At 69.5% G+C, this 449,756-nt stretch carries 447 protein-coding genes, 2 pseudogenes and 2 riboswitches (2 of these 451 cut by a window edge); of the genes and pseudogenes, 191 read left to right on the top strand and 258 right to left on the bottom strand.

Going from position 1 to position 449,756, the window contains the following annotated elements; all coding sequences use genetic code 11:
* Nucleotides 1-36, top strand: partial view of a TetR/AcrR family transcriptional regulator gene (locus NDR87_RS03570; protein WP_251908788.1) — the end only. 630 nt of this gene lie to the left of the window's left edge; 36 of the gene's 666 nt are visible here — the last part of the coding sequence; the start codon falls outside the window, past its left edge; its stop codon occupies nt 34-36.
* Between the two features lie 107 nt (nt 37-143).
* Entirely contained in the window at nt 144-1,115 is a 972-nt protein-coding gene (locus tag NDR87_RS03565; protein ID WP_251908789.1) for an enoyl-CoA hydratase/isomerase family protein, read from the top strand.
* Between the two features lie 219 nt (nt 1,116-1,334).
* On the opposite strand, the gene NDR87_RS03560 is transcribed toward NDR87_RS03565, so the two are convergent.
* Nucleotides 1,335-1,808, bottom strand: a complete 474-nt coding sequence (locus tag NDR87_RS03560) for an ester cyclase (protein WP_251908790.1) — start codon at nt 1,806-1,808, stop codon at nt 1,335-1,337.
* 89 nt (nt 1,809-1,897) lie between these two features.
* On the opposite strand from NDR87_RS03560, the gene NDR87_RS03555 reads away from it, so the two are divergent.
* From NDR87_RS03555 to NDR87_RS03525, 7 genes are all read left to right on the top strand, one after another.
* Nucleotides 1,898-2,254, top strand: a complete 357-nt coding sequence (locus NDR87_RS03555; RefSeq protein WP_251908791.1) for a helix-turn-helix domain-containing protein — start codon at nt 1,898-1,900, stop codon at nt 2,252-2,254.
* A gap of 17 nt (nt 2,255-2,271) precedes the next feature.
* Nucleotides 2,272-2,436: a hypothetical protein gene (locus NDR87_RS03550; RefSeq protein ID WP_251908792.1), complete on the top strand. Its 165-nt coding sequence runs from the start codon at nt 2,272-2,274 to the stop codon at nt 2,434-2,436.
* A 96-nt stretch (nt 2,437-2,532) separates the two neighbouring features.
* Entirely contained in the window at nt 2,533-3,693 is a 1,161-nt protein-coding gene (locus NDR87_RS03545; RefSeq protein WP_251908793.1) for an alpha-hydroxy-acid oxidizing protein, read from the top strand.
* Nucleotides 3,694-4,038: 345 nt separating this feature from the next.
* A complete protein-coding gene (locus NDR87_RS03540; RefSeq protein ID WP_251908794.1) occupies nt 4,039-4,824 on the top strand; it encodes a hypothetical protein in 786 nt (261 codons plus the stop codon).
* A 37-nt stretch (nt 4,825-4,861) separates the two neighbouring features.
* Complete coding sequence (locus NDR87_RS03535) at nt 4,862-5,620, top strand: lytic transglycosylase domain-containing protein (protein ID WP_251908795.1); 759 nt, start codon at nt 4,862-4,864, stop codon at nt 5,618-5,620.
* Between the two features lie 100 nt (nt 5,621-5,720).
* Nucleotides 5,721-6,113: a hypothetical protein gene (locus tag NDR87_RS03530; protein ID WP_251908796.1), complete on the top strand. Its 393-nt coding sequence runs from the start codon at nt 5,721-5,723 to the stop codon at nt 6,111-6,113.
* Nucleotides 6,110-6,535: a MerR family transcriptional regulator gene (locus NDR87_RS03525; RefSeq protein ID WP_251908797.1), complete on the top strand. Its 426-nt coding sequence runs from the start codon at nt 6,110-6,112 to the stop codon at nt 6,533-6,535. Before NDR87_RS03530 ends, NDR87_RS03525 begins: the two co-directional genes overlap by 4 nt.
* Before the next feature lie 132 nt (nt 6,536-6,667).
* On the opposite strand, the gene NDR87_RS03520 is transcribed toward NDR87_RS03525, so the two are convergent.
* Nucleotides 6,668-7,648 (bottom strand): alpha/beta hydrolase, encoded by a 981-nt coding sequence (locus NDR87_RS03520; RefSeq protein ID WP_251908798.1) that lies wholly within the window; start codon nt 7,646-7,648, stop codon nt 6,668-6,670.
* 153 nt (nt 7,649-7,801) lie between these two features.
* Complete coding sequence (locus NDR87_RS03515) at nt 7,802-8,746, bottom strand: alpha/beta hydrolase (RefSeq protein ID WP_251908799.1); 945 nt, start codon at nt 8,744-8,746, stop codon at nt 7,802-7,804.
* A 189-nt stretch (nt 8,747-8,935) separates the two neighbouring features.
* Between NDR87_RS03515 and NDR87_RS03510 the strand changes: the two genes are divergently transcribed.
* A complete protein-coding gene (locus NDR87_RS03510) occupies nt 8,936-9,751 on the top strand; it encodes a CoA ester lyase (protein ID WP_251908800.1) in 816 nt (271 codons plus the stop codon).
* A gap of 3 nt (nt 9,752-9,754) precedes the next feature.
* Here NDR87_RS03510 and NDR87_RS03505 read toward each other — a convergent pair whose 3' ends face one another.
* Genes NDR87_RS03505 through NDR87_RS03470 form a run of 8 tightly spaced genes read right to left on the bottom strand, consistent with a single transcriptional unit; the run spans nt 9,755 to nt 17,366 of the window.
* Nucleotides 9,755-10,498, bottom strand: a complete 744-nt coding sequence (locus tag NDR87_RS03505) for an arylmalonate decarboxylase (protein WP_251908801.1) — start codon at nt 10,496-10,498, stop codon at nt 9,755-9,757.
* Entirely contained in the window at nt 10,491-11,276 is a 786-nt protein-coding gene (locus tag NDR87_RS03500) for an SDR family oxidoreductase (RefSeq protein ID WP_251908802.1), read from the bottom strand. The genes NDR87_RS03505 and NDR87_RS03500 overlap by 8 nt, the downstream gene beginning before the upstream one ends.
* Nucleotides 11,273-12,190, bottom strand: coding sequence for a hypothetical protein (locus NDR87_RS03495; protein WP_251908803.1), 918 nt, complete (start codon nt 12,188-12,190; stop codon nt 11,273-11,275). The genes NDR87_RS03500 and NDR87_RS03495 overlap by 4 nt, the downstream gene beginning before the upstream one ends.
* Entirely contained in the window at nt 12,187-12,876 is a 690-nt protein-coding gene (locus NDR87_RS03490; protein WP_251908804.1) for a hypothetical protein, read from the bottom strand. The genes NDR87_RS03495 and NDR87_RS03490 overlap by 4 nt, the downstream gene beginning before the upstream one ends.
* Complete coding sequence (locus NDR87_RS03485) at nt 12,873-13,994, bottom strand: aromatic ring-hydroxylating dioxygenase subunit alpha (RefSeq protein ID WP_251908805.1); 1,122 nt, start codon at nt 13,992-13,994, stop codon at nt 12,873-12,875. Before NDR87_RS03485 ends, NDR87_RS03490 begins: the two co-directional genes overlap by 4 nt.
* 8 nt (nt 13,995-14,002) lie before the next feature.
* The gene (locus NDR87_RS03480) at nt 14,003-14,947 is read right to left on the bottom strand and encodes an alpha/beta hydrolase (protein WP_251908806.1); all 945 of its coding nucleotides are present in this window, start codon (nt 14,945-14,947) and stop codon (nt 14,003-14,005) included.
* The gene (locus NDR87_RS03475; protein ID WP_251908807.1) at nt 14,944-15,753 is read right to left on the bottom strand and encodes an oxidoreductase; all 810 of its coding nucleotides are present in this window, start codon (nt 15,751-15,753) and stop codon (nt 14,944-14,946) included. Before NDR87_RS03475 ends, NDR87_RS03480 begins: the two co-directional genes overlap by 4 nt.
* Nucleotides 15,750-17,366 carry a nitrilase-related carbon-nitrogen hydrolase gene (locus NDR87_RS03470; RefSeq protein ID WP_251908808.1) on the bottom strand — a complete coding sequence of 539 codons (1,617 nt, stop codon included), beginning with the start codon at nt 17,364-17,366 and terminating at the stop codon, nt 15,750-15,752. The genes NDR87_RS03475 and NDR87_RS03470 overlap by 4 nt, the downstream gene beginning before the upstream one ends.
* A 242-nt stretch (nt 17,367-17,608) precedes the next feature.
* Between NDR87_RS03470 and NDR87_RS03465 the strand changes: the two genes are divergently transcribed.
* The 5 genes from NDR87_RS03465 (at nt 17,609) to NDR87_RS03445 (ending at nt 20,915) form a co-directional block, all read left to right on the top strand.
* Nucleotides 17,609-18,730, top strand: a complete 1,122-nt coding sequence (locus NDR87_RS03465) for a hypothetical protein (protein ID WP_251908809.1) — start codon at nt 17,609-17,611, stop codon at nt 18,728-18,730.
* Between the two features lie 164 nt (nt 18,731-18,894).
* The gene (locus NDR87_RS03460; RefSeq protein WP_251908810.1) at nt 18,895-19,431 is read left to right on the top strand and encodes a neocarzinostatin apoprotein domain-containing protein; all 537 of its coding nucleotides are present in this window, start codon (nt 18,895-18,897) and stop codon (nt 19,429-19,431) included.
* A gap of 145 nt (nt 19,432-19,576) precedes the next feature.
* Nucleotides 19,577-20,161 (top strand): neocarzinostatin apoprotein domain-containing protein, encoded by a 585-nt coding sequence (locus tag NDR87_RS03455; protein WP_251908811.1) that lies wholly within the window; start codon nt 19,577-19,579, stop codon nt 20,159-20,161.
* A complete protein-coding gene (locus NDR87_RS03450) occupies nt 20,158-20,442 on the top strand; it encodes a Dabb family protein (RefSeq protein ID WP_251908812.1) in 285 nt (94 codons plus the stop codon). Before NDR87_RS03455 ends, NDR87_RS03450 begins: the two co-directional genes overlap by 4 nt.
* A 17-nt stretch (nt 20,443-20,459) precedes the next feature.
* On the top strand, nt 20,460-20,915 hold the full coding sequence (locus NDR87_RS03445; RefSeq protein WP_251908813.1) for a hypothetical protein: 456 nt from the start codon (nt 20,460-20,462) through the stop codon (nt 20,913-20,915).
* 8 nt (nt 20,916-20,923) lie between these two features.
* Here the strand turns inward: NDR87_RS03445 and NDR87_RS03440 are convergent, their stop codons facing one another.
* From NDR87_RS03440 to NDR87_RS03420, 5 genes are read right to left on the bottom strand one after another with little or no spacing between them, the layout of a single operon-like run.
* The gene (locus NDR87_RS03440; RefSeq protein WP_251908814.1) at nt 20,924-22,363 is read right to left on the bottom strand and encodes an aldehyde dehydrogenase family protein; all 1,440 of its coding nucleotides are present in this window, start codon (nt 22,361-22,363) and stop codon (nt 20,924-20,926) included.
* Nucleotides 22,360-23,502 carry an NAD(P)/FAD-dependent oxidoreductase gene (locus NDR87_RS03435; protein WP_251908815.1) on the bottom strand — a complete coding sequence of 381 codons (1,143 nt, stop codon included), beginning with the start codon at nt 23,500-23,502 and terminating at the stop codon, nt 22,360-22,362. Before NDR87_RS03435 ends, NDR87_RS03440 begins: the two co-directional genes overlap by 4 nt.
* Nucleotides 23,499-24,884, bottom strand: coding sequence for an aldehyde dehydrogenase (locus NDR87_RS03430; protein ID WP_251908816.1), 1,386 nt, complete (start codon nt 24,882-24,884; stop codon nt 23,499-23,501). The genes NDR87_RS03435 and NDR87_RS03430 overlap by 4 nt, the downstream gene beginning before the upstream one ends.
* Nucleotides 24,881-26,152, bottom strand: a complete 1,272-nt coding sequence (locus NDR87_RS03425) for an acyl-CoA dehydrogenase family protein (protein WP_251908817.1) — start codon at nt 26,150-26,152, stop codon at nt 24,881-24,883. Before NDR87_RS03425 ends, NDR87_RS03430 begins: the two co-directional genes overlap by 4 nt.
* Nucleotides 26,149-26,631 carry a flavin reductase family protein gene (locus NDR87_RS03420; protein ID WP_251908818.1) on the bottom strand — a complete coding sequence of 161 codons (483 nt, stop codon included), beginning with the start codon at nt 26,629-26,631 and terminating at the stop codon, nt 26,149-26,151. Before NDR87_RS03420 ends, NDR87_RS03425 begins: the two co-directional genes overlap by 4 nt.
* Nucleotides 26,632-26,746: 115 nt before the next feature.
* Between NDR87_RS03420 and NDR87_RS03415 the strand changes: the two genes are divergently transcribed.
* A complete protein-coding gene (locus tag NDR87_RS03415; protein WP_251908819.1) occupies nt 26,747-27,532 on the top strand; it encodes an IclR family transcriptional regulator in 786 nt (261 codons plus the stop codon).
* Nucleotides 27,533-27,536: 4 nt separating this feature from the next.
* Here NDR87_RS03415 and NDR87_RS03410 read toward each other — a convergent pair whose 3' ends face one another.
* From NDR87_RS03410 to NDR87_RS03400, 3 genes are read right to left on the bottom strand one after another with little or no spacing between them, the layout of a single operon-like run.
* Nucleotides 27,537-28,244, bottom strand: coding sequence for a hypothetical protein (locus tag NDR87_RS03410; RefSeq protein WP_251908820.1), 708 nt, complete (start codon nt 28,242-28,244; stop codon nt 27,537-27,539).
* 17 nt (nt 28,245-28,261) lie between these two features.
* Nucleotides 28,262-28,888, bottom strand: a complete 627-nt coding sequence (locus NDR87_RS03405; protein ID WP_251908821.1) for an isochorismatase family protein — start codon at nt 28,886-28,888, stop codon at nt 28,262-28,264.
* A gap of 11 nt (nt 28,889-28,899) precedes the next feature.
* Entirely contained in the window at nt 28,900-30,111 is a 1,212-nt protein-coding gene (locus NDR87_RS03400; RefSeq protein WP_251908822.1) for a CaiB/BaiF CoA-transferase family protein, read from the bottom strand.
* 83 nt (nt 30,112-30,194) lie between these two features.
* Here NDR87_RS03400 and NDR87_RS03395 point away from each other — a divergent pair, with 83 nt between their 5' ends.
* Entirely contained in the window at nt 30,195-31,097 is a 903-nt protein-coding gene (locus tag NDR87_RS03395; RefSeq protein ID WP_251908823.1) for a hydroxymethylglutaryl-CoA lyase, read from the top strand.
* Nucleotides 31,098-31,099: 2 nt separating this feature from the next.
* On the opposite strand, the gene NDR87_RS03390 is transcribed toward NDR87_RS03395, so the two are convergent.
* From NDR87_RS03390 to NDR87_RS03380, 3 genes are read right to left on the bottom strand one after another with little or no spacing between them, the layout of a single operon-like run.
* Nucleotides 31,100-32,515, bottom strand: a complete 1,416-nt coding sequence (locus tag NDR87_RS03390; protein WP_251908824.1) for an MmgE/PrpD family protein — start codon at nt 32,513-32,515, stop codon at nt 31,100-31,102.
* Nucleotides 32,512-33,324, bottom strand: a complete 813-nt coding sequence (locus tag NDR87_RS03385; protein ID WP_251908825.1) for a cyclase family protein — start codon at nt 33,322-33,324, stop codon at nt 32,512-32,514. Before NDR87_RS03385 ends, NDR87_RS03390 begins: the two co-directional genes overlap by 4 nt.
* Nucleotides 33,321-34,508: a CoA transferase gene (locus tag NDR87_RS03380; protein WP_251908826.1), complete on the bottom strand. Its 1,188-nt coding sequence runs from the start codon at nt 34,506-34,508 to the stop codon at nt 33,321-33,323. Before NDR87_RS03380 ends, NDR87_RS03385 begins: the two co-directional genes overlap by 4 nt.
* A 74-nt stretch (nt 34,509-34,582) precedes the next feature.
* Here NDR87_RS03380 and NDR87_RS03375 point away from each other — a divergent pair, with 74 nt between their 5' ends.
* On the top strand, nt 34,583-36,094 hold the full coding sequence (locus tag NDR87_RS03375; protein ID WP_251908827.1) for a dihydroorotase family protein: 1,512 nt from the start codon (nt 34,583-34,585) through the stop codon (nt 36,092-36,094).
* A gap of 2 nt (nt 36,095-36,096) precedes the next feature.
* Here NDR87_RS03375 and NDR87_RS03370 read toward each other — a convergent pair whose 3' ends face one another.
* Entirely contained in the window at nt 36,097-36,924 is an 828-nt protein-coding gene (locus NDR87_RS03370) for a DUF1206 domain-containing protein (RefSeq protein WP_251908828.1), read from the bottom strand.
* Between the two features lie 132 nt (nt 36,925-37,056).
* On the opposite strand from NDR87_RS03370, the gene NDR87_RS03365 reads away from it, so the two are divergent.
* Complete coding sequence (locus NDR87_RS03365; RefSeq protein ID WP_308212037.1) at nt 37,057-37,626, top strand: hemerythrin domain-containing protein; 570 nt, start codon at nt 37,057-37,059, stop codon at nt 37,624-37,626.
* Between the two features lie 40 nt (nt 37,627-37,666).
* On the opposite strand, the gene NDR87_RS03360 is transcribed toward NDR87_RS03365, so the two are convergent.
* The 12 genes from NDR87_RS03360 to NDR87_RS03305 all read right to left on the bottom strand — a co-directional run bounded on the left by NDR87_RS03360 (nt 37,667) and on the right by NDR87_RS03305 (nt 61,928).
* Nucleotides 37,667-38,326 carry an MspA family porin gene (locus NDR87_RS03360; RefSeq protein WP_251908829.1) on the bottom strand — a complete coding sequence of 220 codons (660 nt, stop codon included), beginning with the start codon at nt 38,324-38,326 and terminating at the stop codon, nt 37,667-37,669.
* Nucleotides 38,327-38,456: 130 nt separating this feature from the next.
* Nucleotides 38,457-39,599, bottom strand: coding sequence for an alpha/beta hydrolase-fold protein (locus NDR87_RS03355; protein WP_251909456.1), 1,143 nt, complete (start codon nt 39,597-39,599; stop codon nt 38,457-38,459).
* A gap of 5 nt (nt 39,600-39,604) precedes the next feature.
* Entirely contained in the window at nt 39,605-41,251 is a 1,647-nt protein-coding gene (locus NDR87_RS03350; protein ID WP_251908830.1) for an ABC transporter ATP-binding protein, read from the bottom strand.
* Nucleotides 41,238-51,785, bottom strand: coding sequence for a non-ribosomal peptide synthetase (locus NDR87_RS03345; RefSeq protein WP_251908831.1), 10,548 nt, complete (start codon nt 51,783-51,785; stop codon nt 41,238-41,240). Before NDR87_RS03345 ends, NDR87_RS03350 begins: the two co-directional genes overlap by 14 nt.
* A gap of 50 nt (nt 51,786-51,835) precedes the next feature.
* The gene (locus NDR87_RS03340) at nt 51,836-53,644 is read right to left on the bottom strand and encodes an ABC transporter ATP-binding protein (RefSeq protein ID WP_251908832.1); all 1,809 of its coding nucleotides are present in this window, start codon (nt 53,642-53,644) and stop codon (nt 51,836-51,838) included.
* A complete protein-coding gene (locus tag NDR87_RS03335) occupies nt 53,641-54,897 on the bottom strand; it encodes a lysine N(6)-hydroxylase/L-ornithine N(5)-oxygenase family protein (RefSeq protein ID WP_251908833.1) in 1,257 nt (418 codons plus the stop codon). Before NDR87_RS03335 ends, NDR87_RS03340 begins: the two co-directional genes overlap by 4 nt.
* 123 nt (nt 54,898-55,020) lie before the next feature.
* The gene (locus tag NDR87_RS03330) at nt 55,021-56,067 is read right to left on the bottom strand and encodes an iron chelate uptake ABC transporter family permease subunit (RefSeq protein WP_251908834.1); all 1,047 of its coding nucleotides are present in this window, start codon (nt 56,065-56,067) and stop codon (nt 55,021-55,023) included.
* Nucleotides 56,064-57,158 (bottom strand): iron ABC transporter permease, encoded by a 1,095-nt coding sequence (locus NDR87_RS03325; RefSeq protein ID WP_251908835.1) that lies wholly within the window; start codon nt 57,156-57,158, stop codon nt 56,064-56,066. Before NDR87_RS03325 ends, NDR87_RS03330 begins: the two co-directional genes overlap by 4 nt.
* Before the next feature lie 6 nt (nt 57,159-57,164).
* On the bottom strand, nt 57,165-58,139 hold the full coding sequence (locus tag NDR87_RS03320; RefSeq protein WP_251908836.1) for an ABC transporter substrate-binding protein: 975 nt from the start codon (nt 58,137-58,139) through the stop codon (nt 57,165-57,167).
* Nucleotides 58,140-58,332: 193 nt separating this feature from the next.
* Nucleotides 58,333-58,779 carry a protealysin inhibitor emfourin gene (locus NDR87_RS03315; RefSeq protein WP_251908837.1) on the bottom strand — a complete coding sequence of 149 codons (447 nt, stop codon included), beginning with the start codon at nt 58,777-58,779 and terminating at the stop codon, nt 58,333-58,335.
* A 154-nt stretch (nt 58,780-58,933) separates the two neighbouring features.
* A complete protein-coding gene (locus NDR87_RS03310) occupies nt 58,934-60,541 on the bottom strand; it encodes a M4 family metallopeptidase (protein ID WP_251908838.1) in 1,608 nt (535 codons plus the stop codon).
* A gap of 376 nt (nt 60,542-60,917) precedes the next feature.
* A complete protein-coding gene (locus NDR87_RS03305) occupies nt 60,918-61,928 on the bottom strand; it encodes an alpha/beta fold hydrolase (protein WP_251908839.1) in 1,011 nt (336 codons plus the stop codon).
* A gap of 130 nt (nt 61,929-62,058) precedes the next feature.
* Here NDR87_RS03305 and NDR87_RS03300 point away from each other — a divergent pair, with 130 nt between their 5' ends.
* The 3 genes from NDR87_RS03300 (at nt 62,059) to NDR87_RS03290 (ending at nt 63,870) form a co-directional block, all read left to right on the top strand.
* Nucleotides 62,059-62,649: a TetR/AcrR family transcriptional regulator gene (locus NDR87_RS03300; protein WP_251908840.1), complete on the top strand. Its 591-nt coding sequence runs from the start codon at nt 62,059-62,061 to the stop codon at nt 62,647-62,649.
* A gap of 29 nt (nt 62,650-62,678) precedes the next feature.
* Nucleotides 62,679-63,143, top strand: coding sequence for a potassium channel family protein (locus NDR87_RS03295; RefSeq protein WP_251908841.1), 465 nt, complete (start codon nt 62,679-62,681; stop codon nt 63,141-63,143).
* Nucleotides 63,144-63,204: 61 nt separating this feature from the next.
* Complete coding sequence (locus tag NDR87_RS03290; protein ID WP_251908842.1) at nt 63,205-63,870, top strand: alpha/beta hydrolase; 666 nt, start codon at nt 63,205-63,207, stop codon at nt 63,868-63,870.
* A 54-nt stretch (nt 63,871-63,924) separates the two neighbouring features.
* Here NDR87_RS03290 and NDR87_RS03285 read toward each other — a convergent pair whose 3' ends face one another.
* The 19 genes from NDR87_RS03285 to NDR87_RS03195 all read right to left on the bottom strand — a co-directional run bounded on the left by NDR87_RS03285 (nt 63,925) and on the right by NDR87_RS03195 (nt 84,468).
* A complete protein-coding gene (locus NDR87_RS03285) occupies nt 63,925-64,686 on the bottom strand; it encodes an LGFP repeat-containing protein (RefSeq protein ID WP_251908843.1) in 762 nt (253 codons plus the stop codon).
* 117 nt (nt 64,687-64,803) lie between these two features.
* Nucleotides 64,804-65,892, bottom strand: a complete 1,089-nt coding sequence (locus NDR87_RS03280; RefSeq protein ID WP_251908844.1) for a hypothetical protein — start codon at nt 65,890-65,892, stop codon at nt 64,804-64,806.
* Nucleotides 65,893-65,928: 36 nt separating this feature from the next.
* Complete coding sequence (locus NDR87_RS03275; protein ID WP_251908845.1) at nt 65,929-66,516, bottom strand: hypothetical protein; 588 nt, start codon at nt 66,514-66,516, stop codon at nt 65,929-65,931.
* Nucleotides 66,517-66,519: 3 nt separating this feature from the next.
* Entirely contained in the window at nt 66,520-70,527 is a 4,008-nt protein-coding gene (locus tag NDR87_RS03270; RefSeq protein WP_251908846.1) for a LamG-like jellyroll fold domain-containing protein, read from the bottom strand.
* Nucleotides 70,524-71,834: a baseplate J/gp47 family protein gene (locus tag NDR87_RS03265; protein WP_251908847.1), complete on the bottom strand. Its 1,311-nt coding sequence runs from the start codon at nt 71,832-71,834 to the stop codon at nt 70,524-70,526. Before NDR87_RS03265 ends, NDR87_RS03270 begins: the two co-directional genes overlap by 4 nt.
* Nucleotides 71,831-72,229 carry a hypothetical protein gene (locus tag NDR87_RS03260; protein ID WP_251908848.1) on the bottom strand — a complete coding sequence of 133 codons (399 nt, stop codon included), beginning with the start codon at nt 72,227-72,229 and terminating at the stop codon, nt 71,831-71,833. Before NDR87_RS03260 ends, NDR87_RS03265 begins: the two co-directional genes overlap by 4 nt.
* A gap of 6 nt (nt 72,230-72,235) precedes the next feature.
* The gene (locus tag NDR87_RS03255) at nt 72,236-72,553 is read right to left on the bottom strand and encodes a DUF4280 domain-containing protein (protein WP_251908849.1); all 318 of its coding nucleotides are present in this window, start codon (nt 72,551-72,553) and stop codon (nt 72,236-72,238) included.
* On the bottom strand, nt 72,553-74,214 hold the full coding sequence (locus NDR87_RS03250; RefSeq protein ID WP_251908850.1) for a hypothetical protein: 1,662 nt from the start codon (nt 74,212-74,214) through the stop codon (nt 72,553-72,555). The genes NDR87_RS03255 and NDR87_RS03250 overlap by 1 nt, the downstream gene beginning before the upstream one ends.
* Nucleotides 74,202-74,585, bottom strand: a complete 384-nt coding sequence (locus tag NDR87_RS03245; RefSeq protein ID WP_251908851.1) for a hypothetical protein — start codon at nt 74,583-74,585, stop codon at nt 74,202-74,204. The genes NDR87_RS03250 and NDR87_RS03245 overlap by 13 nt, the downstream gene beginning before the upstream one ends.
* Nucleotides 74,586-74,601: 16 nt before the next feature.
* Nucleotides 74,602-75,102 carry a hypothetical protein gene (locus tag NDR87_RS03240; protein WP_251908852.1) on the bottom strand — a complete coding sequence of 167 codons (501 nt, stop codon included), beginning with the start codon at nt 75,100-75,102 and terminating at the stop codon, nt 74,602-74,604.
* Nucleotides 75,099-77,933: a polymorphic toxin type 5 domain-containing protein gene (locus NDR87_RS37650; protein ID WP_251908853.1), complete on the bottom strand. Its 2,835-nt coding sequence runs from the start codon at nt 77,931-77,933 to the stop codon at nt 75,099-75,101. Before NDR87_RS37650 ends, NDR87_RS03240 begins: the two co-directional genes overlap by 4 nt.
* A gap of 5 nt (nt 77,934-77,938) precedes the next feature.
* Nucleotides 77,939-79,471 carry a hypothetical protein gene (locus tag NDR87_RS03230; RefSeq protein WP_251908854.1) on the bottom strand — a complete coding sequence of 511 codons (1,533 nt, stop codon included), beginning with the start codon at nt 79,469-79,471 and terminating at the stop codon, nt 77,939-77,941.
* Nucleotides 79,472-79,517: 46 nt separating this feature from the next.
* Nucleotides 79,518-79,688 (bottom strand): hypothetical protein, encoded by a 171-nt coding sequence (locus NDR87_RS03225; protein ID WP_251908855.1) that lies wholly within the window; start codon nt 79,686-79,688, stop codon nt 79,518-79,520.
* A gap of 3 nt (nt 79,689-79,691) precedes the next feature.
* Nucleotides 79,692-80,081 carry a hypothetical protein gene (locus tag NDR87_RS03220; protein ID WP_251908856.1) on the bottom strand — a complete coding sequence of 130 codons (390 nt, stop codon included), beginning with the start codon at nt 80,079-80,081 and terminating at the stop codon, nt 79,692-79,694.
* A gap of 30 nt (nt 80,082-80,111) precedes the next feature.
* Nucleotides 80,112-81,230 (bottom strand): hypothetical protein, encoded by a 1,119-nt coding sequence (locus tag NDR87_RS03215; RefSeq protein ID WP_251908857.1) that lies wholly within the window; start codon nt 81,228-81,230, stop codon nt 80,112-80,114.
* 46 nt (nt 81,231-81,276) lie between these two features.
* Entirely contained in the window at nt 81,277-81,423 is a 147-nt protein-coding gene (locus NDR87_RS03210) for a hypothetical protein (protein ID WP_251908858.1), read from the bottom strand.
* Nucleotides 81,424-81,455: 32 nt separating this feature from the next.
* Entirely contained in the window at nt 81,456-82,274 is an 819-nt protein-coding gene (locus NDR87_RS03205; RefSeq protein ID WP_251908859.1) for a hypothetical protein, read from the bottom strand.
* 147 nt (nt 82,275-82,421) lie between these two features.
* Nucleotides 82,422-83,765 carry a M14 family zinc carboxypeptidase gene (locus NDR87_RS03200; RefSeq protein WP_251908860.1) on the bottom strand — a complete coding sequence of 448 codons (1,344 nt, stop codon included), beginning with the start codon at nt 83,763-83,765 and terminating at the stop codon, nt 82,422-82,424.
* A gap of 202 nt (nt 83,766-83,967) precedes the next feature.
* Nucleotides 83,968-84,468, bottom strand: coding sequence for a CinA family protein (locus NDR87_RS03195; protein WP_308212036.1), 501 nt, complete (start codon nt 84,466-84,468; stop codon nt 83,968-83,970).
* 178 nt (nt 84,469-84,646) lie between these two features.
* Here NDR87_RS03195 and NDR87_RS03190 point away from each other — a divergent pair, with 178 nt between their 5' ends.
* Nucleotides 84,647-85,231 (top strand): TIGR03667 family PPOX class F420-dependent oxidoreductase, encoded by a 585-nt coding sequence (locus NDR87_RS03190; RefSeq protein ID WP_308212035.1) that lies wholly within the window; start codon nt 84,647-84,649, stop codon nt 85,229-85,231.
* Nucleotides 85,232-85,243: 12 nt separating this feature from the next.
* On the opposite strand, the gene NDR87_RS03185 is transcribed toward NDR87_RS03190, so the two are convergent.
* On the bottom strand, nt 85,244-86,104 hold the full coding sequence (locus tag NDR87_RS03185) for a helix-turn-helix domain-containing protein (protein WP_251908861.1): 861 nt from the start codon (nt 86,102-86,104) through the stop codon (nt 85,244-85,246).
* A 547-nt stretch (nt 86,105-86,651) separates the two neighbouring features.
* On the opposite strand from NDR87_RS03185, the gene NDR87_RS03180 reads away from it, so the two are divergent.
* The 4 genes from NDR87_RS03180 to NDR87_RS37835 all read left to right on the top strand — a co-directional run bounded on the left by NDR87_RS03180 (nt 86,652) and on the right by NDR87_RS37835 (nt 91,574).
* Entirely contained in the window at nt 86,652-87,302 is a 651-nt protein-coding gene (locus NDR87_RS03180) for a hypothetical protein (RefSeq protein ID WP_251908862.1), read from the top strand.
* 103 nt (nt 87,303-87,405) lie between these two features.
* Complete coding sequence (locus NDR87_RS03175) at nt 87,406-88,350, top strand: sporulation protein (protein WP_251908863.1); 945 nt, start codon at nt 87,406-87,408, stop codon at nt 88,348-88,350.
* A gap of 95 nt (nt 88,351-88,445) precedes the next feature.
* Nucleotides 88,446-89,795 (top strand): guanine deaminase, encoded by a 1,350-nt coding sequence (gene guaD / locus NDR87_RS03170; RefSeq protein WP_251908864.1) that lies wholly within the window; start codon nt 88,446-88,448, stop codon nt 89,793-89,795.
* Nucleotides 89,796-89,900: 105 nt separating this feature from the next.
* The gene (locus NDR87_RS37835) at nt 89,901-91,574 is read left to right on the top strand and encodes a M4 family metallopeptidase (protein WP_251908865.1); all 1,674 of its coding nucleotides are present in this window, start codon (nt 89,901-89,903) and stop codon (nt 91,572-91,574) included.
* Between the two features lie 61 nt (nt 91,575-91,635).
* Here the strand turns inward: NDR87_RS37835 and NDR87_RS03160 are convergent, their stop codons facing one another.
* Nucleotides 91,636-92,601: a helix-turn-helix domain-containing protein gene (locus NDR87_RS03160; protein WP_251908866.1), complete on the bottom strand. Its 966-nt coding sequence runs from the start codon at nt 92,599-92,601 to the stop codon at nt 91,636-91,638.
* A gap of 235 nt (nt 92,602-92,836) precedes the next feature.
* Here NDR87_RS03160 and NDR87_RS03155 point away from each other — a divergent pair, with 235 nt between their 5' ends.
* Nucleotides 92,837-93,748, top strand: a complete 912-nt coding sequence (locus NDR87_RS03155; protein WP_251908867.1) for a manganese catalase family protein — start codon at nt 92,837-92,839, stop codon at nt 93,746-93,748.
* A gap of 17 nt (nt 93,749-93,765) precedes the next feature.
* Nucleotides 93,766-94,473, top strand: coding sequence for a hemerythrin domain-containing protein (locus NDR87_RS03150; protein WP_251908868.1), 708 nt, complete (start codon nt 93,766-93,768; stop codon nt 94,471-94,473).
* 105 nt (nt 94,474-94,578) lie between these two features.
* Here NDR87_RS03150 and NDR87_RS03145 read toward each other — a convergent pair whose 3' ends face one another.
* The gene (locus NDR87_RS03145; RefSeq protein ID WP_251908869.1) at nt 94,579-95,370 is read right to left on the bottom strand and encodes an SDR family oxidoreductase; all 792 of its coding nucleotides are present in this window, start codon (nt 95,368-95,370) and stop codon (nt 94,579-94,581) included.
* A 56-nt stretch (nt 95,371-95,426) separates the two neighbouring features.
* The gene (locus NDR87_RS03140; RefSeq protein ID WP_251908870.1) at nt 95,427-96,254 is read right to left on the bottom strand and encodes an SDR family oxidoreductase; all 828 of its coding nucleotides are present in this window, start codon (nt 96,252-96,254) and stop codon (nt 95,427-95,429) included.
* Between the two features lie 347 nt (nt 96,255-96,601).
* Here NDR87_RS03140 and NDR87_RS03135 point away from each other — a divergent pair, with 347 nt between their 5' ends.
* On the top strand, nt 96,602-96,844 hold the full coding sequence (locus NDR87_RS03135) for a hypothetical protein (protein ID WP_251908871.1): 243 nt from the start codon (nt 96,602-96,604) through the stop codon (nt 96,842-96,844).
* Between the two features lie 54 nt (nt 96,845-96,898).
* On the opposite strand, the gene NDR87_RS03130 is transcribed toward NDR87_RS03135, so the two are convergent.
* Entirely contained in the window at nt 96,899-97,069 is a 171-nt protein-coding gene (locus NDR87_RS03130) for a hypothetical protein (protein ID WP_251908872.1), read from the bottom strand.
* Nucleotides 97,070-97,364: 295 nt separating this feature from the next.
* Here NDR87_RS03130 and NDR87_RS03125 point away from each other — a divergent pair, with 295 nt between their 5' ends.
* Together NDR87_RS03125 and NDR87_RS03120 are read left to right on the top strand one after the other, a co-directional pair.
* A complete protein-coding gene (locus tag NDR87_RS03125) occupies nt 97,365-98,024 on the top strand; it encodes a DUF4360 domain-containing protein (RefSeq protein ID WP_251908873.1) in 660 nt (219 codons plus the stop codon).
* Nucleotides 98,025-98,212: 188 nt separating this feature from the next.
* Nucleotides 98,213-98,872 (top strand): DUF4360 domain-containing protein, encoded by a 660-nt coding sequence (locus NDR87_RS03120; RefSeq protein WP_251908874.1) that lies wholly within the window; start codon nt 98,213-98,215, stop codon nt 98,870-98,872.
* On the opposite strand, the gene NDR87_RS03115 is transcribed toward NDR87_RS03120, so the two are convergent.
* The 3 genes from NDR87_RS03115 to NDR87_RS03105 are packed head-to-tail and all read right to left on the bottom strand — an operon-like array spanning nt 98,841 to nt 103,469.
* Nucleotides 98,841-100,514, bottom strand: a complete 1,674-nt coding sequence (locus tag NDR87_RS03115) for an NAD(P)/FAD-dependent oxidoreductase (protein WP_251908875.1) — start codon at nt 100,512-100,514, stop codon at nt 98,841-98,843. The genes NDR87_RS03120 and NDR87_RS03115 overlap by 32 nt on opposite strands.
* An 8-nt stretch (nt 100,515-100,522) precedes the next feature.
* Nucleotides 100,523-102,031: an APC family permease gene (locus tag NDR87_RS03110; RefSeq protein ID WP_251908876.1), complete on the bottom strand. Its 1,509-nt coding sequence runs from the start codon at nt 102,029-102,031 to the stop codon at nt 100,523-100,525.
* Nucleotides 102,032-102,038: 7 nt separating this feature from the next.
* Nucleotides 102,039-103,469, bottom strand: a complete 1,431-nt coding sequence (locus tag NDR87_RS03105; protein ID WP_251908877.1) for a gamma-aminobutyraldehyde dehydrogenase — start codon at nt 103,467-103,469, stop codon at nt 102,039-102,041.
* Nucleotides 103,470-103,698: 229 nt separating this feature from the next.
* Here NDR87_RS03105 and NDR87_RS03100 point away from each other — a divergent pair, with 229 nt between their 5' ends.
* The 3 genes from NDR87_RS03100 to NDR87_RS03090 all read left to right on the top strand — a co-directional run bounded on the left by NDR87_RS03100 (nt 103,699) and on the right by NDR87_RS03090 (nt 106,278).
* Nucleotides 103,699-104,175: an Lrp/AsnC family transcriptional regulator gene (locus tag NDR87_RS03100; protein WP_251908878.1), complete on the top strand. Its 477-nt coding sequence runs from the start codon at nt 103,699-103,701 to the stop codon at nt 104,173-104,175.
* A 176-nt stretch (nt 104,176-104,351) separates the two neighbouring features.
* Complete coding sequence (locus tag NDR87_RS03095) at nt 104,352-105,740, top strand: aspartate aminotransferase family protein (protein WP_251908879.1); 1,389 nt, start codon at nt 104,352-104,354, stop codon at nt 105,738-105,740.
* A gap of 94 nt (nt 105,741-105,834) precedes the next feature.
* Nucleotides 105,835-106,278 (top strand): GtrA family protein, encoded by a 444-nt coding sequence (locus NDR87_RS03090; RefSeq protein WP_251908880.1) that lies wholly within the window; start codon nt 105,835-105,837, stop codon nt 106,276-106,278.
* A gap of 85 nt (nt 106,279-106,363) precedes the next feature.
* Here the strand turns inward: NDR87_RS03090 and NDR87_RS03085 are convergent, their stop codons facing one another.
* From NDR87_RS03085 to NDR87_RS03065, 5 genes are all read right to left on the bottom strand, one after another.
* The gene (locus NDR87_RS03085; protein ID WP_251908881.1) at nt 106,364-106,558 is read right to left on the bottom strand and encodes a hypothetical protein; all 195 of its coding nucleotides are present in this window, start codon (nt 106,556-106,558) and stop codon (nt 106,364-106,366) included.
* Between the two features lie 21 nt (nt 106,559-106,579).
* Nucleotides 106,580-107,401 (bottom strand): hypothetical protein, encoded by an 822-nt coding sequence (locus NDR87_RS03080; RefSeq protein WP_251908882.1) that lies wholly within the window; start codon nt 107,399-107,401, stop codon nt 106,580-106,582.
* Nucleotides 107,402-107,571: 170 nt separating this feature from the next.
* On the bottom strand, nt 107,572-108,297 hold the full coding sequence (locus tag NDR87_RS03075; protein WP_251908883.1) for a haloacid dehalogenase type II: 726 nt from the start codon (nt 108,295-108,297) through the stop codon (nt 107,572-107,574).
* Between the two features lie 69 nt (nt 108,298-108,366).
* Nucleotides 108,367-108,867, bottom strand: a complete 501-nt coding sequence (locus tag NDR87_RS03070) for a GNAT family N-acetyltransferase (RefSeq protein ID WP_251908884.1) — start codon at nt 108,865-108,867, stop codon at nt 108,367-108,369.
* 8 nt (nt 108,868-108,875) lie between these two features.
* Nucleotides 108,876-109,472 carry a TetR/AcrR family transcriptional regulator gene (locus NDR87_RS03065; RefSeq protein ID WP_251908885.1) on the bottom strand — a complete coding sequence of 199 codons (597 nt, stop codon included), beginning with the start codon at nt 109,470-109,472 and terminating at the stop codon, nt 108,876-108,878.
* Between the two features lie 117 nt (nt 109,473-109,589).
* Here NDR87_RS03065 and NDR87_RS03060 point away from each other — a divergent pair, with 117 nt between their 5' ends.
* Both NDR87_RS03060 and NDR87_RS03055 read left to right on the top strand, forming a co-directional pair.
* Nucleotides 109,590-110,435: a CoA transferase gene (locus tag NDR87_RS03060; RefSeq protein ID WP_251908886.1), complete on the top strand. Its 846-nt coding sequence runs from the start codon at nt 109,590-109,592 to the stop codon at nt 110,433-110,435.
* Between the two features lie 6 nt (nt 110,436-110,441).
* Nucleotides 110,442-111,602 (top strand): acyl-CoA dehydrogenase family protein, encoded by a 1,161-nt coding sequence (locus NDR87_RS03055; protein ID WP_251908887.1) that lies wholly within the window; start codon nt 110,442-110,444, stop codon nt 111,600-111,602.
* Between the two features lie 54 nt (nt 111,603-111,656).
* On the opposite strand, the gene NDR87_RS03050 is transcribed toward NDR87_RS03055, so the two are convergent.
* The 4 genes from NDR87_RS03050 to NDR87_RS37635 all read right to left on the bottom strand — a co-directional run bounded on the left by NDR87_RS03050 (nt 111,657) and on the right by NDR87_RS37635 (nt 114,781).
* Complete coding sequence (locus NDR87_RS03050) at nt 111,657-112,361, bottom strand: hypothetical protein (protein WP_251908888.1); 705 nt, start codon at nt 112,359-112,361, stop codon at nt 111,657-111,659.
* A gap of 3 nt (nt 112,362-112,364) precedes the next feature.
* A complete protein-coding gene (locus NDR87_RS03045) occupies nt 112,365-112,766 on the bottom strand; it encodes a M57 family metalloprotease (RefSeq protein ID WP_251908889.1) in 402 nt (133 codons plus the stop codon).
* Nucleotides 112,767-113,533: 767 nt separating this feature from the next.
* The gene (locus NDR87_RS03040; protein WP_251908890.1) at nt 113,534-113,827 is read right to left on the bottom strand and encodes a PepSY domain-containing protein; all 294 of its coding nucleotides are present in this window, start codon (nt 113,825-113,827) and stop codon (nt 113,534-113,536) included.
* A gap of 93 nt (nt 113,828-113,920) precedes the next feature.
* Nucleotides 113,921-114,781 (bottom strand): C1 family peptidase, encoded by an 861-nt coding sequence (locus NDR87_RS37635; protein WP_251908891.1) that lies wholly within the window; start codon nt 114,779-114,781, stop codon nt 113,921-113,923.
* Nucleotides 114,782-115,002: 221 nt separating this feature from the next.
* Between NDR87_RS37635 and NDR87_RS03030 the strand changes: the two genes are divergently transcribed.
* Nucleotides 115,003-115,677, top strand: coding sequence for a papain-like cysteine protease family protein (locus NDR87_RS03030; RefSeq protein ID WP_251908892.1), 675 nt, complete (start codon nt 115,003-115,005; stop codon nt 115,675-115,677).
* On the opposite strand, the gene NDR87_RS03025 is transcribed toward NDR87_RS03030, so the two are convergent.
* The 3 genes from NDR87_RS03025 to NDR87_RS37130 are packed head-to-tail and all read right to left on the bottom strand — an operon-like array spanning nt 115,645 to nt 117,555.
* Nucleotides 115,645-116,136, bottom strand: coding sequence for a hypothetical protein (locus NDR87_RS03025; protein WP_251908893.1), 492 nt, complete (start codon nt 116,134-116,136; stop codon nt 115,645-115,647). The genes NDR87_RS03030 and NDR87_RS03025 overlap by 33 nt on opposite strands.
* Nucleotides 116,137-116,148: 12 nt before the next feature.
* A complete protein-coding gene (locus tag NDR87_RS03020; protein ID WP_251908894.1) occupies nt 116,149-117,366 on the bottom strand; it encodes a hypothetical protein in 1,218 nt (405 codons plus the stop codon).
* A gap of 54 nt (nt 117,367-117,420) precedes the next feature.
* Complete coding sequence (locus tag NDR87_RS37130; protein ID WP_286012945.1) at nt 117,421-117,555, bottom strand: hypothetical protein; 135 nt, start codon at nt 117,553-117,555, stop codon at nt 117,421-117,423.
* 222 nt (nt 117,556-117,777) lie between these two features.
* Here NDR87_RS37130 and NDR87_RS03015 point away from each other — a divergent pair, with 222 nt between their 5' ends.
* Nucleotides 117,778-118,746: a hypothetical protein gene (locus NDR87_RS03015; protein ID WP_251908895.1), complete on the top strand. Its 969-nt coding sequence runs from the start codon at nt 117,778-117,780 to the stop codon at nt 118,744-118,746.
* A gap of 41 nt (nt 118,747-118,787) precedes the next feature.
* Nucleotides 118,788-119,183 carry a hypothetical protein gene (locus NDR87_RS03010; protein WP_251908896.1) on the top strand — a complete coding sequence of 132 codons (396 nt, stop codon included), beginning with the start codon at nt 118,788-118,790 and terminating at the stop codon, nt 119,181-119,183.
* Between the two features lie 13 nt (nt 119,184-119,196).
* On the opposite strand, the gene NDR87_RS03005 is transcribed toward NDR87_RS03010, so the two are convergent.
* Both NDR87_RS03005 and NDR87_RS03000 read right to left on the bottom strand, forming a co-directional pair.
* Nucleotides 119,197-120,822 carry a threonine/serine exporter ThrE family protein gene (locus tag NDR87_RS03005; RefSeq protein ID WP_251908897.1) on the bottom strand — a complete coding sequence of 542 codons (1,626 nt, stop codon included), beginning with the start codon at nt 120,820-120,822 and terminating at the stop codon, nt 119,197-119,199.
* Nucleotides 120,823-120,853: 31 nt separating this feature from the next.
* Nucleotides 120,854-122,017, bottom strand: coding sequence for an epoxide hydrolase family protein (locus tag NDR87_RS03000; protein WP_251908898.1), 1,164 nt, complete (start codon nt 122,015-122,017; stop codon nt 120,854-120,856).
* Nucleotides 122,018-122,080: 63 nt separating this feature from the next.
* On the opposite strand from NDR87_RS03000, the gene NDR87_RS02995 reads away from it, so the two are divergent.
* From NDR87_RS02995 to NDR87_RS02985, 3 genes are all read left to right on the top strand, one after another.
* Nucleotides 122,081-123,034, top strand: coding sequence for a transcriptional regulator (locus tag NDR87_RS02995; protein WP_251908899.1), 954 nt, complete (start codon nt 122,081-122,083; stop codon nt 123,032-123,034).
* A 367-nt stretch (nt 123,035-123,401) separates the two neighbouring features.
* Entirely contained in the window at nt 123,402-123,734 is a 333-nt protein-coding gene (locus NDR87_RS02990; RefSeq protein WP_251908900.1) for an Lsr2 family protein, read from the top strand.
* A gap of 161 nt (nt 123,735-123,895) precedes the next feature.
* Nucleotides 123,896-125,287, top strand: a complete 1,392-nt coding sequence (locus NDR87_RS02985; protein ID WP_251908901.1) for a transketolase C-terminal domain-containing protein — start codon at nt 123,896-123,898, stop codon at nt 125,285-125,287.
* Nucleotides 125,288-125,530: 243 nt separating this feature from the next.
* Here the strand turns inward: NDR87_RS02985 and NDR87_RS02980 are convergent, their stop codons facing one another.
* Complete coding sequence (locus tag NDR87_RS02980) at nt 125,531-126,061, bottom strand: hemerythrin domain-containing protein (protein ID WP_251908902.1); 531 nt, start codon at nt 126,059-126,061, stop codon at nt 125,531-125,533.
* A gap of 132 nt (nt 126,062-126,193) precedes the next feature.
* Between NDR87_RS02980 and NDR87_RS02975 the strand changes: the two genes are divergently transcribed.
* A complete protein-coding gene (locus NDR87_RS02975; protein ID WP_251908903.1) occupies nt 126,194-126,622 on the top strand; it encodes a cupin in 429 nt (142 codons plus the stop codon).
* On the opposite strand, the gene NDR87_RS02970 is transcribed toward NDR87_RS02975, so the two are convergent.
* Nucleotides 126,615-127,418 carry a MerR family transcriptional regulator gene (locus tag NDR87_RS02970; protein WP_251908904.1) on the bottom strand — a complete coding sequence of 268 codons (804 nt, stop codon included), beginning with the start codon at nt 127,416-127,418 and terminating at the stop codon, nt 126,615-126,617. The two genes, NDR87_RS02975 and NDR87_RS02970, sit on opposite strands and share 8 nt — an antisense overlap.
* 152 nt (nt 127,419-127,570) lie before the next feature.
* On the opposite strand from NDR87_RS02970, the gene NDR87_RS02965 reads away from it, so the two are divergent.
* Complete coding sequence (locus tag NDR87_RS02965; RefSeq protein WP_251908905.1) at nt 127,571-128,221, top strand: hypothetical protein; 651 nt, start codon at nt 127,571-127,573, stop codon at nt 128,219-128,221.
* Here NDR87_RS02965 and NDR87_RS02960 read toward each other — a convergent pair.
* A complete protein-coding gene (locus tag NDR87_RS02960) occupies nt 128,187-128,810 on the bottom strand; it encodes a flavodoxin family protein (RefSeq protein WP_251908906.1) in 624 nt (207 codons plus the stop codon). The genes NDR87_RS02965 and NDR87_RS02960 overlap by 35 nt on opposite strands.
* A gap of 61 nt (nt 128,811-128,871) precedes the next feature.
* Between NDR87_RS02960 and NDR87_RS02955 the strand changes: the two genes are divergently transcribed.
* The 3 genes from NDR87_RS02955 (at nt 128,872) to NDR87_RS02945 (ending at nt 131,070) form a co-directional block, all read left to right on the top strand.
* Nucleotides 128,872-129,777, top strand: a complete 906-nt coding sequence (locus tag NDR87_RS02955) for a LysR family transcriptional regulator (RefSeq protein ID WP_251908907.1) — start codon at nt 128,872-128,874, stop codon at nt 129,775-129,777.
* A 26-nt stretch (nt 129,778-129,803) separates the two neighbouring features.
* Nucleotides 129,804-130,256, top strand: a complete 453-nt coding sequence (locus tag NDR87_RS02950) for a MarR family winged helix-turn-helix transcriptional regulator (protein ID WP_251908908.1) — start codon at nt 129,804-129,806, stop codon at nt 130,254-130,256.
* Nucleotides 130,257-130,335: 79 nt separating this feature from the next.
* Nucleotides 130,336-131,070, top strand: a complete 735-nt coding sequence (locus NDR87_RS02945) for an HD domain-containing protein (protein ID WP_251908909.1) — start codon at nt 130,336-130,338, stop codon at nt 131,068-131,070.
* On the opposite strand, the gene NDR87_RS02940 is transcribed toward NDR87_RS02945, so the two are convergent.
* The gene (locus NDR87_RS02940; RefSeq protein WP_251908910.1) at nt 131,041-131,892 is read right to left on the bottom strand and encodes a class I SAM-dependent methyltransferase; all 852 of its coding nucleotides are present in this window, start codon (nt 131,890-131,892) and stop codon (nt 131,041-131,043) included. The genes NDR87_RS02945 and NDR87_RS02940 overlap by 30 nt on opposite strands.
* Here NDR87_RS02940 and NDR87_RS02935 point away from each other — a divergent pair.
* The 4 genes from NDR87_RS02935 (at nt 131,891) to NDR87_RS02920 (ending at nt 135,138) form a co-directional block, all read left to right on the top strand.
* Nucleotides 131,891-133,024, top strand: a complete 1,134-nt coding sequence (locus NDR87_RS02935) for a S9 family peptidase (protein ID WP_251908911.1) — start codon at nt 131,891-131,893, stop codon at nt 133,022-133,024. The two genes, NDR87_RS02940 and NDR87_RS02935, sit on opposite strands and share 2 nt — an antisense overlap.
* Nucleotides 133,025-133,365: 341 nt before the next feature.
* Nucleotides 133,366-134,241: a 1-acyl-sn-glycerol-3-phosphate acyltransferase gene (locus NDR87_RS02930; RefSeq protein WP_251909460.1), complete on the top strand. Its 876-nt coding sequence runs from the start codon at nt 133,366-133,368 to the stop codon at nt 134,239-134,241.
* Nucleotides 134,242-134,305: 64 nt separating this feature from the next.
* Nucleotides 134,306-134,761 (top strand): MarR family transcriptional regulator, encoded by a 456-nt coding sequence (locus NDR87_RS02925; RefSeq protein WP_251908912.1) that lies wholly within the window; start codon nt 134,306-134,308, stop codon nt 134,759-134,761.
* On the top strand, nt 134,761-135,138 hold the full coding sequence (locus NDR87_RS02920; RefSeq protein ID WP_251908913.1) for a DUF5313 family protein: 378 nt from the start codon (nt 134,761-134,763) through the stop codon (nt 135,136-135,138). Before NDR87_RS02925 ends, NDR87_RS02920 begins: the two co-directional genes overlap by 1 nt.
* A gap of 105 nt (nt 135,139-135,243) precedes the next feature.
* On the opposite strand, the gene NDR87_RS02915 is transcribed toward NDR87_RS02920, so the two are convergent.
* The gene (locus NDR87_RS02915; RefSeq protein WP_251908914.1) at nt 135,244-136,866 is read right to left on the bottom strand and encodes an ATP-dependent DNA helicase RecQ; all 1,623 of its coding nucleotides are present in this window, start codon (nt 136,864-136,866) and stop codon (nt 135,244-135,246) included.
* 201 nt (nt 136,867-137,067) lie between these two features.
* Here NDR87_RS02915 and NDR87_RS02910 point away from each other — a divergent pair, with 201 nt between their 5' ends.
* Both NDR87_RS02910 and NDR87_RS37630 read left to right on the top strand, forming a co-directional pair.
* Nucleotides 137,068-137,910: a hypothetical protein gene (locus NDR87_RS02910; protein ID WP_251908915.1), complete on the top strand. Its 843-nt coding sequence runs from the start codon at nt 137,068-137,070 to the stop codon at nt 137,908-137,910.
* A 255-nt stretch (nt 137,911-138,165) separates the two neighbouring features.
* A complete protein-coding gene (locus tag NDR87_RS37630; protein ID WP_251908916.1) occupies nt 138,166-138,813 on the top strand; it encodes a PAS and ANTAR domain-containing protein in 648 nt (215 codons plus the stop codon).
* A gap of 16 nt (nt 138,814-138,829) precedes the next feature.
* Here NDR87_RS37630 and NDR87_RS02900 read toward each other — a convergent pair whose 3' ends face one another.
* The 4 genes from NDR87_RS02900 to NDR87_RS02885 all read right to left on the bottom strand — a co-directional run bounded on the left by NDR87_RS02900 (nt 138,830) and on the right by NDR87_RS02885 (nt 141,405).
* Nucleotides 138,830-139,636 carry a hypothetical protein gene (locus tag NDR87_RS02900; RefSeq protein ID WP_251908917.1) on the bottom strand — a complete coding sequence of 269 codons (807 nt, stop codon included), beginning with the start codon at nt 139,634-139,636 and terminating at the stop codon, nt 138,830-138,832.
* Between the two features lie 19 nt (nt 139,637-139,655).
* Nucleotides 139,656-139,937, bottom strand: coding sequence for a hypothetical protein (locus NDR87_RS02895; protein ID WP_251908918.1), 282 nt, complete (start codon nt 139,935-139,937; stop codon nt 139,656-139,658).
* Nucleotides 139,938-140,066: 129 nt separating this feature from the next.
* On the bottom strand, nt 140,067-140,780 hold the full coding sequence (locus NDR87_RS02890) for a hypothetical protein (RefSeq protein ID WP_251908919.1): 714 nt from the start codon (nt 140,778-140,780) through the stop codon (nt 140,067-140,069).
* Nucleotides 140,781-140,892: 112 nt separating this feature from the next.
* Nucleotides 140,893-141,405 carry a nuclear transport factor 2 family protein gene (locus NDR87_RS02885; RefSeq protein WP_251908920.1) on the bottom strand — a complete coding sequence of 171 codons (513 nt, stop codon included), beginning with the start codon at nt 141,403-141,405 and terminating at the stop codon, nt 140,893-140,895.
* A 110-nt stretch (nt 141,406-141,515) separates the two neighbouring features.
* Between NDR87_RS02885 and NDR87_RS02880 the strand changes: the two genes are divergently transcribed.
* Nucleotides 141,516-142,244: a 2-phosphosulfolactate phosphatase gene (locus tag NDR87_RS02880; protein ID WP_251908921.1), complete on the top strand. Its 729-nt coding sequence runs from the start codon at nt 141,516-141,518 to the stop codon at nt 142,242-142,244.
* On the opposite strand, the gene NDR87_RS02875 is transcribed toward NDR87_RS02880, so the two are convergent.
* Nucleotides 142,232-143,380 carry an NAD(P)/FAD-dependent oxidoreductase gene (locus NDR87_RS02875; protein ID WP_251908922.1) on the bottom strand — a complete coding sequence of 383 codons (1,149 nt, stop codon included), beginning with the start codon at nt 143,378-143,380 and terminating at the stop codon, nt 142,232-142,234. The two genes, NDR87_RS02880 and NDR87_RS02875, sit on opposite strands and share 13 nt — an antisense overlap.
* 140 nt (nt 143,381-143,520) lie before the next feature.
* Between NDR87_RS02875 and NDR87_RS02870 the strand changes: the two genes are divergently transcribed.
* On the top strand, nt 143,521-144,147 hold the full coding sequence (locus NDR87_RS02870) for a TetR family transcriptional regulator (protein ID WP_251908923.1): 627 nt from the start codon (nt 143,521-143,523) through the stop codon (nt 144,145-144,147).
* Nucleotides 144,148-144,335: 188 nt separating this feature from the next.
* On the opposite strand, the gene NDR87_RS02865 is transcribed toward NDR87_RS02870, so the two are convergent.
* Complete coding sequence (locus NDR87_RS02865) at nt 144,336-144,893, bottom strand: hemerythrin domain-containing protein (protein ID WP_251909462.1); 558 nt, start codon at nt 144,891-144,893, stop codon at nt 144,336-144,338.
* A gap of 367 nt (nt 144,894-145,260) precedes the next feature.
* Between NDR87_RS02865 and NDR87_RS02855 the strand changes: the two genes are divergently transcribed.
* The gene (locus tag NDR87_RS02855; protein WP_251908924.1) at nt 145,261-145,578 is read left to right on the top strand and encodes a hypothetical protein; all 318 of its coding nucleotides are present in this window, start codon (nt 145,261-145,263) and stop codon (nt 145,576-145,578) included.
* Between the two features lie 381 nt (nt 145,579-145,959).
* Here the strand turns inward: NDR87_RS02855 and NDR87_RS02850 are convergent, their stop codons facing one another.
* The 4 genes from NDR87_RS02850 to NDR87_RS02835 all read right to left on the bottom strand — a co-directional run bounded on the left by NDR87_RS02850 (nt 145,960) and on the right by NDR87_RS02835 (nt 149,620).
* Nucleotides 145,960-146,421 carry an SRPBCC family protein gene (locus NDR87_RS02850; RefSeq protein WP_251908925.1) on the bottom strand — a complete coding sequence of 154 codons (462 nt, stop codon included), beginning with the start codon at nt 146,419-146,421 and terminating at the stop codon, nt 145,960-145,962.
* 71 nt (nt 146,422-146,492) lie between these two features.
* Nucleotides 146,493-147,518 carry a sensor histidine kinase KdpD gene (locus NDR87_RS02845; RefSeq protein ID WP_251908926.1) on the bottom strand — a complete coding sequence of 342 codons (1,026 nt, stop codon included), beginning with the start codon at nt 147,516-147,518 and terminating at the stop codon, nt 146,493-146,495.
* Nucleotides 147,508-148,197, bottom strand: coding sequence for a response regulator transcription factor (locus NDR87_RS02840; RefSeq protein WP_251908927.1), 690 nt, complete (start codon nt 148,195-148,197; stop codon nt 147,508-147,510). The genes NDR87_RS02845 and NDR87_RS02840 overlap by 11 nt, the downstream gene beginning before the upstream one ends.
* Nucleotide 148,198: 1 nt before the next feature.
* On the bottom strand, nt 148,199-149,620 hold the full coding sequence (locus NDR87_RS02835) for a hypothetical protein (protein ID WP_251908928.1): 1,422 nt from the start codon (nt 149,618-149,620) through the stop codon (nt 148,199-148,201).
* Between the two features lie 213 nt (nt 149,621-149,833).
* Between NDR87_RS02835 and NDR87_RS02830 the strand changes: the two genes are divergently transcribed.
* From NDR87_RS02830 to NDR87_RS02800, 7 genes are all read left to right on the top strand, one after another.
* A complete protein-coding gene (locus NDR87_RS02830; protein ID WP_251908929.1) occupies nt 149,834-150,976 on the top strand; it encodes a GGDEF domain-containing protein in 1,143 nt (380 codons plus the stop codon).
* A gap of 9 nt (nt 150,977-150,985) precedes the next feature.
* Complete coding sequence (locus NDR87_RS02825) at nt 150,986-151,258, top strand: GlsB/YeaQ/YmgE family stress response membrane protein (protein WP_251908930.1); 273 nt, start codon at nt 150,986-150,988, stop codon at nt 151,256-151,258.
* Between the two features lie 93 nt (nt 151,259-151,351).
* A complete protein-coding gene (locus tag NDR87_RS02820; RefSeq protein ID WP_251908931.1) occupies nt 151,352-152,353 on the top strand; it encodes an alpha/beta hydrolase in 1,002 nt (333 codons plus the stop codon).
* 1 nt (nt 152,354) lies between these two features.
* Entirely contained in the window at nt 152,355-153,236 is an 882-nt protein-coding gene (locus NDR87_RS02815; protein WP_251908932.1) for an SDR family NAD(P)-dependent oxidoreductase, read from the top strand.
* Between the two features lies 1 nt (nt 153,237).
* Nucleotides 153,238-154,158: a ferritin-like domain-containing protein gene (locus NDR87_RS02810; protein ID WP_251908933.1), complete on the top strand. Its 921-nt coding sequence runs from the start codon at nt 153,238-153,240 to the stop codon at nt 154,156-154,158.
* On the top strand, nt 154,155-155,657 hold the full coding sequence (locus tag NDR87_RS02805; RefSeq protein WP_251908934.1) for an NAD(P)/FAD-dependent oxidoreductase: 1,503 nt from the start codon (nt 154,155-154,157) through the stop codon (nt 155,655-155,657). Before NDR87_RS02810 ends, NDR87_RS02805 begins: the two co-directional genes overlap by 4 nt.
* Before the next feature lie 49 nt (nt 155,658-155,706).
* Nucleotides 155,707-156,504: a MerR family transcriptional regulator gene (locus tag NDR87_RS02800; RefSeq protein ID WP_251908935.1), complete on the top strand. Its 798-nt coding sequence runs from the start codon at nt 155,707-155,709 to the stop codon at nt 156,502-156,504.
* Between the two features lie 34 nt (nt 156,505-156,538).
* Here NDR87_RS02800 and NDR87_RS02795 read toward each other — a convergent pair whose 3' ends face one another.
* The 5 genes from NDR87_RS02795 to NDR87_RS02775 form a co-directional block, all read right to left on the bottom strand.
* Nucleotides 156,539-156,712 carry a CsbD family protein gene (locus NDR87_RS02795; RefSeq protein ID WP_251908936.1) on the bottom strand — a complete coding sequence of 58 codons (174 nt, stop codon included), beginning with the start codon at nt 156,710-156,712 and terminating at the stop codon, nt 156,539-156,541.
* Between the two features lie 101 nt (nt 156,713-156,813).
* The gene (locus NDR87_RS02790) at nt 156,814-158,523 is read right to left on the bottom strand and encodes a hypothetical protein (protein WP_251908937.1); all 1,710 of its coding nucleotides are present in this window, start codon (nt 158,521-158,523) and stop codon (nt 156,814-156,816) included.
* Between the two features lie 12 nt (nt 158,524-158,535).
* Complete coding sequence (locus NDR87_RS02785; protein WP_251908938.1) at nt 158,536-160,293, bottom strand: hypothetical protein; 1,758 nt, start codon at nt 160,291-160,293, stop codon at nt 158,536-158,538.
* 88 nt (nt 160,294-160,381) lie between these two features.
* The gene (locus NDR87_RS02780; protein WP_251908939.1) at nt 160,382-160,987 is read right to left on the bottom strand and encodes a flavodoxin family protein; all 606 of its coding nucleotides are present in this window, start codon (nt 160,985-160,987) and stop codon (nt 160,382-160,384) included.
* A 10-nt stretch (nt 160,988-160,997) separates the two neighbouring features.
* Nucleotides 160,998-161,297 carry a hypothetical protein gene (locus NDR87_RS02775; RefSeq protein ID WP_251908940.1) on the bottom strand — a complete coding sequence of 100 codons (300 nt, stop codon included), beginning with the start codon at nt 161,295-161,297 and terminating at the stop codon, nt 160,998-161,000.
* A gap of 190 nt (nt 161,298-161,487) precedes the next feature.
* Between NDR87_RS02775 and NDR87_RS02770 the strand changes: the two genes are divergently transcribed.
* The 3 genes from NDR87_RS02770 (at nt 161,488) to NDR87_RS02760 (ending at nt 163,907) form a co-directional block, all read left to right on the top strand.
* Nucleotides 161,488-162,069, top strand: a complete 582-nt coding sequence (locus NDR87_RS02770; protein ID WP_251908941.1) for a hypothetical protein — start codon at nt 161,488-161,490, stop codon at nt 162,067-162,069.
* 96 nt (nt 162,070-162,165) lie between these two features.
* Nucleotides 162,166-162,831, top strand: a complete 666-nt coding sequence (locus NDR87_RS02765) for a response regulator transcription factor (protein WP_251908942.1) — start codon at nt 162,166-162,168, stop codon at nt 162,829-162,831.
* A 110-nt stretch (nt 162,832-162,941) separates the two neighbouring features.
* The gene (locus NDR87_RS02760) at nt 162,942-163,907 is read left to right on the top strand and encodes a nitroreductase family protein (protein ID WP_251908943.1); all 966 of its coding nucleotides are present in this window, start codon (nt 162,942-162,944) and stop codon (nt 163,905-163,907) included.
* 406 nt (nt 163,908-164,313) lie between these two features.
* Here NDR87_RS02760 and NDR87_RS02755 read toward each other — a convergent pair whose 3' ends face one another.
* A complete protein-coding gene (locus tag NDR87_RS02755) occupies nt 164,314-164,769 on the bottom strand; it encodes a hypothetical protein (protein ID WP_251908944.1) in 456 nt (151 codons plus the stop codon).
* Nucleotides 164,770-164,891: 122 nt separating this feature from the next.
* Between NDR87_RS02755 and NDR87_RS37830 the strand changes: the two are divergent.
* Together NDR87_RS37830 and NDR87_RS02750 are read left to right on the top strand one after the other, a co-directional pair.
* Nucleotides 164,892-165,095: pseudogene (locus NDR87_RS37830) on the top strand (carotenoid oxygenase family protein); the annotation flags it as partial.
* On the top strand, nt 165,037-165,375 hold the full coding sequence (locus tag NDR87_RS02750) for a carotenoid oxygenase family protein (protein ID WP_374211124.1): 339 nt from the start codon (nt 165,037-165,039) through the stop codon (nt 165,373-165,375). The pseudogene NDR87_RS37830 and the gene NDR87_RS02750, both read left to right, overlap by 59 nt.
* 278 nt (nt 165,376-165,653) lie before the next feature.
* Here the strand turns inward: NDR87_RS02750 and NDR87_RS02745 are convergent, their stop codons facing one another.
* From NDR87_RS02745 to NDR87_RS02690, 12 genes are all read right to left on the bottom strand, one after another.
* A complete protein-coding gene (locus NDR87_RS02745; RefSeq protein ID WP_251908946.1) occupies nt 165,654-166,541 on the bottom strand; it encodes a hypothetical protein in 888 nt (295 codons plus the stop codon).
* A 404-nt stretch (nt 166,542-166,945) separates the two neighbouring features.
* The gene (locus NDR87_RS02740) at nt 166,946-167,731 is read right to left on the bottom strand and encodes a DUF4239 domain-containing protein (RefSeq protein WP_251908947.1); all 786 of its coding nucleotides are present in this window, start codon (nt 167,729-167,731) and stop codon (nt 166,946-166,948) included.
* A 358-nt stretch (nt 167,732-168,089) separates the two neighbouring features.
* Nucleotides 168,090-168,461, bottom strand: coding sequence for a hypothetical protein (locus tag NDR87_RS02735; protein ID WP_251908948.1), 372 nt, complete (start codon nt 168,459-168,461; stop codon nt 168,090-168,092).
* Nucleotides 168,462-168,471: 10 nt separating this feature from the next.
* A complete protein-coding gene (locus NDR87_RS02730) occupies nt 168,472-168,930 on the bottom strand; it encodes a roadblock/LC7 domain-containing protein (RefSeq protein WP_251908949.1) in 459 nt (152 codons plus the stop codon).
* The gene (locus NDR87_RS02725; RefSeq protein WP_251908950.1) at nt 168,927-169,880 is read right to left on the bottom strand and encodes a hypothetical protein; all 954 of its coding nucleotides are present in this window, start codon (nt 169,878-169,880) and stop codon (nt 168,927-168,929) included. Before NDR87_RS02725 ends, NDR87_RS02730 begins: the two co-directional genes overlap by 4 nt.
* Nucleotides 169,870-170,241, bottom strand: coding sequence for a hypothetical protein (locus tag NDR87_RS02720; RefSeq protein WP_251908951.1), 372 nt, complete (start codon nt 170,239-170,241; stop codon nt 169,870-169,872). Before NDR87_RS02720 ends, NDR87_RS02725 begins: the two co-directional genes overlap by 11 nt.
* Nucleotides 170,242-170,439: 198 nt before the next feature.
* Entirely contained in the window at nt 170,440-171,678 is a 1,239-nt protein-coding gene (locus NDR87_RS02715) for a cytochrome P450 (protein WP_251908952.1), read from the bottom strand.
* Entirely contained in the window at nt 171,675-172,940 is a 1,266-nt protein-coding gene (locus NDR87_RS02710; protein ID WP_251908953.1) for a cytochrome P450, read from the bottom strand. The genes NDR87_RS02715 and NDR87_RS02710 overlap by 4 nt, the downstream gene beginning before the upstream one ends.
* Nucleotides 172,937-173,509 (bottom strand): ATP/GTP-binding protein, encoded by a 573-nt coding sequence (locus NDR87_RS02705; RefSeq protein ID WP_286013057.1) that lies wholly within the window; start codon nt 173,507-173,509, stop codon nt 172,937-172,939. The genes NDR87_RS02710 and NDR87_RS02705 overlap by 4 nt, the downstream gene beginning before the upstream one ends.
* Nucleotides 173,510-173,537: 28 nt before the next feature.
* A complete protein-coding gene (locus NDR87_RS02700; RefSeq protein WP_251908955.1) occupies nt 173,538-173,909 on the bottom strand; it encodes a DUF742 domain-containing protein in 372 nt (123 codons plus the stop codon).
* Nucleotides 173,906-174,316 carry a roadblock/LC7 domain-containing protein gene (locus NDR87_RS02695; protein WP_251908956.1) on the bottom strand — a complete coding sequence of 137 codons (411 nt, stop codon included), beginning with the start codon at nt 174,314-174,316 and terminating at the stop codon, nt 173,906-173,908. Before NDR87_RS02695 ends, NDR87_RS02700 begins: the two co-directional genes overlap by 4 nt.
* Nucleotides 174,313-175,545 (bottom strand): ATP-binding protein, encoded by a 1,233-nt coding sequence (locus NDR87_RS02690; protein WP_251908957.1) that lies wholly within the window; start codon nt 175,543-175,545, stop codon nt 174,313-174,315. The genes NDR87_RS02695 and NDR87_RS02690 overlap by 4 nt, the downstream gene beginning before the upstream one ends.
* A gap of 409 nt (nt 175,546-175,954) precedes the next feature.
* Here NDR87_RS02690 and NDR87_RS02685 point away from each other — a divergent pair, with 409 nt between their 5' ends.
* From NDR87_RS02685 to NDR87_RS02670, 4 genes are all read left to right on the top strand, one after another.
* Entirely contained in the window at nt 175,955-176,323 is a 369-nt protein-coding gene (locus NDR87_RS02685; protein WP_251908958.1) for a hypothetical protein, read from the top strand.
* A gap of 257 nt (nt 176,324-176,580) precedes the next feature.
* Nucleotides 176,581-177,243 (top strand): hypothetical protein, encoded by a 663-nt coding sequence (locus tag NDR87_RS02680; protein ID WP_251908959.1) that lies wholly within the window; start codon nt 176,581-176,583, stop codon nt 177,241-177,243.
* 194 nt (nt 177,244-177,437) lie between these two features.
* Nucleotides 177,438-179,828 (top strand): glycoside hydrolase family 3 C-terminal domain-containing protein, encoded by a 2,391-nt coding sequence (locus tag NDR87_RS02675; RefSeq protein ID WP_251908960.1) that lies wholly within the window; start codon nt 177,438-177,440, stop codon nt 179,826-179,828.
* Nucleotides 179,829-180,235: 407 nt separating this feature from the next.
* Nucleotides 180,236-182,311, top strand: a complete 2,076-nt coding sequence (locus NDR87_RS02670) for a neutral/alkaline ceramidase (protein ID WP_251908961.1) — start codon at nt 180,236-180,238, stop codon at nt 182,309-182,311.
* A 2-nt stretch (nt 182,312-182,313) separates the two neighbouring features.
* Here NDR87_RS02670 and NDR87_RS02665 read toward each other — a convergent pair whose 3' ends face one another.
* Together NDR87_RS02665 and NDR87_RS02660 are read right to left on the bottom strand one after the other, a co-directional pair.
* Nucleotides 182,314-183,090: an alpha/beta fold hydrolase gene (locus tag NDR87_RS02665; protein ID WP_251908962.1), complete on the bottom strand. Its 777-nt coding sequence runs from the start codon at nt 183,088-183,090 to the stop codon at nt 182,314-182,316.
* A gap of 101 nt (nt 183,091-183,191) precedes the next feature.
* A complete protein-coding gene (locus NDR87_RS02660) occupies nt 183,192-183,626 on the bottom strand; it encodes a serine hydrolase (RefSeq protein WP_251908963.1) in 435 nt (144 codons plus the stop codon).
* 184 nt (nt 183,627-183,810) lie between these two features.
* Here NDR87_RS02660 and NDR87_RS02655 point away from each other — a divergent pair, with 184 nt between their 5' ends.
* A complete protein-coding gene (locus tag NDR87_RS02655) occupies nt 183,811-184,020 on the top strand; it encodes a hypothetical protein (RefSeq protein WP_251908964.1) in 210 nt (69 codons plus the stop codon).
* 245 nt (nt 184,021-184,265) lie between these two features.
* On the opposite strand, the gene NDR87_RS02650 is transcribed toward NDR87_RS02655, so the two are convergent.
* Complete coding sequence (locus NDR87_RS02650; protein ID WP_251908965.1) at nt 184,266-184,421, bottom strand: DUF6131 family protein; 156 nt, start codon at nt 184,419-184,421, stop codon at nt 184,266-184,268.
* Between the two features lie 18 nt (nt 184,422-184,439).
* Complete coding sequence (locus tag NDR87_RS02645; RefSeq protein WP_251908966.1) at nt 184,440-184,850, bottom strand: hypothetical protein; 411 nt, start codon at nt 184,848-184,850, stop codon at nt 184,440-184,442.
* Nucleotides 184,851-184,984: 134 nt separating this feature from the next.
* Here NDR87_RS02645 and NDR87_RS02640 point away from each other — a divergent pair, with 134 nt between their 5' ends.
* Together NDR87_RS02640 and NDR87_RS02635 are read left to right on the top strand one after the other, a co-directional pair.
* Nucleotides 184,985-185,176 (top strand): heavy metal-associated domain-containing protein, encoded by a 192-nt coding sequence (locus tag NDR87_RS02640; RefSeq protein ID WP_251908967.1) that lies wholly within the window; start codon nt 184,985-184,987, stop codon nt 185,174-185,176.
* Nucleotides 185,177-185,221: 45 nt separating this feature from the next.
* Nucleotides 185,222-185,701 (top strand): nitroreductase family deazaflavin-dependent oxidoreductase, encoded by a 480-nt coding sequence (locus NDR87_RS02635; RefSeq protein ID WP_251908968.1) that lies wholly within the window; start codon nt 185,222-185,224, stop codon nt 185,699-185,701.
* A gap of 161 nt (nt 185,702-185,862) precedes the next feature.
* On the opposite strand, the gene NDR87_RS02630 is transcribed toward NDR87_RS02635, so the two are convergent.
* Complete coding sequence (locus NDR87_RS02630; protein WP_251908969.1) at nt 185,863-187,002, bottom strand: DoxX family protein; 1,140 nt, start codon at nt 187,000-187,002, stop codon at nt 185,863-185,865.
* Nucleotides 187,003-187,082: 80 nt separating this feature from the next.
* Nucleotides 187,083-187,565, bottom strand: a complete 483-nt coding sequence (locus NDR87_RS02625) for a universal stress protein (protein ID WP_251908970.1) — start codon at nt 187,563-187,565, stop codon at nt 187,083-187,085.
* A gap of 38 nt (nt 187,566-187,603) precedes the next feature.
* Here NDR87_RS02625 and NDR87_RS02620 point away from each other — a divergent pair, with 38 nt between their 5' ends.
* Entirely contained in the window at nt 187,604-188,116 is a 513-nt protein-coding gene (locus NDR87_RS02620; RefSeq protein ID WP_251908971.1) for a gluconokinase, read from the top strand.
* Between the two features lie 19 nt (nt 188,117-188,135).
* Here the strand turns inward: NDR87_RS02620 and NDR87_RS02615 are convergent, their stop codons facing one another.
* Genes NDR87_RS02615 through NDR87_RS02605 form a run of 3 tightly spaced genes read right to left on the bottom strand, consistent with a single transcriptional unit; the run spans nt 188,136 to nt 190,155 of the window.
* On the bottom strand, nt 188,136-188,555 hold the full coding sequence (locus NDR87_RS02615) for a MarR family winged helix-turn-helix transcriptional regulator (protein WP_251908972.1): 420 nt from the start codon (nt 188,553-188,555) through the stop codon (nt 188,136-188,138).
* Complete coding sequence (locus NDR87_RS02610) at nt 188,545-189,921, bottom strand: MFS transporter (RefSeq protein WP_251908973.1); 1,377 nt, start codon at nt 189,919-189,921, stop codon at nt 188,545-188,547. Before NDR87_RS02610 ends, NDR87_RS02615 begins: the two co-directional genes overlap by 11 nt.
* A gap of 51 nt (nt 189,922-189,972) precedes the next feature.
* Nucleotides 189,973-190,155 carry a DUF2795 domain-containing protein gene (locus NDR87_RS02605; protein WP_251908974.1) on the bottom strand — a complete coding sequence of 61 codons (183 nt, stop codon included), beginning with the start codon at nt 190,153-190,155 and terminating at the stop codon, nt 189,973-189,975.
* 133 nt (nt 190,156-190,288) lie between these two features.
* Here NDR87_RS02605 and NDR87_RS02600 point away from each other — a divergent pair, with 133 nt between their 5' ends.
* Entirely contained in the window at nt 190,289-190,762 is a 474-nt protein-coding gene (locus NDR87_RS02600) for a DNA starvation/stationary phase protection protein (protein WP_251908975.1), read from the top strand.
* A 66-nt stretch (nt 190,763-190,828) separates the two neighbouring features.
* On the top strand, nt 190,829-192,247 hold the full coding sequence (locus tag NDR87_RS02595) for an amino acid permease (protein WP_251908976.1): 1,419 nt from the start codon (nt 190,829-190,831) through the stop codon (nt 192,245-192,247).
* Here NDR87_RS02595 and NDR87_RS02590 read toward each other — a convergent pair.
* From NDR87_RS02590 to NDR87_RS02580, 3 genes are read right to left on the bottom strand one after another with little or no spacing between them, the layout of a single operon-like run.
* Nucleotides 192,240-193,232 (bottom strand): LLM class flavin-dependent oxidoreductase, encoded by a 993-nt coding sequence (locus NDR87_RS02590; protein ID WP_251908977.1) that lies wholly within the window; start codon nt 193,230-193,232, stop codon nt 192,240-192,242. The genes NDR87_RS02595 and NDR87_RS02590 overlap by 8 nt on opposite strands.
* 51 nt (nt 193,233-193,283) lie before the next feature.
* Complete coding sequence (locus tag NDR87_RS02585; RefSeq protein ID WP_251908978.1) at nt 193,284-193,640, bottom strand: hypothetical protein; 357 nt, start codon at nt 193,638-193,640, stop codon at nt 193,284-193,286.
* A gap of 5 nt (nt 193,641-193,645) precedes the next feature.
* The gene (locus NDR87_RS02580) at nt 193,646-195,628 is read right to left on the bottom strand and encodes an APC family permease (protein WP_251908979.1); all 1,983 of its coding nucleotides are present in this window, start codon (nt 195,626-195,628) and stop codon (nt 193,646-193,648) included.
* Between the two features lie 295 nt (nt 195,629-195,923).
* Here NDR87_RS02580 and NDR87_RS02575 point away from each other — a divergent pair, with 295 nt between their 5' ends.
* The gene (locus NDR87_RS02575) at nt 195,924-196,826 is read left to right on the top strand and encodes an SAM-dependent methyltransferase (protein WP_251908980.1); all 903 of its coding nucleotides are present in this window, start codon (nt 195,924-195,926) and stop codon (nt 196,824-196,826) included.
* Nucleotides 196,827-196,999: 173 nt separating this feature from the next.
* Nucleotides 197,000-197,878, top strand: a complete 879-nt coding sequence (locus NDR87_RS02570) for an SAM-dependent methyltransferase (protein WP_251908981.1) — start codon at nt 197,000-197,002, stop codon at nt 197,876-197,878.
* Here NDR87_RS02570 and NDR87_RS02565 read toward each other — a convergent pair.
* From NDR87_RS02565 to NDR87_RS02555, 3 genes are all read right to left on the bottom strand, one after another.
* A complete protein-coding gene (locus NDR87_RS02565) occupies nt 197,865-198,146 on the bottom strand; it encodes a hypothetical protein (RefSeq protein ID WP_251909464.1) in 282 nt (93 codons plus the stop codon). The two genes, NDR87_RS02570 and NDR87_RS02565, sit on opposite strands and share 14 nt — an antisense overlap.
* 111 nt (nt 198,147-198,257) lie before the next feature.
* Entirely contained in the window at nt 198,258-198,455 is a 198-nt protein-coding gene (locus NDR87_RS02560; protein WP_251908982.1) for a hypothetical protein, read from the bottom strand.
* A 177-nt stretch (nt 198,456-198,632) separates the two neighbouring features.
* Complete coding sequence (locus tag NDR87_RS02555; RefSeq protein WP_251908983.1) at nt 198,633-199,430, bottom strand: SAM-dependent methyltransferase; 798 nt, start codon at nt 199,428-199,430, stop codon at nt 198,633-198,635.
* Between the two features lie 386 nt (nt 199,431-199,816).
* On the opposite strand from NDR87_RS02555, the gene NDR87_RS02550 reads away from it, so the two are divergent.
* Both NDR87_RS02550 and NDR87_RS02545 read left to right on the top strand, forming a co-directional pair.
* Nucleotides 199,817-200,050, top strand: a complete 234-nt coding sequence (locus NDR87_RS02550) for a DUF397 domain-containing protein (RefSeq protein ID WP_251908984.1) — start codon at nt 199,817-199,819, stop codon at nt 200,048-200,050.
* Nucleotides 200,051-200,141: 91 nt separating this feature from the next.
* The gene (locus NDR87_RS02545; protein ID WP_251908985.1) at nt 200,142-201,029 is read left to right on the top strand and encodes a helix-turn-helix transcriptional regulator; all 888 of its coding nucleotides are present in this window, start codon (nt 200,142-200,144) and stop codon (nt 201,027-201,029) included.
* 112 nt (nt 201,030-201,141) lie between these two features.
* Here the strand turns inward: NDR87_RS02545 and NDR87_RS02540 are convergent, their stop codons facing one another.
* From NDR87_RS02540 to NDR87_RS02510, 7 genes and pseudogenes are all read right to left on the bottom strand, one after another.
* Complete coding sequence (locus NDR87_RS02540) at nt 201,142-201,393, bottom strand: hypothetical protein (protein WP_251908986.1); 252 nt, start codon at nt 201,391-201,393, stop codon at nt 201,142-201,144.
* Between the two features lie 809 nt (nt 201,394-202,202).
* The gene (locus tag NDR87_RS02535) at nt 202,203-202,622 is read right to left on the bottom strand and encodes a hypothetical protein (protein WP_308212033.1); all 420 of its coding nucleotides are present in this window, start codon (nt 202,620-202,622) and stop codon (nt 202,203-202,205) included.
* Entirely contained in the window at nt 202,622-203,707 is a 1,086-nt protein-coding gene (locus tag NDR87_RS02530) for a glycosyltransferase family 9 protein (RefSeq protein ID WP_251908987.1), read from the bottom strand. Before NDR87_RS02530 ends, NDR87_RS02535 begins: the two co-directional genes overlap by 1 nt.
* The gene (locus NDR87_RS02525; protein WP_251908988.1) at nt 203,704-204,723 is read right to left on the bottom strand and encodes a glycosyltransferase; all 1,020 of its coding nucleotides are present in this window, start codon (nt 204,721-204,723) and stop codon (nt 203,704-203,706) included. The genes NDR87_RS02530 and NDR87_RS02525 overlap by 4 nt, the downstream gene beginning before the upstream one ends.
* A gap of 190 nt (nt 204,724-204,913) precedes the next feature.
* A pseudogene (locus NDR87_RS02520) lies at nt 204,914-205,660 on the bottom strand (metallophosphoesterase); the annotation flags it as partial.
* Nucleotides 205,644-206,471 (bottom strand): BON domain-containing protein, encoded by an 828-nt coding sequence (locus tag NDR87_RS02515; RefSeq protein WP_251908989.1) that lies wholly within the window; start codon nt 206,469-206,471, stop codon nt 205,644-205,646. The pseudogene NDR87_RS02520 and the gene NDR87_RS02515, both read right to left, overlap by 17 nt.
* Before the next feature lie 28 nt (nt 206,472-206,499).
* Nucleotides 206,500-208,017 (bottom strand): FAD-dependent oxidoreductase, encoded by a 1,518-nt coding sequence (locus tag NDR87_RS02510; protein ID WP_251908990.1) that lies wholly within the window; start codon nt 208,015-208,017, stop codon nt 206,500-206,502.
* 107 nt (nt 208,018-208,124) lie between these two features.
* Here NDR87_RS02510 and NDR87_RS02505 point away from each other — a divergent pair, with 107 nt between their 5' ends.
* The 3 genes from NDR87_RS02505 (at nt 208,125) to NDR87_RS02495 (ending at nt 209,438) form a co-directional block, all read left to right on the top strand.
* Entirely contained in the window at nt 208,125-208,565 is a 441-nt protein-coding gene (locus NDR87_RS02505; protein WP_251908991.1) for a ChaB family protein, read from the top strand.
* On the top strand, nt 208,562-209,083 hold the full coding sequence (locus tag NDR87_RS02500; RefSeq protein WP_251908992.1) for a DUF6328 family protein: 522 nt from the start codon (nt 208,562-208,564) through the stop codon (nt 209,081-209,083). Before NDR87_RS02505 ends, NDR87_RS02500 begins: the two co-directional genes overlap by 4 nt.
* A gap of 103 nt (nt 209,084-209,186) precedes the next feature.
* Entirely contained in the window at nt 209,187-209,438 is a 252-nt protein-coding gene (locus NDR87_RS02495; RefSeq protein WP_251909466.1) for a CsbD family protein, read from the top strand.
* Between the two features lie 35 nt (nt 209,439-209,473).
* On the opposite strand, the gene NDR87_RS02490 is transcribed toward NDR87_RS02495, so the two are convergent.
* The 10 genes from NDR87_RS02490 to NDR87_RS37115 form a co-directional block, all read right to left on the bottom strand.
* Nucleotides 209,474-210,442, bottom strand: a complete 969-nt coding sequence (locus tag NDR87_RS02490) for a glycosyltransferase family 9 protein (RefSeq protein ID WP_251941061.1) — start codon at nt 210,440-210,442, stop codon at nt 209,474-209,476.
* Nucleotides 210,412-211,107, bottom strand: coding sequence for an SDR family oxidoreductase (locus NDR87_RS02485; RefSeq protein WP_251908994.1), 696 nt, complete (start codon nt 211,105-211,107; stop codon nt 210,412-210,414). The genes NDR87_RS02490 and NDR87_RS02485 overlap by 31 nt, the downstream gene beginning before the upstream one ends.
* Complete coding sequence (locus NDR87_RS02480) at nt 211,104-212,072, bottom strand: PfkB family carbohydrate kinase (protein ID WP_251908995.1); 969 nt, start codon at nt 212,070-212,072, stop codon at nt 211,104-211,106. Before NDR87_RS02480 ends, NDR87_RS02485 begins: the two co-directional genes overlap by 4 nt.
* Nucleotides 212,069-212,650, bottom strand: a complete 582-nt coding sequence (locus tag NDR87_RS02475; protein WP_372494064.1) for an SIS domain-containing protein — start codon at nt 212,648-212,650, stop codon at nt 212,069-212,071. The genes NDR87_RS02480 and NDR87_RS02475 overlap by 4 nt, the downstream gene beginning before the upstream one ends.
* Entirely contained in the window at nt 212,647-213,207 is a 561-nt protein-coding gene (locus NDR87_RS02470) for an HAD-IIIA family hydrolase (protein WP_251908996.1), read from the bottom strand. The genes NDR87_RS02475 and NDR87_RS02470 overlap by 4 nt, the downstream gene beginning before the upstream one ends.
* Before the next feature lie 10 nt (nt 213,208-213,217).
* Nucleotides 213,218-214,420 (bottom strand): glycosyltransferase, encoded by a 1,203-nt coding sequence (locus NDR87_RS02465; protein ID WP_251909468.1) that lies wholly within the window; start codon nt 214,418-214,420, stop codon nt 213,218-213,220.
* 126 nt (nt 214,421-214,546) lie between these two features.
* Nucleotides 214,547-215,386 carry a hypothetical protein gene (locus NDR87_RS02460; protein WP_251908997.1) on the bottom strand — a complete coding sequence of 280 codons (840 nt, stop codon included), beginning with the start codon at nt 215,384-215,386 and terminating at the stop codon, nt 214,547-214,549.
* A 31-nt stretch (nt 215,387-215,417) separates the two neighbouring features.
* Entirely contained in the window at nt 215,418-217,433 is a 2,016-nt protein-coding gene (locus NDR87_RS02455) for an erythromycin esterase family protein (protein WP_251908998.1), read from the bottom strand.
* Between the two features lie 6 nt (nt 217,434-217,439).
* Complete coding sequence (locus tag NDR87_RS02450; protein WP_251909470.1) at nt 217,440-217,661, bottom strand: DUF6480 family protein; 222 nt, start codon at nt 217,659-217,661, stop codon at nt 217,440-217,442.
* A gap of 10 nt (nt 217,662-217,671) precedes the next feature.
* Nucleotides 217,672-217,794 (bottom strand): hypothetical protein, encoded by a 123-nt coding sequence (locus NDR87_RS37115; RefSeq protein ID WP_286012942.1) that lies wholly within the window; start codon nt 217,792-217,794, stop codon nt 217,672-217,674.
* Nucleotides 217,795-218,168: 374 nt separating this feature from the next.
* Between NDR87_RS37115 and NDR87_RS02445 the strand changes: the two genes are divergently transcribed.
* The 4 genes from NDR87_RS02445 (at nt 218,169) to NDR87_RS02430 (ending at nt 220,831) form a co-directional block, all read left to right on the top strand.
* Complete coding sequence (locus NDR87_RS02445) at nt 218,169-218,561, top strand: STAS domain-containing protein (protein ID WP_251908999.1); 393 nt, start codon at nt 218,169-218,171, stop codon at nt 218,559-218,561.
* An 87-nt stretch (nt 218,562-218,648) separates the two neighbouring features.
* Nucleotides 218,649-219,332 (top strand): PAS and ANTAR domain-containing protein, encoded by a 684-nt coding sequence (locus NDR87_RS02440; protein WP_251909000.1) that lies wholly within the window; start codon nt 218,649-218,651, stop codon nt 219,330-219,332.
* A gap of 283 nt (nt 219,333-219,615) precedes the next feature.
* A complete protein-coding gene (locus NDR87_RS02435) occupies nt 219,616-220,047 on the top strand; it encodes an ATP-binding protein (RefSeq protein WP_251909001.1) in 432 nt (143 codons plus the stop codon).
* Nucleotides 220,037-220,831 (top strand): RNA polymerase sigma factor SigF, encoded by a 795-nt coding sequence (locus NDR87_RS02430; RefSeq protein ID WP_251909002.1) that lies wholly within the window; start codon nt 220,037-220,039, stop codon nt 220,829-220,831. Before NDR87_RS02435 ends, NDR87_RS02430 begins: the two co-directional genes overlap by 11 nt.
* 12 nt (nt 220,832-220,843) lie before the next feature.
* Here the strand turns inward: NDR87_RS02430 and NDR87_RS02425 are convergent, their stop codons facing one another.
* Together NDR87_RS02425 and NDR87_RS02420 are read right to left on the bottom strand one after the other, a co-directional pair.
* On the bottom strand, nt 220,844-221,236 hold the full coding sequence (locus NDR87_RS02425; protein ID WP_251909003.1) for a hypothetical protein: 393 nt from the start codon (nt 221,234-221,236) through the stop codon (nt 220,844-220,846).
* 11 nt (nt 221,237-221,247) lie between these two features.
* Entirely contained in the window at nt 221,248-222,315 is a 1,068-nt protein-coding gene (locus tag NDR87_RS02420; protein WP_251909004.1) for a Vms1/Ankzf1 family peptidyl-tRNA hydrolase, read from the bottom strand.
* Between the two features lie 107 nt (nt 222,316-222,422).
* On the opposite strand from NDR87_RS02420, the gene NDR87_RS02415 reads away from it, so the two are divergent.
* The gene (locus NDR87_RS02415; RefSeq protein WP_251909005.1) at nt 222,423-222,758 is read left to right on the top strand and encodes a DUF3140 domain-containing protein; all 336 of its coding nucleotides are present in this window, start codon (nt 222,423-222,425) and stop codon (nt 222,756-222,758) included.
* A 66-nt stretch (nt 222,759-222,824) separates the two neighbouring features.
* Nucleotides 222,825-223,937 carry a glycosyltransferase family 9 protein gene (locus NDR87_RS02410; protein ID WP_251909006.1) on the top strand — a complete coding sequence of 371 codons (1,113 nt, stop codon included), beginning with the start codon at nt 222,825-222,827 and terminating at the stop codon, nt 223,935-223,937.
* Nucleotides 223,938-223,940: 3 nt separating this feature from the next.
* Here the strand turns inward: NDR87_RS02410 and NDR87_RS02405 are convergent, their stop codons facing one another.
* The 3 genes from NDR87_RS02405 to NDR87_RS02395 form a co-directional block, all read right to left on the bottom strand.
* Nucleotides 223,941-224,765 carry a glycosyltransferase family 2 protein gene (locus NDR87_RS02405; RefSeq protein ID WP_251909007.1) on the bottom strand — a complete coding sequence of 275 codons (825 nt, stop codon included), beginning with the start codon at nt 224,763-224,765 and terminating at the stop codon, nt 223,941-223,943.
* Nucleotides 224,762-226,273: a D-glycero-beta-D-manno-heptose 1-phosphate adenylyltransferase gene (gene rfaE2, locus NDR87_RS02400; protein ID WP_251909008.1), complete on the bottom strand. Its 1,512-nt coding sequence runs from the start codon at nt 226,271-226,273 to the stop codon at nt 224,762-224,764. The genes NDR87_RS02405 and rfaE2 overlap by 4 nt, the downstream gene beginning before the upstream one ends.
* Before the next feature lie 346 nt (nt 226,274-226,619).
* Nucleotides 226,620-226,841 carry a hypothetical protein gene (locus tag NDR87_RS02395; RefSeq protein WP_251909009.1) on the bottom strand — a complete coding sequence of 74 codons (222 nt, stop codon included), beginning with the start codon at nt 226,839-226,841 and terminating at the stop codon, nt 226,620-226,622.
* Nucleotides 226,842-227,044: 203 nt separating this feature from the next.
* On the opposite strand from NDR87_RS02395, the gene NDR87_RS02390 reads away from it, so the two are divergent.
* A complete protein-coding gene (locus NDR87_RS02390; RefSeq protein ID WP_251909010.1) occupies nt 227,045-228,256 on the top strand; it encodes a lipase family protein in 1,212 nt (403 codons plus the stop codon).
* Nucleotides 228,257-228,387: 131 nt separating this feature from the next.
* On the opposite strand, the gene NDR87_RS02385 is transcribed toward NDR87_RS02390, so the two are convergent.
* Entirely contained in the window at nt 228,388-229,047 is a 660-nt protein-coding gene (locus tag NDR87_RS02385) for an NAD(P)H-binding protein (RefSeq protein ID WP_251909011.1), read from the bottom strand.
* Nucleotides 229,048-229,208: 161 nt separating this feature from the next.
* Here NDR87_RS02385 and NDR87_RS02380 point away from each other — a divergent pair, with 161 nt between their 5' ends.
* Nucleotides 229,209-230,594 carry a lipase family protein gene (locus NDR87_RS02380; RefSeq protein ID WP_251909012.1) on the top strand — a complete coding sequence of 462 codons (1,386 nt, stop codon included), beginning with the start codon at nt 229,209-229,211 and terminating at the stop codon, nt 230,592-230,594.
* A 1-nt stretch (nt 230,595) separates the two neighbouring features.
* Here the strand turns inward: NDR87_RS02380 and NDR87_RS02375 are convergent, their stop codons facing one another.
* Nucleotides 230,596-232,143, bottom strand: coding sequence for an acyl-CoA carboxylase subunit beta (locus NDR87_RS02375; protein WP_251909013.1), 1,548 nt, complete (start codon nt 232,141-232,143; stop codon nt 230,596-230,598).
* 366 nt (nt 232,144-232,509) lie between these two features.
* Here NDR87_RS02375 and NDR87_RS02370 point away from each other — a divergent pair, with 366 nt between their 5' ends.
* The 7 genes from NDR87_RS02370 to NDR87_RS02340 all read left to right on the top strand — a co-directional run bounded on the left by NDR87_RS02370 (nt 232,510) and on the right by NDR87_RS02340 (nt 239,311).
* Entirely contained in the window at nt 232,510-233,157 is a 648-nt protein-coding gene (locus NDR87_RS02370) for an acyl-ACP desaturase (protein ID WP_251909014.1), read from the top strand.
* Entirely contained in the window at nt 233,154-234,182 is a 1,029-nt protein-coding gene (locus tag NDR87_RS02365) for an alpha/beta hydrolase family protein (protein WP_251909015.1), read from the top strand. Before NDR87_RS02370 ends, NDR87_RS02365 begins: the two co-directional genes overlap by 4 nt.
* Nucleotides 234,183-234,387: 205 nt before the next feature.
* The gene (locus tag NDR87_RS02360; protein WP_251909016.1) at nt 234,388-235,509 is read left to right on the top strand and encodes a triacylglycerol lipase; all 1,122 of its coding nucleotides are present in this window, start codon (nt 234,388-234,390) and stop codon (nt 235,507-235,509) included.
* Nucleotides 235,510-235,706: 197 nt separating this feature from the next.
* On the top strand, nt 235,707-237,092 hold the full coding sequence (locus NDR87_RS02355) for an AarF/ABC1/UbiB kinase family protein (protein WP_251909017.1): 1,386 nt from the start codon (nt 235,707-235,709) through the stop codon (nt 237,090-237,092).
* 121 nt (nt 237,093-237,213) lie between these two features.
* Nucleotides 237,214-237,540 carry a helix-turn-helix domain-containing protein gene (locus NDR87_RS02350; RefSeq protein ID WP_251909018.1) on the top strand — a complete coding sequence of 109 codons (327 nt, stop codon included), beginning with the start codon at nt 237,214-237,216 and terminating at the stop codon, nt 237,538-237,540.
* A gap of 14 nt (nt 237,541-237,554) precedes the next feature.
* Nucleotides 237,555-238,895, top strand: coding sequence for an MFS transporter (locus NDR87_RS02345; RefSeq protein ID WP_251909019.1), 1,341 nt, complete (start codon nt 237,555-237,557; stop codon nt 238,893-238,895).
* A 14-nt stretch (nt 238,896-238,909) separates the two neighbouring features.
* A complete protein-coding gene (locus tag NDR87_RS02340) occupies nt 238,910-239,311 on the top strand; it encodes a DUF4440 domain-containing protein (RefSeq protein ID WP_251909020.1) in 402 nt (133 codons plus the stop codon).
* Nucleotides 239,312-239,335: 24 nt separating this feature from the next.
* On the opposite strand, the gene NDR87_RS02335 is transcribed toward NDR87_RS02340, so the two are convergent.
* The 6 genes from NDR87_RS02335 to NDR87_RS02310 form a co-directional block, all read right to left on the bottom strand.
* Nucleotides 239,336-240,283: a hypothetical protein gene (locus tag NDR87_RS02335; RefSeq protein ID WP_251909021.1), complete on the bottom strand. Its 948-nt coding sequence runs from the start codon at nt 240,281-240,283 to the stop codon at nt 239,336-239,338.
* Between the two features lie 44 nt (nt 240,284-240,327).
* Entirely contained in the window at nt 240,328-240,717 is a 390-nt protein-coding gene (locus NDR87_RS02330; protein WP_251909022.1) for an acyl-CoA dehydrogenase family protein, read from the bottom strand.
* A gap of 39 nt (nt 240,718-240,756) precedes the next feature.
* Complete coding sequence (locus tag NDR87_RS02325; protein WP_251909023.1) at nt 240,757-241,101, bottom strand: hypothetical protein; 345 nt, start codon at nt 241,099-241,101, stop codon at nt 240,757-240,759.
* A 153-nt stretch (nt 241,102-241,254) separates the two neighbouring features.
* Nucleotides 241,255-242,313, bottom strand: coding sequence for a chitinase (locus tag NDR87_RS02320; RefSeq protein ID WP_251909024.1), 1,059 nt, complete (start codon nt 242,311-242,313; stop codon nt 241,255-241,257).
* A 149-nt stretch (nt 242,314-242,462) separates the two neighbouring features.
* The gene (locus NDR87_RS02315) at nt 242,463-243,284 is read right to left on the bottom strand and encodes a TIGR03619 family F420-dependent LLM class oxidoreductase (RefSeq protein ID WP_251909025.1); all 822 of its coding nucleotides are present in this window, start codon (nt 243,282-243,284) and stop codon (nt 242,463-242,465) included.
* A gap of 45 nt (nt 243,285-243,329) precedes the next feature.
* The gene (locus NDR87_RS02310) at nt 243,330-244,148 is read right to left on the bottom strand and encodes a S1/P1 nuclease (RefSeq protein WP_251909026.1); all 819 of its coding nucleotides are present in this window, start codon (nt 244,146-244,148) and stop codon (nt 243,330-243,332) included.
* A 166-nt stretch (nt 244,149-244,314) separates the two neighbouring features.
* Here NDR87_RS02310 and NDR87_RS02305 point away from each other — a divergent pair, with 166 nt between their 5' ends.
* From NDR87_RS02305 to NDR87_RS02295, 3 genes are all read left to right on the top strand, one after another.
* Entirely contained in the window at nt 244,315-245,349 is a 1,035-nt protein-coding gene (locus NDR87_RS02305) for a zinc-binding alcohol dehydrogenase family protein (protein WP_251909472.1), read from the top strand.
* Between the two features lie 81 nt (nt 245,350-245,430).
* On the top strand, nt 245,431-246,357 hold the full coding sequence (locus tag NDR87_RS02300) for an expansin EXLX1 family cellulose-binding protein (protein WP_251909027.1): 927 nt from the start codon (nt 245,431-245,433) through the stop codon (nt 246,355-246,357).
* A 179-nt stretch (nt 246,358-246,536) separates the two neighbouring features.
* The gene (locus tag NDR87_RS02295) at nt 246,537-247,436 is read left to right on the top strand and encodes an alpha/beta fold hydrolase (protein ID WP_251909028.1); all 900 of its coding nucleotides are present in this window, start codon (nt 246,537-246,539) and stop codon (nt 247,434-247,436) included.
* A gap of 3 nt (nt 247,437-247,439) precedes the next feature.
* Here the strand turns inward: NDR87_RS02295 and NDR87_RS02290 are convergent, their stop codons facing one another.
* A complete protein-coding gene (locus NDR87_RS02290) occupies nt 247,440-248,840 on the bottom strand; it encodes a wax ester/triacylglycerol synthase family O-acyltransferase (RefSeq protein WP_251909029.1) in 1,401 nt (466 codons plus the stop codon).
* A gap of 267 nt (nt 248,841-249,107) precedes the next feature.
* Here NDR87_RS02290 and NDR87_RS02285 point away from each other — a divergent pair, with 267 nt between their 5' ends.
* Nucleotides 249,108-249,761 carry a cutinase family protein gene (locus NDR87_RS02285; RefSeq protein ID WP_251909030.1) on the top strand — a complete coding sequence of 218 codons (654 nt, stop codon included), beginning with the start codon at nt 249,108-249,110 and terminating at the stop codon, nt 249,759-249,761.
* Here NDR87_RS02285 and NDR87_RS02280 read toward each other — a convergent pair whose 3' ends face one another.
* The 4 genes from NDR87_RS02280 to NDR87_RS02265 form a co-directional block, all read right to left on the bottom strand.
* Entirely contained in the window at nt 249,762-251,444 is a 1,683-nt protein-coding gene (locus NDR87_RS02280) for a bifunctional UDP-sugar hydrolase/5'-nucleotidase (RefSeq protein WP_251909031.1), read from the bottom strand.
* 57 nt (nt 251,445-251,501) lie between these two features.
* Nucleotides 251,502-252,200, bottom strand: coding sequence for a polysaccharide deacetylase family protein (locus NDR87_RS02275; protein WP_251909032.1), 699 nt, complete (start codon nt 252,198-252,200; stop codon nt 251,502-251,504).
* 136 nt (nt 252,201-252,336) lie between these two features.
* A complete protein-coding gene (locus NDR87_RS02270) occupies nt 252,337-254,364 on the bottom strand; it encodes an SDR family oxidoreductase (RefSeq protein ID WP_251909033.1) in 2,028 nt (675 codons plus the stop codon).
* A 338-nt stretch (nt 254,365-254,702) separates the two neighbouring features.
* Nucleotides 254,703-255,413: a heme oxygenase (biliverdin-producing) gene (locus tag NDR87_RS02265; RefSeq protein ID WP_251909034.1), complete on the bottom strand. Its 711-nt coding sequence runs from the start codon at nt 255,411-255,413 to the stop codon at nt 254,703-254,705.
* 510 nt (nt 255,414-255,923) lie between these two features.
* On the opposite strand from NDR87_RS02265, the gene NDR87_RS02260 reads away from it, so the two are divergent.
* Nucleotides 255,924-256,811, top strand: coding sequence for a helix-turn-helix transcriptional regulator (locus tag NDR87_RS02260; protein ID WP_251909035.1), 888 nt, complete (start codon nt 255,924-255,926; stop codon nt 256,809-256,811).
* Nucleotides 256,812-256,985: 174 nt separating this feature from the next.
* Here NDR87_RS02260 and NDR87_RS02255 read toward each other — a convergent pair whose 3' ends face one another.
* The 10 genes from NDR87_RS02255 to NDR87_RS02210 are packed head-to-tail and all read right to left on the bottom strand — an operon-like array spanning nt 256,986 to nt 269,228.
* Nucleotides 256,986-258,131, bottom strand: a complete 1,146-nt coding sequence (locus tag NDR87_RS02255) for a glycosyltransferase (protein ID WP_251909474.1) — start codon at nt 258,129-258,131, stop codon at nt 256,986-256,988.
* Complete coding sequence (locus NDR87_RS02250; protein WP_251909475.1) at nt 258,131-259,459, bottom strand: glutamate-1-semialdehyde 2,1-aminomutase; 1,329 nt, start codon at nt 259,457-259,459, stop codon at nt 258,131-258,133. The genes NDR87_RS02255 and NDR87_RS02250 overlap by 1 nt, the downstream gene beginning before the upstream one ends.
* The gene (locus tag NDR87_RS02245) at nt 259,459-260,727 is read right to left on the bottom strand and encodes a GNAT family N-acetyltransferase (protein ID WP_251909036.1); all 1,269 of its coding nucleotides are present in this window, start codon (nt 260,725-260,727) and stop codon (nt 259,459-259,461) included. The genes NDR87_RS02250 and NDR87_RS02245 overlap by 1 nt, the downstream gene beginning before the upstream one ends.
* On the bottom strand, nt 260,724-262,082 hold the full coding sequence (locus NDR87_RS02240; protein ID WP_251909037.1) for a glycoside hydrolase family 55 protein: 1,359 nt from the start codon (nt 262,080-262,082) through the stop codon (nt 260,724-260,726). Before NDR87_RS02240 ends, NDR87_RS02245 begins: the two co-directional genes overlap by 4 nt.
* Nucleotides 262,079-263,359 (bottom strand): GNVR domain-containing protein, encoded by a 1,281-nt coding sequence (locus tag NDR87_RS02235; protein WP_251909038.1) that lies wholly within the window; start codon nt 263,357-263,359, stop codon nt 262,079-262,081. The genes NDR87_RS02240 and NDR87_RS02235 overlap by 4 nt, the downstream gene beginning before the upstream one ends.
* Complete coding sequence (locus NDR87_RS02230) at nt 263,350-264,708, bottom strand: hypothetical protein (RefSeq protein WP_251909039.1); 1,359 nt, start codon at nt 264,706-264,708, stop codon at nt 263,350-263,352. The genes NDR87_RS02235 and NDR87_RS02230 overlap by 10 nt, the downstream gene beginning before the upstream one ends.
* A 45-nt stretch (nt 264,709-264,753) precedes the next feature.
* Nucleotides 264,754-265,758 carry a glycosyltransferase gene (locus NDR87_RS02225; protein WP_251909040.1) on the bottom strand — a complete coding sequence of 335 codons (1,005 nt, stop codon included), beginning with the start codon at nt 265,756-265,758 and terminating at the stop codon, nt 264,754-264,756.
* A complete protein-coding gene (locus NDR87_RS02220; protein WP_251909041.1) occupies nt 265,755-267,044 on the bottom strand; it encodes a lipopolysaccharide biosynthesis protein in 1,290 nt (429 codons plus the stop codon). The genes NDR87_RS02225 and NDR87_RS02220 overlap by 4 nt, the downstream gene beginning before the upstream one ends.
* Nucleotides 267,037-268,188, bottom strand: coding sequence for a glycosyltransferase (locus NDR87_RS02215; protein WP_251909042.1), 1,152 nt, complete (start codon nt 268,186-268,188; stop codon nt 267,037-267,039). The genes NDR87_RS02220 and NDR87_RS02215 overlap by 8 nt, the downstream gene beginning before the upstream one ends.
* On the bottom strand, nt 268,185-269,228 hold the full coding sequence (locus NDR87_RS02210) for a glycosyltransferase family 4 protein (RefSeq protein ID WP_251909477.1): 1,044 nt from the start codon (nt 269,226-269,228) through the stop codon (nt 268,185-268,187). Before NDR87_RS02210 ends, NDR87_RS02215 begins: the two co-directional genes overlap by 4 nt.
* A gap of 174 nt (nt 269,229-269,402) precedes the next feature.
* Between NDR87_RS02210 and NDR87_RS02205 the strand changes: the two genes are divergently transcribed.
* The 5 genes from NDR87_RS02205 to NDR87_RS02185 all read left to right on the top strand — a co-directional run bounded on the left by NDR87_RS02205 (nt 269,403) and on the right by NDR87_RS02185 (nt 273,325).
* Nucleotides 269,403-269,549 (top strand): hypothetical protein, encoded by a 147-nt coding sequence (locus tag NDR87_RS02205; protein ID WP_251909043.1) that lies wholly within the window; start codon nt 269,403-269,405, stop codon nt 269,547-269,549.
* Nucleotides 269,546-269,908 (top strand): hypothetical protein, encoded by a 363-nt coding sequence (locus NDR87_RS02200; RefSeq protein ID WP_251909044.1) that lies wholly within the window; start codon nt 269,546-269,548, stop codon nt 269,906-269,908. The genes NDR87_RS02205 and NDR87_RS02200 overlap by 4 nt, the downstream gene beginning before the upstream one ends.
* Nucleotides 269,905-271,020 (top strand): DNA polymerase III subunit beta, encoded by a 1,116-nt coding sequence (gene dnaN, locus NDR87_RS02195; protein WP_251909045.1) that lies wholly within the window; start codon nt 269,905-269,907, stop codon nt 271,018-271,020. Before NDR87_RS02200 ends, dnaN begins: the two co-directional genes overlap by 4 nt.
* Before the next feature lie 131 nt (nt 271,021-271,151).
* Nucleotides 271,152-272,492, top strand: coding sequence for a polysaccharide pyruvyl transferase family protein (locus tag NDR87_RS02190; protein ID WP_372494070.1), 1,341 nt, complete (start codon nt 271,152-271,154; stop codon nt 272,490-272,492).
* Nucleotides 272,489-273,325 (top strand): glycosyltransferase, encoded by an 837-nt coding sequence (locus tag NDR87_RS02185; RefSeq protein ID WP_251909047.1) that lies wholly within the window; start codon nt 272,489-272,491, stop codon nt 273,323-273,325. Before NDR87_RS02190 ends, NDR87_RS02185 begins: the two co-directional genes overlap by 4 nt.
* Here the strand turns inward: NDR87_RS02185 and NDR87_RS02180 are convergent.
* Nucleotides 273,297-273,911 (bottom strand): MspA family porin, encoded by a 615-nt coding sequence (locus NDR87_RS02180; protein ID WP_251909048.1) that lies wholly within the window; start codon nt 273,909-273,911, stop codon nt 273,297-273,299. The two genes, NDR87_RS02185 and NDR87_RS02180, sit on opposite strands and share 29 nt — an antisense overlap.
* A gap of 97 nt (nt 273,912-274,008) precedes the next feature.
* The gene (locus NDR87_RS02175; RefSeq protein WP_251909049.1) at nt 274,009-275,118 is read right to left on the bottom strand and encodes a class I SAM-dependent methyltransferase; all 1,110 of its coding nucleotides are present in this window, start codon (nt 275,116-275,118) and stop codon (nt 274,009-274,011) included.
* Between the two features lie 95 nt (nt 275,119-275,213).
* Between NDR87_RS02175 and rfbC the strand changes: the two genes are divergently transcribed.
* Entirely contained in the window at nt 275,214-275,783 is a 570-nt protein-coding gene (gene rfbC, locus NDR87_RS02170) for a dTDP-4-dehydrorhamnose 3,5-epimerase (RefSeq protein ID WP_251909050.1), read from the top strand.
* Here rfbC and NDR87_RS02165 read toward each other — a convergent pair.
* Genes NDR87_RS02165 through NDR87_RS02150 form a run of 4 tightly spaced genes read right to left on the bottom strand, consistent with a single transcriptional unit; the run spans nt 275,767 to nt 279,462 of the window.
* Nucleotides 275,767-276,795, bottom strand: a complete 1,029-nt coding sequence (locus tag NDR87_RS02165; protein ID WP_251909479.1) for an SDR family oxidoreductase — start codon at nt 276,793-276,795, stop codon at nt 275,767-275,769. The two genes, rfbC and NDR87_RS02165, sit on opposite strands and share 17 nt — an antisense overlap.
* Nucleotides 276,796-276,797: 2 nt before the next feature.
* Nucleotides 276,798-277,445 carry a PIG-L deacetylase family protein gene (locus tag NDR87_RS02160; protein WP_251909051.1) on the bottom strand — a complete coding sequence of 216 codons (648 nt, stop codon included), beginning with the start codon at nt 277,443-277,445 and terminating at the stop codon, nt 276,798-276,800.
* Nucleotides 277,439-278,227 (bottom strand): glucose-1-phosphate cytidylyltransferase, encoded by a 789-nt coding sequence (locus tag NDR87_RS02155; RefSeq protein WP_251909052.1) that lies wholly within the window; start codon nt 278,225-278,227, stop codon nt 277,439-277,441. Before NDR87_RS02155 ends, NDR87_RS02160 begins: the two co-directional genes overlap by 7 nt.
* Complete coding sequence (locus NDR87_RS02150) at nt 278,224-279,462, bottom strand: class I SAM-dependent methyltransferase (RefSeq protein WP_251909053.1); 1,239 nt, start codon at nt 279,460-279,462, stop codon at nt 278,224-278,226. Before NDR87_RS02150 ends, NDR87_RS02155 begins: the two co-directional genes overlap by 4 nt.
* A 502-nt stretch (nt 279,463-279,964) precedes the next feature.
* Here NDR87_RS02150 and NDR87_RS02145 point away from each other — a divergent pair.
* From NDR87_RS02145 to NDR87_RS02135, 3 genes are all read left to right on the top strand, one after another.
* Nucleotides 279,965-281,452, top strand: a complete 1,488-nt coding sequence (locus NDR87_RS02145; protein WP_251909055.1) for a sugar transferase — start codon at nt 279,965-279,967, stop codon at nt 281,450-281,452.
* A gap of 111 nt (nt 281,453-281,563) precedes the next feature.
* Entirely contained in the window at nt 281,564-282,799 is a 1,236-nt protein-coding gene (locus tag NDR87_RS02140; protein WP_251909057.1) for a cytochrome P450, read from the top strand.
* Complete coding sequence (locus tag NDR87_RS02135; protein ID WP_251909058.1) at nt 282,796-283,533, top strand: TetR/AcrR family transcriptional regulator; 738 nt, start codon at nt 282,796-282,798, stop codon at nt 283,531-283,533. Before NDR87_RS02140 ends, NDR87_RS02135 begins: the two co-directional genes overlap by 4 nt.
* Here the strand turns inward: NDR87_RS02135 and NDR87_RS02130 are convergent.
* Nucleotides 283,525-286,590 carry an NACHT domain-containing NTPase gene (locus tag NDR87_RS02130; protein WP_251909059.1) on the bottom strand — a complete coding sequence of 1,022 codons (3,066 nt, stop codon included), beginning with the start codon at nt 286,588-286,590 and terminating at the stop codon, nt 283,525-283,527. The genes NDR87_RS02135 and NDR87_RS02130 overlap by 9 nt on opposite strands.
* A gap of 66 nt (nt 286,591-286,656) precedes the next feature.
* Between NDR87_RS02130 and NDR87_RS02125 the strand changes: the two genes are divergently transcribed.
* Nucleotides 286,657-287,373 (top strand): TetR/AcrR family transcriptional regulator, encoded by a 717-nt coding sequence (locus NDR87_RS02125; protein WP_251909061.1) that lies wholly within the window; start codon nt 286,657-286,659, stop codon nt 287,371-287,373.
* Between the two features lie 2 nt (nt 287,374-287,375).
* Here NDR87_RS02125 and NDR87_RS02120 read toward each other — a convergent pair whose 3' ends face one another.
* Nucleotides 287,376-288,842: a threonine/serine exporter ThrE family protein gene (locus NDR87_RS02120; protein ID WP_251909062.1), complete on the bottom strand. Its 1,467-nt coding sequence runs from the start codon at nt 288,840-288,842 to the stop codon at nt 287,376-287,378.
* 104 nt (nt 288,843-288,946) lie between these two features.
* On the opposite strand from NDR87_RS02120, the gene NDR87_RS02115 reads away from it, so the two are divergent.
* Nucleotides 288,947-290,878 carry an acyl-CoA dehydrogenase gene (locus NDR87_RS02115; RefSeq protein ID WP_251909063.1) on the top strand — a complete coding sequence of 644 codons (1,932 nt, stop codon included), beginning with the start codon at nt 288,947-288,949 and terminating at the stop codon, nt 290,876-290,878.
* The gene (locus NDR87_RS02110) at nt 290,879-291,502 is read left to right on the top strand and encodes a phosphatase PAP2 family protein (RefSeq protein ID WP_251909064.1); all 624 of its coding nucleotides are present in this window, start codon (nt 290,879-290,881) and stop codon (nt 291,500-291,502) included. It begins immediately after the preceding gene.
* Here the strand turns inward: NDR87_RS02110 and NDR87_RS02105 are convergent.
* Together NDR87_RS02105 and NDR87_RS02100 are read right to left on the bottom strand one after the other, a co-directional pair.
* Nucleotides 291,441-292,331: a nuclease-related domain-containing protein gene (locus NDR87_RS02105; protein WP_251941060.1), complete on the bottom strand. Its 891-nt coding sequence runs from the start codon at nt 292,329-292,331 to the stop codon at nt 291,441-291,443. The genes NDR87_RS02110 and NDR87_RS02105 overlap by 62 nt on opposite strands.
* A 121-nt stretch (nt 292,332-292,452) precedes the next feature.
* Nucleotides 292,453-294,171 carry a GMC oxidoreductase gene (locus NDR87_RS02100; RefSeq protein WP_251909480.1) on the bottom strand — a complete coding sequence of 573 codons (1,719 nt, stop codon included), beginning with the start codon at nt 294,169-294,171 and terminating at the stop codon, nt 292,453-292,455.
* Between the two features lie 156 nt (nt 294,172-294,327).
* Between NDR87_RS02100 and NDR87_RS02095 the strand changes: the two genes are divergently transcribed.
* The 7 genes from NDR87_RS02095 to gcvP all read left to right on the top strand — a co-directional run bounded on the left by NDR87_RS02095 (nt 294,328) and on the right by gcvP (nt 301,448).
* Nucleotides 294,328-294,969, top strand: coding sequence for a CDP-alcohol phosphatidyltransferase family protein (locus NDR87_RS02095; RefSeq protein ID WP_251909067.1), 642 nt, complete (start codon nt 294,328-294,330; stop codon nt 294,967-294,969).
* 43 nt (nt 294,970-295,012) lie between these two features.
* Nucleotides 295,013-295,411, top strand: coding sequence for a glycine cleavage system protein GcvH (gcvH, locus tag NDR87_RS02090; protein WP_251909069.1), 399 nt, complete (start codon nt 295,013-295,015; stop codon nt 295,409-295,411).
* Nucleotides 295,412-295,581: 170 nt separating this feature from the next.
* The gene (gene garA / locus NDR87_RS02085; RefSeq protein ID WP_251909070.1) at nt 295,582-296,055 is read left to right on the top strand and encodes a glycogen accumulation regulator GarA; all 474 of its coding nucleotides are present in this window, start codon (nt 295,582-295,584) and stop codon (nt 296,053-296,055) included.
* 13 nt (nt 296,056-296,068) lie between these two features.
* Nucleotides 296,069-296,872, top strand: coding sequence for a MerR family transcriptional regulator (locus NDR87_RS02080; RefSeq protein ID WP_372494065.1), 804 nt, complete (start codon nt 296,069-296,071; stop codon nt 296,870-296,872).
* Nucleotides 296,873-296,939: 67 nt separating this feature from the next.
* Nucleotides 296,940-297,413, top strand: a complete 474-nt coding sequence (locus NDR87_RS02075) for a bifunctional nuclease family protein (protein WP_251909073.1) — start codon at nt 296,940-296,942, stop codon at nt 297,411-297,413.
* Between the two features lie 198 nt (nt 297,414-297,611).
* Nucleotides 297,612-298,175, top strand: coding sequence for a MerR family transcriptional regulator (locus tag NDR87_RS02070; RefSeq protein WP_308212032.1), 564 nt, complete (start codon nt 297,612-297,614; stop codon nt 298,173-298,175).
* Between the two features lie 193 nt (nt 298,176-298,368).
* Nucleotides 298,369-298,463: riboswitch (glycine riboswitch) on the top strand.
* A 171-nt stretch (nt 298,464-298,634) separates the two neighbouring features.
* Nucleotides 298,635-301,448, top strand: a complete 2,814-nt coding sequence (gene gcvP, locus NDR87_RS02065) for an aminomethyl-transferring glycine dehydrogenase (protein WP_372494066.1) — start codon at nt 298,635-298,637, stop codon at nt 301,446-301,448.
* A gap of 59 nt (nt 301,449-301,507) precedes the next feature.
* On the opposite strand, the gene NDR87_RS02060 is transcribed toward gcvP, so the two are convergent.
* Nucleotides 301,508-303,127 carry an ABC transporter substrate-binding protein gene (locus tag NDR87_RS02060; protein ID WP_251941059.1) on the bottom strand — a complete coding sequence of 540 codons (1,620 nt, stop codon included), beginning with the start codon at nt 303,125-303,127 and terminating at the stop codon, nt 301,508-301,510.
* Nucleotides 303,128-303,237: 110 nt separating this feature from the next.
* Here NDR87_RS02060 and NDR87_RS02055 point away from each other — a divergent pair, with 110 nt between their 5' ends.
* A complete protein-coding gene (locus NDR87_RS02055; protein ID WP_251909486.1) occupies nt 303,238-303,720 on the top strand; it encodes a TrkA C-terminal domain-containing protein in 483 nt (160 codons plus the stop codon).
* 5 nt (nt 303,721-303,725) lie between these two features.
* Nucleotides 303,726-304,928 carry a cation:proton antiporter gene (locus tag NDR87_RS02050; protein ID WP_251909076.1) on the top strand — a complete coding sequence of 401 codons (1,203 nt, stop codon included), beginning with the start codon at nt 303,726-303,728 and terminating at the stop codon, nt 304,926-304,928.
* On the opposite strand, the gene NDR87_RS02045 is transcribed toward NDR87_RS02050, so the two are convergent.
* Genes NDR87_RS02045 through NDR87_RS02030 form a run of 4 tightly spaced genes read right to left on the bottom strand, consistent with a single transcriptional unit; the run spans nt 304,917 to nt 307,799 of the window.
* Nucleotides 304,917-305,219, bottom strand: coding sequence for a GIY-YIG nuclease family protein (locus tag NDR87_RS02045; protein ID WP_251909077.1), 303 nt, complete (start codon nt 305,217-305,219; stop codon nt 304,917-304,919). The genes NDR87_RS02050 and NDR87_RS02045 overlap by 12 nt on opposite strands.
* Before the next feature lie 30 nt (nt 305,220-305,249).
* A complete protein-coding gene (locus NDR87_RS02040) occupies nt 305,250-306,947 on the bottom strand; it encodes a substrate-binding domain-containing protein (protein WP_251909078.1) in 1,698 nt (565 codons plus the stop codon).
* Between the two features lie 19 nt (nt 306,948-306,966).
* Nucleotides 306,967-307,227: a WhiB family transcriptional regulator gene (locus tag NDR87_RS02035; protein ID WP_251909079.1), complete on the bottom strand. Its 261-nt coding sequence runs from the start codon at nt 307,225-307,227 to the stop codon at nt 306,967-306,969.
* Between the two features lie 26 nt (nt 307,228-307,253).
* On the bottom strand, nt 307,254-307,799 hold the full coding sequence (locus NDR87_RS02030; RefSeq protein ID WP_251909080.1) for an HNH endonuclease: 546 nt from the start codon (nt 307,797-307,799) through the stop codon (nt 307,254-307,256).
* A gap of 617 nt (nt 307,800-308,416) precedes the next feature.
* Here NDR87_RS02030 and NDR87_RS02025 point away from each other — a divergent pair.
* On the top strand, nt 308,417-308,728 hold the full coding sequence (locus tag NDR87_RS02025; RefSeq protein ID WP_251909081.1) for a DUF3349 domain-containing protein: 312 nt from the start codon (nt 308,417-308,419) through the stop codon (nt 308,726-308,728).
* Between the two features lie 13 nt (nt 308,729-308,741).
* Here NDR87_RS02025 and NDR87_RS02020 read toward each other — a convergent pair whose 3' ends face one another.
* Both NDR87_RS02020 and NDR87_RS02015 read right to left on the bottom strand, forming a co-directional pair.
* Nucleotides 308,742-309,692: a hypothetical protein gene (locus NDR87_RS02020; RefSeq protein WP_251909082.1), complete on the bottom strand. Its 951-nt coding sequence runs from the start codon at nt 309,690-309,692 to the stop codon at nt 308,742-308,744.
* A 163-nt stretch (nt 309,693-309,855) separates the two neighbouring features.
* On the bottom strand, nt 309,856-310,719 hold the full coding sequence (locus NDR87_RS02015; protein WP_251909083.1) for a PHB depolymerase family esterase: 864 nt from the start codon (nt 310,717-310,719) through the stop codon (nt 309,856-309,858).
* A 344-nt stretch (nt 310,720-311,063) separates the two neighbouring features.
* Between NDR87_RS02015 and NDR87_RS02010 the strand changes: the two genes are divergently transcribed.
* Complete coding sequence (locus NDR87_RS02010) at nt 311,064-311,600, top strand: hypothetical protein (RefSeq protein ID WP_251909084.1); 537 nt, start codon at nt 311,064-311,066, stop codon at nt 311,598-311,600.
* Between the two features lie 6 nt (nt 311,601-311,606).
* Here the strand turns inward: NDR87_RS02010 and NDR87_RS02005 are convergent, their stop codons facing one another.
* Nucleotides 311,607-313,790, bottom strand: a complete 2,184-nt coding sequence (locus NDR87_RS02005; RefSeq protein WP_251909085.1) for a malate synthase G — start codon at nt 313,788-313,790, stop codon at nt 311,607-311,609.
* 152 nt (nt 313,791-313,942) lie between these two features.
* On the opposite strand from NDR87_RS02005, the gene NDR87_RS02000 reads away from it, so the two are divergent.
* Genes NDR87_RS02000 through NDR87_RS01990 form a run of 3 tightly spaced genes read left to right on the top strand, consistent with a single transcriptional unit; the run spans nt 313,943 to nt 316,604 of the window.
* Nucleotides 313,943-314,686 (top strand): SDR family NAD(P)-dependent oxidoreductase, encoded by a 744-nt coding sequence (locus NDR87_RS02000; protein WP_251909086.1) that lies wholly within the window; start codon nt 313,943-313,945, stop codon nt 314,684-314,686.
* Entirely contained in the window at nt 314,683-315,312 is a 630-nt protein-coding gene (locus NDR87_RS01995; protein WP_251909087.1) for a TetR/AcrR family transcriptional regulator, read from the top strand. The genes NDR87_RS02000 and NDR87_RS01995 overlap by 4 nt, the downstream gene beginning before the upstream one ends.
* 2 nt (nt 315,313-315,314) lie before the next feature.
* Nucleotides 315,315-316,604 (top strand): acyl-CoA dehydrogenase family protein, encoded by a 1,290-nt coding sequence (locus tag NDR87_RS01990; protein ID WP_251909088.1) that lies wholly within the window; start codon nt 315,315-315,317, stop codon nt 316,602-316,604.
* 262 nt (nt 316,605-316,866) lie between these two features.
* Here the strand turns inward: NDR87_RS01990 and NDR87_RS01985 are convergent, their stop codons facing one another.
* The 3 genes from NDR87_RS01985 to NDR87_RS01975 form a co-directional block, all read right to left on the bottom strand.
* Entirely contained in the window at nt 316,867-318,147 is a 1,281-nt protein-coding gene (locus tag NDR87_RS01985) for a PaaI family thioesterase (RefSeq protein ID WP_251909089.1), read from the bottom strand.
* Entirely contained in the window at nt 318,144-318,911 is a 768-nt protein-coding gene (locus NDR87_RS01980; RefSeq protein ID WP_251909090.1) for an SDR family NAD(P)-dependent oxidoreductase, read from the bottom strand. The genes NDR87_RS01985 and NDR87_RS01980 overlap by 4 nt, the downstream gene beginning before the upstream one ends.
* A gap of 228 nt (nt 318,912-319,139) precedes the next feature.
* Complete coding sequence (locus NDR87_RS01975) at nt 319,140-319,931, bottom strand: helix-turn-helix domain-containing protein (RefSeq protein ID WP_251909091.1); 792 nt, start codon at nt 319,929-319,931, stop codon at nt 319,140-319,142.
* Nucleotides 319,932-320,131: 200 nt separating this feature from the next.
* Between NDR87_RS01975 and NDR87_RS01970 the strand changes: the two genes are divergently transcribed.
* Nucleotides 320,132-321,319 (top strand): cytochrome P450, encoded by a 1,188-nt coding sequence (locus tag NDR87_RS01970; protein ID WP_251909092.1) that lies wholly within the window; start codon nt 320,132-320,134, stop codon nt 321,317-321,319.
* An 18-nt stretch (nt 321,320-321,337) separates the two neighbouring features.
* Here the strand turns inward: NDR87_RS01970 and NDR87_RS01965 are convergent, their stop codons facing one another.
* The 13 genes from NDR87_RS01965 to NDR87_RS01905 form a co-directional block, all read right to left on the bottom strand.
* Nucleotides 321,338-321,967, bottom strand: coding sequence for a DUF305 domain-containing protein (locus NDR87_RS01965; RefSeq protein ID WP_251909488.1), 630 nt, complete (start codon nt 321,965-321,967; stop codon nt 321,338-321,340).
* On the bottom strand, nt 321,967-323,544 hold the full coding sequence (locus NDR87_RS01960; RefSeq protein ID WP_251909093.1) for an LVIVD repeat-containing protein: 1,578 nt from the start codon (nt 323,542-323,544) through the stop codon (nt 321,967-321,969). The genes NDR87_RS01965 and NDR87_RS01960 overlap by 1 nt, the downstream gene beginning before the upstream one ends.
* 146 nt (nt 323,545-323,690) lie before the next feature.
* Nucleotides 323,691-324,605 carry a 3-methyladenine DNA glycosylase gene (locus NDR87_RS01955; protein WP_251909094.1) on the bottom strand — a complete coding sequence of 305 codons (915 nt, stop codon included), beginning with the start codon at nt 324,603-324,605 and terminating at the stop codon, nt 323,691-323,693.
* Nucleotides 324,602-325,666, bottom strand: a complete 1,065-nt coding sequence (locus NDR87_RS01950) for a hemolysin family protein (RefSeq protein WP_251909095.1) — start codon at nt 325,664-325,666, stop codon at nt 324,602-324,604. The genes NDR87_RS01955 and NDR87_RS01950 overlap by 4 nt, the downstream gene beginning before the upstream one ends.
* On the bottom strand, nt 325,659-327,023 hold the full coding sequence (locus tag NDR87_RS01945; protein WP_251909096.1) for a hemolysin family protein: 1,365 nt from the start codon (nt 327,021-327,023) through the stop codon (nt 325,659-325,661). Before NDR87_RS01945 ends, NDR87_RS01950 begins: the two co-directional genes overlap by 8 nt.
* A 367-nt stretch (nt 327,024-327,390) precedes the next feature.
* Nucleotides 327,391-328,827, bottom strand: a complete 1,437-nt coding sequence (locus NDR87_RS01940; RefSeq protein ID WP_251909097.1) for a GuaB1 family IMP dehydrogenase-related protein — start codon at nt 328,825-328,827, stop codon at nt 327,391-327,393.
* Nucleotides 328,828-328,923: 96 nt separating this feature from the next.
* Nucleotides 328,924-329,409: a DUF1992 domain-containing protein gene (locus tag NDR87_RS01935; RefSeq protein WP_251909098.1), complete on the bottom strand. Its 486-nt coding sequence runs from the start codon at nt 329,407-329,409 to the stop codon at nt 328,924-328,926.
* Nucleotides 329,410-329,445: 36 nt separating this feature from the next.
* Nucleotides 329,446-330,756 (bottom strand): DEAD/DEAH box helicase, encoded by a 1,311-nt coding sequence (locus tag NDR87_RS01930; protein ID WP_251909099.1) that lies wholly within the window; start codon nt 330,754-330,756, stop codon nt 329,446-329,448.
* Nucleotides 330,749-331,699, bottom strand: a complete 951-nt coding sequence (locus tag NDR87_RS01925; RefSeq protein ID WP_251909100.1) for a M56 family metallopeptidase — start codon at nt 331,697-331,699, stop codon at nt 330,749-330,751. The genes NDR87_RS01930 and NDR87_RS01925 overlap by 8 nt, the downstream gene beginning before the upstream one ends.
* A gap of 81 nt (nt 331,700-331,780) precedes the next feature.
* Nucleotides 331,781-332,200: a BlaI/MecI/CopY family transcriptional regulator gene (locus NDR87_RS01920; RefSeq protein ID WP_251909101.1), complete on the bottom strand. Its 420-nt coding sequence runs from the start codon at nt 332,198-332,200 to the stop codon at nt 331,781-331,783.
* A 77-nt stretch (nt 332,201-332,277) separates the two neighbouring features.
* Nucleotides 332,278-333,111, bottom strand: a complete 834-nt coding sequence (locus tag NDR87_RS01915) for an ABC transporter ATP-binding protein (RefSeq protein ID WP_251909102.1) — start codon at nt 333,109-333,111, stop codon at nt 332,278-332,280.
* Nucleotides 333,108-334,208 carry a FecCD family ABC transporter permease gene (locus NDR87_RS01910; RefSeq protein WP_372494067.1) on the bottom strand — a complete coding sequence of 367 codons (1,101 nt, stop codon included), beginning with the start codon at nt 334,206-334,208 and terminating at the stop codon, nt 333,108-333,110. Before NDR87_RS01910 ends, NDR87_RS01915 begins: the two co-directional genes overlap by 4 nt.
* Nucleotides 334,205-335,242, bottom strand: a complete 1,038-nt coding sequence (locus NDR87_RS01905) for an iron ABC transporter permease (protein WP_251909103.1) — start codon at nt 335,240-335,242, stop codon at nt 334,205-334,207. The genes NDR87_RS01910 and NDR87_RS01905 overlap by 4 nt, the downstream gene beginning before the upstream one ends.
* Nucleotides 335,243-335,347: 105 nt before the next feature.
* On the opposite strand from NDR87_RS01905, the gene NDR87_RS01900 reads away from it, so the two are divergent.
* The 7 genes from NDR87_RS01900 to NDR87_RS01870 all read left to right on the top strand — a co-directional run bounded on the left by NDR87_RS01900 (nt 335,348) and on the right by NDR87_RS01870 (nt 340,493).
* A complete protein-coding gene (locus NDR87_RS01900) occupies nt 335,348-336,055 on the top strand; it encodes a hypothetical protein (RefSeq protein WP_251909104.1) in 708 nt (235 codons plus the stop codon).
* Nucleotides 336,056-336,281: 226 nt separating this feature from the next.
* Complete coding sequence (locus NDR87_RS01895) at nt 336,282-336,668, top strand: PaaI family thioesterase (protein ID WP_372494071.1); 387 nt, start codon at nt 336,282-336,284, stop codon at nt 336,666-336,668.
* A gap of 76 nt (nt 336,669-336,744) precedes the next feature.
* Nucleotides 336,745-337,047 (top strand): urease subunit gamma, encoded by a 303-nt coding sequence (locus NDR87_RS01890; RefSeq protein WP_251909105.1) that lies wholly within the window; start codon nt 336,745-336,747, stop codon nt 337,045-337,047.
* A gap of 9 nt (nt 337,048-337,056) precedes the next feature.
* Nucleotides 337,057-337,368 (top strand): urease subunit beta, encoded by a 312-nt coding sequence (locus tag NDR87_RS01885; protein WP_251909106.1) that lies wholly within the window; start codon nt 337,057-337,059, stop codon nt 337,366-337,368.
* Nucleotides 337,368-339,089: an urease subunit alpha gene (locus NDR87_RS01880; RefSeq protein ID WP_251909107.1), complete on the top strand. Its 1,722-nt coding sequence runs from the start codon at nt 337,368-337,370 to the stop codon at nt 339,087-339,089. The genes NDR87_RS01885 and NDR87_RS01880 overlap by 1 nt, the downstream gene beginning before the upstream one ends.
* 134 nt (nt 339,090-339,223) lie before the next feature.
* Complete coding sequence (locus NDR87_RS01875; RefSeq protein WP_251909108.1) at nt 339,224-339,754, top strand: hypothetical protein; 531 nt, start codon at nt 339,224-339,226, stop codon at nt 339,752-339,754.
* 76 nt (nt 339,755-339,830) lie between these two features.
* Nucleotides 339,831-340,493 carry an O-methyltransferase gene (locus tag NDR87_RS01870; protein ID WP_251909109.1) on the top strand — a complete coding sequence of 221 codons (663 nt, stop codon included), beginning with the start codon at nt 339,831-339,833 and terminating at the stop codon, nt 340,491-340,493.
* A 15-nt stretch (nt 340,494-340,508) separates the two neighbouring features.
* On the opposite strand, the gene NDR87_RS01865 is transcribed toward NDR87_RS01870, so the two are convergent.
* A complete protein-coding gene (locus NDR87_RS01865) occupies nt 340,509-341,288 on the bottom strand; it encodes a VOC family protein (protein ID WP_251909110.1) in 780 nt (259 codons plus the stop codon).
* Nucleotides 341,289-341,385: 97 nt separating this feature from the next.
* Nucleotides 341,386-342,042: a TetR/AcrR family transcriptional regulator gene (locus NDR87_RS01860; protein WP_251909111.1), complete on the bottom strand. Its 657-nt coding sequence runs from the start codon at nt 342,040-342,042 to the stop codon at nt 341,386-341,388.
* Between the two features lie 93 nt (nt 342,043-342,135).
* Between NDR87_RS01860 and NDR87_RS01855 the strand changes: the two genes are divergently transcribed.
* From NDR87_RS01855 to NDR87_RS01835, 5 genes are all read left to right on the top strand, one after another.
* Nucleotides 342,136-343,650, top strand: a complete 1,515-nt coding sequence (locus tag NDR87_RS01855; RefSeq protein ID WP_251909112.1) for an MFS transporter — start codon at nt 342,136-342,138, stop codon at nt 343,648-343,650.
* A gap of 239 nt (nt 343,651-343,889) precedes the next feature.
* Nucleotides 343,890-344,753 (top strand): SDR family NAD(P)-dependent oxidoreductase, encoded by an 864-nt coding sequence (locus NDR87_RS01850; protein ID WP_251909113.1) that lies wholly within the window; start codon nt 343,890-343,892, stop codon nt 344,751-344,753.
* A gap of 73 nt (nt 344,754-344,826) precedes the next feature.
* Nucleotides 344,827-345,459, top strand: coding sequence for an urease accessory protein UreF (locus NDR87_RS01845; RefSeq protein WP_251909114.1), 633 nt, complete (start codon nt 344,827-344,829; stop codon nt 345,457-345,459).
* Between the two features lie 11 nt (nt 345,460-345,470).
* Entirely contained in the window at nt 345,471-346,172 is a 702-nt protein-coding gene (gene ureG, locus NDR87_RS01840; RefSeq protein ID WP_251909115.1) for an urease accessory protein UreG, read from the top strand.
* The gene (locus NDR87_RS01835; protein WP_251909116.1) at nt 346,162-346,806 is read left to right on the top strand and encodes an urease accessory protein UreD; all 645 of its coding nucleotides are present in this window, start codon (nt 346,162-346,164) and stop codon (nt 346,804-346,806) included. Before ureG ends, NDR87_RS01835 begins: the two co-directional genes overlap by 11 nt.
* Nucleotides 346,807-347,023: 217 nt before the next feature.
* Here the strand turns inward: NDR87_RS01835 and NDR87_RS01830 are convergent, their stop codons facing one another.
* The 4 genes from NDR87_RS01830 to NDR87_RS01815 all read right to left on the bottom strand — a co-directional run bounded on the left by NDR87_RS01830 (nt 347,024) and on the right by NDR87_RS01815 (nt 351,204).
* A complete protein-coding gene (locus NDR87_RS01830) occupies nt 347,024-347,752 on the bottom strand; it encodes a hypothetical protein (protein WP_251909117.1) in 729 nt (242 codons plus the stop codon).
* Nucleotides 347,753-347,989: 237 nt separating this feature from the next.
* Nucleotides 347,990-348,775 carry a hypothetical protein gene (locus tag NDR87_RS01825; RefSeq protein WP_251909118.1) on the bottom strand — a complete coding sequence of 262 codons (786 nt, stop codon included), beginning with the start codon at nt 348,773-348,775 and terminating at the stop codon, nt 347,990-347,992.
* 152 nt (nt 348,776-348,927) lie between these two features.
* The gene (locus NDR87_RS01820) at nt 348,928-350,376 is read right to left on the bottom strand and encodes an NAD(P)/FAD-dependent oxidoreductase (RefSeq protein ID WP_251909119.1); all 1,449 of its coding nucleotides are present in this window, start codon (nt 350,374-350,376) and stop codon (nt 348,928-348,930) included.
* Nucleotides 350,377-350,472: 96 nt separating this feature from the next.
* Nucleotides 350,473-351,204: a TetR/AcrR family transcriptional regulator gene (locus tag NDR87_RS01815; RefSeq protein WP_251909120.1), complete on the bottom strand. Its 732-nt coding sequence runs from the start codon at nt 351,202-351,204 to the stop codon at nt 350,473-350,475.
* A 54-nt stretch (nt 351,205-351,258) separates the two neighbouring features.
* On the opposite strand from NDR87_RS01815, the gene NDR87_RS01810 reads away from it, so the two are divergent.
* Nucleotides 351,259-352,701: a cytochrome P450 gene (locus tag NDR87_RS01810; protein ID WP_251909121.1), complete on the top strand. Its 1,443-nt coding sequence runs from the start codon at nt 351,259-351,261 to the stop codon at nt 352,699-352,701.
* Between the two features lies 1 nt (nt 352,702).
* Here NDR87_RS01810 and NDR87_RS01805 read toward each other — a convergent pair whose 3' ends face one another.
* Entirely contained in the window at nt 352,703-353,584 is an 882-nt protein-coding gene (locus NDR87_RS01805; protein WP_251909122.1) for a class A beta-lactamase-related serine hydrolase, read from the bottom strand.
* Between the two features lie 111 nt (nt 353,585-353,695).
* Nucleotides 353,696-353,848 carry a hypothetical protein gene (locus NDR87_RS01800; protein WP_251909123.1) on the bottom strand — a complete coding sequence of 51 codons (153 nt, stop codon included), beginning with the start codon at nt 353,846-353,848 and terminating at the stop codon, nt 353,696-353,698.
* Nucleotides 353,849-354,270: 422 nt separating this feature from the next.
* On the opposite strand from NDR87_RS01800, the gene recC reads away from it, so the two are divergent.
* From recC to NDR87_RS01780, 4 genes are all read left to right on the top strand, one after another.
* Entirely contained in the window at nt 354,271-357,708 is a 3,438-nt protein-coding gene (recC, locus tag NDR87_RS01795) for an exodeoxyribonuclease V subunit gamma (RefSeq protein ID WP_251909124.1), read from the top strand.
* A complete protein-coding gene (locus NDR87_RS01790; protein WP_251909125.1) occupies nt 357,705-361,343 on the top strand; it encodes a UvrD-helicase domain-containing protein in 3,639 nt (1,212 codons plus the stop codon). The genes recC and NDR87_RS01790 overlap by 4 nt, the downstream gene beginning before the upstream one ends.
* Nucleotides 361,340-363,223, top strand: a complete 1,884-nt coding sequence (recD, locus tag NDR87_RS01785; RefSeq protein ID WP_251909126.1) for an exodeoxyribonuclease V subunit alpha — start codon at nt 361,340-361,342, stop codon at nt 363,221-363,223. Before NDR87_RS01790 ends, recD begins: the two co-directional genes overlap by 4 nt.
* A gap of 89 nt (nt 363,224-363,312) precedes the next feature.
* Nucleotides 363,313-364,806, top strand: coding sequence for an NAD(P)/FAD-dependent oxidoreductase (locus NDR87_RS01780; protein WP_251909127.1), 1,494 nt, complete (start codon nt 363,313-363,315; stop codon nt 364,804-364,806).
* Here NDR87_RS01780 and NDR87_RS01775 read toward each other — a convergent pair.
* Nucleotides 364,803-365,483 carry a TetR/AcrR family transcriptional regulator gene (locus NDR87_RS01775; RefSeq protein WP_251909128.1) on the bottom strand — a complete coding sequence of 227 codons (681 nt, stop codon included), beginning with the start codon at nt 365,481-365,483 and terminating at the stop codon, nt 364,803-364,805. The two genes, NDR87_RS01780 and NDR87_RS01775, sit on opposite strands and share 4 nt — an antisense overlap.
* A 116-nt stretch (nt 365,484-365,599) precedes the next feature.
* Between NDR87_RS01775 and NDR87_RS01770 the strand changes: the two genes are divergently transcribed.
* Complete coding sequence (locus tag NDR87_RS01770) at nt 365,600-367,171, top strand: succinic semialdehyde dehydrogenase (RefSeq protein WP_251909129.1); 1,572 nt, start codon at nt 365,600-365,602, stop codon at nt 367,169-367,171.
* A 25-nt stretch (nt 367,172-367,196) separates the two neighbouring features.
* The gene (locus tag NDR87_RS01765) at nt 367,197-368,024 is read left to right on the top strand and encodes an SDR family NAD(P)-dependent oxidoreductase (protein ID WP_251909130.1); all 828 of its coding nucleotides are present in this window, start codon (nt 367,197-367,199) and stop codon (nt 368,022-368,024) included.
* Here the strand turns inward: NDR87_RS01765 and NDR87_RS01760 are convergent.
* Together NDR87_RS01760 and NDR87_RS01755 are read right to left on the bottom strand one after the other, a co-directional pair.
* Nucleotides 368,005-368,808 carry a putative protein N(5)-glutamine methyltransferase gene (locus NDR87_RS01760; protein WP_251909131.1) on the bottom strand — a complete coding sequence of 268 codons (804 nt, stop codon included), beginning with the start codon at nt 368,806-368,808 and terminating at the stop codon, nt 368,005-368,007. The two genes, NDR87_RS01765 and NDR87_RS01760, sit on opposite strands and share 20 nt — an antisense overlap.
* Before the next feature lie 40 nt (nt 368,809-368,848).
* Nucleotides 368,849-369,718, bottom strand: a complete 870-nt coding sequence (locus NDR87_RS01755; protein WP_251909132.1) for a YdcF family protein — start codon at nt 369,716-369,718, stop codon at nt 368,849-368,851.
* 208 nt (nt 369,719-369,926) lie between these two features.
* Between NDR87_RS01755 and NDR87_RS01750 the strand changes: the two genes are divergently transcribed.
* Nucleotides 369,927-370,778 carry a bifunctional 5,10-methylenetetrahydrofolate dehydrogenase/5,10-methenyltetrahydrofolate cyclohydrolase gene (locus tag NDR87_RS01750; RefSeq protein ID WP_251909133.1) on the top strand — a complete coding sequence of 284 codons (852 nt, stop codon included), beginning with the start codon at nt 369,927-369,929 and terminating at the stop codon, nt 370,776-370,778.
* 1 nt (nt 370,779) lies between these two features.
* Here the strand turns inward: NDR87_RS01750 and NDR87_RS01745 are convergent, their stop codons facing one another.
* Nucleotides 370,780-371,295 (bottom strand): L,D-transpeptidase, encoded by a 516-nt coding sequence (locus NDR87_RS01745; RefSeq protein ID WP_308212030.1) that lies wholly within the window; start codon nt 371,293-371,295, stop codon nt 370,780-370,782.
* A 269-nt stretch (nt 371,296-371,564) separates the two neighbouring features.
* On the opposite strand from NDR87_RS01745, the gene NDR87_RS37625 reads away from it, so the two are divergent.
* On the top strand, nt 371,565-372,791 hold the full coding sequence (locus NDR87_RS37625) for an alpha/beta hydrolase (protein WP_251909134.1): 1,227 nt from the start codon (nt 371,565-371,567) through the stop codon (nt 372,789-372,791).
* 1 nt (nt 372,792) lies between these two features.
* Here the strand turns inward: NDR87_RS37625 and NDR87_RS01735 are convergent, their stop codons facing one another.
* Complete coding sequence (locus NDR87_RS01735) at nt 372,793-373,449, bottom strand: cyclodeaminase/cyclohydrolase family protein (protein ID WP_251909135.1); 657 nt, start codon at nt 373,447-373,449, stop codon at nt 372,793-372,795.
* A gap of 209 nt (nt 373,450-373,658) precedes the next feature.
* Between NDR87_RS01735 and NDR87_RS01730 the strand changes: the two genes are divergently transcribed.
* A complete protein-coding gene (locus tag NDR87_RS01730) occupies nt 373,659-374,696 on the top strand; it encodes an LLM class F420-dependent oxidoreductase (RefSeq protein ID WP_251909136.1) in 1,038 nt (345 codons plus the stop codon).
* Here NDR87_RS01730 and NDR87_RS01725 read toward each other — a convergent pair.
* From NDR87_RS01725 to NDR87_RS01695, 7 genes are all read right to left on the bottom strand, one after another.
* Nucleotides 374,693-375,025, bottom strand: coding sequence for an STAS domain-containing protein (locus NDR87_RS01725; RefSeq protein WP_251909493.1), 333 nt, complete (start codon nt 375,023-375,025; stop codon nt 374,693-374,695). The two genes, NDR87_RS01730 and NDR87_RS01725, sit on opposite strands and share 4 nt — an antisense overlap.
* Nucleotides 375,026-375,158: 133 nt before the next feature.
* Nucleotides 375,159-377,402 carry a SpoIIE family protein phosphatase gene (locus NDR87_RS01720; RefSeq protein WP_251909137.1) on the bottom strand — a complete coding sequence of 748 codons (2,244 nt, stop codon included), beginning with the start codon at nt 377,400-377,402 and terminating at the stop codon, nt 375,159-375,161.
* Nucleotides 377,399-378,037, bottom strand: a complete 639-nt coding sequence (locus tag NDR87_RS01715) for a SpoIIE family protein phosphatase (RefSeq protein ID WP_251909138.1) — start codon at nt 378,035-378,037, stop codon at nt 377,399-377,401. The genes NDR87_RS01720 and NDR87_RS01715 overlap by 4 nt, the downstream gene beginning before the upstream one ends.
* Nucleotides 378,030-378,428 (bottom strand): anti-sigma regulatory factor, encoded by a 399-nt coding sequence (locus NDR87_RS01710; protein ID WP_251909494.1) that lies wholly within the window; start codon nt 378,426-378,428, stop codon nt 378,030-378,032. The genes NDR87_RS01715 and NDR87_RS01710 overlap by 8 nt, the downstream gene beginning before the upstream one ends.
* Before the next feature lie 4 nt (nt 378,429-378,432).
* On the bottom strand, nt 378,433-378,822 hold the full coding sequence (locus NDR87_RS01705) for an STAS domain-containing protein (protein WP_251909139.1): 390 nt from the start codon (nt 378,820-378,822) through the stop codon (nt 378,433-378,435).
* 14 nt (nt 378,823-378,836) lie between these two features.
* Nucleotides 378,837-379,730 (bottom strand): STAS domain-containing protein, encoded by an 894-nt coding sequence (locus tag NDR87_RS01700; RefSeq protein WP_251909140.1) that lies wholly within the window; start codon nt 379,728-379,730, stop codon nt 378,837-378,839.
* Nucleotides 379,731-379,865: 135 nt separating this feature from the next.
* Nucleotides 379,866-380,351, bottom strand: a complete 486-nt coding sequence (locus NDR87_RS01695) for a MarR family winged helix-turn-helix transcriptional regulator (protein WP_251909141.1) — start codon at nt 380,349-380,351, stop codon at nt 379,866-379,868.
* 208 nt (nt 380,352-380,559) lie between these two features.
* On the opposite strand from NDR87_RS01695, the gene NDR87_RS01690 reads away from it, so the two are divergent.
* Nucleotides 380,560-382,236, top strand: a complete 1,677-nt coding sequence (locus NDR87_RS01690; protein WP_251909142.1) for a fumarate hydratase — start codon at nt 380,560-380,562, stop codon at nt 382,234-382,236.
* Here NDR87_RS01690 and NDR87_RS01685 read toward each other — a convergent pair.
* The 3 genes from NDR87_RS01685 to NDR87_RS01675 all read right to left on the bottom strand — a co-directional run bounded on the left by NDR87_RS01685 (nt 382,233) and on the right by NDR87_RS01675 (nt 385,083).
* Entirely contained in the window at nt 382,233-383,684 is a 1,452-nt protein-coding gene (locus tag NDR87_RS01685; RefSeq protein WP_251909143.1) for an FAD-binding oxidoreductase, read from the bottom strand. The two genes, NDR87_RS01690 and NDR87_RS01685, sit on opposite strands and share 4 nt — an antisense overlap.
* Nucleotides 383,685-383,770: 86 nt before the next feature.
* Nucleotides 383,771-384,118, bottom strand: a complete 348-nt coding sequence (locus NDR87_RS01680; RefSeq protein ID WP_251909144.1) for a hypothetical protein — start codon at nt 384,116-384,118, stop codon at nt 383,771-383,773.
* A gap of 95 nt (nt 384,119-384,213) precedes the next feature.
* Entirely contained in the window at nt 384,214-385,083 is an 870-nt protein-coding gene (locus NDR87_RS01675) for a helix-turn-helix transcriptional regulator (protein WP_251909145.1), read from the bottom strand.
* A gap of 135 nt (nt 385,084-385,218) precedes the next feature.
* On the opposite strand from NDR87_RS01675, the gene NDR87_RS01670 reads away from it, so the two are divergent.
* The 6 genes from NDR87_RS01670 (at nt 385,219) to NDR87_RS01645 (ending at nt 389,657) form a co-directional block, all read left to right on the top strand.
* Nucleotides 385,219-385,650 carry a M15 family metallopeptidase gene (locus tag NDR87_RS01670; protein ID WP_251909495.1) on the top strand — a complete coding sequence of 144 codons (432 nt, stop codon included), beginning with the start codon at nt 385,219-385,221 and terminating at the stop codon, nt 385,648-385,650.
* A 163-nt stretch (nt 385,651-385,813) separates the two neighbouring features.
* Nucleotides 385,814-386,095 (top strand): hypothetical protein, encoded by a 282-nt coding sequence (locus NDR87_RS01665; protein WP_251909146.1) that lies wholly within the window; start codon nt 385,814-385,816, stop codon nt 386,093-386,095.
* Between the two features lie 67 nt (nt 386,096-386,162).
* Complete coding sequence (locus NDR87_RS01660) at nt 386,163-386,693, top strand: DUF2165 domain-containing protein (protein WP_251909147.1); 531 nt, start codon at nt 386,163-386,165, stop codon at nt 386,691-386,693.
* 42 nt (nt 386,694-386,735) lie between these two features.
* Nucleotides 386,736-387,698, top strand: a complete 963-nt coding sequence (locus tag NDR87_RS01655) for a YafY family protein (RefSeq protein ID WP_251909148.1) — start codon at nt 386,736-386,738, stop codon at nt 387,696-387,698.
* A gap of 90 nt (nt 387,699-387,788) precedes the next feature.
* Nucleotides 387,789-388,784, top strand: coding sequence for a phosphotransferase family protein (locus NDR87_RS01650; protein WP_251909149.1), 996 nt, complete (start codon nt 387,789-387,791; stop codon nt 388,782-388,784).
* Between the two features lie 135 nt (nt 388,785-388,919).
* A complete protein-coding gene (locus NDR87_RS01645) occupies nt 388,920-389,657 on the top strand; it encodes an MspA family porin (RefSeq protein ID WP_251909150.1) in 738 nt (245 codons plus the stop codon).
* 7 nt (nt 389,658-389,664) lie between these two features.
* Here NDR87_RS01645 and NDR87_RS01640 read toward each other — a convergent pair whose 3' ends face one another.
* Entirely contained in the window at nt 389,665-390,171 is a 507-nt protein-coding gene (locus NDR87_RS01640) for a flavin reductase family protein (protein WP_251909151.1), read from the bottom strand.
* 151 nt (nt 390,172-390,322) lie between these two features.
* On the opposite strand from NDR87_RS01640, the gene NDR87_RS01635 reads away from it, so the two are divergent.
* Both NDR87_RS01635 and NDR87_RS01630 read left to right on the top strand, forming a co-directional pair.
* Nucleotides 390,323-391,342, top strand: a complete 1,020-nt coding sequence (locus tag NDR87_RS01635) for a DNA topoisomerase IB (RefSeq protein WP_251909152.1) — start codon at nt 390,323-390,325, stop codon at nt 391,340-391,342.
* Between the two features lie 43 nt (nt 391,343-391,385).
* Nucleotides 391,386-392,723 (top strand): aldehyde dehydrogenase, encoded by a 1,338-nt coding sequence (locus NDR87_RS01630; protein ID WP_251909153.1) that lies wholly within the window; start codon nt 391,386-391,388, stop codon nt 392,721-392,723.
* Here the strand turns inward: NDR87_RS01630 and NDR87_RS01625 are convergent, their stop codons facing one another.
* Together NDR87_RS01625 and NDR87_RS01620 are read right to left on the bottom strand one after the other, a co-directional pair.
* Nucleotides 392,724-393,470 (bottom strand): serine protease, encoded by a 747-nt coding sequence (locus tag NDR87_RS01625; RefSeq protein ID WP_251909154.1) that lies wholly within the window; start codon nt 393,468-393,470, stop codon nt 392,724-392,726.
* Nucleotides 393,471-393,631: 161 nt separating this feature from the next.
* Nucleotides 393,632-394,786 (bottom strand): TDT family transporter, encoded by a 1,155-nt coding sequence (locus NDR87_RS01620; RefSeq protein WP_251909155.1) that lies wholly within the window; start codon nt 394,784-394,786, stop codon nt 393,632-393,634.
* A 70-nt stretch (nt 394,787-394,856) separates the two neighbouring features.
* Between NDR87_RS01620 and NDR87_RS01615 the strand changes: the two genes are divergently transcribed.
* On the top strand, nt 394,857-395,774 hold the full coding sequence (locus NDR87_RS01615; RefSeq protein ID WP_251909156.1) for a LysR family transcriptional regulator: 918 nt from the start codon (nt 394,857-394,859) through the stop codon (nt 395,772-395,774).
* A 7-nt stretch (nt 395,775-395,781) separates the two neighbouring features.
* Here the strand turns inward: NDR87_RS01615 and NDR87_RS01610 are convergent, their stop codons facing one another.
* The 4 genes from NDR87_RS01610 to NDR87_RS01595 form a co-directional block, all read right to left on the bottom strand.
* Nucleotides 395,782-395,925, bottom strand: a complete 144-nt coding sequence (locus NDR87_RS01610; protein ID WP_251909157.1) for a hypothetical protein — start codon at nt 395,923-395,925, stop codon at nt 395,782-395,784.
* Between the two features lie 76 nt (nt 395,926-396,001).
* The gene (locus NDR87_RS01605) at nt 396,002-397,030 is read right to left on the bottom strand and encodes a glycoside hydrolase family 3 N-terminal domain-containing protein (RefSeq protein ID WP_251909158.1); all 1,029 of its coding nucleotides are present in this window, start codon (nt 397,028-397,030) and stop codon (nt 396,002-396,004) included.
* Between the two features lie 98 nt (nt 397,031-397,128).
* Nucleotides 397,129-397,941: a hypothetical protein gene (locus NDR87_RS01600; protein ID WP_251909159.1), complete on the bottom strand. Its 813-nt coding sequence runs from the start codon at nt 397,939-397,941 to the stop codon at nt 397,129-397,131.
* A 54-nt stretch (nt 397,942-397,995) separates the two neighbouring features.
* A complete protein-coding gene (locus NDR87_RS01595; RefSeq protein ID WP_251909160.1) occupies nt 397,996-398,817 on the bottom strand; it encodes a DUF3097 domain-containing protein in 822 nt (273 codons plus the stop codon).
* Between the two features lie 116 nt (nt 398,818-398,933).
* On the opposite strand from NDR87_RS01595, the gene NDR87_RS01590 reads away from it, so the two are divergent.
* The 6 genes from NDR87_RS01590 to NDR87_RS01565 all read left to right on the top strand — a co-directional run bounded on the left by NDR87_RS01590 (nt 398,934) and on the right by NDR87_RS01565 (nt 407,243).
* Nucleotides 398,934-399,368, top strand: coding sequence for an NfeD family protein (locus NDR87_RS01590; RefSeq protein WP_251909161.1), 435 nt, complete (start codon nt 398,934-398,936; stop codon nt 399,366-399,368).
* A complete protein-coding gene (locus NDR87_RS01585) occupies nt 399,368-400,654 on the top strand; it encodes an SPFH domain-containing protein (RefSeq protein WP_251909162.1) in 1,287 nt (428 codons plus the stop codon). Before NDR87_RS01590 ends, NDR87_RS01585 begins: the two co-directional genes overlap by 1 nt.
* Nucleotides 400,655-400,711: 57 nt before the next feature.
* Nucleotides 400,712-401,227 carry a GNAT family N-acetyltransferase gene (locus NDR87_RS01580; RefSeq protein WP_251909163.1) on the top strand — a complete coding sequence of 172 codons (516 nt, stop codon included), beginning with the start codon at nt 400,712-400,714 and terminating at the stop codon, nt 401,225-401,227.
* Nucleotides 401,228-401,500: 273 nt separating this feature from the next.
* Nucleotides 401,501-402,880, top strand: a complete 1,380-nt coding sequence (locus NDR87_RS37105) for an ABC transporter substrate-binding protein (protein WP_286012937.1) — start codon at nt 401,501-401,503, stop codon at nt 402,878-402,880.
* On the top strand, nt 402,877-405,522 hold the full coding sequence (locus NDR87_RS01570; RefSeq protein ID WP_251909164.1) for a hypothetical protein: 2,646 nt from the start codon (nt 402,877-402,879) through the stop codon (nt 405,520-405,522). Before NDR87_RS37105 ends, NDR87_RS01570 begins: the two co-directional genes overlap by 4 nt.
* Nucleotides 405,519-407,243, top strand: coding sequence for a hypothetical protein (locus NDR87_RS01565; RefSeq protein ID WP_251909165.1), 1,725 nt, complete (start codon nt 405,519-405,521; stop codon nt 407,241-407,243). Before NDR87_RS01570 ends, NDR87_RS01565 begins: the two co-directional genes overlap by 4 nt.
* Nucleotides 407,244-407,521: 278 nt before the next feature.
* On the opposite strand, the gene NDR87_RS01560 is transcribed toward NDR87_RS01565, so the two are convergent.
* The 3 genes from NDR87_RS01560 to NDR87_RS01550 are packed head-to-tail and all read right to left on the bottom strand — an operon-like array spanning nt 407,522 to nt 410,228.
* Nucleotides 407,522-408,313, bottom strand: coding sequence for an ABC transporter ATP-binding protein (locus NDR87_RS01560; protein WP_251909166.1), 792 nt, complete (start codon nt 408,311-408,313; stop codon nt 407,522-407,524).
* Nucleotides 408,310-409,365, bottom strand: coding sequence for an ABC transporter substrate-binding protein (locus NDR87_RS01555; protein WP_251909167.1), 1,056 nt, complete (start codon nt 409,363-409,365; stop codon nt 408,310-408,312). Before NDR87_RS01555 ends, NDR87_RS01560 begins: the two co-directional genes overlap by 4 nt.
* The gene (locus tag NDR87_RS01550) at nt 409,362-410,228 is read right to left on the bottom strand and encodes an ABC transporter permease (RefSeq protein ID WP_372494068.1); all 867 of its coding nucleotides are present in this window, start codon (nt 410,226-410,228) and stop codon (nt 409,362-409,364) included. Before NDR87_RS01550 ends, NDR87_RS01555 begins: the two co-directional genes overlap by 4 nt.
* A gap of 502 nt (nt 410,229-410,730) precedes the next feature.
* Here NDR87_RS01550 and NDR87_RS01545 point away from each other — a divergent pair.
* The 6 genes from NDR87_RS01545 to NDR87_RS01520 all read left to right on the top strand — a co-directional run bounded on the left by NDR87_RS01545 (nt 410,731) and on the right by NDR87_RS01520 (nt 414,661).
* The gene (locus NDR87_RS01545; RefSeq protein ID WP_286012936.1) at nt 410,731-411,063 is read left to right on the top strand and encodes a transglycosylase family protein; all 333 of its coding nucleotides are present in this window, start codon (nt 410,731-410,733) and stop codon (nt 411,061-411,063) included.
* Nucleotides 411,064-411,242: 179 nt separating this feature from the next.
* Nucleotides 411,243-411,380: riboswitch (cobalamin riboswitch) on the top strand.
* 38 nt (nt 411,381-411,418) lie between these two features.
* A complete protein-coding gene (locus NDR87_RS01540) occupies nt 411,419-411,634 on the top strand; it encodes a CbtB domain-containing protein (RefSeq protein ID WP_251909168.1) in 216 nt (71 codons plus the stop codon).
* A 21-nt stretch (nt 411,635-411,655) separates the two neighbouring features.
* A complete protein-coding gene (locus NDR87_RS01535) occupies nt 411,656-412,510 on the top strand; it encodes a CbtA family protein (protein ID WP_251909169.1) in 855 nt (284 codons plus the stop codon).
* Nucleotides 412,507-413,082: a histidine phosphatase family protein gene (locus NDR87_RS01530; RefSeq protein WP_251909170.1), complete on the top strand. Its 576-nt coding sequence runs from the start codon at nt 412,507-412,509 to the stop codon at nt 413,080-413,082. Before NDR87_RS01535 ends, NDR87_RS01530 begins: the two co-directional genes overlap by 4 nt.
* A 131-nt stretch (nt 413,083-413,213) precedes the next feature.
* The gene (locus NDR87_RS01525; protein ID WP_251909498.1) at nt 413,214-414,209 is read left to right on the top strand and encodes a serine hydrolase; all 996 of its coding nucleotides are present in this window, start codon (nt 413,214-413,216) and stop codon (nt 414,207-414,209) included.
* Entirely contained in the window at nt 414,206-414,661 is a 456-nt protein-coding gene (locus NDR87_RS01520; RefSeq protein WP_251909171.1) for a helix-turn-helix transcriptional regulator, read from the top strand. Before NDR87_RS01525 ends, NDR87_RS01520 begins: the two co-directional genes overlap by 4 nt.
* Before the next feature lie 13 nt (nt 414,662-414,674).
* Here the strand turns inward: NDR87_RS01520 and NDR87_RS01515 are convergent, their stop codons facing one another.
* On the bottom strand, nt 414,675-415,352 hold the full coding sequence (locus NDR87_RS01515; protein WP_251909172.1) for a TVP38/TMEM64 family protein: 678 nt from the start codon (nt 415,350-415,352) through the stop codon (nt 414,675-414,677).
* 266 nt (nt 415,353-415,618) lie between these two features.
* On the opposite strand from NDR87_RS01515, the gene NDR87_RS01510 reads away from it, so the two are divergent.
* The 6 genes from NDR87_RS01510 (at nt 415,619) to NDR87_RS01485 (ending at nt 423,997) form a co-directional block, all read left to right on the top strand.
* Nucleotides 415,619-417,484, top strand: coding sequence for a methylmalonyl-CoA mutase family protein (locus NDR87_RS01510; protein WP_251909173.1), 1,866 nt, complete (start codon nt 415,619-415,621; stop codon nt 417,482-417,484).
* Nucleotides 417,485-419,758 carry a methylmalonyl-CoA mutase gene (gene scpA, locus NDR87_RS01505; protein WP_251909174.1) on the top strand — a complete coding sequence of 758 codons (2,274 nt, stop codon included), beginning with the start codon at nt 417,485-417,487 and terminating at the stop codon, nt 419,756-419,758.
* Between the two features lie 55 nt (nt 419,759-419,813).
* On the top strand, nt 419,814-420,863 hold the full coding sequence (meaB, locus tag NDR87_RS01500; RefSeq protein ID WP_251909175.1) for a methylmalonyl Co-A mutase-associated GTPase MeaB: 1,050 nt from the start codon (nt 419,814-419,816) through the stop codon (nt 420,861-420,863).
* Between the two features lie 107 nt (nt 420,864-420,970).
* Entirely contained in the window at nt 420,971-421,393 is a 423-nt protein-coding gene (locus tag NDR87_RS01495) for a hypothetical protein (RefSeq protein WP_251909176.1), read from the top strand.
* A gap of 21 nt (nt 421,394-421,414) precedes the next feature.
* Entirely contained in the window at nt 421,415-422,989 is a 1,575-nt protein-coding gene (locus tag NDR87_RS01490; RefSeq protein ID WP_251909177.1) for an adenylate/guanylate cyclase domain-containing protein, read from the top strand.
* 222 nt (nt 422,990-423,211) lie between these two features.
* Complete coding sequence (locus NDR87_RS01485) at nt 423,212-423,997, top strand: SDR family oxidoreductase (RefSeq protein WP_251909178.1); 786 nt, start codon at nt 423,212-423,214, stop codon at nt 423,995-423,997.
* Between the two features lies 1 nt (nt 423,998).
* Here NDR87_RS01485 and NDR87_RS01480 read toward each other — a convergent pair whose 3' ends face one another.
* From NDR87_RS01480 to NDR87_RS01470, 3 genes are all read right to left on the bottom strand, one after another.
* Nucleotides 423,999-424,886 (bottom strand): amidohydrolase family protein, encoded by an 888-nt coding sequence (locus NDR87_RS01480; protein ID WP_251909179.1) that lies wholly within the window; start codon nt 424,884-424,886, stop codon nt 423,999-424,001.
* Nucleotides 424,887-424,902: 16 nt separating this feature from the next.
* On the bottom strand, nt 424,903-425,940 hold the full coding sequence (locus tag NDR87_RS01475; RefSeq protein ID WP_251909180.1) for a nucleoside hydrolase: 1,038 nt from the start codon (nt 425,938-425,940) through the stop codon (nt 424,903-424,905).
* A gap of 63 nt (nt 425,941-426,003) precedes the next feature.
* Nucleotides 426,004-427,233 carry an FAD-dependent monooxygenase gene (locus NDR87_RS01470; protein ID WP_251909181.1) on the bottom strand — a complete coding sequence of 410 codons (1,230 nt, stop codon included), beginning with the start codon at nt 427,231-427,233 and terminating at the stop codon, nt 426,004-426,006.
* Nucleotides 427,234-427,334: 101 nt separating this feature from the next.
* Here NDR87_RS01470 and NDR87_RS01465 point away from each other — a divergent pair, with 101 nt between their 5' ends.
* Together NDR87_RS01465 and NDR87_RS01460 are read left to right on the top strand one after the other, a co-directional pair.
* Nucleotides 427,335-427,910: a TetR/AcrR family transcriptional regulator gene (locus NDR87_RS01465; RefSeq protein ID WP_251909182.1), complete on the top strand. Its 576-nt coding sequence runs from the start codon at nt 427,335-427,337 to the stop codon at nt 427,908-427,910.
* A gap of 35 nt (nt 427,911-427,945) precedes the next feature.
* Nucleotides 427,946-428,695, top strand: coding sequence for an alpha/beta fold hydrolase (locus tag NDR87_RS01460; RefSeq protein WP_251909183.1), 750 nt, complete (start codon nt 427,946-427,948; stop codon nt 428,693-428,695).
* Nucleotides 428,696-428,751: 56 nt separating this feature from the next.
* Here the strand turns inward: NDR87_RS01460 and NDR87_RS01455 are convergent, their stop codons facing one another.
* From NDR87_RS01455 to NDR87_RS01445, 3 genes are all read right to left on the bottom strand, one after another.
* Nucleotides 428,752-429,855: a glutamate--cysteine ligase gene (locus NDR87_RS01455; RefSeq protein ID WP_251909184.1), complete on the bottom strand. Its 1,104-nt coding sequence runs from the start codon at nt 429,853-429,855 to the stop codon at nt 428,752-428,754.
* Between the two features lie 386 nt (nt 429,856-430,241).
* Entirely contained in the window at nt 430,242-431,018 is a 777-nt protein-coding gene (locus NDR87_RS01450) for an O-methyltransferase (protein ID WP_251909185.1), read from the bottom strand.
* Nucleotides 431,019-431,288: 270 nt separating this feature from the next.
* On the bottom strand, nt 431,289-431,681 hold the full coding sequence (locus tag NDR87_RS01445; RefSeq protein ID WP_251909186.1) for a hypothetical protein: 393 nt from the start codon (nt 431,679-431,681) through the stop codon (nt 431,289-431,291).
* Between the two features lie 398 nt (nt 431,682-432,079).
* Between NDR87_RS01445 and NDR87_RS01440 the strand changes: the two genes are divergently transcribed.
* Nucleotides 432,080-432,379: a hypothetical protein gene (locus NDR87_RS01440; RefSeq protein ID WP_251909187.1), complete on the top strand. Its 300-nt coding sequence runs from the start codon at nt 432,080-432,082 to the stop codon at nt 432,377-432,379.
* Between the two features lie 72 nt (nt 432,380-432,451).
* Nucleotides 432,452-433,036, top strand: a complete 585-nt coding sequence (locus NDR87_RS01435) for a nitroreductase family deazaflavin-dependent oxidoreductase (protein WP_251909188.1) — start codon at nt 432,452-432,454, stop codon at nt 433,034-433,036.
* Here NDR87_RS01435 and NDR87_RS01430 read toward each other — a convergent pair.
* The 5 genes from NDR87_RS01430 to NDR87_RS01410 form a co-directional block, all read right to left on the bottom strand.
* Nucleotides 433,008-433,718 (bottom strand): class I SAM-dependent methyltransferase, encoded by a 711-nt coding sequence (locus NDR87_RS01430; RefSeq protein ID WP_251909189.1) that lies wholly within the window; start codon nt 433,716-433,718, stop codon nt 433,008-433,010. The genes NDR87_RS01435 and NDR87_RS01430 overlap by 29 nt on opposite strands.
* Before the next feature lie 69 nt (nt 433,719-433,787).
* Nucleotides 433,788-433,988 carry a DUF6186 family protein gene (locus NDR87_RS01425; protein WP_251909190.1) on the bottom strand — a complete coding sequence of 67 codons (201 nt, stop codon included), beginning with the start codon at nt 433,986-433,988 and terminating at the stop codon, nt 433,788-433,790.
* Nucleotides 433,985-434,401, bottom strand: coding sequence for a hypothetical protein (locus NDR87_RS01420; RefSeq protein ID WP_251909191.1), 417 nt, complete (start codon nt 434,399-434,401; stop codon nt 433,985-433,987). The genes NDR87_RS01425 and NDR87_RS01420 overlap by 4 nt, the downstream gene beginning before the upstream one ends.
* A gap of 87 nt (nt 434,402-434,488) precedes the next feature.
* Complete coding sequence (locus NDR87_RS01415) at nt 434,489-435,004, bottom strand: hypothetical protein (RefSeq protein WP_251909192.1); 516 nt, start codon at nt 435,002-435,004, stop codon at nt 434,489-434,491.
* 75 nt (nt 435,005-435,079) lie between these two features.
* Complete coding sequence (locus NDR87_RS01410) at nt 435,080-436,546, bottom strand: SDR family NAD(P)-dependent oxidoreductase (protein ID WP_251909193.1); 1,467 nt, start codon at nt 436,544-436,546, stop codon at nt 435,080-435,082.
* Nucleotides 436,547-436,758: 212 nt separating this feature from the next.
* Between NDR87_RS01410 and NDR87_RS01405 the strand changes: the two genes are divergently transcribed.
* Nucleotides 436,759-436,995, top strand: coding sequence for a hypothetical protein (locus NDR87_RS01405; RefSeq protein WP_251909194.1), 237 nt, complete (start codon nt 436,759-436,761; stop codon nt 436,993-436,995).
* 2 nt (nt 436,996-436,997) lie between these two features.
* Here the strand turns inward: NDR87_RS01405 and NDR87_RS01400 are convergent, their stop codons facing one another.
* From NDR87_RS01400 to NDR87_RS01385, 4 genes are all read right to left on the bottom strand, one after another.
* The gene (locus NDR87_RS01400; protein ID WP_251909195.1) at nt 436,998-437,447 is read right to left on the bottom strand and encodes a hypothetical protein; all 450 of its coding nucleotides are present in this window, start codon (nt 437,445-437,447) and stop codon (nt 436,998-437,000) included.
* Between the two features lie 71 nt (nt 437,448-437,518).
* A complete protein-coding gene (locus tag NDR87_RS01395) occupies nt 437,519-439,462 on the bottom strand; it encodes a hypothetical protein (protein WP_251909196.1) in 1,944 nt (647 codons plus the stop codon).
* A complete protein-coding gene (locus NDR87_RS01390) occupies nt 439,459-439,668 on the bottom strand; it encodes a hypothetical protein (protein ID WP_251909197.1) in 210 nt (69 codons plus the stop codon). The genes NDR87_RS01395 and NDR87_RS01390 overlap by 4 nt, the downstream gene beginning before the upstream one ends.
* A gap of 34 nt (nt 439,669-439,702) precedes the next feature.
* A complete protein-coding gene (locus NDR87_RS01385) occupies nt 439,703-440,563 on the bottom strand; it encodes an alpha/beta fold hydrolase (protein WP_251909198.1) in 861 nt (286 codons plus the stop codon).
* A gap of 215 nt (nt 440,564-440,778) precedes the next feature.
* On the opposite strand from NDR87_RS01385, the gene NDR87_RS01380 reads away from it, so the two are divergent.
* The 3 genes from NDR87_RS01380 to NDR87_RS01370 all read left to right on the top strand — a co-directional run bounded on the left by NDR87_RS01380 (nt 440,779) and on the right by NDR87_RS01370 (nt 443,320).
* The gene (locus NDR87_RS01380) at nt 440,779-441,462 is read left to right on the top strand and encodes a TetR/AcrR family transcriptional regulator (protein ID WP_251909199.1); all 684 of its coding nucleotides are present in this window, start codon (nt 440,779-440,781) and stop codon (nt 441,460-441,462) included.
* A gap of 78 nt (nt 441,463-441,540) precedes the next feature.
* Nucleotides 441,541-442,686 (top strand): acyl-CoA dehydrogenase family protein, encoded by a 1,146-nt coding sequence (locus tag NDR87_RS01375; RefSeq protein WP_251909200.1) that lies wholly within the window; start codon nt 441,541-441,543, stop codon nt 442,684-442,686.
* On the top strand, nt 442,670-443,320 hold the full coding sequence (locus NDR87_RS01370; protein ID WP_251909201.1) for a TetR/AcrR family transcriptional regulator: 651 nt from the start codon (nt 442,670-442,672) through the stop codon (nt 443,318-443,320). Before NDR87_RS01375 ends, NDR87_RS01370 begins: the two co-directional genes overlap by 17 nt.
* Here NDR87_RS01370 and NDR87_RS01365 read toward each other — a convergent pair.
* From NDR87_RS01365 to NDR87_RS01340, 6 genes are all read right to left on the bottom strand, one after another.
* Nucleotides 443,283-444,707 carry a cytosine permease gene (locus tag NDR87_RS01365; RefSeq protein WP_251909202.1) on the bottom strand — a complete coding sequence of 475 codons (1,425 nt, stop codon included), beginning with the start codon at nt 444,705-444,707 and terminating at the stop codon, nt 443,283-443,285. The two genes, NDR87_RS01370 and NDR87_RS01365, sit on opposite strands and share 38 nt — an antisense overlap.
* Before the next feature lie 54 nt (nt 444,708-444,761).
* Nucleotides 444,762-445,817: a DNA primase small subunit domain-containing protein gene (locus tag NDR87_RS01360; protein ID WP_251909203.1), complete on the bottom strand. Its 1,056-nt coding sequence runs from the start codon at nt 445,815-445,817 to the stop codon at nt 444,762-444,764.
* Nucleotides 445,814-446,905 (bottom strand): ATP-dependent DNA ligase, encoded by a 1,092-nt coding sequence (locus NDR87_RS01355; RefSeq protein WP_251909204.1) that lies wholly within the window; start codon nt 446,903-446,905, stop codon nt 445,814-445,816. Before NDR87_RS01355 ends, NDR87_RS01360 begins: the two co-directional genes overlap by 4 nt.
* Nucleotides 446,906-446,992: 87 nt before the next feature.
* Nucleotides 446,993-447,358 carry a cold shock domain-containing protein gene (locus NDR87_RS01350; RefSeq protein WP_251909205.1) on the bottom strand — a complete coding sequence of 122 codons (366 nt, stop codon included), beginning with the start codon at nt 447,356-447,358 and terminating at the stop codon, nt 446,993-446,995.
* Between the two features lie 421 nt (nt 447,359-447,779).
* The gene (locus NDR87_RS01345; RefSeq protein WP_251909206.1) at nt 447,780-448,784 is read right to left on the bottom strand and encodes a hypothetical protein; all 1,005 of its coding nucleotides are present in this window, start codon (nt 448,782-448,784) and stop codon (nt 447,780-447,782) included.
* A gap of 68 nt (nt 448,785-448,852) precedes the next feature.
* Nucleotides 448,853-449,756, bottom strand: partial view of an MFS transporter gene (locus NDR87_RS01340; RefSeq protein WP_251909207.1) — the 3' portion only. It continues 572 nt past the right edge of the window; the window shows 904 of its 1,476 coding nt (coding positions 573-1,476); its start codon lies off the right edge, out of view; it ends in the stop codon at nt 448,853-448,855.

Raw genomic sequence — 449,756 nt, 5'->3', positions numbered from 1 at the left:
TATCTGGCCCCGATGCTTCTCGACGGCCGCTGGTGAGCTACCCATAACCGTGACGCTTGTTCACCTGCATTACCGGATGCTACCTTCATCTCGAGACACGGATACGAAATCTGTCTCACCTGTCCTGAACGGGAGGTCAGCCGATGGCACTGCTCGACATCCACCGTGACGGCGCGGTCGTCACCGCCGCGATGAACAATCCGCCCTTCAACTTCCTCACCAGCGCACTCGTCGACGAACTCGACGCTTTGCTCGATGAGGCCGAGGCCGATCCGGCGATTCGCGCCGTCGTGCTGACCAGCGCGGTGCCCGGGGCATTCGTCAGTCACTACGACGTCGCGGAAATCCTCGAGGGCGCGCGGCGCGTCGGCGTCACCGTCGGCCCGATGCTCACCCGCTGGGGGGCGAGCCTGGTTCGTGCGGTGAACCGGGGCCGGGCGATGCGGCGGTTGCTCGAGCGGACCCCGGCCGCCGGCATCGTCACCCTGCTGCGTTTCCACAGATTGACCGAGCGGATGCGAGATTCCGACCTGGTATGTGTGGCCGCGATCGGCGGCATGGCCCTCGGCGGCGGCTGTGAACTCGCGCTGGCCTGCGATATCCGCCTGATGGCCGAGGGGCCGCACGGGATCGGTCAGCCCGAAGTGCTGCTCGGACTCGTACCCGGCGGGGGCGGCACGCAGCTGCTCACGCGCGCGATCGGCGCCGGGCGCACGGTCGAACTCGCCTTGGAGGGACGTCCGCTGACCCCGGCACAGGCCGCGGCCTGCGGCCTGGTCCACCGGGTCGTGGCCCCCGAGGCGCTGCTCGAAGAGGCGCAGGGGATCGCCGCCCGCCTGGCGACCCGCTCACCGGCCGCCGTCAAGGCCATCAAACACGCGGTATACCGATACGGCAGCCAGTCGATCGGTCGAGGCCTGGAATACGAACGCGCACAACTACTTTCCCTCGCCAGCCGCACCGACACCCAGCACGCGATCACCGCCTACCTCGCCCTGGTCCGCCAACACCTCGAGCAGGGCGGCGGCGTCGAGGACTTCGCCGACAAATACCTGGCCGCCCTCATCGCGGGGACGCCGGTGACCGAATCACTGCGGTCATCGCGAGTGTCGTAGCGAGGTGGAGGTCGAGCTGGGCTCCCATGGTGTGCAGATGTGGTCTTTCGGCCACGGCGCGACGCGGCCGCGGGGTGAATCCATAGCACCAGCCGCAGTAGGCATCGAAGACGTGGATCAGTTGGGCGGTACGGGTTTTCCTGACAGCTCCTGAGATCGTCGGGGGACAGGGCCGGGGGCGGTCGCGCGAGGGACCGCACCCGGCCGGTCGAGTTCGGGTCAGGCGGTGGTGAGCTGCCGGGTCATCTGGAGAAGCTCCTCGACGTGGTAGATCTCGGTGATCCTGCCGCCGACGACGCGGACGATGTCGGTTCCGTTGAACGCCACGGGCTTTCCGGTGGCGCTCACTCCGAATGCGTCGCCGGTGTGGCGGGCGGTCATCTGCCAGTGGTTGATCACCCAGCCGTCGGGCAGCTCGGCCTGGAACAGGATCCGGTGCTCGGTATCGGTGAATCCGTCGCGGACCTCCGCGATGAGATACCGCATGCCCTCGATCGCGCTGGCCGCCCCGGGCACGGGGTTGTGATCGACGAGGTCGACGGCGAAGACCTCGTCGACGCCCGCGACATCGCCGGTGTCGTAGAGCTCGTAGTTGCGGTTGGCGACCCGCAGCGCGGCGGTCGCGGCCGTGCGGGCCATCTCGCGCGAGGTATTGGCCCGCGGGTCGATGTCGACGGTCACGGTATCGGTCATGATCTTCTCCTTCGGATTTGCCGGTAGGGGCGTGACCGCTATAGTTCCCTTTGGGAATCAGTTACTTCAAATGAACTATTGGAGCCGCGGTGAGTGACGTCGACCACGAATTACCGGAGTGCCCGATCGCGCGGTTCCTGACCGTGCTCGATGGCCCGTGGGCCACCCTGATCGTGCGCGAACTGCTGACCGGCCCCAAACGGTTCACCCAGCTGCGCGCCGCGCTGCCGGGCATCAGCCCGAAGACCCTGTCCTCGCGCCTGCAGCGCTTCCAGGAGACCGGCCTGGTGATCCGCACCGCCTACGCGGAGATCCCACCGCGGGTGGAATACGAACTCACTCCCGCCGGTCGTCGCCTGGACGTGGTGCTGGCCACGATGGCCGAATGGGCCGAACGAGACCTGCCCCGCGCCACCGTCGGCACGGCCGCTGGCCCCCTCGGCTGATATCGACTGAGAGTCGCTTGCGCCGCCAAGATCACGGCGGCTTCACGATTCGCGCACACCGGTACGTCGCCCTGTATTCGATGATCCTGCTGGTTTCGCGCTACGCCACCTTCCTCGCCCCCGGCGCCTACAGCGGAGTGGTGAACTGGCGGGATATTCTGTTGCCCAGACTTCTGTTCTAGCCGGTGTTCACCCGGGTTGTGTTCGGCGCTACTTTCGGCTGTTTCGGACTGTGAGGGATCCGCAGCGTTCTCGCGTCATCGATGATGGGAGGGTCCGTGCCTTTCGCCGACTATCAGAATGGGATCTACCTGCAGGCGCTCAGCGGTAATCCGCCCGAGTTTCCGATGGCCTACGCGGAGCTGGAGGCCAAGGCCGTGGCCGCGCTGCCCGCCTCGTTGCAGTCGTTCATCGGTGGCGGTGCGGGTGATGAGTTCACCCAGCGGCGCAATGTCGAGGCATTCGCCGAGTGGGGGCTGGTACCGCGCATGCTGGCGGGGGCGACCCAGCGCGATCTGACGGTGGAGCTGTTCGGGCACACCTACGCAAGCCCGCTGTTCATGGCGCCGGTCGGGGTCATCGGACTGGTGCCCGAGGACCACCACGGGGATATCGCCGTCGCGCGGGCGGCCGCGAAAACCGGTGTGCCAGCGATGTTCTCCACCCTGATGGAGGATCCGCTCGAAGAGGTGATCGCCCACACCGGCGACACCCCTGCCTTCTTCCAGCTCTACACCCCCAAGAATCGGGACGTCGCGGCGAGCCTGGTCGGCCGCGCCGAGCGGGCGGGATATCGGGCCATCGCGGTCACGCTGGACGCCTGGATCACCGGCTGGCGTCCCCGCGATCTGGCCACCGGCAACTTCCCGCAACTGCGCGGGCACGTGCTGAGGAACTACACCAGCGACCCGGTGTTCCGGACCCTGGTCGACTCCGACGACCCGCGCGATGTCGTGCCGGTCTGGGCTCCGATGTTCGGCAATTCCCTGTCCTGGTCCGATCTGGAATGGCTGCGCGCGCTGACCGATCTGCCGCTCGTGCTCAAGGGCATCTGTCATCCCGACGACGCCCGCCGTGCGATCGATCACGGTGTCGACGGCATCTACTGCTCCAATCACGGTGGGCGCCAAGCCAATGGCGGGCTCAGCACCCTCGAATGCCTGCCCGGCATCGTCGAGGCGTGCGACGGCCGGGTACCGGTGCTGTTCGACTCCGGTGTGCGGTCGGGCACCGACCTGATCAAGGCGCTCGGACTCGGCGCGACCATGGTCGGCGTCGGCAGGCCGTATGTGTACGGACTGGCACTGGGCGGCGCATCGGGAGTCGAGCACGTGTTGCGCATGATGCTGGCCGAGGCCGACCTGCTGATGGCCGTCAACGGGTATCCGGATATCGCGTCGGTTCGTGCCAACATGCGGCGGGTGACCGCAGTCTCGTAGCGGGGACCGGCACAAATTGTGTCACCCCCGGTCCGGTCGAGTGGTCGAGCGCTGGCGTCGGTCGGTCGAAAAAGGTTGTCGGGAAAAGGGTTTCGAACTCGTGGGTGGGTGGGAACGGTCCCGCCCCCCGGGTGATGCGGCCGAGGTCGCTGGATGCTTGCTGTTTGGGTGATCGAAGAGTTCACGCCGGCATCGTGGCCGTAGCGCTTGGTTCGCTGTCTGGTCGCTCGGTCTGTTCGGGCCGTGCTGCGGCCCGGTGCGGGGATTTGCGGGCTGGTCGTCCGTCCTGCACAGTCCCCCTCCGGTATCCGCAACGGCTCGATACGGAGAAGAAAGCAACTGCTGGTGGAATCGCTCGACAACACATCCGGCCGCGATCTGCGGCGACACCTTCCCCATGCGGCGGGTACCGCGGTGGTGATCGGTCTTGTCGTGGCCGTCGTGATCGGCGCGGGGGCTACGCGCAGTGATCGGCAGGGTGCGGTCATGGCCACGTCGGGGGAGTACGAATCACCGAGTGCGGCAGGGATATCCACCGATATTCGGGCCGGCGACATCGCCGCGGACCCGGAGATGCCGAGGGACGTGCCGGTGCCTGAGGATGGGATGCCGAGCGGTGGTGGCATCGGCGAACCGATCGCGGCGGTCGAAGATGCGGGGCAGCCGATCGAGGCCGGGGAACCGACCGTCGCGGCCGAGCCCACCGGCGTACCGAACGTTTCCCCGGACGTCCTCGCCGCGCCGGGCGGTCCCAGTTTCTCGTTCAGTATGAGTGCCAGCGCCAGCGCGAGTTTCTCGGTGCAGGCGACCGCTCGACCTGCCGGGGATCCCGTGACCACCACGGTGACGGTGGTTGCCCCGCCGACCGAGACGGTGACCACCACTCGCTCGACGGCCCCGTCTGCCACGAGGACGACGTCGGCACCCGCCTCGACGGCCCCGTCGACCACGAGGACGACGCCGACCACCACATCGATGACGAGCACCTGCGCCGCCCCGACCGGAGCCGCGAAGAAGTCGGTGACGCCGTCGGCGCAGCCGTCGATCGCGCACCCACCGACCGGCACTTCGCGGCAGTCGCCCACCACGACGACCAAGCCGCCCGCGCCGACCACTCGCGCGTGCGCTTGATCGAAGGCTGAAGCTCGCTGCGACAGCGGGATTCGAGATGGCGAGACATGTGTATCACACCGGCGGCTTGGTGCTGCTGGTGCTGATGGCAACCGCGGCATGCGGCGGGGAGACCCCGCGGACCCCCGCGTCCGCCCCACCCGGCGCCGATGGTCCGGTGCCGGTGATCCGGCTGGACAGAGTCGACCACAAGGCCGATCCGCTGGATGAGTGGGCGCGGATCCGGGCGCGCCAGCACGGTATTCCAGCGCGGGCGCTGCGGGCATACGGCTATGCGACGGTGCTGCTGGCGCAGGCGCGACCATCGTGCCATCTGGGCTGGACCACCCTGGCCGGGATCGCGCGAGTGGAAAGCGATCACGGCCGACACGGGGGAGCGACCGTGGCGGCAGACGGTGTGGTGCGGCCATCGATCCGCGGTGTCGCGCTCGACGGCACCGGCGGTAATGCGCTGATCGTCGATGCGAGCGGTCCGGCGGGGCGCACCGGATACGCGCGAGCGATGGGCCCGTTCCAGTTCATCCCGGACACCTGGACACGCTGGGGTGTGCGGGCCGATACGGACGCTCGTACCCTGATCGACCGACTCGCGAGTAGCAATCCCCTTGCCACCAGCGATCTTCCGGGCAGCCCGGACGATATCGACGATGCCGCGTTGAGCGCGGGCCGCTACCTGTGCGCCGCCGGCGGCGACCTGGCCACGGCCCAGGGGTGGCGTCGCGCGGTGCTGGCATACAACCACTCCGACGCCTATGTCGACCGGGTGCGCGCCGCCGCGGTCGGCTACGAGAAATGACGGTGGCGGATTCGGGGTTGCATCCGGTACCCGGGTACAGGCTTAGCCTCGGGTGAGAGCGGCCGTTGCGAGGGCCCTCATGAATAAGGAGGTGCAGGTCATGGCCGAGTCGACCGGTGCGCGGGTCGCCGGGGTCGGTGGCGATCGAGGTGACGAGAATGCGGTGGGGCAGGCGTGGGTGTCGGTGGAGGCGTGCACCCTGCCCACCGAGCAGCAGCCGGTGCGGGTGGCGGAGTTCGACGCGCTGTTCCGCGCGGCGGTGCGGGGGGTGGATCGGGTGTCGGCGACGCGGCTGCGCCTGGATCTGGTTGCCGGGGCCGAGGCGTGGGCGCGGGAGCTGGCGGCGCGGGAGTCGAGCTGCTGCTCGTTCTTCACCTTCGGATTCACCGCTGCGGGAACGGATCTGGTGCACATGGACATCGACGTGCCGCCCGCCCGGACCGAGGTGCTCGACGGGCTGGCCGCCCGTGCGATCGCGGGCGGGCCCGCATGAGCGGGCTGCGGACCGGACAGCTGGCCGCGGCCGCCGGGGTGAACATCCAGACGTTGCGGTACTACGAGCGGCGGGGTCTGCTGGCCGAGCCGGACCGCTCCCTGGGCGGGCATCGCGTCTATCCGGAACGGGCGGTCACCGTGCTGCGACTGATCAAGGCGGCCCAGCGGCTGGGTTTCACCCTCGACGAAATCGCCGACCTGCTCGAGGCCGCCCGGCTCGGCCCCGCACGCCGCCCCCGCGCGGGGTTGCGGGCGCAGGTCCGGGTGAAGCTGGCCGAGATCGACTCCGAACTCACCGCACTCACCGCCAGGCGTGACACGCTGGCCGCGGCCCTGGCGGCGGGCTGTGACGACCTGCTCGCGTGCAGCCGAACGCCTTCCTGCCCGGTGCCTTTCACCACCGATACGACCGGTCGCTAGGGGCGATTCCGGTTCGCGTGCCGCCGTTGCCGTCGCGCCGCCAGATGCTCGCCGACAGCAGGGTGGCGAAGGCGCACCAGGCCCGGGTGCGCGGCGGCCACCGCATGCGGTGGCCGCCGTGATATCGGTCGCCTACGTGCCCGAGGCGAGTGTCTGGATGGTTCCGGCCGTGCGCTGGCTCTCGTAGTAGCCGCCGCCGGGGTAGTAGTCGGCGGTGCGGGTGCCGGTGACGAAGTCCGCGGCCCAGGCGGCGGTCAACCGCTGCAGTGCTGCCACGTTCTTGTCCTGCGGGGTGCCGCAGAGCCGCTTGTCCGGTCCCGTCGCGCTGGATCCCTCGACGTCGACGTGCGAGCCGGTGGTGAGTCGGACACCGAGGAACGGACGTGGTAGTTGCTCGATGACCTCGTTGGTGCCGGAGCCGCTGCGGTTGCAGCTGTAGGGCGGTGCGGAGATCGCGAACACCGGCAGTGTGCTGTTGCTCAGATGGTTCAGCGAGCTGCTGAGGTTGTTACCGACGAAGCTCTTGACCGGGTCGAACAGGATCGCGCCGCGGACCTTCGCGAAGGCGGCGGCGTAGTCGGCGCGCAACACCTGGGTCACGTAGGCAACCGCTTCCCCGCCGGCGGAGTGTCCGGCGAAGACGAAGGCGTTCGGCAGGGCGAGTTCGGGACGCCCCGCCTTGGCCTTGGCGTCGGCGAAGCTGCGACCCAATTTGTCCTTGGGGTCGGCGGCCTTGCCGAACAGATCGGCCACATTGTGCAGGAAGTTGGTGTTGTTGCCGAGGTTCTCCACCGTGCAGCCGAAGGTGTTGGCGGTCGGGAGGGTGGGCGCGAAGACCAGGAAGCCCTGCGCGGCAAGCTTGTTCGCGGTGTCGGTGAGCGCGTCGTTGGCGCTGGCGAAGCCGTGCTGCAGCCAGAACAGGGCCTTGGGCGTGCCGGTGGGGAAGTACCAGTCACTGCTCTGGCGCAGGATGGTGAACGCGCAGCGGATCTCCACCGTGTTCTCCACCTTGGTGACCGCCGAGTCGGCGCTCGCGGGGGAGCCGGTGAACAAAGTGAATGCGGTGATGGCGGCGGCGATGGAACTCGCGGCGGCCAGACGTCGGGTACCCAACGTGACTCCTAGTTTCTCTGTGAGAAACAGTGTTTCATTTCTCACAAACTTCATTAGGAGTCGGAAACGCGTATGAGTCAATACCGGGGCCCAAAGACGGTTGTCGCAGGCTCGTGTCTCGGCACCCGGGCGTGGCGATCTCGCGCGAAATGCTCAGGCGCCGTGCAGAATCTGGACCTCCGGGGCGGCGGGTATCGTGCCCGCGGTGGTCGGATAGTAGTCCGGGGTGGTCGTTCCGGCGAAGAAGTCGCCGATCCAGCCCAGCACCAGCCTGTGCAGGGTGGCTACGTTCGCCGGTCGCGGTGTGCCGCAGAGCGATTCGCCGACCGGATCGGAGCTGTTGCCCTCGGCGTCGGTGTGCGCCCCGTCGGCCAGCCGGACGCCGACGAAGGGCCGGTGCAGATGGCGTTGCAGCGCGTCGGTGCCGGTGCCGAAGGTGTTGCACCACGACGGCGGGCTCGACACCGCCAGGATCGGCAGGCCGGTCGGGTCGAGTGCGGCCAGGGCGCGATCGGTGTTGTCGCCCAGGAACGATCGCACCGGATCGAGCAGCACCAGCCCGCGCAGCCCCGCCCACACCCGTGGTGCGCTGGCCTGCATGCGGTAGGCGACGTATTCCACCGCCTCCGCGCCCGCGGAGTGCCCGACGAACACAAACTGCTCTGGGATCGCGGGGATTTCGCGGTCCGGCCCGAGAGCCGCGGCGAGGCTGGCCCGCAGCGCACCGGCTCGATCGCCGGACAGCAGGGCGGCGACATTGTTCAGGAAGGCGGTGTTGTCGCCCAGGCTCTGCAGCGTGCAGCCGGACAGATTCATGAACGGCAGGCTCGGCACGAACACCAGATGGCCCGCATCCGCGAACGTTTGTGCCAGCTCGGCGACATTGGCGTGGGTGCGAGCGAATCCGTGCTGCAGCCAGATCAGGCCGCGCGCCGGTCCGTCCGGGACGAACCAGTCGACGCTCTGCTGGAGAACGTCGGCGGCGCAGGGTATCTCGATGGCACCCGGCAGGCCGTCGGCGGCGGCCGGGATGGTGGCGGAAAGGGTGAGCGCGGCAGCGGCGGCCAGGGCGGCCAGAACCGAATCCTTCGTGCCCATGGCGACTCCAAGGGGCGGTGCCGTTTCCATGGATGGAATGGCGTTTCTCAACTGATGGGTCTCATTAGTGGGTAAGCCTGCCCGGCTGTCAACCTCGAGATTTGCAGCGGAAATTCGTTCGTGCTGGACAGCAGGGTTGATAGGTCGATAAGTTTCCTTCTGAGAAACAATGTTTCGAGGAGGTGGCTGGTGCGATCGGCGCTGTATGTTCCCGGCAATCGACCCGAGCTGTTCGACAAGGCGCTGGCCGGTCCGGCCGATGTGATCCTGCTCGACCTCGAGGATGCCGTCCCGATGCGGGACAAATCGGCGGCCCGCTCCGAGGTGGCCGCCCGGCTGCGCACCGGCGCCCAGCCGCAACGGATCTGGGTGCGGATCAACTCCGGCGAGCTCGGGCAGGAAGACCTGCGCGCTGTTCTCGCCGCCGGTGCGGCGACGATCTGCCTGGCCAAAACCGAATCCGCGCAACAGGTTCGCGCCGTGGACGCGCTCGTGCACGCGCACGCTCCCCGGCCCGGCGTCGTGCGGGTCTGTCCGCTGCTGGAAAGCGCGGCGGCCGTACTCGCGGCCGGTGAGATCGCGCACGCGCCACGGGTGCGGCGGCTGCAGCTCGGTGAGGCGGATCTGCGCGCCGACACCGGTATCGAGCCCGGACCCGGGGAACCGGAAATGCTCGCCATCCGGACCCACATCGTTTTGGTCAGCGCCGCGGCCGGAATCGAGCCGCCGCTGGCCCCGGTGCGCACCGACTTCGTCGATCTCGAGGCCCTGCGCGCGTCGACTCTCGCCATGGCCCGCTTGGGTTTTCGCGGCCGCGCCTGTATTCACCCCACCCAGGTGCCGATCGTCAACGAGGTGTTCACGCCGACACCCGATCGGCTCGCGGCCGCCCGCGCCCTGGTCGACCGCTTCGAGCGCGCCGACGGCGGCGTCGTGCTCGACGAGCGCGGCCGCATGGTCGACCTCGCCGTCATCCGCGCCGCCCGTCGCCTGCTCGACGGCTGAGCTTCAATGCTCGCGCAGCAGCGCGCCCGCGCCCTCGACCCGGTCGCTGATGCCGTTGTCGCGCAGCGCCATCCACCAGGTGGCGGCGTTGATGGCGAGCACCGGCTTGGCCAGCCAGCGCTCCGCCTCGTCGGCGAGCCGGACCATCGACAGGTTGGTGCCGCACTGCACCAGCGCGTCCACCTGTTCGCCGTCCACCGCGCGCAGGGCCTGGCGCAGTTCGTCTTCGGTGACATGGGCGATGGAAACCGCGGTGGGGCACCGCAATCCCTTGATCGCGGCCACCTCGAAGCCGAGTTCGCCGAAGAACCGCACCACGTTCTCGTCGCCGACCGGTTGATACGGCGTGACCACGCCGATGCGCTTGGCGCCGTACAGCTCCAGCGCGCGGCGGCACGCCTCGGCCCCGGTGGCCACCCGCAACCCGGTCAGGTCCTGGATCTGCCGGACGAATCGCTGATTGCCTTCCACACCACCCCAGAAGGTCTCCGCCGACATGCCCATGACCATGTAATCCGGTTCGCAGGTCATGACCCGCTCGCAGGCGGCGGCGATCTCGGCGCGAATCTGTTCGAGCAGTCGGCCCATGCCCGCGTCGTCGCCCATGTTCTGGTCGCGGATGTGGATGCGACCGAAATGTGCGGTGACCCCCGGCACGCCCATGCGCGCGAAGTCCGGTTCCACCACGGTATTGGTCGAGGGCGCGAGCACCCCGAATTTCGCTCGCCAGCCCAGCACGTCAGGCACCGGGTAACTCCTTGTCGTCGAAGATATGACGCTGACGGAAGGGAGCCAGCGCGAATCGGCTCATGATCTTGGGGCCGGTCAGCCAGCGCACCTGCGCCCCGTTGCGGGTGCGGGCGACCGCGCGCTCGGCGAGCCAGGGCGCGACCGTCTCCACCCGGTCGGCCAGAATGTCGAATATCCTGCGCGCCCTGGCCCATTCGTCGTCGGCGTAGCCGTGAGTGAGCAGATCGGTGGCGACCATGCCGGGGCTGAGCAGTCCGACCGACACCCCGGCGGGTACCTCCTTCGCCAGGGCTCGGGTGAGGTAGGTGACGGCCCGTTTGCTCGCCCCGTACACCGACAGGCCCGCGACGGTGCGCCCGTCGCTGCCCAGACCCTCCATATTCCACACATGTCCGCCGCCGTTCGCGGCCATTCCGGCGATGGCCACCGCGCAGCCGTTGAGCACGCCGACCAAATTGGTGTCGAGCACCGCGCGCGCGTCGCGGTCGGGCAACTGCCACAGCGGCTTCCGGTCATGGCTGATACCGGCGTTGTTGATCCAGATGTCGACCGCCCCGAATCGCTCGACCGCCGCGTTCCAGAACTTCTGCACCTGTTGGCGATCGGTCACGTCGGCCGCCACCACCAGCGCCGTGTCGGGCAGTTCCAGGCGCAGCCGCTCGACGCGCTCGAAGCCGCTGCCGCACAGCGCGACCCGGTGCCCGCGCTCGAGCAGGGCGCGGGCCATGCCCAGTCCGATACCGCGGGTACCGCCGGTGATCGCGACCGTGCTCACGACCGCTCCAGCACGCCGTGCAGCACCGTCGCCAGGCGGTTGTGCTCGAACAGCTGATAGACCACCGCGAGTGTCGAGCCCGCCCCCATACCGGGTTCGGCGTCGATCATGAACTCCCGGCCCAGGATTCGCCGCCCGTCGGTCAGGTGCAGGGTGGGATAGTTGGCCCGGCCGTAGGCGGTGGCGTTGCCCCAGAGTCCGGGACCCTCGTGGAAGCCGCGCGTCCCGTCGCGCCGGACGGTGGCGCGGGTGTCCAGCTCCAGCGCACCGGACAGCCGCACGTGGTGCTCGGCGCTGAGCAGGCTCAGCGGATCGACCGTCAGCGTCATCCGTGCGCTGCCCACGCGACGCTGCGCCGCTTCCCATACCTCCAACTCGCCCGCGTATCGGCTCTCGTCCTTGGTCGGCAGCACGAAGCATGCGGTACCGCACCGGGTTTCGGTGGCGACGCGGTCGTCGACGAGGTTGGGATCACGGGTGTAGACGCCGTTGAACACCCCGATCACGGCCGGTCCCTGGGACAGCACCGAGGAGTACACCTGGGTGTCGTCGATGGTCTGGTTCCAGGTGTTGAGCGAAACCTGCCAGCCGGGGCCGTAATAGTGCGCGTCGACGAATCCGCCGTAGGGCTGACCGGACCCGTAGAAGTCCGGTCCGGTGTAGATCCGATCCGCGTCGGAGTCGGTGACGCCGAAGGCGAACGGCGCGCCGAGGGCGAACCGCCCGGCCAGCGGGCCGCCGCCGGTCAGCCCGCCGTTCATGTAATAGGTGGTGACGCCGTCGGCGAACACCGAGGAGCGGCGGATGTCCTCGAAGCCCAGCCAGGTGCCCTGGGCGTCGAACAGCGACGGGCGACCCACCCATTCCCCGGCGATGCGTTGCTGCCAGGCGCTGGGCGCGGGGGAGGTGGTCATGCCAGCAGCTCCCCTCGCACCCGCTCGGACTGCTCCTGGCCGAGCAGCCGGGTGACCTGCGCCCAGACCGGATCCACCTGGGGACTGAACAGATTCGCCCGATTGACCCGATCGCGGGCGGCCACGTCGACGTCGACCGCGGGAACTCCCTTGTCGACCAGAGTGAGCCAGTGCCGCAGATAGGCGTCGACGGTGCCGCCGAGCTCGCCGAACGCCGCCTCGCTGGCGCGGCAGACGACCATCCACGGCGACATCATGGCGCGCTGCCGGGGCCCGACGGCGGCGGGGGACACGCCCGCGATCTGCCAGGCCGCCTCCAGCAGCGGTGTCAGCGGCAGGAAGGCCGCGTCGAGGTAGTCCAGGTGCACCGCCAGATCCACCCGCGGTATCAGATCCAGATGCATCGCGAAATGCTCGCTCGCATGCACCGAATCGAGGGTGAAATGCGGAATCGCGCTGCCGGAGGGCAGGAATGCGAAGATCATGTGGCTGTCCAGCCCGATCGGCGGCACCACCAGGTCGACGGTCACCACCTTGTCGATCGGCCCGCCGCGCAGCACGCGCAGCCTGCCGACCGGAACCGGTGACATCTGCGACACCAGGGGGATATCGGTGGCGACGTTCAGATTCAATTTGTCGCGCAACGTGTTCAGGGTGCGCTCACACAGCGTGGCGGGCAGGCTCATCGCGGCTCTCCTCCGGTGCGGGCCTTGTGCACCCACGCGCTGGCCAGTTCGGGATTGTCGCGGCGCGCGGGTGAGGCGATGACGGTGGCGGTGCGCCGGGGCACATCGCCGGTGATGATGTCGTCGCCGTCGACCCACCAGCCGTCCTTGATCAGCTGAGCGCGGCGACGGCGATAGGCGACCTGCAGGGCGTCGCTGCGCACGTGCAGTTCGTCGGACAGGTCGAAGGGCAGCAGTTCGGGGCGTTGGGATTCGACCACGGGGCGGTCCTCGAGCAGGATCTTCTCGATCCGTTTGCGGGCGTTGGCATCGGCCCACGCGCCGGTGAAGAAGTTGCGGTAGCCGAGGATCTTGACCAGGGTGCGGTCCTGGGAGAGCGGGATATTGAAGTCGTAGAGGATCATGTCGCCGATCGGCAGCCGTACATGCAATTTGACGATGTTGGGCAGATACCAGCCGTTGGTGACGGTGACGTAGTCCGGGCGGGGCCGCCGCCGGGCCAGCAGACCCCACAGTCCCTTCGGCGGTGGCGGGCTGAGCCGGATATCGGCCTCGGCCGACCAATCCGTCTGCTGGACGCGGAAATCGGGGATCTCCGGCTTGACCGGATTGCCGAAGGAGGTGCCGTGCACGAACGGCGTGTGCGCCGCGTCGACGACATTCTCGAAGGTCCGCTCGTAGTTCGCGTCGATGACCATTTCGTATTGCACGGCCCGGAAACTCGGATCGTCGTGCTGCGGGATCTGTGGAACGGGCGGGCGCTGCTCCTCCGGTAGATCGCCGAGAAAGGCCCACACCATGCCGTAGCGCTCCAGCGTCGGATAGGAGTCGACCCGCGCCTTGCGCGGAATATTGCGTTCGGCCGAATTGGCCGGTATGCGAACGCATTTGCCTTCCGCGTCGTACTGCCAGCCGTGGTACGGGCAGGTGATGCAGTCGCCGGAGAGCCTGCCCATCGACAGCGCGCCACCGCGGTGCACACACAGATCCGACAGGCACACCGGCGCACCCGCCTCGGTGCGGTACAGCACGAAATCCTGGCCCAGGCAGGTGACCTTGCGCGGATCGCGGCCCACTCGGTCGGCGAATTCCAGTGCGTACCAGAAGTTCTTGAGCATCGGATCTCCTATCGCCGCTGCAGCAGCAGGCCGTCGTCGAAGGCGCTCAGTTCGGCGCGAGCCGGTGACGAGCCGAGCAGGTGGGTGCGCAGGAATGCCGCGGTCAGTCGGGCGAACGGCTCCAGCGCCGAGATGTGGCCCGGGCCGTCGAGAAACGCGCGCGCCGCGGTCGGGTCGGCGTCGGCGATGCCGAAATGATTGGCGCCGAGCACGACCGCGAGCAGATGATCACCGTCGGGTAGCGCCTCGTCGAAGGTGCGCCGCACCGGATCCGGGCGGTCGGCGCCGTCCTCGCCGTAGCGGTCGGCACTGCCCTGGATCACGCCGTCGTTGGTGCCGACGCCCAGCAGCACCGGGCAGTTCACCTGTGCGGGCACCACCGTGCCCGGCTCCCAGCCGAGCATCGTCGCCACCATGGTGTGCGCGCCCCACGCGAAAACCGCGGCGACCGACGGGAAGAACCGCGCCGACTGCAGGACGACGGTGCCCCCGGCCGAATGCCCGCCGAGGGCGACTCGGGTGAGGTCGAGCGCGCCCCGCAGGGGGCCGCTGGCGTTCAGCTCGGCCAGGGCCTCGAGGATCGCGCCGATGGTGGGACAGGTGGGCCGGGTGCCGTAGGTGGCGGGCTTGGCCGCCTCCAGATCCACCCCCGGCGTGAGACCGACCTGCCCGCCGAACAATTCGGCGACCCGATCGAAGGTGACGACGGCGAAACCGGCCGCGGCGACCGCGGTGGCGAAGCGGCGGTAGCTGTCCTGTGCGACATTGACACCGGACAGGAACAGCGCCACCGGGTACGGCGCACCGGCCGGGTCCGGGGCGAACACCCCGGTGAGCCGTTCGGTGTCGTCGCCGGACACCGTCGCCGGGTAGTAGATCTTCAGGTGCGCGGTGTCGAACGGCGCGTCACCGTCGGTGCGCACCGACCACCACAGGGAGCGAACAATGCTCATGACGCGGGCCTTTCCAGGACGCGATCCCCGCCCCAGAGCCCGCGCACGAGGCGGTCGGTGAGCTCGTCGCCGAACATGCGCCGCCCCATCACATTCGCGGGATCGCGTTCGGCGATATTGCGGCGGATGGCCAGATCGCGCGCGGCCAGGGCCGGGCGTTCGGCGGCGGGCACGGGTTCGGCGGCGTCGACCCAGCCCAGCCACTGATCGACCCGGGCGGTGAGGATTTCGGCGACGGTGTCGAGGTTCGGGCGCGTGGGCGGGAAGGAATAGCAGTAGGCGGTGGGCGAGAGGCTGGCACGGATGAAACCGGTCCGGCTGGTGAACCAGGTGAAGTCGGGATGATCGGCCTTGAACGACAGCCACGGCTCGTCGGCGTCGAGGTAGTAGCGGTCGTAGTAGTCGGCCTCGCCGATCAGATCCGCGCGCGCGATGGCGTCGACGTAGAACCAGCCCTGCGGCCACAGCAGCAGCGCGCAGCCCAGATGCGGGACGCGGATGTGCGGGCCCAGCCACGCGGTCAGGTGCATATTGACGAAACCGGTTCGGGGATCGCCGATCCAGGAGTGCACCAGCCAGTCGATCTCCGGGCCGGAATAGGCGGCCAGCCGCCCCGACGCACCCTGCTCCGGGTCGCCGTAGGACTCCAGATCCGCGGTGGAGGGGTCGCGGTGCAGTTCGAAACGCTCGTCGATGCGTGTTTTGAGGGCGGCCAGCAGCCGCTGCCACTCCTCGAAGGTCTCGGTGACGTCGGTGCGTGCGGTCGCGTCGACCATCTGCTCGACGTGTTGCACGGTTTCGCTCATCGAAGCTCCAGTTCTCTGATCAGATTCGCCAGCGCGGCGGGTGGCCGGTCGGCGAGGAGGTCGGTGCCCCTGGATACGGCGCGGTTGACGGCCTCGGCGGGGCGGATATCGGCCTGCACACAGGTCGTGCCGGGTGGGACGACGGTGGTGACGGGGTGGCTGATCACCCCGGTGAACGGGCCCCGCCATTGCGTCCACAGCGTGAAATCGGGGCTCAATGCGTGGATGGCTCCGGTCGATTCGCCGGTGGGACCGAGTCCGGCGGCGACCACGTTGAGGCGGTTCTCCGCCGAGCGCTCGGGCAGGCCGAGGGCCTGCTCCCACGGCTCGGCGGGGGTGTGGCATACGACCGCCACATCGGCGTCGGCGATGGCGGCCAGGCGGAAGGTCTCCGGAAACAGGGCGTCGTCGCCCACCACGATGGCCAGCCGACCCCAGGGAAGGGTGAAAACCGCCAGTTCGCTACCGACTTCGTGCAGCCAGGGGTGGCGTTCGGTGCGGTGCAGTTGATCCTGGCGTCCCACGATGCCGTCGGCGGCCAGCAGCAGTCCGGTGTGCCGGTCGCGGTCGCGCACGGTCAGGACCGCGTGGGCGTCGGAATCGCGCAGGGCCGCCACGACATCCGGAACCGGTACGGCCGCGAGTTCGGGTAGCGCGATCAATCGGGCTCCGGCGGCGACCGCGGTCCGCACCGCCTCCGCATCGGGAGCGACCACCGCCGCGGACACCGATTCGGCACCGGCCGGTGCGCGGCGGCGCGCGGGATGGGCCAGCGGCCGGTACAGCTCCGGGCGTCGGGCCCGAAACAGATCCGTGCCGTCGGGGCGGTGTTTGTCGTCGGCGAGGGTGAGGTCGACATCGGTGACCACGATGGCCTCGCCGGTAGCGGGCGCCTTGGCGAGCACCGTGCCGTCGGGGGCCACGATCTGACTCTCACCCGCCCCGTACAGCCGGTCCGCCGGAACTCCGAGGCGTTCGGCGACGGTGGGCAGCAGGTCCTCCGGCAGCAGCGGGCCCACCTTGTTGGCGGCCACCACCCACACCTTGTTCTCCGCCGCCCGCACCGGAATGTGCAGGCTCGCCTCATCGATGGCGAAGGAGTTGAGGCTGTTGAGCAGCAGCTGTGCGCCGCGCGCCGCCAGCGAGCGGGCGACCTCCGGGATCACCCCCTCCATACAGGCGTACATGCCGATGCGGCCCAACCGCGTCGTGACCACCGGGGAGTCGGCCGAGCCGGGGTCGAGATGGTCGTTCTCGGCCCCCATCAGGATCTGCTTGTCGGACTCGCCGAGCAGCGCACCGCCGGGGCCGAACAGCAGTCCGGTGCCGGTGGTGCGGCCGTCGGGGCGGGCCATGGTCACGCCGATCTTCACGAGCATGGCGTGCCGCGCGGCGCGCTCGGCGATGGCGGTCAGGAAGAAATCCCCGGCCGTGCAGGCCATTCGGTGCGCATGGGCGCGATCGGCGTACCACGATAGGTGATTACAGAACTCCGGCAGGACCACCAGTTCGGCGCCGACCGAGGCGGCGGCGTCGATCATCCGGAGGCACGCGGCGAGATTGTCCGCGACATCGGTACCGGCGGCGAGTTGTGCGGCCGCGACCCGGGTCATCGGCATCGCCTCCTCCCATCGACATCGTTTCGTACATCGAAACGATGTTTCCAATAACGGAGATTCTGTACCCGGGGGGGCGATATGTCCAGGGTTCGCCCGATATTGCGGGCCGGATGAATCCCGGTCGTTTCCAGGCGGTTACGGCCAGTGATCACCCTTGACGCTGGTGGTTGCTCCGGGTTCAATAAGGCAACTGCGAAACCGCGTTTCCTATAGGGAAACGCCTTGGAGGTAGGCCCGTGCGGAAATCATCGACATCGGTCGGGTGGGCGGTGGTCCTCGCGGGTGTGGTGGTCGGACCTGTCGCGGGTGCGGTGCTGGTGCTGCTGGCGAAACCGCTGGCGGGGGTGGCCGGGATTCCGGGTGCGGTGAGCTGGTACGTGAGCCTGTCGGCCTTCGTGCTCGGCTGTCTCGCCGCGGCCGGATGTCTGCGGATTCGGGGCGGGGTGTCGTCCGCCTTCGCCGGGGCATGCGCACTCGTCGCGGGCGGCGCGCTGATCCTCGCCGCGGCCGTGCCCGGGGTGGCCGCCTTCTCCCCGGGGATACTGATCGCCGGAATCGCGGCGGGGCCGCTGCTGGTGGTGGGCCGGGCGATGCCGCTCGGCCGCGATCGCGCGGCCGGGATCTGGTACGCGCTCATGGCCGCCGGGCTGGCGATCGGGTCGGCGCTGGCCGGTGCGTGCGCGCGGCGTCCGGGCCTGGCCCTGCTCGTCGTCGGCGGCACCGCGGCCGTCTTCGGAATCCTCCTGCTGTTCGGGCGTTTTCGTTCGGTGATACACACCGATCCACCGATGGCAGCGCTGTGGCCCGTGGTCCCCGGATATTTCGCCGCCGGACTCGCCGCCGGTCACGTCGTCCTTCCGGCACTGCATCTGCTGCTGTTCCGCTGGAATGTGCTCGACGCCGAGCAGTGGCCCTGGCTGGCCTCGGCGTGCGTGCCCGCGGGGGTGCTGGTGCTGGTGCGGCGCGACCCCGCCGCGGTGGCGCCGCTGCTGATCCTGGCGGCGGGGGGCGGAATCCTGGTGGCGACCGCGCCGGGTCCGGTGGCCCTGGCCATCGGTCTGGCGGTGACGGTGGCCGCGACGGCCCGCGCACTGGCGACCCTGGACGACGCCGTCGCGGTCGCCGCCGCAGCGCCGAGTGTGCGGCTCTCGGCCGCCGGTGCCTTGATCACCGCCTGCGGCGGCCTGGCCGGTCTCGGCTCGGTCGCCGGGGTCGGCCGGGTCTGGGGAACCGGCTCAGCCCTAACACTTTTCGCCGTCACCGTGGGCGGCCTCGCCGTGCTGACGGGCCGACGAATGGCGATGCCCGCGCCCGACGCGACCACCGGCCGGTTGGCGATCACCGAGAGGACACGATGAATTCCGTATCCGACCCCCACCGCGATTATTGCCAGCGGGCCACCGTGACCGATCAACCGCATCCAAGGCTTCCGTCACCGATGCAGGAGACCGGGGGGCGATCCGCCGTGCGCCTCTCGCGGTGTCAACTGTCCGCTCTCGCGATATCGGTCGTGGCGTGGGTCATGCTCGCACCCGCGGCTGCTGGTGGCGCTCCCGAGAATGCGGCCGCACTGCGGGTCAGTGCGAGCACCGGACTCACCGAGGGGCAGCGGATCACGGTAGACGGCAGCGGGTTCCGGCCCGGCCTGGCGGCGGTGGCCGTGGGACTGTGCCGCGAGGGCTTCACCAGCGGGCTGCGCGACTGCGATCTGGACGGCGGGGCGACCTTCGTCAATATCGGCGGCGACGGCACGTTCCCGACCGTCACGCTCACCGCACGCCCGCGCTTCAACGATATCGACTGCCTGCGGCAGCGCTGCGTCATCGCCGCCGCGCCGCTGCCCGGCACCGAGCCCGCGGCCGTGATCGCCGCCAATTCCGCGGCGGTGCCGGTAGATTTCGCCGGATCCACGCTGCCCGCGCCCACTGCCGCGCCCACCGTCACCGCGACCGCTCCGGCCACCGAGACCGGCGGGCCGTCGATCGTGCTGTGGTCGGTGACCGCTGCCCTGCTGACCGTCTTCGCCGGTGTGGCCCTTGTCGACCGGCGGCGTCTGTAGCCCCCGCGAACCGCCCAGGAGGAAACCATGATTCGAGCCACGGCCGGAGCCGACCACTCGGGGCCGTGATCGCGGCAGGTCGCTCGCATCGCTGCACACACTTCCCGGCACCGATCCCCGGCTGCCATCGACCTTCGGATGAACTATGAAAACCCTCGCTGTATCAACAGGACTCGTCTGCGCGACCGCGACCGCCCTCGTGGCGCTCGCCCCCTCGGCCGCGGCCGCACCCGAGTTGCGACCCAGCCAGACCGACAAGGTGACCGTCGGACAGGCGATCTCGATCAGTCTCGACGGCCTGCCGCCCAATATGCCGCAGGTGGCGGTCGGGCAGTGCAAACCACAGATCACGACCCCGGGCGACTGCAACCTCACCGGATCGCTACTCGGCAACGCCGACGCGCAGGGCGCGTGGCGCTCGTTGAACGGCGCCACCAGCGTGACGCTGACCGCCACGGTCGGCGGCGTCGACTGCACCGCGGCCCCCGGCGCCTGCACGCTCGCGGTGACCAGCCTGATGAACCCGGCCCAGATCCTGACCTCGGTGCCGCTGAACTTCACATCCGCCGCCGCCACGACAACCCCTGCCCCGGTGCAGGATTCGACCGCCGCCGCCGAGGACTCCGACTCCGGTAACACCGCGCTCGTCATCGGTATCGCGGCCGCGGCGGTGGTCGTGCTCGGCGCGATCGCGGGGCTGATCCTGGCGCGGCGCAGGCGCACTCGATGAGCCTGACCCACGTCGTGCTCATGAAATTCCGCGACCGCACGGACGCGAAGCAGGCCGCCGAACTCCTCGGCGGCCTGCCCGACCGCATCCCGGACATCCGCACCCTGCACGTGGCGCTGGACGAACTCGGCACCGAGGTCTCCTACGACCTGTGCCTGACCACCACCCACGACTCGCAGGCCGAACTCACCGGCTACCAACACCATCCGGCGCACCGGGAGCTCGCGGCGTGGCTGGTGCCCCGGCTGGCCGCCCGCGCGGTGGTGGACTACCACACCTGAGGCGCACAATCGTTGCGGTGGTGGCATGGGAGCGCATTCGGGGGCCGCGGTACTACCGGCCCGAGCAGGCAGCGGCGGCCGAGCGAGCGCTGGCCGCGGCGACAACGGAACTCCGGGCCGGTCGGGCGGTGGCGGAGCTACGGTACGCGGTGAGCAACGACCATGCGGGAACGCTGTATCCGGCCGCGGTCCCGGCCGTGGACATATTGCTGCGGGTGATCCTGCGGCGGACCGGCGAGCCGCGCGCGCTTGCGCTCGACGCGCTACTGGACTGGTGGGGCAGTTTCCGGCCCGAACCCGAATTCGACAGCCACGACGACCCTTCCGCCGGGTCGGTGGAGGTCACCGCGGCGATCATGGATCGGGTGCGTGCCGCCGCCCCCGAGTTGCGAAATGTCGCCACGGGTGACCACCGTCGGCCTGTCGGCCAGTTGCTGAGCCGACTGGCACAGGGGTGGACCGTCGAGCCGTGACGCGGCGGTCACTGCCCGGGGTAGGCCCGGACGGGCATGCCCGAACCGCCGGGGCGGAAGGCCGCGGGGGCGTGCACGACGGTGGTCTGAAGGTATTCGCGCAGGCCCTCCTCGGCATACTCGCGCCCGAAGCCGCTGCGCTTGATGCCGCCGAAGGGGGCGCGCAGCGACATTCCGGTGCGGTTGTGGGTATTGACGAAGGTGAAGCCCGCTTCCAGCCGTGCGGCGAAGGCGACGGCGCGATCCTCGTCCGCGGACCAGACCGAGGCGCCCAGACCCAGTTCGCTCGCATTGGCGCGGGCGAGGACCTCGGCCTCGTCGCGGTAGGTCAGCAGCGGCACGACCGGTCCGAATTGCTCGCGACACACCAGCTCCGCGTCGTCGGGCAGATGCGTCGCGAGCACCGGATCGACGAAATAGCCCTCCCCGCCGGGGCTGTTCGCCAATTCGACGATGCGACCGCCGCGGCGGCGGGCGTCGTCGACGAGTGCGGTCATGCGTTCGGCGGCGGCGCGGGTCACCACCGGGCCCATCGTGACCGCCTCGTCGGACGGATCGCCGACAAGCAGGACCCGCCGTGCCGCGGCGAGATACGCCTCGGTGAATTCCGCGGCCCGCCCCTGGGGCACGTACAGGCGTTTGGCCGCCATGCAGACCTGGCCGGCGGTGGCGAAGGAGGCGAGCACCAGCCGCTCGTAATCGGCGGGCGCGAGCGCGAAGTCGTCGAGGAATACGGCGGGATCGTTGCCGCCGAGTTCGAGCGTCACCGGCTTGATCGCCCGTCCGGCCGTTGCCGCGATACTGCCACCCGCCTGCTCGCCGCCGGTGAAGGCGACCTTGCGCACCAGCGGGTGTGCCACCAGCGCGCGGACCAGGTCGGGTCCGCCGTGCACGACCGCGACCCCGGGCAGCGACTGCGCCGCCCGCGTGACCGCGAGCGGGGCGAGCGGAGAAGGCTTGAGCACCACCGTATTTCCGGCCGCCAGGGCGGGACCGAGCTTGATCATCGACAGGATGATCGGGGCGTTCCACGGGGTGACGGCCGCGACCACCCCGTACGGCTTCGGCGCCAGCACCAGCCGCCCCTGCTCGTCGGCGAGCTCGCGCGCCGCGCACACGGCGGGCGCGTGCTCGCAGACCCAACGCAGATATGTCGCGGCGAAGGCTATTTCACCGCGGCAGTCGGCGATCGGCTTGCCCGACTCCCGGGCCAGCAGCGCGGCCAGCTCCGCCCGTCCGGCGTCCAGCCTCACCGCCGCCTCCGACAGCCGCCGCAACCGCAGCGCCAGCGGCACCTCCGACCAGTCCCGAAACCAGCGATGCGCCGCGTGCACCACGTCGTCGATCCGCTCCGGCGCGGTCACCGGGACCCGCCCCACGATCTCCCGGGGACGCGCCGGATTCTCCCGCTCGATCCAGTCGTGCTCGCCCGCGGCGGTTTCGGTCACCGCGCACTCCCCAGGGAATCGATCAGGCACGCCCGTCGCAGGTAGGCCCGCGCCGACGCCGGATCGGCGGCCAGTGCGCGGACCTGGCGGCGGAACTCATCGGCGTCGCCGCGCAGGCGGTGGTAGTTGGCGTGGCTGGTGGCCTGGACATGCTCCACCGCGACCCGGCGGCGGTGCGCCGCGGCGGCATCCAGCATGGCTTCCGGTCCGCCCTCGAGGACCGCGGCCAGCGCCTGGGCCAGGGCCACCGCGTCGTGAATGCCGCTGTTCATGCCCAGTCCGCCGAGCGGATTGTTGACATGCGCCGCATCGCCCATCAGCACCACCCGCCCGGCCCGGAACCGTTCGGTGACGCGCTGGTGCACCCGATACAGCGAGGCGTGCAGCAACCGCCAGGGCCGCCCCAGCTCGGCGACGCCGGCCAAACGCCGTGGCAGACGGCGCAATTCGTGCTCGTCGGGGGTGCCGTCCGGGGTGGGCAGCAGCACCCGCCAGTGTTCGGGCGTGCGCAGCAGCACCAGCCATTCGATCGGATCGAAGACATAGTTGATCGGCGCGATATCGGGCAGGGCCGCGGCGAGGTCCTCCGCCACCGAGGCCACCAGAAATCGTTCCGGATAGGTGCTGCCGTCGAATCCGGCTCCGATGCTCGCGCGGACGGCCGAATGCGCACCGTCCGCGCCGATCAACCAGTCCCCGCGCACCGTGCCGCGCGCGGTCGACACGGTCACGCCGGAATCGTCGGCGCGTACGCCCTCGACCCGATGCCCGAAACGCACCTCGGCGTGCGCAGGCAGGGCGTCCACCAGGATCGGGGTGAGCTTGCTCTGCTCGCACTGCACACGGAACGGAAAGCGCGTGTCCTCGGCGAGCACGCCGAGATCCAGCGTCGCGATCGGCCCGCCGCCCCGCTCCCGGTACTGGAAGGTCGACGCGACAATTCCCCTGTCCAGCAAGGCATTCAGCACCCCGAGCCGCGCCAGCATCTCGAGCGTCGGCGGATGGAACGTCGAGGCGCGCGATTCGCCGGCCAGCGCATCGCCCTGCTCCAGCACCGTCACCGCCACCCCGCGCCGGGCCAGCACGAGCGCGGCGGTCAGCCCGACCGGCCCCGCGCCCGCCACCACCACGCGCGTCATGACGTGTGCAGGGCGAAGCGCCCCTCCACGCCGACAACCCGTGCGCCGGTGAAGAATCGCAGCGTTTCCGCCGTTCCCTCCTCGCCCAGTCCGGACAGCCCCCACGCCGGGCGCGGCGTCATCAGGTGCAGGCTCATGATCGAGGACCCGTTCACCTTCACCTCGCCCGCCCGAATCCCCCGGGCCACGGTCAGGGCGAATTCCTCGTCGGCGCCGCACACATAGCCCTCCAGTCCGTAGGGCACCGCATTGGCCAGCGCCACGGCCTGCTCCACCGTCTCGTAGGCGACCACCCCGGCCACCGGGCCGAACACCTCGTCGGCGAGATCCGATCCGAGCAGGGTCGGCGGGAAGTAGTTACCGGAATCCCTTGGAATGCCGAAGCTTCGGTGCCCCGGATCGAGCGCGGCCCGTACCGTTCGCACCTGCCGGGAGTGGATCAGCGGCCCGAATTCGGTCTCCGGGTCCAGTGGCGGACCCACCCGCAGGGTCTCGAGCCGCTTGCCGATGGCCTCCAGCAGTTCGGCGCGCCGATCGGCGGGCACGATCAAACGCCCCAGCGCCCGGCACCATTGGCCGTTGAGGGTGGTGAGCAGTTCCGCGGCCATGCGGGCGGCGGTGTCGAGATCGGCGTCGGGCAGTACGACCAGCGGGTTGTTGCCGCCCAATTCGAGCTGGCACGGCCGGAACAGCGGCGCGGAGGCGGCGGCCACCGAGCGTCCGCCGCCGAGGCCGCCGGTGAACGAGACCGCCTTGATCCGCGGATCCGACACCAGCTGGGCGCCGGTTGCCGCGCCGCCCTGCACCAACTGGAACATGCCCGCGGGCACCTGGTCGGCGATCGCCTCGGCCAGTACGCCCGCGCTGTAGGGCGCGAGTTCGCTCACTTTGAGGATGACCGGACAGTTCGCGGCCAGTGCGTTGGCGACCTTGTGCGCCGCCATCGGGGCGGGGGCGTTCCACGGCACCAGGCACAGCGCCGGACCCAGCGGCAGCCGATGCACCTGCACGCCGTCGCGATCCGCGCGGCGCGCGCCGGTGCGAATCTGCCCGGCCGCCAAGCGGAACGAGCCGGTGACGATGGCCGTCAGCGGCCGGGTCTGGGTGATCGGCACGCCCGTGGCGGCGGCGTCCAGTTCGGCGATCCGCTCCAGCCGGGGCTCGAGGGCGTCGGCGATGGCGTCGAGCATCTCGGGGGTGATCTCACCGCTCGCGCGTTCGGCCGTCGACAGGGCCCGCTCGATCCGGTCCGGCGTCGTGGCCACGGCCGGGCGCAGCGCGGCGCCGGTGGCGGGATCCTCCAGGGAGACGGCGAGATGCGCCGACGGGGTGCCCCAGGCGCCGTCGATCAGGTCGGCGATCGGTGGAAATTCGACGCTCATCGGGCGGCCTCCGGCGCGGTGGTGAACAATTCGTTGGCCTTGGCGTCGGTGACGATGCGGGCCACCTCGAGCATGCCGCGTTCGGCGGGGAACGTCATGACCAATCCCATTGCCAGATCGCGCAGGGCTCGTCCGGCGATGCCGTGCATGGCCGCGGCGGAGGTGCCGCCCGCCTTGAACGCGCCGAGCGCGACCTGGAAGCAGGCCTCGGTGACCGCGCCCTTGCCGAGCCGCCACTGCGCGAACACCTCCTGTTTGGATTTGATCGGCGGCTCGCAGGTCTCGATCGCCAGCTGATAGCGCAGCCACAGGTAGGCGGTGTGCAGGTGGCGGGTCATCTCACCGATGAGCAGCTGGTGCACGGGTGCCGACGCGATCGGCTTTCCGGTGTCGGCGAACGTCTTCGCGGTCGTGGCGGCCAGCGTCTCGTCGTAGACGCGCTGGGCGCAGCCGGTGTAGACGGCGGCGATGGCCAGTTGATTGCCGACGAACGATCCCCGGCTCATGCGCAGCATTTTGGTGAACGCGCCCGGGACGGTTAGTGCCTCGTCGTCGGGGATGAACACCTCCTCCAGCCGGATGCCGTTGTTGGCGGTGGCGCGCATGCCCAGCCCGTCCCAGGGCGCGCGCACGCTCACGCCCGCGGCGTCGCGGGGGACGAAGAAGGTCGCCAAACCCTCGGCGGTGTCGTAGTTTTCGAGCTTCGCGGAGGTGAGGTAGTAGTCGGCGACGCCGGTGGCGCAGCCGAAGGACTTCTCGCCGTGCAGAATCCAGCCGCCGTCCACCTTGCGGGCGGTGGTGGCGATGGTGATGTTGGCCTGTTCGGTCTTCACCGATTCGGAGGCGAAATTGGCCAGCCAGGTTCCGCTCGCCATGCGGGTGAGCACCTTCTCGGCGAAGGCGCGCACGATCGGAATCTCCTCCTCGGCGAACAGCCCGGCATCGATGGCCTCCAGCGGCAGCAGTCCGCGTGAGGCGCTGGTGTTGTGGAAGAAGTACGCCAAAGCCGTTGACGGGCAGGCGGTTCCCATGGCGTAGGTGGCGGCGGCGAGATCGCGCAGCGTGCCGCCGAGTCCGCCGAACTTCTCCGGCACCACCAGACCCAGCAGTCCGGCCGCGCGCAGCAGTGCCACATGGGAGGCGGGGAAGGTGGCGGTGCGGTCGGCCTCCTCGGCGGCCGCGCGCAGGGCGGGCAGCACCGACTCCACCCGTCGCGCCCGCTCGCGTTCGGCGTCGGTCATGTCCTCGACGAGCTGTTCACCGATCATCGGGCTATCCCCTCGTAGAAAGTGCGGTCGTGATAGATGAGCGGAGCGGCCGGACGCGGCGTGGCGGCGTCGCGCACCAGACCCAGCACGATGGTGTGGTCACCGGCCGGATGACAGGCCGCGACCACGCAGTCCAGCCAGGCCACCGCATCGGTCAGCACCGGGCAGCCGGTAGCCGCCGTATCCCACCGGCCGAGTGCGAAACGATCGGTCTCGCCCGGACTTCCGGCGAAGCGGCGGCCCAGTTCCTCGTGATCGTGGCCGAGCACGTTGACCGCGAACACCCCGCTGCGCCGGACGGTCCGGCAGGTCGTTCCCGCGGAGGCCAGGCAGACCGAGACGAGCGGTGGGTCCAGCGCCACACTGGTGAAGGAGCTCGCCGTCATCCCGTGGCGGCCGCCGTCCGGGCGCACGGTGGTCACCACGACGACACCGGTCGCCCACTGGGCCAGCACCGTGCGGAGTTGGTGGGAATCCACAGCGCCCTCCGTTTCGTTAGTGGAAACGCTGTTACGCACACGGTAACGGGCCGGCTTCGGGTCGCGCAAGCGGATGGTGTTTCCCATGGGGAAATCCGCCGCCTACACTTGCCGCGTGCCCGAAACCGATTCCGACAACCAGAGCCGGTCGATCGCCGCGGTCGAGCGCGCGATGGACGTGTTGCTGCTGTTCGGCCGCAGCGGCCGCCCCGACCTCGGCGTGACCGAGATCGCCACCGAACTCGGCATCACCAAGGCGGCCGTGCACCGTATCCTGACCGCGCTGCGCAGCCGAGATCTCATCGTGCTCGAGCCGACCACCCGTCGCTACGCGCTGGGGCACGCCGCCATCGCGCTGGGCCGGGCGTATCTGGCGCGCACGGATCTGCGGGTGATGGCCGCCCCGGAGCTGCGCCGGTTGTCGGCGGTGACCGGTGAGACCGCGACGCTGTCGATCCGCCGCGGCGACACCCGGATGTACGCCGATCAGGTTGTGCCGGACCAGGAATTGCGCATGGAGGTGGCGCTCGGTCAGCCGTATCCGCTGTACGCGGGCAGTTCGTCGAAGGCGATCCTGGCGTTCCTGCGCAAGGAGGAGATCGACGAATATCTGGCGCGCCACGAGCTGACTCCGCTCACCGATGCCACCATCACCAAGGTCCGCAGGCTGCGCGCGGATCTCAAGGAGGTCAAGGAGCGCGGCTACGCGATCTCGCTGGGGGAGCGCCAGATCGGGGCCGCGTCCATTGCCGCGCCGGTCTTCGATCACGACGGCGGCGTGATGGCCTCGATCAGCGTGTGCGGTCCGCTGTCGCGCTTCGAGCCGCGCATGATGGACTGTGTTCCCATGCTGCTCAAGGCCTCCGGCGCCCTGTCGGCCCAATTGGGTTACAGCGGCTGACGACTCACAGCAGCGCTCCGGGTTTGAACACTCCCAGCGCCGCCGCGCCGAGCACGCTGCCCCAGATCACCCAGACATACGGCAGGCAGCCGTTCACGCTGCGGCGCAGGACGGTCTCGATCCGCTCGTCGGATCCGGTGGTCAGCAGCGCTGCCAACGCGGATCCGAAGGGGCGCAGGGTCATTCGGATGCCGAGTCCGGCGGCGATCGCGGCGGTATAGAGCAGGATCTTGGCGCCGAGCCAGCGCGGGTTGGTCGTCACGCCGAACGGCTCGGTGGCGATCAGGGCGTACAGACCCGCACCGCCCATGCCGAGGATCACCGCGAAGCGGATGGCGAGATCGGCGCGCACCACGATCGGGAAGCGCCCGTGGGTGCGATGGGCGGCGACGGTCAGCGCCAGCCATACCGCCGCGAACAGCCACACCAAAACGACCGACCACCAAGGGAACAGGGCGATTCCGAACAGGCTCGCCCCGTGCGGTTCGAGGGCCATCAGCGTGAGGCCGCTGGGCAGGAACAGCACCAGACAGATCTTCGGGCCGAGGTCCAATCCGCTCATGACGGCCAGCGCGGTGGAGCGGGCCGCGGGGGTCAGGGCCGGGTCGATGACGAAGCGACTGGAGTAGAACACGCCCAGATCACCGCCCAGCCAGAACACGAACAGCACCAGATGCAGCAGAATCCACCACCCGTGCGGATGCGGGCCCATACGAAATTCCTTGTCTGTCAGCCGGGTCGGCGCAGCACGGCCAGCGCCGCTCGCAGGTCGAGTACGTCGGCGTATTTCGCGCCTAGATCGAGCAGATTGGCCTCGTGCAGCCGCGGGTCGCGATCACCGCAGGCATCGGCCACCACCAGCGGCCGGAAGCCGTGCTGCAGCGCGTCGGTGGCGGTGGCCCGGACGCAGCCGCTGGTGGTGAGGCCGACGATGCAGACGGTGTCGATGCGCGCGGCGGTGAGCGTGGCCGCGAGCGAGGTGCCGTGGAAGGCGCTGGCGTACTGCTTGGTGATCACCACCTCCGCCGGACGCGGCGCGGGATCGTCGAGGAAGGCCCCCAGCGGATTGCCCTCCTCGAATACCGCGAGGGCCGGGACCTTGCGGCGAAACAGGCCGCCGTCGGCGGTGCCGGGCCGGTAGGCCACGCGGGTGAACAGCACCGGGCGGCCGTGGTCGCGGGCATGGGCCACCAGGGTGGCGGCGGCGCGCACGGCGTCCTCGACCGGGGCGCGCAACGGCGAGCCGTCGGTGAGATAGGCGGCGCAGATGTCGACCACCAGCACCGCGGGCGAGTCGCCGGGGCCGAGGGTGGCGGCGAAGCCGTGGCGGCGATAGTCGTCGGCCAGGTCCGTCATGCGAAACCCCCTCAGATGACGCCCTTTTCGGCGAGTTCGGCCAGCCGCGCGGTGTCCAGGCCGAGCAGCTCCCGCAACACCTGGTCGGTGTGCTCGCCCAGTTCGGGGCCGATATGCCGCACCGCGCCGGGGGTTTCGCTCAGTTTGGGGAAGACGTTCTGCATGGGGATCTCGCCGAATTCCGGATGGGCCAGCCGCACGATGGCGTCGCGGGCGGCGAAATGCGGATCGGCGAACATGTCGCGGGCGGTGTAGATCCGGCCCGCGGGCACCCCGGCGCCGTGCAGCAGTCGCAGCAGTGGTTCGGCGGCGAGGGTGCGCGTCCAGGCGGCGATGAGGTCGTCCAGCTCGGCCATGTTCTCGCCGCGGGCGGCGTGGGTGGCGAAGCGCTCGGTCGTGGCCAGTTCGGGTCGTCCCATGACGGTGGCGAGCCGGCCGAAGACGCTGTCCTGATTGGCGGCGATGAGGATCATCTCCTCGTCGGCGGTCGGATAGACATTGCTGGGGGAGACGTTGGGCAGCACCGCGCCCGTGCGCTCGCGCTGATAGCCCGCCACGGCCCACTCCGGCAGCAGCGATTCCATCATCGCCAGCACCGCCTCGTAGATGGCCGAATCCACGATCTGCCCGCGGCCGGTGCCGCGGCGGTGATGGACCGCGGCCAGGGCGCCGATGGTGGCGAAGACTGCCGCCAGCGAATCGCCCAGGGAGATACCGGTTCTCGCGGGCGGGTGGTCGGGATCGCCGGTGATGTAGCGGATTCCGCCCATGGCCTCGCCGATCGAGCCGTATCCGGCGCGCGGGGCATAGGGGCCGTGCTGGCCGTATCCGGTGACGCGCACCAGGATCAGGCCCGGATTGTCCGCGCGCAGGGTGTCGAAGTCCAGGCCCCAGCGTTCCAGCGTGCCGGGCCGGAAGTTCTCCACCACGATATCGGACTGGGCGATGAGCTCGCGGGCCAGCTGCTGACCGCGCTCGGTGCGCAGATTGCAGGTCACCGATTTCTTGTTGCGCGCCACCACCGGCCACCACAGCGACCGCCCGTACGGCTTCTCCCGGCCCCACTCCCGCATCGGATCGCCCTGACCCGGCGATTCCAATTTGATGACCTCCGCGCCGAGGTCGCCCAGCAGCTGCCCGCAGAACGGACCGGCCAGCAGCTGTCCCATTTCGATCACGCGCAGATCGGCCAGCGGCCCGGGCGGTGTGCTCTGCTCTGCCATGCGGTTACTCCCTGTCCCGGCGTTGAATGGATACAATGTATCCCACAGCGAAACGCTAAACAAGATCGCGCCGAGGAGGATTCGTGCATCTGGTCGAGGTCGCCCCACGGGACGGATTGCAGAACGAGCCGGAGCTCGTGTCCACCGATACGAAGATCGAGCTGATCCGCCGCAGTGTGGCGGCGGGGTCGCGGCGGATCGAGGCGGTGAGCTTCGTCAGTCCGAAGGCGGTGCCGCAGCTGGCCGATGCCGAGGCGGTAATGGCGGGTGTGCCGCGCGCGGCGGAGATCTCCTACGCCGGGCTGGTTTTCAACGAGCGCGGACTGGACCGGGCGCTGGCGGCCGGGGTGGACGAGATCAATGTCGTGGTGGTGGCGACCGATACGTTCAGTCGCCGCAATCAGGGCTGTACGACCGAGGTGGGCATCGAGCGGTGGGAACGGCTGGCCGAGCGGGCCCGGACGGCGGGGCTGTGGCGCACGGTCACCATCGCCGCGGCCTTCGGCTGCCCGTTCGAGGGGGAGGTCTCGCAGCGGTGGGTGGCCGAGCTCGTCCGGCGGGTGGCGGCGGCCGAACCGGAGGAGATCGCCCTGGCCGACACCATCGGGGTGGGTACGCCGGATCGGGTGCGGCGGCTGGTCACGGCCATTGCCGTGATCGCACCGAACGTATTGGTGCGCTGCCACTTCCACAACACCCGCAATACCGGTTACGCCAATGCGTGGGCCGCGCTGGACGCCGGTGCGCACGTCCTGGACGCCAGTACGGGCGGCATCGGGGGCTGCCCGTTCGCTCCGGCCGCCACCGGCAATATCGCCACCGAGGATCTGCTGTACGCGCTGGATCGGATGGGCGTGGGCACGGGGGTGGACCTCGAACAGGTCATGGCGACCGGGCGCTGGCTGGGGGAGGTCCTCGGCAATCCGGTCCCGGCCCTGCTGGGGCGCGCGGGCGCCTTCCCGTCCTCCGGCGCGGCCCCGGCCTGATCTCAGGTGGCGGCCGCGCGCAGCGGTTCGAGCAGGGTGGTGAGATCGTCGACGCGCTCGAGGCCGTAGACGATCTCGCTGAGCCGTGCCGCCCGGGATTCGGGCAGGCGGGCGGCGGTGTTGAGGTGGAATTTCCGCGCGAGTTCGCCGGGGGAGAGGGGATTGTCGGGGCCGCCGCGGTTGACGTCGACGCGTTCGGTCAGGATCTCGCCGCCGCGCAGGCGGACGGTGAGCACGGCGGGGAACTGGTGCGGGAAGATCGCGTCGCAGGCCGGATCGGGGATGCAGCGCACCCGCGCCGCCAGTGCGAGGCGGTGTGGATCGCGGGCGGCCGCGTCGGTGAAGTCCTCGTGGAACACACCGAGTCCGCCGCCGCCCAACAGGGCCGCGGCGACGGTGTAGGGACCGGAAAAGGCGGCGTGATAGCCGGATTCGGGTTCGGCCTTGGCGGCCGCGGGTTCGCCGATCGTGCGCAGGACGGCGGTGGGTGCGCCCAGTTCCAGCTCGACGATGTCGGCGGGGTCGATACCGCGCTCGCGCAGGCGCAGGGCCGCATCGATGCCCGCGTGGGTGAAGTGGTTGCAGGGGTAGGGCTTGAAGAACACCTGCGGCAGTTCCCAGTCCGAGCCCAGGCCGGAGGTGATCGCGGTGAGATCGTAGCGATCGTCGCAGAAGGCCTGCAGCAGGCCGAATCTGCCCTCGATCACCGTCGGCGGCCCGGTCAGCCCGGCCCGGGCCAGCTCGGCGGCGGTGACCGCGGCGTGCGCGGCCCAGCCACAGTGGATCCGTTTGACCGTGCCACCGGTGCGGTTGGCCTCCAGCAGCCCCGAACCCATGCTGGCGGCGATACCGATGGCGTGGGCGATTCCGGCGGCATCCAGATCCATCAGCATCGCGGCGGCCGCGGCGCCGCCCAGGGCGCCGCAGATCGCGGTGGCGTGCAGGCCGCGCTCGAAAAAGACCGAGTTGCCGAGGGATTCGTCGTATCCGGCCAGGCCCAGCCGCACGGTGATCTCGATACCGACCCCGATCGCGTCCAACAGCGCCGCCCCGCTCGCGCCGCGCGCCTCCGCGACGGCCAGGGCCGTGGGCACCACCGAGGCCGACGGGTGCAGCACCGACGGCAGATGGGTGTCGTCGAAATCCAGTGCGTGGGCGAGCGTTCCGCCGAGCAGCGCGGCATCGGCGGCGGGTACGCGACGGGGCAGTCCCAGCGCCGTCGACTGTTCGGCGCCGCCGCGGTCGGCCAGCAGGGTGCGCACGGCCGCGGCGGGGGCCAGATCGACCGCGGCCATACTGTTTCCGAGCACGTCGAGCACTCGCCGCGCCGCATCGGACCGCAGTTCGGTGCCGATGCCGCGGTCGCGGGACCGTTCGGCGAAGGCCGCCAGCCGCGCGACGATCGTGGGCGCGCTCATCGGCGCACCGCCGCGAGCGGCCGTACCGGCGAGCCCGTGCCGCCCACGATGCGCAGCGGTGCGAGCAGGAAGACGAATTCGGTTGTCCCGCTGCGGGAAAGCTCCTCCAGGGCCAGGTGTTCGAGGATGTACACGCCCGCCTCGACCAGCAACACCCGGTGCACGGGTAGTACGCGATGCCCGGCCCCGGGCGCGATGCGTTCGTAGGCGGTGGTATCCGCGCCCGTGGCGATGACGCCCTGGGCGACGAGCCATCTCGCCGCGTCGACGCCGACGCCGGGTACCCCGCAACCATTGCCGAGATAGGCCTCGGCATCGTCGAACCGCCGTGCCCAGCCGGTGCGGATCAACGCCACATCGCCCGGCTCCGGCGTGACCCCGGCCAGTTCGGCCGCGAGCCGTAGATCCTCGACGGTGATCTCGTACCCGCCCGGCAGCACCTCGGTGTCGTGCACGCGCGCCACATCCAGCAGCACACCCCGGCACAGCATTCCGGGCAGGTGTTCGGCTCCGTGCGCGGAGAAGGACCCGCCCGCCTGCGCCCGGTGGGCGTCCACCCCGCCGTGCAGGCGGCCGTCGTGGCTGACATGGCTCAGGGCATCGATGTGGGTGCCGACATGTCCGCCGGTCACGATGATCTCGTTGGCCGCCGACCCGCCGTCGGGTCGGATCGTGTCGCCGTGCCTGCGCGCCAACGTCATCCGGAAGCCCGGATGGTTGGGTGAGCAGGGCATGCCCGTGAAGAACGGCTGCCCCAGCTCGATCAGCCGCACGCCGGCCCGCACGGCCGTCACCAGAGGATCGCTCACCGCACCACTCCCGCCGCCCGCAGCCGATTCAGCTCGGCCGCACCGACTCCATACTGCCCCAACACCTCCGCGGTGTGGGCGCCGAGCGCGGGACCGGTCCAGCGGATGCCGCCCGGGGTGCCCGACATTCGAAACAGCACGTTCTGCATGCGCACCTGTCCCAGTTCGTCGTCGGGCAGGGCCGTGATGGTGCCCAGCGCCCGGTATTGCGGATCGTCGAAGATGTCGGCGGCGGTGTAGATCGGCGCGACCGCGGCCTCGGCCTTGTCGAATTCGCGCACCACCTCGTCGGTGGTGCGCGCGGCGATCCACCGGCTCACCGCCGCGTCGAGCTCGTCGGCGTGCGCGGCCCGCCCGGTGCCGGTCGCGAACCACGGCTCGTCGACCAGTTCGGGTCGACCGACCAGCCGCAGGACGCGCGCGGCGATCGATTCGGTGCTGGTCGATACCGCCACCCAGCCCCCGTCGCCGGTGCGATACACATTGCGCGGGGCGTTGTTCGAGGAGCGATTGCCGAGTCGCTGTGGCAGTTCACCGAGTTGGTCGTAGGCGATGAGCTGCGGTCCGAGCAGGGCCAGAATCGGCTCGATGATCGCCAGATCCACCTGCTGGCCCACCCCATCGCGCTCGCGCGCCCGCAGGGCGGTCAGCACGGCGAACGCGGTGGTCAGCGCCGCGATGCCGTCGGCGAGGCCGAATGGCGGCAGGGTCGGCGGTCCGTCCGGTTCGCCGGTCATGGCCGCGAATCCGCTCATCGCCTCGGCCAGCGTGCCGAAACCCGGGCGGTGCGCGTGCGGGCCGATCTGGCCGAAGCCGGTCACCCGGGCCAGCACCAGGCGCGGATTGATCTCCCGCAGCGCCGGATAACCCAGACCCCAGCGCTCCAGGGTGCCGGGGCGGAAGTTCTCGATCACCACGTCGGCATCGGCGACCAGACGGCGGAAGATGCGCTGACCGTCGGCCGAACCGAGATACAGCGTCACCGATTTCTTGTTGCGCCCCAGCATCTTCCACCACAGGCCGGCGCCCTCTCGCTGCGGCCCGTGCCCGCGAGCGGGATCGCCGCGCGGGTGCTCGATCTTGATCACCTCGGCGCCGAAATCGCCGAGCAGGGTGGCCGCCAGCGGTCCGGCGAACAGGGTGGCGACGTCCAGGACCCGGATCCCGGCCAGAGCAGCGGTCACGATATGACTCCCCTCCGCCGAATGTTTCCTATGGAGAAACATTGCGGCGTTGACTACCAGCGCATCGTACTGCGATGATCGCAGAAATCGTAATTCCGTTTCGCAGAGAGAAACTGGAGCACGCCGTGGCGGCCACCGACCTGCTGATCAGAAACGCCCGGGTGGTCCGCCCGGGTGGCGCCAGTGACAGTCCCGATGTGACCGATATCGCCGTCGCCGACGGGGTGGTGACCGAGGTGGGGCGCGGGTTGGCGCACGCCCCGGGGGCCCGCGTCGTGGAAGCCGATGGGCTGCTGGCGTTTCCGGGGGTGGTGGACGCGCATCAGCACTGGGGGATCTATCGGGAGCTGGGCGAGGACGCCGAATCCGAGAGCCGCGCCTGTGCCCAGGGCGGGGTCACCACCGCGCTGAGTTATCTGCGCACCGGGCGTTACTATCTCGACCGTGGCGGCTCCTACCGGGACTTCCTGCCCGAGGTGTTCGAGCGGATGCGCGGGCGCGCGCATGTCGATCACGGCCTGCATCTGGCGCCGATGACCGCCGAGCACATCGACGAGATTCCCCGTCTGGTCGAGGAATTCGGCATCACCTCGTTCAAGATCTTCATGTTCTACGGCGGGCACGGGCTGCACGGGCGCTCGGCCGATCAGTCCGAGTTCCTGATGATCCCGCCCGGGGAACGCTATGACCTGGCCCATTTCGAGTTCGTCATGCGTGGCGTGCAGCGGGCGCGCGAGCGCTTCGGGCCGGGAATCTCGCTGTCGCTGCACTGTGAGACCGCCGAGATCATGGCGGCCTATACGGCACTGGTGGAGCGAGATCCGGAGCTGACCGGCCTGCGAGCCTACAGCGCCTCGCGCCCACCGCATTCGGAGGGCCTGGCCATCACCATCGCGTCCTATCTGGCCCACGAGACCGGCCTGCCCGCGATCAACCTGCTGCACCTGTCCTCGGCCAAGGCCGTCGCCGCCGCGTTGACCATGGCGAAGGCGTTCGGCCACATCGACTTTCGCCGCGAGGTCACCATCGGTCACCTGCTCGCCGACGTCGACACCGCGCACGGCCTGGGCGGCAAGGTGAATCCACCGCTGCGCGAGCGCGCGGATGTGGAGGCGTTGTGGCGGCACCTGCTGGCGGGCGAGATCGACTGGGTGGTCAGCGATCACGCCTGCTGTCGCGACGAGCAGAAGTTCGGCCCGGACCGCGCCGATATCTTCGCCGCCAAATCCGGATTCGGCGGTGCGGAATATCTGCTGCCCGGCCTCGTCGGCGAGGGCCGCCGCCGCGGTCTGCCGCTGCCGCGCATCGCGGAACTCACCTCCGCCAACCCCGCCCGCCGCTACGGCCTGGCCACCAAGGGTGATATCGCCCCCGGCTACGACGCCGACATCGCCCTGATCGATCCCGACGCCCGCTGGACCGTGCACGCCGCCGACTCCGAATCGGCCCAGGAGTACACCCCTTTCGAGGGTTTCGAGATGTCCGCCCGCGTCACCGACGTCTTCCTGCGCGGCCACCACATCCTGCGCGGGGGCAAGATCGACGACGCCCCGCACGGTCGCTATCTGCGCCGTCGGGCGGGGTAGGTCTACATCTTGGCGAAGCGGGCCATGACGAAGCAGTGGATGCCGTAGACGATGATGCCCAGCCCGGCCACGATCAGCAGTACGACGCCATACGGCTGTGCGCCAAGGGTTTTGAGCGCGGCGTCCAGGCCGCCGGCCTTGTCCGGCTCGGAGCGGGTGACCGCGAGTATCACCAGGATGCCGACCGCGCCGACGGCCAGCCCCTTGGCCAGGTAGCCACCGACCCCGATGCGGCGCACCCAGGTGCCGGTCGGCCCGCGCAGATCGTCGAGGAACTTACCGGTGGCGCCCTTGTAGACGTGGTAACCGCCGACCGCGACGATGACCAGCCCGGCGACGACCAGGGCGATCGTCCCGGCCGTGTGCTGCATCAGCCGCGCGGTGAGTCCCGCGCTCTCACCACCGCTGGATCTGCCGCTGCCACGGGCGAATCCGAACGCCGACAGCGCGAACGCCGCGTAGATCGCCGCCAGCGCGAGTGCCTTGACGCGCCGGAACGCCTCGCGCTTCGGATCATCCCTGTCGGGTTTGGAGGCGCTGCCGAACACGGCCTCCGCAAGCCGCCACAACGCCATCGCCACGAACGCGACCACCCCGGCCCACAGCGCGATCCGCCCGCCGGGCCGGGCCGCCAGCTCCGCCATGGCCCCCGCCTGGTCGGCCGTCCCACCCGCGCCCCCGAGCGCGATCCGGATCGCGATGTACCCGATGATCAAATGCACGATTCCGGTCATCACGAAACCGGCCCGGGCAAACCGCTCGAGCACGCTGTTCTGCGCCACCCGGCTCGCGGCCCCGGACGTCGATCCCCCACCCGACAACACACTCATTCGAACCCCGTTCTCGCTCACATCGAACACGCGGCGAATACCCCGTTGCCGCAGCCGCAATCGCGAGCGCCTTACCCTTGGTGTGCGGAAGCGGGTCCCGTGCCGACCGGAAATGCGCGTCAGGGAGGAATTGTGGACATCACCGAGCTGATCCTCGACGACCATCGTGAGCAGCGGCGGCTGTTCGCGATGCTGGAGCAGATCGATCGGGGGGAGGTCGAGGTGCTGTCGGCGATTTGGGAGCGGCTGGCGGCCTTTCTCGAGTTGCACGCGCAGGCGGAGGAGGAGCTTTTCTATCCGGCGCTGTTGGAGGTGGGGATCGCGGCGCGGCGTACCGCGGGGGTGGAGGACGAGACGCTCGATGCCATTCACGATCACAACGAGATCAGGGATGCGGTGGCCGAGGTGGCGAGGCACCGGGTCGGCAGCGATGAGTGGTATGCCGCCGTCGCGGCGGCGAATCTGGCCAACAGCGATCATATGGCCGAGGAGGAGCGGGAGGGGCTCACCGACTTTCGGCGGCTGGCGGGGCTGGCACGGCGACATCAGCTGGCCGTGGCCTTCGCCGCCTATGAGGCGCGAAACTACGCCGGCGTCCGGGCGGTCGACAAGGATCCCGAGGGATATGTCCGCGCGGTGGAGGAGAAGTTGCAGGGCGATCCGAGTGGGTCGCTGAGCGTGGGGAGTCTGAAGCGGAATTGAGGCGGGTGGGGTGCGGGCGGCCGCACCCCACCCGGGCGGTTCACAGCGGGATCGGGTCGCCGTACACCGTGGTCGAGTGGTCCTCGCTCGGGGTGGAGAGGGAGGCGGTGGCGAAGGAGCGCAGGGTGACCGGGCCGGCGCAGGCGTCGACCTTGATCTCGACCTGGTCGGCGGTGATCGAGGCGCGGGGGCCGGTGAAGGACTTCTTGCCGAATTCGACGATCTTGATCGAGCCGGGCTTCACGTCGACCGAGACGGACGGGGACACCGAGGCGTTGAGGCCGAGGTTGACGCTCGGCTCCGGGAAGACGTCGACCGAGACGGACGGGCCCGCGGAGACGCCGACGCCCACCGTCATACCGTCGGCGAGGTCGACCTGGCAGCCGACGTAGTAGCCGAAGGTGACCGAGGCCGAATCGACGGGTTCCTCGCTCTCCCCGCCGATTTCGGCGATCGCCCGCAGCGACACGAAGCCCTCGCGGGTGAACGGCGTCGCGGCCAGATTGGGGTGCCGGTCGAGGGTCTCGGCGGCCTTGGTGACCGTCAGCGTCTTGCCGCCCTCGGTCTGCACCGAGCGCGTCTTATCGGCCACCACGTCGGCGGCCGCACCCCCCGCACCGTGTATCAGCAGTCCGAGAGTCGCCGTCGCGGCGATTCCGGTCGTGGTGATTCGCCGTCCGTACGGCATGGGAGATGGCATCGAGTGGATCCTCTTCTGTCGAGCGGTGAAACGTATTGGTTAGGTAAACCTTCCCTAACCCGCGAGTAATGTAGCAGGAGATTCGGTCGAATGGGGAATTACGATCCGGACGCTCGGCAATCGCGAATGGTCAGGCTGAAACCTCTGCTGCCCAAGGGTATTCGCGCGTCGGATCGGCCGCGGCCGCGGGTGTCAGCAACCAGCCGATATCGCGGAGCAGGGCGTGGCGCCAGCCGATCCGGTCGTGTCCGGCGGGCGACCGGTCGCAGCGGACGCGCGCGCCCGCCGCGGCTGCGCGCCGGGCGATTTCATCGCAGTGCCGGTGCATGGTCGGCGATTCGTGCCGCCCCACGTCGAAGGCCGCGGTCAATCCGCTCAGATCGGCCCGGGACACCCGCGCGGCGATCCGCCCGCCGGACGGGCCGTCGAATTCGGGCCACCAGAACGAACCGGACTGGCAGGCGATGCGCCGGACGACATCCGGATATCGCAGCGCGGCGTCGAGGGCGCACAGGCCGCCGAGGCTCTGTCCGGCCACCACGAGCCGGTCCCAATCGACCGCGCCACCGTCGTTTTCGATCGATCGGGTCAGCTCCGGGACGAGTTCGTCGACGATCGCCTCCCACAGGCGCGGATTCTCGGCGAGATCGACCTCGCGCACCCCGTGCACCGGAAGGAAGACGAGGGTGACCGCGGGCAACCGGCCCGCCGCGACCGCGGCGTCCACCGCGGCGGCGGCCGGATGCAGAAACAGCCAGTCGTCACCGTCGAGCAGCAGGACGACCGGTTGTGGTTGTCCCGCGGCCGATTCCGGTGCGGCGCCGCGATGGATCCGGATCGTGCGCCTGCCGCCCAGTATCCGGCTGCGCCACACCATTCGCTGCCGTGGCAGCGGCGCGACCTCGTCCGGGCCGAGCACCGGCCAGAAGGGTTGCGGCCCCAGATCGGGTGTGGCGGTGAGCGAGCGGTGCGGTCCGGCCGCGCTCGGATTGAGCGGATCGGCGTACTCGTGCCCCTCGGCCTCGAAATGGTAGGTCACCCGCATCCGCTCGGGCAGCTCCACAACGGTGAACCAGCAACCGGTGGCCTCGTGTTCGGTCAATCGAACCGGATCGGCGCGGCCCTCGAGCCGCAGCAGCGCGGGACCCTCGCCCCGCACGAACAGCATCCGCCACCCACCGGGCGAGCGCACCGCCCGGGGCCCGCCGGACAGCTCCGTCCAGAACGCGTCGGTCCCCGGCCGCGCGCCGATCCCGAACTCCTCGAAAACCATGGTCGTCACCGCAGCACCGCCGCCCGGTAGGCGGGATCCTCGGCCACCAGCGCCCGGTGGGTGCCCTCGGCGACCACGCGGGGGCCGTCGAGTACCAGCACCCGATCGGCGACATCGAGCAGGGCCGGGCTGCTGGTGAATACGAGCGTGGTCCGGGAACGGCGATGATCGGCGAGAGTGCGGGCGATCCGCTCCTCGGTCACCGCGTCCACCGCGGTGGTGGGATCGTGCAGCACCAGGACCTCCGGATCGGCGGCCAGCGCCCGAGCCAGCAACAGCCGTTGTCGTTGTCCGCCGGACAGATTCGCCCCGCGATCACCGACGGGATGATCCAGGCCCGCCTCGTGCATCCGCACCAGATCCGACAGCGCCGCGGCGTCCGCGGCGCGCTCGACATCGGCCCCCGTATCCGCCGGGTCGATATTCGATCGCAGTGTGCCCGCGAAGATCTCGCCGTGGTGCGGGCTGACCAGCACGTGCCGACGCAGCCGGGCCGGATCGAATTCGGCGAAGGGGCGTCCGGTGAGCCGCAGCGTATCGTCCGGGGTGGTGGTGACCGCCAGCGCCCGGGTCAGATCGGCGGCGATCCGCGGCGCGGCGACCACCGCCACGAACTCACCGGGCGGCACGCGGAACGACGGCTCGCCGACGACCTCGAGATCGCCTGGGCGCGGGTCCTTCTCGCCGGGTTCGAACGCCGGGCGCGCCGCGAGTACCAGGGCCACCCGCTCGGCGCTGGCGCGGGCCTGCATCACGTATTTCGGCATCTCCGAGAACAGGCGCAGCGGTTCGGCGACGAACTGGGCCAGCCCGACGGCGATGACGAACTGGCCCAGCGACAGCGTGCCCGCGAAGGCCAGCCACGCGGCGGTGACGGTCACCGCGGCGGTCAGGACGGCGTTGAGCGCCAGGCCGATTCCGGTGTACAGCGCGCTGGTGTTCGCGACGGTGATCGCCTGGTGGGTGGCCGCGGCGCTGCGGCGACGGTAACTCGCGTACGCGGCCGCGTTGCCGCCGAAGCCGTGCAGCGGACGCAGACCCGCCACCAGATCCGATACCGCCGCCCCCGCCCGCGCGATCCGGGCCTGCTGCTCCTCGGTGGCGGCGCCGATCCGCCGCGAGATCAGACCCAGGATCGTCAGGATGGCCGCGGTACCGCCGACCACCAGCAGCCCGAGCGGCGGGCTCAGCACCGTCAGCACCCCGGCGATGACGGCGACCGCGAGCAGTGAGCTCACCAGCTGCGGAACTACTTCGACGATATCGGCGGTCTGATCGGCATCGTCGGTGGCGATGATCAGCGTCTCACCCGACTGCAGGTCCAGCTCGGGCGGGACCGGCCGCAGTACCCGGTCGGCGACCGCGACCCGCCACCGATGCGCCTCGGTCGTATTGGCCCGCTGCAGAATTCGCATGCCGAAGCGCCACGAGTAGGACACCGTGCCGATCACCGCGGCCAGTGCGAGCAGGCCCAGGATCAGTCCGGTGAGCGACCCGGGAACGATCGCGCGATCGACGACGAGGCCGAGCACCACCGGTACCGCGGTCTCGGCGGCCTGGTACAGCGTCAGCAGCGCACCGCCCGCGGCCATCGCACCGGCATTGCGCGACACCGCGATTCGCAGCACCGCCCGTCCGCTATCCGGCGACACGGCGCACCATCGCTTCCGGGGTCCGCGCGGTGAACAGGTCGCGGATCGTGACGGCGGCCCCGAATTCGGCGCGCACCAACCCGATCAGGCGCACGGCGGGCAGCGAGTGGCCGCCGAGGGCGAACCAGTCGCTGGCCACCCCTACCTGTTCGGGATCGAGATCCAGTGCCTCGGCGAACAATTCGCACATGATGGCCTCCTCCGGGGTGGGTTCGCGGTCGGTGACCGCGCGCAGCGGCCCGCTCGGCGGCAGCGCGGCGAGGTCGATCTTCCCGTTGACCGTCAGCGGGAGCTCGTCGACCAGGGCGTACTCGCTGGGCACCAGGTGTTCGGGCAGATCGGCGGCGACCGCGGCGACGACCTCGGTGAGCTCGGCGCCGTCGAGGCCGAGATAGGCCACCAGGCGGAGGTTTCCGCCGTCGCCGGGCCGGGCGAGCACCGTCGCGATCCGGACCGCGGGATGGGCCGCGAACGCGGCCTCGATCTCGCCCGGTTCGACCCGGTGGCCGCGAATCTTGACCTGGGCGTCGGTGCGTCCGAGATATTCCAGGTGACCGTCGGGCCGCCGCCGCATCAGGTCGCCGGTGCGGTACATCAGCCGTCCCGGCCCCTCGAACGGGCAGGCCACGAACCGTTCCGCGGTCAGGTCCGGTCGCCCGAGGTAGCCGCGGGCCAGGCCCGCGCCGGTGACGTAGAGCTCACCGGCCATGCCGTCGGGCACCGGTCGCAGCCAGGTGTCGAGCAGGAATCCGGTGGTGTTGTCGATGGGCAGCCCGACCACCGGGTCCGGGCATTCGTCGGTGCCCGCGCCGAGGGTGTTGATCGTGTATTCGGTCGGTCCGTAGAGGTTGTAGCCGGTCGTCCCGGGCGTCTCGGCCAGCCGGGTCCACAGCGCGCGTGAGACCGCCTCACCGCCGAGCAGCACCAGCGGGGGCCGCGCGGCGGGGTCGTCGAGCAGCCCGTCGTCGAGCAGCTGGCGGGCGTAGCTCGGGGTCACATTGACGACATCGATGGACTCGTCGCGGCAGTAGGCGGCCAGGCGCGCGGAGTCCCGGCGCAGATCCTCGTCGCAGATGTGCACCTCGTGTCCGTCGGCGAGCCACAGCAGCTCCTCCCAGGACATGTCGAAGGCGAAGGACACGGTGTGCGCCACCCGGAACACCCGGCCCGCCGCGATCGGCGCGAAGATCTTGCGGCGATGGTTGGCGAGCATATTGGTGAGTCCGACGTGCTCGGTGAGCACGCCCTTGGGCGCGCCGGTCGAGCCGGAGGTGTAGATGACATAGGCGAGCTGACGCAACCGATCCGGATCGTCCGGTGCGAAGGTGGTGACCGGTGCGACGTCGGTGTGCGGCCGGTCCACCTCGAGCACCTCGACGCCGAATCCGGCCAGCCGGGCCGAGACCGCGCCGACGCCGAGCATCAGCGCGGGCCGGGCATCGGCGAGGATCGCCGCCAGCCGGGCATCGGGGTGATCGAGTTCCAGCGGCAGATAGGCCGCGCCGCAGCGCAATACGGCGAACAGCGCGGCGACGGTGTCGATCGAGCGCGGGATCGCCAGGGCGACAAGGTCGCCCGTGCCGATACCCGCGGCCGCCAACGCGCCCGCGATTCGCCTACTGCGCTCGCGCAGTTCGGCGAAGCTGAGCCGGTCCGAGCCGCAGACCAGCGCGGTCCGATCCGGGTAGGCCAGCGCCGCCCGATCGAATTCGTCCACGACCGTGTCCGTGCCGATCGGCCGCACCTCCGCGCGGGACGGGGCGGGTCCGCGCCGGGGCAGTGCGCCCAGCGCGGTGTCGGCCTCGGCCAGGGCGAGTACGAGCCGGATGTAGTCGTCGAGAAGCTCGTCCGGCGCGTGTGATTCGACGCGGCATTCGAGTTTGACCGTGATCCGCTCGCCCGGGGTGACCACCCAGGTGTAGGGGTAGTGCGTCGAATCGTCGAACCGCGCGGCGACGATGCCGTGCCGGTCGTACAACTCGGCGTAGGACCGCTCGTCGAGGAAGTTCTGCAGGACGAACAGGTTGTCGAACAGCGCGGGATGGCCGGTGCCGCGCTGGATCTCGCCGAGACCCAGATGTTCGTGCGGCATGGCCGCGGTCCGCTCCGCCTGCACGGTGGACAGGAAATCCGAGACACCGAGCGTCGGTCGCGCCCGGACCCGCATCGGCACCGAATTGAGCAGCGCGCCAACGACTCCGGACAGATCACCGAGTCCCAGGGCGGAACCGTCGCGACCGGAGACCGTAATGCCGAAGACCACGTCGTCCTGACCGGTCCGCGCGCCCAGCAGCAGCCCCAGCGCCGCGGTGAACACGGTGTTGAGAGTGACACCGTGCCGTCGTGTCGCCCCCCGCAGGCGCTGGGCGTCCGCCGCCGACAGGGTGCGCCGCACCTGCCGGGGCGCCAGCTGCGGCGTGGCCGGATCGGCCAGCAGCGTGGGAGCCGTGAGAACGGCCAGATGATCCGACCAGAACCGCTGTGCCGCGGTCGTATCCAGCTTCGCGGCGGCCTGGATCACGGGGCCGATGGCCGGTTCGGCGGGCAACCGCGACGGTGGATTGCCATCCCGATGTCCGGCATAGGCGGCCAGGATTTCGCGCAGCACCGTCTCCTGCGACCACCCGTCCCACAGCAATTGGTGGTTGCTCAGCAGCAGTGCGTCGTGGCCCCCGGGCAGGCGCAGCACGGTGAGCCGGATCAGCGGCGGCTCGTTCAGGGCGAACGGCCGGGCGCGATCGGCGCGGCAGATCGCCTCGATCTCGGATGCCGGATCGGCGGCGTGGGTGAGGTCGACCACCGCCACCGTTGGTCGGGCGGCGCGGCCGAAGACTTGTCGGGGTGTGTCGTCGGGGTCGACGACGAATCCCGCGCCGACCGCGGGATGGCGGGCGATGACCGTCTCCAGGGCGTCCGCCAGCGTCTCCGGCGATAGCGGCCGATCGAACTCCAAGTAGTTCTGCGCGATGTAATGCTCCGCGGCCCCGGTGGATTCGGCGGCGGCCGCCAGTTCCGACTGGATGTAGAGGCCGCGTTGCAGCGCCAACAGCGGCAGCGTCCATCCGTCGCTCGAATCACGCCGTGCGGCAATGCGTTCCAGGGCGGCTTGCCAGCCGGAGACGACGGTCTCGGGAACCGCGTCGGCCAGGGCGAATTCACCGCGCAGCCGACCAGCGGCGTCGATCCAGGCATTGAGTTCGATCGCGTACGGCGGCGGCAGCGGATCGTCGAGGGCGATCGCGGCGTCCTCGGTGGCGCGGCCGAGGTAGTTCACCAGGATCTGCGGCGCGGGCAGCTCCCGCAGCAGCGGCGCGGCCTGCGGGTCGAGGTAGCGCAGGGTGCCGTAGTCGACGTGGTGCGCCTCGCTCGGTAGGTTCGCCGACACCTGTGCGGCGGCGGCCACCGGATCGGTGGCGGGCGGCAGGCGCAGCGGGGCGATCGCGGTGAACCAGCCGACGGTGCGGGCGTAGTCGTGCCCGGGGGCCTGCGGCACCCGGCCGTGCCGCTCGAGTTCCACCACCAGATCCGACGGCCGCGGCTGCGTGGCGGTCAGCGCGACCCGCAGCGCGCCCACGACCATCGAGGTGGCGTCCAGGTCGTCGCCGACCTGGCGGACGAGCCGGGCCGTCGCCTCCGGTTCCAGGACGGCGATACGGATGCGGCGACCGGTGAGGTCGGCGACCAGCGGGGGAGCGGTGAGTACGTCGAGGTAGCGCCGCAGCGAACCGGTCGCGGAGCCGTCGTGCGCGCGCCGGACCAGGGCCGCGGCGAATTCGCGGTACGCGGTGGTGGCGGGCGGGAGGTTGCCACCGGACAGCGCGGTGTCCAGATCGTGCAGCAGGATCACCCACGAGATCGCGTCCACTACCAGGTGGTGCGCCACCACGACCAGGGCGTCGCGGTCGGGGAGCCAGGTGAACACGATGAGCTCGCCGGTCGCCGGATCGAGTCGCCGGGCGGCCTCGCGCGCCGCGGCGGCGGTGTCGTGCCCCACGACCGGTGTCACGGTGATCCCGTGTGGCGGGAGGGTTTCCAGCCGCCAGATGCGCTCGTCGGCCACGAGCCGGGCGCGCAGCATGGGGTGCGCCGCGACGATCTCGGTCACCGCGCGGTCCAGTCTCGCCCGGGTGGTGCCGGGCGGCACCGGCACGACCCGCGCCTGGGCGAATCCGGCGGGGAGGTCGCCGATATCGCGCTGGCGCAGGATGATCGGCGTGAGCGCGACCGGCCCGTCGGAGGGCTCGGTGGCGGGCGCGGTCGGTGCCGCATCGGAAACCGCCAGTGCCGCCAACGCTCTCGGGGTGCGGGCGTGGAACACATCGCGCGGCAGGAAGGTCAGCCCGCGGGCCCGCGCGCGATTCACCAGGGCGATGGCGATGATGCTGTCGCCGCCCGCCCGGAAGAAGTCGGTGTCGGCGTCGACCTGCGCGCCGTTCAGCACGGCGGCGAATTCCGCGGTCAGCACCGCCACGGTCGCAGGGGCGTCGGGTGTGGGACGACCCTGCTGCGGCGGAACCGTCTGGGGCACAGCGTGCTCCAACGCTCGCCGATCGAGCTTGCCATTGACGGTGAGGGGCAGTGCCCCGTGTGAGACCACGCGCTGGGGAATCAGATGTGCGGGCAGCTGTGCGGCGAGCAGTTCGGTGAGATCGGCGGGTGCGTCGCCGACGATATGTGCCACCAGACAGTCGGATTCGTGGTCCGCGGTGACCGCGACATCGCGCACCCCCGCCAGCTCGCGCAGCACCAACTCGATCTCGCCCGGTTCGATCCGGAAACCACGCACCTTCATCTGATCGTCGACCCGCCCGGCGTAGGCCAGCCCGCCGCCGGGCAGCAGCCGCGCGGCATCGCCGGTGCAGTACATCCGAGAACCGCCGGGGCCGAACGGATTCGCCACGAAGCGCCCCGCGGTCAGCCCGGGCCGCCGGTGATAGCCGCGCGCCAGCTGGTCTCCGGCGAGGTAGATCGTGCCCACCTGGCCGACCGCGACGGGCCGCAGCCCATCGTCGAGCAGGTGCACGCGAACTCCGGGCAGCGCGCGTCCGATCGGGCTGGTGCGGTCGTCGGCGAGGTCGTCCGCGGCCAGCGGGCGGTAGGTGACATGTTCGGTGGTCTCGGTCGGCCCGTAGACGTTGATCAGTTCCGGTGCGCCCGATTCACTCGCCCAGTCCCGCAGCCGGGCGGGCATGAGCGCCTCACCGCCGAGCACCACGCGGCGCAGCGCGGTCGGGCGCACGCCCCGCTCGCGCTCCGCGTCGAGGAATTGATGGAACGCGGACGGCGTCTGGGTGAGCACCGTGACACCGGTGTCGCAGACGAGGCGATGGAAGTCGATCGGCGACCGCGACAGCGCGTAGTCCGGAATCACCAGCGCGCCACCCGAGGTCAGCGCTCCCCAGATCTCCCAGACCGCGGCGTCGAAGGCAAAGGAGTGGAACTGCATCCACACGTCGTCCGGGCCGTAGGGGGCCGTGCGACGATCGGCGGCGAGCATGGACACCACCGCGCGATGGGTGACGACCACACCCTTGGGCCGACCCGTCGAACCCGAGGTGTACATGAGATATGCCGGTGCGTCCCAGGTGATCTCGGCCGGTGCCGCGGTGGGCGCCGGTTCGCCGGGGACGACGATGCGGGTAGCGATGCCCGCCCGGTCGATCAGGCCCGCCACCCGCTCGCGCAGCTCCGCGGTCACGAGCACCGCGGCCGGTTCGGAGTCGGCGAGCAGATATTCCAGTCGCGCGTCCGGATATGCCACATCGAGCGGGACATACGCCCCACCCGCCGCGACCACCGCCGTCAGGGCGACGATCTGTTCGACCGACCGCGGGATCGCCACGGCGACACGGGATTCCGGCCCGACCCCGGCCGCGGCGAGCACGCCGGTCAATTCACGTTGGGCGGCGGCGAGTTCGGCATAGGTCACGGTGTCGCCGGTGCCGTCCAGGCAATGCAGCGTCACCGCGGTGCGGGTGCCGTGGCGGGCGGCGGCGGTCTCGAACAGCGCGCCCAAAGTGGCCGGGGCGACCGCGATGTCGACCAGCGGCGGCCGGGCGGGGCCGGTGAGCAGGCGACCCAGCGCGGCGGTGAACTCCGCCACGACCGCGGCCGCCTCCACCTCGCGCAGCAGTCCGGTGTCGTAGATCGCGAGGAATCCGATCCGCCCGTCGGCGCGACGCAGGACCACGAGGGTCAGCGGGAACTCCGCGGCCCCCTCGGCGGTGAAGGCGGTGACTCGGAAGTCGGCATCCGGATGGGCGAAGGCGCCGATATCGGGATCGATGTCGAAGACCACCAGCGTGTCGAACAGCGGCCCGGCGCCCACCAGCCGCGACAACCGCGACAGCGACATGTGCTGATACGCACGCACCGCCTCCTGCTGCCCGGCGACCTGCGCGAGTACTTCCGCGCCGGTGTTTGTTTCGTCCCACCGCACCCGCACCGGAATCGTATTGATGAACATGCCGACCATGTCCTCGATACCGGGCACCTCGGCATCGCGGCCCGAGACGGTCGAGCCGAACAGCACATCACGCCGATCCACTACGCGCCCGAGCGCCATGGCCCAGGCGGCGTGCACCGCGGTACTCAGCGTGACGCCCGCCTCGCGCAGCGCGCTGTCGATATCGGGATCGGCCTCCACCAGATGTTCGGCGAAGCGGCGGGCCGGTTCCATCCCGCCCGCCAGCAGTGTCGGCCTGGCGTCGGCCAGCACCTCACGCCACACCTTCTCGGCCGCGGCGTCGTCGCGTTCGGTGAGCCAGCGGACGTAGTCGGCGAAGTCGCCGCGTGTGCGCGCGGCCCCCGGCTGCCGGTATTCGGTCAGCAGATCCGTCAGCAGCGGCTGCGCCGACCAGCCGTCGGCGACGAGGTGGTGAATGGTCAGCACCAGCCGCTGGCGTCCGGCTCCGCGATCGATCAGCAGATACCGCAGCAGCGGACCGATCGCGGGATCGAATCCGCGGGTCCGATCGGCCTCGATCAACGCCCGCACGGCCTCGTCGTCGAGCGCGGTGGCGTCGATCGATTCGACCGCGGGCGCGGCGCTCTCGGGAATCACCGACACGACCAGACCGTCGGACACCGCGATGAAGCGGGCCGCCAGATGCGGATGCAGCGAGCACAGCCGGGCCGCGGCCGCGCGCAGCCGGGCCGGATCGAGTGCGCCCTCGATTTCGAGGATCGATTGCTCGACATAGCTGTCCGCGGATTCGTCGCTGTATACGGCGTGGAAGTACAGGCCCTGCTGCAGCGGGGTGAGCGGCAGGATCTCGCGCAGTCCGGGCTGCTCGAGCCGGTCGATCTGTTCCTGGTTCAACGCGACCAACGGGAAATCGCTGGGGGTGTGGCCGCCGCCCTCGACTCGCGCGAGTTCGCCGAGCACTTCGAGATAGAGCCTGCCGAGTTCGTTCACCTGCTCGGTGCTGAGCAGATCCGCGGGCCAGGAGATGGTGGTGGCGAGTTCGATGGCACCGGAGTCGCCCGGTTCGGCGATCGAATTGAATTCCAGCGCGTGCGGCAAACGCATGGCGGGATCGCGGCGCTCCCCGAGCTGTCCGCTGGAACCGACGAGCCGCCAGGCCAGGCCGGTATCGGCGGAACTGCCGTAGCGGCCCAGATAGTTGAACAGCACCTGCGGGATCGCGTCGTCGCGGACCGGCTCGTCGGCGTAATAGCGCAACGCACCGTGGGACAGGCCGTTGCGGGGCACCGCGGCCAGCTGTTCCTTCACGGCCATCAGGGCGGTGGCCAGATCGGCCGTCGCCTGGGTGCCGGGGTCGACGAGCACCGGACACAGCGTGGTGAACCAGCCCACCGTGCGCGACAGATCCGGTTCCGGGCGATCGGGCCCGGCGACGAAGCGGCTCTCCCGGCCGTGCCCCTCCAGATGCAGCCGCAGGCGGGTCCGCGCCGGCTCATCGTGCCAGCGGGCCAGCGCCACCGCGAGCGCGGTGACGAGTACGGGCGTGGGCGTGGTGTGGAAGGCCGCGGGCAGGTGGATGAGCACGCGCGCGGTCGCGTCCGGGTCGAGCGTGACGACCAGGCTGCGCTCGGCGGCGACGGTATCCTCCGGGCCGAGTGGGCGGCCGCCGATCCATGCCTCCGCCTCGGGTGCGGCGCTAGTGGAATCGGTGGCGGCCCAGTCGTCTTCGCGGGTGGCGCGTTCGAGGAGCTCGGTCCACCGGCGCAGCGAGGTGCCCTCGGCGGGCAGGCGCACCGCTTCCCCGCGGCGCAGCTGGTCGGCGCCGAGCGCCAGATCGTCCAGGATGATCTGCCAGGACACGCCGTCCACCGCGATGTGGTGGGCGACCAGCACGAGTTGCCGGTCGGCGCGCCGCCACACCGCGCGGAACATGATGCCGCTGTCCGGGTCCAGTTCGGCGGTCGCGGCGGCGACGCAGTCGGCCACGGGGGCGTCGCTGATCGTCCACGCGCGGCGCGTCGAGACCTCTTCGGGGATATCGAAACTCCACGACCGCCCGCGAACAAGCCTGGCGCGCAAGGCCGGATGGGTCCCGAGCAGCGCGGTGGTGAGCGTATCGAGTGCTTCCGGCGTGAGATCGTCGGGCGTGCCGACGACGACGGATTGGATGAATCCGTCGATGGCATCGGTGATTTCGCCGAACCAGCGCAGGATCGGCAGGCCGCCGATCGGCCCCACGGGGATATCCGCGGTATCGATCGCCCGCCGAGTGGAGGTCGCGACGGCCGCGAGGCGGCGCGGGGTGCGGTGGGCGAAGACATCGGTCGAGGTCACCGCCAGACCCGCGCGGCGCAGCTGGGCGATCAGCGCGATGGCGATGATGCTGTCGCCGCCGAGTTCGAAGAAGTCCTGGTCGATTCCGGCGGCGGGAAGTCCGAGCACCCGGGCGACGGCATCGGCGATCGCGCGCTCGGTCGCCGTACCGGACACATCCACCGGTGCGGCGGGCTCGATCTCCGGTTCGGGCAGGGCCTTCCGGTCGACCTTGCCGTTGGCCGCGAGCGGGAACGAGTCCAGCACCACGACCTGCGCGGGCACCATATGGTCGGGCAGATTGCCGGTGGCCCAGTCGCGCACCTGCTTGGGTCGCAGTTCGGTATGCCCGGGTGCGGGAATGACATAGGCCACCAACTGGATTCCGCCGTGTGCGTTGCGCCGGTCGATCACACAGCTGTGCCGCACCGCCGGATGGGCGGTCAATGCGGTGGCGACCTCCTCGAGCTCCAGCCGGATGCCGCGGATCTTCACCTGGAAATCGACCCGGCCGAGGAAGTCCAGCGAACCGTCCGGGCGGTGCCGGACCAGATCCCCGGTGCGATAGAGCCGGGATCCGCTGTCGTCGAACGGATTCGCCACGAAACGCTGCGCGGTGATACCCGGTGCGGCGACATAGCCGCGGGCCAGCGGCAGGCCGCCGATGTAGAGCTCTCCGGCCGCCCCGACCGGAACCGGGCGCAGCGCCTCGTCGAGCACGTGGAAGCGGGTGTTCGGATTCGGGAATCCGATCGAGGTCGAGGTGCGCTTGTCGTCGCCGCGATACACGATGTGCGACACCGCGATCGTGGCCTCGGTCGGCCCGTAGCCGTGGTACATCGGCGCGTCGAGCTGTTTGCGGAAGCGCAGATACAGCTCGGGCGTCAGCGCCTCACCGCCGCACCACACATGCCGCAGGCTCTCGAGCCGGTCGGTGCCCTCGGCGATCTCGAGTAGGACATCCAGCATCGACGGGACGAAGTCGACGAAGGTGACCCGGTGCGTGGCGATGGTGTCGAGCAGATAGTCGGGATCGCGCTCACCGCCGGGCCGGGCCACCACCACCCGCCCGCCCGCGATCAGCGGCAGCAGCACCTCGTTGACCGACATGTCGAACGTCAACGGCGCCTTGAACAATGCCGCGTCGTCGGCCCCGAACGGCATGATCCCACCGGCCTGCCACAGCAGGCGGTCGGCCAGCGGCTCGTGCCGGATCATGGCGCCCTTCGGGCGGCCCGTGGTGCCGGAGGTGAACAGGATGTAGGCGATCTCGTCGCCGTGCGGATCGCATTCCACGGGGGCGCAGGGGTATTCGTCATAGCCCCAGTTGTCGAGATCGATGGTGAGGACCTCGGGTTCGTGCTCCGCCGGATCGACCGCGGCCGAGCCGGGCGCGGCGAACTGGACCGCGACGGCGGCATCGGCGATCACCGCGGCGCGGCGCTGGGCGGGCCATTTCGGATCCAGCGGCACGAAGGCGCAACCGGCCTGCAGCGTGGCCAGCATGGCCAGGACGGCACCGGCCGAGCGCTCCATCGAGATGCCGACGACCCCGCCGCGGCCCAGCCCCCGCGCGCGCAGCGCATGCGCCAACTGGTTGGACAGGTCGAGCGCGGTGCGGTAATCGATCGTGCGCGGCCCGTCGACGACGGCTGGTGCGGCGGGATCGCGCCGAGCCTGATCCCGGAAGCGCACAATGACATTCGGCCGCGGGCCGGAGGTATCGGTGTCGTTCCACGCGCTGGGCGGGTAGTCGCCGACGGGGGTGATGGGTCGGGTGGGCGCTGCTGCCACGGGAAGTACTCCTGAAATCTGTGAATGCCGGGAAGATCGGGTGGCGGCCGTCAGTGCACGCGGTGGGCCGCCGCGGCGCTGTGGTCCTGGCTCCAGGCCGCCCAGAGCCGTGCGTAATGTCCACCGGCGCGGCGCAATTCGTCGTGCGTGCCGATTTCGACGATCTGCCCCGCGTCCATGACCGCGACCAGATCGGCGGTCACCGCCTGGGTCAGCCGATGCGCGACCAGCAGGGCCGTGCGCCCGGCGCAGGCCGTGCGTGCCGCCTGCTCCAGCGCCGCCGCGCCGTGGCTGCCCGCCTCCGCGGTCGATTCGTCGAGCACGACCACCGGTGCGCGGCCGAGAATGATTCGGGCCAGTGCCAATTGGGCCGCCCGGGTGGGATCGAGGTAGAGCCCGCCCGCGCCGATCCGGGTGTCGAGTCCGTCGGGGAGGTCGGCCACCCAGTCCGCGGCCCCGGCCGCCGCCAGCGCGGCGCGCAGTTCGTCGTCCTCGGCGTCGGGCGCCGCCAGCCGCAGATCCGCCGCCAGGGTCCCGGCGAAGACGTGGGTCTGTTGCGTCGACAGGGCGACACGCTCGCGGACACCGGCCTCGTCGAGTTCGCCGATATCGGTGTCGCCCAGGCTGATTCGGCCCTGATTCGGGGCGAGCACGCCGGCGACCAGCGCCGCCAGCGTCGACTTGCCCGCGCCGCTTGCCCCGACCAGTGCCACGGTGGCACCGGCCGCAATATCGAGATCGATGCCGCGCACGGCGTCGGTGTCGCTGCCGGCATAGCGGTAGCGCACCCCGCGCAGCGCCACCCGCAGCGCGGTGGCGGGCGCGGACGCGGCCGCGGTGCTGCGCACCAGCCGCCGGTCACTCGGTTCGGCGAGCACACCGACCAGCCGGGTCAGGCTGGCGCCGGACTTTTGCGCCTCGTCGAAGCAGTACATGATCATGCCCAGCGGATTGAACAGCCGATGGAACAGCAGCGGGGCGGCCGCGGCCGCGCCGAGGGTGACCATGCCCGCCTTGGTGAGCGCGAATCCGGTCGTCAAAACGGCCGCCAGCCCGATGAGCTCGGCGCGGTTCTCCCGCCCGACGAATCGGCCGAACAGGTGGAAGCTGCGGATGCCCAGATCGCGCACCCGCAGCGACTGTTCGGTCACCCGGCCGCGGTACTGCCGCTCCAAACCGTAGGCGCGGATGGTGTCGATGCCGTCCAGCCCGCCGATGAGCACATCGGCCCGATCGCCCTGGGCCTCGCGCTGCGCGCGATACAGCGGCGCGGACCGCGGCAGATACCAGCGCAGCGCCAGCGCGTACGCGGGCAGCGCCACCGCACCGGCCAGGCCGAGCCGCCAGTCCAGCCCGAACATGCTCGCGACGGCGACGCCCACGAGCACGGCGGCCGAGAGTAATTCGGGTACCGCGGTGCGCAGCCCGCGCGAGACGACCGCGACATCGTCGCCGACCCGCGACAGCACATCGCCGCGCCCGGCGGTCTCGACGCGGGCGATGGGCAGGGCGAGCACGGTGCGCATCGCGCCCTCGCGCAGCGCGGACACCAGGAGTGCGCCGAGCCTGCCCAGGCAGGCGACCGAAATCGCGGTCACCACCGCCCCCGACAGGCCCGCGGCCACCATGAGTGCGCCCAGCCGGATCGCCGACGCCCGGTCCCCGCCACCGGTGACCGTATCGATGATCCGGCTCAGCAGCAGGAACGGAATGATCTGCAGGGCCGCGCCGCCGATCGAGGTAGCGATGGTGGTCACCGTGAGCAGCGGTGTGCGGCGGCAGAATTCGGCCACCCACCGGGCGGACGCGCGGGCCGAGGCGGTGCGCAGCCGCGGTGTGGTCGGTTCGGGCGCGCTCACCGGCCGACCGCCACCGACCGGCGGGCCAGCACGGAATCGAGGATCTCGCCCGCGCGCACCGCCACATTCGACAGCAGCGACGAGCTCAGCCCGTGGGTGTGTTCGCAGCCGCCCTGCACGTAGATCCCGGCGGTGACGGCAGCGGTGGTGCGGACCCGGTAGTCGCGGGCGATGGTCGCGGCCTGCCCGTCCGGGGTGTACTCCGCGATCAGGTCGCCGAACAGCGGGCGCAGATCGGCGGGCCGGAAGCCGGTCGCGTAGATCACCGCGTCGCAGTCCAGCGCGTCGACCGCGCCGGTGAGCCGATCGGCGAGGATGGCCCGCACCCCGTCCGCGGTCTCGACCGCCGATTCCAGCGCCGAGGCCCGGCGCACGAACAGCCGCCTGCGCCCGGAGACCCGCTCCTCGTACTCGATGTCGTAGAGCTCGCGCAGCAGATCCGGATCCACGCAGGAGTAGTTGGTGCTGCGGTGTGCCGCAAGCAATCTCCGGCGTTCGGATTCGGGGGCGGCGTGGAATTCGTCGACCGCGAGTGGGTCGAAGACCCGGTTGGCGAAGGGGCTGTCGTCGGCGGGCAGATAACCGTATCGGGAGATGACGCTGTGCACCTCGGCATCGGGATGGATGCGGTGCAGGTGGCGGACGCACTCGGCCGCGCTCTGGCCCGCGCCGAGCACGACGAAGCGCCGATGGCGCGGTCGCGGCAGCTCGGCGAGCCGTGGTAGCAGCGCGTTGTTGTGGAACCGGCGCGAGGTCTCCACGACCCCCTCGGGCAGCGCGGGCCGCAATCCGGCGCTGACGACGACATTGCGGGCGACCAGTCGTTCCCCGGTGCTCAATTCGACCTCGAGTTCCGCCCCACCCGCCGTGGCGCGCACGGCCACCGCGCGCGTGCCGTAGTGCACCGGGGTGTCGACGCGCGCGGCGGCCCAGGCCAGGTAATCGGCGAATTCCCTTCTGCTGCAGAAGAAGGTCTGCCGGTTGACGAAGTCGACCAGTCTGCCGTGCTCGTGCAGATAGCTGAAGAACGAGTACGGACTTGACGGATTGCGCAGGGTGACAAGGTCTTTCGGGAAAGGCACCTGCATCGTCGCGCCCTCGACCATCATGCCCGGATGCCAGGCGAACCGCTTGCGGGCCTCGACGAAGACCGCGCTCGCCGCCGCGTGGCCGTACTCCTCCCGTGCGATGGCCAGGGCCAATCCCGAAGGCCCGAAACCGATTCCGACGATGTCGTACGTTCGGCCGCTCACCGCGCGCTCTTCTCCTTCTGTCGAGAACTGCGGCCCGGAGCTATCGCGGATGCCGCATAAGTTAGGTAAAGCAAACCTAAATAAATTTCCAGGGGAAAGCATGCGGACCGTCTGTGGCCTTGGTCACATCTCGGTCCGCATATTGCGCCGGACCATGACGTACACCAGGAACGGACCGCCCACGAGGGCCGTCGCGAGCCCCACCGGCATCTCCCCGGCCCAGACGGTGCGCAGCAGCCAATCCGATCCGGTCAGCAGCACCGAGCCCACGAGCGCCGAGGTCACCAGCGGGGGAGTGGCCGATGCGGTGAACCGCAGCGCGAGTTGCGGAGCGACGAAGGCGACGAACGGAATCGGTCCGGCGGCCGCCACCGCCACTCCCACCAACAGGACGGCGATGATCAGCAGGATCGCCCGCACCCGTACCAACGACACCCCTAATCCGACGGCGACGTCGTCCCCGAGATGCATGGGACCCACCGCCCGGGCCACCGCGAGCGTCGCGAGCACGGCGATCACCAAACCCACTGCCGCCGTGCGGACATCGGCCCAGTCGCGGCCGTTGAGCGAACCGCTCAGCCAGCCCTGTGCGGCGACCGCGCCGTGCATATCGGCCTTGGCGATGAACCATTCGGTGAGCGCCTGCATGAGCGCCGTGATCGACACCCCCACGAGGACGAGGCGATAACCGTCCATGCCGCGGCGCCAGGCCAGCAGGTAGACCACCAGCCCGGTGAGCAGCCCGCCCGCCATCGCGGCGCCCGTCGTACCGAGAAGCGCTGTGACCGCGCCGATTCCGGTCACCCCGGTGGCCGCGGCCACGGCGACGGCGCCCGCGCCCGCGGTGATGCCGAGGACATCCGGCGACGCGAGCGGATTGCGGGCCACCGATTGCACGATCGCGCCCGAGAAGCCCAGCGCCGCACCGACGGTGATCGCCACCAGCGCGCGGGGCAGCCGGAACTCGGTCACCACCACGTGGGTTCCCGGATCGTCGGACCAGCCGGTGAGCGCCGCGATCACCGCGAGCGGCGAGAGCGGATAGTCGCCGCTGGACACCTCCAGGCAGCCGAACACCGCGACCAGCGCGGCCAGGACGACGACCACCGCGACCACCCGGGGTCGCAGCGTCAGCGACAGCGGTCCGGCCCGCAGCACCGAGCGCCTCATATCCGCACCATGCGCCGGGCCAGCGCGAGCGCGACGAAGCACGGCGCGCCGATGAGCGAGAGCATGATTCCGACCGGTATCTCCCCGGGGCGGGCCACGATTCGGCCCGCGGTGTCGGCGTAGACGGTCAGCACCGCCCCGACCAGCGCCGCGCACGGCACCAGCCAGCGGTAGTCCGGACCGGTCACCCGGCGCGCGATGTGCGGGGCGATCAGACCGAGGAACGCGATGGCCCCGCAGGCCGCGGTGGCGCCACCGGCGAGCGCGGTCAGGGTCAGCACACCGACCAGGCGCGCCCGAATCACATTGGTGCCCAGGGCGCGCGCGATATCGTCGCCCAGGTTGAGCACATTGATGCGCCGGGCATGCGCGAAGGCCACGGCCATACCGCCGATCATCAGCGGTGCGGTGGTCCAGAGGCCACTGTAGCCGCGGCCCGCGATGGAACCGGTGTTCCAGTAGCGGTTGACATTGAGCGCCGCGCTGTCGGACAGGATGGTCACCGAGGTGAGCGCCCCGAGAAAGACCGAGATCCCGGAGCCGACCAGGATGAGGGTCAGCGGGCTCATCGCGCCGGTGCCGATGCCGGACAATCCGAAGACGATTACGGCCGCGATCGCGGCCCCGGCCAGGGCGAACCACACGTATTGGATCGGGGCGCCCAGACCGAGCACGCTGATGGCCGTCACCATCGCGAAGGCCGCGCCCGCGTTCACGCCGAGCAGGCCCGGGTCGGCGATCGGATTACGGGTGTGCCCCTGGATCAGTGCCCCGGCGGTGCCCAGCGCCGCGCCCGCGACGATCGCGATGAGCGTGCGCGGCAGGCGCAGCGACTGCACCGTGAGCGCGGCATCGTTGCGGGCGGCCCGGTCGGGACTCATCGCGGCGATCGTCGCCGGATCGGTCACGAAGCGTTCGGACAGCGCCGCGGCGAGCTGGCCGGGGGGCAGCCAGTGCGCGCCGATCGCCAGCGAGGCGACGACGCCGCCGGCGAGCAGGGCCAGCAGGACGAGCACGCCGCCGACGCGTCGCCGACGGGTGCCGCGGGTCGCGGAGAGCTGTTGGGCGGCAAGGATTGTCGGTGCCGTCATGGCGGGTCAGCGTTTCGGCAGGGCGTGCTCCGCCTGGGACACGATGGCGTCGATCGCGATCGGCAGCGACAGCACGGTCTGCCAGGCGAAGGCCTTCTCGGCCTCGCCCTCGAGGTAGATCGCGCGATTGTCGCGCATGGCGGCCAGCACCGCGAAGGCCGGATTGGCGGTGATGGTGGCGCGGCCGCCGGGGGTGTAGGACATCTGGTCCCAGACCAGCAGATCCTGGTCGAGAATCCGCGCATTCTCCAAAGAGAGATTGGCGAAGAACTTCTCACCGGTGAACCGGTCGTACTCGGCGGGCGTGGTGAAGCCGAGGGCGTGGAAGAAGCGCGACCGGGAATCCTGGCGGCCGAACACGCTGAGCTCGTTGCCGCTGAAGGTCGCGACCGACACCGTGCGATTCGCCCACTGCGGATTGGCCGCCCGGGCGGCGGCGAAGCGCGCGTCGACATCCCGCACCAGCTGATCGGCCTTGGTCGGTTGGCCGAGCGCCGCCCCGATCTGCTTGGTCACCTCCTGCCACGGCTGGCCGTAGTCGATGTACTCGCCCTTCTGCGCGATCACCGGCGCGATCTTGGACAGCGCGTCGTAATCGCGTTGGGTCATACCGGAATACACGCCGATGATGAGATCGGGCTTGACCGCCGCGACCTTCTCCGGGGAAATGGAGTCGCTACCCAGATCGACCAGATTCAGGCTGGCGCCGCGCAGCTGCGGCTGCTCCCAGGACTGCACGTCGTAGTCGGCCCACTTGCGCGCCAGCACCGGCACCGCGCCGAACGCCAGGACGAAGTCCTGATCGCTGTAGCCGACGACCGCGATGCGCTGCGCCGCCTTGGTCACCGTGGTCGAGCCGAATCGGTGCTGGATGGTCACCGGCAGCGCACCCGGTTCCGCGACCGTGCCGACCCCGGAATCGGCGCTCTGCCCCGACGATCCGCAGCCGACCAGCGTTCCGGCCAGCAGCAGAATTCCCATCAGAACAGATCGTGCCGATCGACGCGCGCCCACCGAGGCTCCCAACTTTGCGTAGGCTTACCTAAATCGCGTCGACCTTTTCAGGTGGTACGGTCCCTGTCAAGTCGCCTGCGGATTCGCCCAGGCCCGATGGGGGTGAAACACGTTGCCGCCGATTCGATTCCGGGTCGGCGGTCGTATCACTCTAGCGCGCTCATTTGCCGCTGCGGTGCGAGCCGATCTCCTTGGTGAGGGTGATGACCTCGGTCAGCAGCTCGGGGGATTGGCTGCACTCGTCGGTGGCGATGTGCTTGGTGTTGCCGTCGCTGTAGGTCACGGTCACCTCGTAGGTGAACGCGTCGCGGCAGCCCGTCGGTTCGATGTAGCTGTCGGCCAGCCCCCGGAACTGCTCGCCGCCGACCTTCTCCAACAGCGTGCCGCGGCGCTGGTCCTGGACGCTGGCGTCGACGGTGTAGAGCTCGTCGACCCCGGCGAAGCCGCCGGTCTGATTGACCTCGACGCGAGTGGCCGTCGGAACGGCCGCGCCGGAACGGGATTCGCCGCTGCCACCGCAGGCCGCCGCGGCGAGGATCAGCGCGACGAGCGCGGCGGCAGGAACCAGCAGTCGCACGATACGGCGGCGGGACCGGAATTCGCCCATGGCCGAACGATATCGCGCGCAGCCGGCCGGGCACCGTCACTTCGGCCGGTGGCGGCCGCCGATAGGGGTTCGAGGTCGCGAAAAGAACGCCGCACCGGTCGAACGACCGGTGCGGCGCCAGGGCCATTTCATTCAGTTGTTCGCCGATGGATTGTCAGGACGCGCTGGCCGGGACCGGCATCTTGACCGCCCGCACGGCATTGCGCACCTGGTCGCAGTCGGCGGCGGTGAGGCCACCCACCCGGTTCTGTACATTCGCGTTGCACGCCGCCGACAGGGCGCTGCCCAGGCGGGCGTAGCCGGAGTTGGACGTCAGCATCGTCTGCGTGGTCCAGTACACCGCGGCGGTCTTGTCGATGCCGATACCGGTGACGGTCACGCCGTTGTGGGTGCCGCCGTCCACCATCAGCGAGGCGGCCTTGTTGTTCACGCCGCTGTTGATGTGCACGCCGCCGTTGTCGCCGCTACCGGTGTACCAGTACCGTCCCCGATAGGTGTCGGGGTCGCTGTGGGCGTTCGGGTTCTGCATATTGCGGATCACGCCCAGGGAGCTGCAGGCGCCGAGCTTCCACCGGTTGGCCGCGGTGTTGCACGGGTTGGCGGTGTCCTTCAGGAAGGTGAACTCGCCGAACACATCCGACATGGACTCGTTGATCGCACCGGGCTCGTTGCGGTAGACCAGCCCGCTGGTGTGCTGGGTCACGCCGTGGGTGAACTCGTGGCCGACGATGTCCTCGGTGGCCGCACCGGTGCCGAAGGCCGCGTAGCTACCGGTCCAGAAGGCGTTGCGGTACGGGCACTGGCCGGGGGCGCACAGGCGGACGGTGGCGCGCAACGCCTTTCCGTGACCGTCGCTGGAGCTGGTGCCGATCAGCGCGGTCATATCCTTCAGCCCGGTGTAGGTGGCGTAGAACCGGTCGGTGTTGCCGATGTAGTCGTAGGCGTTGTCGACCTCCTGGATGCCGACGGGCGGGCGGCCCTCCCACCGGGTGGGTCGGACGCTGCTACCGCAGGCGGCCTGGTTGGGGTTGATCTGCCGGTTGGCGTTGTCGCAGACGACGCGGTTGAGATGCTTGACCTCACTCCAGCTGTCGAGCACCTTGCCGGTGTTGTTGGCGTCGACGAAGACGGTCCAGTGGCCGGGATCGCCATCCTTGCCGTCGCCCTTGACCTCGACCTTGAATGCCGGGACCGCGACGCTCTTCGCGGTCTCCTTGCCCGCCAGTTTCGCGTCGTACCAGTAGGCCTTGGTCTCGGTGGCGCTGAGCTGATCGGCCGGGACCTTGGCCTGCTGGGCGATCGTCTTGACGGCGGTGGCCGACACCTGGCCCGACGGTGTCTTCGTCCGGAACTTGCCCTCCGCCTTGCGGGTCAGCGAACCGGTGGCCGCCAGCAGCGAGCCGTCGGTACCCAGCGACTGCGACACCGATGCCCCGAAGACCGGGACCGAGTCGATCTCCTGGCGCAGCCGCGCCGTGGCTCCCTCACCGATCGGGAAGGTGGAGTCCACGACGAGGGTGCCGACCGAATCGCCCGGGGTGAAGACCTTCTTGACGCCCTCGGCGTGCACCTGTGCGGCGGCCTCGGGCAGAGCGGTCTTTCCGGACGGGGTCGGAAGTGGTTGTTTGGGCACGGCCTGCATGACCTCGCCCTCGGCATCCTTCAGCACGTCCTTCGGCGCCGCGGACAGATCCGAGCTGCCCGGCGTCGGAGGCGGAGCCTGTGGATTACCGTTGGCCGCGGTGCTGGTCGCGAAAACCATTGATACAAAAGCGATTACCGTCAGGGCGGAGCGAGCCGTCCGTCTGTGTGTGGCGTTCATGCTTTTCAATATGAGCGTGGCCGGGTTCGGGCGGGGCCGAGTTGTCCGTGGAAAACCGCGGGCTACCGCGTCGGTCGCCGCAGCTGTTCTGCCGCAACGCCTTTCGAGAGGGCATGGATGCTGATGCGTCGCCGCGCGCATTGAATCGGGATGTCTCGTGAAATGTGCTGCCTGATAAGGAAAATGGTTGACAGGCAGCGAAAAGTATACAGAGCAAATAGATTCGGACAAACCCGTCGCTCTGTAACTTTCACTGTATCGGGCAGCGCCGGAAAGATCGAATCGGCGAGCAAAGTGGCGTGAAAACCCCTATGCCTCAACCGCTGCCGGACAGGAACGCGGCGATGTCGGCGGCGATTCGGTCGGGATATTCGCCATTGAGGGCGTGGGAGGCGTCCTCGTAGACAGCTACGGTGCCGCGCGGCAGTACGCGGCGAGCATGGGTGGCCGCCGCCGCGCTGTCGTGCATGACCGACCTCCCGGCGATGATCGCGAGATAGGGCATTGCCAAACCGCGCAGTTGGGCGTCGTCGAACGTGGTCGGTGCGGGCAGCGCGATGCGGTAGTGCCGCATCCCGGCCTCGATCATATCGGCGACCGGTACTCGTTCCACCGGGGCGCCGCCCGCGGTCCAGCTGTTGAAGTCGTCGCGCCAGCGCTTGGGAAACCAGCGCACCGAGGCGGGGATCGAACGCAGTACCGCCCGCCACGACATCGGGGCGAAGGTCATGACCGGGTCCAGGACGACGACGCCGCCGATCCGATCCGGTTGCCGGATGGCGAGATTGGTTGCCGTCCAGCCGCCGATGGACACCCCGACGAGCACGATCTCGCGCACCGGAAGCTGTGCGATGGCCTGATGCAGCCAGGCGGCCTGCTCGGCATCGTCGACAATCGGCCTGCTCTGCACGCTCGCGCCCGGCTCGCCGAGCAAATCCACCAAATACACCGTGCGCAGCCGCCGCAGCGATGCCAGATTGTCGGCCCACATCGGCGCGGCCGCCGCGCGACCGGGAAGCAGCAGCAGCGGCGGCGACTGCGGATCGGCGCCGTCGAAGCGGTACATGCGCACCACGCCGTAGTCGGTGCGCAGGTCCAGCGATGCGCTCGGCGGGGGCAGTTCGGCCATGGCCCGGCGGTACGTCCGGAGATATTCGTCGTATCCCGCGGCTGAGGTGAAGTGGCCGACCGGAGCGGTGTCGCGCACGGCCAGCCAGCCGATCAGCGCCGCGACGAGTGTCCCCGCCACGGCGGCGAGCGCGATGCGGCGACGCCGATGCGGCCGCCGGGGGCGGGCCTCGGTCGTATCGGTGACGTCATCGATCATCGGACATCCTTCGCGCACTTGCCGATTCGTGATCGCTACGGCCGGGACCACGCTGGTCCAAAATAACACATCTATGTCTCATTAAGAGAGCCCGATGTCGCAATGTCACCGGGAATGCTACGTTCGCCGCATGGTGAGGAAGGGCCGCGGTACCGCGGATCGACCGGTTGCGAGCGGTGTCCGATCGAGGACGCGGGCCGCGATCGTCGAGGCGGCCCTGGCGGTTTGGGCACGCGAGATCGCCGCCCCGCTGACCGATATCGCCGAGCGCGCGGGCGTCAGCCGCAGCACACTGCACCGGTATTTTCCGGAACGGCAGAATCTGCTCGACGCGGTGCTGATGGAGTCGCTGCGCGTCCTGGACGCCGTCGTGGCCCGGGCCGCCGACGCCGCGACGCCGCTCGATCGCCTGACCACGCTGCTGCGCTCGTTCGTGGAGGTGGGCGACCGTGTCGTGTTCCTCTACGCCGATCCCGACCGCTTCACCGGCAATCCGCACTGGCGCCCGGTCGGCAACCGGTCGCTGCGCACCCTGATCGAGGCGGCCCAATCCGACGGCGTCCTCGACGCCGCCCTGCCCGCGTCCTGGATCGAAGCCGTGTTCAACGCCCATATCTATGTGGCCGCCGAGGCAGCGCAGGCGGGCGCGGAGCCTGCTCATGTCATCGCCGATCGCGCGGTGCGCACCCTGCTGGGCGGTGTGGCGACGTCGGGGCGCTAGCGGCTCAGCGGCTGCGCGCGGCACTGCTGGTGCTCGACACGCTCGATCGCAGCCCGCTGACCCGGGCGCGGACGTCGGTATACGTCGGGGTGAGTTCGCTGCTGATCCTGTTCCTGTGCGGCCTGGCGATGTTCGACGCCGAATACGGTGCCGAGGGCGCCAATGTGCGGGACCACGGCGACGCCCTGCGGTGGACGGCGGTTTCGGTGACCACCGTCGGATACGGCGACTGCTATCCGGTCACCACCGAGGGCCGCCTGGTGGCGCTGGTGCCGATGACCTTCGGCATCGGTCTGATCAGCTTCGCCATCGGTACCACCACCAGCTGGGTCATCGACCAGCTGAAGGCCGTCGAAAAGTCCACCGAGCGAACCGATCTCGAGGTGGGGCGACTGCTGGAGGAGATTCGCGCGCTGCGTGCGGAGGTCGCGGCGCTGAACGGTACGACGTCGGCGGTATCCGAATCGAGCGGGGACGAACGAAAGTTCACATAGCGTGCGAGCAGAACCGTATCTCGCGGTAGTCTGCGGTGACGGGCATGGCGGGAGGCAACCGATGAGCACATTCGTTCTGGTGCACGGTGCCGGGGACAGCGGTTGGTACTGGCATCTGGTGGCGACCGAATTACGAAGTCGCGGCCACGATGTCGTCGCGCCCGACCTTCCGGCCGGTGACGACTCGCTCGAACTGGCCGATTACGTCGATGCCGTCGTCGCCGCCGTTGGTGACCGGTCCGGATTGGTGGTCGTCGGCCAATCCTTCGGGGCGTTCACCGCCACCCTCGTGGCCGAGCGGCTGCGAGCGGAGCTGCTGATCCTGATCGCGGGCATGGTTCCCGCGCCGGGGGAGCGCCCCGACGACTGGTGGTCGGCCACCGGCTACCGCCAGAGTGCGATGGACGTCGGCGACACCTACGAGCTCTACTACCACGACGTACCCCGCGACCTGGCCGACGAGGCCCTGCGCCGCGAACGCGACCACCCCTCGGCCGCCTCCGGCGCCGCCCCCTGGCCGTTGCCGCACTGGCCCGACGTGCGCACGAAATTCGTGCTGTGCACCGAAGATCGGCTGTTCCCACCCGATTTCCTGCGCCGCGTGGTCGACGAGCGGCTGGGCATCACGCCCGACGAAATCGCCGCCGGTCACTGCGTAGCGCTGTCCCGCCCCGCCGAACTCGCCGACCTCTTCGACCGATACGTCACCGACCGCGCTGACAATTGATCGCATCCGTCTGCCACACTCGACTTCTCCATGACGGTGTAGCGACGGATCGGGTCAGCGGGGTGGGTACCACTCGATGCGGCCGCCCTGGAAGTCCTGGGCTCGGCCGTTGTTGTAGTCGTACTCGTCGCTGATCGGGTAGCCGTAGCGGCCGTTCTCCCAGTTGTTGTTCGCCCAGATGTCTCGGATCGCGCCGACGACGACGCGGGCCCCGGTGGTCGAGGACCAATAGATCGAGCCGCCCTCGAAGTGCTGGCCCGCGCCGTTGTTGCGGGCCTGGAACTCGTCGGTGACGGGGAAGCCGAGGCGGCCGTCCTCCCAGGAGAGGGTCGCCCATTTGTCGCGGATCGCACCCCAGGTGTTGTGCGCCCCGGTGTTGTGGGACCAGTGGATCGTGCCGCCCTCGAAGTGGTTGAAACGGCCGGGTTTACGGGTCGGCAATTCGCGGGTGGTGGGGTAGCGCAGGGCGCCGTTCTCCCAACCGAGGTCGCCCCATTTGGCGCGGATCGCGCCGCCGATCTGATTGGCGTGCCCGCCGGAGACGAGGGGGTGCCAATAGATGGAACTGTTGCGTTCGAAGGCCTGCCAGCGCCCGCCACGCGCCGCATCCGATTCCGGGTTGATGGCATTGCCGAAGAACGGATAACCGCCGACCTCGTCGTATTCGACGCGGATGGCTCCGTAGATCGGGTAGGGCTGCGCCGCGGCTTCGACGGGAGGCAGCGCCAGCGTGGTGACCGCGGCGAGGAGTGCGGCGGTGCGGAGAGCGCGAGCGGGCCGACGACGGTGCGACGGAAGTTTTCGAACAGATGGCATGACCCCTCCTGATGTCCCCGAACCCAATGAAATTTTACCACCGAACGGTTGAAATCCCGAGGCGCGCAGGCGAAACCACTCCCGCGCAAGTGGTTTCGCCGTCTCGGCGGACGCGGATCAGCTGCCGTCGGCCGTCACCGCCACATACATGCGCGCCGCGCCGTAGAGCTTGTCGTTCGACTCCTCGGTCGTGATGATGTCGAAAGCGTAGATATCGCCGGGCTTTTCGCGTTCGCCTGGCTCGACGGTGATGGTGAGCCACCGCTTCTCGCCCGGCTGCAGATAGACGCCCACCTCGTGGCTGGGCTCGCCGCAGTCATCGATGCTGACGTTCTCCAGCGGATCGGGCGGGCACTCATGATCGTTCAGGCCCAGGGCCGTCGCGATGCCCGCCGCCTCCGCTGAACCGGTTCGCAGCGCGACCGGTCGCAGCGCGACCTCCGCCTCGAGCGGGCAGCGGTCGGTGGCCGGAACCTCGACCAGCACCTTGCGAACCAGCCGCTGCCCCAGCGGCTTGGAATCGATCGAGATGTTGCGCTGCCCGTGATGGGTGTCGGACAGCAGGTCCAGCTTGTTGGTGACCGGCCGGGCCAGCAGCGCCTTGCCGTCGGCCGGATAGGTCTCGGCCGCGTCGAGTAGATGAACCTCGCCGGAGCCGCCGCCGATCGGATCACCGCCCCGGGAATAGACATTGACTCCGACGCAGACGTGACCGTCGTTGTACTTCTCGACATCGCCGGTCTGCGGCACCCAGAAACCGTCGCTGGCCACCACGACCTCGCTACCCGGTTCGAGTACACCGGCGAACGAACCGCTGAACGCGGTATCCCCGTGCTCCGGATCCGGCGGTGGGTCGATCTGGCTCACCGGCCCGATGGGACCCGCCGCGAAATTGGAGACCCACCCCTCCATGCTGATGCCCTTCAGCGCCGTGCGCTCTCCCCGGGGCTCGGTGGCGAAATCGCCGCGGTTGAACACCCGGACCAGCAGAAAGTAGGCGGTCCCGACGTGGACGACGCCGTCCCATTTGTTCTCGTCCCTGTCCCATTCCGCGACGTTCATGTACTTCGGCTTGTCGGTGCGGGTGACGAGCCGGATATTGGGACTGGCCCAGACGGCGGTGTTCTGCGGCAGGGGTCTGCCGCTTCCCTGATCGCCCGCGACATGGGGCACGACCAATCGTCCGTTCGGATTGAGTTCGGGCATTGTGTTTCCTTCTCTCTCAGTGGTTTTCGTGGATGTTCAGCTGGTGAGGCAGATCAACTGGAAGCCGTACAGGGCGACCACATCGGCCGGGTCCGCGCCGCTGAGGGTCGCCGAGACGAAGTACGAGTACTTCTGGTCGAGGCCCTCGGTCCCCGCGACGGGGGCCCGGGGCAGATCGAAGACCTGACTGGAGGTGGTCTTCGGCGCGGTGATCGTGACCACCGAGACCTGGGACGAGGTCGTGAACTCCTGCCGGATCAGCTCGATCTTCAGCGTGCCGTTGCCGGTGTTCTGGCCGAGCACGCGAAACGTTTTGATCGTTCCTCGCGCGGGCAGCGCCACCGGCTGCAGCCCGGCCGCGTCACCCTTGCTGGGCGCCTTGCTGGCGGTGCCGAGACCATGGACCCAGCCGTTGGTGCCGGACTGGGTCAGACCCGGTACCAGATTGATCGTCGCCTGCCGCTCCAGACCCGAGGCGACGGTGTCGAACGCCGCGGCGATATTGTCGAGATCGACCTCCAGCGCCTGGAATCGGACGTTGAATCCGTTGTCACCGCCCGCGGTGACGCGGTCGACGGCGTCGACCCATTTCTTGTGGCTGAAGGTGCGGGTGAACAGGCCCATGGGTCAGTCCTTTCGAATGCGACGCGCAAGCTGCTGCCCGCGCAGTCGGTAGGTGGGATAGGTGTAGGCCGGAAACGGCTTCAGATCGCCGGTCTGCAGTTCCGGGACGCGCGCGCGAATCTCGCGGGTGTCGAATTCCACCCCGATCGGATGTAATTCGTTGAGCACGTTCATGATTCGCTCGTACTGATCGCGGCGGATCAGGATCTTCACACCCGTGCGCTCCAGGTCCAGCAGCGGCTGGATCAGGCCGATCCGGACGGTGTACGGTGCGCGGGCCACCGGTGCGCGCACCCGAACCTGCACGGCGCCCGCGCGTTCGGCGGTGAGCGCGAGGACCTCGCCGGTGGATCCGTCGAGCCGGGCCGCCGCCTCGCCGGCCGTGCGCAGCGACCACTCCAGCCGCTTGCCGCCGGGCCGCGTCAGCGGCCACAGTGCGGCGACCCGCGGTGCCGACCCGCCGGTGACGGTGGCGACGGCATCGCCGCGGGCCGAACGCAGATCCCCGCTCAGCACGGTCAACACCGATCCGCCGAACGGCAGGATCGCCACCGGCGTTCCGGGCAACGCCGTCGAGACGGAGGTGAGGCTGCCGCCCTGCGGCCGCACGCGACTGATCCGGTTGCCGTCCCATTCGCCGATCTGCAGCACGCCCGTGGCCTCGTCCACGCGCATACGCATCGGATACCGGTCGAACAGGGGATAGGTGCCGGTCAGCGTGCGGGAGGCGGTGTCGACGGCCCACAGCGCCCGGCTGCCGGAGACGTAGACGGTCGTGCTGCTCGCCGCCACGGCCAGCGGGACATCCGGCAGATTTGGCGCGGAAACCCAGGCGCCCGTATCGATATTCACCGCCCGCAGTGTCTTGTCGTCGCAGGCGATCCATGCGGTGGCGCCGGAGGGATCGAGCGCCAGAGCCCGTCCCGGACTGGATGCCGGGATCGCCCACTGCTTGGTGACCGCGAGGCTGGCGATGTCGACGACGAACACCTGGGTCTGCGCCAGCACGACGAGCAGCGGCCGGGTCGGGTGGCCGACGATCCGCAGCGGCGTCGCGGGCAGGGCGGGTCCGACGGCGGCGACCGTGCGTCCGGGCACCGTGATCGCGGTGATCGTCCGGTCCGCGGCGCTGGCGGTGAAGACGAGTTTGCCGTCCGCGCTCGCGGCGATCCCGACCGGCGCGGCGCCCACGGGGATCGCGTCGCGTATCTCCCCGCTCACCGGATGCGGGTAGGTCAGCAGCGCACCGGTCGTCGAATCCAGCAGCGACACTGTCGAATTGCCCTGGTTCACGACGCAGACCAGAGCGCCCGCGAGCACGGCGTCCACCGGATTGTCGTGGCGCGCCGTGGCGATCGAGGCGACCTGGCCCTCCTCGACCTCGGCCGGACCGGTGAGCGCGATATGTCGATCACCACGGTGGGCGATCCGCACCGCGGTGCCGGTGTTGCGCACATAGTCGAAGCCGACGCTCTGGGCCAGTGCCGCCAGGCTCGCCGGGGCCAGCCCCGAGGGGCCGCCGTCGAGGACGAACGCCCGCCCCACACCGTCGAGTCCGGTGCCGTTCGGTGTCCAGCCCGAGACCAGCCGAATCTGGTTGGGGGAATGGGGCTGCACCCGTGCGCTCGCCGCGATGATGGCGAGCAGGCGCTGCAGCCGCGCGGCGATCGACGCCTGCATCCGGTTCGCGCCCGGCACGGCGACCACCAGCGCCGGATCCGACACGGTGAGCAGATGATCCGGCGAGTACGCACCGTCGTCCGGCGCGCCGGCCACCGATTCGTCCACGCCGATCCGGCCGTCCGCGCCGATCGATGTGCCCGCCCCGACATCGGCCGTGCCGATGGTGATTCGGCGCGTCGCGCTGTAGACCGTCCCGCCCAGCCGCGCCTCGATCTTCACGGTGACCTCGCCGGGCCGCAGGGCGCGCAGCGTGATCGTCGTGGCGGCCGGATCGCCGACGAGTTCCGCCCGGCCCGGCCCGGCCTGCAGCACCGACCAGCGCAGCTCGCAGTCCCTGGGCGGTTCGGGGAGCAGCGACAGTGGATATTCCCGTTGTGCGGCAGTGTCCTTGCCGTACCACTCGCCGATCGGGCCGACGATCTCGAGCGATGTGGTGTCCGCGACCGAGGCGTAGATGTCGTTGCTGCCCGCACGATGACGAACCCAGGAGAACCCGGCGCGGTGTGCCAGCGCGGCCACCCGAGCCCGGCGCGTTTTCGGATACGACAGCACGACCGCGCGGCCCACCGCACGCAGATCGGTCGCGGCCGGATCGTAGGCGCTGATCCGCAGATCCGGGAAATGGATGTCGCCCTCGTCGAGCAGCAGCCTGATCAAGGCGTCGAGCGCGCGGCGCACCGATTGCCGCATCCGCCGGTCCCCGGCGAACGTCACCGGCTGCGGCGAGCCGTAGGCGATCAGCCACCGCGGATCGAACCGGTCGTCGGCCACGGTGCCGCAGACCTCGGCCTCGGGCCGGCCCCGGCGGCCGCGGGCGTCGACGGATTCCCCAGGACCGAGGATGACCGGACGAATCGTCAACGCGTGCAGGCCGATCGGCGCCCGGTCGAAGGCATCGGAGACGGTGAGCGGGTCGCCGTAGTCGTTGATCGAGCCCACGACCTCGTTCAGCGTGGCGGTGATATGTGCCGGTGTCGGCAGATTCCAGCGCCGGAACACACGCAGCCGCTGCCGATAGCTCTCGTCGTCCTCACCCAGTACCGGTGCGAAGGTGCTCAACGCACGGCGGGAGATCCGCACCTCGTCGACCGTGCCGAGATACGCCCCGCTGAATCCGGGGGCGCCCTGGTAGCCGATCCGCAGCGGCGAGATGTTGGTGAGCGCCCCGAGTTCGGCCGGCGCCGAGGCGCGCAGCGCCCCGTTCACGTACAGCGCGACCGTCTTCCGTCTGCGGTCGAGGACGGCCGCGAGATGATGGAACCGGTCGACCTGGAGGGAGAGGTCGGCGTAGAGCCGGATCGGGCTCGCGGCCGATCCATCCGAAATCCGCAGCAGCACATTGCGATCGATGCCGCGGAAGGTCCCGATGTGCAGACCCCAGCCCGGCTTGTTCTCATCGGTCATATCGGTGTGCTTGGACAGCACCGCACCGGTCCATGCACCGGGCGCGGGCCGGGCGAAGCATTCGGCGGTGAGGCTCGCCCCCGCGGGCAGCTCGAAGTCGGGATGATCGGGCACGGTGATCTCGGCGGCGCCGTCGAAGCGCATACCGGAGCCGAATCTGCCGTCGACACCGCTCACCACGCCCGGACCGCGGGTGCCGGGATGACCCACGCCGGTATACGGCCGCGTCGCGTCGGCGACCGCCGAATCGGTGCCGCCGTCGTCGAGGTGGTAGAGCGCGATCGTGTCGCTGGTGAATCCGTAGGGCAGCGGGGGGAATCGCGGGATGCTCAGGTCGGAGCCGATCAGATCCAGTGACAGCCCGCCGGCGCGTGCGACGGTGCTGTGCTGGCGGATCCGGCGAAAATGGGCCGCCAGCACGTCACGATCGCCGCCGAGTACCCACAGCAGCGCGGCGAGATCGCCGAGCAGTGCGGTGAAGGTGAACGCGCTCTGTGCCGGGGGCGTGACCTCGCGCGTCGGCCCCTGCACCGCCACCGAGGTCAGTACCGCCGCGGCGGCATCGGGACCGAGGGGGAACAGCAGCGACGCGCCCGCCGGGGTTCCGGCCGCGATGGCGAGCGGGCCAGCGGTTTTCGAGGTGCCGCTCACCGAGTAGGTCACCGTCAGCGTCAGGTCCTCGACGATGTCCTCGGTGATCCGGACGAGGTAGCGGACGCGGGGGGCCGTGCCGTATCGGGCGCGGTGTTCGGAGAAGTCGTACGGTTCGAAGGCGGCCGTCCGGGTGGGCTCTCCGCCCGCGTACCGCAGTTCGAGGCGGTCGGCGCCCGCGGCGAACGGCGTGGTGAGCGTGCCCGCCATCCGGTCCACCGCGGCCGGATACAGCGGTGCGAGCAGGTCCGGTTCGAATCCAGCCGCGGTCATCGCCCAACCACCTGCATATCGATCAGGCCGCTGTCCTGACGGAACAGCGCGATCTCGGTCGGTCCCAGTGCGAGGTTCTCGCCCACCCCGGCCTCGATCGGCTCGGAGCCGAAAAGTTCCGTTCCGAAGGTGATCCGACCCAGTACCGGCGGGAATCGGCGCAGCCGTAGATCTCTCACGTCGACCACGCCCGGCTGCTCGGCGAGCACGCACATCACCTGCGAATACAGCACGTCGCCGCCGAGGCGCAGCAGTCCGATGCTGCGCGAGAGCCGATCCAGCAGCGCGGCCCGCAGTGAGTTGGCATCCTGGCCGCGCTCGATCACGACCGTGGCGCGCAGCCCGATCTCGATATGGTTGGCCTCGATGATGTTGGGATGGATACCGACCGGGCGCACCCGATCCACCTCGGCCCGCACGCGCTCGTAGATGCCCACGACCGAACCCGTTGTCCGCCAGGGTCGGGCGAATTCGTGCGCCACGACCACGTCGAAGAAATACGGTTCGCCGAATCTGCGCTCGCCGCTGAAGGCGCGCTCGCTGAAGAAGAACTGCCCGAAGAAGCTTTGCGTGACGTCGACGCCGCCGAGCGAATCCGACAGCAGCACGTCCACCACCCCGCGCACCCCGAGCGCGGCCGCCCGGACGCTCTGCAGCGTCCACATGTCGCGCGGAAATCCGAGCTGCCGATTGCGGAAGGAGGTGTCGTCCTCCAACTCCGAACCGCCGGTGAAGGCCGCCGGATTGACGGCCGCCACGGTCACGTTGTCCGGGAAATTCAGTTGTGCCCGAAGATAATCGGGGTCGATCCGGGTCAGGGCGCCGGGTTCGATATCGGCCTGCCACCCCGGTTCGAAGGCCCGCACGAGCACGGTGGCCTTGGGGGACTGGCTGGTGAGCGTCACCGGTGCGGTCGTGTAGTACGCGTTCACCGGCGTGGATCCGTCCAGCACCACGGTGCCCGCGGGCAGGGCGTAGACCTGCCCGGCCACGGCATTGGCTATCGTCAGCTCGGCGAGTCCCTGGGAGAACAGGTAATTGCGTCGCAGGCCGATGTCCTGGCCGAGCAGGTCCAGGTCGGCGCCGGAGGCGGTGGAGGCGAACTGGCTGTAGTACACGTCCTCGAGCCGCTGCCACAGCATGGCGTCCTCGTCGGCGGTGGCCTGCAGCAGTTTGGTCAGCACGCTGGTGCTGCCGAGGTCGACCTCGGGACCGAAGGCGTCGACCGCCCGCTGCTGCGCGGATTTCAGGATCTCGGCCAGACCCTTGAGGACGAAACCGTCCTTCGTCACGCCGTATTGCGTCATGCCGGTGCTCCTACGGTGGTGGTCAGCACGGCCGGGGCGCCGTCACTGGTGATGATCGACACCACGACTCCGAACACCCGGTGGTGGGCGTCGGCCTGCGGGTCGGTGATCTGGATATCGCGGATCTCCCGCACCCGGGGATCACCGCTGAGCGTGCGGACGACGTTGAGCCGCAGCAGATCCCGCATCTCGACCGCGCTCACCGGGGCGGTGAACACGGAGCGGTAATCGAGTCCGTAGCGGGTGTCGTAGCGGTCGTCGCCGAGTGGGGTCAGCAGCCGCAGTCCGAGCGCCTGAGCCAGGTTGGGTCGATCGGCGACGGTGGCGATCCGGCCGTTCTCGATGACGAGATCGCCGCTGTCCAAACGGATTCCGATGTTTCCGGCGGTTGTCATGCTCTCCTACCTCGCCTCGAGGATGGTCTGGCCCGGGTCCGGCACACCCAATTTCCCGCCGGGGGCGATGACCGCCGCGGCGGTCTGCAGCACCACGGGCTGCCCGCCGACCTTCAGCACCGTCGAGACGCCCGCGGTGAGCGGGCCGAGGGTCGTGCATTTGCCGGGCGGTGTCGCCGCCGTGCAGGCTTTGAAGTCCGCCTTCGGAAGATCGGTCCGCACCAGGACGGGATGGCCACCGACGGTCAGGATCGAGTTCGACGACACCGCGATCGGCCCATGGCCGCAGACCAATTGCGCGCCGACGACGACTACCTTCGCCATCAGCCCACCTCCACCGACGAGGCCGCGAGTTTGATGGTGTCGGCGGTCATGGTGATCTCGCCGCCGCTCAGGGTGATCGATGCCCGGCCGTTGCCGAGCGTCACGTCCTGGCCGTCGGTGACGACGGCCACCGAACCGTCCGCGGCGATGCTGACCGTCGTGCCCGCGGCGTGCTGGATGATCAGCGTCTCGCCGGTCGGGGGCCGCGGCCGCGCCCCGACCTCGGGCAGGATCGCCGCGCCGACCTCGAGGCTCAGCCCCACGGCCTGCACGATTCGGTGGCCGCTCGCATCGGTCAGATCGTTGACGCCCTTGCCCGCGGGCCTGCCCTCGGACACCTCCGTCGGTAGGCAGAGCCAGAAGTCGCCGGGCTCGTTGGCGGGCGGGCGGTGCTCGGCGCGGCGCGACCACAGGAATCCACCGGTGATCGCGTCGTCGACCGCGCCGTCGTTGTGCAGCAGCAGCGCCCGCATGCCCGGATATACCGGAACCATCAATCCCGTACGGTCCCAGGCGAATACCGACGCGATGGGCTTGTCGTGCAGGACCAGCCGATCGTCCACCGCATCGTCGACGCTCGAGCCCGAGCGCCGCCTGCCGTAGTCGAGCGTGGCCCGATGCCCGCCGTTGTCGCCCGACCCGGTCGCGTTGTAGGCGGCGACCTCCCCGATGTCGATGGCGGGGTGGTCGGCGAACAGCGACCGGGTCAGCGACTGGAAGTCGTCGGCCACCGCATGCGCACCGTCGACCGCGTGCGGCCGATGCGCGGCGTCGGCGTCGAGGAGGGTGAGCTCGCACCGATATCCGCCGCGCAGGCTGAACAGGTGCCGCACGGATTCGATGCGCAGCTCGGCGGAATCGCTGCCCTCCAGGTCGGCCCGGCCGCCGATCTGCAGGGTGGGATCGCCGAGCACGGTCAGTTCGTATCGGGTCGTGGTGCCAGCCGGTGCCTGCAGATCGGGAGAACCGCTGTCCCAGCGGCGTTTGGCGACGATATTCTCCTCGGCGCGGAATCGGGCCGGGGGCGCGGGATCGCGGCCGGCGCCCAGCACGGCCTGTCCGGCGCGCACGGCCAGCGGCACACCGGCTCCGGCCGCGAGCGTGCCGAGCGCGCTGAGCGCCGTGCCCGCGGCGATGGTGAGGTCGCGGGCGGTTCCGTCGACACCCTCGTGGGCGATGCCGACCTTGGTCTTGCGGGCCAGGTCGGCCAGGATCTCGTCGATGCTCGACGCACCCGGCTTGTGATACGGGTAGTCCTGTCTGCGCAGCAGATATCCGGCCAGTTCGAGGCCCTTGATCCGGGTGAGCAGGCTGCCGTCGGCCGCGACCTCGTTGCGGGTCTCGGTGATCGCCCCGACCAGCACGGTGGCTCGGCGGGTCGCGGGCTGGTCGAAGTAGCCGAGCTGGATCTGGACGAGAATCGGCCGGTCGGAACCGGATCGGGTGCGGGCCCGTTCGGCGAGATCCTTGGCATTGTCCAGCGGCAGGTCCCACAGGGTGATCTCGAAGGTCGAGGGATGCGGTCCCAGGGTGGCGTTGGTATCGATCGCGGCGTCGATCAGCAGATCGCCGGACAGCGCGTCGTTGGACACCCGCAGGAACGGCGTCGCGTCGGCGGGGTCGGTGCGGAATTGGAGCCGGTACCAGATCACGAAGCCCATCGCAGCGCGACACCTCCCACCACGGACGAGCCGTGCGCGCCGGAGCCGTTGATATTGAGCGGGTGCACGGCGAGTTCGGTGAACACCAGGGCCAGTTCCCGCGCCTGGTACTCCAAATCGGGAACGAGCTTGCGGCGGAACAGGACTCGGGTTCGCCCTGCCTCCTCGGTGGTCACCGCGAGGGCCAGGAACGCGCCTGGGCTGGGGAGCGCCAGCGGTTTCGGTTGGGCCAGCAGTGTCTCGTCGGTGACGTTCACATGAGCCGATAGCAGGTAGATGCGCCCGCCGAGGGAGATTCGCACGGCCTGCGGGAAGCCCTGATCCGCGTCCAGCGGCAGCCGCAGATACCGGTGATGCAGCGTAGTCGTCATGGGTCTTGCCTTTCGTTCACAGCGGTACCGCGGGCACCGCGGGCACCGCGGCCGGTGCGGCGGGACCGCCGAAGATCGCACTGCCCGCGGCGAGCGCCAGATCGGCGATCTCACCCGCGATCGCCGTGGCCCGGCCGCGCGGGACGTGCTCGAGGCCGAGGGATACGTCGATGGCGTCGCGCTTGTGCACGCTCTGGGTGAAGCGCAGATCGGTGATCTGCATGTCCAGGCTGATGGTCAGTCCGCACACCACCGGAATCCCGGTCGCGGCGAGGGTGGTCGCGGTCGCGGCGACCAGCAGCCGGGAGTTCAGCGCCAGCACCTCGAGTGCCTTTTTGGTCACCAGTCGCTCGGGACCCAGCAGCATGGCCTCGATCGCGATGGCCTTGCGGGTGGGTGCGACCGCCTGGGAGAACTTGCTGTCGCCGATCCGCTGAATCTGATACCCCTCGGTCATCGAGATGCTCTGCACATACAGCAGTGGGACCGGGCCGATCAGTACCGGTTGTGCCGTCATTGCTCCGGTTCCTTCCGTCGTCGTCGCACGGGTTCGGCCGCCTCCGTTGGTGTCGGGTCGATTTCGATGCGTGGGCCCGGCTCTCCGATTCGCACTCGGGTCGGTTCGGCCGCGTCGGAGGCGATCCGATACCGCACCCGCCGGGCACGATCGAATTCGGCGGGATCGAGCAGGCCCTTGGACACCCAATCCACCGCGGTCTCCGGATCCACCGGGATGCCCCGGATGTCCAGGGCCGTGTCGATGCTCATGAATCCGCCCCTGGCCGGATGTTCGATGGTGCTGGCGGCCAGCCGATTTCGGTAGGCGGACATGACCACCAGCCGGTCGCTGCCCGCCGTCGACAGCGATTTGGCGCTGGCGAGGTGGCCCGCCTCGACGATCTCGGGATGCTCCAGCCAGTGCGCGAAATCGCCGGTCGTCGAGCGCAGCGATCCGGTCTCGTCCAGCAGGAAGCTCAGGGGGTGGCCGGGATCGGCGCGCAGGGCCGCGGCCACCTCGCGTCGGAACGCGTCCTTGCTCGCGATGGCGCCGATCCGGCCGAGCGCCGCGGCGGGGACCGTCGGCCGCGTGCCGGGCCGCAGCGTGCCCTGCACCGACTCGGCGACCTCGGACAACCAGTCGGCATCGTCGAATCCCGCCGGATCGCCCGCCGCCAGCCGCTCGAGCAGTTCGTGATAGCGCTGCGAGCCGAGCCGCCGCTTCGCGGCCGCCACCCGCGCCAGAAAGTGTTCGTAGCGCGAGGTATTCGAGCCGAACCTCCGCGCGGTGGGCGCGAGGGCGTGCCCGCCCGCGTCGATCACGAAGCGCAGGGCGCCGCTGGCCCGGGCCACCCGTGCGAACTCGGCGGGCGGCAGCTCGCGCAACTGCTCGGCGGTGAGCCGCCCGGCGACCCGCAGCAGATCCGACAGCTCGGGAGCGGGGATGTGGCGCAGCACACCCGCGACGACGGGGCCGGACCACCGCGGCGCGGTGGTGGTCAATTCGAGGACGCGGTGCGCACCGGCGAGCACGTCCTCGGCCAATGCGATCGCCGGGCCGAGGGATTTCTCCATCGTCCGGGCGATGCGCAGGGCGCTCAGCAGTCGCTCCCCCGACGCCCGCGTCTCGGCGTTCACGGTCACGAACCGTGGCAGTGCCCTGGCCCCCCTCGGCGCGTGCCGCACCAGCCGCAGCACATCATCGGCATAGGGCTTGGGCAGCAACCACATCAGCCTGCCGACCTCGCCCGCGTCCTTCAGCCGCATCGACGCCGCGAGCGCCTCGAACAGCCTGGCCTGGGCGGCGACCCGCTGCGCGATCTCGGCCGCGCGCAGCTCCGGTGCGGCGGTCACGAAGGCGGCCAGGATCTCGAGCAGCAGCACCCGCGCGACCCGCCGCAGCAGCGCCGCGCCGATCGCACCCGGCTCCCCGGCCAGTTCCTCGATGTGCTTCAGCCCGAGCAACGCCCTGCGCCCTGTCGTGCCCGCGCTGGCCAGCAGCGCGCGGACCCGCGCCAGCGCCTCCGGATCCGGCGGGCCGACGACCGCGGGCAGGCCCGGCACCGGGACCGGCACGATGCCCAAGGCGCGGCACAGCAGGAGATAGAGCTCGTAGAGCTTGGGCAGGCTCCCGCCCAGTTCGATCGGCAGCAGCGGCAGATCGGCCAGCCCGGCGACCGTGCCGCGCAGCCAGTCGTAGGTGATGCCGACGAGCTCGACCACGTCGACGGCCGAGAGCGGATGTTTCAGCTGATAGGCGACGATGTCGAGCAGATCGGCCGGTTCCAGCGGGGTCAGCGGCACCTGGTCGCCGACCGCGAGCAGCAGGCGGAAGGTCGGCTTGTCGAACTGGCCGAACAATTTTCGCAGCGTGCCGTCGGCGGCCAGCGGCGCGAGCAGGGCATCCAGTTCGCCCGCCGAACCGCAGGAGGCGATCAGCTCGACCATGGCCGCGTCGAGCTGATCGGAGTCCACCCCGCGCACCGCCCGCTCGGCCAGGCGCGTGAGCGCGAGCAGATATCGCCTGCGATCGCCGAGGCTCATGGCGGCGAACAGCGAACGATCCAGTGCGGCCAGCAACTGCGCGACGCTCGCATCGTCGGAATGCTCACGCCCGATGAGCGACACCACATCTCGCACATCGGCCGCCGACAGCGCGGCCGGATCGGTGCGGTCGGCCAGCCTGCGCTCGATGTTCTGTCCGGCCCATTCGGTGGGGGTCTGCGCGGCGTAGCGGCGGTGGAGCCGAATGCCCTCGGCCGTGGTGACGAGCAGCGGTTGCAGGCTGGCGTCGCTGACCAGGGTCGCGCCGGTGGCCGGGGCCGTGGTGGCCGTGCCCTCCCAGCCGGGCTCCCGGCTGATCGCGGGGGCGAACGCTCCGAAGTCGGTGGCATGCAGCGGGGTCAGCAGCGGCCGCACCAGCAGGCGGCCGGGCGACGCCGTGGTGAGAACGGCAAAACCGCGCTCCCCGAACAGATATCGACCCCAGTGCACCGCGCGCACCGGATCGCCGGTCTCGACCTCGAGCTGCCCGCCCGCCTTCACCCACTGCGGCACATCCCGGCCCAGGGCGAGCACCGGGCTGGTCCCGGTCGGCCCGATCCGCAGGGTGTCGCCGAGGACGTGCAACACCCGCTCGCGGGGCAGTGCACGCTCGGCGGCCGATTCGTCGAGATCGGCCGGATGTCGCGGCGACCACGAACGGTCCTCGGCGCGGCTTTCCAGAATCGCCTGGTCGATGCCGCGGCGGATCGCGATCTCCACGCCGCGGGGGTTCTCGAGCCGCGCGGCCTCGGAGAATTCGATGGAAATCGACGGCGCGGGAACGGTTGCCGGATCTCTGGTGTCCACGACCGCTACGCCCCTTCGCTGGACAACATCGCCGCGACGGTGCCGTCACCGACCGCGGGGTCGACGATGGCGTTCAGATCGGGCGGGGTGAATCCGGCCGGTGCGTCGTCGATGGTCTCGACCCGCCACCGGCCCTCCGGGGTCTTGCGGTAGGTGACCTCGATATCGCGGGTGCTGGGAATCGGCCGCGACCGATCCGGGGTCTGCCACAGGAATCGCAGGGTGTCGCCGGGCTTCTTGGCGTCGGCCGTCCGGCGGACGTGCTGGCGCCACACCGGGATGTCCACCGGGCCGGGCGCGCGCACACTCGACTCGAACCAGTCGAGGCGGAACAGGCTGCCCAGCTGGACATACCAGGGCTCCTCGGCGAAGGCGGCCGCGCCGACCGGCGCATAGCCCCGGCGCTCCAGCTGCTCCTCGCGCCGCAGTTCCCGTCCGATGGTTCCGGCCACGCCGAGGGCGACGCCGGTCGTGCCGGGCACGGCGAGCGAGGGAGCCTTCGGCCAGCGGTACACGACCTCGATGCCCTTGGCGCTGCCGTACTCCCGGACCGCCTCCAGTTCGGCGAGGTGATCGGCGGTGGGCTCGGACCGCAATTCGATGTGCAGGATCCTGCGCTCGGCCGGGCCGGTGTGCTCCACGCGAAAGGCGCTCCCGCCCACGTCCTGGCTGCGGCCGGTGCCCGACTCGGTCGCGGCGAGAAGGTCGATCCCCTTCTGAATCAGCTGATTTCGGAGCGCGCCGGGTCTGGCATAGGCGCCGGGGTGGTTGTCCACGGTCTTGACCTGAACGAGCGTGCCGCCCTCGATCCGGACGCTGTCGGGGGTCAGTGGCAACTGTTTGCTGCCCACCCGGATGATTCCGGTCAACGGTGTCCGCGTGCCGCCCTCGATGAGATCGATGCCCGGATAGGCGCGCGGCAGCGGCGTCGCGCCGGGGTAGTACCGCTGACCGACCGGCCCCTCGGCGCTCAGCCCGCGGCCCTGATGTCCTTCGAACCAGTCGATCGCGAGGGTTTCGGGCGGGGGCCGCAGCCCGGCCGCCTGCTGGGCGAGCAACCGGGCCGCGGCCAGCTCGCCGGAGGCGCGGCGCTCATCGGCCTCCAGTTGGGTCAGCGCCTCGGGTGACCGCACGCCGATTCCCGTTTTCCGTTGTGCCCGAACGTCTTCCAGGCGGCCGGCGAGCACCGTGGTCAGCTCGGTGAGCAGCCGGACGCGCTCGGCCTCGAGTTCGGCGATCGCGGCGGGCGATCGGACCCCGATGCCGGTGGACAGATCGTGCTCGACCGCGCGCAGCCGAATGCGAATCCGGTCCTCGGGCGGGACATCCCGGGTCTCGCCCAGCGACGTCCGCTCGACCGCCGCCGCACCCGCCGCGCGCAGTTGCCTGCCCACCGCCCGCGCCACCGAGCCGGTCAGCTTGTCCAGATCCGCGCCGGAAGGAGTGCCGACAACCCGGACGCGCACGGGTACCGCGGTGCGGCCCGCTCGCCCGGCACGCGTCGGCAGACGGTGTGCGGGACGTATCTCCGGTGCCATGTGGTGTCCTCCCTGTCGAGGTGAATCGGGACGAGCCGAACCGTGTTCAGCCGCGGCTGCGTAGCGTGGTGTGCAATTGGTCGAAGACGTATTTCGCGACCTGGCGCAGGTGGTCCTCGCCCAGTTCGCCGACGACCTCGACCTCCACCGGGAAGTGGTAGACGGGGTCGTCCGCCCGTTCCGGTTCGGTTGCCGGCCAATCGGATTCGGCGGTCATCGGTTACTCGATCCCGGGCTGCAGGCACATGCAGGTGAAGGTGGCCTGCGGGACGCCGTCGACGACGACATTGCTGGGGTTGGCGGAGGTGATGACGCAGCGGCTGAATTTCAGCGCCTTGAACGACCAGTCGGTGCCGGTCTTCTCCGCCACGGCGATCTCGAATTCCTTACCGGTCACGGCGAGTTGGGTGAGATCGGCGACGACCGAGGCGAACGCCTGCACGGTCATGGTGAAGGTGAACGTCTGCGGCTGGCGGACATAGCCGAGGTTGTCGGCTTCGACGCTGTGCACGACCGTGTGCGGCACGTTGAAGGTGGGGGTGAATTGCGAGATCGGGCTGACCACCGTGCTGCCGAGCCGCACTTCCAGGCGGGTGTTCCAATTGGGCATTGTTCTGTCCTCGGATTCGCGGTCCGGCCGCTAGTTGAATTTCAGGTTGATGTTGATGCGGTGCATCGCACCCGCGTATTCGACGCTCACCAGGACCTGCGCGATCCGGCCGTTGTGCGCGTCCTTGATCGCCTGGATCTGGGCGGGGGTGAGGGTGTCGGGATCGGCGTCGAGCAGGTTGAGCACCGGGATGGTGATCTCGAAGCGCTCCAGGACGCCGCCCGCGAGCAGCGGATTGAGAACGGCCTCCATCTGAACGATCAACGCGCGCAACCCGGATCGGCTGATCCGCAGATTGCCGATGGCGCCGATCATCCGGGCCTTGAGCCGGAAACTGATGTCGTCGATCGTGCGCTGCACATCGATGAACTTCAGCCCGTTCGGCTTCCCGGTGTAGCCCTCGCCGAGGTAGACCCCGCCCCCGGGAATGAGCGTCGGCGAGGTCAGCCACACCACGCCCTTGCCCGCGATGCCCGGCGGCACCGGATTCTTCTCGTCCTCACTGCCGTTGAGCGCGTCGATCTGGGCGGCGGTGAACGGCGGGCTGGTGATCGCCACCTGCTTGAGCACCATCGAGGTGTAGGGCGGATGGCCCGCGATGGTGCCCGCCACCGCCGCCGCGGCGTCCTCCTCGCTCTGGTGCGCGACGTAGACCATCCGGTCGTCGACCAGGGGCCCGGCCACCAGGGCGGTCTCGGCGATGCCCTTGGTCAGCATGGCCACGCCCATGCGCTCCTTGCCGTCGACCCGGTCGGAGACGTTGACGACGTGGTCGCGCAGCGCCGTGATGGCGCCGCCGGGTTTGGCGGTCTCGGCGGTGAGCGCGGTATTGGCCACGACCACGAACTGCACGTTCAGCGCCTCGGCGGCCTCCAGCGATTTGGCGATGTTGGTGTCCTGCCGGATGCCCCAGAACTGGGTCGGGCTCGGATTCTGCCGCATCGCCACCGCCAGTGAGGCGCTCAGCGGCGAGGGGGCGGAACCGGCCGCGGTGAACGCCCGCAACGCCTCGTCGGGGGTGGACACCTGGACCGGGGCATTGACCGCACCGGCCGATCCGGCGCCGACCACGACGAGATTGCCGGTCGGCCGGACCGCGGGTGCGACGTAGTCGTACGAGGGAAACACACGCACGTAGCGGAGTGTCATGAGTTGTTCTCCTAGCTGGCGGAAAGGGATGTCGAGAGCCGAACCGTCACGGCTCGTGGTACTGGGCGCGCAGTTTCGCGCGGTATTCCTCGATTTCCTCGCGCGACATGGTGATCGACGGTTCCCATGCGGTCTGCTGCTCCTCGGCGGGCTCGTCGCCGGATTCCTCGGCGGCCGGTCGCGATCTCGGCATTGGTTCTCCTTCAAGGGGTTTCGATCGCCGGTTCAGACGAAGACGGCGAGAATCTGCTGTGCGGCGAAGAATGCGATGACCTGTTGCTGAGTGGGCCCGCCGCCGCTCACGGCCGCGGTCGGGAACACCACCAGAGGCGCTATGGGCGAGGTGATTTCGGCGAAGTCGCCGTCGCGGATCTCGTTGACGACCGGCTCCTGCGCGGCGAGCAGGCGCCGCACGTCGCGCAGTGTCGCGGTCAGGTCGACGGTCTCGCGGATGAGGATTCCGGTCCGCAGTTTCAGCCGCCTGCTCGCGGCGGGATCGGTGGGATCGAACGCCGCGGGCGGGGCGATCCGCACCTCGGCGAGCAGATACCGGAACGCCCGTCGCAGGTCGTCCACGGTGCTCAGCTGGTGCTCGCGCATGAAGGCATCGAGGTCGATATAGCGGAACTTCGCCCGGAATTCGTCGAGGGTGGCGAACTCGCCGAGCGGAGCGATGCCGAACGAATCCAGTTCTCCCGCATCGATTTCGAGGACCACCGTGGCCGACAGATCCGCCACGACATCGATCCACGTCGGCTCCGTGCCGTCGTGGCCGACGATGTCGACATCGGTGCGGATATGCGTCGGCATCGTCTGAGTCCAGTTACCGGTCCGGCGGATCACCGGATACAGCGGCTCCGCGCACGCGGGGGTGAGTACATCGACCGCCGTGACATCGTGAATGACGGCGTAGGGCAGCTGGTAGACCGCCGAAATGAGCGTGCGCATCCGGGTGCGACCGGTATCGGCGGCGGGAAACACCAGCTCCCGGACCCCGGCCGCGGAGGCGAGGCGAAGCAGAATGGCGTCCACGGCCTGGCTCATGACGTGCTCCTCCCGGTCGATGCCCGAGTCGGCATCTGGGAGACAGTCTTGGAGCCAGGGGTTTCACCGGCGTCTCATGCGCATTTCACGAGAACGGGCACCGGCCCGGTCGCAATGGGCCGGGCCGGTGTCATCGGGTTGGGGTGATCAGGAAACGGGTTGGGGTTGGGTCTGGGTCTGCTTGTAGGGTGCGCCCGCGAGTTGGGCGGCGGTGACGAAGGACTTCTTCAGCTGGGGCCAGAAGGTGCTGTCGACGCAGCTGTAGCGGGGCATGAAGCCGCCGCAGGACGAGGAGTTGTTCGGTCCGATCTCGATGGTGATGGCGGCCAGGCCCAGGGCGCCGTGTGCCTGGTCGATGGTGGTTCCGGTGGTCGAGTATCCGACGGTCTCCCGATCGGTGCCCACGACGAATCCGCTGGGCACGATCTTTCTGGTCAATGCCTTCAATTGGGTCAGGTTCTTCGGGGTGGCCCCGGTCGGGACGATGCCGTAATTGCCGTAGGAGTGCAGATCGATGACGATTCCGGTCGCGGTGTCGGGGACGTCACCGCCACCGGCGGGACGCTGATTGGTGAACAGCTTCTCGTAGAGCTGCTTGACCGCCTGGGTTTCCGGTTCCGAACCGGCCCGCGGACCCTGGAAGGTCTGCGCACAGGGGTTGCGCGAGTCGCCGCCCCAGCGGGCCGGGAAGTTGCGGTTCAGATCCACACCGGGACCGTTGCCGGAGCTGTCGACGACCGAGCAGGACGCCGGGGTCTGGCTGTTGTTCAGGTTCTTGCGCTGCATCTTGGGCCGGTTGCCGCCGCTGGCCACCACGTCGACGCCGTCCGGATTGGTCACCGGGACGATCCAGACCTCGGTGGTGTCCAGCACCGAGGTCACCGTGCGGTCGGTGCCGTAACCCGCGGCCAGATAATCCATCCAGCGCCACGCCAGCTCGCCGGTGGCCAGCTCGCGGGCGTGGATCTGCGCGGTGAGCAGAAAGCGCGGCTTGCGCTTGGTGGGGGCCAGGTCGCAGCCAGCCGGCTTGACCGTCCTCTTCGCCGCGGCCTTCTCCCGGTCGGTCCGATGTTGCGCCGGATCGACTCCGGTGAGGCACAGCACGCTCATGGTGTAGCCGCCGCGGCCGTTTTCGGCCAGCCAGGTTTTGCCGATATCGTGCAGCCGGGCGATGCCGGGATACTTGGTGGCGACATCACGGGCGTGGCCGAGCAATTCGGGCGAGGTGTGATAACCACCGTAGTAGGTTTTTCCCGCTTCGGGGGCGCGCAGTTCGTGGGGGGCGGACTTGTATACCGGCGCCTTCTTCGTCGGCGCGAGCCCCTGTTCCTGCAGCGCCCGGGCGGTCGCCTCATCGGCCGCGATCGTCACCTTGCCCGGGCCCGCGGGAACCATTTCGATTCCCGCCCGGGCGATGATGTCCACCTGAGCCTGCGACGGCACCGGGACGTCCCAGTAATAGGGGCTGTCATCGGCAGCGTGCGCGACCATGGGATTGAATGCAATAGTCGAAAATCCGCCGACAACCACCGCGGAAATGGATGCGAGAATACTGCGGAAACTACTCATGGACTTCCCTTGTCTCTCAGCCACTTTCAGATGTAGTGGCCCATTTATCGTACGAGCAGGGAAATATGATCAAATTTTTCGTACATCAACTGTTGGTGCTGCGTTCACCTGCAGTTTACCTGATTTAGGGGTGAGTGCGGCCGGTCGTACGCGACGGGGCGGGCACCGCCGCGCGCAGCAGCTCCAGGGCGTGCTCGACCGTCTGCCGCAGCACCTGCTCCGGATCACCGGAGAAGGAGTAGTGATGGGTGTCGACGCCATCCGGGGTGGACACCGCGAGCCATACCGATCCGACGGGCTCGCCGTCCTGTGGTTCGGGGCCGCCGACGCCGGTGGTCGCCACCGCGAGATCGGCCCGCATGAGTTCGCGCACGCCCTCGGCCATGGCCGCGGCGGTCTCGGCGCTCACCGGCGGACTGTCGGGCACGCCCAGGACGCCGCGCTTCACCTCGGTCGCATAGGCCACGACACCGCCGCGGAACCAGGTGCCGGAATTCGGCGCGGCGCCCAGTGCGGCGCACAGCTGACCGGCGGTCAGTGATTCGGAGACGGCGACACAGAGCCTGGCCGCCTCCAGTAGCTCGGCCAACCGGGCCGCGTTGCGTTCCACCTCGTCGCTGATCACCAATGCCGCTCCTCCGATCCGATCACCTCGTGTGATTCTCGGCCATGGTGCGGCATCGTGGTCCAACGGTCGTCCCGGCGAGTCGGGTTACGGCTGGCCGGGGCGGCCGCGGGCGTGGTCGATCCGCCGCAGGACCGCGACTGCCACGGTCACCGGCATTGTCCGCACGAGTATCCCCGTGGCGTGTGATTCGAAATTCAAGCTACTCACCGGTTTTCCGTTGCCGCACGGGTTCGTTACCGTCCGGTATGCCCCAGAAAACTTGGTCGGCGGAATTGTTCCGCCGGGCCGGGTGTTAATGGATCAGTCCGTTCGGAGCGAGGAGACGATCATGACCCAGACGCAGGTAGTGGATACCGGGACCGAGTTCGGGGCGCACGTCGCCGACCGGCTGACCGGCGAGGCGGTGGTGTGGCTGACGACCGTCGGACGCAGTGGTACACCACAGCCGAATCCGGTGTGGTTCCTCTGGCACGAGGGGGAGTTCCTCGTCTTCAGCCTGCCCGATCAGGCCAAGCTGCGGAATATCGCGGGCAATCCCCGGGTGTCGCTCAATCTCAACAGCACCGCCGAGGGCGGCGAGGTCGCGGTGCTGACCGGTACGGCGCGCCTCGACGACACCGGGGCCGACGCGACCGAAATCGACCTGTACACAAAGAAATACCGTGAAGCGATGACCCACATCAACTACACGCCCGAAAAGTTCTTCGCCGAATACAATGCTCTGATCCGCATCACCCCGGACCGGCTGCGCGGCTTCTGAGCGCGCGTTCCGCTACGGCCTGCTGCGCCTGGCCAATTGGAATTGTTCGTAGGGCCGCATCGGCTGCACCGGCCGCAGGAAGCGGTAGGTGCACTGCACGGTGTCGCCGGTGATCGGATGGCGCAGCAGGACCACATCGTCGTTGGTCTCGGCCTTGGTGAGCTCGGTGGCGAAGAATCGGGTGAACTCCCGAGGCGACTGGGTGTGGCAGAAGGTGAAGATCTCGTCGAGCCGCTGCTGGGAAACCAGGCCCGGCCCCATGACCCGCAGCAGGAAGATCAGGCGGATGGCGACGGTCTCCCAGTTGACCAGGAGTTCGCGCGCCGGCTCGGTCATCACCCATTCGACCAGGTTGCGCGGCCGCGGCGAGCGGTGATCGGCCGGGGCGAGGCTGGGGACCATTCGCCGCGCGAGGGCGTTGGCGGCCAGCACGTCCAGGTGGGGATAGCTGAAGTAGTAGGCGGGGTTGGCAATCGTCTCGAGGTGGTCCAGGTCGTCGGTGCTGATGGTCGGCGGCCAGGTGCCGACCTGCAGGGTGTCGATGCCGTTGAGCACCAGCGAGGTCACCTTGCGCAGCATCCAGTCCGGCAGGTCCAGGGCGCGACACCAGGCGACGAGGCTGTCCGCGCCCGGATTTCGCTGGCCCGCCTCCCATTTGCGCAGCGACGACAGCGTGGTCGAGGCCGCCAGGGCGACCTCCTCCTGGGTCAGGCCCAGCGCCTCGCGCCGCCGCCGCAGATATACGCCGACCTCCGGACGCTGAGACGCCCACGAAAACCGTTCGCCCCGACGACGTTCCGAGGCGGGTGCGATCGGGCGGCGGGACACGGCCCGGTGGCCCGTCCCGGGTACTGAGGGTGCGCCGATCTGCACAGCCGTCCTCTCTCCTCGCTCGCATTCGTGGCATCGCCGATTCGACTTCGCGGGCAACATATATCGGAAGCGTCGGCGAAAGTTACTGTTAGGACTGTCACTCGACCGGGCGGCGCGCATGACCGGCCGCGATCGTGCCCAACGCGCCCACGAAGCTCGTGCACAGTGCACAGTCTCAGGTGTTCCTGGTGCGGCCATCTGTGCAGGTGTGGGCGGTACGGGCGGGCGGACCGGGACAATTTGTGTCACTTCGTGTTCGAGATTTGCAAGCTGGACATTTGTCCTGCATAGTCTTGCTCGCCTCGGCAATCGGATGTGTTTTCGGAGCGTGTGCTCATCGCTGTCGGCTACGCAAAAGGCTTCTGCCGCCACCGGTATCGGCTGGAGATCGATCGCTCGGTGGCGGCAGAATGGCACGGGAATCCACCGCAGACGGTTCCCGCGCCCCAACCGGGCCCGCCCTTCCTGGCAACCGAAACGAGGGCGGGCCCGGGTTTGGAATTTTGCCGTTGAAATTCGATCTCGATCAATGCGAATGGTGACCACTATGACTACCAGGGGGTATGCGATCACTCGGCACTCGGCGCGAAATCGGCCGCTACTGGACGATTTGGAATTCTCGGCCGAAGTCGAGGCGCTGACCCTGGAAACCGAACGGCAAACCGTGCGGGACACCGATCGGCTGCTGATGGAAGCGATCGGCGCGGTGGTCGACGGCGGCGCACTGTGGCTGACGGCGCTGGGCAACCCGGTGCCGCGGGCGAGCAGGCTCGCGGTCCATCTCGCTCGGCGCGATCGCCTCTGGGCGGATCTCGAGCGCTTCGGTCACGTGCTGCCGCGGGGTGAGCGCCACGAGGGTGAGATCGCCGGACCCGAGCACGAGCTTCGATATGGCGGATGCATCGAATTGGCCACCGCCGGAGAGCTTCCGCTCGCCCTCGAGCTCACCCGCTGCACCAGCGCCGTGATCTTCGGCCGCCTGCGACGATGCGAGGAACGCGCCTGGGAGTACTTCCTGACCAGGCAGGTACCCGAACCCAAGGAATCCCGGGACCTGCTGCGCGCCGCCGCCGCACGGGTGGCCGAAGACCTGTTCGTCGTGCGGTCCTGGTTCGACGACGCCGCGATCGGTGCGGAGATCCTCGCCGAGGGCCGGATCCTCGACCGCGTCGAAGCGGCGCTGGCGGCGTCGGGGTAGCCGGGTTCGCCGTTCGCGCAGCCGAACTCGCGGGCGCTCGGCGGGCCGTCGGGCTAGGGTGGTGGCGTACCGGCGCCCACCTACCTCGAAGAGGAAATGCCTGATGTTCAAACGGATTCTGAGCGCCTTCGGCGTCGGCGGCCCGTCGGTCGACACCGTGCTCGACGCCCCGCACACCGAGCCGGGCCGCATGATCACCGGGCAGGTGCGCATTCAGGGCGGCAGCGCCGATGCCACCCTCGACCGGATCGTGCTGTCGCTGGTGACCCGGGTCGAGGTCGAGCGGGGTGATCACGAATACGGCGGGACCGCAGAGTTTTTCCGGTTGCCCGTCGCCCAGGGAGTCCAGGTGGCGGCCGGGCAGCCGGTATCGGTGCCGTTCCAGCTGCCGATCCCGTGGGAGACGCCGATCACCGTCGTCGGCGGGCACCCCCTGCCCGGTATGACCGTCGGTGTGCGCACCGAACTGGTCATCGCCGGTGCGCCCGACAAGGGCGACCTCGATCCGATTCACGTCTCTCCCACCGCCTCTCAGGACCGGGTGCTCGACGCCTTCGGGCGGCTCGGCTTCGGCTTCCGGGGCGCGGATGTGGAGGCCGGTCGCATTCACGGCGTCCACCAGGAGCTCGGGTTCTACCAGGAGATCGAGTTCTATCCGCCGCAGCGCTACGCCGGGCGCGTCAACGAGGTCGAACTGACCTTCGTCACCAGCCCGCACGAACTGGTCGTCGTGCTCGAGGCCGACAAGCGCGGTGGCTTCTTCAGCGCGGGCGGCGACGCCTTCGGTCGCTTTCACACCTCCCACGCCGACGCCCTCACCACCGACTGGGACGCCACGATCGAGGAATGGCTCGGCCACGTCGCCCAGCGCGGCCCCGCCTCGCACGGCCACCCCGGTTTCGGTCACCCGGGCCACCACGGCCACCACGGCCGCGGCCCCGGCATGGGCGGCATGGTCGCGGGCGCGGCGGCGGGCATGGTCGGCGGCATGTTCCTGGGCGAGGCGGTCGAGGAGATGTTCGACGGCGACTCGTTCTTCGAGGAGTGACCGGGCGCGCTTCCCGCACCTGACGCCCCCGCGTTTCCGGTGCCCCCGCGCGGGTATGCCGCCCGAGGTTGGCCGGAAAGTGACGGGAGGCGTGTGTGCGGCCTGCGGTGTATCGCGGCACGGTGCTGCATTTCCTGAGCGATCCCGGGGTCGAGGGGGAGCCGGGGAGCTGGGAGGTGTTCGAGGACGGGGCGCTCGCGGTGGGTGGCGACGGGCTGGTGCGGTGGGCGGGGGAATGGTCGCGGCTGCCCGACGCGCTGCGCGGGGAGGTGATCGATCACCGGGGCCGGTTGATCGTGCCCGGATTCGTGGACGCCCACGTGCACTACAGCCAGTACGACGCGATCGCGGGCTTCGGCGCGGAACTGCCGGAGTGGATGCGGCGGTACGTCTTTCCGGCGGAGCGGCGATTCGAACGGCGGGCGCATGCGGACCTGATCGCCGAGCTGTTCCTGGACACCCTGCTGGCCAACGGGACCACCACCGCGGCCGTACATCCGACCGTCCACCCGGCTTCGGTGGACGCCTTCGGCGCGGCGGCGGTGCGGCGCGGTATGCGCATGGTGTGCGGCAAGGTGCTGATGGACAAGCGGCCCGAGGCGCCGGAATTCCTGTGCGACAGCAGCGTCGCCGAGGCCGAACGGCAGACCCGCGAGCTGATCGACCGGTGGCACCACACCGGTCGGCTCGGCTACGCCATCACCCCCCGCTTCGTGCCGTCGAGCACCGATGCGCAACTGGCCATGGCGGCCGAGCTCGTCGGCGAATATCCGGATCTGCTGTTGCAGACCCACGCGGCGGAGAACATCCCCGAGACCGAGAGTGTGCTGGCCCGCTTTCCCACGGCCCGCTCCTATGTCGACGTCTACGACCGGCTGGGCATGCTGGGGCCCGGCACGCTACTGGCCCACTGCGTGCACATCGACGACCGGGATCGGGCCCGGCTCGCCGCCACCGGTACCGCGATCGCCTTCTGTCCGACCTCCAACCTGTTCCTCGGCAGCGGCCTGTTCGACCTGGCCGCGGCCCGGCGGGCGGGCGTGCGGGTCGGTCTCGGCACGGATTGCGGTGCGGGAACGAGTTATTCGCTGCTGCGCACGCTCAACGAGGCCTACAAGGTGGTGATGTCGACCGAGTCCGGTCGGTCGGAGCAGCTGCGGTTGTCGGCGCTGCTGGGGTTCTATCTGGCCACCCTCGGCGGTGCCGAGGCGCTCTCGCTGTCCGATCGGATCGGTAGTTTCCGGCCGGGTATGGAGGCGGATTTCGTCGTCCTGGACTGGGCGGCGACACCGGTGCTGCGACGGCGGGTCGAGGTGGCTCGGGACTTCGAGGAACGGCTGTTCGCCCTGATGATCCTCGGCGACGACCGCGCCGTCAAAGCGACCTATGTGCTGGGCCGTCGGGCCTACCGCCGAGGGGCGGTGCCAGCAGGCGCGGATCGCTGAATCATGTTCCGGTAAAAGGGGTTTTCAAGTTTTCGACTTGAGTGACTCTGTCGCGCAACCGGTTTCGTGAACAGAGCCCTTGACGGCGTGCTTCCATCTGAAGGCATGAACTCCAGAACCCGGGCGTCCCGCTACGCCGCCTTGTCTGTAATCGTCGCGACCACAACGGTTTTCGCCTCCACCGCCGCCTACGGTGAGCCACCGGCCCCGCCGGGCAGCTCGGATCTCGGCGCCGTCCCGAAGGAGGTGCTGAAGGATCCGGAGGGCACGATCCGCCAGGTGGTGCCGCAGCAGCCGGTTCCGGTGCCGTCCGGCACCCCGCAGGAAGCGCCCGCGGCCGCGCAGGCGCACGCCCGGGGCGTGGAGAAGTTGTTCACCGGCGAGCGGGTCGGCACGCTGGTGGTCGACCGGGTGCTGCCGGTGGGCGAGGGCTCGACGGTGCGGTTGCGTCAGGAGATCGACAAGGTGCCGGTCTTCGGAGCCTCGGTGGCGCAGAGCCTGGCCAAGGACGGGTCACTGGTGTCGGTCACCGGATCGCTGACCCAGAAGTCGCAGGGCAAGTTCACCGATACCAAACCGTCGCAGGCCGTGGCGGCCACGGCGGTGAAGGCCGTCGCGGAGCAGACCAAGTCCCCGGCCGACAAGCTGGCGGCGGGCGAGGTCAAGGCCTACTGGTACGACGCCAAGCTGGCCTCGGCGCGCGATGGCAAGAGTGTCGCGGTGCCCGCGTTCAAGGTCGAGGTCACCGGTGACGGCAACAACGAAAAGCCCGGGCAGTTCGTGGTTTTCGTCGACGCGAACGACAATGCCAAGGTGCTCGACAGCTGGGATGCCAGCCAGCATCTGAACCGGGTGGTGTGCGATGCGCGCAATCAGCGGCTGGATCTGAACAATCCGAAGGATCCGACCGTCTGCGGCGGACCCGACGGCATGAAGCCGGTCCGGGTCGAGGGACAGCCGCCGACCGGCATCGAGGATGTCGACCGGGTCTACGACTATATGGGCAATACCGAGGGCTTCTACAAGACCTACACCCAGCTGCCCGGGAATCTGACCGAGTTCATCGGATCCAATCCGGGCGATCAGCACGGTAAGGCCCTGCGCGCCACGGTGCGAATCTGTTCGCTGCAGGCCTGCCCGTACGCCAACGCCTTCTGGAACGAGGACCACATGGCCTACGGCGCCGGGGTGACCACCGAGGACATCACCGGCCACGAGCTCACCCACGGCGTGACCCAGCATGTCAACGGGCTGGTGTACCGCAACGAATCGGGCGCGATCAACGAATCCATGTCCGATATCTTCGGCGAGCTCACCTTCCTCACCGATATCGCGAACATGTGCAACACCCCGCAGAACCGGTGGAAGCTCGGCGCGTGCAGCTCGCTCGGCGTCATACGCGATATGCGCGATCCCAAGGCGCACCGTCAGCCCGACACCTACCGCGGGGAGTTCTGGTACACCGGCACCGGCGACAACGGCGGCGTCCACATCAACAGCGGTGTCGGCAACAAGGCCGCGCAGCTCATGGTCGACGGCGGCCTGCTGAACGGCCAGAGCGTCATCGCGATCGGCCTGCCCAAGACCGCGGCCCTGTACTGGACCACGCAGACCATGCTGACGCCCAACTCCACCTACCGCACCCTGGGCAGCGCGCTGACCGCGGCGTGTAATGCCAACGTGCGCAACAATGTCGCGCACACGACCATCTTCGACTGCACCCAGGTGGCCAATGCGGTGAAGGCGGTCAAGATGCCCACGTTGAACTCCGCCGCCTAGTTCCCGCCGATCATGAACCGGACGCCTCGCGGTCCTGGCCGGGGCGTCCGGTTCCCGCGGCTCACTCCGCGCGCTGTCGAGTGTGCCGCCAGTCCCTGGGCGTCATGCCGTAGGCGGTGCGGAAGCGTCGGGTGAAGTGGGAGGGGTCGCGGAAGCCGCTGCCGAGGGCGATCGCGGCGATGGATCGGTGGCGCAGGCCGGGATCGGTGAGCTGATTGCGGGCGAATTCCAGGCGCTGGTCGATGATCCACTGCTCGAAGCCCGATCCGGTGGGCTCCCAGAGTTTGTACAGATAGCGCACCGAGATGTGGTGCGCGCGGGCGACGGTGGCTGGACCGAGGTCCGCGTCGGTGAGGTGGTCGCGGATGTAGTCGCGAATCCGTTCCCGCAGCAGTTCGCCCGGCACCGCGGTGCCGTCCGCGGGGGCGTCGTCGGCCAGCGAGGTGAACAGGGCCCGGATCAGATCCACGCAGGCATTGCCCAGATCGGTCGCGCCGTGATCGTCGCTCAGGGAGTCGGCGATGCTGGACATCGAACGAATGTGGTTGGCCACCAAAGAATGGAGGGGGCTCTGCCGCGCTTGTCGCGCGAGCGCCTTCTCGACCGTGGGAGGCGGTAATTCCAGTCGCTCCACCGGCACGTACAACGCCGCCGCCGACCCGCCGCCGGTCCAGTCGAGGTCGAAGGGGGCGTCGAGGTCGACTGGGTAGAGCTCACCCGGTCGAATCGTCCACTGCGTCGCCCGACGCGCCACTCGAATCGGCGCGGCCAGTTGCAGATTGACCGCCACGGTGGCGCACGGCGAGCGCCGGACCTGTCCGGCGGTGCGGACGAGCCGCCAGCCCGACATCTGCCCGCGCACGAGGCTGACCGATCCGAACTCGGCGGCGTCGACCCGAGCGTAGATCCCGCCGTCGGCGGGTCCGAGCTCGAAGTGGGCGGGCGCGGTGGTGCTCAGCACCGCCTCCGCCACGGCCGCCGCGCGATCGTTCGGATCGACGAGATCGGTGTCCACGACCACAACCATGATGTCCTCCCATTCCTGGCAGCCGAATATTCGGTCGAGAACGGTGCATGCAGAGCCATTCTCGTGGTGCGGGCGCGGCCGAGTGGCGAAATCGCGCACCGAGCCCGGGCGCCCCGGCGCGCCCGGTCACCGGTACGGCGGCGAAAAGTATTGGGAAGAAAGCGTTTCCGGTGCACGTTCGGAGGTAGTCGGGCGGCGAGGGGGATCGAACGTTGCTCACAGCCTGGAGGCCGACGTGTTCCGTCATACCGACCACCTACAGTTCGACGTCAAGCCCGAGAAGCCGGATCCGGTATACGCGCGCAAGCTCCAGGAGCTGATCGGCGGGGCCTACGGCGAGATGACCGTGACCATGCAGTACCTGTTCCAGGGCTGGAATTGTCGGATGCCCGGCAAGTACAAGGACCTGATCATGGATGTGGCGACCGAGGAGATCGGTCACGTGGAGATGATCGCCACGATGGTGGCGCGGTTGCTGGAGGGTGCGCCCGCCACGCACGCCACCCAGGACGCCATGGGTGATCCCGTCGTCGCCGCCGTACTGGGCGGCATGGATCCGCAGCAGGCCATCGTGGCCGGTGGCGGTCCGGTGCTGGCCGACTCCAACGGGGTCCCGTGGAACGGCCGCTACATCGTGGCCAGCGGTAACCTGCTCGCCGATTTCCGTGCCAACGTTTCTGCAGAGGCACACGGCCGGGTGCAGACCGCGCGGCTGTATCACATGACCGACGACCCCGGGGTCAAGGACATGCTGAAGTTCAATCTCGCGCGCGACACCTATCACCAGAACATGTGGCTCTCGGCGATCGCGCAGCTGAAGGCCGACGGCGTGGAGGACACCGTCACCCCGAACGCACTGTTCGACGAGGAGCACGCCGAGCACGCCACGAGCCTGTGGCATCTGTCCGACGGCACGGCATCCGATCAGGGCATGTGGGCGCACGGGATGGCCCCGGACGGGGTGCACAAGAACGGTTTCCTCGCCGATCCGATGCCGCTGGGCGACAAGGCGAGCGCCCCGCCGCCGGATCCGAAGCTGTACGACACCTACGACGGCTCGATGGGTGAACCCCGTTCGACCGCACTGGGCACGCAGGCGGGCCTGCTGGGCAAGATCAAGGACACCCTGGACCCCGAAAAGCCTTGACCAGCGAGGAGTTGACGATGGCACGCTCACTGGCCGAGCAGACCGAGGCCGAACTCGGTGGCGCGCACAGCGTGCTCGCCCTGCAGAAGCGCGACCACCAGGTGATGGAGGGGCTGCTCGAGCGCATCGAACGAGGCAGCGGCGTGGCCCGCGAAAAGGCGCTGACCGCGCTGTGCCGGTTGGTATTTCCGCATGCCTTCGCGGAGGAGGCGGTCCTGTGGCCGGTGCTGCGGCGGGCACTGCCCGACGGCGAGGCCCTGACGTTGCACGTCGAGCAGGAGCATCAGCAGATCAACGAGCTGTTCACCGCGCTGGAGACGCTGCCGCCAGACAGCACCGAACACCGCACCCGGTTCGGTCGGATCGCCGAACTGCTCCGCCGGGACGCCCGGGACGAGGAGGATGTGCTGTTGCCGAAATTGCAAGCGGCGCTCAGCGTTTCGGAACTTCGGCGGGTCGGGCGGGTGTGGTGGGTGGTCCGGCACACCGCTCCGACCCGGCCGCATCCCACCGTGGCTCGTCGGCCACCGGGCAATGTGCTGGCGGCGCTGCCGCTGACCGGGCTGGATCGTGCCCGTGACCGCCTCGACCAGGCGGCCCGCCGGGTTCCGCCGCGGTTGGCGGTCGCGTACAGCCGCACCAGCCATGCTTTGGCGGGGGTGGCGGGCGCGGTGGAACATCTGCCACCGCTGCGTCGCGGGGAGGATCCCACCACTCGCACCTGATCGGCTGGTCGGCCGCGGCGTTGCGGATGGCCGCCGTGACGATGGCCGCGAGCGGGGATGCCTGCTGTCCTGCAACGGTATTGGCGAATCGCGGCTAGGGGTGGATCAGCCCGCCCGGTTCGTCGGCATGGACATGATCCGGTTCATCCTGGCCTTGATCGGTTCCGGTAGTAGGTGATTGAGCAGTCCGGCGGCCTTCACCGCGAGGGAGGCTGCCACGACCCGGCGCTCACCGTCGAACAGGGCTGCTACGCCCTGGCGGGCGACGTCGGCGGGATCGTCCTTGGGGCCCTGACCGATTCGAGTGCCCAGCATTTTGGCGCGGCGGAAGAAGTCGGTGTCGGTGGGGCCGGGCAGCAGGGCGGTCACGGTGATCCCGTTGCCGCGCAACTCGTCTCGCAGCGCCTCGGCGAACGACAGCACGAACGACTTGGAGGCGTTGTACACCGCCTGGCGCGGCCCGGGCATGGTGGCGGCGATCGACGAGGTGAACAGCAGTTTGCCCGTGCCGCGCGCGGCCATATCGCGGACCACGAGCTTGGCCAGCTGCACGGTGGAACGCACATTGAGGTCGATGATGTCGAACTCGTCGGAGAGATCGGTCTCCAGGAACGTTCCGCCGCGCCCGACACCCGCGTTCAGCGCCGCCGCGTCGAGCTGCCGCCCGCCCTCGGTCGCGGTGGCGTAGAGCCGCTCGACCCCCGCCGCGGTGCGCAGATCCGCCTGCACCGCACGGACTTCGGTGCCGTCGTTCAGGGATTCGGCGGCGGCCCTTATCCCGGCGTCCTCGGCGGCGATCACCAGATCGAAGCCGCGGGATTGGAATTGCCGGGCGATTTCCAGGCCGATGCCACTGGATGCGCCGGTCACCAGGGCGAGTTGGCGTGATTCGGTCATGGTTCCGGCTACCCGGGTGTGGTCGGTTCATGCGGGGCGGATCCGGATCGCCTCCGTCACGGCTGCCGCCATTTGTCGTCACCCAGCATCCCCGAGGCCTGCGGTCCCATCAGCAGCATGCCGCCGTCGACCACATAGGACGCGCCGGTCACATAGCCGGCGGCCGGGGTGGCGAGAAAGGCCACGACGGCGGCGACCTCCCGGGCGTGGCCGGGGCGGCCCAGCGGAATGCCCGGGCGGGGCTGCTCGCGTGGGTCGGCGTCCTCCTGGCCGGTCATGGGTGTCGAGATTTCCCCGGGGGCAACGGAATTGACGGTGATGTCGTATTCGGCCAGTTCCATCGCCAGCACCTTGGTGAGCGCGCCCAGCCCGGCCTTGGCGGCGCAGTACGGGGCGGCGCCCACGCGCGGCGCATGCTCGTGCACGCTGGTGATGTTGATGATTCGCCCGCCGCGCCCGGCCTCGATCATGCGCGCGGCCGCCCGCTGCGAGCACAGGAACGCGCCGTCCAGATCCACCGACAGCACGCCGCGCCAGGTCTCGAAATCCATATCCATGACCTTCTGCGCCGATCCGGTGCCCGCGCAGTTGACCAGGACGTCGATGCCGCCGAGTTCCTCGGCCAATTCGTCGACAACGGCCGCGGCGGTGGGCAGATCGGTGAGGTCCAGCCGCCGCACCGCGGCGCGGGCACCCTGCGCGCGCACCTCCTCGGCGGTGCGCCGGGCGCCCTGCTCGTCGCGGTGATAGGTGATTCCCACATCGACACCGCCGCCCGCCAGGGCCACGGCGATCGCGGCGCCGATGCCGGAGTCGGACCCCGTCACCACCGCCCGCAGCGGTGCGCCGGTTCGTTCGTGCGGTAAACGTGCCGAGGTAGTCATGTCCGAGGGCTACCCGGCCAGCACCGGTGCACACATCGCGACATCGGCGGTGTGCGTGATCGAGTAGGTCGAAAAGGTCTGTCGGGCAGGCGCTTCCATACCAAAGGCCGGTGTGATGCACATCTCACGGTAGCTTCGTGATTGCTCTTCGGAAATCGGAGGAGATCGGTGGGCGAACGCCGGATGACGAGGCGGCGACGGGGACGCCATCCGAACATTGATCGGACTTTCCGGACGAAAACGACATTCAGTTCTCGCTATTCCTTGGTTACCGACCTACTGGTCGATTGCTCGAGATCAATATTCGGGTGCGGGTCGGCCCGTGGAATGAGAAGGGGAATCACCTGATGAACAAGATCCGCACCCTCGGCCTGGGCTGTGTGGCCGCGGCCGCGATTGTGCTGGGCGGCACCGGATTCGCCGGTGCGACCGTGGTGCTCGAGCCGGAGGCGCCCGCCGCCGCCGAGATCGCCACCACCGATGCGCCGACGGGGTCGGCGTATCTGGTGACCGGCTCGGCGGAACTGCTGAAGACCGGTTTCGGCAGTGCGAACGGGCCGATGTGCCCGGGCGGCAAGTGCCCGAAGTGAGGGTAGGGACCTGATCGTGGTGCCCGGGCTCCACAGCCGGGCACCACTTTTCGGTCAGCGCAGTAGGCCCAGCGGCACGACCAGGGCCGCGCTGAGGCCCAGTCCGGTGATGGCCGCATATCCGGCGGCGTGGACGAGGGCGGCGACGACCAGGGCGATCCCGGAACGGGTCCGCGCGGTGTCGCAGGTCGTATCCCGGAGGTGACGCGGCGTCATCGCAGTCATGCCGACGGCCTACCCGGTCGATTCGCGATCACACTTGTCGAATCGAAATTGCTTCCGATGCGTGAGAATTCTACGGGGCGTTTGTGTCATATCGCCAGGAACGGGCGAAACCCGCCAAAGCTGACATGAAAAGCCGCGCCCGCGGCGGTGTTCCACGCATATCTCCAATCGGTGCGCGACACATACGATCACCGGATCATAGGCGTGAAAAGTCAACGGCGAGTAGGGGTTCGGCGCGACACGGTGGACTGCATACAGTTGGACGTGTCTGCGGCTGGAACACCGTGAGGTAATCATGTACAAGAAGTTGGCCGCCTTCGGCGCCGCCCTGTTCGCCTTCGCTCTCCCGCTGTCCGCTTCCCCGGCGACCGGTGTCCCCGCGGTCGACCGGACCGATTCCCCACCACCCGGCAAGATCACCATCGACGTCGTGACCGTCAACGGCTCCGGATGTCCGCAGGGCACGGCCCGGGTGTGGGTTTCCGAGGACAACACCTCCTTCCGCGTGGCCTACGACCGGTTCACCGCGCGGGCCGGTGGTGACGCGGCGCCCACCGATTTCCGCAAGTTCTGCCAGATCGTGCTGCAGGTCCACGTCCCGCAGGGCTTCACCTACGGCATCGCCTCGGCGACCTACCGCGGTTTCGCGCACCTCGAGCCCGGGGCGAGTGCGCTGGAATTGGCCAGGTACTACTTCCAGGGCGATTCGGCCACCGAATTCGTCGACCATGGCTTCAACGGTCCCATGCACGACGACTGGCAGGTCACCGATACCACCGATATCGCGGAGATCGTGTATCAGCCCTGCGGGCGGACCCGCGATTTCAATATCAACACCCAGTTGCGGGTGAAGACCGGCGGCTCGAACGCGGAGGCGGGTACGAGCTACATCACCATGGATTCCACGAACGGCAGTGTCAACACGACCTATCGCTTCGCGTGGAAGCGGTGCTGAACACCCCGAAACCAGACCGTGCGGCGGGCCGTCGGAGCGTATTTTCGGCGGCCGCCCACCGATGCCGTGCTTATCGGTGGAAACGTGAAATGGGCTGTGTCAGTAGGGGTTTCGGTGCCATGACGCCGTGCTTACAGTGAATGTGTCTGAAGTGCGGTAGGTCTGCTACCGGAGTATCGGAGGAAATCATGGACAAGAAGTTCGCCGCCATCGGCGCTGCGCTTTTCGCGTTCGCCGTTCCGATGGCGTGCGCACCGGCTTCCGGTGCGCCGACCCCCTCCTGGGGCACGCCCCCGCCGCCGGACCGGATCGTCATCGATGTCGTCACCGTCAATGGGACCGGCTGCCCGCAGGGCACCGCGGCCGTGGCGGTATCGCCGGACAACGAGGCGTTCACGGTGACCTACAGCGCGTACACGGCCCAGGTGGGAGTGGGGGCCGGTCCGACCGATTTCCGCAAGAACTGCCAGATCGGGCTGAGAGTGCATGTGCCCCAGGGCTTCACCTACGGCATAGCGTCGGCGGACTACCGCGGCTTCGCACATCTGGAACGCGGGGCGACCGCCCTGGAACGGGCGCGCTATTACTTCCAGGGCAATTCGCCCACCCAGTTCGTCGACCACGCGTTCCAAGGCCCCATGGACGACGACTGGCAGCAGACCGACACCACCGAGGTCGATGCGATTGTCTACGAACCGTGTGGGCAGATGCGCGACTTCAATATCAATACCGAGTTGCGCGTGAGCGCCGGGACGTCGGATCCGAAGAAGACCACCAGCTTCATCACCATGGATTCCACGGACGGAAATATCAAGACTACCTACCATTTCGCGTGGAAGAAGTGCTGAGGCCGAGGTCGGCGAGGATTTCGCGCGCCGCGCGAATGCCCGTTTCCGCGCCGCCGTTCATATATCCCTGCGATTCGACGGAGGTGTGTTCGCCCGCCAGGTGAATATTGCCCTGGCGCATGCCCTCGTATCCGGCGAAGCGGTGACAGTAGCCGGGTGGATAGCAGCTGTAGGCCCCGAGGGAATTCGGATCCAGATGCCAGGCGGACAGGGTGGCCTTGCCGTTCCACAGCGACGTGATGCCGGGGACCACCCGCTCGAATTGCGGTAGGACGATGTCGACCGCGAGCCGCACGGCGGGGTCGGGGGCGGTGACGAACGGCGTGGCGGTGAGGTATTTGAGGGTGTCCAGTCCCCCGCCGTACTGGATCGCGATGCCGTGCGCACCGGGCTGTCCGGCGGTGGCGTCCCAGATCTGCTGGTAGCCCACGTCGGTGAAGCTCATACCGTTCGACACCCCCGGCCAGGGGCCGCGTCCGACCCAGGCGCGGCTGGTGAACTGCATGTTCAGCTTGGTGCAGCTGCCCATAGCCAGCGCCGAAATCGACTGTGTCAGTAGCGGATCGAATCCGGCGCCGCGGTAGTCGATGCGCTTCAGTATCGAGATCGGCAGCGTCAGGATGGTGTGATCGGCGACGACGGTGCGGCGGGTGCCGCGGTCGTCGAAGGTCAGGGTCTGGGTGCCCGCACCGTCGCGGGTGATGGCCTCGAGCCGCCAGCCGTGCCGGATCGTCTCGCCGGGCAGAGCGGCGGCGATCGCCTCGGGCAGGCGCTGATTGCCGCCGGTGATCTCATAGCGCTCGTCGGAGGCGCTCCACACCTGCGGATCGTCCGGGTCGGCGTCGGGGCCCATCAGATAGACCAGATTCAACGCGGTCTGCGCGGCGGTGGGCAGGCCGTACTCGACGACGTAGGCGTCGTCGAGATACCGCGCGATCCAGGAGGCGTAGCCGCCCGGCACCCGGGTCGAAAGCCATTCGGCCAGACTCATATTGCTCAGCGCGATCGCCGCGGGTGTGGCGCGGTCCCAGGTGGGGGAGTCGGGTCCGGCCGCGGCCAGATCCGCGCGCAGCGCGTGATACACCGGCTGGAAGTCGGCGACGAAGGCGTCGCGGGACTGGTAGCGGCCCTCGAAGAACAGCACATCGTCGCTGTCCGGCGGCGCGGCCGCGCGCGTGTCGGTCAGCGGCAGCCCGAAGCGGGCACACAGCTCGCGGATGGTGGTGTGTCCGGAATCTATTGCCTCCCCGCCGTATTCGCTGACCTGGCCGCCGTCCCAGTAGTTCGGCTCGGAGCGCATCCGCCCGCCCACCCGGTCGCTCGCCTCGTAGACGGTGGCGGCGAGCCCGGCGTCGGCCAGGGTCAATGCCGCTGTGAGACCGGCGATTCCGCCGCCCACGACGGCGATACGCGGTTGCTCGGCGGCCCGTGCGAGGGCCGGGCGGCGCCCCGCGGCGGCGTTCAGCGCGGCCGCCCCGCCCAGGGCCGCGCCGAGCCGGAACAGCCCGCGCCGACTCAGGGTGGGCAGCGCCTCGGCCGCGCGGGCCTGCCGGAATTCCGGCACCGGCATGCCGAGTCGTCCGGCTCCGGCGTGCTCGGCGACCGTCCGGCGGATCAGCCGGAACATGGGAGTGCGTGGCATATGTTCGCTCAATCCTGCTCGGCCGGAATCGGCAACTCGTCGCGGAAGAATGCGGGATGTGCCCGGCGCATCACCAGCATCAGCACCGCGCCCAGCAGCAACATCCCGAAGCCCATGAAGAACACCAGCCCGACGCCGCCGATCGCCGCGCCCGAACCATTGGCGGGATCCATGCTCTCGCGCACCGACACCACGAACACCACCAGCAGCATCGCCCCGCCCAGCAGCGGAAAGATCCGGGTGAGCACCGCCTCGCGCGGCCCGGCCGGGCGCCGCCCGCGCAGCAGCCAAACGCAGGCGAAGGCGGTGATGCCGTAGTACCAGCAGATCATGATCCCCAGTGCCGCAACGGTATCCATGAGCGCGTGCTCCGACAGCAGCGTCACGGTCGTGTAGAACGCGCCGGTGACCACCCCGGCGATCACGGTGCCGTAGGAGGGCACCCGGAAGCGCGGATGCACCGCGGCGAAGCGCTTCGGGAACGCCCCGTACACGCCCATCGCGAGCATGGTCCGCGCGGCGGGCAGGAAGGTGGTCTGCAGGCTGGCCACCGAGGAGGCCAGGATCGCCAGCAGCAACAGCGGTCCGCCCCACCGGCCGAGCACCGGCTCGGCGAGTGCGCCGAAGACATTGTCGGCGTTGGCCGGGTTGCCCAAACCCACCCCGCTGTCGCCGATTCCGGCGTACGCCAGCACCGCCACCGACAGCAGTACATAGGTGCACAGGATCGACAGCACGCACAGCAGTCCGGCCCGGCCGGGCACCCGGCGCGGATCCTTGGACTCCTCGCCGAGCGTCAGGCAGGTGTCCCAGCCCCAGAAGGCGAAGATCGAGCCGGTGACCCCGACGGTGAACGCGCCCAGGGTGAGCCCGGTGAAGGGATTGAACCAGTCCGGCTCGATCCGTGCTCCGGCGGGCGCGTCCGCGGCGCCGACGTGCGCCAGCGCGGTGACGGCGAAGACCACCAGCACGACCATCTGGAATCCGACCAGCGCGTACTGCACGCGCCGACTGGTGGTGATCCCGCGCCCGGCGACGGCCATGCTCACCGCCAGGAAGGTCAGCGTCGACACGATGTCGACGACCTTGTTGTGCCCCAGTTCGGCGAGCTCGGGCCGGTCGAACAGCCGCGCCAGGAACAGGTAGAAGAAGCCGACCGCGATCGAGGCGATATTCGACAGCACGAGGATGCTGGCCATCACCATGCCCCACCCGCACATCCATCCGGCATAGGGCCCGAACGCCCTGGTGGACCACGTGAACGAGGCCCCGCAGTCGGGCATGCGGGAGTTGAGTTCGCGATAGGCGTAGGCGGTGAGGAACATCGGCACGAAACCGGCCAGGAAGATGGCGGGCATCTTCAGCCCGACCGCGGCCACGATCAGGCCGATGCTGGTGGTGAGCGTGTAACCCGGTGCGACGCAGGAGATTCCGAGCACCGCTCCGGCGAGCGTGCCGATCTTGCCCGTCGCCAGACCCTTGTCGAGAAAGTCGGGCGCGGTGGTGGTCTTGCTCATGTTCGCCTCAGTCGTGACAGCTCATCACGTGCTTGACGCGCGTGTACTCCTCGACGCTGTAGGCCGACAGGTCCTTGCCGTATCCGGAGTACTTGAACCCGCCGTGCGGCATCTCGGCCACGAACGGGATGTGGCAGTTGATCCAGACGGCACCGAAATCCAGTGCGCGAGTGAACCGTTCGGCGCGGACGTGGTCGCGGGTCCAGACACTGGCGGCCAGGCCGTAGCGCACGCCGTTGGCCAGGGCGATCGCCTCGTCCTCGGTGCGAAACGGCTGCACGGTCAGCACCGGGCCGAAGGTCTCCTCCTGCACGATCGAATCGTCCTGGCGCACATCGGTGACGACGGTCGGCGCGAGGAAGAAGCCGCGGTCGCCGAGGCGCCCGCCGCCCGTGCGGACCTTGGCGTGCGGCGGCAGCGCGGCCAGTTTGCCCAGCACCGCCTCGAAGTGGTTGCGGTTGTTGAGCGGACCGTAGCCGGTGTCCGGATCGTCCGGCGGGCCGGGGCGCACGGTCTCGGACTTGCGCACCAGGGCGTCCACCAGCTCATCGTGGATCGACTCGTGCACCAGCACCCGGGTCGCGGCGGTGCAGTCCTGACCGGCGTTGAAGTAGGCCGCCTCCGCGATCCGGTCGGCGGCGGTGGGGATGTCGACATCGGGGAAGACCACTGCCGGGGCCTTGCCGCCGAGCTCGAGGTGGGTGCGCTTGAGCTGGCGTGCGGCGGCGCCGGCCACCGCGATTCCGGCGCGCACCGAGCCGGTCACCGAGACCAGCCCTGGAGTGGGATGGCTCACGACGGCCGCGCCCGTGCTCGCATCGCCGAGCACGACATTGAAAACCCCGTCCGGCAGAATGCCTTTCGACAACCGGGCCAGCACCAGGGTGCTTTCGGGGGTGGTGTCGCTGGGCTTGAGCACGACGGTGTTGCCGGCCGCGAGCGCGGGCCCGATCTTCCAGATCGCCATCATGAACGGGTAGTTCCAGGGGGTCACCTGGCCCACGACGCCGATCGGCTCACGCCGCACATAGGAGGTGTAACCGGACATGTACTCACCGGCCGGGCGGCCCTCGAGCATGCGCGCGGCCCCGGCGAAGAACCGTACCTCGTCGGCGCTGACCGCGATCTCCTCGGTGGCGATGATCGCCCGGGGCTGGCCGGTGTTGCGGCACTGGGCCGCCACCAGTTCGTCGGTGTGCGCCTCGATGGCATCGGCCAGCTTCAGCAGCGCGTGCTGGCGCGCACCCGGCGTGGTGCGGCCCCAGGACTCGAAGGCCCGCGCGGCCGCGGCCATGGCGGCGTCGACATCGGCGGGCGTGCCGATCGGCGCCCGTCCGACCACGGTCTCGTCCACGGGGTTCACCAGGTCGATCGTCGCGGTGGCCGAGGACGGCACGAATTCACCGTCGATGTAGTTCTGCAGCGTGGGATCCGGCACGGACTTCACCATCCATCTGTCGAAACGTGATGCGGCTGTTGGTGTTTTGTCAGTCTCGACGACCCGTGCGGCGGTGTCGGTTGCCGAAGTGTATGGTAGCGAGCCGATTTGCAGACACTCTGTAACTCTTGCGAAATCCGCATCGAAAACGATGAAGATAAACGGATTTCGTTGCCGCGACCGCGGGCAAGCGTTGTCTCCGGCCCTCGGGGGCGGCAGGATGGCACGCATGAGTGAGCCCGCATCGGCACGGTCCGCACCCGTGCTCGACGATATCGCCAAGCAGATCATCGCCCAGTTGCAGGAGGACGGGCGGCGGCCGTACGCGGCCATCGGCAAGGCCGTGGGGCTGTCGGAGGCCGCGGTCCGTCAGCGCGTGCAGCGGCTGTCGGATGCGGGGGTGATCCAGATCGTCGCGGTCTCGGATCCCCTGCAGGTGGGGCTGTTTCGGCAGGCCATGATCGCCATCACGGTGGACGGGCCGCTGCGGCCGGTGTCGGACGCGCTGGCGGCGATGGACGAGATCACCTACGTGGTGGAGTGCGCCGGGCGCTACGACGTGCTGTGCGAGGCGGTGTGCGGTGACGACAAGGAGTTGCTGGATCTTGTCTCCAACCGGTTGCGCACGCTGCCCGGGGTGGCGCGCGCCGAGATCATGATGTACCTCGAGTTGCGCAAGCAGACCTATCAGTGGGGTGCTCGGTAGCCGACTGCGGAATCCGTAGGCAGATGCGCCAAAGGCATCATTTTTCGCGGCGAAGCCACAGATTGGGCAACGGATTCGGTTGCGATATCGGGATGCGGTGTGGCATAACCGAGGCGTCGGCGTCCCCGCCGGACAGTGCGCCGGGGCGTCGGCGTCGTCTCGTCCCGAGGAGCCGCATGACCGAGATCATCGAACTACGCCCCAGCAAGGCCCAGCGCGACGCGCGCGTCGTGCGCGACAATCTGTTCCTGCACTTCACCTCGCACACCGGGATGACCGGCGACGACGTCCCGGTGATCGTGCGTGGCGAGGGCGCCTACGTCTGGGACTCGCACGGCAGGCGCTATTTGGACGGTCTGGCAGGGCTTTTCGCTGTGCAGGTCGGTCACGGCCGCACCGAACTGGCCACCGCCGCGGCCCGTCAGATGCAGGAGCTGGCCTACTTTCCGCTGTGGGGCTACGCGCATCCGACCGCGATCGAACTGGCCGAGCGGCTGGCCGCGGCCGCGCCGGGGGATCTCAATCGGGTGTTTTTCACCGTCAGCGGTGGCGAATCCGTCGAGACCGCATGGAAACTCATTCGCCAGTACTTCAAGGCGACCGGAAAACCCACCAAGCACAAGGTGATCAGCCGTTCGATGGCCTATCACGGCACCTCCATGGGCGCACTCTCCATTACCGGAATCCCCGGTGCCAAGGCCGATTTCGAGCCGCTGGTGCCCAGCACCCAGCGCGTGCCGCACACCAACTTCTACCGCGCCACCGAGCACGCCGAGGACTACGAGGCCTATGGCCGCTGGGCCGCGGACCGGATCGAGGAGGCGATCGTGTTCGAGGGCGCGGACACGGTGGCCGCGGTGTTCCTCGAGCCGGTGCAGAACACCGGCGGATGTTTCGTGCCGCCGCCCGGCTATTTCCAGCGGGTGCGCGAGATCTGCGATCGCCACGACGTGCTACTCGTCTCCGACGAGGTGATCTGCGCCTTCGGGCGACTGGGCTATGAGTTCGGCGCCGACCGATTCGGCTACCGGCCCGACATCATCACCACCGCCAAGGGGTTGACCTCCGGCTACGCGCCGCTGGGCGCGGTGCTGATCAGCGACCGGATCATGGAGCCGTTCCGCAACGGTCAGACCTTCCTGCACGGCTCGACCTACGGCGGGCATCCGGTGTCGTGCGCGGTGGCGTTGGCCAATCTGGACATCGTCGAGCAGGAGGGGCTCTACGAGCACGTGCGCGCCAACGAGCACGCCTTCCGTACCACCCTGGAGAAGCTGCACGATCTGCCGATCGTGGGCGATGTGCGCGGCACCGGATTCTTCTACGCGGTCGAGTTGGTCAAGGACAAGGCGACCAAGGAGCGGTTCACCGACGCCGACGCCACTCGCATCCTGAAAGGCCACGTCTCCCATGCCCTGTTCGAGGCCGGACTGCACTGCCGCGCCGACGACCGCGCCGAGCCGGTCATCCAGCTGGCCCCGCCGCTGATCTGCGAGCAGACCCAGTTCGATGAGATGGAACAGGCGCTGCGGCACGCCCTCACCAGTGCGTGGGCGCTGATCTGACCCCGGGCGTTCGCCCGCCGATCACCGTGCCGACACCCGCCGCTGGCAGGTTGGCCGGGTGCGGGCCGAAGCGAGGGCCGGTCGGGTGCGGCCGGTGGAACAGTTCCATCGCTGGTGCGAATGGGTGGTCTCCCGGCTGCCGTTCGGACTGGCGAAGATCGTCGCGCCGACCTTCCTCGGCTTCGTCCTGATCAACAGCGCCACCTTCGGGTTCGATCTGCTGCTGCTCACGCTGCTGCGCACCGGCCTGGGCGTGCCGCTGCCGATCGCCGTGACGGTGGCCTACGCGTGCGCGTTCGCGCTGAGCTATGCGGCCAACCGCACGCTGAACTTTCGCTCGCACGCCCCGGTGGGCCCGCAGTTCGCGGTGTATGTCGTGGTGGTCGTGATCAACTACCTGGCGTTCATCCTCGGCGTCTCCACCGCCCTGTCGGCCCTCGGGGTGGACTATCGCCTCGCCCGCTTCCTCGCCGGGGGCTGTGAGGCGGTGTACATGTACTGCGCGATGCGCTGGGTGGTGTTCCGGAACGCGCGCTGAGCCGGGCCGGTCGGCAGCGGTCCGCGAAGACGGCGGCTTGCACGCGGCCGCAGGCGCAGCGCGCGCTCGACGCGACCGGCGGGGCCTAGGGGCGGTCGGGATGCACCGGCGGCAGTCCGAAGCGGGAAAAGACGTGTTCGGGCGGGAAATGGGCGAGCTCGTGAATGCGGTTGCCGGACAAGGTGAGCGCGAGCAGGCGGGTGGCGCGGAAGGCCGTCTCGCCCGCGTGCCGGGCATAGCAGGCGAGGCCGGGTTGAGCGTTGGCGCGAGTCGGAATCATTCACCATCGTCGACGGGCGGATCACCGCGAGCCGGTTCCTGTTCGACCGGTTGCCGTTCCAGGCGAGCTGATGCCGAACATGTAGATCGCGCGTTCGGTGAATCCGTCCGCGCCCAGCCGGGATGCGAGCAATTCGTCGTGGAAGGCCGCGGACTGCCATGCGGCCAAGCCCAGGGCCGTGGCGGTCACGGCGAAGGTATGGGCGCGGTGGACGGCCTCCGAGACCGCGATGCGGTGGGGGCGGTGGTATCTCGTGGGCGGGACGGCCGCGGTCACGAAGCATGCGAACGCAGTGGCGGACCGTTCCCCCGCGCCCAGCGACACCTCGTGCAGGGCGGTGCGGTCGAAGGGGCGGGGGAGGGGTTGGAGTACCTGTGCTTCGGGGCGGTAGCGGTAGAGGCCCGGATGCGCGCCGGGTACGTCGAAAACGGCTACGTAGGAACGCAATTGGTAAGAGGTGCCGCTCGGCGCGGGCGCGAAGGTCCAGTGCAGCAGTGCGGCGAGGGTGTGGGCGTCGCATCCGGGTCGGTCGTGCTGGGTCGAGCATCGGGCAGTCTCGTCGTAGCGTCCCCACGCCCGGCGGAACAGCTGTTCGCCGTCGTCGTCCTCGCCGTGCAGCAGGCCGGCCTCGACCAGGGCCTCGATGACGGCGAGGACGTGACCGGGGGAGTGGTCGGGGATGCTGCGCACGACCCGCTCGGCCTCGCGCCAGTCGCCGAATCCGCCCAGCACCCGGGCCGCGAGGGGTTCGAGCGCCACGAAATTCCGTCGTCGGTAATTCGCGGCGGTCAATTCGTTGCCGTGCCAATGGAATACCACGTCGTGGGAGCGCCGGTAACGCATGGGTCGCATCCTTTCCTCCACCACCGAATTCTGGACACCGACCGGTCACCGTGGCCATCTTTTTGGCGTACGCCGAAACGTTGCGGTACCAATTTCGTAAAGTGAAGGGGGGCAATGTGATTCGACGTGGAAGAGTCGCGCCGACTCGCACTCCCGTCCCCGGCGGCGAATCAGCAGCCGAGCAGATCCGCCAGGGCGTTGAAATCGCCCGCGGCCAGATCGCTTTCGGTATCCGCGGCGCGATCGGCCGCGCGCCGCGGACCCTTCTCGCGCGGGCGTTCGACGAATGCGGTGCGCAGGCCCGCGGCCCGAGCGCCGTCGATGTCCCAGCCGTGGCAGGCGACCATGAGCACCTCGGCGGGTTCGACGTCGAGCAGTCGCGCGGCCGTGCGGTACACCTCCGGGCCGGGCTTGTAGGAGCGGGCCAGCTCGGCCGATACGATGCAGTCGAATGGCAGTTCGGCGGCCTTGACCAGCCGGGTCAGCAGCGCGAAGCCGCCGTTGGACAGGGCGGCCAGCGTATAACGCCGCCGCAGCCGGGCCAGCCCCGCGGCGGCCTCGGGCCAGGCGGGCAGCAGATGCCAGGCGCGAACCAGCCGCGCCCGCGCCGCGTCGTCGAACTTCCCGGCGACTCCGTGCGATTCGAGCAGCGCGTCCAGCGATTCCCGGTGCAGGGTGTCCAGATACGCCCACTCCCGCTCGCCCTCGCGAACCCGCCGCATCGCGGGCAGATACATGTCCCGCCACTCATTGGTGAACATCCCGGCGTCCAGCTCGACCTCGACGCCCGCGAACACCCCCGCCGCCTGCGCGGCGACCCCGCCGTACCAGTCCACCGTGGTGCCGAAAATGTCACAGGCGATCACCCGCACACCCTCGGGATCGAATCCGGCCACCTCGTTCTCCCATCACCGCCGAGCCCGCCCCAATCACCGTACCGGCGGGGTGGGCGAGCCCGTACCCCGCTACCACCCCTCATTTCCCGGGGCGCGGCCGTCCAGGACGAGCAGGACGTATTCGTCGTCGCCGACCCATTCCGAGCCGGTCCGGCGAAAGCCGTTCTTCTCCAGCACCTTCACCGAGCCGGTATTGCCCGCGAACGGATCGGCCCACAGCGGCCGGGTGGTCTCGATCCGCAAAAACAATGCGAGCATGGCGCTTCCGACGCCGCGGCCCCAGTATCGTCGCCCCAACCAGTAGCCGAGGTAGCGTCGATCGCCCTTCCACCAGGCCGCGACATTGCCCGCGATCTCGTCGCCGACGGTGACGGTTCGTGTCAACACGGTCGGGTCGGCGAGTACCCGATCGGTCCAATGACTCAGGAACGCCGCACGATCGCGCGGGGTGAACCGGGACCGGCGCGCGGCCTCCGGGTCCTGCTCGTAGTCGAAGAACGTCGGCAGATCGGTCGGTTCGACCGCGCGCAGCCGGACCGGTGCCGATCCGCCGCCGTCGATGAAACTCATTGAGTCAGTTAATCATTGATCTCTTGTACGGTGATCGATAATCGGGGCTTGTGCGGATCGGTGGGCCCGGCGACGCGGTGCCAGACCGCATCGATCATCGGGGCGAGAAGTAGTTCGCCGAACTGGCGGACCAGGACCTCCACGATCTGCGTGGATTCGCGGCGGGTGGTGGAGGCCAAGCCGGTTTCGCGCAGGGTGGCGACCTCGCGACGGGTCAGTTCCACCAGGGCCTCGAGCAGGCGCATTCGGGTTTCGGCGGGTTCGAGGACGCTGCGGCGGACGTAGTTCACGACGGCCGGATTGTCGGCGAGCATGCGGCGGACGGCCTCGTCGCGGGCGGCGGCGACCTCGGCGGGGGTGCCGGTGGGCGGGATCGAGGCGACCGCGGCGGCGAAATAGTCGACCACCAGTTGGTCGACGGCCTCGATCAGCCCGGCCTTGGTCTTGAAGTGATGCTGGACCAGCCCGAGCGTGACGCCCGCCTCGGCGGCGACCGCGCGCAGCGAGACCCGGGACTCGCCGTACTGGGCGAACAGGTCCATCGCGGCGTTGCGAATGCGCGCCCGCGCGGTCAGATCGTCGTTGGTCGCTCGTGGATTCAGCATCGCCCCTCGGCTCGTCATGGGATTCCGAGTGATTCTACGTGCCGTAGTAGTACCTGGTCGGACGCCCGGCCGACGCTACGGTTGACCTAATGACTATACAACCGTATCGTTCGCTGCATGGAGGTACCAACGACGCGACCCCTGACGGGTATCGAGGTCGTCTCGCTGGCGGTGAATCTGCCCGGCCCGCTGGCCGCCGCGCGACTGGCCGAACTGGGCGCGACCGTCACCAAGGTGGAACCGCCCGCCGGTGATCCGCTCGCCGCCGCCGCCCCCGATTGGTACGCCGAACTGGTGGCCAGCCAGCGAGTGGTCACGCTGAATGTGAAGGGGGAGGGTGACCGGGCCGAACTCGATCGGCTGCTGGCGACCGCGAATCTGCTGCTCACCTCGATGCGCCCGACCGCGCTGGCCCGGCTGGGATTGGCGCGGCCGCAGGAACGTTTCCCCCGGCTGTCGCTGATCGAGATCGTCGGACACGAGGACGATCCGGAAATCCCGGGCCACGATCTGAACTATCAGGCGGTGCACGGCACACTGACCCCGCCGCAGCTGCCGACCGTGCCGATCGCCGACGTCCTCGGCGCCGAGCGGGCGGTCGCCACCGCCCTGGCCGCACTCGTCGCACGGTCGAAAACCGGTGCGGGACAGTCGTATCGGGTGGCGCTGGAACGGGCCGCCGCCTGGGCGGGCCAGGCCGTGCGGCACCGGCTGACCGGTGTCGGAGCCGTGCTCGGCGGCGCCTTCCCCGGCTATGGCATCTACGAATGCGCCGACGGTTTCGTGGCCCTGGGCGCGATCGAACCGCATTTCTTCACCGGCGCCCTGGCGGTCTTCGGCGTCGACGGCAGCCACGAGGGCTTCGCGAAGGCGTTCGCCGATCGGACCATTGCCGAACTCGAGGCGATCGCCGCCCGAGAAGACCTGCCGCTCAACGGCATTCGAACCGACTCCGGAAGGTAGCCACCGATGTCCGCACTGTTCCCCGACTACCGCCCGACCTGGGAGACCGATCAGCACCGCGAGCTGCGCAAGCATGCCGCCGAATTCTTCCGCAAGGAGATCGCGCCGAATCGGGAACGCTGGTCGGCCCAGCACATGGTCGATCGCGAATTCTGGAACAAGGCCGGTGACGCCGGTCTGCTCGGCCTGGATCTGCCGGAGGAATTCGGCGGCGCGGGCGGGGATTTCGGGCTGCAGGCGGTGGTGCAGGAGGAGCTGGTCTACGCCCACGACAACGGCTTCGGCTTCTCGGTGCACTCGCCGATCGTGTCGCACTACATCTGGAAGTACGGCAACGACGAGCAGCGCGCCAAGTGGCTGCCGGGCATCATCAGCGGTGAGCTGGTCCTGGCCATCGCCATGACCGAGCCGGGCACCGGATCGGATCTGCAATCGGTGCGCACCACCGCGATCCGCGAGGGTGATCACTACGTCATCAACGGCTCGAAGACGTTCATCTCCAACGGAACCCACTGCGATCTGCTGGTGATCGTCGCCAAGACCGACCCGTCCCAGGGCGCGGCGGGGGTCTCGCTGATCGTGGCCGAGACGAAGGATCTGCCCGGCTTCGAGCGCGGGCGGGTGCTGGCGAAGATGGGCCAGCACGCGCAGGACACCCGCGAGCTGTTCTTCTCCGATATGCGCGTGCCGGTGGCGAATCTGCTCGGCGCGCAGGAGGGTCTGGGCTTCTACCAGCTCATGGAGCAGTTGGCCCGGGAGCGGCTGATCATCGCCAGCCTGTGCTCGGCGCTGGCCGAGGCGGCGGTGCTGGAGGCGCTGCGGTATTCCCGCGAGCGGGAGGCGTTCGGGCGCCCGATCGGCAAGTTCCAGCACAACGCCTTCACCCTCGCCGAGGTGAAGACCGAGGCGCTGGCCATCAAAACCTTGGTCGACTACGCGATCGCGCAGTACATCGACGGCAAGAACGACCCGGCCACCGCCTCGATGGCCAAACTGTTCGCCGCCGAAACCGCAGACAAGGTCGTGGACCGCTGCCTGCAACTATTCGGCGGCTACGGCTACATGATGGAGTACCCGATCGCCCACATGTACACCGGCTCCCGCGTGAACCGCATCTACGGCGGCACCAGCGAGATCATGAAGGAGATCATCTCGCGTAGCTTGTAACTCGCCTGATAGGAAACGGCTTCGCCGCGCCGAAACACTTCGCGCCCAGTGGCTTCAGCGCCCAGCCGTCGTCGACGGTGACATGGAGGGAGTGCGTGGCGCGGTGTCCGGTGATGGTGGGGTAATGGGTGCGGATGGGGGTGGTGTCGAGGGAGTCACTGGCGTCTCAGGCTCGCGTTTGTCTCCGAGCGGTACCTGGTTGGTGATGGAGTCCCGCATTCTCCGAACGATTTCCGGTTCGGAACTACGGGTGCGCAATGACGACTCCACTGCCTGGAGCTCCGCTGGGGTCAATTCGACGTCCCCGATGCGGGGGGCCACGGTGTACCAGTTCTTCTCGGCTAGATATCTGGTTGCGAAAAGATAGCTCTTACCGACAGAGATCATTTGATCGTTGTAGACGAGCACGAGTTCGCCCTTGCCCGCGACATATCCACCTTGCTGGTTGACCGTGACGGACTCGGTTGGATTCCCCTTCAATGTCTCGACGACCTTGACTCGGAACTGTGTTTCGGGCAGTGCGGGCATACGGGAATCCGTGCCGGATTTCTCCATGACGGTCCCGACGAAGACCGCATCCGCCCAGCCTGCGAGCTGGCGCTGGTCACCAGGGTCGAATGCCCAGGAAGGCTCGACCACCCTGGTTTGCACTCCCGGGTCGAAGGTGTTCGGGGTCGGCCCGCACGCCGTGAGTACTGTGCATGCCGCCGCTGACATGAGGACAGCTGCGGCCGCCTTCCAGATCGGTTGTGTGTTCATTGGCTATCCCCACAGTTGGCGGTACGAGTCGATGTCGATCGGGCCGAGCTTGGTGTTGTCGTCGGTATAGGCGGTCATCATCTGGTACTGGCAGCTGTGGTTGAGTCCCAGCGCGTGTCCGAACTCGTGGGTCGCGACGTGCTGGTTCTCTGCCGCACTGTTCTTGTCCATGAAGTGCGTGTTGAACCACACCCCGTCGTGGGTGCCCCCTATGGTGTACAGCCCTTCCCAGGAAACATCCGATTTGGAAATGTCGGTGACTTCGAGATCTTCTTCGGTGCCAGCGGGGATATCGTTGGTGAGTTTGATGCGTCCCAAGCCGTTCCAGGTGCCGATGGCGGTATCCACGGCCGAGGTGTATTTGGATTTCGATTTTATTGTCATCCGCCGGTAGGCGGCGTCCACCGAGTTGTTCTTATCGGTCAAGGAGCCGGTATTCCACGTGATCCAACCCTTTTCGAAATACTGGCAACGGCCGACGTAGCCGCCCCGGTTTCCGATGCACCCGCGGGATCGACAGCGAGCACGGTGATTGTCGCGAGGACGGCGACGGTCCGGACGATGCCGGTCCATCGCCGTCGAGTGCGTCCCTGCTGCTGTTGGCTGGATCTCATGATGCCCTCCTCATCGCCCCTCTTCGACAGAGGTCCCTCTCCATGGCGCTGAATCCCTACTGCCGCAGGAGAATTGACTATCGGACCATGCTAAGGCGCGCCCTTTCGGGCGGTGGTCGAATCCGCCCAACAAAAAGAGTGTGTCAGATGAACTGTGGGGCAACAGAATTGGGCAAAGTCGCCCATGTGGGCGTTTCATTCGGTGGGTACAGCCGGCCAAGGCGACGCGAAACTCGCGACTGAGGGGTTCGAGGTGATGCGGATGCGTGCCTGATACCGGCGTGGGAGAAGTATCCGGGACAGTGATGGCTCGAAGTCGGTTGCGGCCGTGGTCGGGGAGCCGCCCGGACATGAGCGCGAATGATCACGGAGGCATCGATTTCGAGGCCATCCGGACGCCTCGGTTCAGGGCCGGAGCATCGGCGCATACGGGGTCGAGCCGGTCCCCGATCGGCCCCGCCCACCTACGGCGCGACCGGTGCGATCCTGGTCGGCACGGTGCTCGACGGACGGGAACGCACCGGTGGCCGCGATCATCGAGTGGATCTGGTCGAGTGATCAGTCGCTGTCGCGGTCGATCGACAGCACCGTGCCGGTGCGGGCGTCGACCTGGGCCTCGTAGGCGCCGCCGTCGCGGGTCCTGATGTCGACCTCCCACTTGGGTGTGCCGTCGGAGGTGTCGATCTCCACCGATTCCACCGTCGCACCCATCAGGGTCTGGCGAGCGAGGTCGAGGGCCTCCTGATCGGTGACCGGTTCGGCGCTGGCCAGCGCGCCGCCGCTCGCGATCAGGCCCGCCGCCAGCGCGCCGCCGACGGCCAGTCGGGCGGTGGATCGATTGGTGAACGCCATGATTGAACCTCCTCGTGTCGGTACTGCTCGGAACCTCACTTGCCAGGGGACTACCACCTGATCTGTGAGGTATGCGAGCCTTATCGCCATCGATCAGGCCGGAATCAGGCGGCCCATCGAATGGATTTCGTTGACGTCGCCGCCGATGATGAACGACCAGGGGGCGGTGAAGAAGCCGTTCTTGCCCCAGCCGCTTCCCCAGGAGTTCTCCAGGGTCACGCCCTTGGCGTCGTAGGCGATGATGGTGACCTCGTGGCCGCCCAGGATTCGCTCGCCGGGGGAGGGGTCGTAGTTGGAATTGTTCGCGTCCAGGTCCTGGAAGCTTTCCCGGACATCGAATCCGATCGGGACGGGCAGGCCCGCGGCAATGGCCTTCTTGATGTTGGTGACGATATCGCCCTTGGTGAGATCCTTGGCGCCGGAGAGCTTGAAGTGCGCGGCGTTGGCGCGTTCGGCGGCGTCGGGCTGGGTGGTGTAGTCGAAATCGCCCTGCCAGTAATCGGATTTGGTGTCGATGCCCTGCTGCTGTTCCAGCGGCAGCGCCACCCCGGCGTAGGTGCCGGTGTCGTTGCCCTGGGCGATCTGGGAGTAGATGAACATGGGCGCCTGCGGCCCGCCGCCGATCTGCTGCTCGTTCATCAGCACGCCGTAGCCGGTATAACCGGTCGCCCAGGTGACGCACGAGCCGACCGGGCCCTGATCGCCCGCGGGCAGGGCGTATTGCTGTAGCGAGTACGACGCCGGAGGTGCGCCGACCGCGCCGACCTGCACCGGCAGCGTGGTCCCCACGCTGGTGTCCCGGTCCAGGCTCGCGCGGGCGGCCCCGCGATCGAGCCCGAACGCGTGGTGCTTGGTCTCGGGGGCGGGGGCGGGGGCGGCGTGCGCGGTGGCGGCCGAGACCAGACCGAGTCCCATCGCGAATGCCAGTGCGGCGGACAAGCGTTGATACTGCACGGTTCCTCCTGCGCGGAACAGGTCCGAAAAGCGGCCCGTAGAAAGCGAACAAGTGCTTCCGAATGGAATGACTCGAAAGTGTGACACACGCCGGATGTCCGGTCAATGAAAAAGTCCCGCCGAATCTTTGGGTCGAGGGTCGCTGTGACTTTTCCCGTTCGAGTTGCGGCCGTATCGAATCCGGGTATAACGTCCGAAAGAATTCGCGGGAAGGACGAGGCGTGGGGTTGAAGCGGAAACTCGTATGCTGCCTCGCGGCGGTAATGCTGGCCCCCGCGGTCAACGGCGTCGCGGCCGCCGATCCCGCCCCGCCCGCGCCCGGCCGATCGAACGGTCTGGTTGTCACACCGGAACTTCCGCGGGTTCCCGAGCCCCGCTCGGGCGTCTTCGGCGCGCGGACCCTGCCATATCTGCAGCAGATACAGCGCGCCGACCAATGGTGCTGGGCGGCCGACGGATCATCGATCGCCACCTATCTGCACCGCCCGATCACCCAGACCGACTACTGCAAGCTGGTGCACGGCAGCGACGCCGGGGGCGGTTGTCCCGATCGCTCCGCCTCGCTGGAACAGATCGCGTCGGCCTTCCGCGCCATCGGCTTCGACGCCGCCGTGGGCGCACCCCTGTCGATGGCCAAGGTCGTCGACGAGATCGCGGCGAACCGCCCGATCCTCACCGGCATCGCCTGGACCGCCGGTGGCGGGCATGCGCAGGTGATCTACGGTTACGACGTGGACGCGAACACCGTCACCTACGGCGACCCCTGGCCCACGTCACGGCGCAGCGTCACCCAGCGGATCGACTCCTACACCCAGAACCCCGACTGGATCTGGTTCGGCGAGGATTATGGCATCGCGCCGCGCTCAGCGGCCGTCGCTGGCGTGGGCGGGCTGTAACGCCGAGATTTGGCTCAGCGAGTAGCCCATCTCCTCGTGCAGGAATCGGACCATCGTCCACCATCGCGCGCCCTCGGCATCGAAGTCGCCGAATCGGCCGCAGTACAGCGGAATCCAGCGCAGCGACTGCTCGAGCATCGCCTCGCGGGACTGCCGCTGACCGTAGTCGCCGTAGGAGATCGAGCGATGGTGGATGAAATGCCCTCCGGGAAGCCGGTTTTCGCACAGGTCGAGGTATTCGCGGGTCTGCAGGATCAGATAGTGCCAGACCTCGTCGATCTGCTGTTCGACCGGCAGGAACAGCCCGCCCAGCTCGCCGGGGTGGGCCGAGACCAGCGTGAGGTAGCGGACGGCCTCGCGGACCTGCACGCGGGCGGTGTCCTCGTCGGTCTCGTTGTGGTGCTGGGTGTATCGGACCGTTTCCTCATAGAGGTCGCCGAGTACGTCACGTTCGGTCATCTGCATGCTCCTTCAGCGCACCAGCCAGGCATATTTTCCGGAGGGCCCGATCGGGATGTGCTCCCGGTGGGCGGCGGTCACGACCAGTCGCGTGCGATCCGACGCGGCGGTGCCGAGCGCCTTGGCCGCGGCGCGATCCAGCGGTGAGCCGTCGAAGGTGGTGTAGGCCAGCACGGCCTCGGAACCCTGCACGCGCAGCTGGTAGACGAAGATGCGCGGATCGGTCTCGGCTACCACATCGTCGAGTTCGGCCTGTGAGGTGATCGCGCCGTCGGTGACGAGCAGTTCCTTCTCGCGGCCGCAGAAGCGCGCGATCTGGTCCGGATCGCCCGAGCCGTCGTGGGTGTGCACGCAGTCGCCGGTGTTGTAGCGCAGCAGCGGCATGTAAGGATTGCGGATACTCGACACCACCAGGCTGTGGATGCCGCGGCTGCCGGGAATCGGCTGCAACTCCACCTCCATGCCGTCCAGGTGGGGACGGTAGCGCCCGGCGGTGTCGCCGTAGTAGAGGTAGCCCAGTTCGGTGCTGCCGAACAGCTCGACGACCGGGCAGTTCAGCCGGTCGAGCAGATAGCGCCGGACGTTGCGCGGGGTGAACTCGTAGCCATGGATCGCGCTGACCGGATGGGACAGCCGCTCGCCCGCTGCGCGCAGCAGGTACACCGCGTGGTACGACGAGCAGTCCAGATGGTAACGGCCGCCGCCCTTTTCGTGGCGGACCAGATCGATCTCGGCGAGCATCCGGTCGACGGCGGCGGCCGACCAGAGCGCGGGGTCGAGCTCCTGATTGACGTAACAGGTGCGCTCGTCGAGCCAGCGCCGCGCGATGTCGGTGGGGTCGCCGCCGCGGGACTCGTTGACCCGGGCCACATGATCGGTGGCCAGGCGGGTTGTCACCGACACCCGGGGGACCCCGGCGGCGAAGGTGTGGCCGATCTCGGGATGGTCGCGCCAGACCGCGTAGTAGGTCTTCAGCAGGAACAGCGGCGGCCGGATCAGCTGCATCCGGGCGTGATTGGTGCCGGTGGACCAGACGTACTGTGCCGCACCGGAATCCAATGCGGAGCGGACGCGGGGGGTCAGGAACGACTCCGGAAACGACTGCGCCAGATCGGCCTTGGTGATGATCGGGTACGAGTTGAGCGCGGCCTGATCGCGGTAGAAGGGGATGTCGCGGGTCGCCTCGACGAAGGCGGCCGGGAGCGGGCGGGCGGCGGGAAGTGTCTGCATGATGAGATCGCGAGCGAGGCCGGACCGCCGCGACGGCCCGGCCCGCGGGTCGCGCTAGGAGATGCAGCCGGCCTTGGAGATGCAACCCGACTTGGAGATGCAGCCGTCCTTGGCGGACGCCGACGAATTCGCCGCCACCCACTTCTCCCAGTTCGAGTCCTGAGCCAAGACCTTGATCACGTCGTTCATGAAGCATCCTCTGATCGAAGCGGACTTACGGGTTCGAGGGTAAAGGATAAGTAAAGCTGCGCCAAGGGGTTGCGCGATTTCTTTCAATCCATAAGGGGTGCAATCGATTCGAGCGCGTCAGCCGCCGCCGTACCGGGCGCGACCACAGGACGATACCCGGCCCGGGTGACCCGCTGGTGAACATAGGACCGATCGCGCCGCGGTTGCTCCTACACTGAGCCGGTGGCACAGCGATGGTGGCGCGATCTGCCTCCGGCGGCCGGATGGTTCGTCATGGCCACCGCGACGCTCTCGATCGGACTGCGTCCGATCGGGCTCGAGCCGCTGTCGGCGATCGGGCTGGTGCTCGCGGGTGGGGCCTGGCTGCTGCTGGCCGCCGACTTCGCCCTGCGACTGCTGAGTGATCGGCAACGCTGGCGCGGCGCGGCCGACAGCCCACCCGCCCTCACCGCCGTGGCCGCCACCACGGTCCTGGGCGCCGGCCTGGCGCTGGCGGGCTGGCCGGTCGCGGCCGGGGCGGCGCTGCTGCTCGCGATCGCGGTCTGGCCGCTGCTGCTCACCTTCGTGATCCGGCACGGCGGGGCGCGCATCCCGGGAGCGGCCTTTCTGGTGTGCGTCTGCACCCAGGGCATCGCGGTGCTGGCGCTCACGCTGGCGAGCGCCGAGCGGGCGCGCTGGCTGGACTGGGTGGGCCTGGTCTTCTGGTGCGGCGGGGTCGGGCTCGCCGCCGCGGCGTTCGCCCGCTTCGATCTGCGCCAGGTGTGGACCGGCCGGGGCGATCAGTGGGTGGCCGCCGGTGCCCTGGCGATCTCGGCCCTGGCCGCCGCCGAACTGCTCGGTGCGGACCACTGGACCGGCGGCGCGCAGCAGGCGCTGCGCGTGTTCACCCTGGCCCTGGTGGCGCTCGATCTGATCGGCTATGTGCTCCTGCTGCTCGCCGAGATCGTCCGCCCCCGCCCCGACCACGACATCCGGCGGTGGGCGACGGTCTTCCCGCTGGGTATGACCGCGGTGGCGGTACGCGCCGCCGCGGTCGCCACCGGCGTGCCCGGCCTGTCGGCGCTCGGCACAATCCTGCTGCTGATCGCCGGGGCCGCCTGGCTGTATACCTGCGGCGCGCTGCCGGGCGAGCGGATCCGGCCGAACCGGCCGAGCTCGCTGCCATCGGGGCCGCGACGGCGTAACCTATAACCCCCGGGACCAAACCTGTAGTGGCACAAGGGGGTTCGATCATGGTCCGGTTCGCCTCGCCCGTAGTTCTCGCCGCTTCCGCGGGGCTGATGATCGCCGTCGCGCCCGGTGCGGCGGCCGATGTGACGAATCTGAGCATCGATCCGGGGGCCAGCTGGGGGCCGTCGTCGCGGTACGGGACGACGTGTTCCTACACCCTGACCGCGCGGACGAATACGGCGGGGAAGGTGTCGTTCTACGACTTCACCCAGGCCGCCACCTTCTCGCCGGGGCACTATGTCGATACGGTCGACGGAGTGGCCACCGTCCGGTGGACCCCGACGCAGCCGGGGACGCACGCGATCATGGCCTACCAAACCTCCGCGGGTGGTCCGGTGCTGACGGTGCAGGTCGGCAACGGAATCAATACGGGCTCGGCCTGTCTCGTCCTGCCCTGATCGCCGGGCAGCGTCACGAATCCGATTGCGCGTCGGCCTCCGGGGCGGTCGGTCGCGGCTCGGTGTCCAGGCTCGCCGAGCGGATCCGGGTTCGCCCGACCATGCGACGCGCCCCGCCGGTAGCCACGAAACTGCCCAGGACCAGTCCCGCGCCGATCGCCAGCGTCGTGAGCACCGCGAACGCGAACGACACCCCCGATCCCGGCGCATGTCCGATGAACCTCAACAGGGAATGCGCGACGGCCAGCGAGGGCAGCAGGGCGCCGCAGAATGCCGGAACGATGATCGATGCCGAGGAGATTCGTAGTCGGGCGGCCGTCCAGGTGCTGATGGCGCCGAGGATGGCCGCGCCGAGCATCAACGACAACTGCAGACCGAGATGCGCCCGCGCGCACAGCTGCACGATGATCTGGGTGAACACCGCCGCGGCCATGGAGATCGGCACCACCCGCGCGGTGGCGCCCTGCGCGAAGGCATTCGCCGCGGCGGCGACCGCCGAGGCGAGCAGCGCCCACCACGGCGTCAGGCCGGTCAACTGGATCGAGGACGGATCGACCTCGAGATTCACCCAGCGGGTCACCGCCAAGCCGGTCTGGATGCCGGTGACCATGCCGAGCACCACCAGGCCGATGCCCAGGCCACGGACCAGGGCCAGGCTCCGAAATCCGGATATCGCGTCCTGCGCCGCCGCGACGATCGCCGGGTGGGGCAGCAGCAGCACCACACATGCGGCGACCATACTGGCCGCCTCGCCCGGGTCGATCGGACTGTAGGTGATCGCCACGCTGCCGACCGTCGTCGCTACCGCCATTTGCGCGACGGCGACGAAAAATGTTGGCAGATAACGTCTCCCGAGCACCTTCCCGAGGTACATCAGCACGAACATCAGAGCGAAGGTGCCCACGGCCGACCAGTAGGTCCCGCCCGCCTGCAGTGCGACGACGACGCCGAGAACGCCCATGGCGCCCGCGACGACGCGATAGGGCCACCGTGGGCCCGATCGCATCTCCTCGACGAGTCGCCGACTGGCCTGGGTCATATCGGTCCGGTGCCCGACGATGTCGTCGACGACGCCGTACACGTTGTTGAGCCGGTGCAGATCGGCGCCCGTATCGCGCACGGCCCGCAATCCGGCGACGGTCGGCTCGTCGGGGACGGAGTACACCATGTGGATCGACGATCCGGGAAAGTCGAGTTCGACGGCCGCCAGATTCCAGGTCGCCGACACCGCGACGATCGCCACTTCCACACTGCGCGCGTCGGCGCCCGAGGACAGCATCACCTCGCCCAGGTCCAGGCAGAAGTCGATGACCTGGCGGGGCGAATATTCCTCCCCGGTCGCGGTCGGTGACGGCGACACGTCCGAGTAGATGCTCCCGCGCAGCAGCAGCGCGATATCGCGCCGCTGCTCGGCCGTCGCCACCCGCGGGCGACGCTGCCGCCCGGCCTGCCGGGCGCCGGTCACCGACATGCGCGGCCGACGCTTCGGCGCGCTCGCGCCCCACCGTCCACGCTCGCCGGGCTCGGCCGCACCGGGCTCGGCCCGGTCGGTCGGTGCGGGAGTACGTCCGATACGGAAACGCATGATCTCCAATCCGGTGTTGAACGGGACGGTGAAGCCAGCGGCGACACCCAGCATTGCTGTCAGGTTGCTCGTCTGCAACCAGGCCCTAGCCGCGCAGCGCGTCGAAGAAGGTGCGAATATCGTCGACGAGCAGGGTGGGCTGTTCGAGCGCGGCGAAGTGGCCACCGCGGTCGAACTCGCTCCAGTGCACGATGTTGGCGCCGCGTTCGGCGAGCGCGCGAATCGGCAGCACGATGTCCTTCGGGAACACCGCCACACCCATCGGCACCTCCACCCGCGACGGGTAGTCCCCCCGGGCCATGTTCTGAGCGAACTCGTAATAGAACCGGGCCGCGGACGCCGCGGTGTTGGTCAACCAGTACAGCATCACATTGGTGAGCATCCGATCGCGGTCGACCGCGTCCTCCGGCCGCTCCACGCTGTCGGTCCACTCCTTGAATTTCTCCACGATCCAAGCCAATTGACCCACGGGCGAATCGGCGAGACCGTAAGCCAGCGTCTGCGGCCGGGTCGACTGGATCGCCATGTATCCGCCGAAATCCCCCTGGAACCTTTCGAGCAATCCCAGTCGCCGATGATCCTCGGGGCCGAGATCGTCGAGCTCGCCCGGCATGCCCGACGGGAAGGTCGTCAGGTAGTTCACGTGTACGCCGATCACCTGCTCGGGCGCGATCCGGGCCAGCTCCTGGGAAATCCCCGATCCCCAGTCACCACCCTGCGCGCCGTAGCGCTCGTAGCCCAGCCGCGCCATCAGCTCCGCCCACGCCCGCGCCACCCGATTGATATTCCAGCCCGGCTCGGTGGTCGGACCGGAGAACCCGAAACCCGGAATGGACGGCAGCACAAGGTGAAACGCGTGCGCCGGATCGCCGTCGTGTGCCCGCGGATCGGTCAGCGGGCCGATCAGATCCAGGAACTCCACGAACGACCCGGGCCAGCCGTGGGTCATGATCAGCGGTGTCGCCGTCGGCTCCGGCGAACGCACATGGACGAAATGCACACGCTGCCCATCGATCTCGGTGACGAACTGGGGCAGTTCGTTCAGCGTCTTCTCCTGCGCGTTCCAGTCGTAATCGCTGCGCCAGTAGGCGATCAGTTCGCTCAGGTACTCCGTCGGCACACCCAGCTGCCAGCCCAGCCCGGGCAGCTGGTCGGGGCATCGGAACCGCGTCAGCCGCTCGTTCAGATAGTCCAGGTCGGCCTGCGGAACCTCGATACGGAAGGGTTGGATGCCGGTGTTGTTGCTCATGCCCCAGAGTGAAACTCCCATTGCGGCAAACTAGTTGCCGCAATGGGCAGTAGGCTCGAATCTGTGATCAAGACCTCGGCGCGCCTGCTGCATTTGCTGACGCTGCTGCAGACCCGAGCGGTCTGGACCGGTCCGGAACTGGTCGACGAGCTCGCCGTGAGCCCACGCACCGTGCGGGGAGATATCGAGAAGCTGCGTGAACTGGGTTATCCGGTGTATTCGACGCCCGGTGCGGCCGGAGGTTATCGGCTCGGTCCCGGCGCGAAGCTGCCGCCGTTGCTGCTGGACGAGGACGAGGCGGCCGCCGTGGCGCTCGGGCTCGGCGGCGCGGCGCCCGGCTCGGTGGCCGGATTCGAGGCGGCGTCGGCGCGCGCGCTGACCAAGCTCGATCAGGTCCTGCCGTCGCGAGTGCGGCACCGTGTCGAGTCGCTGCAGGCATCCACCGTGATCCCCGGTCACTCCGGGGCCGAGGCCGATCCCGTCGTCCTGACCGAGATCGCCGCGGCGGTGCGCGATCACCATCGACTGCGCTTCGACTACCGCACCCACGACGGCACCGCCCAGCGCCGCAGCGCCGAGCCGCATCGACTGGTCTACCTCGGTCGCAGGTGGTATCTCGTCGCCTGGGACCTGGACCGGTCCGACTGGCGCACCTTTCGCGTCGACCGGATCCGGCCCCGAACCCCGACCGGCCCACGATTCCCGCCCCGCGAACCGCCGACCGACGACCTCGTTGCCTTCGTCAGCGCGGGTCGGCGCATCGCGCGGCTGCGCTACCGGGCGAAGGTGACGGTCCATCGGCCCGCCGCGGACCTCGTCGGCTGGATGCCGGATGGCATCGCGGTCGAACCCGTCGACGATCACCGCTGCATCGTCCATGCCGGCGGCGACACCCCGCACGTCTTGGCCGCACACATCACCTTCATCGATGCCGACTACGAGGTCGACGGATCACCCGAAGTGCTTGCCGCGCTGCGGACGATCGGACAACGCTGCGCTGCCGCGATACCGGAATGAGAAAAGCCTTCGCCGCCGGATATCCGGCGGGGAAGGCCCAGATGCGTTGCGAAACAGCGGCGTCGGCGGTCGTGGTGGACTTGGGACGGGCGCGCCCAGGCGAGGAACTCGGCGGTGAAGGCCGGGCCGCAGGCGTGGGCCGGCAGCGGGAAACCGTGCCACCTCGCGGGCGCCCCTGTGCACTCGGAATAGCCGCATTACGAACGGGATCAGTATCGACGCTACGACGGCGCACGCGCCAGCGCAGGCCGCCGCCGACGGGAGATATTCACCACGAAGTAATTGGACGCGGGGCGGGTGGGTGAGCGCGGGATGCTACGGTTCAGGCCGGAAATATAGGACGATAGGCCCCCCGAAGGGAATCCTTATGGCGCGCAAGGTCGTTGTGGAACTCGTCGACGATTTCGACGGCAAATCTCCGGCCGAGGAGACGGTGTCCTTCGCGCTCGACGGCGTCGAGTACGAAATCGACCTGTCGCTGCTCAACGCGGGGCGGCTGCGCGCGGTGTTCGAACCGTATACCGAGCACGGCCGCAAGCTGGGCCGCGGCCCGCGCCCGGCGGCCCCGGCTCGCCCGATCGCCGCCCGGGAGCAGACCGCCGCCATTCGCGCCTGGGCGCGCAAGAACGGCTACGACGTCTCCGATCGGGGCCGAATCCAGGCCGACGTCATGGCCGCCTACGCCAAGGCCGCCGTCTAGCCGGACATTCACTCCACCGCTCCTTCGGGGCGTGCGCGGTCGTTGTGCCGGATTGTGCTGTCCGGAAAACGATTTGGAATCTCGTCGGGCGTGTACATTGTGTGGGTCGTTCGGTCGGGGAGTCCGGCGGCATCCGGGGCTGCCTATATGGGGGTGTGGTGGTGGACACGAATCCGGGCACTCCGATCCCTCGGAGCGAGATCGACGCGGCAGGCCTGCGCAGCATGGCCCACGCCGCCCTGCATCGGGTCTTCGATGCGCGGCGCGATCCGATCATCGTCGATACCCGCGGCGGCGCGGCGTCGGTGCTGTCCTCGGCCGACGGGCTGGCGAAGGCGTTCGAGCTGACCGGACAGGACGATCGGCACGTGGCGGTGGTCGTGGAGAGCGAGTCGCTGGACGTCGGTCTGTGCTGGGAGGCATGGAACAACCTGGTCCTGGGCCGCCAGCGTTCGGTCGTGATGGTGGTGATCGGCGAATTCCGACACCGGCCGTTCGCGGATCTGCGGATCACCTACTTCGGCCCGGTCGACGATCCGGCCGTGCTGGAAAGTGCGCTGCGGCATGCGAAATCGCACGGCGGTCCGGTGGTCGTGCACCTGGTCGGGGGATCCCCGGCCGCGCCGCGGCCGCTCACCGGACGCGATGCGGTGGCCTCGGAATGGGCGGACGTGCTGGGCGGTGAACTCGTCGCACATGCCGAGCGGCGCATCGATATCGTCGCGGTCACCGCGGCGACGGCCGGGCCGACCGGGCTGGGCCCGTTCGCCGAGCGATTCCCGGAGCGGATGTTCGATGTCGGCGCGGGTGAGCAGCACGCCGTCACCTCGGCGGCCGGTTTGGCGCTGGGCGGAACGCATCCGGTGGTGGGGCTCGGTTCGACCGGCCTGAGCCGCGCGCTCGATCAGATTCTGATGGATGTCGCGCTGCTGGCGCTGCCGGTCACCTTCGTGCTGGCCCGTTCCGAGGCCGCGCCGCCGCAACGAGCGAACCATCACGGCAGCCGGGAACTGGCGCTGCTGGGCATGGTGCCCGGGCTACGGGTCGGCGCACCGCGCGACGGCGCGTCGCTGCGCCGGTTGGTCGCCCAGGCGCTGACCCACGACGTGGGGCCGACCGCGCTGCGCTTACCGGAAGGCGCTGTGCCGGAGGAGATCCCGGTGATCGAGCGGATCGATGGGGTCGATGTGGTGCATCAACCCCCGGGGGAGTGCGCGGCGCTGCTGGTGGCGGTGGGGCCGTGCGTGGCCGCGGCCGTGGCGGCCGCGCGGTTGTTGGCGGCGCGGGGCGTGGTCGCCCGCGTGGTCGATCCGCGCTGGGTGCTGCCGGTGCCCGAGGCGCTGCTGAAACTGGCCGACGGGCATCGGCTCGTCGTCACGATCGAGGACGGGCTCGCGCACGCGGGGTTCGGCGCGGCGCTGTCGGCGGCCTTGCGCGCCAGCGGGATCGATGTGCCCGTGCGCGGGCTCGGGGTGCCGCACCGGCTCGTCACGGATTCGGCCATCGCCCGCAGCGTGCTGCGGCACCTCGAGGCGGGACGGTCAGCCGGGTAGTACTCGGGAGGTGAACAGCATGCCGACCGCCAGCAGCGCGGTGCAGCCGCCTGCGGTGGTCGCGGATCGGGTCAGGGCGAACAAGCCGAGACCGAAGATTGCGCACATTGCGGCGGCGAGCAGTACGGTGCCGCGGTTTGCCGTCCTCGGTCTCGCTGTGATGCGGAGGGCCAGCATTGCCATATCGATCGACTACCCGTCCGCGCCTTTATCAAACCGTTACCGGTTTGCCCGGAATATCCCTCAGGCTCGGCCCAATCCGGCGTCGACCGCGTCGCACAGCCGCGTGAACAGCGGCAACGGCGGAGCCACCGCGGGCCGCTCGCCGTCGGCGGTGCCGCGCGAGGGTATGAAGGTCTCCACCATTTCGATCGCCGCCGCGATCCGCCGGGCATCGGCGGTGGAGGCGGATTCGCGCAGGATCGGCAATTCTTGCACCTCTTCCGAGGCCAGATGCATCGACACCATATCCGCGAATCGGTCGAATTTGCGCCCGAATTCGGGATGGTCGACCCCGAGTTCGTAGAGCTCGGCCAGGACGCCGAGCAACTGCCGTTCCTCGTGCAACCGCGCGTCCACATTCTCCGCGCCGGATCGGCCCACGGCCGAATGCACCAGCGATTCCTCGACGCTCTCGTGCGCGGCCATCAGCCGGACCAATTCGGCGAACGACTCCCCACGCTCGCCACCGACTCTCACCTCGCCGAGCAGTCCCGCAATGCGCCGGTGTTGTCGAACGAGCAATTCCGCGGCATCCGCTGCGGTCTGGGTCATGACAACCACCCCTTTCCGCCGGTTCGACCCATTGCGTGGAGTACCCGGGTGGCCCTCCCGCAATCATTCCGCTCGGATCGGCCTGGGACGCAACGGGTGGCGGGGGAGGCGAATCGCATTACGCTGTCTGCCATGGGGTGGCGGCCGGGAGCGACCTGCGTGCTGGCGGCGGGCCTGGTGGCCGCGACGGCGGTGGCCGCGTCCGCGACGCCGTCCACCGGGGTCAGCGGTGTCGTCGTGGCGCGGTACACCATCGGCGGGACCGACTACATCCTGCGGGAGATCACCATCGCGCCGGGCGGTTCGACGGGCTGGCATTTTCATGACGGCCCCCTTTACGCCGTGGTGCGCAATGGCTGGCTGGCACATTACGATTCGGCCTGCGTGCCCGATGGCGAGCACCCCACCGGGAACGCCTTCATCGAAGCGCCCGGGCGCGATCATGTTCACATCGGCCGCAACGAGGGCGTCGAGCCGCTGGTGCTCGACGTGCTCTATGTGTTGCCCGCCGGGAGCCCGCTGGCGCGCGACGCTGCCGATCCGGGCTGTCGACTCAGGTGAGCGGCGTCATGAAGGTCCACAGGCGCTGTTCGGGGTCGCGGGCGCTGTAGTCGCGGTAGCCGTAGGACTGGTCGGTGGGCGGGTAGAGAATTTCGGCGCCCGCGTCCGCGGCGTGGCGGTGGTGGGCGTCGACGTCGTCGACGACGATCGACATGCCCTCGGTGCAGACGCCGACGCTGGCCGGGGAGGCCAGGGCGAAGCGTTCGGAGACCTGGTGCAGCCAGATGACGCCGTCACCGGCGGTCAGCTCGCCGTGAACGACCGTGCCGTCCTCGGCGCGGGCCAGTCGGCCGGGTTCGAAACCGAAGGCGCGGCAGAGGAATTCGTGGGCGGCGGCGATATCGCGGTAGACCAGGGTGGGGATCCGGCGGCGAATCGTGGTGTCGAGCATGGCCATGTCCTCCAGGGTGTCGAGTAGTTCGCGGACGTCCGGTCCGCCCGGTCCGCTCAGCGTCTCGGCCATCGCGGCCAGCCGGTTGCGCAGCCGATGTTCGATGCCGAGGCGGTGGTCGAGCCGATCGATGTGGCGGCTCATCGTGGCCCGCAGATCCCAGCGCGGATCGTCCAGGGCCGCGGCCACCTCGTCCAGTCGCAGGCCCAGCTGGCGCAGCAGCCCGATGCGGTAGAGCCGTTCCACATCGGCCGTCGAATACAGCCGATGTCCGGTGCTGGTGCGCCCGGCGGGTGAGAGCAGGCCGATCTCGTCGTAGTGGTGCAGTGTGCGCACGGTGAGTCCGGTCGCGGCGGCCAGTTCGCCCACCTTGAGGGCCCGTTCGGGGTGGCTGGGCGTGGTCACATTCGTGACAGTAGGACCTCACGCCGCGTGAGGTGCAAGACTCGCACCGAATTGGGTTATCGTCGGCGTTGCGCCAGCGAACGGGCCGGGCGGTTTCCCGGCGCCGCGGCGTGGTAGTCGCTCAGCAGTGTGTCAACGGGAGGAGAGGTGCCATGCAGAAATGGGGTGTACGCACCGCCCGCGCCGCCGCGGGCGTGCTGACCGTCGCGGCGCTGACCGTGGGCGGTGCGGGCCAGGCGAGCGCCGACGCGCCGCCATCGGGCGCGGTACAGATCGACTGGCAGCAGGCCGCGCAGCGACTGCGCGCCGCGGTCGCCGGTGACGCCGCGGCACAGCAGGCGATCGACCACTTGCTCGCGTCGGGTCGCCTCGAGACGGCCGATCCGATCGCCCTGCCCGCCCAGCCCTTCCAGATTCCGGCGCAGTCCGATATCGGCCGCGGCGACGGTCCCGGCGTCTACGGCTCCGGAATCGCGTTGGGACTGGACGGATTCCGGTTCGGCTTCTTCGGCGGCCCAGGCACCATCGCGCCGAACCAGACCGGCGCCCGGTTGCAGGTGTCGTGGATCAACCTGTCCAACGGTCGCAGCGGCACCGAGGACCTGTTCGAGCACAACGACGTGCCCATCGACACCACCATTCGCACCCGCGTGCTCGATCCCGGCCCCGGCCCGATCGTGGCCGCGGTCTACGGCACGCTGTGGCACCGCTGGCCGGTCCCGGTGAGCGACGCCAATCCCGACGGCTACCAGTACCAGCGCGGCACGATCAGCGTTCCGTCGTTCGGAGCGGTCTACAACTGAGCCGACCGGCGGCCAGTTGCGCGGTGACCTCGGCGACCCGCCCGCCCAGGTGGCGGCAGGTCGCCAGGTCCGAGCCGAGCACGCCCTCGGGGGGTAGATCGGTGTCGGTCTGCGCGCCCGCGCCGAGAAAGAACCCGAGCCGATTCAGGTCGTCGCGGCTCGCGGTGGTGCTGTTCCAGCCCGCCACCAGGCCCAGGTTCACCCAGTGCATGTGATGCTGGGCGGCCAGCACGGCCAGCGAGATCAGCGCGTGCAGCTTGTCGCCGCTCATACCCCCGGAATTGGTGAACCCGGCCGCCACCTTGTCCTGCCAGGCGCCGCGCACGCAGCGCGATGAGGTCGCCTCGGCGAAGGCCTTGAACGCGGCCGAGACGTCGCCCATATAGGTCGGGCTGCCGAAGACGATCGCGTCGGCGGCGTCCAGGGCGGCCCAGTCGGTCTCGGTGATTCGGTCCACCGCGAGCAGTTCGGCCGCGGCGCCGCCGTCGCGCGCGCCCTGCGCGACGGCCGCGGCGAGGACGGCGGTGTGGCCCCAACCGGAGTGATAGGCGATGACGATGCGTGGGGGAGCGAGGTTTTCGTCGGTCACACCTCGAGCCTCGTCGCGGGGCCGCGGCCGCGTCCAATATCGGCATTCATAACCTGATGGAATGGATATCGACACCCGGCTGCTGCGTTCGTTCGTCGCGGTGGCCGAGGAGGGGCATCTGACCCGCGCGGCGCGGCGGCTCTATCTCTCGCAGCCCGCGCTGACCAAGCAGATCCGGCAGTTGGAGCGGTTGCTCGAGGTGGAGCTGTTCGTGAGATCACGAGCGGGTATGACCCTGACCGAGCCCGGGTCGGTGCTGGCCGAGCAGGCGCCCGCACTACTCGCCGGGTGGGACCGCATGTTGCGCGCCACCAAGGGCAGCGCCGCCCGGGCCGCGCGGGTGTTGCGGGTCGGCTTCGTGGCCAGTGCCGCCAACGAATTCACCCCCGCGATCGTCGCCGCGTTTCGGGAGCGGGAGCCGCGGTGGCGAGTCGATATGCGGCAGTTCGGCTGGACCGACCCGAGCGCGGGACTCGATGCCGGTGAGGTCGATGTGGCGCTGGTGCGGTTGCCGTTCCCCGGCCAGGACGACTACCGGATCAGCGAGCTGTTCGCCGAACCGCGGTGGATCGCCCTGCCCGCCGCGCACCGGCTGGCCGACTGTGCGCGAATCGAATTCGCGCAACTGTGGGACGAACCGTTCGTGGCGGCCCCGCCCGACAACGGCCGCTGGCGCGATTTCTGGATCGGCGCCGACGAACGCCCACCCGAGACGGCCGTCATCGGGGCGATCGCGCACAACACCGACGAATGGCTCACCGCCATCGCCAACGGCTTCGGCATCAGTTTCACTCCCGCGTCCTCGTCGCGCTACTACCCCCGTCCCGGAATCGTGTACCGCCCCGTCGACGGCATCGGACCGAGCCGGGTCGCGGTGGCCTGGCCGAGTTCGTCCGAGCCGAACGCCGTTGTGCGGGAATACATTCGGTGTTGCCGGGAGATCTGCGTGGGGCGCGGGGAGGGCTGAGTTCCGCGGTAGGGGAGACTGGGGCGGTGACGACCGAGAACGCCCGCCCTGCTCCGCCGGTGACCACGGCTACCATCATCATTCTGGCGACGGCGCGGCGTGTGGAGAACGAGCTCGGGGAGGCGCTGGCGCCGCTGGATCTCACCGTCGCGCGGCTCGGGCTGCTCGGGCATATCTCGGGGGTGCCGGGGGTGTCGTTCAGCGATCTCGCGCGGATGTCGGGCACCACCGTGCAGAGTGCGCATACCGCGGTGAAGGCGCTGGTGCGGGCGGGGCTGGTGCACGATCGGACGGCGCGGGCGGGGGCGGCCTCGGCGATCGAGCTGACGCCCAAGGGGCATCGGCTGCTGCGTGCCGCGCGGGAGGTGGTCGCCGAGGTCGATCGGCGGCTGTTCGGGCCGGAGGCCGATCCGGTGCAGCGCAAGCTCGGGGCCGCCATTCTGGCCGCTTTCGCCGAGGGACCCGACGCCTCGGTGTGATGCCGCCCACAACCTTCGATGAGGTCGTTCGGCGGCGCTATGCTTCAGCAAGGCTGAAGGTTATGGAAAGGTGAAGGCCATGAACGCATCTCGACGCACGGTACTCGGAGCGGGGCTCGCCGCAACGGCTTCCGTGCTTGCCACGGGCCCGGCGCAGGCCGGGAATCCCGCCCTGGCGCTCCCGCCGACCCCGCTGGCCGAGCGGGCCCGCCGCCTCGCCGACGACACCCTCGAACCGCATCTGCGCAATCACAGCGTGCGCGGCTTTCTGTTCGGTCGCGCGGCCGCGGCCGCGCAGGGCGCGCTGCCGGGGCGGGACTACGACGAGGAGTTGATGTTCCTCATCTCGATACTGCACGACATCGGTCTGTCCGAACCGGCCAACGGCGATCAGCGCTTCGAAATCGACGGCGCGGACTTCGCGGCGCGGTTCCTCGAGGACAACGGCGTCACCGACGCGCGCGTGGACATCGTGTGGGACGCCATCGCGGCGCACACGATGGGCTTCATCGACTCTCCGGTCTATCGTCGCCGCCGCGCCCCGGAGATCTGGATCTCGGTGGCGGGCATCGGAATCGACATCTTCGGCGGCCCCGCGGATCTGCCGCCCGGCGTCGCCGACCTGGTGCACGCGGCCTATCCGCGATTGGGCGGCACGCGCGCCCTGACCGATTCGGTCGAGCGGCAGGCGCTCGCCAAACCGCAGAAGGCGACCCCGGCGACGCTGGCGGGGGAGATCCTGCGCGAGCGCCATCCCGATCTGGACCGGGGCTCGTGGGGTGCGCTACTGGAGACCAACGGCTGGCGGGACTGACGCGCCCGCGGGCGCTCGGCGGGGATCCGGGATCGCTCGGATGGCCAGGAACCCGGTCGGCTCGCGGTGCAGCCGGTCGTAGCGCTCGGCATCGATGGCGGCGGCCGGGCCGGTGGGGCGGGGTTCGATCAGGCGCTCGATGAGAAAGCCCGCCTCGTGCAGTTCCGCGCAGGTGCGCTCGAGCGGGGCCAGCCAGTAGCGCATGGTCCAACCCGAGCTCCAGGTCTCCTCGATCACGCGCACGTCGAAATAGTTGCCGCCGTGACGGATCCAGTCGCCGGTCGGGTGCGGGCGGGACAGCACCAGCGCGCCGTCGGGTCGCAACACGCGGCGGAACTCGCGCAGCATCGCCACCCGGTCATCGATGTATTCCAGGGCGAGGGCGAACAGGATCAGTTCGACCGAGGCGTCGGGCAGCCAGTCGAGCGGCCGGGCGAGGTCGTGAATCCGGAATTCCCCGTGCGGAACTCGCTGCCGGGCCAGCTCGATCATGCGTGGGCTGTGATCGAGGCCGACGATCTCGGCGCCGCGGGCGCAGAGCTCCTCGGCGTAGAGTCCGGGGCCGCAGGCGGCGTCGAGGATTCGGCGTCCCGCCACCTCGCCGAGCAGCCCCAGGCAGGCGGGGCGGTCGTAGTGCGCGTTGTAGAAGCCCTCGCGCGCCCGCTCCAGAAACTCCTCGGCGTGGCTGTCGTACTGTGGTCGCGATCCCACCGCGTCGGTCACCGCGTCAGTCTGCCCCGCGGCGCGACCTGGCGCATCGGAATATTTCGCCGGGGCCGCCTCCGCGCGGAACCGGCCGCGGGCCGGTACCTTGTGCGACATGCTCGCACTGTCCCGTCGTCGTGTAGCGGCCGTGCTGGTCGCGGTCGGTCTGGGTATTTGTGCCGCGATGCCCTCGGCGGCGGCACAGGGTTCGGCGATAGGACAGCTGAACGCGATCGAGCTGATCGATCCGGAGCGCTCGTTCGCCGCGGCGGGCGGGGCGGTCCAAATCACCTATGCCACAGTCGATCAGCACGGTGCGCCCGCCCAGGGCTCCGGTGCGCTGTATCTGCCGCGCGGGCTGCCGCCCGCCGGTGGCTGGCCGCTGGTCGTGTGGGCGCATGGAACCGTGGGGATCGCCGACGCCTGCGCGCCCTCGCGCCGCCCGCAGTCCGAGCGCAACGCCACCTATTTCAACCGCGTCCTCGACAGCGGCTATGCCGTGCTGGCCCCGGACTATCAGGGGCTGGGCACCGGCGGGCAGTTCAGTTACTACAACACCGTAGTCGAGGGCGCCTCGATTCTGGACGCGGTCGCGGCGGTCCGCTCGGTGCCCGCCCCGCTGGCGGACCGCTGGGTGGTGATCGGTCAGTCCGAGGGCGCGCACGCGGCGATGAGCGCGGCGAGCCTGTACCCCGGCCACGGTGGGGCGGCCGGGCTGCGCGGCGTGATCGCCACCGGTCTGCGCACCGATCCGCCGCGCAGCCTGCGCGCGATGTTCCGCCGGGACTCGACCGGATCGCACAACCAGGTCGGCTACGCCGCCTACTTCCTGGCCGCGCTGCAGGAACTGCATCCCGACCGGGTGACGCCCTACCTGTCGGACTTCGGTCGCGACTACGTGGAAAGCGCCGCGAGCCAATGCCTTTCGGATCTGGTGGCGCGCGCCGACGGCCGCCGCCCGGCGGCGCTGGTCGCCGATCCGGACAATCCCACGCCCACCTTCGAGGCCGATATCGCGGCCCTGACCGGCTACCGCGACGACAACCTCACCGCCGATGTGCTGCTGGGTTACGGTACCGCCGATATCGATGTCCCGCCGGACCATACCGAGGAGTACGCCAACGCGCTGCGGGAACGCAATCCCGGCATTCGGGTGACCGTCGAGAGCTATCCGGGCAAAGACCACAGCGGAGCGTTCCTGGCCTCACTGCCCAGCGCCCTGGCATTCCTGCAAGCCCATCTGCGCTAGCCGGATCGGCCCGGCCCTCTGCTCGTGGGTCGGCACAACGCTGCTTTCGCGAATGGTGTAACGGGGCGGTCGCCGGAATACGACGTGATCGGTATAGGTATTGCTTCGCACCAGGTGATAGCGGTGAAGAACGTTTTCGTCCGCCTGTTCCGGCGAGGTCGCCGGTTCTCCGCCTCGTTTCCGGCGGGACTGCGGGCCGTTGATCAGTTGCGCCACAACGGGATATCCGTGCGGACGTGCCGCGTGCGGACGTGCGCACGGGGTGGTGGCAGCGCCGAGGTGTAGCCCCGGGCGTGTCGGGTATCACGCCCGCAGAGTTCACCGACACCGAGGGCCGTCCGATGAAACTGCTTTCCCTTCCCGCCGTACCGGTCGAGGCGGTCACCGAGTGGGTCGGCAGGCAGGTGAAGCAGCGCGTGCCCGAGGCCGATATGAACGAGCGCGATCCGGAGTTCATCGCCCGAATGCTCGGTCCCACTTGGGAACTGGTGCGGCTGTACTTCCGCCCGGACGTGCGGGGGCTGGAGCGCATTCCGGAGCGCGGCCCGGTGCTGGTGGTGGGCAACCATTCCGGCGGCAACACCTCCCCGGAGGTGATCGTGACCGCGCTGGCGTTCAATCGGCACTTCGGGCCGCGGCGGCCCTTCTATCAGCTGGCGCACAATCTGGTGATGCTCGTGCCGATCCTCGGACCGGTGCTGGGCAAGTGGGGCACGATCGCCGCGAATCCGGAATCCGCCCGGTCGGCGCTGCGCAGCGGCGCGACCGTGCTGGTGTATCCCGGCGGCGACTGGGAGGTGCATCGGCCCGCGTGGGAGGGCGATCGGATCGACTTCGCGGGGCGGACCGGTTTCCTGCGGTTGGCGTGGCAGGAGAATGTGCCGATCGTGCCGATGGTCAATTACGGTGCGCACCAGAATCATCTGATCCTCACCCGCGGCGATCGGCTGGCCCGGCTGCTGCGGTTGGACCGCATGCTGCGGCTGAAGGTGTTCCCGATCTCGCTGGCCGTGCCCTGGGGGCTGAACATCAGCGATCTCGCGGGGCATCTGCCGCTGCCGGTCAAGGTGACGATCGAATTCCTCGAACCCGTCGATCTGCGCGCCGAATTGGGGCCCGAACCGGACTGGGAGCGGGCCTACGACCACATCACCGGCATCATGCAGCGCGCGCTGTCGCGGCTGGCCGACGAGGCCGATCTGCCGATCATCGGCTGAGCCGAGCATCACATCGTGCACGAATACTTTGTGCGTTAACTGTTGGCGCACTAAGCTTCAGGGCGTGGAGATCGACGATCCGTTGCGACTGGACCGGCAGGTGTGTTTCGCGCTCGCGGTCGCCAATCGGTCGGTGCTGGCGGTGTATCGGCCGCTGCTGGAACCGCTCGGGCTCACCCATCCGCAGTACCTGGTGATGCTCGCGCTGTGGGGCGAGGCGCCGATGTCGGTGAAGGCCATCGCCGAGGCGATTCAGCTGGATTCGCCGACGCTGTCGCCGCTGCTGAAGCGGCTCGAGGCCGCGGGGCTGATCACGCGCCGCCGCCACGAACACGACGAGCGCACACTGCTGATCGATCTCACCGAGGCCGGGTGGGCGCTGCGCCGCGATGCCGAGCGGATTCCCCCCGCGGTCGTGCGGCGGCTGGGCGTGACCCTGGCCGATCTGGAGGAGTTGCGCGCGGTGTTGACCCGCGTCAACGAGGCGGCCCGACGGGCGTCGGCAGACAGGGAGAACTGATGGAACGCCAGACCCCCAATCCCGTTCAGCGCCTGCGCTACATCTTCGGCGCGACGCTGCCGCCCTCGATGCGCGAATGGGTCCTCGAGGATCTGACCGGCCCGGGCGCGGCCCGCCGCTACCTGCTGCGCTTCCTGGTGCCGATGATTCCGGTGCTGGCGCTGTTCCTGCTGGTCCCGGGCCCGCTGTGGATGGGCCTGTCGATGATGGCGCTGCTGTACATTCCGCTGATCTATTTCACGATCGCGCTCATGTACGTCTATCGCCGCCACCGCCTGATCAAGCATGATCTCGATCCGGCCCTGGCCGATATCGGCGAGCGGCAGCGCGCCGCGGCGGAGCGGGCGGCCTACGAGTTGCGGCACGGGCGGGGGTGAGGCCCTGTCTGCGGCGCTGGGCGCGCCGGAGGATTCGGCCGCGACGGCGACCGACGTGCTCGCGGCGCTGCTCGGCCGGAACCCGGATCGGGGGCGAGCGGATGCTCAGCCCTCGGGTGTCAGCAGGCCGGATTCGCGGGCCAGCGGGAGGGCGAGGGTGCGATAGCCCGCGCTCTCGAACAGGACGGTGACACGGTCGTTGCCGAGCCGGACCACCTCGCCCGCGCCCCATTGTTCGTGGTGTACGGCGGTTCCGGGAGTGAAGGTGGTGTCGGTGGGCGCGTGGTCGGCGGCGGTTCCGGCGGCGCAGGTGTCGCAGTGGCCACATGGTTCGGGCAGGGCCTCGCCGAAGTAGCCGAGCAGGAATTGCCTTCGGCACGAGGTGGTTTCGGCGTACTCGCGCAGCACCTGGACGCGGGTGCGGTCGAGCTGTCCGTGGCGTTCGGCCAGCGCGGCGACGCGCTCGGCCGCCGCAGCGGGATCGTCGCCGAGGTAATGGCAGGTCCGGTGCTGATCGATGCGCACCACACCACCCTGTTCGAGCAGGTTGAGGTCCCTGGTGATCCGTCGATGCGGTTGTCCCAGCGCGGATTCCAGTTCCTCGGCCGTCATCGCGCCGCGGGCGTGCAGGAGCTCGGCGATCCGGACCGGGCCCTCGGTGTCGAGCCGGTGCGCGGTGAGGAAATTCTGCACGCCGAGATCCTCGGGGCGATAGCACAGCAGTGCGTCGGCGGGCTCGCCGTCGCGTCCGGCGCGGCCGATCTGCTGATGGTAGGAGTCCAGCGAATCGGGTACCGACGCGTGGATGACGAAGCGCACGTTGGGTTTATCGATGCCCATGCCGAACGCACTCGTCGCGACCACGATCGTGACGCGATCGCGATGGAACTCGTCGTGGACCCGGTCGCGCTCGGCCGAGCGCATGCCCGCGTGATACGCCGCCGCCCTGACCCCGCGCCGATTCAATTCGGCCGCAAGCATTTCGGTGTCGCCGCGGGTGGCACAGTAGATCAGCCCAGGCCCACCGCCCGCGGCAACGGCCTCGAAGATCCGGGCGTACTTGTCCCGCTCCTCGATCGCGCGGTGCACGGCCAGATACAGATTGGGCCGATCGAATCCGGAGATCACCCGCAGCGGGTCGCGCAGCCGCAGCCGCTCGACGATGTCGTCGCGGACCGGGCCGCCCGCGCTCGCGGTGAGCGCCAGCACCGGCGGGCGGCCCAGCCGGTCGGCGACCTCGCCCAGGCGCAGATAGTCCGGGCGGAAATCGTGCCCCCACGCCGAGACGCAGTGCGCCTCGTCGACCACGAACAGCCCGGGGCGAATTCGCGCGAGCTCGGCCACGACCTCGGGCCGGGCCAGCTGTTCGGGTGCGAGGAACAGATATTCGGCCGCGCCCTCGCGCACCGAGCGCCACGCCCGTCGATCGGCGGCTTGCGACTGCGCCGAATTCACCGCGACCGCATCCGGTGCGGCGCTGTCCGCGAGCTGGGCGATCTGGTCGCGCTGCAACGCCACCAACGGCGACACGATCAGCGCCGGGCCGTCCAGCAGCAGCGTGGCCACCTGGTACACCGCCGATTTGCCCGCCCCCGTCGGCATCACCACCAGCGCGTCACGGCGCTGGACTACCGCGACCATGGCGGTGAGCTGATCGTCGCGGAGTTCGTCCCAGCCGAACGTCTCCCGCGCTGTGCGCCGCAACTCGGCGCGAACGTCTCGCTGCACGCGCTGGGCGTGCCCGCTGAACAGCAATCGAAACTACGGCAAACCTGGGCGCATGTCCAAAACTGTTAGCGCATGCTTCATTTTCGTTAAGTCGTTGGGGTGCAGCGCATCACAGCTGTTAACGGCTGCCCAGTTTGTCTGATTACTCCAGGCAGACGCATACGGCGGCCAACGGGGACCGCCGTCGACCCAGGAAGTGCCATGAACACAGGACATTGTTGTTCCTCCGGCGTGGACTACGCCTCGATGCCCGGCTGTCCCGCGTGCGACTGGACGGGTGAATCGCTGGATTTACCCGCGCTCGCACGGCATTTCGAGAACGGCGTGCACTCGGCCCTCGTCACCGACACCGCACCGGCGGCGTGGCTGTCCGACGCGCTGGGCTTCGGCGGCCGGGTGGCCACCAACTTCCCGGCCAGCGCGCGAATCCTGCACCCCGCCACCGACGTCACCACCGGCGAGGCGGTCTCCTGGGCATCGGCCGCGCGGGCGTTCGACCGGATCTGCCCCGACCGGCTGGACTGGATCCTCGAACTCGCCGACTCCGACGACTGGAGCGCGCCCGCGCAGGGCAGCCTCGACCGACCGCAACTCGATGTCGTCATCGACATTCTCGCCCGCCACACCGGCACCCCCGGGCTGTGCTATTTCGGGGTGTGGGAGGGCTGGCAGTGGTTCGACACCGTCGGCCGGTCGGCCGGACGCGACGGCGCGATCGGCCTGATGCAGGTCCTCAATCCCGAGGACGTGCTGCGCGAGACCCGGCGGCAGGCCTGCTTCGAACTGTTCGATCTGCGCTATCTGCTGCTGCGCGGCCCGATCGGCGACGCGGGTCGCATCGGCGGCCAGATCACCCCGCGCACGCTGGTCATGCAATCGCCCAATCTGCTCTGGCCCGCCGACCGGTCCTGGCTCCTGTGCACCGGTATCGACGACTACGAGACCTATGTGAGCGGATCGGCCGAACTGGTCGCCGAACTCGCCGCGAGCTCGCTGCTCGAGGTGGAGCGGGTCAGCGCCGACCGGATCGAGATCGGCGCCTAGGCAGCGGCACGGTCCACCGCGCCCGGACACCCCTATTACACCGGAACCCTGGTGATCACGGCGGTGCCGGGCGCATGGTCGAGAGGTACGGCCGGTGCGATCCGAGGGAGATGGTGTGCGATGTCGACCGAGCTGATGCGAATGCTGCACATGATGGTCGTGGCGCTGCAGGGCTGCGGAATCCTCGGCCCGAACCTCACCAGCCGGACGTGACCCCGACCTGCCCGGAACCCCGGTTTACGCGATACTGAGGCGGTGTCGGATCCCGTTGCGGCCGGTCCGGGCATCGCCCCGGTGGTCGGTAGTTTCCGGTTCGCCTTCGCCACCGGTCGGTGGGAGTGGTCGGCGGAGGTCTACCGCATGCACGGCTATCGGCCCGGGGAGGTGGCCCCCACCACCGAACTGCTGCTGGCGCACAAACATCCGGACGACCGCGACCAGGTGGCCGAGGTGATCGCCCGCTGCGTCGAGCGCGGCGAGCCGTTCTCGAGTCGGCACCGGTTCCTCGATACCGCCGGTGGCGAGCACACCGTGATGGTGGTCGCCGATCGGATCCTCGACGAAAACGGCGTCGCGGTGGGCACTTCCGGCTTCTACATCGAGATCGGCGGTCCGCTCGCCGAGGCGGAGCGAGCCGCGCTCGATGCCGCGCTGCCGGATCCGGTGGAGGCGCGCGCGGTGTTCGAACAGGCCAAGGGCGTGCTCATGCGGATGTACGGCATCAGCGCCGAGCAGGCGTGCAAGGTGTTGCTGTGGCGTGCGCGCACGACCGGGCTCCCGCCGCGAGAGCTGGCCGAGCAGCTGCTCGCCGAGCTGCCGCTGGTGCCGCCGCCCCCGCCGGAGACCGTCGCCGCCTTCGACCACATTCTGCTGACCCTGCACGAACGAACCGGGGGTCGCTGAATCGCGCGTCGGCGCTTCAGCGCTCCGGCTCCGCGCGGCGCAGGCGGGCGGCCTCGGCATCGAGGGCGGCGGCGCGCAGGAAGGTTTCGGTGGCCTCGGTCGCGCGGGTGTGCCAGAACGTCACGCGCTCGGCGCAGTGGGCGATATGGGCCGCGGCGTCCTCGCGGGCCCCGTCGTCGGCGTCGGCAGCGAGGTGCCGGTGCTCCTGTTCGGCCTCGGTGAGGCGCAGTTCGGCCTCGAAGAGCCTGCGGCGGCAGTGATCCGGATCGACCACGCTCTCGCGCAGGTCGTCGGCCCGGCGTTCGAGGTCGTCGATGCGCTGGCGGTGCGGATCGGGCGGCTCGGCCGGTTCGGGTTGCGGAAGCGGCTGCGGGGCAAGGAAGTCGGCGAGCAGCGGATACGGGTCGGGCTCCTCGGCGCGCTGGCGGCGGGCGAGGGCCAGGCGGCGGTCCTCCTCCTCGCTCGCGCGCAGCAGCGCGATCTGCTCCTGTACATACTCCTCGGTGATCGGCAGGTGGATCAGCCGGGCGGTCATGGACACCAGCTCGCGGCCGTCCGGCTCGCGCAGGATGAGGGTCAGCACATCGATCGGGGTCGGTTCGGGGCGGCCCTCCATGCGGGCGTCGACCACGGCGTCGCGCGATTCCTCGAGCACCAGTGAGCAGGCCAGATCGAACAGCTCGCTGCCCATCTCGTACGGGTCGGTCGCGGCCTTACCGGTCCAGGGATGCTGATCGCTCCAGGCCAGTGTGCCGTATTCCACGATCCGGTTGTCGTGGCGCAGTTCCCAGGAGTAGCCGGCGTCGAAACCTTCTACGGGCACACGATGATTGTGGCATCGATCATGAGCCGATGACCGCGTTCATGATGGTGCCCGCACTCGTCGCCACGATCCCGCCGATCATGGCCCCGGCCACCATCCGCGGCGCCTGCGAACCGCCGCCGGTCCACTTGTCCCACGCGAATCGCCCGCCCGCGTAGGTGATGCCGAGAATGCCGGACAGCAGCACGAACCAGGTGAAGTAGCGCACGAGTCTCATCAACTTGTCCGCGGCGGGCGGGGTCTCGGGGGTCGGGTTGCCGATCTGAGCGAGGAGGGTGTCGTGCACGGCCGCGAGAAACATGATGAGGCTCTTTCGATGTCGTGTACAGCTCGATGGATCGGACATGAAAATGCTAGAGCCGGAGCATGTTTGGCCGCCAATTGTTCGTAATACCCGCTGCTGGGGCGGGGTTGGCGAGCTGTCGGCGGATCAGAGGATGACCTGGGTGGTCTCCAGGAAGGCGGTCTGGTTGATGGTGTCGGGGGAGGAGGTGTCCGCGGCCGGAATCGGCGGGGCCGGGTCGGGTGGATCGGGGGTGAGGACGTCGGCGGGCGCGGGGGCGGCAGCGTCGGTGGGGAAGGTCACCGGATCCTCGCTCGGCGCCGGGGCGGCCGGGAGGGACTCGAGTTCGGCGCGCAGCTCGGCGACCTCGGCGGCCAGGGTGGTGCGTAGCTGTTCGCGTTCGAGCAGGCTCGCGCGTAGGTTCTCGATGGTTTCGTCCATGGCGGCCAGGCGGCGGTCGGCGCCCGCGAGCCGCCAGGCCAGCACCGCGCGGCGATCGACATGGGTGCTGGCGTTCTCGACCCAGCTGACGACGTATTCGATCCAGTCCGGCTGTTTGGGCATCCGGTCGGTATCGGTCCAGCCCTGGCGCAGGCTGGGTTTGGCCGAGAGCACTCGCTCGGTGTCCGGATCGGTGAGCTGGACCAGGCTCAGCTTGCCCGCACTGGTCACCACCGCCGTGATTCGGTACTGCCCGGCCAGGTGCATGCGCAATTCGGCCGTGCCGCGGCCGTCGGCGTCCATCACGCCCAGCCACGGCCCGTAGGCGGCGTCGATGATCGCCTCGAGCACCCCGAGCTGCCCGACCCCGCGCCGCAGCCGGGTGGCACGCTTGCGCAGGTCATCGGGCGTGGCGGTCATCTGGTCCCAGTGCATCGCACCCGCTTTCTCCGCAATATGGACATAACGATCGCTACGAATCTATCGGCACGATCGCGTCGGTCGTGGTAGAGGCGGCGGCGCGGCGCCGGGCTCAGCGCAGGCGATCGGTGGGCGCCTGGCCGCGCCTGCGGCGGCGCAGGCCGAAGCCCAGCGGCGACAGCAGCCCGCGCCGGGTCGGCTCGGTGGCGGGGACCGCGAGCGGGTCGCGGTAGCAGGCGCAGTGGGCGATCCGACCGGCGCGCAGGCGCAGCGCGAAAACATAGCCCTCGTCGCGAATCGCGCCCGTGGAGCGCACGATGAACTCGCCGCGGGCGAAGACCAGCCAGGTGTCCGGATCCAGCAGCGGCTCGGCCGCGGCCAGCCCGGTGACGCGCAGGTCGTAGTCCGACAATCGCGCCACCGCGGCGCGTAGCTCGTCGTGACCCACCAGCCGGGTGGGCAGTTCGGGCGGCATGGCGTGCAGTTCGACCACGGCGTCCTCGGTGAGCAGCGGCAGGTACTTCTCCAGTACCTCCGAGGCCGGTTCGGTGCCGGTCGGGTCGGCGACGGGGAGGACCGGTCCGCCACGGGTGCCGCGCTCGTCCACAGACCTCGGTGTATTCATGATCGCTCCTCCGCTGCCGCCGATACCGCCCTGACCACCTCGTTACCCGTGCTTTACGTCCACAGTAGATCGATTGACCCGCGGGCCGCCCGTGTGATCTTCTGCAATCCATGGGGAGGTTCCGAATTCGTCTCGAATGGGGTCGGGAGGGCCTGGAGGCGCTCGCGCCGTACTGCGGGGCGGTGATCATCGTCGACGTTTTGTCGTTCTCGACCTCGGTGGATATCGCGGTCGGGCGCGGCGGTCGGGTGCTGCCGCTGCCGCTGCGCCGGACCGATCCGGAGGCCGCGCGCGCCGCCGCGCGGTCGGGGGCGGTGCTCGCGGCGGCCAAGGGCGAGGGCGGATGGTCGCTGAGTCCGTCCTCGCTGCGCGATCTGCCCGCGGGGACACTGCTGGCGCTGCCCTCGCCCAACGGTGCGACGCTGTCGGCGCGGGCGGCCGACCTCGGGGCGGCGGTTCTCGCCGGATCGCTGCGCAATGCGACGGCGGTGGCGAAGGCCGCGGCCGAGGCGGCGGGGGAGCGCCCGATCGGGGTGATCCCCGCGGGCGAGCGGTGGGGGATCACCGAGGGGCCGATGCGGCCGGGTATCGAGGACTACCTGGGCGCCGGGGCGATCGCGGCGGCGCTGTCGGATCGATACGACGACGTCTCGCCCGAAACCCGGCTGGCCGCCTTGGCATTTCGGGCCGCTCGCGCGCAGGTGCCCGCCCTGCTCGAGCAGGCGGTGTCGGGGCGGGAGCTGATCGATAGCGGTCTGGGCGCCGATGTCGCGCTGGCCGCGCAGGTGGACGTCAGCGCGGCGGCGCCGCGCCTGGCCGACGGAATCTACGCGGCGTAACCGCCGAACAGCTGCCGCGCGAATCGCAGTGATTGCTCGACGGTGGCCAATCCCCTGGGCAGCATGACGGCCTCGTAGGCGGCGACCGCGTCCACCAGGGATTCGTGGTCGCCGCAGAGCAACTGCTCGGCCAGGGTTGCCGCATCGCGCAGGGCGGTGTTCGCCCCGACACCGCCGGTCGGCGGCATGGTGTGGATGGCGTCGCCGAGCAGGGTGACCGGGCCGGTGCGCCACGGGTCGACGCGCTCGGCGTAGCGAAGGGTGATCGGGAAGAACGATTCGGCGTCGGCGCGGGCGAACAGTTCGCGCAGCGCCGGATGCCAGTCCGCGGTGGCAGCGACGGTCAACCGCCACAGGTGATCCGGCGACATCGCGAACAACCGCTCATCGGGCACACCCAGTCGTTCGGCGGGTGCGGCCAGGGTGGTCATCAGATAGTCCGACGCGCCCTCGGTGTGACGGCGGAAACGCACGGGAGCGAAGCCCGCGCCCAGGCCGGATTCGTCCGCGGCCCAGCAGAAGCCGCGATGGAAATCCTCGGGCAGCAGTGCGGCGGTGGCCTCGGTGAGCGTCATCCGGCCGTAGACGCATCGGATGCCGAGGTCGCGCACCTGCGCGTGCGGCAGCAGTCGGCGGCGCACCGCCGAGCCGACGCCGTCCGCGCCGATCAGCAGATCGCCCTCGTCGGCGCCGCCCTCGGCGAATTCCACGCGCACCCGGCCGGATTCGGTGATCCGGTGGTCGGCCACCGTCCGGCCGAAGCGCACCACCTCGTCGAGACCGGTGAGCAGACCCTGGCGGAAGGCGTTGCGGTCCACATGGGTGATCTCGCTCGCCGGGATGTCCGGGAAGGTCTGCACCATGACCCGCTCCAGGCGATGGGTGTAGCTGGCCACCAGATCCCCACCCGCCCCGCCGGTTTCGCGGACCCGGTCGAGGACCGCCGGTGGCAGGCAGGCCCGTAGCGCGGCATTGCCGTCGGCGTCGATGTGAATGCGGTAGCCCTGGTTGCGGATTCGCGGATCGGGATCCCGCTCGTAGACGGCGACGTCGAGACCGCCGTGGTGCAGGGCCTGGGCGAGCGCGAGCCCGCCGACCCCGCCACCCGCGATGAGGATTCTGGGTTGGGTCGACATGTGCGTGTCCTTCTCGGGGGGTACGAGCGCTGCTCGTACAGCGCCCACCCATCGTCAATCGCGCAGAGGAATTTGTCAAACAAACGTTTGATTAACTCACTCGAACGGTTGTAACTGCTGGGTGAGGTTATGATCACGCTGTGCCGACGTCGAAACCCCGCAGGTCACCCAAGCCGCAGGAGCGCCAGCGCGATCCCGAGCGCACCCGTCGCCTGATCCTCGAGGCGGCGGCTGCCGAATTCGGCGCGCACGGCTACGCGGGTGCTCGGATCAGCGCGATCGCCGCCCGCGCGGGTGTCAATCAGCAGCTGATCTCGTACTACTTCGACGGCAAAGAGGGCCTGTACCAAGCGATGTCGGGCCTGTGGCAGGAGCGCCAGCGCGAGCTGGTCCCGCCCGGGACGCCGCTGCCCGAACAGCTGCGCCGCTATGCGCTGGAGGGCCTGCACAACCCGGCGGGTGCGCGACTGCTGGCCTGGGCGGGGCTGCAATACACCGGCCCGCGCGGCGCTCCGGACGCGGCCACGCACAACGAGGGCATCGCCGCGGGTGTGCAGCGGTTGCGGGAGCTGCAGGCCGAGGGGCGACTGCCCGCGGCGGTGGATCCGGCGTGCCTATTGATCATGCTGATGGCCGCGGCCATGGCGCCCACCACCCTGCCGCATGTCATCGAGGGCGTCTGCGGTGTGGATCCGACGTCCCCCGAATTCGTGGAGCATTTCGCCGATCAGGTCGCGTTGATCGGGGAGATGCTCGGTTTGGGGTGATCGGCTCGGCGGATGTGCCGCACGACAGGTGCCGAGGTCACCGGCCCTGCGTGGCCCCCAGCCGCGGAGCTGTTCGCGGTCACCTTCCCCTGCGCCGCACGGGCCGCTGGATCGACTGCGCCGCGGTGCCTTTCGCAGGCGCTGGCGCGGGGTGCGAGGTGCTGGACGACGTGCCGATCCGAGGCGGGTCAGCCGCGCCGGGCGATGAGGTCGCGCGCGCGGTCCACCATGGTGGCGAACGGGCCGGTCAGCAGGTTGGCGGTGGCGGATTCGACGCCCGGGTGCGGGCGCGTCGGGGCCACCGACTCGGCCAGTTCCACCAGGCGGCGCATGCGGCGCAGCTCCTCGGGAGCCAATCCGTCGCGCAGGGCCGCGAACTCCTCGCGCTCCTCGCGGTCGGCGTGGGCGAGGACGTCGCGCTCGAGCTGGGCGAGTTTGGCCTCGAATTCGGCCGATCCCACGTCGAGTGATTCCAGTTCCGCCAGTTGATGTTTCGCCTTGTTCTCCTCCGCCAGGCGGGCGCGGACCACCGTATCGCCCGCGTCGAGCGTGCGGCGGGCGCGCGGGTGCACGATCTCCTCCTCGGCCGTCTCGTGCACGGCGAGCAGGCGGCGCAGTTCGAAGAATTTGCGCTCGCGCTCGCCGGTGTCGGCGGCCTGGGCGGTCTCGGTGAACAGGGTGCGGAGCCGACGGTGCTGTCGGCACAGTAGTTCGACCGCATCCGCCTCCTCGGTGGAGTCGCTCAGCGCGCTCGGGGTGCTGCGCTCCGCCGAGCCGCCGCTGGGACGGCTCGCACGGTGACTGTGCCTGCCGCCCTTGGCCTTCGCCTCGATCGGTTGCGCCTTCGCACCTTTGCGGCCCGCTGCCCGCGGATCGGCGGAATTGGCGCCGCCGAAGCTGCCACTGCTGGCCAAACCGCCCTTGCGGGCCTGCTCCACGGTGTCCGCACGGTTGCCGAACTGCCCAGGATTCTTCCGATCAGCCATCTGGGGCCTCTCTCCTTCGTCGATGGTCGACAACTCGGCAGTAAATCGCCGGTACCCCGGCTCTACCCGCAGGCAGACGCGCTAATCGTGGACGGTTGTTCCGGCGCGAGACGGGTATGCCAGCGACATGATCACTCGACGACACCTGCGGCACTGCGCGGCCGCTGCGGTTCTGGTCTCCCTGTTCGCGACCGGCTGCGAACAGGCCAAGGAGGCGGTCAACAAGGGCGGCGACACGCCGTGCAGCGAATTCGTCAAACAGGACAACGACAAGCAGCACGTGACGGTCCGCAAATATCTGGAGCAGGACAACAAGAGCAATGCCCCGGACGATCAAACCGTCAGCCGCTCGGTCACGGCGATCCAGCTCATGTGCAAGGCCCAGGCCAATCCGGAGACGCCGATTCGGAACGCGGATTTGACGGGGATTCTGGTTCCCAAGTGACGGGGTCCCGGTGTCGGGCGCTGGGCGCCCGACACCGGGAAATCGAGGGGCTTGGGCGCATGGGGGAAAGAAGATGCCGATGCCGGTGGAGGGGAGCCGCGGGGGCCCGGGGAGAGGGCGCGAGGGGCGGGGGAGACGGGTCGTGGAGGGAGAGGGATGCGGACACCAGGGGAGGGAAGCCGTGAGCGCGTGGAGGGTGGTCGTGAGCGCCCGGGAGGGAAGCCACCAGCGCGCGGAAACAAAGCCGCGACGCCTGGGAAGTAGGCCGCGACGCCTGGGGAAGAAGGCGAATGGCCCCAAGGCCGGGGAGGGGAGAGCGCGGTGCTGGCGCCGAAGAGGGTGCCCGGGCCGCGCGGGTGGCGGCCCGGGCGGAGGGTGGTGCTAGACGCCCGGGCGCGGGACGTCGCCGCGCCAGCCGCCGGTTTCGTGGCCCTTGGACTCGATGAAGTCCTTGAAGCGGTTCAGGTCGCCCTTCACTCGGCGGTCGAGCACGCCCAGTTTGTCGGCGACGTTTTCGATGAAACCCTCGGGGTCCACGTCCATCTGGGTGATGACGCGGGTGGTGTTGTCGTCGATGCGGTGGAAGGTGACGACGCCCGCGTGTTCGGGGCCGCGGTCGGAGCGCCAGGCGACGCGTTCGTCGGGGTGCTGTTCGGTGATGGTGGCATCGAATTCGCGTTCCACCGGGCCGATCTTGACCTTCCAATGGGTGTGGGTGTCGTCGAGCTGGTCGACGCGCTCCACGCCCTCCATGAATTCCGGGAACGATTCGAATTGCGTCCACTGGTTGTATGCGGTGCGAATGGGGACATTCACCTCGGTCGATGCGGTCACGGTGCTCATCGACAGACCTCGCTTTCTCCGGCGTCGGCCGGATGTCGTCGTGATTCCGGCACAGTCAGCGGCTACCCGGGTCACTGCGGAACAAACAGCGGCAGCCGCACCTCGAAACGCGCCCCCCGTCCATGATTCCCGGCCCGGATCGCGCCGCCGTGTGCCTGCGCCAGACCGGCCGCGATCGCCAGGCCCATCCCGCTGCCGCTGCCCAGCTCGGCGGCGGTCGGGGTGCGAGCGCTGCTGCCGCGATAGCCCGCCTCGAAGATCCGCGGCAGATCCGCCGCCGCGATGCCGGGACCGGTGTCGTCGACCCGCACCCACGCCTCGCGCCCCTCGATCCCGACGCCGAGATCGATGCGGCCGCCGGACGGGGTATGGGCCAGGGCATTGGCGATCAGATTGGTCAGCACCCGGCTCAACGCCCGGTCGCTGCCCGCCACCGGTACACGGTGCTCGGGTTGGGTTGCGGCGAGGGCGATCTCGGCGCGGGCGGCCGTCGGGGCGTTGGTGGCGATCGCCTCGTCGACGACCTCGCGCAGATCCAGCGGTTCCAGCGCCAGCCGCAGCGCCCCGGCGTTGATCTTCGACATCTCGAACAGATCCTCGACCATCGCCGCCAGCCGGTGAGTATCGCGTACGATCTGATTCCCGTAGCGCTCGACGTCGCCGGGCTGATCGACGACCCCGTCGGCGAGCGCCTCGCCCATGGCGCGGATGCCCGCCAACGGGGTGCGCAGATCGTGGCTGACCCAGGCGATCAGCTCGCGGCGGGAGCGTTCGGCCGCGCGCTCCTGCTCGAGCATCTCCTTCTCCCACACCATGGTTCGGGCCTGGGCGCGGCCGAGCAGCACGGCCGCGGGGACGGTCACCGCGGTCACCACACCGAGTACGATCGCGGTGCGTTCGAGCTCGTCGGTGAACATCAGCCCGCTGACCCCGATCACGCCGGTGAGGGTGGCCAAGGTCGGGATCAACACCAGCACGGCCGTACTCGTGGTGAGCGAGCGGTTGCGGGTCCAGCGCAGCAGCAGCGCGCCAACCACGACGACCGGCAGCGACCCGGCCAGGGCGTAGGCGATCAGGCCGAGCGTCTCAGCGGGCATCGCCGGAATCGCCTCTGCCCCAGGCATATCCGCGCCCCCAGGCGGTGTCGATGCGGTGCGCGTCGCCGAGTTTGGCGCGCAGGCGCTTGATGTGGACGGTGACGGTGGACAGGTCCCCGAAGCTCCATCCCCACACCTGGGCCAGCAGCTCCTCGCGGCTGAACACCCGATGCGGATGCGCCAGCAGGAAGGCCAGCAGGTCGAATTCGCGGGCGGTGAGATCCACCGGCCGACCGGCGACGCGGACGGTGCGCGCGGCGCGGCGCAGTTCGACATCGCCCCCGCGCAGCACCTCATCCGCGGCGGGCGCGGGATTGGCGCGGCGCAGCACCGAGGCCACCCGCAGCGCGAGCTCGCGCGGGCTGAACGGCTTGGTGACGTAGTCGTCGGCGCCAGCCCGCAGGCCGACGATGCGATCGTCCTCCTCGCCGAGCGCGGTGAGCAGGATGATCGGGGTCTCCGGGCGCGGGCCCGAGCGGACGGCTCGGCACAGCTCGATACCGTCCGGCGGCGGCATCATCACATCGAGGATCGCCAGATCGATGTCGTTGTGCGCCAACACCTCCGCCGTCGTCGGACCGTCGGCGGTCTCCACGACGGTCAGCCCGTCGCGCTCGAGATAGCGCCGCACCACCTCCCGGACCACCGGATCGTCGTCGGCCACCAGAATGCGCATCATGTCACCAGTTCGTCAGGACCAGATGGTTCACCAGCAGTGCGGTGGCGGCCTGCGCCGCCAACCACAGCCGGGTGCCGCGGGCGGGCAGCAGCGCGGCGGCCGCGAGCACCCACATATCGAACGGTAGCCAAATCCGTTCGGTCTCGGCCTTGCTCAGCCCGCTGAGGTCGGCCATCAGGATCGCCGCGAGCCCGGCCGCGGCGAGCAGCGCGACCGGCTCCGCGCTGGCCAGATGCGGACGCCAAAGGCTCTGCGGGGTGGCGAGTTTCACCGAGAAGGTCCGGGTCAGTTCGGGCCTGACCCGGTGCAGCGCGGCCGCGGTCGCGGGGCCCAGCGCGCAGGCGGTCGCGGCGAGATTGGCCCACACCCAGTACGAGTTGGGGCGCTCGGCGGCCGTGGCCTGGTAGTAGCGCTGCACCGCCAGGGGATGGCCGGTGTACCACCAGAAGCCCGCGGCGACGAACACGGCGACGATCGAGCCCAGGCCGACGGCGGCGACGAGGACCGGGCGAAAGGTGTACGCGGCGGGCCGGGCGGCGGCGAGGCCGATGGTCACCACCGCGGCCGCCGGAATCGCCATCAGCACCAGCCCGTAGCCGAGGTGGAGGCCCACCCCGAACAGCAGTCCGGCGCACAGCGCGCAGAGCAGCCGATCGCCGTGGCCGCGCAGGGCCAGCGCCAGCAGGGCGACCGCCCATGCCGTGACCCCGGCGAACAGGGCATCGGCGGAGACCGCGAGCCAGACGGCGGCCGGTGCCAGGGCGAGGAAAGGCGTTGCGGCGCGGGCCCTTTGCTCCGAGCCGAGCGCGCGCAGCGTGACCGCCACCGCGACCGCCGCGCTGCAACCGGCCAGCGTGCACAGCCACGCCGCCCACGCGCCCCCGCCCAGTCCGATCCGGTCGAGCAGGACGAAGGTCAGCAGCGCGCCGGGCGGGTGGCCCGCGACGGGTGCGGGCCAGGAATTCGGTTGGAAATCCAGGATGCGGCCGGAGAATTCGCGCAGCATGGGTCCGATGCCGGTGATGCCGCCGACCTCGGGCAGGTACGCGTCGCCGGTGCTGAGCCGCCCCGCGAAACCGCGCTGCCAGCCGTCGACCATGGCCAGCGCGAAGGCCCAGCACACCGCGGTGAACCAGGTGAGCGCCAGCAGCGCCCGCCACGGCAGCCGGTGCGCCAGACTCGGACCGTAGGCGATGACCAGACCCGCGATCGCGATGGCGGGCACCGTGCCCCATCCGGCATGCGGCAGCCCCGCGCCGATCAACGGGGCAGCGCCCGCGGACAGGCGTCCGTCCCACTGTTCGCCGAGGATTCGCGGCACCGCCATCGCGATGGCCACCAGGGCCACCGCGACCCCGGCGCAGACCAGGTCCGCCCGGCTCGCCGTGCCGTGCCGCGCGGCGGGGAGGGTGAGGTTCGGCACGGGATACACCCTAGGGCGGTCGGCGGCCGAAACCCGGCAGGCTGGGCATCGGTCCAGCTCTGGTCAGACTTTCGTCACCGTTTTCCGCGGTGCGATCGTGCGGGAGACTTCGGTCACGCGCCCGATCGCGCCCGCATCCCGCCGATCGGCACGGAATAGACTCGGTGGTTAACTAATAGCAATCATGTATCGGTGAGCAGCCAAGGGGTCGCCATGAGTAGTCGGGAGTTGGTCCGGCCCTGGTGGAACCAGGGCGGTCACTACCGCTGGTTGGTGCACACCATCGCGTCCCGCTCGGCGCTGATGTGGATGAAGGTCGTGGTCGGCTCGGGCGGTATGGCCGCGGCCGTGGGCCTGTTCCTGAGCGCGTTCTCGGCGCAGCATGCCGCCGACCGCAAGGTAGTGCTCGTCTTCGCGGCCATCGCCACGCTGTGGGCACTGCGCTGGTGGTTTCTGCCGGTGCCGGTCGCGGTGGGCTCGATTCTGCTGCTCGGCGGGGCGGATGTGTTCTTGACGGTGGTGTGCGTGCGCTCGGAGAGCTATCTGTGCCGCTTCGCCGGGCTCGTGCTGCTGATCGCCGTCGGCGTTTACTTCACCTTCTTCCACAGCCCGAAAGTGCTTGCCGCACATGCGGTCTGGGCGGTGGCCTCGGCGATGGTGCTGCTGTGGCCGAAGCTGTCCGGCGCCGAGGCCATCCCGGCGCTCGCGGTGATCCTCGCGATGTCGATCGTCTGCCTGGTGCTGCTCCCCGGCCTGCAATTCGGCTGCTGGCTGTTGTGGACCGACATCCTCAGCGATCCCCTGACGCGGGTGTCGAGCAGGCGCGGACTGGAGTTCTATGCGCGCCATCTCCTCTACGGCGGTGCGAACGCCTGCGTGCTGGTGATCGACCTCGACCGGTTCAAGGCGATCAACGACACCTTCGGCCATCACTTGGGCGACGAGGTTCTTCGTAATACCGCGGCCCGGCTGCGCGCCGCCGCGCCGAGCGAGGCGATCGTCGCTCGCATCGGCGGTGAGGAGTTCGCGGTGCTTGCCCTGCTGCCGCCGGACCGCGCCCGGGTCGCCGCCGAGCGGCTGCGCCGGGCAGTCGCCGAGGCGGCCGATCCGGTCGCTGTCACGGCCAGCGTCGGAATGGCCTGCCTGGCCCCGGATCGTCCCCGTCGCGGCGGTTGCGGCCCGACGCTCGCCGAGTTGATGCATCGGGCCGACGCGGCCATGTACCGCGCGAAGCAGCAGGGCGGCAACGCGGTGGCCGTGGACGAGTCCGGCAATCCGCCGGCAATGGTTTGCTCGCCGGACAGCGGGTATAGCGATCGAGACGAACGCGCCGGAACGACCGGCGCCCGCGGATAGGAGGACGACATGCTCGGACTGGGCATCATCGGTTGGATCGTGGTCGGCGGCCTGGCGGGCTGGATCGCCAGCAAGATCATGGGCACGGATGCGCAGCAGGGTGTGCTGCTCAATATCGTCGTGGGCATTGTCGGCGGGTTGCTCGGCGGGTTCCTGCTGCGGCTGTTCGGAGTGGACGTGGCCGGCGGCGGACTGGTTTTCAGCTTCCTGACCTGTCTGGCCGGTGCGGTGATTCTGCTGTTCCTGGTCGGGTTGGCGACCGGGCGGCGATCGGCGCACTGACGCGGGGAGGGCCGACGATCACGATCGTCGGCCTTTTTCGTATCCAAAAAGTGCCATTGACAAATGGCACATAAGCAATTGATGCTGTGATGCATGGCAAGTACATGGTCAACGGCGACCGGCACCCCGGCTGCGGTTCCCGCCGCGGCCGCCCGGCGCACCCGGCTCGCGGCCTCGGCCTCGGTGCTGGGACTGCGGCAGGTGCATGCGGTGTTGCCGCCCAATCGAATCGGGATCGGCATCGGCCGCGCGCTCATCGCGAGTGTCATGGCGACCTTCGGCCCGGTACCGCCCGGCACCCGGGTCACCCCGGTCCGCGCGGGCGGCGTGCGGGGTGAATGGGTGCGGGCGGCCGGGGTCGCGCACGGTACGCGGGCGATCTACTTCATTCACGGCAGCGGCTATGTGGTGTGCTCCGCGCGCACCCATCGCGGGCTGGCCGCGCGGCTGTCGCGGCTGACCGGGCTGCCGGTATTCGTCGTGGACTATCGCCTGGCGCCCGAACATCGCTTCCCGGCCGCGGCCCAGGACGTCGAGGCGGGTTATCGCTGGCTGCTCGCCCAGGGTCTGCGGGCGCACAATCTGGTGATCGGTGGCGATTCGGCGGGCGGGCATCTGGCGCTGGATCTGCTGCTCGAGAATCTGCGCACCGGAATCGAGCAGCCCGCCGGGGTGTTCGCGTTCTCCCCGCTGCTGGATGTGACGCTCGGGCTCGCCGAACGCCAGGACCGGCTGCGGCCCGATCCGATGGCCCCCGCGCGGGTCGGTCGTCGCCTGCTCGAGCTGTATACCGCTGGGCAGCCGCCGGATTCGCCGCGGCTGCGACTGGTGGTCCCGCCGGGTGCGCCGCTACCGCCGATGCTGGTGCAGGCCAGCGCCGGGGAGATGCTGTCCGAGGATGCCCGGGCCTGGCAGCGCATGGTGGTCGCCGCGGGCGGACAGTGCGACCTCGAGCTGTGGCCCGGCCGCATCCACGTCTTCCAGGCCCTGCCGCTGCTGGTGCCCGAGGCCGTCCCCGCGCTGCGCCGCACGGCGGCGTTCGTGAAAGACGCCCTGGCCCAGTCCGATACGTCCGTGCGGGCGAAGGTGAGCTGAGATGGGTATCTTCACCCCCGGACCCCGCCGCACCCACCACGCGAAGGCGATCGTAACCGGCGCGGGCAGCGGAATCGGCCGCGCCTTCGCCCTCGAATTGGCCGCGCGTGGTGGGGAAGTGCTGTGCGCCGATGTGGATACCGACCGCGCCGCGGAAACCGTGCGCCTGATCGAACGCCACCACGGCCGCACCGCGCACGCCTACTTCTGTGATGTCGCCAATCGCGACGATATGGAAAGCCTGGCGCTGCATGCCGAGCTGACCTTCGGCGGCCCGCCCACGCTGGTGATCAACAACGCGGGGGTCGGCATCGGCGGAAAGCCGGTGGGCGACATCGGCTTCGAGGACTGGCGGTGGGCGCTGGGCATCAATCTGTGGGGCGTGGTGCACGGCTGCGAGATCTTCGCGCCGCGGCTGCGTGCGGCGGGGCGCGGCGGCATCGTCAATGTCGCCTCCGCCGCGGGTTTCGCGGCCGCGCCCGGGATGGCGGTCTACAACGTGTCCAAGGCCGGGGTGATCTCGCTGTCGGAGACGTTGGCCGCGGAGCTGTCCGGCAGCGGCGTGGCCGTGACCGTGCTGTGCCCCACCTTCGTCAAGACCAATGTGGTGCGCGACGGCCGCATCACCGCGGGCTCGTCGCGGCTGGCCGCCGAGCTCATGCGCCGCACCGGCTTCTCGCCCGAACGCGTCGCGCGAAACGCGCTGGACGCCAACGACGACGGCCGCCTCTACGTGCTGCCGCAACTGGACGCCCGCGCGGTCTGGCTGCTCAAACGGCAGTTTCCGGCGCTGTACACCCACGCCCTCGGCGTGCTGAATCGAGTGCTGCCGCAGCCGGAGCCGGCCGCCGCGGCGGCCCCCGCAACGAAGACAGGAGTGTGACATGGCCTTCGACTTCGACGCCATGCTGGCCAAGATCAAGGCCCGCCAGTGGGCGCTGGCCGAGATCGATTGGGACGCACCGGGTGCGGAGCGGATCTCACCCGAACTGCACGTCAAACTCAGGCCGTTCATGGCCGATCTGATGTGGATCGAAAACGTCGGCGCTCGCGGTTTCGCCGCGATGGCCAAGAAGGCGCCGACCGAGACCCTGCGCGAGATCTACCGCTACTTCCACGCCGAGGAGCAGCGCCACGCCAATGCCGAACTGGCGCTGATGCGGCGCTGGGGCATGCTCGACGGCGAGGAGATCCCCGAGCCGAATATCAATGTCAAGCTGGTGATCGACTTCCTGGACAAGCACTCAGACGGCATGTCGCTGTCGTTTCTGGGCACGGTCATCCCCATGCTCGAGGTGGCCCTGGACGGCGCGTTGATCAAGTTCATCACCGACGAGATCTCCGACCCGGTCGCGCAGGAGGTGTTCAAGAAGATCAACTCCGACGAATCGCGCCACCTGGCAACCGATTACGCGGTGATGGAGCTGCTGGGCCACGCCCAGGCGCGCAAGCTGTTCATCGATCTGGTCGGCGGCTGGGTGAAGCCCTCGCTGCTGATCGGCGTGCTGAGCTATGTCCCGCTGCTGAACAAGATGCGCGACAACATCGTCGCCATGGGCGTGGACGAGGAGAAGCTCTACGCCGCGCTGCGCAAATACCGCGCCGTCGGCGAGCGGATGCCGCTGGCCAATCGGGTGCCGATGTATCGGATCGTGAAGACGCACGGCAACTGGGTCATCGACCGCCACCACCCCTACCACCTGTTCGCCGACGCACTGGTGAAGCTCACCGCCCGCATCCCGGACCGCTTCCTGCCGCCACAGCCCACGTGGTCGAAGGAACTGACCTACGAGCCGGTCGCATGACGAGGGCACTCGACGTCGCGATCATCGGCGCGGGCTTCGCCGGAATCGGGACCGCGATCCGCCTGCGGCAGAAGGGCATCGGCGATTTCGTGCTGTTCGAGCGGGACACCCGGGTCGGCGGCACCTGGCGCGACAACACCTATCCCGGCGCGGCCTGCGACATCCCCTCGCGGCTGTACTCCTACCGCTTCGCCCCGAATCCGAATTGGTCGCATACCTATTCCGGCAGCGCGGAAATCCTGGACTACATCGAGCGCATGGTCGACGATCACGCGCTGCGCCCGGCGATCCGATTCGGCCACACCGTCACCGGCCTCGAATTCGACGAGGCCAGCGGGCTGTGGGATATGTCGTTCGCCGAACATCCGAATGTCAAGGCGCGCAGCGTCGTCATGGCGTCGGGACCGCTGGCCAATCCCGGCTACCCGGCCATCGCGGGCATCGACGACTACACCGGCCACCGGATCCACAGCGCCCGCTGGGATCACGACTACGACTTCACCGGCAAGACGGTCGCGGTCATCGGCACCGGGGCCAGCGCGGTGCAGATCATTCCGGAGCTGGTGCGAACGGCCGGTTCGGTCAAGGTGTTCCAGCGCACCCCCGGCTGGGTGCTGCCGCGGGTGAACCGATCCACCCACCCGCTGACCCGCAGGCTGTACCGCGACGTGCCGCTGACCCAGACGCTGGCCCGCGAGGCCTGGTTCTGGGGTCACGAATCGGTGGCGCTGGGCGTGGTGTGGAACTCCCCGCTGACCCGCGTCGTGGAATCGGTGGCGCTGCTGCACCTGCGCGCGCAGGTGCGCGATCGGTGGCTGCGCCGCCAGCTCACGCCCGACTTCCGGGCGGGCTGCAAGCGGCTGCTGCTCAGTAGCGACTACTACCCGGCGCTGCAGCGCGCCAACTGTAAGCTGGTCACCTGGCCGATCGCCCGAATCGTCCCGCACGGCATCCGCACCGCCGAGGGCATCGAGCACCGCGCCGACTGCATCGTCTTCGCCACCGGCTTCGACGTGTCCACACAGGGCACGCCGTTCCCGATCGTCGGGCGCGGGGGCCGGGTGTTGGCCCAGGAGTGGAGCCGCGGGGCCTACGCCTACAAGAGCGTGGCGGTCGCGGGCTATCCGAACCTGTTCTTCACCTTCGGACCCAATTCCGGGCCCGGGCACAATTCGGCCCTGGTGTACATGGAGGCCCAGATCGACTACCTCACCGACGCCATCGGGCTGCTGCTGGACCGCGATCTGCGCATGCTCGAGGTGCGCCGGGACCGCCAGGACCGCTACAACGCCGCGCTGCAGCGGCGGCTGGCCGCGACCACCTGGAATTCCGGTTGCCGCAGCTGGTATCTCACCGAGGACGGCTTCAACGCCACCATGTATCCCGGCTTCGGCACCCAGTTCACCCGCCAGCTGGCCGCCGTGGATCCGGACGACTATCTGGCCACGCCGCGCGCGGGCGCGGGCGCCGCGCGCCGGATGGCGGCCCGGCTGGGCTAAGGTCGACATCGGTTCGAGCGACGGCCGAGCGAGGAGGGGCGAGACGCGAATGGCGGAATACCGCATCGACGATCTCGCTCGCGCCGCCGGCACGACGACCCGCAATGTCCGCAACTACCAGGAGCGCGGGCTGCTGCCGACGCCCGAGCGGCGCAGCGGCCGGGCGCTCATCTACGACGACTCCCATCTGGCCCGGCTGAAGATCATCGATGCGCTGCTGCAGCGCGGCTTCACCACCGCCCATATCGCCGACTTCATCACCAGCTGGGAGACCGGTAAGGACCTCACCGAGATCCTCGGCCTGCAGCAGGCCGTCACCGCGACGTGGGGTTCGCCCGAGGAACCGATGTCGGTGCCGCGCGAGCTGGTCGACACGCTGTTCGGCGACGATCCGGACGGGGCGGTCGGGCCGGAGGAACTCGACCGGCTCGCCGAGCTGGGACTGATCCGATTGCACGGCGACACCGTGGAATTCACCCACCCCGAACTGCTGGAGACCTTCGGCGCGCTGCACGGCTACGGTTTCGGGCTGCGCGGGTTGATCGAGGTGCACGCCGCGGTGGTCGAGCGGGTGCAGGACATTGCCGACACCATGGTGGCCGCGGCCAAGGATCACATCGTCGCCGAGCACGGACCGGGCTGGCTGCCGGGCAGCGACGAGGAGATCGCCGAGACCACGAAGATGCTCAACCACCTGCGGGAGCTGGGTGTGGCGACGGTGCACAAATCGCTCGAACAGGCGCTCGACCGGACGTTGCGGCGGGAATTGAGCGCCTACCTCGCCACCGCGGCCGAACGGCACGCCACGGGTGAACCCATGGAAACGGGAGACCCCGGCAGGCTCTGAGCCGGGACCTCCCGCGTGGGTGCGAGCCGCGGAATCAGTGGCGGAAGGCGTCCTTGACCTTCTCGCCCGCGTCCTTCAGGTCGGACTTGGCCTGGTCGGCCTTGCCCTCGTTCCGCGTCTCCCGGTCGTCGGTGGCCTCGCCCATCTTCTCCTTGGCCTTACCGGTGAGGTCGTCGAGCTTGTTCTTCGCCTTGTCGGTGGCGCTCATATGCGTCCCCTTTCCGAATGGTGTGCGTGGCCGCTCGGCTCGAGCCCGCATCCTGGCGATAACCGGTCATCGCGGTCGTAAACGGACGAGCTTCACCGCTGTCAGGCCCCGCAGCCCGGCCGGGGGGAGGTGCTCAGGGCATTCGTGGCGTCGAGCCCCGCGACGTTCGGACCCTCCGGACGCCCCCACCAATTGCGCTGGGCAGCGACGGGAAGGCCGATCACCTCGATCGGGACGCCCACGGTGGACACGCAGTTGAGGCCGGGGCTGCCGAGGGGTCCGCCGCCGAGGTCGATGGCGGCAGTGCCGATGGTGCCGCCCCGGTTGGCGACGTGCACGATGGATTGGCGGGCATTGGCGAGGGTGGTGCGGGCCAGGCTGCCGCGCAGGGTCGCGGTGTCGCCGACATTGACGATGTTCAGCGCGTGGGCCGCGGTGCCGTCGACGGTGGTGTCGCTGATGTCGAAGGTCAGTTCGGCGGTCGCGGGCTCGGGGCCCAGGGGAGTGAAGGCGAGCAGTCCGATGCCGTCGGCGCTGCAGTCGCCGAATGTCGAGCCGGTCACGGTGAGATCGGTTCGTCCGGTGCGGCCGAAATTCGTCGACACCAGGCAGGTGCCGAGATTGGCGGGGATCACCGCGTTGAGTGCCGCGCCGGGGAAGTGCGAATGCCGGGCGCGGACGTTGGTCAGGGTCAGCGACTGCCGCGCGCCCTGGGTGCTGAGGTTGTAGTTCTCGATGAGGTCGCCGACGACGGTGTCGAAGCTCGAATCGGTCACGGTGACCCGGCTGGTCGGGGTGCCGCTGGTGGTGACGTACTCCAGCCCGTTGGCCGAGAAGTTCCCGCCGCCGCCCCGGAAGGTGTTGTTCGCGATATCCACCGTGAGATCGGCGCGGCCGAGCGCATTGACGAATATGCCCTCGCTGTCGGCGATCTCGTTGATCGGCGAGATGTCGGGCGAGGCGATGTCCAGCTGCGAATTACCGTCCAGCACCGCGCGCAGCCGGGCCGTGTCGGTGGCCTGGATTCCCATGGCCAGCACCGACAGCTTGCCCACGCCGAGATTGATATTGCGCAGCGCGTTGCCGCTCACCCGGGCGGTGATATCGCTGGTGCCGCTGCCGCGGATATCGATGCCGTCGCCGCAGGCGGTGTCGCGCACGGAATTGTTCGCGATGGTGATGGTGCCGGTGGTCGTGGCGAAGTCGGTCATGACGGCCGCCCAGCCGTTGTTGAGCGCGATCAGATCCGGCAGCGGCGGCATCGCGACACCGATGCCGATACCGGGAGGAATCATGAACGGGCCGATCATGAAACCGTCGGCGCAGCCCGAATTCGTGCCCGCCACATCGTTTCCGGCGATGACCGCGTTCACCGCGTCGCGTCCGTAGATGCCGCCGCGGCGCGCCCCGGCGATGGCCAGATTGCGGACCTCGCTGCCGGGTGCGAGCACCACCGCGTCGCCGTTGTGCGCGGTGGTGGTGTTGGTGATCCGGGGCAGCGCCGCGTCCGGCGGCGCACTCGGCACCGCCGGGCCGTCGCCGAGCAGGCGCTGACGGGGTTTGAGCGCGATGCCGCCGTCCAGCGCGCCCGCGGCCGGGAGCACCACGATGGTGTCACCGTCGCGGGAGGCGGCCTCGACCTGTGCGAGCGAGGCGAACGGAGTGTCCGCCGCGCCGTTTCCAGGCGCGGGAGCTCCGGCGCGGACGTACCAGGTCGACGTATCCGGCTGTGCCGCGGCATAACCCGCGCCGACCGCGGTGATCAGGACCATCGCCGCGGACAGCCGGAGCAGGGGAAGTCGGTGGTGCATGAGGCTCCGTCGTCACAGCGTCTTGATGAACCGGGCGAGCAACTCGCCGCTGTAATCCGGCTGCCCGTCGTTCTGCACGGCCGCCGCGGCGATCGTGTCGACGTGGTTGTAGCCGGGGAGGGTGACCATATGCGCCGAGGCCGGGATCGGGAAAAAGCTGCCGACGGTGAACTGGATGGCGCTGTCCCCGGCCCAGGCGATGAAATTCGGTTTGACGCGGCTCATTCCGGCGTAGCGCAGCCCGGCCATACTGCCGCTGCGCGCGCCGCCGTAGCCCGCGCCGATATCGACGGTCAGCCGCAGCGGGAAGTAGGTCTCCCAGTACGCGCCCGGTGATCCGGTCGCCAATTGCCGTGCCGCGTCGCGGATGTCGGCGACCTCGTGATTGGGCGAGGTGAACGACACCCCGCGCACATCGTCGTAGTTGCGCCAGGTGTAGAGCGCCGAGCGATCGGTGGGGAAAACTCGCTTCTGCGGTCCGGCGCTGATCCGCAGGAAGTTCCCGAACAGCGGAAGCTGGGTCAGCTCACCCGGATTCGGGAAGGTCTTCTCCTGCACCGGCCCGCCGGACAGCGCCCCCACACTCTGCTGCAGCAGCTGGAAGTTGTTGGAGTTGTTGTCCAGTAGCATGCCCAGCAGCGCGGTATTGGTGAACCGGAAGTCCCGCACGCCGCCCTCGCCGTTGGCCCCGTTGCTGGCGAAGGCCGCCCAGCTGGGGGCGAGCAGATAGTTCAGCGTCGCCTCGACGTCGAACTCGCGCGGAAGATGCGCCAGCAGTTGGCTTTCGCCGTCCGGGTCCAGATGTGCGGCGAGCCCGGCCAGGCGCAGGATCATGAATCCGCGGCTGCCCAGGATGGGTGTGCCGCCGAATACCCGCGGCATGATGTCGCCGCGGAATCCGGCCTGCACCACCGAATTCGTCGGTCCCACAATGGCATCGGTGAGGTCGGCCAGCAGGGGCGTGTTCTGGATGGCGACCGGATCGGAGGAGACCATGGTGTCCTGTGCGGCGAAGGCCGCGCACTGGTCCGCACCCGGTCGGCCGTCGAAGTCCCAGTCCGAGAACAGCCCGGTCACCAGGCCGCCCAGCGAGATTCCGGCGCAGACGTATTTGCGCGCTCGCTCGGCCTGATCGGGGATCTCGTGCAGCATGACCTCGTACTGGTCGCGCACGACGCGCTCGAGGCCCATGAAGTCGAGCACCGGAAGTTGTTCGGAGGTCTTGAAACCCGGGGAGACCTGCCCGTCGATCGGCTTGCCGTTGAAGTAGTAGTCGACCGCGTCGAGGTAGTTGCCGGTTTGCAGCGCGTGATCGAAGCCGCGGATCTCGTCCAGGCAGGTGCTGCGCCGCGCCAGCGACCAGAATTCGATCTTCTGGCCCATGGCGCGCGCCGAGCGCACGGTGTTGAAGGCGACGCTGGCGGAGTTGACCGCGCCGCCGAACATGCCCTGCTGCTGCACCACGACATGCTCGGCGGCGGTGGCCTCGGCGGGTCCGTCGACCGGCCGGTAGCGCAGATAGCCGACCCGGTCGCAGTTCGCGGGATGCGGGGGAGCGTTGGGCGGCAACGGAAGTGCCAGGCTCACATACGAGGTGACGATCCCGTCGCGCGTGGACAGTTCGCGCTCCTGCCGATCCGAGGCCGCGCTCACCGGACCGGGATCGGCCGCGGCGGCCGAGATCTGCGTCATGCCCGCCCCGATCACCGCGGATACGGCCAATGCCACTGTGGTCCGCCACCGCCCCGACCGGTGACCCGCATCACTCATGGCCAGCACACTGCCAGCGTCGTGGATGTCGGACCACGTGAAATATGCCGAATGTGCTCAACCGCGGTGCAGCACAATCACAACCGCGTCACTTGCCCGGGTATTCGTTGTCCCGCAGGAGCCGGGCGAGATGGGCCGCGTTGCGGGCCAGGGTGGCGGTGGTCGCGGCCACCGCGTCCGGCACGCTGTCCAGCTCGAGATAGTCGGTGCCGCCCATCGCCTGATCGTTCCAGTAGGTGCAGCCCTGGGCGGGGATGGTGAGGCCGATGTCGTTGAGGCCCTGGAAGAGATCGGCGACGATCTTGTGGGCGCCGTCCTCGTTGCCGACCACCGCCACCACGCCGACCTTGCCGGTCATACTCGGCCGCCCCTGCTCGTCGGTCTCGGAGATCTCCGCGTCCAGCCGCTCGAGCACCCGCTGGGCCACCGAGGACATATGCCCGACCCAGGTGGGCGTGGCGATCAGCAGAATGTCCGCGCGCAGCAGGCGCTCGCGAATCTGCGGCCATTCGTCGCCGGGACCCTCGTCGGTCCGCACGCCCGGATACACGTCGTAGTCGACGACGCGCAGCACCTCGCCCTTCACGTCGTTGGCCGCCAGCTCGTCGAGCACCTGCCGGGCGATCAGGTCGCTCGACGATTCCGCGGGCGATCGCTTCAATGTGCATACCAGGGCGAGGGCATTCAGCGTCATCGTCGCCTCCTCAGTGTCCGCGCTGGTCGTGCAGGTCCAGTCCCTCCTTGGCCTTGATCCGGCGGTGTTCGATCAACAGCCAGCCGATGCCCGCCACCAGGCTCACCGCGCAGACCACCCCGCCGACGATCGCCCAGCCGGAGAAGCCGTAACCGGCGGCGGTGAGCGCGCCCGCGAGGGCCACGAGCCCGATCGCGCACAGCACGATGCCCGGAATGTTGTAACCGTCCTCGATGCCCTCACCGGCGTGACTGCGGGTGGTCCGCGAGGTGTCCGGGAAACCCGGTCGGGCCTGATCCGCACTTGCCATCGTGCACCTCCGTGTCAGCGTGTCCGAGGCGTTCGGTGCCTCGGATCCTTTTGCTGCAGTACCCGCGTTTCGCTTTCGCAATCGCGGCGCGAATGTCGGACCGATCACGGCGCGTGGCGGATCGGAGGCTGTTCGGTCACAACCCGGCATGATCGCCGATTGCGGTTCTGACCAGGCATAAGCTCGAGGTATGACCTCGCCGACGCCCGAAGTGGAGCGGGCGGAGGTTGCCGCGTTGACGAGTCTGTACGACGCCGAGCGGGGCGATCAGCAGGTGCATCTGAATGTGTCGCTGGCGCTGATCGCGGGTGCGGTCGCCTACCTCGGCGTGATGGCCGCCCAGTTCCACGAGCTCAAGCGGTCCTACGTCTGGTCCGTGCTCATCCCGTTCCCGCTGTGGATGGTCGCGGCCTTCCATGTCCTGCTGATGGCGACCATCGTGACCCGCAACCGGTCCATCCGAATTCTGGAGGCGCGGCTGTACGCCGCCACCCGGCTGTGGGCGGCGGGGGTGACCTTCGAGGAGATCGGCCGCGAACGCGCGCGCAAGGTCACCGACTTCCGAATTCAGCCCTGGCCGTTGAAGATTCAGTCCCTGGTCACCTATGGCGGCATTGTCGCGACGCTACTGAGCGTCACCGCCTACTGCCTGTGGCACGCGCACCACATCCGGGGCTGGACCGTGCCGGTGATCGTGAGCGTGCCGGTCTATCTGGCGTTCACGGTGCTGCTGGCGGTGGCATGGTGTACCGCCACGAGCTGGAAGCGGTGACGGCGCAGGCGCGCGCCGGAGGTTTGCCGATGATCTTGCCGGGTAGCCCGCAGCGGAGCGGACGACGCCGATATTCGGTCCGAAGGGGTTGTGCGGATGGTCCGGATCTTCCTGGTCGACGACCACGAGGTGGTCCGGATGGGGCTGCGCGGGCTGATCGACGCGCAGCCGGACCTGGAGACGGTCGGTGAGGCCGGGAGTTGCGCGGAGGCGCTGGCCACGCTACCGCGCTCGGAGGCCGATGTCGCCGTCCTGGATGTCCGGCTGCCGGATGGGAGCGGCATCGAGCTGTGCCGTGAGCTGCGCGAGCGCATGCCCGGGCTGCGCAGTCTGATCCTGACCTCGTTCACCGATGAGCAGGCCGTGATCGGGGCGGTGCTGGCCGGTGCGAACGGGTACGTGCTCAAGGATATCGACGCCGATCGGCTGCTCGACACGCTGCGCACCGTGGCGGCGGGCCGGGCGCTGCTGGACGTCCGCGCCACCGAGATCCTGATGAATCGCATGCGCGCCGAGGCCGAGCAGCGGCGTGGCCCGCTGGGCGAGCTCACCCAGCGCGAGCGCGAACTGCTGCGCTGGCTGGGCGAGGGACTGACCAATCGGGAGATCGCGGGGCGAATGTTCCTGTCGGAACGGACGGTCAAGAACTACGTCTCGCAGCTGCTGCACAAGCTGGGTCTGGACCGCCGCATCCAGGCCGCGATCATGGCGACCAAACTGGGCCTGTCGCCGGGGGATCCGGGCTCGGGCCGCGCGCGGTGACCATCGGACCGGCCATCGGTCACCAATTTTCGTGACCTTCGGCGCGATGCCACCCTCCGCCGACCTGGCGACACTGGACGGTGCACATGCTCCCGCTCGAAAGGACTCCCATGACTCGGGGTTATCCCGGTGTCGAAACCATAAGGGCCGCAATCGGACTGGCGCAGCGCGCCCCATCGCTGCACAATTCCCAACCGTGGCGCTGGCGGCTGGTCGCCGACACGCTCGACCTGTACGCCGATCCCGCCCGGCACCTCGCCGCGACCGATCCGCAGCGGCGCGCCCTCATTCTCAGCTGTGGCGTCGCCCTGCACCACCTGCGCATCGCGCTGGCCACCCTCGGCTGGGCCGCGCACGTGCGCCACGTGCCCGATCCCGGGGATCCGGACCACCTCGCCGCACTCCGGCTCACCCCGCGCCGCCCCACCGGCATCGATATCGGACTGACCGCGGCCATGGTGCATCGCCGCAGCGATCGACGCCGGTTCCGCTCCGGCCGCATACCCCGGTTGTATCTGCGGTCGGCGGCGAAATACGCGGGGCGTTTCGGTGCGAGCGTGCGGCCGGTATCGGATTCGGCGCGACCACAATTGGCGAAATTGATCCGGGTCGCGGCCGAACGCCATCGCGACGACGCGCTCTACCAGGTCGAACTCGCCGCGTGGAGCGGGCTGCGTGACGGCGTGGCCGAGGGCATTCCCGCGCGCAATATCGCGCCGATTCGGGCCGAGGATCTGTTGCCGGGCCGCGACTTCCACAATCCGGCGCTCATCGATCCGACCGCGCGCCCGGACGCGGCGGACTGGGTGACGATCTGCACCGACGGCGACGACCGCGCCGCACAGTTGCGCGCGGGTGAAACCCTCAGCGCGCTGTTGTTGGCGGCCACCGATCTGGGCCTGTCCACCTGCGTGCAGACCGAGCCGCTGGGCGTGGTCGATCTGCGCGAGCAGATCCGCTACGCGATCTGCGACGGCGAGTATCCCCAGGCCATGGTCCGCGCCGGAGTGCCCCTGGGGCTTTCCCCGCTGCCCGAAACGCCGCGGCGAGGGCTCGAGGACGTGGTCACGGACTGAATCGCGCACGCGTTGCGGACGACTCCCCATAAGAGAAACGTCTTGACATGAGGCATGTCTCTCATGAAGATGACGAAGTCTCGACACGGGAGGAGTCGGCCATGCGCCGAGATGAGACGGGTATGTCATTCGGGTGGGGGCACCGGCAGCCTTTTCGGCGTGTCCGGCGACAACGTGCCGCTGAGAAGCCGCATTCCGCATGCCTGCGAGGCGGGCGGCGGGCGGATCGGACGCGTGCGGATGCGGTTCGACGCCGCGTCGCGCATGTGCCAGCGTACGGACCGGTTCGGCAAGGCCTGGGCGCGGACCGGAAGAGCGAGGCCCGCAACCACTTCCGCCGCCAGTGAGCTACGCGGCCGGAAGTTTCAAGGGTGGCGGCTGCGGGCGGAGGGGTCGGGGCGCGTCGCTAGGACGCCCTGGCGGCCCGGCGCTCCCGGGGCACCAGCACGCACAGCAGCGCGACGAGCGCGCCGCCGCCGAACAGGTACAGCCCCCAGGCGCCGTCGAGCAGGGTCCGGTAGTCGGTGCGCAGCTCCTGGCCGAACCGCTCGTTCAGCCGGAAGGTCAGCACACCCAGGGCGGCGATGGCGGCCAGCACGCCGAGCCAGCCCAGCGCGCGCGAGCCGAACAGCGCGGCCAGCAGCACGACGGCGGCGATGCCCAGCAGCAGTACGGCCAGTGAGACCTGCAACGACACCGACTGACCGGCGATCTGATCCAGTGATCGACCGGCCGGGAGGCCGTCGCGCAGGTCGGTGAGTCGCACGTCCCCGGCCTGAACCGGGCCGATCAGCGGGCCGAACGCCCCGACGGCCATCACGATGGCACAGGCGAACAGGACCAGGTGTACGAAAGTGCGCATATCTCCACGGTATTGCGCATACCGGGCAAAGCCACGCTTTTGCGAGGCGGCGGGCCGGTGAAATCTCGGCGGCGCCGGGTCCGGCGAGGCCGATTGACTACAGTTGGTGTAGTCGCTTCGCGGTGCTGCCCCGGCGCGGCGACGGCGCCCGGGCGCGCTGGTTCGAGGCCGAGCCGGGCTACATCTATCACACCGTCAATGCCTGGGAGGACGGCGACGAGATCGTCATGGTGGCCTGCCGGGCGGCGCGGGCGCTGGGCGTATCAGATGCGGCTGTCGGTGGATCGGACCATGCTCTTCGACGCCGTCGTCAAATACGACGTGCTGACCGGCGCCAAACAGACTCAGCCGTTCGGCGGCAACGTCTTCGGCAGCGAGATGACCGTAGTGCCCCGGCCGGACGCGAGCGCCGAGGACGACGCCTGGTTGACGATGTTTGCCTACAACGGCGATACCGATGGGGCGGAGGTGTGGATCTACGACGCCGCCGATCTGAGCGCGGGCCCGGCGTGCCGCCTCGGCATTCCGGCCCGGGTCCCGCTGGGATTTCACGCCACCTGGGTCAGCGGTGCGCGCATGCGCGCCGCGGCCCGGCCGGCGGACTGAGCGGTGACCTTCGACGCCTTCGCCCTGGCCACCGCGATCGACTGCGGTTTGCGAGGATCGACGATGCCCATGGCCCATATCCGTGACGCGGCGCGCCTGCCGCGCGGGCGGGATGCGATGCTCCGGCGGGACTGTGCCGCCCTTCGAGGTGCGATGTCGCCGTCGCTAAGCTCGTGCCGGCCTCGGTTTCGACGCGGTGATCGTCGAGATCATCGCGCGCGCAGCCGAATCCGCGGGCGTAGCGGTGCCCGAGATCGTGCTCGTCGGCAGTGGCTCGCTCAGTAGCGCGGCCGCTTGCCGCTGGAACCGCTGCTGGTCGTGGCGGTGCCGAGCGAGCCGAGGACTACCACGACGATCAGCACGGTGATGAATTCGATTGTCCCCCAGGCGGGTAGCGGCGTGGTGGGCTCCGCGCCGCCCGCGACGGGGGACAGCGGCAGCTGCGCGGGCGGAAGCGGTACCGGGGGCGCGCCCGGAACCCCCGCCGGGGCCACCGGTGCCCCCACGGGCGTGCCGACCGGGCCGAGCGGCAGCGGCGGCAGGCCGAGCGGGAATTCGGGCACCGGGGGCGGCGTCGGCACGGCCATCAGGCAGGCCAGCGCACTACTTCCCGCCATCGCGCTCCCGAGCGCGGAGCTCCCGTACACCGACCCCGGCGCGCCCGCCAGCACCGAGCCCGCCAGCCCGGCCGGGGCGAAAACGCCCGAGCCCAGCACGAACGCACTGCCGAACGCACCAATGTAGAGCGCGGGAATCAGCAGCGCGCTGCCGGTCACCGAGCCCGTCGCCATGGCCGACCCGGCCAGCACCGCCCCGCTCGCACAGGCGGCCAGCCAGCTGCCACTGTCCAGCCCCGACAGCGCGGTATCCCCGGCCGCGGAATCGGCTGCCGCAACGGCATTCTCGCCCCGATCGACCTGCCCCTGGGCCGCGGGCGGAACGACCGGACGCACGGCGTCGCGCGGCTGCAGCGACAGCGGCCGCTCCATCTCGAAGCTGCCGGTGGCCGGAACCGCCAACGGCCCGCCCGCACTGCCGGACGGCGCGGTCGGCGGCAGCTGAGGCGCGGCGTCGCCCGGGGCCTCCGGTTCCAACGGCACACCACCCTGGCCCCCGGGCTCCCGCACACCACCGGGCTCGGCTCGCGCGGCCTCGTTTCCGGGCACCGGCGAAGGTCCTAGATCGGCTGGAGCCTCCGGCTCCAACGGCACGCCGCCTCGGCCTTCGTGCTGCTGTTCGCCGCTTGGTGGCTCGGATCGCTCGGCCTCGTTTGCGAGGACCGACGAGGGTGCGGGATCGGCCGGGGCTTCCGGTTCCAGCGGCACACCGCTCCGGTCCCCGGAATGCTGTCCGCCAAGCGGTTCGTATCGCGCGGGCTCATTTGCGGGAAGCGGTGGGGGTGTGGGTTCGGTTGGGGCGGAGACTGTTTCGGTTGGAGGTGTGGCGGGACCCCAGGCCGACGGGGTTGGGTCGGCAGCGGGGTCGGCCAGGGCGGGGGCGTACAGGGTGAGGGGGGCCAGGGCTAGGGCCAGGGCGAGGGTCTTGGCCGGGGTCGCCCGGTGGCGGGGGGTCATTCGCCGAAGTAGTCGGGTGCGGTGCCGATGCGGTGATAGTCGGCCTTGGCCTGTTGGAAGGCGTCCTGGGGGACGTGGATGGCGCCGGTGTAGGGGCGCTCGAGGTCGTGGATGGCGAGTAGGGCGACCCCGACGACGATGCCGAGCAGCCCGCTCATCGCGATGCTGCGGCGGGTGACGCGGATACCGTTGAGAACGGGATTGAGCAGTACCATGCCCGCGCCGAAACACAGTGCGATGTACATGAATTGGGGGACGGTGCGCTCCATATCGATGCCGCGGTCCTGGCGCGCCGCGGCCGCCTTCTCGATTCCCGACAGCGCCTTGGACCGGGCCTCGGAGACGGCCGGATCGGAGGTGCGGATCGCCACCACCGTCCGGCGCAGCGTCTCGAAGGTGTCCGCGGACGCGGTGCTCATCCGGCTCTCGTTCTCCATCAGCGGCCACTCCCGGGTCAGCACCTCGTCGGTGTAGTCGCGGATGAGCTGCTGGACGCGCTGGCGCTGCGGCTGCGGCAGCGATTCGGCCGCCCGATAGGTCTCGACCAGGCCCTTGGCCTCGCTGACGGTGTGGTCGTGCGCCGCGTTGTGCTGCTGCCAGCCCAGGACGAAGACGAAGGCGACCAGCGCGGTGAAATAGGTCTTCACCAGATCCAGCGCCAGCGTACTGGCCACCTCGTCACCGGCATGGCACCACGACTTCGGCCGCAGCCGATCCCCGATCACGAATGCGAGCACCGCGATGGTCGCCGCGATGACCGCCACGAGCAATACCTTAGCCATCCCGCAGTACCTTCCCGATCCGAGTCGCTGTGGTGCTGTGTCGAATGCGAGGTGGAGCAGCCGAGGTGGGCTCGGCGCAGGCGCAGGGCGAGGGGTCCGATTCGAGACTAGTCGCCCGGTGGTGCTGAAACGATCACCTCGTTACCGAAGTGTGATGACTAGTTGTTTGATAGCAACTGTTTAGCAAATTGATGGCCGCGCGGATGCCCGACACGCGCGAAGCCCCGGCCTCGGGTATCGAATGCCGGAGCCGCGCGCACACGCCCCGGCAGACCCCTGTGCCGACCAGCGGGTATCGGCGCGCCACCGTCGCGGGTGCGGGACAGTGAGCCCGAATACCGAACGGGTACAGCGGGATTCACACGTCCAGCTCCTCCTCGATGCCCTTGAGTCGATGCCGTGCCAGGGCCAGATTGGCCCGGCCGCGGTCCAGCGCGAGATACAGGAACAACCCCTTGGACTTCCGGCCGGTCATGGGCCGGATGATGTGGTACTGGCCGGACAGCGTGATGAGGATGTCCTCGATGTCCTCCTTGAGCCCGAGCTGATCGATCGTGCGCATCTTGGCCCGCACCACCTCGGTATTGCCCGCGGCGGCGACCTGCAGGTCCAGGCTCTTGGAGCTGCCGAGCATGCCGAGTGCCATGCCGCTGTTGTAGTCGACCACCGCGGCGCCGACCGCGCCGTCGATGACCATCATGTCCTTGAGGGCCAGATCCATATTCGACATGGTGTTCCTTTCATTCGGTGTGTGTTCCGTTGGTGGTGGCGGTGAGATGTTCGGCGATGGCGCGGGCCACCGGACGCGATTCCAGGTGCAGCCGACCGACATTCGCCTCCGGCCCGGCCAGAACGGTCAGCGAGGACCAGCCCGCGGCGTAGACCACCACGTGGCCGCTCGAGCCGTGCACCACGACCTCGTCGAAGCTGCCGCCGTGCGCGGTGGAGGCCAGCCGATACGACAGCGCCAGCTGGGAGGCGGCAAGGGCGGCCATGCCGTTGGGCTCGATGTGATCGGGTAGATCGTGGGCGATGAGCAGACCGTCGCTCGAGGCGACCAGCGCGCCGGTGAGCTGAGGTACCCGCTCTCGCAACGCCTTCAGCTCCGCCAGTACCGCGGCGTCCGGTCCAGGTCCGGTCATCGTCACCTTGGTCAACCTTCCCATCAGTTCGCCGAGCCGCTTCTTGCGCGCGCTCACCTGAGCTCCTCCAGCGCCGCCCGCAGGCGAATCAGCACATCCCGGTCGACCGGCTCCCAGCGCTCCGGCGGCAGCAGGCCCGGCGGCCGCCGGACGGCCGAATTCGCCAGGGGTTTCGGCCGATCCGACGAGTCGGTCGAAACCCGCGACCTGAGAGCCGATTTCGTGCGAGCCGGCGTCATGGGGCCGGCAGGACCGGGCGAGTCGGCCTCGGGAGCCGCCATGGGTGGCAGCGCGGTCGTCACGTCGGACGCCGGGATGGGCAGTGCGGCTGTGGGCATCGTCGGACCGGAAACCCTTCGGGGAAGGGGAATTACGGCGGTTTCGGTGGTGGGTGGTTCGATCAGGCCCGCCGCGGTGAGTTCGCGCACCGACACCAGGCAGCCGTAGGTGGTGCGGCCGAGGTCGCGGGCGATGGCGGCGATGCTGCGGCGGCCGTCGGCGGCGGCGAGCACCTCGGCCTGGCCGCCGGTGAGCGCGACCCGGCCGAGTCGGATGTGGCGGGCGGGTACGACGGGCGCGCGGTCGACCAACCGGGCGGGCCAGGGGCCGGTCTCCGGATCGCCGCGGCGGGCGCACTCGTCCACCAGGGTGGCCGGGCGGATGTGGCAGACCGGGGCGAGCCAATGCGGTGGCGCGGACCGGAATTCGGGCACCGACGGTGCGGCCAACAGGAAGTAGGCGGCATCGAAGACCGACAGTAAGGCCAGCGTCTCGAGTCGCGGTCGCCCCAACACATGGCCCGGATCGCCCGCACCGGCGCGCTGCCAGTCCTCGGCCGTGGCCACCCCGGCCTCGACCACCATCCGGTCCAGGCCGGTGGTCCGGCGGCAGTCCGCGCGGACGATCGCACCCTCGGTGATATGGAACGCGCCATCGCCCGCGCTCAGCACACCCGTGCTCCGCAGTATTTCCAGGCGGTGCAGTTCGACGGCAAGATCAATGGCCACGGCCGTCCTCGGCGAATTCGTCGAGAATTACCTGCAACTGATAGCGGGCCATGGCCAGATTGCCGCTGTCACCGTCGAACAGCACATGGACGAACAGCCGTCCGTCGAAGTCCCCGGCGACCAGGCGCAGCAGGTGGAAGGCGTAGGTGCCGCCGATGATGATCTCGGTGACATCGTCGCCGGTCCGCCCGGTGGTCAGTGCGGGACAGGACAATACGGCCCGGACCACGTCCGTTGTCGACGCCGCGTCCTCGTGCTGGTCGACCATGGCGTGTCGGCCCGCGGCCGCGACCGACAATCCGCTCGAACCGTCCACCAGCGTTACGCTGCGCGCACCCGGAATGTTCATGATGCGTTTCATGCAGCCGTCGATACTGATCACTTCGCCGTTCCCCGTGAGTGTTTCGGGTGCAGACGCTACACAATATTGATGGCTCATGTCCGGCAAATTCGGAGAGAATACCATCGGGTATTCAGTACGCGATGGTATTCAACACCTTTCGGTTTCTAATACTCCCGGGAATGAAATTCTGCTTGGAATTCTCGACTTTCGAGTCGGCTACGTCCGATCGATCCGAATCGGGAAGGCCGCCAGATCGTTCTGGGTGAGCACCGGCAAATTGCGGAGCTCCGCCACCGGTACGGCCAGCCGCAGGTCCGGGAACCGCTCGAACAGTGCGGGCAATGCGATCGCCGCCTCCAGTCGCGACAGCGCCGCGCCCGGGCAGATGTGTGGGCCGTAGCCGAAGGACATGTGCCGGTTGGCGGTCGGCCGGGTGAGATCGAATTCGTCGGCGTCGGCCCCGTGCTGGGTGGTGTCGCGGCCGATCGTCCGATACGACATGACCACTCCCTCGCCCTTCTCGATCACCGTCTCACCGATGGTGATGTCCTCGGTGGCGAAGCGCATGAGCAGATGGATCACCGGGCCGTCCCAACGCAGCGTCTCCTCGATGGCCTGCTTCCAGTCGTATTCCCCGCTGCGCAAGCGAGCGAACTGGTCGGGATGGGTGAGCAGCGCGCGCACGGTGTTGAGGATGAGCGAGACGGTGGTCTCGTGACCCGCCGCGACCAGGGCCTTGAGGTTGCCCACCACCTCTTCCTCGGTCAGGCGTTCGCCGCCGTCCTCGGCGAGGATGAATGCCGAGGTGAGATCGTCGCCGGGTTGGGCGGTCTTCTTACGCACCATTTCGGTGAAGTAGGCGTGCTGCTGCTCGATCACCCGTAGTCGCTCGTCCTGCGGGGTCAGCAGCGAGAAGAACGCCTTGTAGGACTCGAGCAGCCACGGGTGATCCGCGCGCGGCACACCCATGAGCTCGCTGATCACCCGCATCGGAAGCGGGTAGGCGAACACCGATTTCAGGTCGACCACCCCGCCGGCGCGCCCGGCCGCCTCGAGATCGTCGAGCAACTCGGCGGTGAGTCGCTCGATCGCCGGGCGCAGCGCCTCGAGCCGTCGCGGCGACAGGGCCTGGGTGGTCTTGAGGCGCAGCCGCCGGTGTTCGGCGCCGTCCACGGTGAACATCGACCGGCCCGCATCGATCATGCCGATCAGTGGCCACTGCCGCGTCACCACGCCCGACTGCCACAGCGACCAGTGCGAGATGTCCTTGACCAGCCGCGGATCCACCAGCAGTTGCCGGGCCAGCGCGTGGGTGGTGACCGTCCAGGCCTGCGCGCCCAGCAGATCGATGCGGGCGAGCGGGCCGCTCGCGCGCAACGTCGCCGTCTCGCCGTGCAGATCGCCGATCATCGGATCGATCACGATGGTCTCGGCATGCGGGCAGGATGTATTCATGGAGCACCTCCGACGGCACGAACTGGGGTGAAACAAACAGGGAGGGATGTCATTCCGCGCAGGAACGGCGACGGCCGTCGGACCAGGTTGCGCGCGGGCACCGCCAGATCGATATCGGGCAGCCGATCCAGCAGCACCTCGATGCCGGTGCGCGCGATGATCTCGGCGATCTGCTGGGCCGGGAACGGGCAGCGGTATTCGCCGTAGCTGAACGCGAAGTGGGCGCTGTTGCCGCTGTGCGCGGGATCGACGCCGTCGGAGATATGCTGGCGCACATGGGGGTCGGCGTTGGCGGCGGCGAGCCCGAGCAGTAGCAGATCGCCCGCGCGCACGATGACCTCGCCCAATCGGGTGTCGCGGGCGGCCCAGCGCCCGGCCAGGATCTGGGTGGGCGTGTCCTCCCAGAGCACCTCGTTCATGGCCTGTCCGATGCTGTGCCGCCCGCCGCCCAGCGCCGCGGCGAAGCGGTCGTCGGTCAGCATGAGCCGCACCGAATTTCCGATCCAGTCCGAGGTCGGCAGGTGTCCGGCGGCGGTGATCGCCATCAGGTCGAGGACGTATTCCTGATCGGTGAAGGGCATGGGGCAGGCCAGCATGCGCGACACCAGATCGTTTCCGGGAGCGGCCTTCTTGGCCGCGAGCAGCCGCTGCATATGCTCGGCGAAGCGCAGATGCGCGGCCTGGGCGTCGGGGCCGCCGTCGGTGAAGGTCTTCATGGTCCAGGCCAGCTCCGGACCGTCCTCGTCCGGAAAGCCGAGCATGCGCGCCAGCGCGAGCACCGGCAGCGGTTCGGCGAAATCGGCCACCAGCTCGGCCTGCCCGCGCCCACAGAATGCGTCGATCAGCCGATCGGCCAATTCCTCACAGGCGGTACGCAATTCGAACGGATCGACCGCCTCCAGCGCGGGCTCCACCATCGCGACGTGGCGACGATGTTCGGCCCCGGCGGTGAAGTAGATCGACGGCATGGGCTGGCCGACCATGGGCAGCAGCGGCCAGTCCGGCGGGATATTGGGCCACTGGTTCCACAGACTCACATCGCGCGGAAACAACTCCGGATCGCTGGTCACCTGATGCAGTTCGCGATAGCCCACCACCAGCCACGCGGGCACGCCGCCGGGTAGTTCGACGGCCACCACCGGGCCGTGCTCGCGGCGCATCTCACGGTACAGCTGCTGCGGGTCGGTGTGGAAGCGCGGACCGCTCAGCGGGACGACCGCCGGGTGTGCGGGTCGACCAGGGGTGGGGTGCGGCATGGTCATGACGCGATCTCCGGGGTCGGCGGGGCGAGGCGATAGAGGTGTTCGACGAGGGTGATCAGCACCCGCTTACAGGATTCGCGCGAGCGGGCGTCGCAGTCCAGCAGTGGCACACGCGGATCGATGTCGAGGGCGTCGCGGATCATGTCCGGGCTGTGCCGCACATCGCCGAAGATGTTGCAGGCCACCACGAACGGGGTGTGTTGGAATTCGAGCCGGTCGATGGCATACCAGCTGTCGGCGATGCGACGGGGATCCACCAGCACGATGGCGCCCAGCGCGCCGGTGAACAGCCGGTCCCACAGGAACCAGAACCGCTCCTGGCCGGGCGCGCCGAACAGGTAGAGCACATGTTCGGCGTCGATGGTGATGCGGCCGAAGTCGAAGGCCACGGTGGTGGTCGACTTACCGGGCGCACCGGTCGGATCGTCCACGCCCACACCGGCATCGGTCATGGTGGCCTCGGTGTCGAGCGGGCGGATCTCGCTGACCGAGCGGACCATGGTCGTCTTGCCGACGCCGAAGCCGCCCACGATGACGATCTTGAAACCGTTGCGGGTGGTATCGGCCAGCGGCGCGTCGGCGCGCGCCGGGCGCGGATCAAATCTTGCGGAGACCAACGAGCACCTTCTCGAGGGTGGCCATATCGGGTATCGAATTCCAGGTCTTCTCGGCGCGGTTCGTGACGTGCTGCGGATGGCGGACGGTGATCTTGCCCGCGTGCAACAGATCCGACAGCAGCACCATCGCGATACCGACGGGAACCCGTAGCTCGGCGGCGATTTCGACGACCGCGGTCGGCGCGCGGCACAGCGACAGGATCGCCCGGTGCTCGGACTGCATGCCGGGCGTGGGCTGGCATTCGCTGACCACGAGGGTGACCAGATCGAAGGCGTCGCTGTCGGGCCTGCTGCGGCCCCCGGTCAGCGTGTAGAGCCGATCCGGGGTGTCGTCGCGGCCGGGCCTGTTCACGACCGGCCCGGGGATCTCGGCGCGGCCGCCAGGTGGTCGCCCAGCTGTTCCACCAGTTCGCGCATGTTGTGGCCGACCAGCCCGGCGTCGGCATCCTCGGCCGCGACGACCGCGATATGCGCGCCCATTCCGGCCTCCACGATGAACAGGATGCCGCCGTAGAACTCGGTCATGGATTGGCGCACCCCGCTGCGGCCGTCGCCGAATTCGACCGACGCGCCGTGCGAGAGGCTCTGGATGCCCGCGGCGATGGCGGCCAGCTGGTCGGCCTTGTCGACGGTCAGTTCGGGGGTGTGACAGATCTTCAGGCCGTCACTGGACAGCAGCAGCGCGTGGCGGGCACGCGGGGTGCGCGAGAGCAGTTGTTCCAGCAGCCAACCCAGCTGCGACGTCGCGGGCAGTGTCATCGATCCTTCTCCACGGCAACGGAATTGGACGGTTCGGTACGGCCGGAGACGGCACGCTGGAACGCGGCCAGCGCGGACGGCCGGGCCGGGGTGGCGGCCGGGGGAGCACTCGGTGGCGGTGGGGCGGACAGACCGTCGGGGTGGACGGCGGCCAGGGTGCTGCCGCGGCGGCGTTTGGGCAGGGTGATCTCCGGTGTGGACGCCTCGGGGGCGGGCGGCGGCTCGGCGGGTTGGGCGGCGGGTAGGGTGAGGGTGGCGACCGAGCCGGGGGAGCGGTCCAGGCGCAGGATCAGCTCGCGCGGCACGACCACCACGACCGCGGTGCCGCCGATGGCCGACGGGCGATAGGACACGGTCAGGCCGTGTTTGCGGGCCAGATGCCCGACGACCGCCAGGCCCAGGCGGGTGCCGGTGAGCGAGGACAGGTCCAGGGCGGTGGCGCCGCGCCGCCCGTTGGCGCCGATTCCGGCCACGGCGCGTTCGGCGCGGCGCAGCGCCGAGTCGCTCATGATCAGGCCGCTGTCCTCGATTGTCACCACCACGCCCGCGGGCACCTCGGCGGCGTAGACGTGCACCTCGGTGGTGGGCGGGGAGAAGTTGCAGGCATTGTCGAGCAGTTCGGCCAGCGCGTGCATGATGCCCTCGGCCGCGTGACCGGCGATGGCGATCTCGGCGACAGCGCGCAGCCGCACCCGCTGATAGCCCGCGACGCGGCCCATCGCGCCGCGCAGAATAGATTCCATCGCGATGGGTTTGGCCCAGCGGCGGCCCGAGCGCGCCCCGCTGAGCACCGCGATGCTGTCGGCGAGCCGACCGGCCTGGGCGGTGCGGTGGTCCAGGGCCAGCAGATCGGCGAGCACCGTGGGGTCGGCGTGGCGATGTTCCATTTCGCGCAGTTCGGCCAGCATGCTCGTCGTCATCGCCTGCATGCGACCGGCCGCGCCGGCGAAGGCGGCCATGGCGGCGGCGCGGCGGACCTCGCTCTGCTTGGCCTCGCGGGCCTGCGCGGCGGCGGTGTCCCGGGCGGCGGCGAGGGCGGCCGCCGCCTCGGCGGTGCGATCGGCGGCGGCCCGCTCGACCCGCTCGAGTGCGGTGCGGGCGATGACGGCGGCCTGCCGGTAGCGCACGGCCGCGGTGAGGGCGGCGCAGAGCAAGGCCGCCGCTACGCCGCCGCCGATGGTCAGGGCCGGGCGTATCGAGGGCGGGGCCAGCCACACCGCGACGGTCACGGCGGCGCCTGTGACCGCGGCCGATATGGCGAATGTGATTACGGGAGTACGTAATTGGTGCGGTTGCTCGGCGGCTGCGGAGTTCTCCTCCGTCTGGGCCGGGGGCGCGTTCACCGATCGAATCACCTTCCGTGCGTCCGCGTTCCTGTCCACCCGGCTACCGCGCAGCTCCCCCGTCCGCCCCGGGGGTGCCCGAAATGCGCAGACCACCAGGCGATTTCGCTATTTCGCGCCCGAGCATAACCGGCCGCCTCGCGCGCCGCCAACCGAGCGGGTCCGTCGATAAACATATGCCGGGTAGTGGGATTCGAGGTTGCGATCGAATGACATGTCGTGGACCGCGCGTAGTCGAGATCACACTCCCAAGCGGGGCATGTTTGCCCAGAAGATGCGCGGGAACGACGCAAGCATGAATCCACAAGGCGAACCCGGTGAGGACATGCTGCGGCAGGCCGAGAGCCTCGACTCCGACGAGGTGCGCAACCGCGACGGCGATGTGGTGGTCGATCCGCCCGAGGATTGGACCGGCGCGGACCGGTTCGGCATGACCTCGCGCGAGCAGCGGGAGGGGCAGCCCCTGGGCGAGCGGCTCGCGCAGGAGGAACCCGATATCGGGGCCGGTCGGCCCGAACGCGAGGAGCGGGGAACCGGTGTCGAGGGGTTGGATGCGGTCCGGCCCGATACCCGCGGGCACGAGGCGGCGCCCACCCACCGGCATGCCGGGCAGATCGACGGCACACCCGAAGATGGTGATTCCTTTTATCCGATAGAGGAATGACATCTGGTCGGTATCGATTGGCGCACCCGCACGCCGCGGCGGGCCGCTGCCACCACTGGTGACGCAAAACCTACCGGCAGTCACGGAATTCGCGCGCAATTCCCTCCCCGAAAGCGACCCGTAATCCGAATTTCCGCGCTCGACTTGGGCATTCGCCCGGCAGAGGCGGCGGCGATATGCAATGTTGTTATCGCCCAACCTGATACCGAATCGGTGAGCCGAGGCGGGACGGATCGGAAAGGGGGTGCGGCGAGGCCATGTCGTCAGAGGTGGAATTCGGTGGGCCGCGTCGCGCTGGCAGGCTGCGCGCCGCCACGGCGGGGAAACCCGTGTGGCCCGGAATGATCCCACCGCCGCAGCCGCGGCGTCGGCACGCGTTACCGCGTCGCCGACACCACCGCGGCATGATGGTCGGCTCGGTCGCTGCGATCGGCACCGCCGCCGTGGCTGGCGGCGTCGTGCTGGCCCGCATAGAGGCAACCGCCCAGCGCGCCGCCCCCGAGTCCGTGGCCAGCACGGCCGACCTCACCCTGGGCGGCGGCCCCGACTGCGCCCCCACCCGCACCGCGGGCCTGGTGCGCGGCAACGGGACCGGCTCGACCACCTCGGGCCCCGACGTCATCCTGGCCTTCCAGCACGCCTACTACATCGCCCGCTCCGGCACCCTCGCCCGCGCGGTCACCACCCCCGACGCCTGGGTTTCACCTCCGCAGGTCATCGACCTCGGCATCGCCACAATTCCCCGGGGCACCCTGCACTGCGTCCAAATCACTCCACTCCTCGACGGCCGCTTCGACGTCCAGGTCGCCGAGTCCCGCCCCGACCGCTCCGCCCGCACCTACCGCCAGCTGGTCACTGTCGCCGACCGCGACGGGAAGACCCTCATCTCCCGAATCGACGCTCCGGCACGGCCGCAGTGACCCCCGCCGCTCGCTGGCGCTCGCGGCGGGGGAATCGGGTGCGACGCGTATGCCCGGGGGATCGACGAAGCGGTGCGGGAGGGGCATGGGCCGAGCGACACACCGTGGAAGGTCGCCTACCGAGCGATCGGTCGGTAGCGTGGGTGGCAGCCTACCGAGTGGTTGGTCGGGAATGGTAGCGAAATGGAGTGGGTGTGAACGAGCGGATCGAACAGCTGTTGTCCGGGTTGGATTTGTCGGCGAAGCTGCGGCTCATTTCCGGGGCCGGGATGTTTCGGATGGCGGGTGAGGCGTCGATCGGGCTGGCGGAGATGCCTATTTCCGATGGTCCGACCGGGGTGCGAGGGGAGAACTGGGATGAGCGGGATCCGTCGGTGAGCCTGCCGTCGGGTACCGCGCTGGCCGCGAGCTGGGATCGGGAGTTGCTGGGTGAGGTCGGCGGGCTGATCGCGGCCGAGGCACGGCGCAAGAATGTCTATGCCGTGCTGGGGCCGACCATCAATCTGCATCGCTCGCCGTTGGGCGGCAGGCATTTCGAATGCTACTCCGAGGATCCCGTGCTGACCGCCGAGATGGCGGTGGCCTATGTCCGTGGCGTGCAGGCCCACGGTGTGGGCGCCTGCCCGAAGCACTACGTGGCCAACGATTCCGAGACCGATCGCTTCACCGTGGACGTCCGCGTCGACGACCGGGCGCTGCACGAGGTGTATCTGTACCCGTTCGAGCGCAGCGTCGACGCCGGGGCGTGGATGGTCATGGCCGCCTACAACTCCGTGGCCGGGGTGACCATGACCGAGAATCCCCTGTTGGACGAACCGCTGAAGGGCAGATGGGGATTCGACGGCGTGGTCGTCTCCGACTGGACCGCCGTGCGCACCACCGCGGGCGCGGCCCGCGGCACCGACCTGTGCATGCCCGGCCCGCCCATGCTGTGGGGCGAACCGCTCGAGCGAGCGATCCGCGCGGGCACAATCCCGGAATCGGCCATCGACGAAAAGGTCCGCCGCATCCTGCGTTTCGCCCTGCGCGTCGGCGCGCTGGACGGACAACCGCGCCCCACACCGGCCTTCACCGACGAGCAGGCGCGGACCCTGGTCCGCCGGGCCGCCGCCGAGGCGATGGTGCTGGTCCGCAACGACGGTGTGCTCCCGCTGCGCCCGGGCGCGGCGATCGCGCTGCTGGGACCGGCCGCCGCCGAGCCGCGATTCATGGGCGGCGGCAGCGCGACCGTCATCCCGGGCCACACGAGTACCCCGCTGGACGGCCTGAAAGAGGTTGCGGCGCTCACGTATACGCCGGGCATATGGCTCACCGACGACCTCACCCCCGCCCCGCTGGAATTGCTCACCGATCCCGACACCGGCACTCCCGGCGTGCAATTGCGCTACCTGGACGGCGACACCGTCATCGACACCCAGCATCGCCTCGCGGCCCAACTCGTCCTGTTCGGCGACGCCTCGGCCGCACGCTCCTCGGCGATCGAACTGCGCGCCCGGCTGCGCGCCGATGCCGACGGCGACTGGCGGATCGGCACGGCCGCGGTCGGACACGTGCGACTGGAACTGGACGGCGAGACCGTCCTCGACGACACCGTGCTCCCGGAGGGGGCGGACCCGCTGACGGCACTGATGGATCCGCCGCAGCGGTCGGTTACGCGCACGCTGCGCGCAGGTCAGGACGTGGACGTGCGGATCACCGTCGCCACCCCGGACGCCATTGCGGGCCTGGGCGTGCTGTTCGGCCTCACCCTCGGCATTCGCCGACCGCGCCGCGACGCCGCGGCGGAGTTCGCCGCCGCGGTCGAGGCCGCGCGCGGGGCCGAGGCGGCTGTCGTGGTGGTCGGCACCACCGAACTGATCGAAAGCGAGGGCGTCGACCGCCGCACGTTGACACTGCCGGGCCGCCAGGACGAACTCGTCGCTGCCGTGGCCGCGGTCAACCCGCGCACCATCGTGGTGGTGAATTCCGGTGCGCCGGTGGAGATGCCCTGGCGCGACGACGTGGCCGCGGTGCTGCTGTCGTGGTTCCCGGGCCAGGAGTTCGGCGCGGCCCTGGCCGAGGTGCTGACCGGCGTCCGCGAACCGGGCGGTCGGCTGCCGACGACCTGGCCGAAGGCGATGACCGACGCTCCGGTGCTGAACACCACACCCGACGCCGAGGGCGCGCTGGCCTACCTCGAGGGCCTGCACATCGGATACCGGGCCTGGCTGCGCGCGGGCACCGAACCCGCCTACCCCTTCGGACACGGATTGGGTTACACCACATGGGAATTGAGCGATCTCGCGGTGATCGGTGACAATGCCGAGGTCACCGTGCGCAATACCGGCGACCGATCCGGCAAGCAGGTGGTCCAGGCCTACTTGTCACGGCCCGGCAGCGCGATCGATCGTCCGATTCGGTGGCTTGCGGCGTTCGAAACCTGCACACTGGAACCCGGCGAATCCCGTCGCATCCAGATCGCACTGCCGCGGCGGGCATTCGAGCACTGGACCGCGGAGGGTTGGGCCATCGAGGGCGGAACCTTCACACTGCACGTGGGCACCTCGGTCGTCGACCTGCCACTGACGGCCCGAATCGCCCGATAGTACGCGAATCGGTCACCATTGCTGAGAATGCCCTGGCAATAGCCCGGGAACTCGCCAAGAGAATGGGTAAGGCGATTGTGAGACCCCCTGCGCGGCTGTACGTTTCGGCTAGGTAGTCTCCTCGGCAGAGTGGCCACGGGCCCCCGAGGGCCCCACCGACGCGTTGCCGGCGCACCAGGGCCGTGCCGGCAACGTCCCGAAAGGGCGAATGCCCGGCCGGATCGCTTCCCGCGATCCGGCCGGGCATTCGAATATTCCGGCCACCTGAGCCGTCTCCGCTTCCCGTTCCCCTACGCTCACAGCAGCGAGATCGGCCAGAACGCTAGCGTACTGGACGGATGACCAGTACGCTTCGCCGAATCAGGTAGACGCGGCGACGGTGACGTCCCGGAACCCTAGGAGCGCGTGTGACGGTCTCCCGGCGATCGATGCTGAGCGGCACCGCGGGCGCGATGCTGGCGGTGGGTGCGGGCGGGTCCGCGGTGGCGAATGCGCGGCCCGGCGATCCGCGCCACCGCACGGGCGAGGGCCAGGACTATCTGATCGGCTGCGGCATCGGCGATGTCACGGGCGCGGTCGCGGGCCAGGGCATGATGGGCTACTCCGAACTGGACCAGGTCGCCACCGGCCTGCTCATGCGCTGCTGGGCGCGGGCCTATGTCATCGTGGACCGGGCCACCGGCGACCGGATCGCCTTCGTGACGGCCGATATCGCGTGTCTGTTCCAATCGGTGCACCTGGCCGTGCTGCAGCGGCTGGCACAGCGCTTCGGCGATCTCTACACCGAGCGCAATGTCAACCTCAACGCCACCCACAACCACAACTCCTGCGGCGGCACCGCTCGCGAGTACGCGTATTCGCTGGCCGCCTACGGATTTCAGCAGAATTCGCACGAGGCCGAGGTGAACGGCATCGTGGCCGCCATCGCCGCCGCGCACGAGCGGCTCGCCCCGGGCACGCTGCTGCTCGGGCGCGGTGAGCTGCACGACGCGTCGGCCAACCGCTCCCGGGTCGCCTTCGAGCTCAACCCCGCCGAGGACAAGGCCGAATTCCCGAACGCGATCGATCCGGCCGTCACCGTGCTGCGGCTGCGCCAGGGCGGTCGCGACGTCGGCGCGATCACCTGGTTCGCCACCCACGGCACCTCGCTCACCGACCACAACACCCTCATCTCCGCCGACAACAAGGGCTATGCGAGCTACCGGTGGGAGCACGACGAGATGGGCGTGCGCCACCTGGACGGCCCGCCGGAGTTCGTGGCCGCCTTCGCCCAGACCAATCCGGGCGATATCACGCCGAATCTGAATCGCACGCCGTGGCATCCGAGCGGTCCGACCGACGACAACCGGGCCAACTGCGCCCTGGTCGGCGAACGCCAATACCAGGCAGGGCGGGCGGCCTTCGCCGCGGCGCGGCCGATGTCGGGCGGCGGCGTGGATGCCGTACTGCGATATGTGAACATGGCCGACACCGCCATCGACGGCGAATACACCCCCGACGGCAAGCCCGCGCGCACCGGCCCGGCGATGATGGGCGCCGCGGCGGCGGCCACGAGTTCGGAGGACAACTGGAAGACCCAGTTGCCGTTCCTGTTCGAGGGCGAGCAGAATCCGCTCGTCGCCGCGCTCGGCGGGGTGGACGCGCCGGTCGAGCAGTGGATGCGAGATGTGCAGGCGCCCAAGCTGATCGTCGCGCCACTGGGGATCATGCCGCCGCGGCCATGGGCGCCGGGGGTGCTGGCGATTCAGATCCTCCGCCTCGGTGAGCTCGTATTGGCCTGTGGCCCGGCCGAATTCACCGTGGTCTCGGGTCTGCGCATTCGCCGGGTGGTGGCACGGGCGCTCGGGGTGCCGGTATCGAATGTATTGCTGCAGGGGTACGCGAACGGTTACAGCGGATATGTGACCACACCCGAGGAGTACGTGTCGCAGCAGTACGAGGGCGGGGAGACACTGTACGGCCGGTGGACGCTGTCGGCGTATCTGCAGGAATTCGACCGGCTGGCACGGGCTTTGGCCGCGCGCGTCGATCCGGGTCGCGGCCCCGCACCGCTGGACTGGACCTCGGGCCCGCAGCCGAACCTGTTGCCGCCCGTCCCGCCCGACGTGCCGGTGGCCGGGCACGGCTTCGGCGACGTGCTGAGCGCACCCGCGCCCGGCTATGCGGTGGGCGCCACCGCCTCGGTGACCTTCGCCGGTGCCCACCCGAACAACGACTTTCACAACGGTGGAACCTATTTCGAGGTGCAGCGGGTCGACGGCACGGGCTGGCGGCGGGTCTTCGACGACAACGATTGGTGCACCGAGCTGCATTGGTCGCGTCCCGACGGCCAGCCCGCGGCCTCGCTCATTCGGATCGACTGGACCATTCCGCCGGATGCTCGGCCCGGTCGCTATCGCATCGCGTACTTCGGCGACAGCCGCGATGGCGTCGGTCGGCTCGCGCCCATCGCGGGCGTCTCGCCCGAATTCGACGTGGGCTGAGGCTATTCGGTGTGCCGGTCGGCGCGGGCGACGGTATCGAGGATCGCGCGCGTCACCCGCCGTGGCACATCGAGCATGGGCACGTGACCGGCCCCGGCCAGGATCTCGAAATCGGCTCGGGGCAGGCGTTGTCGGGCGATCGCCGCATTGACCGAGATCGGCAGGATGCGGTCGCGGGCGGACCAGGCCAGCGTGATCGGGCACGGCGACGGATCCAGTGGTTCGATCTGTTCGGTGGTGGCCAGCACATCGTGCAGGGCGGCGCAGTCGAGCAGATCGTCGGCGATGGCCAGGGCCCGGCGCGGCGGGACGCGGTCACCGTGTTCGATGATGTCCTGCAACGCGATCCGGCGCACGGTCGCCGACAGCAGGCCGATCGGTGCGAGCGGGCGGGTGAGCCGGGTGAAGGCGGCGAGCTGTTCGATGGTCGCGATGCCGGTGGTGTGGCCGTGGCCGCGGGCGGTCCAGAAACCGGCGGGGGAGAGGGCACAGACGCTGCGGGCCCGGCCGCGCCGGGCCAGCTCGATCGCGACCCAGCCGCCGAGCGAGTTCCCTGCGAAATGCGCCGTCTCCCAGCCTCGTTCGTCCATGCGCCGCTCGATGTCGGTGACCAGATCCGCGATCGCGACCGGCTGCCTCGCGGCGGGCGGACCACCGCGATGGCCGAGCATGGTCGGCGCGAAGACCGGGTGGCGCCGGGACAGGGCGGGGCTGATCTCGTCCCACACGCGCGCGGACATGCCGACGCCGTGCAGCAGGACGAGCGGGGCGGTGGGCATGGTGCTTCGATACCTCGGAGATCGCGGGCGGGTGGACACGTCCGAAAGGCAGCATCGCACGCCCGAGGTCGGCTCGCATCGGTGGAGCGCCTCGGCCGGTCCTAACCGCGGCGCAGCGACCACACCTGGGCCGCGATCCGGGCCAGCAGGCGGGTGGCGGGGTCGCCGGTGGCGCGACCATTGGCCAGCGGGCCGGTGTAGCAGACCGCCAGCGCGTACGGCGGCGCGTCGGGAGGGGTGACGAGCGCGGCGGCGTGGCGCATCCGGCGGGACCGGCCGTGGCCGCCCGCGATGCGGGTTCCGGCGGGCATGCCCACCGCGAGGTCATCGGTGTCGCCGGGGCCCAGCGCGGACAGCTCGTCGGCGGGCAGGGCGAGCATGAGGTGGGCGAGTCCGGCGGCGGTGACGCGGTGGGTGGTGTCGTGGGCGCGGTGGTCCAGGCGGCAGGTCAGATGGGTGCAATCCTCGTGCGGGACATCGGAGTTGATCGCGTAGAACGGATCTTCGCCGGATCGGACCGCGCAGATCGACAGCATGCGGACAGGGTATCCGTAACATTCCGGCAATACGGACGAAACAGGCAAGATATATCTCGTCCGGCCGCTTGACATCCGAGTGCCCCTGGTCCTTCGGTCTTTTCGACCGGCCGCGCGCGGGTCATCCTGGGTGCATGCCTCGCGGACGGACCCTGACCGAGGATGCGGTGAGTGCGCTCTCGAGGTGGGCGGTCATGGCTCGCCCGGCCGCATGGAGGGGAGCGGGCGAGCGGAGCGTACGGCTCAGGATGAACGCCCCCTCGAGAGCGCACAACATCGCCAGCAGCAGCTCACGCCGGATCGTGTGGTCGAAATCGATGACGCCCATGTGCTGTCGATGCTCGATCGGCCCGAGGCAATGACGACGGCGATGAGCGATTTCCTGCTCGGTTGAGGCCGATTGGCCCCGTGTGGATCGGTCAGCCGAACAGCGCCTGCAGTGGCGTGTCGCGGCCACCACGCCGAAGTATCGCAGCTGACGCAGCTCCACTCGGTCCACCTTCCTCCGGGTGACGTGACACGGCCCCGGCTGGCAGGCTGCCAGCCGGGGCCGTGTGGTTCGAATCGACGACGTCTACGGGCTATTGCTGCTCGATCGGCCCGTGGCCGTCGCGAAGGCGATCACCGATTTCCGGGTCGCTAGTAGTACCAGCGGCGTCCGCCGACCGGGCGGCCGATGCCGCCGAGCAGGGCGAGGACCGCGCCGACCACCGCGAGGATGATGCCGAGGGTGGTCAGGATTCCGATGCCGAGCAGGTAGCCCGCGATGATGAGGATGATGCCGAGGATGATCATGATGTGCTCCGTGCGTGGTCAGGGTTGCGGTTGGGCGCCGCGGGGCGGCTGATTGCCGGATGGGCGCCGCAGGAATGGGTTGCGGGACCACACCGGCTGCTGCGCGGGTGACGGCGGCGGCGGGGTGTTCGCGAGATCCTTACGCGCGGCATTCATCTCGCGCCGGGACTGGCGTAGTTCGCGGCGGATCTGCGCGTGCCGCCGTGCCGAGGAGAGTCCTCCGGCCAGCAGCAGGGCCAGGCCGAGCATGCCGACGGCGCCGAGCGCGATGCCCGCGGCGAACAGCTCGCCCTGCGAGGGCGCGAAATGCTGGTTGAAGACGGTGAAGTCGCTCGACAGCAGGTGAGCGTCGCCGGAATTCGCCACCACGGCGGCGACGCCGACGATCACCGCGGCGATCAGAACGATCAACCCGATGAGTACGATCATGACAGTTCCCAATTCCCAACGTTGTTGGACGTTATGTCCCGGCAATGCCCGCTGGCGAGCCGGTCAAACCAAGGTTTGACGACACGCGGACGTGCTATGCGATCCACGAACGCCCCTCGAGCCTGGGAGATCTCATGAGCACCTACACCTTCGAATTGCCGGAATTCGCCACCGACGCCGACCTCGCCGAGCGCACGCTGCGTCGTTTGGACACCACGAGCGGGGTGGACGTGGACCCGGGGTCGGAGACGATCACGGTCACCTCGTCGCTGCCGCACTCCGAGGTGCTCGAGATCATCCGGGATGCCGGGGTCTCGGCGCGGTAACCGGGCGGCGATGGTGCCGAAACGGTGTGCCGCTACGGTTGATTCGTGCCGAGGAATCCCTTGCCCGCGCTAGGTCGGGCCATTGCGCGCCGCCCGCTGGTGATGCGGGCGGCGCCCGCGATCGTGCTGCTCGAGCGCCTCGTCCGCCGCCTGACCCGCGGCCGCCGCGGCGTCCTGGATCTGGCCGGTCTGCCCTCGATCGAACTCACCGTCCTCGGCCGCAAATCCGGCCTGCCCCGTACGGTCGCACTGCTCTACGTCCCCGACGGTCCCGACACCTACCTGCTGGTCGGCTCGAACTGGGGCCGCCCGAAACACCCGGCCTGGTCGGCCAACCTCAACGCCGCAGACCACGCCGAACTGCACAGCGGGGGAGAGCGTTTCAAGGTCCGCGTCCGCCGCCTCACCGGCCCCGAGCGGGCGGCCGCATGGGAGCGCGCCGTGGCGTACTGGCCCGGCTACACCATGGAGGCCCGCCTCGCCCGCCCTCGCGAGTTTCGCCTGTTCGAGCTGACACGCATTTGACCCTTGCCCCGGGCGCTGGGCGCCCGGGGCAAGGGAATCGGGGGCTGCGCTGGCGACGGAACTGAGCGCTGCGCTGGCGGGGAATCGAGGGGGCTGAATGGAAAGTGGATACGTGAGGAGGGCGGCCGGTTCGAGACCGGCCGCCCTCCTTGGGGTTTGGGTTAGCGGTGGAGGCGGGTGCGGGCGGTGTCGGCCAGGTCCTCGGTGCGGGACTGGGCGCGGTCGGCGAGGTGGGCGCCGCGGGACTTGGCCTGTTTGGTGAGTTTGGTGGTGCGGGTTTGGGCTTGGGCGGCCAGTTCGGCGCTGCGGGCCTGGGCCTCCTCGGCCAGTTCGGCGAGTTTGGCGGCGCGGGCCTCGGCCTTGTCGGCGAGTTTGACGGCGCGGCGGCGGGCGCGGCCGGTGAGTTGGGTGCCGCGGTCGGAGGCGAGTTCGGCGAGGTCCGAACCGCGGGACTGGGCGCGGTCGGCGAACTCCGAGCCACGTTCCTGGGCGAGTTCGGCCAGGTGGGCGGCGCGTTTCTTGGCGGCTTCGGCGAGTTCGGGGCCGCGGTCCTGGGCGATTTCGACCAGGTGCGCTCCGCGTTTCTTGGCGGCTTCGGCGAGTTCGGGGCCGCGGTCCTGGGCGATTTCGACCAGGTGCGCTCCGCGCTTCTTGGCCGCCTCGGCCCAGTCGGGGCCGCGATCCTGCACGGTCTCCACCAGCTCCGCGCCGCGGTGGCGGGCCACCTCCGTGATTTCGGCGCCCTTCTCGGCGGCCACCTCGGCCAGCTCGCGGCCGCGAGAGGCCTGTTGTGCCAAGCGATCTCGCAGCGTATCGCTCGCGGTGGCGCCGAACGGGAGGGCGGCGGCCGCCTTGCGGGCGGCCCGGCGACCGCGCCAGCCCAGCGACGGTTTGCCCTCGGTATCGGCCGCGGCGATCATCAGCCCGCCCAGCAGGCCCAGATCCTTCAGGAACGCCACCCGCTTCGCGTCGCGGCGGGCCGGATCCTGCTCATTCCAGAAGTCCTGCTCGGTGACGGTCGCGGGCACGACCGTGGCGGCCAGCACCAGCGCCGACAATCGCGGCATCCGGCCCAGCGCCAGCAGCACCCCGGCGCCGACCTGCGCCGCGGCATTGATGCGGACGACCTTGCCGGGATCGGACGGGAGTTTGGCGGCTACCTGCTCCGGCAGCTTCTGCTCGCCTTGGGAGACCAGCGCGGTGGCGGCCTTCGCCCGTGGCTCGGGATGCATCAGCGTGTCCACCCCGTCGACGACGAAGGCGGTGGCCAGCAGCGGGCGGGCCAGTCGGCGGATCAACATGACAAGAACCCTTTCCTCGATGGCTGTTTCGGCGAGTTCCCGCAGTTGTGCGCGCCAAACGCGGACGTGCCCGTTGGTCCTCAGGGAACGACGGTCACCGGCCAGCGTCCGGCCTTGACCAACCGTACCGCCACCGAGCCGATGAGGCGGTGACCCGTCTTCTCCGACGCGCCGACCACCACCATGTCCGCCTTGAGCTCGTCGGCCGCCTCGGCCAATCCGGTGAAGGCGTCCCCGCGGCGGGTCAGGAATTTCCAGCGACCCTGGAAAACATCCTTGACGCGCTCGGCGTGGTCGTGGATCTCGCGCGCCAGATCCTCGGCCACCTCCTGGGTGACCCCCTGCACATCCGCGCCGTAGGCGCCCGCCATCGCCATGTAGGGCTGCACGTAAACGATTGTCAGCAGGGCGTTCTGGCGGCGGGCGAGCCCGGCGGCGTAGGCGGCGGCGCGCCACGAGGAGTCGGAACCGTCGACGCCGACCATGATCACGCGCGGTCCGTCGGTGCCCAATTCGAAGCCCGACCCGCTCGGTGCCCATTCCGGGGTAATCTCCTCGGTCACGCTGTCGAGCCTAGAGCAGCCGTGGCTACTGTCGGGGTATGGGCGAAATTCGACGACCGATCGCCGTGATGGGCGTGTCCGGAGCCGGGAAGACGACCGTGGGGGTGCGCCTGGCGGCCGCGCTCGGCGTGGAGTACGCGGAGGGGGACGACTTCCACCCCGCGGCGAATGTGGCGAAGATGTCCGCCGGAACCCCCCTCGACGACGCCGACCGCGCGCCCTGGCTGGACGCCATCGCCGACTGGCTCGTCGCCCGCCGCGGCCGTGGTGGCGTGGTCACCTGCTCGGCGCTCAAGCGCCGCTATCGCGATCGGCTGCGCGCGGCCGCGCCGGATCTGTTCCTGGTCTACCTGGATGTGCCGCGCGCGGAGCTGGAACGCCGATTGACCGTGCGCACCGGGCATTTCATGAAGGTGCAGCTGCTGGAATCCCAGCTGGCCGCCCTCGAGCCGCCGACACCCGACGAGCCGGGTATCACCGTCGACGGCACCGCGGGCGTCGACGCCGTGGTCGAACAGGTGCGCGCGGCCCTGGCGTCCCAGCCCGAATAGTGTGCGCGCGGTGATCATTTCAGTGCTCGAGCTTGCGGAGCAGATCCCGCAGCGCCCGTAAGTCCCTGGGGGGCAACGCCGCCAGCGGTTCGGGAGCCGGATCGGGCGTCGCGGCCGCCTCGGCCACCACCGCGCGCCCCGCATCGGTGATCGACACCAGTTTGGAGCGCCGGTTGCCCGGGTCGATCGCGCGCACCACCAGTCCGCGCTCCTCGAGATCGTTGACGGTGACCGTGGTGGCGGGGGCGTCCATGGTCGCCGCCTGCGCCAGCTGCTGCAACGTCATCGGGCCCGAGCGCAGTCGGCGCAGCACACGAATCCTGCTGAAGGGCAGGCCCGTTCGCTCGATGACCGCCCGCTTCCAGGTGTCGCGGGTGTCCATCACCAGATGGGTCAGCAGCCGCCAGACCTCGTCGGGGGTGGGGGAGTCATCCGGCATGGGCGGGCACCTTCTGTTCGAGCAAGGGAGCGACCCGGTCGCGCGAACGTGCGGCCCACCGGGTGTTGGCGGCCACGCCCAGGGCGACGATGCCCATCGCCAGCCCGGCCAGCACCCACCACAGGCTCGCGCCCGTCAACAGCCCACACAATGCCACACCCAGACTCACGCCCACTTGCCGACTGGTGGAGGCCACCGCCGCGGCCGCACCCGCCCGGTCCAGCGGCATCCCGCTCACCGCGGCGGTGGTGATGGGCGCGTTGACCAGGCCGAAGCCCATGCCGAAGGTGGCGAACATGATTATCAGCTGCCACACCGGCGTGTCCGGTCGCAGCGTGGTGAGCATGACCGCGGCCGCCGCCATCAGCGTGCCCGAGGCCAGCAGCGAGGGCCGGGTGCCGTAGCGGCCCACCAGCCGTCCCGACAGCGGCGAAAAGACCAGTACCCCCGCCGCCATCGGCAGATACAGCAGACCGGTGTGCACCGCCGAAAAGTGCCGCGTCCCTTGCAGATACAGCGACGCGCTGAACAGGAACGCGCCCAGCCCCGCGAACGCGCACACCGCCGTCACCGTGGCGGCGGCGAAGGGAATACTGCGGAAGAAGCGCAGATCGATGAACGGCGACCGATGCCGCGCCTCGTAGCAGACGAATCCGCCCAGCGCCACCGCCGTCGCCGCGAAGACCACCGGCCGGTGCTCGATCAAACCGAAGACGAAGGTGAACATCACCACGATGGCCAGCACCTGACCGATCGGATCGATGCCCCGTGCGGTCGCCGACTTCGACTCCGGCACATACACGGTGGTGAGAATCAGCGCCGCGGCGCAGATCGGCAGATTGATCCAGAACACCGACTGCCACCCCAGTACCTCGATCAGCCCGCCCCCGACCATCGGCCCCAGGGCCGTGGAGATGCCGACCACCGCACCCCACACCCCGACCGCGCGGGCGCGCTCGACCTTGCCGGTGAACACGGTGGTGATGATCGACATCGCCACCGGGTTGAGCATCGATCCGCCCACCGCCTGCACGAATCGCGCCCCGATGAGGATTTCGATACTCGGCGCCAGACTGCACAGCAGCGAGCCGAGAGCGAAGGTGCTCAATCCGACGCGGAACACCCGACGGCGGCCGAACCGGTCGGCCGCCGCGCCCGACAGCATGAGCAGGCTGGCCAGGGTGAGGGTGTAGACGTCGACGATCCACTGCAATCGGGGCAACGGCGCGTCCATCTGCTCCCGAATGGTCGGAATCGCGACATTGACGATCGTCGCGTCCATGGACGAGATCAGCAGACTCAGACAGCACGTCACCAGGACGATCGTCTTGCGACGCGCCGTCAGCCCCTCAACAGTTGTAATCACACAACTATTGTGAAACTACAACTATCGATCGGACAACCCCTGTGGGGGAGGTCACTTCGAGACGGCCTCGCTCACCGCGTTCGGACCGTTGTAGGTGCGATCGGGAATCTGCTCGAGCTCTTGGAGCACGTCTCGGTCGGCACCATTGCTGCGGGCCGCCGCTAATAACTCGTCGCGATCGGCCGGGTAGTCGACCCCGCTCAGATACTTCTGGACCTGAATCGGATTGACCATTGTCGGCACTCCTTTCGATTCGTCGGTGCCCGGACGTTGCCGAGGTACCACGCGATCCCGGCCACAAACAGGTTGAGGGCGCGACGCGCGGGTAGCACCGACGGTGACAACGCAACGAGGAAGGAGAACGGCCGTGGCCCAACCCATTACCACCGCCCTCGATCCGGAGCAGCAGCGCATCGCGGGCGAGGCGCTGCGCGGCACGGTGGTCGATCTGATCGACCTGTCGCTGATCGCCAAGCAGGCGCACTGGAACGTGATCGGCCCCCGTTTCCGCACGGTGCATCTGGCCCTGGACGAATTGGTCGCCGCCGCCAGGGAATTCACCGATTCGGCCGCCGAGCGCGCCACCTCGATCGGTGTCAGCCCCGACGGGCGCGCCCGCACCGTCGCCGAACAGTCCGGCGCGGAGGGCTTCGCGGCGGGCTGGCAGCGCGACGACGACGTGGTCGAGGCGATCACCACGAATCTGGCCGCGGTGATCCGCCGGTTGCGCCAGCGCGTCGATGTCACCGAGAAGGCCGATCCGGTCAGCCAGGACCTGCTGATCGCGATCACCGCCCGGCTCGAGCAGCTGCATTGGATGTGGCAGGCCCAATTGAGCTGATTCCGAACGGAAATTCTCTCGCCGGTTCGAAACATTCGATAACACAGACCCGGTAGCGTGCCGGGCATGACGACAGACCGCAGAGCGGAGGCGCCGGGCGCGCCAGTTACCACCGCAACCGGTGAAGAAGAAGGCTACAGCCGGGGGCTCACCCCCCGGACCATCCAGATGATCGCCATCGGCGGCGCGATCGGCACGGGTCTGTTCTACGGGGCGGGCGGTGCGATCGAAAAGGCCGGACCCGCACTGATCCTGTGCTATCTCGCCGCCGGTCTGGCGATCTTCGTGATCATGCGGGCACTCGGCGAGTTGCTGACCTATCGCCCGGTCTCGGGCAGCTTCGCCGAATACGCCAACGAATTCCTGGGTCGCTTCGCCGGATTCGTGACCGGCTGGACCTACTGGGCCGTGTGGGTCGCCACCTGCATGGCCGAGATCACCGTGGCGGGCAAGTATGTGAAGTACTGGTTCGCGGTCCCGGAGTGGCTCACCGCCCTGGTGGTGCTCGCGGTGTTGTTCGCGGCGAACCTGATCTCGGTGAAATTGTTCGGTGAGGGCGAGTTCTGGTTCTCCGCGATCAAGGTGACCGCCATCCTGGCGATGATCCTGATCGGCATCGGCGTACTGACCATCGGCTTCGGGCACGCGGCCAATCCGACCGTGACCAATCTGTGGGCCGACGGCGGGGTGTTCCCGAACGGCTTCGGACAGTCGCTGATGGCGTTGCAGATCGTCGTATTCGCCTACGTCGGCGTGGAACTGGTGGGCGTGACCGCGGGCGAGGCGGCCAATCCGCGCCAGACCCTGCGCAAGGCGATCAACACCCTGCCCTTCCGCATCGGCCTGTTCTATGTGGGCGCGCTCATCGTGATCATGTCGGTGGTGAGCTGGCGCGGCTTCCACGCCGGGCGCAGCCCGTTCGTCGAGGTGTTCTCCCAGATCGGGATTCCGGGCGCGGCGGGGTTGATCAACTTCGTGCTGCTGACCGCGGCGCTGTCGTCGTGCAACTCCGGCATCTACTCGACCGGGCGCATGCTGCGCAGTCTCGCCCTGCGCCAGGAGGCCCCGGCCGCGCTGGGCGGGCTGAGCAGCAGGCATGTTCCGTACATGGGCATCGTGGTGTCGGCGGCGATGATGGTGATCGGCGTGGTCGTGAACGTGATCTCGCCGGACAAGGCGTTCGCCTACATCACCTCGGTCAGCACCATGGGCATCATCTTCGTGTGGGGGATGATCCTGGTCTGCCATCTGCTCTACCGGATCAAGGTGCGCCGCGGTGAGCTGCCCGCCTCCGATTACCGCCTGCCCGGCGCGCCCGTGACCACCGCGTTGGCGCTGGCCTTCCTGGGCCTGGTGGTCGTGCTGCTGTTCTTCACCTCCGACGGGCGCACGGCACTGGTCGTCGGCGTGGTGTGGGCGGTACTGGTGTGCGCGGGCTATCCGCTGGTCAATCGCCTCGTATCGAAGGGGGAGAAGGTCAGTTGACGACCTTGTCCATGATCAACTCCAGCGACCGCACCCGCTCGTCGATGTCGTAGATGCGGGTGTTGAGCATGACCTCGTCGGCCGCGGTGCGGCGCAGCAGATCCTCCAGCTGTCGCCGCACCGTGGCCGGGGAGCCCAGCAGCTGACCCTCGCGCCGCTCGGCGACGAATCGCCGCTCGGCCTCGGTGCCGGGGAAGTTCGCGGTCTGCTCGGGGGTCGGCAGCGGGCCGCGGCGACCCAGCCGCAGCTGCAGGAATGCCAGCTCACTCGGGCGGGCCAGCAGATCGGCCTGCTCGTCGGTGTCGGCGCAGACCGCCGAGACCGCGATCATCGCGTGCGGGCGCTCGAGCCGCGGCGAGGGCCGGAAGTTCTCCCGATACAGCGCGAGCGCGGCCTCGGTGTTCTCGGCGCTGAAGTGGTGGGCGAAGGCGAAGCGCAGCCCGAGCAGCGCGGCCAGCTGCGCGCTGAACCCGCTCGACCCGAGCAGCCAGATCTCCGGCTGCTCGCCGATGCCGGGCACCGCCACGATGCCGTCGGCGCTGTCCCCGTCGAAGTAGCGGATCAGCGCCATCAATTCCTGTGGGAACGATTCGGCGGACAGGCCCTCGGTCGTGCGGCGCAGTGCCAGCGCGGTGGCCTGATCGGTGCCGGGCGCGCGGCCGATGCCCAGGTCGACTCGGCCCGGATGCAGCGCGTGCAGGGTGCCGAACTGCTCGGCCACCACCAGCGGCGCGTGGTTGGGCAGCATCACCCCGCCCGATCCGATCCGGATGGTCGAGGTGGCCGCGGCCAGATGGGCCAGCAACACGGCCGGGGCCGAGCTGGCGATCCCGGGCATATTGTGATGTTCGGCCACCCAGAAGCGGGTGTAGCCGAGTCGTTCGGCCTGCCGGGCGGATTCGGTCGTCGCGCGCAGTCCCTCGCCGACACTGTTTCCGAATTGCACCGGCGCCAGGTCGAGTACGGACAGCGGAACGTCGATCATCAGGCACCTCCGGCCGATGCAACACCGCAATCGTCGGATGTATTTCGGACCTCAGGCCGCGACCGTGCCCGCCCCGATCGCCAGGTAGGCAAGGGTGACCGTAAGCAGGAACCATCCGGCGCCCTGCCAGATCGGCCAGGCCCGCCCCCGCCGCCACACCCGGTACGTCGCGATGAACGCGCCCACCGTCCCGGCCACCAGCACCAGTCCCGGCCCACCGAGAATCACCGCCTGGGCGGCGGTATCGCAGAACGTCCGCTCCGCTCGCGCGCACGGCTCCCGCCGCGCGGCCCACTCGGCGATCACCGCGAACACCAGTGCCGCGGCCGCCAGCACGCACACCGAATACAGCACGACTCGCCGGAACAGCCCCGGGTCGTGCCAGTGCTTCTCGACATCGTCGACCATCTCGATCACCTCCTCACCGGTGGCGATACCCACAGCGCGGGCCGGGCCGACACGTCGGTACGCACGGAGCGCAGCTGGTACGGCACGCTGGTCACCATCACATCGGGCACGAAAAGCAGCCGCGCCTTCAGGCGCAGCGAGCTCTGATTGTGCAGCAGGTTCTCCCACCAGCGACCCACCACGTATTCGGGAATGTAGACCGCGACCACATCGCGCGGATGCGCGCGGCGCACCCGGCGCAGATAGCCGACGATCGGCCCGGTGATCTCCCGATACGGCGATTCGATGATCTTGAGCCGGACGTCCACGTCCGCGCGTTCCCATTCCCGCACCAGGGTGCGGGTGTCGGCCTCGTCGATATCGACCGACAGCGCGGTAAGGGTGTCGGGGCGGGTGGCGCGGGCGAACCGGACGGCCCGCCGCGTCGCGCGGTGCCAGCCCGAGACCAGCACGATCGCGTGCACTCGGCTCGGCAGCGTCTCGGCCTGGTCGAGATCGGCCGTCAGCTCCGCGCGCACTGCCGCGTAGTGCCGGTGAATGCCGCACATGAGCGCGACCAGCACGGGAATCGCGAGCACCACCAGATAGGCGCCGTGGGTGAATTTGGTGAGCAGGACGACGATCAGGACCACGCCGGTGCAACACGCGCCGACGGCGTTGACGAATCGGGCGCGCCGGATACGGCCGCGACCGGCCCGGTCGGTGACCTCGCGCAGGACGCGATTCCAGTGGCGCACCATCGCGATTTGACACAGCGTGAACGAGGTGAAGACGCCGACGATGTAGAGCTGGACGAGCCGGGAGGTCGAGCCGTCGAAGGCGTAGACCAGTGCGCCCGCCACCAGCGCCAGCAGGATGATGCCGTTGGAGAAGGCCAGCCGATTGCCCCGGGTGTGCAGCTGGCGCGGCATGTAACGGCGTTGCGCCAGAATGGAATTCAGCTGTGGGAAGCCGTTGTAAGCGGTATTGGCGGCCAGTACCAGGATCAGCGCCGTGGTGATCATGAGGTAGTAGAAGGCCGGGCTGTGGCCGCCGAAGACCGCCGCGCCGATTTGGGCGATCACCGTCTTCTGCGGGTCGGTGCGGCAGTCGCCGCGAAAGCCGATCAGATCGCAGGGGTTCTCGGCGACCCTGGTGCCTGAGATCATGGCCAGCGCCGTCACGCCGGCGAACATGGCGATCGCCACCGCGCCCATCGCCGCCATCGTGCGGGCGGCATTGCGCGCCTTGGGTTTTCGGAACGCCGGGACGCCATTGGAGATCGCCTCCACGCCGGTGAGCGCGGTGCAGCCGGAGGAGAACGCGCGCAGCAGCAGGAATGCCACACCCGCGGTGGACAGCCCGATCTGCTCGGGACGGATCTCGTACGCGGCGCTCTCGGCCACCGGAGCGTGCCCGCCGAATGTCTGCGCGAGCCCGATCGCCGTCATCGTCAGCACTCCGGCGATGAAACCGTAGGTGGGGATCGCGAACGCCCGCCCGGATTCCCGCACACCGCGCAGATTCATCGCGGTGAGAAAAACGATCACCCCCAGGTCCACAGCCACCCGATAGGGCGCGAGTTCGGGAATCGCGGAAATGATGTTGTCCACCCCGGCGGTCACCGAGACGGCCACGGTCATCACGTAGTCGGTCATCAGCGCCGCGGCCACCACGAGCCCGGCCGTCGCGCCGAGATTCTCCGCGACCACCTCGTAGGAGCCCCCGCCGGACGGATACGCCTGCACCACCTGCCGATACGACAGCACCACCACGCCCAGCAGCACCAGCACCGCCACGGCGACCCACCATGTCAGCCGCAGATAGGCCGTCCCGGCGAGGGCGAGTACCAGCAGGATCTCCTGGGTGGCGTAGGCGACCGAGGACAGCGGGTCGCTGGCGAAGATCGGCAGGGCGATCCGTTTGCGCAGCAGGGTTTCCCCGAGCCGATCGCTGCGGAACGGCTGCCCGAGAATCAGGCGCTTGGCCACATCGATCGGTGAAACCACGGGCGAACACTACGGCCGGGCGGCGGTATCACGGAAACCTGTTAAGGAAAGCTAATCGACTATTTCCCGAATCCGACGCCCACTGCGGCCGCGCTGGCCGTCGAGCACGAGATCGAGCCCGAATCGGAAATTCGCGTCGGCGAGATCCTGGTCGGCATCGGCGGCCGGCGGGGAATCGGCGAGACGACGTGCGGGAAGGGAGGATTCGCGCCGGAGCGGGGGAGGGAAAGGCGGATATCGACAACATTCCGACCGGTAAGTGAAATACTTCCGATCGGCGGGTACGTTGGCGCCCATGCGTACCGAGGGAGATGCCTGGGATATCAACACCGGCGTCGGGTCGACCGCTCTGTTCGTCGCGGCGGCCCGCGCCCTGGCCGCTCGGGAGGCCGAGCCGCTCGCCGTCGATCCGTTCGCCGAGGTGTTCGTGCGGGCCGCCGGTCCGGAATGGGCGGAGCTGCTCGATGGCACCGCGCCCGGGCATCCGTTGCGTGAGCCCGGCTTCGGCCCGGCCTTCGTGACCTTCCAGGCCGCCCGCACCGAATACTTCGACGACTACTTTCACGCCGCCATCGCCGCCGGGGTACGCCAGATCGTACTGCTCGCCGCCGGACTCGACGCCCGCGCCTACCGCCTGCCCTGGCCCGACGGCACGGTCGTCTACGAACTGGACCGCGCGCCGGTACTGCGGTTCAAGCGCGAAACCCTCGCCGCCAACGGCGACAAGCCCCGCGCCGAGCGTCGCGAGGTGGTGGTGGATCTGCGCGAGGACTGGCCGAAGGCCCTGCGCGGGAGTGGCTTCGACCCGGCCGCGCCGACCGCGTGGCTGGTCGAGGGCCTGCTGCCCTATCTTCCGGCCGTCGCGGTGGATCGGCTGTACGCCGATATCGAGGCGATCAGCGCTCCCGGCAGCCGGGTCGCGATCGAACAGATGGATCCGCTCCCCGACCAGGTCCACGCCGCCCTGCTCGCTCGGCCGAACGCCGTCGCGAACAGTCCGGCCGACTGGGCCCGGCTGATCTACAACGAACGACGCGGCGATGCCGCCGATTGGTTCACCGCGCACGGCTGGCGGGCCGAGCGCATCGGCCTGGTGGACTATCTGGCCGCGCGTGGCCGCGGTCCCGGTGACCGGCCCGACGGAGACCAGCCTCCGGTGTCCGCGCTGGTGAGCCTGGTGACGGCGATCCACCCGTGACGTCGATGCCGGGGATTTCGGCACCCCGGCCGGGCGGTGCACCGACCGGCGCTTCGCTGCGGGCACCGGACTCACTCGCTCGCGCCCGACATCGCCGCACGGCATGATGGATGCTTTCGATCACCACTCGTTCACCCTCCGGCCGCACCGCGCGGCCGGGTGCAGGAGTCGCGATGTCCGCATCCATTCCCGAAATCCTTTCCGGCGCACCGCTGACCGCCGTCGGCGTGGCCGTCGTCCGGGCCCGCGAGACCGCGCGGCCCGATCGGCTCTACGCGGATCCGCTCGCGCAGGAGTTCGTCGACGCGGCCGAGGCCGGATATACGGCCCCGGACGCTCCTCCCGGTGCGGCGGAGCTGTGGGCGAATGCGCTCGCCCTCGCCGATGCCGTGTACGAGTCCCGCACCTTGGGTGTCCGGCTGGTCGACGACGAACTGCGCGCCGCGGCCGAGGCGGGCTTCGAACAGGTGGTGTCGCTGGGTGCGGGACTGGATACCTACGCGTTCCGGTTGGAACTGCCGGATTCGTTGCGGCTGTTCGAGGTTGATCTGCCGGGATTGTTCGAATTCAAGGAGGTGGTGCTCGCCGCCGCCGAAGCCGAGCCGTGCTGTGAGCGCATTGTGGTGCCCGCTGATCTACGCGCGGACTGGTCGGCCGCCTTGTTGGACAAGGGTTTCCGGCCCGAGGTTCCGACCACCTGGATAGACCATGTGGTCGGATTTCTGCCCAGGGCGGATGCTCGGCGTGAGATCGTCACGGTGACGGAATTGTCCGCGCCCGCGAGTCGATACGGATTCCCGGTCATTGGCGGCGACGGCTTTGCCGCGGTGGTGCGCGCGGCGCCGGGCGCGGATCGGATTTTTCCGGCACCGTCGGCTCCGTCCGTGGAGACGGGGCCGGGTCCGGATGCCCGGGAATGGCTCGAAAGCCTGGGCTGGCGAACGGATTTCCGGGAGCTGGCCGAGGCCGTAGCGGCCTACGGCCGGGCGGTGCCCGATTCGATACCGCCCGGTACGGGCAATGTGGTCGCCGAGCGGGTCATGCCCCGATGACGGTATTCATGATGGTGCCCGCGCTGGTGATCAGCACGCCGCCGATCAGCGCCCCCGCCACCATCTTCGGCGACTCCAGCCGTCCGCCCTGCCACTTCTCCCAGGCGAAACGCCCACCGGCGTAGATGATCCCGACGGTGCCGGACAGCAGCATGAACCAGGTGAAATAGCGCACCAACTTCAACAGCTTGTCGGCCACCGGTGGGGTCTCCGGGGTGGGATTCATGATCTGGGCGAGGATGATGTCGTGGGCGGTCGTGAGAATCATGGCGGTTCGCTCCGCGTTGCCGGTGGTGCGTCCACCCTCCATGGTAGGAGCATCGATGACGTGACATCGGCGCGGGTGGGGTGCGGAAGCGACTTGCGGTGGCGCGCAGGCCTATTCGTCGTCCAGGCCCGCGGAGAGATAGGCCGCGGCGGCGATCCACTGGCGGCAGCCCAGATGGCGATCGTGGGCGCCCAGGATGGCGCGGGCGCGGCGGTAGGTCAGCTCACGGGGTTCGACGGCGCAGTCACCGATCGCATCGGTGCCATCGATGGAATCGCATGTACCGGAATGCTGAAGCATTTGAGTCATGGGACGCCTCTAACCGCTCGCTGGGGCAACGGTGGCGACGCTGGCGCGGGGCTCCCATGCGATCCGGCGCTGACCGGCCATCCTCGTCGAATAAAAGCTTAGGCCGGTGGACTGTGCAGATGCAAGCACATCTGCACAGTCACAAACGCGTGTCCCGGTGGTTGTGCGCGGGTCCGATCAGGGTTTGCGGGCCACCCCGCCGTAGGCGGCGATCTCGCGCACCTTGGCCAGCTCGATCTCCGGTCGCCGCCAGTGCGTGATCGGGCCGAAGCCGGGCTCGAGCAGTTCCAGGCCGTCGAAGACGGCGCGCAGCTGATCCTGGGTGCGTGGGTAGTACGGGACGCCGCCGGATTTCGCGTACTCCTCGCACATGCGAACGTAGTACTGGCTGTCGGTGGTGCCGTCCCAGTAGACCAGATAGCTGCCGCTGGGCACGGCGGCCAGGACCGTGTGCACGATCCGCAGCAGATCCTCGTAGGTTGGGGCGTGGCCGAGCACGCCCATGAACATCACCCCGATCGGCTGGGTGAAGTTCAGGATGTTGCGGGCCTCGTCGAGGATCCGCTCGGGGTTGTTGAAGTCGGCCTCTATATATGTGGTCACGCCCTCGTCGGTGGTGCTGGTCAGCAGCGCCCGCGCATGGGTGAGCACGAGCGGATCGTTGTCGACGTAGACGACCCGGGCGTCGGGCACGATCGACTGCGCGACCTCGTGGGTGTTCTGCATGGTGGGCAGGCCCGTTCCGATGTCGAGGAACTGGCGGATACCGGCCTCACCGGCCAGATGGGTGACGGCGCGGATCAGGAATCGGCGGCTCTCGGTGGCCATGGCGCCGATATCCGGATCGATCTCCAGGCTGGCGTCGCCGACCTGGCGATCGATGTCGTAATTGTCCTTACCGCCCATCCAATAGTTCCAGATCCGAGCGGAATGTGGGATGTCGGTGCGGATCTCGGTGTTGTGCCCTGCTGGCATGAGTCGGCTCCTCGTCGAGAACCCGGCCACGCCCCCGGCGTGCCGCCGGGACGCGCGCGGGTGGATGGGTCTGATGTGCAGTGACAGTACAAGATTCAGCTAATCGGGACAGCGGGGATGGACGTCTTCGATGCGTACTGGTATCGAAAAATTACCGACTGGTCGGCCGGTCTTCACGGAATCCTCAGGGCAACCCGCGAACATGACAGATCAAGATTAAAGCCGTTGTCGCGCAGATGGTTCCGGTGGTCCGAAGGGGTCGATCTCCCGCAACCCGCGTGCTATCGTTTGCATTGTCGGTTTCAAATGCAAGAACAGTTGCGCGAACAGATGCAAGCACTGGCCCTCCGCCGCAAGCGCCGGGCCTCCATGAGCAGGAGACAGCAATGACCGATATGACAGCCATGGGTTCCGAACAGCCGTCTGGCCTGGCGTGGCGCAAGAGCACGTTCAGCAACCCCAGCGGAAATTGTGTCGAATTGGCCGATATGCCCAACGGACTGGTCGCGATGCGCAATTCGCGTGATCCGGAGGGGGCGGTCCTCGTGTACACCCGTCCGGAGATCGACGCATTCCTGCGCGGCGCGAAGGGTGGGGAGTTCGACGATCTGGCCGTGTGAGCGGTAGCATTGGCTTTCGGCGCGGTGTGGTACGCGACGAGGCGGTTGCGACCTGCACTGCCGGTGATCGTCGAGCATCGGAGTTGACCTCATGATCGCAGAGCCCGTCCGGATCGGCCGTGTGGAATCGCTTGTCGCCGATCGCGGTCCGACCGCGCTTCGGATCGCGGTCGGTGGTCAGCTCCGCAAACTCCGGGAAGAAGCCAAAATCACGCGTGAGGCCGCGGGTGAGTACATCCGCGGCTCGCACGCGAAGATCAGTCGGCTCGAGTTGGGTCGGACCGGCTTCAAGGAACGCGACATTCGGGATCTTCTGACGCTCTACGGCGTCCACGATCCCGAACAGCGCGAGATGTTCCTGGATCTCGTTCGCAAGGCGAACCAGCCCGGGTGGTGGCATCGCTACAGTGATCTGCTGCCACCCTGGTTCGAGACCTATCTCGGTCTCGAACACGCCGCCAAGGCGATTCGCAGCTTCGAGGGGCAATTGGTCCCGGGGCTGTTGCAGACCGACGACTACGCCCGCGCCGTGGTGGCCCTCGGCCATGAGAACTCCGAGACGGCGCGGCGGGTCGAACTGCGCAGAAAGCGCCAGGAAATCCTGGACCGGCGCGGCGGTCCGACGTTGTGGGCGGTCATCGACGAGGCCGTACTGCACCGGCCGATCGGGGGCCGCGAGGTGTTGCGCGCGCAGATTCGGCATCTGTTGGACATGGCGAGCAGGCCGAATGTCACCATTCAGGTGCTGCCCTATGCGGCGGGCGGACATGCGGCGGCGGGCAGTTCCTTCACCATGCTTCGATTTGCCGAGCCGGAATTGCCCGATATCGTGTATATCGAGCAGTTGACCAGTGCGCTGTATCTGGATCGCCAGCAGGATCTGGAACTGTACCGCCAGGTCATGGACCGGCTCAGCGTGCAGGCCGAGGCGCCGGATCGCTCGCGGAAGGTTATGGAAAAGGTCGCGGACTCGCTGTAATTCGCCCCACTCCGCAATACGTCGCCCGATGAGCCACGCAGACGACTCGAGCGGCCGTCGGCTTGTGGCCGACGGCCGCTCGAACCGTGGGTGACCGCTGGTACTGCCGGGTTTACTGCCGGATACAGCTGGAAGCGATGCGCCAGAAGGCATCCGGTTGCATCGAATGAAAATCCCAATCGTTCACCATCGCGTGTGCGGTGGTGACGATTCGGTCTATATCGAAATCGTCGCGTGTGGCCGCGCCGGTGGACTCGACCGCGTCGATCACGAAACGTGTTGCGGTTTCCCGCGAATAAATGTGCTGCTCGGTCCGGTTTCTGTCCATAATTCCGAGCCGGCCGAGGTCCATTGGCTGGTTCATGCGAACGCCCCTGACGCCAGGCCGAGAGCTAACCGATGGCGAAATATGGCCCCGGGTCAACCCTGCGGCTCCCTGGTAGTCCCCTGTACTGCCTTGACAGGATGAGTCTAGGTCGGTGCAAGGAGCAGATGCAAGTACATCTGCAACTTCTAATATGCAGTCGCAGTGTGGATTTGGGCTGCTGAGCGGTTGCTATTCGATTTTCGTGGTACTCCTGCGGACCACTCCCGGGATCGGCGTCGTGGTTGTCTGGGTGCGCGGGGAGTTTCGAATCTTGTTCCAGATATTTGCGGACCGTTACGCGCTGTTCGTCTTCGTGGTATCTGGGGTGTGGCCGACACGGCGTGTCGGCACATTCGCGGCATCTTCCGCCCCGGTGGGCGGATATTCCGCTGCGGGCCGTGACCAGCATCGATCCGGTTCCGGCGCAACACGATCGGAAGTACCGGCCTGCCGGTTCGCCGAGATCGCGACGAGTGCCGAGCCGCGGCGATCCACCGGACGCATATCTGTCCGCCCTGTCCGCCGCTGGGAACCGGCCACCATCCGCTTCGCGAGACCCGCTGGCTCGCCCCGCCCGGGCCGTGGTGGCGCACCCGTCCGGCCAGCGCCACCCTGACCATCGGGATCCGCCGCAACAACCGCTCGATTCGAGCCCGCGGGCGGTGCGGTGTTCCTGGGTGGAGCGAGCGCGGCGGCCCCGGGAGGACATCCGGACGGTCACGCGCCGAGGCATGGCCTAGGCGACCGCCACGCGCCCACGAGCGGCCGGGGTAGGTCCGGGTAGCGTTCGGCCGGGCCGACGGCGCTCAGTGGCCGCCAGGGTCGCGTAATCGGTCCTCGGTGCGGGACTTGACCCGGCGGTGCTCGGCGACAACCAGAACGACGCCACCGACCAGGCAGACGACCGCCACGATCGCCCCGACCAGGGTCCAGCCGGGGAAGCCGTACCCCGCCGCCGCGAGCGTGGCGGCCAGGGCGACCACACCGATCGCGAGTAGCGACAGGCCCGGCCAGTTGCGGGCGTCGGCGACCGATTCGCCCGCCCGGGAGCGGAAGGTGCGCCCGGCATCCGGGCGGTAGTCGCCCGAGCGCTCCGGGAAGGAGGCGGGGGTCATCGGGGCCATCCGCTGGGTCTCGGCGGGTGGGTGGGGTTCGTACCCGGCGCGCGGCGCGGTGGCGCCGGGATCGGTGCCGCGAAAACCGGCCGGTTCGTTGGGGGTGGCCATCAGCGGCCCTCCTTCGGATCTGGACGTGCGCGGAGTTCGGCAGCGCGGCGTATCAGCCGCGAAACCGCCTGGACGACCGCGTCGTCGGTGATGCCGTCCAAGCATGGGTGCCCCGGGATCGGGCAGGTGCGGGCGCGGGTGCCCGCGCAGGCGGCGTGCTGGTCGCCGAGCAGGATCATCGGCACGCCGTAGGGCGCCCAGCGGCACGCGGGCACGACCGGTGCGAACAGCGAGACCACCGGGGTGCCGACCGCCGCGGCCAGATGGGCCGGGCCGGTGTTGGGCGCGACGACGACCGACGCGTCGCGCAGCACCGCGGCCAGGGTGGCGGTATCGGTGCGCCCGCCCAGGTCGAGCGCGTGCGAATCCGCCACGGCGGCGGTCAGTTCGCGTTCGTCGGGCCCGCCGGTCACCACCACCCGGTGCCCGGCCGCGGCCAGCGCCGCGACCAGGGCGCGGCTGCGCCGCGGCGACATGCACCGGGCCGGGACGGCCGCGCCGGGATGGACGACCAGATACCCGGTGCCGCCGGTGAGTTCATCGACCTCGGGCAGCAGGTCCGCACGCACCGCCAGCCGGCGCCCAACCGGTGGATATCCGGCGGCGGACGAAAGTGACAGCGCCCGTTCGGTTTCCGGGATGTCGTCGTCGACCCCGTGCCGCACGTCCAGCAGCGAACCCGGATAGTCCACACTGATCGCGCTGATCCGCGCCACCCCGGCCAGTCGCAGCAGCAACGCCAGCGGCAGCGGCGACTGATGGAACGAGGTGAACACGATCGCCTCGTCGGGCAGCTTGTCGCGCAGCGACTCCAGCAACCCGCGCACGCTGTCCTGGATCGAGCGCGGCGGCACGAAATCCACCCAGGCGGCATGGAATTCGACGACCCGGTCCACGCCCGGCAGCAACTCCGCGGCGGCGCGCCCGCGCGGTCCGGCCAGGAACGTCACGGTGTCCGCGCGGGCCGCAACGGCGCGCACGGCGGGTCCGGTCAGCAACACGTCGCCCGCACTGTCGAGCCGGGCCACCAGGACATGCCCGCGACCGGACGGCGCGGGCGCGGTGGGGGACGGGCGGTCGGTCATACCGTGGCCCGGCGGGCGGTGGCGGCCTGTTCGGTGAGCAGGCGGTCCCAGCGGCGGACGAAGGGGGCGATGCCGAAATTGGCCTGGGCCCAGTGCCGGGCGGATTTGCCGGTGAGTTCGGCGAACACCGGTTCGGCGATGAACTGGCGGACGGCCTCGGCGAGGATATCGGGATCGGTGGAGACCACCCCGGCCTCGGCGGGCACCGAGGCCGAGGCCTCGGTGGTGCCGACCGCCACGACGGGCATGCCCAGGTACATGGCCTCGATGACCGACATGCCCAGCGAGGTCCAGCGCGGGGTGTGCAGGAAGACGCGGTGGCGGCCGAGTTCGCGGTGCAGGGTGGCCTGGGTGAGATCGCCGCAGCCGCTGATGCGGTCGGGGGTGCGGTTCAGTACGGTGTGCAAAGTGTCGGTGCCGATGCCGTAGACGTCGATCGGGGCGGCGTCGGACAGGTCCGCCAGCAGATCGGTGCCGGTGACGCGCCAGCGGCGGACCGGTTCGTTGATCGTCGTTGCCGCGCGCGGCATCTCGCCGGTGTAGAGGTAGCCCGGATCGATGACGCCGTGCGGAATCACCCGGGTCGGGCAGCGGCCGTTGTCCCACATCAGGCGATTGAAGTTGGTGACGTGCACCAGCGGGATATCGGTGTGGTCGGCCAGCGGATGCCGGGTGGTGGCCGCATGCTCGCGCGGGGTGTTGTGCTCGACGTACAGCGCGGGCAGCTCGCTGCCCGGGACGCGGCCCAGCCATTCGCGGACCAGCTCGAGTTCGCGCGGGCGCTGCAGCAGCACCACATCGATCTCGGCGTCGCGCAGCGCGGCGGGCGCGACCTCCACCACGCGATCCGGCCACGGCCGACCGCAGCGGCCGCGCGCCCACTCGCCGAGCGCCGGATCGGTCGGCAGCAGATAGTTGTGCCTGCCCTGCACGAACGAGGTGGTCCAGGAGCCGTGCACATGCCACAGCAGGACATTGAGCGTGCGGGACTGCGGATCGGTTGGGGGAACGCTCATGTTGCGCGAGTGCCCGGTGCGCCTGGGGTGAAACTCACCCGTGACCGGCGTGCTCCATGGGCTCGCTCTCTGCTCCCGGCCCGCGACCGCTCCCTTCTCCCAAGCCGCGACCGCCTCCTTCTCCCGGCGCGCCGTCCGTCTCTCCTTCTCCCGGCACGCCGTCCGTCTCTCCTTCTCCCGGCACGCTTTTCGCCGGGACGGCCAATTCGTACACCGCGAACGCCGCCCGGATGACCGGTTGGGCGACATTGCGCACCCGGATGCCGCCGGGTGTGGTGCCCCGCTCGGTGCCCGCGTGCGCGTGCCCGTGCACCGCCAATTGCACACCGCAGCAGTCGATCGCCTCGCCCAGCAGATAGGAGCCCAGGAACGGATAGATCTCGCGCGGCTCGCCGTGCAGGGTGTCGCTGACGGGGGAGTAATGGGTGAGCGCCACCCGCACGTCGACATCCAGCCCGGCCAGCGACGTGCGCAGGCCATCGGCGAGATCCACGGTGTGCGAGGCGAATTCGCGCATGATGCGCTCACCGAACGCGCTCGCGCACTTGCCCGCGAAGCCACCGCCGAACCCCTTGGTGCCCGCCACCCCGAGGGTGTGCCCGCCCGCGGTGACGGTGGTCGCCTCGCCCTCGAGCACCGTGATGCCGTGGTCGCTCAGCAGTGCGGCGATCTCGTCCTGGGCATCGCTGTGATGATCGTGATTGCCCAGCACCGCGATCACCGGCACGCCCAGCTCCGCGAATTCGGTTGCCACCACGCGTGCCTCGTCCACCGTGCCGTGCCGGGTGAGATCGCCGGCCAGCAGCAGCACGTCGGCGCAGTCGGGCAGCTCCGCCAGCGCGGGCCGCAGGGTCCCCGCCGAATCCTGGCCCAGATGCACATCACCCACCGCGGCGACCCGCACGCACGGGCCCGCGCCGTCAGCCGAGGTGTTCATGATCGGTGGGTGCGGTCGCATTGGAGACGCGAACATCGTTGTGCACCCGCAGTTTCGGGGCGTGTTCGCGCACGACGTCCTCGAGCTGCCGGCGGCGCTGCTCGGTGCTCACCTCGCCGTCGAGCACCACCACATCACCCCGAATCGTCACGTGCACACCGAGTTCCGCGGTGCGCGGATCCTCGGCGAAGGCGCGGCGCAGATTCGCCACCAGATACTGCGGCAGCACGTCGCCGCCCGGATCGTCCATCACGGTGCCTCCCTTGTCGGTGATGCCCAGATCGTCGAGCAGGCTCAGAAAGGCGCGGGCGTACGGGGACATGCAGGTCTCCTCGCGCACCCGGGGCCAGTCCACCTGTTCACGCAGCCCGCGCGCGATATGCAGCAGTTTGGTGAAGTCCAGCCGGTGCGGGTCGAGCACCATGAGCTTGTCCACCATCAGATCGGTGCAGCTGACCACGGGCGCCGCGGTCGGCCCGATCCGCATCCACGTGGCGCGCGCGAGCATTTCGTCGCTGACGGTGCGGTAGTTGGGCCGAAAGATGATGTCCACCAGCGTGTCACCGTCGTAGGCCTTGGTGAGCCAGTCCTCGGCCGGATCCACCAGCCGCAGCCCCGCCGCCGACAGCGCCTGTCGCGCCCGGTCGACGTCGACGGGTTTGACGAAGACGTCCACATCGTGTTCCGAGGCGGGTCCGCCGCGTGCGAAGACCGCCCAGCCGCCCGCCACCGCGAAGGGGACCTCCGCGTCCAACAGGGTGTTCACCACGCGCGTGAGAGTTTGCAACAGCTGGTCGATCGGCGTGGGCATGGCTTGGATCTACCCCGGTGCGCGGCGGTTAATCGCCTGCGGCGGGCGCCAGTGCCGTCGTGGCCGGGCCCTCCAGCACGGTGCCGTCGGGGGCGAATCGGGAGCCGTGCAGCGGGCAGTCCCAGGAACTTTCGGCATCGTTCCACGCGACGATGCCGCCCAGATGCGGGCATACGGCCGACAGCCGCCGGGTCTGCCCGTCCACGGTGCTGACCGCGCACGGCCGCAGGCCGCGGCGCTCCAACCGGCCCGAGCCCTCCGCGGGCGCGGTATCGGCCTGCGCGCCGGTGACGCGGCGGGCGATCGGGGCCGCCAGCGCCGACAGCCAGCCCTTCGAAAACCGCAGTGCCACTTCGCCGTTGTCACGCACCGCGGTCGGCAACGCGGCCAGCTCCCGCGGATTCCAGGTGTCGAAGACCGACTGCCAGGGCGAGGGTTTGCCGACGATGCGCCCGACCAGGGTGTGCGCCGCGGCGACCGCGTTGGCCAGCCCCCATTTGGCATAGCCGGTGGCGACCAGGATGCGATCGTGGCCCGGCAGAATCGGCCCGGCATAGGGCAGCTCGCCGCTGGGCCGGTAGTCCTGGGCCGACCAGCGGTACACCGGTTCGGCGTCGGGGAACCAGCGCTGGGTCCACGCGACCACGTCGTCGGCGTGCGCGTGGGCGTCGTTCGTGCGGCCCACCCCGTGCCCGCTGCCGCCCACCAGCAGCAGATCGCCGTGCTCGGAGGGGCAGTAGCGCAGCGAGCGCACCGGGGAGTCGGCGCTGAGATACATCCCGCGCGGGGGTCGCTGGACCGCGAACGCGGCCGCGTAGGAGCGCTGCGGGTTGAGCCGGGCGAAGAAGCCGCCCCGGTCGAGAATCGGTGTGCCCGTTGCCAGGACGACCGTGCGCGCGGCGACCTCGCCGTGTTCGGTGCGCAGCACGTGGTCGTCACCGTCGCGGCTGTGCATGCTCTGCACCCGGGTGCCCTCGAAGATCGGGACCCCGCGCGCGTCCAGGTCGGCGGCCAGCGCATCGATCACATCGATGGCGTCGAGCTGCACCTGATTCTCCAGCCGGACCGCGCCGTACTGCGGGAACGGCACGTCCAGATCGGTGACGAATTCGGTCTCGAGCCCGGCCTTGCGGGTGGCCGCCAGTTCGGCGCGCACCGCGCTCAGACCGGATTCGGTCTGGGCGTAGGTGTAGGCGGCCTCGCGCTGGACGGGAATCTCGTGTTCGGCGCAATAGGCGACCAACCAGTGCTGGCCCGCGCGGTTGGCGTCGGTGTATTCGCGCAGCACCCGCTCGGAGTGACGGTGGGCGATCGCGGAGGCCCGGGTGCCCTGCAGCAGGCTCACCTTGCCGGTCGTATTGCCGGTGGTGACCGAGCCCAGCCGACGGGCCTCGACCACGGCCGCCGCCACGCCCTGCTCGGCCAGCAACAGGGCGGTGACCAGGCCGGTGAGGCCGCCGCCGACGACCACGACATCGAAGCGCCGACCGGGGGTGAGCGGCGGGTGGGCCGGGGGACGGTGGGTGTTCAGCCAGATCGAAGTCATGTGCCCGGGTTGCCCGGCTTGCCCGGACGGAAACGCGCCGCCGATTGACCGCGCCGTCGCGGGGTACGCACATAGCACAGGAGCAGCCGAGACGAAAGGTGTCTGCGATGCCCAAGACCGACAAGCGGGGTGCTCCGAAGCAGTCGGAGCTGCCCAGCACCCTGCGCAAGTCCGAGAAGCACGCGCAGCGGATCTTCGCCGAGGCGCACGATGCGGCGCTGGCGGAGTACGGCAGCGAGCAGCGCGCGCACCGGGTGGCCTATGCCGCGCTCAAGCACAGCTACGAGAAGGTCGGCGACCACTGGGAGGCCAAGCGCAAGCGCGGGCCCTCCGATGAACGCGCCGAGCACGGCGGCCCGAACGCCCGGGGTGCGACCGCCGAGGGCGTGGACGCCAACGCGTCCAAACAGCATCTGCTCGACATCGCCAAGCGCCTCGAGATCTCCGGCCGCTGGAAGATGACCAAGGCTCAGTTGGTGGACGCGATCAAGAAATACAACCGCCGGGCCCGCTCCCGCGGTCGGCGCCGGCCGACACCGGGCAAGTGAGCGAGACCGCCGATCCGCCGACCGGTGATCGGATCTGGAACTGGGAGACCCGCCACGAAACCGAAACCCAGCGGCTGGACCGGAATTGGGCCTCGCTGATCCAGGAGACCCGGGTGGTGCAGACCGGGGTGCAACTGCTGACCGGGTTCCTGCTGACGCTGCCGTTCCAGGCGCGCTTCGCCGCGGTGGTCACCTCGTGGATGCGGTGGGTGTATCTGGGCACGGTCGCTGCCTCGATCGGGGCGACGGTGTTCCTGGTGGGCCCGGTGTCGGCGCACCGCATCCTGTTTCGCCGCCATCAGCTCGCGCGGGTGGTGGCGACGGCGCACGTGTACGCCATGGTGGGAATGGCGCTGCTCGGCGCGGCCCTGACAGGGGTGGCGGTGCTGATCTTCGACGTGGTCGCCGGGACGGGAGCGGCCGTGGCGGCCGGAATCGTCTGCGCGATGGTGTTCGTGCTGGTGTGGGTGGTGCATCCGTGGCTGCAGCGGCGCGGGACGCGGGTGTCGGTGGAGTGAGTCGACGGTGGCCTGGATCACGTTGCTGGGCAGCGCGTTTCCTCGACCTACGCGCGGGTAGCTCCAGAACGTCCGTGATACCGACATTCTGGAGGTGAATGTCTTGTCCGAGCACGACAAGGGCGGCGTCCGCGAGGGTTTCGAAGGCGCGGTCGAGGATGTGAAGGGTAAGGCCAAGGAGGCCGCCGGGACCGTCTTCGGCAACGAGAACCTGAAAGACGAAGGCCGAGCCCAGCAGGACAAGGCCGACTCGCAGCAGGAGGCCGCCAAGAGGGAAGCCCAGGCCGAGAAGGAACGCGCCGAGGCCGCGGCCCAGGAGAAGCGTCAGCAGGCTTACGAGCGCGGCAACAGCTGATCCGACAACTCGAAAGGAGCGGCTGCCCGGCACCTTCAGCCGGGCAGCCGCTCTTTCGCTGCCAGCGCATCGATCGCCTCGATGGCGGCGAGCACCCGATCCGGCGTGATCAGCAGCAGGCCCGGATCCACGGTGTCGGCCAGGGGGTCGCCGATCCGCCCGGCCCACAGCGCGCGATGGCGGGGGCGATCCGGCGGCGGACCCCATCGGGACGGGGGAGTGGGACCGAATACGAGGACCGACGGCGTGCCCAAAGCCGTTGCCAGATGGCCGACTCCGGTGTCGCCGCACACCACCAGGGCCGCCCCGGCGACCGCGGCGGCCAGCTCGCGCAGCGAGTATCGGCCCGCGGTGATCGACCACGGCGGCAATCCGGCGTACTCGGCGACGTGCCGGGCCAGGTCGAGTTCGGTTGCGCTGCCGGTGATCAGCACGCGGTGGCCGTCGCGGCGCAGCCGGGCCGCGACGGTGGCAAAGCGTTCGGCGGGCCAGCGGCAGGCGCCCGTGCTCGCGCCGGGATGCACTATCACGTGGTCGCCGTATTGGGTCTCCGCGGGGTGAGGGATATCGAGATCGCTTGCGGTGGTGGGTATTCCGACCCACTCCAGCAGCCGGCACCAGCGGGCCACCTCGTGCGCGCCGGTGGGCCAGTCCGGTCCGGGCAGTTCGGGATGGGCGGGATGGCGATGGGTGAGCAGGTGCCGCGGACGCGGGGCGAGCAGGTCGGCAATGCTCTCGGGACCGCGGCCGTGCAGATTCACCGCCAGGTCGGGCGGGGGCCGGTCCCAGCGCAGGGCGCCCAGGCCGGGGGTGGGGTGCAGTTCGTCCGCCGCCCCGGACAATTCGACGATCGGGCGCAGCCATTCCGGCGCGGCCAGCACCAGCCGGTGCCCGGGACGGGCGGCCCGCAGCGCACGCAGGGCCGGGACCGCGGTGAGCAGATCGCCCAGTCCCAGCGCGCGCAGCGCCAGGGTCACGGCCACGAGGTCTCGGTGGACGGGCACACCACCAGCTCCCGAATCTCGCAGCCCGCGGGTTGGGTGAGGGCGAATACGACCGTGGCCGCGACGTCCTCGGGCCGGTTCAGCCGCGCGTCGGGCGCGGGCCGGTATTGCGCGGGGCGGTCGTCGAAGAAGGCGGTGTGCATGCCGCCGGGGACGAGCAGGGTCACCCCGATCTCGCCCGCGGTCTCGGCGGCCAGCGCCCGGGTGAATCCGACCACGCCGAATTTCGAGGCGCAGTAGGCGGTCGCGTCGGGCAGTGCCCGCAGCCCGAGCGTGGAGGCGACGGTCACCACGCGGCCGCGGGTGCGGCGCAGCGCCGGAAGCGCGGCGCGCACGACGGCGGCGGTGCCGAACAGATTGACCCGCACGACCCGTTCCCACTCCGCGGCCGGGACGTCCTCGAAGCGGCCGCAGCGATCGGTGCCGGCGGCGGTGAAGACGCCGTGCAGTTCGCCGCCCACCCGCTCGGTGAGCGCGTGCACGGCCCGCGTGGCCTCGTCGGGATCGGCGATATCGGCCTGCTCCCAAGGGAATTCACCCGGATCCTGCCGGTCGATGACCAGTGGTGTGCCGCCGGCCTTCTCGACCGCCCGGGCGACGGCCGCGCCCAGGCCGGACGCGCCGCCGGTGATCACGATATTGCCCACGGTGGTGCCGTCGGTCATGACAGATCTGCCTTTCTCATGTATCGGTCGAATTCAGGAGCCGCCCCCGGGCGTACGCTGGAAGCCGCTCCGGCGCAGACGAATTCGGCGGCGGTGTCGACCGCATTGCGCACGGCACAGGCCAGCCCGTGCCCGGCGTGCAGTGCGGCGGTGGCGGCGGCGCTGAACCGGTCGCCCGCGCCGCAGGTATCGACGCCGGACGCGGGGCGCAGCCATTCGGGAATCGGAATCGGCAGGCATTCGGGTGCGCCGCGCCGATGGAACAGCGCGCCCTGGGCGCCGAGGGTGATGGCGATGGCCCGGGTGTCCCAGCGATCGCAGAGCTCGCGTGCGGCATATTCGAAAGGCACGCCGTCACTGGTGAATTCGCGCGCCTCGGATTGATTCGGGGTCACCAGCGCCGTCCCCGGAACGGGCGGCGCGCCGCGCGGATGCGGGTCCCACACGACCGGAATCCGCCCGGCGAGTTCGGTGAGCAGCGCGCGCACCTCGGGATGCGCGCTGGCGCCGCGCCCGTAATCGGCGACCAGCACGGCCCCCGCGCCGCGCAGCACCGAGCGTACGAGGCCGGGGAGGGGCTCGTCACTCAGACGACCGTCGCCGAAGTCCAGCCGGGTGATGGCGACCGGGCTACTCGGATCGCCGCCCACGTACCGGCCGGTGGCTCGAATTCGCTGCTTGCACACCGTATTTCCGTGCAGCGGGAGTTCCGCCAGCCGGACCTGACCGGCCAGCAGCTCGCGCAGCCGCCGCGCGGCGGAATCGGTGCCGAGGCCGCCGACGAGGACGACGTCGTCGACATCGCGGGCGGCCAGCAGGGCGGCCAGACCCGCGCCGCCGGGGCGGTAGTCCTGGGAGTGCACCTCCACCACGGGGACCGGGGCGTCGGGGCTGCGCCGGTCGGCGCGGCCACGAACATCGATGTCGAGCAGGACGTCACCCAGGACGACCAGTGCGGCCGTCATCGCAGCCCCAGGGCGGATTCCAGTGCGGCGCAGAGGGAATGGATCAGCAGGAGGTGGACTTCCTGGACGGTGGCGACCCGGTCGGCGTCCACGGCGATGGCGTCGTGGCACAGCGCCGCCAGCGGATTGGGGGCGGGGCCGGTGAGAGCCCAGGTGAGCGCGCCCGTCTCGTGGGCGGCCTTGGCGGCGGCGACCACATTGGGACTGGATCCGCTGGTGGACAACACGATCAGGACGTCGCCGGGGCGGGCGTGGGCGCGCACCTGCCGGGCGAACATGTCCTCGATGCCGTAGTCGTTGACGACGGCGGTGAGCGTGGAGGTGTCGGCGTGCAGCGGGAAGGCGGGCAACGGATCGCGCTCGCCCTCGAACCGGCCGGTCAACTCGGCGGTGAGGTGCTGCGCCTCCGCGGCGCTGCCGCCGTTGCCGCAGGCGAGGACGCGCCCGCCGCGGTGGTAGACCTCGGCCAGCTGGTCGCCCCAGCGCCACAGCCGCGCGATGGCCGGTCGATTGTGGCGCAATGCCCGCTCGAGCGCGGTGAATCTGTCGTCGAGGATGTCGCAGTGCCGCGTACTCACCGTGAATCCCCCTTTCTCCCAACCTCTTCGGGATCGATGTCGGCCAGTGCGAGGGCCACCGCGGTGGCCAGGTCGGGCGCCACCCGGGCGGTGGCGCGGGCGTGGGCGACCTCCTCGGGACGAGTTTTGGGCGTCGGGACCAGTACGGCGCGCGCCCCGGCGGCCTGTGCCGCGCGCACGTCCGCGCCGATGTCACCGATCATGACGCAGCGCTCTGGACGCACCCCGAGCCCGCGTGCGGCGGCGGTGATCAGCCCGGGCCGGGGCTTGCGACAGGCGCAGCCGTCGGCGGGGCCGTGCGGGCAGATCTGCCAGGTGTCGAAAGGGCCGAGCAGCTCCTCCACCCGGGCGTTGACCGCCGCCAGCCGCTCGGGTGAGACGATGCCGCGTGCCACCCCCGACTGATTGCTCACCACGCCGATCGGCACCCCGGCCGCACGCACTCCGGCCAGTAGCCGCGCCGCACCCGGAACCGGTTGCACCAGAGCGGGATCGGCCAGATAGGGTACGTCCACGATCAGGGTGTCGTCGCGATCGAACAACAGTGCCGCGGGCATGCCGGGCTCCTCAGCGCGCCGAGGCGATCTGCCCGGCCAGTAGCGGCGCGGCCCGCCGGTACACGGCCAGGGTCTGGGTGGCGACGCGGTCCCAGGTGTAGCGGGTGCGTGCCCGCGCGAATCCGGCGGTGCCCCAGGTCTCGCGCAGCGTCGCATCGGCCAGCAGCGGCCGCACGGCCTCGGCGATGGCGTGCGGATCCAGCGAGGACACGAGCCTGCCGGTCACCCCGTCGACAACCGTGTCGATCATGCCGCCGACCGCCGTCGCCACCACGGGTCTGCGGCAGGCCATGGCCTCCAGCGGCACCATGCCGAACGGCTCGTACCAGGGTGTGCACAGCACCGCATCGGCCGATCGGAACAGTTCGGGCATGGCGCTGCGCGGCACCTGTCCGAGCAGTCGAACCCGTTGGGACACACGAGCTTCGGCGGCGATGCCGCGCAGCCGGTCGGCCTCCTCGCGCTCGGCCGCGGTGCCACCGGCGATCACCAGCTCGGTGTCGGGCAGTTCGGCCAGTGCGCGCACCGCGATCTCGAATCCCTTGCGCGGCACCATGCGACCGACCGACAGCAGCCGATGCGGATAGCGGCCGGGCGGCGCGGCGGGTCCGTCCGGGGCGAACGCCTCGGTGTCGACACCGCAGGGCACCACCGAGATCCGATGTCGCGGTACGCCCATGCGGGTCAGCTCGAACACCTCGTCGGTACAGGTCGCCACGACGCGCGAGGCGCGGGTGGCGATCAGGCGCTCGAAGCGGATGCGCGCGGGCGGGCTGGTGTCGGCCGCGCCCTGGTGCCGTCGCTTGACCGTGCCCAGCGCGTGAAAGGTCTGTGTCACAGGCACTTCCAGATCGCGTGCGGCCAATTCGGCGGCCAGGCCCGACATCCAGAAGTGGGCGTGGGCGACGTCGGGCCGCACGACCGACCAGCGTTCCCGCAGGAAGGCGCCGAATTCGCCCATGTGCGGCAACAGTTTGTCCTTGGGCAGCGGCCGCGGCGGTCCGGCGGGTACGTGCACGACCCGGTACCCGTCGGGGGTGACGACCTGATGCGGCGCGTCGGCGTCGTCGCGGCGGGTGTAGACCGTGATCTCGTGGCCGCGCCGGGCCAGCGCCGCGGAAAGCGCTGCCACGTGCACATTCTGGCCGCCCGCGTCGACACCGCCGAGGGCGGCCAGCGGGCTGGCGTGTTCGGAGATCATGGCAACCTTCATGTGCACGGCATGCCCGTGCTTCTCCTATCGAAACGCCGCGCGCTACAAGTGCCCGAGCTAGCAAGATCGGTCGCTACGGCGGCTCGACCAGGTAGGACGGCCGCAGCGCCGCCCGAATTCGACTCGTCACAGCGCCAGTCGGTACTGCTGCCACTGTCGCGCGGCGTCGCGCAGGCTACGGGTCCAGACATTGGGGTTGCGATCGGCGGTGGCGGCCCATTCGCCCGCCAGCGCGGTGGCGAAGACGCCCAGTTCGTGCGCGGTCGCGGTGTGCCAGGCCGGGACTCGCGCCGCCCAGGCCTCGGCCTCGGCGGGCTGCTGTCCGGCGAAGACGAGCCAGACGATCCAGCAACCCGGATCGATCCAGGCCGCGCCGCGGGTCGCCCACGGCCAGTCCACCAGGCGGGCCAGTCCGTCCTCGGCGATGAGGACGTTGCTGTAGTTCCAATCGGTGTGCAGCAGCGCGTCGCCGGTCAGCAGTGCCCGGTCGGCGGGGTCGGAGAGATAGTTGCCCCAACGCTTTTCGGCGTCCTTCAATTCCAGCTGCGGTGGACAGCGCAACCGGCCCAGCGCGGTCATGGCCGCGGCGGTGGCGACCAGATCGGAGTCGATGCGGTAGTCGGCGAAATGACCGGCGATATAGTCGAATCCGAGCAGGTCCCAGCCATCGGTGGTGATCTGCCAGCGCACCCGCGGGCCGATCGGGGTGACGTAGGGACCCAAAGCGGCCTCGCGCTGCTGGGTCCAGACCTCCGGGTCGTCGGTGCGCATGCCCTTGACAAAAGTGCGGCCGTCGGCGGTATCGACGACGGCCGCTAATTGGCTCGAGAATCCGGCGATGACGGACTCCGCGCGCAGAATCGGGCCGGTCATCGTTTCCACCGCCGCCCGCGTGCCCTGCGGTAGTTGTTCCCAGCTGCGCCGCCGCGACGACGTCTGCGCCCGATCGACTGTCACCTCCGACATGTACCCCTTATCGAGAAGCGGAGCAACCGCGTCACAATCCCGACGGGTAGGTTTCCGGAGTGGTATCGGAACGTTGTGCGCGCGGTCCGAGCGGACGCAGCGCGGTCGTCTGCGGGATGTGGATCATCGCGTCGAACTGCTGTCCGGGCCGGACATAGTAGTAGTGGCTGTGCCGCTCGGTATCGGGCCGGTAGATCACGCCGATCGCGCGGCCCAGGCGCGGCGCGTCGAGGGCGGCGACCGCGGCGGGCTGGGTGCTGGCGCAGTGCAGCAGGATCGGTCCGTTCCCGACATCGGTGAGCAGATCGTCGACGCTGCCCGGTAGGGCGGGGCGGACGTCGAAACGCCGTGCGGGCCCGCCCCATTCGTCGGCCGCGATGACCGTGCCGCCATGGGTCGACATGCCGATCAGCCGGGACTCCCGGTGGTGGTAGAGGCCGCGCACCAGGTGGCCGAGGGTGATCTGACCGTCGTCGGCCAGTTCGGTGGCGGCGCTGTCGCCGACGTGGGAGTTGTGCGCCCACACCACGATTCGTGCCGGGTGGCCGCGCCGGCGGGTCAGATGCTCGTCGAGTGCGCGCAGGGTGTCGGCCATATGGGTGTCGCGCAGGTTCCACGACAGCGTGCGCCCGCCGAACATGGCGCGGTAGTACTCCTCGGCGTCGCGCACCGTGGCGGCGTTGCGTTCGGCGTAGAAATGCGCCTCGTCGGCGTCGAGGCCCGGCTCGTCGGCCGCCACTTGCCGGAAATCGGTGTCACGCAACTCCATCAGCTGCTCGATTACCTGCCGCTCGCAGGAGTCCCCGGCCCCGAATGCCGCGGCGTAGCCATAGGATTGGCCCTGGTCGGGGAACTGATCGAAGCAGCCGTAGCGCCGCCGGGCGCGGGCGGCCGCGGCCGGATCGACCCGGTCCAGGTAGGCGATCACCTCGGCGACCGACCGCTGCATGCTGTACAGGTCCAGGCCGTAGAAACCGGCGGCGTCGCCCGGGTGCGCGCGGTTGTGTGCGCGCAGCCAGCCGACGAAGTCGCGCACGACGGTGTTGCGCCACATCCAATTCGGGAAGCGCTCGAAATCGCCGAGCGCGTCCTCGGCCCGGGCATCGCGCCCGCGCCCGCGCACGAACCGGTCGACGCGCTGCGCGTCGGGCCAGTCGGCCTCGGCGGCCACGGCGCGGAAATCGTGTTCTGCCACCAGATACTGCGTGATCGCCGCGCGGGCCGCGTAGAACTCGTGGGTGCCGTGGGTGCTCTCGCCGATCAGCACGATGCGGGCCTCGCCCACGAGTTCGTCGATGGCCTCGGGGGTCGGAATACCGCCCGGCGCGGGCCGGGTGAGTCTGCGCAGCGCGGCGAGATCCGGATCGGGGCCGGGCCGGTGGCCGGTGGTCGGCGCGTCCAGCAGCTGACCGACCTCGTGGTCGGTGACCTGGGTGAAATCCCAATAGGAGTCGCCGACGGCGCGATATGGGGTCGGTGTGGTCGCGCACACCATCTCCTCGACCAGCTGTCCCAGCTCCGCACACGTCGACTCCGGGGCCGTCGGCACCGCGGCCACGATGCGGGCGGGCGCGAGCTCGCGCAGCGCCGCGATCGCGGCCCGCATGCTCGCGCCGGTGGCCAGCCCGTCGTCGACCAGGATCGCGGTTCGCCCGCGCACGCCCAGGCTTGCCCGGCCGCCGCGGTAGGCGGCCTCGCGCCGGGCCAGTTCGCGACCCTCGCGGGCGATGATGCGGTCCAGCTGTTCGGGGGCGACGCGCAGGGCGCGCACGATGTCGTCGTCGATCACGATGCGATCGCCCGGCGCGAGCGCGCCCACCGCGAATTCCGGATTGTCCGGCGCCCCGAGTTTGCGTACGACGAACACGTCCAGCGATGCGTTCAGGGCCGCGGCCACCTGCCAGGCGACCGGGACGCCACCGCGGGCCAGCCCGAGCACCACCACATCGGCGCGGTCGCGATAATGCGAAAGATGTTGGGCGAGCACGGCTCCGGCCTCGCGGCGGTCGCGGAACAGATGCGGGCGGGCCGTCGCGGGCGAGGTCATCGTCACTCACCTCATCTGTATCACCAGCAGCACCGCCACCACCAGAAACGCCGCCACCAGCACCAGCACCGTGCCCATCACGAGCACACCGCTCGGCGGCAAATGATGGCGGGTGCGCGGTTCCGGCGCCGACAGGCCGGAGGTCTGCGGTGTATCCGGCGGCGTCGATCCCGGCCGGACGCCGCCGCCGGGCTCGAGGTCGGGGGTGCGGGCGGGATCGGGATCCATCGTCACGGCACTACCGCCCGTCGTTGCCCGGGACCAGGGGGTCCCCGCCTTGACGCTGCCCCCGCCGCTTGCGCCGCAGCACGACGACCGCGACGGCGACGGGGATCACCAGGAGTACGAGTAGGAGTTCCATACCGGGCGCATACCCGCCCCGGCCCCGGTTTACCGCCCGATGTCGCGGGAACGTATCGGAAGAACCCGCCGATCGATCCGCGGGGGCGAACAACCGAGCGCGACAAGGACTTCGAGTACGGCGGCGAACTGCGAACAACCGCTCGGGCCGGGGCGGACGCGGGCCGTGAGCGGGCGGTTTCGGGTGGAAGCGATGACACCTGCTTCCGTCCGTGACAGAATGGATGCCAGGTTGAGACTACAGCCGATCCCGGTTCGCGCATGGAACCGTTCGCAGTAGCCGGTGACGGCGGTGTAGTACGCCCGTAATCGGTGGCGTTTCGGATCGATCTCCATGCGGGAGCTGGACACCCCCTTTTCAGGGAGGCTCTAGTTATGTCTGCAATTGCCGTTCTGCATCGCCGGATCGACACGAATTCCGACGAGGCCGACGGTCCGCCGGAGGCGCCCGTGCGCCAGCGGCGGCTGTGCACGATAGTCCGGGTCGAGGGTGAACTGGACGCAACCGTGGCCGATGATTTCCACGCGGCGCTCGGTCAGGCCGTGACCACCAGCGCCCGTGCCGTAGTCATCGATCTACGCCCGACCCGCTTCCTCAGTATCGGGTCGGCGCAGGCGCTGGTCGCCGCCAAGCAGAGCGCGGCGGCCTGCGGGGTGGATCTACGGATGGTCTCCGGCCGCCGTGAGATCGAACGGGTGCTCGACGTGACGGGACTGCGGCCGCTGTTTCGTTACTATCCGTCGGTACAGGCCGCTCTGGAGGCCTAGTTGCTGAACAGGTTCTGGTGGGACCGGTCCGGGATCGGTCTCACCGTTCCACTCGCTGGGGTCGGGTCGGCGGCGGATACTCGTGGGGTGGCGCAGGACAGTGAGCTTTCCGCGGAGGACGCGCGTGATCTCGAGCGCGTGATCGGAACCGGAAAGCCGCAGAGCGTCGGCAGTTTCCGGTTCTGGTTCGCCGATCAGCGCTGGGAGTGGTCGGAGGAGGTGGCGGCCATGCACGGCTACGTGCCGGGCACGGTCGAGCCGACCACCGAGCTACTGCTGAAACACAAACATCCCGACGATCGCGAGCAGGTCGCCACGACCATCGCGCGCTCGATCGAGCGGGCCGAGCCGTTCTGCAGCCGTCACCGCATCATCGACACCGCCGGAGAGGTGCATCACGTCATCGTGGTGGGCGACTATCTGGTCGGCGGTGACGAGACCGTGGTCGGCAGCACCGGCTATTACATCGATGTCACCGACACCCTCGCCGAACACCGGCAGGAGACCCTGTCCGACGCGCTGCCCGAGCTCTACGAGGCGCGGGCGGTCATCGAGCAGGCCAAGGGCGCGCTCATGCTGGTCTACGGCATCTCCGCCGACCAGGCGTTCCGGGTGCTGACCTGGCGATCCCAGGAGACCAACACCAAACTGCGCACGCTGGCCCAGCAGCTGGTGACCGAGATCACCGCCCTGGGCGGCTGGTCGGTGGAACTGCGCACTCGCTTCGACCATCTGCTGCTCACCGTGCACCAGCGGGCGGCGGCGGATTGACGAGTTTCGATCGGACCACCCCGGGTAAGCGTCCACTGGTACGTCGCCGGACAGAAAGGCCCGAGGTGGCTGCACCGATCGCGAACGCGCCCGCGCAGCACGCGGGCGCGACTTTCGTGCGCGGAGCGGCCGCGCCGACCCGAACGTCGGCGGGTGCGGGCGAGCGGCCTAAGGTCGACAGCTGCGGAGGACCGTGGACGTGACATCGAATGGACGGCGAAGCGGCCGGGGTGATCGAGCCCCGGCCGTATTCGCCGGTTGGGAGGAGGAAAGGGACGTGTCGATGAGCGAGTGGGTTTCGAGGTCACCCGCGCAGACCTCCACCGTCGGCATTCGGGTGCCGGCAGATCTGGGGCAGCTCACCATGCTGCGCGCGCTGGCCGAAACCGTCGCGCTGATCGCCGATTTCGCGCTCGACGAGGTGACCGATATCCGGGTCGCGCTCGACGAGATTGCCACGGCCCTGATCGCCGAGGCCACGCCCGGCTCCTCGGTCGAATGTGATTTCGGGTTCGACGACGGCAAGATGCGGGTGCGCGTCACGGGCGTGGCGTCGGTCGCGGACGCGCTCGACGAGAACAGCTTCGGCTGGCATGTGCTGCAAACGATCACCGATACCATCGCGGCCGACACCGCACCCTTCGATGCCGCCCGCAACGGGTATCCGGTGGTCGTCGAATTCAGCAGGGGGCGGGGAGAAGCCGATGGCGGATGAGCGCGGCCGCCGGCACCGCGGGGGCGACAGCTACGACAACATAGAGCCGGTCTTCGAGGAACTGGCGGCGCTGGCGCCGGACGATCCGCAGCGGGAAGCGGTGCGGGAGAAGGTGATCGGGCTGTGCATGCCGCTGGCCGACCACATCGCCCGCAAATTCTCCGGTCGCGGCGAGAATTTCGACGATCTGCTGCAGGTCGCGCGGGTGGGCCTGGTGCAGGCGGTCGATCGCTTCGATGTGAGCAGGGGCTCGTCGTTCCTGTCGTTCGCGGTCCCGACCATCATGGGCGAGGTGCGCAGGCACTTCCGCGACAACACCTGGGCGGTGCGAGTTCCGCGGCGTACCAAGGAGATTCAGCTGTCGATCGGCGGCACCGTCGATCAGCTCGCGCAGCGGCTGGGGCGGATGCCGCGCGCCCGCGAGATCGCCGAGGAACTGGACGTGGATCTGGTCGAGGTCACCCAGGCGCTGATCGCGGGCAATTCGTATCAGGTCTCCTCGCTGGACGCGGTGACCGGTGACGACAGCGAGAACACCCCGCTGTCGCTGCTCGAGGTGCTCGGTGAGGCGGAGCCGAAATACGACCGCGTCGAGGAGTTCATGGCCGTCAAACCGCTGATCGCCGAACTCCCCGAACGCGAGCGCAATGTGCTGATCATGCGCTTCTTCGAGGCCAAGACCCAGACCCAGATCGCCGAGGCCCTGGGCATCTCGCAGATGCACGTCTCGCGCATCCTGGCCAAGACGCTGTCCTGGCTGCGTGAGGAGGCCCTGCGGGACTGAGCCGCCGCGGTCTCAGCGCAGATCGGGCGGCTGCGGCGTGGTCGGCGGCACGGCCGGGTCGGGGTGGTTCGGGATCGGATTCGGGTTCGGCGGCTCCGGGGGTTTCGGAATCGGGTCCGGCGGCTCCGGGCTCGGCGACGGGTCCGGCGGAACCGGGGTCGGCATCGGGTCCGGGGCCGGATCAGGATTCGGAATCGGGTCCGGCGGTCCGGGATTCGGCCCCGGCACGGGCGGGAGGGTGAGCTCCGGGCGAATGCCGCCGATGTCCGGATCGTCATCGGCCGGGGGCTCGGGATCGCGCCATTGCTCCGCGCGGCTGGAGCGGTTGCCGCGCAGGGTGCCCTCGAGTTCGTGCGCCAGCTGTTCGTCGTGGCGCGGACCGTGTTTGGTGTTTCCCCGTTCCATCGAAACCTCCTCTAACCGTGACGGAGTATCGCGCCGACGCCCTCGGCGGGGGCGTGGTCGCGGCCGGTGGCCACGACGGTGGCGCGCCCGGCCAGCGCGGCCAGCGGCAGCGCCTCGTCGGCGCGGCGTAACCAGGTGCGCTGCGGCGACAGCTCGACCGGCATCACCTGGGTGGGATCGGCGCCGACCCGCACGGCCCGATCGCCCAGCGTGTCGGCGTCGATGAGCAGGATGTCGGCATTGGCCTCGCGCAGTGCGGCCGTCGTCGCGGCGATGCCCTGCGTTGCCAGGCCGCGGCCCTGCTCCTGGTGGAACAGCTCCTCGAGCGCCCGGCAGCGCAGTTCGGCCTCCTCGCGCAGGACGCGGCGGATCCGGCTGTCCAGCGCGGCGGGATCGGATCCCGCTGTGCGCGAGACGCCTTCGAGCTGGATCACCCGCCGCCCGCGCGGGCGCAGCGCGTCCGAGAGCGCGGCCCGGTCGCCGACCTCACCGGCCACCAGGACCAGCGTCGCACCGGCCCGATCGGCCAGTTCGGTCACCTCGCGGCCGACCGCGCGGATATTGCGGCGCACGGTCTCCTCGACGCGATGCTGAATCGATCCGTGCGCGGTCCCGCCGCCGCCGGTCTTGTGCAGCGGGAACTCGGTGCCGCGCACCGTTCGCGCCAGTCGGTGCCCGCGCGCGTCCACGCCGTGGATATCGGCTCCGGTCCGATCCACCACCACGGCCACATAGGGTGTGCGTGGCTCGCGCAGACCCAGCAGCGGCAGCACATAGGGCAGGGGCGAGAAGCGGATCACCGGTCGCGGCGGGGCGACCGGCAGCTGCTCGGCGATCAGTACGCCGTCGGCCCCCGCGATGATCGCCTGTCCGGGTTGCCCGGGCGGGAGCGTCAGCGCGTCGTCGATCGCGTCCACGAGCGCCGGGGGAGCGCCGCGTTCGACGAGTTCCTCGCGAATCGCTCTGCGCCGCAGGCGTTCCTGATGTCCGGCGTCCTCGGCGGCGGGCACGCCGTCGACATACACCGATCCGAAGGGACCCTCGTGATCGGCCAACTCGCGCAATCCGATGCTGTCCACATCGCCCGGTTACCCGGGCACCGCGAGCGCAATCATGGCGTTTGTGCCCCGGGGGCACGGGTAGCCGGACGGGTGAAGCGCGAGATCCGAGTCCCGAGGAGGGTGAGATGGCCGAATCCATCGTCGACGACGCGCTGTGGGAGGACTTTCATCAGGTGGTCAACATGACCTCGCGCGAGCTGCGGGATTGGCTGCGCACCGATGCGTCGGGGCCGCACACCGAGGCCCTGCCCGACCGAGCCGGAACGCCGCTGGGACAACAGGTTCTGGCCATTCTGGGCAAGCGGCGCACGGATCTGAACCACCAGGACGCGGAGGTCATGCGGGCGGTGGTGCGCGGTGTGCTCGCCGAGCGCGGCACCGAGCCCGAGGCGGCGGCCGGACGTCCGCAGTGGCGGCACCGCCTGATGTCGATGGGTCACGACCCGTTGCGGGCTCGCTGAGCGCCGCCGGGGCGGTGTCGTTTGCTCGGCGCTGGCCCGGGTAGGCCCTCGGCAGAGGAGGCCCAGATGAGTTCGACTGTTCCGATGGACGCGGCCGCGCTCGGCATCGGGCCGATCGCCGAGCCCTGGCCCGAGGTGCGTCGCATCGCGGTGTTGCGCGGCGGCGGCCTGGGTGATTTCCTGTTCGCGGTCCCGGCGATTCACGCCCTGGCGGCCGCGTATCCGGCGGCCGAGATCGTCCTGCTCGGCACCGATCTGCATGCCGAGTTGTTGCGCGGGCGGCCGAGCCCGATTCACGAGGTGATCCCGCTGCCGCCCGGAATCACCGAGGACGCGGCCGATCCCGAGGCGGAGGGGCGGTTCTTCCGGCAGGTCTGCCGCGCGCCCATCGATCTGGGCGTGCAGCTGCACGGTGGCGGCCGCTGGTCGAATGGCTTTCTGCACCAATTGCATCCGCACTGGAGCGTCGGCTCGCGCACCCCCGACGCCGCACCGCTGACCCGAACACTGCCGTTCCGCTACTACCAGCACGAGACCCTGCGGGCGCTGGAGGTGGCCGGGCTGGCGGGAGCGCCGCCGGTGCGGTTGCACCCCACGCTGGCTACCACCGAGATCGATCGGGCGGACGCCGACCGGGTACTGGGTGCGATGCCGGATCCGGTGGTCGCGCTGCATCCGGGTGCGGGAGATCCGCGGCGGCGCTGGCCGGTCGAGCGCTACGCGCGGGTGGCCGCGCACTGCCTGCGGCGCGGCCTGGGGGTGGTCGTGATCGGGGCCGAGGGTGACCGAGAGCTGCTGGCGGCGTTGCGCACCAACCTCGGCGCACTCGTGCCGGATCCGGGCAAGGCCTTCGAAGTGCTGGTGGGAGAGGGGTTTTCGACGATCTGCGGGGTGCTTGCGCGCAGCTGCCTGCTGGTCGGCAACGACAGCGGCCCCCGGCATCTGGCCGCGGCCCTCGGCACCCCGACCATCGGGGTGTTCTGGATCGGCAATGTGATCAACGCGGGCCCGCTCGGGCGCAGCCGCGATCGAATCCTGTTCTCCTGGACCACCCGGTGCCCGGTGTGCGGGCGCGACTGCACCGACGAGACGGCCCCACGCTGCGAACACGACGTGTCCTTCGTCGACGACATTTCGCTCGAGCGGTTGCTGACCGAGGTCGACGAGCTGTTGCCCTGATCCTCAGCGCCAGAAGTCCGGTGGCACGATCTCGTACGCCTCGACCTCGCGCCGCGGCACGGTCGTCGGGGACTCCAGGTGCACCGCCCCGCTGGGCAGGATTCCCGCGCCGCCGTAGCGGGCCATGACCCGCAACTGGGCCAGCACATCTTCGCCGCTGTGATGGCGCGGCAGGCGCCGCCAGAAGTCGAATCCGCCGGTGGCGAGGAGCTTTTCGCGATCGTAGAGCACGCAGCCGCCCACCCAGGCCACCTTGTAGGCCACCCGGTCGTCGGCGCGCAGGGCCAGCTGCTGGGCCAGATGGGTGGGATTGGCGGCATTGTGCAGCGTGTAGCGCTGCCACGCCTTGTCCTCGCGGGTGATCGCCTCGGGTTCCGGTGCGCCCGGCCAGATCTCGAACGGATCCAGTTCGTGCGGGCGGTGATCGTCCAGATAGGACAGGCCCTGGACGGCGCAGCCGACGAAGCCGCAGCCCAATTCCGCGATGGCCGTGCGCATCCGGCGCAGGCTGCCGGGCTCGAGCCACACGTCGTCGTCGAGAAACAGCACATAGCGGGCCCGCGACGAGCTCAGCAGATGGTGGCGCTGCTCGGCCATGCCCAGCGGCGGGCGATGGGTGCCCAACCGCACCCGGTGGCCGCGCAGCCGCAGCACCCGCGCCATCGCGAGCGCGGCCGGGTTGTCGTAGCTGGCGGCGTGGTCGGACTGATCGCTGACCAGCACGGCGAAGTCCGAAAGGTCTTGGGCGGCAAGGCCGGACAACGTGGTGGCCAGTTCGGCCGGGCGGTTGCGGGTGGGGATGAGGACCTCGAGTTCGGGTTCGCTCACGAGGCCGCCCCGGCGCGGATGCGTTCGATCAGCGCGGTGGTGGAGCGCTGCGCCACATAACCGAGGACCTGGACCTCGCCGCCGTAGGCGTGCACCACCTCGGTCTCGCTGAGCATCTCGGGCCGGTAATCGCCGCCCTTCACATACAGCTCGGGACGCACCCGGCGCAGCAATTCCGCCGGGGTGGGCTCGTCGAAGATGGTGACGTGGTCCACGCAGCTCAGCGCCGCCAGCACGGCGGCGCGGTCGTGTTCGGAATTGACCGGCCGGTCCGGGCCTTTCAGCTCGCGCACGCCGCGGTCGGAGTTGACCGCCACCACCAGCACGTCGCCGAGGCGCTTGGCCCCGTTGAGATAGGCGATGTGGCCGGTGTGCAGCACATCGAAACAGCCGTTGGTGAATACGATTCGCCGCCCCGCCCGCCGATGCGCGGCCAGTGCGGCCGCCAGCTCGTCGTGGGTGAGCACGTCGCCGCCGCGGCCGAGCAGGCGTTCGCGCAGATCGGCATTGCTGCACACCGAGGTGCCGGGCCGGTGCACCACCACATCCGCGGCCGCCTGAGCCAGCTCGGCGGCGGCCGTTTCGGGCAGTCCGGCCAGCAGGGCGAGGGTGAACGCGGCGACGAAAGTGTCACCGCCGCCGGTGGATTGGCGCTCGGCCACCGGCCGGGCCCAGGTGCGATGGGCGGGCCGATCGCCGCTCAGCAGCAGCGCGCCGTCGCGGTCGAGGGTGACCGCGACGGTGTCCGCGCCGGTCGCCTCGAACAGCCGGGCGCGTTCGCGGTCGAACAGCGCCACCCGCTCGTCGCCGTTCGACGGCAGCGCCAGACCCAGCGCGGCGGCCGCCTCGGCGGCATTGGGCGTGGTGATATCGGGGCGCACCGGACGCCAGTCCGCCGGGCGATGGCTGTCGACCACCAGCAGCGGCAGCCGGGAGCGATGGGCGGTGAGATGTTTTCGCAATGCCGTGGCGAGCCCGCCGTCGTAGTCGCAAACGATCAGGGCGTCGGCGTCGATGAGCGCGTCGGCCAGCGCATCGAGCAGGCAGTGGGTGAGGGGATCGGGCGGCGGCTGCTCGCCCTCGTCGAAGCGGATCATCAGCTGATCGCCCGCGAGGACGCGGCGCTTGATCACCGTCGACCGGTTCGGCGCGGCGAGCACGTGATCGTCGTCCACGCCGTGCTCACGCAGTCGCTCGCACAGCTGCTCGGCGGCCGCATCGTCGCCGAGCAGGGTGACCAGGCGCACCTGCGCGCCCAGGGCGGCCAGATTCGCGGCGGTGTTGGCGGCCCCGCCGGGCACGCCGACGCTGCGATCGATGTCGACCACGGGGACGGGGGCCTCGCGGCACAGGCGCTGGGAGCGGCCCCACATCCACACGTCGAGCACGGCATCGCCCAGCACCACCACCCGGGCGCGGGTGCGAGCCAGGCGTTCGGCGAGGGCGGGGGTCAGTTCGTGGCCGTCGAAATCGGGGTGGTCGGGGGTGTCGCTGATCGGTGTGCGCATGGCGTACCTTCCGTCGAGCGGTCGTGTCCCAGCGATTCCACTCCTTCTCGGCGATAAACCGGTGCCGGTGCGCCCGTGGTCCGCGATTGTGAAGGCGCCCAAGTCGATCGGCATGCCGCTGTGAGAAGGGCCAGACCCCCTTCGCGGTGCTCGCGCGGCGTCGCGGTGGCGGCCTAGGGTGAGAACCGTCTTCGCAAGGCGTGCACCCGCCGGGACCGTCACCCGCCACATCCGGTCCGGCGCGTGCGCCGCGCCGCACACCGCGGGCATGCGGACCGGCCACGACTCCCGCCGATCCGCGCCCACGTCGGCGCGCGACCCGCCGGGTGGAAGGTCCCCCGGCGGGTCAGTGCCAGAGGCTGCGGCAGGGGAGCGGGCGCAGGCCGGGGCGCACCTTGCTGTCCACGGTGACCGCGAGGCCGGAATTGACGGCCGCGGCGGCGAATTCCCAGGCCTCCGCGCGGGTGGCGGCGTATTCGAGAATCAGCTGATCGCCCGGCCCGGCGCCGTCGAAGTAGACGGTGATGCGCCTGGTCGGCGCCTCCGGGAGGGTATCGGGGGAGTCCATGGCCGCGCTCCTTCGCCTGCTGCGCCGAACCGGCAATCCGGAAACAGCGCCCGAATGAGAAGTTACGGGCGGGTCGGTCCGCTGACCAGCGGTAGGGCCGAATTCGTCGCGCAACACAGCCCGGTAGGGGCCGCGGTTGTGATTTCTCAGGACATCTCGGGGCCGCGCGCCGTCCGGCAGACCGCCGGATAGCGTGAGCGATCATGGGGAACACCGCATTTCGTCGCGCGCTGGGTGCCTGCGCCGGCGGCCTGCTGCTACTCGTCACCGCCACCACTGTCGCCGCTCAACCGATCTATCCCACGCCGGACCCGGATCCGTTCTACGCCGCACCCGCCGATCTCGTCGACCGCCGTCCCGGCGACGTGCTGGACGTGCGCGCGCTGCCGCCGCTGCCGATCTTTCCCGACACCGACATCACGCTGATCAAGTTCCGCTCCACCAACTCCGAGGGCAAGCCGATCGCGGCCACCACGACCGTGCTGACGCCGCACGAGCGCGCCATCGACGGGCCGCTGCTGTCGTATCAGACGATCATCAACGGGCTGGGCACCGAATGCGCGGTCTCGCGGGTGCTCTACACCGACGATCCCAACCTGATGATTCGTGAGGCACCGGCCTACAACGTGGCGCTGCGGCGCGGGTGGAGCATCGCGATGCCCGACCACCTGGGACCGCAATTCGCCTACGGCGCGGCGCGATTGGGCGGCCAGATCACCCTCGACGGCATTCGCGCGGTCCGCAACGCGAAACAACTGCGGCTCGAGCACAGCCCCGTGACCATGGCCGGGTACTCCGGCGGCGGCATGGCCACCGCGTGGGCGGCGGCGCTCGCGCCCGCCTACGCACCGGATCTGACGATCGCCGGGGCCGCCGCGGGCGGGGTGCCGATGAATATGGTGAAGATGCTGGAGGGCCTGGGCTACGGGGCGCATCCGGTGTTCGGGCTGGCACTGGCCGCCGGTCTCGGCCTGGAGCGCGAGTACCCCGACCGCTTCCCGCTGTCGGATCAGCTCAACGACAAGGGCATCGCCATCCGCAACGCCATGGCCAACAGCTGCACCAACGACCTGCTCACCGCGGGCGCGGGCCGCAGCGTGCTGGAGGTCGCCCGCACCACGTCGATGACCCAGGACCCGCAGGCCCGCCGGGTGGTCGAGGAGAACAGCCTCGAGCTCTACACCGACAGCGTGCCGAGTATGCCGTTCTACGAATGGCATTCGCCGATCGACGGGCTGGTGCCGGTCGACGCCATCGTCAATACCGACCGCCGCTGGTGCGCCGCCGGGGTGCGGGTGCAGTCGGCCGCCCTACCCGTGCCCGACCACCTCACCGCGGCCGTGCTCGGCCTGCCCGAGGTGCTGCAGTGGCTGACCGACCGGTTCGAGGGGAAGCCCGCCCCCAGCAACTGCTGACGGGAGTCACCGCACGACCGCGATCGGCATTGCCGCTCTCATAGCCCCGATCGCGGTCAACCGCCAACTACCCCGATCGCGTCGGTTCGCTTTTGCCCCGATCGCGTCGGTTCCTTATTGCGCCGATCGCGTCAGTTTCCTAGTGCCCTGATCGCGTCAGCGATCGGGGCCTCGCCCGCGACGAGCTCGAGCGTCTTGCCGATGGTGTTGTCCGCCACCAAGATCGCGGCCACGACGGCGGCGACGTCGGCGCGGGGGACCGCACCCCGCGCGCTCGGCGGTTCGACCAGAGCGACCCGGCCGGTGGGCGCATCGTCGGTGAGCCGCCCCGGACGCAGGATGGTCCAGTCCAGGCCGCGGGCGCGCAGGTCGTCCTCGGCCTGGGTCTTCGCATCGATATAGGCGGCCCAGACCTCGTCTCGATCGGGAGCGGGCGGCTGTCCCGCACCCATACTCGAAATCTGCACGAAGCGGCGCACTCCCGCGCCCTCGGCGGCCTCGGCCAGCCGCACCGAACCGTCACGGTCCACGGTGTACTTGCGGGCCACCCCGCTGCCGGGACCCGCGCCCGCGGCGAAGACCGCCGCGTCGGCGTCCGCGAGCGCGGCGCGCAGCTGCTCGTCGGACACCTTCTCCAGATCGAGCACCACCGGTTTCGCGCCGGTCGCCGATACCTCCGCCGCATGGTCGGGATTGCGGATCAGGCTGTGCACCTCGTCGCCGCGCCGGGTGAGCAACCCGGCCAGCAGCAGTGCGATCTTGCCGTGTCCGCCCGCAATGACGATTCGCATGAGATCCGATCCTACCGACAGGTCTTTTCGGATCCGGTGTCTCGAACCGGACTCGCGACGCTCACGAAACGGCGACAGCCGGGTGATCGCCCGGACCGCCCTCGTACTCTCGAACCACCCGGTCTGGCGGGTCCGGGACGAGCTCACAACGGGAGTGGGTCATGCGAGGTTGGCGCGTATGCATCGCGGTGTTATCGATCGTCGCAGGGTCCACGGCGGCGGCCCAGGCGCAGCCGCCGCTTCCGAATTCGGCGGCGCCACCGGCGATTCCGCTACCACCCGGCCTCGGCCTGCCCGCGCTGCAGCAGTGGATCGATGCGGTGATCCCGCCGCCCCCGATCGTCGCGCCGCCGGGCCCGGTGGTGGCCGCGGATATCGCCCCGGATCTGGCGTCGCTGCAACAGGCCGTGCTGCCCAACGACATCGGCGATCCGCTGTTCGATCGCTGGCCACCCGATCTGGCCCAGCACGCGCCCGGCGACATCCTCGAGGTGCGCGATGTGACCCCTACCGCCGCGCCGCTGCTGCTCGCGCCCGCGCGGCAGGTGCTGCAACTGAAGTTCCGCACCACCGACGCGCACGACGCGCCGTCGTTCGCCACCGCGTCGCTGGTCGTGCCCGTCGCCGACTGGACCGGTCCGGGCGCGCGGCCGGTGCTGGTCAACAATCTGCCCATCGATGCCCTCGGCCGCGCCTGTACTCCGGGTTACACGCTGGCACACGGGCTCAACCTGCACACCGCCGCCACCGATTGGATTCCGCCCACCACCCAGCTGGCCATGCTGCACGGCTATGCCGTGCTGATTCCCGATCACGAGGGCCCGCGCATGGCCTATGCCGAGCCCTACGTCGCCGGACATGCCGTGCTGGATTCCATTCGGGCCGTGCGGGCGCTGCGGCCCGCCGAATTCGGCGAGAGCCGCTATGCCATGCACGGCTACTCCGGCGGTGCGATCGCGACCCGCGGCGCGGTGGCGCTGATCGATTCCTACGCACCGGAATTGGCGCGGGTCATCGTGGGGGCGGCGCTCGGCGGCGTGCCCGCCGACTACGAGGTCCTGGCCGGGAGCATGAACGCCAATCTGGCCTCCGGGGTGTTCCTCGCGGCCACCTTCGGCGTCGCCCGCGAGCGGCCGGAGATCCTGGCCCGAATGAACAATCTCGGCCGCTGGGCGGCGATCTCACCGCTCAAGGACACCTGCGTCGGCGTCTTCGCGCTGCCCGGCGTGCTCATGTTGCCGATCGATCTGGCCGCCGACATTCCCGACCCGCTGCACAGCGAGCTGGCCGCCGACATCTACCGTGTCACCCGGATGCGGGATATGCGGTCGGCGGTGCCGCTCTACATCTACAACGGCGAACAGGAATTCTGGATCCCGGCCGCGGGCGCCCGCGCGCTGTTTCGTGAACAGTGCGCGCTCGGGGTGCCCGCGGTGTACCGCAGCGTCTTCGGCGAACACGTCATCGCCGCGGCCGTGGGCTATCCCGACGCCGTGAGCTGGGTGGACCAGCGGCTGCGCGGCGTCGCGGCCCCAACCGAGTGCTGACCTACATGGGGAACAGGTTGTGCTTGCGCGGATTCGGCTTGCGCGTGTCCTTGTCCCGCAGCAGCCGCAGCGCCTTGCGGATCTCCAGCCGGGTCTGCGACGGCTCGATCACCGCGTCGATGTAGCCGCGCTCGGCGGCGATCCACGGCGTGGCCACGGTGGCGTTGTAGAAGTCGATCATGTTCTGCCGCACCGCCTCGCGCTGCTCGGGCGGGGTCGCGGCGAGCTGCCGACGGCCGACGATGCCGACCATGCTCTCCGCGCCCATCACCGCGATCCGCGCGGTGGGCCAGGCCAGACTGATATCCGCGCCGAGCTGCTTGCAGCCCATCACGGCATAGCCACCGCCGTAGGCCTTGCGCACCACCACGGTCACGATGGGCACGGTCGCCTCGATCACCGCGCGGAAGAACCGCCCGCCGCGCTTGATCACGCCGTTGCGCTCCTCCTCGACGCCGGGCAGCACGCCCGGGGTGTCGACGACGAACACCAGCGGCAGGCCGAACGCGTCGCACAGCCGGATGAAATGCGTCGCCTTGTCCGAGCATTGCGCGTCGAGCGCGCCGCCGAGCACCAGCGGCTGATTCGCGATCACGCCCACCGGCCGCCCATCCACGCGCGCGAATCCGGTGATCAGATTCCGCGACGTCGCCGCCGAGATCTCGTGGAAGTCGCCGTCGTCGAAGATGCGCAACAGGATGTCGTGCATGTCGTAGCCCGATTTGTCGGAATCGGGGATGATCGAATCCAATTCGCGATCGTGCGCGGTCTGCTCCGGCTCCAGTCCGGGATTGACCAGCGGCGGCTGCTCGAGGCAACTCGACGGCAGATAACTCAGATACGAACGCACCCAGTCGAAGGCCGCCTGCTCGGTCTCGGCGACATGGTGAATGGTGCCGTTGCGCGCCTGCGCCGCCGCGCCGCCCAGCTCCTCGGCGGTGACGTCCTCGCCGGTCACCGCCTTGATCACCTCGGGTCCCGTCACGAACATATAGGACTTCTCGGTGGCCACCAGCACGTCCATGTTGACCGGGCCGTACACCGATCCGGCCGCGCACTTGCCCAGCATCACCGCCACCATCGGCACGAATCCCGACAGCTCCTCCTGGCGGCGGCACATCAGCGCGTACCAGGCCAGCGAGGTCACCGCGTCCTGGATGCGGGCGCCGCCGGAATCGTTGATCGCCACCACCGGGCAGGCGTTCGCGTAGGCGAACTCCATGGCCGCGGCCACCTTGCGGCCGAACATCTCGCCGACCGAACCGCCGTAGACGGTCTGATCGTGCGCGATCACCACCACCGGTCGCCCATCGATGCGGCCGCGTCCGGTGACCACGCCGTCGCCGTAGTAGGCGTCGGGCTGGCCGGGCTGGCGCATGAGCGCGCCGGTTTCGACGAAACTGTCCGGATCCACCAGCATGCGTATGCGTTCTCGGGCACTGGGAATGCCTTTGCCGCGGCGTTTGTCGATTCCGGCCTGTCCGGTCGGTTCTTCCGCCAGTTCGAGGAGTTTGTGCAGATGCTGCAGTTTTCCTCGGGTGCCCGTCATAGGTTCGATACGCCTTTCCGCTGTGTCGCGGTCGCCGCACCATGATCGATGGCCGACGACCCGTGCTGCACGCTACCGTGCGGAACCGTCTTCAACCACTGATCGCTCGTCCGGCGGGCACTGTCACAGAATTCTTCGCACCGTTCTGGTGTGTCTGCGCGACGCGCGCCCCCGACAATTTGTGTCGCAGCACGGGCGGGCGGTCGGGCCATTCATGAATTGTCATCGGATTGGCCGCGTTTCGAGGTTGTGGCGAATCCGTGGTCCTACCGTGATGACAGCGCGGCGCCGGGAATTGCGCGGCCCGGCGCCACGCCCGGCCGGACGCGCCCCACCCACGACCGCCGCTCGCACCGAGGAGTACGTGTGACTGCCGCCCTGACCGATCTGGGCCTCCTGCGCGAACTGGAGCCGGTCGCCGAGCGCCACCTCGACGATCATCTGCGCCAGGCCAAGGCGTGGCATCCGCACGACTACGTGCCCTGGGGCGATGGGCGCAACTTCGCCGCTCTCGGCGGAATCGACTGGGAGCCGGGACAGTCCCGCACCCGGATCAGCCATCGCAATACCGGAACCGCCTGCGCCGAGCCGGTCGCCGAACGTATGCTGCAGCGCATCGCCACCGACGAGAACCTGCATATGGTCTTCTACCGCAATATCTCCGCCGCCGCATTGGACCTGCCGCCGGACGCCATGCTCCGGGCGATCACCGAGGTCGTCACGCGCTTCCAGATGCCCGGCCTGACCCAGCCGAACTTCCGGCGCGACGCGGTGCTGCTGGCCGAGCACGGCAGCTACGACGTTCGCCAGCATCTGGACGGGGTGCTGCGCCCGGTGCTGCGGGCCTGGAACGTCTTCGAACGCACCGATCTGCGCGGCGACGGCGTCCGCGCCCGCGACGAATTGGGCTGCTATCTCGACGAATTGGCGGCCCAGGCGCGTCGGTTCGAGGAGGGGCGCGAGCGCGCCCCGGCGCGGGAGGCGGCGCGTGCCGAGCGTGCCGGAACGGCATGAGGCTCTGGGCGGCGCTCGGCGCGGCGGCCGCGGCCGCGGCGCTGCTGAGCGCGACGCCCGCGCACGCCGAGGAACCCGCCGCACCGGCTCCGCCCCCCATCGATCCCGCGGTCACCCGGACCACGCTGGTGCGCGGCGAGTTCCGGGGGCCGGGCTGGGAGCGGCTGTATGTGGCCTCGGCCTCGATGCGCCGTGAGATCGCGGTGGATGTGCTGCGCGGATCCGGTCCGGGGCCGCGGCCGACGCTGTACATGCTCGACGGGGTGGAGGCGGGGGACGTCTCCGGCTGGCTCACGAAAGGCGGTGCGGCGCAGTTCTTCTCCGGCAGGCCGGTGGATGTGGTGTTCACCAGCGGCGGGGTCGGCAGCATGTACACCGACTGGGACCGCTACGACCACGCCCTCGGGCTCAACCGCTGGGAGACCTTCCTCATCGATGAGCTGCCCCCGATCGTGGAGTCCCATCTGGGCGGCGACGGCCGCCGCGCGATCGCGGGGGTCTCGATGGGCGCGCAGGCGGCGCTGATGCTGGCCGGTCGCCATCCCGGCCGCTACCGGGCGGTCGCCGGGATCAGCGGCTGCTATTCCACCGCCGACGATCTCGGCCAGGCCGTCACGCGCATCACCGTCGGCTCGCGCGGCGGCAATCCGGAGAATCTGTGGGGTCCGCCCTCGTCCCCGGAATGGGCCGCCCACGACAGCCATCTGAACGCGGACGCGTTACGCGGCACGGTCGTCCACCTGTCCGCCGCGACCGGCCTGCCGAGCCTGCCCGATCTGGTGGCCGTCGCCACGGCAGTCGATGTGCCCGAGGCGCTGCGGATGGTCGGGGGCGGTGCGGCTCTGGAAGCGGGGGCGCGCTCGTGTACCGAGCGTTTCGCCACCCGCCTGGCGCAACTGGGCATTCCGGCCACCGTGCACTACGCGGACGCGGGCACCCATTCCTGGCCGGATTTCGCCGTCCAGCTCCCGGCCGCGTGGCAGACGATCGCCCCCGCCCTCGGGGTGGGGTGGGAACGGCGGTAGCCCGGTCCCGCTCGGGGGCACGACAATTGCCGTGATTGCCCTGTGATCGACCGAATATTCGGACAATTCGCGACCCCATCGGACCGGTATGTGTAGCGGTTTCCGGCGTGTCGTGAAGCTGGGATTAACACTCGAGCGGCGGCGTGCCCGCCTCCCTAACATGTCACTGAATTTTGGGTCGTGTGGTGTGTGGGAAAGGCATGGCATGAAAAGAGGTTTCCGCCGCAGGACGATGACCGTCGCGGCGGCGATGGCCGCTGCGATGCTCGCGGTGGGATTGGGCAGCGCGCATGCGGAGCCGCCGTCGGAATCGACGCAGCAACACCGGCTGGCCGAGCAGATCGCCGACGGGGTGCCGAATCCGCATGCCGATCCGATCGTGGACACCTCGATCGCCGACCCGCATTCGGTCGCGGCCGATACCGCCGCGGCGGGTCCGGCGCAGAGCTCGTTCCTGGCGGCCTTCGGCTACAGCCTGCTGCATCCGGACGCGGCCCCGCCGGGGGCCAACGACTGGGGCTGCCGCCCCTCGGCCGCGCATCCGCGTCCGGTCGTGCTGGTACACGGCACCTGGGTCAACGCCTATGACGATTTCGCCTATATGAGTCAGCCGCTGCGCGACGCGGGCTACTGCGTGTTCACCTTCAACTACGGCCGGGAGAACCTGCTGCAGGGCGGCGGGGTCGGCTCGGTGCTGCCGGGGCGCGGGGGTGTGGGCGATATGGCGCGCTCGGCCGATCAGGTGGGCGCGTTCGTGGATCGGGTGTTGGCGGCGACCGGCGCGCCCAAGGTCGATATCGTGGCCCATTCGCAGGGCGGGCCGGTGTCGCGGTGGTACCTGAAGTACGGCGGCGGCGCGGACAAGGTGGCGCACGAGATCACCTTCGCCGGAACCAATCACGGCACCACGTTGCTCGGCATCGCCTGGCTGGGGCGCCTCATCACCAACGCGGGGCTCGACGTCCTCGCGCCCGCCGGGGTGCTGGCCGGACGCGGCGGGGTGCAGCAGATCGTGGGCTCGGACTTCTTGAACCGGCTCAACGCCGGCGGCGACACCGTGCCCGGCGTGGACTACACCGCGGTCGGCACCCGCTACGACCAGGTCAGCACGCCCTACGATCTGACGTTCCTGCGGCCCGGGTCCGGGGCGAACGTCCGCAACATCACCCTGCAGGACGGCTGCGAGGCCGACATTTCCGATCATCTGTCGATCATGTACTCCCCGCGGGCGTTGTCGATCGTGCTCAACACCCTGGACCCGAAGCAGACCCCGAATCTGGCCTGCACCTTCAACCCGTGGCTGATCGGCGGTGGCGGTCACATCTGATCGGACGCGACCTGCCGCACCGGCGCCGCCGCGGTGATCCGATAACCGAGTCGTAGACTTTGCCTCGAATACCCGAGGGTAGGACGAGGCATTCGGACATTGGCGTTTCGAACGAGAACGAGCGAGGCGGTCGGAGCGGTGCAAATGAAGCTGGTAGGACAACGAGCTGTCGTTCGAGCGGTCGAGGCGGTCGTACGGTGACCGCCGCGGCCGTGGACACCGAGGAGCAGTCGGCCCCCGCGCCGCTGCGGCCCGCGCTGGAGAAGTTCGGCTTCGCCGAATTCCGGCGCACCGCGGTCATCGGCACCGTGCTCGGCGGTTCGGTGACGCGGCGGGTGCTGCGGGGCGGCCTCGCCAGACGTAAGCGCCGCCGCGCGATGGCCGATGGCATGGTCGACGGTTTCGAGGTGCTCGGGCCGATGTTCGTCAAGCTCGGCCAGCTCATCGCGTCCTCGCCCGGCGCGTTCCCGCGCGAGCTGGCCGACGCGTGCCTGCGCTGCCTCGACGATGTGCCGCCGTTCCCGGCGGTGGACGCCCGCGCGATCATCGAGGCCGATCTCGGCAGGCCGATCGACGAGCTGTTCCGCGAATTCGACGACGAACCGCTGTCGGCGGCATCGGTCGCCCAGGTGCACGGCTGCGTGCTGGCCGACGGCCGTCCGGCCGTGGTGAAGGTGCAGCGGCCCGATATCGCCCGGCGAATGATCGTGGATCTGCGGGCGGCGTTCCGGCTGGCCCGGCTGATGGAGAAGCGGTCGGAGAACGCCCGGGTCGCCAATGCCGAGGGCGTGGTGCGCGATCTGTACGAGACGACGGTCGCCGAGCTGGACTTCCGTAACGAGGCCGACAATCAGACCCGTGCCCGCGCCAATCTGCACGCCTTCGGCGACAACTCCGGAGTCGTTGTGCCGGAGGTGTATTGGGACTACAGCGGCCCGCGGGTGCTGTGCATGGAGCGGATGCGCGGCATGCCGCTGGACCGCTTCGACGATATCCGCGCCGTCCATCCGGATCCCGAGCTGCTGATCAGAAGGCTCGTCAAGGCGTGGGTGGAAAGCGTTGTGGTGCACGGGTTGTTCCACGGCGACGTGCATGCCGGAAACCTCTGGCTGCTCGAGGACGGCCGGGCGGCCATGCTCGACTTCGGCATCGTCGGCAGGATGACCCCACAGTGGCGTGAATTCGTGCGGGCGCTGTTCCACGCCAGCGCCATCGACGGGGACTTCCGACCCGTGGCCCGGGCGCTGCGCGAATTGGACCTGGTGGAGGGCGATTCCGGTGACGACGCCACCATCGGGCGACAGCTGGCCACCGCCCTGGCCCCGGTGCTGTCGGGCAAACTCGCCCAGCTCGATATGGGCAAGGTGGCCGCGCGGCTGGTCGAATTCGGTAAGCGCCGTGGCGCTTCCGGGCCGGAGCAGCTGATTCTCATGGGTAAGCAGCTCGGATACTTCGAGCGCTATGCCGTGGCCCTGGCTCCCGGGTGGCGGCTCGGCCAGGATTTGTTCCTGTTCCGCAATGTCTTTCCGGAGGAGGTGGCCGCCAAGGCCGCGGCCTCCGGGACCGAGTTGCCCGCCGAGTAGCTTCGAAGGGTCTGCTCGCTCAACGTTTTCGGTTGCTCCGCGCGGCGCGGGTGAGGTGCTGCCCGTGTCGCGCGGGCCGTCGAGTTGACTATCGCATCTATGTATCTGTAAATCTAGATGCGTGGATGTGGACGAACTGAATGTCGACCTGATCTATCGGGCGCTGGCGAATCCGGCGCGCTGCCGGATCATGGAGTGGCTCAAGCAGCCCGGTGCGCATTTCGACGATGCGCGCTATCGCGAGCACGGGCTCGACATCGCCGACGGCGTCTGCGTCCAGGACATCCAGCGCAAGCTGGGGCTGGCCCAGTCGGTGGTCTCGACCTATCTGCAGTCCATGCAGCGCGCGGGACTGCTGAGCTCCTACCGCTACAGCAAGTGGACCTATTACCGCCGCGACGAGGAGACGGTCCGCGCCTTCGCCGAGTACGTGGCCACCCGGCTCTGAGTTCGAGGAACCGCATGCGTTATCGCACGAAGGTGGCCCTGGTCTATCTGCTGGGCTTCTTCATCGATCTGCTCAATATGTTCATCGCGTCCATCGCCTATCCCGATATCGGCGCGACCTTCGGCGCCGAGGTGCGGGAGCTGGCCTGGATCGGCAACGCCTATCTGCTGGGGCTGACGGTCGTCATCGCGCCGAGTGTGTGGCTGGCGGCCCGGTTCGGGGAGCGTCGGGTGCTGGTGGCGTCGCTGCTGCTGTTCGTGGTCGCCTCGCTCGCCGCGGGTTTCGCACCGGGGCTGGCGGTGCTGGTGATCCTGCGGTTTGTGCAGGGTGCGGCGGGCGGCATGCTGATTCCGGTGGGTCAGGCGATGACCTATCGGCAGTATCCCGCGGCCGAGCGCGCCGGGCTGACCGCGATCGTCATGAGCGTCGCGCTGATCGTGCCCGCCGTCTCGCCGACCGTGGGCGGGCTGCTGGTCGATCGGCTGTCGTGGCGGTGGATCTTCTGGCTGAACGTCCCGCCCGCGGCGATCGCGCTGGCGCTGGCGCTGTGGTGGTTGCGGCGGGACGAAGATCGCGGGCGTCCGGCATTCGATGTAACCGGGTTCGTGCTCGGTGGCGCGGCGATCGCGGCGCTGCTGGTCGGGCTGTCGGAATTCGGTGCGCCCGAGGGGCGGATCACCGGTCTGGTGCTGCTCGGCGGCGCGATGGTGAGCGGGGTGGCGTTCGTGCGATGGTCGGCGCGGGCGCGGACCCCGATGCTGCGGCTGGACCTGCTGCGCGAGCCGATGCTGGCCACCTCGATGGTGGTGTATCAGTGCGTGCCCGGCATCTTCACCGGGGCCAATGTGATCTTCGTGGTCTATCTGCAGCAGGAGTTGTCGCTGTCGGCGACCGCGACCGGACTGCTGATGCTCCCGTGGGCGGTCGCCAGCGGGGTCGCCATCGCGCTCACGCGGCGGGTGTTCAATCGGGTGGGGCCGCGGCCGCTGTTCGTCGTCGGGATGCTGCTCGAAAGCGCGGGTCTGGCATTGCTTTTCACCATCGTCGCACCGCAGCGGGCAGCGGTGGCAATCGTCGCCTTCGCGCTCATGGGTCTTGGCGGCAGCCTGTGCAGCAGCGCCGCGCAGAGCGCCGCCTTCGTCGACACACCCGCCGACGAACTGTCCCATGCGAGCGCGCTGTGGAACATCAACCGCCAGGCGAGTTTCGCCATCGGCGTCGCGCTCATGGCCCTGGTCTTCGAGCTGGTCTCCTACCGCTGGACCTTCGCCGTCGCCGCGACCCTGACCCTGCTCCCGCTACCCCTGGCCCTGCGCCTGAGAAAACCGCGCACACTGCAACCCGCCCAAGTCTGAAAGGAACCCTCCCCGTGGACGATTCGCAGCCGTTCATCGATGAGATCATCGACTTCCATCGCGTCATCATCGATCTCTTCGCCGGTACCGAACCCGATCCGGCCGCCGCCGTGGCCGCGCTGCTGACCCGCTTCGACCCGGACTTCACCATGATCACCCCGACCGGCGCGCTGCTGACCCTGCCGGATCTGCGCCGCCTGTTCGAGGACGGTTACGGCTGCCGGCCGGACTTCGCCATCGAGATCACCGACATCGTCCCTGTCACCATCGATGCGCGCGGCGCCCTGGTGAGTTATCAAGAGCGGCAACAGGATCGCTCCGGTGCGAGCACGCGCCGGTCGACGGCGTACTTCACGCTCGACTCGACCGGCGCGGTGCGCTGGCGACATCTGCAGGAGACCTGGGTGGCGGGATGAACCCGTCGAGGTCGTCGTGACGCCCTACCGCTCGGCGAGCATGTCCGCGACCGTCTCGGCGTCCAGTGCGCGCTCCAACCAGGTATCGAGCAGATCGATATCGGTGCAGGAGGTGATGCGCTCGCGCTCGTGATCGCTGGGCTCCACGCCCCGGACGGTCAGGACGCGCAGGATGCTTTCGGCCACGCCTGCCGCGCGACCCCGGGCGAGGCCTTCGGCTCGTCCCTCGGCAAGGCCCTCAGCAAGCCCCTCGGCAAGCCCCTCTTCACGACACTGGGCGCGCAGGCGCTGGGCGCTGACCGAGCGGTAGAAGGATGAATCGATGGGCATCAGCTTTCTCCACAGTTCGGCGGCCGGGGTGGTGCCCAGGCCGAGTTCGGTGAGTTCGCGGAAGGCGTCGCGATCCTCGTCCTCGGGATCGAGTTGTTCCAACACGGTGGCCAGCGCCTTCAGTATGTCACCGATGCGCGGATCCTTGGCATGGGTGACGGCGGACAGAGCCGCCAGCGGGATGTCCGCGGCCGCGGTGTCGACATCGGTGACGGCCGGAACGTTGTGCGGGCCCAGGACCATTGGATTCACGATCAGCGTGTCCCACTGCGGCACGCCGACCCGCACCGGCCGCCGGGCCCACTTGGCGGTGATCAGATCGTGGCAGACCACCAGGAGTACGACCGGAATCCGGTATTTCGCGTGACAGTAGGCGACGTAGTACGCCCAGGCGGGCGGCTTGTCGTTGTCGTCCTGCTGCTGCGCCTCGATCAGCAACAGGAACGTGCCCTCGGCGGTCTCGATGCGTAACGCCGTATCGACCCGGCGTTCCACCGGTTTGATCTCGGTGAGATCGCTGGTCTCCAGCACCACCTCGATCGGGTCCGGAAGCGGCAGGCCCAAAGCGCGAAACGCGCGCGCGAACACCGCCGGATCGTGCCGGAAGATCCGATGCATAACCTCGTGACGGGAGCTGACCATGCGGACGAGGATAGCTCGAGATTCGAATGTATGTTCGAATGCTGTCAGTCCGTGTCGAGGCCGAGGACCTCCCGGCCGACCATGGTCGCCATGACCTCGGTCGGGAACGACCCCGCCGAGTCGACGGTGAGTTCGGCGAGTCCGACGCCCGCGCCCGCATGCATGGTCCAGATCGTCGCGACGGATGGGTCCGCCCGCGCGAGGATTCGCACGATCGATCCGAAGGCGGCGTAGCTCAGGCCGATGCCGCCGACGTGCGCCGGAAGGACTGCCGCGTCCAGGCCGGCGTCGTGCAGGGCGCGCAGGGCGTCGATCGGAATTTCCGACCGCTCGTCGTAATAGGCGGCTCGGCTCTGAAAATCCTTGGCCAATATCGATATTCGGTCGAGTAACTGCTGCTCGGCGGCGGGTAGGGAGAACGTCGATCGCACCATGCCCACCCTAGCCACCGGCTGGTGAATGATTGGCGGGAATCAGGAGGCGCGGGCGAAGGCGGGAAGGGGGCGGGCGGGGGGTTCGGCCCGGGAGGTGTCGTCGAAGGAGCGCATGAAGAGGCGGAACATGGCCTGGTCCAGGTCGATGCCGATCTCGGCGGCGTGAAAGGCGGCCAGGTCCACGGCCACGCCGTTGTCGACCAAGCGGAGGTCGCTGAGTGTCTCGTCGAGGACCATACCGCTCATGGCCTGGTCGCGGGTGAGGGTGAGTTCGGGTAGCCAGCTGAGGTGCCAGTGGCCGCCGCCGGTCGCGGCGGGGAGGTACTGGGCGAATTCGGGGGTGATATCGCTGGTGATGAACCAGTCGCTGATCTGCAGTGCCATGTTTTGCTCTCGTGTCGAGTTCTGTATAACTCTTGCATAACAATACGGCCTGTGATCTGCGCGTGATGCGAATCGTCAAGAAACTGAAGGGGTTTGAAGGCCCACCTTAAGTTGTTACCCGAATATCGGTGTGTGCGCTATGAATTCGAGAAATCAACGCCCCTGCAGCGACTTCACGTTGTTTCCGAAGGTCCAGCCGCGCGAGCCGTCCCAGTTGATCGACCAGGTCATCAGGCCCTTCAACGCATTCGCGGCCCCGGTGCCGTAATGGTTCCACGCCTGCGCCACCAGATTCGGCGCCATATAGCCGCCGCCCGCGCCGGGCTGGGCGGGCAGTCCGGGGACCTGCTTGTCATAGGGAACGGTAATGGTGGTGCCCTGGATGGTCAGGCCCTTGGCGAGGCAGTCGGTCTGCGCGATGAAGCCCTGCACGGTGCCCGCCTGATAGGAGTCGCCCGCGCAACCGTACATGCTGCCGTTGTAGTACTGCATGTTGAGCCACCACAGTCGGCCGTTGTCGGCGTATTTCTTGATGATCGGCAGGTACGCGCCCCAGATCGAGCCGTAGGTGACGCTGCCGCCGGTGACATAGGCCGTCTCCGGCGCCATGGTCAGCCCGAAGCCCGCGGGCATCTGCGCGAGCACGCCATCGATGATCCGGATCAGATTGGCCTGCGAGGTCGACAGCGTATTGATATTGCCGCTGCCGATCAGGCCGGTCTCGATATCGATGTCGATGCCGTCGAAGTTGTATTTCTTCAGTATCGGCACGATGGTCGCGATGAAACGGTCGGCGACCGCGGTGGAATTGAGATCGATTCCGGCCGCCGCACCGCCGATGGACAGCAGAATCGTGGCCCCCGCGGCCTTGGCCCGACACATCTCCGCCGGTGTCGCGACCTTGACCGTGCGGTCCATCCCGTCTTCCCACAGCGCGGTGCCGTCGGATCTGATCACCGGAAACGCGGCATTGATGACATTGTGTCCGTGCGCGGCGATGCGGGCATCGGTGATCGGAATCCAGCCCATTCCCGGATGAACGCCCGCGCCGTCCCAGTTCTCCCAATAACCCTGCAGCACTTTGCCACTCGGGCGCGGTTTGGTCGGGCAGGTGGTGTCGTCGGCCGCCGCGCCGGCGGTCGGCGCCAGTCCGGTGACGGCCAGCGCCAGCCCCAGCAAGACCCCTGCCAGACGTGCTCGCCGACCGTTCATGACCTGCTCCCGTCGCTCGATCCGACACAGCCATGATGCGCCGCCGCGTTATCAGACGGCGGCCGATCCCGCACCGCTACAGGGGAATTCGCGGGCGAATAGGGGTCGCGCGACCGGTGTGATCGCGAAACCCCTCATCTCCCGGTGGATCACGAGGTGAATCGAGCGGCGACCTTCGTGAATTGGTCTAGCATGTCGAGGGTTTCGCTCTCCGGAAGGGTCGGCAGCATCAGGCTCACCCGGCCCACCCCGGCCTCGGCATACGCGTCGAGCAGGGCCGGATCGGCCGCCACCCCCGCGACCATCACGGGGACGTCGGCACCCTCGAGCTGGGCGAGCTGGGCGGGCACCTCCGCGGGGCTGGCCACCGCGGTGGGGAACCACCCCGCGCCGAGCCGGGCCGCGCGCCGCGCCGCGGCCGGTCCGCCGCCGATGAAGATCGGCGGATGCGGCCGCTGCACCGGCTTGGGCCAGGCGTACATCGGATCGAAATCGACGAAGCGGCCATGGAATTCGGCGAGGTCGGTGGTCCAGATCTCGCGCAGGGCCGCCAGTTGCTCGTCCAGCAGCGCCCCGCGGGTGCGGGGATCGGTGCCGTGATCGGCCATCTCCTCCCGGTTCCACCCCGCGCCCACGCCGAAGACAAAGCGGCCACCGGAAATCAGGTCGAGCGTGGCGACCTCCTTCGCGGTATGAATGACATCGCGCTGGATCAGCAGCGTCACCCCCGTGCCCAGCAGCAGCCGCTCGGTGACGGCCGCGGCCGCGGCGAGCGCCACGAACGGATCGACCGCGCGGTAGTACATGCGCGGCAGCTCACCGCCGCCCGGATAGGGCGATTGCCGACTCGCCGGAATATGCGAGTGCTCGGCGAGGAACAGGGCATCGAAGCCCCGTTCCTCGAGCGCCACAGCGAGTTTCGCGGAGCCGATGCCCTCGTCGGTAACGAACGTTCCCACACCGATTTTCATATGAGGACGAACCGTTCGCCCGGCGGCGAATATTCCGCGCGGCGGCTAGCGGGCCGCCGGATCCAGTACCGCGTTGAGCAGCTGCCCCAGCCGCTCCCCGGCCAGCCGCAGGCGGGACTCGGCCACCGGCAGGAATCGGCGGGTGTATTCCTCGCCGATCTTGTTCTGCTCCGGATAGAAACCGGGCGATACGGCTACCCGGCAGCTGTCCTCGGCCCAGCGAATCGGGTCCGAATCCGGCTGCGCCGGAGACAGTTCCGGCGCGGGCAGGGCCAGCACCCGCTTGGTCTCCTCCTCGTCGCTGGCGTGGCGGGTGTCGAGCAGGCGGCTGTCCCAGACCGAGTGCAGATTGGTGTTCTGGCCGTTGTACTGCACCTTGAACTCGTTGCCGCCGCGGTCGCGGGCATATCCGGCGTGCAGCGGCTGATGGATGTCGCCGACGAAGTGGACGATGAACTTCAGCGCCTGATTGCGGTCGGTGACCGAGCGTCCTCGGTCGGCGAGGATCTTGGTCTGCGCGCGCAGCGCCTCGATGACGTTCTGGCCGTCGTTGCCGTTCACGGCCGGGTCGTAGGCGCAGCCGTTTTCCGCGATATTGACGTAATGCCACGGAGCCGAGCGCTTTCCCAACACGGGATCGCTCTTGCGGATATCGTCGGCCCAGGTGGCAACGCCAGCCAGCGTGGGATCCGGCTCACCGGCCAGCAGGCGGCCGACCTCGTCGCGGGCCGCCGGGGTCAGCCGCAGGTCGGCGATGGCGCCGGTGACATCGTGGCCCTGTTCGCCCCAGGCGTGGGCGGACGGTGCCGCGAGGAGGGTGGCCGCCACTGCCAGGGCGCCCGCGACGACTGCTTTACACCGCATCGAGAAGAAGTCCTTTCCACCTGAATTACATTGCTGCCGTACGTGGTTCGAATGCTCGGGACAACTTCGACGAGTCCGGCGAACGGCAGGCGAACCCGATGCGGCGGGCGGATTAATCCCGAATGCAACCGAATGGAAGGAGTGATGGCGGGTGGGTGACGCGCGGATGACCGCTTGGCAGGTGGTCCGGCCCGGGCCGATCGACGGCGGTCCGCTGCGGCGGGCGCGCGTGCCGGTCCCCGAACCCGCCGCGGGGGATTTGCTCGTGCGGGTGCTGGCGTGCGGGGTCTGCCGCACGGATCTGCACGTGGCCGAGGGAGATCTGCCGGTGCACCGGCCGCAGGTGGTGCCCGGCCACGAGGTGGTCGGGGAGGTGGTGGCGCTGGGAGCAGGGGCGGGCGGCGAATTCGGTCTCGGCGACCGGGTCGGGATCGCGTGGCTGCGCCACACCTGTGGCCGGTGCCGGTTCTGCCTGCGCGGTGCGGAGAATCTGTGCCCGAATTCCCGCTACACCGGCTGGGATGCCGACGGGGGATATGCCGAATTCGCCACCGTCCCGGCCGCTTATGCGCATCCGCTACCGGCGGGCTATTCCGATACCGAGCTGGCTCCGCTGCTGTGCGCCGGGATCATCGGCTATCGCGCTCTGCGGCGGGCGGCGCTGCCGCCGGGCGGGCGGCTGGGCATCTACGGTTTCGGCGGCAGCGCCCATCTCGCCGCGCAGGTCGCCCTGGCGAGCGGCGCGCGGCTACATGTCATGACCCGCGATCCGAAGGCCCGCGAGCTCGCCCTGGCGTTGGGGGCGGCCTCGGCGCAGGGCGCGGCCGCGGCGCCGCCGGAGCCGCTGGACGCGGCGATCCTGTTCGCGCCTGTCGGCGATCTGGTGCTCCCGGCGCTGGCGGCGCTGGATCGCGGCGCGGTGCTGTCGATCGCGGGCATACATCTCAGCGATATCCCGGTCCTGAACTATCAGCGGCATCTGTTCCAGGAGCGCGAGATTCGCTCGGTCACCGCGAATACTCGCGACGATGCCCGCGAATTCCTGGCTTTCGCCGCCGCGCATCGGCTCGAGGTGACGGTGCACCCGTACCCGCTGGACGAGGCCGACCGCGCGCTGTCGGATCTGGCGCACGGGAAGTTTGCCGGTGCGGCCGCTTTGGTACCTGACACGCCGCGGACACGCCGAGTTTCGCACTCCTAGTTCGCGATTCGCGGCCATTCCGACCGGCACTGCTGCTTTGCTGAAAAGAAAGTGGCGTGAGGTGATCCGGAGGCAGGGGACATGCATCGGGTAACACAGCAGCAACACGTCCGTGCCGCGTGGCCGTGGGTGCTGGGCGCGCTCGTTCTGGGGGCGGTGGTGGCCTTCGTGGTCTGGGTGGTGCGTCCCCAGTCGCCCAACTGCCGGACGGTGGCGGTGACCGCGTCGCCCACCACGACCGCGCCGGTCGCGTCGCCGACCACGATGCCGACGAATCCGCCGGTGGCCGAGCCGATTCCGGTGGGGGAGCGGCGTGAGCCACCGGAGGCGGGCCAGGCCCGGTACTACGTGTTCAACCAGAACGTCTCCTGCTCGTTCCCGAATCTGCCGCTGGACGGCTACTACGTCGGCGTGCCGACCGACGAATACGCCGGGGGCGCCATCTGCGGCAGCTATGTCGACGTGGCGGGCCCGCTCGGCAGCGTGCGGGCCATGGTCGTCGACCGCTGTCCCGGCTGCGGCCCGCGCCAATACGACCTGAGCACCGCCGCGTTCACGCGCATCGCCGAGCAGGGCCAGGGCGTCGTGTCGATTCAGCTGAGCCGGGTGCACGATCCGGGTCCGCCGCCGGAGGTGAGCTACCGGGTGCAGGACGGATCGTCCTCGGCCTGGCTCGGCCTGCTGTTCGCCGACACCGGAAATCCATTGAGCCGCGTCGAGATCCGCCCAGAGGCCGGCGGGCCGGGCCGGGTGCTCAATCGTGGCATGGACAACTACTGGACCGTCTCGGGCGCGGGCCCGGGCCCGTTCACCGCCCTGCTGACCGACATCCACGGCAATCAGATCCAGATTCCGAACATCCCCGTCGACCCGGGCCGGATCGAACGCACCGGCCTGCGGCTCTACGACGACGCCCCACCCTCGCCCGCCCCCACCACCCCACCCCCAACAACCACGATCACGACCCCGCCCGCCCCGGTGATAGTCACCTCCGAGGTCTGCACCTGACCATCCATGACGCCCACCGAAACCAGCAGAGCGACCACACGACCGCGGCGCGCGCGACCGTGGCGCGTCCGGTCGCGCCGGACCGGGCCGCTGCGGCTGGTGTTCGGACCAACTGTGGCATCATGAACTGAAACTCGTTCTAATATGCGCGATATGGGCGATGCGGCGGGAGGTCCTGGATGGTGCGGGCGTCGATCGTGGGGCGGGGGAATCGCCGCTTCGGGGAACGGGTGTCGCGGTTGCGGGAGGTTCCGGCGGGCACCATCGTCGAGTTGCCGGGGCGCGGCCGCACCTATTTGGTGGACATCCCCGGGCCGCCGGGCGCGCCCACGTTGATTCTGCTGCACGGCGTGGTGACCACCGCGATGCTGAACTGGTTTCCCGCGCTCGAGGAGCTGGCCCGGCATTACCGCGTGGTGCTCTACGATCAGCGCTGGCATGGGCACGGGATTCGCTCGCAGCGGTTCGTCCTCGACGATCTCGCCGACGATACGATCGCGGTGGCCGATCTGCTCGGACTCGAACGGCCGGTCCTGGTCGGCTATTCCATGGGCGGCATCGTCGCCCAGCTTGCCGCGCACCGGCATCCGGACCGGGTCGGCGGACTCGTGTTGTGCGCCACCACCCATCGCTTCCAGGAGAAATGGCGGGAGCGGGCCTTCCATCGGACGATGGCCGTCTTCGCCACCACCGCGGCCGAGCTGGTGACGCGCAAGGTGGCGCAGGCGGCGTTGAGACTGCCGGACATGCCGCGGGTGTCCTGGGAACCCGGCAGGCTGGATCGCTGGGCGCTGGGGGAATTGCGCACCGCCAACGGCTGGGCGATGGCGCAGGCCATCGCGGCGATCGGTCGGTTCGATTCCGGCCCGTGGCTGGCGGAGCTGAAACTGCCGGTGTCGGTGCTCATCACGACCCATGACCGGGCATTGCCGGTGTATCGGCAGCTGGAGATGGCGACACTGATCGACGGGGCGGAGATCTTCCTCGCCCGCGCCGGACATGCGGCCTGTGTACTCGAGGCGGACGCCTTTGTCCCGGTGCTCCTCGAGGCCTGTGCGGCGGTGGCCGCGCGGCTGTAGGGCTCAGCCCCGGTCGCGGGCGGCCTTCAGAAGTTCGCCGACCGCGTCGTGCACCTCGTCGGCCATCGCCGACAGATCGGGCACCAGCTCCCGGCAGGCGATGAAGCCGAAGTCCAGGCTGCCTCCCACCGACAGCACGGTGACATTGAGCCCGGCCCCGTGGAATACCGGCCCGAACGGATACATCGCATCGATGCGGTAGCCGAGGAAATACAGCGGCGCCTGCGGCCCGGGAACATTCGAGATCACCAGGTTGTGCACCACCGGATGCCGCTCGGCCAGTTTGAACGAGGAATACACCCGCGCCGCCAACTGAAAGGTATTGGGCGGGGCGTACTTCGCCCAGTCCTGCAGGAAGTCCGCGCCGATCAGATCGTGCTCCTGTTTGGCCCCGAGATTGGCCTCGGCGATCAGCCGCAGGCGCTCGACCGGATCGGCGACGTCGGTGTAGAGGCGGCAGAACAGCGTCGAGACCTTGTTGATGCCCCGATCGTGGCGGGAGGTGGCGTGCGTGGACACCGGTACCGACGCGAACAGTGAGCTGTCGGGCAGTTCGCCGTGCTCCTCGAGATAGCCGCGCAGCGCCCCGGCGACCACCGCCAGCACCACATCGTTCACCTTCACCCCGAACGCCGCCTTGATCTCCTTGATGTCGCCGAGGCCGGTCGTGGTGAACGCGACCGAACGATGCGGGCTGATGGTGGCGTTGAACGGCGTGCGCGGCGCGGTGAACGGAATCGCCATGCCCTTCTCGGCATTCGCCCGCCGCCGCACGAACCCGCCGACCATCCCGAGGGTTTTGGGCAGCATGCCGAACGCGCCGAGCTTACCCGGCAACCGCAGCAGCCCCTCGGCCGCGAGCAGCAGGTCGTTGGGGTCGGATTCGGTGATGCGGTCGCCCGGTTCGGGTTCGGGATAACGCACGTTCGGCTCGAGATCGCACAGCGCCATCATCATCTGCGTGCCGGTGATGCCGTCGACCGCCGCGTGGTGATACTTCGAGATCACCGCGACCCTGCCCCCTTCCAGCCCCTCGACCACCCACATCTGCCACAGCGGTCTGCTGCGATCCAGGGCGCGCCCGGCGATGTCGGCCACCAGCTCCGCCAACTCGCGCCGCCCGCCCGGTGCGGGAATTCCGATGCGCCGCACGTGATAATCCAGGTCGAAATGGGCGTCCTCGACCCAGCGCGGATGATCGAGATCGAAGGGCACCCGATGGATGTGCCTGCGCATCGACGGCACCAGATGCAGGCGGCGGCCGAGTTCGGCCTTCAACGCGGCGAATTCGTAGTGCGCGCCGTCGGCGACGGGATCCAGGACGATCAGCGCGCAGACGTGCAGCAGCTGGGTGTCGGTCTCCAAATACAGAAAGCTGGCGTCGAGCCCGGTCATGCGTTCCATGTCCCCAGCCTATGAGAACCTGTTCTAGTATCGTGTCGGAAAGCGCGGGAGATCCATCACAAACCGCGGGGTTTCCCTATTCGAAATCGCTGGTGGACCGTTACTTTCATCCGGATACGGTTGCGCGGCGATTGGGTATCTCTCCAGCGGACCTCGTTGCTGTCACCTTGATTCCCCCTTACCTTGGGCCACATCAGGCCGAGACAATAGTCTTTGACAACAGTCACATCCCGGGCCTGCTCACAACGGCGTGAGAAGGTGAGAACGATGGGCGACCGGAAGGTCCTCTCGCCGCGAAGTCGGCGCATCCCTTGGGTATTCGCTGCCGCACTGATCCTGGTCGGCATGCTGTATCCGACCCCACCGGCGCGGGCGCAGTGGTGTGCGGCCGTGGATGTGGTGGTGGCCAGGGGAACCGGGGAACCCGGTCATCTTGGCAGTGAGGTGGGCGATCCGTTCTACGCGGTGCTGCGCGACCGGCTGCCCATGAGCACCAGCGCCTATCGGGTGAACTATCCGGCCGATCTGACCGACTCGTTGTCCATCGGCCGCGGCAGCGCCGATCTCGTCGCGCATCTGGCCCACCAGGCGGCGGTGTGCCCGGGCCAGCGGTTCGTGCTGGTCGGCTACTCGCAGGGGGCGGCGGTCGTGCACACCGCCCTGGGCACCGGGGTCACCCTCGACGTTCCGGGCGCGGTCCGGGCCGGCGGGGAGCTGGGCGGCCGGATCGCGGCGGTGCTGCTGTTCGGCGATCCGCTGCGGCTGATCGGCTGGCACCTGCCCGACGCCTATCTGTGGCGCAGCGGAAACTATTGCACCCCGGGCGATCCGGTGTGCGCGGGCGGGATGAACCCCGCCGCGCACGTCGCGTACGGCGGCGATTTCGTCGCGGCCGCCACTCTCGCGGCCGATCAGCTGTGACTAGCGCCGCTCGATCCGGCTCGGCGGGGCATCGACCGCGCCCCTGGTGCGCAGATACGACTCGAGGGCGTCGAGATCGGCCGGTCCGACCGGTCCCGGGGTGCCCTGGGTGAACACGGTGAAGCCGTCGCCGCCCGCGGCCAGGAAGTTGTTGGTCGAGACCGTGTACACCGCAACGGGATTGAGCGGCTGCCCGCCGATGGTGACGGTATCGGAGAGCACCCTGTGCCCCGTGGCCGCCTTGTCGTCGTAGGCGTAGCTCAGCCCCGCCACCGACAGCACGGCGGGCTTGCTCGGGTTGTCCCACTGCTGTTCCAGCAGGCTCAGGATCTGCTGCCCGGTCAGCCGCACCCCGACCACCTGATTGCCGAACGGCTGGACCGTATAGGCCTGTTCGTAGGTGATCGGGCCGGCGCTCAGATCCCCGCGCACGCCACCGGGATTCATGAAGGCGGCGACCGCGCCCTGCGGGGCGAGCGCGGCCAGCATCGCGTCGGCGATCACGTCACCGAGCGGCGAATCACCGCCGGGGGAGGCCTGTTTGGGCAGCGGCGCGGTGGCGGTGCCGATGACCCGCTTGCCGCGCGGCTCGGCCTGGGCGGCGAAGAAGTCGACCAGCTTGGAGGCGTTCGGATCCGGTGCGATATCGCGGGTCACCACGCGGTTGATCGCGCTCGCGTCGACCGTGCCGTCGTGGAAGCGCAGGGTGATATCGCTGATCAGACGGCCGTAGGAGGCGGCCTGGGTGACCACCTTGCCGCCGATGGTGCAGTTGTAGGCCTGATGGGTGTGCCCAGTGACCAGCACGCGCACGAACGGATCGGTGCGCTCGGCCAGGTCGGTGGCGGACCGGGAAATATCCGCGCAGCCGTTGTAATCGATCGGCCCGCCCTTGGCCTGCTGTGCGCCGCCGTCGTGCAGCAGCGCGACCACGGTCTCCGCACCCGCCGCCCGCAGCTGCGGCACGGCCTTGTTGATCGCGTCGGTCTCGTCGCCGAAGGTGTAACCCCGAATGCCCTCGGGCATGACGATATTCGCGGTCGTGGGCGTGACGACCCCGACCACGCCGATCTTGTGACCGCCCAGCTCGAGCATGGTCCAGGGCTTCAGGCCGGGCGGCAGCTGACCATTGCCGTCGGTGACGTTGGCCGCGAGATAGGGGAAGGTCGCGCCGGTGAACGGCTCGCCGGGCGAACAGCCGTCCGGTGCGCAACCGCCGCGCTGCAGCCGGGCCAACTCCTGCACGCCGTGATCGAATTCGTGATTGCCGACCGCCGAGGCGGCCAGGCCGATGGAGTCGAGGTATTCGATGGTGGGCTCGTCGTGGAACAGGGACGAGATCAGCGGGCTCGCGCTGACATTGTCACCGGCCGAGACGACCGCGCTGTCGGGATAGCGGGCCTTCAGCCGGGCCAGATGGGCGGCCAGGTAGGCCGCCCCACCCGCGGCGTGCGTTCCGATCTGTCCGTTGCTTCCGGACGGGGGCTGCAGATTGCCGTGCAGATCGTTGATCCCGAACAGGTGCACCTCACCCGGCCGCGGGGCGGGCAAATTGTCGGTGCCCACCGAGGAGGCCGGGCTCGGCGCGGGGGCGGCGGGTTGATCGTCCGAACCGCAGGCGGGGATCGGCGCCAGGCACAGCAGCGCCGCGCCGAGGCCGAGGACACGATGTCGAGCGCGCATGGGCTCGACTCTGGCAGATCGGGCTTGCTCGCGCACGGCGCGCCGGTGAATTCCGGGTCAGTGTTGCATCAGGTGCGACACCGTCACGAACTGATAGCCGCGCCCGCGCAGCTCGGAGACGATGCGCGGGATGGCGGCCAGCGATTCGGACTGGTACATGGCGTGCAGCAGGATGATCGAACCCGGCCGCACGTCCGCGAGGGTGTCGGCGACGATACGGTCGGCGCTCGCGCCGCCCCGGGCGTCCGGTTCGACGTCCCACATGACGGTGATCCGCCCGTGCTCGGACAGATACGACGGCAGAGCGTAGAGCTTCTTGCCGTACGGCGGGCGGAAGGTGACCGGACCGGTGTAGCCGGTGCGGGCGATGGCGGCATCGGTCCGCTCGACCTCCTCGCGCACCGTCGCGGTGGAGACGAGGACCATGCGCCGGTGGGTGTAGCCGTGGTTGCCCAATTCGTGCCCGGCGCCGGCGATCGCGGCGCCGTACTGCGGCTGCGTGTCCAGTTCCCGGCCGACCAGATAGAAGGTGGCCGGAACCTGTTGCGCCGCAAGGGCCGCCAGAATCTGCGGGGTGCGCTCGGTGGGTCCGTCGTCGATGGTGAGCGCCACCAGCTTCTCGTCCATGTCGACGCGCGATACCAGCCGTCCGGCCAGCTGGAAGCCGCGCGAATTCACCAGCATGTACAGCCCGGCGCAGACGATCATCAGCACAACCAGCGTGCCCGCGCCCGCGAGCGCCACCCTGCGTTTCATCCGCCGCAACCTAGCAGTGTGTGCGGGTTTGCGGAAGGTGTCCGGCCGCCGCGCATTTTCACGCCGCGCCGGCGCGACCTGGCCGATCCGGATGTCCGGACCGCGGTGCGGTCCGGACATACCATCCGGTCGGCGACTACCAGTGCAGGCCGGGAATCCGGTTGGCGATCCGGGCGACCGGCGTGGGCAGACCCATCATCGGCTGCACGATGGGGGCGAGGGCCAGCAGCGGGCTGCGAGCCGATGGTGTCTCGACGCGTGCGTCGGCGGGTGCCTCGGCGGTCGGATCGCCCTGGGCCGCCTTGGATTCGCCGAACATCCGATAGCCCTGATGCAGGATCGCCTTCTTCACCGACGGCATGACCGTGTCGACCAGCTGGGCGAAGGTGCCGATGGGCGTATCGATGCGGGCGGGCCGCTCCTCGAGCGCGCGCACCACGATCTCGGCCGCCTGCTGCGGGGTGTGCACCGGCAGCGAGCGGTACAGGTCGGTGGGCGCGATCATCGGCGTGCGCACCAGCGGCATGCGCACCGAGGTGAAGGTGATTCCGGCGTCGGCGTTCTCGACCGCGGCGATCTCGCTGAAGTGATCCAGCGCCGACTTGCTCGCCACATAGGCGGCGAACCGCGGCACCTTCGTCTGCACCGCGATCGAGGAGATGTTGACGAAATGACCGAAGCGGCGCTCGCGCATCGACGGCAGCAGGGCCAGGATCAGCCGCACCGCGCCGAAATAGTTGACCGCCATGGTCCGCTCGAAATCGTGCATCCGGTCGGTGGAGTTGAGCACCGAGCGGCGGATCGAGCGGCCCGCGTTGTTGACCACGTAGTCGACATGGCCGTGGTCGGCGAGCACCTGCTTGACCAGCAGCTCTACGGCCTTTTCGTCGGTGATGTCGCACTGGTACGCCTGGGCCGCACCGCTTTCGGCGCGCACCGCGGCCGCGGCGGCCTCGAGCTCGTCGAGCCCGCGGGCCACCATCAGCACGGTCGCCCCGCGCCGGGCGACCGCGTGCGCGGTGGCCAGGCCGATGCCCGAGGACGCGCCGGTGATGAGCACGATCCGGCCGCGCAGCGGATCCTTACCGGTGCCGCGGCGTGCCCGGTCCGGGTCCAGATGCGCGCTCCAGTACTGCCACAGCTTGTCGGCATAGCTGTCGAACGGCGGCACGCTCAGACCGCTGCCGCGCAGCTGCGCGCGGGTGGAGTCGGAGACGAACTCCGATTCGAACGAGGTGTGCGGGGCGACCTCGGCGGGAATTCCCAGCTGCTGCAACAGGAAATCGCGCACCCGCGGCACGCCGGGCAGGTGGCCGAGCGCGGCCAGCGCGGCATGACTGCCGGGCACGGTGCCGACACCGGTGGGCGCCCCGGCCGCCCGCGCGATCGCGGCATAGATGTCGGCGAACGGTTGCGGTTCGGGATTGACCAGGTGGAAGGTGCGCCGGTGCAGGCCCGGCCGCAGCACCAGCTCCACCATGGCCGCCGCGACGTAGTCGACCGGAACGATATTGGTCGCGCCCAGATCCGGCAGCGGCATCGGTAGCTTCGGCGGCAGCGCCGCCAGCCGCGCGATCGCGCCGAAGAAGTAGTAGGGACCGTCGATCTTGTCCATCTCGCCGGTGCGCGAATCGCCGACGATGATCGCCGGGCGATATACCCGCCACCGCAGGCCCTCGGTCTCGCGCACCAGCTTCTCGGCCGCGAACTTCGTGCGGTGATACGGCGAGGTGAGGTTCTGGCCGAGATCGAAGTCGTCCTCGAAGAACTTGCCCCGGTGGTCACCGGCCACCGCCACCGACGACACGTGGTGCAGCGTGGCCCCGAGCCCGGTGGCCAGCGCGATGACCGCGCGGGTGCCGTTGACGTTGGCGGCGTAGGAGGTCTGCTCGTCCGCGGTCATATCGTAGACCGCGCCCAGGTGCAAAACATGCTCGGCCTGCGGCGGATCGTCCTGCAGCCCAAGGTTTTCCGCGGTCAGATCGCCGATCAGCGGGAAGACCCGATCGGCGGCGCCCCAGCTCGCGGCGAGTTCGGCCAGCTTGGCCGCGGATGCCTCGCGCACCAGCACGTGCACCACCGCGTCGCGGTCGCGGTCCAGCAGGCGCTGCACCACCCGCCGCCCGAGAAAGCCGGTACCACCCGTCACGATGTAGGAAACCATCGCCCCTCCTGCATTCGAACCCTGTTGGCGTGCAACGCATTCGCGCTGCGGCAACGCTTGTTCGTCCGACATGCGTCGGTGGATGCGGACGTGGATGAATCGGCCCCCTAACAGAAGTCGGGCCGAGGTAGGAACACCTTCGTGCCTAACTGGTGAGTAACTTTAGCGGCGGTCGAGTAGTGCGCGCAACAAGACGGCGCCCCCCCGCGGTGTGGGACGTGTCACCACGTGGGAGCGCCGAATTTTCTGTGTGACAACGGTTTTGATGTAACCGTCGGATGCATTTGGTAATCATCCGGCAACCATCTGGACGGCCGACCAGTTGATCTCGTGGATGCTCAGCCCTGTCGACGGACCGGGAACTCCGCGCCGAGTTCGCGGAACAGGGCGGTGTTCAGATCGAAGGCGCGACGGCATTCGCCGAGCACGCGCTGCTTCTCGAGATCGTCGACGGCCAGGCGGTCGAGCAGCGTCCGGTATTCGCGTTTGAAGGCGGCCGGGTTCGGGATCTGATCGAAGACGTAGAAGCGCACTCCGTCGCCGCGCTTGGGTAACTGCCACAGCTTCTCAGCGGTGCCCCGAATGACCTGTCCGCCGGACAGATCGCCGAGGTAGCGGGTGTAGTGGTGGGCCACGTAGCCCGCGGGCCAGGTCCGCGCGCACTCCTCGACGCGGGCGGCGTAGGCGGAAGTGGCGGGCAGCGGATCGGTGTCCGCGCGCCAGTTCGCGCCGCCCAGATGGGCCAGATCGTCCTCGAGGTGGGCGAGCCGGGCCAGTTCGGGCCGCACGAACGGACCCGCGACCGGATCGTCGGCCAGCGCATCCCAATGCGCCTCGAGCGCGCGGTAGACATGCCACAGCTGACCGGTGTAGCGGTAGAACGCCTCGACGCCCAGCGCGCCGCCCAGCATGTCGCTCATGAACGTGGAATTCTCCGCCTCCGCATGTTGCCGCTCGGTTGCGGTGCGGATCTGCGCGGAGAACGGCACGATCTCCGACGGGCTGGTGGTCTCCGGCATCTCTACTTCCTCGTCGCGGTCCGCGGGCATCGGTATGGGTACCCTAACTACAGTGTCGACGATACCGGTCGCCCCGCACGCCGGAATCAAACTTTCGGACAGTCCCGCATCCATCCCGCGGTAGCTGCGCACCCCGGGTGAGCAGCGCGGGTGATCGCGGTCACGGGTCCCGGGAGATGGCCGCGGAGTCGGGGCGCGCCGCCCGGGGGTGAATCGCTCGCCGGTGTGCGCCCGGCCGGAATTCGGCACTCGGCACGCCGGGCGCGGGGTCCGGCGGCCGGCGTCGGCGGCGGGGGCGCGGCGGTGCGCAATGGGGCTTGCCAGAATATCGCCAGCGACGATCGGGACACCGCGCTCGCAGGTCCCGAGATCCCTGCGCCGCCTGGGATTCCGCGTCGGCATCCGTCCGCGGTCTGGGCGGCTCGACGGGGAATGCCATGTTTGGGCGGGGATGGCGTTACGATTGGGCAATGCGGTGTGGGTCGCGGCGGGTTTCGGCGTGGCCCGGTCGATGATCCATCGAATGTCGGAGTAGGTCCCATGGTCGCAGAACGGATCCGGATCGACATAGTCGATTCCCATGTCGCGGAGCGTGGTCCGACGGCGTTGCGCATCGCGCTCGGTGGTCAGCTGCGCAAACTGCGTGAGGAATGCGGAATCACCCGTGAGGCCGCGGGCGATCACATCCGGGGCTCGCACGCCAAGATCAGCCGACTCGAGCTCGGGCGCACCGGATTCAAGGAACGCGACGTCCGCGACCTGCTGACGCTGTACGGGGTCACCGACGAGGAGCAGCGCGAGCAGTTCCTGGACCTCGTGCGCAAGGCGAACCAACCCGGCTGGTGGCAGTCCTACAGCGATCTGCTGCCGTCCTGGTTCGAGACGTATCTCGGCCTCGAGGGCGCGGCGATGTCGATTCGTACCTTCGAGGGTCAGCTGATTCCGGGACTGCTGCAGACCGAGGACTATGCCCGCGCGGTGGTGGCGCTCGGCCACGAGAACACCGAGGCGACGCGGCGAGTCGAACTGCGCCGCAAGCGTCAGGAGATTCTCGACGTGCCCCGCGGTCCGACGCTGTGGGCCGTGGTCGACGAGGCCGTACTGCACCGCCCGATCGGCGGCACCCGGGTGCTGCGCGAGCAGATCGACCACCTGGTGGAGATGTCGCACCGGCGCAATGTGACCATCCAGGTCCTGCCGTATGCCGCGGGTGGCCATGCCGCCGCGGGCAGTTCGTTCACGATGCTGCGCTTCGCCGAGCGCGAGCTACCCGACGTGGTCTATCTGGAACAGCTGACCAGCGCGCTGTACCTGGACCGCCGCGACGACATCGAGCTCTACCGCGAGGTGATGGACCGCCTCGCCGTACAGGCCGAACGCCCGGAGCGCTCGCGCGAGATCATGATCGCCGCCGCCGAGGAGCTGTAGCGCGCCCGGCGCAGATGCCTGTGGCGTATGCCGCCCTGCGGGCCCTTCGATGGTCGTACGACCGTTCGGCACACGGCATTCGGGTGCGCGGCCATGCCGCTTTCCAGGTGCGGGCTGAGGTGCTCGCCATGAGTGCTTCGGGCCGGGCGCTGAGGAAGCGAGCACGCGAGCCGCTCAGCCCAGCGCGTCGGTGACCACCGCCGCCATCCGGGTGCGGAAGGTGGCGGGGGAGAAGGATTCGGCGTGGGTGCGGATCGCGGCCGGATCGTAGGCGGCCGGATCGAATTCGCGCATGGCGCGGGCGAATTCGGTGGTGACTGTGGTGTCGTCGCCGGATGCGAGCAGCTCGCCGGTGACGCCCGGTCGCACGGTGTCCAGCGCCCCGCCGGCGCCGACCGCGAGCACCGGTGTCCCGCAGGCCATCGCCTCGACCGGCACGATCCCGAAATCCTCCACGCCCGGCATGAGCAGCGCGCGGCAGCGGCGATAGGCGTCGAGCAGGACGCCGTCGGGCGCCGCGCCGAGAAAGGTGGTCTCCGGGCCCGCCAGGGCTTCCAGCTGGGCGCGAAATCGGCCGTCGCCCACCACGACCAACCGGCAACCCGCCCGCCGGGCGGCGCGAATCGCCAGATCCGGCCGCTTGTAGGGCACCAGCCGCCCCGCGAACAGGAAGAAGTCCTCCCGCTCGACCGCGGCGTCCGGGGCGAAGCGATCGATGCGCACCGGCGGATTCACCACCGCCGCCCGCAACCCCCACCACTGCGCGACCCGATCCGCGACCGCTTGCGAATTGGCCACCACCCGCGTCAATCGCGGTGCGGCCCGCAGCTCGCAGCCGCGCGCCAGCCGTCCGAGCGCCGCCAGCGCCAATTGCCCTGCCCGACCGCCCGCCTCGCGCGCCCGGAACGCGGCGTCCCACGCCCAGCGCGCCGGACTGTGCACGTAGGCGATGACGGGCGCCGCGGTCGCCAGCGCGGCCTGGGTGGCGAAGGCGTGATGGCTGACGACCACCGCGTCCATCTCGTCGAGCGGCAGTCGGCGCAGCGCACGGGGGACGAACGGCAGCAGCGGCGCATGCGAGCGCTGGCCCCCGACCGCGTGCGCCCGGCTCAGCCACGTGGTGTGAAAGGTGGCCCCCGACATCGGATTCCGGCCGTCGGTCGCGGCCGCGGCGCGCACCGCGTCGATGCCCGCGCGCGTGGCGATCGGCGCGTAGACATCGGCCCCAGGCCAGATCTTCAGGAATTCGGCGACCACGGCCTCCGAACCGCCGTATTCGGTGAGGCGCTCGTGGACCAGGGCGATGCGGGGTGGCATGATCAGGCTTCCGGTTCGATCTGGCGCGGGGACGCGCGGCGGCGCAGGGCGGGGGCGACCGGACGTCCGCGCAGCAGCCCGGCGACGGTGCCGGATTCCAAGGCGCGCCGGTAGATACGGGCGGCGGGCAGGCAGGCGGCGATGGTGTGGTCGATATCGGCGTCGGTGTGCGCGGCGGAGGTGACGAAGGATTGGCCGAGGACGCCGCGGTCGAGCAGTTCCTGCAGGAACAGGGTGCGGTAGGGCTGCGACGGGTGGCCGTCGGGATCGCGGGTGACGAAGATCAGGCAGGAGGGACGGCCGAGGACCTGTAGATATTCGGCGATGCCGAGTTCGGCAGCGATCTTGTTGACGCCGTCGGCCAGTCGCCGCCCGGCCCGTTCCATGCGCCCGATCGGATCGGTGTCGGCATAGGCGCGCACCACCGCGCGGAACGCGGCCAGCGAGCCGGTCTCCGGGCCGTGCGTCGTCGACAGCAGAAAAACCCGATCCCGGTCGGTGCGCAGGCCGCCCAGCTCCATGAACTCCCGCCGCCCCGCCAGCGCGGAGATCGGGAAGCCGTTGCCCATGGCCTTACCCCAGCACGACAGGTCCGGCGTCACTCCGTACACCGCCTGCGCCCCACCGGCCGACCATCGGAATCCGGTGATCATCTCGTCGAATATCAGCACGGTGCCGAACCGATCGCACAGCGCGCGCACCTCGGCCAGATATCCGGGGGCGGGTTCGGCCAGCGCCGTGGCGGCCTCCATCACGACGCACGCCACATCCCTCGCCGCCAGCACGGCCGCCAGCGCGTCGGGGTCGTTGTAGGGAAACGTCACTGTCGAAATCGATTCCGGCACACCGGCATTCATCTCGGTGGTGCCGATGAACCAGTCGTCCACCGAGAAGAACGGCTGTGCGCAGACGGCGACCGTCGCCCGTCCGGTTGCCGCGCGGGCCAGCCGCACCGCCGCGGTGGTGGCATCGGAGCCGTTCTTGGCGAATTTGACCATGTCCGCGCCCGGCACCAGCGCCAGGAAGTCCTCGGCGGCAGCCAGTTCCAGTTCGGTCGGGCGAGAGAAGTTCACCCCGCGGGCGATCGCCTGGGTGACCGCCACCACCACCGGGCGATAGCCGTGGCCGAGCGTCACCGAGCGCAGACCCATGCCGTACTCGATGTAGGCGTTGCCGTCGCAGTCCCAGACGTGTGCGCCGCTGCCGCGCACCAGGATCGGCGTCATGAACTCCGGATACTGATCCGAGCCGCGGGCGTAGGTGTGCGCGCCGCCGGGGATCAGTTCGTGCAGGCGGGCCTGGATCGCATTGCTGCGCCGGAACTCCCGCATCAGCGCGCCCCGGGCCGGGTGGCGATGGTCGAGGCCCACAGCGCGTGATCGCCGCGTCGGCCGGTGGGCCCGGCGTGATTGCGCATGATTCCCTCCTCGAGCAGTCCCGCGCAGGCGGCGACCTCGGCGGATTCGGCGTCGGTGGCGTCGATCTCGGCGGCCACCCGGTAGAGGCCGAGGGTGTGGAAGGCATAGTCCAGCACCGCCCGGGTCGCCGCCGTGCGGACGCCGATATCGGCGCGGGCGGGATCGGCCCAGGCGTGCAGCCGGGCATTGCGGTCGAACATGTCCAGGTCGAACAGCCGGAACTCCCCGGCGTAGCGGCCGTCGACCTCGAGGACGAGCACCAGGCCGCCCGTCGAGCGCAAACCCCCGCGGCTGCGCAGGAATTCGCGCCACCACGCGGTGCGGCCGAGGGCGGGATGCGCCGTGCGCCAGCCGGCCCCGTCGGTGATCCGGCGCGTGCGCACCACCGCGCCCGGATGGTCGGCCAGCGTCAGCCGCACTGGGCGTGCCCCCTCGAGAACCAGCAGCCGCCGCCGGAACCGTCCGGCGACGAGGCGGACCAGGACGGGCGCCATCATTCCCGCGGCGTGCCAGCGTCGGTGGGCGACCGGCGTGTCCTCGGTCTGCTCGACGGCCGAGAGCCGGGCGGGCCGCCCCGCGAAGCGTCCGATCCAGCGGTCCGCGAAGCCGTTCGGCGGCACATCGGCCCGCGTCAGCGCCCATAGGTCGTGGTCGCGGCGCGCGCCGCCGACATCGAAGTAGCGCGCCATCGTCGCCTCCCGCACGAAACCCAGCTCCGCGGCCGCGTGGGCGGCACCGGCATTGGCGGGGGAGATCGGCGCGACGATCCGTTCCAGCCCCAACGCGCCGAACCCGTGATCGAGCACCAGCGCGGCCGCGAGCCCGCCGTAGCCGTGGCGGGCCAGGCGAGAGTCGATCCAGATGCTCAGTTCCCCGGTGCGGCCACGCCTGTCGATGGCGACCAGCTCACACTGCCCGGCGAAGCGTCCAGCTATCTCGATCACACCCGACACGCGACGTCCCCGGCGAGTCTCGATGGCTGCCACGAGATATTCGCGTACCCACTGCTTTTCGGTGTGCCGGTCGGCCCAGTCGCACGGCGAGCTGTACCAGAACGGCTCGATGAACGCCTGATCACGTAGCCGGATCCGCCGCCACGCGGCGTAATCGGACAGCCGCGGCGGCCGGATCATCACCCGGGCCCCGTGCAGGTGCGCGGGACCGAGTCGCACCCGGTTCATATGCGCGGCCGCTGTTTCCCCAGCGGCGCGGTCCGCACGACACCGTCGGTGTCCACCGACAGCCGCCAGTAGTTCCCACCGGAATCCTTGAGCACGATTCCCCCCTCGGGTCGATCGGAAAGCCAGGTGCCATTGGGCAGGACGGCCGACAGCACCGCACCGCTGCCGTCCTGAACCTGCATGATGTCGGTGTCGGGCGCACCGGTGCGCACCACCATCGTCCCGGTGAACCGGGCGCCGTGGATCCGCCCGCGCCCGATCACGTGCCAGCCCTCCGGGAAGGCGCGCGCGTCGACGTCGTCGTAGGAGCCGGAGATCAGATTGATCGCCGTACCCTCCGGACAGCCCTTGGGGTCGATCTGGACTTCGATCGGCGGATTGTCCAGATCGGGATCGAACTGCACATTCGCCAGATACGGCTGGCGGCAGCGGTTGAGCTGCAGACAGGTGTGCCGCGCGGCCACCTTGCAGTTGACCATACCGAACTGCGCGGGCCCGCCCGCCGCGGTGCCGATCGACAGTGCGGTGTCGGCGCCCTCGAACCACACATTGGTGAACCACCAGTCGTTGGCCGCCCCGTCGACCACGACGTGCCGATCGGTGGTGGGCGCCTGATCGTCGGAGACGAATTCGACGTTGGACAGGGCCAGTCCGGCATTGTGGTCGTTGCCGGTGCCGCGCACGCCGATGCGGTTGTTGGTGAATTTGCTCGCGGTGACGTAGTTCTGGATGCAGGAGGTGACCAGGCCGTAGCCGAAGTTGTTGATATCGCAGTTGATGAACGCCGTGCCGCCGGTGTTGTGCTCGAGCACCACGCCGTGCTGGTCCACATAGCGGGGGAAGTTCGAGGCCAGGTGGTTGCCGCGCAGGACCACCGAGTCGAACGAACAGCGGAAGCATTCGCTCAGCCGCACCGCGGTGGCCTTCTCACCGGTCAGATAGAAGCCGAGTCGGGCGAATCGCACTCGCTGCCGCTTGCGCAGCGAGATCAGGGTGCCGTCGCCGTCGTAGTACACGGTCGTCACATCGGCGCCGTCGCCGAGAATCGTCGCGTAGTCCGGCAATTCGGGCCAGCTGGTCACCCGGTACTGGCCCGAGGGCAGATACAGCACCAGCGGGCGATCGCCGACCGCCACGGCCGCGGCCAGGGCGGCGGTGTCGTCGGCCTGGCCGTCGCCGACCGCCCCGAAGTCGCGCAGATTGCGTGCGGAGGGGGCATCGCTCACGTTCGGGGATCGGAATTCGACGCGCGGCGCGGTCTCCGACGCACAGGCGGCCAGCGATCCGGCGGCGGCCGCGCCCAGGGTGACCGCGAGCATCCGGCGCCGCCCGACAGGGCCTGTGGGCTCGCTCATTGTCGTCTCCCCACATGTGCCAGCGGGTTTCGCGTCCGGCCGGGCCGGGAGTAGACCACCACGCCGGACAGCCGATCGGCTCCGAAGGTGGCCAGCGCCCCGCGCACCTGCGGCGCGGTGGCGCCCAGTTCGACCACCCCGATCGCGCTGTCGCAGTGCCGGGCCAGGGCGATGGCATCGGCGGCCGCGGTGACCGGGGCGGCCTCCACCAGGACGTGGTCGTATTCGCTGCGCAGTTTGGACATGATCTCGGCGAATCGGCCCGACGCCAGCAGATCCGGGGTGCGCAGATCCGGGGTGCCCAGCGGTAGCACGCTGATGCCGACCTCGGGCCAGGCGGTGATCGCGTCGTCGAGCGGGGTGGATCGGCGCAGCAGTTCGGCCAGTCCGGACCCCACCGGACCGGGCAGGCGCTGGGAGCTGCCGTTGCCGGTGGTGTCGGCGTCGACGAGGGCGACCCGGCGGTCGGTATCGGCCAGCGCCCGGGCCAGCCCGACGGCCACATCCGGCTGCGAGCGGGGGGTCAGCGAGGTGAACAGGACGGTGGTATCGGGCTCGTCGGCCAGGCGGGTGCGTAATCGGCGCAGTTCCCCGGCCGCGCCGGGGCGCCCGTCGTCGACGATGGCCAGGATCGGTGCGGGCACGATCTGTTCGACCGCGTTCGAGGTGCGTAGCCGCCGGTCGAGACGGTCGCGGGCCAGCGCCGCGAGTCCGCCCAGCGCCAGACCGGCCAGCAGGCCCAGGATGAGAATGCGCGTGGACTGCGGGCCGCTCGGCGCCATCGGCATCTGTGCCTTGTCGACGACGGCGACCCGCGCGGCGGGGGCCGCGTCGACCTGAATGGTCTCGAGCTGGTCGATCAGATGGCGGAACTGCGAGACCACCTCGTCGGTCAACCGGCGCGCGCCGTCGGCCGTGCCGTCGCGCACCGAGATCACGATGATGGTGGTGGCGGGCGGCGCGGCCGCGGTGATCCGGCCGCGCAGTTCGTCGGCCGAAACCGGCAACCCCAGTTGATCTTTGACCCGCTGCGCCACCGTTCGGCTGGTGGCCAGGTCCAGATAGGAGCGCACCCGCTGCTGGGCGGCGAGCCCGCCCTGATACGAATCGTTGACCGAGGTGCCGGTGGCCATGGATACGTAGCAGGTACTCGAGGCGGTGTAGGTGACCGGGCGCGTCTTCGCATAGGCGAAGGCGGCGACCAGGCACAGCGCCGCGGTCACCACGATGATCGGCCACTGCCGCCGCGCCAGCCGCCACAGCTCGCTCATACCCATTGCGCCGTCCTCGTTTCCCCGGCCCGCTGGCGCCGGAACTCGGCCATCGTCAGATATATGATCCAGACCAGCACCATGGCCTGCAGATATTTCCCGAGTGTCTCGATGGTGCCGAGCATGCCGCGCTCGAACAGCACCGGCACCTCGATCATCGCCAGCGCGAACACCGACAGCGGCACCAGCCGACTGTAGAGTGCGCGCGTCCAGGCCAGCAACAGCCCGAAGGTGATCGAAACACCAAGGGCCACACCGAAATAGCCGCCCAGCACATAGCCCTCGTTGATATTGCCCTCGGCCAGCGACACCGACACCTGGCTCATGTCCACCGACTGTCCGCGCACCCACATCGCCCACTCCGCGCCGGAGCGGAACTTCTCCGCGCCCAGCAGCTGACTCGGGATCAGGCTCTGCAGCGCGTGCAACACCACCTCCCCCGGTGACAGCCACGAATGCGGTCCGGCGAAATAGGCGTCGGTGGCGGCCTCGAGCCCGTCGAAGCGGCGCAGCAGGCTCAGGTACGGACGTACGAGCGGCGGATAGCCGGAATCGGTCACGGCCGCATCGGCTTTGGCGGTCGCGGTGGACTTGAGCGACTGCAACCAGCCGAAGCCGCCGAGTGCGAGCGCGGTGATGCCCAGCACCGCGGCCACATTGGCACGCGTCCAGCCGACCATGGCGCAGCGCACCGCGATCGCCAGGGCCGCACCCATGATCGGTGTCTTGGACTGGACCGCGGCCGTCCACAGCAGCTCACCCGCGGTGAGGGCCCCGATGATCAGCAGGGTGTCGCGGGTGCGGGCGGTACGGACGTAGACGATCAGCCCGACCGCGCCGATGGTGGCGAGAATGGTGATCAGGTTGACGATCGGGCTCGGGCTCTCCAATTCCCCCGCGCGCCCGGTGGTTCCGGTCGCCACGGCGGTCAGCCGTCCCAGCGTGCCGAGCGTGTACACCGCGATCAGGGTGGGCAGGAACACCGGGTCGCGGGCGAGGGGGATCGACGTGCCCGGGCCGGGTTGCCGACCTTCGCGCGAGCGCGCCCAGATCGCATAGGCCACAACCAGTCCCGCGTAGATCCACAATCCGGCGATCACCGGCCGCAGCACGGTGGCGATGCCGATGTCGTAGCCGATCGAGGCGAGCCGGGGGTCGGGCAGATTGTCGCCGTAGCGCGGCTCGGGCCGCACCCACAGCAGCACCACCGGCCGCGCGACATACGACAGCGACCAGTGCGCGGCCTGCGCGATCAGGAAGACCCGGATCGGTCCGGACAGCCACATGGCGGCGAGCACGATACTCGCCAAAGCCCCTGCGACGAGGCCGACTTCGGGCAGCCAGACGCCCGTCACGGCATGTCCTTCATTACCCGTATGTCCGCATCGGCGGCGTGCTCGTTACCCGATCGCATGGATGATCTCGCGGGCGCGATCGACGTAGCGATGCCCTCCGGCGACGATGCGGCGATACCCGGCCTCGGCGATCTTGGCCGCGGCGTCGGGGTCGCGGTCGCAGCGGTTGAGGATGTCGCGTAGCTCCGCGGTGGAGGAGAACAGCAGGCATTCGGTGCCCTCGTCCAGCAGGGCGGCGTGCTCGTCGGTGCGCTCACCGACGAAAAGGCCTCCGGCGGCGGGTATTTCGAAACTGCGGCAGGTGTGGGTGTCGCGGTTGGCGGAGTTGAGCAGCACCAGATTGGCGGTCACGGCGGCCACGGCGATGGAGAACTGTTGGCCGTAGACGGGTCCGCGCACGACGGCGCGCGAGCGCCGCAGCGCCGGAATCCGCCGCCAGCCGGGCCCGTATACCGCGAAGCGGCCACCGTATTCGCGGGACAGCTCGATCATGAGCGTGCGGCGGTCGGGTCGGCGCGCCCCGATGAATCCGACGAGGAACCGCTGGCCGCCGCGCCGGGCGGCGGGGTGATGCCAGGCCGGATCGTAGGCGCTGGCGACGAAGGTCACCGCGGCCGCGCCGCGTTGGCGCAGTTCGGCGACGTTGTGCCGCTTGGTGGTGACGATCAGATCCCACCGGGATTCGTGCGCGAGATAGTCGGCGCTGATGTTCTCCGGATTGGCCACATCGTCGGGGCTGTAGTGCACGCGCAGGGCGGCCGGGACCGACAGCAGCCGTTGCTGGTCCAGGTGCACGGCCTTGAAGGCGAACAGCAGGTCGGGGGCGAACTCGGCGGCCAGGGCATCGATGCGCTCGTGCACGGCCGCCACGCTCCAGGGGGCGCGGCGGCCGGATGCCTTGGCGTACAGCCACGGTGGCGAGAGCCGGGCGGGCAGCGTCACGGCCGTGGTATCGACGACCACCACCTCGTGCCCGGCCTGGCGGAACCCGTCGGCCAGCGACCGGGCATTGCTGCCGAGCCAGTCGTCGCCGACGAACAGAATCCTCACGACGCGTCCCCTTCCAGCACCGGCGCGATCGTCCGATGTCCCGCCCCGGCCCGGCTCGCGCGTTCGCGCAGGACCAGCCACCGCATCCGCGCCAGATACCACAGCGCGACCGCGACCTCGGCGCATACCGTGCCGTACACCAGCGTCCACACCGATTGGGTCTGTATCGCGACGATCAGCGCCCCGGCCGCGACCGCGGTGCCGAGCACGGCCCCGATCAGCACCCCCGCGGTGTCCTGACGCACCGGCAGCACCGCGGTGGTGACGAACGAGGTGATCGTGGTGGCGGGCAGGATCAGCACCTCCACCCGCAGCAGCGGCACCGCACCGGCGAAGGCGCTGCCGAACATGATGTGGATCAGCAGTGGGGCGGCCACCCACACGCCCAGCACCGCGATCAGCGCGGCCACCACACACCCGGCCAGCGAGCGCGACGAGCCGCGCCAGAACGAGTCGTCGGCCCGGCGCCGGGCCAGGCGCGGCAGCAGCGCGAACCCGATGGGGTCGAGCAGCGACTGGATGGCGCGAACCAAACGGTCTCCGGCGGAATACAATCCGAGCGAGGCCGCGTCGAGCACGGCGGAATACACCGCCGCCGAACCCTGTCCGTAGCTGGTGACCAGCGTGCGCGAGGCCACCACCGGCGCGCCGATCCGCAGCACCCGCCGCAGCTGCACCGGGCGGCCCGGAATTCCGAAGGTGCGCACCGCGTCCCACCAGGTGAGCGCCACGGTCAGCAGCGACGACAGCAGCAGGCACAGCATGGCGGTCGAGGCGCTGGGGAAGCGCGGCAGCAGGGCCACCAGCAGGATCAGATAACCGATCCGGCCCGCGCCCTGATAGAGGGTGGACGTGCCGAACCGGCCCTGCCCGATCAGCAGCCAGTCCTCCGAACTCGACCACACCCCACCGGCGAACAGGCCGAGCAGGATCATGTGCACCTGCGGCCGCACCTCCAGGGCCAGCCCCGCGAGCAGCGCCGCGCCGAGGACGGTGAGCGTGGTGACCCGGATGGCCAGGTAGGTCCCGCGCAATCGGCCCAGGTCGGCGTCGGTGTCGTCATCGTGCACCTTGGCCGCCAAGAACGAGGTGATACCCAGATCCACGGCCAGCGATCCGATGAAGTACGCCGACATGCCGATCGCCAGCAGGCCCACCCCGTGCGTGCCGAGCTGGCGGGCGATCAGCGGCAGCGTGACGAGGGTGATGACGTACTGCCCGTATTTGCCGAAGCTGACGTAACCGATATCGCGCAGCACCCCGAACCGGCCCGGTGACTCAGCCATGGCGGAATCGCTTTCGCCGCACCGAATCCAGCAGCTCCGCGACCGTGCGGGCCGTTTCGGTGATGTCGAAGTGGTGTGCGCGGAGCTGGGCGGCGTCGGCGAGTTCGGTACGCAGTTCCGGGCTCTGGATGAGGGTGTCCAGGGCGGCGGTGAGCGCGGCGCGATCCCCGGCGGGCACCAGCAGTCCGCTGTGGCCGGGCTCGACGATCTCGGCCGGACCGCCGGGGGCGGTGGCGACCACCGCGCAGCCCGCCCGCATACCCTCCACGACCACCTGGCCGAACGGTTCCGGCAGGACCGAGCAGTGCACCAGGATGTCGACCTCGCGCAGCCGATGCTCGGGATCGTCGACGTGGCCCGTGCAGGTGACCGGCAGGGCGAGTTCGGCGGCCAGGCGCTCGAGTTCGGCGCGATAGGGCTGTTCGTCGAAGAAGGTGCCGCCGATCAGAAGTATCTGCCGCGGAACGGTTTTCGTGGCGGCAACCGCCCGCAGGAACAGGTCCTGGCCCTTCCACGGCGCGAGGCGGCCGACCACGGCGACGACGGTGTCGGCGGGCGGGCGCTGCGCCGGGCGGGGTGGGAGTGCCGGGCGCGGCTCGAGGCCCGGATAGGCGACCGCGGCCGGGCGTCGCCAGGTGTGCAGGGTGGCGAGCGTGGTGTGGCTGTTGGCGAGATAGCCGTGTGCGAGCAGCCAGCCCAGGGTCCGGATGAGCGGGGCGAGGCGACGGCCGAAGTAGTCGGCGGCGATGCGGTCGTGCACCTGCCAGATCAGCGGGACGCGGGCGCGGCGGGCGGCGACCGCGCCCATCAGCAGCGCCTTCGTGCTCTGCGCGATCACCACCTCGCCCTTCAGTTCCCGGACCATCGCGCCGAGCGTCCACCCCACCCGCAGCAGTGCCAGCGCCCCGGTGAGCAGGCGGCGCGGATCGGCCTTCGCGATGGTCATCGCGCGGCTGTCGAAATCGTTGCGCAGCACCCGGGTCTCGATGCCGCGGGCCCGGGTGCGCGCGACCATCGGGCCGTCGGCGGTGTAAACGAGCACCGGGTCCAGCCGGGTGCGCAGCGCGGAAACCAGCCGCAGCGTGGCGAGTTCGGCGCCGGAGGGGGCCGCGGTGTGGGTGAGGAAGACCGCTTTCCTGGTCATGCCCGCAACTGCCGATAGAGGTCGAGGTGGCGGTGGGCGCACCGGGCCCAGGAGAACGATTCCGCATGGGCGCGGCATTGTTTCGGTGGGGGCGCCGCGCCGTCGAGCGCGGCGGCCAGGCGAGCGGCGAGGGCGTCGGGATCGCCGGGCGCGACGATGAGGGAGGGATCGAGGCCGCGCACCGAATCGCGCAGGCCGCCGCAGTCGGTGACGATCGGGGGCCGCCCCGCGGCCAGCGATTCCAGGGCGATCAGCCCGAAACCCTCCAGGGCGAGCGAGGGCACGACCGTGCAGGTGGCGTGCGCGTACCGGCGGATGAGCGCGTCGTCGTCGATGTGTCCGGTGAAGGTGATCGAGTCGTCGGCGCCGGCCAGCGCGCGCAACTGTGGTTCGGCCGTTCCGGTTCCGACGACGATCAGTCGGGCGTGCGGGTGCCGGTCGGTCACGGCGGGCCAGCAGCGCAGCAGGACATCGATGCCCATGCGGCGCTCGAGCCGACGCACGCACAGCACGGTCGGGGCGCGATCGGCGGGCGGCGGTTCGGGGGGCGGGAACCGGTCGATATCGACACCCGGCGGCAGCACCGCGATCCGGTCGGCGGCCACCCGGTAGTCCGCCACGAGCAGATCGCGAAAGTGCTCGGAGAGCACCACGAAACGGTCGGCGCGCGCATAGCGGAGTCGTTCCAGCAGGTATTTCGCGCGCACTGCCCGGTCGGTTTCTCCGGCGATCCGGCTTTCCCCCGCCCAGGGGCCGTGAAAATGCACCACGAGCGGCCCGCGCGCGGGCGGTCCGTACAGACTGAAATGCCGATCAAGGATGGTTTTTCGAGAAAACCCAGCGCGGTCGGCAAATGCGCGCTGGGCGCGCCGCAAAGTGGACCCACCGGTCGGTCCCCAGCTCCGCCCGCCCGGCGGTGGGTCTCCGAAAGCCGTTGCGGTGACCGCGATCTCGCCGGTGCCACACAGCGCCCGATACAGATCGGTGAAGTACCGGTTCAATCCACCGGGTGCGGCGGAAAACCATTCCGCCCCCGTCATATGCACCCGCAGCCCCAGCATGCGACCCCTGAGTCGATCGAATTGTCTCGGCCGCGATGCCGATCCGAACCCCTGTCGAGGCCCCAGTTTAAGCGAACCCCGCCACGAAGGACGGTCAACCGACAGCAATCATGGCGACACCCGCAACGTGTCGATATCGGTGAGAACCTTCTCATGCCAATCGATTTCGGCCTGAATACGCATCCGCGCACGTTCGACCACCAGATCGTCGGCCCCGATCGCCGTACGGCCCGCTGGATGATCGAGGCGCGCCGGGGCGTCAAAAGTTTTTTGACAGCCTGGGTAGGCTGGCGGGCGTGAGTGAGGCTGGGAAGTGGGATCTCGCGCTGGTGCGCGAGTGGCTGAACCGTCCGCCCGGAGCGGGGGAGCGGGTGCCGGAGGATCCGAAAGAGGCGGTGCGGGCGGTTGTTTCGCGGTTGGCCGCGGACGAGGGGGTGGTGCCGACGCCGGAGGTGTTGGGGGCGTGTGCGTTGATGTTGACGGCGGCGCGTGCCGAGCTGGATCGGCTCGAGCTTGCGCTGTTGCGTGCGGCGGGGGAGCGGGGTGTCGGGTGGGCGACCATTGCCGAGACCTTCGGGTATCGGTCGAAGCAGGCCGCGCACGCGCGGGCGAGTGCGTTGTATCACCGGCTCGAGTATGGAACGGGGCGGGCGGAATGAAGGTTCGGGTGGGGCGCGAGGCGCTGGTTCGGGCGATTTCGGTGGTCGCGCACAGCCTTCCGGGGCGGCCACCGGTTCCTATCCTCGCGGGGATGCTGGTGCGGGCGACGGGCGAATCGGTCACCGTGGCGACCTTCGACCACGAGGTCTCCTCGTGCGCGGTGCTGGCCGATGCGGTGGTCGGCGAGCCGGGTGCGGCGCTGGTCTCGGGGCGGCTGGTGATGGAGATCGCGAAGGCGTTGCCGCCGCGGCCGATCGAGCTCGCCGCGGACGGGGCGTATCTGCGGGTGGTGTGCGGGACCGCGCGATTCGCGTTGCCGCTCATGGCCGTCGAGGACTACCCCGCGTTACCGGCCGCGCCGCCGATCCTGGGCACCGTCGACGGCGCGGAATTCGCCGAGGCCGTGGCGCGGGCGACGGTGGCCGCCGGTCGCGACGACACCCTGCCGCTGCTGACGGGTGTGAACCTCGAGTTCCACGGATCGTGGCTGCGGCTGGTGTGCACCGACCGATTCCGGATCGCCGTGCACGAATTGGGCTGGACTCCAGTCGATTCCGGGAAACCGGAGCCGCTGCTGATTCCGGCCCGCACCCTCGCCGCCGCCGCCAAGACCTGCACCGGCGATCGCGTGGAGTTGGGCGTGGATGCCAGCGGATCGGTCTTCGCCCTCGGCGCGCGCAACGCTCGGCACACCATGCGGCTGCTGGATCTGCCCTACGCTCCCTATCAGCGCTACCTCGCCGCCGAGCACACCACCCTCGCGCGCGTCGACACGGCCGCGCTCATCGAATCCGTTCGGCGCGTCGCCCTGCTCGCCACCCGCGGCAGCCGAATCCAACTCACCTTCGCCGAATCCGCGGTCCGGCTGACCGCGGGCGACGACAGCGCCGGACATGCCGAGGAGATGCTGCCCGCCCAGCTGACCGGCCCGCCCCTGACCACCGCGTTCAACCCCCGCTACCTGCTCGACGGCCTGCAGGCCGTACACCTGCCGCGCCTCGAGATCGTCATGTCCGGCCCGACCCGGGCGGTGACCTTCCGACCGATCGGCGACCCCGCCGACGGCCAGCGGCGGCTCCACGTGCTGATGCCGATCCGGCCCCCGGGCTGATCGCGCCCGCGCGAGGTAAGCAAACCAACCGGAACCCTGTTGGTGCCGAGCGTATTTCGCAATATTGCGTAACGGGGCTGTGGCATGCTGCGATGAAAGCTCAGGCGTGGCAGTGCTGCTTCTCCGAACCGATGAGCCGGTGGGGACCGGACGTGCGGAAGGACGACAGAGTGGGGAAGTTCGGCGCGAGCTCGAATGCCGACGACATCCGGGTGCTGATCGAGAACGGGGAATACTGGCTGCGCAATCGTGGTGACATCGCGATGATGGCGGTCACCGTGGCGCGGCTGCGCGAACGCTGGCCCGGCGCGCGGATCGGCATGCTCACCGATCAGCCGCGCATTCTGCGGGCGCTGCTGCCGCAGGCGGAGCCGATCTGCCTCGGCGACGGCGGGGACTGGCCCACCGCGCGGCCGTGGGACCGGCCACTGGACCTGGCCGCGCTGCGGTGGCGGGCCCGCACCGACGGGCCGAAGTCGCGGTTACGGGCGCTGCGCGGCGGCGCGGCCCGGGCCGACGTCCCGTCCACCCCGCCGCTGCCCGCCGCGGTCGCGAGCTCCGCGCTGGTGCTGGCCCAGGGCGGCGGCTATTTCACCGATGTGGACCGATACCAGGCCCACCGCACCCTGAATCTGCTCGAATACGCGCAGGCGCAGGGCATTCCGACGGCCATGGTCGGCCAGGGCATCGGACCGATCGACGATCGTGAACTGCTCGCCCGCGCGGCCAAGGTGCTGCCCGAGGTCGGCCTCATCGCCGTGCGCGAGGGCCGCCGCGGCCCGGCGCTGCTGGCCGAACTGGGCGTACCGGCCGACCGCATCGCGGTCACCGGAGACGATGCGGTGGAACTGGCCCACGGGTTGCGACCCACCATTCCCGGCGCGGATCTCGGAATCTGTTTGCGTGTAGCGGAGTACGCGCGGGTCGACGCGCGGGCGCGGTCCGTGCTCGGCGCGGTGGTGCGCGGGTTGGCCGACGAGTTCGACACCGCGCTCGCGCCGCTGATCATCTCCGAATACGACTCCGAGGACCGTCGCTGCACGCTGCCGCTGCTCGCGGGTGCGGGGCGCACCCGTCGCCCGATCGGCCGCGCGGGCACCGCGGCCGAGGTGGCCCGGCAGGTGTCGCGCTGCCGGGTCGTGGTCACCAGCGCCTACCATCTGGCGGTCTTCGCGCTGTCGCAGGGTATTCCGGCGATCGGCATCACCGTCTCGCGCTACTACGACGACAAGTTCCACGGGCTGGCCGAGATGTTCGGGACCGGCCTGCACGTGATCGATCTGCGGGACCCGGATCTCGAGCATATGCTCACCGCCGCGATCCGGCGGCAGTGGGACAACGCGCCCACGCTGCGGGAACCCCTGCGGCACCGGGCCGTCGAGCAGATCAGCGCCGCCCGTGCCGCGCTGGACCGGATCTTCCGGCTCGTGGAGGGCGAACCGACCGCGGTACCGGCCCAGGGGGACAGATGACGACGCTTTCGGTATGCGTTCCGGCCTACAATGCCGCCCGCACCCTCGAGGCGACGCTGCGCTCGATCCTCGACCAGGACGTCGACCTCGAGCTGACCGTGCTCGACAATGCCAGCACCGACGACACCGGTGCGATCGCGCGATCCTTCGACGACCGCCGGGTGCGCCCGCATCGCAACGACCGGGTGCTCGACATCGGCGAGAACTGGAACAAGGCCGTCGCACTCTCCTCCGGCGAGCTGGTGAAGGTGGTGTGCGCCGACGACATCCTGCTGCCGGGCGCGCTGTGGGCACAGCTCGAGCTCATGGACGATCGCGACATCGCCTGCGGTTCGGCCAAATTCGAGGTGATCGACGAGTCGGGTGCGGTCGAGGCGACCGATCTGGGCCTGCCCGGGTTGCTGGGCCCGCATCCGGCTCGCACGCTCATGCGCACCATCGTGCGCCGCGGCCCCGCCGACTTCGGGCCGACCGCCGCGGCGATATTCCGCCGCGCCGATTTCGAACGCGTCGGTGGCTTTCGGGGCGATCTGGTCTTTCCGATGGACGTGGACCTGTTCGCCCGGGTCTGCGAGTTCGGCCTGTTCTACGGGATGCCGAATATCCTTGCCGCCTGGCGCAATTCCTCGTTCAACCTGTGCAGCAGCACCTCCACGGTGTCCAAGCTGACCGAGATGGCGCGCTTCCACCACCGGCTCGGCCGCGAATATCCGGACCTGCTCACGACCCCCGACGTGCTGACCGGGGATCTACGGCTGGTGCGGCAGGCGGCCGAGCGGTTGCGGGCGCGGACGATCGAGCCGATCAGATCGTCGAGAGCGGGCCGTAGGTGACCACCATGTCACCGTCGGCGCTGGTGAGTTTCACGTAGGGGCGGATGGTGGTCGGTCCGAGCACACCGGTGACCGTGCCGTGGAAGCCCGACATTCGGATGAAGCCCTCGGGCCCGGCGATGTCGCCGCCGGTGCAGTCGATGGTCTTGATGCCCGGCCCGAATCCGACCTCCAGTTCGACCCCCGCCCGCGGAATCAGATCGAAGAAGTTGAGTTTGGGCTCACTGCCGAGCTCGAGGCTCAATCCCGGGGTCTGGTATTGGAATTTGATCTTTCCGTTGAGGGTGGCCGGGAATCCGACCATGTAGCCGATGGTGATATGCCCGCGCCATTCGTCGGCGTCCGGCCCGGTGATCCGGAATCCGGCCCGCCCGTGGTGGAACCATTCGCGGGTGAGCGGGTTGCCGTCCAGCGGCGGAACGAATTCGATGCGGGTGTCCTCGGCGATCGCCGCCACGGTCCGGTCGCCGTCGTCGACGATGCTGTTGCTGCTGTCCACCCCGGCGGTGGCGGTGCCGACGCCGGTGAACAGGCCGACCGCGGCGGCCGCGGCGACGATGGTGCGCGCGAGAGTCGTGTGCTTCATATCCCGTTCCTCATCTACCGGCGCACCGTGCCGAGCGCGCCGTCCCTGGTGTCGGCCCCGGCCGACGATCATCTCCGCTACCGGTCCCCGGCGCGGTTCACGGCGGCCGCGGTATGTCGACCACCCACCGGCCGCGCAGACTCGGTAGTTGCGCGGCCACCTCGTGGACCAGATCGGGCAGGGTGAGCAGCACCCGATCCGGTTGCGCCGCAACGAGGGCGGCCGGGCAGACGATCGGAATGTCGGTGCCCGGCATCCGGCGACCCTGTTTGGCGAGGGAGGCGTCGGCGACCCCGGCGAGCCGATCGCGGCGCAGCCCCGCGCGGGCGAACAGCGCGACCGCGCGGGAGGCGGCGCCGTAGGCGTAGACGCGACGGTGGTGCGCCGCCTCCTCGTCGAGCCAGCGGCGCAGCGCCTCGGCCTGCTCGTCGGCGGCGGTCTGCAGGGTGGCCAGCAGCGCCGGGTCGTCGAGGCCGGTTTCGGCGTCGAGGATGGCTCGCACCCGCCGGTCCGGGGCGACCGGCCGGTGGACGAAGGCGACCAGGACCGTGCCGCCGTAGAGATCGAACTCCCAGGCCGTGGCGGGACGCATGCCGACACCCGCGAACAGCGCGCACAGCGTGGTGAGGGTGTAGTACGCGAAATGCCCGTGCCGCAGGGCGTTCCACTGCCCCTGGGCGAGAATGGCACGCAGCGAATGGAATTGCAGCAGCAGCACCCCGTCCGCGCGAACCGCTCCCGCCCGTTCGAGCGCCGCGGCGCGCTGGTCGGGGCAGTGCATAAGCCCGAAGCTGTCCACGACGACATCCGCCGGAGCGCCCGGTGTCTCCAGACAGCCGTGCGCGGCGAGCAGCGGCAGCCAGGTGCCGCCGTGCGGGCTGCCGAATTCCCGCACCGTGCGCCCCCGCAGCAGGCCGGTGGCGGCGATTCGGGCCACCGCGTCGGCGGCCTGCTCGCGCAGCGCGCGCGGTTCCACCCCGCGCGGCTCATCGGTGACGGTGTCGTCCTCGGCCAGCTGCGCCAGGCCGCAGGAGTGGCACACGACCATCGCCAGCGCGTGCAGGGGATCGGTCTCGAAGGGTTCGTCGCGCTCGGGAAAGTGGTCGGCCGCAGGCATTTTCCCGAGGTCGAGCACCTCGCTCAGGGCGTTCGAACCGCAGGCCCGGCACCCGCCGCGGCCGAGGACGACGGCACGGGAACCGCTCATGCCGCCGCCTCGCCGTGCCGGGGCCGCGATACGGGTAGCGGCGGGACCGGGTCGATTGCCCGCTCACCGCGCCCGCCGCATGTCACGATGTCTGGGTGCGTATCGAACCGGCCGAACTGGCCGATGTGCTCGTGTTGACCCCCCAGCCGCATCGTGACGAACGAGGCCTGTTCACCCGCACCTTCGACGCCGCGGAGTTCGACGCGTATCTGGGCGTGACCGGCGCGGCCGCCGCCTTCGTGCAGGATTCGCAGTCGCGCTCGGTGCGCGGGGTCGTGCGCGGTATGCACGGCCGGTCCGGACGCGGCGAGGCGAAGCTGGTGCGCTGCGCCCACGGCGCGATCCACGACGTCCTGATCGATATCCGTCCGGAGTCGCCGACCTTCGGCCGCACGCAGGCATTCCTGTTGGACGACAACGATTTCCGGCATCTGTATGTGCCACCGGGATTCCTGCACGGCTTCCAGGCGCTGACCGATGTCGCCGATGTGTGCTACCGCATCGACCGTCCGCACGATCCGGCCGAGGATCTCGCGGTCGCCCACGACGATCCGGAACTGGGCATCGTCTGGCCGCAGCCGGTCACCGTCGTCTCGGGCCGCGACCGCGCCGCGGGCAGCTGGGCCGAGCTGGCCGCCGCACTGCATCTCACGCCCCGATCGTGATCCGGCGCAGCGTGTCGTCCACTGCTCCGGTGTCCTTCAGCTCGCGCAGCTGGGCCAGCCGGGTGAAGCGCCCGGTGAAGTCCGCGGCGGTCAGTCCCCGCGCGCGGTATTCCCGCGCCAACTCCACCGCGCCGTCGGCGACGCTCCAGCTCGCCTCGAAGCCGAGTTCGGCTCGCGCCCGGGAGAAGTCGACCCGGTAGGAGCGCGGGTCGGATCCGGTCTCGCCGGTGATGACCAGCCGCGAACCCGGTACCGCCGCGACCACCGCCTCGGCGATCTGCGCCACGGTCAGATTGTTGGACTCGTCGCCGATGTTGTAGGCGCGCGCGGAGACTCGCGCGGCGGGCGCGGTGAGGCAGGCCGTGAACGCGCGCGCGATATCGGCGGCGTGCACCAGCGGCCGCCACGGCGTCCCGTCCGAGAGCACCCGCACCTCGCCGGTGAGCACCGCGTAGCCGACCAGATTGTTGAGCACGATATCGGCGCGCAGCCGCGGCGAGAAGCCGAATGCGGTGGCATTGCGTAGGAATACCGGGCAGAACTCGGCATCGGCCAGGGCCGCCACCTCGTCCTCCACCCGCACCTTGCTCTCGGCGTAGGGTGTCAGCGGCCGCAGCGGGGCTTCCTCGCCGACCAGTCCGTCCCCGGCCGCCCCGTACACCGAACATGTCGAGGCGTACAGGAATCGGCGTACCCCGGCCCGTTTGGCCAGCCGGGCCAGCCGCACCGAGGCGTGGTAATTGATGTCGTAGGTGATCCGCGGCGCGAGCGCGCCGAGCGGATCGTTGGACAGCGCCGCCAGATGCACGACCGCGTCGAATCCGGCGAGCTGTTCCTCACTCACCTCGCGCAGGTCCACGGTGCGCCCGGGCGGGTCGGCGGGGGCGTCGCCGAGCACGCAGTCGGCGAAGTATCCGATGTCCAGGCCGGTCACCTCGTGTCCGGCGGCGGTCAGCACGGGGGCCATGACCGTGCCGAGGTATCCCTGATGTCCGGTGAGCAGTACCCGCACGGTCACATACCTCCGAAGACGACGGCGGCCTTATCGATCACGAACGCCTCGGCGTAGCGGGCGCGGCACTGTACGCCGCGCACCCGGGCCAGCCCGAGGAAGGACTGTTCATCGAACCAGTCCCGATCCCGTTGCGAGGGATAGTGTTTCAGCAGGAGCTCGGCCTTGCGCAGCGCGATCGCCTCGGGCAGCGGATGGAACAGCGTGGGGCGCGGGGTGTCGGTCTCCCACTTGAGGATCTCGTAGCCGAGCACCAGATGATCGCGGAACTCGGTGGGCACCAGCTCCGCGAGCAGCCGGTGGTCCTGATGGGCGTCGCCGGGCTGCGGGGCGAACACCACGTCGGGGGAGCAGCCCCGGCGCAGCTCGTGCACCGCGGATTTGACCAGCGCCCAGTACGCGGGTGTGCGGCCGTCCGGCATCGTCAGCACGGTCAGCTCGAGATCGGCTCCGGGACAGAACGATTGCAGCGCCGCGCGCTCCTCGAGGCCACGCTCCGAGTCGCCGCCGCACAGCACCAGCGCCCGCACCCGCAGGCCCGGGGCCGCCTCGGCCAGGGTGAGCAGTGTGCCGCCCGCGCCGATCGCCAGATCGTCGCAGTGCGCGCCCACCAGGGCGACCTCGCGCACCTCGCCGCGCAGGTTCAGCATGCGGCCTGCCCGTGCTCCCACACCATCCACGGCCGCTGCCCGGAGTGGTAGGCGGCGTCGAGTTCGGCGCGTTCCTTGAAGGTGTCGGCCGGTTTCCAGAAGCCGAGGTGCTGATAGCCGATGAGCCGTTTTTGGGCGGCGAGGGCGCCGCAGGCGTCCTCGACCAGATCCCCGCCGGGCGGCAGCAGATCGAAAACCTCCTGGGTGAGCACGAAATAGCCGCCGTTCTCCCAGATCGGCAGCCGGGAGACCGGGGTGATGTGCTCGACGCTGCCCGTCGCGTCGACGTCCACGCAGTGGAACGACGACTGCGGCGGCACGATCATCATCGAGGCGGCCGCACCCGTGGCCACGCATTTGTCGATCATCTCGTCGAGCGGGGCGTCGGTGAGCACGTCGGCGTAGTTGGCCAGGAAGTACCGCTCCCCGGCCAGATGGCCGCGCACCCGGCGCAGCCGTTCGCCGATGGCCGATTCCAGTCCGGTGTCGACGAAGGTGATCGTCCAATCGCTGATATCGGAGGCCAGTAGCTCCACCCGCCCGCCGCGGATGACGAAATCGTTGGACACCGACTCCTGATAGGTCAGGAAGAAGCTCTTGATGTGGGCCGCCCCGTAGCCCAGGCACAGGATGAAGTCCTTGTGTCCGTAGTGCGCGTAGTAGCGCATGACATGCCAGATCAGCGGCCGCGGGCCGACCAGCTGCATGGGCTTGGGCACCGGATCGTCGGTGCCGCCGCGCATGCGCATACCGTAGCCACCGCAGAACAGAACGACTTTCACGACAGACTCCCAGCGGGTAAAGCGCGATGCAGAGTGGGCAGCGGGTACACCAGTTCCGCCCCCCACGAGCCGATGTGCCGCAGTTGCGCGGTGATCTCGGCCTCGAGATTCCAGGGCAGCGCCACCACCACATCCGGCCGATCGAGCTCGAGCCGCTCGGGCGGATGGATCGGGATGCGCGTGCCGGGGGTGTAGCGGCCGTGCTTGTACGGATTGCGATCCACGGTGTAGGACAGCAGATCCGGCCGGATGCCGCAGTAGTTCAGCAGGGTGTTGCCCTTGCCGGGTGCGCCGTAGCCGACCGCCTTGCGGCCCTCGGCGTGACAGTCGAGCAGGAAGCGCAGCAGCTGCTGGCGCACCCGCTCGGCGCGCGGGCGCAGCCCGCGATAGCCCGCGACCTCGTGCAGTCCGGCCGCGGCCTCGGTGCGCAGCAGCTCGCTCACCCGGGCGTGGGGCTGCGCGACCGCGTCCGGGCGCGCCCACAGCCGCAGCGAGCCGCCGTGGGTGGGCAGCGTCTCGACGTCGACCACGGTCAGGCCCGCGCTCGCCAGGGCGCGCTGGGCCGAGAGCACCGTGTAGTACTGGAAATGCTCGTGGTAGATCGTGTCGAACTGGCCCAGCCGCACCAGATTCAGCGCGTGGTGCACCTCGATCGACAGCCACCCGTCGTCGGCGAGCAACTCGCGCAGCGCGCGGGTGAAGCCGAGCAGATCCGGTATATGGGCGTAGACGTTGTTGGCCACCACCAAATCCGCGGGGCCGTATTCGGTGCGGACGGTGTGCGCCAGTTCCTCGGTGAGAAAGGCGGTGAGCGTGGGCACGCCCCGCTCCCGCGCCGCCGCGCCGACATTGACCGACGGTTCGATGCCGAGGCATTCGAGTCCGGCGCTCACCACGTGCTGCAGCAGATAACCGTCGTTGCTGGCCACCTCGACGACGAAGTGCTGCGGACCCAGCTCGAGACGTGTGATCGCTTGGTCGACAAAGGTTTTCGCATGCCGGACCCAGCTCTCGGAGTAGGAGGAGAAGTAGGCGTACTCGGTGAAGGTCTCCTCCGGGGTGATCAGCGGCGGCAATTGCAGCAGCAGGCAGTCCGCGCACACCCGCAGATGCAGCGGATAGGTCGGCTCCGGAAGGTCGAGTTCGGCCGCGGTGAGGAACTTCTCGCACGGCGGGGTGGCGCCCAGATCGAGCACACTGACCATTCGATCGGAGTCACACAGACGGCAACGCACGGAAGAATTCCCCCCACCTTTCGTCGGGCCGGGATCGGTGGCGGAATCCGCCACGAACTGCACGTCGACGTCGACCGGGCTTACGTTACAACATCTTTCGCCGCAGCCACGCCGAGAACGCGCGGATGTGCCCGCGAATTCCGGTCGGTATGTATACATGCCGACCCTGAGTATTCGCGAAGCTATCCTGCAAATCTTGCGAAATGCAAGGCTCATTTACGCATCCCGACCCCGCGACCCATTCGGACCAGCCGGTTCGCAGGTTTCGGCAGGATAGGGGATATCACAGGGGACCGGTTGTCATTTTTCGAGCTAACCGCGAGATACGTTGGCGCAGAGCGTATTCGGGGCACGCGCTCGTACCTCCCCCAGTAACATTCGGCTTCTGGTCGACGAAACCATCGTCGAACCCGTCGGGTGTCATGGTCGTAAATCCCGTGGGGGACCGGTCAGTGGGGATCGGAACGAACCGAGTTCTCCCATGGGGGAGGTGCGTTCTTTCATGAGTTTCGAGCTCCGTGCGGGTACTCCCGCGCGCGCTGCGGCGCGGCCGCGATCCGAGCGCGAGCGGTGGCAGGTCGAATATGCCCGGCGATTATGGATCGGTGATCTGGTCGTCGTGGGATTCGCCGTCGCCGCCGCGCAGGTGATCCGGTTCGGCGGTCCCGCCGACCCGCCGCTTGCCATGCGATTACCCGGGGAGGTGCGCTACACGGTGGTCTCGGTGTCGCTGGGACTGGTGTGGGCTGCCTTCCTGGCCGGGTCCGGAACCCGCTCCCCGCGGGTGATCGGTTGTGGCACAGAGGAATACCGTCGCCTGGTGGCCGCGACGCTGAAGCTGTTCGGGGCGATCGCCATCGGCTCACTGATCTTCGGCTTCGACATCGCCCGCGGTTATCTGGCGATCGCGCTGCCGCTGGGGCTGGCCGGGCTGATGGTGCAGCGGCGGCTCTGGCGCGGCTGGGTCGCCCGGCGGCGGGTGACGGGCGGATATTCGACCCGGGTGCTGGTGGTCGGCAGCCGCGGGTCGGCGGCGGCCATGGTCGCCGCCTTCTCGCGCGATCTCACCTCCGGATATCAGGTCGTCGGGGTCTGCACCCCCGACGGCGAGCCGCCCGGCCTGACCGTGAACCAGCGCACCGTTCCCGTTGTGGGAGACGATCGTTCGGTGCTCGAGGCGGTGCGGGTGACGGGCGCGGACACCGTGGCCGTGACCGCCACCGACAATCTGGGCCCGGCCGACTTCCGGCACATGGCTTGGGAACTGGATCCGCTGGGCGTGGAGCTCATCGTCGCGCCGGGCCTGGTCGACATCGCGGGCACCCGGCTCACGCATCGGCTGGTCGCCGATATGCCGATGCTGCACGTCGGCCGCCCGCAGTACGGCCGCGCGAGTTCGATCGGCAAGGCGGTGTTCGACTTCTGCTTCGCCGCGGCGGCGCTGCTGGCGATCCTGCCGGTGCTGATCGCCATCGCGGCCGCGATCAAGCTCACGAGCCCGGGGCCGGTGTTCTATCGGTCCGAGCGAATCGGTCGGGACGGCAAGCCGTTTCGCATGATCAAGTTCCGCAGCATGTACGTCGACGCCGAGCGGCACATCGGTGCGCTGATCGAGGCCAACGGCGGTAATCCGCTGTTCTTCAAGATGCGTGCGGATCCCCGGGTCACGCCGGTGGGCCGGGTGATCCGCAAGTTCTCCCTCGACGAGCTGCCGCAGTTTCTCAATGTGCTGCGCGGGGATATGAGCGTGGTCGGCCCGCGCCCGCAGGTGCGTCGCGAGGTGGACACCTACGACGGCATGATGCGACGGCGGCTGCTGGTCAAGCCCGGTGTCACCGGGCTGTGGCAGGTCTCCGGGCGCTCGGATCTGTCGCTCGAGGATGCGGTGCGGCTGGACATCTCCTATGTGGAGAACTGGTCGATGGTGCTGGACCTGCTGCTCATCGCCAAGACGATCGGCGCGGTGACGCGGGGAGACGGTGCCTACTGAGCCCATGTCAACCGTGCTCGCAACCTCGGTGAACGATATTTACTAATACCTGTTCACAAAAGTGTTGTGATGTGGTTCACTCCTCTGGAACGTGTTCCAAAGGAGGTACCCGTGTCCGCTCCGTCCGTCCCCTCCATTCCCGCCGGGTTCGACTTCACCGATCCGGACCTGTGGGCGAGCCGGTTGCCGATCGAGGAGTTCGCCGAGCTGCGCCGCACCGCGCCGGTGTGGTGGAATCCGCAGCCGCCCGGGGTCAGCGGCTTCGACGACGGCGGCTACTGGGTCGTCACCAAGCTCGACCACATCAAGGAGATCTCCAAACATCCCGAGATCTTCTCCTCCACCGCGAATTCGGCGATCATCCGGTTCAATTCAGACATCACCCGCGCGGAGATCGATATCCAGCAGGGACTGCTGATCAACATGGATCCGCCCGTGCACACAAAGAGCAGGCGCATCATCTCCAAGGGCTTCACCCCGCGCGCGGTGGAGAGCCTGCGCGCCGCGCTCACCGAGCGTGCCGAGCGCATCGTGCACGAGGCCCGCAGGGCCGGCGGCGGCGACTTCGTCCAGCAGGTCGCCTGCGAGCTGCCCCTGCAGACCATCGCCGAGCTGGTCGGCATTCCGCAGGAGGATCGGCGCAAGATCTTCGAGTGGACCAATCACATGATCTCCTACGACGATCCTGACTTCGACGGCGATTTCCGGATGGCCAATGCCCAGATCATGGGCTACGCCTACAATCTGGCCGAGGAGAAGCAGCGCTGTCCGATGGACGATATCGCCACCACGCTGCTGCGGGCCGACCGCGACGGTGAGGCGCTGAGCGCCGAGGAATTCGCCTGGTTCGTCATCCTGCTGTCCACCGCGGGCAACGAGACCACCCGCAATGCCACCACGCACGGCATGAAGGCGTTCGTGGATCACCCCGAACAGTGGGAGCTCTACAAGGCCGAGCGCCCGCGCACCGCACCCGACGAGATCGTCCGCTGGGCCACCCCGGTCACCGCCTTCCAGCGCACCACCACCTGCGACACCGAGATCGGCGGCACCCCGATCCGGCAGGGCCAGCGGGTCGGGTTGTTCTATGCCTCGGCCAATTTCGACGAGGAGCATTTCGACAAGCCCTTCGATTTCGACGTCACGCGCAACCCCAACCCGCACGTCGGCTTCGGCGGCACCGGCACGCACTACTGCCTCGGCGCGAATCTGGCTCGGCTGCAACTGGATCTGATCTTCAACGCGATCGCCGACGTGATGCCGAACTTGCGCCAGATCTCCGAGCCGAAGCGGCTACGCTCGGGGTGGTTGAACGGCATCAAGAGCTGGCAGGTCGCATACGAATGACATCCCCCGCGCGCAGGGGCCGGATGCCCGCGGTCACCGACGCGGACATCCGGCGGGTGGCGAGATCGCTTCTGGTCCAGCAGGGTCCGGAGGCGGTGACCCTGCGCGCGATCGCGCGCGAGCTCGGTATCACCGCGCCCGCGCTCTACCGCTACTACGCCTCGCGCGACGATCTGCTGGCCACCCTGCGCGCGGACGTTCGCGCGGATCTCGCGGTCGAGCTGACCGCCGCCCACGAGTCCGCCCCCGACGACGCCGCGGCCCGCTTCTTCGCCATCTGCCGCGGCTTCCGGCACTGGGCGCTGACCCACTCCCGCGAATTCACCCTGGTCTTCGCCTCCCCGGCCGGTCCCGGCGGCCCCAGTGCCATGCGCCAGTTCGGCGAGCCGGTGGGCCGGTTGTTCCTCACCGCCGCCGGGCGCCTGCTGCTCGAATACGAGATCATCACCCCGCCAACGGAATTCATCCCCGAGGGGCTGCGCGCGGATCTGACCACCTTCCAGCGCGAATTGCTGCGGGTACTGGCGGAGTCGGGGGTGAAGTTCCCGGCCGAGAAGCTGAACCTGGGGGTGAGTTACGCGATGATCCAGTCCTGGGCGCGACTGTACGGGCATGTGACGCTCGAGGCGTTCGGGAACTATCCGCTGACGGTGACCGATGCCGATGCGCTGTTCGACGCGACGCTGGCCGATATCGGGTTGTCGATCGGTCTGGGGGACAGCGGATCACGCTGATCGCTGCGCCGGGTAGGCATGCTGGAAGCGATGCATGATCTCGCGGTAGGGGTTGTTGCTCTCGCGGTCCAGTCGACCGGCTCGGACCTCGGCCGCGATCCCCATCGCGGTCGGGAGCGCGAGCCCGAGAATCGTCGCGGGCCAGCCGAACCAGTCGGCGAGGGTCGCCGTCGCCGCGGGCGCGACCGCGACCATCGCCGCGAACAACCCCACGCCGGAGAACACCAGCGCGTCGTCGAAGTCGGTCCGGGTGACGACGATTTCCTCGAGGACGTAGGACACGATCCAGCCCGCCAGGGACAGCGGGCCGACGATGAGGATCGCCCATGCCAGCCATGTCGGTCCCCACTGCCACGAATGCCGAACGGTCGACACGACTCGGTAGCCGCCCACCCCGGCGATGACGAGCGCCACGAAACCCACGGCCGTCTGCGCGGCCAGGTGCAGATGGCGGGTGTGGTGCTCGGCGTCGCGCGCCGCTCGCGACCACAGCGCGGCGGCCTCCGCCTCGTCCTCCGGATAGCTGAGGATGAGGTCGGTGAGACCCTTGAGCAGCGCGTGCTGGACAGCGTTCGGGAACGACCGCAGCAGTCGTATCCGTGATTCCGGAATGCCGTGCTCGCGCAGGTGGTCGAATACCGCCTGCGGGACCTCGCCGTTGGCGCGGCGTGCTCGGATCATGGCCTGTTCCGCGGACATGAGGTACTCGGTGCGCTCCGGCGTCATGCGGCCGAGCTCGTCGGGGGAATCCAGGTACGGGACCTGCAGGAAGGTTCGAGCGGCCAGGAAAATCCCGATCCGGGGGTCGATCCGCTCGATCGCGATCCCCGGCGGTGGTTCGGAGAACTCGATCGCGTAGCCGACGCGCCCCGCGATCCGGGCGAGCCGCCCGTGCGGGTCATGGGTGAAGGGGACCCACACCTGCTCGTAGATCTCGAGTGCGCGATCGACGTGCCCGCGCTCCTGAAGCACCGTCTCGATTCCGGCTTCGCGCAACAGCACCGCGATCCACCAGGCCGCGCGCGTGGCAACGCCCTCGCCGCGGCCGGTGACCGGCGGCACGAGCGGGCCACCGGCCCACAGGAACCGCGACAGCTCCAATGCCGCGCTGGGCGTGGCGATCTCGCCGAGAATGTCCAGCGGCCAGATCCGGTCGTCGGTGACCGCGGCCGCCAGTGCGGGTACCGCGACATCGCCCATCGCCCGGATGAACCGCGCATGTTCCGGGGTCGGCGACGATCCGGCCAGCGACACCAGATAGCGCGCGGCGTCGGGCCGCCCGGTCCGGGCCAGGCAGTCCACGGCCGCCGCGACGCCCCTGCTCGCCGCGAGTTCGAGCCGCTCGCGGACCCGGCGACCACGATCGGTGTCGCGGGCGGCGACGGTTCCCAGTGCCCTGCCGACGCCGTCGGCATCGGAATCATGGTGCAGCACCGGCAGTTCGGCCAAGAAGTGGGTGACGATGCGGTCGGCGAGGGACTGATCGATCGCGCTCGCCTCCGCCAGACATTCCAGCGCGAGCACCCGATCCCGGGCATCCTCGGCGTCGAACAGCTCCCGCACCACCTCGGAGCACTCGTTGCCGTCGAGGCCGCACCAGAAGCGCACGGTGTCGCGCCAGAAGGCGGGATCGCAGCGGTATCCGGCGAGTAGGCGCGCGACTCCGGTCGGGCCCGCCAGGGCACGGGCGGTGAAGTACTCCTGAAAACTGCGGTGCGGGAACCAGTACCGCTCACCGGTATCGGAGCCGACCAGCGTCTGACTGCGGTCCAGCAGGTCTCGCACCAGCTCCCGGTCGTACTCGGCGCGCAGATCGAGCGCGCCCAGCGCCTCCGAGACGACCGCGCGCAGGCGCTGGCGATCGATGACGAGCCGATCGCCCTCGGCCGCGGGGGTTTCGGTCATGGTCAGCGCGATGCGCCGCAGCACCGTCAGTTTGTCGCCGGGCTCGTAGGGGGACGCCCGTTCGCCACGATCCAGCAGCAGGTCCCGGGTGATCATGTGATCGGTGACCCGGGAGTAGAAGGCCGCTCGCGAACCGGGCAGGGTGCGGCCGCGGCGGAGCAGGCTGCCGGTGTAGAGGTCGGCGAGCAGACTCAGTAGCAGCGGCGTGCGGGCCAGTTGGTGTAGTTGCGGGTGCTGGCGAATCTGGTGGAAAAGGCTTTCGGCCGTGCCCAATTCGGCGGCCTCGGCCTCGGTCAGTCCGCCGGTGGGGGAGCGCTCGACCGCCAGCCACCGCTCCAGGAAGCGCAGGATCGACGAATCGTCGAAATCGGCGATGGTGATCGGCTCGAACGCGCTCAGGCTGCCGGTGTAGGCCGAACCGCGGCAGGTCACCATCACGGAATTGGCCTGCTCGCCGACGGTATAGCTCTGCCGGAACGTCTCGAGCGCGCTCACGACGGCGGCCTGATGGTCGGCGGCGACCTCGTCGAGGCCGTCGAATATCAGGCGCATCCGGCCCTGATCGAGCCGGCGCAGCACGAATTCCCGGGCCCGCGCCTCGTCGGCGTCCCGGGGCAGGCGAAATCGCGTCGCGATCAGCCCGACCAGGTCCACCTCGCCGGTGCACCGATGCAGCTCCACCAGCACCGGAATCGGTTGCGCCGCACGCACCTTGCGCGGCTGCTCGGCCCACCGCAGCAGCAGATACTTCGACAGCAGCGATTTCCCCGCGCCCGCCTCCCCGAGCAGCAGCACGGCCTTCTCCGCGAGCACCTTGCCGCGCAGATCGTGACGCTGCCCGCCCTGTTCGTACTGCAGATGCACGTAGACCGACTCGACATCGATCTGCCGCTGCCGGGTGAGCACATGTCGTCCGTACCGATCGGGAATCCCGGTGCGATACCGAGTGATTCGGGTGTCCTCGCTGAGCAACAGCGCGATCCGCTCGAACCCCCGCCGCGGCAGCGTGGTGACCAACCCGTACATTCCCTCGCCGAGCTTGTCCGCGAACGTCTTCAACGCGAGGGCCAGCAGCCCGGCGAGCACCAGCCCTCCGGTGAGGCCGCCGAGCAGTTGGGCGAGCCCGCCGGAGATGGGGTCCTCCGCCGCCACGTCCAAATGCTATGCCCGATAGGCTCGTGTTGACACAGAATCACGGAACTGGCAGGTCGGAGCGGAATGAACCAGCCCGCGCGTCGGGGTCGGATGCCCGCGGTGAACGATGCGGACATTCGCAGGGTGGCGAGGAAGCTTCTGGCGGAGCACGGGCCGGAGGCGGTGACCCTGCGTGCGATCGCGCGAGAGCTGGGTATCACCGCGCCCGCGCTGTATCGGTACTACGCGTCCCGCGACGAATTGGTGGCGGCGTTGCGACAGGACATCTGCGCGGATCTGGCCGTGGAGCTGGCCGCGCAGGCGGCGGAGCTGCCCGACGACGGGGTGGTGCAACTGTTCGCCATCTGCAAGGGGTTTCGGCGCTGGGCGCTGGCGCACGCGCGGGAGTTCACCCTGGTGTTCGCCTCCCCGGCGGGCAGCGGGCCCAGTGCCATGCGGCAGGTGGACGAGCCGTTCGGGCGGATCTTCCTCGCGGCGGCCGGGCGGTTGCTGGCGACCTACGACATCGTCACGCCGTCGGCGGAGGTGATTCCGGAGGCGCTGCGCCAGGACCTGATCGGATTCCAGGCCGCCCTGCTGGGCGCCTCGGGGCAGCGGTTCCCGGCCGAGAAGCTGGATCTGGGGGTCACCTATCTGATGATCCAGCTGTGGGCACGGCTGTACGGGCATGTGACCCTCGAGGTGTTCGGCAATTACCCGATGCCCGTGGGAGATCCGGACGCGCTGTTCGACGCGACGCTGGCGGATCTCGCCCGGAGCATCGGGCTGCCGCGGCGGTGACGCTACTGGCCGGGGCCCAGCACCGGCCGTCGAATTCCCTGGAATCGCTGCAGGATTCGCGGTCGTCGCAGAAAGCGCGCGAACCATTCGCCGAGCGTCACACCGGCGGCCAGCGCGCAGCCGACCGCGAAGGCGGCGAACAGCTGGCTCAGGCCCATCAGCAGCTGATCGTTGAGCAGCGCGTTGAGACCGCGATAGACCTTCAAACCCGGTAGCAGGGGGGTGATTCCGGCCATCGCGACGACCAGGGGCGGGGTCAGCGCGCGGCGGGCCATCAGACCACCGGCCAGGCCGACCACGGTCGCGGCGACGCCGGAGGACACCACCGGTCCGAATCCGGCGTGCTGGGCGAACAGATAGCAGATGGTCGCGGCCGCACCGCTGAGCCCCGCCGCCGCCAGCGCCCGCCGCTCGGCGTAGCAGGCCAGCGCGAACGCCAGCGACGCCACCGCACCGGCGAAGACCTTCAGCGGCAGATTGCGGATATCGCCGGAGGAGTACATGTCGATGGTCGGCGACACCGCGTTGAGCATCTCGGCCAGCCGCAGCGCCAGGGCCACCCCGGCGATGATGCCGCCGGTCATCATCATGACCTCGAGCATGCGCGCGGCCGCGGTGATCGGGGCGCCGGTGATCGCGTCCTCGACCGCGCCGACCAGTTGTAATCCACTGAGCAGCACCGTGATTCCGGCCGCGACGATGAGCGACGGATTGGCCTCGATATGTCCGGCGAAGGTGGCCAGCACGATCGCGGGCGCGGTCGCGATCGCGCCACCGGCGATGGCCTGGAAGAAGAACGGCAGCCCGCGCTTGTTCAGGGCGCGGTTGGTGCGGTCGATGAGCGCGGTGGCGATCGCGCTGACCGCGGCGACCAGGACGCCGCCGCCCACCAGGAATCCGATCGCCGCGGCGAGCAGCGACCAGCCGAAGGTCGCCACCCAGCGGTTGTACGGGTGCGGCGCGGTGGTGATGGCCTCCAGCGCGGCGTGCGCGTCCTCCGGCGGAACCACCTCGCGGCGGATGCGCCGGGTGAGCCGGTCGACGGCGGCGAGGCGGGTGAAGTCCAGCGACCGATGGTTGACCACCCGCATGGTGCTCGCGGGCGGCAGCGACGGTCCGCGATCGGCGGAGATACGAATCGCGTTGTAGGTGACGTCGATATCGCACTGCGCCAGACCGTAGGTCGAGGCGATGAACTCGACCTGGGTGGTGGTGTCCATGACGGAGGTCCCCGAGGCGAGCACGACGTCGCCGACCCGCTCGGCCAGTTCCAGCACCTGGGTGACGCGGGCGTCGTCGGTGAGATCGACCGGCTGCAGCGGCGTCGGCGCGGGCACGACGGCGTCCACGGTCGCCTGTCGTTCGGCCACCAACCGATCGACGACGCGGCTGAGCACCTGCCGGAGCCGCGTCTGTCGAGCGGGCGGCGGCAACACCTGGATCGGTTGCGTCTGGACCTCATCGCTCATACCACGCAAGGTAGCGGCGGGTACGCCGAACGTCAGCCTCGCCGCGCACGACACGTGAGGCCGATCACGGGGGCGAGCGGGGGTCGCCCCGATATGGTCGGGTTATGGCGAGCGGAACGAAGTCCCCGGCGGATCACCTACGCGCGGCCCTCGACGGGCCGTGGCGCGACGTACGCGAGCAGGCCCGGCGACAGCTGTGCGACGAGCGGCTGTTCGGCGATCCCTATCTGGACTATCACGCCGCGCGGGCGCGGGTGCTCGAGCAGATGCGGCTGGTGAGCGAATTCGGGCTCGCGGAAAAGGGATTCCGGCTCGAGAACGGCGGCACCGGTGAGCCCGGCGCGGCGGTGACCGGCCTGGAGATGCTGGCCTACGCCGACCTGTCGCTGTGGGTGAAATGCGGTGTGCAGTGGGGTCTGTTCGGCGGCGCGGTGGAGAATCTGGGCACCGAGCGCCACCGCGATGTGGTCAAGCAGCTGCTGTCGCTGGATCTACTGGGTTGCTTCGCGATGACCGAGTCCGGGCACGGCAGCGATGTCGCCAACCTCGAGACCACGGCCACCTACGATCCGGCCACCCAGGAATTCGTGGTGCACAGCCCGACGGCCTCCGCGCGCAAGGACTACATCGGCGGCGCGGCCGAGCACGCCCGGGTGGCGGCGGTGTTCGCCCAGCTGATCACCGGCGGCGAAAGTCGGGGCGTGCACTGCTTCCTGGTGCCGATCCGCGACGACGAGGGCCACGACCTGCCCGGCGTGACGACCTCGGACTGCGGCCTCAAGGGCGGGCTCGCCGGGGTGGACAACGGCCGAATCAGCTTCGACCAGGTGCGAATTCCGCGCGAGAATCTGCTCAACCGCTATGCCGACGTCGAGCCCGACGGCACCTACCGCTCCGAGATCGAGAACCCGAGTCGCCGTTTCTTCACCACCCTCGGCACGCTGGTGCGCGGGCGGGTCAGCGTCGGCGGGGCGGCCGCCGCGGCGGCGCGGGTGGCGCTGAGCATCGCGCTGCGCTACGCCGAGAAGCGTCGCCAGTTCCGCGACACCGAATCCGGCGAAGAGGTGGTGCTGCTGGACTACCGCAGTCATCAACGCCGACTGCTACCGCTGGTGGCGCGCTCGTTCGCGCTGGCATTCGCGCAGAACGACCTCGTGCGGCGCATGCATGCCATCCAGACCGGACAGGATCTGGATCCGACCGCCCAGCGCGCGCTGGAGAAGCGGGCGGCCGGACTCAAGGCCGCGCAGACCCGCCACGCCACACGCGCGATCCAGGAGTGTCGCGAGGCCTGTGGCGGCGCAGGCTATCTCACCGAGAACCGGCTGGTGACGCTGAAGGCCGACACCGATGTGTTCACCACCTTCGAGGGCGACAACCTGGTGCTGACCCAGCTGGTCGCCAAGGAGCTGCTGACCGCCTACGCCGACGAGGTGCGCGATCTGGACGCCATGGGCTGGGTGCGCTTCGCCGCGACCATGGCCCGCGATGTGGTGCGCGAGAGTTCCGGTGTGCGCCAGCTGATTCAGCGGCTGCGCGACCGCTCCGACGAGGGGGTGGACGACGGCGATCTGGCCCGGCGCTCGGTGCAGCTGCAGCTGTTCGCCGATCGCGAAGACTATTTGGTGCGCACGGCCGCGCACCGGCTGCGCGCGCGGGCCCAGGAGACCCATCCGTTCGAGGCGTTCAACAATGCCCAGGACCACATCCTGCTCGCGGGCGAGGCGCATATCGAGCGGCTGATCCTGGAGGCGTTCATCGAGGGCATCGCGGGCATCGACGATCCCGAGGCGCGCGAGCTGGCCGAATGGGTCTGCGATCTGTTCGTGTACTCGACCATCGAGGCGAATCAGGCGTGGTACATCATGCACCGGTTCATGTCGGTGGAGCGCGCCAAGGCCGTGCGCCGCGGGGTGAACGAGCTGGTGGACCGGCTGCGCCCGCACACACCGACGCTGGTCGAGGCGTTGGGCGTGCCCGAGGCCATGCTGCACGCGGCCATGCTGGACGACGCCAGCGTGCATCAGGGCGAATAGGTGTGGTGGCTGATCGCGGTGACGGCCGGGCTGGCGGTCACCGCGCTGCTGCCGATGAGCTTTCCCGGGGACGGCGGCCCGACCGGAGTGGATCGGGCCGCCGCGGATCTGGTGCAGCGCATGCTGGGCGCGCATCCCGGTGTGTTCGAGGCGCTGGTGATTCCGAGCAACGGCTATGTGGTGCTGCCGGTTCTCCTGCTCGGCGCGGTGTGGTATGCGAGGCGGCGGCGGTGGTGGGTGGTCGGATTCCTGCTCGTGGCACCGGAATTGGTGGTCGCGATCAATGCGATGTTGCTGAAACCGCTGTGGCACCGGCAGTTACACGATTATCTGGCCTACCCGAGTGGGCACACCGTTCAATTCGTCGCGATCGCAACGGCTTTCGTCCTGGCCGCCGAGCGCATCCGCACGCGGATCGTGGGTATCGCGGTGGCCGTGGTCGTGCTGGCCGGTGTCGCGATCGGCATGATCGGGCTCGGCTACCACCACGCGACTGACGTGCTGGGCGGAGCGGGTGCGGCGGTCGGCTTCGTGACCGCCTCGTACGCGGCCCTCGATTCGCTCAGGGCGCGTAGGTCAGCAGCACCGACAGCACGAACCACAGCAGCCACGCCGCCGCGATGAGCATGCCCAGCGCCAGGGTGATGCGCAGGAAGGCCTGGCCCAGATCGATCTTCTCGGACTGTTTCGGATACAGCTCCCACGGGCTGTACCAGGGCGCGCGGATGGCCAACGGTCCGGCGGCCGACTGCGCGGCCATGTTCTGTTGTTCGACAAAGGCTTCCGCCTGGGCCTGCTGCGGCCCGCCGTACCAGAGCGTGGTGTCGACCGGGCCGCCGAAACCCTCGGCGACCAGATCCTGCGGGGAGGGGAGGTAGGGCAGGATGCCCAGCCCGCGAAAGGCCATGGCCACGTCGTTGACCGTCCACTGCGCGCGGCCCTGCGAGGCGAGGGTGTTGAGGTAGTCGGCGAGCTTGCGCTGATCATCGCCGAGCAGCACCTGGAAACTCGGGTCGTTCCACAGCTGCCGCACCCGCAGTTCGGACCCGTGCGGCGGGACCACGAGCACCACCCCGTGCACGACCCGCTGGCCGAGCCCGCGCTCGGCCAGCCAGCTCTGCAGCGCGAAGGTGTGCTCACGCGAGCGATCCAGCGGCGTCCGGCGATCGGCGCCCTCCAGGGTCACCACCTGACTGCCCACCCGCCACGGCCCGTTCAGCGGCACCTCGAGCTCCCCGCTGACCCGCTCGACCAGCGATTCGGTCTCGATGATCACGCAACTGTTCGGCGTCCACACCACCGCGTCGAATTGATGCAGATGATCGGCATAGAACAGGCTGCAATTGACCGTCGCCACCCCGTGCGGATCCCCGGCCCCCTTCCAGGTGCGCAACCAGTCGATCAGCACCCGCTCGGCCAGCGTCCCGGCGGCGTTCTGCACCCGCACCAGCATTGCGAACCCGCCCTTCGAAGTCGACACTCGATACCCGAAAGCATAAGTGGCCGGGCCGGTTCGGGCGGGGATCCGCAGGCTCGGCGTGCCCGGGTCCTATTCCGGCGCTACCCGTCGGTCGCTATTCCGGCGCTACCGCGTCCATCTTTGCTCCGGCATGCTTTTCGCCGGAGGGGATGATGGGCAGGCGCAGGGCGCCGAACGCGGCATCCGGAACCGTCGGATACCACGGCGCGACCGGTTGGATGCGGCGGTAGGGCCGACCCAATTCGGGGCGCGGATCGGCCTCACCCTTGTTGGGCCAGAACGCCATTGCGCGCTCGGCCTGGGCGGTGATGGTGAGCGACGGGTTGACGCCGAGGTTGGCGGTGACGGCCGAACCGTCGGCGACGTGCAGGCCGGGATGGCCGAAGACGCGCTGATACGGGTCGACCACACCGGATTCGGGGCTCTCGCCGATGACGCAGCCGCCGATGTAGTGCGCGGTGGCGGGGATGTTGAACACGTCCATCACCAGCCCCTGCACATCGCCGTCGACCTTCTCGCCGAAGCGGCGGGCGATATCGTGCGCCAGCGGAATCCAGGTCGGGTTGGGTTCGCCGGTGCCCTGGCGGGTCTTCAGCTGGCCCCAGCGCCGGAACGAGGTCAGCGAATTGTCCAGTGACTGCATCACCAGCAGGATCACCGATTTCTCCGAGGCCCGGCGGGCATTGAGGCTGCGCAGGAAGACCAGCGGATGGGTGAACATCGCCAGCAGGAAGCGCAGGAACCGGAACGGTCCGCCGTCCACGATCGGCGCGGACAGCGGGAACAGCGCGTTCTGGCCCTTGCCGTAGTGGCACACCTCGATATGGGTGTCGGGCTCGGGATGGATCGAGGAGGTGATGGCGATGCCCTCGGCGAAATCGTCGCGGGTGCGGCTCACCACGTTCAGGATGGCCTCGGAATTGCTGCGGGTCAGCTCGCCCAGCCGCGGGGACAGATTCGGCAGCACGTGTTCGTCGCGCATCTTGTGCAGCAGCTTCTGGGTGCCCAGCGCCGCGGCGGCGAAGACGACCTGTTCGGCGGTGAAGGTCCGCCGCCCCTTGCGCACCCAGCGGTCCGAGCGGGCGGTCTCGATCGCGTAGCCGCCCTTGACCATCGGCCGGACCTTGGTGGCGGTGGTCAGCTCGAACACCTTCGCACCGGCCTGTTCGGCGAGGTAGAGGTAGTTGGTCGGGGTGGTGTTCTTGGCATTGTGCGGACAGCCGGTGAAGCAGCGCGCGCAGTGGACGCAGCCGCGGCGGCGCGGGCCCGCGCCGCCGAAGTACGGATCGTCGACCTCGGCGCCCGGATCGTCCTCGTTGAAGAACACGCCCACATTGGTCGGATGGAAGGTGTCGGCCACGCCGAGGTCCTCGGCGATCGAGCGGATCACCTCGTCGGCGGGGGTCATGCGCGGATTGGGGGCCACGCCCAGCATGCGTTTGGCCTGGTCGTAAAAGGGCGCGAGCTCGCTGCGCCAGTCGGTGATGTGTGCCCACTGCCGGTCGCGGTAGAAGTTGGGCAGCGGTTCGTAGAGGGTGTTGCCGTAGATCAGCGAACCCCCGCCGACCCCGGCCGCGGAGAACACCGCGCACTTGCCCAGCACGCTGATCCGTTGCGGTCCGGTCAGGCCCAGCCGCGGGGCCCAAATGGATTTGCGCACATTCCAATTCGTCTTCGGAATGGCCTCGGCGGGCCAGCGGCGGCCGGATTCGAGAACGGCCACCCGATAGCCCTTCTCGGTCAGGCGCAGTGCGCTGACGCTCCCGCCGAATCCGGAGCCGATCACCACCACGTCGTAGTCGAAGTCGGACATGGCCTTCCTCTCATCCACCGCACAACAATGAAACGATTTCCAACTCATTCTGTCACCACGCTGTGACGGCCGGAAATGCCGGATGTCTCCCAGCTCACATCCTGCCGTCGCGACCGGCCCGGCGTGCCCGAATGGCAGTGTCGGGATGATTGGGGTATGCAACAGGCTGTGCCCACCGAACCCGCCGGATCACCGGCCGATCCACCCGCCGATCGCATTCTCACCGTGCCCAACGCGCTGAGTGTGCTGCGGTTGATCGGGGTGCCGGTGCTGCTGTGGTTGCTGCTGGTCGAGCGGGCCGATGGCTGGGCGTTCGCGCTGCTGGTCGTCAGCGGCGTCACCGACTTCCTGGACGGCAAACTCGCCCGGTTGCTGGATCAGTCCTCGCGGCTGGGCGCGCTGCTGGACCCGTTCGTGGACCGGTTGTATCTGGTGGCCACCGTGCTGGGCCTGCTGGTGCGCGGCATCCTGCCGTGGCCGGTGGCGGTGCTGCTGCTCGGGCGCGACGCCGTGCTGACCGCCGCGCTGGCGATCTATCGCCGCCGCGGACTGCCGCCGCCGGAGGTGATCTATCTGGGCAAGGCGGCCACCTTCGCGCTGATGTCGGCGCTGCCGTGGCTGTTGGCGGGCCAGATGGACTGGGGCGCAGCGGGTTTCAGCCGGGCATTCGGCTGGGCGCTGCTGATCTGGGGTACCGCCGTATACGTCTGGACCGGGCTGTTGTACCTGGGCAAGGCGCTGGCGGTGGCCAAGGCGATACCGGCTGTCCCGCACCGAAGCCAGGAGCCGATACAGTGAGCACGACGCGAATGAGTACGAGCCCTGTGAAAGGACTGCGCCTGTGACCGACCTTCCCGAGGATCTGCGCTACACGGAGGAGCACGAGTGGGTGCGCCGGGTCGGTCCGACTCGCGTGCGGGTCGGCATCACCGACTACGCCCAGTCACAGCTCGGTGACGTGGTGTTCGTGCAGTTGCCCGCGGTCGATACCGACGCCGCGGCGGGCGAGGGCATCGCGGAGGTGGAATCCACCAAGAGCGTCTCCGACATCTACGCGCCGCTGAGCGCGAAAGTCGTTGCGGTGAACGATGTTCTGGATTCGGCGCCGGAAACGCTGAATTCCGATCCCTATGGCGACGGTTGGCTGTTCGAGCTGGAGGTCGACGACGCCGACAAACTGGACGCAACCCTCGGTGAACTGCTGGATGCCGCAGGTTATCAAGGAGTTATCGGGGGCTGAAGCCGCCTTCACAGTTCTACCTGCACGGGATCGCCCTGGCAGGGTACGGTCAATGCCAACAGATGTGCCGGCGGCCGGTGCCGGAATCTCCAAGGGCGCGACAGCCGGTCGCGTTGGGTGACGGCTTTCGGATGCTTGTACGGATAATCGGTTCGAGGAGGAGAGCAAGGGTGAGCGAGAACAAAGACCCGGGGTACGGGGAGAGCGCGGCCGAGACGACATCGGTATTCCGCGCTGACTTCCTCAACGAGGTCGAGGCGTCGCGCTCCGGGGAACAGACCGGCGAGCAGCCGGTGCAAGGGGTCGAGGGTCTGCCGCCGGGTGCCGCCCTGCTGGTGGTCAAGCGCGGTCCGAACGCGGGCTCGCGGTTCCTGCTGGACCAGCCCACCACCTCTGCGGGGCGCCACCCCGACAGCGACATCTTTCTCGACGATGTCACGGTCTCCCGTCGTCACGCGGAGTTCCGTCAGGACGACGACACCTTCCAGGTCGTCGACGTGGGCAGCCTGAACGGCACCTATGTCAATCGGGAGCCGGTGGACTCCTCGGAGCTGCAGAACGGCGACGAGGTGCAGATCGGCAAGTTCCGGCTGGTGTTCCTGACCGGACCGAAGCCCGCCACGAGCGACGCGGGCACCCTCTAACGGGCCGGACGAGATGACAGGCGCAGCGCAGTGGACCCGCGGGGGAATGTCGATCGGCTCCGTGCTGGACCTGCTGCGCCCGGATTTTCCGGATATCACCATCTCCAAGATCCGCTTCCTCGAATCGGAGGGGCTGATCAGCCCGGAGCGCACGCCCTCGGGCTACCGCAGGTTCTCGGTCGCCGACGTCGAGCGGTTGAAGTTCGTCCTGACCGCCCAGCGCGATCAGTACCTGCCGTTGAAGGTGATCAAGGAGCAACTCGAGGCGATCGACAGCGGGGCCGCGACGCTCGGGGTGCGCGAGGCGCGCGCCCGGGCCGACGGCGTCGAGGCGGCCGGATCGGGGCGTGCGCCCGACCCCGCCGCCGCGGGCGGCCCCACCCCACCCCGGAGGCTCGGCGTGGTACCGGGTGAGATCTCGCCGGACGAGCTGCGATTCGATCACGAAATCCGCATCACCCGAGGCGATCTGCTGGAACAGGCCGGTATCGATGAGAAGTTTCTCACCGAGCTGATCCGCGCCAATCTGATCACCCCCGGCGCGGCGGGCTACTTCGACACCGAGGCGGTCACACTGGCCCGCACGGCCCGCGCGATGAGCGAATTCGGTTTGGAGGCAAGGCATCTGCGCGCCTTCAAGCTGGCCGCCGACCGGGAGGCGGCCATGATCGCCCAGATCGCCGCGCCGATCGCCAAGGGGCGCGACGCCGACGCGCGCGCCCGCGCCGAGGAGACGGTCCGCGAGCTCGCGGCGCTGTCGTTGACATTGCATACCAGTCTGGTGAAGACCTCGGTGCGCGCCGCCCTCGGTGGCTGAAATCTTCGCCTAGACTCGGTGATACGGCCGTCGAGCGCCAGCGAGCGAGCGCCAGCGAGGTGGAGTGATGAGTGAGATGCGTGTGATCGGCATTCGTGTCGAGCAGCCCCAGAACCAGCCTGTGCTGCTGCTCCGCGAGGTGGCCGGGGACCGGTACCTACCCATCTGGATCGGGCAGGCCGAGGCGACCGCGATCGTCCTCGAGCAGGAGGGCGTGACGCCCATTCGGCCGCTGACCCACGACCTGATCAAGATCCTGATCCACGAGCTCGGCCACACCCTCAAGGAGGTCCGCATCGTGGACCTGCAGGAGGGCACCTTCTACGCCGACCTGGTCTTCGAGAACGATCTGCGCATCTCGGCGCGGCCCTCGGACTCGGTTGCCATTGCCTTGCGGGTGGGTTGCCCGATCTATGCCGAGGAGCCGGTGCTGGACGAGGCCGGGCTGGTGATGCCCGACGAGCGCGAGGACGAGGTGGAGAAGTTCAAGGAGTTCCTCGAGTCGGTGTCGCCGGACGACTTCAAGGCCACCGACAGCTAGCGTCCGGCCGCTGGGTCGTTCTGGGTAATTTGCCGGAAAACGCCGATTCGACGTTGGAGTATCAACCTCACCTAGAGGTCTAAAAACACGCCGCTCGCGGAGTTTGGTCCGAGGCCGATCGAGCCGAGACAATCGAGAGAGTAGCCTCGATAGTTAGGCCGTTGTTCTACTTCGGCGAAGCAGTGAGGGGAGTTGTTCGTGGGAGATCAACCGCAGCAAGGTGTGGTGCAGCCAGGGCTGTTCCCCGATGACACCGTCCCCGACGAACTGGTGGGCTACCGCGTGCCGAGCGCGTGCCAGGTGGCGGGGATCACCTACCGCCAGCTCGACTACTGGGCCCGCACGGGTTTGGTCGTGCCCTCGATCCGCAGCGCCTCGGGTTCGGGCAGTCAGCGGCTGTACTCGTTCAAGGACATCCTGGTCCTCAAGATCGTCAAGCGACTGCTGGACGCGGGCATCTCGCTACAGAACATCCGCATCGCCGTCGACCACCTACGCAGCCGCGGTGTCGAGGACCTGGCGGGTATCACGCTGTTCTCCGACGGCGCGACGGTCTACGAATGCACCTCGCCGGAAGAGGTCGTCGATTTACTGCAGGGCGGCCAGGGCGTCTTCGGCATCGCCGTCAGCGGCGCGATGCGCGAACTGACCGGCGCGATCGCCAACTTCCCGGCCGAACGCGCCGAGACCCACTCCGCGACCGACCGCCCCGAGGACGAACTGGCCTACCGCCGCAAGGCCCGCATGAGCAAGACAGGCTAGTGCCGTCCCGGAGTCAACCGCCGCACCCTTTCCCGCGCCTCGCACCCCTTGCGGGTGCCTGTAAAGGGTGCGAAAGAGCGGAAAGGGTGCGGATCTTTCGGGCTCTGCCGGTCGGTTGGTGATCCGTGCGACATTCCGGCGGGCAGGCCGGTAACACGCCGTTCATCGTTCATTGCTTAGACTGGCGGTGCGTCGCCGCCGTGCGGGAGAGTTCCGGGTCCGACCCGGGCGCCGAAGGAGCAGCACCTCCCCGTCAATCTCTCAGGCACCAGGGACCGTACGGACACTCGACGCCTCTGGAAAGCGGTGGCCGCACGCCCGTGCGGACCACCCGCCCATGGGGAAAAGGGAGCCCGAGTCCGGGGCCCTGAATCTCTCAGGCGCCACGACAGAGGGGGAGGGCCCGACGTTGTCGAGCGTGCCCGCGCGCCTCGACCCGCCCGACCCCTGGGAGCTGCCGTGACCCGTTCCTTCGCCGATCGCCACATCGGACCCGATTCCGCTGCCGTCGATCAGATCCTCGACACCCTGGGCATCGGCTCGCTGGACGAACTGGCCGCGCGCGCGGTCCCGGCGAGCATCCTCGACGACACCGACAGCACCGGCCTGGCCGCGCTGCCCGCGCCCGTCTCCGAGCACGAGGCGCTGAACCAGCTTGCCGCCCTGGCGCATTCGAATACCGTGGCCACCTCGATGATCGGCCTCGGCTACTACGACACGCTGACCCCGCCGGTGCTGGTGCGCAACCTGCTGGAGAATCCGGCCTGGTACACCGCCTACACCCCGTATCAGCCCGAGATCAGCCAGGGTCGTCTCGAGGCGCTGCTGAACTTCCAGACCATGGTCTCGGATCTGACCGGCATGGAGGTCGCCAACGCCTCCATGCTGGACGAGGCGACCGCGGCGGCCGAGGCCATGACCCTGTTGCAGCGGGCCAACCGGTCGAGCAAGTCGACCCGGCTGCTCATCGACACCGATCTGTTCCCGCAGACCCGCACGGTGCTGTTCACCCGCGCCGAGCCGCTGGGCATCGAAATCGTCGAGGCCGACCTGAGTTCCGGGGCGCTGCCCGAGGGTGAGTTCTTCGGCGTGCTGATCCAGACCCCGGGCGCGTCGGGGCGAATCGTGGACTGGACCGGACTCATCACCGCGGCGCACGAGCGCGGCGCGCTGGTGGCCGCGGGCGCGGATCTGCTGGCCCTGACGCTGATCACCCCGCCCGGCGAGCAGGGCGCGGACGTCTGTTTCGGCACCACCCAGCGCTTCGGCGTGCCGCTGGGCTTCGGCGGTCCGCACGCGGGCTATCTCGCCGTTCGCAACGCGCACGCCCGGCAGCTGCCCGGTCGCCTGGTCGGGGTGTCGGTCGACGCCGACGGCAACCGCGCCTACCGGCTGGCGTTGCAGACCCGCGAGCAGCACATCCGCCGCGAGAAGGCGACCTCCAACATCTGCACCGCGCAGGTGCTGCTGGCGATCGTGGCGGCCATGTACGCCAGCTACCACGGGGCCGACGGGCTGCGCGCGATCGCGCGGCGGGTGCACGGCTACGCCGAGCAGCTCGCGGCCGGGCTCGGGGAAGCCGTTGTGCACGAACGGTTCTTCGATACCGTGCTGGTCCAGGTGCCCGGCGGCGCGGAGGCCGTGGTGGCCAAGGCCAAGGGGCGCGGGGTCAACCTGCGGCTGGTCGACGCCGACCATGTGGCGGTGGCGTGTGACGAGGCGACCACCGACGCGCATGTGACGATCGTGCTGGAGAGCTTCGGCGCCGACGGGGTCCCGGGCGAGGCGAAGCTGCCCTCGATCGAGGACCGCACCTCGCGGTATCTGACGCACCCGGCGTTCACCCGCTATCACACCGAGACCGCCATGCTGCGGTATCTGCGCCAGCTGTCGGACAAGGACATCGCCCTGGACCGCAGCATGATTCCGCTCGGCTCGTGCACCATGAAGCTGAACGCGACCGCGGAGATGGAGCCCATCACCTGGCCCGGCTTCTCCCGGCTGCATCCCTACGCACCGGTCGAGGACGTGCCCGGCATGCTGCGGGTGATCGAGGATCTGGAGTCGTGGCTGGCGGCGGTCACCGGCTACGACCGGGTCAGCCTGCAGCCCAATGCGGGTAGCCAGGGCGAGTACGCCGGATTGCTGGCGATCCGCCGCTACCACCTGGATCGCGGTGACACCCACCGGGATACCTGCCTGATCCCGTCCAGCGCGCACGGCACCAACGCCGCCTCCGCGGCCATGGCCGGGCTGCGGGTGGAGGTCGTGAAGTGCCGCGACAACGGCGATGTCGACCTGGACGATCTGCGCGCCAAGATCGCCGACCACGCCGACCGGCTGGCCTGCATCATGATCACCTACCCGTCCACCCACGGGGTGTACGAGCACGAGGTCGCCGAGCTGTGCGCGCTGGTGCACGACGCGGGCGGCCAGGTGTACGTGGACGGCGCGAATCTCAATGCCCTTGTCGGCCTTGCCCGTCCGGGCCGCTTCGGCGGCGACGTCTCGCATCTGAACCTGCACAAGACCTTCTGCATTCCGCACGGCGGCGGCGGTCCGGGCGTCGGCCCGGTGGCGGTGCGCGAGCACCTGGCCCAGTATCTGCCCGGCGATCCGCTGCGCTCGGGTTCGCACGCGGTCTCGGCGGCGCTCTACGGTTCGGCGTCGATCCTGCCGATCACGTGGGCCTACATCCGCATGATGGGCGCCGACGGCCTGCGCCGGGCCACCCTGACCGCCATCGCCTCGGCCAATTACATTGCGCGCAAACTCGATCCGCACTTCCCGGTGCTCTACACCGGCGAGAACGGCATGGTCGCCCACGAGTGCATCCTGGACCTGCGCGAGATCACCAAGCGCACCGGCGTCACGGTCGACGATGTCGCCAAGCGCCTGGCCGACTACGGCTTCCACGCCCCCACCATGAGCTTCCCGGTCGCGGGCACCCTCATGGTGGAGCCCACCGAAAGCGAAAACCTCGAAGAGCTGGACGCTTTCATCGAGGCCATGATCGCCATCAAGGGTGAGATCGATCAGGTCGCGGCGGGTGAGTGGCCGGTCGAGTCGAGCCCGCTGCGCGGTGCGCCGCATACCGCCGCCTCGCTGGTCGGCGACTGGCCGTACCCGTATTCGCGCGAAACCGCCGTCTATCCCCGCGGTGTGGCCGCGGATCGTCCGAAGGTGTGGCCCGCCGTGCGCCGTATCGACGGCGCCTACGGCGACCGCAACCTGGTCTGCTCCTGCCCGCCGCTGGAGGCGTACGCGGACTGAGTGCGCACTCGCGGCGGCGCGGCGTCGACGCGCCGCACCGCCGCGACCGCGTTTGCGGGCTACTTCTCGACGTCCTCGAAATCGAACAGCCCGTTCCAGGTCAGCGCGACATTGCGAACCTTGTCCGAGTGGCCCGCGTTGGCGATGTAATCCAGGACCGGGATATCGGGCATGTCCTGGAACAGGATCTGCTGCGCCTGAGCGATCAGCCGGTAGGACTCCTCGGGGGTCGGGGCGGCCAGGGCGGTGTTGAGCACCTTGTCGAATTCGGGATTCACATACCCGATGTCATTACTCGCCGAGGTCGAAAGGTACTGCGGCATCAGGAAATTCAGCATCGTCGGATAGTCGCCCTGCCAGGCGTTGCGGAATGGGGTGCGGATCGTCTTGCCGACGATCTGGTCGCGGATCGTCTTGAACGTCGGATAGGGCGTGCCCTGGGCCTCGATACCGAGCGTGTTCTTGACGCTGTTGGCGACCGCGTCGATCCAGGCCTGGTGGCCGCCGTCGGAGTTGTAGGCGATCTCCAGGCGGCCCGACCACGGCGCGATGGCATCGGCCTGCGCCCACAGTCTGCGCGCCTCGTCCGGATCGAATCGCAGCAGTTCCGAGCCGGGCAGCGCACCGTCGAAGCCGGGCAGGCTGGAGGAGGTGAAATCGCGTGCCGGCGTCTTGGTGCCGTGCCAGATGGTGTCGCAGATCTGCTGGCGGTTGATCGCCAGCGAAATCGCCCTGCGACGCAGTACGCCCTCCTGACCGCCGAAATGCGGGAGGGTGGGCTGGAATCCGATGTGTTCGTACTGGGCGGTGGGTCGCTTGATGGACCGGTCGCCCAGGTCGGACTGGAAACTGGTGAGCGCGCTGTTCGGAATGGTGTCGAGCAGGTCGAGATTACCGGCCAGCAGATCCGCGTAGGAGGTCTCGTGGGTCTGGTACATCACGAATCGCAGGCCCTTGTTCTTGGCCGGGCGGTTGCCGCGATAGCTCGGATTGGGCGTCAGATCGATCTGCACATTGTGTTGCCAGGCATCGGGATTGGCGAACTTGTACGGCCCGTTGCCCACCGGGCGCTCCCCGAACGCCTTCATATCCTGGAACGCCACCTCCGGCAGCGGATAGAACGGCGTGAACCCCAGGGAGAGTTCGAAGTCGATCGACGGGCGGACGAGATCGACGGTGAAGGTGCGCTCGTCGACGATCTTCAGTCCCGACATCGTCTGCGCCTTGGGCGGATCCGCCGATACCTCGTCGTAGCCGACGATCGAGCCGAACACCCAGTTCTGCAACTGGGCGTTGCTGCTGAGCGCGCCGTAGTTCCACGCGTCGACGAACGATTTCGCGGTGACCGGGGAGCCGTCGGTGAACTGCCAATCCGGTTCCAGGGTGATCCGGTAGTGCCGCCGGTCGGTCGTCTGGATCGACTCGGCCACCTCGTTGTGCGCCTGGCCGTCGTTGTCGTAGTACTTCAGCCCGGCGAACAACCGGTCCACCACCCGCGCGCCCTGATTCTCGTTGGTGTTGGTCGGGACCAGCGGATGTTGCGGCTCACCGCCATTGGCGGTGACCACACCGGTGTCGGCGTCGCCGCCGGATGTGCAGCCGGTCAGGCCCAGGCCGGTCAGCAATACGACCGCTGCCAGCAACGCTTGTAATCTTGTGGATCTCAACGCGTTCTCCATTTCTTGTAACGGTCTCGGACAGTAGCTATTTCGGCCTCGCCTGTCCTCGGAATCCGCAAGCGTCCCGTTCGGCGCGGCACGGCCGCGGAGTCGCCGTTAGTCTGGGAATGGTGAACATTGAGGTGACGCCGTTACCCGGTATCGGTGTGCGGAAAGAGTTCCGGCTGTCCAACGGTCGTCGTCGGATCGGGGTGATCGATCACAAGGACGGCGCGATCGATCTCATCGTCAGCAAGCCCGGCAGCCCGGACGCCTCCGAACAGATACCGCTGTCGGCGCAGGAGGCGGCGGTGCTGGCCAACCTCCTCGGCGCCCCACAGCTGGTGGCGCAGCTGCAGGAGGAGCATCGGGAGCTCGAGGGGCTGACCACCCGGCAGATGACCATTCGGTCCCGTTCACCCTACGACGGGCGGCCGCTCGGCGACACCCAGATGCGTTCGCGCACAACGGCGTCCATCGTGGCGGTGATGCGCGCCGGGCATGCCGTCGCCTCCCCCGGACCGGATTTCGTCTTCACCGCCGGGGATGTGCTGGTGGTCGTCGGCACCGCGGAGGGCCTCGCGGCGGCCGCCAGAATCCTTACGGACGGCTGACGCAGATGGTGGCACACCAAACCGCGCTCGCGCTGATTCAGCTGGGCGCGGTCTTTTTTGGGCTGGGGTTGCTGGGCCGCGTGGCCGGGCGGATCGGAATGTCGCCGATCCCGCTGTATTTGATCGGTGGCCTGCTGTTCGGTACCGGTGGGCTGGTGGAGCTGCGTCATGTGGACGAGTTCATCCATCTGGCCAGCGAGATCGGTGTGGTGCTGCTGTTGCTGCTGCTCGGATTGGAGTACAGCGCCAGCGAATTGGTGACCGGGATGCGCAGATCCTGGGCGGCCGGGGTGCTCGACCTGGTGCTGAACGCCACCCCGGGCGTGCTGGTGGCGCTGGTGCTGGGCTGGGGAATCACCGGTGCGGTGGCGATGGCGGGTGTCACCTACATCTCCTCGTCCGGAATCGTGGCGAAGGTACTCGGCGATCTGGGCCGACTCGGCAACCGGGAGACGCCGACGATCCTGTCGATCCTGGTGTTCGAGGATCTGGTGATGGCCGGGTATCTGCCGGTCCTGACCGCCGTGCTGGCCGGCGCCGGATTCGTGTCCGGTCTGACGACGCTGGCGATCGCACTGGCGGCCGTCACCGTCGTGCTCGTGATCGCGCTGCGGTACGGCCGATTCGTCTCGACGGTCGTCGACAGCGACGACCGCGAGGTGCTGCTGCTGATGCTGCTCGGCTCGGCACTGCTGGTGGCCGGTCTGGCCTCCACACTGCAGATCTCGGCGGCGGTGGGCGCCTTCCTGCTGGGCATCGCGATCTCCGATACGACCGCGCGCAGTGCGACGAAGGTATTGGAACCGCTGCGGGATCTGTTCGCGGCGCTGTTCTTCGTGCTGTTCGGCCTCAATACCGATCCGGCGAGCATCCCGCCGGTGCTGGGCTGGGCCATCGTCCTCGCCGCGGTGACGGTCGTGACCAAGCTGATGACCGGGTGGTGGGCCGCCCGGCGCGCCGGAGCCTCCCGCCACGGCCGCCTGCGCGCGGGCGCCGCACTGGTCGCGCACGGCGAATTCTCCATCGTCATCGCCGGATTGGCGGTGACCCAGGGCGCGGTGCCCGCCGAATTCGCGGCCCTGGCCACCACCTATGTGCTTCTGATGGCCGTGCTCGGCCCCATCGCGGCCCGCGTCGCCGAGCCGATGGTCGTCTGGGCGGACCGCCGCTGGGCCAGGCTGGCCGGAACCGCGTCGCTAGAGCAATGACGAATAGAGGTCGAGCCAATCCGGATTCGTCTCCTCGATCAGTGCGATCTTGCGCGCTCGCCGCCACTGTTTGAGGTGGCGTTCGCGCAGCAGGGCGTTCTCCAAAGTCGCCTGGGCCTCGTACCAGACCAGGGTATGGATGCCGTGGCGGCTGGTGTGGCTCGGCACGACGTCGTTCCGGTGCTGCCAGACCCGGCCCACCAGGTTGACCGTCGCGCCCACGTACAGCATGCCGTGTGGCGCGCTGGCCAGGATGTACGTGCACGGCACGTGCCGGTAGCTCCTCCCCATGCGGGCAGGATGCCAGAGGCCACCGACAGGTCAGGGGGTGGTGAGGACCTTGCTGACCGCGGTGCCGAAGGCCAGATCGTTCGTGGTGGACAGGCGGGTGTAGCTGCCGCCGGTCTTTTCCGCCAGCGTTTGCAGGGTGGTCGAGGGCTGGGAGCCCAGGGCGATGACGTCGATGCGGACCGGCCGGGCGGGATCGGTCGCGGCGGTGATGTCGGCGATCAGCTCATCGCCGGTGATGTCGGAGGTGTCGTTGGGGCCACCGGTGATCAGGACGACGGAATTGGTTCGGCCGGGGGAGAATCCGGCGACGGCGCCGCGATAGGCCGCCTGCAGCGCGGGATAGGCGCGGTCGGTCTTGGCGGTGCCGGGCGTGAGCGACGACAGGGCCTTGGCCACATCCTTGCGATGCTGCTGGTCGAGTCCGGCGGTGGGGGAGACGATCTGGTAGGGCTTGTCGTCGTCGGCGCCGTCGTCGTAGGTCCAGACGCCGAGACCGAAGTCCGGGGGCATGGTGTCGACGGTCGAGCGCAGGGCGCCGAGGGCGTTGCCCAGGCGGGTCAGGGTGCCGTCGGTGACGGCCATGGCGGCGGAGGTGTCGAGCAACACGGTGGCCTGCACGCCGAGCACGGGGTTGGCCAGCACCGAACGCACCTGTTCGACAACCGATTTCGCGGGCACCGCCGGGGCCGTGGCCGGTGCGGCGGCGAATCCGTTGTCGGCGAACAGCTTCTGCTGCTCGGGGGCGCGCAGATAATCGACGAACAGGCCCGCGATCAGATTCTGCGTCTTGTCCACCCACGGCCCGTTCAGCAGCGCCGCCGGGTAGTCGGCGATCGGTTCCGCACCGGCCGGGCGGAATTCCGCGAGCCCGCCCTTGGCCTTCAGCTGCTGTTCGGTGACCGGTACGGCATGGATCTTCGCCTGCGCCGGATCGCCGGGCGCGGCCAGTTCGGTCAGCCCCGCGGCGGTGTCGGCCGGGCGCGGCGCACCCGCGGCGAGTTTGGAGATGGCGGCGATCACCTGACCGGAGCGGGCGGCCTCGTCGGTGAGCGGATCGCCGCTCGACAGCGCGGCGCCGACCGTGACCGCGACGGCCACGCCGTCGTCTTCGACCGGCCCATCCGCGCCGTCGCCGCCGGGCAGCGCGAGCCGCAGCCCGCCCCAGCCCTTCAATCCGATATCGCCGAGCGAACCCTGCTGCAGGTTGGGCAGATCCGCCCAGCGGGTCTTGGCGTTGTCCAGCGCCTGACGCAGCGGCTCGGGCACCCCGAGCACGATCGGGCTGGCGGCCACCGGCGTCGGCGTGCCCTCGACCAGGCCGGGCACCCGCATCGCCTCCACCGAGCGTGAGGAATCCGGAATCCACAGTGCCGGTTGCGCGCCGAGTTGGGGATTCCACGCCCCGCCGGTGAATCCGGCGACCATGGCCGCCGACGGGCGCGCGATCACCCGCACGCTGGCGCAGTGATCGCGCACCTTGGGGTTGGTGGCATTGAAACGCCGCGCGGCCGCCTCGACGGGGGTCAGCACGTCCGGATCGACGGTGACGGCCAGTGCGGCCGAGCCCTCGACGCATTCGGCGGCCGCGCTGCGGCTCTCGTCGTCGGCGCGGTGGCTGAGCCAGAACCAGCCACCGACCGCCGCGATCACCAGCAGCACGGCCACCACGCTGACAACCAGTCCCTTGCTGACGCCCCGTGAACCGCCCGCGCTGCGATGTGTACCCACGAAATGCCAGTTTAGGGGGTTACTCGCGCACGAGCCGCCCGCGGTCGTACTCGTGCCCGCCCCAGACGCCGGTCTGTCCGGTGTTGGCGGCGAATTCCCCGCACTGCCGCCGGATCGGGCAGGACGCGCAGATGCCCCGCGCGTACGCGAAGTCCTGCGACGGGTACGGAAACCACGCCTCGTGGTTCGGATCGCCCTTGCAGGCGGCCTGTTCCCAGCTCTGCGAGTCCGAGAGCGGGAGCAGATCCACCAGGGTGAGCTCCTGTACTGCGTTCGTCATTCGGATCCCCTCCTTTCCCGGGGTCACTAGGTGGTGGCGGCCAGGTCCTTCCAGATCCGCCGTTGTCGTGCGGCCAGCTCGTCGGGCGCCTTGGGCTCCCACAGCAGCCGCATCCCGGCCTCCTCGGGAGTGCGGTCGGCCTTGCGGGTATTGCACGGTTCGCACGCGGCGACGAGGTTGCTCCAGGTGTTCGGCCCGCCCCGGCTGCGGGGGCGGATGTGGTCGACGGTGCGGGCCCATCCGGCGCAGTAGCCGCACCGATACCGGTCGCGTCGCAGCACGCCGGCGAGGGTGGCCCGGCTCTCGTCGTGGATCTGCACCCGGTGTTCGAGATAGACATAACGCAGCAGTCGAATCGTCTCGGGCAGCGCCATTTCCAGATGCTTGGACCGGATGGGGAAGTAGGGCTCGTGGGCGGCGACGGTTTCGGCCGCGCCGGAGATCAGCAGCACCACCGCGCGGTCGGCGCCGATCTCGGTGAGCGCCTCGTAGGAGGCGTTGAGCACCAGCACGCCGGTGTGTATCCAGTTGTCGGGATTCGGAGCCGCCTCGGCGGCACGGCGGAACGGCATGGGCGGCACCATGTTTCGTGAAGAGCGGAGATGAATTCGGAAGGGCGAGGGTCAGGCCCGTCGCTGGAGGCGGCCGGACGGCAATCGCCGCTCGTGACTCGAAAGTCGTTGTGCGCCAAGATCGGGCATGGTCTTGTCTGGCATCGGCCACCTCCTCCTTCCTGATGCTCGCCGAGGTGTTCCGGCCCCGCCCACTGCGGTGCCGGTGTGATCATCGCCAATGGTGACACAGCGTTACGCCGTTGTCGGGTGATTTTTTTGCCCCCTCGCCACAGGGTGCAACGAGGGGGCGGCGGGTTTTGTTCCACGATCGGGAGGCTTGGTGCAAGGCGATCCGGTCGCGACCGCACACTCGCGGCCCGGCTGCGGCCGCAGGGTGTGGTCGTAGTCGCCGCTGTCCTGCGCGCGGTATCGGATCGGTTCGGTCGTGGCCAGGTGCGACAGGCGTTCGCGGCGGCGCATCGTAAGCTGGGCGCGGGGCGATCGTCCGGTTCGCACACCGGCGGCCCGGCCGCGACGATGCGATCCGGGTAGCGTCACGCCCGGCCGGTGGGGACGGCCGCTCGCGCACCCGTCGAAGTCCGGAACATGCTCGCCGCGAACAGAACTGGAGATCGATGCCGCTATCCGAATTCCTCGCCAAGATCGTCGACTGGCTGCGGGCCGGTTATCCGCACGGGGTGCCGGAGTCGGACTACGTGCCGCTGCTGGCGCTGCTGTCGCGCCGCCTGTCGCGCGAGGAGGTGCGTGAGGTGGCGGCCGCACTGGTGGAGCAGGGCGCGCTACCGGCCGAGCGGGCCGAAGCCGGCGTGATCATCACCAAGCTCACCGACGAGATGCCGCGGGAATCGGATCTGGCGCGGGTGCGCGCGCATCTGGTGGCGGGCGGCTGGCCGGTGGACGACGCCTGGCCGGGCACGCCCGCCTGAGTCCGGCCCGAGGTCACATATCGGGATACAGACCGTCGAGAACGTGCGCGAGGACATCGTCGTGGGAGATCATCCCGGACGTATTGGGAACGGCCACATTGCCGATTCGCACCGATGCCCTCGGGGTCGCTCGGACGGCCTCGTCGAGGACGGCGACGGGCTTTTCGGCGAGTGCGTTTTCGGCGAGCGCGCGAAATTCCGGTGTTTCGAGGGGCTCGTCCTCCCCGGTCGCCAGGGGGTTCGGCTGCGCGGGGCGCGGCGCGGGGTCGTCGTCGGCGAGGGGCGATTCGATGGGGTTGCCGTGCTTGTCGACCCGGGTGGTGGTGTCGTGCGGGGTGCCGTGTTCGTCGCGTGACTGGGTTCGAATGGTGGCCCCGCCGTCCTCGTTGTAGTGGATCGTGGTGCTGCTCTGGTTGCCGGCGGCGGGATTGCCGGGCCGGTCGACGCTGTAGGCGCTGCGATCGGTCAGCCTGCCCTCCTCGTAGTGCTCCTTGATTTGCGTCCGGCCGTTACCCCAGTCGTCGACCATCCGGTCGGACTTCGAATGGCCGTCGGGCTGGGTGACTTTCGTTGTCGTATCGATGACGAAGTGCTGGACGCCGGAATCGTCGTCGACGCGCTTCTGGACGTACTCGTATTCGGTGATCCGCCCGGTGGTATCGATCCGGACGCTGTGTGATTCCACCAGCTTGTCCTTGGTGGTGATCTCGGTGCCCTGGCCGTAGCCGGTGGTCCGGCACGTCGCGGGGTCGAACCAGCGGAAGGTGAAGGTGTCGAGTCGGGAATCGTCGGCCTGTAGTTCGATGACGCCGTCGCGGACGTGGACCACTCGACCGTTGAGATCGAGGGTCACCGTTTCGTAGGTGCCGTCGTCGACATTGAACGATCGCTGGGTGCGGTAGGGGCCGCCGGGCGGTGCGGGCACCGGCTGCCGCTCGCAATTGGGTAACGGGACGAAAGTCATGGCAACTCTCCCAGATGGAGCCGCGGAATGCGCCTCGGTGGCTTCATGGTCGCGCGGTGAATGGAGTGGATATCGCGGAATCGGAATACGCGACACGAGGAGGCGGGCGGTCGGCCGGTGGCCGCGCGCCCGCCTCGGTCGGGTGATGTACCGCCGCAAGGGATCAGGGCAGGGTGTAGGAGGACAGATAGTTCCATTGGGCGTCGCGCAGCGCCGCGGCCTTGGCCGGGTCCCTCGGCCAGCCGTGCGGCTCACCGGCCATGGTCGCCCACACCTCGGTGATACCGGCGTTGCACGGGCTGTACTGGTGGATCGCCGACCAGAAGCCGACATTGATCTGCGAGCTGCTGGGTTCGGTCGGGCAGCCGTTGCGCAGATTCCACTGATGGACGTTCTGCCTGCCGACCGGTTGCTGCGAGTACAGATCCTGACTGCCCTGATACACGCCCACCGCGATCGGCCTGCTCGGATCGCACGGTGAGATCGGCACATTCAGGCGGTAGATCCACTCGGTGAGCGGTGTCAGGCCCATCAGCGGCCCCAGGCCCAGATCCAATGCGACCGCGAGGCTGCTCGCGCTCGGCACCGTCGCATCCGAGCCCTGCCAGGACACGACCGCGGCGAACACGTCCGCCGCGTCACAGGCCATCCGGTTGGCCATGATCGCGCCCTCGGAGAAGCCCCAGTTGTACACGCGCCTGGCGTCCACACAGTAGGAGCTCTTGATATCGGCGACAACGTTTTTCAGATACGCCACATCGAACGAGCCCTCGTTGAAGAACCAGACGTTGCCCGGATAGATGATCGACCCGACCACCGGCCCGATGATCGGCAGCCGATCGGTCCGCACCAGCGTCCGGCTGTAGGCCACGATGAAACGATGCTCGGCCGCGTACTGCGTCCAGCCCGTGTGCTGCTCGATGTTCTCCGCGGTCGCGTTCGCCCCGTGATTGAGAACCAGCAACGGCGCCGCCTCGGTCAGCCCGGGCGGCACATAGAGCAGATAGCTGCGCTCGACATCGATCACTCCACCGTGTTCCAGCGGAAATGGACTCTTGATCGTCCGCGATACGGGCCCATCCGTAGGCGCCAGCGAACATGTCTGCGCCGCCGCGGGCGCCCCCGGCGCCACCACGGCCACGACCCCCACTCCAAGCACGACACACGCAATCGCGACACCGATCCGCCGGAACGGCCCCGCAAGGTTGAAACGATTACCCATACCTGCTTATAGCCACACCGAGCGGTTTGTTAGCTGGATCACATAACATTCCCTCTTGGGCCATTCCGTTCTGGAAACTCGGCTTCCGAGGTCCGTATGGACTTCTATTCGGCCAAACCCGTCAGTGGGCGGGCGTAGCGTGCCCGGCCATGCCGTCCCGAGTCCACGAAGCGCTGATCGAGCTGATTCGCGTGCGACCCCAGCTCGTCTCGGAATTGTTGATCTCCGTGGTCGGCATGCGATTACCCGAGTTCGACCATGTGCGATTGGATTCGGCTGACTTTCCGGATATCGACCCGACCGAGTACCGGGCGGACGCGGTGGTGAATATGTACCTTGACCTGGTGATGGCCACCTTGCCGAAGGTGGCCCAGCGATACCTGGAGGCGCTGATGCGGAGCACTACACGGCAACCCATGAGCGACTTCTTCCGCGGGATCTACCGCGAAGGTGTCGCCGAGGGCGAAGCCAAGGGAGAAGCCAAGGCGCTGCTGGCCGTGCTCGCCGCTCGGGGAATCGATGTTCCGGCCGAACTCGAAGCGCGGGTCCGTGAGTGCGGGGATCCCGAGACGCTCGAAGGGTGGATCCAACGTGCGGTGATCGCTGATTCGATCGACGAGATCTTCGCCGACTACGGCAAGCACGACGAAGCCCCCGGCCGGATCCCGGCCGGGGGCTTCGGTTGATCGGCCTCAGTTCTTGGCGGCCAGGGCCTTTGCCTCGCGGCGGCGGCGGTGCAGGATCGGCTCGGTGTAGCCGTTGGGCTGCTTGGTGCCCTCGAGGACGAGCTCCTTGGCGGCCTGGAAGGCGACGCTGGCCGCGAAGTCGGGGGCCATGGGCTTGTAGTTCTTGTCGCCCGCGTTCTGGCGGTCGACCACGGGGGCCATGCGCTCGAGGCTTTCCACCACCTTTTCGGGGGTGATGATGCCGTGGCGCAGCCAGTTGGCCATCAGCTGGCTCGAGATGCGCAGGGTGGCGCGGTCTTCCATCAGGGCGACATCGTGGATGTCGGGGACCTTGGAACAGCCGACGCCCTGGTCGATCCAGCGGACCACATAGCCGAGGATGGACTGGGAGTTGTTGTCCAGCTCGTTCTTGATCTCCTCGGCGGTCCAATTCGGTTCGGCCGCAAGGGGGATCTCGAGCAGCTGGTCCACCGAGGCGCGGGCGCCGCCCTTGGCGATCTCGGCCTGACGCTTGAACACGTCCACCAGGTGGTAGTGGGTGGCGTGCAGGGTCGCGGCCGTCGGCGAGGGCACCCACGCGGTGGTGGCACCGGCGCGCGGATGGCCGATCTTCTGCTCGAGCATGTCCTTCATCAGGTCGGGCATGGCCCACATGCCCTTACCGATCTGCGCCTTGTGCGGCAGGCCGGTCGCGAGGCCCGTGTCGACGTTCCAGTCCTCGTAGGCCAGGATCCACTGCTGCTTCTTCATATCGGCCTTGCGGACCATGGGCCCGGCCTCCATGGAGGTGTGGATCTCGTCGCCGGTGCGGTCGAGGAAGCCGGTGTTGATGAAGACCACGCGCTCCTTGGCGGCGGCGATACAGGCCTTCAGGTTGACCGTGGTGCGGCGCTCCTCGTCCATGATGCCGACCTTGAGCGTGTTGCGCGGCAGGCCCAGCACGTCCTCGATGCGGCCGAACAGCTCGTTGGTGAAGGCCACCTCGTCCGGTCCGTGCATCTTCGGCTTCACGATGTAGACCGAGCCCGTGCGGGAGTTGGTCAGCTTCACGTCCGCGCGCAGCGAGTGCTTGGCGATGAGCGAGGTGATCAGGCCGTCCAGGATGCCCTCGGGCACCTCGTTGCCGTTCTGGTCGAGAATCGCGTCGGAGGTCATGAGGTGTCCGACATTGCGGACGAACAGCAGCGAGCGGCCGTGCAGCACGAGATCCGAGCCGTCGAGGGCCTTGTACACCCGGTCCGGGTTCATGGTGCGGGTGAAGGTCTTACCGCCCTTGCTGACCTCCTCGGCCAGATCGCCCTTCATCAGGCCCAGCCAGTTGTGGTAGCAGAGCACCTTGTCCTCGGCGTCGACCGCGGCGACCGAATCCTCGAAGTCCATGATCGTGGTGACCGCGGACTCCAGCACGACGTCCTTGACGCCCGCGTCGTCGGTCTTGCCGATCGGCGAGTCCGGATCGATCTGGATCTCGATGTGCAGTCCGTTGTGCTTCAGCAGCACCGCGGTCGGATTCTCGGGCTCGCCGAGGTAGCCGACCAGGGCCGAGGCATCGGCCAGGCCGATCGTGGTCTCGTCCTCGAGGGTGACCTCGAGTTCGCCGTCGACGATGGCGTACTTCTTCGAGCCGACGTGCGATCCGGTGATCAGCGGGACCGCGTCGTCGAGGAAGTTGCGGGCCCACTCGATGACCTTGTCGCCGCGGACCTTGTTGTAGCCGGTGCCCTTCTCCGCGCCGCCGGTCTCGGGGATGGCGTCGGTGCCGTAGAGGGCGTCGTAGAGCGAGCCCCACCGGGCGTTGGCGGCGTTGATCGCGAAGCGGGCGTTCATCACCGGCACGACCAGCTGCGGACCCGCGGTGGTGGCGATCTCGTCGTCGACGTTCTGGGTCGCGATCTGGAAGTCGGCGGGCTCCTCGCGCAGGTAGCCGATCTCGGCGAGGAACTTCTTGTAGGCGGCCTTGTCGTAACCGGCGCCCGGGTTCTCGGCGTGCCAGGCGTCGAGCTTGCCCTGAATCTCGTCGCGCTCGGCCAGCAGGGCGCGGTTGCGCGGGGCGAGGTCGTTGATGACCTGTTCGGCACCCGACCAGAACGCGGCGGAATCGACGCCGGTGCCGGGGAGCGCCTCGTTCTCGACGAACTCGTGGAGAACCCTCGCCACCTGCAGTCCGCCGACCTGAATCCGCTCTGTCATCTACTGCCTCATTTCGAGAAAGCCGGATGGAAAAAGTACGCCTGTCATGTTACTCGGCGGTAGTCAACGGGGATTGTGACCCCGGCCCCTTGATTGTATCGGCTGGTACATTTAATGTACTACTCGGAACATTTCACCGGGAGGGGCCGCCGATGGGACTGTCGGACAAGGTCGTTGTGGTCACCGGGGGCAGTCGGGGCCTCGGGCGGGAGATGGTGCTGGCTTTCGCGGCGGCCGGGGCCGATGTGGTGATCGCCAGTCGCAAGTTCGACGCGTGCGCGCGGCTCGCGAAACGGGTCGCCGACGCCCACGGCCGCCGCGCACTTCCCGTGGCGTGCAACGTGAGCGAGTGGGCGCAGTGCGACGCCCTGGTCGAGGCCTCCTACGCCGAATTCGGGCGGGTCGACGTGCTGGTGAACAATGCGGGTGTCTCGCCGCTGTATCCAAGCCTGGATCAGGTCAGCGAGGCACTGTTCGACAAGGTCGTCGGGGTGAATCTCAAAGGGCCGTTCCGGCTCTCGGCCCTGATCGGCGCGCGGATGGCGGCCGCGGATGGCGGCGCGATCATCAATATCTCCTCGCTGGAGGCGGTGCGGCCGGAGCCGCTCGCGGTGCCGTACGCCGCGGCCAAGGCGGGGCTGAACGCGCTCACGCTGGGGCTGGCCCAGACCTACGGTCCGGCGGTGCGGGTCAACACGATTCAGTGCGGCCCGTTCGCCACCGACATCTCGTCGGCCTGGTCCGAGGAGTTGCGTGCGGAGATGGGCAGGCATACCGCCGCGGGTCGGGTCGGCCAGCCGCACGAGATCGTGGGTGCGGCACTGTATTTCGCCGACGCCGAGGCGTCCGGCTACTGCTCGGGGGCGACGCTGGCCCTGGACGGGGGCTGGAAATGACGACGGCACCGGCGCGCCGCCGGGGACGTCCCCCGGCCGCGACGGCGGAGCAGACCCGCTGGCGCATCACGCGGGTGGCGGTGGAGCTGTTCGCGGCCAAGGGCTTTCACGGCACCGGTGTCGCCGAGATCGGCGACCGCGCCGATGTGCAGCGCGGGGCGCTGTACTACCACATCGGTTCCAAGGAGGAGCTGCTGTTCCAGATCCTGCGCGATTACACCGCGGTGATGGACGCCGAGGCGAGCGAGATCGAGTCGAGCGACGACGACCCGGTCACCAAGCTGCGCAGGCTCATACACAGCCACATCCGGCTGATCATCGAGCACCGGCTCGAGGTCGCGATCCAGCTGCGCGACGTCTCGGCGCTGACCGGTGAGCGCGCCGCCGACCTGCAGGAGCTGCGCGACCAGGTGCAGCAGCGCTGGCAGCGGGTGATCGACGCGGGGCATGCGGAGGGGCTGCTGCGCACCTCCGATCATGTGATCACCAACGGCATTCTCGGCATGCTCAATTCGGTGACCCTCTGGTACCGCCCCCGCGGCGGCCACGGTCCCGACGCCATCGCGGATTTGCTCGCCAGCACCGTCCTGGACGGACTCGTCCATTCGACAGATACGAAAGGCTGATCATGGCTTGGGATTTCGAGACCGATCCGGAGTACCAGCGCAAGCTGGACTGGGTCGCCGAGTTCGTCCGTACCGAGGTGGAACCGCTCGACCTGATCGGGCTCAACCCGTACAACCGGACCGATCCACAGGTGCGCGCGCTGCTGCGGCCGCTGCAGGAGCAGGTGAAGGAGCAGGGGTTGTGGGCCTGCCATCTCGGGCCCGAACTGGGCGGTCCGGGGTATGGGCAGTTGAAGCTGGCCCTGCTCAACGAGGTGCTGGGCACGTCGATGTGGGCGCCGCTGGTGTTCGGCTGCCAGGCGCCGGATTCGGGCAATGCGGAGATCCTCGCCCATTTCGGCACCGCGGAGCAGAAGGCGAAATATCTGCAGCCGCTGCTGGACGGTGAGATCGGCTCCTGTTATGTGATGACCGAGCCCACCGGCGGTTCCGATCCGACCTCGTTCCGGACCACGGCCGTGCGGGACGGTGAGCACTGGGTGATCAACGGCGAGAAGTGGTTCAACACCGCCGCCGAATTCGCCACCTTCCATATCGTCATGGCGGTTACCGATCCGGACGCGCCGCCGCATCAGCGGCTGTCGATGTTCATCGTGCCCGCCGACACCCCGGGCCTCGAGATCGTCAAGAACTTCCACGTACACGGCTTCAGCGAGCACGAGGCCCATCTGCGGTTCACCGATGTGCGTATTCCGGTCGATCATCTGCTGGGCGCGGAGGGGCAGGGCTTCATCGTGGCGCAGACCCGCCTCGGCGGTGGCCGCGTGCATCACGCCATGCGCACGGTCGCCCTGGTGCGCAAGGCCTTCGACATGATGTGCGAGCGGGCGGTGTCGCGGCCGATGGGCAATGGCGTGCTGGGCGGTAAGCAGATGACCCAGGAGCGCATCGCCGATTCCTGGATCGAGATGGAGCAGTTCCGCCTGTTGGTGCTGCGCACCGCCTGGCGCATCGACAAGGAGCAGAACTACCTGAGGGTGCGTAAGGACATCGCCGCCATCAAGGTGGCCATGCCGAAGGTCATGCACGACATCGCCCGGCGCGCCCTGCATCTGCACGGAGCGCTCGGCGTCAGCGAGGATCTGCCGTTCGTCGACATGCTGAACTACGCCGAGGTGATGGCCATCGCCGACGGGCCGACCGAGGTGCACAAGATCACCCTCGCCAAGGAGGTGCTGAAGCAGTACGCGCCCGCGGATCCGGTGTATCCGAGCGGCTATCGGCCGGTGCTGCGCGAGCAGGCCCGCGAACTGGTGGCCCGCAGATTGGAGCACGCCGTCGGGAACCTCTGACCCGGGTGTCGGACGGGCACGGCGGCCAAAGCGCGTCGGCATCGTTGCCGGCCCGTTACCCTGGGCGCTGCAAGTCCATTGCCTGATGTGAGGAATACCCATGGGTAGCACCGTGATCGATCTCGCCAATGTGCTCATCATGCACATCAACGCGTTCTGGAACTGGGCCACGACCGGTTCGTCCGGAATGCCCCCGCTGTGACGCGGTGAGCGAGATACGCCGAATGCCACGTGAAAACACGTGGCATTCGGCGTTTTCGGCTCAACCGCGCGGTTCGATCCACAGCGCCTCGGCCGTGGCGCACCGGAGGCCCTCGGGCGTCGAGATCGCCACGCCCACCGTGTATTTGCGACCCTCGGTGGCGATCGGCCAGGCATGTACCAGATACTTCTCACCTGCGCGCATCGGCCGATGGCGAGTCACCCGCATGGCCGCGGTGACCCCACCGGGCCGCATGCCCGACAGCACGATCGCGGCCCAGCCTCCGGGGCAGTCCAGGGCCGCCCAGACGGTGGGCGGGGGGAGCAGGCCATCGGGCCCGGCCAGCTCCCGATCGGGAACCCACGCCGCCACCACCATATTCCGCCCCCGCAGCCCCCACGGATACAAGCGCAATCCGCGCCCCGGCCGACAGGCGGTCCCACAGCCGTAGCAATCGGGTATCGCGCGCTCGACCGCGGCGGATTTGGCGGAAGCCTCCCGCGCCCGCGCCCATGACGGTGGTTCCGGCACCACCACATCGGGCCCAACATCCCGACCCACCTCGGCCAACAGCACCGCCTCGGCATCGAGAAGCGCCCAGCCCGTACCGGTTTCGGCCAGCGTGATCGGCGTCTCGACCGGTATCGCCCGCCGGAAATCGACACGCAGGCCGAGACTTTCGGAACCGATAGACGCGATTCGGTTCCCGGCGTCGAGTCGAAGGGCATCGTCATCGGGCGGGCAGTGCAGGACGTCGCCACCGGATGGGCCGCGCCGGAGGTCGTCGGACTCGCGGCGCGGGAGGTCGCTGTCGGATCCGCCACGCGGACAGCTGTCCTCGGGTGCGTCGCGCGGGGAGTTGTTGTTGGACTTGCCACGTGCGGGGTCGTTGTCGGACCTGTCGCGTGGGACGTTGCCGGGTGCGCTGTGCGAGGAGTCGTTGTCGGATCGGCCGCACGGCGAGTCGTTGCCCAATGGGGCGCGGGGAGAGTGGTTGGCGAATCCGCCGGAAGGGGAGTTATCGCCGGAATTGCCGCGCGAGGAGTTGTTTTCGGGCTCGAGGCACGCGAAGTCACCGGATTCACCGCACGGAGCGGTGCCGTTGGCGTCGACGTGCGGCGGGTTCTCGGCGGAGCCGATGCGCGTGGCAGTGCTGCCGGACCCGATCCGTTCGACCTTGCTGCCAGCGGGGATCCGGGCGGTGTCGGCACCGGGAGCGACGCGCAGGAGACCCCGCTCTGCGCGCGCTGCCAACAGCCCCGCCACATAGCCGCCGAAGGCCACGCCCGGATAGCCGTGGATGTGGGCGGGGATCATGATCGTTTCGGGGTGGGTGGTCATGCGAAGTCCGTGCCGCCGCCGTCGACGTGGATCTTTTGGCCGGTGAGGTATTCGGCGCGGTTGGAGACCAGGAAGCGGACCGTGTTGGCGACGTCCTCGGGGCGGCAGACGCGGCCGAAGGGGGCGGCGGCGTCGAGCTGGTGGATGTCGTCGATGCCCGCGACGGCTCGGACCAGGCGGCGGCCCATTTCGGTATCGACCAGGCCGGGGGCGACGATGTTCACCCGAATGCCGTGGCGGCGCTCCTCTTTCGCGAGGGTGAGGGCCAGGGCCTCCAGGGCGGATTTCGCCATCGCGTAGGGTGCGCTGCCCGCGGCGTGCTGTGCGACGGCGGTGCTGGAGATCATCACGATATCCCCGCGCGGGCGGGTGCGCATGGCCGGGAGTATCAGCCGGGTGACATGATGCGCGCCGAGGGCGTGCGTGGCCAGCACCCGGAGCAGTTCGGCCGGATCGGTATCGGCGACGAAGCGACCGCGGCTGGCGATCCCGGCGTTGTTGACCAGAATGTCCACCGGCCCGAGCTCGCCGAGCACCCGCTCGACCATGCGCTCGTCCTCCTCGACCGAATCCACGCTCGCCCGCACCGCGATCGCGCGCCGCCCCACCGCCTCGACCGCCGCCACCGTCTCGCGCGCGGCCCCGTCATCGGCCCGATAGTTGATCGCGACATCGGCTCCATCCGCGGCCAACGCCAGCGCGATCGCCCGTCCGATTCCCCGCCCCGCGCCGGTGACCAATGCGACGCGTCCCGCCAAACTCATAGCGCCGACGCTACCGGGCGAACGGATTGTCGACCAGGCGGTCGCGGTGGCAACGGCGCTGACCGGGGTGGGCAATTCATGCGGTTGCTACGTCGCCCTGAGCTCTTCCGGAGGAGGCTTCCGCGCGTGGGTGAAACCGGTTGTGGGCGAACCGATATCGGATGTCGGTGCCGACCGGCATCCTGGTCTGTGCGCGTCTCGTTTTCGGTGGGGCCGTTGCTGGCCGAGTTAGTGGGTGGGCTGATTGCTGATGGGGTGATTCGGGAGGGAAATCGCGCCGCCGCAGTGCGGGCAGGGGAGGGTGGGTGGTGTGGGTGGGGGTGTGCCCGTGGAGTATTCGATGAAATCGCGGAAGCGTTCGGCGCTGTGTAGTTCGATGCCGAAGAGGTTGTCGAAGGCCCAGGCCATTTCGGTGAGGCGGGCGCCGGGGGTGGTCTCGGGGCCCAGGAGGGCGGCGCCGCGGCGGGCGGTTTCGGCGAGCTGGCGGTCGAGTTCGGCGTTGATCGCGCCGGTGCGGGCCCAGATGTCGGGTTCGATGCGGTAGCGCTCGCGTCGGCCCTCGCGCTCCCGGGTCAGGAGGCCGGTGGTGGCTAGGTAGGCCACCGCCTTGGAGATGGACGCGGGGCTGACGCGCAGATGGGCGGCCAGGTCGGCGGCGGTGTGCCCGTCGGCGTCGGCGAGGAGCAGGTGGGTGAAGACCCGGGCGACCATGCGGGGCAGGCCCATTCGTATCCAGATGGCGACCAGTTGATCTCCTATCGTGTGAATCGCTGCGGCGTCGGGTCCGGTGGGGGCGACGGCGGGGGCCACGGTGGGTGGACGGCGGCGGGCGCGTTGCTGGGTGGCTCGCTGGGCCGGTTCGGCGCGGTAGGCGTCGGGGCCGCCGTTGCGGGAGATTTCCCGGGTGACGGTGGAGGTGGGGCGGTTGATCCGGCGTGCGATCTCGGCGTAGGTGAGACCCGCGGCGAGGCCCGCGGTGATCTGTCGGCGCTCGGGGTAGGCCAAGCGACGTCCCGGCATCGAGTGCTCCCTGATTGTCGGTGGTTGGATTCCAGGGTGGCATTCGCGGGCAACTCATTGCAACGTCGAATTGCGTTGCTGCGCACCACCATTGCAACGAAATGTAGATAATTCGCCGCTCACCTGCGAATTTGCAAGCCGAATCATTGCCTGGCTCGTGAACGATTCCTACCGTGGGATCAGCTCACGGAGGAGGAGAGATGACCGAAACAGCCGGTGACGCAATCACATTGCCGCTGGAGCGAGATCCGAGACGCCCCTACGATCCGCCCCGCGGACTGGCCGAGTTGCGCGCGCACAGCCCGCTGACCCGCCTGCGCTTCCCGGACGGGCATCTGGGCTGGTTGGCCACCAGCCATGAGCTGGTGCGGGCGGTACTCGCCGATCCGCGTTTCGGCGCCCGCTACGAACTGGTCCACGATCCGGTCAACGATTCCGGTGGCACCCTCCCACCGGCCCCGCCCGGCGACCTGAGCGGCATCGACGCGCCCGGGCACACCCGGCTGCGCCGAGCGGTGGCCGCCCGATTCACCGTGCGCCGCATGGGGTTGCTCACCGAGCGCATCCACCGGATCTGTGCCGAACATCTGGATGCGATGGACCGGACGACCCCGCCCCTCGATCTGATGAGCGCGTACGCGCAACCGGTTCCGGCGCTGACGATCTGCGAACTGCTCGGCGTGCCGTACGACGATCACGAGTTCTTCCAGCAGCAGGTGTCGACGGTCATCGAGCCCGAGTCGTTCGAACAGATGGGCGCGGCATGGCAGGAGGTGGCGGAATACCTCGCCCGCCTGGCCGTGGCCAAACGCGCCCGGCCCACCGACGACGTGCTGAGCGAGCTCACCGCGACCGATCTGACCGACGAGGAGGTCGCGGGCCTGGCCACATTCCTGCTGGGCGCCGGGTTGGAGACCACCCGTAACATGATCGCCTTCGGTGTCATGGTGCTGCTGGACCATCCGGACCAGCTCGCGGCCCTGCGTGCCGATCCGGACCTGGCCGACTCGGCCGTGGAGGAGCTGCTGCGCTATGTGACGATCGCACACACCGGCGCCCGCGCGGCACTCGAGGATGTCGAGCTGGGCGGGCAGCTGATCCGAGCGGGCGAGACCGTGGCCCTGTCGGGCAGCGCCGCCAATCGGGACCCGGACCGTTTCGACGATCCCGACGTCCTCGACCTGCGCCGCCGCGCCACCGGCCACGTCGCCTTCGGTCACGGCGCGCACCTGTGCCTCGGCCATCAGCTGGCCCGAGTGGAGCTGCGGATCGCCCTACCCGCCCTGCTGACCCGATTCCCGCGGCTGGCACTGGCGATCGAGCCCGAGCAGGTCCCGCTTCGATACGGCAATCTGCTCGGCGTGCGGCGGCTGCCGGTCACCTGGTGAGGGTGGTCGCGCCGGAGGTCACGCAAGCGGCTGGGCGCCACGCTGATTCAGCATGACCGCCATCAAGCCCAGTTCCTGGCTCTGCGCGGTGAGCATAGCGCGTGCGGCCTCCTTCACCGCGCCCGCGCGGATCGCGCGGTCGGCGGCGCGGGCCATGGTGATGCCGCCCTGGTGGTGGCGGTACATCAGTTGCAGGAACAGGATTTCCGCGTCCCGCCCGCGCGCGGCGGCGAGGCGGTCCAGTTCGGACATGGCGGCCATACCGGGCATCGCGGCGGGAGCGGGTTGCGCGGCGATGGCCGAATCATGATGGGCCGCACCGGGATCGGTCATCCACGCCATGGGCTGGCGGGCGGTGGGGGAGGCATTGGCCAGCCGCAGCCAGCCCAGCAGGGTGCCGATCTCGGTGCGCTGGGTCTGATCGATCTGCTGGGCCAGTCGCCACACGGCCGGATCGACGGTCGGATCCAGCCGCGCCACCATCAGGATCGCCTGCTGATGGTGAGCGGTCATGTCCTGGGCGAAACCGATCTCGGTGTCGTCGAGAACCCGTGGGGCGGCGGTGGTGTCGGGCAGCACCAGCGGGCGCAGGGCGGCGCCGATCACCAGCAGGATCAGCGCCGACGCGAGGTAGGCCAGGACTCGCATCACGACCCCACGATCGAACGCTGATCCGGCGGCGGCGTGTACACGTCGTTGTCCAGTCGCAGCACCATGAAGCCGTTGTCGTTGCAGGTCGTCCACAGCTGGTTGCCGTGCCACTCCGGCGGGGCGAAACACCAGTCGGTGGAGACGTCGCCGAAGGCGAGCATGCCGGTGCGCGGCGAGAGCGCCTGCCACGGATCGAACTGCCCGTTGAGCATCGCGCGGGCCATCGAGAAGCCCTGCATCACGGGCGGGCCGATGAGCGAGGCCAGCGCATGCGGGGAGTTCCACAGATCCAGGTTCTGGCCGGTACGCGCGGGCGGGTTGTAGTAGGCGATCTCGCGCACGCGGTACGGATCGCGCACATCGAACACCCGGATGCCGGACGATTCCCAGCCGCAGGCCAGTGCCGTGGGATCGTTCGGCCGGTCGGCCGCGCAGTAGTGCGGATCGTAGGAGAACGCCGAACCGCCCATCGCCGAGGCCAATTGACTGTCCAGGTGGACGGGCAGGTTGATCTCGAGCTTGAGTTTGGCCGCGACCCGAGGGTTGGTCTCGTCGGAGATATCGATGAGTTTCACCCCACCCGAGCCGCCCTCGTCCACCGTGAACAGATGGGGCTTGCCGCCGTAGGTGACGGGAATGCTGTGCTGGGTGGCCCAGCCGTCGGTCCAGAACACCCGGCCGATGTGGTGCACCTGCGGAGTGGGGTCGCGGCGCTGCACGGCGCTGATGTCCAGGACGGTGAAACCGCCCAGCGCCGAGAGATACATGCGGTTGCCGTCGGGGCTGATGCCGAAGCCGTGCGCCTCGATACCGGTCAGACCCTGCCAGACGACGCGCGGATTGGCCGGATCGGTGAGATCGATCGCGCTGACGAAGCCGGGCGCGACGCCGGAGGACCAGTAGGTGCGCCCGTCGGGGGAAAAGCCGCCCTCGTGCGTGGTGATCGGCAGCGGCATGGCCAGATTCGTGCCCGGGCCGGGATTGAGCAGCCGGGGATGGGCGCAGTCGGAGATGTCGTAGACCGACAGGTAGCCGACGCCGGTGCCGATCGGAACGCCCGTTCCCACCAGCAGCTTCCGCTCGGCATTGACCTTGAGGCTCTCCCAGGTGCCCTGCACCATGGCCGGTTCGGTGAGCGAGCCGGTGAGGACCGGATTGGCCGGATCGGAAACGTCGATCACCTGCACGCCCCGGGCCGGATCGAGCAGGTTGCCGGGAAAGAACGAGCCGGTGTAAGAGCAGTGGTCGTAGGTGGTGGAGGTGATCCCGCCGCCATGTCCGACGAAGCCACCCACCCTGGACATATTGCAGCTGTAGCCGCGCGTGCTGCGCCCGCTGTTGCGATCGGCGGCCGGAACATCGCCCTGCAGACCGGTTTCCGGCGCCGAGCCCGGCCCGCAGTCCGCCCGCGGGACCGACACCTGTCCCACATCGAGAAACTGCCGGACCTGATCGGTGATCTCGGACCGCAGATCCGCCGACGCTCCGCCCAGCGGCAGCGCCGCCGCGCCGAGCAGCGCTACCGCCAGTACGACCAGCGGCTTCGAGCGCCGAAACCTGTTGAACCGCAACATTGCGGCACCCCCAACCATCGAACCTTCACCCGCCGATACGCGACCCGCACTACCGCGTACCGGCGGTTACGCCAATACGTCGAAACGGTAACCCATTCACCTTCTCGGGACGGGCGTTTTGGAACAAGATCTCGTTTCGAAACGGATCAGGCCGCCGCGAGCAAGCCCTCGGCCGCGGTGAGCAGGCGAGTCCGCAGCGGGGCGGCGCGCTCGGCCAGGCGGGCCTGGCCGCGGACGTATTCGGCGCGGCCGGACGGGGTTTCGATGGGGACCGGGGTGTAGCCGAATTCGGTGAGGTCGTAGGGGCTGGCGCGCATATCGAGTTCGCGTGCGGCGCAGGCCAGTTCGAAACAGTCCAGGAGCAGGGCGGAATCGAGGAGGGGGGCCAGTTTGAACGCCCATTTGTACAGGTCCATATTGGCGTGCAGGCAGCCGGGCTGTTCGCGGTGGATCTGATCGTCGCGGGTGAGGAGGTCGGCGTTGCGGGGGACGGCCGCGGGGGTGAAGAAGCGGAAGGCGTCGAAATGCGTGCAGCGCAGCGGCATCGACTCCACCACCGCGTCGGTTCCGGAGTGGCCCAGGCGCAACGGGACCTGCCGATGGCGGACGTCGTCGGTGCGGTAGACCATCGCCCACTCGTGCAGGCCGAAGCAGGACAGGTGGGCGGGGCGCGCCGCGGTGGCGCGCAGCAGTCGCGCGACGAATTCCACGGTGTCGCGGCGGCGGGCCAGGAATGCCGGATCGGCGGTCCACACTCCGGGCATCGGCCGCTCGCCGGTGCGAGTGTGGCCGGTGTCGGTCGAAACCCGGTGATAGCCCCTGGAATTCGCGTACTCCACGGCGTTCTCCAACCCCACCCCGTACCCCGGATGCCAGCGGCGCAGCTGGGCGGGTTTGTGGCCGTAGTAGGTGAACAGGAAGTCGATCACGGGATGCTTCGACCCGGCGGCGCGCATCTCCAGGTAGGGGCCGATGAGCTCGTCCACCCGGTCCCGATGCGCCGCCGCCCGAGCCCGCCACTCGCGCTCGGGCAGGACGTCGATGAGATTCGGTGCACTCATTCCGCGATCCGGTGGGTGGCGTCGCGCACCGTGCCCACGAACTCCTCCACCAGATCCTCGAGCGCGACGATGCCGACGGTATTGCCGCGCGAATCGACCACGCGACCCAAATGGCTGTTGGTGCGGCGCAATCGGGCCAGCGCCTCGTAGAGCGTGGTGCCCATGCTGACCGTGGGCAGCGGGCGGATGTCGGCACGCGGGATCGGCGTGGCCGGGCCCGCCGAATCGTCGGCGACCTTGTCCAGCACATCCTTGACGTGCAGATAGCCGACCAGCGAGCCGTCGGAGGCGCGCACCGGATAACGGGAGAAGCCGGTCTCGGCGACCGCGGTCTCGATATCGCCCAGGGTGGTGCCGTCCCCGCGCAGCGGTACGCACCGGGTCTTGGCCAGCGGCACCATGACATCGGCGATGATGCGGTCGGTGGTGCCCAGCGCCTGGGTCAGCCGCCGGTGCTCCTCCTCGTCGAGCAGACCCTCGGACCGGGATTCGCCGATCATCTCGGCCAACTCCACCGTCGAGACCGTGGCGTCGAGTTCGTCCTTGGGTTCGATGCGCAGCGCCCGAAGGGTCAGATTCGCCGCCAGGTTGTACAGCGTGATCAGCGGGCGGGCCAGTCGCAGCCACAGCAGCAGCATCGGAACCAGCAGCAGCGCAACGCGTTCCGGCCCGGCCAGGGCGATGTTCTTGGGGATCATCTCGCCCAGCAGCATGTGCAGCATCACCACCAACCCCAGCGCCAGCGCGAAGGCGATGGGATGTAACAACTCCGGCGGCACACCCAGCAGCTCGAACGGCCGCTCCAGCAGATGGGCGACCGCCGGTTCGCCGATGCGACCCAGCAGCAGCGAGCAGATCGTCACGCCCAGCTGCGCGGCGGCCAGCATCATCGACAGCTGTTCACCCGCGCGGATGACCGTGGTGGCGCCCCGCTTGCCCTGGGCGGCAAGGGCTTCCAACCGGTCGCGGCGGGCGGTGATGAGCGCGAACTCGGCGCCGACGAAGAAGGCGTTGCCGCCCAGCAGCGCCAGCGCCAGCACGATTCCGAACATGTCACCCATGGCTGAGCTCCCAGCTCTGCAGCGCGTCGGCGTCGACGGGGCGCAGCAGCACGCGGTCGATGCGGCGGCCGTCCATCCGTTCGACGCGGGCCAGCCAGCCGCCGTCGGCCTGCTGGCCGTTGCTGGGTTCGGGCAGCAGGACCTCGTCCCCGGCCACCGGGATGCGGCCGAGCCTGGTCAGCACCAGGCCGCCCAGGGTCTCGTATTCGCCCTCGGGGGCGTCGTAGCCGGTGGTGCGGGAGACCTCGTCGATGCGCAGCAGGCCCGAGCAGTTCCAGCCCGCGGGCGTGCGGCGGACATCGAGTTCCTCCTCGTCGTGCTCGTCGCGGACGTCGCCGAGGATCTCCTCGATGATGTCCTCCATGGTGACCAGGCCCGCGGTGCCGCCGTATTCGTCGACGACCAGGGCGACCTGCATACCGTCGGCGCGCACGCGGTCGAGCACGGTGTCGCCGTCCAGGCTGGCCGGGACGATCGGCACCGGATGGGCGATCGAGCGCAGCTTGACCCGGTTGCGTTGCGAGACCGGGTGCAGGAAGGCCTGTTTGATGTGCACGATGCCCAGCGTGTTGTCCAGATCGCCGTCGATGACGGGGAAGCGGGAGAAGCCGGTGCGGCCCGCGGCGGCGATGAGGTCGGCGACGGTGTCGTCCTGGTCGAGGGTCTCGATCTTCACTCGCGGGGTCATCAGCTCCTCGGCGCTGCGCTCACCGAATTCCAGCGACCGATCCACCACCAGCGCGGTGCGCTGATCCAGGACGCCGCGCTTGGCCGAGGTGCGCACCAGCGAGCCCAGTTCCTGCGGGGAACGCGCCGAGCGCAGTTCCTCGGCCGGTTCGATGCCCAGCTGGCGCACCACCCAGTTGGCGCTGCCGTTGAGAAAGCGGATCAGCCAGGCGAAGACGGCGGAGAAGGCGATCATCGGCGCGGCCGTCCAGCGCGCGGTGGTGAGCGGGGCGGAGATCGCGATGTTCTTGGGCACCAGCTCGCCGTAGGTCATCGACAGCGAGGTGGCCAGGACCAGGGCCAGCACGAGCGAAATGCCGTGCGCGGCGGCGGGACCCGCGCCGAGGGCGGTGCACACCGGCTCGATCAGCCGGGCCAGGACGGGTTCGGCGATATAGCCGGTGACCAGGGTGGTGATTGTGATGCCCAGCTGAGCGCCGGACAGCTGGAACGACAGGGTGCGATGGGCCTGACGGACCTGGCGGGCGCGCAGATCGCCCTCCCGGGCGTGCGCCTCGACGGTGCTGCGTTCCAGTGCGGTGAGGGAGAATTCGGCCGCGACGAACAGGGCGGTACCGGCGGTGAGTGCGACGAAACCCACCAGGGAGGCCACCGTGAGCACGACTGACACTGTCAGCACCACCCCGAATGAACGGGAGGAACTGCGGGAGCGGAGGCGCCGGGTTGGTCACCCGGCTCGGTAGAGGAGCCCTCCTGAGTGGCGCCCTGGGACGCGGGTGACAACTGGTTCCTTTCGCAGGTGGGAGTGGAGTACGTGCTCGATCTCGAGTCGATGAGACGGCTCGGGTACCCACATGTTACCGGGTTCTTTACCGGCTTCCCGCAGCGCGCTGCCCCATGTTCCGGCGTCGGGCCGGGCCCGAATCCGGCCGCGCCGCGCGTACCGCATCGCGATCACGCGAGGTCCCGGCCGCGAATCCGCCGGGTGCACGAGGATGCCGGATCGACCGGTCGATCCGGCATCCTCGTGGTCGAAATCACCAGCCCGACGGCAGCGGGCGGCCCTCGGCGAAGCCCGCGGCGGACTGCACGCCCAGCACGGCCTTGTCGTGTAGCTCGGCCAGGCTGCGGGCGCCCGCGTAGGTGCAGGCGCTGCGCACGCCCGAGCAGATGTGGTCGATGAGGTCCTCGACGCCGGGGCGCTCGGGGTCCAGGCGCATGCGCGAGGAGGAGATGCCCTCCTCGAACAGGGCCTTGCGGGCGCGGTCGAAGGCGCTGTCGGAGGCGGTGCGGGCGGCGACCGCACGCTTGGATGCCATGCCGAAGCTCTCCTTGTAGGAGTTGCCGTCGCGGTCGGTACGCAGATCGCCGGGCGATTCGTAGGTTCCGGCGAACCAGGAGCCGATCATGACGTTCGACGCGCCCGCGGCCAGCGCCAGGGCCACGTCGCGGGGGTGGCGCACGCCGCCGTCGGCCCAGATGTGCACGCCGAGTTCCTTTGCGGCGGCGGCACATTCGGCGACGGCGGAGAACTGCGGGCGGCCCACGCCGGTCATCATGCGGGTGGTGCACATCGCGCCGGGGCCGACCCCGACCTTGATGATGTCCGCGCCCGCCGCGGCCAGATCGCGGGTGCCGGCGGCGGAGACGACATTGCCCGCGACCAGCGGCACGCCCAGCTTCAGGTCGGCGACCGAGCGCAGCGCCTCGAGCATCTTGACCTGGTGGCCGTGGGCGGTATCGATCACCAGCACGTCGGCGCCCGCGTCGACCAGTGCCTTGGCCTTGGCCGGGATGTCGCCGTTGATGCCGACCGCCGCCGCGACGCGCAGCTTGCCCCGCGCGTCGACGGCCGGGTCGTAGATGCCCGCGCGCACCGCGCCCTTGCGGGTCATGACACCGGCCAGGGTGCCGTCGGCCTCGGTCAGCACGACGAGGTGGGAATGGGAGGTCTCGAGCAGGTCGAACAGCTCGCGCGGGGCGGTGTCGGAGGGCGCGGTGAGGAAGTCGGTCTCGGCGACCGTGTGCAGCCGCGCGAAACGGTCGACATCGGTGAAGGAGTCCTCGGTCACCACGCCGACGGGCTTGCCGTCCTGGATCACCACGACCGCGCGGTGGGAGCGCTTGTGGATCAGCGCCAGCGCCTCGGAGACGGAGTGATCCGGGCCGAGGGTGACCGGGGTCTCGGCGGTGAGCGAGCGGCTCTTGACGTAGGAGATGGTCTTGGTGGCGGCGCTGATCGGCAGATCCTGTGGCAGCACTACGATGCCGCCGCGGCGGGCGACCGTCTCGGCCATCCGCTTACCGGCGACCGCCGTCATATTCGCCACGACGATCGGGATCGTCGTACCCGTCCCGTCGGTGGTCGACAGGTCGACGTCGAAGCGCGACGCGACATCCGTCTGGTTGGGGACCAGGAAGATGTCGTCGTAGGTCAGGTCGTACGGCGGCGTGTGGCCCGGTAGAAATTGCACTCCGGCAATTCTACGGGAGTGCTCCGGGTGTGCTGAGCCTGCGTCCTCGATCGTTCCGGAATACTTTCGCCCGGAAAGACACGCCGTAATGACGGATCAGTCGCGGGCGAACAGCCGACGCCACCACGCGGGGCGCGCATGTGCGGGCGGTTCGGCCGGATTCGCGGCGGGGGCGGGTCGTTGCCTGGCGGTTCGCCACTGCTCGACGATCTCGTCCACATCGACCGGAGCCACATGTACGTACGGTCCGTGCGGCATTCGCAGCCAGTTCGTGATGCGATCGTTGAGTTCGGCGGTGTACTCGCGCACCCGGACCTCGGAGCTCATCCGGGCAACGGTCCGCGGCAGTCGCTCCAGATCGCGCTTGAGAATCAATGAGGGTGGCAGAATTCCGTCGCCGCCGACCTTTTCGCGGCGCAAATAGTCCTTCAGCCACCAGTTCTCGTCGAAGGGCTGCCCGGCATCCGGCAGCGGCTTGCCCTTGCCGGGCAGATCGTCGAAGTCGCCGCGTTCGGTCGCCTCGCGAATCTGCCTGTCGATCCACGACTCCTGGCTCATGCCCGCGGGTTTGCGCTCGGTCATTTCATCCCCCTTGATGATCTGTCCGGTGCGTCCAGTTTACCGATCGGAAGGATTGTGGCCGCGGCGGCGGGTGTGGATCCGCTTGGCGGGACCGCGCTTTCGCGCGGCCGGGGTCGCTGGCGGGGGAGCGGACGGGTCCGGGACGGGGCGGCCCGAGGGATTTCGGGAACCGGTCAGCGCCGCCAGCTCGGGATCGTCGGGGCGCACGTGCGATGACTCGGCCGCGACGCCCGCCTCGGCCATCAGCTTCTCGGTCGCCGCGCGTTCCTCGTCGGTGACGAGGGTGACGACCATGCCGGTCGCGCCCGCGCGGGCGGTGCGGCCCGCGCGGTGCAGGAAGGTCTTCGGGTCGATGGGTGGGTCGACGTGGACGACCAGGGAGATGTCGTCGACGTGGATGCCGCGGGCGGCGACGTCGGTGGCGACCAGGACCGGTGCGGTGCCGTCGGTGAAGGCGGTCAGGGCGCGGGTGCGCTGGGTCTGGGCCTTGCCGCCGTGCAGGGCGACCGCGGCGACACCGGAGGCGCGCAATCGCTGGGTGAGCTTGTCGGCGGCGAACTGGGTGCGCACGAACAGCAGCGTGCGACCCGCGCGGGCGGCGATGGCGGTGACGATCGCGCGCTTGTCGGCTTTGCGGATGTGCAGCAGGTGGTGCGCGATCGCCGGTTCGGTGGGATCGGGTCGGGACGAATCCGGTTGGGCGGCGGCGTCGGTGGTGATTGTGATCGAGTGGCGGACCGGGTCGCGCAGGTAGCGCTCGACGAGGGTGTCCACCGCCGCGTCGAGGGTGGCGGAGAACAGCAGGTGCTGGCTGTCGGCGGGGGCCCGGTCGAGCAGGGCCGTCACCTGATCGAGGAAGCCGAGCTCGGCCATGTGATCGGCCTCGTCCACGGCGACCACCCGCAGCGCGTCCAGGGCGACGGCGCGCTGGCCGAGGAGATCGGTGAGGCGGCCGGGGGTGGCGATGAGCAGATCGACGCCGCGGGACAGTCGGTCGGCCTGGCGCTTGATCGGAACGCCGCCGACGGCCGTGCCCAGCCGCACGCCCGCGGCGAGCGCGGGCTCGTCGAGGGCCCGTTCGATCTGCAGCGCGAGCTCGCGGGTCGGCGTCAGGATCAGACCGCGTGGTTTCTTGGGGGCGGCCGCGCCGGAGCGGATCAGCATGGGCAGCCCGAAGGCCAGCGTCTTGCCCGAACCCGTTGCGGCCCGGCCCAATACGTCGTGACCGGCCAGAATGTCCGGAATCACGGCCGCCTGGATCGGGAATGCCGTCTCCAGCCCGATCCGGCGTAGCGCCTGCACCAGCGCGACCGGCAGACCCAGGTCGGCGAAGCGGGGTTCAGGCACTGAACAACCGGCTCAGCTCGACCAGCCACGGAATCGCCACCGCCAGGGTGGGCACCACCAGGATCGCCGCCGCGGCCAGATACGCCGCGGTGGCGATGCGCAGATCGCCCAGCGGTCCGGCCAGGCGCTGGATGCGGATGAGGGTGGTCGGCCCGCCCACGGCCATCGCCCCCTGCGGCGCGGTGGAATTCGAGCAGGCCACCAGCGCGCGGGCGAGCGGGGTCGGGCCGGTGACCTTGACCGCGGAATCGTCGGCGAGCAGTTCGATCAGCAGCTTCACCGAATCCAGCGCCGACTTGCTGCGCACGAACCGCGGAAACGCCTCGTGTGCCGCGGTGAACGCCTCGAGCACCAGATCGTGGCGGGCGCGCAGATGGGAGCGCTCGTGGCTGACGATCGCGGTGAGCTCGGCCTCGGACAGGTTGGCGAAGGTGCCCTGGCTCAACACGACTCGTCGCCGCAGCCCGGGCAGGCAGTAGGCGATGGGCTCGGTGGCGGCGAGGACGCGGATATCGGCGGATTTGGGATCGGCATGGCGATAGTCGCCGCCCTGATCGAGCAGGTCGACCAGCATGCGATGGCGGGCGCGGCGGCGGCGGGTGTGCACCCCGACCCGGATCGCGGCATAGATCAGGCGCGCGCCGACCAGCAGCGTGAGCGCGAACACGATCACATAGGCCAGCCACAGCGGCAGGCCCAGCGCATCGATCTCCTTGGTGGGCGAGGTGGTGGGCCGTCCGTCCGGGCCGGGGACCAACAGCTCGCTCGCGATCGCCAGACCGGACCCGAACGCGCTCAGCACCGCGGCCAGCGCCACGGCCTGCCACAGCACCAGTGCGGCGCGCGGCGTGCGATACGGCCAGGTGGCCCGAGCGAGCAGGGACGGCACCGGTCCCGCGAGAAGCAAAGCGAGACCGGCGAATACCGGCGCGGTTGCGTTCATGCTCAGCTCACTGCGTTGTGGGGCCAGGGGCCCGAGATCGCGGCGCTCTGCAGTTGTCCATCTGACCGGGAGCACCGCAGATTACTGCGGCGGGGCGACTCCTTTGTCATCGTCGGACGCATTGCGCGCTGCCTCGGCATCTTCGAGCTTAGCGAGTGCCTCCCGCAATGCGGCAGCCTCGTCCTTGCCCACCGCCTCGACGAAGTGCACGAGCGCCGCGCGCCGGCTGCCGACCTCGTCGGCCTGCTGCAGGGCGTCGACCATCAGACTGGCGACGAGCTCGTCGCGGGTGTGCACGGGCGCATAGCGATGGGCCCGATCGTCGCGCTGCTGCACGACCAGATTCTTCTTCGCGAGCCGCTGCAGAACGGTCATCACCGTGGTGTACGCGAGCTCGCGACGCGCCGCGAGGGCCTCGTGGACCTGCCGGACCGTCTGGGGTTCGTCGGCCGACCACAACTGGTCCATGACCGCTTTCTCGAGTTCACCAAGACCTGCCATCACACCAGTTTACGGAGCCAACGACACAAATGCGTACTACTGGATGTCGTAACCCGCCGGTAGCTCTGTGGGATTTTTCATAGTGGCGCGGGGCACGAGTCGGGGTCGCCGAACGTCTCGAGCACATGCCGGGTCCCGATGGGCACGATCATCGGCCGCCCGGAGACGGGGTCGGTATGCACCTCGGCGCGCAGTCCGAACACCTCGCGCAGCAGGTCGGCATCGACCACGTCGGTGGGTGCGCCCTGGGCGACGATACTGCCCGAGCGCATGACGATCAGCCGGTCGCTGTAGCGGATGGCCAGGTTCAGATCGTGCAGCACCATCACGACCGTGCGGCCCAGCTCGTCGTGCAGCCGGTCGACCAGATCCAGCACCTCGAGGGAATGGGCCAGGTCGAGGTAGGTGGTGGGCTCGTCGAGCAGCAGGATGTCGGTGCCCTGGGCCAGGGCCATGGAGATCCAGGCGCGTTGGCGCTGGCCGCCGGACAGTTCGTCGAGGGTGCGCTCGGCGAGGTCGGCGATGCCGGTTCGGGCCAGCGCGGCGCTCACCTCGGTCTCGTCCTCGGCCGACCACTGCCGCAGCCAGGACTGGTGCGGATGGCGGCCGCGGGCGACCAGATCGGCGACGGTGAGGCCCTCCGGCGCGACCGGGGTCTGCGGCAGCATGCCGACGATCCGGGCGACATCGCGGGTTTTTTGGGTTGCTATGGCCTTGCCGTCCAACAGAACCTGGCCCGCGCGCGGCTTGAGCAGTCGGCCCAGCGCGCGCAGCAGGGTGGACTTGCCGCAGCCGTTGGGGCCGATGATCGTGGTGATCAGGCCGGGTTCGACGGTCAGCGACAGGTCGTCGACGATGACGTTCGCGCCGTAGGCCAGCGACAGGTCCGCGGCCGAGAGTCGATGGGTCATACGAGGGTCGCCTTCCGATTCACACGCACGAGCAACAACAGCAGGAACGGCGCGCCGAGCGCGGCGGTCACGATACCGACCGGGAGGTCGACCGGAAAAACCGTGCGGGCCAGCACATCCGAGCCCACCACCAGCAGGGCGCCGGTGACGGCCGAGCCGACGATCGGCTCACCGGGGGTGCGCAGCAGCCGCCGCGCGAGCTGCGGCGCGGCCAGGCCGACGAACGACAGCGGCCCGACCGCGGCGGTGGCCAGCCCGGCCGCGGCCACCGCCGCGCCGATCAGCACCGCCTGCTGGGTCTGCATCCGTACGCCCAGGGTGCGGGTGGTGTCGGAGCCGAATCGCAGGGCGGCGAGGGTGCGGGCGGAGGCGGCGGTGACGAGCAGCACCAGCGCGAGCCCGAGTGCGGCCGGGACGGCGCGCGTCCAGTTCGCCGCGTCCAGCGATCCGGTCAGCCACAGCTGGGCCCGCGCGGCGTCCTGCAGGCTGGCGCGCACCAGCAGCCAGCTGGTTCCGGCCATGAGCACGGCATTGGCGCCGATGCCGATGAGTACCAGCCGAATTCCGGTGACACCGAGATCGCCGGTGTGGGTGCGGCCCCAGGCGAGCAGATAGATGACGGCCGCGGTGAGCAGCGCACCGGTCAGCGCAGCCAGCGGCACGCCGAAGACCGCCGCGAAACCGGTGGTGGCGCCGCCGGTTCCGGCCAGCACGGCCACCGCGGCCAGGCCCGCGCCCGAGGTGATACCGAGGACGTCGGGGCTGGCGAGCGGGTTGTGCAGGATGGATTGGGTTACCGCCCCGGCGATTCCGAGCGCGGCCCCCGCGATCACGGCGGTCACCGCCCGCGGCAGCCGGGAATCGAGGATGACGAACCGCTGCGCGCGGGTGCCGCCGCCGGTGAGCACGTCGACCACCCGGCCCAGCGGGATGTGGAACTCGCCGTGGGAGATGTCGAGGGCGAACAGCACCAGCAGCGCGGCCGTGAGCGCGACGACGGTGAGCACCATCGTCGGTCGCAGTACCGTCGAGAAGCCGCGCACACGCACGGCGGGGCGCGCTCGGGTCACCGGGTCGCGCGGGGGCGAAACCGTCACAGCGCCACCGCCTTCCGGCGACGCACCAGCAGAATGAAATAGGGCGCGCCCACCACCGACAGCATAATTCCGGCCTGCAACTCGCCCGGCAGCGCGACCACGCGGCCCACCACGTCCGCGACGAGCAGCAGCAGCGCGCCGAGCAGCGCGGAATACGGCAGCAGCCAGCGGTGATCCGGTCCGGTGGCGAAGCGGGCCAGATGCGGGGCGATCAGGCCGAGGAAGGCGATCGGGCCGACCGCGGCGGTGGCGGCCCCGGTGAGCAGCACCACCGCAGCCAACCCCAGCGCGCGGTTGCGGGCGATGTTCACGCCCAGGCCGCGGGCCACCTCCTCGCCGAGGCCCAGCGCGTTCAAACCCGGGGCGGTGGCCATCGCGAGGGCCACGCCCACGGCAATGAACGGCAGCACCTGGCGCAGCACCGCCGTATCGTGTCCGGCGACCGAGCCGACCACCCAGTATCGATAGGTGTCGGCGGCCTCCGGATCCAGCAGCACAACGGCATTGGTCATGGCCTGCAGCAGGGCGGTCACCGCCGCACCCGCGAGCACCAGGCTCAGCGGGCCGGCCTTACCGCCGCCCGCCGCGGAGGCCGCGAACACCACCACACCCGCGAGCAACGCGCCCGCGAGGGCGAGCCAGATGTACTGCCGCGGATGCGACAGCCCGAACAGGTGGATGCCCAGCGCGGCCAGGAACGCCGCCCCGGCATTGAGGCCGAGCAGTCCGGAGTCGGCCAGCGGATTGCGGGTATACCCCTGCATGAGCGCACCGGACAGGCCCAGCGCGAGGCCGGTCAGCACCGCCAATGCCGTTCGCGGCAGGCGCAGTTGGCGCACGATCTGATCGGCGGGCGTGGTGGCCGGGCAGGTGAGCGGCCAGCCGTCCGGACAGCTCAGGGCGTGCACGACCGTGGCGGGCGCCAGCGAGCGCGCGCCCACCGCGATGCCCGCGACCACCGCGATCAGCAGTAGCGCGGCCAGCAGCGCCAGTCCGGCCGCGCGGCGTCGATTCGGGGTGACTGCGGCGGGCACGGCGACGAATAACTCCTGACGTGATTTCTTCCATTGCTCGGTAAGTCTGGTAAGCCTAACCTATCTTCCGTTTCGGCCAGCAATGCCAATCGATGAGGAGGTTCGATGCCCGAACCGATGACCGCCTGCCCGGCGCGCCCGGCGCAGCTGACCTTCGAACAGGTCTGCACCCGGCTGCGCGCACTGCAACCCGAGCATCCGCGCGTCTACGCGGTGGCCGCGATGGCCGAGCAGGGCAGGCGGCGGTGGTGGCGGCTGTCCGACGGGCTGCGCGAGGGGCGCATCGAGCTCATGTACCGCCGCCACGCCGCGGAGATGATCAGCTCCGATATCGCCGCCGAGGTGGTGGCCACCGCGCTCATCCACGCGGTGGTGGGCCGGGTGGTGGCGCTGTGGGTGGCCGAGGGGCGCTGCTGGGATCCCGGCCTGGAGAATTTGTGGGTGCACACCGACAACGACGGCGGCATCGACTGGGCGGGCCTGTCCGACACCACGATTCGCGTGGTCGAGGGCGATCCGCTGGCGGGCGGGCCGGGCGTGGTCGTGCTGCCGTGCGAACGCGCGATGGCTATGTGGCTGGCGCATCGCTGTGCGGCGGCGCTGAAGTTGGTGCAGCACAGCATGTCCCGGTGCGCGGCGCTGAGCGCGCGGCGATTTTGGCCCCTGGTCGCCGAAACCGTCGTCGGCGCGGCCACTTACGTGCCCGAACTGGCTGGCACCTCCTCGGTCGTGGGAGCCGAGCGGGGGCAGGCGCTGCTGGTCGCCATGGACGATCTCGGATTGCCCGTGCGTCGCTCTTGCCTTGTTAGGTAAGGCTGCCCTACACTAGGACTCGGCGTCCGGATCGTGCGTGAGTCCCGAGGGCTGCGGTCGACTCCCGATCCTGTGCCGCGGCGGGCCTCGCCTTTCAGGTGAGGCCCGCCGCATCGTTTTTCGCCCACCCGCGAACGAGCCGATGATCGGCCTGTGTAACTGTTTTGCCATGACACAGCACGATCGGCCCGAGATTCGCGCGATGGGACGGCTGACGCCCGAGCATATGACCAAGCTGAGCGAGGGCACGTTCTCCAATCTGATCGGCCTGAAGTTCACCGAGCTCGGACCCGATCGCGTGGTCGGGGAGTTGAGCGTGTCGCCGCAACTGCACCAGCCCTTCGGTCTTGTGAACGGCGGCGTGTACTGCACGGTCGTGGAAACCTTGGCCAGCACGGGCGCGGGCGCCTGGTTCGGTGAGCGCGGCACCGTGGTCGGGGTCAACAACAACACCGACTTCCTGCGCGGCGTCCGTGAGGGCGTGCTGCGCGGGGAGGCCACTCCGATCCACCGCGGCCGCCTGCAGCAGCTGTGGCAGGTGGTGATCACCGACGAGCAGGAGCGCGTGGTGGCCCGCGGGCAGGTGCGGTTGCAGAATCTGCCCGCCGCCTGAGCCTCGTCGGCACGCCCGCGGTGGTGCGGCCGTGCCAGAATGTCGCCCACACATCGGAAATCGCGAGGAGCACCGCATGCGATTGTCGCCGCACGAGCAGGAACGGCTGATGCTGAGCTACGCGGCCGAGCTGGCCCGGCGCCGAAAGGCGCGCGGGCTCAAGCTCAATCACCCCGAGGCGGTGGCGATGATCACCGATCACGTGCTCGAGGGCGCGCGCGACGGCCGCACGGTCGCCGAGCTGATGGCCTCGGGACGCACGGTGCTGGCGCGCGAGGACGTCCTGGACGGCGTGCCGGAGATGATTCACGACGTCCAGGTGGAGGCGACGTTCCCCGACGGCACCAAACTGGTCACCGTCCACCATCCGATCGGTTAGGGCGCGCGCATGATTCCCGGTGAATTCCTGTGTGCCAGTGACCCGATCGAGATCAACTCGGGTGCGGATCGGATCGAGCTGGACGTCGTCAACACCGGCGATCGGCCGGTGCAGGTCGGCAGCCACGTGCACTTCCCGCAGGCCAATTCGGCCCTCGACTTCGACCGCGCGGCCGCGCACGGCCGCCGTCTCGACATCCCCGCCGGTACCGCGGTGCGCTTCGAACCCGGCCTGGGGCAGCGGGTTTCGCTGGTTCCGCTGCGCGGCGCCCGCGAGGTGCACGGTATCTCCCTCGACGCCCCCGGAAAGCTGGACGCCTGATGGCCGAACTCTCCCGCGCCCGATACGCCGAACTGTTCGGGCCCACCACCGGCGACCGGATCCGCCTGGCGGACACCGATCTGTTCATCGAGATCACCGAGGATCGCAGCGGCGGACCGGGTCTGGCGGGGGAGGAGGCGGTCTTCGGCGGCGGGAAGGTGCTGCGCGAGTCGATGGGCCAGGCTCGCGCGACCCGGGCGGAGGGCACGCCCGACACCGTCATCACCGGCGTGGTGATCGTCGACCACTGGGGAATCATCAAGGCCGACATCGGTATTCGCGACGGGCGCATCAGCGCGATCGGCAAGGCCGGTAATCCCGACATCATGGACGGGGTGCATCCCGATCTCGTGGTGGGTCCATCCACGGAGATCATCTCCGGCAACGGGCGCATCGTCACCGCGGGCGGTATCGACTGCCACGTGCACTTCATCTGCCCGCAGATCCTCGACGAGGCGCTGTCCGGCGGCATCACCACCATGATCGGCGGCGGCACCGGCCCGGCCGAGGGCAGCAAGGCCACCACGGTCACCCCCGGCGCCTGGCATCTGGCGCGGATGCTCGAGGCCACCGACGGCTGGCCGGTGAACATCCTGCTGCTGGGCAAGGGCAACACCGTGCGGCCCGAGGCGCTGTGGGAGCAATTGCGCGGCGGCGCGGGCGGTTTCAAACTGCACGAGGACTGGGGAACCACCCCGGCGGCCATCGACGCCTGCCTGACGGTCGCCGATGCGGCGGGTGTCCAGGTGGCGCTGCATTCGGACACGCTCAACGAGGCCGGATTCGTGGAAGACACCCTTGCCGCGATCGCCGGGCGGGCCATCCACTCGTATCACACCGAGGGCGCGGGCGGTGGGCACGCGCCGGACATCATCACCGTGGCGTCGTATCCCAATGTGATGCCCAGCTCGACGAATCCGACTCGCCCGCACACGGTCAACACCCTCGACGAGCATCTGGACATGCTCATGGTGTGCCATCACCTCAATCCGGCGATTCCGGAGGATCTGGCCTTCGCCGAGAGCCGCATCCGCCCGTCCACCATCGCGGCGGAGGATCTGCTGCACGATCTGGGCGCGATCTCGATGATCGGCTCGGACGCCCAGGCCATGGGCCGCATCGGTGAGGTCGTGCTGCGCACCTGGCAGACCGCGCACGTCATGAAGCGCCGCCGCGGCGCCCTGCCCGGTGACGGCGCGGCCGACAACCTGCGGGTGCGGCGCTATGTCGCGAAGTACACCATCTGCCCGGCCGTCACGCACGGCCTGGACCACGAGATCGGCTCGATCGAGGTCGGCAAGCTCGCCGATCTGGTGCTGTGGGAACCGGCCTTCTTCGGCGTCCGCCCGCACGCGGTCCTCAAGGGCGGCACCATCGCCTGGGCCGCCATGGGCGACGCGAACGCCTCCATTCCCACCCCCCAACCCGTCCTCCCGCGCCCGATGTACGGCGCCACCCCCGCGGTCGCCGCGGGCACCTCCCTGCACTTCGTCTCCGAACAGGCCGTCGAATCCGGCCTTGCCGACCGCCTGCGCGTGCACCGAAAACTGGTGCCCGTGGCCAACGTCCGCAAACGCACCAAGGCCGATCTCCCGCACAACGACGCCATGCCGCGCATCGAGGTCGACCCGGACACCTTCACCGTCCGCGTCGACGGCGAGGTGTGGGCAGAGGAGCCGGCGGCGGAGCTGCCGATGGCCCAGCGCTATTTTCTGTTCTGAATCGGGCGGGCAACCCCTATCGACGCGCGATTCCCCGGGCTGACATCCCGCCCTGTCCTTGGATAAATGTAGTTGAGCCCCAACACAATTGGGGCGATCCTGCGGGTCTGTGTGGACAGAGTGGAGAACATCCCATGCGCAAGAGTCTCGTGCTGCTGGCGGTCGTGAGCGTCGGTGGTGCGTTGCTGTCGATGGCGGCCCCGGCGCGTCCGGCTGCGGGCGGTGACGTCGATTTGGAGTGTTTCGGGCGGTTCGAGGTGGAATTCAGTCCGGCGCTGGGCAGTACCGCCCGGCCTACCCGGGTGACCGAGACCGATACCTATGAGGGTTGCCGGGTCGGGGCGTTGGTGGGGAGGAGCACCCGGAGCTATACGATCAATATTTCGTGCTCCGATTGGGCCACGACCAAGCCGCCGGGAAACGAGATTGTGCATTGGGTGGGTGGCTTCGGCGATACCTACAGTTCTGTGCATTACAGCCGGGTGGTGGCGGGGCGAAACGAGGTCACCTATGTCGGCGAGGTGATCGGCGGGCGGCTGCACGATCACAACGCGGAGAAGGTGCTGATCGCCGAGTCGATTGCCGCGCCGACGTGTGCGCCCGACAGTGCGGTGCGCGGAGCGAGTGGGGGGATTCGGCTCACACTGACCAACCCGGAATGGTAGCGCTGCCGCGCCCGGCGACGCCGTTGTGACAATGTCGACAGCGGCGCGGCGGGCCTGCCGGTGGCAGACTCATCCTATGACTGATGCCGGATGGAACGACGTCGATCGCTACCTGGTGGACACGCTGGTCGGAGACGAAGATTCCGATGTGCTGGAGGCGAATTCGGTGGCGGAGTTGCCTGCCATCGATGTGTCGCCGACGCAGGGGAAGTTCCTGTCGCTGCTCGCGCGGTCCATCGGGGCGCGGCGGGCGCTGGAGATCGGGACCCTCGGCGGGTACAGCACACTGTGGCTCGCGCGGGCGGTGGGGCCCGAGGGTCGAGTGGTGACGCTGGAGTTCGAGCCGCATCATGCCGCGGTCGCGCGAAAGAATCTGGACGGCAAGGGCGTCGGGGAGCGGGTCGACATCCGGGTCGGGGCGGCGCTGGAGAGTCTGCCGGTGCTGGCGCGGGAGAATCCGGAGCCCTTCGATCTGGTGTTCATCGACGCGGACAAGGTCAACAACGCCAATTACGTGCGATGGGCGCTGAAGCTGACCCGGCCGGGCTCGGTGATCATCGTCGACAATGTCGTGCGCAAGGGCGGCGTCGCCGACGCGACCTCCGACGACCCGACCGTGCGGGCCAGCCGGGAGGTGCTCGAACTGCTGGCGAGCGAGCCGCGGCTCGACGCCACCGCGCTGCAGACCGTCGGCGGAAAGGGTTGGGACGGGTTCGCCTTCGCGGTGGTCGTCGACTGACCGGCGGCCGGGCGTTCAGCCGAAGGCCATGAGGGCGAGCGCCGCCCCGGCCGGATCGGAAATCACCGCCACCCGCGAGGGTCCCGGATTGTCCTGCGGCTCCTGGATGATCTTGCCGCCCCACGCGAGCGCGCGGGCGGCGGTGGTGTCGCAGTCGACGACGTGCATGGTCACACCCCAGAACGGGGCCGGTTCGCCCGGCCGCGCGGCCGCCGCGCCGCCGAATTCGCGACCGCCCGCGGCGGTGGTCAGCGCCTGATACGGCTTGTCGGTGGCGGTTTCCCAGGCGGCGTTGCGGTAGTGCCAGCCCAGCACCTTCGCGTAGTGTGCCATGGCCTCGGCGGGTGCACCGGTCGCGGTGTACTGCACCCACACCGGATTGTTCGGCGCGCCCCAGCGTTCGGTGCCCGGGTGCCCCGTCAGATGCGCCAGTCCGTACCCGGCCCCGGCCGGATCGGCGAGAATCGCGAACTCGAGTTGTCCGGGCACCTCGACCGGTGCGACGAAAACCGTTGCGCCATCGGCCGTCGCGGTCTCGACGGCCGGGCCCAGCTCCGCGACGGCGAAGTAGGGCAACCACGCCGCGGGCCTGGTCGCGCCGTCCGGGGTGGTGGCGCGGGTGATCCCCGCGACCGGGGCGTCGTCCTGGACGAGCGCGGTGTAGTGGCCGAACTCGGGCCCGGTGTCGTGGGCCGACCAGCCGAACAGCGCTCGGTAGAACTCGGCGGTGGCGTCGATATCGGGCGCGGTGACGTCGAACCAGCAGGGCGCGCCGACGGCGAAACCGTGGGGCATGGGTGCCTCTCCTTCGGTGGTGACTGAGCGTGCGACCGTGCGCGGGACGCACGAATGCACGCGGTGCACCACTACCGACGGTGCGGCGCAGCGGAATTCATCGCCCACCCGCGAAGCCGTCGCACAGCGCCTCGAGTCCCGAATACAGCAACTGCTCCGGATCGAGCAGATCGACGCGCCCGGTGCCCTCGAGTGGGCGCAGCGGTGGCGGGGTCGGGAAGCGCGGGTTGCCGTCCAGCAGCGCGCGGAAGCTCGACTCCTCGTGTTCGCCGTCGCGGCGGGCCAGCATGGCGGCGCTCACATTCTGCAGCGCGATGCCCGCGATATAGCTCCATACCGACAGCGACATCCGCGTCGCGTCCCGGGTGTCGTCGGTCACCTCGCCGAAGCCCTCCACCAGCCAGGCCAGGCAGGCCAGGCTCGACGGCCCGAAGTTGTAGCGCGGCACCGCGAAGGTGAACAGCACCCACGGATGTTCGCGATAGAGCCGCCAGTCGATCTCCGCGGCGATGCGCACCCGATCGCGCCAGGTCCAGCCCGGCTCCGGCACCGGATACGGATTGCGCCGCGCGACCTCGTCGGTCATATCCGCCAGCAGGCTGTCCTTGTTCGGGACGTGCCGGTACAGCGACATCGCGCCCACCCCCATCCGCTCGGCGATGCGCCGCATCGACAGGGCGTCCAGCCCGGCCTCGTCGGCCAACTCGATCGCCGTATCCACGATCGCGGTCCGGGTGAGCTTCGGCTCGGTCATCGCAATCTCGCTTTCGTTTTCGCCCCCGCGTGCGTACGCTGTACTCAGCTCTTGACGCGTACGTCGTACGCGCGACGTTCGAAAGGATAGGTGATGACTGGCATCGATACCCGCGAGATCGCGGCCCCTCGGCGTGCCTGGCTGGGCCTGGCGGTGCTGATCCTGCCGGTGTTGCTGGTGTCGATGGACATGTCGGTGCTGTATCTGGCCATGCCGACGCTGACCGAGGCGCTGGCGCCCTCGGCGACCCAGCAGCTGTGGATCCTCGATATCTACGGGTTCCTGATCGCCGGACTGCTGATCACCATGGGCAACCTCGGCGACCGGATCGGGCGGCGCAACATCCTGCTCGCCGGGGCCGCGGTGTTCGGGCTGGCCTCGGTGCTGGCGGCGTTCGCGCCGAGCGCGGAGGTGCTGATCGCGGCCCGGGCGCTGATGGGGCTGGGCGGGGCGACGCTGCTGCCGTCGAGCCTGGCGCTGATCTCGAGCCTGTTCCCGGATCCGCGCACCCGCGGGACGGCCATCGGGATCTGGACCGCGTTCTTCGCCGGTGGTTCGGCCGTCGGGCCGATCCTGGGCGGGGTGTTGCTGCATCAGTTCTGGTGGGGCACGGTGTTCTTGATCAATACGCCGGTGCTGCTGGTACTGCTGGCGTTCGGCCCGTTCGTCCTGCCCGAGCATCGGTCGGGACGGGGACCGCTGGATCTGGTGAGTGTGGTCATGTCGATCGGCGGCATCCTGCCGCTGGTGTACGCGGTGAAACAGGCCGCGGCCGAGGGGATCAACGCCATCGATGCCGTGGCCGGGGTGGTCGGCGTGGTGGTGCTCGTGCTGTTCGTGCGGCGGCAGGGGCAACTGGCCGAGCCGCTGTTGGACCTGTCGCTGTTTCGGCGCGGGCTGTTCTCGGTGGCGATCGGCTCGTCCACGATCGGCATGATGTCGCTGGCCGGGTTGAGCTATCTCACCAGCGTCTATCTGCAGTCGGTGACCGGGCGCGACGCGCTCGGGGCGGCGCTGCTGGGCGTGCCGCAGGCGATCGTGGTGTTCGTCTGCTCGATGAGTGGGGCGCGGATCGCCCGGGTGCTCGGTGTGCGGGCCTCGTTCACGCTGGCGCTGGGCGCGGCGGCGGTGGGCAACCTGATGCTGTTCGGGCTCGGCGTGGACGGCGGGGTCGGCTGGTACGTGGCGGGCTCGACCGTCGCGGGGCTGGGCTACGGCGTGGTGTTCACGCTGGTGTCCGAGGTGTCGGTGTCGTCGGTGCCGCCGGAGCGGGCGGGTTCGGCGGTCGGCATCTCCGAGACGAGTTTCGAACTGGGCAATGCGCTCGGCCTGTCGCTGCTGGGTTCGCTTGCGGCGCTGATCTTCCGGTCCGGCGGCGAGTTCGCCTCGACGCTGGGGGAGACCATCGACCACGCGGGCTCGGACGCCGCTCTCATCCATGCCGCCCGCGAATCCTTCGTGACCGGCATGCACACCGCGACCACCGTCGGCGCGGTACTGCTGGCCGCGATGGCGGTCGTGGCGCTGGTGACCGGACGATCCCGCCCGCAACCCGAGGTGGACGCGGCCGAGTCGGTCCGCGTTCCGGCCGACTGCGCGGCGCACTGAATCCCCGCTGTCGCCCGGTTGGCGTCCGGTCGGAATTCCCGTGCCGGGAACCCGACTCGGACGCGCCGGGAGACGGACGAGGCTGACGCGCGGTTGGATCGGTTGGTGCGAGCGGTGATTCGGGAGGTTTCAGCTCGGGTGCGGGTGGGATCGGTTGTGCTGACGAGGGGATCGGGCCGGGGACCGACGGCTGGGGCGGTTCCGGCGCGAAGATCAACGCGCGGGCCTACAGTCGAGGTGTGAACGACACCACCGGCAATGGGCGGCCACTGGCCGAGCGTGTGGCGACGCGGCTGCTGTATCCGACCTCGCGGCCCCGGGAAAAGGCGCTGCGGGAAGCGGTTTCGGGGCGGGTCGTCCTGGTGACGGGGGCCTCGCACGGGATCGGGAAGGCGACGGTGCGCAAGCTGGGGGCGGCCGGGGCGGTGGTGCTGCTGGTGGCGCGCTCGCGGGCGGATCTCGAGGAGGTGGCCGGGGAGATCACCGCCGCGGGCGGCACGGCGCACGCCTACACCGCCGATCTGTCCGATATGGATGCCACCGAGCGGCTCGGCCGCGACGTGCTCGCGGCGCACGGGCAGGTGGATGTCGTGATCAACAATGCGGGCAAGTCGATTCGGCGTGCGATCGACCACTCCTACGATCGCTTCCACGATTTCACCCGCACCATCGATATCAACTACCTCGGCCCGGTCCGGCTGCTGCTCACCCTGTTGCCGAGCATGCGCGCACGGCGCACGGGACATATCGTCAACATCTCCACCTGGGGCCTGCGCATGCCGCCCGCCCCGCGCTGGGCCGCCTACGGCGCGTCGAAGGCGGCCTTCGACGTGTGGTTACGCACGGTCGCCACCGAAATCGCCAATGACAATGTCACCACCACCTCGGTGTACATGCCGCTGGTGCACACCCGGATGAGCGCGCCGACCAACTTCGGCAGCATGCCGGGACTCACGGCCGAGGAGGCCGCGGACGTGGTGTGCCACGCGGTGGTCGCCAAGCCGGTGGAGATCTCACCGTGGTGGACCGGGCCGCTGCAGGCGTGGGCCGACATCACCCGCGGCCCCAGTCAGCGGTTCATGGCGCGTAATTTCCGCCGCTGAGTCGCCTCCCCTCGGCGCGGCGGCCGGAAACCGCCACATAGGATCGGGGAGTGGTTGACCCGGTGGTGTGGCGATGAGCCTGGCGATGCTGTTGACGCTGGCCGATTCGCGCCTGCCGATCGGCGGTCATGTGCATTCGGGTGGGGTCGAGGAGGCGGTCGCCTCCGGACTGCTGCGGGATGTGGGTTCGGTGGAGGTGTATCTGCGGCGGCGCGTGCGCACCGCCGGTCTGGTAGCGGCATCGCTGGCGGCGGCCGTCTGCGCGGGGGAGTTGCCGGTCGGCCGGGCCGAGGCGGAGGCCGATGCCCGCACGCCCGCACCCGCCGCGCGCGTCGCCTCGCGGGCACAGGGGCGGGGGCTGATGCGATTGGCCAAACAGGTGTGGCCACACCACGATTGGCGGGCCCTGGGGGTCCGGCCGCATCTGTCCACGGTATTCGGTGCGGTCGGCCGGGCGGCCGGGGCGACGCCGGAGCAGATCGCCGGAATCGTCGTGTACACCACCATGACCGGCGCCGCGACGGCCGCGCAGCGGCTGCTGGCGCTGGATCCCGCGGCCGTCGCCGCCTGCACCGTCCGCTTGGCGCGGCTGTGTGACCAGACCGCCGCCGAGGCCGTGAAAGGCCTTGCCGCCCTGTCGGATCCGCTGCAGGACGTGCTCGCCGAGCGGCATGTCGACCGCGATATGCCCCTGTTCGCTTCGTAGAAAGGAATCCCATGCCCCCACATCTGATCGATGGCGAACCGCACGATCACGCCCACGACCGCCCCAAGCGCGAGCGCACCCCCGGCGAGCCGCTGCGGATCGGCATCGGCGGTCCGGTCGGATCGGGTAAGACCGCGCTGGTGGCCGCGCTGTGCCGGCAGCTGCGCGGGGAGCTGTCGCTGGCCGTGCTGACCAACGACATCTACACCACCGAGGACGCCGACTTCCTGCGCCGCCACGCCGTGCTGCCCGACGAGCGCATCACGGCCGTGCAGACCGGCGGCTGCCCGCACACCGCGATCCGCGACGACATCACCGCCAACCTCGACGCCATCGACGATCTGATCGAGGCCAATCCGCCGCTGGATCTGATCCTGGTGGAGTCCGGCGGCGACAATCTCACCGCGACCTTCTCCTCCGGCCTGATCGACGTGCAGATCTTCGTCGTCGACGTCGCGGGCGGCGACAAGGTGCCGCGCAAGGGCGGCCCGGGCGTGACCTTCTCGGATCTGCTGGTCATCAACAAGACCGACCTGGCCCCGCTGGTCGGCGCGGATCTCGCTGTGATGGAACGGGATTCGACAGCCGTGCGCGAGGGCCGTCCGTTCGTGTTCACCTCGCTCACCGAGGATCCGGCCGCGACCCCCGTGCTGACCTGGGTGCGCGAGCAGTTGCGGATCATCGCCGAACAAGACGCGGCTGTTGCGCACTGAACTACGCATTCACGCCCGGGCCGGTGCCCTGCCGCACATCCACGCCACCGGCGGACTGGCGGCGCGGCGCACCGGCCCGGAGACGGTGCATCTGATCGGCACGGCCGCGACACCGCTGGGTGGGGACGAGCTGGATATCGAGATCGTGGTGGAGCCGGGCGCGCGGCTGGCCGTGCGTTCGGTGGCCGCGACCATCGCCCTCCCGGGGCGGGTGACGCGAAAGTCGGTGGCGCACTGGCGCTTCGAGGTGGCCGGCGCGCTGGACTTCGATCCGGAGCCGACGGTGGTCGCAGGTGGCGCGGAGCACGAGACCCGCACCAGCTTGACGCTGGGCGACGACGCGCGCGTGCGGGTGCGTGAGCGCGTGCAGATCGGGCGCACAGGGGAGGACGCCGGCTGGTGGGGCGGCGAATTCGTCGCCGATATCGGCGAGCTGCCGCTGCTGCGGCATCGCCTGGAACTGGGCGCGGAGACGGCGACCGACGACCGGCTCGCGGCGCCGCGCGCCCTGGAAAGTGAACTGCGCTATCCGGACGAGCGTCCGGCGCGAACGACGGGGATGGGCGCGTGCCTGCTGCCATTGGCCGCGGGCGGCACCCTGTTCACGAACACCTCCGCGACGCTGACCGCCTGAGCGGCGGCATTGGCGGCCATCACGGGCACAGCAGCGCCAGCCACGACCCGAGCGATTCGGCGACGAACTCCCATTCCGCCGAGATGGTCTGCAGGAGCGCACGCCACATGGTCATTCGCTTCGTCCTTCGTGTCGGATGTGGTGGAGACGGACCTGCCGATGGGGCGAGGAGCGGACCGCGTCGGCCGCGCTCCCCGCCCCGGACAGCAGGTGGCGCTCAGTCGCCGACCACGCGCGGCGGGGCGTTGAACGAACTGACCGCGCCGACGACGGCACCGGCGGCCGCGCCGACCGCGGCGGCGGGCACGGCGATGACGCCCGCGCCCATGGCGGCTCCCAGGGCGGGGCCCGCGACGACGCCGACCGGCACGAACGGCAGGCCGACGAGCAGGCCGAGGGTGCCGCCGAGGACGCCGCCGGTGAGGGCGAACGGGGATGCCATGGCCATACCGGCGACGGCGCCCATGGCGGCGGTGCCGACCGTCTGCCCGGCGATCCGGTCGGAGCGACTGCGCTCCATGCCGATCGAGTCCAGATAGGTGGCGAGGTTCGCCTCGATCTGGGCGGCCTGATCGTTGATCGTGATGGCCTGTTCGCGGTCCATCCCGGCGGGCACGTCGACCTGGACGTCGCCGAAGCGGAACTTGTTGGGTGGCGGGGCGATCGGCGGCACCGGGGCGACGGGCGCAGGAGGATGCAGCACGCCGACCGGGGCCAGATACGAGCGATCGGGCATGGCCCGCGCCGTCTGAAGGGAACTGTAGGTGTCGTCGGGGATGTTGAGACCCTCGTACGGCTGCACGTTGGGCGCGTCGACGGCGGGCCACTGCCGGGGCGCGTCCTGCGCCGCGGCCGCATTCGGCTCGGCGGGCGCGGCCTGGGCCGTCCCGCTGCCGACGATGGCCAGCACCAGCGGCACCGCGCTCGCCGCGACGGCGGTGCTCATCCGTTGACGGTGCGGATTGGGGGCTCTGTGTTTACCTGCGGCCATAACGACCTTTCTCCATTCGGACTGTCGACGCCCTGCATTCGGACCCGCGGCCGTCCTGGATGGGTGGAAATACGAACCCGTCGAAATGTCTTGGTATTGCGACCAGTTAGCTGAAATCCGGTTGTCGGTGTCCTTTCAGGCTGAGGAGGGCCGGAGTCGCAGTTCGCGACTCCGGCCCGTATCGTCACGCGATCACTCGGCGGTTGCCGCTCTTAAATCAGCGGGAATATCGCTGGCCGGGGCGGGTGCGTCGACGGCCGGGGCGAGATAACCGTGGGTCGCGCCCACCGCCGCGCCGACCGCCGCACCGGCGAGGGCGGCCGGGACCGTGATGATCGCCGCTCCCATCGTCGCTCCCACCGCGGTTACCACGGGCGTGCCCAGCGGCAGCATCGGTATGCCCGCCAGCGTGCCCGCCACGCCGCCCACGACAGCACCCGCGACCGCCAGCGGACTGGCCACCGCCGCACCGACCGCCGCGCCGGCCGCGGCGGTGCCGATCGTCTGGGCGGCAATGCGATCGGAGCGGCTGGGCTCGAATCCGGCCGCGTCCAGCGTGCCCGCCAGCTGCGCCTCGGCCCGGGCGGCGCCGTCGTTGAGGGCCGCGGCGGCCTCGGGCGGCAGCCAGCCCGGAATGTCGACCTGGGTGTCGCCGAAACGCAGCTTGCCCGCCGGGGCCTGGATGGGTGCGACGGTCTCCACCAGGCCCGGATCGGGTAGGTGCAGCCGCTCCACATCCACTCCGGCCAGCGGGGCGCGCTGCGGCTCGGGCCGCGTCCCGATCGGCGAATCGCGTTCGACCAGAGCGGGATCGGCGGATTCGGCCGATGCGGCCCGCGGGGCCGCCACGGCTGACGGCGCTGCGGCAGCCGGGGCGGCCGTAGCGGCAATGGGCGTGGTCTCGTCGACAGGGGTCGTCGCCGCGGCCGAACCACCGGCGGCCACGACGACCAGAACTGGTAAGGCACCGGCCACCACCCCGGTGACAATCCGACGAGGGCGCGAAACCGGGTGAACCGGTTGGCATTTGCCCATGGAGGACCTTTCTATCGAATATCCAACGAACGTCGAACATTCGGACCCGCCCGGCATTCCGGATGGGTCAGATCACCAGGACAATCGAGGAAATTTCAGATGGCCGTGCGGCCCGCCGACGGACTGGGCGTTTGGTTCGCCGCGGATTTGCCTGGCTCGGCGGCATTTTCGCCCAATTCGCCGCGCACCTCGCGCTGTTCGTCCTCGTTACCGTTGAGCGCCTCGAGCGCCAGGCGCGCGAACACCCACTGCTCGGTGGCGGCCATCTGGCCGCGGTTGCGGCCCAGGAACGCCCAGAACCACTGGAAGACGGTGATCACGCGGCTGCGGTAGCCGATCAGGTAGTACAGGTGCAGCACCAGCCAGATGAGCCAGGCGAGGAACCCGCCGAACTCGAGCTTGCCGATCTGGACCACCGCGGAGAACCGCGAGACCGTGGCCATGCTGCCCTTGTTGAAGTAGTGGAAGGGCTTGCGCTGCTCGGGGGTCTGCTTGCCCGCGACCTCGGCCTTGATCTGCTTGGCCGCGTAGGTGGCGCCCTGGATCGCGCCCTGTGCCTGCCCGGGCACGCCCGGCACCGACATGAGGTCGCCGACGACGAAGACGTTCGGATAGCCCTTGATGGTCAGATCGGGCTCCACGATCACGCGCCCGGCGCGGTCGACCTCGGTGCCCTTGGACTGTTCGGCCAGCAGCTTGCCCAGTTCGCTGGCCTGCACACCGGCCGACCACACCTTGCAGGCCGCCTCGATGCGCCGCTGGCTGCCGTCCTTGTCCTTGACGACCACGCCGCGCGCGTCGACATCGGTGACCATGGCGTTGAGCTGGACCTCCACGCCCATCTTCTCGAGCCTGCGCTGCGCGATGCCGCCGAGCTTGGGACCCATCGGCGCGAGCACCGCGCCCGCGCCCTCGAGCAGGATCACCCGGGCGTCGCGCGGATCGATGTTGCGGAAGCACCCGACCAGGGTGCGGTCGGCGAGTTCGGCGATCTGCCCGGCCAATTCGACGCCGGTGGGGCCCGCGCCGACGACCACGAAGGTCATGAACCGGTCGCGCTCCTCCTGGGTCTTGGCGACCTCGGCCTCCTCGAACGAGCCGAGGATGCGGGCGCGCAGCTCGAGCGCGTCGTCGATGGTCTTCATGCCCGGGGCGTAGGTGGCGAACCGATCGTTGCCGAAGTAGGACTGCTGGGCGCCGGTGGCGACGATGAGGCTGTCGAAGGTGGTGACGGTGTCCTCGTTGAGCAGCCGCGAGGTGACCGTCTTGCCGACCAGGTCGATATCGCGCACCTCGCCGAGGATCACCCGGGTGTTGCGGTGTTTGCGCAGCACGATCCGGGTCGCCGGGGCGATCTCACCGGTGGACAGGATGCCGGTGGCCACCTGGTACAGCAGCGGCTGGAACAGGTGGGTGGAGGTCTTGGAGATCAGCACGACATCGACGTCGGCATTCTTCAGATGCTTGCATGCGAACAAGCCGCCGAAGCCGGATCCGATGACCACCACCCGGTGGCGCCGGTTCTCGACAGTCTCTCCCGTCATCTTCGCTCCTCCGCCCCGCCATTTCGACCTACAACGAACCTAACGGTAGTCGGCTTACCCAATTCGAGTCACTTCGACCTTCCCTCGGCGCGTCTTTCAGTCGCGACCTTCCTCCCCATTCCCGCCGGCGCTCTTCTCCGCTATTGCCGCTGGCGCTCCCTCCTCTCTTCCCGCTGGCGCTTCTTCCAGCGGGCCGACGAATCTGTCCGCTCCGGCCGCCTCGAGAGGCGGCCACAGGAAACCGGTCAACCGATCCACGAACTCCCCGCGATCGCGGTCGGCATGCCGCCCCCAGTCCTCGGCCGACATCAGAATCGCCCCCACGGTCGCCGTCGCCCACACCCGCGCGGGCGCGGGGTCGGCGTCGACCGACCGCAGCAGCCGCTCGAACACCGAGGCGGCCCAGTCCGCGACACCGGCGAAGAACGGGCGACGATGTCCGGTCGGATCGTCGGACTGCAACCGCTGCATCAGCAGGTGGTACAGGTTCGGATTGCCGTCGACGAAAAAGCAGATCAGCGCAACCAATTCGCGCAGCAGCGCGCGGCCGGGCAGCGGCCGGGTCAGGACGTCGTCGGCGGCGGCCATGATCGCTTCCACATGCCGCTCGGCGAGCGCGTCGACCAGGGCGGGCAGATCGGGAAAGACCGCGTACACCGCGGTGCGGGCAAATCCGGCCTCGGCGGCGACCTCGGCGACGGTGAGCGGGGTGCCGGTGCGCGCGACGACTCGCTCTGCGGCGTCGAGGATTTCGGCCCGCCGCACCGCCGGATCCGGCGGCGGGCCCGGGGGGCGCCCGCGTGGTCGCGCGGCTGTGTGTCTTGTCACAGCGCCCACTCTACCGGTAAAGTACAGAGTGTACTTTTAGTGGAGGGTGTGGTCATGGTCAGCGTCGACCCCCGTGCCGACCGGGAGAACCTCGGATTTCTCGAGGTCACCGGCCGAGGTCCGATCGATCGGCTGCTGCGGCTGGTCCCCTCCCGCGAACAGGCCCTGGCCACGCCGCGCCCGGGCAGCGGCCTGCGCGCGGTGCGCGGCGATGCGGGGCTGCCCTACCTCGGCCGGTCGCTGCAGTATCTGCGTTGGGGCCCGGCGGAATTGCTGGACCGGTACCACCGCTACGGTCCGGTGTGCTACAGCCCCACCCTGGGCATCGATCACGTCTTCGTGGCCGGACCGCAGGCGATCGACGAGGTGGTGGGCAAGCGCCGCAACGACTTCGGGCAGGGCTGGGACTATTTCATCGGGCCGTTCTTCCGTCGCGGACTGCTGCTGCTCGAGTTCGCCGAGCACATGTTCCATCGGCGGATCATGCAGCAGGCATTCACCCGCGAGCGGCTCGAGGCGCATCTGGCGCATCTGGCCCCCGTGGTGGACGCGGCGATCGATCGCTGGGTGCCCGGTACGCAGCGACGGGTGCGGTTGTATCCGACGATCAAGGATCTGACCCTCGAGCTCGCCGCCGAGACGTTCATGGGGGTGCGGGCCGGTCCGGAGCGGCAGCGCCTCGGCGCGGCATTCCTCGACTGCACCCATGCCGGGCTGGCCATGGTGCGCCATCCGATGCCCGGCGGGGCGTGGCGGGCGGGGCTGCGCGGGCGAAAGGTGCTGGAGGAGTACTTCACTCGCATGATCGCGGCCAAACGCCGTTCGCAAGAGGCCGATTTCTTCTCCGCGCTCTGCCACGCCCGCACCGAGGACGGCGAGATGTTCTCCGATGCCGATGTGGTCAACCACATGATCTTTTTGATCATGGCCGCGCACGACACGACGACCACCACGGCCACGGCGGTCGCCTACTACCTGGGCCGCCACCCCGAGTGGCAGCGGCGGGTGCGCGCCGAGGCGCTGCGGGAGTTCAGCAGTGCGCCGACCATCGCCGATCTGGATCGGCTGCACGATCTGAATCTGGTGATCAAGGAGAGCCTGCGGCTGGTCCCGCCGGTGCCGGGGCTGGTGCGCCGCGCGGTGCGCGACACCGAGATCGCCGGGCACTACATTCCGGCGGGCACCCACGTCGACCTCGCCTACGGCATCAACCACCTGCTGCCCGAACTCTGGTCGCGTCCGGCCCGTTTCGATCCGGAGCGATTCGCCGAGGACCGGCGCGAGGACCGGTCGCACCGGCTGGCCTGGATGCCCTTCGGCGCGGGCGCGCACAAATGCATCGGCATGCACTTCGGCATGTTCGAGGTGAAGGCGATCATCGCAGCGATGGTCCGCGACTACGAATGGCGAATCCCCGACGACTATCTGATGCCGTGGGGATTCACCACGATTCCGTTCCCGCGCGACGGCGCGCCGATGGTTCTGAAACGACGGTGAGTTAGCCGCGTCCGGAGAACAGGATCTCCGCGACTCGGGTGGTGGTTTGCTCGCCGTCGGTGTAGCCGCCCTGGTCGCCGAGGAAGTTCATGATGCCCAGCGTGTAGCGCTCACCGGGACCGGCGAAGCCGACCGAGTTGACCACCCAGCCGCCCTGCTCGTCGGACCAGCCGTTCTTCAGGCCGGGCTGCATGGCCGCGCCCGCGCCCCAGACGCCCCAGTGCTGGTTGGCGTCGACGTGGCGCATGCGGTCGATCAGGTAGGCGCGATCGTCGGGGTGCATGTGGTCGAGCACGTTGTTCATCAGGCGATCGAGATCGGCCGGGGTGCACTGCTGGAAGCCCCAGTCGGGGAACATGCGGTCCGGGGGTGTCGGCTTCGGGTCCAGCGCGGCCATGCCGTTGGCGCGGAAGGCGTTGACGAACGCCTGGCCGTTGTACTTGCGCCAGAGGATGTCGGCGGCATTGTCGTTGGAGGTCGCCAGCATCGACTCCATGAGCGCGCGATCCTCGGGGGTCAGCACGATCGCGCCGACGCGGGCGCGGTTGAGCAGGTCCTCGGCGATGGCGAGCTTGATGGTCGACGCGGTCCAGAAGGGGGTGTCGGCATTGGCGTTGCTGTGCACCGCGCCGGTCACCCGGTCGCGCACGACATAGCCGACGACGCCGGGACGGCTCTTCAAATAGGCGTCCACGCGCTGGATGCGGGCGCTCATATCGCAGTCGAAGCCCTCGGCGCAACCCTGCGTCCGCACCGGGACGGCGGCGGCCGGGCCGGGCTGCAGAGCGGGGGCGCTCGCGAGGAGCACGGCGGCGAAGGCGCAGGCACCTGCGGCCATGCGCGTGGGTCGGGTGGCGCGCGCGGCGCTGCGGGGATAACGCACGGTGGATGACAATAGCAAAAGATCCGGTTTCGCACGTCTTGCCCCGAACCGGCGACCGCGCTGCCCGAATCTCGGACATTGTTGCGGCACAGCGGTTTTCGGACATGCGGCTCAGTGGAAGGCGGCCTGCAGTTCTTCTACGCTGCGGCCGTTGAGCCGGTAGCAGTGTTCGAATGCCTCGGTGTGGCGATCGCGTGGCCAGGAGTGTAGGACGACGGTGCGACCGTAGTGGCGGGAATTGACCAGCTCCCACCGGTCGCCCACTCTGCGGACTGTGAACCCTGATCTGGGTACAAGAGGCATCACCGTCGCTGCCATGAACCGAACCAGCCTTTCGAAAAACGCTTCTCCCGTTACCTCCCCGCAGAGCACTGTGGCACACCGCACCCCGCGCGTCGGTGTGACACGCGGTGGCGAATTGCGGCCAAGTTTTCCGGCGTGGTGTCATGCATGGATTCGATTGTGTTGCTGGAAATTTGGTACTTGTCCGGCAATCCGGTCAAAGCTGTGGTGAACATCTCTTGCTGGGTGATAGCCGATCCCATACCACAAGGTATGTCGGCCGAACGCCGAGTCGTGCCGCGGTTCGGGCCGGCGGAGTTTGTAGGATCGGCCGACGACAAGCAACCACGGGGCATCCGGCCAAGAGGGTATCGAGGGCGACAGCGAGGGGAGCGAAGCGGCCGATGGCGCTGCACATCCACCGGGCCGAGCGAGCGGAGACGCTCGCCGACGGGCTCGCGGCGGTGCTGGCGCACCCGCTGGACGATCCGTTCGCCGTCGAGGTGGTCGCCGTACCGGCCAAGGGCGTCGAGCGCTGGCTCAATCAGCGGCTCGCCGGGGTGCTGGGCGCGGTTGCGGGGGACGGGGTTTCGGCGAATATCGCCTTCCCCACCCCCGCGGCGCTGGTGGCGGGCATTCTCGCCGAGGCGACCGGCATCCCCGCCGATGAGGACCCGTGGGTCCCCGGCCGCCTGGTCTGGACCCTGCTGCGGGTGATCGACGCCGCCCTCACCGAACCCTGGGCCGCCCTGCTCGCGCGCCACCTCGGCGCCGACGCGCCCGGCCGCACCCACCGCGCGGGTCGCCGCTACGCCACCGCCGCCCGCCTCGCGGCCCTCTTCGACGGCTACGCCACTCAACGCCCGACCCTGCTCATCGACTGGTCCGCGGGCCACGACACCGACGGCTGCGGCCACCCCCTCCCCGAAGACCTGCGCTGGCAACCCGAACTCTTCCGCCGCCTGCGCACCGAACTCGCCACCCCCAGCCCCGCCGAACGCCTCCCCGTCGCCTGCGCCCGCCTGCGCACCGCCTCCGCGACCCTCGCTCTGCCCCAACGAATTTCCCTGTTCGGCCTCACTCGCCTCACCACCGACCAACTGGCGGTCCTCGCCGCGGTGGCCGAACACCGCGACGTCCACCTGTGGCTGCCCCACCCGAGCCCGGCCCTGTGGGCGAAGCTGGGCACGCCTCTCGATTCCCCCGTCTCTGCGGCCTCCCGCGATTCCTCCGTCTCGGCAACCTGCCTCGATTCCCCTGCCCGGACGAAGTCCGGACCGGGGGCGTCCGTTCCCCGAGCCGCGGACGGCAGTGCGCTTCGGGTGGCGCATCCGCTGCTGGCGGCGCTGGGGCGCGACGTTCGGGAATTGCAGGTGCGGTTGGGGGAGGTCGGGGAGGCTGTCGACACCCACCATGGTGGGGGTGAAAGCTCCTCTCGCACGTTGCTTTCCGAACTGCAGGCCGGGATTCGGGACGATCGGTGGCCGCCCGAGGCGGACGCGGGGCTTGCCGATGGCAGTGTGCGGGTGCATTCCTGTCATGGGCCCGCGCGGCAGGTCGAGGTGTTGCGGGATGTGCTGCTGGGGATCTTCGCGGCGGATCCGACGGTGCAGCCGCGCGATGTGGTCGTGCTGTGCCCGGATGTGGAGAACTACGGGCCGCTGGTGCGGGCGGCGTTCGGACATTGGCAGGTCGAGTCGGGGGGTGGGCCGGGGCATCCGGCGCACGGGTTGCGGGTGCGGATGGCGGATCGGTCCTCCGGGGAGGGCAATCCGGTGCTGGGGGTGCTCGGGGATCTGCTGGGGCTGGCCGACGGGCGGGTGACGATTACGCAGGTGCTCGATCTCGCGTCGGCCGAACCGGTGCGGCTGCGCTGCGGGCTCGACGAGGACGATATCGAGCGGCTGCGGGAGTGGGCCGCCGAGACCGGGGCGCGCTGGGGGATCGGGCAGCGGCAGCGGCAGGCGTTCGGGCTGGGGGAGTTCGCGCAGAACACGCTCAACGCGGCCGTCGACCGCATCCTGCTGGGCGTCGCGGCGGGCGAATCCTCCGAGGACTGGCTGGATCTGGCGCTGCCGCTGGAAGACGTCGACTCGGCCGATGTGGATCTGGCCGGTCGGTTCGCGGAATTCACCGATCGGCTCGCGGTGATCGTGCGCGACCTGCGCGGGCCCACTCCCGCCGAGCCGTCGGGGTCGCAGCGTCCGGCGCACGAGTGGGCGCAGGTGCTGGGGCGGGCGCTGGATCTGCTCACCGACACCACCTACGCGCAGTCCTGGCAGGGTGTCGAGGCGCGCCGCGAGGTGGCCGCCGCGCTGGAGCATGCGGGCTCGGTTCCCCTGCGGCTGCCCGATATCGGGGCGCTGCTGCGCGATCGGCTGGCCGGGCGCAGCGCACGCGCCAACTTCCGTACCGGTGAGCTGACCGTGTGCACGCTGGCCCCGCTGCGGTCGGTGCCGCACCGGGTGGTGGTGCTGCTGGGGCTCGACGACGAGGTGTTCCCCCGGGCAAGCGGCATCGACGGCGACGACGTGCTCTCGCGCGAACCCCTGGTCGGTGAACGCGATCCGCGCGGGGAGGACCGGCAGCTGCTGCTCGATGCGATCATGGCGGCGCGGGAGCGCCTCGTGGTGCTGCATACCGGCGCCGATCCGGTGACCGGTGCGCATCGCCCGCCCGCCATTCCGGTGGCCGAACTGCTCGATACGCTGCGGGCGCTGACCGGTTCGCTGGACGGTGTGGTCGTCCGGCATCCGTTGCAGCCGTTCGATATTCGCAACTTCGATGCGGCCGAGCCGTTCAGCTTCGACGCCGTCGCGCTGGCGGGTGCGCGGGCCGCGACCGGTCCGATCGAGCCGCAGCCGCGGTTCCTGCCGGGGCCGCTGGCCGCGCCCGCGCGGGTGGATGTCGAACTGGCGGAGCTGATCTCGTTCGCCGAACATCCGGTGCGCGCCTTCCTGTGGCAGCGCCTGGGCATTCGGGTGCCCGAGGAAGAGGAGGAGATCGACGAGCGGCTGCCCATCGAGCTGGACGGGCTGACCAAGTGGAATATGGGCGAGCGCATGCTGGCCGCCCGCCTGACCGGTGCGGATCCGGCGGCGCTGCGGGCGGCCGAGTGGCGGCGCGGCACGCTGCCGCCGTTCGGCCTGGGCGCGGCGGTGCTCGACGAGGTGGAGAACACCGTCGACCGCCTCGTGCGGGTGGCCCGGCCGATCCACGAACTGCCTTCTCGCACACTGGATATCGCCGTGGACCTCGGTGACGGGCGGCTGCTCAGCGGTACGGTGCCCGATGTGCACGACGACGCGGTGGTGCGCACCACCTTCTCCCGGCTCGCGCCCAAACATCGCATCGCCGCCTGGGTGCGCCTGCTCGCCCTGGCCGCGACCGAGCGCAATCAGGGCTGGCGCGCGATCACCATCGGGCGCGGCAAATTCAACCGCCCCGCCTGGCGCTCCATCCTCTCCGCCCCCAATGCCGCCGCGGCCCAAGCCATCCTGCGCGACCTGGCCGAGCTGCGCGACGAGGGCCTGATCGAACCGCTGCCGATCACCCCCACCGCCACCGCCGTCTACGCCGAACGCCGCTGCCAGGGCGCGAGCATCGACGACGCCCGCCTGGCCGCCGAGCAGGAATTCCTCGGCGGACCCAACGGCCCCAAGGCATTCGGCGACCACACCGACCGCTATCTGCGCTACGTCTGGGGTCCGTCCCCTCGCCTCGACACCCTCGACACCCCGCTCACCGACCCCGACCCGTCCGGCGAAACCACCCGCTTCGGCTCCCTCGCCCGCCGCCTGTGGAACCCGTTGCTGGCCAACGAATCCCAGGGGCAGCCATGACCGACGAACTCTTCTCCGTCACCGACCTGGAGCCCACCCGCCCCAAACGCCGCCGCCCCGTCGAACCGGCCATCCGCCACACCCGCCCGGAGCCGGAGACGACGGACCTGCTGTCGTTCGCCGATGCGGCCGATCGAGACGTGACCTGCGCCCGCGAGGAATCGAGCCCCACGGCTGGGGCGGTCGTCGGCATCGAGCGCCCGGCCGTGGCCGAGAGCGAGATCGGGGGCGAAACCGCGGCGGTGGGTCCCGCCGCGGCCGGGAACGAGGATGCGGCCGCACGTAGTGCGGTGGCCGCCGTGGAAGATGCGGCGGTGCAGGAGGTTTCGCTCGAGGGGGAGCGCACGTCGAGCGGGGCGTTCGAGTTGTGTGGGCCGTTGCCGACCGGGACGACCGTGTTGGAGGCCAGTGCGGGGACCGGGAAGACGTATGCGATCGTCGGGCTGGCGGTGCGGTTCGTGGCCGAGGTGGGGGTGAAGGTTTCGGAGTTGTTGCTGGTGACGTTCAGTAGGGCGGCCACGCAGGAGTTGCGGGAGCGGACTCGGGAGCGGTTCGTGGCCGTGGCGGCGGGGCTGGGGGATCCGGTGGCGGCTCGGGAGAGCAAGGACGAGTTGATTAGGCATCTGGCGCGGGGGGAGGCGGCGCAGGTCGAGCGGCGGCGGGGGCGGCTGGTGGCGGCGTTGTCGGATTTCGATTCGGGGACGATCGCGACGACGCACAGTTTCTGTCAGCGGATGCTCGATGAGCTCGGGCTGGCGGGAGAGCACGATCCGGGGGTGCGGCTGGTCGACGGGATCGAGGATCTGGTGGCGACCGTGGTCGACGATCTGTACCTGGCGCGGTACGCGCGCGGGGGCGCGCCGTTGTCGCTGAAGGAGGCGCATCAGCTGGCGGCGGCGGCGGTGGGGGATCGGCACGCGCGGCTGGTGCCCGATGCGGAGATCGGCGATCACCCGGCCGCCGAGCGGGTCGCGTTCGCGCTGGCCGTGCGGGTGGAAACCGAACGGCGCAAACGGCTTTCGGGTGTTCGTGACTTCGACGATCTGCTGGTCCTGCTGCACGAGGCGCTGGCCGATCCGGTGCACGGCGAGCGCGCCTGCCGCCGCATTCGCGATCGCTACCGGGTGGCGCTGGTCGACGAGTTCCAGGACACCGATCCGCTGCAGTGGGACATCCTGCGCCGCTCCTTCCACGGGCACGCCACCCTGGTCCTGGTCGGCGATCCCAAACAGGCCATCTACGCCTTCCGCGGTGCGGAGGTGCTCAGCTATCTCGACGCCGTCGCGCACGCCGACGCCCGCCGCGAACTCACCACCAACCGCCGCAGCGACGCCGGACTGCTCGCCGCGCTCGACCACGTCATGGGCGGTGCGGCCCTGGGGCACAAGGAGATCACCGTCGCCCCCGTGCACGCGGTGCGCCCGCGGTCCCGCCTCGACGGCTCGGCCGAGCCACAGCCTCCGTTGCGGCTGCGGTGTTTCCGGCGCAGCGGCGCGGGCCCGCTCAACGGCGCGGGCTTCCCGGCCGTGGGCCGTCAGCGTTCCCGCGTCGCCGAGGATCTGGCCGCCGATATCGTCCGCCTGCTCGACTCGGGCACCCGCATCGACGACCGCCCGCTCGGCCCCGGCGATATCGCGGTGCTGGTGCGCACCCGATCCCAGATCGAGGTCGTCCGCTCGGCCCTGGACCGGGTGGGCGTCGCCTCGGTACTCGCCGGTGGCGCCAGCGTTTTCGCCACCCAGAGCGCCACCGACTGGCTGTGGCTGCTGCGCGCGCTGGAACAACCGCACCGCGCCGACCGCGTCCGACTGGCCGCCGCGACCCCGCTGCTGGGCCTGTCCGCGGCCGAGATCGATTCCGGCGGCGCCGATCTGGTGGGAAGACTCAGCGCGCAACTGCGCGAATCGGCCCGCCTGTTCGCCCGCGCCGGATTCGCCGCCGTCTTCGAAAAGCTTTCCGCCGAAACGCGGTTGGCCCCGCGCCTGCTCGCGGTCGCGGGCGGCGAACGCCGCCTCACCGACCTGCGCCACATCGCCCAGCTCCTCGATCAGGTGGCGCTGCGCGAATCGCTGGGCCTGACCGCGCTGACCCGCTGGCTGGCCGATCGCGTGCGAGATCCCGCCTCCGGCAGCGTCTCCGACCGCAGCCGCCGCCTGGACCGCGACGCCGCCGCCGTGCAGATCGCGACCGTGCACGCCAGCAAGGGACTGGAGTTCCCGGTGGTGTATCTGCCGTTCGCCTGGGACAGCGCCAAGAACCCCAATCCGGCCACACTGCTGTTCCACGACGGCCCCGACCGCGTGCTCGACGTCGGCGGCCCGGAGGCCCCCGGCTACGCCGAGCGCAAACGCCGCTGCGAGGCCGAGGAGTCGGGCGAGGAACTGCGGCTGCTGTATGTGGCCCTCACCCGCGCGCAGTGCCAGGTGGTGGCGTGGTGGGCGCCCGCCTACGGCACCACCTTCGCACCGCTGCACCGCATGATCCTGGGCCGTCTGCCCGGCAGCGCCGAGGTGCCCGCCCGGGCGGAGGTGCCGCTGGACGAGGCCGTGGCCGAACAGCTTTCGGCCTGGGCAGCCGCCGCGCCGGACGTGGTCGCCGTGGAGGAGGTACGCAAGATCGCGCCCGTGCGGCCGCGCTGGGACCTCGACCGCACCGAGGTCGGCGAGCTCGCCGCGGCCCGCTTCGAGCGCGCCGTCGACCACGACTGGCGTCGCACCTCCTACTCCGCGCTCACCGCCGCCGCCCACGAGGTGCACACCCCCGAACCCGACGAAACTCCCGGCAGTTCCGACGAACCCGCGGCCCCGGCCGCCGATCTCGCCGACGATCTCGAATTCACCGGCGCCGCACCGTCGTTGATGAACGATCTGCCCTACGGTGCGGAGTTCGGCACCCTGGTGCACGGCGTGCTCGAGCGCGTCGACACCGACGCACCGGACCTGGCCGCCGAGGTGTACACCCGCTGCGCGCACGCGATCGAGGAACTGCTCGCCGATATCGACCCGCACGCGCTGAGCGCGGCACTGCTCGCCGTGCTGCGCACCCCGATCGGCAGTGGCGCCCTGGCCGATATCGCCACCCGCGACCGGCTCAACGAGCTCGACTTCGAACTGCCGCTGGCCGGTGGCGACACCCCGGTCGCCGAGCGAATCACGCTGCGCCGCATCGCCGATCTGCTGCGCGCCCACCTGCCCGCCGACGACCCGTTCGCCGGCTACGCCGACCATGTCGACGCCCTCGACGATCTGCCCCTGCGCGGCTATCTGACCGGCAGCATCGACGCCGTCCTGCGCGTGGCGGGGCCGCGCTTCGTGGTGGTCGACTACAAGACCAACCGCCTGGGCGCCGGCGATCTCACCGTCGCGCACTACACCCGCGACCGCATGGCCGCGGAAATGATGCGCTCGCACTATCCGCTGCAGGCCATCCTGTATTCGGCCGCGCTGCACCGCTTCCTGCGCTGGCGGCTGCCGGACTACGATCCGGCCCGGCATCTCGGCGGCATCCGCTACCTGTTCGTACGCGGCATGATCGGACCCGAAACACCACCCGGCTGCGGCGTATTCGACTGGGACCCGCCCGTGGCCCTGGTCGAGGATCTGTCCCGACTGCTGGCCGGGCAGGTGGCGCCGTGACCTCGATCCAATTGGCGCAGCGGGCAACCGGGCTGCTGCGCACATTCAACGCGGCCGGAATCCTGTCGGCGGCCGATGTGCACGTCGCGCTGCGCCTGGGCCGGTTGGGGCGCGAGGATTGCGAGGCGGTGCTGCTGGCCACCGCTCTCGCGGTGCGCGCGGTGCGCTCGGGATCGGTATGCCTGGAACTGCCGCGCATGCACGATATCGGCGTGGACGGCGAGGGATTCGACGCCGACGACCCCGAGGCCATCGATCCCGCGACGCTGCCGTGGCCGGAGGTGGACGCGGTGCTCACCGCGCTGCGCGCCAGCCCGCTGGTACAGGGCAGCCCGGCCGGACCGCTGCGCCCGCTGCGGCTGGTCGAACCCGAGGGCGGCGCGCCGCTGCTGTACCTGGACCGGTACTACCGCCAGGAGCAGACGATCCGCGACGCGCTGACCGCACGCGCGGCGACGCATCCGCTGATCGACCCGAAAACCGTTCGCGAGCAACTGGATCGGCTCTTCCCGGATTCGCATCGCCCCGGCGAGCCGCCGGACCGGCAGCGGGTGGCGGCCGCGCTGGCCGCGACGCACTGGACCACCGTCGTCGCGGGCGGCCCGGGCACCGGCAAGACCCACACCATCGCCCGCATCCTGGCGCTGCTGGTCGCCCTGCAGCGCGCGGTGCCCGGCGCGCCCGCCCCGCGCATCGCGCTGGCCGCCCCCACCGGCAAGGCGGCCGCCCGCCTGCAGGAATCGGTGCGCGAGCAGGCCGCGGGCCTGGACCTGCCGGAACTGACCGCGGCCACCCTGCACCGCCTGCTGGGCTGGCAGCGCGGCGGACCCACCCGATTTCGCCACCACGAGTTCAACCGGCTGCCCTACGACGTCATCGTCATCGACGAGACCTCGATGGTCTCGCTGACCATGATGAGCCGCCTGCTGCCCGCCGTCCGGTCCGACACCCGGCTGGTGCTGGTGGGCGATCCGGATCAGCTGGCATCGGTGGACGCCGGTGCGGTGCTCGCCGATCTGGTGGCCGGACCCGTTGTGGGCCAGCCGAATCCGCTGCTCGACCAGGTCCTGGGCGAGGACGCCGCGGCCGCGGCGCACCCCGACGCGCTCACCGCCAGGGAACGGGATCGGTTGCGCGGGGGCATCATTCGGCTCACCCGGGGTCGTCGCTTCGGCGGCCGCATCGCCGAACTGGCGGTGGCGGTGCGGGCGGGCGATGCCGACACCGCGCTGGCGCTGCTGGCCGAGGGCGGCGCGGAACTGTCGCTGTGTGATCCGGACGAGGTCGCCGATGTGCGCGCCGACGTCGTCCGGGCGGCCCGCGATTCGACAGCGGCGGCCGAGCGGGGCGAGGCCGCCGCGGCGCTGGCGGCGATGGAATCGCATCGGCTGCTGTGCGCGCACCGGCAGGGTCAGTTCGGCGTGGAACGCTGGGACCGGCTGGCGGCGGGCTGGGTGGCCGCGGCGGGTATCGGCGTCGATGCCGGTGCGGGACAGTGGTTCGCGGGCCAGCCGCTGCTGGTCACCGCCAACGATCACGAGGCGCGCATCTACAACGGCGATACCGGTGTGATCGTGCGCGCCGGCGACGGCACGCTGCGCGCGGCGCTGCAGCGCGGCAGCGAACCGTATCTGGTGCATCCCACCCAGTTCCCGGGCGTCACGACGGTGTACGCCATGACGATTCACCGCAGCCAGGGCAGCCAGTACGGCACGGTCTCGGTGGTGCTGCCGGGCGCGGAGTCGACGCTGCTGACGCGGGAACTGCTGTACACGGCCATCACCCGCGCCCGCCACCGGGTGCGGGTCATCGGCACCGAGGACGCCATTCGGGCCGGAATCGGGCGGCGCGTGCTGCGCGCGAGCGGATTGCGCACGTAGTCGGCAATCCGTGCCGGAGCGCATATGCGGATGGTTAGGCTGGAAGCAGGGGTACCGGTCGGATCTACGAGAGATCGAGGGTTCGGAGCATGACCAGTGCGATGGAGCACGTCGATGTGCTCATTGTCGGTGCGGGGCTGTCCGGAATCGGCGCCGCGCATCATCTGCAGGACGCCTTTCCGGGCCGGACGTACACGATCCTCGAGGCCCGCGACGCCATCGGCGGGACGTGGGACCTGTTCCGCTATCCGGGGATTCGCTCCGATTCGGACATGTTCACCCTGGGCTACCGATTCCGCCCCTGGCTGGGCGAGAAGGCGATCGCCGACGGGGCGTCGATCCTGGACTACGTGCGCCGGACCGCCGCCGAGGCGGGTATCGACCGGCACATCCGCTTCGGCCATCGCGTCGAGCGGGCGGACTGGTCCTCCGACGACCAGCACTGGACCGTGACGGCCCGGCGGACCGACACCGGTGACACCATCACGCTGACGGCCGCCTTCCTGTTCTGCTGTTCGGGCTACTACCGCTACGACCAGGGCTACACCCCGGAATTCGCCGGGCGCGACCGCTTCGCGGGCCCGATCGTGCATCCGCAGCACTGGCCCGAGGATCTCGAGGTCGACGGGAAGCGGGTGGTGATCATCGGCTCCGGCGCGACCGCGGTCACCCTGGGGCCCGCGCTGACCGAACTCGGCGCGCATGTGACGATGGTGCAGCGCTCGCCGTCCTATGTGCTGTCGGTACCGACTCGCGACGATTTCGCCGATCGGGTCCGCCGGATGCTGCCCACCCGCCTCGCCTATACGCTGGCGCGGGCGAAGAACATCGCGGTCACCACCGCGATCTACCAACTGTCGCAACGGCGTCCGCAGCGGATGCGGGCCTGGATTCGCGGGTTGCAGGAGCGCTGGCTGCCCGAGGGATACGATATCGACACCCACTTCAATCCCCGCTACAACCCGTGGGATCAGCGGATGTGCCTGGTGCCGGGTGGCGATCTGTTCCGCGCCATCCGCAAGGGCAAGCTGGACATGGTCACCGACGAGATCGAGACCTTCACCGAATCCGGCCTGACGCTGGCCTCCGGAGCCGAGGTCGACGCCGAGATCATCGTCACCGCAACGGGTCTGGATCTGCTCATCTTCGGCGGCATCGAGCTGAGCGTGGACGGCGCTCCGGTCGACGTCCACGCGGCCATGGCCTATCGCGCGATGATGCTGTCGGATGTGCCGAATTTCGCCTACATCATCGGCTACACGAACGCCTCCTGGACGCTGAAGGCGGATCTGGTGTGCGAGTACGTGGTCCGGCTGCTGCGCCATATGGACGCGCACGGGTACGGCGCGGTCACCCCCGTGCGCGACGAATCCGTCGGCGCCACACCGTTTCTGCCGAATTTCAGTGCCGGATACGTGCTGCGCGCCGCCGACCGGTTCCCGATCGCCGGTGACCGCAAGCCCTGGCAGCTGCACATGAACTATCTGCGTGACCTGCCCGGCTTCCGCTACGGCCGCATCGCCGACCGTGCGCTGCGATTCACTCCCGCCCGCGCGCGGGCGGCGGCGCGCACCGCGAGTTAGCCGGTGCCCTCGAAGATTCCCGGAATCGTCAGGGCCAGTTCGACATCCTCCCGGCGGCCCAGGGTGACCAGCACGCTGCGGATCATGGTCAGGCGCGCGGCGGCCAGCTCCGCCGGCGCGGGGTCGGCGGCCGACAGCCGGTAGACCACGAATTCGCAGACCTGCAGGGCGGTGTCGAGATCGAGCGTCGCGGGCGCGGGACGCCCGAGTTCGGCGAATTTGGCGCGCACCAGCGCCCGGATATCGTCGAAGGCCTGCTCCCGGTAGGCCGATACCGGTGAGGCCGGATCGTGCAGTTCGGCGAAGACCGGCCGCAGCATCGGGCCGTGCCCGCGCGCCCAGTCCAGATACGCGTCGATGAGGCCGATGCCCAACCGCACCGGCTCGTCCGAACCGGCCAACGCCGCCCGGATCCCGCCGACCAGGCCCTCGTTGGACGCGGTGAGCAGCGCGTGCAGCGGCTCCTCGGCGTTACCGAAATAGCGGTAGAACGTCGGGCGGGACAGGCCCGCGCGGTCGATGATGCGGGCCACGCTCAGCCCGCGCGAGCCGTGCTCGGTGAACACCGCGGCCGCTGCCAGCACGATCTTGGCGCGCACCTCGTCGGCCTGCTCGGGCGTCTGGGGTGGTCGGCCGCGGCGCGGACTGTGCGAAGTGACCACCGCATCGCCCGGCATCTGTGGATCCTCCTCGACGTCTTGACAGAGCCTGTGCTCCCGATATTAATCTAACATCGGTGTTAAGCTAACACTGGTGTTCAATAAATTGAACGCCTGGACCGAGAGGGCCGACAATGACGACCGCCCCACATCCGGCCCCGGCCGACGCGCTACCGCGTCCGCTGGTGCAGTCCCTGCTCGCGCACGCCGTGGCCGGGGGCGCGCCAGCGGTGGAGATCCTCGCCCCGGCCACCGGCCGCCCGATCGCGGAGCTGCCGCAGTCCTCGGCCGCCGATATCGAGCGGGCCTTCGACACCGCCCGGCGCGCACAGCGCGAGTGGGCGAAAGTGCCGCTGCGCGAACGTATTTCGATCCTGCGCCGATTCCACGATCTGGTGCTGGCCGAGCAGGACGCCATCCTCGACATCGTGCAGCTCGAGACCGGCAAGTCGCGTGTGCACGCCTTCGACGAGGTGGGCGATGTGGCGGTGAACGCGCGCTACTACGCGGCCGCGGCGGAGAAGTTGCTGGCCACGCGCACCCCGCGCGGTGTGCTGCCGGTGCTCACCCGGGTGGAGGTCCGGCACCGGCCCAAGGGCGTGGTCGCGGTCATCTCGCCGTGGAACTACCCGCTGGCCCTGGCCGCCTCGGACGCGCTGCCCGCACTGGTCGCGGGCAATGCCGTGGTGGCCCGCCCGGACAATCAGACCGCGCTGACCGCGCTGTGGGCCATCGACGCGGCGCGCCGCGCGGGGCTGCCGGCGGGTTTATGGCAGGCGGTGCTCGGGCGCGGTTCGGTGATCGGTGGCGAGGTGATCGGGCGGGCCGACTACGTCGACTACACCGGCTCGAGCGCGACCGGGCGCACCATCGCACGGCAGGCCGGTGAGCGGCTGATCGGATACTCGCTCGAATTGGGCGGTAAGAATCCGCTGCTGGTGCTGGACGACGCCGATGTGTCCGGCGCGGCGCGGATCGCGGTGCGGGCGTGTTTCGCCTCGGCGGGGCAGCTGTGCGAGTCGATCGAGCGAATCTATGTGCACGACAGCGTGTACGAGCGGTTCGTCGGCGAATTCGTCAACCGGACAAGGGGATTGCGGCTGGGCTCGGCGCTGGACTACTCCTACGAGATGGGATCGCTGACCTTCCCGCGCCAGATCGACACGGTCACGGCGCATGTCGAGGATGCGGTCGCCAAGGGCGCGACCGTGCTCGCCGGAGGGCGGGCGCGACCGGATCTGGGTCCGTACTTCTACGAGCCGACCATTCTCGAGGGCGTGCGCGCGGGCATGACGGTGTACCGCGAGGAGACCTTCGGACCGGTGGTGTCGGTGTATCGGGTGCACAGCGACGAGGAGGCGGTCGAGCAGGCCAACGACACCGCCTACGGCCTCAATGCCAGTGTGTGGAGCCGGGATACGGCCCGCGCCCGCGCGGTCGCCGCGCGCATCCGGGCCGGTTCGGTGAATGTGAACGAGGGTTTCATCGCCGCCTGGGGCAGTGTGGCCGCCCCGTCGGGCGGGCTGGGGATCTCCGGCAACGGGCGGCGCCACGGCCCGGAGGGGCTGCTGAAGTATGTCGACACCCAAACGATCGCCGTGCAGCGGGCGGTGCCGATCGCGCCGCTGCCCGGCATGTCCGAGGCGTTGTGGGCCAAGACGATGACGCTGTACTTCGGTGTGATGAAGGCGTTGCGGCAGAAGTGATGTCGCGTTGGGAAAGGATGCGGGTATGGACACGGTAGCCGGTAGGACGGTGTTGATCACCGGTGCCGCGATGGGGCTCGGCAAGTCCTTCGCCGAGCAGGCGGTGCGCGAGCGGGCGGCCGATGTGGTGCTGTGGGACGTGAACGACAAGGCGTTGAAGGAGACCGCGGCCGAGCTGGAGGCCGTGGGCGGCAGCCGGATCCACGCGTATGTGGTGGACGTGTCGGATCGGGACGCGATCGCCGCCGCGGCGGCCACGGTGCGTTCCGAGGTCGGTGACGTCGATGTGCTGATCAACAACGCGGGCATCGTGCGCGGCAACGGCTACTTCTGGGAGACCACCGATCGCGCCGACATCGACAAGACCATGGCGATCAATTCCCTTGCCCCGATGTACATCACGCTGGAATTCCTGCCCGCCATGGTCTCCCGCCGCACCCCGGCGCGGGTGCTCAATGTCGCCTCCTCCGCGGGTCTGGTGTCCAATCCGCGCATGAGTGTCTACGCCGCCTCCAAATGGGCGGCGCTGGGCTGGTCGGATTCGGTGCGCCTGGAGCTCGAGCAGTCCGGCAACGACCACGTGAAGGTCACCACCTTCTGCCCGACCTACATCAACACCGGAATGTTCGAGGGCGCCAAGGGCTTTCTGTTCACGCCGATCATCGAGCAGGACGAGGCCGTCGGCACCGCCTGGGCGGAGATGAAGAAGGGGGCGGCCCTGGTGGTGATGCCGTGGACGTCCCGGCTCAACCGTGCCATCTCCGGCCTGCTGCCCCTGAGAATTCGCGACTTCTATCTGAACGCGGTCGGGGTGTACCACTCGATGGACGAATTCACCGGCCGGAAGCGGTGATTCGGGTTCCGATGACGACGGTGGCGTAGCCTTCGTCGGATTCGGCGATGGTCGGGGTCAGGCCGTGGTCGGTGAAAACGCGCGCGGCCGTGGGCGCCTGGGTCCGGCTCGTCTCGACGAACAGATGACCGCCCGGCGCGAGCCAGTGCGCTGCCTCGGCGGCGACCCGGCGGACGACATCCAGGCCGTCGGTGCCGCCGTCGAGGGCCGAGCGCGGCTCGTGCTCGCGTGCCTCGGGCGGCATGTGGGACACCTCCTCGGTCGGGACGTACGGGGTGTTGGCCAGCAGCAGGGTGATTCGGCCCGCCTGGTCGGCGGGCAACGGCGCGAACAGATCACCGTGGCACACGGTCGCGTCGAATCGGGCGAGATTGCGGCGGGCACACGCGACGGCGGCGGGTTCGATATCCGCGGCGACGAGTTCGACCGGGATCCGCGCGGCGGTGAGCTCCGTCGCCACCGCGAGGCCGAGCGCGCCCGAACCGCAGCACAGGTCGAGGACCACGGCCGGGGCGCAGGCGCGGGAGACCGCCTGCTCGACCAGGAATTCGGTGCGCCGCCGCGGCACGAACACCCCGGGCGCGACCGCGACCCGCAGTCCGCGAAACTCCGCCCAGCCCAGCAGATGTTCCAGCGGAACGCCGCGGATGCGCTGGGCCACCAGATCCTCCAGCTCCGCCTCGGACGAGGCCGCCGCCGTCAGCAGGTGGGCCTCGTCCTCGGCGAAGACGCAGCCCACCGCGCGCAGCCGCGCGACCAGGGAGTCGATATCGGGAGCGATCACCGGCCCATTGTCCGGACCGGCGCGCCCACGGCCAAGCCGATTACCGGGCGGCCGGGAGCAGGAAGGTCCGGGTGGCGTCGAGATAGATGCCGCGCTGGGCCGCGCGGTTCGGCGGCGGGAGCTGGGTGATGATCTGGTCCAACGATGTCGTCGCACCGACCACGCGGGTGCCGGCGACGATGAAATCGGCGACCGCGCGGCGGATGTGGTTGGGGGAGGTCACCACCACCGCGCTGTCGGCCCCGGCCGCGCGCAGCATGCGGGTACCGAACAGGGCGTTCTGCACCGTCGAATTGGCGCGCTCCTCGACGTGGATGCGCTCGGCCGGAATGCCGTGGCCGATCAGCCAGCCCGCCATCGCGGCGGCCTCGGAGACGCCGCCCTGCGGATTGCCACCGGTCACCACGACCGGCGCCCAGGGCGCGGCGATTGCCTGCACCCAGGCGGCGGTGAGCCGCCCCACCAGCTCCGGGCGCATGGTGCCGTCGGGCAGCAGGCCGTAGCCGAGCACCACGATGCCGGTGTGCGGGCCGATCAGGGCGGGCAGCGGATTGGGCAGGGTGCCGACGGCCGCGGCGATCGCGCCGAGCACCGTGCGGGTGCCCTCGGCCATGCGCGCGTCGAGCCCGCCGAGGCGGGTGAGCGCGACCTCGCGGGTGATCACGTCACCGGTGTAATCCGACCAGATGGCCTGTAGGGCGAGCGCCTGCGTATCGGTGGGGTCCTGCACGAGCAGCCGCCCCAGCGCGGCCAGGCCCGCGGATTCGTTGCCGTCGAGGAAGTTGGTCTGGGCGGCGTTGTAGAGGGGAGCGAGGGATTCGGCGGCCGCGTTCGGCGCGAGCGGCCCGGCGAGGGCGAGCGCGGCGGAGGAGGCCGCGACCAGATATTTGACCTGCCTTGCGATCTTCACAGCAGTCGACACCTTTCCCGGAGAACGGGTACCGCACGTGTTGCTGATAATTGGCTCGAGGATGATCAAGACCACGATACGGCCCGCGGGCGCGCCGACCCGGGATTTCCCGCCGGTTGATTCGCGCACCGCCGCGGTAGCGGATCGGTAGCAGTTGGCCCCGCGCCGGGATCGGCCGCCGCGACCGCGCCCGATAGGGTGTCATTCCGTGGACACGACCTCGCTGACCGGCAAACAGCTCGCCGCCGACCTCAACGCCGACACCAAGACTCGCGCCGCCGCGCTCGCCAATGCCGGGGCCGCGCCGCGGCTGGTACTGGTGGTGGCCAATGACGATCCGGCCAGCGGGTGGTATGTGAAGTCGCTGCAGCGCGCCGCCGAGCGGCTCGGCATCGCCTGCGACACGGTCGATCTCGGCGCGGAGGCGAGCGCCGATGCCATCCGCGCCGAATTGAGGAAGCTCAGCGAGGATCCCGCGGTGGACGCGGTCATGCTGCAGACGCCGCTGCCGCCGGGCGTGGGGCTGGCCGAGGTCGCCTCGGCCATCGCCGCCGCCAAGGACGTCGACGGCGTGAGCCCGCAGTCACTGGGACTGCTGGCGGCCGGACTGCCCGGCTTCGCGCCCGCCACCTCCCAGGCCGTGGTGGAGTTGGCGAAGTTCCACCGGATCCCGCTGGCCGGGCGGCATGTCGCGGTCGTCGGGCGCTCGAATGTGGTCGGTAAGCCGCTGGCTCAGCTGCTGCTGGCCGAGAACGCCACCGTGACCGTATGCCATTCGCGCACCACCGATCTGCCCGCGGTCACCGCGGCCGCCGATATCGTGGTGGCCGCCGCCGGGCGCGCGAGACTGATCACCGCCGAGCATGTACGCGAGGGCGCGGTCGTGCTCGACGTGGGCACGAACGAGGGCCCCGACGGCAGCATCGTCGGCGACGTGGACGCGGAGTCGGTACACGGCAGGGCGGCCGCGCTGAGCCCCGTCCCGGGTGGGATCGGACCCGTCACGACCGCCCTGCTGATGCGGCATGTGGTGCAGGCCGCGGAGGCGGCCCGCGCCTGATTTACCAGTGCAGCCGGACCACGTCGCCGACCTGGACGACGTCGTAGAACCAGGCGGCGTCGTCCGGGCTCAGGTTGATGCAGCCGTGGCTGACATTGCGCTTACCCTGATCCCCGACCGACCAGGGCGCGGAGTGCACGAACACACCGCCCCAGGTCAGGCGCTCGGCGTATTCGCCCTTCAGCAGATAGCCCTCGGGGGAACTGAGCGGGATGCCGATGGTGCGCGAATCGAAGGTGGTGCTCCGCAGCTTCTCGATCACCGGGAAGTCGCCGACCGGTGTCTCGAAGCCGGGCTTACCGAACGAGGCGGGCATTACCCGCGGAGGCTGGCCGGGCGCGAAGACGGTGAAGGTGTGCGCGGACATATCGCCCTCGGCGATGATGCCGCCGGCGCGGACCTCCGTCCGGAGCGCTCCGGGTTCGGTCGTGGGATTCGCGTGGGCTGTGCCGGACATGACCGCCGCCAGGGCCGCGATCACGAGCGCCAGGAACATATGCCGGATCATGTTCCGCATGGCTTCCACCCCTTCGAGTGGTCGATCGTCAAACTGTCATTCTCTGATCATGGTCACGCCGCTGCCCGAACAGTGCTGACTTCGTGACCAAAACATCGCATGTCACACCGGTTATAGCAACGATGTATCTGCTATAGCCCTACCCCGTTCGGATGGGGTTAACCGGACGTACCGGGCGCTGGTGTTCCGTGTCACCCGAGTTCGCGCCCGGTGCGCCCGTAGCATCGGACTGCGGGGTGTGTGGTGGCGGAGCGATGGAGGGTGTGAGTGTGACGGTGCGGACCGAATCCGGCGCGTCCGGGTCGATGCTGTGGGCGGTGTGGCGATCCCTGCTGCTGACCGTCGCGGGAGTGCTGGGCCTCGCGCTGGTGCTGGCGCAGCTGTTCGCGGTGGTGCCGGTGTCCTGGACCGAGCCGCTGCTGCGGGTGCCGCTGCTGCAGGCGGCGATCATGGGGCTGGACTGGTTGCGCGACGTGTGGGGGTCGTGGACCCTGGTCGTCGCCGTCGCGACGGTGGTGCTCACGCTGTTCGCGGTGCGCGGCAGGCGAACTCGCTCGGCGCGCGCGGTGGGTGCGGTGGTCGCGCTGGGCCTGGTGCTCACCCTGATCACCTCGATCGGTCTGATCCTGGCCGCCCATCGCGAGACCGGGCGCTGGATCCTGTTCGGGCCGCCGCTGCCGCAGATCGTCGATGGGCGCGGCCCGGACGAGACGGTCACCTACGCCACCCTCGACGGTGAGCCGATGCGTGCCGATCTGTATCTGCCGCGCAATGTCTCGGGCCCGGTGCCGGTGGTGGTGCGCATCCACGGCGGCGGATTCGTCGGCGGCAGCCGCGGGCCCACCCCGTACAACAGCTGGCTCGCCGACCGGGGCTACGCCTTCGTCGATATCGACTACCGGCTCTCCAGTTCGGCGCGGCTGCGCTGGGACACCGAGGACGCCGATGTGGGCTGCGCGCTGACCTGGGTCGCGGCGCACGCCCAGCAGTACCACTGGGATCCGAACCGGCTGGCCACCTTCGGCGATTCGGCCGGTGGCAATCTCGCGATCAACGTCGCCTACAAGATCGCCAATGGCACGCTGCGGCCCAGCTGCGGCAGCGCGGCCGAACTGCCGCGGGTGCGGGCGGTCATGGCCGACTATCCGGCCGTCGACCTGACCGGATCCGAGCGCGACACCGCCGAGGGCAAGCGCGTCGGCCGCGAATATCTGGGTGGTCCGGCATCGGAATTTCCCGCGCGCTACGCCGCCACCGACTCCGCGCCCCAGATCGGCCCGAACTCCCCGCCCACGCTGCTGCTGCAGGGCAAGTCCGATCACCTCGTCTTCGCCAGCCGCACCAAGGCCTTCGCGGACAAGCTCACCGCGGCGGGCGTGGCGAACCGCTACGTGCAGCTGCCGTTCTACGACCACGGCTACGACGGGGTGGCCAATCTCGGCGCGCAGGTGGGCCGCGACGTCGTGCTGGACTGGCTGCGCCGCTACGACGGATAGATCAGCGCGCGATCGCGGTGACCACGTCGGCGTGCAGGGCGTCGGCGCGGGCCAGGATCTCCTCGACGCGGCGCAGCACGGGCTCGAACTCCCCGGCGTGGTGGTCGGCCAGCGAGGCCACGTTGATGGCGATATTGAGCTGGGAGCTCGCGGCCGCCGCGCGCGCGGCGTCGGCGGCCGCGCCGATGTCGGTGACCACATTGGGATTGCCGATGGGCAGCAGATCCGTTGCGAGGGAGACGATCTCGTCGGCCTCGGCGACCACCGCGGCGGGTACGCGGGCGGCCTGCAGCAGGGCGGCCTCGATGGCCCGCGCGCGGGCCGCGTTCTCCGCGTCGGTGGTCTTGGGCAGCTTGTAGGCCGCGCCGACGGCGGTGAACGCGGCGGCGTCGGCATCGGCCAGGGCCAGCGCGCGCCCGCGGGCGGCGTCGGCGGCGGCGAGGATGCGGTCGATGGCGGGCCGGTTGTCGGCGTCCTTGGCGCGGGTGGTGTACCGCGCGACCATGGCGACCAGCGCCGCGCCCTGGGCGGCGTGCAGGGCCGCGACCGCGCCGCCGCCGGGGGCGGGGATCTTCGCGGCGAGATCGTCGAGATACCGGCCGATCGTCGACGCGGCGAAGGTGGTGCTCTCCGGTGACGACGCGGTGTCGGCGGTCATGGGTGTGCGGCCTCCCGTGGCAATGATCGGAATGTGGTTCGCGGACAACCGTACCGGCCACCTCCGATCCCTCCACACCCGCGCCGTGTTCGCGGCCCTCTCGCCGTTGCGCGGTCGAAGCGCACGTCTCGACCGCGCAACGGCGAGACTCGGGGGCCGTGAACACCGCCGGAGCGAAGCGGAGGCCGAAAATACAGTAGGTTCGATAGATGCGTATCGGATTGGGCATCAACTATGCGGGCGGTTTCAAAGAGGTGGCGGCGGAGGTCGCCGATCTGGAACGCGCCGGGCTGGACATCGTCTTCGTGCCCGAGGCCTACTCGTTCGACGCGGTGAGCGCGCTGGGCTATCTGGCCGCCAAGACCGAACGCGTCGAGCTGGCCTCGGGCATCCTGCAGCTCTACACCCGCACCCCCACCCTGACCGCGATGACCGCGGCGGGCCTGGACTACGTCTCCGACGGCCGCTACATCCTGGGCCTGGGCGCGTCCGGCCCGCAGGTCATCGAGGGCTTCCACGGCGTGCCCTATGACGCGCCGATCGGCCGCACCCGCGAGATCGTGGAGATCTGCCGCAAGGTGTGGCGGCGCGAGCGGCTGGAATACCAGGGCAAGCACTACCGGATTCCGCTGCCCGCCGGGCAGGGCACGGGCCTGGGCAAACCGCTCAAGCTCATCAATCACCCGGTGCGCGAGCGCATTCCGGTGCTGCTGGCCGCGCTGGGACCCAAGAACGTGGAACTGGCCGCCGAGATCGCCGAGGGCTGGCAGCCGATCTTCTTCCTGCCCGAGAAGGCGAACGACGTCTGGGGTGAGTCGCTGGCCGCGGGTAAGGCCAAGCGCGATCCGGCCCTGGGCGAGCTCGAGATCTACGCCGGACCGGCGTTGGCCATCGGCGAGGACGTCGAGCCGCTGCGCGAATGGGTCAAACCGCATCTGGCGCTCTACATCGGCGGTATGGGCGCCAAGGGCAAGAACTTCTACCACGCCCTGGCCACCAAGTACGGCTACGGGGCCGAGGCCGATCGCATCCAGGAGCTGTACCTGGCGGGCAAGAAGGAGGAGGCCGCCACGGCGGTGCCCGACGATCTGGTTCGCGACGTCTCGTTGATCGGCCCGGCCGGTTTCGTGGCCGAGCGGGTCGCGGCCTTCCGCGAGGCCGGGGTCACGGTTCTCAACGTGGTGCCGATGGCGGCGACCCCGGCCGAGCGGGTGAAGCTGGTCGAGCAGTTGCGGGAATTGATCTAACGCAGCGCGGCCAGCGCCTCGTCGAGAGTGGGGAACAGGGCGAAGACCTGATCCAGGTTGGTCATCTTGAGCTGGCGGCCGGTGGCCGGTCCGTCGGCGACCACCGCGATCCGGGTCGACGCCCCGGCCCGCTGATGCGCGGTGACGAGCGCGGCCATGCCCGCGGAGGCCAGGAAGGTCACCTGCGACAGATCGATGATCAGGGCGGCGGGCTTGCCGCCGAGCGTGGCCTCGATCGCGTTCTCGAGCGCGGGAGCAGTCGCCAGGTCGACCTCACCGGCCACCGTGAGCACCGTCGCTTCGTCGTGCACCGCGACCGAGGTGGTCATCGTGTCGGCGAGGGGATACGCGTCTCCGGAAGTATTGGTCACATCAGCCAATCTGCCATGAACCCGCTCCGCGCGCTGCATCGTGGCCCGGATTGATGGCTTATCCGGACCAAACCGTCACTGTCGGTGCGGGTCAGATGCGGCTCGCCGGGGCCACCGAGACCGCGGGCAGCTGGGCGACCATGCGGACGCGGGTGCCGACGCCGACGTGGTCGATGGTCAGTTCGTCGGACAGGGCGCGCATCATGGCGATGCCGCGGCCGCGGTTGCCGGGGTCCTCGGGTTGCGGACGCCAGCTGCCGGTGTCGGCGATTTCCAGGGTCACCCGGTTGATCGTGCAGTCGGCGGTGAGGGCGACGCGGCCGGGGGAGCCGTCGAGGTAGGCGTGTTCGATGCTGTTGCTGCAGGCCTCGTTGGCGGCGGCGACCAGGTCGGCGGCCAGCTCCTGGGGGACGGCCGCGGCGGCCAGCCAGGTGGTCAGTTCGCGGCGCATCGCGGCCAGCCGGTGCGGTTCGGCGGGGACATCGATGTGCAGGGCGCGCGGGGGCTGGCGGTAGACGACCATGGCGACGTCGTCGTCGTAGCCCCCGGCGGGACGCAGTCGCGACAGCACCGCGTCGGCCACCTCGCGCGGCAGCTGCGGTGCGGCGCTGGACAATTCGTCGGCCAGTTCGTCGAAGCGCATATCGATATCAATGCCGCGCTGTTCGACCAGTCCGTCGGTGAAGAGCACGAGGGTCGAGCCGGGCGCCAGCGCGGTGGTGGCCTCGGGGCGGCGCGGGGGATCGAAGGTGGCCAGCGGCACGGCACGGCCGCCCTCGAGCAACTTGCCCTTGGCATTCGGCTCGGCCAGCACCGGGGGCATATGCCCGGCACTCGAATAGCGCACGGTGCCGCGCGCCGGATCGAGGACGGCCGCGCACACGGTCGTGCACATCGCGCCCGGGATGCGGGCGGCGACGGTGTCCAGCTCGGCCAGCAGCTGCGCCGGGCCCGCGCCGCGCAGCAGCAGAGCCCGTGCGGCCGTGCGCAATTGGCCCATCACCACCGCCGCGGACAGTCCGCGGCCGACGCAGTCGCCGACCACGATGCCGATGGCGCCGTCGCGCAGCTGCACCACGTCGTACCAGTCCCCGCCGATCTCGAGCGGCGGCAGCGCCGGTTCGTAGTGCACCGAGAACCGCGGCGGCAGCTCGATCGGGCCGAGCATGGCCCGCTGCAGCGTCAGCGAGGTGGCGCGCGCCTGATCGAAGTTGCGCGCCCGCTGCACCGCCAGACTCAGATGACCCACCAGCAGCGAGAACAGCACTCGATCGGCGGCGCCGATGGCCCGGGGCGCGGCGAAGCGCAGCCACAGCGCGGCGTCCCCGGCCTCGCCGAGCGGCGCGACGATGCCCTCGGAGCTGGCCCCGCCCTCGGGAATCACGAAGACCGACCGGCCCGGCTGGGTGCGCACCCGATCCAGCAGGGCCCGCGCCCGCGCGTCGAGCACCTGCCGCGACACCGTCGCGGTCGCGGTGCCGTCGGATTCGTTCACCGAACCCGCGACCGGTCCGGAGACATACAGATTCGGCGGTCCCTGCCGATTCGGCCACACCGACACCACCGCGGTCTCGGCATCGGTGGCCCGGCGCAGCTCCTCGAGCCCGACCGAGAGCACCTCGGCCACGGTGGTGGCCGCGGCCACCGCAGTCGCCAGCCGCGACACCGCCTGATCGCGCGCCTGCGCGTCGTGTTCGGAGGTGACATCGCGAATGGTGCCGACGTAGACCCGCTCCTCGTTCTCCGGCTTGAGCACCGAGGAGGTGCTGACCGCCAGCCACAGCCGACGGCCGTCGCGGTGGCGGATCGGCATCACGAACCGCGCCGCCTCGGTGCCCAGATCCGGATATTCGCTGCGTTCGTGCGGCGACCACGGATGCGGCAGCTTGTACGGAACCCCTTCGGGCCCATAGCCGGTCAGCGCGCCGAAGGCGGAATTGACCTCGGTGACGGTGCCGCGCGCGTCGGCGACGAAGAAGCCGTCCTGCAGCGATTCGACCAGCGCGGTGCGGAAGGCGTCACGATCGGCGAGATCCTCGGCGCGCAGCCGCTGCAGCTCGTAACTGCGGGTGCTGTCGAGGAATCCGCGCGTGGCCACGTCGAGCGCGGCCAGGGTCTGCAGCAGGAATTCCAGCGCGGCCTCGGTGTCGGCGATGTCCTCGCGGTCGAGCAGCCGGAAGTGGTGCTCGGTCAGATCGAGGATGCTGACGCCCTCGACCAGCGCCCGCCGCCCGAGTTCGTAGCCCTCGGCCAGGGTGATCTGGCTCGGCGAATCCAGGTGCAGCCGAAGCGCATTGGCGTATGCCTCGCGGAAGGCCGCCAGCACCGTGCTCATGGCAGGGCCTCACCGGGACTGTGCCCGCGGTGCCGGGCCGCCAGAACCAATGCGTCGTCGGTGTCCTTGGTGTGCCCGGCGAGGATGGCCGCGGTGATCTCCGAGGTCGGCTTGGCCAGATCGATGCCGTCGACGAAATCGCTGACGATGCCGTCGGTGCTCATCAGCAGCAGATCACCCGGCCGCACCACCACCGTCTGGGTCTGCAGATTGGGCGGCAGCAGATAGCCGACGATGCCGCGGGTCAGCAGCGCGCTCGCCCGGATGGTCGGCTTGACCGGCCCGGCCGCGATCACGCGGGAGTCCACATTGCCCACGCCGAGCCAGTGCAGCCGGTCCGCCGCGTCGAACAGCGCCAGCGAGACCGCCGCGCCCCGGGTATCGGCCATCGCCCGATGGCACAGCACCATCAACACATCCAGCGGTTCGGCCCGGTTCTCCGAGAGCACCTGCGCGGCGCGGTCGGCGGCCTCGGCGGCCGCGGTCCCGTGGCCGAGCCCGTCGAGCACCGCGAACAGCGCCGATCCGCCGCCCGCGTCGAGCACGATCGAGCGATCGCCCGAAACCCGCTGTCCCGGCAGCGCCCGGCCCGCGACGGCCCATTCGATCTCGCCGATGTGCCCGTCCTCATGCACTGGCGGGCACCCACTTCCACATCTCGACCAGCGTCCCCTGACCGGGCGTCGACTCGATGATCAGCCGATCCATCAGCCGTCGCGCACCCGGCAACCCCAGACCGAGCCCGTGCCCGGTCGAATAGCCGTCCTCCAAGGCCCGGGCGATATCGGGAATGCCCGGCCCCTGATCCTGTGCCTGCACGACCAGCGCCCGCCGCCCCTCGCGATCCTCCACGGTCACTCTGATCTCGCCGGTGCCCGCATAACTGGTGATGTTGCGGGCCACCTCGGAGATCGCCGTGGAGATCATGGTGATGTCGGTCAGCGTGAACCCCAGTTTTGCCGCGAGTTCTCGCCCGGCCTGTCGTGCGGTCACGATGTCGTTGGACATCTTCACCGCGATCACCATGTTGTCAGCGGTCACGATCACGACCGTCTTGCTGTCGGCGGCTGGGCAGTTTTCTGTTGAGCCAGGCCAGGCCCTCTTCCAGGTCGAGGGCGGTGTGCATGTCCTCGAAGGTCAGACCGAGCTGCACCATGGCGAACGCCACCTCGGGCTGCAGGCCGACGATGACCGTCTCGGCCCCGCGCAGCTTGGTCATGTGCGCGATGGTACGCAGCGAGCGGGCGGCGAACGAGTCCATCACGTCGATCGCCGTGACGTCCACGATGATGCCCTGTGCCCGATATTTGCTGACGAACTTCATCAGGTCGTCCTGCAGCCGTTCGGTATCGGCGTCGGTCAGGGCCGATTGCACGGAGGCGATGAGATAGGTGCCCTGTTTCAGAATGGGTACCGGCATGTGCCCACCCTGACCTACCGTCCGTCGCGATCGGTCAGTCGCGAGATCTCGTATCCGAGCAGCCGCTCCGCCTCCTCGATACCGCCCTGCAGGTCGCCGACCGCGTTCATCTTGGTCAGATCCAGGCCGATGGTGACCAGCGCGAGCGCGATCTCGGAGGACAGGCCGGTGAGAATGACATTGGCGCCCATCAGGCCCGAGGCGTCGACGGTCTGCACCAGGTGGTTGGCGACGGTGGAGTCGATCATCGGCACACCGGTGATGTCGATCACGACGACCTTGGCGCGGTTGGCGCGGATCGCGCGCAGCAGCTGCTCGGTGAGCTGGCGGGCACGCTGGGAGTCGAGCACGCCGATGATCGGGAGGATCAGCAGCTGCTCGCGCACCTGGAGCACGGGAGTGGACAGCTCGCGGATGGCTTCCTGCTGCTGGCGGATGACGCGCTCGCGCTCCTGCACGAAGGACACGGCCACGGTGTTGGCGATCCGGTTGGCGGCCGGTTCGTAGGCGTCGAGCACCCGTTTGAGCAGGTCGAAATTGGACTGGTACTTCTCGAACAGGCTGCGGGCCAGCACGTCTCGCAGCAGCAGCACGATGCCGATGACCTCGTCGGTCTCGACGCCTCGGGGAATGATGCGCTCGGACAGGTCGCGGGCGTAGGCCTGCAGGGCCTCGACGCTACCGGTCTCGAGCACCTCGACGTAGTTGTCGAAGATCGAGGTGGCCTCGGAGAAGATCTCCTCCGGCGTCATCGCGGTGAGCAGCTGGGCGTCGGTGATGCGACGGGCCCATTCCTCGCGGAGCTCGGTGCGGTTCTGACGCAGGTGTTCGACCAGCTCCGGAAGGAGGTTGTCGACCGGGCCGGCCGGCCGTGAATCCGGCGACAGGCCGATGGACACGTCGGACATTGGAATCTCCTGCCCCTTTCGTAAGGGTAGGTCGGTTGCTCGTCAGGGGTGGCTCGCACGCGGCTGCTCATCGCTTGCCACTGTCGAGCCTAGTCTTACCCCATACCCGATGGGGCACAAACCAAACCTGTCCGGTCAGGCCTGACGCCGCATCTCGGCCCGGATGTCACCGCGGTGATGGGCCAGCAGGGTGTCGTAGATGTCGGCGAGGGCGGAGAGCTGATCGCGGTCGAGCACATCGATCATGTGCCTGCGTACGCTGTCCACATGCGCGGGGGCGGCCGTGGCCAGAACCTCGGCGCCCTTGGTGGTGAGGACCGCGGCGGTGCGCCGGGCGTCGTCCGGAATGGATTCGCGCGCAACGAGTCCGCGCTTCTCCATCCGGGTGATCTGATGGGAGAGCCGGCTCTGCGACCATTCCAGCACGGCCGCCAGATCGGCGAAGCTGCGGCGCTGTTCGGGGGCGTCGGCGAGGCGTGCCAGGACCGTGTACTCGACATAGGTGAGATTGGACGCGCGCAGCGAATCCCGGCCGACCGCGGCGGCGATCAGGTCGCGGGTGAACACGAAGCCCAGCCAGGCGCGCTTCTCGAGGTCGTCGAGCCAACGGGGTTCGGTCACGATTCCTCTCCAGGTCCCTGGTTGTCCAATGCTATTGCCTCCCCGTCGTCGGCCACCACTTCAAACGACAGGTACACCGCCTGGGTTGAAGGTGCAACCTGGCGGCGTACCGGGAAGATTAGGCTTGCCTGAGATCGGCGGCGCGGCGGGGCGTGATTACAGTGCGATTTCGAGCTTGACCGGAGACCCTGCCCATAGGAGTGCGATCGTGACCGCGCCTGATTTCCACTACTCGGACCTGCTGCCGACCGGCGCGGACGACACCCCGTATCGGCTGCTCACCACCGAGGGCGTGACCACCTTCGAGGCGGGCGGGCGGACCTTCCTGCGGGTCGAGCCCGAGGCGCTGCGGCTGCTGACCGCCGAGGCGATGCACGACATCAGCCACTATCTGCGCCCGGCGCATCTGGCCCAGCTGCGCAAGATCATCGACGACCCGGAATCCTCGGGCAACGACCGGTTCGTCGCGCTGGACCTGCTCAAGAACGTCAACATCTCCGCGGGCGGCGTGCTGCCGATGTGCCAGGACACCGGCACCGCGATCGTGATGGGCAAGAAGTCCGAGGGCGTGCTGACCGGCGCGGACGACGCGGAATGGATCAGCCGCGGCGTCTACGACGCCTACACCAAGCTCAATCTGCGCTATTCGCAGCTCGCCCCGCTCACCATGTGGGACGAGCGCAACACCGGAACCAACCTGCCCGCGCAGGTCGAGTTGTATTCGGCCCCGGGCGATCCCGCGCATCCGGCCTACAAGTTCCTGTTCATGGCCAAGGGCGGCGGCTCGGCCAACAAGTCGTTCCTGTACCAGGAGACCAAGGCGATCCTGAATCCCGATCGAATGCTGGAGTTCCTGGACGAGAAGATCCGCTCGCTGGGCACCGCGGCCTGTCCGCCGTATCATCTGGCGGTCGTGATCGGCGGCACCTCGGCCGAATTCGCCCTGAAGACGGCCAAATACGCCTCGGCGCACTACCTGGACAACATGCCGACCGAGGGTTCGATGGCCGCGCACGGCTTTCGGGACCTCGAGCTCGAGGAGCAGGTGTTCCGGCTCACGCAGTCCTTCGGCATCGGTGCGCAGTTCGGCGGCAAGTACTTCTGCCACGATGTCCGCGTGATCCGGCTGCCGCGCCACGGCGCCTCCTGCCCGGTCGCCATCGCGGTGTCGTGTTCGGCGGACCGGCAGGCACTGGCCAAGATCACGGCCGAGGGCGTATTCCTGGAGCAGCTGGAACGCGAACCGGCGCAATATCTTCCGGAGCAGACCGACGAGATCCTCGGCGGCGATGTGGTGCGGATCGATCTGAACCGCCCGATGTCGGAGATCCGCGCCGAGCTGTCGAAATACCCGGTGAAGACCCGGCTGTCGCTGACCGGCCCGTTGGTGGTGGCCCGTGACATCGCGCACGCCAAGATCAAGGAGCGCCTCGACGCGGGCGAGCCGATGCCGCAGTATCTGCGCGAGATGGCCGTCTACTACGCCGGTCCGGCCAAGACTCCCGACGGATACGCCTCCGGCTCGTTCGGCCCCACCACCGCGGGCCGGATGGACTCCTATGTCGACCAGTTCCAGGCCGCCGGAGGCTCGTTCGTCATGCTCGCCAAGGGCAACCGCTCGGCGCAGGTGACCCGGGCGTGCAAGGAGCACGGCGGGTTCTATCTCGGTTCGATCGGCGGCCCGGCCGCGCGGCTCGCGCTGGACTGCATCAAGTCCGTGGAGGTGCTCGAGTATCCCGAACTCGGCATGGAGGCGGTCTGGAAGATCGAGGTGGAGGACTTCCCGGCCTTCATCGTCGTCGACGACAAGGGCAACGACTTCTTCGCCGACACCCAGAAACCGGTCGCGCTGCGGGTGCGCACGCGATCGAAGGAACGGGTCTAGAACTCGATACCGGGCCGCAGACGGCCGCCGGGGTCGATGATCCTGCGCAGCATGCGCAGCCGGTCCAGGTTGGGGCCGTAGTAGCGGCGCGGATCGTCGCCGGGCTCGAGGTAGTTGACGTAGGCCCCCACCGAGTGCCGATCGAGGGCTCGGTGGGCGTCGAGGATCCAGGAGCGGGCGGTGGCGTCGGGCTGGTCGACGATCCACTGCAGGGTGGCGGCGTGGTCGCGCCAGGGGAATGCCGTGGCCCCGGCGGCGGTCTCCCGGACGGCTCCGTCCAGCGGATCGATCAGGACGTAACCCCGTGCGCCGCTTCGGGAGCGGGCGGCGACGAGGTCGACGATCGTCTCGGCCGCCGCGGGGGAGGCGGTGGTGAGCACGTCGGATCCGGCGGCCTTGTCCGATCGCGCCGTCGTCTCGCCGCCGCCGAGATTCCGCACGGCCTCGAGATGGGTGAGGATGCGGCGATCGGTGCGCGTGGGCGTCACCCCCGCGGCGGCGGCCAATGCCTGGGCGGCCTCGCCGCCGCGCCCGGCCGGGCAGGTGAGCAGGGCCGAGCAGCCGACCCCGGCGGCGGTGGCCGAGATCTGCAGGTTCGCCCAGACGGCGCGGTCCGCGGTGGGCAGCCAGCTCGCCCAGCCGTTCAGGACGCTGGTCGCCGTGTCGACCGGAAAGGCCAGCCGCACAACGTCCTTGGGCTCGGCCGGAATGGTCGCGAAGGTCAGGGAGGTGACGATTCCGACGCTGCCGCCCGCCCCGCGCAGCGCCCAGAACAGGTCGGGCAGCCGATCCGGTGACGTCTCGACCGCGATCCCCTCGGGCAGTATCAGTTTCGCCGAGACCAGTCGATCGCAGCTCAGTCCGTATCGCCGGTTCTCCACGCCGAGCCCGCCGCCGAGCGCCAGTCCCGCGACACCCACGGTCGGGCAGGTGCCCAGCGGCAGGGTGCGCCGCACCCGATCCAGGGCCTGCTGCACGGCGAAGTTGCTCGCTCCGGCGCCGATGGTGACCCGCTCGTCGTGAACCCTGACCTCGGCCAGGCGGCGCACGTCGATCACGAGCGCACCGGAGGTGGCGGACGCGCCCACATAGGAATGGCCTCCGGCGCGCGCGGCGATCGGCAGCCCGTGGTCGCGCGCGAAGAGCATCGCGGTGCGGACATCGTTCTCATCGGCCGCGCGCACCACCGCCAGCGGCACGAGGGTGTCGAAGCGCGGCTCGAACACGGCCTTCGCCGAACCGAATTCGCCGTCCTCGGGCAGCACGACCGTCCCGCGTAGCTGCCGCCGCAACGCGTCCCAGGCCCCCGGATCCACGGCGTCCGCCCGCGCGGGGGCCAGCCGTCCGGCCGCGACCGCGCCCAGCCCGGCAATGAATATCCGCCGCGACATCCGGGTTCCGCCTCGTGCTGGGGTGTTCTCGCCGCTCACCACACTATCGATCCTCATGTCGGCCCGATCGTCCGCGTACTTCGGACTACCCGCTGTTCGCGTTTCGAATCCGTTCCCGCAGTGGGTGTTCCGGCGCAGCGGTGTCACGCTCGCTTGCGCGGGCCGACATCGCGGCCGCGGCCCGGGCCCGCGCGTCGTCCGCGCCCCGGGCCCGCGTCATGTCCTCGGCCGGGGCCGGAGACGCGGCCGTGGGTGTCCGGCGCCGCGTTGTCCGCGAGAGTGCTGGTGTCGCTCGGCCGCAGTGCCGCACCCGCCGCGCCCCGGGCCGTCGGACCCGGCCGGTTTCCGATCGGGACATCGGCATGCGATCGATGGTCCTCCGCCCGGTGACCACGCCGTTGCGGCGCGATCACTGTGAGCGCCACCAAAGTTGCCGCGCCCAGGGCGGCCGCGATGGGGATCAGCACATTCGTCGAAATCGGCAGAGCCATCACACCCTCCTCGCCGTCGAGGCCACGCGGCGCGCGACTCGGCTACCACGGTAGCCGGTGCGTTGCTCCCGCGGCCGCGGACACGCGGACGCGGTTCAGCCGAGCTCGATCGCGTCGGATGGATCGGAAAGGGTTGGCTGGGTGGACAGATCGAGCAGCACCATGGCGTCGTGGTCGGATGTGCCCGGTTCGGCCGAATGGATGATCAGGCGCCGCCCGCCGCTGCGGGGAAGCGGAAGGTCCTCGACCGCCAGCCGCATCCGGCCGACGGTCGGATGATCGTAGCGCTCGGCGCTGCCCGGTTGGACGCCATCGCGGCGCTGCCACAGCCGTGCGAATTCCGGGCTCTTGACGCACAATTCGCCGATCAGCGCGGCCGGTTCCGGATCGTCCGGATCACCCGCCGCGGCCCGCAGCCGCGCGACGCTGCCGGTGACCGAGCGCTCCCGATCCGCGAACAGCCGACGCGCGGCCGGATGCAGGAAACGATAGCGAATCAGATTGCGCGGCAGCGGCGGAAAGTCGGTGATGCCCGGAAACAGGGCCAGCCCAGCGGGATTCGCGGCGAGCAGATCGTCCAGACGGCTCACCACCAACGCCGGATGTGGGCGCAGCGTCTCCAGCATCGTGCGGGTGGCGGGACAGATCGTGCGGTCGAGGGTGCGGCACGGCACCCGCTGCCGCCCGGAACCGCGCGCCGCGAGCGCGGTCAGGTGCGCCGCCTCGGCGTCGGTCAGCCGCAGCGCCGTGGCGAGCCGATACAGCACGCCCGCACCGGGATCGGTCTCCCGCCCGCACTCGAGCCGAGCGTAGTAGTCGACGCTCACCCCGGCCAGGGTGGCCAGCTCGGCACAGCCCAGGCCCGGCGTGCGGCGCACCCCCGCGATCGGCAGCCCCACCTCCTCGGGCCGCACCCGTTCCCGACGGGATCGTAGGAATCGGCCCAATTCTCCCCGATCGGTCATCTTTTTCATTGTAGGAAGCCCCACCCGGCGAACGGGACACGGCGGCCCGGCTGGCGGCCCGAATCGGTAGCGAAGGTTACGATCGGCGGCGTGCTGCGAGAAATTGCGGGGTCTGCGGTCGTGGTGGGGGTTGCGATGTGGGGGCCGACGGTATCCGGGTCGCAGGCCCATGCCATCGAATCGGCCGCCGGGACGGCCGGTCTGGATCCCACGCTGGCCGCCGCGTACTCGCTCGCCGAGGCCGAGGCACACGCGCAGGGCGTGCCGCTGTCGATCACCTCCGGCTATCGCACCCCCGCCGAGCAGGAGGCGCTGTGGGAGGACGGCATCCGCACCTACGGCAGCCCCGAGGAGGCGCGGCGTTGGGTGCTGCCGCCCGGCGAGTCCACCCATGTCCAGGGCCGGGCCGTGGATGTGGGACCGGTGCAGGGCGCGCAGTGGCTCGAGGCCAACGGGAATCGGTGGGGACTGTGCCGGACGTTCGACAACGAGTACTGGCACTTCGAGCTGGCGACCGTGCCCGGCGGGGTGTGCCCGCCCCGATTGCCCGACGCGGCGGAGCGCTGAACCGGCCCGGCGGCGATAGCTGCGGCCTACTTTCCAGCAAACTTTTGCGGACACGCCGATCGTCCGGTCGATAATCCGTGCGCCGCGGGTCCTCGTTCGGCATTCTGTTGTGCTGGCGGTAGCTCGGCAAACGGCCGGGCACTCGAAACTGACGGAGGTTCGAGTGGGACAGGCGACACCGGGGGCGGCGCGGTGGTCGGTGCCGATCGGCACGACCCGCGCCGAAGTGGCTCGCAAACCGGTGGCGACCGGTTTCGGCGCGTACTGCCCGCCCGGGTGGCTGCTGCTCGAATTGCCGACCGCACTGCTGCTGGCCACCTTCGTCGGAACCGGTTGGCTGGGCTACGCCCAGCACAGCGGGCCGCCGACCGACCGCCCCGCGCAGGTCGTGGTGCAGCCCGCCGAGGAGGCCGGTCGCCGGCCCGCCGTGGGCGCCCCGCGCTAGCGTGCCCGGGTATCCGGATGTGACACAATCGCTTCCGGACAGCAGCACTTCGGCAGGGTGGAGCGCGATGCGTACCAGGGGATTTCTCGATGTGGTCGGGAGCCGTCGGATGGCGGTGACCGTGCTCGCCGCGATCACGGGGTTGTACTACCTGATCGTCGCGATCACCAACATCACCGACACCGATACCAACCGGCGCGGTGTCACGGCCGTGCTGGGCATGCGCCAGACCCTGCACCACCCGTCGGTGGACTGGCATGCCATCACCAACGGCACCGTGGTCTGGGTCGTCTACATCCTCATCGTGATCTGGGAACTGCTCATCGCCCTGGTGCTGCTGTCGGCCGCGGTCGCCTGGGTCCGCACCCTCACCGGTCGCCCGGCCCAGGCCCTGGCCACCAAGCTGTCCTCGCTCGGCTGGATCATGGCCATCGTGCTGTTCCTCGGCGGCTTCCTCACCATCGGCGGCGAGTGGTTCCGGATGTGGGCCAACAAGGAGGTCAACGCCTCCGCGGCCGCCTTGCAGAACTTCCTCATCGCCTCGGTGGGGCTGATCCTGCTCAACCTGCCCGATCGCGATCTGCCGCCGCAGGGCTGAGCCGGACCGAAGCTGTCCTATATATGCGGCACGATGGGCCGCATGACCGATACCCCCGCCCGGCTGCTGCGCCTGCTCTCACTCCTGCAGACCCCGCGGGAGTGGCCCGGCAGCGAATTGGCCCAGCGGCTCGGGGTGACCGACCGAACCGTGCGGCGCGATATCGAGCGGCTGCGGGAGCTGGGCTATCCGGTCGAGGCGAGTATGGGCGCGGGCGGGGGCTATCGGCTCGCCGCCGGGGCGGCCATGCCGCCGCTGCTGCTCGACGATGAGGAGGCGGTGGCCGTCGCGGTGGGACTGCGGTCGGCGGCCGGCCAGGCCGTCGCCGGAATCGAGGAGGCCGCGGTGCGGGCGCTGGCGAAGCTGGAGCAGGTACTGCCCACCCGGTTACGGCGGCGGGTGCGGGTGGTGGCCGGGGCCGTCTCGGCCGTGGGCGGCGACGGGGCGCTCGTCGATCCCGAGGTGCTCGCGAGTCTGGCCGCGGCCGTGACCAATGGGGAGCGGGTGCGGTTCGGCTATCGCGGCGGCGCCGCGCCCCGACGGCATGTGGAACCGGCGGGATTGGCGGTCGCCGGGCGGCGCTGGTATCTGGTGGCTTACGATCTGGACCGGTCGGATTGGCGCAGCTTCCGGGTCGATCGCATTGCCGACCCGTTCCCGACCGGCGCGCGCTTCGTTGCCCGTCCGTTGCCCGCAGCCGATGCGGCGGCATTCGTCGCCGGTGATAGATCCGATTGGGGCACACCGAAGTACCACGTCGACATCACGATCCACGCCTCGGCACAGCGCGTCTCGGGGCGGCTGGGGGAGCAGCCGGAGGCCCTGGAGGCGCTCGGCGAGAACCGCTGCCGCCTGCGGGAGGTGCGCGACGACAGCCCGGATTGGCTTGCCGCGCGGTTGAGTTCGCTGGGGGTCGACTTCGGCGTGCGGGAATCACCGGAACTCGCTGCCGCCCTGGCCGCCCTCGGCGACCGGCTGGCCCGCGCGCTGTCGGGTGCGCGCTGAGGGCCGCTCTCGCGGTGGCCGTCCGCGCGTACCAGCCAACCTCCGGCGAATCTGCTTGCTCCGCTTCGCAATCCGGCACGCTGTGCGACCATGGGTGCGAAGCAGTTCGAGCTCGGGCACGACGGCGCGACGGTTGGGGACCGTATGACCGCGAATTCCTGCAGTCCCGATATGCGAACGGTCGTGCGGGCGGCGTGCCTGCGGGCCGGGATTCGCGCCGACCGCGAGCCGCTGCGACTGAGCGTGAGTGCGGTCTACCGGCTACCCGGCGGCCTGGTCGCGCGCGTGCACCGGCCGGACCGCGCGGCGGCGGCGCGGCGGGTGATCGTCGGCGCGCGCTGGTTGCGCGCTTCGGGAGTCGGTGCCGTGCAACCGGTTTCGGATATCGACCAGCCGGTGCGCAGCCACGGCCACGCCGTCACCTTCTGGCACGAACTGCCGCCCTACCGTCCCGGCACGCCCGCCGAGGTCGCCGCGGCCCTCGCGCACCTGCACGCCCTGCCCCAGCCCACCGACCTCGAGCTGGGCCTGGTGGAGCCGTTCGGGCCGCTCGAGCAGCGCATCCGGTGCGCCAGCGCGCTCGGCGACGCCGACCGTCGCTGGCTCGGCGACCAGGTGGCGTGGCTGCGCGATCGGTGGCGGGCCCTGCCGGGCGGACGTCCGTGGACCGTCATCCACGGCAATGCCACCCCGAATGCGGTGATCGTGACCCGCGACGGCCGCGTCCTGCTGCGCAATCTCGACCAGCTCGCGATCGGGCCGCCGGAATGGGATCTGGTGCCCACGGCGCTGGAACTGGTGTCGCTGGGCTGGACCACCACCCAGCAGTACGCCGAATTCACCCGCGCCTACGGGCACGACGTGCTGCGCTGGGCGGGTTATTTCCTGCTGCGCGACATTCGCGAACTGCATCTGGTCACTCGCGCCGCCCAGGCCGCGCTCACGCATCCGGGCTATCGCGGCCAGGCGCTGCACCGGCTGTCCTGCCTGCGGGGCGACGAGGGTCCGCGGCCCTGGCCGGGGTGGCGTCGGCTGCCCGCCCGCTCGGTGGTCGCCGCCATGGTGATTCGCGACGCGAAACGCTGAGAATGCGACAGTCTTTCGGGAGCTGGAGGTGTGATCGGCGTCATGTCACCGCGCGCGGGAAAGCCCATAGACTCTAGTTAACAATCAGCAATGCCTGATTGTAGGTCAGAGCATATCTCGAGCCGGGGAGTGCCTGTGAATACAGCCAACCTGCTATCGAGCGGCAAACGGTCGCTCGGCGTCCTCGCCGTTGCCGCGGCGCTCGGACTGGCCGCGGCCGGTCCCGCGTCGGCGCAATTCGTCGATCCCGCCGCCTACGGGCTGCGCGTACTGCATCAGGACTCCACGTCGACCCTGGACGGTTTCCAGCTCATGGTGACCGAGGCGAACACCACCGCGCGCAGCGTGCCGCCGCTGGATGGAAATCCGTTGAGCCGCGAGGCGTTTCTGTCCAGCGTCGCGATCGGCCAGATCGACGGTCCGGCCGGTGCCACGGTCGCGGGCGCCACACTCGACGTCGGCTTCGAGATCGGCGTGCCGTGGTCGCTGCAGAACATCGCCGTGGACGTGTACACCCCCAGCGTCTCGGTGAACGGCGGTGTGAGCGCGGGTGTCTCGGTGCCGCTGACCATCGGGCCGAGCGGTCCCTCGATCGGGATCAGCCCGCAGGTGGGCGCGAATCTCGGTGCGACGGCGACGATCCTGCCCGCGCAGGAGCTGGTCTTCTCGGTGACCCCCGGCGGCATCGAGGAGAAGAGCATCGCCAATCTCACCCTCACCAACCCGCTGGTCTACCTCGATCTGTCGAATGTGCACGTAAGCGTGAAAGGCGCACTGGGACAGGTCAATCTACGGATGTATGTGCGGCTGACCGCGGCCACGAAGGCCGGGCAGGCGACCCGGGTGATCTACAGCGATCCGGTCACGCTGTGATCGGGTGTCACGCCGAATGCCCCGGGGACAGGTGGGCGACCGCGCTGTAGCGCAGCACCTTGCGCTTCCCGTCGCGCATCTGGCCCGCGGTGGGCTCGAGCAGCGTGCCGACATGATCTCCGAAGTCGTAGCGGTCGAGGATCTTTCCGATGAACCAGCCCGGCGCGGCGGTGAGGATGGGCAGCCCGTCCGGCCCCGGGTACCAGTCGCAGTGCGCGAATTTGTCCACGCCGTCGCCGCTTTCGGAACCGAACAGCCGGGCCAGCGGTAGCTGAGCGGCATCGAGCAGATGTACGGCCAGCGCATCGGCGTCGGCGGCGACTCGGAAGGTGTTGTTGGCCTTGGACAGTCCGACTAGATAGCGCCGCGGGTTGATGCTCACCTGGGTCGCGAAGCCCACCAGACATCCCGCGCGCCGACCGGCGGCCTCGGTGGTGACCACCACCACCGGGTGGTCGGCGGTGGCGACGAAATCGTCGAAGTACGCGTGGATCGATGCGGTATCGCCGGACATGACGTCTCCTCCGGGTTCGGCGCGTGTTCTCCCCGACGAGCGACCTGGATCATGATGCCCCGTTTTCGCGGGGCTGGGAAGCCGTCGTCTCACTCGCATGGGCGCGATCCCGCGGGGTATCACCGGGACCTGCGAGGAGAGGAGTGGCCCGATGCGGTTGCGGCGGAGCACCCCATACGGCCGCGGCCTGCGGCGGGCGCGGCGGGGGCGCGGCTTCGCCTACGTCGACGACGACGGCGCGGCGGTGACCGACCCCGAGATCGTGCGGCGCATTCACGAGCTGGCCATACCCCCGGCGTGGCGGAAGGTGTGGATCTGCCCGTATCCGAATGGTCACATTCAGGCCGTGGGCGTCGATGCCGCGGGTCGGCGGCAGTATCTGTATCACGAGCAGTGGCGGCGCGAGCGTGACGAGGAGAAGTTCGACCGGGTGCTCGAGGTGGCCGCCCGGCTGCCCGCACTGCGCGAGCAGGTGGCCGCGGATCTGGGCCGCGCCGGATTGGACCGGCGGCGGGTGGAGGCGGTTGCGCTCGGGCTGCTCGACCGGGGCGTATTCCGGATCGGGGGCGAGGAGTATGCCGAGGAGCACGGCACCCGGGGCGTGGCGACGCTGCTGCGCGAGCAGGTCCGGGTGTCCGGTGAGGAGATGCTGTTCGACTATCGGGCCAAGGGCGGTATCCGGCGTCGGGTCCGCATCGGCGAGCCGCAACTGGCCCGGGCGGTGCGGACCCTGCGGCGCACCCGCGCACCCAGCGGTCGACTGCTGGTGTATCGCGACGGCGATCAGATCCGCGACCTGCACTCCACCGATATCAACGCCCGCTTCAAGGAGCTGGTCGGAGGCGACCACAGCGCCAAGGACTTCCGCACCTGGCAGGCGACCGTCCTGGCCGCCGCGGGCCTGGCCGCGACCGAACGCCCCGGTTCCGAGCGTCGCCGCCGCAGTGCGATTCGTCAGGTCATGACCGAGGTGGCCGAGGCGCTGGGCAATACCCCGGCCGTGGCGCGCAATTCCTATGTCGATCCGCGGGTGATCGAGGCGTGGGAGCGCGGGCAGACCATCGAGGCGGCGCTGCGGCGGGCGCGGCGGGCGCGCTCGGAGGACGAGCGGCAGGCGATCGTGGAGCGGGCGGTGCTGCGCCTGCTGCGCGCGGCCGCGCGGGCGCACTGAGCCGGACCGTGTTTGCCACGAGAGGCGGGGGTATCCGGGGATCATGACCGAGATCGACGACGCGACCCGGACCGATGCCGACCCGATGCCGACCGCCGCCGAACTGGGGGCGATTGTCGGTCGCGCGCGAAAGGCGCAGGGGCAGTGGGCGAGCGAGCCCGCGACGGCGCGGGCGGCGGCGCTGCGGGCCGGTGCGGACGCGTTGCGCGAGCACGTCGACGAACTGGCCGCCACCCTCGAATCCGAGACCGGGCGACCGGCGGCGTCGGGCCGTGAGGGGGTACTGGCGGGGGTGGGGACGCTGGACCAGTACGCCGAACTCGGACCGGTGCATCGTGGGCGGACGCTGCACGGGCAGTGGGACGCGACCGATTTCATGATTCCGCAGCCGCGGGGTGTGGTGGTGGCATTGACGCCGTGGAACGATCCGGTCGCCATCGCCGCCGGACTGCTCGGCGCCGCGCTGGTGACCGGAAATACGGTGGTGCACAAGCCGAGTGAGCGCTGTCCGCGCACCGGCGTGCTGCTCGGGCGATTGCTGGCCGCCCACTTTCCCGACGGTGTGCTGCAGACCGTGTCTGGGGACGGGCGCGTGGGTGCGGCGCTGGCCGAAGCGCCGGAGGTGGACGTGATCGCGCATGTGGGTGGCACGGCGACCGGCCGGGCCGTTGCCGCGGCCGCGGCGCGCACCGGCGCGAAGGTATTGCTGGAGAACGGCGGTAACGATGCGCTGCTCGTGGACGAGGGCGTGGATCCGGCGTGGGCCGCCGAGCAGGCGGCGCTCGGCGCGTTCGCCAATGCCGGGCAGATCTGCACCTCGGTGGAGCGGATCTACGTCCATCGATCCGTGGCGGAGGCGTTCGTGCGGGCACTGTGCGAGCGGGCCGAGCGCTGGAACCTGGACCCGCAGCCCCTGGTCGACGAGCGGCTGCGGGCGGAGGTGGACGCGCAGGTGCGCGAGGCCGTCGCCGCCGGTGCGAAAGCGCTGGTGGGCGGGCGCGTTCCGGACGCTTCGGGGACCGTGTACCCGGCGACCGTCCTGACCGACTGCGCGCCCGATATGCGGGTGCTGCGGGAGGAGACCTTCGGGCCCGTCGCGCCGGTACGGGTGGTGGCCGATTTCGAAACCGGGCTGCGGGAGGCATGCGCCGACGAATATGGCTTGGCGGCAACGGTTCTCACCGCTTCCGTGGAGCACGCCCAGCGGGCGTGGCGGGCACTGCCGGTCGGCACGGTGAAGATCAATGCCGTTTTCGGCGGCGCGCCCGGCGGCGCGGCCCAACCGCGGGGCCGCTCGGGCAGCGGATTCGGTTACGGCCCCGAACTTCTCGACGAGATGACCACCATGAAGGTGGTGCATATGCGCCCGCCCGGCCGCTGATCAGAACACCAGCGAGGGCACGCGCGCGTAGACGCCCGGATAGCCCGGCTGCGCGGCGCCCTTGGCCCACGAGGTGATACCGACGACCCGCCCGTCCACCAGCAGCGGTCCGCCGCTGTCGAATTCGCCGGTGTCGGCAGCGGGCGAGCCCGCACAGACGGCCTCGGCGGGATCGAAGTCGTCCCCGTAGGCGGTCGCGCAGGCCGCGTCCGGGCGCAGCGGAATGGTGGCCGCGCGCAGGCGGGTATTGGACCAGTCGCCGTCGGCGCTCGCGCCCCACCCCACGACCGTGGCCGAATCACCGTGTGGCGACCCGATACTCACCGTCGGCAGGGCGACCGGCCGGTCCAGCACGAGCACGGCCACATCGTGATGGAAGGCGAGCTCGCCGTCGAATACCGATACGCGAAAGCCCGGATCCAGGCGAATCGACGTGACCCCCACCGTAATTCCCCCCTCGACGGTGAGGTCATCGCGCCCGAAGGTGACCCGAAGCGCTGTCGGAACCGCCGCCGCGAAGACCGCACAGTGCCCCGCGGTCAGCACCCGATCCGGCGCGATGAGCGCCCCGCCACAAAAGTGCCCGCCCGGCCGCAGCGGAAACGCCGCAGACCCGATCGCCGCCAGCCACGGATACTCCGCCGCCCGCGCCTCGTCACCGCCCACGACGGCCGATGCGGGCACGGCGACACCGAGACCGACGAGCGCGACCGCCGCCAGGGTGGCGGCGCGACGAAGGAAATACACGAGCCGACCTCCAGCTTGTCGCGGGACGATCGGCCCATTCAAGCAGAGCGCACCGCTCACCGGAATGACGCAGGTCACGGCGGTGATCCCCGATGTCGGACGCGTCTCGCGCGACAGCGGTTTCGCGCGACAGCGGAAGCCCGGCGGCCGAGCCGGATCCGTCATGGCCGGGTGGGTGGGCGCAGGAGGGTGCCGTCGAGGGTGTGGGCGGCGGTGCGGGCGGCGACCAGTGCCCACAGGGCGAGCAGGAGGGTGTACATGGCGGTGGCGGCGAGGGCGAAGGCGATCGCGCCGGTGTGGGTGAACAGGGTGGTGCTGCCGGTGACGCAGGTGCCGAGCGGGAAGGTGAGGCCCCACCAGGTGAGGTTGAACGGCATGGTGTGGCGGGCGCGGTAGGTGAGGGCGAGGGCGAGGGCCAGCCAGAGCATGGCGAAACCCCAGGCGGCGACGCCGTATACGACTGCGAAGACCTCGAGGCCGGAGGCGTACAGCGGCGGCAGCGCCTGGGCCGCGTTGCTGGCGAGCAGTCCGGCCGCGGTGATCGACTGGCCGAGCGGCCCGAGTACCAGCCACACGGTCGCGACGGCCCCGGCGGCGGGCGGCCCGAAGTGCAGCAGCCGCGACCAGATCAGCGCGAGGGTGAGAAAGGCGGCGATCAGGCTCAGCCCGAACATGGCCAGACAGGCCAGGACCAGGGTCGATCGGGGCTGCCCGGCCGGGGTGTGCGGGATGAGCATCGCGCCGGTGGCCGCCGACACCATCGGCGGCACGATGGGCATCAGCCATCCGCCGAACGCCGCATCGGCCGCGTACCGATGCCGGGTGATCATCCGGTACGGAATCGCGACCGCGCCCACCAGCCCGAGCAGGGTTCCGGCCGACCACAGCGCCCAGTCCATCGCGACCGCCGCCGACAGGCCGACGACATCGCGCCCCACCAGCAGCGCCCCGAGCCCGACGGTGAGCAGGGCCATCGGCGGCGCACCGTAGAACTGCGACATGACCGGATGCGCCCCATGCCCGCGCGCCGCCGCGGGGAACCGACGCCAATGCAGCACCCACGCCGCACCGACGGCCAGCAGCAGGCCCGCCGCGAGCATCCACATCCCGGTCGCGAAGGCCCGCTGCCCGGGCAGCTGCCACGGCAGGGTCACCGCCGCGTTGGCCACGATGCCGGTGCCCATCACGACCGCGAACCAATTGGGCCCGATATGGGCGAAGGCATCGCGCGGGTGGTCCAGCGCACCGAGGATGCGGCTGCCTCGCGGGGTACGCGTGGTGGCCGGGGCGGCGGGGCGATCGGTCAGGGTGGTCATGTCTTCAGCGTCGCCGGGAACCGGCGTGCCCGGTAGCCGGATCCGGGCGATGAGTCCATAGAATCGTTCTATGCCGTTATCGCCTCGGGTGCCGGATCTCGCCGCGCTGGATCTGCTGCTGTCGGTGATCGAGCTGGGCAGCCTGGGGCGGGCGGCGCAGGCGCACGGCATCAGCCAGCCCTCGGCGAGTTCGCGCATCCGGTACCTGGAGAAGCTGGTCGGGGTGCCGGTGCTGGAGCGCACCACGCTGGGTTCGCGCCCGACTGCCGCGGGCGCCCTGATCGCCGAGTGGGCGCGGGCGGTGGTCGAGGCCGCGGCCGAGCTGGATGCCGGTATCGAAACCCTACGGGCGCAACGAGATTCACATCTGAGCGTGGCGGCCAGCCAGACCGTCGCCGAATATCTGTTCCCGAAATGGCTGATGGCCCTGCGCATCCGGCGACCGGAGACGGCGATCGCCCTGGAAGCGGGCAACTCCGCGGAGGTGGTCCGCGCGGTGCGCGAGGGGCGGGCGGGGATCGGTTTCGTCGAGGTGCCCGACGCCCCGGACGACCTCGACGGCGAGGTGGTGGCCCGGGATCGGCTCATCGTGGTCGTCGCCCCGGGTCACCGCTGGGCCGAACGCGCCTCGATCACCCCGGCCGAACTCGCCCGCACCCCGCTGATCTGCCGCGAGCCGAGTTCGGGCACCCGAATCGCCTTCGAACAGGCCATGGTTCGCCGTCAACCCGGCTGGCGGCCGGAGGTGCTGCTGGAACTGTCCTCCACCACGGCCATCAAAACCGCCGTGGCCGAGGGGGTCGGCCCCGCCGTGCTGAGCGCGCTGGCCGTCCGTGCCGAAATCGCGGCGGGCACGGTCGTTTCACCCACCCTCACCGATCTGGATCTGACCCGCCCGCTGCGCGCGGTCTGGACCCGCGGCCGCCGCCCGTCCGGCCCGGCCGCCGATCTGCTCGCCGTCGCGCGCTCGACGCGCGCGGTGCCCTGAGCGGGAATTACTGCTGCTCGGCCTCCTGCTCGCCGGTGCGCAGCGCCTCGTCGAGTTCCTTGCGCAGCCGCGCGGCATTCGCCTCGTCGCCGGCGTCCTCGGCGGTGGTGATGTCCTGGCGGAGCTGGGCGATGATGTCCTGAAAAGCCACGGTCGCGTTCCTTTCCGTCGTGAATCCGTGTTCTGGTGATGTCCGCCCGGACAAGATCGAAACCGCCGAATGGCATTCAGAACAGGTCGGAGCGCAGGGCGGTGACCCGGTCGACGGCGGCGTGGAACGCCGCGGCGTCGAGACGCCCGCCGACATAGGCCGCGGCGAGGGCGGCGGTGGCGGCGGTGCCCTGCGCGGTATCGCGCGCGGAGCAGAGTATGAGATCCATGCCCGCGCAGGCGGCGGCGACGGCCAGGTCGCCGGTCGTGCCGAACGAGCTCAGCGCGCCCGCCTCGAGGGCGTCGGTGATGGTGACCCCACGGAATCCGTTGCGGCGACGCAATTCCTGGGTGACGATCGTCGGCGACAAACCGGCCGGGCGGTCGGCATCGAGGGCCGGATAGACGGCCCAGGAGAGCATGACCAGCCGGACAGCGGCCAGCAGCGCTGCCGGATAGGGGATCTCGTCGAACGACCGCAGCTTCGCCAGCCGCACGGGCAGGACGACGGGTCCGAGATCGGTGTTCTGTTCGGCGGCTGCCGAGCCCAGGCCGGGAAAGTGTTTGGCGGTGGCCGCGACGCCGGTGGACTGCTGGGCGGTGACGAATGCCGCGCCGAGGGCGGCCACCAGCGTCGGGTCGTCCCCGAACGACCGTTGCGTGCCGTCGATGAAGTTGCCGCGGGTGTCGAAGACGTCGAGCACGGGTGCGAGATTGACGTTCATCCCCACCCGGCGCAGATTCTCGCCCGCGCCGAGGCCCGCGGCGACGGCGGCACCGACCGGATCGGCGGAGCGGCCGATCTGCTTGGCCGAGGATTCCGGGGCCCCGGGCAGCCGCCGCACCAGCCCGCCCTCCTGGTCGGTCAGCAACAGCAGCGGCACGCGGATCGGGCTGTGCGCCTGCGCTTGCCGAAGCCGGGTGACCACCTCGGCGATCTGTTCGATGCCGGCGACGTTCTCGCCGAAGAAGATCACCCCGGCGGCCTCGCCCGCGCGAATGGTGTCGAACAGCGACGGCGGCGGTGTGCGGCCCGGATAGGAGAGGATCACCCGCTGCCCGGCGAGCTGTTGCGGTGTGCGATCCGTCGAACCGTGCTGCGGCATGACACGACCCCCTTGCTACCGGATGAAACCGTCTGCCTCCCAGTATCCGCCGCGTCGCCGCGATGGTCCGGCGGCGAGCGTGGCCGATGTCGCGCGGTTCAGCGGGTGGTCGAGGCGGCGTGGATGGCGGCCAGGCGTGCGGTGCGGATGGCGTTCCAGAGCGGGCGCAGCAGGGTCTCCTGGGCCTGCATGGCGCTGGCCGACGCGGGGGAGGAGGCGGGCGCCTGCTGGGCGACGGTGAGGATGGCCGCCACGTGATCGGCGGAGTCGAGGATGCGCCGGGCGCGCAGCGGAGCGGAATCGGGATAGATGTGGCGGGACAGCTCGGCCAGTTCGGCCTCGATCAGCTCGCGCGGGTCGTCGTCGCCGGTGCCGATGCCGGTGGTCTGCAGGCGCATGAGGGCGTCGGCGGCATCGCGAACCGCCTGGCGCATGGCGTATTCCGCCTCGCCGAGCGCCATATCGGGGACGGGGGCCGGGATGGGCGTGTGGTAGACGGTCCACTGCAGCGTGTCCTCGTCGAGCCACTGCGGCACCAGGCCGGTGCCGTCCGCGCCGGGCGATCCGATCAGGATGCCCTCCTCGGCATCCATTGCTGCCGTGGCGAATTCGGTGCCGGTCGGCAGTCCCCGCGCATCCCCGGGCACCGGCAGCACCAGTCGCAGCTGCGCCCCCGGATCGCCCATCGCCTCGCGAATGACCTTGAGCAGCGCCATGATTCCCGATCCGGCGTCGAGCGGCTCGGCGGCGGGCCAGGGCAAGCCGGTGTGTCCCCCGGTCACCGGGTCACCGGCCGCGACGCTCTGCCGCGCCGCCCAGGCCCGCAGCGCGTCCAGCACGTCGTCGGGTGCGCTGCGCCCGGCCAGCCAGGAGCCGGCCCACACCGTCAGCGTCGCACTGGGGGAACACATGTTTTCGAGCATAACTGCGCCGTTGCGTGCGCACCGGGCGGTGGGCGCGCGGCGTTACCGCGGCTCGGTGACGAAGTCGATGAGCCGTTCCACCGCGCCGATGAGCGGTGATTCCAGATCGCGGAAGGATTCCACCGCGGCGTACACCCGCCGCCAGCCGTCCTGTGGCGTGCCCCACCCGAGGCGGCGGCACACCCCGGTCTTCCAGTCCTCCCCGCGCGGCACCTCCGGCCAGGCCGCGATGCCCACCGCCCGCGGCCGCACCGCCTGCCAGACGTCGACGTAGGGATGCCCGGTGACCAGGACGTGCGGGCCCAGTCCCGTGGTGAGCGAGGTCTCCTTCGACCCCGCGACGAGATGATCGACCAGCACTCCCACCCGGCGCTCGGGACCCGGTTCGAATTCGCCGAGCTTTTCGCCCAGATTGTCCAGTCCCTCCAAATGCTCCACGACCACGCCCTCCACTCGCAGATCGTGTCCCCACACCCGTTCCACCAGCGCCGCGTCGTGCACGCCCTCCACCCAGATCCGGCTGGCCCGCGCCACCCGCGCGCGCAGGCCCTCCACCCGCGTCGAGCCGGACGCCGAACGGACCGGTTGGCGCGGCGTAGCAACCTTCGGGCGGATCAGCGTCACCGGCTGCCCGTCGATCAGGAACGCGGCCTCGCGCAGCGCGAACAGCCGCACGGTGCCGTGCCGATCCTCGAGTTTGACGAATTCGCCGTCGTAGCTGCGCTCGAATCCGACCACGGCGCCGCAGAACCCGCTCGCCGCGTCCTCGGCCACCAGATCGGGCTCGGCCACCACCCGCGGTACGGCTCGTTTCCGCTTTCGAGCGTGTCCGGAAAAGATGTCTGTGTAGTCCCGCGCAGTCACGGGCACGAAAATACCTGGGGTCGTGAGTTTCCCAGGGGTCACGACACGATTCCGGATGCGTGCAACACGACCGCAACACCTACGCCGAAAACGGGCGAAGCGGGTACGGTGAGAGCGTGGCCGCAATCGTATGGCTGGTCGCGGGGATTCTGCTCGCGGCCGCGGAGATGCTCACCGGGGATTTCACGCTGCTCATGCTGGGCGGGGCCGCGCTGCTCACCGCGGGCGTGTCCGGTGCGGCGGGTACCTCGCTGATCGTGGACGCGATCGTCTTCGGGGTGACGTCGGTGGGCCTGTTGCTGCTGGTGCGGCCGATGTTGTTGCGTCGCTTCGCCTCTCCACCACCCACGCCCACGAATGTGCATGCGCTGCCCGGCAAGACCGCGCGGGTGCTCGAGACCGTCGACGGCGACAGCGGCGGCCGGGTCAAGATCGACGGTGAGGTGTGGAGCGCTCGTCCGTTCGACCCGTCGGAGGTGTACCCGGCGGGGGAGACCGTCTACATCATGAAAATCGACGGCGCGCACGCCGTCGTGTGGAAGGGGCCGTGATGGCTGTACTGATCGTCGCCGTTGTCCTCATCCTGTTGGTCGCGGTGGTGGTGTTCAAATCGATCGCGCTGGTGCCGCAGGCCGAGGCCGCGGTCATCGAGCGGCTGGGCCGGTACTCGCGCACCGTCTCCGGCCAGCTGACGTTCCTGGTGCCGTTCGCCGACCGGATTCGGGCCAAGGTGGATCTGCGCGAGCGCGTGGTGTCCTTCCCGCCGCAGCCGGTGATCACGCAGGACAACCTCACCGTCCAGATCGACTCGGTGGTGTACTTCCAGGTCACCAGCCCGCAGGCCGCGGTTTACGAGATCAGCAACTACATCGCGGCCGTCGAGCAGCTGACCATCACCACCCTGCGCAATGTGGTCGGCGGTATGACCCTGGAGGAGACGCTGACCTCCCGCGACCAGATCAACTCGCAGCTGCGCGGCGTGCTCGACGAGGCCACCGGGCGCTGGGGCCTGCGGGTGTCGCGCGTGGAGCTCAAGGCCATCGATCCGCCGCCGTCGATCCAGGAGTCGATGGAAAAGCAGATGAAGGCCGACCGCGAGAAGCGGGCCATGATCCTCACCGCCGAGGGTAATCGCGAGGCGCAGATCAAGACCGCCGAGGGCGCCAAGCAGGCGCAGATCCTCGCGGCCGAGGGTTCCAAGCAGTCGGCGATCCTGTCCGCGGAGGGTGAACGGCAGAGCCGGATCCTGCGCGCCCAGGGTGAACGGGCCGCCTCCTATCTGCAGGCCCAGGGCCAGGCCAAGGCCATCGAAAAGGTCTTCGCCGCCATCAAGTCCGGCAAGCCCACCCCGGAACTGCTTGCCTACCAGTACATGCAGACCCTGCCGCTGGTCGCGAAGGGCGATGCCAACAAGGTGTGGGTGGTGCCCAGCGATTTCGGCAAGGCGCTGGAGGGTTTCGCCAAGCAGTTCGGCGAGAAGGGCGAGGACGGCGTTTTCCGCTACGAACCCAGCGCCGACGGCGATACCGGTTCGCGCCCGGAGGACGACAGCGACGACGTCGCCGACTGGTTCGACGTCAAGACCGACCCGGCCGCCGAGCGCGCGGTGCGCGCGGCCGAGGCCGCGGCGGCCACCCCGGTCGAATCTCCGCTGGTGAATCCGTCGGTGCGACACCTGGGTCCGCAAGCCGGAATCGGGCAGGCGCAGCCGTCGCAATACCAGCCCCCGCAGCCGTACCAGCCGCCGCAGGCCCAGCAGCAGCCACAGCAGCAACAACAACAACGCGGCAGCGATGTGGAGCGGCCGTGGCAGCCGCCGGAGTATCCGGGGCGCTGACGGATGCTCGTGCGATAGCGACGACCGCGCGCCTCGCCATCCTCCCGGCAGCCACTCATGGCGATCAGACCCGGTACCCACCGTGACGCCGAATCCGTTGCGGCGCTGCACACCCGGAGCTGGCGGACCGCCTATGTCGGCATCATGCCCGACGAGTATCTGAACGGGCCGCTGCTGGAGGATCGGCTGGCGCTGTGGCGGGACCGGCTCGCCGGAGACCGGTCCGACGGGCAGCTGTTCGTGCTGGACGGGGCCGCCGAGTTACTCGGGTTCGTCTATCTACTCCCGCGTTTCGACGGCCGCATCCTGCTGGACAACCTCCATGTGCGACCGGATGTCAAACGTGGCGGCATCGGCGGCAGGCTGCTGCGGCACGGACTGGCCTGGGCCGCGACGACCCATCCCGGACGGCCGGTCTATCTCGAGGTCCTGCGGGCCAACACCCCCGCGATCACCTTCTACGAACGCCACGGCGGCCGCCGCACCGGCGAACGGGTCGCGCATTTCCCGCAGGGCTTCGCGCTGCCCGAACTCGAGTACACCTGGGCGCCCGCCGCATTCGGATCACCGTGACGCCGAGCGCTCGGCCGCGCCGCGTTCGACGCGGAATTCGTGATCCTCGGCAGCGGTGCGAGAGCCTCGATCAGGACCTCGGGTGCCACCGGGGTGCCCTCGGCAGAGATCGGCCACCCGGTGACCGCGCTCCAAATCGTGGCCAGCGAAGGGGTTCGGCGCAGTCCATGCTCGGGTGCCGAAGGGCCATGTGCGCCAGCTTATCCGGGCAACCACCGCGTTCTCGGCGTGGCGAGCCCGCCGGGCGGGCATGCTGATGGTCGGGAGGTGCCGATGGGTTCGAGGGGGAACAGGCTCACGCGGCGTGCGGTGTTGCGGGCAGGGGTGGCGCTGCCGGTGATGGCCTGTGCGACCGATCCCGGGCGGGGGGATGCCGTGCGGGTGGCGGTGCCGTGGAGCGGGTCGGAGCTGGCGGCCTTCCGGGCGGTGCTGGCCGGGGTGGCGTCGCCGGAGGCGGGGGCGCCGGGGTATTCGGGGGCGGTCGAGGTGGTTCCGCTGGGCGACGATATCGATATCGCGCTCAACGCGCGTGGGCGCGATGCGCCCGATATCGTCATGCTGCCGGATGCGGGGCGGGTTCGGGAGTTGGCGGGCACCGCGCTGCGGGCGGTGGGGGATTCGCTGTGGCAGTCCCAGGGGCGGCCGCGGTATCCGGACCCGTGGTGGGATCTGTTGCGGTACGGCAGTTCCGACGCGGTCGGTCAGTACGGGGTGCCGTTCAAGTCGGCGAACAAATCGCTGGTCTGGTACGACCGGACGGCGTTCGTGCCGGATACCGAGCTGGCTCGCAGCGATCCGGCGGGTGATCCGCCGCGGGCGTGGACGCTGGCGGAGTGGCCCGAGCGTGTGCGCGAATTCGGCGGTGGCGGGCGAAGATTGCTCGCACTGGGTGCGGCCGACGGCTGGAATCTGGCCGCCACCTTCGCCAATGTGCTGCGGTCGGCGGCCCCGGGCGACTACGAGGAGCTGGCGCTCGCCGAAAGGGCCGGAGGCACAGCGCCATTGAAACGTCGGGACTGGCGGCGACGCGGGGTACGCGAGGCACTGACGCTGCTCGGATTGCTGTGGGGCGAGCCGACCGCCTTTCCCGGCGGGGTCGCCGCCACCCTGCGCCGCCAGTTCCCGGATGCGGTGCGCGAGGTGTTCCAGCACCACCGTGCGGCCATGGTGGTGGCGCCCGATTTCGCCGAACCCATCGTGCGGCGGTGTCTGCGGGCGGTCGGCCGTTCGGATGTGACGGTGGGCGTCATGGCCTTTCCCGCCGTGGACCGCGGCTACCGCGCGCCCAATATCGGCGGTGGCGATGTCATGGTCGTCACCGCCGCCGCGAGTGATCACGCGGAGCAACTGGTGACCGCGCTCGCCGCGCCCACCGCCGCGCTGCCGTGGCTGACTCGATACGGCGGCTTCGTCGCGCCCAGTGCCGAAACCCCGACCCCGGCCTCCTACCACGGCATCTTCGAAACCGTCGCAACCCGGCTGAACAGCTGGGACATCTTCGATTTCGCCGATCTGATCGGTCCCGGCGGCCGCCGCAACGGGCTGTGGCGCATCCTCACCGACTTCCTGGTCGATGTGGGCCACCGCCGCCGCGGCCGGGTGGCGGAGGCGGTGGAATTGGCGGTGGCGGCGCTGGACCGGAGCGTGCCATGAGCTCCTGGCATCTCGACACCGACGGGCTGACGCTCGAATTGGCCCCGCGTCGCCCGGCGGGTCCGCTGATCCGGGGCCGGTACCTGCACCGGCTCGCCGCGGCCGCGCTGCAGATTCCGGCGGCCGTGCTGATCCTCGGGGTGCTCGTCGTCCCCGCGACGGCGACCGTGATCACGGCCGCGGAAACCCGTGCGGGCGCGGTGATCCTGCTGGCCTGTGCGATCGTCGTGGCCGCGGCCGCGGTGGTGGATCGGCTGCGGCGCAGCGGCTGGCGGCCGGGCCGGGCGGCGGGGTGGGCTTCCGCGGCCCTGCTCGCCCTGGCCGCGACGACCGCCCTGCTGGTCCACCCGCCCGGGACGTCCTTCGGGGCGCGCGCGGTGGGCTCCGGAATCCCTGCGGTACAGTCGGCCGATCGGGCGAGTGAACCGGCGCTGTCGCCCGAAACCGCTGTCGAGGCCGCCAACTACCCGTTCCGCGAAGGTGTTTCGACAGTCGGCGCGCCGGGGGTGACGTCGCCGCCCGGTGAGCGGGCCGCCCAGGGTCCGGTGCCACCCGCCTCGGCCGTTACCGCCTCCAGCGGTGTCCCGGCGGTCGAGGAACTGCCGATTCGCTCCGAGATGCCCGCGCGAGCGTCCGGAACGCCACCGGATCGGCCGACGGCCCAATCGAATTCGACTCGCGACCAATGGTCGCCGCCCGCGGCGTGGCTGGCGGCCGGGGTGCTCGCGGCGGCCGCGGTGACGAGCCTGTGGTGGCCGCGGGTGATGCGGGGACGCTGGTTGCTCCCGGTATCGGCCATCGTGCTGGTGGTGCCGACGGAATTGTTGTTCGCGGCGCGGCAGCGACCGGGGCTCATGGTGTGGAGCGCGGTGGTGCTCTGTGTCGCGACGGGCTCGGCGTTGCTGTGGCGTCGGATTTCGCCGAGTCGGTCGGAGCTGGCGCTGGCGGCGGTGCCCGCGGTGGCGGCGGCCGTCGCGGGGATGGGCGTGGTGGCCGTGGGGTTGTCGGATGCGGGGCGGCAGGCGTACGCGATCACGATCGTGTGGGTGCTGGGGGCGCTGGGGGTGCTGCTGCCGGTCGCGGTGTGGGCGGCGTGGGGCAGGGGGCGGCGGAGATGGTGGCCGTGGTGGCCGCTGGTGGTTCCGTTCGGGATTTCGGCATTCGTTGCGGGACTGGCGTTTCGGCTGATCTTCGAGCCGCCGGTGGATGCGGTGGGCGGGGTCGGCGGGCAGCTGGTGCTGTATGCGGTGATGCTGGGCGCGGCGTTCGTGTGGACGTGGTTCGGGGCGTTGTTCGTGCTGCTGCGGGCGGCGGTGGACGGTATCGCGGCCGATCCGGTGCGCAGCGCGTATCTGCACGAGCGCACCGGGGCGCGGCGTTGGCTGCGGCTGCTCGGATTGCTCGATCCGGTGCTGCTCATCCTCGGACTGGTGGTCGCGGTGGCCGCGGCGCGGATATTCGATGTCGTGCTGATCGCGGTGCCCGGCCCGGGGCAGTACGTGCTGAACAGCGCGACCGTGCACTGGTGGCGGCTGACCTCCGATCCGGGGCTGGGACAGGTTGGGGCCGAGGCGTATTCGCTGCCGCTGGCCATCGTGGTGGGGCTCGGTGCGTGGCTGCTGCAATCCGGCACGATCCGGCACCGCACCCGCTGGCCGCGGCCGGATCCGCGGCCGATTCCGGTGCGATTGCGGTTGCGCCGCCCGCGCTGGGCGAGCGGGTGGACCGGGCGCGCGGCGGCCACGCGGATGGGTGCGACGGTCGAGGCTCGCCTCGCGCGGTTCACCGGGGCCGGAGTCGCCGCCGGTGCCGGACGAGTGGTCCGCGCGGTGGCGATGCGGATCGGGGCCGCGGCGGTGCTCGCCGCCCGGGCCGGTGGGCTGTGGCTGCGGGTCGGTGTCGTCGCCCTGCTGATGCTCTCGCCCCTGGCGGTACTCGCGGCGGTGAGCTGGTTCGGGCCCGACGGCGCGGCCCTCACCGGCCCGGAATCGGTATGGCGGGACGACGAGCTCTGGCAGGCATTGCTGCAGACCGCCTGGGTGGCAGGGTTTTCCACGCTCCTGACGGTCACCGCGGCGCTGCCGCCCGCCTACTACGCGGCGGCGCTGGACCCCGACGGTAGGCGCTCGCGCCTGATCGTTGTGGCGCTGGTGGTGCTCGCGGTGATGCCCGCGCAAATGTATGTGGGCCGCATCCGTGCCTTCGTCGACGACTACGGGCTGGCGGGCACGTCGATGCCGCTCATCCTCACCCACGCCGCCCTGGGCCTGCCCATCGCGATCCTGATCCTGCGCGGCGCGCTGCTCTCGCCGCCCGATCTGCCCGCCGACGCCGGACGCGGTCCGGTCGATGCCTCGCTCGTGCTGCGGCGGGTGGGGGCGGCGGCGGGACCGGCCCTGGTCGCGGTCGCGGTGCTGCAACTGGTGCAGGTGTGGAACGATTTCTTCGTCGGATTGCTGGTCAGCGGCGCCGATGCCAGTCCGTGGTCGTTGCTGCTGTGGAGCGAGGCGCGCCAATTCCACGAGAATGTGGCGCATTTGGCGGCCGGGGCGCTGTTGTCGGCGGTGCCGCCGGTGGTATTGCTGCTGGCCACCTGGCGGCGATTCCTGGTGCCCGGATTGACCGGCGGGGTGCTGCGATGACAGCGCGGGAGTCACCGCGTGACGAGCCGTCCCTGGAGGTGGTGGCGAAATCCTCGGCCTGGCAGGGCTTTCTGAGCGGCGCGACGGTCATCGCGACCTCGATGCTGCTCGAGATCATCAGCAAGCTGCTGGAGAGCTGGGTCGGCGAGAGCGGGGTGCTGTCGTCGCTGTCGTACTGGCTGAGCCGGATCGCGGTGCTGGTGGTCGTGCTGGCGGCCGGATATGTGCTGTGGCGCAGGCTTTCCGCCGTGCGCGAGCGGATGCGCGCCGAGCGCGAGCTGCGGCTGACCGCGGATCTGGTCCCGCCCGGTCCCGCGCCGCCGACGATGCCCGGCCCGCCCGCGCCGCCGCGGGTGGATCCGGGGCTGAACGGCGATATCGTCGCCGCGGTGCTGCGGGAGTTGCCGTTCGACCGGTATGCGGCGGCCGCGCTCTACGACACGGTCTCGGCCATGCTCGTGGTGTGGCGGCGGGTGCCGCAGGCGTGGCCGGCGGAGCAACGTTCGGCGACGGCGGTGATCGCCGATCTGGTGCGCACCGGGGCGCTGCGCCACGGCGAACACGACCGGCTGGTGCGCACCGCCGTACCGGAGCGCCCCGCGCGCGCCGAGGTGCTGGCGAGTCTGGAGTGGGAGGCGGCGCTGCCGAGTCTGCTGCGTCATCACGCCGACCGCGCCACCCGCTGGGCCGCCGCGCTCGACTCCGCCCACCTCGCCTCCGGCGCGCGCCGCTGGTTCGAACAGGAACAGGACCAGCTGCGCACCCTGATCGCCCGAACCGCCGCGCACGCGGCCGATTTCGCGCCGTCCCTGCTCGACGCCGCCATCCCCGAGCTGACCCGCATTGTCGACGCGCTCGACCTCTGGTCGGTCCGCGATGGTAGCGAATCCGCCAACCGGGCTGTCCTGCAGGCCCTTCCGCCCCTGATTCCGCGTTCCCGCTATCCGCTCGAGTACGAACTGGCCCGCATCCGCACCGGCCACCCCGTCCCGACCTCCCACATTTCCTGGCTGCACCCCTACAAGGCCGCTCTCGCCGCCCGCGCCGACACCCTGCGCGCGCTCGCCCTCCTGGAGTCCCCACCGCCGAACCAGCCTGATCTCAAAAAAGAAGGGGGAGAGCGGAACACGCCGCCGGTCGCGGCCGACGAGGCGGTCCGGCTGCTCGAGCGGGCGTGGCGGCGGTTGCCGCGCCGCGATGTCGCGGGTGAGGTGGGCGCCCTGATCGATCTGGGCGTGCTGCATCTGCGGGAGGGTCGGCTGGGAGTGGCGCGGGATCGGCTGGACGCGGCCCGGGTGCTGGCCGAGGCGGGACGCGATCCGGCCGGGGCGGCGCATGCGGTGGAGACATCCGGGGTGATGTGGTGGGCGCGCGGGGAACGGCGGCGGGCGTTGCGCAGCTGGCAGCGGGCGCTGCGGACCTACCGGGAACTGGACCACCGCCTCGGCATCGCGCGCTGTCTGCAACATCTCGGGTCGGCCCTGGTCATCGCCCCGGAATACGGCGCCCTGCTGCTGCCGGAGGACACCGACCGCGCGCAGGTCGTGCGACAGGCCGCGGGCTGGCTGGCCGAATGCGAACGGCTCCGCCGCCACCCGCCCGGCCACCACGATCCCACCTGCCTCGCCAGTCGCTATCGAGACCTGGCACGCGCAGCGGTCGGCGAGCCGTTGCCGACCGGTATCGATCGATGGCCGTCGGCCGAGCCGGACCACCTCTGAGGCGGTCGCTCCCGCGGGCAGACACCTCCGCGGGACGGCTCCAGCGTCGCCCATCCCATCCAGGCGCGGCGTGGCCGATGGGCAATCGCGACGGCCCGCGGCCCGGGGAACTCGTGACGGCGAAGAAATTCAGGATCGGTTTTGCCGGTAACGAATTCGGCACCGTGGCGAAGCGCGTGTACCGGGGACGCCCCCGGGGGCAGCCGGCTTCGGACGCGCCGACGACCGTGTCCGTCGCGGTCCGATCACCGGGTTGCCTGGGCGCGCCCGGGTGCGCTTCACCCGTGCGCGTCGTAGATAGCCTGCGCCAGAGCGGATTTGAGCGCCTGAAACTCGGGAGTCGCGGTGACCGCCAACTCGCGAACGCCGTCGGCGGTATCCCCGGGTAGCTCGATGCGGCGATCGACGATGATCCGGCCGGGCCGCGCGCTCATCACCAGCACCCGGGTGGACAGGAAGACCGCCTCGGCCACCGAATGCGTCACGAAGACAATGGTTTTGCCCGCCCGTCGCCACAGCCGCAGCAGCTCCACCTGCAGTCGTTCGCGGGTCAGCTGATCCAGCGCCCCGTAGGGCTCGTCCATGAGAATGATGCGCGGATCGTTGGCCAGCACCCGCGCGATCTGGGCGCGCTGCTGCATGCCGCCGGACAGCTCGTAGGGGCGCTTGTCGGCCGAGTCGGCCAGGCCGACCAGCTCGAGCAGCCGCAGCGCCTCGGCGCGGCGCGTGCTGCGGTCCACGCCACGGCATTTCGGGCCGAATTCCACATTGCCGCGCACCGACAGCCATGGATACAGCGTCGGCGACTGGAAGACCACACCGCGCTCGGGTCCGGGCCCGGCCACCGGATCGGGCCCGACCAGCAGGCTGCCGGCGGTGGGGGTCAGGAATCCGGCCAGCAGATTGAGCAGCGTGGACTTCCCGCAGCCCGACGGCCCGACGACGCTGACGAATTCGCCGGGCTCGATGATCAGATCGGTGGGCGCCAAGGCGACCGTCGCACCGCTGGCGGTGTCGTAGGTCTTCGACACCCCCGTCAGCACCACCCGATCGTCGACCGCCGTCGTCACTTGACGCTCACCCGCGCCGCATCGGAATAGCTTGCGCCGGAATACACTTCCGGCCCGGCCACGCCCTGCACCTCACCCTGGCCCAGTAGGAATTCGGCGGTGCCGCGCAGATCTTCGCCCAATTGCCCGCCCAGATATTCCGGGCCCGCCTGGGCGCGTGCGCCGGGATAGGAGTATCCGGCGAGCTGCTTGCGCACGGCGTCGACGGGCACGCCCAACTGAGCTGCGATATGGGCGGCCGCCTCGGCGGGAGCGCCGTTGATCTGCCCCACCGCCCAATCCTGCACCGCGGTCCACACCGCGAGGAATTCCGGATTGGCCGAGACGAAGTCGGCCCGTGCGCCCGCGAGGTCGTAGGTGGGCTTGCCCCCCTGGGCGGTCGCGGCGGCCGAGGTGACGACGTGGCCGTCGGTCAGCAGCTGCGACAGCGTGGGCTCCCAGATGAACGCGGCATCGATCTGATCACCCTTCCACGCACCGAGAATCGCATCGGGCGTGAGGTTGACCAACCGCACATCCTTATCGATCCCGGCCGCCGACAGCGCCGCCAGCAGGCTGTAGTGGGCGGTGCTGGCGAACGGCACGGCGATGCGCTTACCACGCAGCCCGGCCACCGAGGTGATCGCGGGATCCTTGGCCACCAGCGATTCGGCGGTGCCGATCACATCGTGAATCCAGATGGCCCGCAGATTCTGCCGCAGCGGGGCCGAGAGGGCGCGTGCGAGCGCGGCGCTGCCCAGCAGCCCGATATCGAGGGAGTTCGCGCCGAACGCCTGGATCACGTCGGCCCCGGAGGAGAACTTCGACCAGGTGAACGTCCCGTTCGGCAGGCAGGTGTCGAGTAGGCCGGTGTCCTTGACGATCAGATCGCCGTTGGGAATGTCCTGATATCCGATTCGCACACTGCCGGTGAAGGTTTCGTCCACCGGTACCGGGCACGCCACCGCCGGACCCGTCGACCGCGACGAGTCGGTGCGCCCGGATTCGACGCATCCGGTCAGCGCCAGGGTCAGCGCGCCGACGAGCGCTGCGGCGACGAGAGTCGTTCTCATGCCTTACCTTTCCACGGGACGGCCACCGCGCCGATCCCCTTGATCGCGGCGTCGAGGGCGAGCGCCGTGCCGCCGATGACGATGATGCAGGCCAGCGTGAGCGGCGTGTCCAGGCGCTGAGCCGCCAGATAGGCGAGTCCGCCGATGCCGGGGATGCCGTTGTTGAGCTCGGCCGCCACCACCGTGGTCCAGGCGAATCCGATCGCGACCCGGATTCCGCCGATCACCTCCGGCGCGGTCGCGGGTAGCAGCACCCGGGTGATCACCTGCACCCGGCTCGCGCCGAGCGACCGCGCGGCATTGATCCGATCGGCCGACACCCCGTGCACCCCGGCCATGGTCGCGATCACCATCGGTGGGAAGGCCGCCAGGAACAGCAGCCAGATCTTGGCGGTGTCGCCGATGCCGAACCACACGATGAGCAGGCCGATATAGCCCAGCGGCGGCAGCGCCCGCAGGAAGTTCAAATACGGCTCCACCACGGCCGCGACGATTTTCGAGGTGCCCAGCACGAAACCCACGACGGGGCCGAGCACGACCGCCGCGCCCGCGCCCGCGCCGATGCGCTGCAGGCTGGCCACCAGGTGTTCCCAGAGGAAGTAGTTCTGCTCGCCGCGCACCTCGCGCGGCACGCCCGGTGCGAGCCGATGCCAGCTGTTGGCCCGCGCGAACGCCTCCCAAACCGCCCCCGGGCCGGGCAGGAACTGCGGATCGATCAGCCGCGCCGCACCGATGGCCCACCACAGCCCCACGAATCCGACCACCGACAGCACCCGCACCGCGACGCGGCGGACACGGGGCGAAAACCCGGTGGCGGGGGCGGATGTCCTGGGAGCCGCTCGACCGGCCGCGATGCTGATCACCGGGCGTCCCACCCCGTCGCCGTCTCCGACACCCCGTCGCCACCTCTCTCGCGCTCGATCGAACCGGATGGCCGGGTACGAGCCGCGCCCATCCGGGGCGATCCTCGCCCGGCGGCGCCCGCCCCGGCCAGGGCCACGATCAGCGTGATTCGAATCGAGCGGGCGTACCCATGGGGCTGCGACGCGAATCACTATAAAGCGGTGATCTCGCGCACATAACGACATGGTAACTACAGAAATGTAGTCCGCGTTTCTTCCGGTCCGAACTGCGTAAATGCCGGCAGTCTCATCCAATGGTCGAGACCGAGCTTGGCGTTATCAGTACGTGATCTTCCGCGAATCGTTGGTTACGGTCGTCTCCGGCTCGCATACCGGGCCGAAACTCGGATCGCTGAACACCGGTAACCCTGTCCCACGATCCGAGTTCCACCCGACATCCCTGGGGGCAGGGACCCGGCCGCGAATCGGCGCCGGGCCGTGTGGGCGCAGGCAGGAAACCTCTATGTCTCGCAACCGGAAGTTCAGCACCCGCGCATTCGGATTCGCCGCCTTCGCCGCGCTCGTGGCCGTTCCGTTCGGCCTGTCGGCCACCGCGTCCGCCGAGGGTGGGCACAACTGGGACGCCGTCGCGGAGTGCGAGTCCAGCGGCAACTGGGGCGCCAACACCGGCAACGGGTTCTACGGCGGTCTGCAGTTCACCCAGGGCACCTGGAGCGCCAACGGTGGCTCGGGCAACCCGGCCAACGCCAGCCGCGCCGAGCAGATCCGCGTCGCGGAGAACGTGCTCGCCTCCCAGGGTGCGGGCGCCTGGCCGGTCTGCGGCGCCTACCTGTAAGTTTCGCGAGACCGCGAACGAAAACGGTCCGCCCTCGAATTCGGGGGCGGACCGTATTTTATTTCCGGTCGGCAGAGTTCGCCTAGAGAATAAAATCTGCAACTTGCCGGCTATCTCAACTTGGAATACGGTCCAGATCCGCCGCGCGTGCAGTAGGGCATCCCGGGCGGCGCGCGCCGATTGACCGGCAAGTCGGGGGTTTCGTATGGTGAGTGGGCGATGAATCGAGGAATCCGGTGCGAAACCGGAGCGGTCGCGCCACTGTGAGCACCCGTCCGGGTGCGAGCCAGACCCTCGCATCGCCTGGTCTGTCCGACGACGGGGACGCGTAATCCCCTGTAGTTAAGGAGTCTTCGTGGCTACGTCCTACGCTCCCCGCTCCGGCGTCCCCGCGCTCTCGCTCTCGATTCCGAGCACCGCCCTGTGGCTGGTCGGCACCACGGTGCTCGCGCTGCTCGCCGTTTACTTCGTCGGCTTCGACCAGGGTGCGGTGTCGGTCTTCGGGGACGACATGCACGTGCACGAGTTCGTGCACGACGGGCGGCACCTGCTCGGATTCCCCTGCCACTAGTCGCGGAATCGAGCTCACACAATGGAAAAGCGGATCATCGGCCTGGGCGTGCTGTTCGGCGCGCTGGGCGGCCTGCTGGCCTTCGTCTTCGCCCGGGTGCTGTCCGAACCGATCATCGACCGGGCCATCGACTACGAGGGCGGGCGCGAGGACGCGCGGCTGGAGTTGGACAGGGCCGCCGGGCATGCCGTGGAGCATGTGCACGAGGCGGAGCTGTTCACCCGTTCGGTGCAGGCCAATGCGGGCCTCGGCTTCGGGATCATCGTCTTCGGCGCGGCCGTGGGCGCGCTGTTCGCGGTCGTGTACTGCATCGCGCTGGGCCGCGCCGCCCGGCTCGCCCCGCGGCCACTGGCGCTGCTCGTTGCGGGGGGTATGTTCCTGGCGCTGTACGGCGTGCCGTTCGTGAAGTATCCGCCCAATCCACCGGCGGTCGGCAACGCCGACACCATCGCCGAACGCACCGGGCTGCATCTGGCGATGGTGGCGCTCACCGTGGCGCTGCTGCTGGCGGCGATCTGGCTGAGCCGCAAACTGCAAGCGCGCCTGGGGGTTTGGAATGCCGCCGTGCTCGCGGGCGCGGCCTTCGTGGTCGTGATGGGTGTCGTGATGGCCCTGCTGCCCTGGCCGGGAGAGCTGGGCGCCGAGCCGGTCGGCGGCGGCTTCGCGACCGACACGCCGCGACCGCTGACCGACCCGTCGGGCCGCATCGTCTTCCCGGGCTTCCCCGCCGACGACCTGTACTACTTCCGCCTGTATTCGCTGCTGGGCCAAGTGATCCTGTGGACCGTCATCGGCTTCGGCATGGCCACCCTGGCCCCCCGCCTGCTGGCCCGCGCCGGCCACCGCGACGAGAGCGCGCCCGCCGCGCCGGCATGAGCAAGCTCACCCGCCTCACCCTGATCACCCACGCGCTCACCGACGCCGTCGCCGCGGCCCGCTTCCCGGCGGACGAGCCGATCAACGAACTCGGACGGCGCGCGCTGACGAAGGTCGGCCGGCCGCATCTCGTCGACCGCGCCGACCTCGTCCTGACCGGCTCGGAAGCCCGCACCCGCGCTACCGCCGCGGCCCTCGGCGCGGCGGCCACCCCCGAATCCGCGCTCGCCGATCTGAATTACGGTGCCTGGGCAGGCCGTTCGATGGACGCCCTGCCGCCCGCCGACCTCACCGCCTGGCTCACCGACCCCGGCCACCGCCCACCCGGCGGCGAATCGCTCACCGACCTGCTCGCGCGCGTGTCCGCCTGGCTGCCCACGCTGACCGCCACGCCTCGGCGAATCGCCGCCGTCACCCATCCGGCCGTCGTGCGGGCCGTCATCCTGCTCGCCCTCGACGCACCCCCGAAATCCTTCTGGCGCATGGATATCGCGCCGCTGAGCGCCACCACCCTGCACGGCCGGTCGACGTCCTGGACGCTGCGCGCCACGGCCCACCCGCTGAGCTCGTGAACTGACCAGCTGCGCCGCAATAGATCTCGACATCGGTCGTGCTGACGGCTATCGTCGGTGTATCGCTATTACGGAATTTCGGATTTACGGGGGAACCTATGTGGAGCAGGCTTGCTTTCGTCCTTGTCGTGATGGTGCCGGCGCTGGTGGGATGTTCGAGTCACGCGGCGTCCGGCCCGGACTGCGCGCCGATGCCTGCCGCGGATGTGAACTCGTCCGAGGGCTGGCTGGGGCGAATCAGCAAGGAACCGAATGGTATTGCGATCGCCGTCGACGACGGGCGGGGTCATACGGTCGGGCGTCGCATCGATGACCAGCAGCCCATCGCCTCGGCCGTGAAGGTCGTCCCACTCGCCGCCTACGCCCGCGCCGTCGCGGCGGGAACCCTCGATCCCCACGAACGCATCCCCGTCGGCGAATGGGAGCGGTGGGCCTTTCCGGGCACCGACGGGGGAGCGCACGAACAGGCACGCTCACGGCTGCCCGGCGACACGGTCACTCTCGATGAGATGGTCAGCGCGATGATCCGGGAAAGCGACAACGCCGTCCCGGACTATCTGCGCGACCGTCTCGGCGACCGGGCCCTGATCGACGCCGCCGAAGCGGGCGGATGGCACGAGTATCAGCCGTCCTCGAAGCTCGGCGATGCGATTCGCCTGCTCGATCCTCAGGTCGTGGACGTGTGGGCGGCGGCGCGACGGTACGCCGCCGACCCGGCCTATCGCGCGGCGATGCGGTCGAAATCCATGCCGTCCTTGGAGATTCAAGCCTCCTGGGCGGACACCACGCCTACGGCGTCCGCGCGTCAACTGGCATCGATGCACCGGTCGATCGCCACCGGCAGCTTCGGAGCCGGTTCGGATATCGCCCGCGCCCATTTGGAATGGCGGCCCGCGCCGGACGGTTTCGTCGCAATGGGTTTCAAGGGCGGTGCGTACCCCGGGGTCCTGGCCGACGCGATCTATCTGCGTCGAGCCGACGGCACGGTCGCGACGGCTGTGCTGCTCGAGCGCCGTATGCCCGAGAAGGCATGGGAGAGCGCGCTGACCAGCTTCAGTTCGCAGGAGCTGCTGGTTCGCGCCGTGGCGGAACCGGACATGTTGCGCCGATTAACGTGTGCGGTATGACCGATGTCGAGACCAGGCTCGCGGAATTGGAAGCGCGAATCCAGGCGCTGGAGGGCCGTCGCCGCTCCGATGTCCCCGCCCGCGGATTCATCGAATACCGTGGCAGCGTCGACTTCGGCGGCGAGATCCACTGGACCATCAGCTACGGCGCCGCGGCGGTGCTCGAACTGCCCGCGCCCGCCCGGGTGGAAGTGCTTGCCGCGCTGGGGCATCCGGTCCGGCAGGCGCTGGTCCAGACGCTGCTCGACGGTCCACGCACGGGCGGCGAACTGGCCGAGGCCGTCGGCCTCACCTCGACCGGCCAGCTCTATCACCATATCCGCGCGCTCTCCTCGGCGAAGATCGTCGAACAGCACGGCCGCGGCGCCTACCGCATCCCCGGCTCCAAAGTGATTCCGGTACTGATACTGATGACCGCGGCGGCCGATATCGCCGAACTGCTGCACGCGTGACGCGGCGAGCCGATCAGGCGTCGGCGGACTCGGGGAGTGGATCGGCGAATTGATCCGCGCCCCAGCGGGCGTCGACGATCAGGCCGACCACGCCGATGGTGATGCAGATCGCGGACAGGACCAGCAGTCCGGGCTCGGTCCTGCCGGTGAGGGCGTCGCCGAGCACCACCACGCCGATCGTGCCCGGCAGCACGCCGACCACGGTGGCCAGCAGATACGGCAGCATCCGCACCGAGGACAGTCCCGCGCAGTAGTTGATGATCGAGAACGGCACCGGCGCGATCAGGCGCAGCGAGCCCACGGCGAGCCAGCCGCGTTTGCGCAGCCGCCGGTCCACGGCCCGAACCGCCGGATGGGTCAGGCGCGCGGCGACCTGTTCGCGGTCGAGCGCCCGGACCAGCAGCAGTGCCAGCACCGCGCTGACCGTGGTCGCGGCGACGGCGAGGGTGATGCCGAGGGCGGGGCCGAACAGCAGTCCGGCGCTGAGGGTGAACACGGTGCGGGGGAACGGCGCGACCGTCACGATCGCGTGGACCAGGAAGAACGCCAGCGGAAACAGCGGGCCGACCGAATGCGCCCAGTCCCGGATCTGCTGCGGCGTGGGATGCGGTGCGAGCAGGGTCGCCGCGACCAGGGCGCCGGCGAGCAGGAGCAACGCCAGCAGACGCGGATCACGGAATCTTCTCGGCACAGCGGTCCAGGCTACCGAACCGCGTTGCCCCACCTGCCGTTCGGGCCGCGGCGGCGCGGTGCGATGCTGTGGTGTGCGTAACATCGGTGCCCGCAGAGAATTCTCGTTAACTTAGTCGGGCTTCTGACCTGCTCGAACGGTTCCGGTGACGCCCTGCGAACGATCCGCACAGCGGCCTGCGAAGACGCTGCGAAGGGTTGGGCGCGGGCGCGGGTATCGGGTATGGCTGAAGGTGTCGGATGAGAGTGGAAGAGGAAACAGCAGCGATGCCGATCGATTCGGATCCGGACGCGGCACGGGTCGTGCCCGGATATGCCGCGTGGCGCAAGGGCGTGGCCGGGGTGCTGGCCAAGGCCCGCAAGGTGGACCCGGCCGAGCTCGGCGACGAGCCGGAGCGACTGCTCACGGCCTCGACCTATGACGGATTGCGGATCGCCCCGCTCTACACCCGCCGCGACGAGCTACCCGAACAGCCGCTGCCCGGGGCCTTCCCCTTCGTGCGCGGCGGCGACGCCACCCGCGACGTCCATCGCGGCTGGCATGTGAGCGCCCGCTTCGGTGGCCCCGACGCCGCGACGGCCAACCGCGAGATTCTCGCCGGACTGGAGAACGGTGTCAGTGCGGTCTGGCTGGGTGCCGGTGCGCGCGGCGTGCCGGTGACCGAGCTGGCGACCGCGCTGCGGGGGCTGCTGTTCGACCTGGCCCCGCTGACCCTCGAGGCCGGTGCCGAGACCGCGGCCGCGGCGGCGGAGCTGTTCGCGATTCTGGACGGCTACCAGACCCCGCGGCGCGAGGCCATCCAGGTCGTTCTCGGCGCGGCCCCGCTGACCAACCGTTTCGCGGGCGTCGTCGATCTCGGCCTCGACGAGACGGTCGCGTTGGCGCGGCGGGCGATCGCGCGGCCGGAAACCGTTCGCACCGTGGTGATCTCGGGTGAGGTCTTCCACAATGCGGGCGCCTCGGACGCACAGGAACTCGGCGCGGCGATCGCGGCGGGCCTGGCGTATCTGCGCGCCTTCACCGCCTCCGATATCGATACGCTCGCGGCCCTGCGCCAGCTGAGCTTCCGCTTCGCCGCCACTGACGATCAGTTCGCCACCATCGCGAAGTTCCGTGCGGCCCGACGCTTGTGGGCGCGGGTCGCGCACGAGCTCGGCGCGCCCGATCTGGGTAACGCACCCCAGCACGCGGTCACCTCGGCGGCCATGATCACCCAGCGCGATCCGTGGGTGAACATGCTGCGCACCACGCTGGCCGCGTTCGGTGCGGGCGTGGGCGGGGCGGACCTGGTCACGGTGCTGCCCTTCGACGCGGCCCTGCCGCCGGGCGAACTCGAGGTGTCCCAGGCGTTCTCCGATCGCATGGCCCGCAACACCCAGCTGCTGCTGCTCGAGGAGTCGCATCTGGGCTTCGTCCAGGACCCGGCCGCGGGCTCCTGGTACGTCGAAAGCCTCACCGACGCACTGGCCGCCGCCGCGTGGGAGTTCATGCGGGAGCTCGAGCGCGCGGGCGGCTACCTCGCCGCCCTGGACTCCGGTCTGCTGGCCGAGCGCGTCGCCGAGACCAGGGCGCGCCGCGATTCCGATGTGGCACACCGCAAGACGGCCGTCACCGGCGTGAACGAATTCCCTAACCTGGCCGAGAAGCCGCTGTCGGAGGCGGCGCGCCAGCCCAGCGCCGAGGTCGCCCGGTACGGCGCGGCCTTCGAGGCGCTGCGCAATCGCTCCGACGCCTACCTGGCCCGCCACGGCAACCGCCCGCAGGGCCTGCTGGTGCCGCTGGGTCCGGTCGCCGAACACAATGTGCGGGTGACCTTCGCGGCCAATCTGCTGGCCTCGGGAGGTATCGAGACCACCAATCTGGGCATCCTGTCCCTCGACGAGATCGCCGCGGCGGCCACCGAATCGGGTGCGGCGCTGGCGGTGCTGTGCGGCTCGGACGCGCGCTACGCCGCCGAGGCCGGCGCCGCGGTGGAGCGGCTGCGCGCGGCCGGTGTGGCCACGGTGCTGCTGGCCGGGCCGGAGAAGGCCGTCGCCGAGCTCACCGGGACGCAGCGGCCCGATGGATTCCTGACCGCGCGCATGGACGCGGTGGCGGCCCTGTCCGAGCTGCTCGAGAGGCTGGGAGCATAGATGACGACACGCGAATTCAAGCATGTGATCGGCAGTTTCGCCGATGTGCCGCTGGATGCCCCGAGTGCGGCGCGGGTGAGCGGTGAACAGGTCGAGCAGTTCGTGCGCGCCGCCGCGGCCGCGAATCACTATGCGCCCGAACAGCTGCTGTGGGCCACACCCGAAGGCATCGACGTGCGGCCGGTTTTCACCAAGGCCGACCGGGATGCCGTTGTCGCCGCGGGCTATCCGCTCGACAGCCTGCCGGGCATCGCGCCGTATGTGCGCGGGCCGTATCCGACGATGTATGTGAATCAGCCGTGGACCATCCGCCAGTACGCGGGATTCTCCACCGCCGCCGATTCCAACGCCTTCTACCGCCGCAATCTACAGGCCGGTCAGAAGGGTCTGTCGGTGGCGTTCGACCTGGCCACCCACCGCGGCTACGACTCCGATCACCCGCGCGTCACCGGGGATGTCGGCATGGCCGGGGTCGCCATCGACTCCATCCTGGACATGCGCGAACTGTTCGATCACATTCCGCTGGACCAGGTTTCGGTGTCGATGACCATGAACGGCGCGGTGCTGCCGATTCTGGCGCTGTACGTGGTGGCCGCCGAGGAGCAGGGCGTCAAGCCCGAACAGCTGGCCGGAACCATTCAGAACGACATTCTGAAGGAGTTCATGGTCCGCAACACCTACATCTATCCGCCCAAGCCCTCGATGCGGATCATCTCCGACATCTTCGCCTACACCTCGGCGAAGATGCCCAAGTTCAACTCCATCTCCATCTCCGGCTACCACATCCAGGAGGCCGGGGCGACGGCCGATCTGGAGCTGGCCTACACCCTGGCCGACGGCGTGGAGTACATCCGGGCGGGGCTGGACGCGGGCATGGCTGTCGATCAGTTCGCGCCGCGGCTGTCGTTCTTCTGGGCGATCGGCATGAACTTCTTCATGGAGGTCGCGAAACTGCGTGCCGGACGGCTGCTCTGGAGCGAGCTGGTGGCGAAGTTCGAGCCCAAGAGTCAGAAATCGCTTGCCCTGCGCACACATTCGCAGACCTCCGGCTGGTCGCTGACCGCGCAGGACGTATTCAACAACGTGGCGCGCACCTGCGTGGAGGCCATGGCCGCGACCCAGGGTCACACCCAGTCCCTGCACACCAACGCCCTCGACGAGGCGCTGGCGCTGCCCACCGACTTCTCCGCGCGCATCGCGCGCAATACCCAGCTGCTGATCCAGCAGGAGTCCAACACCACCCGGCCCGCCGATCCGTGGGGCGGCTCCTATTACGTCGAGTGGCTGACCCATCAGCTGGCCGAGCGCGCGCGGGCGCATATCGCCGAGGTCGAGGCGCACGGCGGTATGGCGCAGGCCATTTCGGAGGGCATTCCGAAGCTGCGCATCGAGGAGGCCGCGGCGCGCACCCAGGCCCGCATCGATACCGGCCAGCAGCCGGTGATCGGGGTCAACAAGTACCAGGTCGCCGAGGATCACCCGATCGAGGTCCTCAAGGTCGACAACACCCGCGTGCGCGCCGAACAGAACGCCAAACTGCACAAGCTGCGCGCCGAACGGGATTCGGCCGAGGTCGAGCGCACACTGGCCGAATTGACCCGCGCCGCGGCGTCGTCGGGGGGTGGCATGGCCAACAACCTGCTCGCCCTGGCCATCGATGCCGCGCGGGCCAAGGCGACCGTCGGCGAGATCTCCGACGCGCTGGAGAAGGTGTACGGGCGGCATCAGGCCGAGATCCGCACGCTGTCCGGTGTCTACCGCGAGGAGGCCGGGAAGGTGACCAATATCAGCCGGGCGATCGAACTGGTCGAGGAGTTCGCCGAGGCCGAGGGCCGTCGCCCCCGCATCCTGGTCGCCAAGATGGGCCAGGACGGGCACGACCGCGGGCAGAAGGTGATCGCCACCGCCTTCGCCGATCTCGGCTTCGACGTCGATGTGGGCCCGCTGTTCCAGACCCCGGAGGAGGTGGCGCAGCAGGCCGCCGACAACGACGTGCACGTGGTGGGCGTGTCGTCGCTGGCGGCGGGCCACCTCACGCTGGTGCCCGCGCTGCGGCAGGCACTGGCCGAGGTCGGGCGGCCCGACATCATGGTCATCGTGGGCGGGGTCATCCCGCCCGGTGACTTCGACGAGCTGTACCGGGCCGGTGCGGCGGCGATCTTCCCGCCGGGTACCGTGATCGCCGATGCCGCGATCGATCTGCTGAAGAAGCTGGCCGCCGAACTCGGCCACGAGATCGGCGGCGGCGCAGGACAATCCGTCGACGCGGAATGATCGAGCGTACGAAGCCGGGCGACGGTCGGCCCGTGGCACGGGTGGCGGGAGGGGAATGAGCGAGCGCGCAGAACCGAGCGACGGCGGTACGGCCGGGGCACGGCCGGTCGCGCGGCGGCGGACGATCGACGTCGACGAGTTGGCCGAGTCGGTCCGCGCGGGAGAGCGGGCCGCCCTGGCCCGGGCGATCACCCTGGTGGAGTCGACGCGGGCCGATCATCGCGAGCTGGCGCAGCGGCTGCTGCTGGCCGTGACCCCCGATGCCGACGCGATCGAATCCAATCGCGTGGGCATCACGGGTGTTCCGGGCGTGGGCAAGTCGACGTTCGTCGACGCGTTGGGCATCTATCTGATCGGGCAGGGCCATCGCGTGGCGGTGCTGGCGGTGGATCCGTCCTCCACCCGCACCGGCGGCTCGATCCTCGGCGACAAGACCCGGATGGCACGGTTGGCGGTGCGGCGCGAGGCCTATATCCGGCCCTCGCCGACCGCGGGCACCCTGGGCGGCGTCGCCAAGGCGACCCGGGAGACGATCGTGCTGCTCGAGGCCGCGGGCTACGACGTGATCCTGGTGGAGACCGTGGGCGTGGGCCAGTCCGAGGTGACCGTCGCCAATATGGTCGACGTGTTCTGCTTCCTCACCCTGGCCCGCACCGGAGATCAGCTGCAGGGCATCAAGAAGGGTGTGCTGGAGCTGGCCGATCTGGTCGCGGTCAACAAGGCCGACGGCCGGCACGAGGTGGAGGCCCGCGCCGCCGCCCGCGAACTGCAGGGTGCGATGCGGCTCATCCATCCGCGCGAATCACTGTGGCGCCCACCGGTTCTCACCATGAGCGGGCTCAACGGGACCGGGCTGGACCGATTCTGGGACACCGTGCTCGAGCATCGCCGCGTGCTCACCGAGGCGGGGGAGTTCGCCGAGAAGCGCCGCCGTCAGCAGGTCGACTGGACCTGGACCATGGTCCACGACCAGCTGTTGCGGCGGCTGGCGGACAACCCCCAGGTGAAATCGATCCGCGGTCAGGTCGAAAAGCAGGTCCGCGACGGATCGCTCACGCCCGCGCTGGCCGCCGAGGAGATTCTGCGAGCCTTCGACGCCCGGTGAAATTCCATTCTGGAAAGGCCCCAAAGTGGATAATCCGGCCGCGTGGAAATAGCTGGCGAGTAGCGTGATAGATCCGCTCCCGCCGTGGGGGCGGAGGAGTGTGGACCATGAGCCGCAATCCGATCGCCGGACCGCCGATGTCGTTGCCGCCGGACCACCCGCCCGGGGACTCGATCCTGGTCACCGTGGGGGATATCGGATGCAGTCCGACCACGGTGTACACCCCGTCCGGCGCGCATCCCCTGGCGGGGACCACCTGGATTCTCACCAATCAGACCACCGTGCGCGAGCGAATCCCGACCTACGCCATCGTGCTGGCGGTGGTGTTCGTGCTGGCCTGCTTCCTCGGATTGCTGTTTCTGGCGATTCGCGAGCAACGCATGGAGGGATTCGTTCAGGTCAGCGTGCAGGGGCCGGACTTCTACTACGCGACGCAGGTGCCGGTCGGCAGCCCGCAGCAGGTGTTCGACACCGAGCGGCGGGTGAACTACATCCGCGCGCTGGTGGCCGCGTCGCGACAGCAGGGGTGATCTTGCCCCTACGCTGCATGCATGGTCGACGATGACGTGACGCCCGCGGCGCTGGGACCGGCGCCCTGGGGTTCTCGGCTGCTGGGCCCGGCCGAGGAGGGGTCGATGCGCCGCCGCATCCGGGTGCAGGCGCTGCTGACCCTGCCGCTGATCATTGGAAATGTGGTCGGCATCGCGGTGGCGATCGTGCTCATCGTGTTCGTGCTGCCCGGGCCCTCGGTGCTGACCTGGTCGCTGGTCTGGCTGAATTTCGTTGCCGCCCCGCTCTATATCGCACTGGCGCTGCTGATCGGACTGGTGTGGGGGACGACCTCCGGACTGCGCACGCTGCGCTGGGCGACCGATCCGGATCGAGTGCCCACCGAGCGCGAGCAGATCGCGTCGGCGGCGGTGCCGCGTCGGCTGGTCGTGCAGCAGGCGGTGCTGTGGCTGGGCGGGCTGATCGTGCTCACGCCGATGTACGCCGCGGTGGATCCGGCCTTCCTGCCGAAGTTCGTGCTGGGCGGGGGATTCAGCGCGATCGTGGTGTGCGCCTTCAGCTATCTGACCGCGGAGTTCGCGCTGCGGGTGGTCACCGCGCGGGTGCTCGATGCCGCGCCGTCGCGGCGGCGGCGCGGCATCGGCGTATTCGGGCGGCTGGTGCTGGTGTGGACGGTCGGTTCGGCGACGCCGGTGGCGCTGCTGATGGTGGTCGCGGTGCTGGCGCTGTCGGGCGTGTCGGTCAGCAAGGAGCGGCTGGCGGTGTGCGTCCTGTCGCTGGGCGGGGTGACGCTGGTGTTCGGGCTGCTGTTACTGGCGCAGACGCTTTCGGCGACGGTCGCGCCGATTCGGGGCGTGCGCAGCGCGCTGCGCCGGGTGGAGGACGGCGCGCTCGATGTCGCGGTCACGGTCTACGACGGCACCGAATTGGGTGAGCTACAGAGCGGTTTCAACCGCATGGTGCAGGGGCTGCGCGAGCGCGAGCGGCTGCGCGACCTGTTCGGCCGCCACGTCGGCCACGATGTCGCCGCGGCGGCGCTGGCGCGCAATCCCGGCCTCGGCGGCGAGGAACTCGAGGCCGCCGCGCTGTTCGTGGACATCGTCGGCTCGACAACCATGACCGCCACCCGCCCCGCCGCCGAGATCGTCACCATTCTCAACCGCTTCTTCGCCATTGTGGTCGACGAGGTCGAACGGCACGGCGGCCTGGTCAACAAGTTCGAGGGCGATGCCGCCCTGGCCGTGTTCGGCACCCCCGCCCCGATCGCGGACCCGGCGGGCGCCGCCCTGGCCGCGGGACGCGCCATCGGCGAGCGCATCCGCACCGCGACCGAATTCGATGCCGGAATCGGCGTGGCTGCGGGCCGGGTGGTGGCGGGCAATGTCGGCGCGCATCGCCGCTATGAGTTCACCGTCATCGGCGATGCCGTCAACGAGGCCGCCCGCCTGTGCGAACTCGCCAAACAGGATCCGGCGCGACTGCTGGCCTCCGCGGCCGCGGTCGAGTCCGCCACCGCGGACGAGCGGCGGCGATGGGAGCTCGGCGAAGAGGTCACGCTGCGGGGACGGACTCGGCCGACGCGCCTGGCCCGGCCCGGCGGCGGGCCGGGCGAGTGATCAATTCTGGGCACGGGTGAAGGATCAATCGTGGGCTCGGGGAGTGATCGATTGTGGGCTCGGGCGAGTGATCGGCTCGGGCTCGGGCGGGCGATCTATTCGCGCTCGGCCGAATGATCGATTCGGGGCTGGCGAGGGGTCGTGCCCAGGGCCTAGAGTTAGAGAACGTTTGTTATCTATAAGGGTCGGGCGGCCCGGAAGCCGTGCTCGGAGGGAGGGTCGATGCGTCGATTCGATGGGAAGGTGGTGGTGGTGACCGGCGCGGCGTCGTTGATCGGAGCCGCGATCGCGCTGGAATTCGCTCGGCGCGGGGCCGCGCTGGCGCTGTGCGATTCCGACGAGTCCGGTCTGCGGGAGACCGCGCGGCAGTGCGCCGCGCTCGGGGCCGCGGTGAGTACGCAGGCGGTGGACGTGGCGAGCCGCCCCGCGGTCTACTCCTTCGCCGATCGGGTCGTGGCCCGGCACGGCCGGGTCGACGTGGTGGTCAACAACGCGGGCGTCGGCGTGCTCGGCGACCGGGCGACCGTCAGTGACGACGGCCTGGAATCGATCGTGGACCACAACTTCTGGGGCATGGTGCACGGCACCCGCGCCTTCCTGCCCGCCCTCGAACGGGCGGGCGGCGGCACCGTGGTCAATGTGTCGAGCGGCTCCGGACCACTCGGCCTGCCCGGCCGGACATCCTCTGCCGCAACGAAGTTCGCGGTCCGCGGCTTCACCGAGTCGCTGCGGGTGGAGCTGCTGGTGTCGGGCGCACACACCCGCGCCATGTGCGTCCACCCCGGCGGCCTCCGCACCGGCGCTGCCCGCCGTCCCGCGGCCCACCTCGCCCACACCAGCCCCGGCCGCGCCGCCCGCAGAATCGTCGACGGCGTGGCCCGCCACAAGATCCGCCTGCTGGTCGGCCCCGACGCCATCGCCACGGACCTGCTGCAGCGCCTGTCCCCGGTGGGCTATCAGCGCCTGAGTGTCTTCGTCACCCGACAGTTCCTGCGCACCTACGCGTGATTCAGGCCAGCCCGAACAGCTGGGCGGCATTGTGGTGGCAGACCTTGCGCAGCCACTCGTCGCCGAGGCCGAGCCGTTCGAGGGCGTGCAGGGCGTGGGCGTAGGTGTAGGGGATGTTGGGGAAGTCGCTGCCGAACAGGATGCGGTCGGCGAGGGTGGTCAGACGGGGGAGGGCGGCGCGGGGGAAGGGGTCCTCGGCCTCGAAGAAGTCGGTGAAGTTCATCGTGGTGTCGAGGCGGACCGCGTCGTAGCGGTCGGCGAGATCCAGGAATTCGACATATTCGGGGGAGCCCATGTGGGCGATGATCAGGGGAAGGTTCGGAAAGCGGCGCAGCAGCGCGGATACCGGGCCGGGGCCGGTGAAACGGCCGGCGGCCGGACCGGATCCGCAGTGGATGACCGTGGGGACCCCGGCGTCGGCGAGCATGCCCCAGACGTCGGTGAGCAGGGGATCGGTGGGGTCGAAGTCGCCGACCTGGATGTGCACCTTGAAGACTCGCGCACCGGCGTCCAGGGCGCTGCGCACATAGCCGGGTGCGCTCGGTTCGGGATAGAAGGTCGCGGTGTGCAGGCAGTCCGGTGTGCGGGCGGCGAATTGGGCGGTCCAGTCGTTGAGCCAGGCCGCCATATCCGGCTTGTGCGCGTACACCAGGGCGGTGAACGCGCGAACTCCGAAGGCGCGCAACGTCTTCACCCGCACCTGTTCCTCGTGCCGATAGGTGATCGGCCATTCGCGTCGGGTCAGCGGGCCCGCCGAATCGAAGTACGCCCACACCTTGCGCATGACCGAGTCCGGCATGAAATGCGTATGCACGTCGATGATCTCGGGCAGGCCGATCCGGTCCCGGAATTCGGTGACATACCCGATGTCGTCCTCGTCGACGCTCATCGCGACCTCCTGTGTGTCAGGCGGGCGGATACACCGCACGCGCGAAATCGCCCACCCGGGCGATCATCCGTTCGAAGAAGATGCGGGGATCGGTGCCGATCACGATGTCCGCATTGGGTTCGCGGCCCCACATGCCCGCCCAGTCGGCGACGGTGGTGCCGCGGGTGATCGCACCGCCGAGTTCGACGTCCACGGCCGCCGCCCGGATGCGCGCCGGACTCGGATCCAGCGCGACCGCCGCCGCGAACGGGTCGTGCATATGCGCCAGATATCCCTGGTCGTGGGCGCGGTGGAATTCGAAGTAGAACCGCACCGCGTCGGTGACGAACCGCACGATGGGATTGCTCGCCTTCGACCGCGTCCCCGGCGTGTCGACCTCCGAAACCTCCTGCACCGGAAGGCTGTCCGCGCGTTCGGCCAGCCGTGTCAGATGCACGGGGTGCATCTCGACGGTCTCGGTGACGTCCAGCCCGCACACCAGCGGACGGCGCTGCGGCGGCGCCGCGGCGAAGGCGTCGAAGACCTCCTTCCACGCCTCCGGATCGACGTGCACGTTCCACTCATTGGTCGGGGTGGTGTTTCCCGGATGGTTGAACGCCCCGCCCATCACCACCAATCGGCCGAGCAGCCGCGGCAATTCGGGCTCGATCCGCAGCGCCAGCGCGAGATTCGTGAGCGGACCCGTGCACAGGCCCACGATCTCACCGGGATGCGCGCGCACCAGATCCACCCACAGCTCGGCGGCCGAGCGCGTGGACAGCGCGCGCGGCGACAGCGGGAACTCGGCATAGCCCACCCCCTGCGGGCCGTGGGTGTCCTCGGTGGTGCGCAGCGCGATCGCCAGCGGCGTCGCCGAGCCGAGCGCGACCTCGATCTGCGGTGCGCGGCACAGATCCAGCAGCGCAAGGTTGTTGGCGGCCACCCGCGGCGCGGGGACGTTGCCCGCGGTGGCGGCGATCCCGACGATCTCGGCCTCGGGGCTGGCGAGCAGATACAGCAGCGCCAGCGCGTCGTCGATCCCGGTGTCGACATCCATCATGATCTTCTGCCGCATCCTGCCGAGCCTAGCCAGCGTCGCGCCCCCGGCCGCACACGGCCGGGGGGCTTGCCCTTGCGATCAGTAGTTCGGCAGCTGGAATCCGTCGTCGGCGGGCGTGAACAGCTTCGCGGCCAGCGGCCGGATCGGCCGCGAGGTGAGCAGGCGCAGATTGGTGCGGAACAAAGTCGCGCCGATGCGGGACGCGGGCAAGATGAACTCGAGGCCGCCGCCGGGAATCTTCTTGGCCTGGTCCAGGAACGGCGTGAGCCGCTGTTCGTAGCGCGCCAGCGCCGTGGGCAGATCGCCCGGCCCGGCGGCGATCTCGTTGCCGAGGATGTACGCCCCGACCAGGGCCATCGCCGTGCCCATCCCGGTCAGCGGCGAACCGCAGAAGCCCGCATCGCCGAGCAGGGTCACCCTGCCGGTGGACAGGCTGGGCATATCGACGCGGGCCAGCTCGTCGAAGTAGAAGTCCGGGGCCGAGGCCATGGCCGCGAGAATCCGCGGCGCGTGCCAGCCCGCGTCGGCGAGCATCCGTGCGATCAGGCGCTGCTGGGCGGCGACATCGCGGCGCACGGCAGGATCGGTGTCGGTGCGCAGGGTGATGATCGCCTTGGACGTCGCCGGATCGCGATCGGGCCGGATCGAGACCGAGGCGCCCGGCACGAAATGCGTGGTGAACCAACCGGGTTCGACGCCGGGCGGGGTCGCGATGGTGAAGAACGAGGCGTAGCCACCCAGGTAGATGCTGAAGCGCTCCTCGGGTCCGAAGGCCAGCCGCCGGGTGGCCGAATGCACGCCGTCGGCGCCCACCACCAGATCGAACCGCTCGATGCCGCCCGAGGCGAAGGTGACCTCGACCCCGGTCGCGTCCTGGCGCAGCGCCTGGATGTGCTCGCCGTAGCGGTAGTCCAGCGCGCCGCTGCCGGGGGTGAGCCCGGCGGCCGAGACCTCGTCGAGCAAAACCTGATTGAGATCGCCCCGGGCGATCTCGATCTCGGCGACCGGGCCCTTGCCGTCGAACATCTCCATCGGCATGCGCGCGTAGACGCGCCCGGTCCGGTCGACATAGGCCATGCCGCGCTCGTCCAGCTGGTACTTGCGGATACCGGGCATGATCCCCATCCGCTCGGCGACCTCCCGGCTCGGCCCGCGCAGATCCACCGCCTGCCCGCCCGCGCGCGGCTCGGCCGCGCGCTCGACGACGGTGACCGTGATTCCGGCCCGAAGTAGTTGCAGCGCAACGGCATTCCCGGCGATGCCGCCGCCGGAAACGAGGATGTGGGGGCGGTGGGTGGGGGTGCTCATGGTGGCGATCCTGTCTTGTTCAGATGTCTTAGACAGATGTGTAACACGCTACTTGCACGATTGTCTAGAACAAATGTCTAAGACGCTGCTAGGGTGGCCTCATGGGAAATCGCGAGGACCTGTTGACCGGCGCTCGCAAGGCGATCCTCGAGCGCGGTCTCGCGAAGGTGACCGCCCGCGATATCGCCGCCGCCGCCGGTGTCAGCCTGGCCGCCATCGGCTATCACTTCGGCTCCAAGGATCGGCTGGTCGTCGAGGCGGTGACCGAGGCCGTCGGCACAGAGATCGGCGACGGTATGTACGCCGCCATCCGCGATGCGACGGGGGAGGGGTCGGCGCTGTGGGAATCGCTGGCGGGTACCTGGAACGGGATGCTCGACGTCGTGCGGGACCACCGCGAGCAGTTGCAGCTGAGCTTCGAAAACGCGTCCAATGTGATGCGTTCGGAGGAACTGCGGGCGTATATGGCCGAGGCCTGCGAAACCGCCTACGAGGAGCTGGCGCAACTGCTGCGCGAGCTGCATCCGGAGCTGTCGGCCGAGGCGGCCCGCGCGGTCGGCAAGGTGTACTTCGTGCTGTTCCAGGGCTGGGCGCTCATGGGGATGATGGCCCCGGCCGCCGATCCGCTGACCGGTGAGGATGTCGCGCTGGCGGTGAAAACCCTGCGCGGCAAGTAGATTGCGAGAGCGGAGTCGACGAGCGGGAGGTATGCGTGGGGGCCGAGATCACCGGCACGAAATGGTTGCGGGAGTTGCGCGGCGTGCCGGGTCCGCGCGCGGTGCTGGTGTGCTTTCCGCCCGGTGGTGGTTCCGCCGTCGCCTATCGCGCGCTGGCGGGCCGCATCGGCGGCGCGGTGGCGGTGTTCGCGGTGCAGTATCCGGGCCGTCAGGACCGGCTCGGCGAGCCGATGATCACCGACCTCGCGGCCCTGGGCGAGGAGGTCGCGCGCGATCTGGCGGTGGGGCAGACGCCGCTGGCGCTGTTCGGTCACAGCATGGGCGCCACGGTCGCCTTCGAGACCGCTCGGCGGTTGCAAACCCGGGGGCGCGATCCGATTCACCTGTTCGTCTCCGGCCGCATCGCCCCCGACGCCCCGTACGAGGGCCGGCTGCACGAGGGCTCGGACGCGGAACTGATCGACGAACTGGAACGTCTCGCCAACGATCCGGCGTCGGTGGCCGTCCTGCGGTCCGAGCCGACGCTCGCCGAGATCGTGCTTCCGGCCGTCCGCGGCGACTACCGGGCGGTGGAAACCTATGCGTTCCAGCCGGGAGAACCTTTGCGCTGCAACGTTTCCGGGCTGGTCGGCGACGAGGATCCGACGGTGACGCCGGATCGGATGCGCGAGTGGCAACGCCACACCACCGGCGAATTCGATCTGACCGTCTTTTCGGGGCGGCATTTCTACCTCGACGAAAACCCCGGTGCCGTAGCCGATCTCGTGAACGCGCGGCTGGCCTGAGCCGACCGGCGGGGTAGGGGGATGGGCGGCGCCCGGTGGCGGCGGCCGTCGCGAGTTCACCGGCAATCCAGCAGCGTGGCCTCGGCCATCGCGGCGATGACGTCCTCGGTTCGGTGGCGCCGCCGGAAGGCGCGCACCTGGCGGATCGCGCCGTTGCCGTGGGCGAATACCGTTGTGAGCGAGCGGTTCACGCGTTCGCTCTCGCCGAGGCGGTCCAGCGCGGGGGCGATCTCGTCGACGAGTTCGCCGAGCAGAACGCGGGCGGGCGCGACGCGGGCGTCGAGCGGATCGAGCAGGTCGGCGGTGAGGCCGGTGTGGGCGGCTCGCCAGTAGGCGGCATGCAGGAGTTCGGGGGCCACGATCGGGGCGGACCGCCCCTCCGCCAGATGGGTCAGGGCCGTCATGACGCTGGCACGGATCAGCGTGGCCAGCAGGACCGTCTCCTCGACCGTCGCGGGGACGTCGCTGATGCGGATCTCGACCGTGGGATAGGTGACCGATGGGCGGACGTCCCAGTAGACCATCTGCGGATCCAGGATGATGCCCGCGGCCTGCATGGTGCGCACGGTCGCCTCGTAGTGCTCCACGGACATGAAATGCGGGGGCGGCCCGGCACTCGGCCATCGTCGCCACTGCACGCTACGCCAACTGGCATAACCGGTTTCGGCATCGCGGTGGATCGCCGAATTCGCGGTGAGTGCCAGGAACAGCGGCAGCCGCGGCCGCAGGAAGTTGCTCACCTCGATGGCGGTGGCCCGGTTCGGAATCGCGATGTGCACATGGCAGCCGCACAGCGCCGTCTCCTGCGCCAGCACCCCGAAGCGGTCGGCGATCCGGCGATAGCGCGGCGTTTCGGTGATCGGCAGCAGCGGCGGTACCGTCGGCGGCAGGGCGACCGCGAGCAGGCGGGCACTGTTCTTCTCGGCGCAGTCGGCGATGGTGCGTCGCAGTTCGCGCAGTTCGCGCAGCAGCGCGGCCGCCTCGGTGTGCACGCCGGTGCTCGCCTCCACCTGGCAGCTGCTCAGCTCCAGCTGCAATTCGATGCCGATTTCGGTCGCCGCGCGCGCCACTTCGAGGTTGCGCGCGACCGGTGTCCCGGTGTTGCCGTCGACGAGCAGGAATTCCTCCTCGACCCCCACGGTCGGGGCATCGGTGTTCATTCTGAGGCAATACCCAGCGGCAACGCCGGATAACGCGGTACGGCTCAGGCGGGCAGCGACCGTCGGTGCCGGGTGGCGCGCCAGTAGCCGAACCGGGATGCCGCGACGGCGAAGGCGACCAGCACGCGCACCAATTCCGGTGCGTCGCGGGGATACAGCACGGTGGTGAGGTAATTCTCCAGCCACGTCAGTGGGGCATTCGAATTCGAACAGCACCGTGCCGAAAGGCCCGGCCGAATGGCGCCAGGTGCGGCCAGATGGTCCGGCGTCAGCGCCAGGCCAGAAATCCGCCGACCAGCACGTAGGTGACGAACAGGAAATGCAGACCGCGGTGACAGTCGGTACATTCCGCCAGCGTGGGCGGTGTGTGGCTCGATGCCGAGTGCTCAGCCCAGGTATTCCGACTCGAGCACCAGATCCTTGAGCAGCGACTGATATTCGACGTGCGCCGGATGGTCGACGGTATGCCAGCTGGCGCCCTCGTGCTCGCGCATATAGCGCAGATAGTCCGGCGCGCCCGGCAGTCGCATATTGTCGGCCACCACCACGGTGCCCGCGTGCAGCCAGCCGGTGGCGAGCAGTGTGCGCAGATCGGGCAGATACGAGGTCTTGGTGTGGTCGAGGAATACGAAATCCAGTGTGCCGAAACCGAATCCGTGATCGACCGCCAGCCGCCGCAGCGTTTTCCCGCCGTCTCCGATCCGCCCGACCACGACATCCACACGCTGCCTCAGCCCCGCGTGATCGAGGATGGCGCGGGCGATCTCGGCATTGGCCGCGCTGAATTCCACCGACACCAGCCGCGCGCCCGGCGGCATGGCCCGCGCGATGCGCACCGCGCTGTATCCGCAGTAGGTCCCCAATTCCAATGCCTGCCTGGGCTGCGCGCGCCGCACGGCCGCGTCCAGGATCAGCCCCTTCTCGTCGCCGACGGTGACCAGCATGCATCGGTTACGCGCGAAGTCGTCGATGGTCGCGAGCACATCATCCGGATCGCCCGGCTCGGCATGCGCGAGCACATGATCCCGCAACGCCGCCTCCCGCCCGTCCCCGACCTGCCCGGTCCGCTGAAAGTTGGGCAGCCCCAACCCCATCCGCACCCATGACCATCGCGCGAACGGCACTCGATCCCGTAACCGCGCCCCAATCCCCGTGCCGCCCATGCGCCCTCCCAAAATCCGGACCGTACCCGCCCCCCGATTATGCGCGGCTTCGCAACGACCGAGAACGCCGAAATTCCAGGGGTTGCGGGGAGGGGTGGGGTGTGAATCGGGGCAGGCCAGGCACTTTCATACCTATACGCAGATATGCGTATCTAAGCATGTATAGGTCACCAGGTCGTGTCGCCAGGCCGAGAACGCTCGGACCGAAACAAGCCAAGGAGGAGAGGCTCTGACGGCGGGGCAGGTGGTCGGAGTATTGGGCCGCCAGGGCTAATGGGTAACGACTGGGGAAGGGAGGTCGATTGCCGTTTCGGAACGGCTATTGCGGCGGCCGCTGGCAGGGGGGTGGTCGTCGCTGTCGTCGTTGTCCGGGCGGATGCAGCGCAGCATGTCGTTCTTCAGTTGGTCGAGGGTGTGCAGCAGCCCTTGGGCGTGGGGTCCGAAACGGTCATCGGCGCCGGTTGGGGACTGTTGTTCGGGAGTGGAGGGGTGGTCGGTGGATTCCTCGGTGCAGTCGGGTGTGGTCGATTGCAGTGTCAGTACGGCGAGGGCTTTCCACGTGCAATTGCGGGGATGACACGTGCGGTGTGTTCGCATCATCTGTTCGGCCTGTCGGATATCGGTGTGCCCGCAGATATTGGCCGCCGATGGTTCGTGATACATCAACCCCCCGTTCGTCAATCGTCCTGGCCGGGTCGGGGCATGGTGTAGGCCATGACCTTTCCGCGTGGCGCTCTCGAAATGATTTGTCCGGCATCTCGGACGACCCTGGCCGAGACACCCGTTTACACCTTCGTTGCCGCGACGGTGCGGGATTGGTCGTCGCGTGCGCGCGGGCAAGGAAGTCGAAAAGGCTGTCTGCGAAGAGAACTCGGATGCGCCTGTCGAGGTCGTCGCATCGGATGGATTGCTCAAACGTCCATTCGGTGCGGCGGGCCGTCTCGACATTCGGCCGGTGGTGGTCCCGCCGGAGGGCGCGCGGGCGAGGGGTGGGTGACACGCAGTCGACAACACGCCCACCGGATTCGGCGCACAGGGCCCGGACACCATAGTGTTCCGCTATGACGAGTGATCGGGTCGGAGTGCTGGCGACGCGGCGCCTGAGCGTCGGGGGCAGTGATGTGCTGGTCACCATCGGCGCACCGCGCCGTCGGGGGTCCGCCGCCGACAGTCCCTACTGCTGCCAAATCGACATCGAAGGATTAGGCACCGAACTGGTTCGCCTGCAGGCCATCTCACCGAGCCTCGGCCAGACGGTCGCGATCGCGCTGTCGGCGGTGACGCAACGACTCCACGTCGAGGCTACCGACTTCCTCGCCGACGCCCGGCTGGGATCGCCGGGTCGAACCAGCGACAGCTGACCCGAAGCCGAGGGCATGGTCGGGATTCGCCGTATTCTGAGAGAAGCAACCCAGTCGCGTTCAGGGGGCGTCATGAACGAACCGGCGATCGGACCCATTCCCGACTCACTGCGATACCGCGACGGCGACTACACACCGGAACGGTTTCGTCGTCGCGACCAGCCGCCGACACTGCGGCAGATTCGGCGGCTCACTCGGCCGCTGCGGGCGTTGCACTCCGTCTGGTTCACCGTTCGCCTGCCGCACGGCGTCGGCGTCCTCACCACGACCGGTCGCAAGAGCGGCAAGCCCCGCCGGACTTTCGTCAAGGCGATACGAGAGGGCGACAGGGCCTATCTGGTGTCGATCCGAGGTGAGCGGGCGTTGTGGCTGAAAAACATTCGCGCCGACCCTGTCGTGTCGGTGCGCCTGCGGGACGGTACCTTCACCGGCGTCGTACGCGACTTGCGCGACGATTCCGAACGCCGTGCCGCCTATCTCGCGTTGTGCGACCGAGTGCACGCATTCGATTACGCGGAGAACGCCTTCCACCGTCGCGGCTTGCCGAGCCGCACGAAGATCTTGGAACTGCACCGCGCCTGGTTCGAAGGCGGCACGCCGCTCGTGGTCGACCTCGATCCGGCCGGTGTCAATGGGCGGTCAGGGCGAAGAAGATGAACTGAGGACTACGGGTCAGGTGTCGATAGCACTGCGGATCGCTGTGGGCCAGTTCGGGATCCGGATCGGGCTCGACGATGTCGTCGATGGTGAAGCCCGAGGCCTTGAACGCCGTGACCATCGCGCGCAGTGGGCGGTGCCAGAATCGCATGCGCATCGTCCGGCCGTCTCGTTGCCAGTCCTCGGTGTAGGTATAGGTTCCGAAGTAGTCGTCGCTTCCGCTTATCCGCATGTCCATGACGGGATGGTGAGTGGACAGCACCAACCGGCCGCGGGGGCGGAGCACCCGGCGGAATTCGCCCAGGACAGGTTCCCACTCCGCCAGATAGTGCATGACCAGTGCCGAGAGCACCAGATCGAACGTGTTGTCCTGGAACGGCAGCGGTTCGCCGAGGTCGGCCCGGTGCAATGGCACCGCGGGACCGAGTCGCTGCCGAGCGATGTCGAGCAGGCCCGCGCTGCGATCGATCCCGGTGACGATCGCCCCGCGCCGGATCAGGTCGGCGGCATGCACTCCGGCCCCGCACCCGGCGTCGAGGACCCGCAGCCCGCCCACAGCGCCCGCCAGGGAGAGGATCGCGGGTCGTTCGTACAGCGCGTTGTACGGATTGGTTTCGTTGTTGCGGGCGTACGACTGCGCGAAATCGTCGTAGTCGTTGTACCGCACCTTCCCCTGGGCCACGGCGCCAAGGCTATCGGGAACCGGCGCGAGCGGTCGCGGGCGATGACGGTGCGTCGGTTGCCACCGTCGTCATCTGGCGAGGAAGTGCCAGCCGATCCATCCCCATGCCAGGATCGCGACCACGGCCGCGGTCCGCGTCCGGGTCAGGTAGGCGACCGTCTGACCGAGCGTCGCCGAACCACAGTGTCGCCGGTGCGTCACCGCGAGCGCGCCCAGCGTAATCACCAGCAGGACAACGAACCCTGCGATGACAACACCCCGTTCACTCATCGCCGCGCCAGTCGCCAGCCGACCCACAACCACGCCAGCCACCCCGCGAACCGCAGTGGTCCCTGCTGCAGCACCGGATCCAGCAGGGTCGACAGCGTCGGATGCTCCGCACTCGGCTGCGTCCAATCCGGCTGCCGGACATAGGCGAACGCCTCCCAGGCCAGCACGGCAGCCAGCAGCCCCGACCAGACGTAGATACCCCGCCGCAGCCGCGAGGTCGGTCGGTTAGGGACAGCTGGCCGACGCAACACCAGTACCAGCAGCACACCGACCGGAATCAGTACCAGCGCGGTGGCCGCTGCCGTGAACGGCCGCGTAGTCGTCCCGATCCCGGCGAGCCCCACCCACATCGCCACCACCACTGCCCGACGCCACCGGGGTGGGCCCGTCACTCCCCCCGACTCCACGCTCACCACCGCAGCCTATGACGGCGTTTCCGAATGCCGACGTCCCCTCACCAGCATTGCCGTCACCGGCGATACGTCCCCCCGCCGCCCGGCTCATACGAACGTGAGGCTGTCCACGGTTCCGTTGCCGGCGGAGACCCCGGGGCCGAGGCAGCCGAGGATCATCTGGGGGGTCCAGACGTTGTAGTTGGCCACTATGCGGACGCGGCGGCCCGCGCCGTGGCCGGAGATGATGTCGAGTTCGCCTACGGTGGGTTGGATCATGCCTACCGGCCAGGGGCCGCGGACGGTGCTGGTGGCGCCGGTGGACCAGGCGATGGTGAAAGTGAGGGGGCCGTCGGCGGGGTTGAGGCAGCTGGAGGTGGACTCGTGGACTCCGGCCACCGTGGCGGTGGTGCTGCCGTCCACGCCGGTGCAGTCGCGCAGGGTGCCCGCGGTGTGGAAGGTGACCTGGCGGGGGATCATCGAGATCGGTTTGTCGACGCTCCAGGTCAGCTCACCCCCGCTGCAACCGGCGCGGGCGGGTTCGGCCTGCGCGGTGCCGCCGACGGGGATGAGGGCGGCGGCGGAAAACAGGGTCGCGGCAAGGGCTTTCACCGAGGTGCGCACGCTATGTCCTCTCTGTGGGCAGCCACAATCGTTGAGGAGCTTAGCGTCCGGGGCCGACATGTGCGGCGGAGTCCGTTACCAATTCGATGGGGCGTAATCCTTGAGGAAACAGCCGTACAGGTCCGTGCCGTTCTCGCCGCGCACGATCGGGTCGTAGACGCGGGCGGCGCCGTCGACCAGATCCAGCGGCGCGTGGAAGCCCTCCTCGGCCAGACGGACCTTGGTGTAGTGCGGGCGCTCGTCGGTGATCCAGCCGGTGTCCACGGCGGTCATGAGGATGCGATCGGCTTCGAACATTTCCGTGGCGCTGGTGCGGGTGAGCATATTGAGCGCGGCCTTGGCCATATTGGTGTGCGGGTGGCCGGGACCCTTGTAGCCGCGGCCGAAGACGCCCTCCATGGCCGAGACGTTCACGACGTATTTGCGGCGGGCGGGCGAGGCGGCCAGGGCGGGGCGCAGGCGGGAGATCAGGATGAACGGGGCCACCGAATTGCACAGCTGCACCTCGAGCAGTTCGGTGGCGTCGACCTCGCCGACGGTCTGCACCCAGCTGTTGGTGTGCGCGAGATCGGGTACCAGCCCGCCCGCGTCGATGGCCACGCCACGCGAAATGCGTTCGGGGGTGGCCGATCCCGCGACCAGGGCCAGATCGGTGATGTCGGCGGCGGTGAGGGTGGGGGCGAGCGAGGCGGTCAGCGCGGTCGGGTGGGCCTGCATGGTCTTGCCGAAGCTCACGGTGTCGGGCAGCTCGCCCGCGGGCAGCGGGCCGCTCTCGGCCTCGACCAGCGCGCTGTAGGCGCCGGGGGAGCGGCGCACGGTCTGGGCCGCGTTGTTGATGAGGATGTCCAGTGGTCCGGCGGCCGCGACGTCGTCGGCCAGCGCGACCACCTGGGCCGGATCGCGCAGGTCGATGCCGACGATGCGCAGCCGGTGGATCCAGTCGGCGCTGTCGGGCTGGGCCTTGAAGCGGCGGATCGCGTCGTTGGGGAAGCGGGTGGTGACGGTGGTGTGCGCGCCGTCGCGCAGCAGCCGCAGCGCGATGTACATACCGATCTTGGCGCGGCCGCCGGTGAGCAGGGCGCGGCGGCCGGACAGATCGGTGCGCGCGTCGCGTTTGGCGTGGTTGTCCGCCGCGCACGCGGGGCACAGCTGATGGTAGAAGGCGTCGACACGGGTGTAGCGCTGTTTGCAGATGTAGCAGGGCCGCGGCCGCACGAAGGTGCCGGCGCTCGCGCCGGCGGCGTTGGAGGACAGCGGAATTCCGGCGGTCTCGTCGTCGATCCGATTCGGCGAGCCGGTGGCCGTGGCGGCCACCACCGCCCGATCGGCGTCGGATACCGCATCGCGCGCCTCGATCCGCCGCCGCTTCTTGAGCTTCTTGAACATATGCCCGACCGCGCGCTGCACGACCACCGACTCCGGATGATCCTTGTCCAGCCGACCGGCCTGTTCCAGTACACGCAGGCACACCGCCAGCTCGCCGGGGTCGATGACCGAATCGGGCGAGGGCGCGGTGGTCGTCGTCGAATCGTGGTCGGCCATCGTGCTGTGCGGTGATCCTTCGTGCGGGGGTCGTTTGCCGCGCCCATTGTCGCATCGGTGCGGCGGTGGGCCCGCACACGGCCGGTGGTGGCAGCGCTCGGTGCGTGCGGATGTGAGGAGCATCTCCTGGATGATGTCCATCGGCTATGAAATCGTCGGGTGTGGGGAGAATTCGCAACACCGGTTGAGGCTCGATCGGAAAGGGGCTCGTCATGCGCAAGTCGCTCGTCATCGCCGCTGTCGCCGGATCCCTCGCTCTGGCGGGGGCGGGTAGCGCCCAGGCCAATCCGCCCGGCGGCGACCCCTGGTCCATGCCGAGCAACGGCACCGCGCAGTGCACGCTGCTACGTGAACCGCTCATCCGCGCCGCGCTCACCACCTACGACACCCCGGCGCTGCGGTTCCTGAACTATCCGGTCGCCGCCGCCTACTCGCTGATCTGCGGGTAGCGCTACGGCCCGAGGGTGCCCTTCTGCAGGTCCATCGGCAGCGGGAACCCGTTGACCAGGCAGGAACTGCCGGCATTCAGGCCCATCCGGCGCACCTCGATATCGAGGCTGCGGCGCGACTCGCGCCCGCCGGGTTCGGAATTGACCACCTCGATCGTGTGCCAGCCCAGCCGATCCGGCGTCCAGCGGACCCAGTAGCCGCCGGTCGGATACGGCTGGAGCGGCCCGGCCTCGACGCCGTCGATGGTGAGGCGGGTGTCGGGTAGCACCGGCTGCCACAGGCTGAAGCCCACCTCGTGCGGGCAGCCCAGCACCGGTCCCTCGGATCCGGTGTACATCACGGCGATGCCGCCGACGTCGGCCGAGGCGGCCGGGAGCGGGGCGCACAGCAGCGCGGCGGTGGCGGCGGCCGCGGCGGCGGGGACGAGCCGAATTCGCGCAGAGCGTGTCATGACGACTCCGTTCGTTGAGAGTTCAGTTCGGTAACTGAACAGTAGCTCGGATTTCCGCCGGGGTCGACGGGCTACCGGCCCGCCAGGCGGTCGGCGTGCCCGGGGCGGCCCAGCCGCAGGGCACGATCGGCCAGACGATCGCGCAGCCCGGCCGGGATCTCGGAGCGCACCTCGGCGAAGGCGTCCCACACCGCCTCGGGTGTGTCCGCGTCGAGGGCGGTGAGGAATTCGTCGAGATCGGGCATGCCGTCGATGAGGTCGAGAACGCGGGCGCGGCCCGGCTCGTCCTGGGCCAGGGCGATTTCCACCAGCGCCGGGAGGTCGTCGCCGCCCGCGGCGGCACGCACCGCCGACAGCAGCTGTCCGCGGGGGAGCTCGCCCAGGCACGCGGCAATGGTCGGCTTGACCTCCGGTGGCAGGGCGTCCACCAAGGGCAGGACCTCCGCCCACAATTCGTGCGCCGCGGCGGTGTCGATCACCTGGCGCAGCACCTGGGGATCGGCCAGCAACGGCAGCCCGGCCACCCGGCGGCGGTCGGCGTCGGACATGGCCAGGGCCACGGGAATCAGCGCATCCCAGCGCCCGGCCGCGGCGGCCGCCCGGACCAGCTCCGACAGCCGCTCGTCGGAATGGGAGGCCACCCGCGCCGCCACGAATTCCCGTGGCGCGCGGTCCAATTCGGTGACGCACGGCAGCAGCTCCAGCCACAGTCCCTCGGCGATGGCCAGATCGACCAGCACGCCGAAGTTCGCGCTGTCCGCGGCCGCCAGCACCGCGGCCCGCACCTGCTCGTCGGTGAGTTCGGCCAGGCAGACGCCGAGGGTCTTCTTCCCCGCCTCCGGCAGCGCGTCCACCAAAGGCAGTACCCGCGACCACAACTCGTGCCGGGCACAGGTGGCGGTGATGGCCCGCAATACCTCCGGATCCTGCATCACCGGCAGCCCGGCCATGCGGCGGCGGTCGGATTCGGTCATGGCCAGCGCGAGGGGGATCATGGCATCCCACAGGTCGGCGGCGTGGGCGCGGAGGATGAGATCGCTGAGTTTGTCGTCGGATTTCGCGGCGACGCGGGCCGCGATGAAGGCCAGCGGCTCGGCGGGCAGAGGGACGGCCAGCGGCAGCAGGTCCAGCCACAGGCCGTGATCGAGTGCCACATCCATGATCGCGGTGAGCACGGGCGCGGTGTGCACGATCGGCCGCTGGGCGAATACGGCCAGGCTCTCGGCGCTCATGGCGGCGGTGACCGGTAGCAGGGTGGTCCAGGCGTCGAGCTCGAGCACGGCCTGGACCAGGCCGTCGAGCACCTCGTCACCGAGTTGGGCGCTCAGATCGCCGATGCGCGCCCGGTTGGCCGGGCTGACGGTGGCGAGCAGATCGATGCCCTCGGCCCACAGCCGCTGCTCGTGGGCGGCGCGCACGACGCCGGGCAGGCGGTCGGCGACGATCTCGAGCAGCACGTCCATCGAGGACTTGTCCTCGAGCAGATAGCCGGTGCGCAGCAGATCGGCATCGCCGAGCTCCTGCGCGGCGGCTCGCATCATCTCCGGCGAGGCCACGCCGACAAATCGGCCGAGCGTGACATGCTCACCGCGGGTGAGCAATTCCCGCGTGACCGCCACGACCAACCGGATCGGCACCCGGGGAATGATGTCGGCGGTGCGGCGCGGATCGAGCTGAATCGTCGCCTCGGCCAGGAAGGGCGCGGGCAGCGCCTTGGCGATGTCGACCGCGCGGGCCGGTTCGACCTGGGCGGCCACCGCCGCGCACAGACCGGGGCCGAAGGCGCGTTCGGCGGCCTTGGCCGCGATCGGGGTGGGCACCAGCTTGGTGGCGGCGGCGATCCGCTTCAGCTTGGCGGCGTCGGCGTCGAAGAGCGCATCGGTGGCGCGTTCGCGGAACTGCCGGATCGCCTCGGGCGACAACTCGGTCAGGAATTCCAGCTCGGCCGGATCCGAAATATCGAGCAGCCGGGCGAGTTTGGTGGTCTCGGCGCGCGCGAGCAGGCGGTCGCTCACAGTCCCAGCGCCTTCTTCACGGCCGGACGCATCAGCCGCGGAATGACATCGAACGACGAATCGATGGCCGTGGCAAGCCGTTTCGCGCGGCGGGCCTGTGCCTCGCGCAGCAGGCGGTCGAGCTCGCCCAGTCGCGCGTCGGACAGGCGGGTGAATTCCTCCGGCAGCGGGGATCCGAGGGTGCGGGTGAGCGATTCGGCGGACATGGCTGTGTCTCCAGGTCTTTCGGGCGCGCGTCGATCAGCGCGCGGGGTGTTCGATCGGTCTGTTGTCGGCGCGCAGGTCGTCGACGAAGTTGGCGATCGCCTCCACCACCAGCAGCGGTTCGGTGATCGGCAGCCAGTGGTCGGCGGGCAGGCGGTGGCACCACAGTCGATCGGTGCCGCGGCGCACATGCGCGCCGACCGCGGGCAGGGCGGCGGCATCGGCGCGATCGACGATCAGCTGCACCGGCACCGCGGTGTGCCGCTCGCGCGGATGACGCAGGTGGTGCACGAGATTGGCGGCGGCGATGCGGGTCCCGGCCAGCAGGTCCGACGTCGAGGGCCGCAGGCCGTCGCGCGGCACGCGCCGGAGGCGGGGCCAGCGCAGCAGCCTGCGGCCCAGCACCAGCCATCCCAGTCCCGGCAGTCGCCACCACGGCGCGCGCGGAAAGCGCCGTTCGCGCAGGCCGTTCGCCAGTTGGTCGAGGGCGGGCGCGCCCAGTGCGGTGGCCGAGGCGATGCGGGTGTTGGCCCGCGCGTCGCCCAGGGCCTCCCACACCTGCATCGCGCCCCAGCCGTGTCCGGCCAGATGGGCGGGCCGGTCGGGACTGGTGGCGTCGAGTACGGCATAGAGGTCCGCGGCCAGGGCGGTGAGCCGAAAGCCTTGCGGCCGTGCGGGTTGCGCGGATCGGCCGTGGCCGCGCACGTCGTAGGCGACCACATGGAAACCGTCGGCGAGCAGGTACGCCACGCGGTTCCAGACGCGATGGGTGTCGGTGAGGCCGTGCACCAGGACGAGGGTCTCGGCCGCCGGGTCGCCGTACTCGTAGACGGCCAGGTCGCCACCCGGTGCGGACACGATGCGAAAGCGGGGGGCGCTGTCGGATTGCTGGGTCATCTCGTTCACCTCGGGGTGCGGCGGCGCCACACCGAACGTACCGCCAGTACGACTGTCGATACTGGCAGTACGACCGGCCAGGGGCAATGGCTCACCGGGCGAAATCTGTGTGCAGTGGATCACAACGGATTCATGACCTGCGCGCAGCCCGTACCGGCGGTACGTGTATGCTCGCGTTACAGCCAACCCGCCCCCGCAACGGAGCCGAGCCCACCGTGTCCCGTGTCAGCAGCAGAACCCCGGCGCCGATCACGCGTGACGATATCGTCGACGCGGCGATTCGGGTGATCGATCGCGACGGCCCGCGTCCGAGTATGGACGATATCGCGCGCGAGGCCGGGATCACCAAGCCACGACTGTATCGGCAGTTCGCCGACAAGGCCGATCTCTACACCGAAATCGCGAATCGCGTCTCGCGCAACGCCTTCGCCGCGACGGGGGAGGACATGACCCTCATGCTGCAGCCGCCCCGGGTGGCGCTGCGGCGGGTGTTCACCGGATACGCCGAGGGAATTCTGGAGCATCCCAACGTCTTCCGCTTCCTGGCCCAGGCGCCGATGGCGCAGAGCGCCGAGGGGGCGGTGCTGCAGTTCGATCTGGGCCGCGACGCCGCGCGCCGCTTCGACAAGCTGGCCCGGGCGATCGCCGAGGCCGTTCCCATCGACACCGCGGGCATCGACTATCTGTCGCGAGCGGTGGTCGGGGTGGTCGTGGCCATCACCGATCTGTGGCTCGAATCCGGGCCCACGCCCGCCGACGCCGAATTCGTGGATCAGGCCACCGAACTGGTATGGGGGCTGATCGACGGCTTCCTGCGCCGCCAGGGCATCACCGCCGCGCCGGACACCCCGATCTTCACCACCCTGGCCGAGGTCAACCAGGCACGCGCCGCGGACTGACCAAGCTTGTTGACATTACGTCAATAGGGCTGCCACTCTGGTGCTCACCAATTCGGGCACGAGACGAAGGATCAGGCGATGGCGCGCGCGGCATGGAGCGACGACGAGGTCGAGGCCGTCCGGGAGCTGGCGAGGAACTTCTTCGACAAGGAGGTGGTCCCGCACGAGGAGAAGTTCGCCGCGCAGGGCCACCCCGACCGCGAGCTGTACAACCGGGCGGGGGAGCTGGGGCTGCTGTGCGCCGCGGTGCCTGCCGAATACGGCGGCGGCGGAGGCACTTTCGCGCACGAGGCGGCCATCATCGAGGAACAGGCATTCCTCGGCGACGGCGCGCTGGGCATGCCGGTGCACTCCTCGATCATCGCCCCCTACCTGCTGGAATTCGGCTCCGAGGAGCTCAAGCGGCGGGTGCTGCCCAAGGCGGCCAGCGGGGAGATGGTGCTGTCGATCGGCATGACGGAGCCGGGCACCGGATCGGATCTGCAGAACATCAAGACCCGCGCGGTGCGCGAGGGCGACGAGTACGTCATCACCGGTTCCAAGATTTTCATCTCCAACGGCTGGCTGTGCGACGGCATCGTGATCGCCGCCAAGACCGACCCGACCAAGGGCGCGGCGGGGGTGTCGCTGATCTTTGCCGAGGTCGGTGACGACACACCCGGGTTCACGCGCGGCCGCATCCTGTCCAAGATCGGCGGCAAGGGGCAGGACACCGCGGAGCTGTTCTTCGATGGGCTGCGGGTGCCCGCGGCGAATCTGCTGGGGGAGGCCGAGGGTCAGGGCTTCTATCAGATGATGCGGCTGCTGGCCCAGGAGCGGCTGGTCACCGCGATCATGGCGGTTGCCATGATGGAGAAGGCCGTCGAGCTGACCGTGGACTACACCAAGGGTCGCGAGGCATTCGGAAAACCGCTGTTCGCGATGCAGAACACCCGCTTCGAGCTGGCCGAGTGCGCCACCATCGCGACGGTGAGCCGCACCTTCCTCGACGACGCGATCGTCAAGCATCTGCGCGGTGAGCTCGACATACCGACCGCGGCCATGGCGAAATACTGGCTGACCGATCAGTTGGGTATCGTGGTGGATCGTTGTCTGCAACTGTTCGGTGGCTATGGATATATGACGGAGTACCCGATCTCCCAGCTGTATACGGGCGCACGCGTGCTGCGCATCCTGGCCGGTGCCAACGAGGTGATGAAGGATCTCATTGCCCGCTCACTCTGATACGACGACGCTGCCCGACACCGACGCGACCGCGCGCCGGCGTCGGCTCGAACCCGACGAACGGCGGGCGCAGATCCTCGAATGCGCCATCGCCATGTTCGGCGAGCGCCCCTACGCGGCGGTGTCCACGGCCGAACTCGCCCAGCGCGCGGGTGTGGCCCGCGGGTTGATCAACCACTACTTCGGCAACAAGCGCGACCTGTACCTGGCGGTCGTGCGCCGGATGGTGACCCTGCCGCGCCCCGGCCAGATGGTCGCGCCCACCGGCACCACCCGCGAACGGGTGGACGCCAGTGTGGCCTGGCTGCTCGACACCATCGGCGAGCACGGCAGCACCTGGGTCAAGGTGACCGGCCACGAGGGCATCGGCGACGATCCGGAGGTGCAGCGCATCCTCGACGAGGCCGACGACGCCGCCGCGGACCGGATGCTGCAGATGGTCGGGCTGGGCGGCGCGGCACACGGCGATGCGCTGCGCGCGCTGGTGCGCGCCTACGGCGGGCTGGTGAAAGCCGCTGGGCGGGAATGGATCACCCGCGGCTCACTCGATCGCGAGCAGGTGCATCACCTGCTGGCCGACATGCTGATGACGCTGGTCACGACGACCTTCCCGAAGATCGAACCGTCGGTGTGAGACCGGTCGAACGGTCGGTGCGGGTGGCGAGCGGATAGTAGACCGCGGCGGTGACGAGGATGCCCACCAGCCAGGAGAGGTCGGCCCCGCCCAACAGCGTGGTGATCGGTCCGGTGTAGAGCTTCTGGGCGAGGAACGGGATCTGCGCGGCGATGCCCAGGGCGTAGCAACCCAGGGCGGGCAGGTTCCAGGAACCGTAGCGGCCGTGGGGATCGTAGAGGGCGGGGATGTCGATGCGTTCGCGCGAGATCAGGTAGTAGTCGATGAGATTGATCGTGCTCCACGGGGTGAACACCAGCAGCAGCACGAGGACGAAGTTCTTGAAGTTGTCGAGGAAGTCGGCGCTGGCGGCCAGGGCGATGAGCACCGACAGCGCGGTGAACCCGAGGATGTAGGCCGTGCGGGCGGTGCGGGAGATGCTCGTGCGCGGATCGAAGGCCGTGACCGTGGTGAGGGTCGACATGAATCCGCCGTAGGCGTTGAGCACGTTGATGGTGAGTTTGCCGACGACGATCACCAGGTAGATCAGCGCCGCGAGGACGGCGGGACCGGCCAGTGCGCCGATGAAGCCGACCTGATCGGTGGTGAACGATCTGCCCGCGCAGGCGGCCAGCAGCGCGCCGAAGGTCATCGACCACTGCGCCCCGAGTACGGTGCCGCCGAAGGTGAACCAGAATGTGCTGCGCGCGGAGGTATTTCGAGGCAGATACCGCGAATAGTCGGCGACATAGGGCCCGTAGGTCAACTGCCAGCTCGCGCTCAGCGACACCGCGAGCAGAAAGGTCGCCGCCTCGAACCCGCGCCCGCCCAGATGCGCGCTCACGTCGTATTCGGTGAACAACCGCACCGCCAGATAGCCGAACCCGACGATCCCGACCACCGACGCGATCCGACCCACCACATGGATCAACCGATACCCCAGCACGGCGGCCACCGCGCTGAGGCCCCCGAACAGCACGATCCCCACCGCGCGATTGTCGATGTGCAGCAACTTCCCGATCGCCTGCCCCGCCAGCACCGTTCCCGTCGCCGCGAATCCCAGATACATCAGGATCACCAACACCAGCGGTACCACCGCGCCCCGCACGCCGAACTGCGCCCGGCTGGAAATCATCTGCGGCAACCCCAGCCGCGGCCCCTGCGCCGAATGCAGCGCCATCACCACCCCGCCTACGACATTCCCCACCAGCGTCCCCCCGATCGCCCACACCGCATCCGCCCCGAACATCACCGCCAACGCCCCGTCCACGATCGCGGTGATCTGCATATTCGCCCCGAACCAGAGCGTGAACTGATGGACCGGCCGACCGTGCCGCTCACCATCGGGGATGACGTCGATGGTGCGGCGTTCGGGGGTGAGCACGGCCACGGGGCGATCAGCGCGCATGGGTCGATACAACCAGTCGAACCGCAGGGGCAGAACGGTTTTCGTGAAGCCGGCTCAGCTCTTGCGCGCCTTGCTCGGCTGCACCCGTGGCGGCTCGTCGGGCATCTTCGGGTACACCGGGGGCCACGGGGCGTCCATCAGACCCGAATCCAGGTCGCGCCGCGACATGTCCAGCAGCGGCTCGATGGATTGGGGGGCGCGATCGGCCCAGGGGTCGCCGAGGGCGGCGACGCGGGCGGGAACCGTGGCGAGGGTGAGCTCGTCGGGGGAGATGGCGTCGAGTTCGTCCCAGGCGAGGGGGGTGGAGACCTGCCCGCCCACCTTGGGGCGGACGCACCAGGCGCCGAAAACCGTTCGGTGCGGGGCGTTCTGGTTGTAGTCGACGAAGACTCGGCGACCGCGTTGCTCCTTCCACCACTGGGCGGTGATGAGGTCGGGGTGGCGGCGTTCGAGTTCGCGGGCCAGGGCCACCGAGGCGGCGCGGACCTGGTAGCCGTCCCAGCGCGGTTCCAGCAGGACGTAGATGTGCAGGCCGCGGGAGCCGGAGGTTTTGATGCGGGCGTCGATGCCCAACTCGGAGAACAGGTCTCGGGTCAAGATGGCGGCGCGGCGAAGGTCGTCGAAGCCGATGCCGGGGGAGGGGTCGAGGTCGATGCGCAGTTCGTCGGTGACCCCGGTGGGCGGCAGGAGCGCTCCGGCCGCGTCGTGCACCGCGGGCGCGGTGCTGCGCTCGGCCGCGCCCGCGTGGGTGGGCCAGACGTGAAATCCCAAGCAGCCCAGGTTGACCGCCCACAGCAGGTGGGCGAGGTCGGCGGCGACGAGGGCGTCGCTGGTGGTGCCGTTGGGGGTGGACACCACCGTGGTCTGCAACCAGTCGGGCACCGATTTGGGGACCCGCTTCTGGAACCACGACTTGCCGCCCGCCCCGTCGGGATAGCGCTCCAGCAGGACGGGGCGATCGCGCAGCGTGCGCAGGATGGGTTCGGCCACGGCCTGGTAGTAGCGGACCAGATCCAGTTTGGTCTCGCCGCGCTCGGGAAAATAGATCTTGTCCGGATTGCTGATCGCAACGACTCGACCGTCGACCTCGATCTCGATCGACTTGCTCACGAGGCGGCCCCCCTCGCCTCGGCGAAGATATCGGCCAGTTCGGCGGGTGCGACCTCGTCGAGCTGGGCGTAGGTGCACGATTCGGGGGTGCGGTCGTCGCGGAAGCGGACCAGCCGCCCGCCGTGCCGTAATCGACCGGCCATCACGTGTTCGTAGCGGACCTCGGCGACCAGCTCCGGCCGCAGTGCCTCCCACGACAGGTCCTTGCCGCCCGTCCAGCGGCTCACCCCGCCCGGCATCTTCCCCTCGGCCTTGGCCTGCGCGGCGGCGTCGGCCCAGTCGCGCCAGGGATGGTCGGCCAGCGCGTTCTCGCGCAGCGGGGCCAGCTCCTCGACCAGTTCCCGCCGGCGCGCGGCGGTGAAACTCGAGGCCACGCCGACATGATGCAGCCGCCCGTCGTCGTCGTAGAGCCCCAGCAGCAGCGACCCCACGCCCTGTCCGTCCTTGTGCCAGCGGAATCCGGCGACCACGCAGTCGGCGGTGCGCTCGTGCTTGACCTTGATCATCACCCGTTTGTCCTGCAGATACGGCAGATCGGTGGCCTTGACCATGACCCCGTCGAAGCCCGCGCCCTCGAAACGGGTGAACCAGTCCTGGGCCCGGTCCGGATCGGAGGTCAGGGGGGTCAGATGCAGTCGCGGCACGGAATCGCCGACGATCGTCTCGAGCAGCCGCCGCCGCTCGGCGAACGGCTGCTCGGTCAGATCCTGATCACCCAGGGCCAGCAGGTCGAAGGCGACGAAGCTGGCCGGGGTCTCGGCGGCCAGCTTGTTGACCCGCGAGGCCGCCGGATGCAGCCGCTGCTGCAGGGTGTCGAAGTCCAGGCCCTGTTCGGTGACCACGACCACCTCGCCGTCGATGACGCACTTGGCCGGTAGCTCGGACCGCAGCAACTCCACCAGCTCCGGAAAATAGCGGGTCAGCGGCCGGTCGTTGCGAGAACCGAGCTCGACCTCGTCGCCGTCGCGGAACACGATGCAGCGGAAACCGTCCCATTTCGGTTCGTAATACAGCTGGGGATCGCGCGGAAGCTCCGATGCGGATTTGGCCAGCATCGGTTTCACGGGCGGCATGACGGGCAGGTCCACACGATCCTCCTGAAGAAGTTGTCCTCCATGGGGACGGTGCGAGCGCGCGTAATTCATCGCCCGCACTTCCAGCAAGATCGTATTCCGCTAGCTGTCGAGCCACCCGTGCTGATCGGCGAAGGCGGTCAAACGATCGCGAATCGTGAGAATTTCCCCGGCCGTGAGCGCCGGGCTCGCGTCCAGCAGCAGCTCGGTGATCAGCCGTTTGTGCTCGGCGGCGGTGAGCTGAGCGGAATTGCGATTACCGCGATGGCGCGGCGCGGGCGCTCCGCCGACCGCGGTCAGATTGACCGCCTTCGGTCCACGATCACCCTCGGTCACCTCGAATTCGAACACCCGCCCCTGCCGCAGTTCGTCCTCGTCCAATCCGATGTCGTTCACGTGTACGAACACGTCGGGGCCACCGTCTTCCGGGCGGATGAAGCCGAACCCCCGAGAACTATCGAAGGACACCAATTTCCCTATCGACACCTACACCCGCTCCTCGTCGCCGTCCCTATCAGTGCACTCTATCCACCCTGGTCGGGTTCCGTTCGGTGTTGAGCGAAAGTGCCTTCCGCGACGAATCGACCCCTTCGCGGCGCTGTCGGAGGGCTGCTCGCTCGGCCAGACCGTCCCGGGGACCGGCACGGCCCCGGCGGTCGGAACCGCCCGCGGGTACGTGGTACCCAACACGGTTGTCTCCCTTGTTACTTCGAAACCTCCCCATTCGATCCGGGACGGGCGCGCCCGCACCCGGATGGGCCATGTGAGCGTACCGGTCGAACCGGGCATCGGGTTCGCCAACGCGTCGATTTTCTTGTCCGGGACCGGATTTCGGCGACAGCGTGAGTTCGGGCAAAGTTGACCGTCGATCGGCGAACCGGCCGCGGCGCTAGCGAATACCTTCGAATCGGGCGGTGACCTCCTCGGCCGACAGCGCCCGTTCGAGGGCGAGATCGCCGGGCATGCACGGGAAATAGCGTCCGGCGCGCCAGCGCCGTGGATGCCGCGGCGAATCCAGGACCAGCAGCCGCTCGCCCTCGAGCACCGGAATGTCGGAGGGGATGCCGTCGTCGCGGATGCGGCCGCCGTCGGGGCCGCTGAAGTCGAAGGACCCGTGGGTGTCGGCCGTGCCCGGGGTGGTCCGGCACACCGCGACCGCCTCGGCCGAGGGCGGCTCGCCAGGCAGATGTCCGCCGCCGATGAGGGCGTCGGCCAGCAGGGTGTGCAGTTGGAAGTTGTCGCCGATCCCGTGCAGGCGCAACCGATATCCGGTGCGGGTCGGGCGGTGCAGGATCACCAGCGGTTCGTCGTCGAGCACCGCCAGCACGAAGGCCAGCGGCTTGTACCACCGGTTCGCGGTGTCGGCGAGTTCGCTGTGCAGCTCGCTCAGCGTGGCCCGCAGGCGCGGCCCGGCGGCGCGGCGGACCTCGGCGTGCTGCAGCAGCGCCAGCCCGGCCCGAACCCAGCGATCGAGCGCGAACCAGGCCGTGGTGGCGTCGGCGCCGCAGATGTGCGCCAGATCCCGCCGCGGCTCGCCCTGCGGATCCGGGAGCCGCTCCCGCCACAGATCGCGCCACGTCTGCGCGAAAATCGCCGCGTCGGCGAGGGTTTCGGCGAGCAGGCGCAGCACCGGCGACCAGCAGTCGAGCGCGCGGGCGCCGCGGTGCACGCAGCCGGCGATCAGGACGGCGGTGTCGGCCCGCAGATCGAACGGCACGTCGTCGAGCAGGACGGCCAGGCGCGGGCCGCCGCGGGTGAGCTCGAAGGCGCTCGCACCGGCGAAGGCACGCGTCAGGGCGCGGTGCGCGACGGCGGTGGCCGCGGTATCGCCGCCGGCCACCGCCCGTTCGAATTCCGTTAGGGCGTGGAGGAATTCGGTCGTCCCGTTGATCACGGACCGCACGTTATCGATGCTCGCCGCCCCTCGTCCATACCCCTAACCTGGGGTATCTCGGCCCCACGCTAGGGCGCCGCCGTGGGCTCCGGCGCCGGGACGGGCCTGCGGTTGCGCAGCAGGATCGTGCCGAGCGCGGCGGCGGCCAGGGCGAATCCCGCGCTGATCCACGAGCCGTAGGCCATGGCGGTGGTGAACGCCGATTTGGCCGGTTCGGTGTAGCCGAGCTGGAAGGCCGCGCCGATCGAATCCCGTGCCGCCGCAGGCACATCCGCGGGCATGTTGTCGGTGAACACCCCCGCCAGCACACTGCCCAGGATGGCGATGCTGATGGCCAGGCCGACCTGCTGGATGGTGTCGTTCATGGCCGAGCCGACGCCCGCGTGCTCGAGCGGGATGGCGCTCATGATGGCGGCGTAGGCGGCCGGACCGGCCAGACCCCCGCCGATGCCCATGACCAGCATCGAGCCCAGCACCCACAGGTAGCCGTCGGCATTGGCCAGGATGACGAAGGCGGCCGCCATCACCACCAGGCCCGAGACGATCAGCGTCTTGTTGCTCAGCGTCTTGCCCAGCGTCGCGCCCAGCCCGTTGCACACCGTGGACGCCACCGCGAACGGCAGCAGCGCCAGACCCGCCTTCATCGGCCCGAACCCGAGCACGAACTGCAGGTACTGGGTGAGCATCAGCATCACCGCACCCATGCCGAACACCATGAGCAGCAAGGTCAGACAGGTGCCGGTGAAGTCGCGGCTGCGGAACACCGCCAGCGGCAGCATCGGATGCGCCGAACGCGACTCCCAGAACGTGAACGCCAGGGCGGCGACCACCGCGAGCGCGATCACACCGAGATTCCACTCGCGCTCGATGATCACATACACCGTCGCCGTCAACGCGACGATCGACAGCAGCACGCCCACCGGATCCACCGGACGCTGATCGCCCTTGGTCTCCGGCATCAGCGCCACCGCG

It is taken from the genome of Nocardia sp. CDC159 (assembly GCF_023740735.1).
Taxonomy (GTDB): Bacteria; Actinomycetota; Actinomycetes; order Mycobacteriales; family Mycobacteriaceae; genus Nocardia; species Nocardia pulmonis.
This window is presented reverse-complemented; position numbering and strand designations above follow the sequence as displayed.

What these genes read in the sequence shown, in the direction of transcription:
- NDR87_RS02930 (WP_251909460.1), top strand. Translation starts at nt 133,366, where the DNA reads ATGAAACTGCTTTCCCTTCCCGCCGTACCGGTCGAGGCGGTCACCGAG.
- NDR87_RS01640 (WP_251909151.1), bottom strand. Translation starts at nt 390,171, where the DNA reads ATGTCCGGCGATACCGCATCGATCCACGCGTACTTCGACGATTTCGTC.
- NDR87_RS02940 (WP_251908910.1), bottom strand. Translation starts at nt 131,892, where the DNA reads ATGTCGCACAAGGTACCGGCCCGCGGCCGGTTCCGCGCGGAGGCGGCC.
- recC (WP_251909124.1), top strand. Translation starts at nt 354,271, where the DNA reads ATGGCGCTGCACATCCACCGGGCCGAGCGAGCGGAGACGCTCGCCGAC.
- NDR87_RS01775 (WP_251909128.1), bottom strand. Translation starts at nt 365,483, where the DNA reads ATGCCGGGCGATGCGGTGGTCACTTCGCACAGTCCGCGCCGCGGCCGA.
- NDR87_RS02740 (WP_251908947.1), bottom strand. Translation starts at nt 167,731, where the DNA reads ATGGCTAAGGTATTGCTCGTGGCGGTCATCGCGGCGACCATCGCGGTG.
- NDR87_RS01620 (WP_251909155.1), bottom strand. Translation starts at nt 394,786, where the DNA reads ATGACCACCCTGACCGATCGCCCCGCCGCCCCGGCCACCACGCGTACC.
- NDR87_RS01820 (WP_251909119.1), bottom strand. Translation starts at nt 350,376, where the DNA reads ATGACGGGAGAGACTGTCGAGAACCGGCGCCACCGGGTGGTGGTCATC.
- NDR87_RS02240 (WP_251909037.1), bottom strand. Translation starts at nt 262,082, where the DNA reads ATGAGCGAGCCCACAGGCCCTGTCGGGCGGCGCCGGATGCTCGCGGTC.
- NDR87_RS03065 (WP_251908885.1), bottom strand. Translation starts at nt 109,472, where the DNA reads ATGCTGAATCCACGAGCGACCAACGACGATCTGACCGCGCGGGCGCGC.
- NDR87_RS02190 (WP_372494070.1), top strand. Translation starts at nt 271,152, where the DNA reads ATGAGCCGGTGGGGACCGGACGTGCGGAAGGACGACAGAGTGGGGAAG.
- NDR87_RS02180 (WP_251909048.1), bottom strand. Translation starts at nt 273,911, where the DNA reads ATGAAGCACACGACTCTCGCGCGCACCATCGTCGCCGCGGCCGCCGCG.
- NDR87_RS03020 (WP_251908894.1), bottom strand. Translation starts at nt 117,366, where the DNA reads ATGCAGACACTTCCCGCCGCCCGCCCGCTCCCGGCCGCCTTCGTCGAG.
- NDR87_RS01730 (WP_251909136.1), top strand. Translation starts at nt 373,659, where the DNA reads ATGCGTATCGGATTGGGCATCAACTATGCGGGCGGTTTCAAAGAGGTG.
- NDR87_RS03405 (WP_251908821.1), bottom strand. Translation starts at nt 28,888, where the DNA reads ATGACGGACCTGGCCGACGACTATCGCCGCCACGGCTTCGCCGCCACC.
- NDR87_RS02305 (WP_251909472.1), top strand. Translation starts at nt 244,315, where the DNA reads ATGACCGCTTGGCAGGTGGTCCGGCCCGGGCCGATCGACGGCGGTCCG.
- NDR87_RS02135 (WP_251909058.1), top strand. Translation starts at nt 282,796, where the DNA reads ATGACATCCCCCGCGCGCAGGGGCCGGATGCCCGCGGTCACCGACGCG.
- NDR87_RS01745 (WP_308212030.1), bottom strand. Translation starts at nt 371,295, where the DNA reads ATGCGGAACATGATCCGGCATATGTTCCTGGCGCTCGTGATCGCGGCC.
- NDR87_RS02060 (WP_251941059.1), bottom strand. Translation starts at nt 303,127, where the DNA reads ATGGAGAACGCGTTGAGATCCACAAGATTACAAGCGTTGCTGGCAGCG.
- NDR87_RS02290 (WP_251909029.1), bottom strand. Translation starts at nt 248,840, where the DNA reads ATGGAACGCATGACCGGGCTCGACGCCAGCTTTCTGTATTTGGAGACC.
- NDR87_RS01725 (WP_251909493.1), bottom strand. Translation starts at nt 375,025, where the DNA reads ATGACCACCTCGGTCGCGGTGCACGACGAAGCGACGGTGCTCACGGTG.
- NDR87_RS03135 (WP_251908871.1), top strand. Translation starts at nt 96,602, where the DNA reads ATGAACAAGATCCGCACCCTCGGCCTGGGCTGTGTGGCCGCGGCCGCG.
- NDR87_RS01530 (WP_251909170.1), top strand. Translation starts at nt 412,507, where the DNA reads ATGAGCAAGCTCACCCGCCTCACCCTGATCACCCACGCGCTCACCGAC.
- NDR87_RS03055 (WP_251908887.1), top strand. Translation starts at nt 110,442, where the DNA reads ATGTCCGCACTGTTCCCCGACTACCGCCCGACCTGGGAGACCGATCAG.
- NDR87_RS02590 (WP_251908977.1), bottom strand. Translation starts at nt 193,232, where the DNA reads ATGATCGACGTTCCGCTGTCCGTACTCGACCTGGCGCCGGTGCAATTC.
- NDR87_RS02445 (WP_251908999.1), top strand. Translation starts at nt 218,169, where the DNA reads ATGTCTGCAATTGCCGTTCTGCATCGCCGGATCGACACGAATTCCGAC.
- NDR87_RS02080 (WP_372494065.1), top strand. Translation starts at nt 296,069, where the DNA reads ATGACAGGCGCAGCGCAGTGGACCCGCGGGGGAATGTCGATCGGCTCC.
- NDR87_RS01470 (WP_251909181.1), bottom strand. Translation starts at nt 427,233, where the DNA reads ATGAGCACCCCCACCCACCGCCCCCACATCCTCGTTTCCGGCGGCGGC.
- meaB (WP_251909175.1), top strand. Translation starts at nt 419,814, where the DNA reads ATGAGCGAGCGCGCAGAACCGAGCGACGGCGGTACGGCCGGGGCACGG.
- NDR87_RS02235 (WP_251909038.1), bottom strand. Translation starts at nt 263,359, where the DNA reads ATGGGTATGAGCGAGCTGTGGCGGCTGGCGCGGCGGCAGTGGCCGATC.
- NDR87_RS02530 (WP_251908987.1), bottom strand. Translation starts at nt 203,707, where the DNA reads ATGACCGACCGCCCGTCCCCCACCGCGCCCGCGCCGTCCGGTCGCGGG.
- NDR87_RS01700 (WP_251909140.1), bottom strand. Translation starts at nt 379,730, where the DNA reads ATGTCCGACGTGTCCATCGGCCTGTCGCCGGATTCACGGCCGGCCGGC.
- NDR87_RS01365 (WP_251909202.1), bottom strand. Translation starts at nt 444,707, where the DNA reads ATGCGCGCTGATCGCCCCGTGGCCGTGCTCACCCCCGAACGCCGCACC.
- NDR87_RS02810 (WP_251908933.1), top strand. Translation starts at nt 153,238, where the DNA reads ATGGCCTTCGACTTCGACGCCATGCTGGCCAAGATCAAGGCCCGCCAG.
- NDR87_RS01455 (WP_251909184.1), bottom strand. Translation starts at nt 429,855, where the DNA reads ATGAACACCGATGCCCCGACCGTGGGGGTCGAGGAGGAATTCCTGCTC.
- NDR87_RS03080 (WP_251908882.1), bottom strand. Translation starts at nt 107,401, where the DNA reads ATGCGTTACCGGCGCTCCCACGACGTGGTATTCCATTGGCACGGCAAC.
- NDR87_RS01925 (WP_251909100.1), bottom strand. Translation starts at nt 331,699, where the DNA reads ATGAACGCAACCGCGCCGGTATTCGCCGGTCTCGCTTTGCTTCTCGCG.
- NDR87_RS02220 (WP_251909041.1), bottom strand. Translation starts at nt 267,044, where the DNA reads ATGGCTGAGTCACCGGGCCGGTTCGGGGTGCTGCGCGATATCGGTTAC.
- NDR87_RS03110 (WP_251908876.1), bottom strand. Translation starts at nt 102,031, where the DNA reads ATGAGCAAGACCACCACCGCGCCCGACTTTCTCGACAAGGGTCTGGCG.
- NDR87_RS01375 (WP_251909200.1), top strand. Translation starts at nt 441,541, where the DNA reads ATGGCGCGCGCGGCATGGAGCGACGACGAGGTCGAGGCCGTCCGGGAG.
- NDR87_RS02525 (WP_251908988.1), bottom strand. Translation starts at nt 204,723, where the DNA reads ATGAGCGTTCCCCCAACCGATCCGCAGTCCCGCACGCTCAATGTCCTG.
- NDR87_RS02850 (WP_251908925.1), bottom strand. Translation starts at nt 146,421, where the DNA reads ATGAGCACCGTGACCGCATCGACCGAGGTGAATGTCCCCATTCGCACC.
- NDR87_RS03330 (WP_251908834.1), bottom strand. Translation starts at nt 56,067, where the DNA reads ATGAGGCGCTCGGTGCTGCGGGCCGGACCGCTGTCGCTGACGCTGCGA.
- NDR87_RS03565 (WP_251908789.1), top strand. Translation starts at nt 144, where the DNA reads ATGGCACTGCTCGACATCCACCGTGACGGCGCGGTCGTCACCGCCGCG.
- NDR87_RS03160 (WP_251908866.1), bottom strand. Translation starts at nt 92,601, where the DNA reads ATGGTTGTGGTCGTGGACACCGATCTCGTCGATCCGAACGATCGCGCG.
- NDR87_RS03265 (WP_251908847.1), bottom strand. Translation starts at nt 71,834, where the DNA reads ATGACGCAATACGGCGTGACGAAGGACGGTTTCGTCCTCAAGGGTCTG.
- NDR87_RS01485 (WP_251909178.1), top strand. Translation starts at nt 423,212, where the DNA reads ATGCGTCGATTCGATGGGAAGGTGGTGGTGGTGACCGGCGCGGCGTCG.
- NDR87_RS03430 (WP_251908816.1), bottom strand. Translation starts at nt 24,884, where the DNA reads ATGAGCGTCGAATTTCCACCGATCGCCGACCTGATCGACGGCGCCTGG.
- NDR87_RS01450 (WP_251909185.1), bottom strand. Translation starts at nt 431,018, where the DNA reads ATGGGCGGCACGGGGATTGGGGCGCGGTTACGGGATCGAGTGCCGTTC.
- NDR87_RS03130 (WP_251908872.1), bottom strand. Translation starts at nt 97,069, where the DNA reads ATGACTGCGATGACGCCGCGTCACCTCCGGGATACGACCTGCGACACC.
- NDR87_RS01605 (WP_251909158.1), bottom strand. Translation starts at nt 397,030, where the DNA reads ATGCCGCAGCACGGTTCGACGGATCGCACACCGCAACAGCTCGCCGGG.
- NDR87_RS03290 (WP_251908842.1), top strand. Translation starts at nt 63,205, where the DNA reads ATGAGCACATTCGTTCTGGTGCACGGTGCCGGGGACAGCGGTTGGTAC.
- NDR87_RS02430 (WP_251909002.1), top strand. Translation starts at nt 220,037, where the DNA reads ATGGCGGATGAGCGCGGCCGCCGGCACCGCGGGGGCGACAGCTACGAC.
- NDR87_RS01915 (WP_251909102.1), bottom strand. Translation starts at nt 333,111, where the DNA reads ATGACCCATCGACTCTCGGCCGCGGACCTGTCGCTGGCCTACGGCGCG.
- NDR87_RS01855 (WP_251909112.1), top strand. Translation starts at nt 342,136, where the DNA reads ATGACTGGCATCGATACCCGCGAGATCGCGGCCCCTCGGCGTGCCTGG.
- NDR87_RS03515 (WP_251908799.1), bottom strand. Translation starts at nt 8,746, where the DNA reads ATGGGCACGAAGGATTCGGTTCTGGCCGCCCTGGCCGCCGCTGCCGCG.
- NDR87_RS02465 (WP_251909468.1), bottom strand. Translation starts at nt 214,420, where the DNA reads ATGAAGGTTGCCATGATCTCCGAACACGCCAGCCCGCTGGCCGCCCTC.
- NDR87_RS02920 (WP_251908913.1), top strand. Translation starts at nt 134,761, where the DNA reads ATGGAACGCCAGACCCCCAATCCCGTTCAGCGCCTGCGCTACATCTTC.
- NDR87_RS02890 (WP_251908919.1), bottom strand. Translation starts at nt 140,780, where the DNA reads ATGACCGCCACGCCCGATGACCTGCGCAAGCGTGCCACCCGGCTGCGG.
- NDR87_RS02120 (WP_251909062.1), bottom strand. Translation starts at nt 288,842, where the DNA reads ATGAGCGATGAGGTCCAGACGCAACCGATCCAGGTGTTGCCGCCGCCC.
- NDR87_RS02480 (WP_251908995.1), bottom strand. Translation starts at nt 212,072, where the DNA reads ATGACGGCCGCACTGGTCGTCCTGGGTGACGTCCTGCTCGACATCGAT.
- NDR87_RS01965 (WP_251909488.1), bottom strand. Translation starts at nt 321,967, where the DNA reads ATGCGAGTCCTGGCCTACCTCGCGTCGGCGCTGATCCTGCTGGTGATC.
- NDR87_RS02630 (WP_251908969.1), bottom strand. Translation starts at nt 187,002, where the DNA reads ATGTTGATCCGCCGACTGGCCCGCCCGCTGCTGGCCACCGCCTTCGTC.
- NDR87_RS02295 (WP_251909028.1), top strand. Translation starts at nt 246,537, where the DNA reads ATGGTGCGGGCGTCGATCGTGGGGCGGGGGAATCGCCGCTTCGGGGAA.
- NDR87_RS02715 (WP_251908952.1), bottom strand. Translation starts at nt 171,678, where the DNA reads ATGAATACATCCTGCCCGCATGCCGAGACCATCGTGATCGATCCGATG.
- NDR87_RS02800 (WP_251908935.1), top strand. Translation starts at nt 155,707, where the DNA reads ATGGCGGAATACCGCATCGACGATCTCGCTCGCGCCGCCGGCACGACG.
- NDR87_RS03315 (WP_251908837.1), bottom strand. Translation starts at nt 58,779, where the DNA reads ATGGGCGAATTCCGGTCCCGCCGCCGTATCGTGCGACTGCTGGTTCCT.
- NDR87_RS02645 (WP_251908966.1), bottom strand. Translation starts at nt 184,850, where the DNA reads ATGATCGTACTCATCGGGTTGATCGTTCTGATCGCCGCGGTGATCGTC.
- NDR87_RS02385 (WP_251909011.1), bottom strand. Translation starts at nt 229,047, where the DNA reads ATGCGAATCGTCATTGCGGGCGGACACGGCAAGATCGCACTGCTGCTG.
- NDR87_RS02260 (WP_251909035.1), top strand. Translation starts at nt 255,924, where the DNA reads ATGGTCGCAGAACGGATCCGGATCGACATAGTCGATTCCCATGTCGCG.
- NDR87_RS37115 (WP_286012942.1), bottom strand. Translation starts at nt 217,794, where the DNA reads ATGGAACTCCTACTCGTACTCCTGGTGATCCCCGTCGCCGTCGCGGTC.
- NDR87_RS02245 (WP_251909036.1), bottom strand. Translation starts at nt 260,727, where the DNA reads ATGAACCGGGTGCGACTCGGTCCCGCGCACCTGCACGGGGCCCGGGTG.
- NDR87_RS01635 (WP_251909152.1), top strand. Translation starts at nt 390,323, where the DNA reads ATGCGGTTGCGGCGGAGCACCCCATACGGCCGCGGCCTGCGGCGGGCG.
- NDR87_RS01650 (WP_251909149.1), top strand. Translation starts at nt 387,789, where the DNA reads ATGGGTGCGAAGCAGTTCGAGCTCGGGCACGACGGCGCGACGGTTGGG.
- NDR87_RS02875 (WP_251908922.1), bottom strand. Translation starts at nt 143,380, where the DNA reads ATGTCGACCCAACCCAGAATCCTCATCGCGGGTGGCGGGGTCGGCGGG.
- NDR87_RS01630 (WP_251909153.1), top strand. Translation starts at nt 391,386, where the DNA reads ATGACCGAGATCGACGACGCGACCCGGACCGATGCCGACCCGATGCCG.
- NDR87_RS01995 (WP_251909087.1), top strand. Translation starts at nt 314,683, where the DNA reads ATGACGACGGCACCGGCGCGCCGCCGGGGACGTCCCCCGGCCGCGACG.
- NDR87_RS01920 (WP_251909101.1), bottom strand. Translation starts at nt 332,200, where the DNA reads ATGGCAGGTCTTGGTGAACTCGAGAAAGCGGTCATGGACCAGTTGTGG.
- NDR87_RS03025 (WP_251908893.1), bottom strand. Translation starts at nt 116,136, where the DNA reads ATGACCGAACGTGACGTACTCGGCGACCTCTATGAGGAAACGGTCCGA.
- NDR87_RS02830 (WP_251908929.1), top strand. Translation starts at nt 149,834, where the DNA reads ATGAGTAGTCGGGAGTTGGTCCGGCCCTGGTGGAACCAGGGCGGTCAC.
- NDR87_RS01480 (WP_251909179.1), bottom strand. Translation starts at nt 424,886, where the DNA reads ATGAGCGTCGACGAGGACGACATCGGGTATGTCACCGAATTCCGGGAC.
- NDR87_RS02280 (WP_251909031.1), bottom strand. Translation starts at nt 251,444, where the DNA reads ATGCGCGCTCGACATCGTGTCCTCGGCCTCGGCGCGGCGCTGCTGTGC.
- NDR87_RS01975 (WP_251909091.1), bottom strand. Translation starts at nt 319,931, where the DNA reads ATGCCGGGACGTCGCTTGGCCTACCCCGAGCGCCGACAGATCACCGCG.
- NDR87_RS02620 (WP_251908971.1), top strand. Translation starts at nt 187,604, where the DNA reads ATGGGCGAAATTCGACGACCGATCGCCGTGATGGGCGTGTCCGGAGCC.
- NDR87_RS01435 (WP_251909188.1), top strand. Translation starts at nt 432,452, where the DNA reads ATGAACGAACCGGCGATCGGACCCATTCCCGACTCACTGCGATACCGC.
- NDR87_RS01780 (WP_251909127.1), top strand. Translation starts at nt 363,313, where the DNA reads ATGACCAGTGCGATGGAGCACGTCGATGTGCTCATTGTCGGTGCGGGG.
- NDR87_RS02605 (WP_251908974.1), bottom strand. Translation starts at nt 190,155, where the DNA reads ATGGTCAATCCGATTCAGGTCCAGAAGTATCTGAGCGGGGTCGACTAC.
- NDR87_RS02720 (WP_251908951.1), bottom strand. Translation starts at nt 170,241, where the DNA reads ATGAAACGCATCATGAACATTCCGGGTGCGCGCAGCGTAACGCTGGTG.
- NDR87_RS02175 (WP_251909049.1), bottom strand. Translation starts at nt 275,118, where the DNA reads ATGAGCGGTTCCCGTGCCGTCGTCCTCGGCCGCGGCGGGTGCCGGGCC.
- NDR87_RS02765 (WP_251908942.1), top strand. Translation starts at nt 162,166, where the DNA reads ATGGTCCGGATCTTCCTGGTCGACGACCACGAGGTGGTCCGGATGGGG.
- NDR87_RS01735 (WP_251909135.1), bottom strand. Translation starts at nt 373,449, where the DNA reads ATGACCGCCGACACCGCGTCGTCACCGGAGAGCACCACCTTCGCCGCG.
- NDR87_RS01555 (WP_251909167.1), bottom strand. Translation starts at nt 409,365, where the DNA reads ATGAGAACGACTCTCGTCGCCGCAGCGCTCGTCGGCGCGCTGACCCTG.
- NDR87_RS02390 (WP_251909010.1), top strand. Translation starts at nt 227,045, where the DNA reads ATGGGGAACACCGCATTTCGTCGCGCGCTGGGTGCCTGCGCCGGCGGC.
- NDR87_RS01885 (WP_251909106.1), top strand. Translation starts at nt 337,057, where the DNA reads ATGATTCCCGGTGAATTCCTGTGTGCCAGTGACCCGATCGAGATCAAC.
- NDR87_RS03180 (WP_251908862.1), top strand. Translation starts at nt 86,652, where the DNA reads ATGACTACCAGGGGGTATGCGATCACTCGGCACTCGGCGCGAAATCGG.
- NDR87_RS01510 (WP_251909173.1), top strand. Translation starts at nt 415,619, where the DNA reads ATGCCGATCGATTCGGATCCGGACGCGGCACGGGTCGTGCCCGGATAT.
- NDR87_RS03050 (WP_251908888.1), bottom strand. Translation starts at nt 112,361, where the DNA reads ATGAACACACAACCGATCTGGAAGGCGGCCGCAGCTGTCCTCATGTCA.
- NDR87_RS01655 (WP_251909148.1), top strand. Translation starts at nt 386,736, where the DNA reads ATGACCGATACCCCCGCCCGGCTGCTGCGCCTGCTCTCACTCCTGCAG.
- NDR87_RS01765 (WP_251909130.1), top strand. Translation starts at nt 367,197, where the DNA reads ATGGACACGGTAGCCGGTAGGACGGTGTTGATCACCGGTGCCGCGATG.
- NDR87_RS03490 (WP_251908804.1), bottom strand. Translation starts at nt 12,876, where the DNA reads ATGAGCCTGCCCGCCACGCTGTGTGAGCGCACCCTGAACACGTTGCGC.
- NDR87_RS02270 (WP_251909033.1), bottom strand. Translation starts at nt 254,364, where the DNA reads ATGGTTTCCTACATCGTGACGGGTGGTACCGGCTTTCTCGGGCGGCGG.
- NDR87_RS02570 (WP_251908981.1), top strand. Translation starts at nt 197,000, where the DNA reads ATGTCCGCATCCATTCCCGAAATCCTTTCCGGCGCACCGCTGACCGCC.
- NDR87_RS03325 (WP_251908835.1), bottom strand. Translation starts at nt 57,158, where the DNA reads ATGACGGCACCGACAATCCTTGCCGCCCAACAGCTCTCCGCGACCCGC.
- NDR87_RS03205 (WP_251908859.1), bottom strand. Translation starts at nt 82,274, where the DNA reads ATGAGCCAGGCCGTGGACGCCATTCTGCTTCGCCTCGCCTCCGCGGCC.
- NDR87_RS01790 (WP_251909125.1), top strand. Translation starts at nt 357,705, where the DNA reads ATGACCGACGAACTCTTCTCCGTCACCGACCTGGAGCCCACCCGCCCC.
- NDR87_RS01685 (WP_251909143.1), bottom strand. Translation starts at nt 383,684, where the DNA reads ATGAGGATCGATAGTGTGGTGAGCGGCGAGAACACCCCAGCACGAGGC.
- NDR87_RS03060 (WP_251908886.1), top strand. Translation starts at nt 109,590, where the DNA reads ATGGAGGTACCAACGACGCGACCCCTGACGGGTATCGAGGTCGTCTCG.
- NDR87_RS03400 (WP_251908822.1), bottom strand. Translation starts at nt 30,111, where the DNA reads ATGGCAGAGCAGAGCACACCGCCCGGGCCGCTGGCCGATCTGCGCGTG.
- NDR87_RS02395 (WP_251909009.1), bottom strand. Translation starts at nt 226,841, where the DNA reads ATGGACTCCCCCGATACCCTCCCGGAGGCGCCGACCAGGCGCATCACC.
- NDR87_RS02735 (WP_251908948.1), bottom strand. Translation starts at nt 168,461, where the DNA reads ATGTCGAATATGGATCTGGCCCTCAAGGACATGATGGTCATCGACGGC.
- NDR87_RS02535 (WP_308212033.1), bottom strand. Translation starts at nt 202,622, where the DNA reads ATGGCCACCCCCAACGAACCGGCCGGTTTTCGCGGCACCGATCCCGGC.
- NDR87_RS01870 (WP_251909109.1), top strand. Translation starts at nt 339,831, where the DNA reads ATGACTGATGCCGGATGGAACGACGTCGATCGCTACCTGGTGGACACG.
- NDR87_RS02815 (WP_251908932.1), top strand. Translation starts at nt 152,355, where the DNA reads ATGGGTATCTTCACCCCCGGACCCCGCCGCACCCACCACGCGAAGGCG.
- NDR87_RS02215 (WP_251909042.1), bottom strand. Translation starts at nt 268,188, where the DNA reads ATGACCAGGAAAGCGGTCTTCCTCACCCACACCGCGGCCCCCTCCGGC.
- NDR87_RS03480 (WP_251908806.1), bottom strand. Translation starts at nt 14,947, where the DNA reads ATGAGCATTGTTCGCTCCCTGTGGTGGTCGGTGCGCACCGACGGTGAC.
- NDR87_RS02640 (WP_251908967.1), top strand. Translation starts at nt 184,985, where the DNA reads ATGAGCACCTACACCTTCGAATTGCCGGAATTCGCCACCGACGCCGAC.
- NDR87_RS02265 (WP_251909034.1), bottom strand. Translation starts at nt 255,413, where the DNA reads ATGCCCGCGGACCGCGACGAGGAAGTAGAGATGCCGGAGACCACCAGC.
- NDR87_RS01845 (WP_251909114.1), top strand. Translation starts at nt 344,827, where the DNA reads ATGAGCCTGGCGATGCTGTTGACGCTGGCCGATTCGCGCCTGCCGATC.
- NDR87_RS01985 (WP_251909089.1), bottom strand. Translation starts at nt 318,147, where the DNA reads ATGACCACCCACCCCGAAACGATCATGATCCCCGCCCACATCCACGGC.
- NDR87_RS01960 (WP_251909093.1), bottom strand. Translation starts at nt 323,544, where the DNA reads ATGTTGCGGTTCAACAGGTTTCGGCGCTCGAAGCCGCTGGTCGTACTG.
- NDR87_RS03360 (WP_251908829.1), bottom strand. Translation starts at nt 38,326, where the DNA reads ATGCCATCTCCCATGCCGTACGGACGGCGAATCACCACGACCGGAATC.
- NDR87_RS03215 (WP_251908857.1), bottom strand. Translation starts at nt 81,230, where the DNA reads ATGACACTCCGCTACGTGCGTGTGTTTCCCTCGTACGACTACGTCGCA.
- NDR87_RS02485 (WP_251908994.1), bottom strand. Translation starts at nt 211,107, where the DNA reads ATGACCGACGGCACCACCGTGGGCAATATCGTGATCACCGGCGGCGCG.
- NDR87_RS02785 (WP_251908938.1), bottom strand. Translation starts at nt 160,293, where the DNA reads ATGAGTGATGCGGGTCACCGGTCGGGGCGGTGGCGGACCACAGTGGCA.
- NDR87_RS02005 (WP_251909085.1), bottom strand. Translation starts at nt 313,790, where the DNA reads ATGACAGAGCGGATTCAGGTCGGCGGACTGCAGGTGGCGAGGGTTCTC.
- NDR87_RS01675 (WP_251909145.1), bottom strand. Translation starts at nt 385,083, where the DNA reads ATGACCGATCGGGGAGAATTGGGCCGATTCCTACGATCCCGTCGGGAA.
- NDR87_RS02285 (WP_251909030.1), top strand. Translation starts at nt 249,108, where the DNA reads ATGGGCGACCGGAAGGTCCTCTCGCCGCGAAGTCGGCGCATCCCTTGG.
- NDR87_RS01810 (WP_251909121.1), top strand. Translation starts at nt 351,259, where the DNA reads ATGGTCAGCGTCGACCCCCGTGCCGACCGGGAGAACCTCGGATTTCTC.
- NDR87_RS03530 (WP_251908796.1), top strand. Translation starts at nt 5,721, where the DNA reads ATGGCCGAGTCGACCGGTGCGCGGGTCGCCGGGGTCGGTGGCGATCGA.
- NDR87_RS01565 (WP_251909165.1), top strand. Translation starts at nt 405,519, where the DNA reads ATGACAGCGCGGGAGTCACCGCGTGACGAGCCGTCCCTGGAGGTGGTG.
- NDR87_RS02310 (WP_251909026.1), bottom strand. Translation starts at nt 244,148, where the DNA reads ATGCGGTGTAAAGCAGTCGTCGCGGGCGCCCTGGCAGTGGCGGCCACC.
- NDR87_RS02300 (WP_251909027.1), top strand. Translation starts at nt 245,431, where the DNA reads ATGCATCGGGTAACACAGCAGCAACACGTCCGTGCCGCGTGGCCGTGG.
- NDR87_RS02100 (WP_251909480.1), bottom strand. Translation starts at nt 294,171, where the DNA reads ATGTCCGACTTCGACTACGACGTGGTGGTGATCGGCTCCGGATTCGGC.
- NDR87_RS02880 (WP_251908921.1), top strand. Translation starts at nt 141,516, where the DNA reads ATGGGGAGGTTCCGAATTCGTCTCGAATGGGGTCGGGAGGGCCTGGAG.
- NDR87_RS03095 (WP_251908879.1), top strand. Translation starts at nt 104,352, where the DNA reads ATGACCGAGATCATCGAACTACGCCCCAGCAAGGCCCAGCGCGACGCG.
- NDR87_RS02410 (WP_251909006.1), top strand. Translation starts at nt 222,825, where the DNA reads ATGAGTTCGACTGTTCCGATGGACGCGGCCGCGCTCGGCATCGGGCCG.
- NDR87_RS02460 (WP_251908997.1), bottom strand. Translation starts at nt 215,386, where the DNA reads ATGTCGGAGGTGACAGTCGATCGGGCGCAGACGTCGTCGCGGCGGCGC.
- NDR87_RS01705 (WP_251909139.1), bottom strand. Translation starts at nt 378,822, where the DNA reads ATGCCGGTACCCATTCTGAAACAGGGCACCTATCTCATCGCCTCCGTG.
- NDR87_RS03225 (WP_251908855.1), bottom strand. Translation starts at nt 79,688, where the DNA reads ATGACCGCCGAATCCGATTGGCCGGCAACCGAACCGGAACGGGCGGAC.
- NDR87_RS02450 (WP_251909470.1), bottom strand. Translation starts at nt 217,661, where the DNA reads ATGGATCCCGATCCCGCCCGCACCCCCGACCTCGAGCCCGGCGGCGGC.
- scpA (WP_251909174.1), top strand. Translation starts at nt 417,485, where the DNA reads ATGACGACACGCGAATTCAAGCATGTGATCGGCAGTTTCGCCGATGTG.
- NDR87_RS03230 (WP_251908854.1), bottom strand. Translation starts at nt 79,471, where the DNA reads ATGGCACCGGAGATACGTCCCGCACACCGTCTGCCGACGCGTGCCGGG.
- NDR87_RS01770 (WP_251909129.1), top strand. Translation starts at nt 365,600, where the DNA reads ATGACGACCGCCCCACATCCGGCCCCGGCCGACGCGCTACCGCGTCCG.
- NDR87_RS02185 (WP_251909047.1), top strand. Translation starts at nt 272,489, where the DNA reads ATGACGACGCTTTCGGTATGCGTTCCGGCCTACAATGCCGCCCGCACC.
- NDR87_RS03260 (WP_251908848.1), bottom strand. Translation starts at nt 72,229, where the DNA reads ATGACAACCGCCGGAAACATCGGAATCCGTTTGGACAGCGGCGATCTC.
- NDR87_RS01570 (WP_251909164.1), top strand. Translation starts at nt 402,877, where the DNA reads ATGAGCTCCTGGCATCTCGACACCGACGGGCTGACGCTCGAATTGGCC.
- rfaE2 (WP_251909008.1), bottom strand. Translation starts at nt 226,273, where the DNA reads ATGCGCACACCGATCAGCGACACCCCCGACCACCCCGATTTCGACGGC.
- ureG (WP_251909115.1), top strand. Translation starts at nt 345,471, where the DNA reads ATGCCCCCACATCTGATCGATGGCGAACCGCACGATCACGCCCACGAC.
- NDR87_RS02035 (WP_251909079.1), bottom strand. Translation starts at nt 307,227, where the DNA reads ATGACGAACGCAGTACAGGAGCTCACCCTGGTGGATCTGCTCCCGCTC.
- NDR87_RS02145 (WP_251909055.1), top strand. Translation starts at nt 279,965, where the DNA reads ATGAGTTTCGAGCTCCGTGCGGGTACTCCCGCGCGCGCTGCGGCGCGG.
- NDR87_RS02980 (WP_251908902.1), bottom strand. Translation starts at nt 126,061, where the DNA reads ATGACCCAGACCGCAGCGGATGCCGCGGAATTGCTCGTTCGACAACAC.
- NDR87_RS02965 (WP_251908905.1), top strand. Translation starts at nt 127,571, where the DNA reads ATGCAGAAATGGGGTGTACGCACCGCCCGCGCCGCCGCGGGCGTGCTG.
- NDR87_RS01490 (WP_251909177.1), top strand. Translation starts at nt 421,415, where the DNA reads ATGGTCGACGATGACGTGACGCCCGCGGCGCTGGGACCGGCGCCCTGG.
- NDR87_RS01680 (WP_251909144.1), bottom strand. Translation starts at nt 384,118, where the DNA reads ATGGCTCTGCCGATTTCGACGAATGTGCTGATCCCCATCGCGGCCGCC.
- NDR87_RS02360 (WP_251909016.1), top strand. Translation starts at nt 234,388, where the DNA reads ATGAAAAGAGGTTTCCGCCGCAGGACGATGACCGTCGCGGCGGCGATG.
- NDR87_RS02660 (WP_251908963.1), bottom strand. Translation starts at nt 183,626, where the DNA reads ATGCTGTCGATCTGCGCGGTCCGATCCGGCGAAGATCCGTTCTACGCG.
- NDR87_RS01445 (WP_251909186.1), bottom strand. Translation starts at nt 431,681, where the DNA reads ATGTATCACGAACCATCGGCGGCCAATATCTGCGGGCACACCGATATC.
- NDR87_RS02935 (WP_251908911.1), top strand. Translation starts at nt 131,891, where the DNA reads ATGCTCGCACTGTCCCGTCGTCGTGTAGCGGCCGTGCTGGTCGCGGTC.
- NDR87_RS01860 (WP_251909111.1), bottom strand. Translation starts at nt 342,042, where the DNA reads ATGACCGAGCCGAAGCTCACCCGGACCGCGATCGTGGATACGGCGATC.
- NDR87_RS02955 (WP_251908907.1), top strand. Translation starts at nt 128,872, where the DNA reads ATGGATATCGACACCCGGCTGCTGCGTTCGTTCGTCGCGGTGGCCGAG.
- NDR87_RS03300 (WP_251908840.1), top strand. Translation starts at nt 62,059, where the DNA reads ATGGTGAGGAAGGGCCGCGGTACCGCGGATCGACCGGTTGCGAGCGGT.
- NDR87_RS02685 (WP_251908958.1), top strand. Translation starts at nt 175,955, where the DNA reads ATGAATCCACAAGGCGAACCCGGTGAGGACATGCTGCGGCAGGCCGAG.
- NDR87_RS02010 (WP_251909084.1), top strand. Translation starts at nt 311,064, where the DNA reads ATGCCGTCCCGAGTCCACGAAGCGCTGATCGAGCTGATTCGCGTGCGA.
- NDR87_RS03375 (WP_251908827.1), top strand. Translation starts at nt 34,583, where the DNA reads ATGATCGCAGAAATCGTAATTCCGTTTCGCAGAGAGAAACTGGAGCAC.
- NDR87_RS03485 (WP_251908805.1), bottom strand. Translation starts at nt 13,994, where the DNA reads ATGCTCAAGAACTTCTGGTACGCACTGGAATTCGCCGACCGAGTGGGC.
- NDR87_RS37105 (WP_286012937.1), top strand. Translation starts at nt 401,501, where the DNA reads ATGGGTTCGAGGGGGAACAGGCTCACGCGGCGTGCGGTGTTGCGGGCA.
- NDR87_RS02095 (WP_251909067.1), top strand. Translation starts at nt 294,328, where the DNA reads ATGCAACAGGCTGTGCCCACCGAACCCGCCGGATCACCGGCCGATCCA.
- NDR87_RS03115 (WP_251908875.1), bottom strand. Translation starts at nt 100,514, where the DNA reads ATGCCACGCACTCCCATGTTCCGGCTGATCCGCCGGACGGTCGCCGAG.
- NDR87_RS03280 (WP_251908844.1), bottom strand. Translation starts at nt 65,892, where the DNA reads ATGCCCGAACTCAATCCGAACGGACGATTGGTCGTGCCCCATGTCGCG.
- NDR87_RS02160 (WP_251909051.1), bottom strand. Translation starts at nt 277,445, where the DNA reads ATGCTGAACCTGCGCGGCGAGGTGCGCGAGGTCGCCCTGGTGGGCGCG.
- NDR87_RS01425 (WP_251909190.1), bottom strand. Translation starts at nt 433,988, where the DNA reads ATGAGTGAACGGGGTGTTGTCATCGCAGGGTTCGTTGTCCTGCTGGTG.
- NDR87_RS02780 (WP_251908939.1), bottom strand. Translation starts at nt 160,987, where the DNA reads ATGACGCTGAATGCCCTCGCCCTGGTATGCACATTGAAGCGATCGCCC.
- NDR87_RS01900 (WP_251909104.1), top strand. Translation starts at nt 335,348, where the DNA reads ATGCCCGAACCGATGACCGCCTGCCCGGCGCGCCCGGCGCAGCTGACC.
- NDR87_RS02595 (WP_251908976.1), top strand. Translation starts at nt 190,829, where the DNA reads ATGACGACAGACCGCAGAGCGGAGGCGCCGGGCGCGCCAGTTACCACC.
- NDR87_RS03255 (WP_251908849.1), bottom strand. Translation starts at nt 72,553, where the DNA reads ATGGCGAAGGTAGTCGTCGTCGGCGCGCAATTGGTCTGCGGCCATGGG.
- NDR87_RS01980 (WP_251909090.1), bottom strand. Translation starts at nt 318,911, where the DNA reads ATGAGTTTGGCGGGACGCGTCGCATTGGTCACCGGCGCGGGGCGGGGA.
- NDR87_RS03150 (WP_251908868.1), top strand. Translation starts at nt 93,766, where the DNA reads ATGGCACGCTCACTGGCCGAGCAGACCGAGGCCGAACTCGGTGGCGCG.
- NDR87_RS01535 (WP_251909169.1), top strand. Translation starts at nt 411,656, where the DNA reads ATGGAAAAGCGGATCATCGGCCTGGGCGTGCTGTTCGGCGCGCTGGGC.
- NDR87_RS03305 (WP_251908839.1), bottom strand. Translation starts at nt 61,928, where the DNA reads ATGATCGATGACGTCACCGATACGACCGAGGCCCGCCCCCGGCGGCCG.
- NDR87_RS03560 (WP_251908790.1), bottom strand. Translation starts at nt 1,808, where the DNA reads ATGACCGATACCGTGACCGTCGACATCGACCCGCGGGCCAATACCTCG.
- NDR87_RS02770 (WP_251908941.1), top strand. Translation starts at nt 161,488, where the DNA reads ATGACCTCGCCGACGCCCGAAGTGGAGCGGGCGGAGGTTGCCGCGTTG.
- NDR87_RS02205 (WP_251909043.1), top strand. Translation starts at nt 269,403, where the DNA reads ATGCCAATCGATTTCGGCCTGAATACGCATCCGCGCACGTTCGACCAC.
- NDR87_RS02540 (WP_251908986.1), bottom strand. Translation starts at nt 201,393, where the DNA reads ATGAACCAGCCAATGGACCTCGGCCGGCTCGGAATTATGGACAGAAAC.
- NDR87_RS03040 (WP_251908890.1), bottom strand. Translation starts at nt 113,827, where the DNA reads ATGGCGTTCACCAATCGATCCACCGCCCGACTGGCCGTCGGCGGCGCG.
- NDR87_RS03435 (WP_251908815.1), bottom strand. Translation starts at nt 23,502, where the DNA reads ATGACGCGCGTGGTGGTGGCGGGCGCGGGGCCGGTCGGGCTGACCGCC.
- NDR87_RS02775 (WP_251908940.1), bottom strand. Translation starts at nt 161,297, where the DNA reads ATGGCAAGTGCGGATCAGGCCCGACCGGGTTTCCCGGACACCTCGCGG.
- NDR87_RS02335 (WP_251909021.1), bottom strand. Translation starts at nt 240,283, where the DNA reads ATGGTCAGCTCCCGTCACGAGGTTATGCATCGGATCTTCCGGCACGAT.
- NDR87_RS02910 (WP_251908915.1), top strand. Translation starts at nt 137,068, where the DNA reads ATGAACACAGGACATTGTTGTTCCTCCGGCGTGGACTACGCCTCGATG.
- NDR87_RS03240 (WP_251908852.1), bottom strand. Translation starts at nt 75,102, where the DNA reads ATGACGGCACAACCGGTACTGATCGGCCCGGTCCCACTGCTGTATGTG.
- NDR87_RS02515 (WP_251908989.1), bottom strand. Translation starts at nt 206,471, where the DNA reads ATGCCCACGCCGATCGACCAGCTGTTGCAAACTCTCACGCGCGTGGTG.
- NDR87_RS02845 (WP_251908926.1), bottom strand. Translation starts at nt 147,518, where the DNA reads ATGCCCGCTGAGACGCTCGGCCTGATCGCCTACGCCCTGGCCGGGTCG.
- NDR87_RS03525 (WP_251908797.1), top strand. Translation starts at nt 6,110, where the DNA reads ATGAGCGGGCTGCGGACCGGACAGCTGGCCGCGGCCGCCGGGGTGAAC.
- NDR87_RS02025 (WP_251909081.1), top strand. Translation starts at nt 308,417, where the DNA reads ATGCCGCTATCCGAATTCCTCGCCAAGATCGTCGACTGGCTGCGGGCC.
- NDR87_RS02895 (WP_251908918.1), bottom strand. Translation starts at nt 139,937, where the DNA reads ATGTTTCTCGCGGCCGTGCACGACACCCTCCTCGCTCAGATCGGCAAC.
- NDR87_RS01865 (WP_251909110.1), bottom strand. Translation starts at nt 341,288, where the DNA reads ATGCCCCACGGTTTCGCCGTCGGCGCGCCCTGCTGGTTCGACGTCACC.
- NDR87_RS03140 (WP_251908870.1), bottom strand. Translation starts at nt 96,254, where the DNA reads ATGACTACCTCGGCACGTTTACCGCACGAACGAACCGGCGCACCGCTG.
- NDR87_RS02030 (WP_251909080.1), bottom strand. Translation starts at nt 307,799, where the DNA reads ATGCCGTTCCGCCGTGCCGCCGAGGCGGCTCCGAATCCCGACAACTGG.
- NDR87_RS02380 (WP_251909012.1), top strand. Translation starts at nt 229,209, where the DNA reads ATGCGAGGTTGGCGCGTATGCATCGCGGTGTTATCGATCGTCGCAGGG.
- NDR87_RS02710 (WP_251908953.1), bottom strand. Translation starts at nt 172,940, where the DNA reads ATGACCATGCCGCACCCCACCCCTGGTCGACCCGCACACCCGGCGGTC.
- NDR87_RS01545 (WP_286012936.1), top strand. Translation starts at nt 410,731, where the DNA reads ATGTCTCGCAACCGGAAGTTCAGCACCCGCGCATTCGGATTCGCCGCC.
- NDR87_RS03145 (WP_251908869.1), bottom strand. Translation starts at nt 95,370, where the DNA reads ATGACCGAATCACGCCAACTCGCCCTGGTGACCGGCGCATCCAGTGGC.
- NDR87_RS02365 (WP_251909015.1), top strand. Translation starts at nt 233,154, where the DNA reads ATGAGGCTCTGGGCGGCGCTCGGCGCGGCGGCCGCGGCCGCGGCGCTG.
- NDR87_RS03010 (WP_251908896.1), top strand. Translation starts at nt 118,788, where the DNA reads ATGGTCCGGTTCGCCTCGCCCGTAGTTCTCGCCGCTTCCGCGGGGCTG.
- NDR87_RS01830 (WP_251909117.1), bottom strand. Translation starts at nt 347,752, where the DNA reads ATGAGCACCGCCGTCGCGGCGAGCGCGGTGCCGCTGGTGCTGGCCATC.
- NDR87_RS02075 (WP_251909073.1), top strand. Translation starts at nt 296,940, where the DNA reads ATGAGTGAGATGCGTGTGATCGGCATTCGTGTCGAGCAGCCCCAGAAC.
- NDR87_RS02840 (WP_251908927.1), bottom strand. Translation starts at nt 148,197, where the DNA reads ATGATGCGCATTCTGGTGGCCGACGACGATCCGGTGGTCCGGGAGGTG.
- NDR87_RS02550 (WP_251908984.1), top strand. Translation starts at nt 199,817, where the DNA reads ATGACCGATATGACAGCCATGGGTTCCGAACAGCCGTCTGGCCTGGCG.
- NDR87_RS01935 (WP_251909098.1), bottom strand. Translation starts at nt 329,409, where the DNA reads ATGACCGAGCGCAAACCCGCGGGCATGAGCCAGGAGTCGTGGATCGAC.
- NDR87_RS02885 (WP_251908920.1), bottom strand. Translation starts at nt 141,405, where the DNA reads ATGAATACACCGAGGTCTGTGGACGAGCGCGGCACCCGTGGCGGACCG.
- NDR87_RS03220 (WP_251908856.1), bottom strand. Translation starts at nt 80,081, where the DNA reads ATGCCCAATTGGAACACCCGCCTGGAAGTGCGGCTCGGCAGCACGGTG.
- NDR87_RS03495 (WP_251908803.1), bottom strand. Translation starts at nt 12,190, where the DNA reads ATGACCACCTCCCCCGCGCCCAGCGCCTGGCAGCAACGCATCGCCGGG.
- NDR87_RS02695 (WP_251908956.1), bottom strand. Translation starts at nt 174,316, where the DNA reads ATGACACTGCCCGCGACGTCGCAGCTGGGTTGGCTGCTGGAACAACTG.
- NDR87_RS01600 (WP_251909159.1), bottom strand. Translation starts at nt 397,941, where the DNA reads ATGTGTTCCCCCAGTGCGACGCTGACGGTGTGGGCCGGCTCCTGGCTG.
- NDR87_RS03100 (WP_251908878.1), top strand. Translation starts at nt 103,699, where the DNA reads ATGAGTGAGCCCGCATCGGCACGGTCCGCACCCGTGCTCGACGATATC.
- NDR87_RS03120 (WP_251908874.1), top strand. Translation starts at nt 98,213, where the DNA reads ATGGACAAGAAGTTCGCCGCCATCGGCGCTGCGCTTTTCGCGTTCGCC.
- NDR87_RS02000 (WP_251909086.1), top strand. Translation starts at nt 313,943, where the DNA reads ATGGGACTGTCGGACAAGGTCGTTGTGGTCACCGGGGGCAGTCGGGGC.
- NDR87_RS02505 (WP_251908991.1), top strand. Translation starts at nt 208,125, where the DNA reads ATGCCCAAGACCGACAAGCGGGGTGCTCCGAAGCAGTCGGAGCTGCCC.
- NDR87_RS03200 (WP_251908860.1), bottom strand. Translation starts at nt 83,765, where the DNA reads ATGGTCGCGCACGCTGCCGATGACAGCCCCTATTACTGGGACGTCCCG.
- NDR87_RS02680 (WP_251908959.1), top strand. Translation starts at nt 176,581, where the DNA reads ATGTCGTCAGAGGTGGAATTCGGTGGGCCGCGTCGCGCTGGCAGGCTG.
- NDR87_RS01710 (WP_251909494.1), bottom strand. Translation starts at nt 378,428, where the DNA reads ATGGTGATCGCGGTGAAGATGTCCAACGACATCGTGACCGCACGACAG.
- NDR87_RS02555 (WP_251908983.1), bottom strand. Translation starts at nt 199,430, where the DNA reads ATGCCAGCAGGGCACAACACCGAGATCCGCACCGACATCCCACATTCC.
- NDR87_RS02760 (WP_251908943.1), top strand. Translation starts at nt 162,942, where the DNA reads ATGACTCGGGGTTATCCCGGTGTCGAAACCATAAGGGCCGCAATCGGA.
- NDR87_RS02020 (WP_251909082.1), bottom strand. Translation starts at nt 309,692, where the DNA reads ATGACTTTCGTCCCGTTACCCAATTGCGAGCGGCAGCCGGTGCCCGCA.
- NDR87_RS02455 (WP_251908998.1), bottom strand. Translation starts at nt 217,433, where the DNA reads ATGACCTCGCCCGCGACGGCCCGCCCGCATCTGTTCCGCGACCGCCGC.
- NDR87_RS02050 (WP_251909076.1), top strand. Translation starts at nt 303,726, where the DNA reads ATGGTGGCACACCAAACCGCGCTCGCGCTGATTCAGCTGGGCGCGGTC.
- NDR87_RS01615 (WP_251909156.1), top strand. Translation starts at nt 394,857, where the DNA reads ATGCCGTTATCGCCTCGGGTGCCGGATCTCGCCGCGCTGGATCTGCTG.
- NDR87_RS03085 (WP_251908881.1), bottom strand. Translation starts at nt 106,558, where the DNA reads ATGATTCCGACTCGCGCCAACGCTCAACCCGGCCTCGCCTGCTATGCC.
- dnaN (WP_251909045.1), top strand. Translation starts at nt 269,905, where the DNA reads ATGAAGGTTCGGGTGGGGCGCGAGGCGCTGGTTCGGGCGATTTCGGTG.
- NDR87_RS02975 (WP_251908903.1), top strand. Translation starts at nt 126,194, where the DNA reads ATGGGGTGGCGGCCGGGAGCGACCTGCGTGCTGGCGGCGGGCCTGGTG.
- NDR87_RS02435 (WP_251909001.1), top strand. Translation starts at nt 219,616, where the DNA reads ATGAGCGAGTGGGTTTCGAGGTCACCCGCGCAGACCTCCACCGTCGGC.
- NDR87_RS03410 (WP_251908820.1), bottom strand. Translation starts at nt 28,244, where the DNA reads ATGGGCCCGCATCCGCACGGGTGGTGGATTCTGCTGCATCTGGTGCTG.
- NDR87_RS02320 (WP_251909024.1), bottom strand. Translation starts at nt 242,313, where the DNA reads ATGAACGGTCGGCGAGCACGTCTGGCAGGGGTCTTGCTGGGGCTGGCG.
- NDR87_RS02615 (WP_251908972.1), bottom strand. Translation starts at nt 188,555, where the DNA reads ATGCCGGATGACTCCCCCACCCCCGACGAGGTCTGGCGGCTGCTGACC.
- NDR87_RS01475 (WP_251909180.1), bottom strand. Translation starts at nt 425,940, where the DNA reads ATGCGGCAGAAGATCATGATGGATGTCGACACCGGGATCGACGACGCG.
- NDR87_RS02345 (WP_251909019.1), top strand. Translation starts at nt 237,555, where the DNA reads ATGCGTTATCGCACGAAGGTGGCCCTGGTCTATCTGCTGGGCTTCTTC.
- NDR87_RS02825 (WP_251908930.1), top strand. Translation starts at nt 150,986, where the DNA reads ATGCTCGGACTGGGCATCATCGGTTGGATCGTGGTCGGCGGCCTGGCG.
- NDR87_RS03125 (WP_251908873.1), top strand. Translation starts at nt 97,365, where the DNA reads ATGTACAAGAAGTTGGCCGCCTTCGGCGCCGCCCTGTTCGCCTTCGCT.
- NDR87_RS03535 (WP_251908795.1), top strand. Translation starts at nt 4,862, where the DNA reads ATGGCGAGACATGTGTATCACACCGGCGGCTTGGTGCTGCTGGTGCTG.
- NDR87_RS02665 (WP_251908962.1), bottom strand. Translation starts at nt 183,090, where the DNA reads ATGCCCACCGCCCCGCTCGTCCTGCTGCACGGCGTCGGCATGTCCGCG.
- NDR87_RS02315 (WP_251909025.1), bottom strand. Translation starts at nt 243,284, where the DNA reads ATGAAAATCGGTGTGGGAACGTTCGTTACCGACGAGGGCATCGGCTCC.
- NDR87_RS01400 (WP_251909195.1), bottom strand. Translation starts at nt 437,447, where the DNA reads ATGACACGCTCTGCGCGAATTCGGCTCGTCCCCGCCGCCGCGGCCGCC.
- NDR87_RS01525 (WP_251909498.1), top strand. Translation starts at nt 413,214, where the DNA reads ATGGTGCCGGCGCTGGTGGGATGTTCGAGTCACGCGGCGTCCGGCCCG.
- NDR87_RS02820 (WP_251908931.1), top strand. Translation starts at nt 151,352, where the DNA reads ATGGCAAGTACATGGTCAACGGCGACCGGCACCCCGGCTGCGGTTCCC.
- NDR87_RS01670 (WP_251909495.1), top strand. Translation starts at nt 385,219, where the DNA reads ATGTGGGGGCCGACGGTATCCGGGTCGCAGGCCCATGCCATCGAATCG.
- NDR87_RS03460 (WP_251908810.1), top strand. Translation starts at nt 18,895, where the DNA reads ATGCTCGCACCCGCGGCTGCTGGTGGCGCTCCCGAGAATGCGGCCGCA.
- NDR87_RS02990 (WP_251908900.1), top strand. Translation starts at nt 123,402, where the DNA reads ATGGCGCGCAAGGTCGTTGTGGAACTCGTCGACGATTTCGACGGCAAA.
- NDR87_RS01880 (WP_251909107.1), top strand. Translation starts at nt 337,368, where the DNA reads ATGGCCGAACTCTCCCGCGCCCGATACGCCGAACTGTTCGGGCCCACC.
- NDR87_RS01580 (WP_251909163.1), top strand. Translation starts at nt 400,712, where the DNA reads ATGGCGATCAGACCCGGTACCCACCGTGACGCCGAATCCGTTGCGGCG.
- NDR87_RS03475 (WP_251908807.1), bottom strand. Translation starts at nt 15,753, where the DNA reads ATGAGCGAAACCGTGCAACACGTCGAGCAGATGGTCGACGCGACCGCA.
- NDR87_RS03270 (WP_251908846.1), bottom strand. Translation starts at nt 70,527, where the DNA reads ATGACCGCGGCTGGATTCGAACCGGACCTGCTCGCACCGCTGTATCCG.
- NDR87_RS03285 (WP_251908843.1), bottom strand. Translation starts at nt 64,686, where the DNA reads ATGCCATCTGTTCGAAAACTTCCGTCGCACCGTCGTCGGCCCGCTCGC.
- NDR87_RS02325 (WP_251909023.1), bottom strand. Translation starts at nt 241,101, where the DNA reads ATGGCACTGCAGATCAGCGACTGGTTCATCACCAGCGATATCACCCCC.
- NDR87_RS01890 (WP_251909105.1), top strand. Translation starts at nt 336,745, where the DNA reads ATGCGATTGTCGCCGCACGAGCAGGAACGGCTGATGCTGAGCTACGCG.
- NDR87_RS03455 (WP_251908811.1), top strand. Translation starts at nt 19,577, where the DNA reads ATGAAAACCCTCGCTGTATCAACAGGACTCGTCTGCGCGACCGCGACC.
- NDR87_RS03175 (WP_251908863.1), top strand. Translation starts at nt 87,406, where the DNA reads ATGTTCAAACGGATTCTGAGCGCCTTCGGCGTCGGCGGCCCGTCGGTC.
- NDR87_RS03005 (WP_251908897.1), bottom strand. Translation starts at nt 120,822, where the DNA reads ATGCTGGGTGTCGCCGCTGGCTTCACCGTCCCGTTCAACACCGGATTG.
- NDR87_RS03210 (WP_251908858.1), bottom strand. Translation starts at nt 81,423, where the DNA reads ATGCCGAGATCGCGACCGGCCGCCGAGGAATCCGGCGACGAGCCCGCC.
- NDR87_RS01465 (WP_251909182.1), top strand. Translation starts at nt 427,335, where the DNA reads ATGGGAAATCGCGAGGACCTGTTGACCGGCGCTCGCAAGGCGATCCTC.
- NDR87_RS03450 (WP_251908812.1), top strand. Translation starts at nt 20,158, where the DNA reads ATGAGCCTGACCCACGTCGTGCTCATGAAATTCCGCGACCGCACGGAC.
- NDR87_RS01720 (WP_251909137.1), bottom strand. Translation starts at nt 377,402, where the DNA reads ATGAGCACGGTGCTGGCGGCCTTCCGCGAGGCATACGCCAATGCGCTT.
- NDR87_RS01405 (WP_251909194.1), top strand. Translation starts at nt 436,759, where the DNA reads ATGCGCAAGTCGCTCGTCATCGCCGCTGTCGCCGGATCCCTCGCTCTG.
- NDR87_RS02045 (WP_251909077.1), bottom strand. Translation starts at nt 305,219, where the DNA reads ATGGGGAGGAGCTACCGGCACGTGCCGTGCACGTACATCCTGGCCAGC.
- NDR87_RS02125 (WP_251909061.1), top strand. Translation starts at nt 286,657, where the DNA reads ATGAACCAGCCCGCGCGTCGGGGTCGGATGCCCGCGGTGAACGATGCG.
- NDR87_RS02375 (WP_251909013.1), bottom strand. Translation starts at nt 232,143, where the DNA reads ATGACGGGCACCCGAGGAAAACTGCAGCATCTGCACAAACTCCTCGAA.
- NDR87_RS01495 (WP_251909176.1), top strand. Translation starts at nt 420,971, where the DNA reads ATGAGCCGCAATCCGATCGCCGGACCGCCGATGTCGTTGCCGCCGGAC.
- NDR87_RS01970 (WP_251909092.1), top strand. Translation starts at nt 320,132, where the DNA reads ATGACCGAAACAGCCGGTGACGCAATCACATTGCCGCTGGAGCGAGAT.
- NDR87_RS02415 (WP_251909005.1), top strand. Translation starts at nt 222,423, where the DNA reads ATGGCCGAATCCATCGTCGACGACGCGCTGTGGGAGGACTTTCATCAG.
- NDR87_RS02790 (WP_251908937.1), bottom strand. Translation starts at nt 158,523, where the DNA reads ATGCACCACCGACTTCCCCTGCTCCGGCTGTCCGCGGCGATGGTCCTG.
- NDR87_RS02330 (WP_251909022.1), bottom strand. Translation starts at nt 240,717, where the DNA reads ATGGTGCGATCGACGTTCTCCCTACCCGCCGCCGAGCAGCAGTTACTC.
- NDR87_RS02470 (WP_251908996.1), bottom strand. Translation starts at nt 213,207, where the DNA reads ATGCCCGCGGCACTGTTGTTCGATCGCGACGACACCCTGATCGTGGAC.
- NDR87_RS01875 (WP_251909108.1), top strand. Translation starts at nt 339,224, where the DNA reads ATGCGCAAGAGTCTCGTGCTGCTGGCGGTCGTGAGCGTCGGTGGTGCG.
- NDR87_RS02275 (WP_251909032.1), bottom strand. Translation starts at nt 252,200, where the DNA reads ATGAAACGCAGGGTGGCGCTCGCGGGCGCGGGCACGCTGGTTGTGCTG.
- NDR87_RS01990 (WP_251909088.1), top strand. Translation starts at nt 315,315, where the DNA reads ATGGCTTGGGATTTCGAGACCGATCCGGAGTACCAGCGCAAGCTGGAC.
- NDR87_RS03320 (WP_251908836.1), bottom strand. Translation starts at nt 58,139, where the DNA reads ATGGGAATTCTGCTGCTGGCCGGAACGCTGGTCGGCTGCGGATCGTCG.
- NDR87_RS03470 (WP_251908808.1), bottom strand. Translation starts at nt 17,366, where the DNA reads ATGACCCGGGTCGCGGCCGCACAACTCGCCGCCGGTACCGATGTCGCG.
- NDR87_RS03070 (WP_251908884.1), bottom strand. Translation starts at nt 108,867, where the DNA reads ATGAGTTTCATCGACGGCGGCGGATCGGCACCGGTCCGGCTGCGCGCG.
- NDR87_RS02545 (WP_251908985.1), top strand. Translation starts at nt 200,142, where the DNA reads ATGATCGCAGAGCCCGTCCGGATCGGCCGTGTGGAATCGCTTGTCGCC.
- NDR87_RS02795 (WP_251908936.1), bottom strand. Translation starts at nt 156,712, where the DNA reads ATGAGCGCCACCGACAAGGCGAAGAACAAGCTCGACGACCTCACCGGT.
- NDR87_RS01955 (WP_251909094.1), bottom strand. Translation starts at nt 324,605, where the DNA reads ATGAGTGCACCGAATCTCATCGACGTCCTGCCCGAGCGCGAGTGGCGG.
- NDR87_RS03250 (WP_251908850.1), bottom strand. Translation starts at nt 74,214, where the DNA reads ATGGGCTTCGTGATCTGGTACCGGCTCCAATTCCGCACCGACCCCGCC.
- NDR87_RS01520 (WP_251909171.1), top strand. Translation starts at nt 414,206, where the DNA reads ATGACCGATGTCGAGACCAGGCTCGCGGAATTGGAAGCGCGAATCCAG.
- NDR87_RS02510 (WP_251908990.1), bottom strand. Translation starts at nt 208,017, where the DNA reads ATGACTTCGATCTGGCTGAACACCCACCGTCCCCCGGCCCACCCGCCG.
- NDR87_RS02585 (WP_251908978.1), bottom strand. Translation starts at nt 193,640, where the DNA reads ATGGTCGACGATGTCGAGAAGCACTGGCACGACCCGGGGCTGTTCCGG.
- NDR87_RS02750 (WP_374211124.1), top strand. Translation starts at nt 165,037, where the DNA reads ATGCGGCTGTCGGTGGATCGGACCATGCTCTTCGACGCCGTCGTCAAA.
- NDR87_RS02105 (WP_251941060.1), bottom strand. Translation starts at nt 292,331, where the DNA reads ATGCTGGTGCGGGTGCAGAACGCCGCCGGGACGCTGGCCGAGCGGGTG.
- NDR87_RS02425 (WP_251909003.1), bottom strand. Translation starts at nt 221,236, where the DNA reads ATGGAACGGGGAAACACCAAACACGGTCCGCGCCACGACGAACAGCTG.
- NDR87_RS01895 (WP_372494071.1), top strand. Translation starts at nt 336,282, where the DNA reads ATGACCAAGCTGAGCGAGGGCACGTTCTCCAATCTGATCGGCCTGAAG.
- NDR87_RS01390 (WP_251909197.1), bottom strand. Translation starts at nt 439,668, where the DNA reads ATGTCCGCCGAATCGCTCACCCGCACCCTCGGATCCCCGCTGCCGGAG.
- NDR87_RS37130 (WP_286012945.1), bottom strand. Translation starts at nt 117,555, where the DNA reads ATGAACGACGTGATCAAGGTCTTGGCTCAGGACTCGAACTGGGAGAAG.
- NDR87_RS03275 (WP_251908845.1), bottom strand. Translation starts at nt 66,516, where the DNA reads ATGGGCCTGTTCACCCGCACCTTCAGCCACAAGAAATGGGTCGACGCC.
- NDR87_RS03355 (WP_251909456.1), bottom strand. Translation starts at nt 39,599, where the DNA reads ATGGTTTTCGAGGAGTTCGGGATCGGCGCGCGGCCGGGGACCGACGCG.
- NDR87_RS03000 (WP_251908898.1), bottom strand. Translation starts at nt 122,017, where the DNA reads ATGAGCAACAACACCGGCATCCAACCCTTCCGTATCGAGGTTCCGCAG.
- NDR87_RS02575 (WP_251908980.1), top strand. Translation starts at nt 195,924, where the DNA reads ATGCGTACCGAGGGAGATGCCTGGGATATCAACACCGGCGTCGGGTCG.
- NDR87_RS02565 (WP_251909464.1), bottom strand. Translation starts at nt 198,146, where the DNA reads ATGATTCTCACGACCGCCCACGACATCATCCTCGCCCAGATCATGAAT.
- NDR87_RS01385 (WP_251909198.1), bottom strand. Translation starts at nt 440,563, where the DNA reads ATGACCCAGCAATCCGACAGCGCCCCCCGCTTTCGCATCGTGTCCGCA.
- NDR87_RS01585 (WP_251909162.1), top strand. Translation starts at nt 399,368, where the DNA reads ATGGCTGTACTGATCGTCGCCGTTGTCCTCATCCTGTTGGTCGCGGTG.
- NDR87_RS03390 (WP_251908824.1), bottom strand. Translation starts at nt 32,515, where the DNA reads ATGAGCGCGCCCACGATCGTCGCGCGGCTGGCGGCCTTCGCCGAACGG.
- NDR87_RS01410 (WP_251909193.1), bottom strand. Translation starts at nt 436,546, where the DNA reads ATGGCCGACCACGATTCGACGACGACCACCGCGCCCTCGCCCGATTCG.
- NDR87_RS01950 (WP_251909095.1), bottom strand. Translation starts at nt 325,666, where the DNA reads ATGGGTGACATGTTCGGAATCGTGCTGGCGCTGGCGCTGCTGGGCGGC.
- NDR87_RS02650 (WP_251908965.1), bottom strand. Translation starts at nt 184,421, where the DNA reads ATGATCATCCTCGGCATCATCCTCATCATCGCGGGCTACCTGCTCGGC.
- NDR87_RS01440 (WP_251909187.1), top strand. Translation starts at nt 432,080, where the DNA reads ATGACGAGTGATCGGGTCGGAGTGCTGGCGACGCGGCGCCTGAGCGTC.
- NDR87_RS02115 (WP_251909063.1), top strand. Translation starts at nt 288,947, where the DNA reads ATGGCGAGCGGAACGAAGTCCCCGGCGGATCACCTACGCGCGGCCCTC.
- NDR87_RS03245 (WP_251908851.1), bottom strand. Translation starts at nt 74,585, where the DNA reads ATGACGACTACGCTGCATCACCGGTATCTGCGGCTGCCGCTGGACGCG.
- NDR87_RS02210 (WP_251909477.1), bottom strand. Translation starts at nt 269,228, where the DNA reads ATGACGGGGGCGGAATGGTTTTCCGCCGCACCCGGTGGATTGAACCGG.
- NDR87_RS02250 (WP_251909475.1), bottom strand. Translation starts at nt 259,459, where the DNA reads ATGCGGGAGTTCCGGCGCAGCAATGCGATCCAGGCCCGCCTGCACGAA.
- NDR87_RS02805 (WP_251908934.1), top strand. Translation starts at nt 154,155, where the DNA reads ATGACGAGGGCACTCGACGTCGCGATCATCGGCGCGGGCTTCGCCGGA.
- NDR87_RS03425 (WP_251908817.1), bottom strand. Translation starts at nt 26,152, where the DNA reads ATGATCGGTGAACAGCTCGTCGAGGACATGACCGACGCCGAACGCGAG.
- NDR87_RS01660 (WP_251909147.1), top strand. Translation starts at nt 386,163, where the DNA reads ATGCGTACCAGGGGATTTCTCGATGTGGTCGGGAGCCGTCGGATGGCG.
- NDR87_RS02945 (WP_251908909.1), top strand. Translation starts at nt 130,336, where the DNA reads ATGAACGCATCTCGACGCACGGTACTCGGAGCGGGGCTCGCCGCAACG.
- NDR87_RS02560 (WP_251908982.1), bottom strand. Translation starts at nt 198,455, where the DNA reads ATGACTCAAATGCTTCAGCATTCCGGTACATGCGATTCCATCGATGGC.
- NDR87_RS37835 (WP_251908865.1), top strand. Translation starts at nt 89,901, where the DNA reads ATGAACTCCAGAACCCGGGCGTCCCGCTACGCCGCCTTGTCTGTAATC.
- NDR87_RS03310 (WP_251908838.1), bottom strand. Translation starts at nt 60,541, where the DNA reads ATGGTTTTCGCGACCAGCACCGCGGCCAACGGTAATCCACAGGCTCCG.
- NDR87_RS02755 (WP_251908944.1), bottom strand. Translation starts at nt 164,769, where the DNA reads ATGCGCACTTTCGTACACCTGGTCCTGTTCGCCTGTGCCATCGTGATG.
- NDR87_RS02855 (WP_251908924.1), top strand. Translation starts at nt 145,261, where the DNA reads ATGATCACTCGACGACACCTGCGGCACTGCGCGGCCGCTGCGGTTCTG.
- NDR87_RS03370 (WP_251908828.1), bottom strand. Translation starts at nt 36,924, where the DNA reads ATGAGTGTGTTGTCGGGTGGGGGATCGACGTCCGGGGCCGCGAGCCGG.